The 455,988-nt window shown below is 66.4% G+C and carries 390 protein-coding genes, 2 tRNA genes, 3 rRNA genes, 3 pseudogenes and 1 riboswitch (1 of these 399 cut by a window edge); of the genes and pseudogenes, 234 read left to right on the top strand and 164 right to left on the bottom strand.

What is annotated here, in order from left to right; genetic code table 11:
• Window positions 1-1,766 precede the first annotated feature (1,766 nt).
• On the bottom strand, window positions 1,767-1,970 hold the full coding sequence (locus tag F7R26_RS35610) for a cold-shock protein (RefSeq protein ID WP_006159057.1): 204 nt from the start codon (window positions 1,968-1,970) through the stop codon (window positions 1,767-1,769).
• Between the two features lie 485 nt (window positions 1,971-2,455).
• Between F7R26_RS35610 and F7R26_RS40805 the strand changes: the two genes are divergently transcribed.
• The 3 genes from F7R26_RS40805 to F7R26_RS35600 all read left to right on the top strand — a co-directional run bounded on the left by F7R26_RS40805 (window position 2,456) and on the right by F7R26_RS35600 (window position 4,825).
• On the top strand, window positions 2,456-2,794 hold the full coding sequence (locus F7R26_RS40805) for a hypothetical protein (protein WP_206702546.1): 339 nt from the start codon (window positions 2,456-2,458) through the stop codon (window positions 2,792-2,794).
• A 64-nt stretch (window positions 2,795-2,858) separates the two neighbouring features.
• On the top strand, window positions 2,859-3,329 hold the full coding sequence (locus F7R26_RS35605) for a hypothetical protein (RefSeq protein ID WP_170301948.1): 471 nt from the start codon (window positions 2,859-2,861) through the stop codon (window positions 3,327-3,329).
• Window positions 3,330-3,454: 125 nt separating this feature from the next.
• On the top strand, window positions 3,455-4,825 hold the full coding sequence (locus F7R26_RS35600; RefSeq protein WP_150989196.1) for a sigma-54 dependent transcriptional regulator: 1,371 nt from the start codon (window positions 3,455-3,457) through the stop codon (window positions 4,823-4,825).
• 64 nt (window positions 4,826-4,889) lie between these two features.
• Here F7R26_RS35600 and F7R26_RS35595 read toward each other — a convergent pair whose 3' ends face one another.
• The 7 genes from F7R26_RS35595 to F7R26_RS35565 all read right to left on the bottom strand — a co-directional run bounded on the left by F7R26_RS35595 (window position 4,890) and on the right by F7R26_RS35565 (window position 10,477).
• Window positions 4,890-6,221, bottom strand: coding sequence for a transporter (locus F7R26_RS35595; protein ID WP_241754664.1), 1,332 nt, complete (start codon window positions 6,219-6,221; stop codon window positions 4,890-4,892).
• Window positions 6,222-6,281: 60 nt separating this feature from the next.
• The gene (locus tag F7R26_RS35590; protein WP_150989199.1) at window positions 6,282-7,073 is read right to left on the bottom strand and encodes a hypothetical protein; all 792 of its coding nucleotides are present in this window, start codon (window positions 7,071-7,073) and stop codon (window positions 6,282-6,284) included.
• A gap of 1 nt (window position 7,074) precedes the next feature.
• On the bottom strand, window positions 7,075-7,767 hold the full coding sequence (locus F7R26_RS35585) for a C39 family peptidase (protein ID WP_150989202.1): 693 nt from the start codon (window positions 7,765-7,767) through the stop codon (window positions 7,075-7,077).
• A gap of 81 nt (window positions 7,768-7,848) precedes the next feature.
• Window positions 7,849-8,655, bottom strand: coding sequence for a hypothetical protein (locus F7R26_RS35580; RefSeq protein ID WP_150989204.1), 807 nt, complete (start codon window positions 8,653-8,655; stop codon window positions 7,849-7,851).
• Between the two features lie 18 nt (window positions 8,656-8,673).
• Window positions 8,674-9,285 (bottom strand): hypothetical protein, encoded by a 612-nt coding sequence (locus tag F7R26_RS35575; RefSeq protein ID WP_150989206.1) that lies wholly within the window; start codon window positions 9,283-9,285, stop codon window positions 8,674-8,676.
• Window positions 9,282-9,821 (bottom strand): hypothetical protein, encoded by a 540-nt coding sequence (locus tag F7R26_RS35570; RefSeq protein WP_150989208.1) that lies wholly within the window; start codon window positions 9,819-9,821, stop codon window positions 9,282-9,284. Before F7R26_RS35570 ends, F7R26_RS35575 begins: the two co-directional genes overlap by 4 nt.
• Window positions 9,822-10,291: 470 nt before the next feature.
• A complete protein-coding gene (locus tag F7R26_RS35565) occupies window positions 10,292-10,477 on the bottom strand; it encodes a hypothetical protein (RefSeq protein ID WP_150989211.1) in 186 nt (61 codons plus the stop codon).
• Between the two features lie 266 nt (window positions 10,478-10,743).
• Between F7R26_RS35565 and F7R26_RS35560 the strand changes: the two genes are divergently transcribed.
• The 3 genes from F7R26_RS35560 (at window position 10,744) to F7R26_RS35550 (ending at window position 13,666) form a co-directional block, all read left to right on the top strand.
• Window positions 10,744-10,911, top strand: a complete 168-nt coding sequence (locus F7R26_RS35560) for a DUF1328 domain-containing protein (protein WP_150989214.1) — start codon at window positions 10,744-10,746, stop codon at window positions 10,909-10,911.
• A 79-nt stretch (window positions 10,912-10,990) separates the two neighbouring features.
• Window positions 10,991-11,956, top strand: a complete 966-nt coding sequence (locus F7R26_RS35555; RefSeq protein ID WP_150989288.1) for a YihY/virulence factor BrkB family protein — start codon at window positions 10,991-10,993, stop codon at window positions 11,954-11,956.
• 135 nt (window positions 11,957-12,091) lie between these two features.
• Entirely contained in the window at window positions 12,092-13,666 is a 1,575-nt protein-coding gene (locus F7R26_RS35550) for a peptide chain release factor 3 (protein ID WP_043357489.1), read from the top strand.
• 54 nt (window positions 13,667-13,720) lie between these two features.
• Here the strand turns inward: F7R26_RS35550 and F7R26_RS35545 are convergent, their stop codons facing one another.
• On the bottom strand, window positions 13,721-14,500 hold the full coding sequence (locus F7R26_RS35545) for a sulfite exporter TauE/SafE family protein (protein WP_150989217.1): 780 nt from the start codon (window positions 14,498-14,500) through the stop codon (window positions 13,721-13,723).
• A 186-nt stretch (window positions 14,501-14,686) separates the two neighbouring features.
• Here F7R26_RS35545 and F7R26_RS35540 point away from each other — a divergent pair, with 186 nt between their 5' ends.
• Together F7R26_RS35540 and F7R26_RS35535 are read left to right on the top strand one after the other, a co-directional pair.
• Complete coding sequence (locus tag F7R26_RS35540; RefSeq protein ID WP_150989221.1) at window positions 14,687-15,598, top strand: LysR family transcriptional regulator; 912 nt, start codon at window positions 14,687-14,689, stop codon at window positions 15,596-15,598.
• A gap of 242 nt (window positions 15,599-15,840) precedes the next feature.
• Window positions 15,841-17,094 (top strand): MFS transporter, encoded by a 1,254-nt coding sequence (locus tag F7R26_RS35535; RefSeq protein WP_150989224.1) that lies wholly within the window; start codon window positions 15,841-15,843, stop codon window positions 17,092-17,094.
• A 133-nt stretch (window positions 17,095-17,227) separates the two neighbouring features.
• Here F7R26_RS35535 and F7R26_RS35530 read toward each other — a convergent pair whose 3' ends face one another.
• Window positions 17,228-17,470: a hypothetical protein gene (locus F7R26_RS35530; RefSeq protein WP_170301945.1), complete on the bottom strand. Its 243-nt coding sequence runs from the start codon at window positions 17,468-17,470 to the stop codon at window positions 17,228-17,230.
• Window positions 17,471-17,666: 196 nt separating this feature from the next.
• Between F7R26_RS35530 and F7R26_RS35525 the strand changes: the two genes are divergently transcribed.
• The 3 genes from F7R26_RS35525 (at window position 17,667) to F7R26_RS35515 (ending at window position 20,082) form a co-directional block, all read left to right on the top strand.
• Window positions 17,667-17,822 carry a hypothetical protein gene (locus F7R26_RS35525; protein WP_170301949.1) on the top strand — a complete coding sequence of 52 codons (156 nt, stop codon included), beginning with the start codon at window positions 17,667-17,669 and terminating at the stop codon, window positions 17,820-17,822.
• Window positions 17,823-17,868: 46 nt separating this feature from the next.
• Window positions 17,869-18,753: a mechanosensitive ion channel family protein gene (locus F7R26_RS35520; RefSeq protein ID WP_150989291.1), complete on the top strand. Its 885-nt coding sequence runs from the start codon at window positions 17,869-17,871 to the stop codon at window positions 18,751-18,753.
• A gap of 189 nt (window positions 18,754-18,942) precedes the next feature.
• Window positions 18,943-20,082, top strand: a complete 1,140-nt coding sequence (locus F7R26_RS35515; protein WP_150989230.1) for a porin — start codon at window positions 18,943-18,945, stop codon at window positions 20,080-20,082.
• Between the two features lie 22 nt (window positions 20,083-20,104).
• Here F7R26_RS35515 and edd read toward each other — a convergent pair whose 3' ends face one another.
• Complete coding sequence (gene edd, locus F7R26_RS35510; protein WP_150989234.1) at window positions 20,105-21,931, bottom strand: phosphogluconate dehydratase; 1,827 nt, start codon at window positions 21,929-21,931, stop codon at window positions 20,105-20,107.
• A 657-nt stretch (window positions 21,932-22,588) separates the two neighbouring features.
• Between edd and fusA the strand changes: the two genes are divergently transcribed.
• Window positions 22,589-24,637, top strand: a complete 2,049-nt coding sequence (fusA, locus tag F7R26_RS35505; RefSeq protein ID WP_150989237.1) for an elongation factor G — start codon at window positions 22,589-22,591, stop codon at window positions 24,635-24,637.
• Between the two features lie 52 nt (window positions 24,638-24,689).
• Here fusA and F7R26_RS35500 read toward each other — a convergent pair whose 3' ends face one another.
• From F7R26_RS35500 to F7R26_RS35485, 4 genes are all read right to left on the bottom strand, one after another.
• Window positions 24,690-24,992, bottom strand: coding sequence for a cupin domain-containing protein (locus F7R26_RS35500; RefSeq protein ID WP_150989240.1), 303 nt, complete (start codon window positions 24,990-24,992; stop codon window positions 24,690-24,692).
• Between the two features lie 20 nt (window positions 24,993-25,012).
• The gene (locus F7R26_RS35495; protein WP_150989243.1) at window positions 25,013-25,717 is read right to left on the bottom strand and encodes a glutathione S-transferase N-terminal domain-containing protein; all 705 of its coding nucleotides are present in this window, start codon (window positions 25,715-25,717) and stop codon (window positions 25,013-25,015) included.
• A gap of 105 nt (window positions 25,718-25,822) precedes the next feature.
• Window positions 25,823-26,101, bottom strand: a complete 279-nt coding sequence (locus tag F7R26_RS35490) for a type II toxin-antitoxin system HicA family toxin (protein ID WP_150989246.1) — start codon at window positions 26,099-26,101, stop codon at window positions 25,823-25,825.
• A gap of 283 nt (window positions 26,102-26,384) precedes the next feature.
• Window positions 26,385-27,185: a crotonase/enoyl-CoA hydratase family protein gene (locus tag F7R26_RS35485; RefSeq protein WP_150989249.1), complete on the bottom strand. Its 801-nt coding sequence runs from the start codon at window positions 27,183-27,185 to the stop codon at window positions 26,385-26,387.
• A 192-nt stretch (window positions 27,186-27,377) separates the two neighbouring features.
• On the opposite strand from F7R26_RS35485, the gene F7R26_RS35480 reads away from it, so the two are divergent.
• From F7R26_RS35480 to F7R26_RS35455, 6 genes are all read left to right on the top strand, one after another.
• On the top strand, window positions 27,378-28,175 hold the full coding sequence (locus F7R26_RS35480; RefSeq protein ID WP_150989252.1) for a PaaX family transcriptional regulator: 798 nt from the start codon (window positions 27,378-27,380) through the stop codon (window positions 28,173-28,175).
• A 206-nt stretch (window positions 28,176-28,381) separates the two neighbouring features.
• Complete coding sequence (zwf, locus tag F7R26_RS35475; RefSeq protein ID WP_150989294.1) at window positions 28,382-29,830, top strand: glucose-6-phosphate dehydrogenase; 1,449 nt, start codon at window positions 28,382-28,384, stop codon at window positions 29,828-29,830.
• Window positions 29,831-29,882: 52 nt separating this feature from the next.
• The gene (gene pgl / locus F7R26_RS35470; protein ID WP_150989255.1) at window positions 29,883-30,563 is read left to right on the top strand and encodes a 6-phosphogluconolactonase; all 681 of its coding nucleotides are present in this window, start codon (window positions 29,883-29,885) and stop codon (window positions 30,561-30,563) included.
• Window positions 30,547-31,605, top strand: coding sequence for a glucokinase (locus tag F7R26_RS35465; RefSeq protein WP_241754663.1), 1,059 nt, complete (start codon window positions 30,547-30,549; stop codon window positions 31,603-31,605). The genes pgl and F7R26_RS35465 overlap by 17 nt, the downstream gene beginning before the upstream one ends.
• Window positions 31,606-31,618: 13 nt before the next feature.
• Window positions 31,619-32,317: a response regulator transcription factor gene (locus F7R26_RS35460; protein WP_150993448.1), complete on the top strand. Its 699-nt coding sequence runs from the start codon at window positions 31,619-31,621 to the stop codon at window positions 32,315-32,317.
• Window positions 32,317-33,693: an ATP-binding protein gene (locus tag F7R26_RS35455; RefSeq protein ID WP_150993450.1), complete on the top strand. Its 1,377-nt coding sequence runs from the start codon at window positions 32,317-32,319 to the stop codon at window positions 33,691-33,693. The genes F7R26_RS35460 and F7R26_RS35455 overlap by 1 nt, the downstream gene beginning before the upstream one ends.
• A 20-nt stretch (window positions 33,694-33,713) precedes the next feature.
• Here F7R26_RS35455 and F7R26_RS35450 read toward each other — a convergent pair whose 3' ends face one another.
• Window positions 33,714-34,649, bottom strand: a complete 936-nt coding sequence (locus F7R26_RS35450; RefSeq protein ID WP_150993452.1) for a 2-hydroxyacid dehydrogenase — start codon at window positions 34,647-34,649, stop codon at window positions 33,714-33,716.
• A 278-nt stretch (window positions 34,650-34,927) separates the two neighbouring features.
• On the opposite strand from F7R26_RS35450, the gene F7R26_RS35445 reads away from it, so the two are divergent.
• From F7R26_RS35445 to F7R26_RS35435, 3 genes are all read left to right on the top strand, one after another.
• On the top strand, window positions 34,928-35,650 hold the full coding sequence (locus F7R26_RS35445; protein WP_150993454.1) for an SDR family oxidoreductase: 723 nt from the start codon (window positions 34,928-34,930) through the stop codon (window positions 35,648-35,650).
• Window positions 35,651-35,802: 152 nt separating this feature from the next.
• A complete protein-coding gene (locus F7R26_RS35440) occupies window positions 35,803-36,192 on the top strand; it encodes a YfeK family protein (protein ID WP_170302036.1) in 390 nt (129 codons plus the stop codon).
• 310 nt (window positions 36,193-36,502) lie between these two features.
• Window positions 36,503-36,769: a hypothetical protein gene (locus tag F7R26_RS35435; RefSeq protein WP_150993458.1), complete on the top strand. Its 267-nt coding sequence runs from the start codon at window positions 36,503-36,505 to the stop codon at window positions 36,767-36,769.
• Between the two features lie 8 nt (window positions 36,770-36,777).
• On the opposite strand, the gene F7R26_RS35430 is transcribed toward F7R26_RS35435, so the two are convergent.
• A complete protein-coding gene (locus F7R26_RS35430; RefSeq protein WP_150993461.1) occupies window positions 36,778-38,184 on the bottom strand; it encodes a class II fumarate hydratase in 1,407 nt (468 codons plus the stop codon).
• Between the two features lie 151 nt (window positions 38,185-38,335).
• Here F7R26_RS35430 and F7R26_RS35425 point away from each other — a divergent pair, with 151 nt between their 5' ends.
• The 9 genes from F7R26_RS35425 to F7R26_RS35385 all read left to right on the top strand — a co-directional run bounded on the left by F7R26_RS35425 (window position 38,336) and on the right by F7R26_RS35385 (window position 52,312).
• The gene (locus F7R26_RS35425; RefSeq protein WP_150993463.1) at window positions 38,336-39,214 is read left to right on the top strand and encodes a LysR family transcriptional regulator; all 879 of its coding nucleotides are present in this window, start codon (window positions 38,336-38,338) and stop codon (window positions 39,212-39,214) included.
• Between the two features lie 311 nt (window positions 39,215-39,525).
• The gene (gene bcsD, locus F7R26_RS35420) at window positions 39,526-40,128 is read left to right on the top strand and encodes a cellulose biosynthesis protein BcsD (protein ID WP_241754662.1); all 603 of its coding nucleotides are present in this window, start codon (window positions 39,526-39,528) and stop codon (window positions 40,126-40,128) included.
• A gap of 63 nt (window positions 40,129-40,191) precedes the next feature.
• On the top strand, window positions 40,192-40,818 hold the full coding sequence (gene bcsP / locus F7R26_RS35415) for a cellulose biosynthesis protein BcsP (protein ID WP_193692218.1): 627 nt from the start codon (window positions 40,192-40,194) through the stop codon (window positions 40,816-40,818).
• Window positions 40,815-41,588: a cellulose biosynthesis protein BcsQ gene (gene bcsQ / locus F7R26_RS35410; protein ID WP_150993621.1), complete on the top strand. Its 774-nt coding sequence runs from the start codon at window positions 40,815-40,817 to the stop codon at window positions 41,586-41,588. The genes bcsP and bcsQ overlap by 4 nt, the downstream gene beginning before the upstream one ends.
• The gene (bcsA, locus tag F7R26_RS35405; RefSeq protein ID WP_193692217.1) at window positions 41,585-43,846 is read left to right on the top strand and encodes a UDP-forming cellulose synthase catalytic subunit; all 2,262 of its coding nucleotides are present in this window, start codon (window positions 41,585-41,587) and stop codon (window positions 43,844-43,846) included. The genes bcsQ and bcsA overlap by 4 nt, the downstream gene beginning before the upstream one ends.
• 200 nt (window positions 43,847-44,046) lie before the next feature.
• Window positions 44,047-46,314 (top strand): cellulose biosynthesis cyclic di-GMP-binding regulatory protein BcsB, encoded by a 2,268-nt coding sequence (gene bcsB / locus F7R26_RS35400; RefSeq protein WP_193692283.1) that lies wholly within the window; start codon window positions 44,047-44,049, stop codon window positions 46,312-46,314.
• Window positions 46,311-47,537, top strand: coding sequence for a cellulose synthase complex periplasmic endoglucanase BcsZ (gene bcsZ / locus F7R26_RS35395; protein WP_150985098.1), 1,227 nt, complete (start codon window positions 46,311-46,313; stop codon window positions 47,535-47,537). The genes bcsB and bcsZ overlap by 4 nt, the downstream gene beginning before the upstream one ends.
• Entirely contained in the window at window positions 47,510-51,913 is a 4,404-nt protein-coding gene (locus F7R26_RS35390) for a cellulose biosynthesis protein BcsC (RefSeq protein WP_150985099.1), read from the top strand. Before bcsZ ends, F7R26_RS35390 begins: the two co-directional genes overlap by 28 nt.
• A 66-nt stretch (window positions 51,914-51,979) precedes the next feature.
• Window positions 51,980-52,312, top strand: coding sequence for a hypothetical protein (locus F7R26_RS35385; RefSeq protein ID WP_043357448.1), 333 nt, complete (start codon window positions 51,980-51,982; stop codon window positions 52,310-52,312).
• Window positions 52,313-52,331: 19 nt separating this feature from the next.
• On the opposite strand, the gene F7R26_RS35380 is transcribed toward F7R26_RS35385, so the two are convergent.
• Entirely contained in the window at window positions 52,332-54,284 is a 1,953-nt protein-coding gene (locus F7R26_RS35380) for a sensor domain-containing diguanylate cyclase (RefSeq protein WP_150985100.1), read from the bottom strand.
• Window positions 54,285-54,571: 287 nt separating this feature from the next.
• Here F7R26_RS35380 and F7R26_RS35375 point away from each other — a divergent pair, with 287 nt between their 5' ends.
• The 4 genes from F7R26_RS35375 (at window position 54,572) to F7R26_RS35360 (ending at window position 61,861) form a co-directional block, all read left to right on the top strand.
• A complete protein-coding gene (locus tag F7R26_RS35375; RefSeq protein WP_241754660.1) occupies window positions 54,572-57,799 on the top strand; it encodes a bifunctional diguanylate cyclase/phosphodiesterase in 3,228 nt (1,075 codons plus the stop codon).
• A gap of 115 nt (window positions 57,800-57,914) precedes the next feature.
• Window positions 57,915-59,015: a putative 2-aminoethylphosphonate ABC transporter ATP-binding protein gene (locus tag F7R26_RS35370; protein WP_150985101.1), complete on the top strand. Its 1,101-nt coding sequence runs from the start codon at window positions 57,915-57,917 to the stop codon at window positions 59,013-59,015.
• A complete protein-coding gene (locus tag F7R26_RS35365) occupies window positions 59,012-60,757 on the top strand; it encodes a putative 2-aminoethylphosphonate ABC transporter permease subunit (protein ID WP_150985102.1) in 1,746 nt (581 codons plus the stop codon). The genes F7R26_RS35370 and F7R26_RS35365 overlap by 4 nt, the downstream gene beginning before the upstream one ends.
• 84 nt (window positions 60,758-60,841) lie before the next feature.
• Window positions 60,842-61,861, top strand: coding sequence for a putative 2-aminoethylphosphonate ABC transporter substrate-binding protein (locus tag F7R26_RS35360; protein WP_150985104.1), 1,020 nt, complete (start codon window positions 60,842-60,844; stop codon window positions 61,859-61,861).
• Window positions 61,862-62,180: 319 nt separating this feature from the next.
• Here the strand turns inward: F7R26_RS35360 and F7R26_RS35355 are convergent, their stop codons facing one another.
• Window positions 62,181-62,498 carry a PadR family transcriptional regulator gene (locus F7R26_RS35355; RefSeq protein WP_150985106.1) on the bottom strand — a complete coding sequence of 106 codons (318 nt, stop codon included), beginning with the start codon at window positions 62,496-62,498 and terminating at the stop codon, window positions 62,181-62,183.
• Window positions 62,499-62,852: 354 nt separating this feature from the next.
• Here F7R26_RS35355 and F7R26_RS35350 point away from each other — a divergent pair, with 354 nt between their 5' ends.
• Window positions 62,853-63,779 carry a DMT family transporter gene (locus F7R26_RS35350; RefSeq protein ID WP_150985108.1) on the top strand — a complete coding sequence of 309 codons (927 nt, stop codon included), beginning with the start codon at window positions 62,853-62,855 and terminating at the stop codon, window positions 63,777-63,779.
• A 62-nt stretch (window positions 63,780-63,841) separates the two neighbouring features.
• Here F7R26_RS35350 and F7R26_RS35345 read toward each other — a convergent pair whose 3' ends face one another.
• From F7R26_RS35345 to F7R26_RS35330, 4 genes are all read right to left on the bottom strand, one after another.
• Window positions 63,842-64,639, bottom strand: coding sequence for a MipA/OmpV family protein (locus tag F7R26_RS35345; protein WP_150985110.1), 798 nt, complete (start codon window positions 64,637-64,639; stop codon window positions 63,842-63,844).
• Between the two features lie 181 nt (window positions 64,640-64,820).
• Window positions 64,821-65,099 carry a hypothetical protein gene (locus tag F7R26_RS35340; protein WP_150985111.1) on the bottom strand — a complete coding sequence of 93 codons (279 nt, stop codon included), beginning with the start codon at window positions 65,097-65,099 and terminating at the stop codon, window positions 64,821-64,823.
• A gap of 91 nt (window positions 65,100-65,190) precedes the next feature.
• Complete coding sequence (gene fur / locus F7R26_RS35335; RefSeq protein ID WP_006159115.1) at window positions 65,191-65,637, bottom strand: ferric iron uptake transcriptional regulator; 447 nt, start codon at window positions 65,635-65,637, stop codon at window positions 65,191-65,193.
• Window positions 65,638-66,320: 683 nt separating this feature from the next.
• Complete coding sequence (locus tag F7R26_RS35330; protein ID WP_150985114.1) at window positions 66,321-67,877, bottom strand: methyl-accepting chemotaxis protein; 1,557 nt, start codon at window positions 67,875-67,877, stop codon at window positions 66,321-66,323.
• A gap of 393 nt (window positions 67,878-68,270) precedes the next feature.
• On the opposite strand from F7R26_RS35330, the gene F7R26_RS35325 reads away from it, so the two are divergent.
• The 5 genes from F7R26_RS35325 to F7R26_RS35305 all read left to right on the top strand — a co-directional run bounded on the left by F7R26_RS35325 (window position 68,271) and on the right by F7R26_RS35305 (window position 73,299).
• Window positions 68,271-68,906, top strand: coding sequence for a PepSY-associated TM helix domain-containing protein (locus F7R26_RS35325; protein ID WP_150985116.1), 636 nt, complete (start codon window positions 68,271-68,273; stop codon window positions 68,904-68,906).
• Between the two features lie 63 nt (window positions 68,907-68,969).
• Window positions 68,970-69,494 (top strand): DUF2271 domain-containing protein, encoded by a 525-nt coding sequence (locus tag F7R26_RS35320; RefSeq protein ID WP_150985118.1) that lies wholly within the window; start codon window positions 68,970-68,972, stop codon window positions 69,492-69,494.
• Window positions 69,495-69,567: 73 nt separating this feature from the next.
• On the top strand, window positions 69,568-70,392 hold the full coding sequence (locus tag F7R26_RS35315; RefSeq protein ID WP_150985303.1) for a DUF4198 domain-containing protein: 825 nt from the start codon (window positions 69,568-69,570) through the stop codon (window positions 70,390-70,392).
• Window positions 70,393-70,534: 142 nt separating this feature from the next.
• Window positions 70,535-71,542 carry an FAD:protein FMN transferase gene (locus F7R26_RS35310; RefSeq protein ID WP_150985120.1) on the top strand — a complete coding sequence of 336 codons (1,008 nt, stop codon included), beginning with the start codon at window positions 70,535-70,537 and terminating at the stop codon, window positions 71,540-71,542.
• Window positions 71,543-71,787: 245 nt separating this feature from the next.
• On the top strand, window positions 71,788-73,299 hold the full coding sequence (locus F7R26_RS35305) for a sulfite reductase subunit alpha (protein ID WP_150985304.1): 1,512 nt from the start codon (window positions 71,788-71,790) through the stop codon (window positions 73,297-73,299).
• A 16-nt stretch (window positions 73,300-73,315) separates the two neighbouring features.
• Here the strand turns inward: F7R26_RS35305 and F7R26_RS35300 are convergent, their stop codons facing one another.
• The 7 genes from F7R26_RS35300 to F7R26_RS35270 all read right to left on the bottom strand — a co-directional run bounded on the left by F7R26_RS35300 (window position 73,316) and on the right by F7R26_RS35270 (window position 81,392).
• Entirely contained in the window at window positions 73,316-75,436 is a 2,121-nt protein-coding gene (locus F7R26_RS35300) for an acetate--CoA ligase family protein (RefSeq protein WP_150985122.1), read from the bottom strand.
• A gap of 61 nt (window positions 75,437-75,497) precedes the next feature.
• A complete protein-coding gene (locus F7R26_RS35295) occupies window positions 75,498-76,496 on the bottom strand; it encodes a tripartite tricarboxylate transporter substrate binding protein (RefSeq protein WP_150985124.1) in 999 nt (332 codons plus the stop codon).
• Between the two features lie 69 nt (window positions 76,497-76,565).
• Window positions 76,566-76,925: a Zn-ribbon domain-containing OB-fold protein gene (locus F7R26_RS35290; RefSeq protein ID WP_150985126.1), complete on the bottom strand. Its 360-nt coding sequence runs from the start codon at window positions 76,923-76,925 to the stop codon at window positions 76,566-76,568.
• 48 nt (window positions 76,926-76,973) lie between these two features.
• Window positions 76,974-78,116, bottom strand: coding sequence for a thiolase family protein (locus F7R26_RS35285; protein WP_150985128.1), 1,143 nt, complete (start codon window positions 78,114-78,116; stop codon window positions 76,974-76,976).
• Between the two features lie 41 nt (window positions 78,117-78,157).
• Window positions 78,158-79,408, bottom strand: a complete 1,251-nt coding sequence (locus F7R26_RS35280; RefSeq protein WP_150985129.1) for an ABC transporter substrate-binding protein — start codon at window positions 79,406-79,408, stop codon at window positions 78,158-78,160.
• 49 nt (window positions 79,409-79,457) lie between these two features.
• A complete protein-coding gene (locus F7R26_RS35275) occupies window positions 79,458-80,513 on the bottom strand; it encodes a cyclase family protein (RefSeq protein WP_150985130.1) in 1,056 nt (351 codons plus the stop codon).
• A 15-nt stretch (window positions 80,514-80,528) separates the two neighbouring features.
• Window positions 80,529-81,392 (bottom strand): IclR family transcriptional regulator, encoded by an 864-nt coding sequence (locus F7R26_RS35270; protein ID WP_150985132.1) that lies wholly within the window; start codon window positions 81,390-81,392, stop codon window positions 80,529-80,531.
• Between the two features lie 310 nt (window positions 81,393-81,702).
• Between F7R26_RS35270 and F7R26_RS35265 the strand changes: the two genes are divergently transcribed.
• The gene (locus tag F7R26_RS35265; protein WP_150985134.1) at window positions 81,703-84,162 is read left to right on the top strand and encodes a penicillin acylase family protein; all 2,460 of its coding nucleotides are present in this window, start codon (window positions 81,703-81,705) and stop codon (window positions 84,160-84,162) included.
• Between the two features lie 99 nt (window positions 84,163-84,261).
• Window positions 84,262-84,741: a GNAT family N-acetyltransferase gene (locus F7R26_RS35260; RefSeq protein WP_150985135.1), complete on the top strand. Its 480-nt coding sequence runs from the start codon at window positions 84,262-84,264 to the stop codon at window positions 84,739-84,741.
• On the opposite strand, the gene trhA is transcribed toward F7R26_RS35260, so the two are convergent.
• Window positions 84,738-85,355: a PAQR family membrane homeostasis protein TrhA gene (gene trhA / locus F7R26_RS35255; RefSeq protein WP_150985137.1), complete on the bottom strand. Its 618-nt coding sequence runs from the start codon at window positions 85,353-85,355 to the stop codon at window positions 84,738-84,740. The genes F7R26_RS35260 and trhA overlap by 4 nt on opposite strands.
• A gap of 228 nt (window positions 85,356-85,583) precedes the next feature.
• On the opposite strand from trhA, the gene F7R26_RS35250 reads away from it, so the two are divergent.
• From F7R26_RS35250 to F7R26_RS35240, 3 genes are read left to right on the top strand one after another with little or no spacing between them, the layout of a single operon-like run.
• Window positions 85,584-86,414 (top strand): ABC transporter substrate-binding protein, encoded by an 831-nt coding sequence (locus F7R26_RS35250; RefSeq protein ID WP_150985138.1) that lies wholly within the window; start codon window positions 85,584-85,586, stop codon window positions 86,412-86,414.
• Between the two features lie 34 nt (window positions 86,415-86,448).
• Window positions 86,449-87,195: an amino acid ABC transporter permease gene (locus F7R26_RS35245; protein ID WP_150985140.1), complete on the top strand. Its 747-nt coding sequence runs from the start codon at window positions 86,449-86,451 to the stop codon at window positions 87,193-87,195.
• Window positions 87,188-88,006: an amino acid ABC transporter permease gene (locus F7R26_RS35240; RefSeq protein ID WP_150985142.1), complete on the top strand. Its 819-nt coding sequence runs from the start codon at window positions 87,188-87,190 to the stop codon at window positions 88,004-88,006. Before F7R26_RS35245 ends, F7R26_RS35240 begins: the two co-directional genes overlap by 8 nt.
• On the opposite strand, the gene F7R26_RS35235 is transcribed toward F7R26_RS35240, so the two are convergent.
• Both F7R26_RS35235 and F7R26_RS35230 read right to left on the bottom strand, forming a co-directional pair.
• A complete protein-coding gene (locus F7R26_RS35235; RefSeq protein WP_150985305.1) occupies window positions 87,915-89,552 on the bottom strand; it encodes an amidohydrolase in 1,638 nt (545 codons plus the stop codon). The two genes, F7R26_RS35240 and F7R26_RS35235, sit on opposite strands and share 92 nt — an antisense overlap.
• Window positions 89,553-89,697: 145 nt before the next feature.
• On the bottom strand, window positions 89,698-91,320 hold the full coding sequence (locus F7R26_RS35230; RefSeq protein WP_416351379.1) for an amino acid permease: 1,623 nt from the start codon (window positions 91,318-91,320) through the stop codon (window positions 89,698-89,700).
• A gap of 176 nt (window positions 91,321-91,496) precedes the next feature.
• Between F7R26_RS35230 and F7R26_RS35225 the strand changes: the two genes are divergently transcribed.
• Both F7R26_RS35225 and F7R26_RS35220 read left to right on the top strand, forming a co-directional pair.
• Entirely contained in the window at window positions 91,497-92,387 is an 891-nt protein-coding gene (locus F7R26_RS35225) for a mechanosensitive ion channel family protein (protein WP_150985146.1), read from the top strand.
• 146 nt (window positions 92,388-92,533) lie between these two features.
• Complete coding sequence (locus F7R26_RS35220) at window positions 92,534-93,622, top strand: Zn-dependent alcohol dehydrogenase (protein ID WP_150985147.1); 1,089 nt, start codon at window positions 92,534-92,536, stop codon at window positions 93,620-93,622.
• 174 nt (window positions 93,623-93,796) lie between these two features.
• On the opposite strand, the gene F7R26_RS35215 is transcribed toward F7R26_RS35220, so the two are convergent.
• From F7R26_RS35215 to F7R26_RS35205, 3 genes are all read right to left on the bottom strand, one after another.
• The gene (locus tag F7R26_RS35215; protein ID WP_241754658.1) at window positions 93,797-94,375 is read right to left on the bottom strand and encodes a hypothetical protein; all 579 of its coding nucleotides are present in this window, start codon (window positions 94,373-94,375) and stop codon (window positions 93,797-93,799) included.
• An 82-nt stretch (window positions 94,376-94,457) separates the two neighbouring features.
• On the bottom strand, window positions 94,458-95,852 hold the full coding sequence (locus F7R26_RS35210; protein WP_150985148.1) for a carotenoid oxygenase family protein: 1,395 nt from the start codon (window positions 95,850-95,852) through the stop codon (window positions 94,458-94,460).
• Window positions 95,849-96,562 (bottom strand): TetR/AcrR family transcriptional regulator, encoded by a 714-nt coding sequence (locus F7R26_RS35205; RefSeq protein ID WP_150985150.1) that lies wholly within the window; start codon window positions 96,560-96,562, stop codon window positions 95,849-95,851. Before F7R26_RS35205 ends, F7R26_RS35210 begins: the two co-directional genes overlap by 4 nt.
• Before the next feature lie 191 nt (window positions 96,563-96,753).
• Between F7R26_RS35205 and F7R26_RS35200 the strand changes: the two genes are divergently transcribed.
• Window positions 96,754-97,683: a LysR family transcriptional regulator gene (locus F7R26_RS35200; protein WP_150985152.1), complete on the top strand. Its 930-nt coding sequence runs from the start codon at window positions 96,754-96,756 to the stop codon at window positions 97,681-97,683.
• A 33-nt stretch (window positions 97,684-97,716) separates the two neighbouring features.
• On the opposite strand, the gene F7R26_RS35195 is transcribed toward F7R26_RS35200, so the two are convergent.
• Together F7R26_RS35195 and F7R26_RS35190 are read right to left on the bottom strand one after the other, a co-directional pair.
• Window positions 97,717-98,226 carry a DUF6630 family protein gene (locus F7R26_RS35195; protein ID WP_150985153.1) on the bottom strand — a complete coding sequence of 170 codons (510 nt, stop codon included), beginning with the start codon at window positions 98,224-98,226 and terminating at the stop codon, window positions 97,717-97,719.
• 79 nt (window positions 98,227-98,305) lie between these two features.
• Window positions 98,306-98,995, bottom strand: coding sequence for an ArsR/SmtB family transcription factor (locus F7R26_RS35190; protein ID WP_150985154.1), 690 nt, complete (start codon window positions 98,993-98,995; stop codon window positions 98,306-98,308).
• A 563-nt stretch (window positions 98,996-99,558) separates the two neighbouring features.
• Here F7R26_RS35190 and F7R26_RS35185 point away from each other — a divergent pair.
• Window positions 99,559-100,164, top strand: coding sequence for a hypothetical protein (locus F7R26_RS35185; RefSeq protein ID WP_150985155.1), 606 nt, complete (start codon window positions 99,559-99,561; stop codon window positions 100,162-100,164).
• A 1,518-nt stretch (window positions 100,165-101,682) separates the two neighbouring features.
• Here the strand turns inward: F7R26_RS35185 and F7R26_RS35180 are convergent.
• Entirely contained in the window at window positions 101,683-102,579 is an 897-nt protein-coding gene (locus tag F7R26_RS35180) for a LysR family transcriptional regulator (protein ID WP_241754657.1), read from the bottom strand.
• On the opposite strand from F7R26_RS35180, the gene F7R26_RS35175 reads away from it, so the two are divergent.
• Window positions 102,580-103,302: a TnsD family Tn7-like transposition protein gene (locus tag F7R26_RS35175; protein ID WP_150985158.1), complete on the top strand. Its 723-nt coding sequence runs from the start codon at window positions 102,580-102,582 to the stop codon at window positions 103,300-103,302.
• A 370-nt stretch (window positions 103,303-103,672) separates the two neighbouring features.
• On the opposite strand, the gene F7R26_RS35170 is transcribed toward F7R26_RS35175, so the two are convergent.
• Both F7R26_RS35170 and F7R26_RS35165 read right to left on the bottom strand, forming a co-directional pair.
• The gene (locus F7R26_RS35170; protein WP_150985159.1) at window positions 103,673-104,119 is read right to left on the bottom strand and encodes a hypothetical protein; all 447 of its coding nucleotides are present in this window, start codon (window positions 104,117-104,119) and stop codon (window positions 103,673-103,675) included.
• Between the two features lie 166 nt (window positions 104,120-104,285).
• A complete protein-coding gene (locus F7R26_RS35165) occupies window positions 104,286-104,729 on the bottom strand; it encodes a MarR family winged helix-turn-helix transcriptional regulator (protein ID WP_338404727.1) in 444 nt (147 codons plus the stop codon).
• Window positions 104,730-104,955: 226 nt separating this feature from the next.
• On the opposite strand from F7R26_RS35165, the gene F7R26_RS35160 reads away from it, so the two are divergent.
• From F7R26_RS35160 to F7R26_RS35145, 4 genes are all read left to right on the top strand, one after another.
• Entirely contained in the window at window positions 104,956-106,062 is a 1,107-nt protein-coding gene (locus F7R26_RS35160) for a cytochrome P450 family protein (protein WP_150985160.1), read from the top strand.
• Window positions 106,063-106,109: 47 nt separating this feature from the next.
• The gene (locus F7R26_RS35155) at window positions 106,110-106,484 is read left to right on the top strand and encodes an antibiotic biosynthesis monooxygenase family protein (protein ID WP_150985161.1); all 375 of its coding nucleotides are present in this window, start codon (window positions 106,110-106,112) and stop codon (window positions 106,482-106,484) included.
• Between the two features lie 7 nt (window positions 106,485-106,491).
• Complete coding sequence (locus F7R26_RS35150; protein WP_150985162.1) at window positions 106,492-107,247, top strand: sulfite exporter TauE/SafE family protein; 756 nt, start codon at window positions 106,492-106,494, stop codon at window positions 107,245-107,247.
• 229 nt (window positions 107,248-107,476) lie between these two features.
• Complete coding sequence (locus tag F7R26_RS35145) at window positions 107,477-108,586, top strand: extracellular catalytic domain type 1 short-chain-length polyhydroxyalkanoate depolymerase (protein ID WP_150985163.1); 1,110 nt, start codon at window positions 107,477-107,479, stop codon at window positions 108,584-108,586.
• 12 nt (window positions 108,587-108,598) lie between these two features.
• Here F7R26_RS35145 and F7R26_RS35140 read toward each other — a convergent pair whose 3' ends face one another.
• Together F7R26_RS35140 and F7R26_RS35135 are read right to left on the bottom strand one after the other, a co-directional pair.
• A complete protein-coding gene (locus tag F7R26_RS35140; RefSeq protein ID WP_150985164.1) occupies window positions 108,599-108,913 on the bottom strand; it encodes a 2Fe-2S iron-sulfur cluster-binding protein in 315 nt (104 codons plus the stop codon).
• A complete protein-coding gene (locus F7R26_RS35135; protein ID WP_150985165.1) occupies window positions 108,910-109,521 on the bottom strand; it encodes an IMPACT family protein in 612 nt (203 codons plus the stop codon). Before F7R26_RS35135 ends, F7R26_RS35140 begins: the two co-directional genes overlap by 4 nt.
• Window positions 109,522-109,814: 293 nt before the next feature.
• Between F7R26_RS35135 and F7R26_RS35130 the strand changes: the two genes are divergently transcribed.
• Entirely contained in the window at window positions 109,815-111,800 is a 1,986-nt protein-coding gene (locus tag F7R26_RS35130) for a PhoX family protein (protein ID WP_150985166.1), read from the top strand.
• Between the two features lie 88 nt (window positions 111,801-111,888).
• On the opposite strand, the gene F7R26_RS35125 is transcribed toward F7R26_RS35130, so the two are convergent.
• The gene (locus F7R26_RS35125; RefSeq protein ID WP_241754656.1) at window positions 111,889-113,055 is read right to left on the bottom strand and encodes a DJ-1/PfpI family protein; all 1,167 of its coding nucleotides are present in this window, start codon (window positions 113,053-113,055) and stop codon (window positions 111,889-111,891) included.
• 98 nt (window positions 113,056-113,153) lie between these two features.
• Between F7R26_RS35125 and F7R26_RS35120 the strand changes: the two genes are divergently transcribed.
• Window positions 113,154-114,170 (top strand): GlxA family transcriptional regulator, encoded by a 1,017-nt coding sequence (locus tag F7R26_RS35120; RefSeq protein WP_150985167.1) that lies wholly within the window; start codon window positions 113,154-113,156, stop codon window positions 114,168-114,170.
• A gap of 111 nt (window positions 114,171-114,281) precedes the next feature.
• Complete coding sequence (locus tag F7R26_RS35115) at window positions 114,282-114,899, top strand: DUF938 domain-containing protein (protein ID WP_150985168.1); 618 nt, start codon at window positions 114,282-114,284, stop codon at window positions 114,897-114,899.
• 431 nt (window positions 114,900-115,330) lie between these two features.
• Here F7R26_RS35115 and F7R26_RS35110 read toward each other — a convergent pair whose 3' ends face one another.
• The 4 genes from F7R26_RS35110 to F7R26_RS35095 form a co-directional block, all read right to left on the bottom strand.
• The gene (locus F7R26_RS35110; RefSeq protein ID WP_150985169.1) at window positions 115,331-115,846 is read right to left on the bottom strand and encodes a fumarate hydratase; all 516 of its coding nucleotides are present in this window, start codon (window positions 115,844-115,846) and stop codon (window positions 115,331-115,333) included.
• Between the two features lie 170 nt (window positions 115,847-116,016).
• Window positions 116,017-116,535 carry a DUF1439 domain-containing protein gene (locus tag F7R26_RS35105; protein WP_253929698.1) on the bottom strand — a complete coding sequence of 173 codons (519 nt, stop codon included), beginning with the start codon at window positions 116,533-116,535 and terminating at the stop codon, window positions 116,017-116,019.
• A 197-nt stretch (window positions 116,536-116,732) separates the two neighbouring features.
• Entirely contained in the window at window positions 116,733-116,936 is a 204-nt protein-coding gene (locus F7R26_RS35100) for a SlyX family protein (protein ID WP_150985171.1), read from the bottom strand.
• Between the two features lie 50 nt (window positions 116,937-116,986).
• On the bottom strand, window positions 116,987-118,459 hold the full coding sequence (locus F7R26_RS35095; protein ID WP_193692215.1) for an aminotransferase-like domain-containing protein: 1,473 nt from the start codon (window positions 118,457-118,459) through the stop codon (window positions 116,987-116,989).
• A 365-nt stretch (window positions 118,460-118,824) separates the two neighbouring features.
• Here F7R26_RS35095 and F7R26_RS35090 point away from each other — a divergent pair, with 365 nt between their 5' ends.
• The 6 genes and pseudogenes from F7R26_RS35090 to F7R26_RS35065 all read left to right on the top strand — a co-directional run.
• Window positions 118,825-120,471, top strand: a complete 1,647-nt coding sequence (locus F7R26_RS35090) for a cbb3-type cytochrome c oxidase subunit I (RefSeq protein WP_150985172.1) — start codon at window positions 118,825-118,827, stop codon at window positions 120,469-120,471.
• Between the two features lie 2 nt (window positions 120,472-120,473).
• Window positions 120,474-121,085: pseudogene (locus tag F7R26_RS35085) on the top strand (cbb3-type cytochrome c oxidase subunit II); the annotation flags it as partial.
• A gap of 127 nt (window positions 121,086-121,212) precedes the next feature.
• Window positions 121,213-121,818 carry a c-type cytochrome gene (locus F7R26_RS35080; RefSeq protein ID WP_150985174.1) on the top strand — a complete coding sequence of 202 codons (606 nt, stop codon included), beginning with the start codon at window positions 121,213-121,215 and terminating at the stop codon, window positions 121,816-121,818.
• Entirely contained in the window at window positions 121,815-122,465 is a 651-nt protein-coding gene (locus tag F7R26_RS35075) for an SCO family protein (protein ID WP_241754655.1), read from the top strand. Before F7R26_RS35080 ends, F7R26_RS35075 begins: the two co-directional genes overlap by 4 nt.
• Window positions 122,462-123,043 carry a hypothetical protein gene (locus F7R26_RS35070; protein WP_150985175.1) on the top strand — a complete coding sequence of 194 codons (582 nt, stop codon included), beginning with the start codon at window positions 122,462-122,464 and terminating at the stop codon, window positions 123,041-123,043. The genes F7R26_RS35075 and F7R26_RS35070 overlap by 4 nt, the downstream gene beginning before the upstream one ends.
• A 41-nt stretch (window positions 123,044-123,084) precedes the next feature.
• A pseudogene (locus F7R26_RS35065) lies at window positions 123,085-123,264 on the top strand (EamA family transporter); the annotation flags it as partial.
• 97 nt (window positions 123,265-123,361) lie between these two features.
• On the opposite strand, the gene F7R26_RS35060 reads toward F7R26_RS35065, so the two are convergent.
• The 4 genes from F7R26_RS35060 to F7R26_RS35045 all read right to left on the bottom strand — a co-directional run bounded on the left by F7R26_RS35060 (window position 123,362) and on the right by F7R26_RS35045 (window position 126,369).
• Entirely contained in the window at window positions 123,362-124,012 is a 651-nt protein-coding gene (locus F7R26_RS35060) for an HAD domain-containing protein (protein WP_170301818.1), read from the bottom strand.
• A 221-nt stretch (window positions 124,013-124,233) separates the two neighbouring features.
• On the bottom strand, window positions 124,234-124,854 hold the full coding sequence (locus F7R26_RS35055; RefSeq protein WP_150985176.1) for an N-acetyltransferase: 621 nt from the start codon (window positions 124,852-124,854) through the stop codon (window positions 124,234-124,236).
• A gap of 195 nt (window positions 124,855-125,049) precedes the next feature.
• On the bottom strand, window positions 125,050-125,922 hold the full coding sequence (locus F7R26_RS35050; protein WP_150985177.1) for a DUF342 domain-containing protein: 873 nt from the start codon (window positions 125,920-125,922) through the stop codon (window positions 125,050-125,052).
• A 258-nt stretch (window positions 125,923-126,180) separates the two neighbouring features.
• Window positions 126,181-126,369, bottom strand: a complete 189-nt coding sequence (locus F7R26_RS35045; protein WP_150985178.1) for a hypothetical protein — start codon at window positions 126,367-126,369, stop codon at window positions 126,181-126,183.
• 187 nt (window positions 126,370-126,556) lie between these two features.
• On the opposite strand from F7R26_RS35045, the gene F7R26_RS35040 reads away from it, so the two are divergent.
• The 3 genes from F7R26_RS35040 to F7R26_RS35030 are packed head-to-tail and all read left to right on the top strand — an operon-like array spanning window position 126,557 to window position 129,383.
• Window positions 126,557-127,507 carry an ABC transporter ATP-binding protein gene (locus tag F7R26_RS35040; RefSeq protein WP_150985179.1) on the top strand — a complete coding sequence of 317 codons (951 nt, stop codon included), beginning with the start codon at window positions 126,557-126,559 and terminating at the stop codon, window positions 127,505-127,507.
• Entirely contained in the window at window positions 127,504-128,838 is a 1,335-nt protein-coding gene (locus tag F7R26_RS35035; protein ID WP_150985180.1) for an ABC transporter permease, read from the top strand. The genes F7R26_RS35040 and F7R26_RS35035 overlap by 4 nt, the downstream gene beginning before the upstream one ends.
• Before the next feature lie 59 nt (window positions 128,839-128,897).
• Entirely contained in the window at window positions 128,898-129,383 is a 486-nt protein-coding gene (locus tag F7R26_RS35030) for a GFA family protein (protein WP_150985181.1), read from the top strand.
• Here F7R26_RS35030 and F7R26_RS35025 read toward each other — a convergent pair.
• Complete coding sequence (locus F7R26_RS35025) at window positions 129,380-130,156, bottom strand: sulfite exporter TauE/SafE family protein (protein WP_150985182.1); 777 nt, start codon at window positions 130,154-130,156, stop codon at window positions 129,380-129,382. The two genes, F7R26_RS35030 and F7R26_RS35025, sit on opposite strands and share 4 nt — an antisense overlap.
• Window positions 130,157-130,688: 532 nt before the next feature.
• Between F7R26_RS35025 and F7R26_RS35020 the strand changes: the two genes are divergently transcribed.
• Genes F7R26_RS35020 through F7R26_RS35010 form a run of 3 tightly spaced genes read left to right on the top strand, consistent with a single transcriptional unit; the run spans window position 130,689 to window position 136,348 of the window.
• Window positions 130,689-131,951 (top strand): TolC family protein, encoded by a 1,263-nt coding sequence (locus tag F7R26_RS35020; protein WP_150985312.1) that lies wholly within the window; start codon window positions 130,689-130,691, stop codon window positions 131,949-131,951.
• A 49-nt stretch (window positions 131,952-132,000) separates the two neighbouring features.
• On the top strand, window positions 132,001-133,212 hold the full coding sequence (locus F7R26_RS35015) for an efflux RND transporter periplasmic adaptor subunit (RefSeq protein ID WP_150985183.1): 1,212 nt from the start codon (window positions 132,001-132,003) through the stop codon (window positions 133,210-133,212).
• A gap of 13 nt (window positions 133,213-133,225) precedes the next feature.
• A complete protein-coding gene (locus tag F7R26_RS35010) occupies window positions 133,226-136,348 on the top strand; it encodes an efflux RND transporter permease subunit (RefSeq protein WP_150985184.1) in 3,123 nt (1,040 codons plus the stop codon).
• A gap of 54 nt (window positions 136,349-136,402) precedes the next feature.
• On the opposite strand, the gene F7R26_RS35005 is transcribed toward F7R26_RS35010, so the two are convergent.
• Genes F7R26_RS35005 through F7R26_RS34990 form a run of 4 tightly spaced genes read right to left on the bottom strand, consistent with a single transcriptional unit; the run spans window position 136,403 to window position 139,592 of the window.
• Window positions 136,403-137,191, bottom strand: coding sequence for a DNA alkylation repair protein (locus tag F7R26_RS35005; protein ID WP_150985185.1), 789 nt, complete (start codon window positions 137,189-137,191; stop codon window positions 136,403-136,405).
• Window positions 137,188-137,703, bottom strand: a complete 516-nt coding sequence (locus F7R26_RS35000; protein ID WP_150985186.1) for a MarR family winged helix-turn-helix transcriptional regulator — start codon at window positions 137,701-137,703, stop codon at window positions 137,188-137,190. The genes F7R26_RS35005 and F7R26_RS35000 overlap by 4 nt, the downstream gene beginning before the upstream one ends.
• 27 nt (window positions 137,704-137,730) lie before the next feature.
• Window positions 137,731-138,795 (bottom strand): FUSC family protein, encoded by a 1,065-nt coding sequence (locus F7R26_RS34995; RefSeq protein WP_150985187.1) that lies wholly within the window; start codon window positions 138,793-138,795, stop codon window positions 137,731-137,733.
• Window positions 138,792-139,592 carry an AraC family transcriptional regulator gene (locus F7R26_RS34990; protein WP_150985188.1) on the bottom strand — a complete coding sequence of 267 codons (801 nt, stop codon included), beginning with the start codon at window positions 139,590-139,592 and terminating at the stop codon, window positions 138,792-138,794. The genes F7R26_RS34995 and F7R26_RS34990 overlap by 4 nt, the downstream gene beginning before the upstream one ends.
• Window positions 139,593-139,727: 135 nt before the next feature.
• On the opposite strand from F7R26_RS34990, the gene F7R26_RS34985 reads away from it, so the two are divergent.
• From F7R26_RS34985 to F7R26_RS34965, 5 genes are all read left to right on the top strand, one after another.
• Window positions 139,728-141,209, top strand: coding sequence for an SLC13 family permease (locus tag F7R26_RS34985; RefSeq protein WP_150985189.1), 1,482 nt, complete (start codon window positions 139,728-139,730; stop codon window positions 141,207-141,209).
• Between the two features lie 103 nt (window positions 141,210-141,312).
• A complete protein-coding gene (locus tag F7R26_RS34980) occupies window positions 141,313-142,542 on the top strand; it encodes an MFS transporter (protein WP_150985190.1) in 1,230 nt (409 codons plus the stop codon).
• A 338-nt stretch (window positions 142,543-142,880) separates the two neighbouring features.
• Window positions 142,881-143,933, top strand: a complete 1,053-nt coding sequence (locus tag F7R26_RS34975) for a VirK/YbjX family protein (protein WP_241754654.1) — start codon at window positions 142,881-142,883, stop codon at window positions 143,931-143,933.
• Window positions 143,934-144,146: 213 nt separating this feature from the next.
• On the top strand, window positions 144,147-144,977 hold the full coding sequence (locus F7R26_RS34970; protein ID WP_150985191.1) for a GntR family transcriptional regulator: 831 nt from the start codon (window positions 144,147-144,149) through the stop codon (window positions 144,975-144,977).
• A 126-nt stretch (window positions 144,978-145,103) separates the two neighbouring features.
• Entirely contained in the window at window positions 145,104-146,642 is a 1,539-nt protein-coding gene (locus F7R26_RS34965; protein ID WP_150985314.1) for an acetolactate synthase large subunit, read from the top strand.
• Between the two features lie 430 nt (window positions 146,643-147,072).
• On the opposite strand, the gene F7R26_RS34960 is transcribed toward F7R26_RS34965, so the two are convergent.
• On the bottom strand, window positions 147,073-148,200 hold the full coding sequence (locus tag F7R26_RS34960; protein ID WP_150985192.1) for an acyl-CoA dehydrogenase family protein: 1,128 nt from the start codon (window positions 148,198-148,200) through the stop codon (window positions 147,073-147,075).
• A gap of 25 nt (window positions 148,201-148,225) precedes the next feature.
• On the bottom strand, window positions 148,226-149,434 hold the full coding sequence (locus F7R26_RS34955) for an acyl-CoA dehydrogenase family protein (protein WP_150985193.1): 1,209 nt from the start codon (window positions 149,432-149,434) through the stop codon (window positions 148,226-148,228).
• 278 nt (window positions 149,435-149,712) lie between these two features.
• On the opposite strand from F7R26_RS34955, the gene F7R26_RS34950 reads away from it, so the two are divergent.
• The 3 genes from F7R26_RS34950 (at window position 149,713) to F7R26_RS34940 (ending at window position 153,416) form a co-directional block, all read left to right on the top strand.
• Window positions 149,713-150,693: a tripartite tricarboxylate transporter substrate binding protein gene (locus F7R26_RS34950; protein WP_043357257.1), complete on the top strand. Its 981-nt coding sequence runs from the start codon at window positions 149,713-149,715 to the stop codon at window positions 150,691-150,693.
• Window positions 150,694-150,784: 91 nt separating this feature from the next.
• Window positions 150,785-152,329: a class I adenylate-forming enzyme family protein gene (locus F7R26_RS34945; RefSeq protein ID WP_150985194.1), complete on the top strand. Its 1,545-nt coding sequence runs from the start codon at window positions 150,785-150,787 to the stop codon at window positions 152,327-152,329.
• A 124-nt stretch (window positions 152,330-152,453) separates the two neighbouring features.
• Window positions 152,454-153,416, top strand: a complete 963-nt coding sequence (locus tag F7R26_RS34940) for a Bug family tripartite tricarboxylate transporter substrate binding protein (RefSeq protein ID WP_150985195.1) — start codon at window positions 152,454-152,456, stop codon at window positions 153,414-153,416.
• A 70-nt stretch (window positions 153,417-153,486) separates the two neighbouring features.
• Here F7R26_RS34940 and F7R26_RS34935 read toward each other — a convergent pair whose 3' ends face one another.
• From F7R26_RS34935 to F7R26_RS34905, 7 genes are all read right to left on the bottom strand, one after another.
• Window positions 153,487-154,002: a MaoC family dehydratase gene (locus F7R26_RS34935; protein ID WP_150985196.1), complete on the bottom strand. Its 516-nt coding sequence runs from the start codon at window positions 154,000-154,002 to the stop codon at window positions 153,487-153,489.
• Window positions 154,003-154,099: 97 nt separating this feature from the next.
• The gene (locus F7R26_RS34930; protein WP_150985197.1) at window positions 154,100-155,074 is read right to left on the bottom strand and encodes a tripartite tricarboxylate transporter substrate binding protein; all 975 of its coding nucleotides are present in this window, start codon (window positions 155,072-155,074) and stop codon (window positions 154,100-154,102) included.
• 73 nt (window positions 155,075-155,147) lie between these two features.
• Entirely contained in the window at window positions 155,148-156,002 is an 855-nt protein-coding gene (locus F7R26_RS34925) for an HTD2 family dehydratase (protein WP_150985198.1), read from the bottom strand.
• A gap of 28 nt (window positions 156,003-156,030) precedes the next feature.
• Complete coding sequence (locus F7R26_RS34920; RefSeq protein WP_150985199.1) at window positions 156,031-156,888, bottom strand: HpcH/HpaI aldolase/citrate lyase family protein; 858 nt, start codon at window positions 156,886-156,888, stop codon at window positions 156,031-156,033.
• Window positions 156,889-156,916: 28 nt separating this feature from the next.
• Window positions 156,917-158,299 carry an MmgE/PrpD family protein gene (locus F7R26_RS34915; RefSeq protein ID WP_150985200.1) on the bottom strand — a complete coding sequence of 461 codons (1,383 nt, stop codon included), beginning with the start codon at window positions 158,297-158,299 and terminating at the stop codon, window positions 156,917-156,919.
• A 44-nt stretch (window positions 158,300-158,343) separates the two neighbouring features.
• Window positions 158,344-159,543 (bottom strand): CaiB/BaiF CoA transferase family protein, encoded by a 1,200-nt coding sequence (locus tag F7R26_RS34910; RefSeq protein ID WP_150985201.1) that lies wholly within the window; start codon window positions 159,541-159,543, stop codon window positions 158,344-158,346.
• Between the two features lie 11 nt (window positions 159,544-159,554).
• On the bottom strand, window positions 159,555-160,724 hold the full coding sequence (locus F7R26_RS34905; RefSeq protein ID WP_150985202.1) for an acyl-CoA dehydrogenase family protein: 1,170 nt from the start codon (window positions 160,722-160,724) through the stop codon (window positions 159,555-159,557).
• A 453-nt stretch (window positions 160,725-161,177) separates the two neighbouring features.
• On the opposite strand from F7R26_RS34905, the gene F7R26_RS34900 reads away from it, so the two are divergent.
• The 3 genes from F7R26_RS34900 to F7R26_RS34890 all read left to right on the top strand — a co-directional run bounded on the left by F7R26_RS34900 (window position 161,178) and on the right by F7R26_RS34890 (window position 165,039).
• Window positions 161,178-162,149, top strand: a complete 972-nt coding sequence (locus F7R26_RS34900) for a tripartite tricarboxylate transporter substrate-binding protein (protein WP_150985315.1) — start codon at window positions 161,178-161,180, stop codon at window positions 162,147-162,149.
• 128 nt (window positions 162,150-162,277) lie between these two features.
• Window positions 162,278-163,711, top strand: a complete 1,434-nt coding sequence (locus F7R26_RS34895; RefSeq protein WP_150985203.1) for a TldD/PmbA family protein — start codon at window positions 162,278-162,280, stop codon at window positions 163,709-163,711.
• A complete protein-coding gene (locus tag F7R26_RS34890) occupies window positions 163,711-165,039 on the top strand; it encodes a TldD/PmbA family protein (RefSeq protein ID WP_150985204.1) in 1,329 nt (442 codons plus the stop codon). The genes F7R26_RS34895 and F7R26_RS34890 overlap by 1 nt, the downstream gene beginning before the upstream one ends.
• Before the next feature lie 72 nt (window positions 165,040-165,111).
• On the opposite strand, the gene F7R26_RS34885 is transcribed toward F7R26_RS34890, so the two are convergent.
• The 3 genes from F7R26_RS34885 to F7R26_RS34875 all read right to left on the bottom strand — a co-directional run bounded on the left by F7R26_RS34885 (window position 165,112) and on the right by F7R26_RS34875 (window position 166,712).
• Window positions 165,112-165,432, bottom strand: a complete 321-nt coding sequence (locus F7R26_RS34885; protein ID WP_150985205.1) for a type II toxin-antitoxin system RelE/ParE family toxin — start codon at window positions 165,430-165,432, stop codon at window positions 165,112-165,114.
• Window positions 165,429-165,707 carry a type II toxin-antitoxin system Phd/YefM family antitoxin gene (locus tag F7R26_RS34880; protein WP_150985206.1) on the bottom strand — a complete coding sequence of 93 codons (279 nt, stop codon included), beginning with the start codon at window positions 165,705-165,707 and terminating at the stop codon, window positions 165,429-165,431. The genes F7R26_RS34885 and F7R26_RS34880 overlap by 4 nt, the downstream gene beginning before the upstream one ends.
• 102 nt (window positions 165,708-165,809) lie before the next feature.
• On the bottom strand, window positions 165,810-166,712 hold the full coding sequence (locus F7R26_RS34875) for a LysR family transcriptional regulator (protein ID WP_150985207.1): 903 nt from the start codon (window positions 166,710-166,712) through the stop codon (window positions 165,810-165,812).
• Between the two features lie 193 nt (window positions 166,713-166,905).
• Here F7R26_RS34875 and F7R26_RS34870 point away from each other — a divergent pair, with 193 nt between their 5' ends.
• From F7R26_RS34870 to F7R26_RS34850, 5 genes are all read left to right on the top strand, one after another.
• Window positions 166,906-167,898, top strand: coding sequence for a Bug family tripartite tricarboxylate transporter substrate binding protein (locus F7R26_RS34870; RefSeq protein WP_150985208.1), 993 nt, complete (start codon window positions 166,906-166,908; stop codon window positions 167,896-167,898).
• 53 nt (window positions 167,899-167,951) lie between these two features.
• On the top strand, window positions 167,952-168,101 hold the full coding sequence (locus tag F7R26_RS34865; protein WP_170301819.1) for a hypothetical protein: 150 nt from the start codon (window positions 167,952-167,954) through the stop codon (window positions 168,099-168,101).
• Between the two features lie 86 nt (window positions 168,102-168,187).
• Complete coding sequence (locus F7R26_RS34860; RefSeq protein ID WP_150985209.1) at window positions 168,188-169,102, top strand: SDR family NAD(P)-dependent oxidoreductase; 915 nt, start codon at window positions 168,188-168,190, stop codon at window positions 169,100-169,102.
• A gap of 4 nt (window positions 169,103-169,106) precedes the next feature.
• Window positions 169,107-169,970 carry a MaoC/PaaZ C-terminal domain-containing protein gene (locus tag F7R26_RS34855; RefSeq protein WP_150985210.1) on the top strand — a complete coding sequence of 288 codons (864 nt, stop codon included), beginning with the start codon at window positions 169,107-169,109 and terminating at the stop codon, window positions 169,968-169,970.
• Window positions 169,967-171,211, top strand: a complete 1,245-nt coding sequence (locus F7R26_RS34850) for a CaiB/BaiF CoA transferase family protein (protein WP_241754653.1) — start codon at window positions 169,967-169,969, stop codon at window positions 171,209-171,211. Before F7R26_RS34855 ends, F7R26_RS34850 begins: the two co-directional genes overlap by 4 nt.
• Before the next feature lie 92 nt (window positions 171,212-171,303).
• On the opposite strand, the gene F7R26_RS34845 is transcribed toward F7R26_RS34850, so the two are convergent.
• Entirely contained in the window at window positions 171,304-171,513 is a 210-nt protein-coding gene (locus tag F7R26_RS34845) for a hypothetical protein (RefSeq protein WP_150985211.1), read from the bottom strand.
• A 100-nt stretch (window positions 171,514-171,613) separates the two neighbouring features.
• Window positions 171,614-172,066, bottom strand: coding sequence for a helix-turn-helix domain-containing protein (locus tag F7R26_RS34840; protein ID WP_150985212.1), 453 nt, complete (start codon window positions 172,064-172,066; stop codon window positions 171,614-171,616).
• A gap of 397 nt (window positions 172,067-172,463) precedes the next feature.
• On the opposite strand from F7R26_RS34840, the gene F7R26_RS34835 reads away from it, so the two are divergent.
• Together F7R26_RS34835 and F7R26_RS34830 are read left to right on the top strand one after the other, a co-directional pair.
• Window positions 172,464-172,682 carry a YdcH family protein gene (locus F7R26_RS34835; RefSeq protein WP_150985213.1) on the top strand — a complete coding sequence of 73 codons (219 nt, stop codon included), beginning with the start codon at window positions 172,464-172,466 and terminating at the stop codon, window positions 172,680-172,682.
• A gap of 44 nt (window positions 172,683-172,726) precedes the next feature.
• Window positions 172,727-173,161 (top strand): universal stress protein, encoded by a 435-nt coding sequence (locus F7R26_RS34830; protein ID WP_150985214.1) that lies wholly within the window; start codon window positions 172,727-172,729, stop codon window positions 173,159-173,161.
• A 127-nt stretch (window positions 173,162-173,288) separates the two neighbouring features.
• On the opposite strand, the gene F7R26_RS34825 is transcribed toward F7R26_RS34830, so the two are convergent.
• The gene (locus F7R26_RS34825; protein WP_193692214.1) at window positions 173,289-174,425 is read right to left on the bottom strand and encodes an AraC family transcriptional regulator; all 1,137 of its coding nucleotides are present in this window, start codon (window positions 174,423-174,425) and stop codon (window positions 173,289-173,291) included.
• 315 nt (window positions 174,426-174,740) lie between these two features.
• On the opposite strand from F7R26_RS34825, the gene F7R26_RS34820 reads away from it, so the two are divergent.
• The 9 genes from F7R26_RS34820 to F7R26_RS34780 all read left to right on the top strand — a co-directional run bounded on the left by F7R26_RS34820 (window position 174,741) and on the right by F7R26_RS34780 (window position 187,062).
• The gene (locus tag F7R26_RS34820) at window positions 174,741-175,745 is read left to right on the top strand and encodes a tripartite tricarboxylate transporter substrate binding protein (RefSeq protein WP_150985215.1); all 1,005 of its coding nucleotides are present in this window, start codon (window positions 174,741-174,743) and stop codon (window positions 175,743-175,745) included.
• Window positions 175,746-175,801: 56 nt separating this feature from the next.
• A complete protein-coding gene (locus F7R26_RS34815) occupies window positions 175,802-176,794 on the top strand; it encodes a Bug family tripartite tricarboxylate transporter substrate binding protein (protein ID WP_150985216.1) in 993 nt (330 codons plus the stop codon).
• A 75-nt stretch (window positions 176,795-176,869) separates the two neighbouring features.
• On the top strand, window positions 176,870-178,612 hold the full coding sequence (locus F7R26_RS34810; protein ID WP_150985217.1) for a long-chain fatty acid--CoA ligase: 1,743 nt from the start codon (window positions 176,870-176,872) through the stop codon (window positions 178,610-178,612).
• Between the two features lie 48 nt (window positions 178,613-178,660).
• Window positions 178,661-179,647: a Bug family tripartite tricarboxylate transporter substrate binding protein gene (locus F7R26_RS34805; RefSeq protein WP_150985218.1), complete on the top strand. Its 987-nt coding sequence runs from the start codon at window positions 178,661-178,663 to the stop codon at window positions 179,645-179,647.
• Window positions 179,648-179,707: 60 nt separating this feature from the next.
• On the top strand, window positions 179,708-180,487 hold the full coding sequence (locus F7R26_RS34800) for an enoyl-CoA hydratase/isomerase family protein (RefSeq protein WP_150985220.1): 780 nt from the start codon (window positions 179,708-179,710) through the stop codon (window positions 180,485-180,487).
• Window positions 180,488-180,588: 101 nt separating this feature from the next.
• On the top strand, window positions 180,589-181,776 hold the full coding sequence (locus F7R26_RS34795) for an acyl-CoA dehydrogenase family protein (protein ID WP_150985222.1): 1,188 nt from the start codon (window positions 180,589-180,591) through the stop codon (window positions 181,774-181,776).
• Between the two features lie 432 nt (window positions 181,777-182,208).
• Window positions 182,209-184,131, top strand: a complete 1,923-nt coding sequence (locus F7R26_RS34790) for a PrkA family serine protein kinase (protein ID WP_150985224.1) — start codon at window positions 182,209-182,211, stop codon at window positions 184,129-184,131.
• A 37-nt stretch (window positions 184,132-184,168) separates the two neighbouring features.
• Window positions 184,169-185,446, top strand: a complete 1,278-nt coding sequence (locus F7R26_RS34785; RefSeq protein ID WP_043357209.1) for a YeaH/YhbH family protein — start codon at window positions 184,169-184,171, stop codon at window positions 185,444-185,446.
• A gap of 89 nt (window positions 185,447-185,535) precedes the next feature.
• Window positions 185,536-187,062 carry a SpoVR family protein gene (locus tag F7R26_RS34780; protein ID WP_150985226.1) on the top strand — a complete coding sequence of 509 codons (1,527 nt, stop codon included), beginning with the start codon at window positions 185,536-185,538 and terminating at the stop codon, window positions 187,060-187,062.
• Window positions 187,063-187,077: 15 nt separating this feature from the next.
• On the opposite strand, the gene F7R26_RS34775 is transcribed toward F7R26_RS34780, so the two are convergent.
• The gene (locus F7R26_RS34775; protein WP_150985227.1) at window positions 187,078-188,535 is read right to left on the bottom strand and encodes a protoporphyrinogen/coproporphyrinogen oxidase; all 1,458 of its coding nucleotides are present in this window, start codon (window positions 188,533-188,535) and stop codon (window positions 187,078-187,080) included.
• A 99-nt stretch (window positions 188,536-188,634) separates the two neighbouring features.
• Between F7R26_RS34775 and F7R26_RS34770 the strand changes: the two genes are divergently transcribed.
• Entirely contained in the window at window positions 188,635-189,309 is a 675-nt protein-coding gene (locus F7R26_RS34770; RefSeq protein ID WP_170301820.1) for a TetR/AcrR family transcriptional regulator, read from the top strand.
• A 30-nt stretch (window positions 189,310-189,339) separates the two neighbouring features.
• On the opposite strand, the gene F7R26_RS34765 is transcribed toward F7R26_RS34770, so the two are convergent.
• From F7R26_RS34765 to F7R26_RS34750, 4 genes are all read right to left on the bottom strand, one after another.
• A complete protein-coding gene (locus F7R26_RS34765) occupies window positions 189,340-190,341 on the bottom strand; it encodes an acyl-CoA dehydrogenase family protein (protein WP_150985232.1) in 1,002 nt (333 codons plus the stop codon).
• Between the two features lie 13 nt (window positions 190,342-190,354).
• The gene (locus F7R26_RS34760) at window positions 190,355-191,515 is read right to left on the bottom strand and encodes an acyl-CoA dehydrogenase family protein (protein WP_150985234.1); all 1,161 of its coding nucleotides are present in this window, start codon (window positions 191,513-191,515) and stop codon (window positions 190,355-190,357) included.
• Between the two features lie 19 nt (window positions 191,516-191,534).
• Window positions 191,535-191,996 (bottom strand): MaoC family dehydratase, encoded by a 462-nt coding sequence (locus F7R26_RS34755; RefSeq protein WP_150985236.1) that lies wholly within the window; start codon window positions 191,994-191,996, stop codon window positions 191,535-191,537.
• 69 nt (window positions 191,997-192,065) lie between these two features.
• Window positions 192,066-193,274 carry a CaiB/BaiF CoA transferase family protein gene (locus F7R26_RS34750; protein ID WP_150985238.1) on the bottom strand — a complete coding sequence of 403 codons (1,209 nt, stop codon included), beginning with the start codon at window positions 193,272-193,274 and terminating at the stop codon, window positions 192,066-192,068.
• Between the two features lie 156 nt (window positions 193,275-193,430).
• On the opposite strand from F7R26_RS34750, the gene F7R26_RS34745 reads away from it, so the two are divergent.
• On the top strand, window positions 193,431-194,321 hold the full coding sequence (locus tag F7R26_RS34745; protein ID WP_150985240.1) for a LysR family transcriptional regulator: 891 nt from the start codon (window positions 193,431-193,433) through the stop codon (window positions 194,319-194,321).
• Between the two features lie 9 nt (window positions 194,322-194,330).
• Here F7R26_RS34745 and F7R26_RS34740 read toward each other — a convergent pair whose 3' ends face one another.
• The gene (locus F7R26_RS34740) at window positions 194,331-195,485 is read right to left on the bottom strand and encodes a helix-turn-helix transcriptional regulator (RefSeq protein WP_150985242.1); all 1,155 of its coding nucleotides are present in this window, start codon (window positions 195,483-195,485) and stop codon (window positions 194,331-194,333) included.
• A gap of 323 nt (window positions 195,486-195,808) precedes the next feature.
• Window positions 195,809-198,088 (bottom strand): mechanosensitive ion channel family protein, encoded by a 2,280-nt coding sequence (locus F7R26_RS34735; RefSeq protein WP_150985318.1) that lies wholly within the window; start codon window positions 198,086-198,088, stop codon window positions 195,809-195,811.
• Between the two features lie 391 nt (window positions 198,089-198,479).
• On the opposite strand from F7R26_RS34735, the gene F7R26_RS34730 reads away from it, so the two are divergent.
• From F7R26_RS34730 to F7R26_RS41865, 6 genes are all read left to right on the top strand, one after another.
• Complete coding sequence (locus tag F7R26_RS34730) at window positions 198,480-198,881, top strand: signal protein (RefSeq protein WP_241754652.1); 402 nt, start codon at window positions 198,480-198,482, stop codon at window positions 198,879-198,881.
• 31 nt (window positions 198,882-198,912) lie between these two features.
• A complete protein-coding gene (locus F7R26_RS34725; protein WP_150985244.1) occupies window positions 198,913-199,158 on the top strand; it encodes a GlsB/YeaQ/YmgE family stress response membrane protein in 246 nt (81 codons plus the stop codon).
• A 313-nt stretch (window positions 199,159-199,471) separates the two neighbouring features.
• Window positions 199,472-200,254, top strand: coding sequence for an SDR family NAD(P)-dependent oxidoreductase (locus F7R26_RS34720; RefSeq protein ID WP_150985246.1), 783 nt, complete (start codon window positions 199,472-199,474; stop codon window positions 200,252-200,254).
• 64 nt (window positions 200,255-200,318) lie between these two features.
• Window positions 200,319-201,896: a fatty acid--CoA ligase gene (locus F7R26_RS34715; protein WP_150985320.1), complete on the top strand. Its 1,578-nt coding sequence runs from the start codon at window positions 200,319-200,321 to the stop codon at window positions 201,894-201,896.
• Between the two features lie 564 nt (window positions 201,897-202,460).
• Window positions 202,461-203,171, top strand: coding sequence for a helix-turn-helix transcriptional regulator (locus tag F7R26_RS34710; RefSeq protein WP_150985248.1), 711 nt, complete (start codon window positions 202,461-202,463; stop codon window positions 203,169-203,171).
• Window positions 203,172-203,198: 27 nt separating this feature from the next.
• On the top strand, window positions 203,199-203,597 hold the full coding sequence (locus F7R26_RS41865; RefSeq protein WP_150985250.1) for a DUF7696 family protein: 399 nt from the start codon (window positions 203,199-203,201) through the stop codon (window positions 203,595-203,597).
• 11 nt (window positions 203,598-203,608) lie between these two features.
• Here F7R26_RS41865 and F7R26_RS34700 read toward each other — a convergent pair whose 3' ends face one another.
• Together F7R26_RS34700 and F7R26_RS34695 are read right to left on the bottom strand one after the other, a co-directional pair.
• A complete protein-coding gene (locus F7R26_RS34700) occupies window positions 203,609-204,844 on the bottom strand; it encodes an acyl-CoA dehydrogenase family protein (RefSeq protein WP_150985252.1) in 1,236 nt (411 codons plus the stop codon).
• A gap of 47 nt (window positions 204,845-204,891) precedes the next feature.
• Complete coding sequence (locus F7R26_RS34695; RefSeq protein WP_150985254.1) at window positions 204,892-206,037, bottom strand: acyl-CoA dehydrogenase family protein; 1,146 nt, start codon at window positions 206,035-206,037, stop codon at window positions 204,892-204,894.
• Window positions 206,038-206,345: 308 nt separating this feature from the next.
• Here F7R26_RS34695 and F7R26_RS34690 point away from each other — a divergent pair, with 308 nt between their 5' ends.
• Window positions 206,346-207,890: an AMP-binding protein gene (locus F7R26_RS34690; protein WP_150985256.1), complete on the top strand. Its 1,545-nt coding sequence runs from the start codon at window positions 206,346-206,348 to the stop codon at window positions 207,888-207,890.
• A gap of 194 nt (window positions 207,891-208,084) precedes the next feature.
• Window positions 208,085-210,856 (top strand): LuxR C-terminal-related transcriptional regulator, encoded by a 2,772-nt coding sequence (locus F7R26_RS34685; protein ID WP_150985258.1) that lies wholly within the window; start codon window positions 208,085-208,087, stop codon window positions 210,854-210,856.
• 173 nt (window positions 210,857-211,029) lie between these two features.
• On the opposite strand, the gene F7R26_RS34680 is transcribed toward F7R26_RS34685, so the two are convergent.
• Window positions 211,030-211,701: a nitroreductase gene (locus tag F7R26_RS34680; protein WP_150985260.1), complete on the bottom strand. Its 672-nt coding sequence runs from the start codon at window positions 211,699-211,701 to the stop codon at window positions 211,030-211,032.
• A 29-nt stretch (window positions 211,702-211,730) separates the two neighbouring features.
• A complete protein-coding gene (locus F7R26_RS34675) occupies window positions 211,731-212,618 on the bottom strand; it encodes a crotonase/enoyl-CoA hydratase family protein (protein WP_150985262.1) in 888 nt (295 codons plus the stop codon).
• Between the two features lie 185 nt (window positions 212,619-212,803).
• On the opposite strand from F7R26_RS34675, the gene F7R26_RS34670 reads away from it, so the two are divergent.
• The 3 genes from F7R26_RS34670 to F7R26_RS34660 all read left to right on the top strand — a co-directional run bounded on the left by F7R26_RS34670 (window position 212,804) and on the right by F7R26_RS34660 (window position 215,613).
• Window positions 212,804-213,778, top strand: coding sequence for an NAD(P)H-dependent flavin oxidoreductase (locus F7R26_RS34670; protein ID WP_150985264.1), 975 nt, complete (start codon window positions 212,804-212,806; stop codon window positions 213,776-213,778).
• Between the two features lie 12 nt (window positions 213,779-213,790).
• Complete coding sequence (locus F7R26_RS34665) at window positions 213,791-214,255, top strand: PaaI family thioesterase (RefSeq protein ID WP_150985266.1); 465 nt, start codon at window positions 213,791-213,793, stop codon at window positions 214,253-214,255.
• Window positions 214,256-214,434: 179 nt separating this feature from the next.
• Window positions 214,435-215,613 (top strand): acetyl-CoA C-acetyltransferase, encoded by a 1,179-nt coding sequence (locus F7R26_RS34660; protein WP_150985268.1) that lies wholly within the window; start codon window positions 214,435-214,437, stop codon window positions 215,611-215,613.
• 906 nt (window positions 215,614-216,519) lie between these two features.
• Here F7R26_RS34660 and F7R26_RS34655 read toward each other — a convergent pair.
• The 3 genes from F7R26_RS34655 to F7R26_RS34645 all read right to left on the bottom strand — a co-directional run bounded on the left by F7R26_RS34655 (window position 216,520) and on the right by F7R26_RS34645 (window position 219,250).
• Window positions 216,520-217,206: a histidine phosphatase family protein gene (locus F7R26_RS34655; protein ID WP_150985270.1), complete on the bottom strand. Its 687-nt coding sequence runs from the start codon at window positions 217,204-217,206 to the stop codon at window positions 216,520-216,522.
• Window positions 217,207-217,433: 227 nt separating this feature from the next.
• Complete coding sequence (locus F7R26_RS34650; protein ID WP_150985272.1) at window positions 217,434-218,432, bottom strand: Bug family tripartite tricarboxylate transporter substrate binding protein; 999 nt, start codon at window positions 218,430-218,432, stop codon at window positions 217,434-217,436.
• A 125-nt stretch (window positions 218,433-218,557) separates the two neighbouring features.
• Entirely contained in the window at window positions 218,558-219,250 is a 693-nt protein-coding gene (locus tag F7R26_RS34645; RefSeq protein WP_150985274.1) for a TetR/AcrR family transcriptional regulator, read from the bottom strand.
• A 156-nt stretch (window positions 219,251-219,406) separates the two neighbouring features.
• On the opposite strand from F7R26_RS34645, the gene F7R26_RS34640 reads away from it, so the two are divergent.
• The 7 genes from F7R26_RS34640 (at window position 219,407) to F7R26_RS34610 (ending at window position 230,009) form a co-directional block, all read left to right on the top strand.
• Window positions 219,407-220,213: an IclR family transcriptional regulator gene (locus F7R26_RS34640; RefSeq protein WP_150985276.1), complete on the top strand. Its 807-nt coding sequence runs from the start codon at window positions 219,407-219,409 to the stop codon at window positions 220,211-220,213.
• A gap of 112 nt (window positions 220,214-220,325) precedes the next feature.
• Window positions 220,326-222,482, top strand: coding sequence for an acetate--CoA ligase family protein (locus F7R26_RS34635; RefSeq protein ID WP_150985278.1), 2,157 nt, complete (start codon window positions 220,326-220,328; stop codon window positions 222,480-222,482).
• Window positions 222,483-222,580: 98 nt separating this feature from the next.
• Complete coding sequence (locus F7R26_RS34630; protein WP_241754651.1) at window positions 222,581-223,591, top strand: Bug family tripartite tricarboxylate transporter substrate binding protein; 1,011 nt, start codon at window positions 222,581-222,583, stop codon at window positions 223,589-223,591.
• 26 nt (window positions 223,592-223,617) lie between these two features.
• The gene (locus F7R26_RS34625; RefSeq protein WP_150985321.1) at window positions 223,618-224,913 is read left to right on the top strand and encodes a DUF1254 domain-containing protein; all 1,296 of its coding nucleotides are present in this window, start codon (window positions 223,618-223,620) and stop codon (window positions 224,911-224,913) included.
• Window positions 224,914-224,937: 24 nt separating this feature from the next.
• On the top strand, window positions 224,938-226,296 hold the full coding sequence (locus tag F7R26_RS34620) for a DUF1254 domain-containing protein (protein WP_170301821.1): 1,359 nt from the start codon (window positions 224,938-224,940) through the stop codon (window positions 226,294-226,296).
• Window positions 226,293-227,291 carry a Bug family tripartite tricarboxylate transporter substrate binding protein gene (locus tag F7R26_RS34615; RefSeq protein ID WP_150985282.1) on the top strand — a complete coding sequence of 333 codons (999 nt, stop codon included), beginning with the start codon at window positions 226,293-226,295 and terminating at the stop codon, window positions 227,289-227,291. The genes F7R26_RS34620 and F7R26_RS34615 overlap by 4 nt, the downstream gene beginning before the upstream one ends.
• Window positions 227,292-227,681: 390 nt before the next feature.
• Window positions 227,682-230,009, top strand: a complete 2,328-nt coding sequence (locus F7R26_RS34610; RefSeq protein ID WP_150985322.1) for a patatin-like phospholipase family protein — start codon at window positions 227,682-227,684, stop codon at window positions 230,007-230,009.
• On the opposite strand, the gene F7R26_RS34605 is transcribed toward F7R26_RS34610, so the two are convergent.
• Together F7R26_RS34605 and F7R26_RS34600 are read right to left on the bottom strand one after the other, a co-directional pair.
• A complete protein-coding gene (locus F7R26_RS34605; RefSeq protein WP_150985284.1) occupies window positions 230,006-231,241 on the bottom strand; it encodes an alpha/beta fold hydrolase in 1,236 nt (411 codons plus the stop codon). The two genes, F7R26_RS34610 and F7R26_RS34605, sit on opposite strands and share 4 nt — an antisense overlap.
• On the bottom strand, window positions 231,238-232,563 hold the full coding sequence (locus tag F7R26_RS34600) for an MASE1 domain-containing protein (RefSeq protein ID WP_150985286.1): 1,326 nt from the start codon (window positions 232,561-232,563) through the stop codon (window positions 231,238-231,240). Before F7R26_RS34600 ends, F7R26_RS34605 begins: the two co-directional genes overlap by 4 nt.
• Before the next feature lie 276 nt (window positions 232,564-232,839).
• On the opposite strand from F7R26_RS34600, the gene F7R26_RS34595 reads away from it, so the two are divergent.
• Entirely contained in the window at window positions 232,840-233,841 is a 1,002-nt protein-coding gene (locus F7R26_RS34595) for a Bug family tripartite tricarboxylate transporter substrate binding protein (protein WP_150985288.1), read from the top strand.
• A 52-nt stretch (window positions 233,842-233,893) separates the two neighbouring features.
• Here F7R26_RS34595 and F7R26_RS34590 read toward each other — a convergent pair whose 3' ends face one another.
• The 3 genes from F7R26_RS34590 to F7R26_RS34580 all read right to left on the bottom strand — a co-directional run bounded on the left by F7R26_RS34590 (window position 233,894) and on the right by F7R26_RS34580 (window position 236,072).
• Window positions 233,894-234,286 carry a type II toxin-antitoxin system VapC family toxin gene (locus F7R26_RS34590; RefSeq protein ID WP_193692213.1) on the bottom strand — a complete coding sequence of 131 codons (393 nt, stop codon included), beginning with the start codon at window positions 234,284-234,286 and terminating at the stop codon, window positions 233,894-233,896.
• A complete protein-coding gene (locus F7R26_RS34585) occupies window positions 234,283-234,555 on the bottom strand; it encodes a type II toxin-antitoxin system Phd/YefM family antitoxin (protein WP_150985290.1) in 273 nt (90 codons plus the stop codon). Before F7R26_RS34585 ends, F7R26_RS34590 begins: the two co-directional genes overlap by 4 nt.
• Before the next feature lie 104 nt (window positions 234,556-234,659).
• A complete protein-coding gene (locus tag F7R26_RS34580; RefSeq protein ID WP_150985292.1) occupies window positions 234,660-236,072 on the bottom strand; it encodes a CoA transferase in 1,413 nt (470 codons plus the stop codon).
• 108 nt (window positions 236,073-236,180) lie between these two features.
• Between F7R26_RS34580 and F7R26_RS34575 the strand changes: the two genes are divergently transcribed.
• Complete coding sequence (locus tag F7R26_RS34575; protein ID WP_150985294.1) at window positions 236,181-237,359, top strand: citrate synthase family protein; 1,179 nt, start codon at window positions 236,181-236,183, stop codon at window positions 237,357-237,359.
• 120 nt (window positions 237,360-237,479) lie between these two features.
• On the opposite strand, the gene F7R26_RS34570 is transcribed toward F7R26_RS34575, so the two are convergent.
• The 9 genes from F7R26_RS34570 to F7R26_RS34530 form a co-directional block, all read right to left on the bottom strand.
• Window positions 237,480-238,916 (bottom strand): amidohydrolase family protein, encoded by a 1,437-nt coding sequence (locus F7R26_RS34570; RefSeq protein ID WP_150985295.1) that lies wholly within the window; start codon window positions 238,914-238,916, stop codon window positions 237,480-237,482.
• Window positions 238,913-239,707 carry an ABC transporter permease gene (locus F7R26_RS34565; RefSeq protein ID WP_150985296.1) on the bottom strand — a complete coding sequence of 265 codons (795 nt, stop codon included), beginning with the start codon at window positions 239,705-239,707 and terminating at the stop codon, window positions 238,913-238,915. The genes F7R26_RS34570 and F7R26_RS34565 overlap by 4 nt, the downstream gene beginning before the upstream one ends.
• A 42-nt stretch (window positions 239,708-239,749) precedes the next feature.
• Window positions 239,750-240,664, bottom strand: a complete 915-nt coding sequence (locus tag F7R26_RS34560; protein ID WP_241754649.1) for an ABC transporter ATP-binding protein — start codon at window positions 240,662-240,664, stop codon at window positions 239,750-239,752.
• Window positions 240,665-240,710: 46 nt separating this feature from the next.
• Window positions 240,711-241,748: an aromatic ring-hydroxylating dioxygenase subunit alpha gene (locus F7R26_RS34555; RefSeq protein WP_150985297.1), complete on the bottom strand. Its 1,038-nt coding sequence runs from the start codon at window positions 241,746-241,748 to the stop codon at window positions 240,711-240,713.
• Window positions 241,749-241,797: 49 nt separating this feature from the next.
• A complete protein-coding gene (locus F7R26_RS34550; RefSeq protein ID WP_150985298.1) occupies window positions 241,798-242,793 on the bottom strand; it encodes an ABC transporter substrate-binding protein in 996 nt (331 codons plus the stop codon).
• A 466-nt stretch (window positions 242,794-243,259) separates the two neighbouring features.
• Window positions 243,260-243,691 (bottom strand): hypothetical protein, encoded by a 432-nt coding sequence (locus F7R26_RS34545; RefSeq protein WP_150985299.1) that lies wholly within the window; start codon window positions 243,689-243,691, stop codon window positions 243,260-243,262.
• An 82-nt stretch (window positions 243,692-243,773) separates the two neighbouring features.
• The gene (locus tag F7R26_RS34540; RefSeq protein WP_150985300.1) at window positions 243,774-245,114 is read right to left on the bottom strand and encodes an MFS transporter; all 1,341 of its coding nucleotides are present in this window, start codon (window positions 245,112-245,114) and stop codon (window positions 243,774-243,776) included.
• Between the two features lie 62 nt (window positions 245,115-245,176).
• Entirely contained in the window at window positions 245,177-246,700 is a 1,524-nt protein-coding gene (locus tag F7R26_RS34535) for an amidase (RefSeq protein WP_150985301.1), read from the bottom strand.
• Window positions 246,701-246,985: 285 nt separating this feature from the next.
• Entirely contained in the window at window positions 246,986-248,587 is a 1,602-nt protein-coding gene (locus tag F7R26_RS34530; protein ID WP_150985302.1) for a 3'-5' exonuclease family protein, read from the bottom strand.
• Window positions 248,588-249,140: 553 nt separating this feature from the next.
• Here F7R26_RS34530 and F7R26_RS34525 point away from each other — a divergent pair.
• From F7R26_RS34525 to F7R26_RS34490, 8 genes are all read left to right on the top strand, one after another.
• Window positions 249,141-250,672: ribosomal RNA gene (locus F7R26_RS34525) — 16S ribosomal RNA — on the top strand.
• A 61-nt stretch (window positions 250,673-250,733) separates the two neighbouring features.
• A tRNA-Ile gene (locus F7R26_RS34520) sits at window positions 250,734-250,810 on the top strand.
• A 47-nt stretch (window positions 250,811-250,857) separates the two neighbouring features.
• Window positions 250,858-250,933, top strand: a tRNA-Ala gene (locus F7R26_RS34515).
• 315 nt (window positions 250,934-251,248) lie between these two features.
• A 23S ribosomal RNA gene (locus F7R26_RS34510) occupies window positions 251,249-254,127 on the top strand.
• A gap of 136 nt (window positions 254,128-254,263) precedes the next feature.
• Window positions 254,264-254,376 (top strand): 5S ribosomal RNA (rrf, locus tag F7R26_RS34505).
• Together the 16S, 23S and 5S rRNA genes with 2 tRNA genes alongside form the textbook arrangement of a ribosomal RNA operon.
• 166 nt (window positions 254,377-254,542) lie before the next feature.
• On the top strand, window positions 254,543-254,845 hold the full coding sequence (locus tag F7R26_RS34500) for a GIY-YIG nuclease family protein (protein WP_150991623.1): 303 nt from the start codon (window positions 254,543-254,545) through the stop codon (window positions 254,843-254,845).
• A gap of 165 nt (window positions 254,846-255,010) precedes the next feature.
• A complete protein-coding gene (locus tag F7R26_RS34495; RefSeq protein ID WP_150991620.1) occupies window positions 255,011-256,474 on the top strand; it encodes a DegQ family serine endoprotease in 1,464 nt (487 codons plus the stop codon).
• A 272-nt stretch (window positions 256,475-256,746) separates the two neighbouring features.
• Complete coding sequence (locus F7R26_RS34490; RefSeq protein ID WP_006164639.1) at window positions 256,747-257,064, top strand: hypothetical protein; 318 nt, start codon at window positions 256,747-256,749, stop codon at window positions 257,062-257,064.
• A gap of 240 nt (window positions 257,065-257,304) precedes the next feature.
• Here F7R26_RS34490 and F7R26_RS34485 read toward each other — a convergent pair whose 3' ends face one another.
• The 5 genes from F7R26_RS34485 to F7R26_RS34465 form a co-directional block, all read right to left on the bottom strand.
• Window positions 257,305-258,879 carry an MFS transporter gene (locus tag F7R26_RS34485; protein ID WP_150991618.1) on the bottom strand — a complete coding sequence of 525 codons (1,575 nt, stop codon included), beginning with the start codon at window positions 258,877-258,879 and terminating at the stop codon, window positions 257,305-257,307.
• Window positions 258,876-259,364 (bottom strand): MarR family winged helix-turn-helix transcriptional regulator, encoded by a 489-nt coding sequence (locus tag F7R26_RS34480; protein WP_150991615.1) that lies wholly within the window; start codon window positions 259,362-259,364, stop codon window positions 258,876-258,878. Before F7R26_RS34480 ends, F7R26_RS34485 begins: the two co-directional genes overlap by 4 nt.
• A gap of 108 nt (window positions 259,365-259,472) precedes the next feature.
• The gene (locus tag F7R26_RS34475) at window positions 259,473-261,506 is read right to left on the bottom strand and encodes a transglutaminase TgpA family protein (protein ID WP_150991612.1); all 2,034 of its coding nucleotides are present in this window, start codon (window positions 261,504-261,506) and stop codon (window positions 259,473-259,475) included.
• Window positions 261,503-262,549 carry a DUF58 domain-containing protein gene (locus tag F7R26_RS34470; protein ID WP_150991609.1) on the bottom strand — a complete coding sequence of 349 codons (1,047 nt, stop codon included), beginning with the start codon at window positions 262,547-262,549 and terminating at the stop codon, window positions 261,503-261,505. The genes F7R26_RS34475 and F7R26_RS34470 overlap by 4 nt, the downstream gene beginning before the upstream one ends.
• A 6-nt stretch (window positions 262,550-262,555) precedes the next feature.
• Window positions 262,556-263,476, bottom strand: coding sequence for an AAA family ATPase (locus tag F7R26_RS34465; RefSeq protein ID WP_150991607.1), 921 nt, complete (start codon window positions 263,474-263,476; stop codon window positions 262,556-262,558).
• A 170-nt stretch (window positions 263,477-263,646) separates the two neighbouring features.
• On the opposite strand from F7R26_RS34465, the gene F7R26_RS34460 reads away from it, so the two are divergent.
• Window positions 263,647-264,528 (top strand): phytanoyl-CoA dioxygenase family protein, encoded by an 882-nt coding sequence (locus F7R26_RS34460; RefSeq protein WP_416351357.1) that lies wholly within the window; start codon window positions 263,647-263,649, stop codon window positions 264,526-264,528.
• Window positions 264,529-264,548: 20 nt separating this feature from the next.
• Here the strand turns inward: F7R26_RS34460 and F7R26_RS34455 are convergent, their stop codons facing one another.
• A complete protein-coding gene (locus tag F7R26_RS34455) occupies window positions 264,549-265,397 on the bottom strand; it encodes an IclR family transcriptional regulator (protein WP_150991601.1) in 849 nt (282 codons plus the stop codon).
• Window positions 265,398-265,538: 141 nt separating this feature from the next.
• On the opposite strand from F7R26_RS34455, the gene F7R26_RS34450 reads away from it, so the two are divergent.
• Window positions 265,539-266,468, top strand: coding sequence for a LysR family transcriptional regulator (locus F7R26_RS34450; protein WP_150991598.1), 930 nt, complete (start codon window positions 265,539-265,541; stop codon window positions 266,466-266,468).
• A gap of 187 nt (window positions 266,469-266,655) precedes the next feature.
• On the opposite strand, the gene F7R26_RS34445 is transcribed toward F7R26_RS34450, so the two are convergent.
• Window positions 266,656-266,934 (bottom strand): hypothetical protein, encoded by a 279-nt coding sequence (locus tag F7R26_RS34445; RefSeq protein WP_150991595.1) that lies wholly within the window; start codon window positions 266,932-266,934, stop codon window positions 266,656-266,658.
• Between the two features lie 209 nt (window positions 266,935-267,143).
• A complete protein-coding gene (locus tag F7R26_RS34440) occupies window positions 267,144-267,713 on the bottom strand; it encodes a YggT family protein (RefSeq protein ID WP_150991592.1) in 570 nt (189 codons plus the stop codon).
• 202 nt (window positions 267,714-267,915) lie between these two features.
• Here F7R26_RS34440 and F7R26_RS34435 point away from each other — a divergent pair, with 202 nt between their 5' ends.
• The 3 genes from F7R26_RS34435 (at window position 267,916) to F7R26_RS34425 (ending at window position 270,031) form a co-directional block, all read left to right on the top strand.
• Window positions 267,916-268,368 carry a MarR family winged helix-turn-helix transcriptional regulator gene (locus tag F7R26_RS34435; RefSeq protein WP_150991589.1) on the top strand — a complete coding sequence of 151 codons (453 nt, stop codon included), beginning with the start codon at window positions 267,916-267,918 and terminating at the stop codon, window positions 268,366-268,368.
• 167 nt (window positions 268,369-268,535) lie between these two features.
• On the top strand, window positions 268,536-269,213 hold the full coding sequence (locus tag F7R26_RS34430) for an outer membrane lipoprotein (protein ID WP_150991586.1): 678 nt from the start codon (window positions 268,536-268,538) through the stop codon (window positions 269,211-269,213).
• Window positions 269,214-269,350: 137 nt separating this feature from the next.
• Window positions 269,351-270,031 (top strand): type 1 glutamine amidotransferase domain-containing protein, encoded by a 681-nt coding sequence (locus F7R26_RS34425; RefSeq protein ID WP_150991583.1) that lies wholly within the window; start codon window positions 269,351-269,353, stop codon window positions 270,029-270,031.
• 10 nt (window positions 270,032-270,041) lie between these two features.
• Here the strand turns inward: F7R26_RS34425 and F7R26_RS34420 are convergent, their stop codons facing one another.
• The 3 genes from F7R26_RS34420 to F7R26_RS34410 form a co-directional block, all read right to left on the bottom strand.
• Window positions 270,042-271,583, bottom strand: a complete 1,542-nt coding sequence (locus tag F7R26_RS34420) for a fatty acyl-CoA synthetase (protein WP_150991580.1) — start codon at window positions 271,581-271,583, stop codon at window positions 270,042-270,044.
• A 235-nt stretch (window positions 271,584-271,818) separates the two neighbouring features.
• Window positions 271,819-272,538, bottom strand: a complete 720-nt coding sequence (locus F7R26_RS34415) for a dienelactone hydrolase family protein (protein WP_043357103.1) — start codon at window positions 272,536-272,538, stop codon at window positions 271,819-271,821.
• A gap of 147 nt (window positions 272,539-272,685) precedes the next feature.
• Window positions 272,686-273,420 carry a DNA/RNA non-specific endonuclease gene (locus F7R26_RS34410; protein ID WP_150991577.1) on the bottom strand — a complete coding sequence of 245 codons (735 nt, stop codon included), beginning with the start codon at window positions 273,418-273,420 and terminating at the stop codon, window positions 272,686-272,688.
• A gap of 304 nt (window positions 273,421-273,724) precedes the next feature.
• Between F7R26_RS34410 and F7R26_RS34405 the strand changes: the two genes are divergently transcribed.
• Together F7R26_RS34405 and F7R26_RS34400 are read left to right on the top strand one after the other, a co-directional pair.
• Window positions 273,725-274,636 carry a LysR family transcriptional regulator gene (locus F7R26_RS34405; RefSeq protein ID WP_150991576.1) on the top strand — a complete coding sequence of 304 codons (912 nt, stop codon included), beginning with the start codon at window positions 273,725-273,727 and terminating at the stop codon, window positions 274,634-274,636.
• Window positions 274,637-274,831: 195 nt separating this feature from the next.
• The gene (locus F7R26_RS34400; RefSeq protein ID WP_150991573.1) at window positions 274,832-275,575 is read left to right on the top strand and encodes an SDR family oxidoreductase; all 744 of its coding nucleotides are present in this window, start codon (window positions 274,832-274,834) and stop codon (window positions 275,573-275,575) included.
• Between the two features lie 33 nt (window positions 275,576-275,608).
• Here F7R26_RS34400 and F7R26_RS34395 read toward each other — a convergent pair whose 3' ends face one another.
• The 3 genes from F7R26_RS34395 to F7R26_RS34385 all read right to left on the bottom strand — a co-directional run bounded on the left by F7R26_RS34395 (window position 275,609) and on the right by F7R26_RS34385 (window position 278,683).
• Window positions 275,609-275,860 carry a hypothetical protein gene (locus tag F7R26_RS34395; protein ID WP_006163098.1) on the bottom strand — a complete coding sequence of 84 codons (252 nt, stop codon included), beginning with the start codon at window positions 275,858-275,860 and terminating at the stop codon, window positions 275,609-275,611.
• Between the two features lie 299 nt (window positions 275,861-276,159).
• Window positions 276,160-277,164 carry a Bug family tripartite tricarboxylate transporter substrate binding protein gene (locus F7R26_RS34390; protein WP_241754648.1) on the bottom strand — a complete coding sequence of 335 codons (1,005 nt, stop codon included), beginning with the start codon at window positions 277,162-277,164 and terminating at the stop codon, window positions 276,160-276,162.
• Between the two features lie 112 nt (window positions 277,165-277,276).
• Entirely contained in the window at window positions 277,277-278,683 is a 1,407-nt protein-coding gene (locus F7R26_RS34385) for an amidase (RefSeq protein ID WP_241754647.1), read from the bottom strand.
• Between the two features lie 416 nt (window positions 278,684-279,099).
• Between F7R26_RS34385 and F7R26_RS34380 the strand changes: the two genes are divergently transcribed.
• Window positions 279,100-280,062, top strand: coding sequence for a LysR family transcriptional regulator (locus F7R26_RS34380; RefSeq protein WP_150991564.1), 963 nt, complete (start codon window positions 279,100-279,102; stop codon window positions 280,060-280,062).
• 164 nt (window positions 280,063-280,226) lie between these two features.
• The gene (locus tag F7R26_RS34375) at window positions 280,227-280,433 is read left to right on the top strand and encodes a dodecin (protein WP_150991561.1); all 207 of its coding nucleotides are present in this window, start codon (window positions 280,227-280,229) and stop codon (window positions 280,431-280,433) included.
• Here F7R26_RS34375 and F7R26_RS34370 read toward each other — a convergent pair.
• The 5 genes from F7R26_RS34370 to F7R26_RS34350 all read right to left on the bottom strand — a co-directional run bounded on the left by F7R26_RS34370 (window position 280,402) and on the right by F7R26_RS34350 (window position 287,480).
• Window positions 280,402-281,217 (bottom strand): tetratricopeptide repeat protein, encoded by an 816-nt coding sequence (locus tag F7R26_RS34370; protein ID WP_241754646.1) that lies wholly within the window; start codon window positions 281,215-281,217, stop codon window positions 280,402-280,404. The two genes, F7R26_RS34375 and F7R26_RS34370, sit on opposite strands and share 32 nt — an antisense overlap.
• A gap of 116 nt (window positions 281,218-281,333) precedes the next feature.
• Entirely contained in the window at window positions 281,334-283,547 is a 2,214-nt protein-coding gene (locus F7R26_RS34365) for a TonB-dependent receptor (RefSeq protein ID WP_193692212.1), read from the bottom strand.
• A 257-nt stretch (window positions 283,548-283,804) separates the two neighbouring features.
• Window positions 283,805-283,984, bottom strand: a complete 180-nt coding sequence (locus F7R26_RS34360) for a TonB-dependent receptor (protein ID WP_150991555.1) — start codon at window positions 283,982-283,984, stop codon at window positions 283,805-283,807.
• A gap of 56 nt (window positions 283,985-284,040) precedes the next feature.
• Window positions 284,041-285,708, bottom strand: coding sequence for a ShlB/FhaC/HecB family hemolysin secretion/activation protein (locus F7R26_RS34355; RefSeq protein ID WP_150991552.1), 1,668 nt, complete (start codon window positions 285,706-285,708; stop codon window positions 284,041-284,043).
• Between the two features lie 197 nt (window positions 285,709-285,905).
• Complete coding sequence (locus tag F7R26_RS34350) at window positions 285,906-287,480, bottom strand: collagen-like triple helix repeat-containing protein (RefSeq protein WP_150991549.1); 1,575 nt, start codon at window positions 287,478-287,480, stop codon at window positions 285,906-285,908.
• Between F7R26_RS34350 and F7R26_RS34345 the strand changes: the two genes are divergently transcribed.
• The 15 genes from F7R26_RS34345 to F7R26_RS34275 all read left to right on the top strand — a co-directional run bounded on the left by F7R26_RS34345 (window position 287,479) and on the right by F7R26_RS34275 (window position 302,461).
• Window positions 287,479-287,661 (top strand): hypothetical protein, encoded by a 183-nt coding sequence (locus tag F7R26_RS34345; protein WP_150991546.1) that lies wholly within the window; start codon window positions 287,479-287,481, stop codon window positions 287,659-287,661. The two genes, F7R26_RS34350 and F7R26_RS34345, sit on opposite strands and share 2 nt — an antisense overlap.
• A gap of 514 nt (window positions 287,662-288,175) precedes the next feature.
• Complete coding sequence (locus F7R26_RS34340; RefSeq protein ID WP_150991544.1) at window positions 288,176-289,351, top strand: collagen-like triple helix repeat-containing protein; 1,176 nt, start codon at window positions 288,176-288,178, stop codon at window positions 289,349-289,351.
• A gap of 366 nt (window positions 289,352-289,717) precedes the next feature.
• Window positions 289,718-289,900 (top strand): Flp family type IVb pilin, encoded by a 183-nt coding sequence (locus F7R26_RS34335; protein ID WP_150991541.1) that lies wholly within the window; start codon window positions 289,718-289,720, stop codon window positions 289,898-289,900.
• Between the two features lie 7 nt (window positions 289,901-289,907).
• Window positions 289,908-290,408, top strand: a complete 501-nt coding sequence (locus F7R26_RS34330; protein WP_241754645.1) for an A24 family peptidase — start codon at window positions 289,908-289,910, stop codon at window positions 290,406-290,408.
• Window positions 290,409-290,487: 79 nt separating this feature from the next.
• A complete protein-coding gene (locus F7R26_RS34325; protein WP_150991535.1) occupies window positions 290,488-290,952 on the top strand; it encodes a TadE/TadG family type IV pilus assembly protein in 465 nt (154 codons plus the stop codon).
• A gap of 96 nt (window positions 290,953-291,048) precedes the next feature.
• Window positions 291,049-292,014, top strand: a complete 966-nt coding sequence (gene cpaB / locus F7R26_RS34320) for a Flp pilus assembly protein CpaB (RefSeq protein ID WP_150991532.1) — start codon at window positions 291,049-291,051, stop codon at window positions 292,012-292,014.
• A gap of 97 nt (window positions 292,015-292,111) precedes the next feature.
• Complete coding sequence (locus F7R26_RS34315) at window positions 292,112-293,473, top strand: type II and III secretion system protein family protein (RefSeq protein WP_241754644.1); 1,362 nt, start codon at window positions 292,112-292,114, stop codon at window positions 293,471-293,473.
• A 38-nt stretch (window positions 293,474-293,511) separates the two neighbouring features.
• Window positions 293,512-294,729, top strand: coding sequence for an AAA family ATPase (locus F7R26_RS34310; protein ID WP_150991630.1), 1,218 nt, complete (start codon window positions 293,512-293,514; stop codon window positions 294,727-294,729).
• A 1-nt stretch (window position 294,730) separates the two neighbouring features.
• Window positions 294,731-296,047, top strand: a complete 1,317-nt coding sequence (locus F7R26_RS34305; RefSeq protein WP_150991529.1) for a CpaF family protein — start codon at window positions 294,731-294,733, stop codon at window positions 296,045-296,047.
• A complete protein-coding gene (locus F7R26_RS34300) occupies window positions 296,040-296,966 on the top strand; it encodes a type II secretion system F family protein (protein ID WP_150991527.1) in 927 nt (308 codons plus the stop codon). Before F7R26_RS34305 ends, F7R26_RS34300 begins: the two co-directional genes overlap by 8 nt.
• A 12-nt stretch (window positions 296,967-296,978) precedes the next feature.
• Window positions 296,979-298,010, top strand: coding sequence for a type II secretion system F family protein (locus tag F7R26_RS34295; RefSeq protein WP_150991524.1), 1,032 nt, complete (start codon window positions 296,979-296,981; stop codon window positions 298,008-298,010).
• A gap of 131 nt (window positions 298,011-298,141) precedes the next feature.
• Window positions 298,142-298,897, top strand: a complete 756-nt coding sequence (locus F7R26_RS34290; protein WP_241754643.1) for a tetratricopeptide repeat protein — start codon at window positions 298,142-298,144, stop codon at window positions 298,895-298,897.
• Between the two features lie 77 nt (window positions 298,898-298,974).
• Window positions 298,975-299,334 carry a DUF3613 domain-containing protein gene (locus tag F7R26_RS34285; RefSeq protein WP_150991521.1) on the top strand — a complete coding sequence of 120 codons (360 nt, stop codon included), beginning with the start codon at window positions 298,975-298,977 and terminating at the stop codon, window positions 299,332-299,334.
• Window positions 299,331-301,052 (top strand): TadG family pilus assembly protein, encoded by a 1,722-nt coding sequence (locus F7R26_RS34280; protein WP_150991518.1) that lies wholly within the window; start codon window positions 299,331-299,333, stop codon window positions 301,050-301,052. Before F7R26_RS34285 ends, F7R26_RS34280 begins: the two co-directional genes overlap by 4 nt.
• Before the next feature lie 38 nt (window positions 301,053-301,090).
• Window positions 301,091-302,461, top strand: a complete 1,371-nt coding sequence (locus F7R26_RS34275) for a sigma 54-interacting transcriptional regulator (RefSeq protein ID WP_150991515.1) — start codon at window positions 301,091-301,093, stop codon at window positions 302,459-302,461.
• A 33-nt stretch (window positions 302,462-302,494) separates the two neighbouring features.
• On the opposite strand, the gene F7R26_RS34270 is transcribed toward F7R26_RS34275, so the two are convergent.
• Together F7R26_RS34270 and F7R26_RS34265 are read right to left on the bottom strand one after the other, a co-directional pair.
• Complete coding sequence (locus F7R26_RS34270; protein WP_150991512.1) at window positions 302,495-302,821, bottom strand: hypothetical protein; 327 nt, start codon at window positions 302,819-302,821, stop codon at window positions 302,495-302,497.
• 72 nt (window positions 302,822-302,893) lie between these two features.
• On the bottom strand, window positions 302,894-303,751 hold the full coding sequence (locus F7R26_RS34265; protein WP_241754642.1) for a helix-turn-helix domain-containing protein: 858 nt from the start codon (window positions 303,749-303,751) through the stop codon (window positions 302,894-302,896).
• A gap of 401 nt (window positions 303,752-304,152) precedes the next feature.
• On the opposite strand from F7R26_RS34265, the gene F7R26_RS34260 reads away from it, so the two are divergent.
• The gene (locus F7R26_RS34260; RefSeq protein ID WP_150991506.1) at window positions 304,153-305,142 is read left to right on the top strand and encodes a Bug family tripartite tricarboxylate transporter substrate binding protein; all 990 of its coding nucleotides are present in this window, start codon (window positions 304,153-304,155) and stop codon (window positions 305,140-305,142) included.
• A gap of 81 nt (window positions 305,143-305,223) precedes the next feature.
• On the opposite strand, the gene F7R26_RS34255 is transcribed toward F7R26_RS34260, so the two are convergent.
• The gene (locus F7R26_RS34255) at window positions 305,224-305,568 is read right to left on the bottom strand and encodes a NirD/YgiW/YdeI family stress tolerance protein (RefSeq protein WP_150991503.1); all 345 of its coding nucleotides are present in this window, start codon (window positions 305,566-305,568) and stop codon (window positions 305,224-305,226) included.
• 213 nt (window positions 305,569-305,781) lie between these two features.
• Here F7R26_RS34255 and F7R26_RS34250 point away from each other — a divergent pair, with 213 nt between their 5' ends.
• The 7 genes from F7R26_RS34250 (at window position 305,782) to F7R26_RS34220 (ending at window position 315,147) form a co-directional block, all read left to right on the top strand.
• On the top strand, window positions 305,782-306,927 hold the full coding sequence (locus F7R26_RS34250; RefSeq protein ID WP_150991500.1) for an exonuclease SbcCD subunit D: 1,146 nt from the start codon (window positions 305,782-305,784) through the stop codon (window positions 306,925-306,927).
• On the top strand, window positions 306,924-310,001 hold the full coding sequence (locus tag F7R26_RS34245) for an AAA family ATPase (protein WP_193692211.1): 3,078 nt from the start codon (window positions 306,924-306,926) through the stop codon (window positions 309,999-310,001). The genes F7R26_RS34250 and F7R26_RS34245 overlap by 4 nt, the downstream gene beginning before the upstream one ends.
• Before the next feature lie 395 nt (window positions 310,002-310,396).
• Window positions 310,397-311,080, top strand: coding sequence for a 3-oxoacid CoA-transferase subunit A (locus F7R26_RS34240; protein ID WP_043357062.1), 684 nt, complete (start codon window positions 310,397-310,399; stop codon window positions 311,078-311,080).
• A gap of 20 nt (window positions 311,081-311,100) precedes the next feature.
• On the top strand, window positions 311,101-311,748 hold the full coding sequence (locus F7R26_RS34235) for a 3-oxoacid CoA-transferase subunit B (RefSeq protein ID WP_043357060.1): 648 nt from the start codon (window positions 311,101-311,103) through the stop codon (window positions 311,746-311,748).
• 96 nt (window positions 311,749-311,844) lie between these two features.
• Window positions 311,845-313,047: a 3-oxoadipyl-CoA thiolase gene (gene pcaF / locus F7R26_RS34230; RefSeq protein WP_150993153.1), complete on the top strand. Its 1,203-nt coding sequence runs from the start codon at window positions 311,845-311,847 to the stop codon at window positions 313,045-313,047.
• 223 nt (window positions 313,048-313,270) lie between these two features.
• Entirely contained in the window at window positions 313,271-314,002 is a 732-nt protein-coding gene (locus F7R26_RS34225; protein ID WP_150993155.1) for an SDR family NAD(P)-dependent oxidoreductase, read from the top strand.
• Window positions 314,003-314,127: 125 nt separating this feature from the next.
• On the top strand, window positions 314,128-315,147 hold the full coding sequence (locus F7R26_RS34220; RefSeq protein ID WP_150993157.1) for a Bug family tripartite tricarboxylate transporter substrate binding protein: 1,020 nt from the start codon (window positions 314,128-314,130) through the stop codon (window positions 315,145-315,147).
• Between the two features lie 234 nt (window positions 315,148-315,381).
• Here the strand turns inward: F7R26_RS34220 and F7R26_RS34215 are convergent, their stop codons facing one another.
• Window positions 315,382-315,603 carry a hypothetical protein gene (locus F7R26_RS34215; protein WP_150993159.1) on the bottom strand — a complete coding sequence of 74 codons (222 nt, stop codon included), beginning with the start codon at window positions 315,601-315,603 and terminating at the stop codon, window positions 315,382-315,384.
• Between the two features lie 311 nt (window positions 315,604-315,914).
• Between F7R26_RS34215 and F7R26_RS34210 the strand changes: the two genes are divergently transcribed.
• Complete coding sequence (locus F7R26_RS34210) at window positions 315,915-316,460, top strand: PadR family transcriptional regulator (protein WP_150993161.1); 546 nt, start codon at window positions 315,915-315,917, stop codon at window positions 316,458-316,460.
• 114 nt (window positions 316,461-316,574) lie between these two features.
• Here the strand turns inward: F7R26_RS34210 and F7R26_RS34205 are convergent, their stop codons facing one another.
• Both F7R26_RS34205 and F7R26_RS34200 read right to left on the bottom strand, forming a co-directional pair.
• Window positions 316,575-317,576: an NAD(P)H-dependent flavin oxidoreductase gene (locus F7R26_RS34205; protein ID WP_150993163.1), complete on the bottom strand. Its 1,002-nt coding sequence runs from the start codon at window positions 317,574-317,576 to the stop codon at window positions 316,575-316,577.
• Between the two features lie 67 nt (window positions 317,577-317,643).
• A complete protein-coding gene (locus tag F7R26_RS34200; protein WP_416351378.1) occupies window positions 317,644-318,024 on the bottom strand; it encodes a nuclear transport factor 2 family protein in 381 nt (126 codons plus the stop codon).
• Window positions 318,025-318,411: 387 nt separating this feature from the next.
• Here F7R26_RS34200 and F7R26_RS34195 point away from each other — a divergent pair, with 387 nt between their 5' ends.
• Together F7R26_RS34195 and galE are read left to right on the top strand one after the other, a co-directional pair.
• Window positions 318,412-319,440, top strand: a complete 1,029-nt coding sequence (locus F7R26_RS34195) for a tyrosine-type recombinase/integrase (protein WP_150993171.1) — start codon at window positions 318,412-318,414, stop codon at window positions 319,438-319,440.
• A 195-nt stretch (window positions 319,441-319,635) separates the two neighbouring features.
• On the top strand, window positions 319,636-320,655 hold the full coding sequence (galE, locus tag F7R26_RS34190; RefSeq protein ID WP_150993167.1) for a UDP-glucose 4-epimerase GalE: 1,020 nt from the start codon (window positions 319,636-319,638) through the stop codon (window positions 320,653-320,655).
• 199 nt (window positions 320,656-320,854) lie between these two features.
• Here galE and F7R26_RS34185 read toward each other — a convergent pair whose 3' ends face one another.
• Window positions 320,855-321,160: an H-NS histone family protein gene (locus tag F7R26_RS34185; protein WP_043357044.1), complete on the bottom strand. Its 306-nt coding sequence runs from the start codon at window positions 321,158-321,160 to the stop codon at window positions 320,855-320,857.
• A gap of 347 nt (window positions 321,161-321,507) precedes the next feature.
• Here F7R26_RS34185 and F7R26_RS34180 point away from each other — a divergent pair.
• The 3 genes and pseudogenes from F7R26_RS34180 to F7R26_RS34170 all read left to right on the top strand — a co-directional run bounded on the left by F7R26_RS34180 (window position 321,508) and on the right by F7R26_RS34170 (window position 326,137).
• Window positions 321,508-322,113 (top strand): annotated as a pseudogene (locus tag F7R26_RS34180) (flavin reductase family protein).
• 184 nt (window positions 322,114-322,297) lie between these two features.
• Complete coding sequence (locus F7R26_RS34175) at window positions 322,298-324,049, top strand: methyl-accepting chemotaxis protein (RefSeq protein ID WP_193692210.1); 1,752 nt, start codon at window positions 322,298-322,300, stop codon at window positions 324,047-324,049.
• 132 nt (window positions 324,050-324,181) lie between these two features.
• Entirely contained in the window at window positions 324,182-326,137 is a 1,956-nt protein-coding gene (locus F7R26_RS34170; RefSeq protein ID WP_150993228.1) for a putative bifunctional diguanylate cyclase/phosphodiesterase, read from the top strand.
• 62 nt (window positions 326,138-326,199) lie between these two features.
• Here F7R26_RS34170 and F7R26_RS34165 read toward each other — a convergent pair whose 3' ends face one another.
• Window positions 326,200-326,952: a hypothetical protein gene (locus tag F7R26_RS34165; protein WP_150993226.1), complete on the bottom strand. Its 753-nt coding sequence runs from the start codon at window positions 326,950-326,952 to the stop codon at window positions 326,200-326,202.
• Window positions 326,953-327,296: 344 nt separating this feature from the next.
• On the opposite strand from F7R26_RS34165, the gene F7R26_RS34160 reads away from it, so the two are divergent.
• From F7R26_RS34160 to F7R26_RS34055, 22 genes are all read left to right on the top strand, one after another.
• Window positions 327,297-327,680, top strand: a complete 384-nt coding sequence (locus tag F7R26_RS34160; RefSeq protein ID WP_150993224.1) for a response regulator — start codon at window positions 327,297-327,299, stop codon at window positions 327,678-327,680.
• 167 nt (window positions 327,681-327,847) lie between these two features.
• A complete protein-coding gene (locus F7R26_RS34155) occupies window positions 327,848-328,324 on the top strand; it encodes a chemotaxis protein CheW (protein ID WP_150993222.1) in 477 nt (158 codons plus the stop codon).
• Window positions 328,325-328,370: 46 nt separating this feature from the next.
• On the top strand, window positions 328,371-330,011 hold the full coding sequence (locus F7R26_RS34150; RefSeq protein WP_150993220.1) for a methyl-accepting chemotaxis protein: 1,641 nt from the start codon (window positions 328,371-328,373) through the stop codon (window positions 330,009-330,011).
• 153 nt (window positions 330,012-330,164) lie between these two features.
• Complete coding sequence (locus F7R26_RS34145) at window positions 330,165-331,988, top strand: methyl-accepting chemotaxis protein (RefSeq protein WP_150993218.1); 1,824 nt, start codon at window positions 330,165-330,167, stop codon at window positions 331,986-331,988.
• 50 nt (window positions 331,989-332,038) lie between these two features.
• Entirely contained in the window at window positions 332,039-332,770 is a 732-nt protein-coding gene (locus tag F7R26_RS34140; RefSeq protein WP_150993216.1) for a DUF4088 family protein, read from the top strand.
• 412 nt (window positions 332,771-333,182) lie between these two features.
• A complete protein-coding gene (gene flhD, locus F7R26_RS34135) occupies window positions 333,183-333,500 on the top strand; it encodes a flagellar transcriptional regulator FlhD (RefSeq protein ID WP_006162633.1) in 318 nt (105 codons plus the stop codon).
• On the top strand, window positions 333,497-334,102 hold the full coding sequence (gene flhC, locus F7R26_RS34130; RefSeq protein ID WP_043357029.1) for a flagellar transcriptional regulator FlhC: 606 nt from the start codon (window positions 333,497-333,499) through the stop codon (window positions 334,100-334,102). The genes flhD and flhC overlap by 4 nt, the downstream gene beginning before the upstream one ends.
• Before the next feature lie 240 nt (window positions 334,103-334,342).
• A complete protein-coding gene (motA, locus tag F7R26_RS34125; protein WP_150993214.1) occupies window positions 334,343-335,206 on the top strand; it encodes a flagellar motor stator protein MotA in 864 nt (287 codons plus the stop codon).
• An 18-nt stretch (window positions 335,207-335,224) separates the two neighbouring features.
• Window positions 335,225-336,247: a flagellar motor protein MotB gene (motB, locus tag F7R26_RS34120; protein ID WP_150993212.1), complete on the top strand. Its 1,023-nt coding sequence runs from the start codon at window positions 335,225-335,227 to the stop codon at window positions 336,245-336,247.
• A 59-nt stretch (window positions 336,248-336,306) separates the two neighbouring features.
• Complete coding sequence (gene cheA / locus F7R26_RS34115; RefSeq protein WP_193692209.1) at window positions 336,307-338,328, top strand: chemotaxis protein CheA; 2,022 nt, start codon at window positions 336,307-336,309, stop codon at window positions 338,326-338,328.
• Window positions 338,329-338,349: 21 nt separating this feature from the next.
• Window positions 338,350-338,844, top strand: coding sequence for a chemotaxis protein CheW (cheW, locus tag F7R26_RS34110; RefSeq protein ID WP_006162638.1), 495 nt, complete (start codon window positions 338,350-338,352; stop codon window positions 338,842-338,844).
• Between the two features lie 71 nt (window positions 338,845-338,915).
• Complete coding sequence (locus F7R26_RS34105) at window positions 338,916-339,818, top strand: CheR family methyltransferase (protein WP_150992423.1); 903 nt, start codon at window positions 338,916-338,918, stop codon at window positions 339,816-339,818.
• Entirely contained in the window at window positions 339,818-340,474 is a 657-nt protein-coding gene (cheD, locus tag F7R26_RS34100) for a chemoreceptor glutamine deamidase CheD (protein ID WP_150992425.1), read from the top strand. Before F7R26_RS34105 ends, cheD begins: the two co-directional genes overlap by 1 nt.
• 23 nt (window positions 340,475-340,497) lie before the next feature.
• Complete coding sequence (locus F7R26_RS34095; protein WP_150992427.1) at window positions 340,498-341,574, top strand: protein-glutamate methylesterase/protein-glutamine glutaminase; 1,077 nt, start codon at window positions 340,498-340,500, stop codon at window positions 341,572-341,574.
• Window positions 341,575-341,662: 88 nt separating this feature from the next.
• The gene (gene cheY, locus F7R26_RS34090; RefSeq protein WP_043357014.1) at window positions 341,663-342,058 is read left to right on the top strand and encodes a chemotaxis response regulator CheY; all 396 of its coding nucleotides are present in this window, start codon (window positions 341,663-341,665) and stop codon (window positions 342,056-342,058) included.
• Window positions 342,059-342,068: 10 nt separating this feature from the next.
• Entirely contained in the window at window positions 342,069-342,704 is a 636-nt protein-coding gene (gene cheZ, locus F7R26_RS34085) for a protein phosphatase CheZ (RefSeq protein ID WP_150992429.1), read from the top strand.
• Window positions 342,705-342,971: 267 nt separating this feature from the next.
• Window positions 342,972-344,114 (top strand): flagellar biosynthesis protein FlhB, encoded by a 1,143-nt coding sequence (gene flhB / locus F7R26_RS34080; RefSeq protein WP_043357012.1) that lies wholly within the window; start codon window positions 342,972-342,974, stop codon window positions 344,112-344,114.
• A complete protein-coding gene (gene flhA / locus F7R26_RS34075) occupies window positions 344,111-346,198 on the top strand; it encodes a flagellar biosynthesis protein FlhA (RefSeq protein WP_150992431.1) in 2,088 nt (695 codons plus the stop codon). Before flhB ends, flhA begins: the two co-directional genes overlap by 4 nt.
• Before the next feature lie 13 nt (window positions 346,199-346,211).
• Complete coding sequence (flhF, locus tag F7R26_RS34070; RefSeq protein WP_150992433.1) at window positions 346,212-348,653, top strand: flagellar biosynthesis protein FlhF; 2,442 nt, start codon at window positions 346,212-346,214, stop codon at window positions 348,651-348,653.
• A 3-nt stretch (window positions 348,654-348,656) separates the two neighbouring features.
• The gene (locus F7R26_RS34065; protein WP_193692208.1) at window positions 348,657-349,475 is read left to right on the top strand and encodes a MinD/ParA family ATP-binding protein; all 819 of its coding nucleotides are present in this window, start codon (window positions 348,657-348,659) and stop codon (window positions 349,473-349,475) included.
• Between the two features lie 40 nt (window positions 349,476-349,515).
• Window positions 349,516-350,232 carry an RNA polymerase sigma factor FliA gene (locus tag F7R26_RS34060; protein ID WP_006162649.1) on the top strand — a complete coding sequence of 239 codons (717 nt, stop codon included), beginning with the start codon at window positions 349,516-349,518 and terminating at the stop codon, window positions 350,230-350,232.
• Window positions 350,229-350,660, top strand: a complete 432-nt coding sequence (locus F7R26_RS34055) for a flagellar protein FlhE (protein ID WP_150992435.1) — start codon at window positions 350,229-350,231, stop codon at window positions 350,658-350,660. Before F7R26_RS34060 ends, F7R26_RS34055 begins: the two co-directional genes overlap by 4 nt.
• Window positions 350,661-350,901: 241 nt before the next feature.
• Here the strand turns inward: F7R26_RS34055 and F7R26_RS34050 are convergent, their stop codons facing one another.
• From F7R26_RS34050 to flgA, 3 genes are all read right to left on the bottom strand, one after another.
• Window positions 350,902-351,360 carry a flagella synthesis protein FlgN gene (locus tag F7R26_RS34050; RefSeq protein WP_150992437.1) on the bottom strand — a complete coding sequence of 153 codons (459 nt, stop codon included), beginning with the start codon at window positions 351,358-351,360 and terminating at the stop codon, window positions 350,902-350,904.
• A gap of 88 nt (window positions 351,361-351,448) precedes the next feature.
• Window positions 351,449-351,751: a flagellar biosynthesis anti-sigma factor FlgM gene (gene flgM, locus F7R26_RS34045; protein ID WP_150992439.1), complete on the bottom strand. Its 303-nt coding sequence runs from the start codon at window positions 351,749-351,751 to the stop codon at window positions 351,449-351,451.
• Window positions 351,752-351,935: 184 nt separating this feature from the next.
• Window positions 351,936-352,655, bottom strand: a complete 720-nt coding sequence (flgA, locus tag F7R26_RS34040; protein ID WP_150992441.1) for a flagellar basal body P-ring formation chaperone FlgA — start codon at window positions 352,653-352,655, stop codon at window positions 351,936-351,938.
• Between the two features lie 221 nt (window positions 352,656-352,876).
• Here flgA and flgB point away from each other — a divergent pair, with 221 nt between their 5' ends.
• From flgB to flgL, 11 genes are all read left to right on the top strand, one after another.
• Complete coding sequence (gene flgB, locus F7R26_RS34035) at window positions 352,877-353,284, top strand: flagellar basal body rod protein FlgB (RefSeq protein ID WP_150992443.1); 408 nt, start codon at window positions 352,877-352,879, stop codon at window positions 353,282-353,284.
• A 7-nt stretch (window positions 353,285-353,291) separates the two neighbouring features.
• The gene (gene flgC, locus F7R26_RS34030) at window positions 353,292-353,699 is read left to right on the top strand and encodes a flagellar basal body rod protein FlgC (protein WP_150992445.1); all 408 of its coding nucleotides are present in this window, start codon (window positions 353,292-353,294) and stop codon (window positions 353,697-353,699) included.
• A 14-nt stretch (window positions 353,700-353,713) separates the two neighbouring features.
• On the top strand, window positions 353,714-354,385 hold the full coding sequence (locus tag F7R26_RS34025; RefSeq protein ID WP_150992447.1) for a flagellar hook assembly protein FlgD: 672 nt from the start codon (window positions 353,714-353,716) through the stop codon (window positions 354,383-354,385).
• Window positions 354,386-354,446: 61 nt separating this feature from the next.
• Complete coding sequence (gene flgE, locus F7R26_RS34020) at window positions 354,447-355,694, top strand: flagellar hook protein FlgE (protein WP_150992449.1); 1,248 nt, start codon at window positions 354,447-354,449, stop codon at window positions 355,692-355,694.
• A 41-nt stretch (window positions 355,695-355,735) separates the two neighbouring features.
• The gene (gene flgF, locus F7R26_RS34015; RefSeq protein WP_150992451.1) at window positions 355,736-356,479 is read left to right on the top strand and encodes a flagellar basal-body rod protein FlgF; all 744 of its coding nucleotides are present in this window, start codon (window positions 355,736-355,738) and stop codon (window positions 356,477-356,479) included.
• A gap of 50 nt (window positions 356,480-356,529) precedes the next feature.
• Window positions 356,530-357,318, top strand: coding sequence for a flagellar basal-body rod protein FlgG (flgG, locus tag F7R26_RS34010; RefSeq protein WP_150992453.1), 789 nt, complete (start codon window positions 356,530-356,532; stop codon window positions 357,316-357,318).
• Window positions 357,315-357,998: a flagellar basal body L-ring protein FlgH gene (gene flgH / locus F7R26_RS34005; RefSeq protein ID WP_150992455.1), complete on the top strand. Its 684-nt coding sequence runs from the start codon at window positions 357,315-357,317 to the stop codon at window positions 357,996-357,998. Before flgG ends, flgH begins: the two co-directional genes overlap by 4 nt.
• 7 nt (window positions 357,999-358,005) lie before the next feature.
• Window positions 358,006-359,139, top strand: a complete 1,134-nt coding sequence (locus F7R26_RS34000) for a flagellar basal body P-ring protein FlgI (RefSeq protein ID WP_150992458.1) — start codon at window positions 358,006-358,008, stop codon at window positions 359,137-359,139.
• 2 nt (window positions 359,140-359,141) lie between these two features.
• Window positions 359,142-360,179 carry a flagellar assembly peptidoglycan hydrolase FlgJ gene (flgJ, locus tag F7R26_RS33995; RefSeq protein WP_150992460.1) on the top strand — a complete coding sequence of 346 codons (1,038 nt, stop codon included), beginning with the start codon at window positions 359,142-359,144 and terminating at the stop codon, window positions 360,177-360,179.
• A 333-nt stretch (window positions 360,180-360,512) separates the two neighbouring features.
• A complete protein-coding gene (flgK, locus tag F7R26_RS33990; RefSeq protein ID WP_150992462.1) occupies window positions 360,513-362,429 on the top strand; it encodes a flagellar hook-associated protein FlgK in 1,917 nt (638 codons plus the stop codon).
• Window positions 362,430-362,472: 43 nt separating this feature from the next.
• On the top strand, window positions 362,473-363,702 hold the full coding sequence (flgL, locus tag F7R26_RS33985; RefSeq protein WP_150992464.1) for a flagellar hook-associated protein FlgL: 1,230 nt from the start codon (window positions 362,473-362,475) through the stop codon (window positions 363,700-363,702).
• 644 nt (window positions 363,703-364,346) lie between these two features.
• Here the strand turns inward: flgL and F7R26_RS33980 are convergent.
• From F7R26_RS33980 to F7R26_RS33970, 3 genes are all read right to left on the bottom strand, one after another.
• On the bottom strand, window positions 364,347-367,073 hold the full coding sequence (locus tag F7R26_RS33980) for a hybrid sensor histidine kinase/response regulator (protein WP_241754641.1): 2,727 nt from the start codon (window positions 367,071-367,073) through the stop codon (window positions 364,347-364,349).
• The gene (locus F7R26_RS33975; protein ID WP_416351356.1) at window positions 367,070-368,029 is read right to left on the bottom strand and encodes a response regulator transcription factor; all 960 of its coding nucleotides are present in this window, start codon (window positions 368,027-368,029) and stop codon (window positions 367,070-367,072) included. The genes F7R26_RS33980 and F7R26_RS33975 overlap by 4 nt, the downstream gene beginning before the upstream one ends.
• A gap of 84 nt (window positions 368,030-368,113) precedes the next feature.
• Window positions 368,114-368,908 carry a response regulator transcription factor gene (locus F7R26_RS33970; protein ID WP_150992466.1) on the bottom strand — a complete coding sequence of 265 codons (795 nt, stop codon included), beginning with the start codon at window positions 368,906-368,908 and terminating at the stop codon, window positions 368,114-368,116.
• A 432-nt stretch (window positions 368,909-369,340) separates the two neighbouring features.
• Here F7R26_RS33970 and F7R26_RS33965 point away from each other — a divergent pair, with 432 nt between their 5' ends.
• Complete coding sequence (locus F7R26_RS33965; RefSeq protein WP_241754640.1) at window positions 369,341-376,474, top strand: autotransporter-associated beta strand repeat-containing protein; 7,134 nt, start codon at window positions 369,341-369,343, stop codon at window positions 376,472-376,474.
• A 289-nt stretch (window positions 376,475-376,763) separates the two neighbouring features.
• Here the strand turns inward: F7R26_RS33965 and F7R26_RS33955 are convergent, their stop codons facing one another.
• Window positions 376,764-378,314, bottom strand: a complete 1,551-nt coding sequence (locus F7R26_RS33955) for an FAD-binding oxidoreductase (protein ID WP_241754639.1) — start codon at window positions 378,312-378,314, stop codon at window positions 376,764-376,766.
• A 126-nt stretch (window positions 378,315-378,440) separates the two neighbouring features.
• Here F7R26_RS33955 and F7R26_RS33950 point away from each other — a divergent pair, with 126 nt between their 5' ends.
• Window positions 378,441-379,349 carry a LysR substrate-binding domain-containing protein gene (locus F7R26_RS33950; protein ID WP_150993506.1) on the top strand — a complete coding sequence of 303 codons (909 nt, stop codon included), beginning with the start codon at window positions 378,441-378,443 and terminating at the stop codon, window positions 379,347-379,349.
• Between the two features lie 211 nt (window positions 379,350-379,560).
• Here F7R26_RS33950 and F7R26_RS33945 read toward each other — a convergent pair whose 3' ends face one another.
• From F7R26_RS33945 to F7R26_RS41205, 4 genes are all read right to left on the bottom strand, one after another.
• Complete coding sequence (locus F7R26_RS33945; protein WP_150993508.1) at window positions 379,561-379,764, bottom strand: hypothetical protein; 204 nt, start codon at window positions 379,762-379,764, stop codon at window positions 379,561-379,563.
• 5 nt (window positions 379,765-379,769) lie between these two features.
• The gene (locus F7R26_RS33940; RefSeq protein ID WP_150993510.1) at window positions 379,770-380,621 is read right to left on the bottom strand and encodes a hypothetical protein; all 852 of its coding nucleotides are present in this window, start codon (window positions 380,619-380,621) and stop codon (window positions 379,770-379,772) included.
• 77 nt (window positions 380,622-380,698) lie between these two features.
• A complete protein-coding gene (locus F7R26_RS33935) occupies window positions 380,699-382,681 on the bottom strand; it encodes a zinc-dependent metalloprotease family protein (RefSeq protein ID WP_193692206.1) in 1,983 nt (660 codons plus the stop codon).
• Window positions 382,682-382,968: 287 nt separating this feature from the next.
• Window positions 382,969-383,235, bottom strand: coding sequence for a hypothetical protein (locus F7R26_RS41205; RefSeq protein WP_241754813.1), 267 nt, complete (start codon window positions 383,233-383,235; stop codon window positions 382,969-382,971).
• A 265-nt stretch (window positions 383,236-383,500) separates the two neighbouring features.
• Between F7R26_RS41205 and F7R26_RS33925 the strand changes: the two genes are divergently transcribed.
• The 5 genes from F7R26_RS33925 (at window position 383,501) to F7R26_RS33905 (ending at window position 388,531) form a co-directional block, all read left to right on the top strand.
• Window positions 383,501-383,671 (top strand): hypothetical protein, encoded by a 171-nt coding sequence (locus tag F7R26_RS33925; protein ID WP_241754638.1) that lies wholly within the window; start codon window positions 383,501-383,503, stop codon window positions 383,669-383,671.
• A gap of 252 nt (window positions 383,672-383,923) precedes the next feature.
• A complete protein-coding gene (gene hpnI, locus F7R26_RS33920) occupies window positions 383,924-385,201 on the top strand; it encodes a bacteriohopanetetrol glucosamine biosynthesis glycosyltransferase HpnI (protein WP_150987281.1) in 1,278 nt (425 codons plus the stop codon).
• Window positions 385,198-386,619, top strand: a complete 1,422-nt coding sequence (gene hpnJ / locus F7R26_RS33915; protein WP_150987283.1) for a hopanoid biosynthesis associated radical SAM protein HpnJ — start codon at window positions 385,198-385,200, stop codon at window positions 386,617-386,619. Before hpnI ends, hpnJ begins: the two co-directional genes overlap by 4 nt.
• A gap of 17 nt (window positions 386,620-386,636) precedes the next feature.
• Entirely contained in the window at window positions 386,637-387,488 is an 852-nt protein-coding gene (gene hpnK, locus F7R26_RS33910; RefSeq protein ID WP_170301919.1) for a hopanoid biosynthesis-associated protein HpnK, read from the top strand.
• Window positions 387,485-388,531, top strand: coding sequence for a lysylphosphatidylglycerol synthase domain-containing protein (locus F7R26_RS33905; RefSeq protein ID WP_150987285.1), 1,047 nt, complete (start codon window positions 387,485-387,487; stop codon window positions 388,529-388,531). Before hpnK ends, F7R26_RS33905 begins: the two co-directional genes overlap by 4 nt.
• Here the strand turns inward: F7R26_RS33905 and F7R26_RS33900 are convergent.
• The 6 genes from F7R26_RS33900 to F7R26_RS33875 all read right to left on the bottom strand — a co-directional run bounded on the left by F7R26_RS33900 (window position 388,515) and on the right by F7R26_RS33875 (window position 396,673).
• Complete coding sequence (locus F7R26_RS33900) at window positions 388,515-390,596, bottom strand: 3-hydroxyacyl-CoA dehydrogenase NAD-binding domain-containing protein (protein WP_150987287.1); 2,082 nt, start codon at window positions 390,594-390,596, stop codon at window positions 388,515-388,517. The genes F7R26_RS33905 and F7R26_RS33900 overlap by 17 nt on opposite strands.
• An 89-nt stretch (window positions 390,597-390,685) precedes the next feature.
• Window positions 390,686-391,888 carry an acetyl-CoA C-acyltransferase gene (locus F7R26_RS33895; protein WP_150987289.1) on the bottom strand — a complete coding sequence of 401 codons (1,203 nt, stop codon included), beginning with the start codon at window positions 391,886-391,888 and terminating at the stop codon, window positions 390,686-390,688.
• Between the two features lie 32 nt (window positions 391,889-391,920).
• Window positions 391,921-393,678 (bottom strand): long-chain-fatty-acid--CoA ligase, encoded by a 1,758-nt coding sequence (locus F7R26_RS33890; protein ID WP_150987291.1) that lies wholly within the window; start codon window positions 393,676-393,678, stop codon window positions 391,921-391,923.
• Between the two features lie 54 nt (window positions 393,679-393,732).
• A complete protein-coding gene (locus F7R26_RS33885) occupies window positions 393,733-395,070 on the bottom strand; it encodes an MFS transporter (protein WP_150987293.1) in 1,338 nt (445 codons plus the stop codon).
• Window positions 395,067-395,741: an alpha/beta fold hydrolase gene (locus F7R26_RS33880; RefSeq protein WP_150987295.1), complete on the bottom strand. Its 675-nt coding sequence runs from the start codon at window positions 395,739-395,741 to the stop codon at window positions 395,067-395,069. Before F7R26_RS33880 ends, F7R26_RS33885 begins: the two co-directional genes overlap by 4 nt.
• The gene (locus F7R26_RS33875; RefSeq protein WP_150987297.1) at window positions 395,738-396,673 is read right to left on the bottom strand and encodes an alpha/beta fold hydrolase; all 936 of its coding nucleotides are present in this window, start codon (window positions 396,671-396,673) and stop codon (window positions 395,738-395,740) included. Before F7R26_RS33875 ends, F7R26_RS33880 begins: the two co-directional genes overlap by 4 nt.
• 240 nt (window positions 396,674-396,913) lie before the next feature.
• Between F7R26_RS33875 and F7R26_RS33870 the strand changes: the two genes are divergently transcribed.
• The 7 genes from F7R26_RS33870 to F7R26_RS33840 all read left to right on the top strand — a co-directional run bounded on the left by F7R26_RS33870 (window position 396,914) and on the right by F7R26_RS33840 (window position 405,396).
• Window positions 396,914-398,098, top strand: coding sequence for an acyl-CoA dehydrogenase family protein (locus tag F7R26_RS33870; protein WP_150987299.1), 1,185 nt, complete (start codon window positions 396,914-396,916; stop codon window positions 398,096-398,098).
• Between the two features lie 38 nt (window positions 398,099-398,136).
• Window positions 398,137-399,276 carry an acyl-CoA dehydrogenase family protein gene (locus F7R26_RS33865; RefSeq protein ID WP_150987301.1) on the top strand — a complete coding sequence of 380 codons (1,140 nt, stop codon included), beginning with the start codon at window positions 398,137-398,139 and terminating at the stop codon, window positions 399,274-399,276.
• 433 nt (window positions 399,277-399,709) lie between these two features.
• Window positions 399,710-400,666 carry an ABC transporter permease gene (locus F7R26_RS33860; protein WP_043356856.1) on the top strand — a complete coding sequence of 319 codons (957 nt, stop codon included), beginning with the start codon at window positions 399,710-399,712 and terminating at the stop codon, window positions 400,664-400,666.
• A complete protein-coding gene (locus F7R26_RS33855) occupies window positions 400,666-401,601 on the top strand; it encodes an ABC transporter permease (protein WP_338404724.1) in 936 nt (311 codons plus the stop codon). Before F7R26_RS33860 ends, F7R26_RS33855 begins: the two co-directional genes overlap by 1 nt.
• 13 nt (window positions 401,602-401,614) lie before the next feature.
• Window positions 401,615-403,324 carry an ABC transporter substrate-binding protein gene (locus F7R26_RS33850; protein WP_416351355.1) on the top strand — a complete coding sequence of 570 codons (1,710 nt, stop codon included), beginning with the start codon at window positions 401,615-401,617 and terminating at the stop codon, window positions 403,322-403,324.
• A gap of 61 nt (window positions 403,325-403,385) precedes the next feature.
• On the top strand, window positions 403,386-404,369 hold the full coding sequence (locus F7R26_RS33845; RefSeq protein ID WP_150987305.1) for an ABC transporter ATP-binding protein: 984 nt from the start codon (window positions 403,386-403,388) through the stop codon (window positions 404,367-404,369).
• On the top strand, window positions 404,356-405,396 hold the full coding sequence (locus tag F7R26_RS33840; protein WP_150987447.1) for an ABC transporter ATP-binding protein: 1,041 nt from the start codon (window positions 404,356-404,358) through the stop codon (window positions 405,394-405,396). The genes F7R26_RS33845 and F7R26_RS33840 overlap by 14 nt, the downstream gene beginning before the upstream one ends.
• Before the next feature lie 59 nt (window positions 405,397-405,455).
• Here F7R26_RS33840 and F7R26_RS33835 read toward each other — a convergent pair whose 3' ends face one another.
• A complete protein-coding gene (locus F7R26_RS33835; protein ID WP_150987307.1) occupies window positions 405,456-406,685 on the bottom strand; it encodes a TetR/AcrR family transcriptional regulator in 1,230 nt (409 codons plus the stop codon).
• Window positions 406,686-407,026: 341 nt separating this feature from the next.
• Here F7R26_RS33835 and F7R26_RS33830 point away from each other — a divergent pair, with 341 nt between their 5' ends.
• The 9 genes from F7R26_RS33830 (at window position 407,027) to F7R26_RS33790 (ending at window position 414,910) form a co-directional block, all read left to right on the top strand.
• Window positions 407,027-407,797, top strand: a complete 771-nt coding sequence (locus tag F7R26_RS33830; protein ID WP_150987309.1) for an ATP-binding cassette domain-containing protein — start codon at window positions 407,027-407,029, stop codon at window positions 407,795-407,797.
• On the top strand, window positions 407,794-409,098 hold the full coding sequence (locus F7R26_RS33825; RefSeq protein WP_150987311.1) for an ABC transporter permease: 1,305 nt from the start codon (window positions 407,794-407,796) through the stop codon (window positions 409,096-409,098). Before F7R26_RS33830 ends, F7R26_RS33825 begins: the two co-directional genes overlap by 4 nt.
• Complete coding sequence (locus F7R26_RS33820) at window positions 409,095-409,766, top strand: DUF3299 domain-containing protein (protein WP_150987313.1); 672 nt, start codon at window positions 409,095-409,097, stop codon at window positions 409,764-409,766. The genes F7R26_RS33825 and F7R26_RS33820 overlap by 4 nt, the downstream gene beginning before the upstream one ends.
• Before the next feature lie 210 nt (window positions 409,767-409,976).
• Entirely contained in the window at window positions 409,977-410,837 is an 861-nt protein-coding gene (locus F7R26_RS33815; RefSeq protein ID WP_150987315.1) for an NAD-dependent epimerase/dehydratase family protein, read from the top strand.
• Between the two features lie 84 nt (window positions 410,838-410,921).
• On the top strand, window positions 410,922-411,725 hold the full coding sequence (gene dkgB, locus F7R26_RS33810) for a 2,5-didehydrogluconate reductase DkgB (RefSeq protein WP_150987317.1): 804 nt from the start codon (window positions 410,922-410,924) through the stop codon (window positions 411,723-411,725).
• A 395-nt stretch (window positions 411,726-412,120) separates the two neighbouring features.
• The gene (locus F7R26_RS33805; protein WP_206702543.1) at window positions 412,121-412,351 is read left to right on the top strand and encodes a TRAP transporter large permease subunit; all 231 of its coding nucleotides are present in this window, start codon (window positions 412,121-412,123) and stop codon (window positions 412,349-412,351) included.
• 10 nt (window positions 412,352-412,361) lie between these two features.
• Window positions 412,362-413,438: a LacI family DNA-binding transcriptional regulator gene (locus F7R26_RS33800; protein WP_150987319.1), complete on the top strand. Its 1,077-nt coding sequence runs from the start codon at window positions 412,362-412,364 to the stop codon at window positions 413,436-413,438.
• A 123-nt stretch (window positions 413,439-413,561) separates the two neighbouring features.
• Complete coding sequence (locus F7R26_RS33795; RefSeq protein WP_150987321.1) at window positions 413,562-413,876, top strand: hypothetical protein; 315 nt, start codon at window positions 413,562-413,564, stop codon at window positions 413,874-413,876.
• Window positions 413,877-414,061: 185 nt separating this feature from the next.
• The gene (locus F7R26_RS33790; protein ID WP_241754635.1) at window positions 414,062-414,910 is read left to right on the top strand and encodes a transcriptional regulator; all 849 of its coding nucleotides are present in this window, start codon (window positions 414,062-414,064) and stop codon (window positions 414,908-414,910) included.
• Between the two features lie 28 nt (window positions 414,911-414,938).
• Here F7R26_RS33790 and F7R26_RS33785 read toward each other — a convergent pair whose 3' ends face one another.
• Entirely contained in the window at window positions 414,939-415,943 is a 1,005-nt protein-coding gene (locus F7R26_RS33785) for a tripartite tricarboxylate transporter substrate binding protein (RefSeq protein WP_150987323.1), read from the bottom strand.
• Between the two features lie 441 nt (window positions 415,944-416,384).
• Between F7R26_RS33785 and F7R26_RS33780 the strand changes: the two genes are divergently transcribed.
• Window positions 416,385-418,457, top strand: coding sequence for an NAD(+) synthase (locus tag F7R26_RS33780; RefSeq protein WP_150987325.1), 2,073 nt, complete (start codon window positions 416,385-416,387; stop codon window positions 418,455-418,457).
• 128 nt (window positions 418,458-418,585) lie between these two features.
• On the opposite strand, the gene F7R26_RS33775 is transcribed toward F7R26_RS33780, so the two are convergent.
• Complete coding sequence (locus tag F7R26_RS33775) at window positions 418,586-419,557, bottom strand: LysR family transcriptional regulator (protein ID WP_416351354.1); 972 nt, start codon at window positions 419,555-419,557, stop codon at window positions 418,586-418,588.
• Between the two features lie 125 nt (window positions 419,558-419,682).
• Between F7R26_RS33775 and F7R26_RS33770 the strand changes: the two genes are divergently transcribed.
• Window positions 419,683-420,930, top strand: a complete 1,248-nt coding sequence (locus tag F7R26_RS33770; RefSeq protein WP_150987327.1) for an MFS transporter — start codon at window positions 419,683-419,685, stop codon at window positions 420,928-420,930.
• A gap of 239 nt (window positions 420,931-421,169) precedes the next feature.
• Here the strand turns inward: F7R26_RS33770 and F7R26_RS33765 are convergent, their stop codons facing one another.
• The 7 genes from F7R26_RS33765 to F7R26_RS33735 all read right to left on the bottom strand — a co-directional run bounded on the left by F7R26_RS33765 (window position 421,170) and on the right by F7R26_RS33735 (window position 430,613).
• Window positions 421,170-422,651 (bottom strand): carboxylesterase family protein, encoded by a 1,482-nt coding sequence (locus F7R26_RS33765; protein ID WP_150987329.1) that lies wholly within the window; start codon window positions 422,649-422,651, stop codon window positions 421,170-421,172.
• Window positions 422,652-422,655: 4 nt separating this feature from the next.
• Window positions 422,656-423,993 carry an MFS transporter gene (locus F7R26_RS33760; protein ID WP_150987331.1) on the bottom strand — a complete coding sequence of 446 codons (1,338 nt, stop codon included), beginning with the start codon at window positions 423,991-423,993 and terminating at the stop codon, window positions 422,656-422,658.
• 18 nt (window positions 423,994-424,011) lie between these two features.
• Entirely contained in the window at window positions 424,012-425,157 is a 1,146-nt protein-coding gene (locus F7R26_RS33755) for a porin (RefSeq protein ID WP_150987334.1), read from the bottom strand.
• Window positions 425,158-425,483: 326 nt separating this feature from the next.
• Window positions 425,484-426,416 (bottom strand): LysR family transcriptional regulator, encoded by a 933-nt coding sequence (locus F7R26_RS33750; RefSeq protein WP_150987336.1) that lies wholly within the window; start codon window positions 426,414-426,416, stop codon window positions 425,484-425,486.
• Between the two features lie 522 nt (window positions 426,417-426,938).
• Entirely contained in the window at window positions 426,939-428,510 is a 1,572-nt protein-coding gene (locus F7R26_RS33745) for a benzoate-CoA ligase family protein (RefSeq protein ID WP_150987338.1), read from the bottom strand.
• Between the two features lie 83 nt (window positions 428,511-428,593).
• Window positions 428,594-430,138 (bottom strand): 3,4-dehydroadipyl-CoA semialdehyde dehydrogenase, encoded by a 1,545-nt coding sequence (locus tag F7R26_RS33740; protein WP_150987340.1) that lies wholly within the window; start codon window positions 430,136-430,138, stop codon window positions 428,594-428,596.
• A gap of 10 nt (window positions 430,139-430,148) precedes the next feature.
• A complete protein-coding gene (locus F7R26_RS33735) occupies window positions 430,149-430,613 on the bottom strand; it encodes a DUF4863 family protein (protein ID WP_150987342.1) in 465 nt (154 codons plus the stop codon).
• Between the two features lie 89 nt (window positions 430,614-430,702).
• Between F7R26_RS33735 and F7R26_RS33730 the strand changes: the two genes are divergently transcribed.
• The 4 genes from F7R26_RS33730 (at window position 430,703) to boxA (ending at window position 436,381) form a co-directional block, all read left to right on the top strand.
• Window positions 430,703-431,677 (top strand): helix-turn-helix transcriptional regulator, encoded by a 975-nt coding sequence (locus F7R26_RS33730; protein ID WP_150987344.1) that lies wholly within the window; start codon window positions 430,703-430,705, stop codon window positions 431,675-431,677.
• A gap of 117 nt (window positions 431,678-431,794) precedes the next feature.
• Window positions 431,795-433,453, top strand: coding sequence for a 2,3-epoxybenzoyl-CoA dihydrolase (gene boxC, locus F7R26_RS33725; RefSeq protein ID WP_150987345.1), 1,659 nt, complete (start codon window positions 431,795-431,797; stop codon window positions 433,451-433,453).
• A gap of 101 nt (window positions 433,454-433,554) precedes the next feature.
• A complete protein-coding gene (gene boxB, locus F7R26_RS33720; protein ID WP_150987451.1) occupies window positions 433,555-434,982 on the top strand; it encodes a benzoyl-CoA 2,3-epoxidase subunit BoxB in 1,428 nt (475 codons plus the stop codon).
• Window positions 434,983-435,100: 118 nt separating this feature from the next.
• Window positions 435,101-436,381 carry a benzoyl-CoA 2,3-epoxidase subunit BoxA gene (gene boxA, locus F7R26_RS33715; protein ID WP_150987347.1) on the top strand — a complete coding sequence of 427 codons (1,281 nt, stop codon included), beginning with the start codon at window positions 435,101-435,103 and terminating at the stop codon, window positions 436,379-436,381.
• Window positions 436,382-436,433: 52 nt separating this feature from the next.
• Here the strand turns inward: boxA and F7R26_RS33710 are convergent, their stop codons facing one another.
• Window positions 436,434-436,946, bottom strand: coding sequence for a 6,7-dimethyl-8-ribityllumazine synthase (locus tag F7R26_RS33710; RefSeq protein ID WP_253928463.1), 513 nt, complete (start codon window positions 436,944-436,946; stop codon window positions 436,434-436,436).
• A gap of 87 nt (window positions 436,947-437,033) precedes the next feature.
• A riboswitch (FMN riboswitch) is annotated at window positions 437,034-437,197 on the bottom strand.
• Between the two features lie 108 nt (window positions 437,198-437,305).
• The gene (locus F7R26_RS33705) at window positions 437,306-438,394 is read right to left on the bottom strand and encodes an MBL fold metallo-hydrolase (RefSeq protein ID WP_150987350.1); all 1,089 of its coding nucleotides are present in this window, start codon (window positions 438,392-438,394) and stop codon (window positions 437,306-437,308) included.
• A gap of 168 nt (window positions 438,395-438,562) precedes the next feature.
• Here F7R26_RS33705 and F7R26_RS33700 point away from each other — a divergent pair, with 168 nt between their 5' ends.
• On the top strand, window positions 438,563-439,180 hold the full coding sequence (locus tag F7R26_RS33700; protein WP_150987353.1) for a TetR/AcrR family transcriptional regulator: 618 nt from the start codon (window positions 438,563-438,565) through the stop codon (window positions 439,178-439,180).
• Window positions 439,181-439,304: 124 nt separating this feature from the next.
• Here the strand turns inward: F7R26_RS33700 and F7R26_RS33695 are convergent, their stop codons facing one another.
• Window positions 439,305-439,502, bottom strand: a complete 198-nt coding sequence (locus F7R26_RS33695) for a hypothetical protein (protein ID WP_170301918.1) — start codon at window positions 439,500-439,502, stop codon at window positions 439,305-439,307.
• 299 nt (window positions 439,503-439,801) lie between these two features.
• Between F7R26_RS33695 and F7R26_RS33690 the strand changes: the two genes are divergently transcribed.
• Complete coding sequence (locus F7R26_RS33690) at window positions 439,802-441,397, top strand: MFS transporter (protein ID WP_150987355.1); 1,596 nt, start codon at window positions 439,802-439,804, stop codon at window positions 441,395-441,397.
• Window positions 441,398-441,471: 74 nt separating this feature from the next.
• Window positions 441,472-441,936 (top strand): MarR family winged helix-turn-helix transcriptional regulator, encoded by a 465-nt coding sequence (locus F7R26_RS33685; protein WP_150987357.1) that lies wholly within the window; start codon window positions 441,472-441,474, stop codon window positions 441,934-441,936.
• A gap of 52 nt (window positions 441,937-441,988) precedes the next feature.
• On the opposite strand, the gene F7R26_RS33680 is transcribed toward F7R26_RS33685, so the two are convergent.
• The gene (locus tag F7R26_RS33680) at window positions 441,989-442,882 is read right to left on the bottom strand and encodes a DMT family transporter (protein ID WP_150987360.1); all 894 of its coding nucleotides are present in this window, start codon (window positions 442,880-442,882) and stop codon (window positions 441,989-441,991) included.
• A 123-nt stretch (window positions 442,883-443,005) separates the two neighbouring features.
• On the opposite strand from F7R26_RS33680, the gene F7R26_RS33675 reads away from it, so the two are divergent.
• Complete coding sequence (locus F7R26_RS33675) at window positions 443,006-443,800, top strand: AraC family transcriptional regulator (protein ID WP_150987453.1); 795 nt, start codon at window positions 443,006-443,008, stop codon at window positions 443,798-443,800.
• A 9-nt stretch (window positions 443,801-443,809) separates the two neighbouring features.
• Here F7R26_RS33675 and F7R26_RS33670 read toward each other — a convergent pair whose 3' ends face one another.
• From F7R26_RS33670 to F7R26_RS33660, 3 genes are all read right to left on the bottom strand, one after another.
• Entirely contained in the window at window positions 443,810-445,087 is a 1,278-nt protein-coding gene (locus F7R26_RS33670; protein WP_150987455.1) for a cobyrinate a,c-diamide synthase, read from the bottom strand.
• A gap of 145 nt (window positions 445,088-445,232) precedes the next feature.
• The gene (locus F7R26_RS33665) at window positions 445,233-445,934 is read right to left on the bottom strand and encodes a response regulator (RefSeq protein ID WP_150987362.1); all 702 of its coding nucleotides are present in this window, start codon (window positions 445,932-445,934) and stop codon (window positions 445,233-445,235) included.
• A 404-nt stretch (window positions 445,935-446,338) separates the two neighbouring features.
• Window positions 446,339-447,292 carry a LysR family transcriptional regulator gene (locus F7R26_RS33660; RefSeq protein ID WP_150987364.1) on the bottom strand — a complete coding sequence of 318 codons (954 nt, stop codon included), beginning with the start codon at window positions 447,290-447,292 and terminating at the stop codon, window positions 446,339-446,341.
• A gap of 853 nt (window positions 447,293-448,145) precedes the next feature.
• On the opposite strand from F7R26_RS33660, the gene F7R26_RS33655 reads away from it, so the two are divergent.
• Window positions 448,146-448,436 (top strand): transposase, encoded by a 291-nt coding sequence (locus tag F7R26_RS33655; protein ID WP_150987366.1) that lies wholly within the window; start codon window positions 448,146-448,148, stop codon window positions 448,434-448,436.
• Between the two features lie 140 nt (window positions 448,437-448,576).
• A complete protein-coding gene (locus F7R26_RS33650; RefSeq protein WP_241754633.1) occupies window positions 448,577-448,945 on the top strand; it encodes a hypothetical protein in 369 nt (122 codons plus the stop codon).
• 3 nt (window positions 448,946-448,948) lie between these two features.
• Here F7R26_RS33650 and F7R26_RS33645 read toward each other — a convergent pair whose 3' ends face one another.
• Window positions 448,949-449,485 carry a hypothetical protein gene (locus tag F7R26_RS33645; RefSeq protein ID WP_241754632.1) on the bottom strand — a complete coding sequence of 179 codons (537 nt, stop codon included), beginning with the start codon at window positions 449,483-449,485 and terminating at the stop codon, window positions 448,949-448,951.
• Between the two features lie 131 nt (window positions 449,486-449,616).
• Window positions 449,617-450,444, bottom strand: coding sequence for a Crp/Fnr family transcriptional regulator (locus tag F7R26_RS33640; protein ID WP_150987370.1), 828 nt, complete (start codon window positions 450,442-450,444; stop codon window positions 449,617-449,619).
• Between the two features lie 269 nt (window positions 450,445-450,713).
• Here F7R26_RS33640 and F7R26_RS33635 point away from each other — a divergent pair, with 269 nt between their 5' ends.
• Entirely contained in the window at window positions 450,714-451,886 is a 1,173-nt protein-coding gene (locus F7R26_RS33635) for an extracellular catalytic domain type 1 short-chain-length polyhydroxyalkanoate depolymerase (RefSeq protein ID WP_150987373.1), read from the top strand.
• Window positions 451,887-451,992: 106 nt separating this feature from the next.
• Here F7R26_RS33635 and F7R26_RS33630 read toward each other — a convergent pair whose 3' ends face one another.
• Window positions 451,993-453,303 (bottom strand): MFS transporter, encoded by a 1,311-nt coding sequence (locus tag F7R26_RS33630; protein WP_150987375.1) that lies wholly within the window; start codon window positions 453,301-453,303, stop codon window positions 451,993-451,995.
• A 409-nt stretch (window positions 453,304-453,712) separates the two neighbouring features.
• Between F7R26_RS33630 and F7R26_RS33625 the strand changes: the two genes are divergently transcribed.
• Window positions 453,713-455,988, top strand: partial view of a DUF748 domain-containing protein gene (locus F7R26_RS33625; RefSeq protein ID WP_150987376.1) — the 5' portion only. Its footprint extends 1,690 nt past the window's final position; 2,276 of the gene's 3,966 nt are visible here — the first part of the coding sequence; its start codon is at window positions 453,713-453,715; the stop codon falls past the right edge of the window.

Here is a 455,988-nt window from a genome sequence, read left to right as displayed (position 1 = left end):
ATCTGGGAGGGCTCACTGTCCATATCTGCTGGACCGCGAGACCCAAGGATGGTCTGGCTGCGTTTGATGGGCATATTTGCGTGCTTCGGAATACACGACTTTTTACGCGAAGCAATCCGCCTTGTCACGCAGAAACGGGTTCGGTAGACGAATTTCCTGCAATGCCGCGTGTTTTGGGTGTGGTGCGTCTCATGGCTGATTGCATGGTGGACTGCGGTGGGCAATCCCGAAGGGTTGTCCACGGAAGGCCAGCCATCAGCTACCGGTAAACGTTAAGAGTATGGGTTAACTACTTGTAAACCGTATACGGGAGACCCAGTACCTTGATTCTTATGAGGAAAAACACCCTCAGCGAACCCGATTCTGCGTGAAACCGTACTCGATTCTGCGAAGTGCTGTACCAGATTCTGCGGTATACCGAACCCGTTTCAGCGCAAAGCCCGAACCGGTTTCTGCGTGGATAACTCCCTGTTCCCACAGGCTTTTCCACAGCCGGAGGCACCAACAGCGTACCTGTTTCTGCGTAAGCCGAGCGTTTTTTGCCACGTATACCGCGTAAACCGGTTTTCCGGAGCAGTTATCCCCGCAGAATTTGGTACGCACCCAGGTTTACCAAGGCCGGCCCCGTCGCCTTGCGTACCCAATTCTGCGTAGCGAGTGCCCCCGCTGTTCCATTTGCGTACCCAATTCTGCGCTACGGCATTTGAAAACCCGCTTTTCAGGGTTCGCTATCCTGAAACGTACCCGTTTCTGCGGCGTACCCAATTCTGCGAACCCGCGTTCCGAATCACCTCGCGCCCAAAGCGTACCCGTTTCTGCGAACTCCCTGCGACCTCGTTTTCCAGCGCGCGTACCCGTTTCTGCGTCCTCGGAGCCGGTTCCGGCAAGTGCAGAATTTCCTGCTTTCCATTATACACAACATTCATATTGAAAGCGAGTGCTTGCACTCACGAATAGCGAATCAGCAAAAGGATTTTTGTGGGCGTACCTGTTTCTGCGCGTGTTCCCGGTGAGGCTTGTGCTGATGCGGTCGTACGCCGCGGGCACCCGTCAGTTGTGCGTACCCGTTTCTGCGGCCACGACCAGGCTGGAAAGGGGGCTACGCGTACCCATTTCTGCGAGAGAAGAGCCAAGTCGCCCTTGGACAAGGACTTTGGGAGGGGAGGAGGTTGTGGAATACGGTCGAGGGGCCGCATGAGGGCGCCTGCTGAGTGCCAGAAAACCCGATCCGGGGTCTTAGGCGTACCCGTTTCTGCGCAATTTCAGGCGTTTGAGCTGTCTGGGCAGCGGGAAGAAAAAAAACGGGGCGTACCCGTTTCTGCGTTGTGATATTGCGTCAGTCAACCCCTTGCGCGATGCCAGTGGAGATGCTCCCTGCGCTCGGATTCCAGCGCACGGTGGACTTTTACGCCTTGCGTACCCATTTCTGCGTGCCTTGATCGCCGCCTGGCTTTAGGAGAGGCGGTTGCGGACTAGGAAATGGCGACGCCGGAGATGCGGCGTACCCATTTCTGCGTGGGGATCCGGAGGCATTCCGGAATCGGACTGGCCGCTGAGATCGGTGCGTACCCGTTTCTGCGTGCTCTACGGGCGCCTTGACCGACGGCATTGCCAGGTGAGAACAGTGGCGCCGTTCCTGTGGCGATCCCGCCGCGCAGCGGGATCCGGGCGAGGCCGGGAGGGATTGCTGGACAAAAAAAAACCCCGCCTCGAGAGGCGGGGTTTTCCTGACTGGGCGCACCCCTAGTGGGGTGGCAGTCTACTGCTTACAGCGGCGTGATGTTCGCAGCTTGCAGGCCCTTCGGGCCGTTCTTGACTTCGAACGACACGCGTTGGTTTTCCTGCAGCGACTTGAAACCGTCGGAGCGGATTTCAGAGAAGTGCGCGAAGAGATCGTCACCGCCAGCGTCCGGCTTGATGAAACCGAAGCCCTTGGCGTCGTTGAACCATTTAACGATACCGGTTTGCATGGTATTGCTTTTCCTGGGAAAAATTTAAAAGAAACGGATAGCTCACGCATATCCGAGCAAAGCAACTCAAGGAAAGGACACCATGGACAACGGAAGTACCATGACGGTGGCTAACGAATGTGCTGTTGCCTCGTCGCTTGAATCTAGCGGGGTTTATACGGCGGATTAGCGCCAGCGTCAAGGTAGGGTCATTCTGGATGTCTGCCTGGATCCACTGCGAGCCACGGTCGGATCATCACGTTCTTCAGATGAATCCTATACGCCGCTGGTGTCGTCTCAACCGTGCCGGCCCTGCTTTACGTGTCCAGTCGCATGCCGTGCGCACTGGTGGAACTGGGCCGGGTGACGAGAAAAGCGTACCTGTTTCTGCGTGGCCGGGCGTGGGCCTCCCGCCTGCCCTTCGAATCGGCGGCGTACCCGTTTCTGCGTAGCCGGCGCGTACCCCCGGGACAAAATTCGCGTACCCATTTCTGCGCGGAATGTAAGTGACCAATTACCTCGCGTGGCAGATTGTGTGCGCCAAGGCGCTCATACTAAAGGATGATATTCGGCTGAGTACCCATACTGAGGGCTGGACAAACTGGCCCAAATGCACTGAACTAGAGGCGTGGCAGATTGCGGGGCGCTTCAAGGCGCCCCTTCTTGACTCCGGCATTCCGGGGCTGCGCCAGTTGACTCAGCGTCTTCAGGCCTGCAGTAGCGATACAACAAGTCCATCTCAAGCAAGAGGGCAAGGACTGAATGAGCAGACCATCGCCAAGATGGCTTCGCCACCACGAAAGGAGCGAGCGGAGACACGCCCGCCCGACAAAAGCAAACAATAAGACTAAACAAAAGTGGTAATCGCGAACGTGTAGTGCCGGGGGTGTTGTTCAACGGGGATCAATCATGACTGCAGGAGAAATCCGGCGACCCGCCATGGGGCCCATCAGCGAGTCTGCTAGTCTTTCCATTCACCGTGCCTGGGCGGCTTTGGGAGAAGCCGCAGCCGAGGCACCGCACCGAAGCCGCGCCAGCGAGCGCGGCGAACCTGCCGCCAGTATCGTCGAAGCGTTCCTGAGCCAGGAACAGACGTTGCCGGCCTACGCGCGTGCAGCGATTGAACAGCTACTGCAGCGACAACAATCGATGGATGGCGAGTTGTCCCGCCAGCGCGCGCTGCTGCAGGAATGGATTCTCAGCCAGCTGACCTACAAGGCACTCTATTACCGGTATTCCGGCCAATCGCCTGAAGCACCGCGCGCTGAGTTGATGCGCGAAAAAGACCAGGTGCGCCGACGTATTCGCGACCAGCTCCATGCCGGTAGCGACCACAGCGCCATTCTTGGCGAGCAGTCCCGCAGTTTGTCCAGGCCGTAATGCCGACGTTGCGCGTGGGGGATCTCCCCCAACCGACTCAGCTTGACCGCACACGGAGCCCGCACGAGAGCGGGACCGCGGTGCAAGCCGGAGTAGTCAAGATGCTCAACGTCAGGGAGAACGTTATGGACCGACTGTGCAAGGCGGCGACACGCACCGCACAGGTGTTGGTCGTATCTCGCCACGAACCCTATGGATTTGATCCGGCCCAGTTCGGCTCCGGCTGGGAGATTCGCCACATCCAGCAGATCCGGGACCTTAGCCGGGTGGTACGAGGCAGCGCGCCAATGGCTGGCGTGCTCGATCTCGAGACGGAATACAGCGATGCCGAGTTGATGCAGCTCGAGCAGAGCCTGCAATACCTGCACGTGATGTGGGTGGCGATCACGTCGTCGCGCATGCTGGAGGACGAACGCGTGAGGCGGCTGATACGCGACTACTGCGTGGACTACGTGCGCACGCCGTTTTCGTTCAGCGAACTGCTCTACACGCTGAAACATGCCCACGGCATGGCCTGCCTGCATGGCGCGCGCAGCCACGAACTGATCGGCCACGGCCCCATGATTGGCGAGTGCGCGGCGATGCGCAGCATGTTCCGCTCGCTCGCCAAGGTCGCCCACAACGAGGCGCCCGTCTTTATCTCCGGCGAGTCCGGCACCGGCAAGGAGTTGGCGGCGCAAGCCATCCATGAAGCCTCGAGCCGGCGCAAAGGTCCGTTCGTGGCGATCAACTGTGGCGCCATTCCCCCGCACCTGGTGCAATCCGAGTTGTTCGGCTATGAAAAGGGGGCGTTCACCGGGGCCAACCAGCGCAAGATCGGCTGGATCGAACAGGCGCAGGGCGGCACGCTGTTTCTCGATGAAATCGGCGACCTGCCGCTGGAAAGCCAGGTAGCCCTGTTGCGCTTCTTGCAGCAAGGCACCATCACCCGGCTTGGCGGGCACCAGTCGATCCCGCTGGATCTGCGCATCATCTCGGCGACGCACGTGGACCTGGTGGCGGCGCAGTCTGACGGACGCTTCCGTGCCGACCTGTTCCACCGGCTATGTGTTCTGACCTTGTCGATCCCGCCACTACGCGAGCGCGGGGAGGACATCCTGCTGCTGGCCAACTCGGTGCTTGCCGAGCATGGCCACGAGGCGCATCGGCGCATTCGCGGATTCTCGCCATGCGCCACCCAGGCCATGATGCAATACGAATGGCCGGGCAACGTGCGCGAACTGATCAACCGGGTACGGCGCGCGATCGTGATGACCGATAACCGCAAGATCACCGCGGAGGACCTGCAATTGCACGGCGGCAGCGATTCGCCACGCAAGACCCTGGACGCGATCCGCGAGGAGGCGGAACGCGAGGCGATCCGTACCGTGATGGCGAGCCACGGCTTCCACGTAGTACCCGCCGCGCGCGAGCTCAACGTCTCGCGTGTCACCTTGTACCGGCTGATGCACAAGCACAATATCCGGATCGAAGCGCATCCCGGCGCCGGCGAATAGCCGGCCGGCACCGCACAACACAGCGGGCTACGGCCCGCTTTTCTTGTGCGGCCCGGGGGGGCGCTCAGAACGTATAGGGAAAACGCAGCGTCACCGTGTAGTTCGGCGCATCCGGGGTGAGACCGATGCCGATTGCGGTGCTCACCGACAAGCCTTTGGTGATCACGTGATTGAAGCCGAATGTCATGGTGGCCACGTTGGCCCGGCTGCCGATCACGGTCTGCGTGACGCCCGCGCTGGTGACCTGCGTGCTCGATGAGATGGCGGCATTGAAGGCCATCGACATCGACGTGCGGTCGTTGAGCGCGAGCGCCAGGCCGCCGCCGAAGCCGATGGTGTCGCCCAGTTTCACGTCGGCCGGCGTGACTTGTCCCTGCACCGAGGAGATATCGCTCACCGAGCGCTTGATGTTGTAGGTGTAGCTGGCATTGACAAACAACACCACGGGGTCATAGGTCTTGAGCAGCGACAACCCGGCCGTCACGGCCCATACGCCGTTGCCCGTGGGCAACTGGTCGGCGATGTTCAGGTTGTTGTTATTGGGATCCGCCGAGACCAGCTTGATGCCGAACGGCGAGCGCCCGGTGGGCGCGCGCACGCGGATGCTGCCGACCACATCGGGCGCGGCGCCGCTCTCGCGCAGGAACTGGTAGTACAGGCCCATGCTGATATCGCCCAGCGCCGTCGTGCTCAGCGTGGCATCGGACAGGCTCGAGGCGGAGCCGCCCGCGCCGCCGGAGATGAAGTTGGTGTTGCGGTACATCACCGGCAGATCGAAGTCCATCGACAGGCGGTCGGACAGGCCGTAGCGTGCGATCGTGTCGTACGTGAGCGTGTGCGACTTGGTCTGGTTGAGGTTGATGGTGCCGAGGAAGATGGCGTCCAGCGCCAGGAAGCCGGACAGCGACAGCGCGCGCCGGTCGTAGTAGCTGTAGATGAAGCCGCTGTCGATGGTCAGGCGCCGCTCGAACAGTGGCGCATGCTCGCTCTGGTAGACCAGGTCCTTGCTTTGCACGCGCGCCTGTTGCTGTGTCTCGCGCGCATCCGAACCCACCACCGGCGTGTCGCCGGCGGGCGTTGCGGTGGCCGTGCCGCCCGCGGCAGGGCTTGCGCTTTGTGCCAAGGAGGGAACACCGGCGGCGGTCATCCCGCCACCGGCGTTCCCGTTGGCACTGCTCCCCGTTCCTGCTACTACCCCCCGCCCGCGCGCCCCGACCATTTCCAGATCGTTCAGGCGCTGTTCGAGAGCCTTGATGGTCTTGTCTTGCTGCTCGACCAGTTTTGTCAGCCGTTCGATCCGCTCGTCGGCGCTGGGCTGGGCGCTGACCTGCGCCCACGCGCCAGCCGAGATCAGCGTACCCGCCAGGGTACCCATCAGAGCGAGTTCGGTCTTCATCTTTCCCCCCGGAAATCTGAATGGGCGCGAAGCGGGTGCGCCAGCCCTGCGCATGCTGGATTATCGTCGCATCGTTGCGATCGCCGCTAGTGCGTCCCGCATGCTGGTTTGCGTCAGTTGCCGGATCGTCAGTTGCTGCACCTGCAGCGTAATGTTGGTGAGGTTGAGTACTTGCTGCGCGTCGCCCGTGATGCGTGCTGTCTGCATCAGGCTGCCGCCTTGCGCATTTTGCGTGGCGCTGCCCGCGGCCGACTGGATGGCCAGCGACACGCCGCCGCCTGGCGCGACCGTGGCGCTAGCGGTGATGCCGTTGCCGTGTGCCACTTGTGCTGCCGGGTTGTTGCCTGCCACATTCGTCGTGGGCGCCGCCGCGATGGGTGTGGTCTGGGTCGTGATGGTGCTGACGTTGCTGGCCGAATTGCCATCGCCGGCGATCTGCGCGACCTGGCCTACACCCGCCACCTGCACCGCGGAGCTGGCCGTGCCGCCATTGCCTTGCACATTGCCCGGGGCAAGGCTCTGGACGTGGGCCGACAAGCTCGCCGTGGCCTGCGCCACCGCGTTGCTGGTGGCGAGGTTGGCGGCGGCGACGCGGGCAGTTGCCGTGGCAATCGCCGTATCGTTCTGCCAGCGCGAAACCATTTCCACCACAAAGCCGCTGACCAGGCTCGCGCCCAGGTACTTGCCGCGCACGCCGGCCATCTCCGCATCGGAGACGAGTTCCGCCATTGCTGGCGATGCCATCACGTCGCTGGCATCGTCAGCCGCCGTGGATGCCAGCGCAAGCGTTGGCGTGACCAGCGCCATGCCGGCGGAGCAGCTCAGGCAGAGGAGGCGCTGTGCGGTGCCCATGTCAGAAGTAGTCCATCCGTATCAGGCCAAAGTCGAGCGCCGCGGGCACCATGCCCCCGGCCAGCGCGGCGTTGGTCCGGTCGCGCAAGGCGGGGGCGGCGAAATCGAGCAGCGGCGAGTTCGGATCGAACGGCCGACCGACGATGGCGAACACCAGCCCGTTCCAGTTCGCCGCGAAATCCTCCTCCTTGATGATGCGGTTGCCCAGTGCCGGATCGGCTACGAACACGCGTCCGTCGATGGCCTTGCGCACCACCACGAAATGCAGGTAGCCGTTGACGTCGAGCAAGGTGATGACCGGGATCTTGAGTTGCCGCAGGGCGCTGTAGTCGACGCGGAACCCCCGCCCGCGCAAGCCCAGCGTTTCGACGTAATTGCGCATGTCGAGCATGGAAAAGCCGTTCTTGACCACGGTGTCGGCGTCGGAGATGCGCAGCATGTCCTCGACGATCCTGGGCTCCGCCAGGTCAAAGCCGTAGCCGTAGCGCAACAGCGTGCCTACCGCGGCCGCGCCGCAACTGAAGTCAAGCTGCTGGCGCATCATGTTCTGGTAGCGCATCTCGAGCATGCTCTTGACGGGCTTCCTGAGCATCGGCTGTCCGTCGATGTCGATCGTCATCGTGCTCTGGCCATTGGCACCGAATGCCGCCGCTAGCAGCATGCATGCCCCGGCCACGCGGAATAGCGCGCGCATGACACTCCCCCTTGGGCGGGTTGAGCCGGTGACCCCCGGGGTCCCGGCTCTCCTGCCGCGTTCGTGCTGTTGCCGCAGTGCTCAGTGGGTCGCCGTGGAAATGGCGAGCCCGTTGCTCTGCGCGTTGCCGGCCCCGGCGGCGATATTCACGCCGATGTTGCCCACTGCGTTGGCCAGGGCGCCGCCGTTGAGCGTGGCGGCGTTGTTCGGCCTGCAGCCACACATCGACAGGTCATTGCCGTAGGTGGTCTGGTCATTGGACGCGGTGGCCTTGGCCAGCGCGCCGACGGGGTCTCCCCCGTTGCGGCCGGTGCCGCCGCTGCCCATATTGACCGAGGCCGCCAGCGCGTTGCTCTGCAGGTTGCCGGCGCCCGCGGCGATGTTCACGCCGACGTTGCCCTTGGCCCCGGCCAGCATGTTATCGCCCATGCTGGCGCTGTTTGCGGCGCCGACCGTATGCATGCCGTTATCCGCGGTCTTCTGACTCGAGAACACCTGCGCCGAGGCGAAGACATCCGACGCGTCGATGCTGGCCAGAGCGGCCTGGTTGGACTGGCCGTTGCCCGCGCCAGCGGATATGTTCACGCCGATGTTGCCTTGCGCATTGACTAGCGCGTTGCCGCCGCCGAATGCGCTGTTGGTGGACGGGCCGATACGCACGCTATTGTCGCGCGCGCTTTGCTGGCTGTTGACCACCGCGCCCGATTCGGACCTGAAGTGGATATCTCCCCAGGCAAAGCCGAAGCCACGGACATAGATGTCGTTGCTGATCGCTGTCTGGCTGTAGATATCGGCGTCGTCCGGCCGGTCGAAATAACTGAAGCCGCCCGCGAATGCGCTGGTTGATAGCGCAATGCCCGCTGCGATGGCGAGGATTTTCGTTCTCATGATTTTCTCCTTCCCTGCTTAGAAAAAAGTGCCCGCCGGGGGACGGAGCACAAAAACGTTGGACGAGACATTCCCCGATCCTGCCGTCTGGTTCAGCTGCACCAGGCCAGTAGCGTTGCGGTAGGCATCTGGCTGGATGACTGCCTCGCGCGGACCCGTTGCGTGGCCCGCTGAACCCGGGCGACTTCCTCCGGCCGATTCCGCGGCTAGCAAGCCGTCGGAGATGGCTTCGATCTTTACGCTGGCGGCCGGCGCCAGCACTGCCGCATTGATTTGCACGTTGCCGTTGCCGCTGGCCACGTTTGCCGAAAGCAGTCCGCTGCCATTGGCGAAGGCACCGCCACCGATCTGGCTGACGGCGCTTGTCGCGCTCGCGGTTGCACCGGCATGCTGCTGCGATTGCACGTCCGCGCTGCCATTCGCGATGGCGGCCTGGTTGCTTTGCGCGTTGCCGCTACCCGCGGCCAGGTTCACGGCAGCGCGACCGGCAACGCCGGTGAGCGCGCCGGCATCGATGCGGGTGTTGTCGGTGGCTGCGCCCTGGACCTGCGCGTGGAGCGGCAGGCAGGCAAGCATCAGGCCGGCAAGCCAGGCCGCGTGGTTGCCGTGCGCGGTGTGGGCGCCGGTCATGGCCGGCCTCCCACCGCAAGCGGCGCCAATCCGTGCATCAAGGCGCCAGTCATGTTGCCGGTAGCCTGCGCGACCTGGCCGGCGATGCCGCCCGAGACGCTCCCGGCACCGCTGCCATTAGCCAGTCCCTCGATCTGGCTGGGCGCCAGGGCCAGCCGCCCGGTGGCAGACTGGCTGGCGCCGGACACGGCTGCACTGCGGCCTACCGCGGCAGCGAGATCGCTGTCGGTCAGGTCGCTGGCGACGGCGGCGGTGGATTGCTGGAAGCGTGCGGACGGAAACGGCTCGACAGCGGCGGCTATCGGCATGTCCCCCTGCGGTATGCCGCGATAGGCAATACGCGGCTCGACGCTGCGCAGAATGACGATATCGCCTGGGTCTGCAATCGCGGAGAAGGAAGCAAGGGCGGCGACAAAAGCTGCAAGACCGATGGCGCAGGCCGCGCCAGTCGATACGAACGCCTCCGTGCCGTCATTCGCGCTGGCGGCTGACGCATGGCTGAACTCACTCCCGCGTTGTAGGACTCGTCGCGTCATTTTTTTATGTCTCCCTGTGGCGAACAGAGCGACAAGCGTGCCAATACCCTGCAATCGTGCGCTGTCAACGGTTTGCGGGTGGTGCGCATGAGCGCGCGGAAGTTCCCTGATAGAGGAAGAACATTTTGGTTGCAGCGCTGTAACACGGCATTGCCGATGGCGCCGGATGAAAGTGGTTGCCAATCGGGCGTGCGGCCATGCTGAGTCGGGCAAGACGACGCACTATGCGCGCCTGCTAGGGCAGGCCGGTGCTGGTTGCATTGCTGAAACAGGGCGGGGGCCGGCAAGTGTGGCACCCGCCGGCGGCAAGACGGGTGGCCCGGGTCGCTTGCGCCCCGTCTGCGCCGCTTTACGCGCGTTTGCCGGCGCGCGGCTCTGTACGCAGAAACGGGTACGCTCCGGCCTTGCAGGAGCGTGATGCCCGTGTCGGCGGCATTGGCCTGGGCGCGTCGTTGCGAAGCTGTTGGCGCTCAGGCCGACAGCACGGGCGAGGCTGGTGGCGCGAGGGGTGTCGGCGCGGTGCCGGCGGCTTGCTCGTCCAGTGCACCGGAGATCGGCTTGGGCCCCGGCTGGCTGCGTTCGCAGCCCGTAGCAGCGAGCAGGCCGAGCGCCAGGAAGACGGCCGTGCCAAGGCGGCGGAGGGTTTTCCGGTTCATGGTGCCTCCTTCTGGTTGTCGAAAGGGGATGTGCGGAAGGACGGTGTCGGGACGGCTAGTGCTTGCGGCCAGCCGCTCCGGTGGCGCCGATTAGCCGCTGCGAGACGGCGCACAGCCCGTCTTCCAGTCTAGCCGTTCACCGGCCGGACGGGCCGGAACCGGGGCGCGCGCCGCGTCCGGGCGGCTTGGGCAAAGCGCGGGATGGGCTGTATCATGAACCTTGGAACGGATAACAAAACGGGAGAAGGCTTCATTGGAGTCCCATCATGTTGCGCTACGCCGTGGTTTTCTTCGTCATCGCCATGATCGCGGCCGTGTTTGGCTTTGGCGGCATCTCCGCCGCGGCGGCCGAGTTCGCCAAGATCCTCTTCATCATCTTCCTCGTGCTGTGCGCGGTGTCGTTGATATGGGGCCTGAGCAAAGACCGGGGCTAGGGCAGGTCGCCGGACCCTTTAGCCCCCCGACCAACAGCGGGATCCACGCTTGAATCCAGCCGATTCCCCCGACCAGTCCATGGACCGCACGCCGCCCAGGCAACGCGCTCGCGACATCGGCCATTGGCTGCCCGATCGCCATACCGCCACGCGCACGGCCAGGGTGGTGCTGGCCGCGGTCAGTGCATGGCTGGCGCACCGAGCCGCCAGCAAAGGCGCGGCGCTGTCCTTCTATATGCTCTTCTCGCTGGCGCCCGTGCTGGTGCTGGTGATCTCGATTGCCGGCATCTTCTTTGGCGCGGAAGCGGCACGGGGCGAGATCTTCGCCCAGATCGACGGCCTCGTTGGTGCCCAGGGCGCGGCTGCCATCCAGGAAATCCTTGCCGCCACGCACCGCTCAGGAGGTGGCAGGCTGGCCGCGGCCATTGCCACCGGCATCTTGTTTGTCGGCGCCACCAGCGCCTTCGCGGAACTCAAAGGCAGCCTCGACGAGATCTGGGAGACACCGGCGCCACAGGGTGCAGGCTGGCAGCAATTGCTGCGCGCCCGCTTGCTCTCGTTCAGCCTGGTGCTGGTGCTGGCCTTCATGCTGCTGGTGTCGTTGATCGTCAATGCCGCGTTGGCGGTAGTCGACCGGTTTTGGGGTCAGATGTGGACGCAATCATGGTTTGCGCCGGTGGCGGACGTGCTTTCGACGGCATTTTCGTTTGGCGTGGTGACCCTGCTGTTCGCCGTGATCTTCAAGATGCTGCCCAATGCCCGCATCGCCTGGCGTGACGTGGTCATGGGCGCCATCATCACCGCACTGCTGTTCTCGGTGGGCAAGCGGCTGATCGGCCTTTACCTAGGCAATAGCGCCGTGGCTTCATCCTATGGGGCTGCAGGTTCCGTGGTCGCACTGATGTTGTGGGTGTACTATTCAGCACAGATTTTCTTCTTCGGTGCCGAGCTGACCCGCCAATACGCGCTGCAATTCGGCAGTTTGCGGGGGCAAAGCATCAGCCCGCCGCCCGATCCGCGCGCGGCCGGTCCCGCGAACCGGTAAAATACCGCCCGATTCCCTTCGTGCATGCCCGCAGTGCCCGGCCTCCGACCGCAAGCTGATGGTCGCGCCGGCCCCTGGCGCCGGTCCGCTGCGCCCCGGGCCCCTTTTCATCTTCTGTTTGCCGAATCCACTGCCGTGAGCTCGCTCGTATCCGAAATTGCGCGTCGTCGCACCTTTGCCATCATTTCGCACCCTGACGCGGGTAAGACGACCCTGACCGAAAAACTGCTGTGGTTCGGTGGCGCCATCCAGGTCGCGGGCGAAGTGCGCGCGCGCAAGGCCGATCGCCACGCCACCTCCGACTGGATGGAGCTGGAAAAGCAGCGTGGCATCTCGGTGACCTCGTCGGTGATGCAGTTCCCGTACCGCGAGAACATCGTCAACCTGCTCGACACCCCGGGCCACGAGGACTTCTCCGAAGACACCTACCGCACGCTGACCGCGGTGGATTCCGCGGTGATGGTGATCGACTCGGTCAACGGCGTGGAAGCGCAGACCATCAAGCTGCTCAACGTCTGCCGCCTGCGCGACACACCCATCATCACCTTCATCAACAAGCTCGACCGCGAAGGCCGCTCGCCCATCGAGCTGCTCGACGAAATCGAGGACGTGCTGAAGATGCAGTGCGCGCCGATGACCTGGCCGATCGGCATGGGCAAGGCCTTCCGCGGTGTGTACCACCTGATCGACGACCGCGTGCAGCTGTTCGACCCGCACGGCGAGAAGGGCACCTCGGCCATGGTCCAGGGCCTGGACAACCCGGAGCTGGACCGCGTGCTGGGCACCCAGGCGGAAGAGCTGCGCATCGAGATCGAACTCGTGCGCGGTGCCTCGCATGCCTTCGACAAGGACGCGTTCCTCAGCGGCAAGCAGACGCCGGTGTACTTCGGCTCTGCCGTCAACAACTTCGGCGTGCAATCGCTGCTCGACGCCTTGTGCGAGCTGGCGCCGCCGCCGCAGGGCCGCAATGCAGAGTCGCGTGCGGTAGAGCCGCAGGAGCCCAAGTTCTCCGGCTTCGTGTTCAAGATCCAGGCCAACATGGACCCGCGCCACCGCGACCGCATCGCGTTCGTGCGTGTCTGTTCGGGCCGCTTCGAGCGCGGCATGAAAGTGCTGCATGTGTCCACCGGCAAGACCATGGCCATCAATAACGCCATCACCTTCATGTCGCAGGACCGCAATACGACCGAAGAGGCTTACGCCGGCGACATCATTGGCGTGCCCAACCACGGCACCATCCGGCTGGGCGATGCGTTCAGCGAGGGCGAGGCGCTCAAGTTCACCGGCATCCCGTCGTTCGCGCCTGAGTTCTTCCGTCGCGCCCGGCTGAACAACCCGCTCAAGGTCAAGCAGCTGCAAAAGGGCCTGCAGCAGCTGGCGGAGGAAGGCGCGACGCAGATGTTCCGCCCGATCGCCTCCAACGACCTGGTGCTGGGCGCCGTCGGTATCCTCCAGTTCGATGTGGTGGCGCACCGCCTGGAGCACGAGTACGGTGTCGACGCGATCTTCGAGTCGCACGACTGCGCCACCGCGCGCTGGCTCAAGGGCGACCCCGCGGAGATCGAGAAGTTGATCGAGAAGGCGGGCCACAATGTGGCGCTCGACGGCGCCGGCGACCACGTCTACCTGGCGCCCAGCATGGTCAACCTGCGCCTGACGCAGGAGCGCTTCCCCAAGCTGCAGTTCATGGAGACACGCGAAATCGTTTGATTTTCGCGCCGCCAGGGCGATCTGGCGCAAGCGCCGCCCGTTCGGGCGGCGCGTTTAATCCAGGCGCAGCAGGTAGTGCAGGACCAGCGCGCCGCCGGAGCACAGCACCACCGCATTGACCATGCGCAGGAACTGCTCGCGCGACAAGCGCAGCGTGATCCTGCGCCCGGCCCACAGGCCCAGCGCCATCGCTGGCGCCAGCAGCAGGGCCAGCTTGATGATGGCCGCACCCGCATAGACTCCCGCCAGGGCAAATAGCACCAGCCGCGTCAGCGTACTCACGCCGATCAGCGTGGACTGCGTCATGCGCATGGCGTCCTTGCCTAGTCGGCCCGACAGGTAGATCGCATAGAGAAAGCCGCCGCTGCCGAACATGGCAGAGCACATGCCGCCGCCCAGGCCAAAGGGCAGCGCCGCGCGTGGCGTGAAGCCGTTGGGTCGCTTGCCGGCAAGCGACCAGATCGCATACCCCATGGCGAACACGCCAAGCAGCAGCGGCAGCAGGTCCGACTGCAGCTTGAGCAGCAGTGCGGCGCCCACCAGGCTGCCGGCCAGCATGCAGGGCAGCAGCCGCCCAAGCTCGGCGCGGTCGGCGGCGCGGCCATCGCGCAGCAGGGCAAAGGCTGCGGCTGTGCAGTCCATCAGCGCCAGCAGCGCAACGATCTGGCTCACTGGCATCAGGTAGGCCAGCAGCGGCCCGGCCACCAGCGCGGTGCCGAAGCCCGCCATGCCGAAGATCACATAGGCGCCGGCGATCGCCACGCACATGGCGAGGTAGGCGGACAGGGAAACATCGGGCAGAAGGGCGGTCAGTGCGGTCAGGTCCACGGGCATTGGCGTCAGGGTTGCGTGCCCCACAGCATAGGGACGCCCGCGTGCGCGGACCAATATCAAAGCGCCCCGCGATCCATCGCAAAGCGGCATGGCAGCGCGCTGGGCGCGGCGCGCGCGCCATGGCACACTTGCGCGCACAATCTCAGGCCGATGTCAGCCCGTGCGTCCCATGAGCCCGCCCATTCAATGAGTCCGTCCCTCAAGCAGTTGCGCTACTTCGTTGAAATCGTCGATGCCGGCAGCTTCAGCCTGGCCGCGGAGCGCCTCTTTATCGCGCAGTCGGCGCTGAGCCGGCAGATCAAGGAGATGGAGGGCATGCTGCAGGTGGTGCTGCTGGTGCGCAAGCCGCGCCATGTAGAGACCACGCCGGCCGGCCGCGCTTTCCTTGAGGCGGCACGCCGCATCCTGGCCGAGCTGACCGAGGCCTCGGCGCAGGCGCGTCAGGTCGAGCGCGGCGAGCAAGGCACGGTGCGCCTGCTGCATTCCAGCTCGGTGCCGCTGACGCCGGCCTGCACGGCGGTCTTGCGCGAGTACCAGGCCAAGCACCCCGGGATACGTTTCGAGATCTCGCAGGCATCCAGTGAGCAGCAGGCGATGGAGATCGAGGAGGGCCGCGCCGACCTGGGCCTGGCGCGCGAGCCGCTGCTGCGCCGGCTTCCCGGCGTCGAGGTGGACCCGCTCTATGAAGAGCGCCTTGTGCTGGCGGTAAGCAGCGCGCATCCGCTCGCGCGCGAGGAGACCGTGGCGCTGGATAGGTTGCGGGAAGAGCCCTTCGTGTCGCTGCCGCATCCGGACCGGGGCGGCCTGAGCCATCGCGTGGCGCAGTGCTGCCTGGAGCGCGGCTTCTATCCGCGCGCGGCGGCGGCGATCTCGCGCAAGCTGTCGCAGCTGGCGCTGGTGGAGGCAGGGTTTGGCGTGGCCTTGGTGCCGGCTTCGCTCAGTCGCCTGGCACCGCCGGGCGTGCGGTGCGTACCGCTGGCCGATGCCGGCGGTGATATGCGTTGTGATACGCGCGTGCTGCTGCTGTCGCGCCGCGACGCCGCGCCAGCCGCCGCGGCGCTGGCGCAGAGCTTGCGCGCGTCGCTGTCGCATCGGTAGTCGCCTTAGTCGCTTTTCGGGCCTCCAGCCAGATGCTGACCACCGTGACGGCGTTAAGGGTGCTTTCGGCGCTGAAAGCACCTTGGCCTGCCGGGGCAGCGGCCGGCTGCGGGTCGGCAACGTGTGCGATTGGAAATACATGGGTGAGGTGGGACGTGATGCATACGCCTGCATGCATCACGGGCCTCGGATAGAATGCGTCCCAGCTTTGCCCTCCCGCCGCCCCGTCATCACCGCCATCCATGTCGACCCCTGCTTCCGTTCCGGCCCCCGAGCCGGACTCAGTCTTTCGCGACCCTTCATTTCGGCTGTTCTGGTTTGCCCGCCTGTGCACCACCATCGGCTACCAGATCTTTACGGTAGCGGTAGGCTGGCAGATCTACGACCTCACCCGCGACCCGTTCATGCTTGGCATGGTGGGGCTGGTGCAGTTCCTGCCTTCGGTGATGCTGTTGCTGATGTCCGGCCACGTGGCCGATCGCTTTGACCGGCGCCTGATCGTGCGCACCTGCCAGACGCTGGAAGCGCTGATCGCGGTGTCGATGGCGGTGGCGAGCCTGTCGGGCTGGATCACGCGCGATCACATCTTCGTGTTCGTGGCCCTGATCGGTGCCACCCGCGCCTTTGAGACGCCGACGCTGCAGGCGCTGCTGCCCAGCGTGGTCACGCCACGCATGTTTCCGCGCGCGGTGGCGCTGTCCAGCTCCGCCACACAGACGGCCATCATCATCGGTCCCGCACTGGGTGGCTTCGCCTACGTGGCCGGCCCGGGCGTGGTCTACGCCATCAGTGCCACGCTGTTCGCCGTGGCCGCCTGCCTGGTCACCGCGCTCAAGCTGCGCCAGGCCGCGCAGCGGCTGACCACGCCGGTCAGCATCGCGACGCTGTTTGCGGGGTTTTCGTATATCCGCGGCCGGCCGGTGCTGCTTGGCGCGATTTCGCTGGATCTCTTTGCCGTGCTGCTGGGCGGCGCCACCGCGCTGCTGCCCATCTACGCGCGCGACATCCTGCATACCGGCCCCTGGGGCCTGGGCCTGCTGCGCTCGTCGCCCGCCATCGGCGCGCTGGCGACCGCGCTATGGCTCGCCCACCATCCGATGAACCGCCGCGTGGGTCGCGTGATGTTCGGCGCGGTGGCTGTCTTTGGTATGGCGACGATGGTGTTCGGCATCTCGCACTGGCTGCCGCTGTCGATGGCGGCGCTGGTCGTGCTTGGCGCCTCCGACATGATCAGCGTGGTGGTGCGCTCCACGCTGGTACAGCTCGATACGCCCGACGATATGCGCGGGCGCGTGGGCGCCGTCAACTCGGTCTTTATCGGCGCGTCCAACCAGCTTGGCGAGTTCGAGTCCGGCGTGACGGCCGCGCTGTTCGGGCCGGTTGGCGCGGTGCTGCTTGGCGGCATCGGCACGCTGGTGGTGGTGGTGGTGTGGATGCGTCTGTTTCCCTCGCTAGCCTCGCGCGACCGCTTGCACGATCACCCCGTCACGGCTTGAAATAAGGTCCGAACCGGCCGGTCCGAGCACCGGCCGGGTGCAGCGTCTGTTTTTCCTGCGCAATACCTCCTCCGCACCAAAGCGTACCCAATTCTGCGTGCTCCCGCGCAGGGGGCCGCACGAATCTCCCCACCTAAAAACTAAGTCCAAGCCCGCTCCGGCGAATTTTTTTCATTCGGGCCCAGCCCTTGCCCACACAGGGCTGGCGGCGATTCGCCCAGCTGTCGCCGCGCGTCGGGGTGAAACCAAATCCCCTGTCATTTGTCCTGAAAGTATTGCCAATTTCAATCAAATGCAGGCAATCGTCTGACATCAGGTCGGGGCATCGCCGCACTGTGGCGGAGGTGCCGACGAGCGTGCTGCGGTCGGGCTGCATGGAAGCCAGCCTGATCACCGGCTTGCTCGCAGAAACGGGTACGCCCGACCTGCGCACCTACGCCTTCGGCTTCGAAACTGACCTGCTGTTCCCGTTCACGGGTTGATGCCACGCTCGTGCGTACCAACCTCTTCACGCTCCATAGCAAACAAACCTCTTTCTGAAATCTCTGGAACCGAACCATGAACCCGCCCGCATGCAGACCCTGAAGATCGACCCGCTTTACCTCAAGACCACGCTTGGCTACGCGCGCACACGCTGGTCCGTGCCGGTGCACCTTGCGTGCACCGAAACGCCGCTGCCGCACGCCGGAGGACCAGCGTACCGCCGCCGCGATGACGATGCATCCTGAGCCGCGCATGTCCAGCTTTTCCACACTGATCGCCGGAGCCGAATCCATGAACCTGAACTTCATCGAGCCCCACAAGCTGGAAGCAGCGTGGGCTTACCTGCTGCAACTGGTGGTGCAGCAAGGCCTGAACTGCATCGCCGCCGTGCTGATCCTGATCCTGGGCTGGTGGCTCTCCGGGCGCGCCCGCGCTGCGGTGCTGCGCGCGTTTGACCGCCCGCGCGTGGACGCCACCTTGCGCCCGATGCTGGCCAGCGTCACGCAGTGGATCGTGCGCGTGATCACGGTGGTGCTGGTGCTGTCGCAATTTGGCGTGCAGACCGCCAGCATCATCGCCATGCTCGGCGCCGCCGGCCTGGCCATCGGACTGGCGTTGCAGGGCACGTTGCAGAACATTGCCGCGGGCATCATGCTGGTGCTGCTGCGGCCGTTTCGCGTAGGCCAGTACATCGATGCGCAGGGCGTGGCCGGCACGGTGCGCGAGACGGGTTTGTTCATGACGGAGCTGACCACCTTCGACGGGGTTTGCCTGCGCGTGCCCAACGGCAAGATCTGGGGCAGCGCCATCACCAACTACAGCGAGAATCCCACCCGCCGGCTCGACATCGAAGTCACCGTTACCTTTGGCGCCGACATCCAGGCCGCGCTCGATGCGCTGCGCGCCATGCTTGCGGCCGAGGAGCGCATCCTGGCGGACCCGGCCTCCGAGGCCATGGTGATCAACTACGCTGCGCAGGGCGTGACGCTCAACGTGCGCTGCTGGGTTGCCGCCGGGGATTACTGGAACGTGCGCTTCGCTTTCTACCACCGCATCAAGCAGGTGCTCGAAGCCGCCGGCTGCGCCATCGCCGTGCCGGTGCAGGAGTGGCGCGTGTCCGAGGACGCGCAAGCGGCCGCGCCCGTCGCGCCGGGTCCCATGCATCGCCTGAGCTGACGAACCCACCTCTTCGGATCCCGCCGCAGCGGTGCGCAAGCACCCCGGCGGCGATCCTGTCTGGTGGCGAGCGCTTGCGCCGCCATTGGCCACGCCATTTCTCTCGCCCCTTCGGGTTCTTCACCGGTATCCGCGTTTCGTTGCGCCACGCGGCGGAACACGGCTTGCCTTCAATCTCTGGAATTGGATTTGCAGTCTGCACACAAGCTCGAACTGAACCCCATCGCGCGCAAGCCACTCCGCTTGCGCAAAGTCTCTCCCGCCAATATGGGCGTCTTCCCTTGTGCGCCGCGCGCAAGGCTCGCGCGGTGTCTGCCTGCGCTGGCCTGCGCCGCCGTGCTCGCCCCCGCCGCACCGACTGCGCACGCGCAGGGCAGCCTCACGCTGTACGGGTTTGCCGACGTCGGCATCTTCCGTCCCGCGCCCGGCCAGCCCACTCAGCTCGGCACCATGCAGCGCAGCTTCATCGGCCTGCGCGGCAGCGAGACCCTGGCCCCCGGCTGGGCCGCCACCCTGAACCTGCAAACACGCTTCGACATGGGCGATGGCCGGCTCGAAGCCAGCGGCGCCACGCCGTATTTCCAGGGCGAATCCACTATCGGCATCCAGTCGCCCTACGGCGATCTGCGCGTTGGCCGTGCGCTGACGCCGATGTGGCAATACGACTGGCAGTACGACAGCTGGAGCAATTTCAACCGCGTGAGTTCGGTGGCGTGGTACGTGTACCACCCGTCCTATCGCACCGATCCGTACCACAATGGCCCCGCGGGCGAATACTCGCGCCTGAACAACGGCGTGTTCTACGACTCGCCGAAATGGGGTGGGATACACGTACACGCATCTGCCGGCGTGGAGAAGAACGAAACGCCGGACGCCGCTGGCAACCGCGACCGTACGCGGCCGCTGGCGGCCTCGCTCAACTACGATGCCGGGCCCTGGTCGGCCATGCTGACGGCGGAGCGCAATTCGGCGTATGACAACACATGGTTCGCGGGGCTGGCCTATGCGTTCACCAAGGTGCGGCTGATGGCCTCGTACAGCCAGACCCGTCTAAGCACCGCGAGCCATGCCTTCCTCGGCGACGCCAGCGCCAGGCGCAGCGCCGCCACGCTTGGCGTCAACTGGCGCGTGGGCGCCTATACGCTGAAGCTCTCTGGCGCGCGCGATTTCCAGGGCTATGGCACGGCGGGCGTGACCGACTACGTCACCAGCGGCGTGGACTATGCGCTATCGAAGCGCACCACGCTGTATGGCGCCGTGTCGTATCGCCACAGTCGCTACGCAGGTGGCGGCACCGGATGGGGTGCCGGCATCAGCCACAGCTTCTAAGCCGCGCACAAGCTATCTCGCGTCAGCCTTCCTCGGCAAACAGCGAGCAGGCCCCTGCCTCCGCTGTACTCACATGACGGCGGAAATTGGCAAACAGGTCGCGCCCCACGCCGTGCCGGTTGGCGGAGAGGTCGGGCGGCGTCACTGAGCGCGCGGCCCATTCCTCTTCGGGCACCAGCACCGTGAGCACGCCCGCATGCGCGTCCACGCGCATCGGGTCGCCATCGCGCACGCGGGCGATGCCACCACCACTCAATGCCTCAGGGCACACATGGATGGCGGCCGGCACCTTGCCCGATGCGCCGGACATGCGTCCGTCCGTCACCAGCGCCACGTGGAAGCCGCGGTCCTGCAGCACGGTCAGCGTGGGTGTGAGCTTGTGCAGCTCCGGCATGCCGCAGGCGGCCGGCCCTTGCCATGGCAGCACCGCGATAAAGTCACGCTCCAGCTCGCCGCGCTTGAACGCTTCGATCAGCGCGTCTTGTGTGTGGAACACCATCGCCGGGGCTTGCACGATGTGGTGCTCGGGCTTGACCGCCGAGATCTTCAGCACGGCGCGGCCGATATTGCCGTCAAGCAGCTTGATGCCGCCTTCTGGCGCGAAAGGCTGGCCGGCGGCGCGCACCATGGTGTCATCCAGCGGCGCTTCGGGCCCGTCGATCCAGGTGAGCTGGCCATCGCGCAGCACCGGCTCGCGCGTGTAGTCGGCCAGGCCCTTGCCGACCACGGTGGTTACGTCGTCGTGCAGCAGGCCAAGCTGCAGCAAGCCGCGAATCACCAGCCCGAGTCCGCCGGCGGCCTGGAACTGGTTCACATCCGCGCTGCCGTTCGGATACACGCGCGCCAGCAGCGGTACCACTTCCGATAGCTCGGCAAAATCGTCCCAGCCCAGCACGATGCCCGCGGTGCGCGCCATCGCCACCAGGTGCAACGTATGGTTGGTGGAGCCGCCGGTGGCCAGCAGGCCGACGATGCCATTGACGAAGGCGCGCTCGTCGAGCACGTCCGCCACCGGCGTATAGCGATCGCCGCCATGTACAAGGCGTAGCGCCTGCCGCGCGGATTCGCGCGTGAGGGCTTCGCGCAGCGGCGTGTTGGGATTGACGAATGCAGTGCCGGGCAGGTGCAGGCCCATGATCTCCATGAGCATCTGGTTGGAGTTGGCGGTGCCGTAGAAGGTGCAGGTGCCCGGGCCGTGATACGACTGGCTCTCCGCCTCCAGCAACTCCGCGCGGCTGAGCTTGCCCTCGGCATAGCGCTGGCGCACGCGGGCTTTTTCCTCGTTGCCGATGCCGGTGGTCATGGGGCCGCCTGGCACGAAGATGGCGGGCAGGTGGCCGAACGACAGCGCGCCCATCACCAGCCCCGGCACGATCTTGTCGCACACGCCGAGGTACAGCGCGCCGTCGAACATCTGATGCGAGAGCGCCACCGCGGTGGATAGCGCGATCACGTCGCGCGAGAACAGCGAGAGATCCATGCCGTCCTGGCCCTGCGTCACACCATCGCACATGGCGGGTGTGCCGCCGGCGAATTGCGCGGTGCCGCCCGCCTCCAGCGCGGCTTCCTTGAGCCATTGCGGATACGCCGCCAGGGGCTGGTGCGCCGACAGCATGTCGTTGTAGGACGAGACGATGGCGAGGTTGGGGCGCTCCTGCGCTTTCAGGCGGATCTTGGCCTGCTCCGGCATGGCCGCCACGGCGTGCGCCAGGTTGGTACACGAGAGCTGCGCACGCTCCACCTTCTGTCCCGCCATGGCGCGGGTGCGGTCCATGTAGGTCTGGCGGGTGGCGGCGCTGCGTGCCACGATGCGGGCGGTGACCCGTTCCAGGACTGGGTGACTTGGCATGGGGATCTCCTGCGTGGGTGCTTTTTCAGCCTAGTGCACATTGGGGGGCGGCGCACGGTTGGTGAGCAGTTGGTGCGCGGTAGGTGCACGCTTGGCGCCAGTATGAGCCGCTGCACGTTTTCTCCACAAGTGCTAGACTCCGCCGCATTCTCTGGAGTTCAAACGACATGAAGCAAGCAGCGCAACGCACCGCCATCGCAGTGTTTGCCGCGGCACCTTACGGTGAACGCGTGCTGCTGGCTATTCACGTCTAGTCTTCCGAGCGTCCCGCCCGGAAGGCTGCAAGGCCAGTTCCGGGAACGACGAAACCGATCATCGCCAACCCCGGACGGCCCGCAGGCCCGCCGGGGTTTTGTTTTTTTCTTTCGCCACTATCTGACACGCCATGCGTACCTACGACAAGTTGATTGCCACGATTCAAACCGGCCAAGGGAACGGGGGCTTGCGCTCGTCCCTTGGTGCGGTAACGGCGTCGTCTGGCGTAGTCACCGAGACCATTGCGTGCCGCATGCGGCATGCCGGCGCCGCCTCGCAAGCGATCCCATAGCCTCCTGGCTGCACATGCAGTCCGGGAGGCCTCGCAGATCGCCTCCCAGGGACCACAAACACCCTGGCAGGCACGCACCCGCCAGGGTGTTTGCATTCAGGCAGCCCATCATGGAAAGCAGAAACGAAAGCAGGAAGGAAAGCAGGAAACTCAGGAACATCGGCATCATTGCCCACGTGGACGCGGGCAAGACCACCACGTCGGAACGCATCCTGTTCTACACCGGTGCCAGCCACCGGCTGGGCGAGGTGCATGACGGCGCCGCCACCATGGATTTCGATCCACAGGAGCAGGCGCGCGGCATCACCATCAACAGCGCGGCCACCACCGTGTACTGGCGCGGGCACCAGATCAACCTGATCGATACCCCGGGTCACATCGATTTCAACATCGAGGTGAACCGCTCGCTGCGCGTGCTCGACGGCGCGGTGGTGGTGTTCGACGGCGTGGCCGGCGTGGAGCCGCAGACGGAGACCAACTGGCGCCTGGCGGACCACTACCACGTGCCGCGCCTCGCGTTCATCAACAAGCTGGATCGCACCGGCGCGGACTTCCTGCGCGTGGCCGGCATGATCGAAGAACGCCTCGGCGTGGTGCCGCTCGTGCTGCAGTTGCCGATCGGCCGCGAAGGCGATTTCCACGGCGTGGTCGATCTCGTCACCATGCAAGCCCTGCTATGGCAAGGCGGCGCGGGCGGCACTGGCTACGTGACCGATGCCGTGCCGCAGGCGCTGGCGGCGCAGGCCGCGGCATTGCGCCAGCGTTTGCTGGAAACGCTGGCCGAACAGGACGATGCCTTGCTGGAAGACTACCTGGCGGGCCGCGAGCCGACCGGTGACGCCCTGCGCGCAGCCATCCGGCGCGCGACCATCAGCGGCGCCGTGGTGCCCGTGCTGGCGGGTTCCGCCTTCAAGAACAAGGGCGTGGAGCCTCTGCTCGATGCGGTGACGGCGTACCTGCCAGAACCTGGCGAGGCGGGCCGTCATGCAGTGAGCGCGGACGCTGACCAGCCGCTGGTGGCGCTCGCCTTCAAGGTCGTGCACGACGCGCACGGCACGCTGACGTTCGTGCGCGTGTATCGCGGGCGGCTTGCTGCCGGCGACACCGTGCTCAACGCGGGCAGCGGCAAGCGCGAGCGGGTGGCAAGGCTGTACGAGATGCACGCGGACCGCAAGCAGGAGCTGGCGGTTGCCGTAGCCGGCGACATCGTGGCGATAGCGGGCCTCAAGGCCACCATCACCGGCGACACGCTGACGGATCCCGCGCACCCCATGGTGCTGGAGGCGATTGACACGCCCGAGCCGGTGATCGACGTGGCCATCGAGCCGAAGAGCCAGTCCGACCAGGCCGGCTTGTCGCGCGGGCTGCAAGTGTTGGTGCAGGAAGATCCGAGCCTGCGCCTGCGCCAGGATCCGGAGAGCGGGCAGACGTTGCTGTCCGGCATGGGCGAGCTGCAGCTGGAGGTCACGCTGGAGAAGCTGCGCACGCGCTTTCATGTGGAGGTCACGGTAGGCCGCCCGCAGGTGGCGTATCGCGAAACGCTGACCCGTGCCGCCGATGCGCGCTACCTGCATCGCAAGCAAAGCGGTGGCCCGGGCCAGTACGCGGAAGTGGTGCTGCGCTTCGAGCCGCTGGCGCGCGGCGAGGGTGTCCGGTTCGAGAGCCGCATCAGCGGTGGCGCGGTGCCGCGCGAGTTCGTGCCGGCGGTGGAGGCCGGCATCCGGCGCGCGGCCGCGCAGGGCGTGCTCGCGGGCTATCCGGTGGTGGATTTCCAGGCCATCTTGCTGGACGGCAGTTATCACGAGCGCGACTCCTCGGCCCAGGCCTTTGAGACCGCGGCCGCGTCCGCCTTCCGCGAAGCCGCGCGGCAGGCTGCGCCCGTGGTGCTGGAACCGGTGATGAGTGTGGAAGTGGTGACGCCCGCCGACCATGTGGGCGACGTCATCGGCGATATCCACCGGCGCCGTGGCATGGTGCGCGGGCAATCGCAACGCGGTGGCGGCAATACCACGGTGGTGCAGGCGCATGTGCCGCTGGCCAGCCTGTTCGGCTATATCGGCAGCCTGCGCGCGCTGAGTTCGGGCCGAGCCAGCTTTGCCATGCAGTTCGATCACTATGCCGCGGCACCAGCCGCGGCGGTAGTGGAGATGGCTGGCTGAGCCTGACGGCAGCTGCAATCGGGCGGGCGCCGCGTGGGCGTCCGCCCCTTGCTCAGACGTCGACGATCACCAGCGTGCCGTGGCTGCCGGGCAGCACGGCATGTGGGATGCCGGCAAGGGCGAGGTACATCTGCCCGGGCTCGACGACAACCGTGCCGGCTTCGCCTTGCACTTGCAACATAAGCTGTCCGCTCACCACGAGCAGGCCTTCGTTGTAGTCATGCGTCTCGGCTTCATACGCTTGTTCATCCATGCGCAGCACCTTGATGCGGGCGGGGCCGACCTGGCCCAAGACCGTGGACTTCCATGCGCTGGGCAGCGCGGCGGCAAGGTCGTCAAGCTGAATCAGCGGCACTGGTGTGGCTCCGGGTTGGTCTAGACGCGCTTCGGGATATCCAGGCCCTTTGCCACCGCGGGACGCGCCAGGAAGGCCTCGAGCGCGCGCGTGACGTGGGGGAAGTCCTGGATGCCGACCAGCTCGCCAGCCTCGTAGAACCCGATCAGGTTGCGCACCCAGGGGAAGGTCGCAATGTCGGCAATGGTGTAAGTGTCACCCATGATCCAGGCACGGTCCGCGAGGCGTCCGTTGAGCACGGCCAGCAGCCGCTTGGCTTCCGCGACGTAGCGGTCGCGCGGGCGCTTGTCCTCGTATTCCTTGCCGGCGAACTTGTTGAAGAATCCCAGTTGCCCGAACATCGGCCCAATCCCCCCCATCTGGAACATCAGCCACTGGATGGTCTCGTAGCGGCCGGCGGGATCTTGCGGGATGAACTTGCCGCTCTTGTCGGCAAGGTAGAGCAGGATCGCGCCGGACTCGAACAGGGCCAGCGGCTGGTCGCCAGGGCCGTTCGGGTCGAGGATGGCGGGAATCTTGTTGTTGGGGCTGATCGACAGGAATTCCGGTGTGTACTGGTCATTGGTGTCGAAGCGCACCAGGTGCGGCTCGTAGGGCAGGCCGGTTTCCTCGAGCATGATCGAGACCTTGACGCCATTGGGCGTGGGCAGCGAGTAGAGCTGGATCCGCTCCGGGCGCAAGGCGGGCCATTTATTGGTAACGAGGAAGGCGGAAAGATTGGTCATGGAAATCCGTAGGAATGGATGGGCTGGGGCAATGGTTGGCCTTGGCGGCCGGTGAGGATGGCCGTGCCGGGGTTCGCCGCGGCGCCTGGCCGGGCAAGCGCCGTGTCACTTCGGCTTGTCGTCGCCGTCGGGAGGGGTGACGCCGGCGGCGACCAGGCAATCGCGCAGGTGCTTGATCTCCTGCTTGGCGCAGACATTGCCGTGATGTGGGTGATGAAGGTAGAACTCGTACTCGTTGAGCACCACCCTGAAGCGGGCGCCCTGGATCGGCTCCACCTTCGCGCCGAGTTGCTGCAGCAGCGACTCCACCTCGCGCCAGTGGATGTTGTTGCTGAGCGGGTGACTGAAGATCGACTGCAGGAGGCTGCGGGATTTGTGGCTCATGGCGCGGTCAGGCTTGTTCGGCGGCAATAGCCGTAGCATACAAGAGCGGGTGGGTTGGCGCTTGCTGCACCCGCGAGAGGCCTCCCGTGCGTGTCCTATCCCAGTCCTTGGCCAGTGCAGCGCCAGGCAGGCACGCGGCGCGGGCTTGATACCCTGAGCGTCTTGCGGATTGCGTTCTACGATTCCACTGCCATTGCATCCCGCCCTGGCTACGCAGAAACGGGTACGCTTTGCCGAGCCGGGGCGTGTTTGCCCCGTCGCCGCCCCTGTTCCCGATGCCCGCCTAGCCGGAGAAATTGCCGTGCCGGCCGGCACCCCCGACAAAGCGGGCGGCCCCCTGGATGCCCTCCTCGAACACGATCGGCGTGCCGTTGGTCCCTTCGGCCCGCAGTGCGTCGGCCAGCGGCAGGTCCCATTGCCCGTAGGCGGAGGCCCGGTCCGCCAGCATGCAGCGTTGCGGGAAGGCGGCCAGCTCGTGCGCCAGCGCCTCGGCCGCGGCGCGGGCCTGGCCGGGCTCGACCACGCGGTTGGCCAGCCCCATGGCGAGCGCTTCCTCCCCGGGCACCGGGCGGCCGCTCAGGATCATGTCGAGCGCGCGGCCCATGCCAACGATGCGCGGCAAGCGCACCGTGCCGCCGTCGATCAGCGGTACGCCCCAGCGCCGGCAGAACACGCCAAAGACGGCATCGCGCTCCGCCACGCGCAGGTCCGCCAACAGCGCCAGCTCCAGCCCGCCGGCTACCGCATAGCCGCTGACCGCGGCTACCAGCGGCTTGGAAAGCGCCATCCGGCTCGGGCCCATCGGGCCCGCGCCACCGCCTTGCGGATCCAGCTCGTGACGGCGCGCCGGGTCGCTTACCGCCGACAGGTCGGCGCCGCCGCAGAAATGCCCGCCCGCGCCCCATAGCACGGCCACGCGCAGCGCCGGGTCGGATTCGAACCCGGCAAATGCCTCGCGCAGCGCCAGCGCCATCGGGCCATCCACGGCGTTGCGCTTGTCGGCGCGGTCCAGAATGATGGTGAGGACCGGGCCGGACGTTTCGGTCCTGACATAATGGTTGGGCTGACTAGGCTTACTATCCATGCTCGTATCCTCGGTGCCTGCGCCTGGCAGGGGTGAATTGCACGAATCGGGTACTTGATCGGGTACTTTCTAGGTGTTTTTCCACATGCATAAATATTTCATCGAATGATATATTTATGTCAATGGAAGAAATATTTCAGGTTTACCCTTCGCAGCATCCTTTGCCGCCCACGTTGCTCCCGCTTTCGACCCATGCATGAAATAGAGATCCGCGAGCCCTCGGCGACCGACCTGGTCCTGGACCTGCTCTACGGTCATCCGGAGCGTACCCTGCCGGTGCAGGCGCTGGCGCGCGGCGCCGAGGTGATGGGCATCGGCACGCCCAGCGTGCGGGTGGCGCTGACGCGCCTGCAGCGCCAGGGGCGCATCGTCAAGACGGAGCGTGGCTGCTACGCGGTGCTGCCGGAAGGCAACCCGGTCTACGACGAGGTCGAGCACTGGTTCGAAAAAGAGAGCCGGCTGGGGCACTGGGCCGGCGACTGGCTGGTGGTGCATGACGCCGCCGTGGCGCGCAGCGAGAAGACCGCCTGGCGCCACCACGCACGCGCGCTGTCGTTGTCCGGCTTTCGGGTGCTGGCCGCTGGCATCAACGTGCGCCCGGACAATCTCGCGGGCGGCGCCCCGGCCATGCGTGCCGCGCTGTCCCGGCTCGGGATGGCCAGCGCCAGCCTGCTCTTTGTGGGCCGCGAGTTCGATGCCGATGCCGCCGCGCGCATGGTCCAGTTGTGGGATGTGCCGGCGCTGCAATCCGCGTACCGCCGCGCACTGGCGCAACTTGAGCGCAGCCAGGCCAACCTGGCGCGCATGGCGCCGGATGCCGGCGCGCGCGAGGCCATGCTGGTGGGCCGCGCCATCATCCGCGCCATCGTGCGCGATCCGCTGCTGCCCGAGGCCATCATGGACCCGGCGCCCCGCCGCGCCCTGATCGACGCCACGCGCGCCTACCAGCTCCAGGCTCGCGGCCTGTGGGTGGAGCTGCTGCTCGGCTAGCGCGCGCAGGCGGCAAACCTCCGGTGCCGCGCCGAGCGTTGCACGCCTCGCCAAGCGGCAGCGACTCAACTAAACTGGCCGGAACTTATGCGGCGCACCGCGGCACTCAGTAAAGTGACGCGCACTGGTGTTCCTGGAACCCCGCAGGCCCCGCCGGGCTCTTGCGCCGCACTCACGTTGGCCAAGACAAGGAGTACAGGGTGAGCATGCCCGATTTCGACATGGTGCTGTTCGGCGGCACCGGGGACCTGGCGCGGCGCAAGCTGCTGCCGGCGCTGTTCGATGCACACCGCGCGGGTTTGCTTCATCCCAACGCCCGCATTCTTGCCACCGGCAGCCATCCCCTTTCCACCGAAGACTATATCGGTTCGCTGGAGCAGAGCGTGCGGCCGGGTCTTGAGCACGCACCGCCCGAAGCCTGGGCCACCTTCCTTGCGCGCATCAGCTACGTGCAGGCCGACGCCCGCGTGCCCGAGCACTTCGACGCGCTGGCGGCCAAGGTGCTGCAGCGCTCGCCAGAGGTGGTGGTGTGCTATCTCGCCACCGGGCCGCATATCTTTGTCCCCATCTGCGAGCAGCTTGCGCGCACCGGGCTCAATCATCCCAATGTCCGCATCGTCCTGGAGAAGCCGCTCGGGCACGACCTGCATTCCTCCGACGCGATCAACTCGGCCGTGGCGCAGTACTTCGCCGAAGACCAGATCTACCGGATCGACCATTACCTGGGCAAGGAGTCGGTGCAGAACCTGATGGCGATCCGCTTCGGCAACGCGCTGTTCGAGCCGCTGTGGCGCCGCGAATGGGTGCAGGACGTGCAGATCACGATCGCCGAGGAGCTTGGCGTGGAAACGCGCGGCGAGTTCTACGACAACACCGGCGCGCTGCGCGACATGGTGCAGAACCACCTGCTGCAACTGCTGTGCATGGTGGCGATGGAGCCGCCCACCAGCCTGTCCGAGGATGCGATCCGCGACGAAAAGATCAAGATCCTCAAGGCGCTCAAGCCCATCACGCCGCAGGACGTGGCCGAGAAAACCGTGCGCGGGCAGTACCGTGCCGGCGCCGTGGGCGGCAAGCCGGTGGTGGGCTACCTCGACGAGAAGGGCATCGCGCCCGACAGCCATACCGAGACCTTTGTCGCCATCAAGGCCGAGATCGCCAACTGGCGCTGGTCCGGCGTGCCGTTCTACCTGCGCACCGGCAAGCGCATGCAGTCGCGCGTGGCGGAGATCGTCATCCACTTCCGCGATGTGCCGCACGCCATCTTCCCGCGCCCGCTGACCTTGTCGCCGCAGAACCGGCTGGTGATCCGGCTGCAACCGGAGGAAAGCATCCGCCTGTATTTCCTGGTCAAGCAGCCCGGCGATACGGTGGCGCTCACGGGCACCTCGCTCGACCTGGACTTCGCCAACTCCTTCAAGGTGCGCCGCGCAGGCGCCTACGAGCGCTTGCTGCTCGATGTCATTCGCGGCCGCCTCGGGCTGTTCGTGCGGCGCGACGAGCAGGCGCAGGCGTGGCGCTGGGTCGAGCCCATCATCGATACGTGGGCCGGCAGCACCATGCCGCCCAAGGCGTATACCGCCGGCACATGGGGTCCGGCCTCGTCGTCCGCGCTGATGTCGCGCGACGGCTCGCTCTGGCACGAAGAGGTGTGAGCCGCGCCCGCTGATCATTGATAGACCCTCATTCGAACAGGAGACACTGCCCATGCGACGCTACGAACACACCTCCGAGGCGGACCTCGCCGAAGCGATGGCGATCTCGGTAGCCCACGCGCTGGAGATCGCCATCGGCGTGAACGGCTGGGCGGTGCTGGCGGTGTCCGGCGGCCGCTCGCCAGTGGCGATGTTCGAGCGCCTGCGCCATCGCACCATCCGCTGGGACGCGGTCACCATCACGCTCGTCGACGAGCGCGTGGTGCCGCCCGACCATGACGACAGCAACGGCGCGCTGGTGCGCCGCCACCTGCTGCGCGAGGCGGCTGGCAAGGCGGCCTTCGTGCCGCTGGTGGCCGACGCCGCCGAAGTGGCCGACCCCGCCAGCGCGGTGGCACGGCTGAACGCGGCCTGGCGCCAGCCCGACGTGATCGTGCTGGGCATGGGCGAGGATGGCCACACCGCTTCGCTGTTTCCCGAGGCGCCCGAGTTGGAGCAGGCCCTTGCCGAGCCGCAGCCGGGCTATATGGTCACGCATCCGCGCGAGGCGCCGCACGCGCGCATCACGCTGAACCTGGCGGCGCTGCTGGCTGCCGAGCGCGTCTTCCTGTCGTTCGCGGGGCCCGTCAAGACGGCCGTGTTCGCGCGCGCCAGCAAGGGACCTACCCCGGCGTTGCCCATCAGCCTGGTGCTGAGCCGGCACCGGCATGGCACCGATGTCTTCTCGGCCTGACGCCATGCAGAGCTTTCCACGCCTGCTGGGCGATGTCGGCGGTACCAATGTGCGCTTTGCGCTGGAGACCGCGCCGCAGCGCATCGGCCCGGTGACCGCGCTTAAAGTGGCCGATTTCCCCTCGCTCGAGGCTGCCATGCAGCACTACCTCGGCGGCTTGCCGGCTGGCATTGCCAGGCCGCGCCACGCGGCCGTTGGCCTCGCCAACCCGGTGACCGGCGATCGCGTCAAGCTGACCAATCACGCCTGGGCGTTTTCCATCTCGCAGATGCAGCGCTCGCTGGGCCTGGACCTGCTGCTGGCCATCAACGATTTCACCGCGTTGGCGCTGGGCTTGCCACACCTTGGCGCGCAGGACCTGACGCCGCTGCGCCAGGGCGTGGCCGTGGCCGGCGCGCCGCTCGCGCTGGTGGGGCCGGGCACCGGGCTGGGCGTGTCCGGGCTGGTGCCCGCGCGCGCCGGGCCGGCTGTGGCGCTGGCCGGCGAGGGCGGCCATATCGAGCTGATGCCGGAGACCGAAGACGAATGGACCGCGTGGCGCGCGGCCCGCCAGGCCTTTGGCCGTGTCTCCGCCGAGCGTCTTTTGTCGGGCATGGGGCTGTCGCTGACGCATGCCGCGTTGCACGCAGAAACGGGTACGCCCCTGGCGCGCCAGCTCGAGCCGGCAGAGGTAACCGAAGGCGCGATTCACCGGCACGACCCGCTCTGCGAGCGCGCGCTTGCCGTGTTTTGCGGTTTGCTGGGTTCCGTGGCAGCTGATATTGCGCTGGTACTGGGTGCGCGTGGCGGCGTTTACCTGGGTGGCGGCATCGTGCCGCGCTTCGTGCCCGCGCTGCGCAACTCCGCGTTCAACGCGCGCTTTACCGCCAAGGGGCGGATGAGCGCGTACCTGGAAAGCCTGCCGGTTTACGTGATCAACGCGCAGTACCCGGCGCTGCCCGGACTAGCGCAGGCGCTGGACGAAGCGATCACGCACGGCGCCGATGGCGATGGCGATGGCGCCAGCCGAGCCAACCCGGCCAACCAACCTAACCCTGCCTGATCCGGACCTGACCATGCGAGTGTTGCTGGTGGAAGACGACGCCATGATCGGCGATAGCGTGAAGCTGGCATTGCGCCAGGAAGGCTTCGCGGTGGACTGGGTGCAGGACGGCGAGGCCGGCCTGGCCGCGGCCACCCAGTCGGGTGGCCCCGATGGCGAGGCCTGCTATGCGCTGATCCTGCTCGACCTGGGCCTGCCGCGCCGCTCCGGGCTGGAGGTGCTCGCCGCGCTGCGCGCGCGCGGCGTGAATACGCCGGTGCTGATCCTGACCGCGCGCGACGCCGTGGCCGATCGCGTGGCGGGACTGAACGCCGGCGCTGACGACTACCTCGTCAAGCCCTTCGACCTGCAGGAACTGGCCGCGCGCATGCACGCGCTGGTGCGCCGCGCCGAAGGCCGGGCGGAGCCGCTGCTGCGCTATGGCGGCATCGTAATCAATCCCGTGACCCGCGAGGCCACTCTTGACGGCGAGGCGGTGCGCCTGTCCGCGCGCGAGTTCGGCCTGCTCTCGGCGCTGCTGGCGCGGCCCGGCAAGGTGTGGTCGGTGGCACAGCTGGAGGAGCGCTTGTACGGCTGGGGCGATGAAGTCGGCAGCAACACGGTGGAGGTCTACATCCACGCGCTGCGCAAGAAATTCGGCGCGGGGCTGATCCGCAATATCCGCGGCGTGGGCTATGTGGTGCCCAAGCTCGAAGCCGGGAGCGCGGGCTGATGCGTTCCATCCAGAGAACCCTGCTGTGGTGGCTTGCCCTGGGCCTGCTGGCCGGCATCGCCATTGCCACCGCGCTGATCTACGGGCAGGCCCGGCAGGAAGCCAACGCACTGTTCGACTACCAGATGAAGCAGGTGGCCGCCGCGCTGCCCAGCCAGTTCGCCGATCCGGTGATGCCGCCGTTCGTTGCGCAGCAGTCGCCCGGCGCGCCGGGCTCGCCTAGCGACAGCCTGTTCCATGCCGATGAAGACGTCGTGATCCATATCTGGGATGGCTCCGGCCGCAGCCTGTATCTGTCGCACGCGCATCCGGCGTTGCCGCCGCGTGCCGAGCTGGGATTTTCCAACGTCAAGACCGCGCAGGGCGAATGGCGGATCTACAGCGTGCAGCTCGGGCTCGGCGTGGTGCAGATTGCCCAGCCGATGTCGGCGCGCAGCGAGGTTGCCGCGCGTATGGCGCTGCGCACGGTGGCGCCCCTGCTGTTGCTGCTGCCGCTGATCGGCTGGCTGGTGTGGGTGGCCGTGGGACGCGGCCTGCGGCCCTTGCGCGAGATCGCCGCCGGGGTGCGCCAGCGTGACGCCAACGCCCTGGCCCCGCTGGCGGTCAGCAGTATGCCGGACGAGATCGCGCCGTTGACCGAGGCGCTCAACCAGCTGCTGGCGCGGCTGTCCCACGCCATCGATACCCAGCGCGCCTTCGTGGCTGACGCCGCGCACGCGCTGCGCACGCCGCTGGCCGCGCTGCAGTTGCAGGCCCAGCTGGTGGAGCGTGCCGATACGGCCGAGGAGCGGCAGGAGGCCGTGGCCAAGCTGCGCCAGGGGCTGGAGCGGCTCACGCACATGGTGGCCCAGCTGCTCACGCTGGCGCGCCAGGAGCCCGGCGCGGCGGCAGCGCCTCCGCATGAGCCGGTGGACCTGCGCGCGCTGGCGCAAAGCGTGGTGGCGGAGATGACCCAGGCCGCGCTCGACCGCCACATCGACCTGGGGCTCGACGCTGCCGCCGGCCCGGTCATGGTGCGCGGCGACCTCGATGCGCTGCGCATCCTGTTGACCAACCTGGTTGACAATGCGCTGCGCTATGTGCCGGCCGGCGGCAGGGTCGATGTGCTGGTTGGCCGGGGGCGGGCCATGCCGGGCGGAGGAGAATCGGGTACGCAGAGCGCGGAACTGATCGTGCAGGATGACGGCCCGGGAATTCCCGCCGCCGAGCGCGCGCGTGTGTTTGACCGCTTCTACCGGGTGCCGGAAGCGCCCACCGGGGGCAGCGGGCTGGGGCTGGCCATCGTGGCGGAGATCGCGCAATCGCACGGCGCGCAGGTCTCGCTGGAAGACGCCGCGCCCGGGCTGCGCGTGCGGGTGGTGTTTCCCGCCGCGTGAGCGCGCGGCGGGGCCTTTTGTCAGCCTACCGGTGTGAGTACAGGCTCGCCGGCAAAATGCAGCCGGCTGTTTTCCTGGAACTGCCGCACCGAAGCATCGATGGCTTCTGGCGACCTGCCTGCCACGTGCGGGGTCAGCACCACATTGGGACAGTCGAACAGCTCGGCGGGCGGCTCGGGCTCGGTCTCGTATACGTCAAGCCCCGCGCCACCGAGCTTGCCGGCGCGCAGGGCGTCCGCCAGCGCCGCGGTGTCGAGCACGCTGCCGCGCGCGATATTGACCACGAAGCCGCCCGGGCCCAACTGGGCCAGCACCTTGGCGTCGACCAGGTGGCGGGTGTCGGCGCCGCCGGGCGTGGCGATGATCAGGTAGTCGGCCCATTCGGCCAGCGCGCCGAGGCTGTCGAAATAGCGATACGGCGCGTCGTCGCGCCGGGTCCGGTTGTGATAGCCCACCTCCAGGTCGAAGCCCAGGCCGCGCTGGGCAATGCGCCGGCCGATGGTGCCGAGGCCGAGAATTCCCATGCGCTTGCCCGACACATTGGGCTGCATCGGCAGCGCGGTGCGCCATTTGCCGGCGCGCGTGGCCTGGTCCAGCACCGGGATGGCGCGCACGGTGGCTAGCAGCAAAGCCATGGCGTGGTCCGCCACGCAGCTGTCGTTGGTGCCGGCACCGTTGGCCACGACGATGCCGCGCGCGCGGGCATGGGCCACGGCAATGTTCTCGTACCCCGCGCCCAGCGCGCACACCAGCTCCAGGGCGGGCATAGCGTCGATCTCCGCAGCGGTGAGGCCGACCGTGCCGATCGTCAGCACCGCGCGCACGCGGGCGCCGGCCTCTTGGACCTGCGCGGCACGGGCCGCGCTGTCGGGCGCGTAGCGCACCTCGTATTGTTCGGCAATCCAGGACAGATGCTGTGCGCTGACGTGGCTGAGGACGAGCAGGAGCGGCTTCATGATGGGCAGGAGATTGTTTCGGGGCCGTTGGCGACGGCTGGGAGGAAGGTGAGCAGTCCCGGGACGGGGCCTAAGCTGCACCGCAGCATTGTAGCGGCGGCGCGCCGGGCTTGCTGGCGTGCTCCGGCGCGCCCTCGATTATCAAATGCCTGCCAAGAGTGCTTCCAATCCTGGGTGGATGATCTGCCGGCGCGCCGTGACCATAATGGCTGGCAAGCATGCGGCCTTCCTTCCTGCCGCATGGATTGGCCATTGAAGGAAATTCAAGGAGTCTTGCCATGTTTCCCGATTTCAAGAACGCCAGGGTGCTGGTGGTTGGCGGCAGTTCCGGCATCGGCCTGGCCACCGCGGCTGCCTTTGCCGAGCGCGGCGCTAGCGTCACGATTGCCTCGCGCTCGCAGGAAAAAGTCGATGCCGCTGTGCGCACGCTGGCCAGCGCCGGCACGGTCAGCGGCGCCACGATCGATATCACCGACGATGCCAGCGTGGCGCAGTTCATGGACGGCGCCACCCCGTGGGACCACGTTGTGATCTCCGCCGCGCAGACGCCCACCGGCCCGGTGCGCCAGTTGCCGTTGGCCGATGCTTACGCCGCGATGAACAGCAAGTTCTGGGGCGCCTATCGCGTGGCGCGCCTGGTGCCAATCAGCGCGCATGGCTCGCTGACACTGGTTTCGGGCTTCCTGGGCGTGCGGCCGAGCAAGGCATCCGTGCTGCAGGGCGCCATCAATGCCGCGCTGGACGCGCTCGGCCGCGGCCTGGCGCTGGAACTGTCGCCGGTGCGCGTCAATACCGTGTCCCCGGGCCTGATCGCCACGCCACTGTGGGACAAGCTCGACGGCGCCGCGCGTGCGGCCATGTTCGAAAACGTGGCCGCGCGGCTCCCCGCGCAGCGCATTGGCCAGCCCGAAGACGTGGCGCAAGCCATCCTTTACCTGGCCGGGACGGGCTTTGCCACGGGTTCGACGGTGTTGCTCGATGGCGGTGGCGCGATCGGCTGACGCACCGGATTGCTACGCAGAAACGGGTACGCTTTGCCGCGCGGACGGTTGGTTCCGCCCGCGCGGCGGGCGCTCTGGCCGCTCCTCAGGCCTTGAACTGGAGCGGGAATGCCGCTCTAATGCAGCGGATGCGACTTATCGACTCCGTGAAAATGAAGCCTGCCTTCCTGTCCGCCCTGCTGCTAGCCACTGCGCTGGCGGTCCCCATGGCCCCCGCCGCCGCAGCGCCACCGCCCGCTGCCACGCAGGCCGAGGTCACCCATCTCTTTGCCTACCTGGCAGGCTCGAATTGCCAGTTCAACCGCAATGGCAGCTGGTATCCGGCGCCAGATGCGGCTGCCCACCTCAAGAAGAAGTACGACTACCTGGCCGACAAGGGGGCCATCAGCACCAGCGAGAGCTTTATCGAACTGGGCGCGAGCAAGAGCAGCGTCAGCGGCAAGCCTTACCTGGTCAGGTGCGGCCAGGCCCAGCCGGTGGAGAGCGCACCGTGGCTAGGCGCCGAACTGGCGCGCTATCGGCAGAAGGCTGCGGGCAAGTAGGCGCGAGTCCTTTTCTTGCCGTTGCAGGTGGGTCTTAATGTACGCAGAAACGGGTACGCTTTTGCTTTTTGGCAACAAAGGCCGGCCCATGCGCCCTGTCAGACGGCCACCGATAGCCAACCGGCGTTCGCCGAACCATACTTCAGTCCGGGCGGCATTCGGGCGGCACGCAAGCTGATCGTCGAATGCGGCCCAATGCGTCCTCATAGCCCCGTGCGCGCCTCGCCGCGCGGGGCTCTTCTCAGGCGCATACGATGCGGGCCCAGGCATTTTCTGCCAAGGCCGCAAGGCTTGGCTAAGGAGAATCCGGATGCAGACTGTCATATCCGATAACGAAAGCGCTGCCGCTCCTGCAGCCTCCTGGCGCCGGCTGACGCACCGTGCCTGTGCAACCCTGGCAGTCTGCAGTGCCATCGCGGCGCTGGGATGGATCGCCTGGATCTGCTGGCGGCTGGTCAGCGCGATCGCACCGGGCAGCATGAGCTTTGTCGACGCCTTGATGGTGCTGGTCATGCTGGTCTTCACCTGTGGTGCGGCCGTGACCGTCTGCGCCGTGTGCGAGATGGGCCAGCGCTAAGCGGCGCCTCAAATTTCCCTGGTCATTCCCTTCAGGTCGATCCATGCATCGAACTGGGCCGCCGTGACATGTCCCGAGGCGAGCGCCGCCTCGCGCAGCGGCAGCCCTCGCGCGACCGCCAGCTTGGCTATTTCGGCGGCGCGGTCGTAGCCGATGTGCGGGTTGAGCGCGGTCACGGATATCAGCGAGCGCCCGAGCAATTCGGCGATGCGCTCGCGATCCGCCTGTACCCCTTCCACCATGCGTTCGGCAAAGCTCGCGGCGGCATCGGCAAGCAACGTGACCGATTGCAGCAGGCTATAGATAATCACGGGTTTGTACGCGTTGAGCTCAAGCGTGCCGAGGCTATTGGCCAGCGTGACGGTGGTGTGGTTGCCGATCACCCGGCAGCACACCATGGCCAGCGCCTCGGCCTGGGTGGGATTGACCTTGCCCGGCATGATCGAAGAGCCGGGCTCGTTGGCCGGCAGGATCAGTTCGGCAAGGCCCGCGCGCGGGCCGGAGCCGAGCAGCATGAAATCGCGCGCTATTTTCAGGAAGGACGATGCCGTGGTATTGAGCGCGCCCGACAGGTCGGCCAGCGCATCATGCGAGGCTTGCAGCGCATAGCGGTTCGGCGCGGGCTCGAACGGCAGGCCCGTGTAGTCCGACAGCGCGCGCGCGAAGGCCGCGGCAAAACCATGCGGCGCATTCAGCCCGGTGCCCACCGCGGTGCCGCCCTGCGGCACCGGCATGGCGCGCAGCATCGCCTGGCGCAGGCGCGACTGGGCATCGCCGACCTGGGCTTCGTAACCAGAGAACTCCTGGCCGAGCGTCAGCGGCACGGCGTCCTGCAAGTGCGTGCGGCCCACCTTGACGATATCGCTGAACGCGTCCACCTTACGCCCGAGCGCCTGCTGCAAGGTCTCCAGCGCGGGCAGCAGTTGCAGCTGGATCGCCCGGGTGGCGGCGATGTGCATCGCCGTGGGAAAACTGTCGTTTGAAGACTGGCTGGCGTTGACGTGATCGTTGGGATGCACCGGCTGCTTCGCGCCCGGCTCGCCGCCCAGCAACTGGATCGCGCGGTTGGCAATCACCTCGTTCAGGTTCATATTGGTCTGCGTGCCCGAGCCGGTCTGCCAGACCGAGAGCGGAAACTCCCCGGGCCACTTGCCGGCGATGATCTCCTGCGCTGCCGCCTCGATCGCGTGGGCCAGTTCCGGCTTGAGCACGTGCAGTTCCCGGTTGGCACGCGCTGCGCAGAGCTTGAGGATGGCGAACGCTTCGATCAGTGCGGGCGGCATCGTCTCACAGCCGATGCGGAAGTTCTGGCGCGAACGCTCGGTCTGCGCGCCCCACAGGTGCCGGGCTGGCACCGGTATGTCGCCCAGGCTGTCGGTCTCGATCCGGGTGGCGTCCTGCTTGCGCTCGGGCATGGCGTTCTCCTGTTCGGTCGAAAGCGGCGTGGCAACAGATCCCCGGGCCTTAGAATACGCTCCCGGCTGCAACGGCGTCATCCCTGGCGCCGGGCGCGTCCACCGAGGGCAAACACCCGATTCACCTGCGCTATCACCACGCGTCTCCAGCATGCTCATTGCCCAGCTCAAGTCCTTCTTCATGGTCGCCCGTATCGGCAGCGTGACCCAGGCCGCCAAGCGGCTCGGCCTGTCGCAGCCGACCATCACCGCCCAGATCCGCGCGCTGGAGGAAGCCTACGGCGTCGAGCTGTTCCATCGGGGCGGGCGCCGGCTGGCCCTGTCGGATGCCGGGCTGGCGTTGCTGCCCAAGGTCGAAGCGCTGGTCCAGCAGGAAACGGAAATCGACTTTTTCCTGCGTCACTCGGGAGACCTGCGCACGGGCAGCCTGCGCATTGGCGCCACCGCGCCGTATTACGTGCTCGACATCATCGGCCGCTTCAGCGCGCGCTACCCGGCTATTGATGTGGCGGTCGAGACCGGCAACTCGCAGGAAGTGCTCGATGCCCTACTGGAATATCGCGTGGACGTGGCCTCGTCCTCCCAGAAGGTGGACGACCCCCGCCTCGAGCGCATGCTGCTGGGCGAGGACCCGCTCGTGCTGGTGGTGCATCGCAGCCATGCGCTGGCGGCGCAGGCTCGGGTGCCGGTCGCCGCGCTGGCCAGTTGCCGGCTGCTGATGCGCGAGGCGGGGTCGACCACGCGCATCGTCACCGAGCAGATGCTGGCGCGGGCGGGCGTGGTCCCTGCCACGCCGATGGAAATCGGCAGCCGGGAATCGATCCGGGAGGCGGTTATTCGCGGGCTCGGCGTATCCGTCATTGCCCGTCACGAGGTGCCGAGCCATCCACACCTGAAAATGCTGGATTTTGAGGATAGTAGCGAGGAAATGAGCGAGTATCTCTATTTTTTGCGCGAACGGCGCGGGGCGCGCCTGATTGATGCATTCGTCGCTGCGGCCCGCCCTGGCGCGCAGGGCATGCCGGACTGATCCCCAGCCACGCGCTTTAGCGCAGCGGGGCCTGTCCTATCGTTTCCCGCCCTAAGCCGCGCTCTATTCCCGTCGGGACAAAAATGCATGCGCTGGTCTGCAATTTATCGCGCAAGAATGGCACTGTGAGCGGTCTTCGCTAACCGGCAACGGCAGGTTACGGGGTAATGTAGAGACATTTGGATGGCAATGTAAAGTGTTCCCCGCTTCAGAAGGGGGTGGGTTCCCGTGTGACGTGGAAACTGTCAGGCTTGGGCTGCCCGCGAAAGGCCGTGGCGCCTACCCGCGCGGGAAATTGTGCGAATCGGAGCATGGTGGCGTCGTTGTGGATGTTGCGAGGATGGAACATAGCCATTGTTGCGCGCAAAGCATTTGCTCAGATCGCCGGGTTGGTAAGAAAATGGCGCTCCAACAATAAGAAGAATATTGACTGTAAGCCATTAAAACAGGATCTCGGGGTGAATCAAGCAATTCTGCAATATCTCACTGAGCGGCATTGCTCGTCGCAATGGCGTGATGTACTGTCGGCGCTCGCCGAAGAACTATCCGAATCCATGGACGTGGCCGGCCTGCGCGCTGTGATGTGGCGCGTTGGCACGCGTTTTGCCAAGCGTTTCGATCCTGGTGCCTGCGCGACGCTTGCCGAGCTGGAGCGCGCCGTCGCGCAGATCTGGCTCGATGTGGACTGGGGCTGGACCAGCATCGAGGATGTGGGCGGCGCACTGGTGGTCCGGCATTACTGCGCGCCGCTGAATGCGGCGCTTGGAGACGGAGCCGACACCTGGTCGCCGGCATTCCTGGAGGGGGCGTACCAGCACTGGTTCCGCATGCTCGGCTCGTCCGAGACCCTGCGGGTCAGCCAAAGTACACCGATCGATGCCACCGGATGCGTGGAGTTCCGGTTCGGGCGTTGAAGTGCCGTCCGCCGTTTGCGGCAGTTTTCGCGCCGGCGTACTGCCTTGCGTGAGTGAGATCCCATGAGTCAATCCGACGATTTGTCCAAGCTGTTCCAGCGTTTCGGCGGCAAGGTGGAGTCATACAAAGAGATCGTGCGCGAAGACGCGGCGACGCAGGCGCGCGAGCGCTGGCCGCTGCTGACTTCCGTGCGGGTCGACCGCGCTGCCGTAGTGCCACCCGTGCAGCCCGCCGCGCCGCATGCGCATGACGTAGCCGGCACGGCAGAGGTGCCGTCCGCGCCGCCCGCGCCATTGTGGCGCGCGGCCCTGCCGGCGGGCGAGCTTCCGCCTGCCGCCCAGGCTGCCCCCCCGGGCGCACCGGGCGCGGCCGCCTCGGCGATGATGCCGCGTTTCCGCACGCCGGAAGGCATGGCGCCGGTGGCGTCGGCCTCGATGCCGCGATCCACGCCGGAAGTTGCCGCAGCGCCGCCCCAACCGGCAGCCGTAGCGAACCCGGTCGTCGCTCCCGAGCCTGAGCCGGCCCGCATCTGGTCCCCGGCGGCGCCTGCGGCGGCTGAGCCAGCCCGCGCCGCCGGCACCGAATTATCCAAGGTGTTCGCCCGCCTCGAAGGCCGCCAGGAACCGGCCACCACCAGCGAGCGCGCACCCGCGCGCCGCTCCTTTCTAGATCGGCTGAATCGCTCGTGAAGATCATTGCTGTTGTCTCGGCCAAAGGCGGCGTGGGCAAGACCACGCTGTCGGCCAACCTGGCTGAAGCGCTGGCGGTTGCCGGCGAGAACGTACTCGCCGTGGACCTGGATCCGCAGAATGCGCTGCGCCTGCATTTCGGCATGCCGCCGCAGGAAGTCGCCGGGCACGCGCGCGCCACGCTGGCCGGGGAAGCGTGGCAGCAGAGCATGTACAAGGGCCGCTCCCGCGTGCTGGTCATGCCGTTCGGCTCGCTCAACGAGACGGACCGCTCAGCGTTTGAAGCGCACCTCTCCACCCATCCCGGATGGCTGCGCACCCAGCTTGCCGAACTTGGCCTGGGCCGCGACGATGTCGTTGTGATTGATACGCCGCCGGGCCCGTCGCCCTACATGCGCCAGGCACTGTCATGTGCGCAGCTGTGCCTGATGGTGTCGCTGCCGGACGCCGCGTCCTACGCCACCATGCCCCTGATGGAAGACCTGATCCGCACCTATTGCGAGGGCCGGCCCGATTACCTGGGCCATATGCTGGTGATCAACCAGGTCGACGTGAGCCGTCAGCTTGGCAAGGATGTGGTGCAGGTGCTGCGCGCCCAGCTGGGCGAGCGTGTGCTGGGCGTGATCCACCAGGACCAGGCGGTGGCAGAGGCGCTGGCCTACGACCGCAGCGTGCTCGAATACAACCCTCACAGCCAGGCCACGCACGACCTGCAGCGTTGCGCTGCATGGGTGCGCCAGGCCCTGGCCGCTCACGGAGAAGCCGCGTGAAGCCAGCCAAGGCAAAAGCCGCCGCGGCGCCCAAGGGCGCACGGGCCAAAGGCAAGGACAAAGTCAAAAGCACAGGCAACGACAAGCCCAACGCGCTGTCGGCCGCGTTGCAGGGTTTCGGCAGTCACTTCGTCGCGCTTGCCTTTTGGGATAGCGCGGTGGCGCGGGTGCTGGCGTTGCTGGCCGGGTTGTTCATGTTTGCGCTGGTCATCACGGTGCCGCTGGATTTCTGGCAGCAGGTCGGGTTTGCCGCGGTGTGCTTCGGGCTGGCGGTCTGGCTGAACCGGGTCAAGGGCCACCTCGCCACACTGATGATGGTGATCCTGTCGATCGCGGCCTCCAGCCGCTATATGTACTGGCGCCTGACGGAAACGGTGGGGCTGGGCGGCTGGTTCGACTCCGCTTTTGGCATCGGCCTGGTGCTGGCAGAGATCTACGCGTTCGTGGTGCTGATGCTGGGCTACTTCCAGACCGCGTGGCCGCTCAAGCGCCGTCCGGTGGCCATGCCCGCGGACATGGCCAGCTGGCCGACCGTGGATATCTTCATCCCGACCTACAACGAGCCGCTGTCGGTGGTCAAGCCGACGGTATTCGCGGCGATGTCGCTGGACTGGCCGCGCGACAAGATCAATGTCTACGTGCTGGATGACGGCCGGCGCGAGGAATTCCGCGAGTTCTGCGAGAAGGTCGGCGTTACCCATGTGACGCGTAACCATAATCGCCACGCCAAGGCGGGCAACATCAACGAAGCGCTCAAGGGCACCCACGGCGAGTACGTGGCGATTTTCGATTGCGACCACATTCCCACGCGCTCCTTCCTGCAGATCAGCATGGGCTGGTTCCTCAAGGACCCCAAGCTGGCCATGCTGCAGACGCCGCACTATTTCTTCTCGCCCGATCCGTTCGAGAAGAACCTGCGCACCTTCCAGGAAGTCCCCAACGAGGGCGAGTTGTTCTACGGCCTGGTGCAGGACGGCAACGACCTGTGGGACGCTACCTTCTTCTGCGGCTCGTGCGCCGTGATCCGCCGCGCGCCGCTGCTGGAAGTGGGCGGCATCGCGGTGGAAACCGTGACCGAGGATGCGCACACCGCGCTCAAGCTGCACCGCAAGGGCTACGGCACTGCCTACCTGGCGATCCCCCAGGCGGCGGGGCTGGCCACGGAAAGCCTCTCCGGCCACGTCGGGCAGCGCATTCGCTGGGCTCGGGGCATGGCGCAGATCTGCCGGGTGGACAACCCGCTGTTCGGGCCGGGCCTGTCGATCCCGCAGCGCCTGTGCTACCTGAACGCCATGCTGCACTTTTTCTACGGCTTGCCGCGGCTGGTGTTCCTGACGGCGCCGCTGGCCTACCTGCTGTTCGGTGCCCACGTGATCCAGGCCTCGGCGCTGACCATCGCCACCTTCGCGCTGCCGCACCTGTTGCACGCGAACATGACCAACTCGCGCATCCAGGGCAAGTTTCGCCATTCGTTCTGGAACGAGGTCTACGAATCCGTGCTGGCGTGGTACATCATGCGGCCCGTGCTGGTGGCGTTCGTCAACCCCGCGGCCGGCAAGTTCAACGTGACGCCCAAGGGCGGCGTGATCGAGGAAGCCTACTTCGACTGGGTGATTTCGCGTCCGTACCTCGTGCTGCTGCTGTTCAACGTGCTGGGCGTGGTGGTGGGCTTCCTGCGGCTGTTCCTGTGGAACCAGTTCGAGGCCACCACGGTGGTGCTCAACCTGATCTGGACGTTCTACAACCTGATCATCCTCGGCGCCTCGATTGCGGTCGCCAGCGAGACGCGCCAGATCCGCGTGGCGCACCGCGTGGCGATGAAGCTGCCCGCCACGCTGCACTTTCCCGATGGCCGCACGCTGGTGTGCGAGACCATCGACTTCGCCGAGGGCGGCATCGGCATGCGGCTGCCGCCGGGCATGAAGGCTGCCGTGGGCGAGCAGGTGCAGATCTCGCTCTACCTGCAGAACGACGAGCACATGTTCCCCGCCAAGGTGGTGTTCCAGGGCGACACGCACACCGGCCTGGAGCTGGCGGAAATGAGCCCGCGCGAGGAGATGGCTTTCGTGCAGTGCACCTTTGCGCGAGCCGACGCGTGGATCGATTCGTGGGGCCGCAAGCGGCCGGATGCCCCGGGGCTGGCCGCCGGCCAGATCCTGCGCATCGGCCTGCTTGGCTTCCATAACGTGATGTTCCACCTTGGGCGCGAGATGCGCCACTTGTTGCGCCGTCCAGAACCTGGCGCTTCCACCCGTTGATCGGCCCCGTTGGCCCAGCGCCGCGTCCCGGAACGGTTCGGGTCGCGGCTTGAACACGCACCGGACCACTGGCAAAAAGACAGAGAATGCGTTTGACCAAGACACCACGCCTGACCGATCGCTCGCCCGCGCACTCAACCGCGCACCGCACCGCGCGCCTGCCCGCCGCTACCCGCCTTAGCGCATTGCTCGCGCTCGCCATGCTGACGGTGACCCCGGCCGGCGCCCAGCGCGCCGGCGTGCCAGACACCACCCGCGAGGCGGTCGCGGCGCAGTCACCCGCCGGGGTGGCGGCGCAGGCCGCCGCCGCAGCGCCCCGCAGCGGCGCGCGCACCGTGCAGCTCACGCTCAAGCAACTGGGCGCCACCGCACCATTCCAGTTGCGCGGCGTGGAAGCCATCAACGGCGTGCCGTTCTCGATCCGCGCCGACGAGGTCGTGACCGGCGCGCGTCTGAAATTGCGCTACACGTATTCGCCCGCGCTGATACCGGCGCTGTCGCATATCAACGTGATGGTCAACGGCGAGGTTGCCGGCACCGTGCCGGTGCCCAAGGACACCGCGGGCACCAGCCTGGAGCGCGATGTGCCGATCGAGCCGCGGCTGATCACCGAGTTCAACCGCCTCAACCTGCAGCTGATCGGCCACTACACCACCGATTGCGAAGATCCCTTCCACTCCAGCCTGTGGGCCACCGTTGGCAACAGCAGCGTGCTGGAGCTCACGCTCACGCCGGTGGCGCTGGCCAACGACCTGGCGCTGCTGCCGCTGCCGTTCTTCGATCGCCGTGACGTTAGCCGCCTCAGGCTGCCCTTCGTGTTCGCCGGTGCGCCGTCGACGGCTACGCTGGAGGCCGCCGGCGCGGTCTCGTCGTGGTTCGGCGCGCTGGCCGGCTATCGTGGCGCGTCGTTTGCCGCCACGCTCAACCAGGTACCGGCCACCGGCAATGCGGTGGTGTTCGTCACCAATGAGGAAAAGCCTGCCGGCGTGCAGGTGCCCGCCATCGGCGGGCCGTCGATCGCGGTGGTGCCAAATCCGGGCGATGCGAACGGCAAGCTGCTGCTGGTGATGGGCCGCGACAGCGCCGAGCTCAAGACCGCGGCGCAGGCGCTCACGCTCGGCGCGCGCGCGCTGTCCGGGCAGAGCGCCACCATCAACAAGCTCGACGACGTGGCACCGCGCGTGCCCTACGACGCACCCAACTGGATCCGCAGCGACCGCCCGGTGCGCTTCGGCGAGCTTGCCGAAGTGCGCGACCTTAATGTCTCGGGCTACAACCCGGACCTGGTGCGGGTGAATTTCCGGCTGCCGCCCGACCTGTTCGGCTGGCGCAGCAAGGGCATCCCGATCGACCTGAAGTACCGCTATACGCCGCGCCCGGTGGTGGACAAGTCCACCCTCAACATCAGTGTGAGCAACCAGTTCCTGCGCGCCTACGCGCTGCGCTCGGTCAAGAACCAGGATGGCCGTGCCAGCCAGTTGCTGGCCAAGGTGCTGCCGGATGGCTCGGTGCCGGTCGACGAGCGCATCGAGGTGCCGCTGTTCATGCTGCCCGCGCAGTCGCAGCTGCAGTTCCATTTCTACTACGACTACCTCAAGCAGGGCGCGTGCAAGGACGTGATGCTGGACAACGTCAAGGGCGCGATCGACCCGGACTCGACCATCAACATCACCGGCCTGCCGCACTTTATCGCGCTGCCTGACCTGGCGGTGTTCGGCAACAGCGGCTTCCCCTTCACGCGCATGGCCGACCTCTCCGAGACCGCGGTCATCCTGCCGGACAAGCCCGCTGCCGAGGACTACTCGACCTACCTTACGCTGATGGGGCGCATGGGCGAATCCACCGGCTATCCCGCCACCGGAGTGGCCGTGAGCGGCGCCGCGCAGGTCGACAAGCAGGCCGCGCGCGACCTGCTGGTGATCGGCACCACGCAGAGCCAGCCGCTCTTCACGCAATGGGCCGAGCGCATGCCGGTCACGCTGGCCGGCAATGAAAAGCGCTTTGCGCTGACCGATCTGGTGTCCGCCGTGACGGGCTGGTGGAACGGCGCGGATGGCACGCGCAACCGCCCGGTCGAGACGCGCATGTCGATCAGCAGCGCCAGCACCGATGCCGCGCTAAGCGCCTTCGAGTCGCCACTGGCGTCCGGGCGCAGTGTGGTGGCCGTCGCCAGCAACGCGCCGCAAGGCCTGCAGACCGTGACCGAGGTGCTGCTCGATCCCGACCGGGTCACAAAGGTGCAAGGCAGCCTGGCACTGGTGCGCGGCAAGGAGATCGACAGCCTGGCGGCACAGCAGAACTACCACGTGGGCAAGCTGCCGCCCTGGACCTATGTGCAGTGGTGGCTATCGCAGCGCCCCCTTGTCATGGTGCTGATGATCGGCGGCGCTGCGCTGCTGCTGGCGGTGTTGATGTATCTGTCGCTGCGGGCGCGCGCCGCGCGCCGCAAGCTGGGGGAACACAAGTGAGCTTGAACCGCACACGCCGCCGATGGCTCGCGGGCTTGCCCGGCCTGGGCGCGCTCGGGGCGCTGGGTGGCTGGCCCGCGCTGGCCCGCGCTGCGGCGCCGAAGGCATCGCAGCAGGTTGCCTGTGCGTGGCCGCTATACCAGCAGTTCCTGTCCCGCTTCGTGCAGGCCGATGGCCGTGTGCTCGACCCGTCCACCAAGGAGCAGCAAAGCACCTCCGAAGGCCAGTCCTACGGCATGGTGTTCGCCCTGATGGCCAACGACCGCGCTACCTTCGACCGCCTGTGGCAATGGAGCGTTGCCAACCTCGGTGCGGGCAACCTGCAGGACAAGCTGCCCGCCTGGCAGTGGGGCCGCCGGGCCGACGGCTCGTGGGGCGTGATCGATGCGAACCCCGCATCGGATGCCGACCTGTGGTTCGCCTTCGCGCTGCTCGAAGCCGCGCGGTTGTGGAAGCAGCCGCGTTATGGCGAGCAGGCGCGCGCGCTGCTCAAGCTGGTGGCCAAGCAAGAGGTGGTGTCGCTGCCCGGCTTTGGCACCATGCTGTTGCCGGCGCCGCAGGGCTTTGTCCAGGGCAATGCTGACGGCCCGCGCCAGTGGCGCCTCAATGCCAGCTACCTGCCGGTGCCGTTGCTGCGCCGCCTGGCCGCAGCCGAGCCCTCCGGCCCGTGGGGCACGCTCGCCACGCAGGCCGGCAAGCTGGTCGACGCAGTGGCCAAACAGGGCATCGTGCCCGACTGGTCGGCCTACCGCAGCGACGCGGCCGGCACCGGTTTTCTCACCGACCCGGACAAGGGCGATGTCAGCAGCTATGACGCCATCCGTGTCTACCTGTGGGCCGGCGTGACGCCGCGCGGCGACGCCGCTGGCCGCATGCTGATGAAGGCCCTGGCGCCGCAGGCGCAGCGCATGGCGGGACGCGCCGCGCCGCCCGAACGCATGCACGCCGACAGCGGCGCCGTGGACGGAGACGGCCCGGCGGGCTTCTCCGCCGCACTGGTGCCGTTCCTGCAGGCAGCCGGATCGCCGGCAGCCGCGGTGCAGCGCACCCGGGCGGAGACGATGATCGACTCGGCCACGGGCAAATCCGCCGCCACGTACTACGACACCGTATTGGGATTATTCGGCCTCGGCTTTGCCGAAGGCCGCTACCGGTTCGCGCCTTCGGGGCAACTGGAGCTGGAGTGGGAGAAGACATGTCGAACCGCAAGCGCCCGGCCATGAACGGACGCGCGAACACCCCCCGCTCGGCGAGCGGGAAGCATACTGTTGCGGACACCGCGCGCGGCAAGGGCCTGCGTGCCAAGACGCTGGTGCTGAGCCTGCTGACGGCGTTCGCCGCGGCCGCCACGGCGCAGGAAGACCCGGTCAAGCTGCTGGTGGACCAGGGCAAGTACTGGCAGGAACGCGGCCGCAGCGACCGCGCTGCCGAAGCGTGGCAGAAGATCCTGCGCCTGAATCCGGCCCAGCCGGAAGCGCTGTATGGCATGGGCGTGGCCGAAGCCGAGGCGGGCCGCCCCGATGGCGCGCGCACCTACCTGGAGCGCCTGAAGAAGGCCCAGCCCAACTCCCCGCTGGTGGCGCGCCTCACGCAGGTGATCAGCAGCGGCGGCGCGACCCAGCAGGTCGAGCAGGCGCGCCAGCTGGCGCGCAGCGGCCAGAGCGAGGAAGCGGTCAAGCGCTATCAGCAAGCCGCGGGCGGCGCGGTGCCGCAAGGCAACCTGGCGCTGGAGTACTACCAGACGCTGGGCGGCACGGCGCAGGGCTGGGACGAAGCGCGCAAGGGCCTGGAGCAGCTGGCCCGCGCCAATCCATCGGACAACCGCGCGCAGCTCGCGCTGGCGCAGCACCTGACCTATCGCGAGTCCACGCGCCGCGATGGCATTCGCCAGCTGGAGGCGCTATCCAAAAGCAGTGACGTAGGCGCTCAGGCCAGCGAGAGCTGGCGGCGGGCGCTGACCTGGCTGGGCGGCCGCCCGGCGGATGCACCGCTGTACCAGGCCTGGCTGGCAAGCCATCCCGACGACGCCACCATCCGCGCCAAGCTCGATGCGGTCAAGGCCCAGCAGCAACAGCAGCAAGCCACGCAAGCGGCAGGCGCCGCTGGCAACCCCGTGCGCCAGATCGTGCAGCAAGGCTTCGATGCCATGGATGCCGGCGACCTCGAACGCGCCGGCGACCGGTTCCAGACCGCGCTGCAGGAGCGCCCCGGTGACGCCGACGCGCTCGGCGGCATGGGTGTGCTGCGCCTCAAGCAGGAGAAGTTTGCCGAGGCCCTGGATTTCCTCGACCAGGCCGCCAAGCGTGGTGCCGGCGGCCGCTACCGCAGCGCGCAGAACAGCGCCACGTACTGGCTGCTGTCCGAGCAGGCCAGCGCCGCGCGCGGCGCGGGCAACCGCGCCGAGGCGCGCAGCCTGCTGGAGCGTGCGGTCAAGCTCGACCCGCGCGAGCCTTCCGCCCAGGTGGCGCTGGCCGACGTGATGGCCGAGGAAGGCCAGTACGCCCCGGCCGAAGCCGCGTATCGCCGCGTGCTCAAGCAGCAGCCCGACAACCCCGACGCCACGCGCGGCCTGGTCGGCGTGCTGGCGGCGCAGAACAAGAGCGCGGAGGCGCTCGCCATCGTGCAGAACCTGACGCCCGCCCAGCAGGACAAGGTGGGCTCGCTGGGCAAGCTGCGCGCCGAGGAGGCCCGTGGCCAGGCTCGCGCCGCCTTGCAGCGCGGCGATACCGCCGGCGCGCGCCGCGCGCTGGAAGACGCGATGGCGGCCGACCCGACCAATCCGTGGGTGCGCCTGGATGTGGCGCGCGCCTATGCGTCGATGGGCTTGAAGGAGCAGGCGCGCAGCGTCATGGACGGCCTGCTGCTGTCCAACCCCAATATGCCGGACGCGCTGTACGCCAGCGCGCTGCTGTCCGCCGAAACCGGCGACTGGCAAAGCGGGCTTGAAGCGCTGGAGCGCATTCCCCCGCAGAACCGCACCCGCGACATGGGCACCCTGCAGCGCCGCCTGTGGGTGCACGCCGAAGCCGAGCGAGCCAGTGGGCTCGCCGCCGCCGGCCAGCAGGCCGCCGCGCTGGGCGTGCTGCAGCAAGCGGAGCGCTACGCCCAGCAGGACCCCGACCAGCTCGGCGCGCTGGCGCTGGCTTACGCCGATGCGGGCGACGAGGCGCGTGCGCTCTCGCTGATGCGCAACGTCATGGGCCGCACGGTGCGCCCGGACGTCGGCATGCAACTGCAGTACGCTGCCATTCTGCTCAAGACCAAGCAGGATGTGGAGCTGGCCGGTGTGCTGCGCCAGCTTGCCAACGCCAACCTGAGTACTTCGCAGCGCCGCGACTATGACGACCTGCGGGTCGCCTACATCGTGCGCCAGGCCGATGCGCTGACCGAGAGCGGCGACCTCGTGGCTGCCTACGACATGCTGGCCCCGGCGCTCTCCGAGCGCCCCGGCAACAGTGCCGTGCGCGCCAGCCTGGCGCGCATGTACGCGCAGGCGGGCGAGAACAAGAAGGCCCTGATGCTATACGAGAGCGTGCTGGAGAAGGATCCGCGCAACCTCGACCTGATGCTGGCGGCGATCGGCACCGCCACCGCCGCCAAGGAATACAGCTGGGCCGAAGGCACGTTGCAGATGGCGCTGGCGCAGGCACCCGGATCGCCCAAGGTGCTGACCGCCGCCGGGCGGCTCTACCGCGCCCAAGGCAAGACCTCGCGTGCCGCCGAGTACTTCCGCGCAGCGGTGGCGGCAGAGAACGCCGCGGGCATATCCTCGGCCGGCGCGCGCCCGGATGGCGCGGGCTTCGACCGCGTGCCGTCCAACCCGTTTGTCGGCCTGCCCGGCCAGCGCGGCAGTTCGCAGTTGCCGCCGCCCGGGTCGCAGGCGCCGTACCTGATCGTGCCCGGTCCCACGCGCGCCGCAGCCGCACCCCAGCCGGCAATGGCGCCCGCGCCGGTGATGATGAACGCCAGCGCGCAGGCCTCGCAACCCTACATCCCGGCGCCGGTGTCCGCCGCCGGGCAGGGCATGGCACCGGAGATCCAGCAGCCGCAGGCCTACTATCCGCAGCAGGTGCAAGCGCCCATGCCGATGCAGGCGCCCGCCAGCACGCGCGGCAAGAACACGCGCGCGGCCAAGGCGCCGGCGCAGGCGTATCCGGCCAATCAGGCTTACCCCGCCTATCCAGCCAACGCGCAGGCCGCCCAGCAACCGGGCGTGCCCTATCCCGTGCCGCAGCAGGCCGTGGCACCGCAGTATCCCGCTGCGCAGTACGCTGCGCCGGCGGTCGGCGGCTACGCGGCGGCGCCCGTGCTGGCCGCGACCGCGCGCCAGCCGATTGGCGCGCAGTCGCGCGCGCCTTGGCTGGCCGAAGCCGATTCGCAGGCTAACCCCACCGGTCCCAAGACCGCGCAGCAGGAACTCAACGAGATCGAGTCGCAGCGCACCAGCACGCTTGCCGGTGGCCCCGTGCTACGCGGGCGCAATGGCGACTCCGGCATGAGCCAGCTCACCGAGATGCAAGTGGTGGCCGAAGCCAAGATGGCCGTTGGCAACGGCAAGCTGGTGGCACGCGTGACACCGGTTGCGCTGGATGCTGGCTCCGTCGGCAGCGACTTCAACACCGCCTCGCGCTTCGGCGGCGGCCCGCTGGCGGTCCCGGTGGGCGGCGCGCCCGTCAACTCGGCCGGCACGCCGCTGCAATCCACGTCCGCCGGGCAGCAGAACGCCTTTGGTGTGGCGCTGGGCGTGGCCTATGAATCGGACCGCATCAAGGCTGACATTGGCAGCACGCCGCTGGGCTTCCGTTACACCGACGTCAATACCGGTGTGCGCTTCAACCTGCCGCTGACACAACGCACCACGCTGTCGCTTGGCGCATCGCGCCGCCCCGTCACCGACAGCTTGCTGTCGTATGCGGGCGCACGCGATGACCGCACCGGCCTGCAGTGGGGCGGCGTGATGAATAGCAGCGGGCGTGTCGACCTGGGTTGGGACGATGGCTTCTTCGGCATCTACGGCTACGGCGGCTACGGCTTGCTGACCGGGCACGATGTGAAGCGCAACACGCGTTGGGAAGGCGGTGGCGGGTTCTACCTGCGCCTGATCGACAGCACCGAGCAGCGCCTGATGAGCGGCGTAAACTTCACCTCGATGGGGTACGCGGATAACCTGCGCTACTTCACCTTCGGGCAGGGCGGTTACTTCAGCCCGCAAACCTACTTCGCCGTGACCGTGCCGCTCTCGCTGGCAGGGCGCAGCGGCCGGCTGGCCTACAATGTGCGCGGCGCGCTAGGCATGCAGGCGTTCCGCGAGGATGCGACGGACTATTTCCCGACCGATCGGGCGGCCCAGTCGGCGGCCGGCAATCTCGTCTATCCAGGCCAGTCCAAGACCGGCCTGGCCTACAATCTGGTTGGCTCGATGGAGTACCAGGCGGCCCAGCAGCTGTTTGTCGGCGGCATGCTTGGCATCGACAACGCGCGCGACTATCGCCAGTGGTATGCCGGCGTCTATGTGCGCTATGCGTTGCAACGCCAGACCGGGCTGATCGCGTTCCCGCCGGTGGCGCCACAGTCGGCTGTGGGCCCCGCGCCGTTCTGAGGGGCGCGCAACGGATGAATCAATCAAGTGAAGCGCAGCCAGGCGGCTGCGCAAAGGAAGTCCATCATGGGTGAAGCAAAACAACGGGGCAGCCAGGCAGAGCGTGCCGACCAGGCCCGCGCGCGGCTCGAAGGCATGCGGCCCGCGCAACTGGTGTGCGGCGCGTGCAAGACGGCGTTCAGTACCTTCGATGCCATCGACGCTCCCAACCTGCGCGGCATCGATGCCGTGTTTGGCGGGCAGTGCCCGAGCTGCGGCAACGACGTGCTGGTGTTCAAGGGCGAGCCCCAGGCCGTGGCGGATGCCATGGTGGCATGGGAGCGGATGATGGGCGCGGACACCAAGCTGGGTTATCAGTCGCGCGATGGCAAGCACGTGCCGTTCGAAGAAGGCAAGTAAGTCAGCCAGGCGAGCTTAGTCAGCTATCCAGCAGTTCCGGCGGCCCCATCTCGAAGCGGCCCCGGCCCGCCGCCTTGGCGCGGTAGAGCAGGGCATCGGCCTGGCGCATCAGCTCCTGGTCCGGCATGGGCGTGCCCTTGTAGAGCGCCACGCCGATGCTCACATCCACATCGGCAAACACCCCGTCGATGAAAAAGCGCCGGCTCACCGAGTGCACGATGGCCTGCGCGATGCGCTGCGCATTGGCCGCGCTGCCGATATCCTCCAGCACTACCGCGAACTCGTCGCCGCCCAGGCGGGCCACCGTGTCGCGCTCGCGCACGCAGCGTTGCAGGCGACGCCCGAAGGCCTGCAGCAGCAGATCGCCGGTGATGTGGCCGTGGAAGTCGTTGACCGCCTTGAAGCGATCCATGTCCAGGTAGAGCAGCGCCATGAGCCGGCCGTCTTCGCGGCTGCGCGCCATGGCGGCCTGCAGCAGCGCCTCGAAGGCGTTGCGGTTGAGCAACTGGGTCAGATGGTCGAGCCGGGAGATGCGCGATAGCCGCAGGGTCTCCAGCTTGCGCTGGGTCACATCCTGCACATGCACATGCACCCCCACCACGTGGCTGCCATCCGCGCTCCATTCGGGGCGCAGGCTGGTCTCCATGCAGTGGTAATCCGGATCGCTCTCTTCGGTCTCGAACGTCGCCGCGCTGCCCGCCAGCGCTTTTTGCAGGAACGGCCGGGCGCGCGCATAGCGCGTTTCGCCGATCACCTCGCGCACGGTCATGCCGCGCAGCGCCTGCACCGTGATGCCGAAAGTCCGCTCGTAGGCGAGATTGTTGAAGATATAGCGCTCATCGGGACCGATAAAGGCCAGCAGCGCGGGCAGCGTATCGGTGACCGCGCGCAACTGGCGCTCGCTCAGGTCGAGCTGCTCGCGCCGCTCGCGCACGTCACGCATCAACTGCCCGAAGGCGCGCGCCAGATCGCCGATCTCGTCACGCTGCTGCGCCGGCAGTTTCTCGTAGGCCGCGAGGTCATGCGCGCTGTCGCTTACCACCTGGTGCAGGCGCGTGAGCGGCGTCAGCAGATGCCGTACCGTCAGCCAGATCAGCAGGGCCACCACCGCCAGCGACAACAGCGCCAGCGCGAGAAAGCGCACCTGCATGGCGTGCAGCGGCGCAAACGCCTCCTGCGCGGGCAGCACCGCTACCAGTTCCCATCCCGTGCTCTCCATCAGGTAGCGCGAGATCAGCGGCCTGGCGGGCGTGAGAAATTCGGCGCGCCCACTGTGGTCGTCGACGCCACACGTGTCTCCCAGCGCGCGGGCCGGCTGCGCGGCCTTGGCCGGATCGGGGTGCCGCACATAGACCGGCATCCGCCCTCCCGAGACCAGGCAATAGAAGCCAGTGGTGCCGAGCCGGTTGTGGGTGATCTCCACCAGGAAGTTGGCGCTCGACAGGTCGAGCCAGCCCCCCAGCAGACCAAGGAATTCGCCTTGCTTCGAGACGATGGGCACTGCCACCAGCACGCCGATCGCGCCATTGATACGGGCGCGGATAGGCGGAGTGATCACGGGCTCGAGGGTGCGCGCGGCTTCGCGGAAGTAGTCGCGGTCGGCAATGCTGACCTGCACGCCATCCCTGGCCAGCACGCGGCCCTGGGCATCGGCCAGCATGAACGCATTGAAGGAGCCGGGCACGGGAATCCGCTGCTCCAGCATCAGGCGCAGTTCCGCGCCCGGGCGGCCGAGCTCGCCGGCCAGCTGCGGCGCCACGTGGGACAGCAGGGTGATGCGGTCGTCCATGGCGGTGTCGAGCTGGTCCGCGGCGAGCTTGACGATGGAATCCTGCTGGTCTTGCAGCGCGGCGCGCAGGTCGTCGTGGGCGTAATAGAGCGATGCCAGCACGATGCCGGTACCAAGCACGGCGGCAAGCGCCGTGGTAATCAGCGCGAGACGCGCCTTCAGGGAAAGCGAAACTTGGGGCATGCGAGCCGGCGGTGTCGGGGGACGGCGCGCGCCTTCTGGACGGCCGGCCCGCATGGTTGCCGGGAGTCGGGCTTCGGCAGGCTTGCAGGCCCGCCAACCCTACCACAAGCGCTAGCCCCGCGCGAGTCTGGCATGGGCGTGCGCGGGCCGCGCACGCCAGCGTGTGGCGCCGCACGTTACAGTGGCGCGCCGGGGGTGGGCGAGCCATTGCCGCCACGGTATAGTGGACCGTCGCCCTGCGGCGGCAGGGCGAGGCCACCGAGGGCTCCCATGCGCACCCCCAATTCATGAAACTGCCCTCAATTTCGCCAGTCCTGCTGTCCCTGCTGGTCGCTGCGGCCGGCGCCCTGGCGACTGGCGGCGCCTGGCGTGGCATGCATACGCTCGAGCGCGAGGTGGCGCGGGACGATTTCGAGGCGGTGTTCTCGCCGGTCTTCTCGGCCTTGCAACGGCGCTTGCAGGACAACGAGCAGCTGCTGCGCGGCACCACCGGGCTATTCGCCGCCGATCCCGCCCTCACCCGCGAGCAGTGGCGCACCTACCTGTACACCACCCAGCTGGATGACCTGCCGCCCGGCACGCATTCGATCGGCTATGCGCGCCTGACGCCGCCACGGGAGCTCGACTGGCTGGTTGAGACGATACGCCGCGAGGGCCAGCCTGGCTTCGAGGTCTACCCGCTGGGCCCGCGCGATGTGTACGCGCCGGTGGTGTATGTCGAGCCCTTCGCCGGGCGCATCACGCGCGCGCTTGGCTTTGACATCATGTCCGATCCCGTGCGCCGCGCTGCCGCCGAGGCTGCCCGCGATAGCGGCGAGGCGCGCCTGAGCGCCGGCGTGGAACTCACGCGGGAGAGCGAAACACAGGCGCCGCAGCGCGGCGCGGTGCTGTACCTGCCGGTGTACGGCAGTGGCCTGCCGCTGAACACCCCCACCCAGCGGCAGCTGGCCGTGACCGGCTACGTCTACACCTCGCTGCGCCTGGAAGACCTGTTGCGCGGGGTCAGCCTGCCCGCGGCCGGCACCTTGTCGCTGCTGCTTTATGAAGGCCGCGACACCAAGCCCGGGGCGCTCCTGGCCGGTGACGCCGAGCCCTTGCCGGCTGGCGCGCCGGTCCCGGCGCCGTTGCTGCAGGCCGACCGCGAGCTGACCTATGGCGGCAGGGTCTGGACCTTGCGCGCCACCACCACGCCAGCCTTCGAATCGGCGCATCGCCCGCGGCGCTCCATGCTGGTACTGGCGGGCGGCACGGCAGGCACGCTGCTGCTCGCCTGGATTGTGTTTGGCCTGGCACGCCAGCGGCGCAGGGCGTGGCAGCTTGCGGCGCGGGCGCGCCAGGGCCGGCAGGCGGATGGCGCCCTGCAGCGCGCGGGCCTGGCCAGCGCCAGCGATGCCTTCCTGGTATGCGATGCCGGCGGCCGTGTCCAGATCGCCAGCGCGGCGGCCACAGGGCTGTTCGGCAAGGCGCCGGACCAGTTCCCCGGCACCCTCATCGCTACCTTGCTGCCCGATGCCGCCACGCTGGCCGCGACGGCGCTGGAGGGGCGGCTGGAGAGCCACGCCCGCAGGTCCGACGGCACCATCATTCCCGTGCGCGTGGCGGTGGCGCCGGTGCCCGCGGCCGGGCCCGGGCGGGTGCTGTGGGTAGTGACCGACCTGAGCGCCATCCGCCGTGCCGAACTGGCGGCTGCCGATGCGGCAGAACGCAGCGCGCGCGTGCTGGATCACACCGCGCTGTGCGTCATCACCTTCGACCGCAACGGCACGGTGACCGGCATCAACCGCGCCGGCCAGCGCATGCTGTGGTACCAGGCCAGCGAGGTGGCCGCAGGCATGCGCTATCTGGACTTCCTCGATCCCAAGGAGGTAGCGGCGCGCGCTGCCGTGCTCACCAGCGAGCTGGGCGAGCCGGTGGCGCCGGGCCTGGCTGCCGTGGTCGGCAAGGCCCGGCTCGGGCTGACCGACGAACAGGAGTGGACCTATGTCCGCAAGGGTGGATCGCGCCTGCCGGTGCAACTGACGCTGACCGCGCTGCCCGAGGCGCACGTGCCCGGCGGCATGGGAGATGCGCTGGCCCCGGCCATTGCTGGCGAGGCCGGCATCGGTGGCCTGGATACCGGCGGCTATCTCGCCATCGCGCATGACCTGACGGAGCGCAAGCGTGCCGACGAATACATCCGGCACCTGGCGCATCACGACGCGCTTACGGGCCTGCCCAACCGCGCCCAGTTGCATGCGCGCACGGAACTGTTGCTGCAGCGCGCGCTGCGCAAGGGCGAGCGCATCGCGCTGCTGCTGCTCGATCTCGACCAGTTCAAGCGCATCAACGAATCGCTTGGCCACCACATCGGCGATGAGGTGCTGCGTATCGTGGCCGATCGCCTCAAGGCCGCGGTGCGCCACGCCGACCTGGTCGCCCGCATGGGCGGCGACGAGTTCGTGGTGGTGCTCGACCCGTTGAGCCAGGACAGCGAGGCCGAGCTGGTCGCCGCCAAGATCCTGGCCCGCCTGTCGGAAGACCTGCAGCTAGGCAACCAGCGCCTGCGCGTGACGCCCTCGATCGGCATGGTGCTGTGCCCCGACGACGGCGACAACCTGGCCGACCTGCTCAGGAACGCCGATGCCGCCATGTACGCGGCCAAGCGCCGCGGCGGTGCGCAGCTCAGCCGCTTCTCCAGCGAGATGGCCGAGGCATCCATGGCGCGTTTCACCATCGAGGGGCTGCTGCGGCGCGCGTTGGCCACCCAGGCGTTCAAGCTGCGCTACCAGCCCATCGTCGACACGGCCACGCTGCGCATTGCCGGCGTGGAAGCGCTCATTCAATGGGAAACGCCCGAGCGCGGCGTGATCCCGCCAACGGAGTTCATCCCGATTGCCGAGCAGAGCGGGCTGATCATGCCGCTGGGCGAGTGGATCCTGTCCACGGCCTGCCGCGAGATCCAGCACCTGCGCAGCGAGCTTGGCGTGGAGCTGGATGTGGCGGTGAATATCTCGCCGCTGCAACTGCGCCAGGAGGGGTTTCCCGCCATGGTCAAGCAATGCCTGGCGGCGGCCGGGCTGCCGGCTTCGAGCCTTACCATCGAGGTGACGGAGGGCATCCTGATCGAGGGCGGCAGCAAGACCATCGACACTTTCGAGCGTGTGCGCGCGCTCGGCGTGGGATTGTCGATCGACGATTTCGGCACGGGCTATTCGGGCTTGAGCTACCTGACGCGGCTACCGATCGACAAGCTGAAGATCGACAAATCCTTCGTCGACGATGTGGCGCACGATGAGCATCACCAGGCCGTGGCGGCCGCCATCATCACCCTTGGCCACCAGCTCCACCTGCAGGTGGTGGCCGAAGGCGTGGAGTCGCCCGCGCAGTTCGCCTTCCTGCGCGAACACGGCTGCGATGCCGTGCAAGGCTACCTGTTCTGGCAGGCGGTGCCGCTGGCCGGCCTGATGGAGATCTGCGCGACAGGCGGTGAAGCAACCCTGCAGGCCTGGGCGCAACGGGTGCCGGCCGCCGATTGAGGCGCACCCCCAAAATCCGCCGATACCTGCATCGGGATTCTTTGCCCAACTGCCACACGGCTGGCATGCGCCGCTCCTATGCTGCCCGCTGTTATCAAAGCGCAGAGGGTTGTCCATGCAAGCAGGTGAGTCCGCGCCGGGCCGCGCGTTCCTGGCGGTCGAGCAGGTAGGCAAGCGTTTCGGCGGGGCCGGAGGGTTCCAGGCGCTGGACGGCGTTTCGCTGTCGGTGGCGCAGGGGGAACTGCTGTGCCTGCTGGGTCCCTCGGGTTGCGGCAAGACCACCTTGCTGCGCATCATCGCGGGGCTGGAACGCGAGGACACGGGCCGTATCCACGCCGGCGGGCGCGAGCTGACAGGCTTGCCGCCGCAGGCGCGCGACTACGGCATCCTGTTCCAGTCCTATGCGCTGTTTCCCAATCTGTCGGTGGCCCAGAATGTGGCCTACGGCTTGCAGGGCCGGGGCATGGGACGTGCGCATCGCGAGGCCCGCGTCGCCGAAATGCTCTCGCTGGTAGGCCTGGCGGGCAGCGAGCGCAAGTTCCCCGGGCAGCTCTCGGGCGGCCAGCAGCAGCGCGTGGCATTGGCGCGCGCGCTGGCGCCGGCACCGTCGCTGCTACTGCTCGATGAGCCGATGTCGGCACTCGATGCACGGGTGCGCGAGCATCTGAGGCTGGAGTTGCGCCAGTTGCAGCGGCGCCTGAACGTCACCACCGTCATGGTCACGCACGACCAGGACGAAGCCATGGCGATGGCGGACCGCATCGCCGTGATGGAAGGCGGGCGCATTGCCCAGGTCGGCACGCCCGGCGAAATCTACGAGCGTCCGGCCTCGGCCTTCGTGGCCGAATTCATCGGCCAGGCCAACTGGCTGGATGGCCGGCTCAGCGGGCGCGATACCTTCAGCGTGGGCGAGCTCGACCTGGCCGTGTCCCCGGCCCGTGCCAGCGAAGTGGCCGATGGCGCCGCCCGGCTGTGCTGCCGCCCGGAGGCCATCCGGCTGCACCCCGTGGAAGGCGAGCCCAACCGCCTGCTGGCGCGCATTGTCGACCAGACCTATCTGGGCAGCCGCTACCGCCTGATGCTGGAGGCCGACCGCCTGCCGGGCCACACGCTGTTTGCCGACGTGCTGCGCGAGGAGCGCCACCTGCTGCCTGCGCCGGGCAGCCACAAGTTCTGGGTGTCGCTGCCCAGCCAGGCGCTGCAGGTGTTCGCATGACGCGCGCATTGCCCGTGGCCGGGGCGAAGGCCGATAGCGATGCCACTGTCGGTCGCGCGCGTGGCGCCGGCGGCGCGGCGGACCGCATCGCGCATGCCGCGCCCGCTGTGATGAAGTGGCTCTGGCTTGCCGGGCTGGCTGTGGCGCTGGTGCTGCCGCTGCTGGCGCTGTTTGGCCAGGCGTGGTTCGATGACGCCGGGCGCTGGGCCTTGCCCGCGCGCGTGGCCGAGCTGGTCGCGAACCCGAATTTCCTGCCGCTGCTGGGCCGCAGCGTGGCCGTCTCGCTGACCGTGGCCGCGCTGGTGGTGCCGCTGGCCTTTGGCTTTGCCTACGCGCTGCAACGCTCCCGTATCGCGTTCAAGCCGCTCTGGCGCGGCATTGCGCTGCTGCCGCTGTTTGCCCCTTCGTTGCTGCCGGGCATCGCGCTGGTTTACCTGTTCGGCAACCAGGGCGCCTTCAAGGGGGCATTCGGCGCGGGTGGCATCTATGGTTTCTGGGGCATCGTGCTGGGCGAGGCCTTCTATACGTTTCCCCATGCGCTGATGGTGCTGATGGCCGCGCTCTCGCTGGCCGACGCGCGCCTGTACGAAGCCGCGCGCGCCATGGGGGCCTCCGCCTGGCGCACCTTCCTCACGGTGACGCTGCCGGGCGCGCGGCACGGCCTGTTTGGTGCGGCGTGCCTGGTGTTTACGCTGGTGGTGACGGATTTCGGCGTGCCCAAGGTGGTGGGCGGCGGCTATCCGGTGCTGGCGCTGGAAGCCTACAAGGCCGTGGTGGGGCAACAGCAGTTCGCGCGCGGCGCGCTGATCGGCATGCTGCTGCTGCTGCCGGCGCTGCTGACGTTCGGCGTGGACATCGCCATGCAGCGCCGGCAACGCGCGCAGATGTCGAGCCGTGCCCAGGTCTATGTGCCGGGCCGCGACGGGCTGCGCGACACATGCTGCACGCTGGTGGTAATGGTGATCGGCGCCGCCTTGCTGACCATGCTGGCGGCGGCGGTGGGCGCGTCGCTGGTCAAGCTGTGGCCGTACAACCTGCAGCTCACGCTGGCGCATTACGACTTCGACAATATGGATGGCGGCGGCTGGCTGGCTTACCGCAACAGCTTGCGCCTGGCCGCGCTGAGCGCACTGGCCGGCACGCTGGCGATCTTCTTCGGCGCGTGGCTGACCGAGCGCACGCGCGGGCCGGCGTGGTTGCATGGCGTGCTGCGCGCCGGCTTTGTGTTGCCGATGGCAGTGCCGGGCCTGGTGCTCGGGCTGGGCTATGTGTTTTTCTTCAACGCGCCGTCCAATCCGCTGCACGCGCTCTACGGCACCATGACGCTGCTGGTGATCTGTAACGTGGCCCACTTCTACACCACCGGCCACCTTACCGCCGCCGCCGCGCTGCGCCAGCTCGATGCCGAGTTCGAGGCCGCCGCGCTGTCGCTGGGCGTGGCGCCGCTGATCACCTGCTGGCGGGTGACGGTGCCGATCTGCCTGCCCGCGCTGATCGATATCTTCCGCTACCTGTTCGTCTCGGCCATGACCACGGTATCCGCGGTGATCTTCCTCTACAGCCCCGATACCGTGCTGGCGGCGATCTCGGTGTTGAACATGGATGACGCCGGCGACACCGCGCCGGCCGCGGCCATGTCCACGCTGATCCTGCTGACCTCGGCGCTGGCCTGCCTGCTGCTGATGGGCGCCGCGCGCGGCTGGCTGCGCCGCACGCAAGCCTGGCGCGCGCCGGCGCCTTGATTCGCCGTTGCTGACCAGCGCCGGCGACACGACACGCCTTTCACCTCCCGAATTTCACGACACGCCTTCCACCAAGGAGAAACCATGACTCACCTGTTCCGCACCGCCACCGCCGTGGCTGCTTTCGCGCTGCTGGCCGGCGCAGCCCATGCCAATACCGTGCTGACGGTTTACACCGCGCTGGAGGCCGACCAGATCGCCGCCTACAAGGCCGCGTTCGAGAAGGCCAACCCGGACATCGAGATCAAGTGGGTGCGCGATTCCACCGGCATCGTGACCGCCAAGCTGCTGGCCGAGAAGGCCGCGCCGCGCGCCGACGCGGTGTGGGGCCTGGCCGGCTCCAGCCTCGCCATTCTCGACAAGGAAGGCATGCTGCAGCCGTACGCGCCGAAGAACCTGGCGGCCGTGGACGCGCAATACCGCAGCGCCGCCAATCCGCCGGCGTGGGTTGGCATGGATGTGTGGGGCGCGGCAATCTGCTTCAACACCATCGAAGCGCAAAAGCAGGGCTTGCCCAAGCCCACGTCGTGGGCTGACCTGACCAAGCCGGTATACGCCGGCAAGATTGTCATGCCGCATCCGGCGTCGTCGGGCACCGGCTACCTGGACGTGAGCGCCTGGCTGCAGATGATGGGCGAGCAAAAGGGCTGGTCCTACATGGACGCCCTGCACAAGAATATCGGCCTGTATACGCACTCCGGCTCCAAGCCTTGCAAGATGGCGGCGCAAGGCGAGTTCCCGATCGGCATCGCGTTTGAATACCGTGCGATGAAGTCCAAGAAGGAAGGCGCGCCCATCGACATCGTGCTGCCGTCCGAAGGGCTGGGCTGGGACATCGAGGCCACCGCGATCATCAAGGGCACCAAGAACCTGGAGGCAGCGCGCAAGCTGGCCGACTTCTCCGCCTCGTCCGACGCCATGGCGCTGTACGAGAAGAACTTCGCGGTGCTGGCCATCCCTGGCATCGCCAAGCCGGATCCGCTGCTGCCGGCTGACTACGAGAAGCGCCTGATCAAGAACGACTTCACCTGGGCCAGCGCCAACCGCGACCGCATTCTTGCCGAGTGGAGCAAGCGCTACGAAGGCAAGGCCGAGAAGAAGTAAATCGGTCAGAAATCAAAGCAGTAAAACCTGGCGGTCAACGTCGGCCGGCAAGCCCGGGCAAGCGGTGCGCAATCCAGCGCGTACGGCTTGCCCGGGCGCTTTCATTGATGCAAAGCATGGTGGTCCACGCAGAAACGGGTACGTTATTCGTCGCATGACGAGTTGCGGCAAAACGACCCCGTTTGGGCGTTTTTGGTGGACAGGGTGCGGGGGAATGCGAGGAGAGGCGAGGGCGTGAGTGTGGACTCACGCTGCGCCGATGCGAGCGCCGCCGGGGGCGCTGCGTAAAAGCGGCCAGGCCTGGCCGCCGTGCAGGCAATCAGCCGTGGGATGCTTCCGAGGGATCGTTGCGCGAGTGCAGCCGGCGATACAGGTCGTCCACATGGCTGCGGCTGCTGCGCAGTTCTTCCCGGCCACGTTCCGTGATCAGGTAGACGCGCCCGATGCCGTCACGCAGGACGCTTTCCATGTAGCCTTCCATCTGCAAGGCGCGCAGCAAGGGACGGACGGTGCCAATGTCCACCTGGAAGCCGTACTCCATCAGCATCTCGGCGAGCATGGCCACGGTGGCCGGCACCTCGACGGCAAATTGGAGGACGTAAATGCGGGCTAGCAAGCCAAGGAACTGTCGTTTCATGACGCTGCAAACGCGTCATCTCCCATTGCGGTTGACGTTGATTTATAGTTGTGAACCGTGCGCCGCAAAAAAAGAAGCCGCCACGTGAGTGGCGGCTTGTCGGGAATGCGTCGGAGGGGTCAATTAACTCTGGCGCAGATCAGATTTTAAAATAATTAACTACGGTTTGTCACGAAACACGTGTAGCTGTCCCCTCTTCAGTAGGGTGTCTCCGTGGCGATTCTGCTCAAAAGTGAGTAATAGTCAACTTACTTTGCGGTGATATCAAGCAGGGAGATGTCCGAAACCAGCTTGCGGCCACACTGGCACCGGGGTTTAATCCGGGCACGCCATCCTTGTCTCTCTCCCCCCGCCATGAAACCCACCGACCTGATTCGCCTGCTCAGCCTTGCCGCCATCTGGGGCGCCAGTTTCCTGTTCCTGCGGATCGGCGCGCCGGTGCTTGGTCCCCTGACCGCCGCCTTTCTGCGGGTACTGATCGGGGCGCTGACGCTCCTGGCCTGCCTGGCGATGATGCGCGTGCGCTGGGATATGCGCGGCAAGTGGCGTCAGGTCATGGTGCTGGGCGTGATCAACTCGGGTATCCCTTTCGCCATGTACTCCTTCGCGGCGCTGTGGCTGCCGGCAGGCTACTCCGCGGTGTTCAACGCCATGACGCCGCTGATGGGCGTGCTGATCGGCGCGTTGTGCTTTAGCGAGCGCCTGACGCTGGCCAAGGCCGGCGGCGTCGTCCTCGGCGTTGCCGGCGTAGCGGTGCTGACCCGCACCGGACCGGTGGCGTTCTCGCCCCAGGTGCTGCTCGGCGCCGCCGCCTGCCTGGTGGCGACCGCATGCTACGGTCTGGCGGGTTTCCTCGCGCGGCGCTGGATCACCGCGCAGGGCGGTCTGGACGCTCGCCTGGTGGCAACGGGCAGCATGATTGGCGCCACCCTGTTCCTGCTGCCGTTCAGTGCGGCTGCACTGATGCGCGAAAACACGCTGCCGGCAGCCGGCCCGGGCGTATGGATGGCGATGCTGGGGGTGGGGATGCTCTGCACGGCGATTGCGTACATCCTGTACTACCGGCTGATTGCCGACCTGGGCCCGGTTCGCTCGCTGACCGTGACCTTCCTGATCCCGCCGTTCGGCATCGTCTGGGGCGCCATTTTCCTTGGCGAGCAGTTGTCGTGGGCACACGCCGCTGGCGGGGCGCTGATCGGGATGGCCGTCTGGCTGGTGCTGCGGCCCGCCGCCCCGGCCGCGAGCGCGAATGCGGTAGCGCCAGGGCCGGGCCGGCGCTGACGGCGGAAGGCACGGCCATCCTGCGCATCTGGCCCATCTCGCGCTATCCGTGCTACCCGCGCTTAGCGGAAACGATAGGTCACGGCGCCCATGGTGGTCCATTGCTGGCGCCGCTCTGTGATCGGGCTGCTGGCCGCATCGCCCTGCAGCTGGGCAAAGGTCACGGAGGCCAGAGCGGACCAGTTGCGCGAAATCTCGTAGGTGACGATGCCATTCGCATGCCACTCGCGCAGGCCGGCACCCACGGCATGCGTCTGCAGGCCGGACCGCGCGCTCTGCTCGGCCGTGACGCCAAAGAACGTCTGCATGTACTTGCTGTTGGTCCAGGTCACCCCTGGCCCCAATGTGAATAGCCACTTACCGGCCGGCAGGCTGAACAGCACATCACCATTCGCAATCAGGCCCTGGCCCTGGCCAGCGATATCCTGCGCGACATCCGCCGAGAACGTTACGAACGACACCTGCGCCTGCGCGAATGCGCGCGCCCGCATGGTCATATTGACGTCGCCCAGGCCCCTGAGCCGGCTGTCATTCTTGCTTTTGCGCCAGGTCGGGTCGAACTGGAAGTCGGCGCCGATCTGCCAGATATCGTTGTTGAGCGCGTAGACCCCGAGCAGGTCGAAGCCGCGCGAGAAGAAGCGGCCGCCGTAGTCGATGTCCTGATAGATGATCGGATAAACAAGCGTGCTGCGGGAGCCGGGGAAATCCGGCGCGGCGTACACGCCGGGGCCGGCCGAGATCTTCCAGTTACTGGCGGGCGCGGTGGTGGCCGGCACGTCAGGCGCTGCCCAGGCGGCCGTGGCGCCCAGGGTAAGGGCTAGAGCCAGAAGTGCGCGGCGGGGCGCGAAGGGGTTGGGCATTTGGACGCTGAGCGGGTTTGAGTGGAGCCGCGCTGCGCGCGCGGGCTAGCGGGGGATTTTAACTGGAGGGGGGGGGGTGGGGGATTTGGCAGGGTGGAAAATGCGCACCCAAGTACCTGCACGCAAGTGCCAACTGCCTGCGTGAACCGTGCCGGGGGCTCAAGCCGGGATCAAGCCGGGATCAAGCCAGGATCAAGTCCGGTTCGCCCATGTTCATCCGCTCAACATTGAAGCGCTCCCTGACCATCACGACGACCCGGCGTGCCAGCGGCAAGCTCCGTATCGCGTCTTCCTCGCTCGTCCCGGGGAAATCCACCTCCGCGCTCCAGTTGCATCCGGTGTGGTCGGGCCGGTGCACGCATACGGCGTGCAACTGGCAGCCCTGGCAGCCGGGTTGCGCATGCAGGCAATCGTTCAGCAGGCGCTTGAGTTCGGTCAGGGGCTTGGTCTGGCGATCCATGATGGACTCCGGTTGCGCACCGGCGCCCGCGGCGGGCGGGGACGGGCGAGGCCGTGGTTCCGACAATGGGGGCGGTGGAACGAGGGCCGTATCAGTTGATGGATTTGTCGGCCCGGCATTCAGGGCAAAGGCCGTATAGCACCAGCATGTGCTCGCGCAGCACGAAGGCATTGGCGCTTGCCACTTCGCGCTGGCGGATTTCGATGGCTTCGTCGCGGAATTCTTCCACGCGGCCGCAGGCCACGCAGATCAAGTGGTCGTGGTGGCCGCCTTCGTTGAGCTCGAACACCGCGTGATCGGCTTCGAAGCTGTGGCGCAGCAGGATGTTGGCCTGCACCAGCTGGTTGAGCACGCGGTAGATCGTGGACAAGCCGGCGTCGACTTCCTGCGCCAGCAGGATGCGGTAGACGTCTTCAGCGCTGAGGTGGCGCCGCGGGCTGGCACGGAAGACTTCCAGCACGCGAACGCGCGGTGACGTTGCCTTGAGTCCGGCACGCTTGAGGTCAATGGGTTCGGTACTGTCGGGAGGCATCAGCATGCTGCGGCTTGGCACCCGCATAGGGGCGCATCAATCGGAAATGAAGGTGTCTGGGCCGGCTGCGCCGTCACGCGCATTGGGCGGACGTTCGCGATACCAACCGTAGGCGTGCGGCGGGCGGCGTCCCGCAAGGAAGGCCGCCCGCTGCTGCGAGCCGTGGCGCTCGGCTCGCGGAATAAAAAAATGGCTTGGCTTGTCGGCCGAAGAAGCGATCGGGAAAGCGGGGTCTGGTTGCTTTCCCGATCCTCCGGTGACTGGCTACTGCCAAACGCTCCGCGGTACGGAGCGGTCCCCACAAAAGACGATGATGGATGCCGCGTTGCGACCTCTCAAAATTCTGGTTGCCGCGGGCTTGCCGCTGGCCTTGCTGTGTTCTGGTGCCTGATGCCGGGCTCGTCTTGCTTTCTTGCTTGCCTGCGTCAGTCAGTGAAGCCATGGTAAATGGGAATTAATCTCATTACAAGGAAAATTTTCAACTTATTTCGAAAAGGTTCCGCGGGTGGCGGGGCCGCCAGTTGCAAGCAAGCGCGGGAGGAAACACAGGGGGGACGCGGAAGAAGAAAACGTGCGCCGGGCAAGCGGGGAAAGTCCCCGGCGCACGCGAAGCGCGCAGTCAAGCGCGCGATCGCGGCGCCCCAACATGCCAAGCCCGGGGCGCCACTGCTTACTGCCCTACGTGGAGCTCAGGCGCCCGCCAGCCGGAACGTGCCAACGGCGCGGTGCAGCGCATCGGCCTGGTCTTCGAGGGAGGCGGCCGCGGCGGCTGCCTGCTCCACCAGCGCGGCGTTCTGCTGCGCCATCTGGTCCATCTGCGTCACGGCCTGGTTGACCTGCTCGATGCCGCCGGTCTGCTCTTCGGTGGCGGCGCGCATCTCGCCCATCAGGTCGGTCACGCGCTTGACCGCTTCCACGATCTCGTCCATCGCTTGCCCGGCGGTTTCCACCAGCGCCGAGCCATCATCCACCCGCTGCGCGGAGTTGCCGATCAAGGCCTTGATCTCCTTGGCGGCGGTGGCGCTGCGCTGCGCCAGGCTGCGTACCTCGCCGGCTACCACCGCGAAGCCGCGGCCCTGGTCGCCCGCGCGGGCGGCTTCCACCGCGGCGTTGAGCGCCAGGATATTGGTCTGGAAGGCGATGCCTTCGATCACGCCGATAATGTCGACCACCTTGCCGGAGGCAGCCTTGATCTCGCCCATGGTGTTGACCACCTTGCCCACGATGACGCCGCCGCGCACCGCGATCTCCGATGCGCCCTCGGCCAGGCGGCTGGCCTGGCGCGCGTTGTCGGCGCTCTGGCGCACGGTGCCGGTGAGCTGCTCCATGCTGGCCGCGGTTTGCTCCAGCGACGCCGCTTGCTCTTCGCTGCGGCGCGACAGGTCGGCGTTGCCGGTGGCGATCTCCCTGGCCGCTCCGGCGATCGAATCCGCCGAGCCGCGGATGCTGCCGATGGCGCCGGTCAGGCGGGTTTGCATCTGCTGCATGGCGAACAGCACACTGTGGTTGTCGCCGGGTGCGGTGTGTACTTCGCTGGCCAGGTCGCCTTCCGCGATGCGCGCGGCAATGCGCGAAGTCAGCGCCGGCTCTCCGCCCAGCTGTTTTTGCAGGCCGTTGGCGATGCGCACCACCACGACAGTCATCACCGTGCCGATGCCCAGCAGCAAGGCCAGCGACTTGAGCAGTGCCTGGCGGAACGCCGCGTCGATATCGTCCAGGTAGACCCCGGCGATGAAGTTCCAGTCCCACGGCTTGAAGTTCGCCACGTAGCTCAGCTTGGGCTGCGGCGCCTCGGCGCCCGGCTTGGCCCAAAGGTATTGCACGTAGCCCTGTCCCGCGCCCTTGCCGATCGCGGCAATATCGCGGAACAGATAAGTGCCCTTCGGGTCCTTGGTGTCTTCCATGTTCTTGCCATTCATCTCCGGCTTGAACGGGTGCATCACCACGACCGCGTTGGAGTGCATCAGGGTGAAGTAGCCGTCCTCGCCAAAGCGGATGGCGCGCACGCGCTCCAGGGCCTGCTGCTTGGCCTCTTCCATCGGCATCTTGCCGGTGCGTCCCAGTGCCTCGTACGACTGCACCATGGACAGCGCGGTTTCGGTGACGTGTGCCAGGTCGAGCTTTCTCTCCGCCAGGCGCAGCTCGCGCATCTGCCAGGCGTCCCATAGCGTCAGCCCGAGCAGGCAGACCCAGCTCAGCAGCAATGGCAACAGCAGTTTTTTCCTCAGGCTCAGGCGCTCCAGCATTCTCTCTCCCCCTTTTTTCTAGCTATGGATTTACGGCACTCCAGACGCGATAACGGCGGTCCGGAGGACAAACTTGACGACCGCTCGCTAGGGGATTTCCTCAGGTGCAGCAAGGCTTGCAGGGGAATTTGGCAGTGGCGTGCGTGTAACCGCACAAATGATCTTCGGGCAGCGGATCACGCCGCACTTGGCGGCGCGCGCCGAGTCTGTATTGGAACGTAATGCCTGCTCACCAGCGCAAGCATTGCGATTTAAAATGAGAACCATTATCCTTTCGCCTTATTTGCCTGGACCGTCACCTGGCATGGGGCGCGGCACCTTCGCGCGGACGCGGCAAGCTGACCAGTGAGGCACCGGAGATGCAGGTTGCCGGGCGCAGGAAGATCAACAAACATGACTGAAACATCGCTAGGGGCCGGCCAGCAGCGCCGGGCCTTCTGGCTCAAACACCTGCATCAGTGGCACTGGATCAGTTCGGCAATGTGCCTGATCGGCATGCTGCTGTTTGCCATGACCGGCTTCACGCTCAACCACGCTGGCCAGATCGAGGCTCGTGCGCAAGTGGTCACACGCACGGCGAGCGCGCCGTCCAGCCTCACGGCGGCCTTGCGCCAGGCCTCGCACGCAGACAAGGGCCCGGTGCCGGCGGCGCTGGCCGACTGGCTGTCGCAGGAACTTGATATCGACGCCCATGGCCGTGAAGCCGAGTGGCAGGCCGATGAGATCTATGTCGCATTGCCGCGCCCGGGTGGCGACGCCTGGGTCAGCGTGGCACTGGACAGCGGTGAGGTGCAGTACGAGAAGACCACGCGCGGCTGGATCTCCTACCTGAACGACCTGCACAAGGGCCGCAACACCGGCCGCGCCTGGAGCCTGTTCCTGGATGTGTTCGCCGCGGCCTGCCTGATCTTCAGCGTGACCGGGCTGTTCCTGCTCAAGCTGCACGCCGGTGGCCGCATGGCGACCTGGCCGCTGGTCGGGCTGGGCCTGGTGGTGCCGCTGCTGCTGGCGCTGCTGTTCATCCACTGACGGTCATTAACGATGACTAGCGATCACCCGATCCCATTTACCGCTCAAAGACGAGGTCCCGTTATGCGCCGATTGCTTACCGTCACCCTTACCGGCCTGGCCGCGGCGCCGTTTGCCAGCCCGGCCGTGGCGGCCGAAATGAACGTCAAGGTAGAGATCCCGCGCCTGAACGTCGCGGAATACCACCGGCCCTATGTCTCGATGTGGATCGAGCGTGCCGACCAGAGCCCGGCCGCCACGCTGGCCGTCTGGTATGACGTCAAGCACAAGGACGGCGAAGGCACCAAGTGGCTCAAGGACATGCGCCAGTGGTGGCGCAAGGCCGGACGCGACATGCAGATGCCCGCCGATGGCATCTCCGGCGCCACGCGCGCGGCTGGAGAGCACACGCTCACTTTCACGGATGCCAAGGCGCCGCTGGGCAAGCTGCCCGCCGGCGAGTACCAGCTCGTGGTGGAAGCCGCCCGCGAGGTCGGTGGCCGCGAACTGCTGCGGGTGCCCTTTGCCTGGCCGCCGAAGGCAGCCGCCTCGGCCAAGGCCAAGGGCGAGCATGAGCTTGGCGGTGTCTCGGTCGACCTCAAGCCCTGAAGCCTTGAAGCCCTGAGCCCCGAACCGATCAACCAGCCCTGCATTCAATAGCAAGAGGAATAGGAACATGACGATGAAGACCTTCGCCACCAAACTGTCCGTCCAGGCCGCCGCGCTGGCCTTGGCCGCGCTGATGCCGCTGGCCGCCCACGCACACCGCCAGTGGCTGCTGCCGTCGGCGACCGTGCTGTCGGGCAGCGACCCGTGGGTGACCGTCGACGCCGCCGTGTCGAACGACCTGTTCTACTTCGAGCACGTGCCGCTGCGCCTCGACAACCTCGCCGTGACCGCGCCGGACGGCGCCGCGGCCAAGGTCGAGAACGCCAGCACCGGCCGCTATCGCAGCACCTTCGACGTGCACCTGACCCAGCCCGGCACCTACAAGGTGGCCATGGTCAGCCACGGCCTGTTTGCCAGCTACAAGGTGGACGGCCAGGCCAAGCGCTGGCGCGGTTCGCCCGAAGCCTTCGCCAAGGAGGTGCCGGCCGGTGCGCAGGACCTGCAGGTGACGCAGGCTGACAGCCGCCTGGAAGCCTTCGTGACGGCGGGCAAGCCCACCGCCAAGGTGCTGCAGACCACTGGCCGAGGCCTGGAGCTGGCGCCCGTTACCCACCCGAACGACCTGGTCGCCGGAGACGCCGCCAGCTTCCGCCTGCTGCTGGACGGCAAGCCCGCCGCCAACGTCAAGGTAGCCGTGGTGCCGGGTGGCATCCGCTACCGCGACCAGTTGCAGGAAATGGCGTTCACCACCGACGCCGACGGCAAGTTCAGCGTCAAGTGGCCGGCCCCGGGCATGTACTGGATGGAAGCCGAGGTGCGCGACGACAAGGTTGCCGTCAAGGAAGCCAAGACGCGCCGCGCCAGCTATGCGGCCACGGTGGAAGTGCTGCCGCAGTAAGCGCAATGCCACACCGGCAGGCGGCGGCGCGTGAGCGCCGTTGCCTGCGCAAGCCCTAAGCCCCCAGCGGGCTTTTTGTGTTTTCGTCGTTTCCGTCTCCTGTCCGTCACTATCCGTCACTATCCGTCACTGGCCGTCTCCTATGCAGCGTGTCCTGGTTCCCCTTTCGCTTGGTGCCGTGCCGCCCGTGCCTGGCGCGACGTCACGCCTGTGCCGGCGGCAAGGCGAGACCATGGGCACCACATGGTCGGTGGCGTGGGCCGCATCGCCCGTGGCAGTCGATCAAGACACGCTCGACGCTGGCATCCGCGCCGTGCTGGCCGAGGTCGTCGCGCAGATGAGCAACTGGGACGAAGCCTCGGACGTGAGCCGCTTCAACCGCGCCGCGGCCGGCAGCTGGCAGGTGCTGCCAGCCGACTGCTTCACCGTGCTGAAGGCCGCGCTGCAAGTGGCGCGTGACAGCGGCGGCGCCTTTGACCCCAGCGCGGGGCCGCTGGTCGACCTGTGGGGCTTCGGTCCGGCGCCGCGCCGCGCCCAAGCGCCCGAGCTGGCGGCGCTGGAGCAGGCGCGCGCGCAATGCGCATGGCAGCGCATCGCCATCGACGAGGCCGGCAGCCGCGTGCAGCAGCCCGGCGGCATCCGGCTGGATTTCTGCGCCATCGCCAAGGGCTTTGGCGTGGACGCGGTGTCGCGCTACCTGAGCGGGCAGGGCATCGACAGCCACCTGGTGGAAATCGGCGGCGAGCTGCGCGGTCACGGCGTCAAGCCCGACGGCATGCCGTGGTGGGTCGCGCTGGAAACGCCGCCGGGCGGTGGCGCGGCGGGGCATGAGACGCTGGTCGCGCTGCATGGCTTGTCGGTTGCCACCTCGGGCGACTACCGGCGTTACTTCGATAGCGGCGGTCGCCGCTATGCGCACACGCTGGACCCGCGCACGGGCTATCCGGCCAGCCACGCGCTGGCCTCGGTCACGGTGCTGCATCCGCAATGCATGATGGCCGATGCGCTGTCCACCGCGCTGACCGTGCTGGGCCCTGAGGCGGGCATGGTGTTCGCCCGCCGCCATGCGCTGGCCGCGCGCTTCCTGATCCGCCGCAGCGATGGCTTCGACGAACGCTTGTCGCCGGCCTTCGCGGCCATGCTGTCATGACCACGCCCGATACCGCTCCCTCCCTGCCGATGGACCCGCCGGCCGCGGCCAGCCCGCGCCGGCAGGGTCACGAAGGCCATGCCGGCAATACCGACAATACCGACAATACCGACAATACCGACAATACCGACAATACCGGCAATTCCCGCAAGCGCATCCGCGTCATCGACGCCGTGATCCTGCTGGGCGCGCTGGCTGGCTTGGCCGGCACCGCTCTGGGCTTTCTCGCACCCAGCCGCGCCGGCATGGCCGCCGGCGTGGTGATGGCCTATGCCGGGTTCTGTGCCGCCGTGATCGGCCGGCATCGCCAGCGGCATGCGCGCGCCGGGCAGCTGGCCGAGGCCAAGGACGGCGCCACGGTCGTGGCCTACGCGAGCCAGAGCGGGTTTGCCGAGCAGCTCGCATTGCAGACCGCGCAAGCGCTGCAGGATGCCGGCGTGCCCGTGCAGCTGCTATCGTTCGACCAGCTGGAGGCTGGCCGTCTTGCCCATTGCCGCCAGGTGCTGTTTGTGGTCAGCACCACGGGCGAGGGCGATGCGCCAGACAGCGCCTCGGGCTTTGCGCGCCGCCTGACGGCCGCCGCCGGTGCGGGTGGCATGCGCGCGCTGCGCTACGGCATCCTCGCGCTTGGCGACCGCAGTTACGCGAACTACTGCGCCTTCGGCCACGCGCTGTCGGCATGGATGCAGCGCCAGCATGCGCAGGCGCTTTTCGACATGGTGGAAGTGGACAACGGCGATGCCGGCGCCCTGCGCCACTGGCAGAACCATCTCAGCGCGCTCGCCGGCGGCGCCGAAATCGCCGACTGGGAAAAGCCGCGCTACGGCGTCTGGCGCCTGCATGAGCGCAGGCTGCTCAATCCCGGCAGCCCGGGCGCACCAGCCTTCCATCTTGCGCTGGTGCCGGCAACCGCGGGCGAGGGCGCGCTGTCGTGGCAGGCCGGCGACATTGCCGAGATCGGCCCGTGTCTTGCGCCGTCCGAGGTGGCGCGCGTGCTGGCAAAGCTCTCGCTGGACGGTGACACCGCTGTGCGCTGCGATGGCACATCCACCACGCTGGCGCAGGCGCTCGCCACGCGCATCGTCCTGCCAGATCCGCATCTGGCCGCGCTGGCCGGCGTCACGCCGCAACGGCTGGTGGATACGCTGCCGCCGCTGCCGCACCGCGAGTATTCGATTGCTTCGCTGCCGGGTGACGGGCAACTGGATTTGCTGGTGCGCCAGACGCGCCACGACGATGGCCGGCTCGGCCTGGCATCCGGCTGGCTCACCGCGCATGCGGCGCCGGGCGCGGGCATCGCCCTGCGCATCCGCACCAATCGCGGCTTTCATCCGCCTGCGGACGATCGCCCGCTGATCCTGATCGGCAACGGCACCGGCCTGGCGGGCCTGCGCGCGCATCTTAAGGCCCGCGCCGCGGCCGGGCATCATCGCAACTGGCTGCTGTTTGGCGAGCGCACCGCGGAGCACGACGCGTTTCACCACGACGAGCTCGCTGCATGGCAGGCCAATGGCGTGCTGCAGCGGCTGGACCTGGTCTACTCGCGCGATGGCGGCGCGCTGCATTACGTGCAGGACGCCGTGCGCGCATCGGCCGATGCACTGCGCGAATGGATTGAAGCCGGCGCGGCCATCTACGTTTGCGGCAGCCTCAAGGGCATGGCCGCTGGTGTCAACGCTGCGCTATCGGACGTGCTGGGCGAAGAGGCCCTGCTGCGCCTTGGCGAGCAGGGCCGGTATCGGCGCGACGTCTACTGAGACGGCCTGGGAATGATCAGGCTGGCGCTGCGTCCGTTGCCACCTCCATCAGCGCATCCACCACCACCGCCCCGCCCGCGCTCACCATCACCGGGTTGAGGTCAATCGAGCGGATCGCACCGCCAGCCTCAAGCATCAGCTGGCCCACGCGCACGGCGATCCGGCACAGCGCCGCCACATCGACAGCCGGCTCGCCGCGCACGCCCGCCAGCAGCGGCGCAATGCGCAGGCCGGCCACGGCGCGCGCCACCGCGGCCTCGCTGCACGGCGCCAGCAGCACGGCCGTGTCGCGCAGCACCTCCACATACTTGCCGCCGTCTCCCACCAGCACCACCGGCCCGAACACCGGGTCCCAGTGCGCGCCCACCATGCATTCGCGCTGGCCGCGTTCCATGCGCGCCACCACCACGCCCTCGGAGGCCGCGCCGAGCTTGTCCAGGATGTCGGTCTGCGTGAGGAAGGCCTGCGCCACGGCATGTTCATCGTTGCAGTTCAATGCGACAAGGCCGTGCTCGCTCTTGTGCGGCACTTGCGGCGAGCTGGCCTTGACTGCGACAGGCCCTTTCAACTCGCGCCAGGCCGCGACCGCTTCGTCCACGCTCCGGCACAGCTTGTGCGCCACCACCGGGATGCCGGCCAACGCCAGGCGCGCAAGGCTCGCCGCCTCGCTCAGCGTGTGGCCGGTAGCACTCGACGCAGCCCCCGCTGCATCGCTTGCCGCGGGCCGATGCGCGGCGACGGCCGCGTCTTGCGCGGCCACATCGCGCAGTAGCTGCTGGTGCGTGACCAGTTGCGCGAACGCAGCCAGCGCCTCGGCGCCGCTGGCATAGGTGGGCACGTTGGCCGCGCGGAACGCAGCTGCCACCGGCGCCTGCCAGGCCGCCACGGCAATCGGCTTGCCGGCGTTGTCGGCAAAGCTGGCGGCATCGCGCGCAAAGCGTGGCAGGTCGTAGCCCATGCCCGCCACCGGGATATCGAGCAGCAGCAGGTCGGCGGCGGGGTCGGCGGCCACCACCGGCAGCACGTCGCCAAACAGCCCGCTGTTGGTCAGCAGCGCGGCGGTGACATCGACCGGGTTTGCGGTTGAGGCGAATCCGGGCAGGCGCTGCGCCAGCGCCGCTTGCGTGGCCTGCGACAGCGGCGCCAGCGCAAGCCCGAGCGGCTCCGCCGCGTCGGCCGCCATCACACAGCTCGCGCCGGAATTGCTCACCACCACCAGCTGCCGCCCGCCGGCCTGCCAGCCGCGCAGGTAAAGCGGCGCACAGCGCGCCAGCGCGTGCGCATCATCCACGCGGCAGATGCCGTGCCGCGCCAGGAAGGCACCCACCGCGCGGTCTTCATTGGCAATGGCGCCGGTGTGCGACGCCGCCGCGCGCTGGCCGGCGCTGGAGCGGCCCGCCTTGACGGCAACGATCGGCACACCACGGCGGCGCGCCACCGCGGCGGCTTGCGCCAGCACGGCCGGATCGGTCAGGCTCTCCAGGTACAGCAGGATCAGTTGCACATCGGGGTCATGCGCCACGGCCAGCGCCAGCTCGCTCACCGTGATGTCGGCTTCGTTGCCGGTGGCGTGCATATGCCGCACGCCGATGCCCTGGCCGCGCAGCAGGCCGTAGACCATGGCGCTGACGCCGCCGCTCTGGCTCACGACGGCCACCGGGCCATCCTGCGGCGGCACTTCGATAAACATGGTGGAGAAGCTGGCAATGGTGCCGGTGCCGAAGTTGGCCAGGCCCTGGCTGTTGGGGCCAACCAGGCGCAGCCCCGCGCCGGTGGCAACCCGCACCATCTCGTCCTGCTGGCGGCGGCCTTCCTCGCCCGCTTCGCCGAAGCCCGAGGCGATCACGATCGCGGCCGCCACGCCCAGCCGCGCGCAATCGCGCACCGCCGACACCGCTGCGTCGCTGCCTACCACGATGATGGCCAGCTCCGGCACCTCGGGCAGTGCGTCGAGCGAGGCAAAGGCAGGCAGGCCCTGGATGGTGTCGCGCTGCGGATTCACCGGGAAGAGCTTGCCGGCGTAGCCATGCTCGCGCATGTAGTAGATGGGCCGGCCACCGATCTTGTGGATATGGTCGGAGGCGCCGATCACCGCGATCGAGCGCGGCGCCAGCAAGGCTTGCAAGGTCTGGTTCATGATGAATGCGATCCGGAATCAAAGGCCGGCATGTCCGGCTCCAGGGAACAGCGAGAGTGGCTCAATCGATGGTGGCGCCGGAGGCCTTGACCACCTTGCCCCATTTGTCGATCTCCCGGGTCAGGAACTGCGCCGTGGCGCCAGGCGTCGTCCATTCCGCGGCGAAGCCCTGCGTAGCGAACTTGGCCCGTACCTCCTCCTGTTCGAGCACGGCCTTCAGCGCGTTGCTCAAGGTGGCGATCACGGCCGGTGGTGTCGCCGCCGGCGCGAGCAGGGCGTTCCACGCGGTGGCCTCGTAGCCGGGCAGGCCAGCCTGCGCCATGGTGGGCACATCGGGCGCGGCGGGCGAGCGCGTTGCGCCGGTGATCGCCAGCGCGCGCAGCCGGCCCTCGCGCACGAAGGGCATGGCGGAGAGCATGGTGTCGAACATGACCGTGGCTTGCCCGCCCATCACATCGGTGAGCGCGGGCGCGCTGCCTTTGTACGGCACGTGGGTCATGTGCGTGCCCGCCATGCTGTTGAACAGCTCTGCGGCGAGGTGCGTGGACTGGCCGTTGCCGGAGCTGGCAAAGCTGACTTGTCCCGGCTTGGCCTTGGCCAGCGCGATCAGCTCCGCAACATTGGCCGCCGGCGTGGCGGGCGCCGTGACCAGCACCAGCGGGCCGCGCGTCAGCAGCGAGACCGGGGCGAAGTCCTTCTGCGTGTTGTAGCCTGGCTTGGTGAACAGCGTCATGTTGATGGCGTGCGCCGTGGTCGCCACCAGCAGCGTGTAGCCATCCGGCGCGGCCTTCGCGGTGGCCTCGGCGCCGATATTTCCGCCCGCGCCAGGCCGGTTCTCGATCACCACGGGCTGCTTGAGCTGCTCCGACAATTTCTGCCCGACCACGCGCGCCACGATATCGGTGGGGCCGCCGGGCGGGTAAGGCACAACCAGCCGCACCGGACGCGTTGGCCAGTCCTGCGCGCGTGCGCCGGGCGCGGCCAGCAGCACGGCGGCCATTGCCATCGCGCCCATCAGCAGGGCGCGCGCGGGCCGCCGAAGCGGCAAGGGTCGGACCATGTCGATCTCCAGAGTGTCGATGTGTGTGTTGCTGCGTCGTGCTACATAGTGCTGCGCCGTGCCATGCTGCTACTCGCGCTGGAAACGCAGCAGCGTGCGCTCGCCATGGCGCATGAACCCCGCGCGCACGCGCTCGCCGATCGTCACGCCGGGCTCGGCATGCGCCATCACGCGCGGGCCTTCGTCAAGCGTGGCCAGCACCAGCGTGTAAGGCGCCAGCGCGCGGAAATCCTTGGTGGGCGCGCGCGCGACTTCGGTGACGCTGTGCACGGTGGCGCAGCCCGTGGCGTCGCGCCACGCCAGCCGCGTGCTGCCGCAAGCGCGGCATGCATGGCGCTGCAGCGGTTGCCACGCGGCGCAGTCCTCGCACGCCTGATAGCGCACCACGCCCGCGTCGAGGCCGGCCTGATAGGGATGGTCAGTGTTCATGGCGAGGTCCTTGGCGCAGGTGCGCAGCGGCGGGTATGTGAAGCGTTCTCATGCCGCCTCCAGCACCAGGCTGACATGCGAAGACAGCACCCCGCCATCCGCGTGGAACAGCGCGCGCTTGCGCGGCGGCAACTGGCGCGCGCCAGCCTTGCCCGCAAGCTGCCGCGTGGCTTCCGCCAGATGCATCAGCCCGCCGGCCACGCCCGAGTGCCCGAAGGCAAGCAGGCCGCCGTGCGTGTTGAGCGGCAGCGCGCCGTCGCGCGCAAAGTCGCCTGCCGCAAGCCGCTGCGGCGAGCCGCCGCGCGCGGCTATGCCAAGCTCTTCGAGCAGCATGGCCAGCGTGATCGTGAACGAGTCGTAGATCGCCAGGTAGTCGATCTGCCCGATGGTGTTGCCCGCTTGCGCGAGCGCGCGCCGCGCGGCGTCGGCGGCGCCGGTAGCCAGCACGCTGTCGAGCGCGCACAAATGCTGGTGGCGATGTGCCTGCCCCGCGCCCGTGATGCGCACGGGTGTGCTACCGCCCGGCTCGGCGGACACCACCAGCGCCACCGCGCCATCGGAGATCGGGCAGCAGTCCGACAGCCGCAGCGGCGTGGCGATGGGCTTGGCGGCGCGTGCCGCCTCCAGCGTGAGCGGCTCGCGCAGGTGCGCATCGGGGTGCCCCGCCGCGTGCTCGCGCATCAGCACCGCGAAGCCGCTGAGCGCGTCGGCGTGCATGCCGGTCTCGGCCAGATAGCGCGAGGCCAGCAGCGCGTAGTAAGCCGGCACCGAAGCGCCGTTGGGCACTTCCATGTCCGGCTCGCCAACCTGCGCCAGCGTCTGGATGGACTGGTCGCGGCTCTGGCCGGAGAGACGGTTCTCGCCGGCCACCACCAGCACGTTGCGGCAGCGCCCCGCGCCCACCAGCTCGCGCGCCAGCATGGCCATCACGCCGCCGGTGGCGCCGCCGGAGGCCACGCCGTGCGCGTAGGCCGGATCGAGCGAGGCGTACTCGCAAAAGCGCGTGGCCAGCATCAGGTGCGGCAGCGTGGTGGCGTAGCCGCACAGCACGCCGTCGATGTCGGCGCGGGCCAGGCCCGCGTCGGCCAGCGCGGCGTCGGTGGCCTGCGCCATCAGCGTCAGCGGCGTGCTGCCGTCCACGCGGCCAAAGCGCGTATTGCCCGCGCCGCGCAGGTAAGCTGCGTGTTGCATGTCGTCTCGCTTCACCGTCATCGCTTCACCACTTCACCACTTCACCGCTTCAGCAGCGGGCACTGCGACTTGGCCACCGGCATGAAGGCCTGGTCGCCTGGCACCGTGGCCAGCAGCTTGTAGTAGTCCCATGGGTACTTCGATTCCGCCGGCGTCTTGACCTCGAACAGGTACATGTCGTGGATCATGCGGCCGTCCTCGCGGATGCGGCCGTTCTTGGCGAAGAAGTCGTTGATCGGCAGCGCCTTCATCTGCTTCATGACGGCTGCGGTTTCGTCGGTGCCCGCGGCCTGGATCGCCTTGAGGTAATGCATCACCGACGAATAGGTGCCGGCCTGGCTCATGTTCGGCATCTTCTTGAGCTTCTCGAAGTACCGGCGCGACCACGCGCGCGTGGCGTCGTTCATGTCCCAGTAGAAGCCCTCGGTCAGCAGCAGCCCGGATGCGGTCTTCAGGCCGATGGCGTGGATGTCGTTGATGTACAGCAGCAGCCCCGCCATGCGCTGGTTACCACCTTTGGTCAAGCCGAATTCGCTGGCCGCCTTGATGGCGTTGACGGCATCGCCGCCGGCATTGGCCAGGCCCACCACCTGTGCCTTGCTGGCCTGGGCCTGCAGCAGGTAGGAAGCAAAATCGCTGGCGCCGATGGGATGGCGCGCCGCGCCGAGCACCTTGCCGCCGGTCTCGTTGATCACGGCGGTGGCGGATTCCTGCAGCGTATGGCCGAAGGCGTAGTCGGCGGTCAGGAAGAACCACGTCTTGCCGCCGCGCTGCACCACCGCGCGCGCTGTGGAATTGGCCAGCGCGTAGGTGTCATAGGCGTAATGCACCGAGACCGGCGTGCACAGGTCGTTGGTGATGCGCTCGGTGCCGGGGCCGGAGAACACCACGATCTTGTTCTTCTGCTTGGCGACCTCCAGCACGGCCAGGGCCGGTGCCGAGGCGGCCACGTCCAGGATGGCGTCGACGTGGCCCGTATCGAACCACTCGCGCGCCTTGCTGGCGGCGATGTCGGCCTTGTTCTGGTGATCGGCCACCACCAGCTCGATCTTCTTGCCCAGCACCTTGCCGCCAAAATCGTCGATGGCCATCTGCGCGGCGGTGGCGCTGCCGCGCCCGGTCACGTCGGCGTACAGGCCGCTCATGTCGAGGATCAGGCCGATCTTGACCTCGTCATCGGAAATGCCGGCCTTGGCCGGCTGCGCATTGGCCTGTCCTGCGCCGCACAGCAACGCGGCGGCGATGGCGAGCGCGCCCAGCGGGCGGCGCAGCAGCGAGTGGTTTCGGTTCATGGTGGTCTCCTCCAGCTTTGGTCTTGTTGACTTGCTTTCTTGTGGGTGCCTAGACGGTAGCGATCGGCGTGGTGGGCGAGCCCACCGCGCCCGGCAGCCGCAGCGGTGGCGCGGTCAGCATGAAGCGCGAGCGCTGGTTGGCACGCAGCCACTGCGCGAGCTCCTTCAGGTACCAGAGTTCGCCCAGCGGCAGGCCGAGCTTGAACAGGCAGTGATGGTGCAGCGGCAGCAGCGGATGATTTGGCTGGTCGGCCGGCGCGGGCCGCGCGGGATAGCGCTCCACCGCGTAGTTGTCGGCGATCAGCGCGGCGATGCCCGCATCGGTGATCCAGTTCAGCAGGCGGTCGTCGCGGCCGTCGAGCGCGCAACAGCTGTGATGCAGCACGGCTTCATCCGGCTCGCGCTGCATCGACAGCACCACTTCGGCAAAGCCCGTGCGCAGCAACAGCATGTCGCCGGGTTCCACCTCCACCCGGTCGGCCTCCAACACGTGCATCAGGTCGTCGTAGCCCACGTTGCGGAAATCCTGGCCGAACGCATTGGCCAGGTCCACCAGCACGCCGCGCCCCTGCATGCCCTTGACGGCGAAGTTCTCGATGCCGAGCGCGCGCGCCTCGCTGTGGTCGTGGCCGCAGGCGTGCGCGGCAAAATGATCGTCCTCCGCGTAGTCCACCGGGCCCACGATGTGCTCGTTGGCGCGATAGCCGTTGTAGTAGACCCGCTCCGGGCGGCCATCGCCATCCGCATCGAACAGCGCGCCCACGTGGGCGAGCGAGTCCCACTGCGTGGAGTACTGCAGCGACAGCAGCACCTGGTCGTCGCTGATCACGTCGGTGGCGCTTGGGTCGACCTTGGCCAGCGGGAAGTTCACATAGGGTATGTCGTCGCGGAAGGTGGGGCGCAGCACCGGCGGATGGCGGCGCGGGTTGAGCTTGTTGCCGCCGGGATAATCCAGCGGCAACGACAGGCAGAACGACAGCCCGGCCTGTACCTCGCGCGCGCCCTTGCGCACCTGCTCGGCGCCGATCAGGTTGACGCGGCCAAGCTGGTCGTCGGGGCCGAAGTCGCCCCAGTTGGAACCTTGCGGTCGTTGCTTCCAGCGCATGCTCTCTGTCTCCGGTTACAGGTCGGTCGTGGTGGTTCGCCGCGTCTTGCGCGCGGTCGGGGTCTTGGTCGTTGGCGTGGCGCTGGCCAGGGTGGCGTTGCGCCGGCGTGCCGCCGCCGTGTTGGGCGCCGGCGGTGTCCAGGCGGCGCAAACGGCTTCGGCTTCGCGGCGCAGGGCGCGCGCAAGCGCCGGTTCGCGCTCAGTGATGCGCTCGTTGAGCGCGGCGATGCTGATGGCGCCAAGCGGGTAGCCATCCGGGTCGGGCAGCGCGATGGCGATGCCGCCCATGCGTTCCACCACCACATCCAGCAGCACCGCGTAGCCGCGCGCGCGCGTGGACTCCACCTCGCGCAGCAGCATCGCCGCACTGATGCGCGGATAGCGCTTGAGCGCGGGGGCAATGGCGTGCAAGGTGGCTTCCACCTCGGCATCGGGCAGTGCCGCCAGCAGCGCCAGGCTGCCCGCGCCGACCCCAAGCGGGCGCCGGCTGCCCACGTCGAGGTAGTTGGCGCGGATCGGAAAGGTGCCGGGGCGCAGTTCCAGGCAGACGGATTCCCAGCCGCTTGGCACGGACAGGATGGTGGTGTCCTCGAAGGCTTGGGCAAGCCGGATCAGCGCCGGCCGCACGCTGGCGCGCGGGTCGATGCGGCGCACGCTGGCCGCGCGCAGCGCCAGCCATTCGGGGCCGAGCGTGAACGCCTTGGTGTCGGGGTCGCGCTCGATAAAGCCTTCGGCCGCCAGCGTGTCCAGCAGACGCAGTGCCGAGGCCTTGTCGACACCAGCCGCCATGGCCAGGTCGGTCAGGCGCGTATTGCGCGCGTCCGACAGCACCCGCAGCAGCCTGCAGGCCTTCTGGAGGGAGGTAGTCGGTACCGTCACGCGCGCGCACTCCGGAGTCGGCCGGTTTCGGAGAGTGAAACCGGTTTTGGGGTTATAGGCTTCCACGTGTGCCCCGTCATTCTGCACTGCATCAAAGTTTTGCCTGATGAAATTCGTGCAAAGCCGCGCCAGTTGGGTGTTCGCTGCGGTTTCCAGGACGTGAGCCGGGTTGCCATCCTGCAAAAACGGGTAGCCCGATTAGGCTCGCCCGCGCGACTTCCGCTATCCTTGGCGGCGATTCGCCGCGCCAGCACGGCTCGCGACACCCGATTTCTACCCGATGCGATCCCCACGTCCCCAAGGAAACACCATGGTTTGCCGAGCCCGCCGCCTTGCCGCGCTGCTCATCCTGAGCACTGCCGCAGCCGCCGCCCAGGCCGTGCCACCGGCCGGCGCAACCGCCGCAACCGCGGCGGCCCCCGCCAACGAACGCTTCCAGGTGGCGGGCCTGGAGAAGCCCGCCAGCATCCTGATCGACCGCTGGGGCGTGCCGCATATCTACGCCAACACCCTGTACGACGCCTTCTATGTACAAGGCTTCATGGCCGCGCGTGACCGCCTGTGGCAGATCGACTTGTGGCGCAAGCGTGGCCTGGGCGAGATGGCCAAGGACTTTGGGCCGGCCTATGTGGAAGGGGACCGCATGGCGCGCGCCGTGCTGTTCCGTGGCGACATGTATCGCGAGTGGCTGGCCTACGGCTCGGACGCCAAGCGCGTGGCGGAGGCGTTCGTGGCTGGCGTGAACGCCTATGTGGCGCAGACGGAGAGCAGGCCGGATTTGCTGCCGCCGGAGTTTCGTGTGCTGAACTACAAGCCCGCGCGCTGGCGTGCGGAAGACATCGTGCGCATCCGCCATCACGGGCTCACGCTCAATTTCATGGGCGAGGTCAATCGCGCGCAGGTCTACTGCCAGGTCAAGCCCGATGCCGCCCGCACTGACTGGGTGCAGCGCGAGCTGGATCCGCCGATCCAGCCCAAGCTGCCGGACGGCCTCGACCCCTGCGCGCTGCCAACCGTGGAGCTGCGCCGCGCCTATGAGCTTGCCACCGCCGCGCCGCGTTTTCCGAAGGAGTGGTGGGCATCGGCCAAGGCGGAGGGCATCCCGCACGAAGCCTTGTATGCGGTGCTTGACACCAACAGCGACACCGCGCGCAGCCTCGGCTCCAACAACTGGGTGATCTCGGGCTCGCGCACCAGCACCGGCCGGCCCATTCTTGCCAATGATCCGCACCGCGCGCATGGCGCGCCCAGCCTGCGCTACATCAGCCACCTGAACGCGCCGGGGATGTCGGTGATCGGAGCCGGCGAGCCGTTCCTGCCGGGGATCTCGATCGGGCACAACGACAACATCGGTTTTGGCCTGACCCGCTTCTATATGGACCAGGAGGATCTCTACGTCTACGAAACCAACCCGGCGCAGCCGCACGAATACAAGTACCGCGGCCGTTGGGAACCGATGGAAACCGTGACTGAGGAGATCGCCGTCAAGGGCGAGGCCACGCCGCGCAAGATCAGCCTGGACTTCACCCGCCACGGCCCGGTGCTGGTCACCGATGCCAAGGGCAACCGCGCCTACGCGCTGCGCGCGGCCTGGCTGGACCTGGGCATGGCGCCGTACTTCGGCTCCATGGACTACATGCGCTCCCAGAACTGGGACCAGTTTCGTGCGGCGATGAACCGCTGGGGCGCCCCGGGCGAGAACCAGGTCTACGCCGACCGCGAAGGCAACATCGGCTGGATCCCCGGCGGCCTGACAGTCATCCGCCCCAACTGGGATGGCCTCACGCCAGTACCGGGCGATGGCCGCTACGAGTGGGCGGGCTACCGCAACATGGATGAGCTGCCGTGGGCCTACAACCCGGCTGCCGGCTATGTGGTGACCGCCAACGAGAACAACATCCCGCCCAATCACCCCGCAGCCAAGATGGGCGTGGGCTACGAATGGAGCGACACGGCGCGCGCGCGGCGGCTCAAGAGCCTTGTGGCGGCGAACCCGCATTCCTCGGTGGCGGACAGCATGGCGTGGCAGAACGACACCACCTCGCTGCCGGCGCTGCGCGCGGTGGCGTTGCTGGCCAATGTACGCACCGAGGACGCCCAGGCGCGGCGGGGACTCGACCTGCTGCGCGGCTGGGACGGCAACGAGCGCGCCGACAGCGCGCCGGCGGCGTTGTTCGAGGTCTGGTTCAGCAAGTACCTGCGCCCGGCGGTGGTGCGCGCGGCGCTGTCGCCGGAAGGCGCCAGGCTTGCGGGCTACGGCGATGCCAGCCGCGTGCTGGCCGTGCTGGAAAAGCCCGAGCCGTGGATGCCGGTGGAGCGCCGCAACGAAGTCATCGTGGCTTCGCTCAAGAGTGCCATGGCGGAGGTGGAGCGCAAGCTTGGCCCGGACCCCAAAGCCTGGCAATGGGGCAAGCTGCACACCGCGGTGTTCAATCATCCGCTCGACCCGCTGCTGGACAACGCGGCGCGCCAGCGCTACAACGTCAACGCCGGGCCGATCGGTGGGTCTTCCTTCACGCCGATGAACACGAGCTACCGCAACAGCGACTACCAGCTCACCGCGGGCGCGTCGTTCCGCATGGTGCTGGACGTGGGCAACTGGGATGCCTCGCGCGTGGTCAACGCACCCGGGCAATCCGGCAATCCCGCCAGCCCGCACTATCGCGACCTGGCGCAGATGTGGGCGAGGGGCGATTACTTCCCGCTGCTCTACACGCGCAAGGCGGTGGAGAAGGAGACGCGGGAGAAGGTGGAGCTGGTGCCGCAGTAAACCTGCGGCGGGCTCGTTCAGCCCGGGCCTGGCAACAGGCATGTAGCGCGCCGGCCCGCGCTATGACAAACTGGACGGCCATCATCCGCCCGAGCCACCATGGAAACGTTGGTCATTCGCCGAGCCGGCACCGAAGACGCAGCCGCCATCAGCGCGCTTGCCATGAGCGTCGCGCACTATTTCACGATCGAGGCTTCCGGGGCCGGCGCGGAGGATTTTCTCGCCAGCCTCTCGCCGGATGCGATAGCCGGCTATGTCACCAGCCCGCGCTTCCACTATCTGGTTGCCTACCGCGGCGAGCAGCTCGCCGGCATCCTTGCGATGCGGGACGTCAGCCACCTCTTCCACCTGTTCGTCGCCGCGCAGATGCATCGGAGCGGCGTTGCCGGAGCCCTCTGGCAAACCGCCAGCCAGGCCGCGATCGCCACCGGCGAGGTGCGTGCATTCACCGTCAATTCGAGCCCGTTCGCAACCGTGGTGTACGAGCGCTTCGGCTTCCAGGTCATCGGCCCTCGCGCGCAGACAAAGGGCATCGCCTATGTGCCGATGCGCCTGGCGCTCGAGGATGCCAGGGGCTAGCCCACGTACCAGAGAATGCTGACAAACTGGCAGGCGCTGCCGGCCAGCACGAACAGGTGCCAGATGCCGTGGAAGTGCCGCACCTTCTCGTCGAACAGGAAGAACCCGATGCCGGCCGTATAGAGCGCGCCGCCCGCCACCAGCCAGTACAGGCCGGCGGCTGGCAGCGCCGCCACCAGCGGGCCAAAGGCAAACAGCACCAGCCAGCCCATCAGTACATAGATCAGCAGCGAGAACACGCGCGTGCGGTGGCCAATCAATAGTTCCTGCGCGATGCCGATCACCGCCAGCCCCCAGTTCACCCCGAACAGCGTCCAGCCCCACGGCCCGCGCAGCGTGACCAGCGCGAAAGGCGTATAGCTGCCGGCGATCAGCAGGTAGATGGCGCAGTAATCGAGCCGCCGCAGGATGTCCTTGGGGCGGCCGCGCAGGCTGTGATAGAGCGTGGAGATGGTGTAGAGGAAGACCAGCGTGGTGCCGTAGACGATGGAGCTGACGACTTTCCAGGCGTCGTGGTAGAGGGCGGAGCTGGTGATCAGGACTGCCGTGCCGGCCGCGGCCAGGACGGCGCCCGCCAGATGGCTGTAGCCGTTGAAACGTTCTCCACGGTACATGTTGTTCATTCTCCTGTAGTGGTCGCTGGTTGGGGCGATTGCAGGGGCGCTTTGTTGCGGTGCATTATCGGGCTATTTTTGCATGGATTTCGAGGGGGCGTGGAAAGTGGGCCGCCGGGGCCTGCCGATGGGGCTCCCGGGATGGCATAACCATCTGCAAAACCATTCGTTCCCGGCCTGGGTTCCCACCGCTATCGTCTCGCCATCCAACCCTTAGCGAGACTCCCCATGCGTATCCCTTCGCCGCTGTTCAAGGCTGCCCTGACGCTGCTCACCGGCCTCACCGTACTCGCTTCGAGCCCCGCCATGGCGGACCGCCTGGATGACATCAAGAAGGCTGGCGTGCTGCGCGTGGGCGTGTTCGACGCGAACCCGCCGTTCGGCTTTGTCGAGGCCGGCAGTACCACCCCTGTTGGCCTCGACGTGGACTACGCGGCCGAGATCGCCAAGCGGCTGGGCGTCAAGCCTGAGTTCCGCGCGACCAACCCGGCTAACCGCATTGCCCTGCTGGCATCGCAGAAGGTGGACATAGTCGCCGCCAATTTCACCATCACCGATGAGCGCCGCCAGCAGATCGGCTTTTCCACGCCGTACTTCGCCAGCGGCTTGCAGTTCATCGCCAGGAAGGGCGCGCTCAAGCAGCCGGACGACCTGAAGGCCTGGCGCCTCGGCGTGGACAAGGGCACCACGCAGGAGACCACGCTGCGCCAGAAGTATCCGGACGCGCGCGTGATTGCGTATGACGATTCCCCGCTGGCGCTGACCGCGCTGCGCAGCGGCGCGATCCAGGCGTTTGCGCAGGATGGCGCCAAGTTGGGTGCGTTGCTGGCAACGTTGCCCAACAAGGATCAGTTCGAGATTTCGTCGTTCACGCTGACGCGTGAGTACATGGGCGTGGGCGTTCCCAAGGGCGAGGACCGGCTGACCGCGGAGATCGATCGCATCCTGGTGGAGCTGGAGAAGAATGGCACGGCGGCGCGCATCTACGACAAGTGGTTCGGGCCGAAGAGCACGGCGCCGCTGGCGCGGGATTTCACGATTGGCAGCGCGCTGAAGTGAGGATGGCTTCCTTGTTTTCCGGCAGGGGCTAGCCATGCAGGGACAAGCGGTCCTGCTGCAGTCGCTGCCGGCAAAGTACGTCGGCTGGATCGCGGCCGGCTTTGGCCTGACCGTGGCGCTGTCGGTGGCGGTGTTCGTGCTTGGCTGCGCGATTGCCGCCGGCTGGCTGGTGCTCGCGCGTAGCCCGATCATGCCGCTGCGCCTGGCGGCGCGCGGCGCGGTTGGCTTCCTGCGCCGCACGCCGTTGCTGGTGCAGTTGTTCTTCTGGTATTTCGGCGCGGCGCAGTTGCTGGGCGAGGGCGCCATCGGCGCGCTGTATGACTGGCAGGGATGGCGCATCGGCGGCTTGCACGTGCCCGCGCCTTCGCTGGAGGCGCTTGCGAGCCTGGCCGGGATCGGCCTTTACGCCAGTGCTTTTTATGCGCGCGAGCTCGAGGCGGGACTGGCGAATGTGCCGGCGAGCCAGGGCGCGGCGGCGCTGGCGCTGGGCTTTACGCCCGCGGCCGCATTCTGGCGCGTGGTGCTGCCGCAGGCGCTGCGCATCGCTGCGCGGCCAATGGTGGGGCAGTTTTGCCAGACCATCAAGAACACATCGCTGGCGATGGCGATCGGCTTTGCGGAGATGTCATACACCGCCCGGCAGGTGGAAACCGACAGCCTGATGAGCTTCCAGGCTTTCGGCCTGGCCACGCTGCTCTACGTCGCGCTGATCCTGCTGCTGCAGGCGGCGGCGCCGGTGCTGCTGCGCTGCCTGGGCTGGACGGAGGCCGCGCGTGCCTGATGCCGATCTCTCCGGCTGGGCTGTCGTGCTCAAGCAGTTGCCGTACCTGTTGGCCGGCACGTTCCCCAACGGTCCCCTGGCGGGCGCCGCGCTGACGTTGTGGATGGCGCTGCTGGCCTGCACGGGTGCCACCGTGCTGGGCATTGGCGTTGCCGTGCTGCTTGACCTGGCGCCGGCCCCGCTGGCACGTGCCGTGCGCGCGTTGCTGGCCTGCCTGCGCGCGATTCCCGTGCTGATGCTGGTCTTCTGGGCTTACTTCCTGCTGCCGATGCTGGCGGGCGTTCACGTGGGCGAGGTGCAGACCGTGGTGCTGGCGCTCGCGCTGATTGGCGCGGCCTACATCGCGCAGGTCATGGCGGCAGGCTTCGACGCGATCGGGCGCGGCCAGCGCAATGCGGCGCTGGCGCTTGGCATGACGCCGTTGCAGGCACTCTGGCAGGTGGTGCTGCCGCAGACGCTGCGCGCCATGCTGCCGTCGCTGGGCAATGTGTGGGTGTCGCTGGCCAAGGACACGTCGCTGGCCTACATCGTGGGGGTAGTGGAGTTGTCGACCGTGGCAACGCAGGTCAACGGGCGCAGCGTGGGCTATGCAGCGCAGGTGTTTGCCGCCGTGGCGCTGCTGTACTTTTTCATCTGCGTGGGGATAGAAAGCGTGGCGGCGCTGCTGCTTGCCGCCACGCGTAAGCAGCAGCGCCGGTCCCTATGGCATGGCGCCGCGCTTACTGCTTGTCGGCTTGCGCGTACACGCGCTCACCCGCCACCCACGTCTGGGTCACGCGGGTCTTCCAGATCTCGGCCGGCGCCACCTTGAACAGGTCCTGGTCGACCAGGATGAAGTCGGCCCATTTGCCCGGCTCCAGCGATCCCAGCGTCTTCTCCTGGTGCTCCGCGTAAGCGGCGTCCAGCGTGAAGGCGCGGAAGGCCTGGGTCAGGGTCATGGCTTCCTCCGGATGCCAGCCCTTGATCGGGCGGCCTTCGTGGTCGGTACGCGTGACCGCCGCATGCAGGCCGTAGAAGGGGTTGGCGGATTCCACCGGGAAGTCCGAGCCGCCCGCAATCACGGTGCCTTGCTTGAGCATGGTCTGCCAGGCGTAGGCGCCCTTGATGCGTTCCTTGCCGATGCGGTCCTCGGCCATGTTCATGTCGCTGGTCGCATGGGTGGGCTGCATCGAAGCGATCAGGTCCAGCTGCTTGAAGCGCGGGATGTCCGGCAGCGCAACCACCTGGGCGTGCTCGATGCGGTTGCGCAGTTCGCGGCCGCCGACTTCCTTGTAGGCCACTTCGATCGCGTCCAGCACCTGGTGGTTGGTGGCGTCGCCGATGGCATGCACGTTGACCTGGTAGCCGGCCTTGATCGCCATCTTGACGCTCGCCTGCATGGCCGCGTCGCTCATGAACAGCAGGCCGCTGTGCACGTGGTCATCCGAGTACGGCGCCATCAGCGCCGCGCCACGGCTGCCGAGTGCGCCGTCGCCGTACAGCTTGACCGCGCGCAGGTAGTAGCGGTCGTTGCCGTAGCCGGAGAGCGGGCCCTTGGCGGAGAGCGCCTTGAAGTCGTCGCCGGTGTCGCGGATCATGCCGTAGATGCGCGTGGTCAGCTTGCCCTGGTCGGCGAACTCGCGGTAGATGCGGTCTTCCTGCGCGGTCACGCCGGCGTCGCCCGCGGCGGTCAGGCCGAGCGCGTTCATGTGCGCCAGCGCGGCGGCCAGCGCGGCCCGGCGGTCGTCGTCCGAGTACGGCGGGATCACGTTGTTGACCAGTGCCATGGCCTTGTCGACCAGCACGCCGGTGGGGTTGCCGTTGGCGTCGCGCTCGATGCGCCCGCCCGCCGGGTCCTTGGTGTCGCGCGTGATGCCGGCGGCTTGCATGGCCTTGGTGTTCAGCCAGGCGGCGTGGCCGTCCACGCGCACCAGGCGCACGGGGCGGTCCGATACGGCGGCGTCCAGCTCGGCCGCGGTGGGGAAGCGGCCCAGCTTCCAGTTGACCTGGTTCCAGCCGTAGCCCAGCAGCCATTTGCGCTGCGGGTTCTTGTCGCCGTAGGCGCGGATCATACCTTGCGCTTCGGCCAGGTCCTTGGTGCCCGACAGCGAGATCTCGGTGGTCTTGAAGCCCAGGCGGAACACGTGGCCGTGCGCGTCGATCAGGCCCGGCAGCAGGGTCTTGCCCTGGCCGTCGATGCGCCTGGCATCGGGGTACTGCGCGCGCAGCGCGGTGGCGTCGCCGGTGGCCAGCACCTTGCCCTGGTCGAACACCAGGCCGGTGAAGCTAGCGACCTGGTCGTTCTTCAAGGTGTAGCCCTGCACGGATTCGATCAGCGTAGGCGCGGCGTGGGCCGACATCGTGATGCCGACGGCCATTGCCAGCAGGCTCTTGTGGATCGCGTGTTTCAAGTCAACTCTCCTTGTTGTTGTCGTACTGCGGCTGTAGGACAGCGCTTTGGTTTTCTTATGTGCTCTCAGGATGCTTACTGCTTATTGCTTGCTGCTTGTTGCGAACTGCTCTTTATTCGCCGGTCGCCGTGGCGGGAAACACGGAACCGGTTGCCTGCGTGCCGCGGGCCGGCGGCAGCGGCGGAAAATGCATGTCGGCATAGCGCACGAAGCGCGTCTTGCGCACGAGCCGGTAGCCCAGCCAGATGGCGAGGAAGATCGGGATGCCGATATAGGTGGCGGTCACTGCCACCCAGTCGATCTTGCCGTCCATGAAGGCCTGGTAGTTCTGGCCCAGCGTGACGATCAGGCACAGCGCAAAGGCAAAGATCGGGCCGTAGGGGAAGAAGGGCGAGCGATACGGCAGGCGGGAAAGGTCCAGCCCTTGCGCGACAAAGCCGCGGCGAAAGCGGTAGTGGCTGATGGCGATGCCGAGCCAGGCGATAAAGCCGGTCATGCCCGACAGGTTCAGCAGCCACAGGTAGACCGACTTGCTCTCGAACATGGAGGTCAGGAAGCACAGCGCACCCACCGCGGTGGTGGCCAGCAGCGCCGCCAGCGGCACGCCGTTGCGCGTGAGGCGTGCGAAGATGCGCGGCGCGCGCCCTTCGGTCGCCAGGTTGTAGAGCATGCGGGTGGAAGCGTACATGCCCGAGTTGCCGGCAGACAGCACGGCGGTCAGGATCACCGCGTTCATTACCCCGGCGGCAAATGCCAGTCCCGCATGGCGGAACACCAGCGTGAACGGGCTCACGCCCACCGTTTCCACATCGCTCTTGAGCAGGCTGGAATCGGTGTACGGAATCAGGATGCCGATGATCAGGATCGCCAGCACGTAGAACAGCAGGATGCGCCAGAACACCTGGCGCACGGCGCGCGGGATGTTCTTGGCGGGATCGGCCGATTCGCCGGCGGCCACGCCGATCAGCTCCGTGCCCTGGAAGGAAAAGCCGGCGATCATGGCCACGCCGATCATCGCCGGCAGGCCGCCGACGAAGGGCGCGTCGCCCGCCGTCAGGTTCACCAGCCCGGCCGGCACGCCGCCCGTATCACCGCGCAGGATGCCGAAGATCATCAGCACGCCGATGACGATAAACGCGATCACCGTCACTACCTTGACCAGCGCGAACCAGTATTCGGCCTCGCCAAAGCCGCGCACGGAGATGGCGTTGAGCAGGAACATCAGCGTGAGGAACAACGCGCTCCACAGCAGCCCGGGCGTATCCGGGAACCAGTACTGCATTACCAGCTGCGCCGCCGCCAGTTCCACGGCGATGGTCACCGCCCAGTTGTACCAGTAGTTCCAGCCCAGCGCGAAGCCGAAGCCTTCCTCCACATAGAGCGCGCCGTAGGTGGCAAACGATCCCGACACCGGCATGTACGCCGCCAGCTCGCCCAGGCTCGTCATCAGGAAGTACACCATGGCGCCGATCAGGATGTAGGCCGCCAGCGCGCCGCCCGGGCCGGCCTGCGCGATGGTGGCGCCGGAAGCCACGAACAGGCCGGTGCCGATCGAGCCGCCGATGGCGATCATGGTGAGATGGCGCGCGCGCAAGGTGCGGCGCAGGGTGGGGGAGGAGGGCGGGAGGCGGGTTGCTGGCTGGTCATGGATAGGAGGAATTGGAGCGCGGAAGCCGGATGTGCCGGTGTGGCCCGCATTGGCTGGCACCGCCGGCATCCGGCCGGGCCCGGCCAGCACAAGGCGGGATGCACGGCAGTACATTTACCGGCTGGTACATTGGGCGGCATCATAAGAGAAAACGCCGCCTGGGGAAAGGCGCGGGGCGGGGCTGCGGCGGGTTTTGCGCTGGTTGCGGTGCGGCATGGCTAGAATCTGGGGTTTGCATCCTCGCGGTATCCGGACCGATCCTCATGAACCTGCCCTTCAACGACAGCTATCTTCTACACATCGCGCTTAGCGTCGGCATCGTGCTGGCCGGCATGCTGGCCGTGAAGTTCATCAACCGCTTTTTCCAGGCCCGCCAGCAAGGGGACAAGGACAACCGCGGCAGCTATCGCACCTGGACCGTGGCTTCGCGCAATGCGGTTGCCGCGGTGGTGTTCCTGCTGCTGCTGGGCATCTGGGTGTCCGAACTCAAGAGCGTGGCGATCTCGCTGACCGCCTTCGCGGTGGCCCTGGTGATCGGCGGCAAGGAACTGGTGATGTGTTTCCTGGGCGCCTTCCTGCGCATGATGGCGCGCCCCTTCCAGCTTGGCGATATCGTCGAGATCGGCCCGCATTCCGGCGAGGTGGTGGACATGGACGCGCTCACTACCACGCTGGTGGAGATTGCCGGGGCGCGCCAGTTCACGGGGTCCACGGTGCAGATTCCCAACAGCATGTTGCTGACTGTCGCCGTGCGCAACCACTCCCAGGCGGGCAAGTACACCCTGGACACGCTGCGCATCCCGTTGCCGGAGAAGAGCGACCCGGACCGCGTCGAGGCCGACCTGATCGCGATCACGGAAGAGGTGTGCGCCGGCTTCCTGGCCGAGGCCCGGCACAGCCTGGAGGAATACGGCGGCTCGCGCTTTCTCGATCTCTCGCAGTTCGAGCCGCGCGTGATGTTCGAAGCCATGGCGGCGGACCGGCTCGATGCGCTGGTGCGGTTCCCGGTGCCGGTGGCCTCGCGGCTGTCGATCGCGCAGCAGATCCTGCGCAAGTACCACCAGCGGCGCAACGCGGAACCGGCCGCTGATGTTGCTGCTGCGGAGCCGGCGCCCGCACCCGCACAACAGGACAAGGCGGCGTCGCATTCCTGATCCTCAGGCGCGTGGCCGGACGGCAGGCGCTGTTTTATGGCTTCACTGAACGGCGTTTCGGTTGTATGGTAGCCGTGCCCCCGCCGTTGCCGGGGACGGGAATCGTAGCGAATTGTGCCAAACGAGATCGAACAACGAGGAGACCCATGAAAGCCGCTGTCCTGCATCAACCCAAGACCCCGCTGGTGATCGAAGACGTCGCCATTGGCAAGCCGGGCCCGCACGAGGTGCTGCTGCGCACGGCGGCGGTGGGTGTTTGCCACTCGGACCTGCATTTTCTAGACGGCGCCTATCCCTTCCCGATGCCGGTTGTGCTCGGGCACGAGGCGGCCGGCGTGGTCGAGCAGGTGGGTTCCGAAGTGCGCACGGTCAAGCCCGGCGATCACGTGATCACTTGCCTGTCGGCCTATTGCGGACACTGCGAGCACTGCCTGACCGGCCACCTGTCGCTGTGCGTGGAGCCCGACACCAAGCGCCGCGAGGGTGAGGAGCCGCGCCTGCTGGCGGCCAAGGGCGGGCCGATGAACCAGTTCCTGAACCTGTCGGCCTTTGCCGAGCAGATGCTGATCCACGAGCACGCGCTGGTGGCCATCCGCCGCGATATGCCGCTGGACCGCGCCGCGCTGATTGGCTGCGCGGTGACCACCGGCATGGGCGCGGTCATCCACACCGCGCGCGTGAGCCCGGGCGAGACCGTGGCGGTGATCGGCTGCGGCGGCATCGGCCTGGCCACCATCAACAGCGCGGCCATTGCCGGCGCGGGCCGCATTATCGCGATCGACCGGGTGCCCGGCAAGCTGGAACTTGCCAGGCAATTCGGCGCGACCGATGTGATCAACGCGGCTGACGTGGATGCGGTGGAAGCCGTGCGCGAGCTGACCCGTGGCGGCGTGCACCATGCGTTCGAAGCCATCGGCCTGAAGCAGACCGCAGAGCAAGCCTTCTCCATGCTGCGCCGCGGCGGCACCGCCACGGTGATCGGCATGATCGCGCCGGGCGTGAAGATCGAGATCAAGGGCACGGACTTCCTGGCCGAGAAGCGCATCCAGGGCTCGATGATGGGCTCCAACCGCTTCCCGGTGGATATGCCGCGGCTGGTCGATTTCTACCTGTCGGGCAAGCTCAAGCTGGACGAGCTGATTTCGCGCCGCATGCCGCTGGAGAACATCAACGAGGCCTTTGACGAACTGCGCCGCGGCGAACTGGCGCGCTCCGTGATCATGTTCGAGCACTGAAGCCCGGCGGCGGCCTAGGCCGCCGTTTTCCCCGCCACGCCAGCGCGCCGCCCGCAACAGGCCGGCATTGGTGCTTGGCTTCATGGCAAAAGCGCCTCCCGCTCTCCGTGCGGGAAATTCGCCACAGATCGGGGAGAAACGCACCAGAAGCCTGTGGGGCCGGGTGGCTTCCGGCTATGCCAGCGGCCGGCCCGGCGTGGCCGCCGCCGCCTCGGCTGCCCGCCGCACAGCTGCCGGGTAGCGCACCGTGAAGATCACGGCGCCGGCGAACGCAGCCACCGTCGCCGCCACGTCGACCCACAACGGGATGGCGCTGACGTATTCCGCCGCCGCGTCGGCGGCTACCATCACGGCCAGCGCGGCGGCCCACGCCAGCGTGATATGCCGGTTTACCGCCAGGAAGCGCGGCGACGCCCAGTATTCCTGGGGCACCTGCTCGCGGGCATATTGCAGCGTGAACGGGCGCCCGATCGCCAGCGAGACCACCACGATCGCCAGCAGGCCCGCATCCACCGCGAGCCGCACCGTGGCCACCGTCCATTGCGGCGCGGCGCTGATGGTATATAGCAGCAGCAACGCAAACAAGGCCAGGCTGCCAAGCTCCAGCACCTTGAGCGATTCGCCGCGCCGCCACATGCGCAGGCACAGCAACAGCGAGACCACGAAGGCCGCGGCCAGGCCGGCCAGCGGCGAGATGCTCCGCATGGCGATAAAAAAAGCGACGAACGGGGCAAATCCAATCAGCATTCCCATGCTGCTCTCCTTGGGGTGGTTTGCGGCCCGAAGCAAGCCCGGCCGCCAGGCAGTGAATGTCGATGCGTGTCTTGTTGCCGGATCAGTCCGCGCCGCACCAGTTGCCATGAAAGCCGAACGGCACGCGGTGCGAAAGCTGTACCGTGGCAACCGGCCCATCGGCAACCGCGCTGGCATCCAGCACGACCAGGTCGCTGCGCGCCTGCGCGCCCCGGTAGACGGTAGCCAGCAGCCAGCCATCGCCTTCGGCACTGTCGGCCGCGCGCGGCACAAACACCGGCTCGGAGAAGGCATCGCCCTCGGGCAACTGGTAGGTGGCGCGCTTGCCGCTGCGCAGGTCCAGGTGGGCCAGGCTGTCGTAGCTGCCGCGCACGCTGCTCTCGTACTGGCGGAACGCGTAGTAGCCATGGTGATAAGGCAGCGTGGAGAAGCGCTCGTCGAAGCGCGGGAACTCGCCCGCCGTGTCGTCCAGGTATTCGCGCGTGAACGTGTCCGACTTGCCGGCCATGTCGAAGGTCCAGCGGCACAGCCGCGCGCCGGTGCCGTTGCCGTCGGGATTGAAGATGGGGGAGGATTCATACTGCATCACGTCGGCGATGACCTTGTTGCCGGCGTCCCAGGCATTCATCACGTGAAATACGTAGCAGGCCTCGCCGCGGAACCAGCGCATCTGCGCGGTGCCGCCATTGCGCGGCATGATGCCGATGTGCGAGCCCTTTTGCGGCTCCCACACGTAAGCCGGCTCGCCGCGCATGGCGCGCTCCATGCTGCCGGCCAGCGGCAGGATGGGAAACAGCACATGCTTCTGCGTGACCAGGAAATCGTGGACCATGCTGGGAAACGGCGCTTCGAAGTGTTCAAGGCGCTGCAGCTGCCCGTTGCGATCCACCACGCCGTAGCGCATGCCGGGAGTGAAGGGGCCATCGGTCGAGTAAGCGAAGAACACCATCTCGCCGGTCACCGGGTCCACCTTGGGGTGCGCGGTCATCGCGCCAGTGAGCTTGCCGCCGTAGTCGACATCGCCGCGCGTGGCCAGGGTCTGGGCGTCCAGCTCCACCGGCAGGTCGGCTTCTTCCAGCGCCAGCAGGCGGCCGGCGTGGCTGAGGATATTGGTGTTGGCCACGCCGCCGTTTTGCCCGAGCACTGACGGATCGGTGGTGGCCGGGTTGCCCCAGCTGCCGAACAGCGCCTGCCCCGCGGCCTGCTCGCGCTGGAACTTGTTGGTGCGTACCCAGCGGTTGCGGTAGCGCACGCGGCCGTCTTCCATGTGGAAGGCGTGCACCATGCCATCGCCGATGAACCAGTGGTAATGCGCATCGCGCGGGGCGTACTGCGGGTTTGGCCCGTTGCGGTAGAGCGTGCCGCGCAGCGCGCGCGGCAGCTCGCCAAGTACCGGCAGGTCGGGCGCATCGCATTCCATCAGGATGGGGGCGAAGTTGCCGCTGAGATAGGGCGTGGACGGGAACGGCTGGCTCATTGGGAGCTCCTTTTGCGCTGCTGCCGGATTGGCGTTGGCGTAGCTGGGGGGACGGGTTCGCTAACGGCTTTGCGATCTGCTTCATGACCTGCTTCCAAGCTGGCGTCGGGCATGGGCGCGCGCATGCCGGCAGCCAGCAGCCGCAACATCTCCGCGTGGATGACGCGGAAGTCGGGGTCGCCGGGCAGCTTGCCGGCCAGGCGCAGCATCACCAGCCCGTGGATCGAGGCCCAGATCACATAGCTCAGCACCTGCGGGTCGCCATGGATCAGGCCGCGCTGCGCCATGGTCTCCAGATGCGCGCTCATGGTGCGGCGCGCACGCGAGCCGGCGCGCTCCAGGTCGGGGTAGCGGTCGTCGTCCGGCTGGGTCATGTCGAACATCAGCCGGTAGGCATTGGGCTCGGCAAAGGCAAAGGCGAGATAGGCCTCGCCCACCGCGCGCGCGCGTTCGCGCGGCTCGGCAACGCTGGCGCCTGCGGCTTCAAGGGCGGCGGCGAAACGGTCGAACGCGGCGGTGCGCACCGTCGCCAGGATGTCGTCCTTGTCCTTGAAGTAACGGTAGGGCGTCATCGGGCTGCAGCCCAGTTCCTCGGCGAGCTGGCGCATGCTCACGCTGGCGACGCCGCCTTCGACGAAGCGCCGCTCCGCTACCGCGCACAGGCGGGCCTTGAACGCGTCGATCTCTTCCTGGGTGAGGTTTCTTGCCATGTCTGGTGCGGTAAGGCGTTGCTTCGGAAACGATAATTTACAGTGTAGATTTACGATGTAAATAGTCAAGGAAAGAATGGAAGGCAACTCTGCCCGCTAGTTGCCCGCACGTCATTGTTCGCCGCATGGGACAATCCCCCACATTGACGCGCACGACTCACGAGGCGCGCCACGTGGCACGGGGATGGCGAATGAAGACGATCGAATGGAAGGACTGGGAAATTTTCTGCCGGGTGGTGGAGGGCGCCAGTTTCACCAAGGGGGCGGATCTGGCCGACGTGCCGAAGTCATCCGCCAGCGCGGCGGTGTCGCGGCTGGAGGTGCAGCTGGGCGTGCGCCTGTTCGAGCGCACCACGCGCCGCGTGCGGGTGACCGAGCGGGGCCAGCAACTCTACGACCGGGTTGCGCCCCTGTTTAACGAGCTGCGCGAAATCAGCGCCGAGGCAGTGTCGGTCAGCGAGCAAGTCAGCGGAACGCTGCGCATTTCCACACCCTACGAGGTTGGCTCCCTGCATATCTCGCCCATCCTCACACAACTGCTGCGGCTGCATCCAGAGCTGCGCGTGCAGGTCGATGTGAGCTGGGAGCAGCCCGACCTGGTCGGGCAAGGCTACGACCTGGCCTTTGTGACGACGACCACCGGCCTGCACGACAGCTCCTTTGCCAGCAAGCGGGTAGTGCGCATCGAGCGCGGCTTTTTTGCCGCGCCAGCGCTGATCCGCGCGCGGGGCCTGCCGCGCACGCCACAGGAGCTGGCCGGCTGGCCCCTGCTGGGCGACGCCGAGGACCGGCGCTGGGAGTTCCTGCGCGACGATGTGGAGGTGGCCAGCATGGCGGTGGAGCCGCGCATGCGCACGCAGAGTGCGGAGATCCGCCTGAAAGCCGCCACCGATGGCCTTGGCGTGGCCCGCCTGTCGCCGCGCTACGCGCAGGATGAACTGGAGCAGGGGCGCCTTGTGCGGGTGCTGCCGGCGTATTCGTCGTCGCCGCTGAAGGTGTTTGTGCTGATGCCCGCGCGCAAGCTGATGCCGGCCAGCGTCAGGGCATTTCTCGATGTGCTGGAGCGCACCCTGGGCGCCACGAATCAGCAAGGCGCGGTTGGCGTGGGGATCACCGGCTGAGGCCGCGCTGCGACCGGGGCCGGCTCCGCAGCCTCAATACGCCTGGTCGCCTGTCCTGATCTCCAGCCCCAGTGTTTCGGCCAGGGTGGTCATTTCCTCATCATCCTCGGCGCGGGCGATCCAGCCTGCATAGGCATCGCCATCGGTGTTCCAGTTCCAGAGCGTGATGCCGGCCAGCCGCAACTGCTCATGAGCCAGTTCCATCAGCTCGGGCACGCTGGCTTTCTCCAGGAACTCCTCGTCCTCCGGATCCTCCACGCCCCAGTCCAGCTCGATATCGACCCTGGCGCACAGCTCATCCATGCAACTGATGAAAGATGAGGTGTCTTTCCAGTCCACGTAGAAGCCCGCTTCCCAGTCGATCACGTCCTTCAGGATCCAGAGCAGTTCCTGGCCCTCGACCACATCCGCGTCGTCCGAGTTGGCGAGGGCTTCGTCGAACAGCATCTGGTGCTTCTCCACCATGGCTGCGTCGTCGAAGTCGATCAGCTCAATCAGGCGCCAGAGCGCCTCGCGCGCCTCGTTACTCAGTTCGTCGCTCATTGCATCAGCCCTCCATCGGTGCGGCGCCGGCTCGGCGCATTGAAATCGGAAAAGGTGTTGTCCAAGGATGAGCTTGCGCTCAGCCGGCAATGCGCAGGATCTCGCGTTGCCCGCGCGGCGTCACGCGCAGCGCGCGCGATGTGGTCGTGGGCTCGATCCAGCTGTTGGCCATCATGTTATCGAGCAGCGCCGCGCCAAGCGCGCCGCCAAGGTGCGGCTTGCGCTCGCTCCAGTCGGGGCAGGTGCAGGCAAACTGCCGCCGCTTGCGGCGCGCGAGATCCAGGTCCACGCCAAGCTGCACCATGCCCGCACTGCCGCTGTCGGTGAGGTCCACTGCCGTGCCGTCCACCACGATCCAGTTGGCATGCGACATGCGCTCGAACAGGGAAACCGCCAACTCGCCCGCCAGGTGGTCGTAGCAGGTGCGCGCCTGGCGCAAGGCCGCCGGCGCGGTACGCGACGCGGGCACCGCGCGCACGCGCGGCGGCTGGCTGGCCAGCGACGCACTGGCGAGCGCCTCGATGGCGACACCGATCTCCGGCGTGGCGAGCCGGTAGTAGCGATTGCGCCCGCGCGTCTGCACGGCGAGCAGGCCACCCTCACTGAGCCGCGCCAGGTGACCGCTGGTGGACGATGCCGACAAGCCGGCGATGGCCGCAAGCTCGCCGGCCGGGCGGGCGCTGCCGTCCATCAGCGCCCACAACATGGCGGCGCGTCCCGGGTCGGCAAGCAGGCCGGCCATCTGGCTGATGCTGGGAGCGTATTCCATAGTTCATTCCGCAGTGAAGCAACGAATGCAGTATAGACGCTCGGGGGACGATAGCTGACCTCGGACATTAAAGTCCTTGCTAGACATCAAAGTCCTTGCAGGGCATTAGAGTGCTTACGAAATGTATTAGCGGCGTCCCGGTTACCGCCGTCCTTGCCATACGGGAAGCGCCCTTCCAGCTTTTCCCCGCTCTTCAGAGCGCACTCCTCGCGTCGGTCCACCTTCAGTCCACTCGCCGTCTTCCTTCCTATCCTGCTCCCATCTTCGCGCTCTTCACCCTCACATCCCTGCACGTCCCCCGTTCCACACACGCCCTGCTCGGGAAAGCACAGCGCTGCGCTGGGCTGGGTTTGTGCGAATACCGCACAAATACTCGCGCCAGCCTTCCTCCAAAAGCAGCCTCCATTCGTGGGGAATTCTCCTCGCCTTGCCCACGTTGAACGCCTGAAGTGCTCATCCGCGCAAATCATGGGGTGCTCGCGAACCTATATTTCTATGCAGGCACACAGTCCTGTGCGAGCGGCTAGTCGGCCGTCCTCGCAACCTCCATGCTAGGAGTAAGCGTGTCCCATGATGTAAAACGACTGAATGATTTTGGCGGCGGTGTGCATGCCGTCGGTACCCTGGATTTCCTCATGCGATTCTGGCGAAAGTCAGACCTGCCGGCAGGGCCACCTCCCCACGCCGGCGCATTGACATGCCCGGTGGCGGACTCCTGCTGGGAGCGCCTACCGCAAGATTTCGCTCCAGCGACCATCCGCTTCGACCGCGAGCAGGTTGGTACGCACCCCATCATCTCGACAAAACTCTCACTCGGCGAGCTGGAGATTGTCTGGCTCGCTGACGCTCAAGACCCAGATGTCTGGATGGCCATCGACTTCTGGAAGCGGATGAAGGTCGTGCCGATTGTGCTCGGCGTCGGCGAGCACGGCGAAGAGTGCTACCGATTCTTCCTGCCGACAATGCCAGCTGATGTTCATGTGACGGACGAGCCGGAGGCTGCGACGGACGGATGCGGCGATGCAGAGCCATGGACAAGCATGATTGCGTTCTGCGAAGCCCACGGCGCAGCATTCCCGCTTGTCTCGACTCGGGTACCGCTTCTCCCGCGGCCAGCAGGTTTCAAGGCCATCAAATACCTGCTCTGTCATCGGGATAGCGCCAATTGAACTTGACGAGGGCTGCTAGGCGGCCCTCGTCTTTACGCTACGTGTCCAAAGAGGCGTTGCGGTCGCCCACGGCAGCATGTCTGCCCAAGCTGCCCAATCGCTAGACTCGCATACATCAAAATGTCGCGCCTCCGCTCAATCGGAGTCAGGGTCGCCTTACCGCTGTGGCTACGACGGGGCGTTTCCGACACGGTCGATACGAATAAATGAAGTTGCGTTGCTCGTCCCCGAGTTCAGGTCGAAGAGGCACTACATAAGATTGCCGCGTCCGTTCGACGAGCGCAGAGCGGCAGCCAGGGTGTGATTTCGTCAGCGACTCCCAACTGGGCCTTGTTCGCGGACTTTCAGATGTTGTGTTCGTCGCAGAGTTCGCCGAGTTGTAGGGCTGCGGCCGTCTTGTGTCCCTGTACATGAGGCGCGAGAAGTACGGGCCTCATACCTCTGTTTCGCCTAGTGGACTACTTGGCCAGTTATTTCGAGTGGGGCTCCTCTCTGTCGGAGTTCATATGGAGAGGAAAACTCATACTGAGTCGGTGTGCTCAGGAGGGAATCTTGGCTCGATGCGTGGCTGACATTCGAGAACCGGACCCTTGACCGAGACCCGCCTCTGAAACCTGAGCAGCGCAACCGAGCGAGTGCATGCCAAGACCTGTCCGTCCTGGCTGCCAGTCCGCGAAGCGGTCAACATACGCGCGAGAGTCCATTATGAAGATCGCAGATAGGAAGGATGGTTATTCCGGTGAAATCTATTTCCGAGAGATTCAAAGGGAATAACCTAGTTCATATCCTCACGTAAGCATATGCAATATCTTGGGAGGATATCTCTCTTGAGAGTTGCAATCTTTTGTGAGGATATGCTCTTTGAGATATGAAAGGGATAGCCGAAGGCCCCCTGTGCGTAAGCTTGGGTGTCGCCTTCCTCCAGCCAGATTTGCCAGGATCCGACAGTCATTCGAGTCACGCGCTATCTTCGCCCGCGTGCCGGTCGTCTCAACTCTTTCCCACAGAGACCGATATCCCCCCGTCGCTGCCGTATCTAGCCGACCAACGAGGCGGTCACCACCGAAGCCTTTCATACGGAAAGGGCGGCCCTAATGTCGGGCGGCTCGTGCTCGGCCGACGTGTGACATGAGTGTATACGTGTGTGGAGGTCGCATGATTTAGATTGAATTGTTTTGCGCGTTGGAGCGCGAAGTGTGTAGAAAATCGAAGGCTTTCCGGTAATTGGAACTACTGTCGATTCAATACGTTGCGGACCCGGGCCGCCGGGTAAAACGAGCGAACAGGCGCTGTTGATCCGTGGCAGCCACGCTGGGGCGTCAACGAATTTTGCCAGCCGATCCGCTTCGATGCTCAATGAGCCTTTGGTGAGGGCAATATTGAATGCTGTGATTGAGGGCGCCGGGCCTTCCTGCTTCCTAGTATTCAGTGCGAAGTTCGCCCTTTCCGCAGCAGCTGCCAGTCGTTCCAGGAGTTCGTAACCTTTGTGGCGCAGCTTCGTGAGCCATAGCTGCCTTTTCAGTACTCGGAGTGGCTGCTCATCAGGCTGATGAGATCCTCCCGAATTTGCATCACGCTTGGCGAAGCCGCCATGTCTTTCCGCATGATAAACACAGTGCGCCCCGCCGGGAACGAGATTCCGTGGCGCACCGAACACACCATGCCTAGCTGCGCGTAGTGCCGTACCGCACTTTCCGGGGCCACGGTAAGCAGCCTGCTATTCGTCACCACGCACAAGTTGGTGTGGAAGGAGAACGATTCGACCTTGGCACGTGGTGGCAAGATGCCGGCCGACAGGAAGGGCTCCTCAAACACCTGGCGCGTGTGCGCGCCACGTGGCGCTACCACCCAGTCCAGTTCGCGTAGTTCAGCCAACCCGACCATACGCTTGCGGCCCACCGGGTGGTCTAGTGCGCAAGCAATAGCAAGGCGCTCGTCCCATAGTGGCGTCACCAACAATTCGCTCGTCGCAGGCTCTTCCAGATCGGGCCCAACCCGGCCGACCATGCAGTCGAGGTCGCCACTGCTGAGCATCGCGAGCAGCCCAGCCACGGTGGACTCATGCACGACAAGCCTTGGGCTGTCGGGCCGTTCGGTAATAGCCGCCAGCAGCTTCGGCAGCGCAACCACGCCGACGAGCGGCAGCACGCCCAGCCGCACTACTGGTATCGGCGGCGCTTCTTCCATCGACTGCGCCGCTGCCGCAAGCGCACTGAGCGCGATGCGCAAGCGGTCCAGCGCCACTAGCCCTGCGGGGGCCAGCGCCGCGCCGCGCGTGTTGCGTGCGACCAGTTCTGCACCGAAAGCGGCCTCCAGGTCTTGCAGCATCTTGGTGGCTGCCGGCTGGCTAAGCGCCAGTTGCTCGGCTGCCGTCGACAGAGATCCGTGCTCCGCCACCAGTTCGAGGAAGCGCAAATGTCGGATACTATCGCGGCGAAGACCATGCCACGCGTGTCTGATCCTGGAAAGATCTTCATCTCATGCAAATGCGGATTTTCCGGACACGTGAGGGCTGAGTTTGCTGGTAAGCCCATCTCGATGGGCGATGTAGCCAGGGTGTCTAGATATGGTGAACCTTGGATGCGCGAGTACGCCAGGCTTCGCCGTCAGGGTAATCTGGCCTCCGAGATTGCGGTAATGATGGGCGTCACGCAATCCAACTTGGTCTACTGGGATAGGCTGCTGAAGTCTGAAGCGAACGCTCTAAGTCCGGAGGAACGAGCGGCCCTGCGGAGCGCGTGGCTTGCCGTTCTGGAGGAGATCGCGCCTCAGCATCCCAAAGAAGCCTTGCAAAATAGCCGCTCGCTGTATGACCGTATATTTGCTGGGGATCGTTCATGGTTGCAGGAAACCATGGCTGCGTACCGTAAAAAGCACAATCATCCGCTAAGAATGATGGCCGATTGGAAAGCTCGGGACGAAGAGTATCCCGAGGAACTGGTGGCTGCCGCTTCACGTTTGCTCAGGATGGGAAGGGTGCGAGCGTTGACAACGACCGGGTTGCTAAAGGAAGCAGGTATCAGTCAGAGCGTCCTGCGGTGCTATGCCAGACTGTTGCCGAACACTATTGCCACCCTGTCACGTCTGACGGAAGGCAACGTGTGGAAGCCGCTGCGACAGGTCGCCGCTGTTCACTAACCTGTGGAGTCAGTGGTTCGTCCAGCCGCCCCTTGGGGCGGCTTTTTCTTGGGCGTCCTCCTCGAGGTTGTGCTTGAAATTGCCCTAAAGAGCGTATTTTCGAGTAAAACATTCCGAAAGCACTCTAATGTCGGGGGCGTAAACGCTCTGAAAGTACTATTTGGAAGGGGCGTTGGGAGGGTGCCTATATATGTCAGGGACTTAGCGGCGTTGTCGCAAGATCTTTAATGTCCGAGGTCAATAGCGGTGGCCGCCGCACACGTGCGCGCGGAAAGAAAAGTGATCTCCGGCATTCCTCGCGAAGCGGCGGCGTCAGGACTCAGCCTGCCTTCTGGCAGGGATCCGAGGTAACGGAGCACCTAGCGCAGGTTCATCGTGCTTTTGGCTTCAGCTTGCCAGCCAGCCGCATGCCGTCTCGAAAGCTCATGCCCAGCAGGGTCAGTTGCAAGGCACCCATTGCCAGTTCGATGGCCTGGACGACGTAGAACGAGGTATCGAACGCACCGGCCTGCGCCTTGGCGCTCAGGAAGAGCGCGCAGGGCAACAGGACCAGCAGGCCGTTCGCGGCGATCAAGGGCATGCGCTTCTTCTTGCCGTCCACGATGCGGCCCTGCCTGTGCCGGGAGAGGGCAAAGCCGGTCGCCCCGGTGGCGGCCATGGCCGTAATCAGCAGCACCAGCCCGTACACCACACATTGCTTGACCAGCGCCACGGCAGCGTGGTCGAGGAACGCCTCGGAGATGAGTGTCGACGTCCAGAAGGTGGCAACGGTCAGCATTGCCACGCTGCCGGCGATGCCATGCACGATCGGCTTCATGGATCTTCTCCTTCCGCTTTCAAAGATTGACAACCAGTTTCCATCAATGGAAACTGGTTGTCAATGTGGGTTCGGTAGGAGATTGTAAGGAAGCGCAAGGGCGCCAGCATGCCGGGCGCCTCTTGCCGTCGCCCCTCTTGACCGTGCTTTCCCGGGCGCGTGTGCGCTATGCGCCGGCGTCCACTTCGGCGTCGACCTCGGCATGCATCGCAGCAAGTCCCTCGATCACTCTGGCGGCGGCCTCCAGGTCGGCCGCGCTGAATGCGGCAGCAAGCTTTGCCGCGTGCTCCCGCCACTGCCGGTCCACTGTGCGGTAGGTGCGTTGGCCGCGTTCGGTGAGCACGTATAGCGGCGAGCGCTTGTGCATGGGGTTGGGACGCGCTTCGATGAAGCCCTCGTCGGCAAGCAGATTGAGTTGCTTCAGTGCGCCTTGCCGGGTTACGCCCATATTGGCCGCGATCTGCGGTGCGGTCAGTGATTTGCCGGCAAGCGCAAGCGCGCCGAGCATTTGCCAGCGCGCGCTCGTCAATCCCTGCGGGGCCACGAAGCTGTCGCCCCAGGCCAGGAGCCGGCCGTTGAGCTGAAACACCGACAGGACGATGCTGGTCAATTGTTCGCTCTTCTGAATTCGCATGAATGTCCTTGTAATTGACAACCAGTTTACGATGCTGGGGTGAATTGTCAAAGGCCCGTACGCTTGACGGGCATGGCATCCCCCGGCTTGGCTGCCCGGGTCCGCATTCCACATTTCACATCGTCATGAAACGTCGAGCGGCGCGCGACGGCATACTGCTTGTGTGCTCTCGATCCGCCACCCCATGCCTTTGCCGACCGCTATGCCGATGCCGTCCGACCCGCTTTGCGCCGTGACACACCCCGATCCAGCGCCGTACTACCGTACCCTTGCCGCGCAGCGTCCGTTCTATCGCGACGAAGCGCTCGGGCTATGGGTTGCCGCCGGCGCGGCCGAGGTGCAGGCCGTGCTGACCCATCCCGCTTGCCGTGTGCGGCCGCCCGCGCAAGCCGTGCCGCCAGCGCTCGCGGGCAGCCCGGCCGGCGCGCTGTTTGGCGGCCTGATCCGCATGAACGATGGGGACTGGCATGCGCCGCTAAAGGGCGTGCTGCGCAAACACATGGCGTGCCTGGCGCTTGCCGGCATGGGGGCGAGGGTGTCGGCGCTGGCGCAGGATCTGCCGTTTGACGCCGTCCGGCCCGGTGCCGCCGTGAACCACTGGATGTTCACCTTGCCGGTGCTGGCGGTAGCCGATGCACTTGGATTGCCGGTGACCGGTAAGCCATGCGTAGCGGACCATGTGGCAGCCTTCGCGCGGGCCATGTCGCCGCTGGCGAGTGCGCAGGAGATTGCCGCGGGGAGCGAGGCCGCCACATGGCTCCAGGCCTGGATGCGCACGAGCCTGTCATCCGCGCCGCCGCTGGACGCACTGGTGCAGGAAGCGCTGGCGGCCGGCGTGGCGCGGGAGATCATCGCAACCAATGCGATCGGCCTGCTGATCCAGGCATGCGAGGCCACCGCCGGCCTGGTCGGCAACATGCTGCTGTGCCTGGGCCGGGATACGTCCCATGGGCGAGAGCTGCCCGCGTTGGACTGCGTGGCCGCACGCGTGCTGCGGGAGCATCCGCCGGTGCAAAACACCCGGCGCTTCCTGGCGGCCGATGTTCGCCTGTGTGGAGCGCAACTGAAAACGGGCGATGCGGTGCTGGTCGTGCTGGCGGCAGCCTCGCTCGAACAGAGCGAGGCTGCGACGCCCGCGCCCTGGACCTTCGGGCGCGGCCGCCATGCATGTCCCGGCGACGCGCTGGCGTCTACGGTGGCGCAGGCCGTGGTGGCCGCGCTGCTGGCGCGTGGCGCGGATCCGGCGCCACTGGCGCGCGCGTTCCGCTATCGGCCATCGGTCAACGCGCGCATTCCGCATTTTCTGTGAAGCAAGTCGAGTCAAGTCAAGTCGAGTCAAGTCAATAGGACCCCACCATGATTGCAGTCATCTTCGAAGTCGAGCCGGCCGAGGGCCGCAAGGACACGTACATGCAGATCGCCGCGCAACTGCGGCCCACGCTGGAGGCCATCGACGGCTTTATCTCGGTGGAGCGCTTCCAGAGCCTGACCAATCCGGGCAAGCTGCTGTCGCTCTCGTTCTTCCGCGACGAGGCCGCGGTCATGGCGTGGCGCAATACCGAGGCGCACCGGCTGGCGCAGTCGGCCGGGCGGGGCGGCGTGTTCGCGGGCTATCGGCTGCGCGTGGCGCAGGTGCTGCGCGACTACGGCCTGCATGAACGCGACGAGGCGCCGGCGGACAGCCGCGCCGTGCACGCACCTATCGCGGCGTCCGCGTCGCCGGCACAGTGAGGGCGGCATGGAATCGATTTTCCTGAATGGGCAGACCACGCTGATCGGCTTTACCTTCTTGCTTGCCGGGCTGGTCAAGGGCGTGGTGGGGCTTGGGCTGCCTACCGTGGCGGTAGGGCTGTTGGGGCTGGCGATGCCGCCGGCGCAGGCCGCGGCGCTGCTGGTCGCGCCTTCCATGGTCACCAACGTCGTGCAGCTCTACACCGGGCCGCGGCTTGGCGAGCTGGCACGGCGGATGTGGCCCTTGCTGGCCGCGATCTGCGTGGGCACGTGGCTGGCCGCCGCGCTGCTGCCGCCTAGCCTGATGGTGCATGCCACCGCATGGCTGGGCGCGGCGCTGGTGCTGTACGCGGTGCTGGGGCTGGTCGCTTTCCACCCCAAGGTGCCGCCGGCGGCCGAGGGCTGGCTGGCGCCGCTGATCGGTGTGGTCACCGGCGCGATCACGGCGGTCACGGGCGTGTTCGTGATTCCGGCCGTGCCGTATATCCAGGGGCTGGGCCTGGACCGCGAGACGCTGGTGCAGGCGCTTGGCTTGTCGTTCACGGTGTCCACCATCGCGCTCGCGGTGAGCCTGGCGATGCATGGCGCGCTGTTGCACACGCCGGTGCTGGGGGCGTCGCTGCTGGCGCTGGTGCCGGCGCTGGCCGGCATGTTCATCGGCCAGTGGCTGCGCCATCGCATCAGCGCGGCGCGTTTTCGCAAGCTGTTTTTTTGCGGGCTGCTGCTGCTCGGGACCGAGCTGGCGCTGCGCGGGTTGTTCTGATCGGGATGGCGGCGAAGGCGCATTCTTTCGGGGTTGCGCGGCGCGTCGTGCGGTAGGAATGCGCCCAGGTGGCGCGGTTTGCACGCAATTGGGCTGACAGCGCGTCCTTGCGCGCGGCATACTGCCTGTTGCGCTGCGGCGAAACACTGCGCATCCAAGCCGGATGCGCACCGCAGGCCGCGCATTCCCGCAACCCCGCGCTGGAGATGCCGCCAATGGCATATCGCCGATGACACGACGCAATCGCAGCGGCACCAAGCTCTGGAATACCCTGAGCAAGATCGCCACCCGCAACGTCCGGCGTGCGCAGCGCACGGTCACGAAGTCCGCGATCCGCTCGGCGGTCAAGCAGGGCGAGGCGATGAGCAAGGCGGCGCAGCGCGTGCTGACCGGCGTTGCCTCGCCGGTGCCAACGCCGGTCAGCCGTGGCGGTGGACGCTGGGAGGAGGGCAGCTGGGGCCTGGGTCCGCTCGTGCAGCGCCGTTACCGGCTGTTTATCCCACCGGGCGTGAGCGCGTCGCGCCCCGCGCCCTTGCTGGTGTTGCTGCACGGCTGTGGCCAGGATACCGCCAGCTTTGCGGCTTGCACCCGCGCGGCTACGCTGGCGCGCAGCGCGGGCTGCGTGGTGCTGATGCCGGAGCAATCGTCGCAAGCCAACGCCCAGCGCTGCTGGAACTGGTTCCGCTCCGCGGCGCGCGTGGTAGCCGAGGCCAGCCTGTTGATGTCGATTGTCGAGCATGTCTGCCAGCAGCAACCGGTTCGCCGCGAACGCGTCTTCGCGCTTGGCTTGTCGGCGGGCGGGGCCATGGCGGTGATTCTGGGGCTGCGCTACCCGGACCGCTTTGTCGCGGTCGGCTCGCATTCCGGCGCGGTGCCGCTCAGCGCGTCCAACGCCGCGCAGGCGGCGCGCGTGATGCACGGCAAGGGCGAGCCGGACGTGGATGCGGCGCGGTTTCAACTAGCCGGGCGCCGCCCGCCGCCGTTGTTGCTGCTGCACGGCGATGCCGATCATGTGGTGCACTTCGATAACGCGCTGGCCAGCGCCGCGCTCTGGCAGCAACTGCTGCCGCAGCCGCCCGTGCTGGCAAAGCCGCGCCGGGTCCAGCGCGGGCAGCGCCGTCCCTACAGCATCTTTCCCTGGTCGAGCGAGGGCGAGCCCTACATCCGGCTGGTGCGCATCGAAGGGCTGGGGCACGCGTGGAGCGGCGGCCCGTCCAGCCAGGCCTTTGCCGATCCGAGCGGCCCGGATGCATTGCGGATCGCGTGGCAGTTCTTCATGCAGTGCCTGGCGGCGCGCCAGCGTGCCGCGCCGAGGCGGGTGCGCAAGGTGGCCGCCTGACGACTTGCCTGGCTAGCGCGATTGCGGCGCTTCGATTACCACATCGCTCTCGGGATACGCCACGCAGGGCAGGATGAACCCCTCGTCGCGCTCGTCGTAGCTCACGCCCGGCCACTCGATGCGGTAGCCGATGCGCCCGGCGGCCAGCCGGCACAGGCAGGTGCGGCAGGTGCCGTTGCGGCAGGAGCTTGGGAATTTCAGGCCGGCCTGCAACGCGGCTTCGAGCAGCGTCTGCGTGGGCAGGGCGGGAAAGGTGCTGCCCTGCGGCTCCAGGCGGGCGACAAACGCTGCCGGGGCCACCGGGGCTGTGGTGATGTCGTGGCTCATGACGGTGCTTGCCCCTCGTCGGCTGCGGGAAAGCGCGCTCGGCCATGGGTGGCGTCGCGCAGCGCGGCCCGGGCCGGTGCCAGCAGGCTGGCCGGCAGCCGGATGGTCAGCCGGGCGGCCGCGCCGTGTTCGGCATGCGCCAGCACGTGGCTCTCCTGCTCGATCCAGCGGCGCACGCGGGCTTCGTCGGCGTAGTCCACCTCCGCCACCAGCTCCGCATAGGCGATGCGCTCGATGCGCTGTGCATCCTTGAGCGCCACGGCAATCGCGTCCGTATAGGCGCGTACCAGCCCGCCCGCCCCCAGCTTGACGCCGCCGTAATAACGCACCACCGCCGCCAGCACGCCTTCCAGCTCATGGTGGCGCAGCACTTCCAGCATGGGCCGGCCTGCGGTCCCGGATGGCTCGCCGTCGTCAGACATGCCCGACTGGCCCCCCGCAAGCAGCGCCCAGCAGACATGGGTGGCGGTGGCGTGGTCGGCGCGCAGGCGCGCCACTTCGGCCATGGCCGCGGCGCGGTCTGGCACGGGTAATGCAAAGCCGATGAAGCGGCTCTTGCGGATTTCCAGGTCTGACTGGACGGGAGAAGCGAGGGTGTAGGTCGGCACGGGTTGGGCCGCGTCACGGTGCGCGATGCGCGGCGCCGGCGGGCGGAAAGCTAAAAGGAATCGGGGCACCGGATCGGGGCCTGCGCCAGTGTACCGCAGCCGCCCCGGCCGCCCGGATTGTGCGGGAGGCATCCTGGATGTCTGCAAGTTCAGTCAGTTTAAACAAGCTGTAACAAATCATTCATAGGATACGCATCGGCCTGAACGCTGCGCGGTTGTCCCCACGTGCGCGTCGCACGGCAGCGCGCACGGCGCGCCGCCCAATCCTTCACATAACGAAACGGGAAAGAAGAATGCTCGACAAACCGGACGCATCCCGCCGCAAGGCGCTTAAATTCCTGGCTGGCGCCCCCATGCTGCCGCTGGGCCTCGGCGCTACCGCCTTCCTGGTCGGTTGCGGTGGCGATGGCGACGCCGTAGCCGCAACGGCGCCGACGCCCGTCACGCCTGCCGGCGCCACGTTTACGACCGCCGAATTCACCGGCATGGCCGCGCCCTCGTTGGCCAACCCGGCCGCGATGGCTACCACCACGGTGGGTTCCAGCCTGAAGGTATCGTTCAGCGACGGCAGCAGCCAGACCTACAAGCTGGCCTACCAGCCGTTCTTCATCACCGGCGACATGGTCCCGGACGGCAAGGGCGGCAGCATCCTCGCCGGCGGCTACTTCGACATCAACAACCAGCCGATCATCGACAAATCGGTGGCCGGCAAGGAACGCCAGTTCTACTCCGACTCGCCCGACGGCACCTCGCTGCTCAAGATCGACGGCGCCAAGGTGGCCGGCGTGAAGGGCAACACGGTCTTCGCCGTGGTCCAGTTCGAGTACACCACGCGTGACCAGGCTGGCGCCAGCGCCTACGGCCGCCTGCCGTCCCCGATCGGCGTGCTGACGCTGGACCAGGACCCCGCCACCGGCAAGCTGACGCTGGTCAAGTACCACAACGTCGATACTTCGTCGGTCAATGGCCTGTGGATTACCTGCGGCGCCAGCTTGTCGCCGTGGAACACCCACCTGTCGAGCGAAGAGTACGAGCCGGACGCCTTCACGGCCAGCACCAACGCGCAGTTCCTGGCGTTCAGCAAGAACCTGCTCGGCACCGCCAGCGTCGTGGCCAACCCGTACTTCTATGGCCACATGCCTGAAGTCACGGTCAATGCCGACGGTACCGCCAGCATCAAGAAGCACTTCTGCATGGGCCGCATCTCGCACGAGCTAGTGCATGTGATGCCGGACAACCGCACGGTGCTGATGGGCGACGACGCCACCAACAGCGGCCTGTTCATGTTCGTGGCCGACAAGGAAAAGGACCTGTCCGCCGGCACGCTGTACGTGGCCAAGGTGGGCGCGGGCTTCTCCATCGACCCGGCCGCCCCCGGCGCCGACCTGACGTGGGTCAACCTGGGACACGCCACCAGCGCCGAAGTCGAAGCCATGGCCAAGTCCAACCTGCCCACCGACATCATGGACGTGCGCACGACCGACCCCGCGGACCCCACCTTCACCAAGATCTTCGTTGGCGGCACCGCCAACTGGATCAAGGTCAACCCGGGCAAGGAGAAGGCCGCGGCCTTCCTGGAAACCCATCGCTACGCCTACCTCAAGGGCGGCAGCATGGGCTTTACCAAGATGGAAGGCACCACCGTCAATATCAAGGACAAGGTGGCCTACTCCGCGCTGCAGAACATGATCGACTCGATGGTCGTCAACAACGCCAAGGGCTGGAACGCACAGAGCAACATCACGATCCCCACGGCGCTCAACGCCGGTGGCGTGATGCAGCACAACCTTGCCGGCGGCCAGAAGGATCTGGGCGGCGCCGCCATCAACAGCGAATGGGTGCCGGTGCATACCAAGGCCCTGATCGTGGGTAAGGACATCAGTGCGGACGCGCTCGGCAACACCGCCGATCCGGACCAGATCGCCAACCCGGACAACCTCAAGTTCTCGGAAAAGCTGCGCACCTTGTTTATCGGCGAGGACAGCGGCCAGCACGTCAACAACTTCCTGTGGGCCTACAACGTAGACACCAAGAAGCTGTCGCGCGTGCTCTCGACCCCGGCTGGCGCGGAATCCACCGGCCTGCATGCGGTGGACGAGATCAATGGCTGGACCTACATCATGAACAACTTCCAGCACGCGGGCGACTGGAGCAGCCTGCACGCCAAGGTCCAGGCCACGCTGGATCCGCTGGTGCGCGCCAACTACAAGGACCGCTTCGGCGCCGCCGTCGGCTACCTGACGGCCGATACCACGAGCGTCAAGACCACTAAGGCGTAAGCGCGGGACAGCTATTACCCCGGCGCTTTGTTGGGCCCCCGATGACTTTGTCATCGGGGGCCTTTTTTTTCATTCGCGCGGGAGCTGGCTAGCGCGGGCGGGGATACTCCAGTTGCAGGGCGACGAAATTCGCGGTGGCGTGGCCGTAGCGGTCCTGGATTGCGGCCAAGGCAGCATCCAGCGCCGCTGCCGGCAGACCAGCGTATGGCGGCAAGTCATGGCGGTTGGCTGCTGGCTTGTCGTCCGCGCGCGTGGTGATGGTGTCAGCCTCAAGCCAGAGTCCGTGGCGTGAGCGCAGCGTTGCAGCCGTGCCAAGTGTCAGCGCCTCGGAGCGATAGGTCCTTGACCAGGCATCCGCCTGCAGCGCCAGCGCGATCTCGTCAAATCCTGCCGCCACGGTGATACCGATGGCCTCGTGCCGCCACCAGGCGAGGCGGTTCGATAGCGCGATGCCGATGCTCGCGGCGCCTAGCTTGAAGGGGGCTGAATCGTGGCGTGGGCTCCACTCCGTCACGCCGAGGCGCGCTGCGGTTGCCGCCGCCACCTGTTGGCCGGCAATCGCTTCGACCAATGCTAGCGACAGCGGCAGCGAGGCAGTTATGCCGCTCGAGGTGACAACGTTGCCATCGGCCAGATAGCGCCTGTTGCCCACCCAGTGGGTGGCTGGAAATTCTGTGCCGACACGGCTCATCGCATACCAATGTGTCGTGGCCGAGCGGCCATCGAGCAGTCCGGCGCTCGCGACCACGCGCGCGCCTTCGCAGACCGCCACGATGATCGCACCCCGTCCTGCCTGCGCGCGCAGCCACGCTAGCGTGGCCGGCGTGTCCTCATGATGCATCGCCGGCACGATCACGATATCGGCGCCTTCGGGAAAGGCGGCGTCGAAGGCCGCCACTGTCAGCTCGGCCCGCACGCGCAGGGCCGGCATCAAGGTGACGGTGCCGGGGCCGGTCGATACTGCATGCACGTCAGCCACGCTTGCCTCGCGCAGCACGCCAAACGGAATCACGAAATCGGTGACCTCGGTGCCGGCGTTGTCGGCCAGTATGGCTACCAGCGGTCGCGCGTGGCCGTCCTTCGGCGCGGGCAGCGTGAGCGTCGCCGGCAAGCCGGAAGACGCCGCGGATGCGGCGTGGCGTGCTTGCGCGGGTTCGGTCGAAGCGGGGTTTTGCGCGGCGGGCTTGAGGCAGCCGCACAGCGAGCAGGCGCACAGCGCGAGCGCGGCAAGGCGGGTCATGATGGCGTACTGCATGGTGTCCTCGGTTGGTGCGTTTCGTACCAGATGCACATGGATCGAATTTACCCTCCGCCGGGGCTGGCAAAAAGGACAGAATTGCCGCATTCTTTGCCATGGCTTATCTACAGCGAACAACACGAAAGGTGGTAGTGCTCGGCTTCGAGGGCGTGCAGTCGCTCGACGTCGTGGGGCCGATGGAGGTCTTCGCGGTGGCGAACTTGCATAGCCCCGCAGGCCGCCGCAAGCCCTATGAGGTCAGGCTCGCCACGCAAGCCGGTGGCGAGCTTGGGACACATGCCGGCCTGCGGCTGGCCGGCGCGGTTGCGCTTGCCGACTTGCCGGAGCGCATCGACACGCTGGTGGTCGGTGGTGGCAGCGAGCAGAGCCTGCGCCGCGCCGCCACCGACCCGGACCTGCTAGCCTGGTTGCAGGCGCGCGCCCGGCGTACGCGCCGCATCGCCAGCGTTTGCACGGGGGCCTTTGTCCTAGCCGCGGCCGGCTTGCTCGATGGACGCCGTGCCACCACGCACTGGAACGCCTGTGGCTTGCTGAAGACATTGCGCCCCGCGATTCAGGTGGAGCCGGACGCGATCTTCGTCGCCGATCCCCCCTTCTATACATCGGCCGGCGTTTCCACCGGGATCGACCTGTGCCTCTCGCTGGTCGAGGCCGATTGCGGCCCCGAGGTGGCGCTGGCGGTCGCGCGCGAGCTGGTGCTGTTCCTGCGGCGCCCCGGCGGGCAGTCGCAGTTCAGTACCGGCCTGCGCCTGCAGTGCAATGCCACGCCCAGGTTGCGCGCATTGCTGGCCGCCATTATCGACGACCCAAGGGGCGACCTGAGAGGACCGGTGCTGGCCGCCCGCGCAGGCATGAGCGAGCGTACCTTCGCGCGTGCATTCGCCAGGGAGACCGGAGAGCCGCCTGCCCGCTTTGTCGAGGGCGCGCGCGTGGAGCGTGCCAAAACCCTGCTGGAGGGCTCGGAGTGGCGGCTCGAGCGTATCGCCGAGCGCGCGGGCTTTGGTAGCGTGGACGCTTTGCATCGTGCCTTTCTCAAGCGCATCGGCGTCACCCCAGGCGAATACCGGGAACGTTTCGGGCCACCGGCGCGTGGACCCGCTGAAGCCACATAGACGCGGGACCGGTCATGCCTGCTACGCTTGCGGTAAAGAGCGGCTGCCGTGCCAACGCGCCCCCGCCGCCCATACCCATACCCATACCCACAGCCCAACAGGAGCAACAAGATGCCGAACCAAGACGGCCAACACGACGCGCGCCGCATGGCGCCGGCCACCGACCGCAACCGCGACGCCATCCTGGCCGTGCTGCGGCGGGTCTTGCCGCAGAGCGGCCTGGTGCTGGAAATCGCCAGCGGCACCGGCCAGCACGCCGCCTATTTCTCCGCCGCGCTGGCGGGGCTGACCTGGCAGCCGAGCGACCCGGACGCCGCGGCGCGCGAGTCGATCGCGGGCTGGGCCGAGCATGCCGGGCTGGCCAATGTGCTTGCGCCGCTGGCGCTGGACGTGCGCCAGCAGCCCTGGGGCATCGAGGCGGCGCAGGCGGTGGTGTGCATCAACATGATCCACATCGCGCCATGGTCTGCGGCCGAGGCGCTGTTTGCCGGGGCCGGGCGCTTGCTGCCAGCCGGCGGCGTGCTTTACCTGTATGGCCCGTATCGGCGCAATGGCGAACATACCGCGCCGAGCAATGCCGCCTTTGACGCGCAGTTGCGCAGCGCGAACGCCGAATGGGGCGTGCGCAATATGGAAGATGTGGCGGCGCTGGGCGAGGCCGAGGGCTTTCGCATGGACGAGCCAATCCCGATGCCGGCCAATAATTTCAGCCTGGTATTCCGAAAATAGGAACTTCATCGCCGCATGCAGGGGGATTGGGCCGCGCGCAATGCGTGGCCGAAATTCGGCAAAGCGCGATTGAGGACTGGCGCGCAGTGGGGCTAAGTCTTCGCTGAATTGTCTCTGAATTGTCTTTGCGCATGTCACCTTAAGCGTTGGCTTAAGACGCGGCGAACGTCCTGGCGGGCAATGCGTGCGATGTGGGCAATGCGGAAAATGCGGAAAATGCGGGAAATGACAGGCGAAGCCAGGCGGCGCTAATCGGGAAATGCGATCGTCCAGGGCGTCTTGAATAACCGGGGATATTGTCTGGAGATGTCTGGCTGGCCCTGCAGAGCGCCAGCCAGTTCGCACAAAAGTGGTGCGCGGCGGGGACCGGAGCACGGCGCGGATTACCGCGCGCATGTCCGGGCCACCTGCCGCGCTGGCCCTTGCGCGATCTACTTCGCGGCGACAGGCGCTTCTGCCTCGACCTTGACGGCCACGGCCTTCTTCGGCGCTGCCGGCTTGCGGGCTGCCTTCACGACGGCCTTCTTCGGTGCTGCTGCCTTCGGAGCAGCTGCCTTCGGGGCGGCGGCCTTCGGTGCTGCTGCCTTGGGAGCTGCTGCCTTCTTGGCGGCGGCCGGCTTTGCAGCCTTCTTTGCCACGGCAGCCTTCACCACCGGCTTCTTCGCAGCCGGCTTGGCCTTGGCCTTTTGTGCAGCCAGCTTTTCCTTGGCGGCTTGCTTCTCAGCCAGCACAGCCTTCTTGGCGGCTTCAGCTGCGACCTTGATTTCGCGCTTAGCAGTTTCGATCGCCTTCTTTGCATCAGCGCGCAGCTTCAGCAGGCCCTTCTTTGCAGCGGCCAGTTCGCGAGCCAGCACGCTGGCCTTCTTCGCGGGAACTGCTGCCTTCTTGGCGGCTGCCGGCTTGGTCTTTGCTGCTGCGCTGGTTGCGACTTTCTTTGCTACGGCCATTTGTATTTACCCGTTAGTTGTGGAGCGCGGAGTATAACCGGTCGCGCGACATTGCTCGCGCGGCGTGAATTAACTGCGCGAATTTCTGGTATGAATGCGTGCGCGGATACAACATGTCTTGCACGGCGACGGCATCGGCATTGGATGCGAATAGGGGGTACGTATTGCGTTTAACGCGTATTGACCTGGACTTTGATGCCGTCGGCCAGCACGGTAATGGCGCCCGGCTCGACGTCTTTGCCGGCAACGTGCAATTCTTCCGGCTTGAACGTGTAAAGCGGGTAATCGCGCAGCAGTTGCTGCGCCACGACGGCGCCGATGGCGTTCAGTTGCTCGCCGTATTGCGCCGGCATGCCGGCAACCTGGACGCGTTCGACGGAAGGATTGTCGAGCAGCACGGCGCGTTTGGCCGGGTCGTACCTGAGCCCGCTGCTCAGTGAAAGCGTGCCGTTGATCGGTGGCGCGGGCAGCAAGGTGTTGCTGACCTGTGCATCCATCTGGGTGGTCACGCGGTTGTTGGCTTCGTCGAGCAGCAGGCGCGGATGCGTCAGCTGGACGTCGAGCACCTGGGCGTAGCGCAGCCTTGCCGGGAAACGTTTGTCGACGGCGTCCTGCAATTCCTGGCGAGAGAATGTGTAGTCGCCGGTCCAGACGTTATAGCCGGCCCAGGCGCTGGCGGCGAGCAGCATGGCAAGCGCGCCGGCGGCGGCAGCGGGCGCGGCTTTGAGCGTTGTCAGGGATTTGCGGGGCCGGGTGCGGCGTTGCGTCGTCGGCATGCTGCGGTGCCTCCAGGTTGGCGTCGTGCGCGTTATCCCTTCTGACCGCGCCTGCGCCGGCTTTGTTCAATCGTCCAATTGTTCAGTCTGGCCGCGGGCCATGCGCACGATCAATAGTGCGGCGGGAGTTCGTGCTGGGGGCCGTTGTCGGCGCCGCCCGTGCCGCTGGAGCGCATCTGCTGGTAAAGCGCCTGGAGCTGTTCCTGCAGCAGGTCGATCTGCCGCTGCTGGCGCGCCACGGCGAGATTGAGCGTGTCGAGCAGGTCGTCCTGGAAGGCGACCTTGATTTCTAGTTCGGTCAGGCGGGATTCCATTTTGTGTTCTCCGTTGGGCCGCGCATTGTAAGGCAGGTGCGGCGCAGCCTTTACTGCATGGTCAGCCTGGCCAGCCGGCCCAGCGTGGCGAGCGCGGCGTCGGTCCGGTCGTCGAAGTCGTGGCCGCAGTTGATGCGCAAGCAATGCCGGAAGCCGCCATGCGCGGAAAAAATCGGGCCGGGCGCGATGCTGATGCCATGCGAGAGCGCGTAGCGGTGCAGCGCAAGGCTGTCGGTGCCGGCCGGCATCTCGATCCACAGGAAGTAACCGCCAGCCGGCCGCGTGGCCCGCGTGCCCGGCGGGAAGTGCCGCGCGATGGCCTGCGCGAAGGCGTCCTGCCGCTGCATCAGCGCCTGGCGCAACTGCCGCAGGTGCCGGTCGTAGCCGCCCTTCTCCAAGTAGTGAAGGATAGCGGCTTGGGTTGGCGCCGCCACTGTCAGCGTGCTGGTGAGCTTGGCGCGCGCCACTTCGCGCGCGAAGCGTCCGGGCGCGGCCCAGCCGATCCGGTAGCCCGGCGCCAGGCATTTGGAGAAGGATCCGCAGTGCATCACCAGCCCCTGCGTGTCGAACGCCTTGGCCGGGGTGGGGCGCTTGTTGCCGAAGTACAGTTCGCCATAGACGTCGTCCTCGATCAGCGGCACTTCGAAGCGCGCCAGCAGCCGCACCAGTTCGCGCTTCTTGTCGTCGGGCATCAGGCTGCCCAGCGGGTTCTGGAAATTGGTCATCAGCCAGCACGCGCTCGGGCGGTGGCGTTCCAGCGCACGGGCGAGGGCGTCGAGCTCGATGCCTTCGCGCGGATGCGTGGGCACCTCGATGGCGCGCAGGCCGTGGCGCTCCAGCGCCTGCAGCGCGCCGTAGAAGGTGGGCGACTCGATGATGACCGCGTCGCCCGGGCGCGTGACGGCCGCCAGGCATAGGTTCAGCGCCTCCAGCGCACCGTTGGTGATGACGATCTCGTCCGTGTGCACGGTAAGCCCGTCGATCAGGTAGCGCAGGGCAATCTGGCGGCGCAGGCCGGCGTTGCCCGGCGTCATGTCGTCCACCGAACTCCAAGGGTCCAGCTGCTGGACGACGGCCGCCATGGACTTGGCGAGGCGCGGCAGCGGAAACAGCAGCGGACTGGGAAACGCGGAGCCGAGCGGCACCAGCTCCCGCTGCTTGGCCGACGCCAGCACGTCGAAGACCAGTTCGCTGACATTCAGCGTGGTGGATTCGTCCGCCGGTTGCGACGCGGCCTCGGGCTCGGGCGGCAGCACGCGGCTGGTGCTGGCCACGAAGTACCCGGAGCGCTGGCGCGCGATGATCAGCCCGCGCGCCTCCAGCAGGTAGTAAGCCTGGAACACCGTGGAGGGGCTGAGCCCGCGGCTGGCGCTGGCCTGGCGCACGGAGGGCAGGCGGTCCCCGGGCCGCAGCGTGCCGGCCTGGATCGAGTGCGCGATATCGTCGGCCAGCGTTTCGTAGAGCGTGCCGGGCGTGGCTTCCCCGTCTTTTAGCTGGGGGGTGTCTGGCTTGCTGGGCGGCATTGGCGATCCACTGTTTGGCGTATGTCTGATTTCCGGTAACTGTATCGTATCGATGCGTTGCACGACACAGCGCATGGGGATATTCCAATGCGGCAGATTTGCTGCGGCAACATGTCACGCCGGAATCCCACTGATCCGGTTGTATCGATCCGATCTGATCCTGTTCGGGCCAGCCTTGTCTCCTTAGCATTCAGCGCTGTCCGTAAGAGGCCGTTTCAAAATGAAGCGAAGCGGTTCTGGCTAGGCGCGCGGCCGCAGACAGTACAAGTGGTACGGCAAGGCCGCGCAACGACGCCAGAATCCTTTTGAAATGGCCTCTAAGCTATGGCCACCACGGCGCCGTCATGGGAAGTGCAAGGAAATCCATGGATCCCACGAGTCTGTTGTTAGCTACCTTCCTGCTGTCGGTCGGTGGCCTGTTTGCTTTCATCTGGTCGTTGCGCAAGGGCTTGTTCGATCTCGAAGCCGCCGGTGCGCGCACCATCTTTGCGCCCGGCGAGGTCGGCCAGCCCGAGGAGCCGTCGAGCGACGCGGCGCAGCGCCAGGCGCTCTGGGTGGGCGCGGCGTCCAGCCGGGAGGCGCCTGCCGCCACCGCCGCCGCGCGCGCCGATCTCGAGGCGGAGCTGGCGGCGCGGCATGAGGCCGATCGCTCCAGCGCCCTGCCGGCCCTGCTGATGCTGAGTTGTGCCGTGGTCTGGCTGGTGGTGGCGTCCGCCGCCGGCCTGCTGAGTTCGCTCAAGCTGCATATGCCCGACCTGCTGACCGGGCAGGCGTGGCTTTCCTTTGGACGCTTGCGCACGCTGCACCTGAACGCGGTCGCCTACGGCTGGGCGCCGATGGGGCTGCTCGGGCTGACGCTGTGGATGCTGCCCCGGCTGCTGCGCACGCCGCTGCTGGGCGGGCGCTTTGCCATGATCGGCGCGCTGGTCTGGAATGCGGGGCTGGTGGCGGGGCTCGGCAGCATTGCCGTGGGCATCAACGCCGGCCTGGAGTGGCTGGAGATTCCCTGGCAGGTGGGCCTGCTGTTCGCGCTGGGCGGGATGATGATCGGCCTGCCGCTGGCGTTCATGCTGCAAAAGCGCCGTGTGCATCATCTCTACGTGTCGGTCTGGTACATCGGCGCGGCCCTGTTCTGGTTCCCGGTGCTGTACGTGGTGGCCAAGATCCCGGGCGTGCATTTCGGCGTGGAGCAGGCCACCATGAACTGGTGGTTCGGGCACAACGTGCTGGGCCTGTTCTATACGCCGCTGTCGCTCGCCTCGGTCTACTACTTCTTGCCCAAGGTGATCGGGCGGCCGGTGCGCTCCTACAACCTGTCGCTGCTGGGCTTCTGGACGCTGGCGTTCTTCTACGGCCAGGTCGGCGCGCACCACCTGATCGGCGGCCCGATCCCGCCGTGGCTGATCACGCTGTCGATCGTGCAGAGCGTGATGATGATCATCCCGGTGACCGCGTTCTCGGTGAACCAGCACCTGACGCTCAAGGGCAATTTTGGCGCGCTGCGCCACTCGGCCACGCTGCGCTTCATCGTGTTCGGCGCCATCATGTACACGCTGGCGTCGGTGCAGGGCTCGTTCGAGGCGCTGCGCTCGCTCAACGCGGTGACGCACTTCACGCACTTCACGGTGGCGCACGCGCACCTGGGCATGTACGGCTTCGTGTCGATGGTGATCTTCGGCGGCATCTACTTCGCGCTGCCGCGCATCGTCGACGCGCCGTGGCCCCGGCCTGCGCTGATCTCGCTGCATTTCTGGCTGGTGGTGGCGGGCTTCTCCACCTACCTCATCACGCTGAGCATCGGCGGCGTGCTGCAGGGCCTGGCGCTGCTGGACCCGGCGCGTCCCTTCATGGAATCGGTGACGGTTACGCTGCCGTGGCTGCAGGGGCGCTCGCTGGGCGGCGCGTTGATGACGCTCGGCCATCTGGTCTTTGCCTTTCACTTTGCCTTGATGGTCTTGCGTCCTTCGGCGCTGGCGCAGACCGATCGCATGGTTTCCCAAGCGGCCGCCTGAACATGGAAAACGAACTCAAACTTGTGGGCGGGGCCATGGTCACGCTCTCGCTCGCCACCTCGGCCATGATCGTGGTGCCTTTCCTGCAGCTCAAGGATGTGCCCGCGCCGGCGGCGCTGGCACCCTATACCAGCGAGCAGCTGCGCGGGCGCGAGGTGTATCTCGCCAACGGCTGCATCGCCTGCCATACGCAGCAGCCCAGCTCCACCGGCGCGGGCCGTGCCGACGGCGCGCGCGGCTGGGGCCGCCCGTCCGTGGCGGCGGACTACCACTACGACAGCCCGCCGTTGCTTGGCACCATGCGCACCGGGCCCGACCTGTTCAATATCGGCGTGCGCCAGCCGAGTGCCGACTGGCACCTGGGCCATCTCTACCAGCCGCGCGCCTACGTGGCGGACAGCATCATGCCGGGCTATCCGTTCCTGTTTGAGCTCAAGCCGGAAGGCGCCGTCGGCAAGAGCGACAAGGTGGTCGCGCTGCCCGGCGGCACGGTGCCGCCGGGCAAGGTGGTGGTGGCCACGCCACAGGCGCTGGACCTGGTCGCCTACCTGATTGGCCTGCGCCACACCTACCCGGTGGTGGAGCAGGCCTCAGCGGCGGGCGCGACCGGCCAGGCGCCGCTGCGCGTCACGCTGGCATCCGTTTCGACCGCGCCGTCCAACCCGTTCGGTGCGGTCACTTCTTCTCAATCCACCTCCAGCCCGCCGGCGCCACGCGCGCCCGGTGCGCAAGCCAGCCACGATGACCCGCTCGCAAGCCCATAAGACAGAGAACGCCGATCCCGTCGAGCAGCACAACCCGGTGCCCAAGATCGTGCTGGCGCTGGTGTGCGGCCTGCTGGTCTGGGCCATCAGCTACATCCTGATCGAGCGCGCCGACGGCAGCGCCGCGCTGGGCGACCGGCGCGACCTGGCCGCGCTGGCAGCGCCGGCCGGGCAGGGCCGCCTAGCCGACGGCAAGCTATTGTTCGCCGCCAACTGCCAGGCTTGCCACCAGGCCAGCGGGCAAGGCATTCCCGGCGTATTCCCGCCGCTGGCAGGCTCCCCCTGGGTCAACGATGATCCGGAACGCCTCGCGCAGATCTTGCTGCACGGCATGACCGGCCCGCTGGATGTGCTCGGCACTACCTACAACGGCGCCATGCCGGCCTTTGGCGAGCAGTTCTCCGACCAGGAGATCGCGGCGCTGGCTACGCATATCCGCAGCCAGTGGGGCAATGGCGCCGCGCCGGTCGAGGCCGCGCAGGTGGCGGCGGCGCGCGCGGCTTCCGTCGCGCAAAAAGCACCCTGGCACGGCGGCGAAGCGCTGCAGGCATTCATGACCATGGGAGGTGTCCCCAAGCCATGACGCGTGCGTGGAACAAGACGCTGGCGATGGTTGCGCTCGTACTGGTGTTGGCCGGTGCGGCGGTGTTCGCCACAACACGCGGCTTGCGCACGGTCAGCGCCGACGGCGCCCGGCGCCTGGACCTGGCGCGCGCCCCGCGCGAGCTGCCGGCGCTGGCCTTGTTCGACCAGGCTGGCCGGCAGCTCGATTTTGGCGGCCCCACGCTGCAGGGCGAAAGTACTGGCAAGCACGACAGCCCCGTCACGCTGGTGACCTTCGTCTACACCCGATGCCTGGCAATCTGCCGTACCAGCGCGTCGGGGCAGGCCTGGCTGCAGCAGCAATTGCGCGAGCGCGGCCTGCAGGACCGCGTGCGCCTGCTGACGCTCTCCTTCGACCCGGCGCGCGATACGCCCGCCGCACTGTGGGCCTATGCGCGCACGCTGCGCGCCGATCCCGCCATCTGGACCTTCGCCACGGTGGCCGAGCCCGCGCGCTTGCGCGGCCTGCTCGACGCCTTCGGCATCGTCGTGCTGCCCGATGGGCTGGGCGGCTACTCGCACAATGCCGCGCTGTTCCTGGTCGACGCGCAAGGCCGGCTGGCTGCTGCCTATGACGTGGAGCGGCCGGACCTGGCGCTGGCCGACGTGCTGCGCAGCCGGCTGTGAAGGTGCGGCTTGCACCCGGCTGGCACGCCTGCCTGCCAGGCTTGATGCTGGCCGTGGCCGCGCTGTTGCGCCCATGGCTGGAGGCGACCATGGCCAGGCATATGGGCCTGGAATTGCCGCTGCTGGTACTTGCCGGCTGGTGGGCGGCGCGCTGTGCCGGGCCGCGGCTGGCGGCCTGGCTGGCGCCATGGAACGCGGCGGGGCTGCCGGGCCTGCTGGCAGCGTGGTGCATCGTCAGCTACTGGATGCTGCCGGTGGCGCTGGACGCAGCCACGCTGGCGGGCACCATGGGCATGGCCAAGGTGGCGAGCATGGTGCTGGCGGGGCTGCTGGCGCGCGCCTCATGGCAAGCGGCCGGCCCCGTGGTGCAGGGCTTCTTTGTCATCAACGGCGCCTGGATGATGCTGAGCGCCGGGTTGCTGTACCAGGAGGCGGAGTCGCAACTGTGCAGCACCTACCTGGTCGATGAGCAACTGGCGGCGGGCCGGGTGCTGGTGCTGTGGGGCCTGGCCGTGCTGGCCATGTGGCTGTTTGCCGTTGCCAGCCGGCTAGCGGTGGATCGCGAGCCGCTCACCTAGGCTTGCAAGACCACCGCGGACCGGACGGCATTGCCACGCGAATTGACGTGGTGCCGTTGCAATACGGCGCGGGCCTGGCGCTGTGCCTGTTGTTCGTGCCGTTCCAGCCGATCGCGGTGGTGCCCTCGGCGGGCTTCGCGCTGTCGCTCGGTTGGCTCGCGCTGGTGATTTCGGTGGGCGCCACGTTGCTGCTCTACCGGCTGATCCAGGCGGGCAACCTGGGGTAGCCCGGTCGCCTGAAAGCCAAACCGGCCCCGGCCGCTACGCGCCGATGCGGCGCGCCGCGGCCGGGGCCGGTTTGCAGCGTCGTGCCGCGTATCAGGCGTGTGCGAGCAGTTTTTCGGTGCGCCGCGCCGGCAGCGCGAGCGTTGGCACGGCTTGCAGCAGGGGCGCGGCAACGGTGCCCACCTCGAAACGCGCGGGCGCCTCCTTGGCCAGGCGGCGCAGCCGCTCCAGCCGGGCCTCCACGCGCGCGTCGGGCTGCGTGTCGAGGCACAGGGTAGACGGGCACGCCACGCCGAGCATATCCAGCGCCTCTTTGAAGTTGCCCGGCGTCAGGCCCTCGGCTGGATTCACGCTGACCACGTGCGGCAGCAGGTGCGCGTATTGCGGGTCTTGCATCGACGCCGTGTCGCAGGTCAGGATGGCAAAGGCCTGCGGTGCCGGGCGGTGCGCAAAATAGGCCGCGATGCGGGCGGCGTGGCCGCCGGGCACGTCGGGGGTCATGCCTTCCACCTGCAGGTCGAGCTGCTGCAGGATGGCGGCGGGAACGCCGCGGCGCCATGCCTCGGATACCACCACGCGCGCACCGGCCAGGCCGAACAGGCGCCGCACGAATCCGAGCGCGACGGGATCGAAGAAGCGGACGTCCCGCAAGGTGCCGGTGTCGGGGATTCCGCCCAGCCGAGCCTCGGAGCGGCTCGAGTAGAGGACACCGGGGACGTCAAGCATGATGAGGCGTTCGGACATGATTTCCTATTGGGTTGCAGCGCCGGTTGGCACGTTTGAAGATTACGACGCGTCCGGGAAAATATGGAGAGGCGGGAAGTGCCTAAGTTGCAACATATTTGTAACTTGAGATGCGACTTCGTAAAAATCAGCGATTCGCCCGGGCTAGTTGTTTCGGCGCGAAACAATTAGCCCGGGCGATTCCGGTGTTCATGAACCCGGCAAGCGGCGCCAGCGCGGCTTTACAGCATGCCGGTAACGGCTGCCAGCCGCTCGATGCTCCAGCCTTTGCCCAGCAGGATCATGCGCGTGTGCAGGTCGTCATGCACTTCGCGGCTGACTTCCTGCCCGAGATAGGTCAGCGTCTTGTAGCGCAGGTCCACATAACCGAGCACATGGTCCTTCGATAGCGAGTGCCACAAGGCATTGGCGCCGGCGGACTGCCGCGCGCCCGTCATCAGGCACAGGCCGGCGTCCAGGCCCCAGCGGTAGATCGCGGTGGCCAGCCCGCGGCGCTGGTAGGCCGTCTCGTACTTGGAGTGCGGCGCGCGCAGGTAGTGGTCGGCGCGCCGCCCCACCTCGATCAGGCGGTTGAAGACCGTGTAGCCCGCCAGGCGCTTGCGCGCCACGTCTTCCACATAGACGTAGTACTCGCCATCCGCCTCGCGGTAGCGGATCACCAGTTCCGGCGAGTCGGTAGCGATTGCCGGGATGCCGTGGAGGCGGTCGCCCGGCCGGTGCAGGCGGCCGTAGATGGAACCGAACTCCTGGTCGAGTTCGGCGGGGCGGTGGCTGACATCGATGCGCAGCTCTAGCCTGCGCGCAAGCCACGGAAGCGCCAATGCCGGCGCCATGATGGACATGTCGTTCTTTCTCCTGAAGGCGCAGCGGTTAGACCGGCATGTGCTGGAAGCCCCGCGCCAGGGCAAACACCACGACCATGAAGAAGGCCAGGACCAGCAAGACTTTGTAGAACATTGCTAATCTCCCAAATGAAAGGTGAGAACGTGAGACCGTGAAAACGGTGAAGGAACAAGGGCAAGGCGTGCGGTGGCGTCTCAGCACATGGCAGGTTCCTCCCACCACCCGCTCACCAGGCCTTCGGGCTTGCGCGCCGCCAGCACCTTCGCGCTCGCCGGCCATGCGTCGACCCTGACATCCAGGCCGGCGTACACGCCATAGCCAACGCCCGCGCGGATCTCGTCGCCCGCCTGCAAGCCTTCGCCCGCCTTGATGGCGCATTCGGCGACGATGGCCTCGAGCGCCTTGATGCCCCAGCCGGCCTCCAGATGCATGCCGCAGCGAATGGACGCGCCGCACTCGATGCCGTGGCCGGCGCGCACGGTGTGGCGGGCATCGATGACACCGCCGGCGCGGATGCTCTTGCCGCAGTGAATGGCCGCTTGCCCGATCAGGTCCTGCCCGGCTATCGCGCTGCCGGCGAGCGTGATCCTGCCGCCGCACAGCACATCCCAGCCGGCCTTGAGGTTGCCGCCGCCGTTGATCGCGTCCTGCACGTCGATGCCCCATGCGGCCTTGATATCGCCGCCCGCCTCGAGCACACCACCACTATGGATGCCGCCGGCCGCCGCGAGGCTGTCACCGGCCACGATGGCCCGGCCCGCGCGTATGCCGCCGCCGGCCTGGATGCTGCCCCCGGCGCGCAGCGTGGTCCCGACGTCGATGCAGCCGCGCACCACCAGCGAGCCGGCAAAGACCACGGCATCGGCATCGATGCTGTCCACGGCCAGCACCGCGTCGGTGGGGCCGAATTGTGTGAGCAGCCAGCAGGCGTCGTCAACGCGGCCGTCATCGACGAGGGCGTCGAGCAGGTGCTGGTAGTCGCTGCCGTCCTGGCGATTGCGGACGAACCAGCGGTAGCCATCGGCGCAGGGGCGCTTGGCTTTGACAAAATTCTTGGTGAGCTCCATGGCGATGAAGGCGTGCGAAATGAATGCCGCGAACGCGCTGCGGCAGGAAAAAGGGGCGCAGGGCCATGACCGGGCGACGGCTAAGCCGTGGCCCCGCGCTCAATCAGAGATTGATGAGAAAGTAGACGACGGCGACGGTGCCGATCGCACAGAGGGTCTTGTGATAGATCGAAGACGAAGACACGGCTTTTCTCCCAGGTTGCACATTGGACAAGGGGCGCGATGCGCGCCCTCAGGCAAAGTGCCGTGCGGGGAAAGTCAGGACCTGGCTGGTGTGTCCTGGTTTCCCCGCACGGCCTGGAAAAGCACGGCGGCGAAACCATAGGTGTTGACCGCGGCCGGTGTGGCGCGGAGCGAGCGCACGCCGCCCTTGGCCGCGCACGCACGCGTTGCCACCGCATGCATGGCATGGCGGCGGACTGCGTTGTGGTGCGAGGCGAGGAGCATGCGGTCTCGAATGAAGGGTGGAAAATCCTGGCAAGCGTGCTGCCGTTTTTTTTAAGGCAGCACGGACGCTTATGCCATATTGGGTAGGGATTGTCCAGCCAGCCCTCTCGCGGGCCGACGCGAAAGGGGGGCAATCTGGGCGCGCACCTCGGCTAGAATCGTGCGTCTTCACGAGAGGGGGCGCCACATGCTCGAAGCCATCGGCCTGGGCAAATCGTATGGCACGCGGGCGGTGGTGAAGGACGTTGCCTTCACCGTCGCTGGCGGCGAGATCACGGGCCTGCTGGGGCCCAACGGGGCCGGCAAGAGCACCACGGTAGCGATGCTGTGCGGCCTGGTCGCCCCCGATGCCGGGCGCGTCCTCATCGGCGGCAGCGCGCTGCAGGATGCCGGCGCGCGTGCGGTGAGGCTGCTCAAGCGCCGCATCGGGCTGGTGCCCCAGGAGCTGTCGCTCTACGAGAAACTGCCGGCGCGCGCCAACCTGGAATTGTTCGGCGCGCTCTATGGCTTGTCGGGTGCCTTGCTGCGCGAGCGCACCGCCCAGGCACTTGCGCTGGTGGGTTTGTCCGAGCGCGCGCGGGACAAGCCTGTGCATTTCAGCGGCGGCATGAAGCGCCGCCTGAACATTGCCTGCGCGCTGGTCCACGATCCCGACATCCTGATCTTCGACGAGCCCACCACCGGGGTCGACCCGCAAAGCCGCAACGCCATCTTCGACAGCCTCGAAGCGCTGCGCCAGCGCGGCAAGGCGCTGCTCTACACCACGCACTACATGGAAGAGGCCGAGCGCTTGTGCGACCGCATCGTGATCATGGACCACGGGCAGGTGGTGGCCAGCGATACGCTGGCCGGGCTCTATGGCCGGTTGCCGGTAGCCGAGACGCTGCAGGTCGCGGTCGACGGCGCGGTCGATGCCGCGCAACTGGCGCATGACTGCGCCGCGCACCACGTTCGTCACGCGCAGCAAAGCGCAGACGTGCTGACCATTGGCGTAGACGATCTCGCGCGCGCCGTGCCCGCGGTGATGGCCTGGCTCGCTGCCCGCGGCCACGCGGTGCGGCACTTGGCGTCGGGCCGGGCCACGCTGGAGGATGTGTTCCTGGCCCTGACCGGGCGGCAACTGAGGGACGGAGCATGAGCGCGTTGAATGCACTGCATGCCCTGTTCGCGCTGGTCCGCGCGGACTTGCGGCTGTATTTCTCGGATCGCAGGGCGCTCGTCATGGGCGTGGCCGCACCGATTGCCATCGCGGCATTCTTCGGCTACCTGTTCAACCCCGCCACGCAGAAGCCATCGCGCATCCCGGTGGCGCTCAGCGACCTCGATGACAGTCCCTTGTCGCAGAAGGTCGTCGCGGCGCTGCGGCAGGATCCCGCATTGCAGTTGCGCGAGCTGCCGGCCCAGGCCGCCGACGATGCGGTGCGCCAAGGCAAGGTGCAGGTGGCCGTGACCTTGCCGGGCGGCTTCGGCGAGGCGGCGCCGCGCGCGCTGTTCGGCGCGCGGCCCAAGCCGGTGCTGACGTTGCGCTACGACCCCTCGCAGGCGCTCGCGCTGGCAGTGGTGCGAGGTGTGCTGACCCAGCACGTGATGGAAAGCGTATCGCAGGCGGCCATGGGCAGCGGGCCGGATGCGGCCCGGCCGCTCGGCGCGCTGCGTGGCGCAATGGCAGCGAATCCGGACCTCCCGGCCGCGTACCGCCAGGATGTGCTGGCGATGGCCGACAGCATCGAGCGCGTGCAGCGGGCGCAGGCGGCGCGCGACGCGAGCGGGCCGGATGCGGCAGGCATGCCCAGCATGCGGATGGGGCTGCCGTTCGAGGCGCGCGAGCAGCCGGCCAGCGCGCAGGGCAGCCGTCCCTACAACAGCTACGCGCATGCCTTTGCCGGCATGGGCGTGCAGTTCATCCTCTTCATGGGCATCGAGTTTGGCGTGGGACTGCTGCTGATGCGCCGCCTTGGCCTGTGGCAGCGCCTGCGTGCCGCACCGGTGTCGCGCGCTGCGCTGCTGGGCAGCCGCATCGTCAGCGGCGCGCTGACGGCCATGATCCTGATGACGCTGATCTTCGGCGCCGCCATTGCGTTCTTTGGTGTGCGCATCGACGGCAGCGTGGCCGGCTTTGCCGGGCTGGTGGTGGCCTTTGCCCTGACCACCGCCAGCTTCGGCTTGCTGGTGGCAGCGCTCGGGCGCACGCCGGCGGCCACGCGCGGGCTGGCGATCTTCGCCACCTTGCTGATGGTGATGCTGGGCGGCGCGTGGGTGCCGGCCTTCCTGTTCCCGTCCTGGCTGCAATCGGTGTCGCTGGCCTTGCCCACGCGCTGGGCCGTGGACGGGCTGGACGCGATGACCTGGCGCGGGCTGCCGCTGCAGGCCGCGCTGGCGCCGATTGGTGTGTTGCTGGCATTTGCCGCGCTGTTTGCGCTGCTGGCGATCTGGCGTTTTGACTGGGAGGAGCCAGCGGCTAGCGCGTAAGTGTCCGGCTGCGCGCCACCTCCTAGAATGAAGGCGTCCTGTCCCCCACGGGAGATCCCATGCATCTCGAAGGTTCCTGCCATTGCGGCGCGGTCAGCTTCAGCCTGGAGTCCGGCTCGCCTTATCCGTTCATGCATTGCTACTGCTCGATCTGCCGCAAGACGGCGGGCGGCGGTGGCTATGCCATCAACCTCGGCGGTGACGCCGCCACGCTGAAGGTTCGCGGCAAGAAGCACATCGGCATCTATCACGCGGTGATGCGCGAGCCGGGCAAGCGCGCGCGCCGCTCGCCGGCGCAGCGGCATTTCTGCCTGAAATGCGGCAGCGCATTATGGCTCTGGGATCCGCGCTGGCCGGAACTGGTGCATCCGCAGGCGAGCGCCATCGATACGCCGCTGCCCAAGCCGCCGGAGGTGGTGGAGGCCGCGCTGGATTTTGCCGCGCCCTGGGTCGATGTGCCCAAGGGGCGGGGCCATGTGCACTGCGGCACCTGGCCCTCCGAGTCGCTTGCCGAGTGGCACAGGCGCCACGGCCTGCAAGGCTAGCCGCGCGCCAGCATGATCCCCGCGGTGGCGATCAGGCACAGGGCAAACGCCGCGCGCAGCCGCCGCTCCGGCATGCGGTGGGCGAGCGCCACGCCCCACGAGATGGTCAGCATGCCGCCGAGCGACAGCGGGATGCCGCTGGCCCAGTCGACATGGCCGGCATGGGCATAGGTGGCCAGCGCCACCACCGCGCCAGGCGTCACCAGCGCCAGCGCCAGGCCTTGCGCCGCCGCCTGCCGGAACCCGAACAGCCCGACCAGGGCCGGCGCCGCCACCACGCCGCCGCCGACGCTGAAAAAGCCCGAGAACGCGCCGCCGACCACGCCCAGCGCCGGAATCCAGCGCGGTGACAGGCGCGCCTGCTGCGCCGTGGCGGCGCGCTCTGGCAGCAGCCGCCAGAGGAAATAGAGCGCCAGGCCGATCATGAAGCAGGCAAAGATGCGGCGCAGCAACACGGCGTCGATGGCGGTGGCGAGGCGCGCGGAGGCATACGTCGCCAGTACCGCCGACAACCCGAGCACGACCGCCGTGCGCAGCGCGATGTCGGCGCGCCGGCGGTATTGCCAGAAGCCGATCAGCACATTGGGCGCAATCATCACCAGCGCGGTGCCCTGCGCCAGTTGCTGATCCATGCCATAGAGCAGGCCCAGCGCGGGAATGGCAATCAGCCCGCCGCCGATGCCGAACAGCCCGCCCACGGCGCCCAGCGCGCTGCCCAGGCCAAAGATCAACAGGGCCGACAGCAAGGACGGCAGCAGGGAATGGTCAAGCATGGAATACGGGAGGCGGCTCTAACGGCAACAGCGTGGCGACTGCATGGCAATTGCGTGCACTGCGGGGTGAGTGATAACGCCCCGTGCCGGCGTTGCGGAGGGGGGCAAAAGGCGCGAAGCGCGTAATGATACGCGGCTTTGGCGATCCGCCTGCTGGCGACTTCGTTTTGTCATCAAAGCAGCGTATTTGTCAGGGTTTTCCCTCGAAATGAGGGTGTTCGAGGGGTTTTCCCCAAATTTGTTGGCCGTGTGAAAGGCATTTGTAATGCAGTTCGGTTTGAATGCGCTCGGGAGATCGTTCACCGCAGCCGGATACCGGCAAGAACACGTCGGGTTCCACGGAGATGCGTGAATATTCGCTAACTCGGTGCACCGAACGGCGGGCACGGTCGTTTACCGCACACTTAAGTCGAACCGAGCCAGATTGATCGTGTCTTTTTCCATTCCTCGTTTCCTGCTGCTAAGCCTTCTCGGCGTCGTTGCGGGCGCTGCCGCGGCCGGCTCGAATGTGCCGCAAAGCGCACTCTTGCCGATGGACGGCCCCTGCGTGGCGCCGCCGTCCAAGGCCACCCTGACCCTCGCCCAGGTGCGGGTCGATGCCGTGCGCTGCAACCGCGACATCATCGCGGCGCGGCGCAATGTGGAGGCCAGCCAGGCCGATATCCAGATTGCGTCGCAGCGGCCCAACCCCGTGCTGAGCCTGGGCGTGGCCAATATCAATCCGCATGCCGGCTTCAACTCGGGCGGCCCGCGCAGCAAGACGGTGGACTCCACGTTGCGTGTGGACCAGGTGATCGAGACCGCCAACAAGGCAGGCTTGCGGGTGGATACCGCGCAAGCCTCCAGCCGCGCCGCCGGCGAAGTGCTGCAGGCGGTGATCACCCAGCAGGCGAGCCTGGTGGACCAGGCGTTCTATGAGGCATTGGTGAGCCAGGAGCGGGTTGCCGTGCTCAACGAGACGCTGGCGCTCTATGGCCGCACCCAGCAGGCCAACGAGGCTCGCCTGAAGGCTGGCGATGTGTCGCGCGCCGATGTGGCCAAGCTGCAGCTCGATGTGCTGCGCGCGCAAGCCGACCTGCGCAGCGCCATGGCCGACCATGCCAGCGACAAGGCGGCGCTGGCGCAAGCCATCGGCGTGCCCGGCACGCTGGCCGACAATCGCCTGACGCCCGACTGGCCCGCCCTGGACGTGCCGGTGCCCCAGCCCGACGCCGATACCGTGCAGCGCCGCGCGGACGTGGCGGCGGCGGAAGCCCGCCTGGCCGCAGCCGCCAGCGCGCGCGACCTGGCCCGCGCGGGGCGCGTGCCTGATGTCACCGTGGGCGCGCAGGCGGAGCACTACCCCGTCTCGGCCGCCAACCAGACCGGCAGCGGCAACAGCTTCGGCGTGTTCGTGTCGATCCCGCTCTACGTGCGCCACAGCTTTGGCGGCGAAGCCCGCCGTGCCGAGGTGGATTACTACGCCGCGCTGGATGATCGCAACCGCGTGCTGCTCGAGGCGCAGAACGAGCTGGAGCGCTCGCGCAACCAGCTTGAAGCCGCGCGCCTGTCGCTCAAGCAGATGGTCGAAGGCGTGGTGCCGACCGCCGAGAGTGTCGCCGGCAGCGCCGAGTTCGCCTATGCCAAGGGCGCCAGCAGCGTGCTGGACCTGCTCGATGCGCGCCGCGCCTTGCGCCAGACGCGCCTGGACGCTGTCAACGCGCAAGGCGATTTCGCCAAATCCCTGTCGGCTTACCGCGCCGCCCTGCAGTCCTCACCCAATTCACAGGCTCGCCCCGATGTACCGCGTCCTTAATACCGTGTCTGCTCCGATGTCCGTCCCGATGACTGCTAAGCCTGCTTCGATGTCCCCCGTACGTGCCGCGGCCCGCCATGGCGTCGCCGCCCGGCTGGTCGCGTTTTCGCTGGTCGCGCTGGCGCTCGCCGCCTGCGGCAAGAAGGAAGCCCCGCCCCCCAGCGACGAACCCAAGGTCAGCGGCAACACCGTTGAATTCCCGGCCACGGTCAAGACGCTGCCCGGCATCGTGGGCGAGGCCGTCAAGAGCGGCGGCGAGCGCATGCTCAGCCTGCCGGGCCGCCTGGTCTGGAATGAAGACCGCACCGTGCGCGTGTCGACGCCGTTTGCCGGGCGCGTGACCGAGGTGCTGGTGCAGCCGGGGACCAATGTCAAGGCGGGGCAGGCGCTGGCCATGCTGACCTCAACCGATTTCGGCGTGGCCCAGGCCGACGCCCGCAAGGCCGCGGCCGACGCCGCCTATGCCAGCAAGGCGCTGGCCCGCCAGCGCGAGCTGTACGGTGCAGGCATCGTGGCGCAAAAGGACCTGGAGCAGACCCAGGCCGATGCCGCCCGGGCCAATGCCGACCTGCAGCGCACCCAGGCTGCCTTGCGCCAGTACGGCGCCGGCGCGCAGGGCGAGGGCGCGAGCAACCGCTTTGCCTTGCGCACGCCGATCGATGGCCTGGTGGTGGAGCGCAATATCAATAACGGCATGGAGCTGCGCCCCGACCAGCCGCCCGCTGCGCCGCTGTTCCTGGTGACCGATCCCGGCGAACTGTGGGCGCAGGTCGACGCGGCCGAGGCCGACATCGCCCTGTTCAAGCCCGGCGTGACCGTCCAACTGGTGTCGGCCGCCTATCCCGGCGAGACCTTCCCCGGCAAGGTGGTCAAGGTCGCCGACTACGTGGATCCTGCGGCGCGCAGCATCAAGGTGCGCTTGTCCGTGCCCAACCCGGACCGTCGCCTGAAGGCCGAGATGTTCGTCACCGCCAAGCTGCAGGCCGCTTCCTTCACGGGGATCGCGGTGCCGTCCAAGGCCGTGTTCCTGGCCGAGAACCACCACTTTGTGTTCGTGCGCACGGCGCAGAACCGCTTTGAGCGCAAGCAGATCAAGCTGGGCGTGTCGCTGCCTGGTGTGGCCGAGGCGGTGGAAGGGCTCAAGGATGGCGACGTGGTGGTGACCGACGGCAACCTGTACCTGCAGGACATCCTGCGAGATGCCACCGCGGTCAACGCGGCGCGCGCCAGCGAAGCCAGCAGCGCCAGCGCGAAGCAGTGAGGAAGACCGCCACATGATTTCGCGCATCGTCCATTTTGCCCTGCACCAGAAGCTGTTCGTCTGGCTAGGCCTTGCCATCTTCATCGGGGGTGGCCTTGCGGCCTTCAAGAACCTGCCGATCGAAGCCTTCCCGGATGTCTCCGACATCCAGGTCAACGTCATTACCCTGTACCCGGGCCGTGCCGCCGAGGAAGTCGAGCGCCAGGTCACGATCCCGATCGAGACCGCGCTGGCCGGCACGCCGAACTCCGTGCGGGTGTTCTCGCACACCCAGTTCGGCCTGTCCTTCCTGATGGTCACCTTCAATGACAAGGCCACCGACGTGGTGGCCCGCCAGCAGGTGATCGAGCGCCTGCGCGGGGTGGACCTGCCCGACGGCGTGCAGCCGGAGCTGGCGCCGCTGTCCACCGCCATCGGCGAGATCTTCCGCTTTCGCCTGACCGGCAAGGGCTACAGCGCGCAGGAACTGCGCACGCTGCAGGACTGGGTGGTGGAGAAAAACCTGCGCCAGGTTCCGGGCGTGGCCGACCTCGTCACCATTGGCGGCACCATCAAGCAGTACGAGGTGAACCCCAACCTGGCGAAGATGCGCGACGCCAAGATCTCGCTCGCGCAACTCTTTACCGCCCTGCAGCGCGCCAACTCCAACGCCGGCGGCGGCGCCGTGGCCAACGGGCGCCAGCAATTCCTGCTGCGCTCGCTGGGCAGCTTCCGTACCTCGGCCGACATCGCCGATGTGGTGGTGTCGGAAGTCAATGGCACGCCGATCCTGGTCAAGGACATTGCCGAGATCCGGACCGGTTCCGCGCCGCCCCAGGGCCTGATGGGCCAGGACGACGAGGACGACATCGTCTCGGGCATCGTGGTCATGCGCAAGGGCGAGAATCCCTCGCTGGTGCTCGAAGCGCTCAAGAAGAAGATTGACCTGCTGGACAATTCGATCCTGCCCAAGGGCGTGAAGATCGTCCCTTACTACGACCGCTCCACGCTGATCGACAAGACCTTGCACACGGTGTTCGGCAATCTGGTCGAGGGCGCGCTGCTGGTGATGGCCGTGCTGTACCTGTTCCTGGCCAATGTGCGCGCCGCGGCCATCGTGGCGATCGTGATTCCGCTGGCGCTGCTGTCCACGTTCATCGGGCTGACCTGGGTGGGCATTCCCGCCAACCTGCTGTCGCTGGGCGCGATGGACTTCGGCATCATCGTGGACGGCGCGGTGATCGTGGTGGAGAACATCTTCAAGCGGCTGGGTGAGCTGAAGGAAGCCCAGATCAAGGACAGCCGCGCGCGCATGCACGCCATCCTGCAGGCCACCACCGAAGTGGGCCGCCCGACTGTGTTCTCGATGATCATCATCATCGCCGCGCACATCCCGATCTTTACGCTGCAGCGCCACGAGGGCAAGATCTTCGCGCCCATGGCCTACACCGTGACGGGTGCGCTGGTCGGCTCGCTGATCATCTCGCTGACGCTGGTGCCGCTGCTGTGCCACCTGCTGCTGACCAAGAACATCGCGCATGAAGACAACTTCATGGTGCGCCATAGCAAGCGCCTCTACGAGCCGATGCTGGCCTGGGCGCTGGACCACAAGCGCACCGTGGTGGGCATCGCCGTTGGCCTGCTGGTGGCAACGGTTGGCGTGGGCAAGTTCCTCGGCAGCGAGTTCCTGCCGGAGCTGGACGAAGGCTCGATGTGGGTCAGCTTCGACCTGCCGGCGTCGGTGTCCATCGACGAAGCGCGCGACCAGGCCCGCCGCCTGCGTGGCGTGATTCGCAAGACGCCCGAGGTCAATACCACCATCTCCAAGGTGGGCCGCCCGGACGACGGCACCGATCCCAAGCTGATCAACACCGTCGAAATCCTGGTCGACCTGAAGAACGACAAGCAATGGCGCGCGGGCTACGACAAGCGCAAGATCATCAACGAGATCAACGCCAACCTGCGCCAGCTGCCCGGCATCGAGCCTAATTTCTCGCAGCCGGTGCGCGACAACATTCTTGAGAGCATCTCCCAGATCAAGGGCCAGATCGTGATCAAGGTGCAGAGCGACAGCTTGCAGCAGAACAAGCGCGTGGCCGACCAGATCCTCGCCAACGTGCAATCGGTCCAGGGCGTGATGCGCGCCTTTATCGACCGCGACGGCGAGCTGCCGCAGTACGTGCTGGACTTCGACCGCGCCCAGGCCGCCCGCTACGGCATCAACGTGGGGGACGTGCAGGACCTGATGGAGACCGCGCTGGCCGGCAAGGCAGCCACCGAGCTGTGGGAGGGCGAGAAGCACTTCAGCGTGGCGGTGCGCCTCAAGCCTAACGAGCGCCAGCTGCCAAACCTGCCGAATATCTTCCTGCAGACGGCGGACGGCGCGCAGGTGCCGCTGTCGCAACTGGTGCACTTCCGCGCGGCTTCGGGCGCGATGAACATCAGCCGCGAGAACGGCCAGCGCACCACGTCCATCGGCATCTTCATCCATGACCGCGATATGGGCAGCGTGGTGAAGGACATGCAGGAACTGGTCGCCAAGAACGTCAAGGCCGACGACGTCAAGATCAGCTGGTCGGGCGAGTTCGAGAACCAGGAACGCGCCATGGCCCGGCTGTCGATCGTGGTGCCGCTGTCGGTGCTGGTGATCTTCCTGCTGCTGTTCAATGCCTTCAAGTCGTTCAAGAGCGCGACCCTGATCATCTCGAACATTCCGTTCGCGCTGATCGGCGGCGTGTTCGCGCTGTTCATCACCGGCATTCCGCTGTCGGTGTCGGCTGCGATCGGCTTTATCGCGCTGTTCGGCCAGGCCGTGCTCAATGGCGTGGTGATGGTGACCTACTTCAACCAGCTGCGCGACGAAGGCATGCCCGTGCGCCAGGCCGTGCTGACCGGCTCGATGGACCGCCTGCGCACGGTGCTCATGACCGCGCTGCTGGCCATGCTGGGCCTGTTCCCGATGGCCATCTCGCGCGCCATCGGCTCGGAGACGCAGCGCCCGCTGGCCATCGTCATCATCGGCGGCCTGATCACCGCCACCATGCTCACGCTGATCGTGCTGCCCACGCTGTATGAGTGGATGGTCGGCCGCAACTGGCCGGACGAAGAGAACGGCAACGGCAAGGAGAACCGCTTGTCGGACTCGCTGCCGGCCTGATCTTCCGGTTGTTGCCTGCCTCGAAAGCCCGTCACCTTGGTGGCGGGCTTTTTTTCATCGGAGGTTGCGCAGCGCGCGGCTGCAAATGCGGCGGGTGGCGTCGGCCGGTTCATGCTGTTGCCAGCGCTGGCACAGGGCACGCACCCAGTCGGGACTGTCCTTGGCCGCATCGTTGAGCCAGTTGGCCACCGAGTCCTGTACATAGGGCGAGGGGTCGGCCTTCAGTGCGTCCAGCAGCGGCAGGGCTTGCGCGGGATGCTTCTTCAGCGCGGTGATATGCGCGCACCATACCCCACGCGGGCGCAGTGCCTCGGTGGCAAAGCGGCGCAGCCGCTCGGATGGCGACGTTGTCCAGGCGGCAAGCAGCGCGATGCTGGTGTCCAGATCCGCCGCGAGATGCGGCCGCACGGCCATCCAGGCCCATTCGCGCACGCCGAAATGCGGGTCGTCGGCCAGCGCCCGGATGGCCGCGAGGCGCTGGCTCAGGTCCAGGCCCGGCCGCATGCCGGCCATGAAGCAGGCCCAGCCGCGCACGGTATCCGATGGATGCGCCTGGCAACGTGCGATGCCCGCGGCGCCAAGCTGCTCCATAAGGATGGCGCCGATGCTGGCCATGCGCTTGAGGATGCCGAGCTGGCTGGCGGCTTGGGCTTGCTGCATGGCGGCTGGCGGGAGCTTGGGAAACACGGCGCGCAGCAGCGTGACCTGGTTCAGCGCCAGGCATTCGGTGAGTGTGGCGCTTTGCAGTTCGCCACGCTCCAGCGCGGCCAGGATGTCGGCGGGAATGTCCGCCGCCCGGCTCGCGCCTTTGCGTGTTGCCGGCTGGGCTGCTGACTGGGTCATGCCGGTTCTCCCGGCACGCCGTTGCGCTTGGCCATGCCGGCGGAAACCTTGCTTAGCAGGCCGTCGAGCAAAACGCGCTCCTGTGCGGATAGGTCGCAGAACAAGCTGGCGATCCAGCGGCCATGCTCATCGAACACCTTTTTGGCGACCTGCTTGCCCTTGCGGGTGAGCCGGATGGTCAGGGCGCGCCGGTCTGTGGTGTCGGCATGGCGCTCGATCAGCGCCTCGCGCTCCAGCCCGTCCAGCAGGCCGGTGATGGTGGCGCGCGTGACGCCGGCCTGCTCGGCGAGCGTATTGGGCGCCAGCCCGTCCTTGGCCGCGTTCAGCAGGAACAACAGCACGAAACGGCCTTCGGACAGGCCATGCGGCGCCAGCAGCGCGGCGCAGTCGCGGTCGATCGCGGACGCCAGCGACAGTGCCCGGAAGCACAGCTGGATGCTGTCCAGGTCGGGCAACTGCCGTCGTTCGGCTTCGTTGAGCAGGGCGAGGTATTTCTGTTCGAGTGCTTGCATGATGGCGCCATATTATATGGCGCCTAACTAGTTGGCAAGCGCGCCACTCGCTGCCTTCATGGCGATCCGGTCGACCAGCAACACGATGACGGCACCGATCGCCGTCGCTGCCACGCGGTCCATCAGCATGCCGCCGTTGGCCGGCCCGCTGGCGCCCATGATCATCACCATCAGCGGGGTCATGACCGCCGAGTAGGCCAGGTAGTTGCGCAGGCGCAGCAGTGGCCGGATGCCGGCCAGCCATCCCGCGTTGAATGCTACCAGCCAGTACGGGAGCTGATGGCCCAGCAGCAAGCTCGCGCCAAGCACGCCGAGGAGGGTGCCGGCCACGCGCTGCGTGGCCTTGACGGCAAAGCCTTCTGGCTGGCGCTGCAGCAGGATCGCCACGGTCAGCGTGATCCATTCGAAGTGATGGCCCGGGAACAGCCAGCGCAGGATGCCGGCGCAGCCCAGGCCGAGCACTAGCCGCAGCGAGTACTGCCACCCGGCCCACTGCGACAGCGTGCGCCGCCATCGCCGCAGGCGCTGCGCGGCGGTGGGCAACGGCAACGCTGTAGCCGCTTGCGGCGGCGCTTTGGCCCTCGGCGCGAGGAGCAGGCACAGCAGACAGGTCCAGAGCGCGCCGGCCAGCGTGAGCAGGAGAAATCCTGCCCGATGCGGCGCAGCGCTTGCCGCGCCTGTGGCAATGATCAGGAACAGGATGAAGCGCGTGGCTGCGATCGCGAGCGGGCGGCTGTAGCCGCCAATGCAGGCCGCCGCACCGGCTAGCAAGAGGACGATGACATCGGTCAGGACGCCGTGGCCCGCCAGGGCTGCCGCGATGGCCGCGGCAGCCGCAACCGGTGCAAGCAGGGCCGCCAGTGGCCCGATGCGGGATTCGTCGCGCACGTCGATGCCCGAGCCGGCAACCGCCCCGGCGCCGATCGCCAGGCTGCCGAGCGCGGCGGCCTGGCCAAGCGCGATCTGCCCCGTGGCGCCGGCAAGCAGCAGCGGCACGCCCATGCCCAGGGCCGCCGCGAGCATCTCGCGAGGATGCACCTGCGCGCCGGCTGGCCATTGGATGGCTTTTGCAAGATGGGTCTTTGCGCTCAATGTCCCCTCCCGTGATTGCGGGATTCCGCCGCCAGAAAATCGCGTGGCGCCTGTCCCAGCGCGCGCCGGAACATGGTGGAGAAGGCGCCGGCATTGGCATAGCCGGTCTCGGCCGCCACATGCGCGAGCGGCTTGCCGCGGCTCATCAGGTCCACGGCGTGCGCCAGCCGCAATTGCTGGCGCCAGGCGGCAAAGCTGGTGCGCAGCTCGGTGCGGAACAGCCGCGCCAGGGTGCGCTCGCTGGCGCCCGTCAGTTCGGCCCATTGCGCCAGGCTCAGCGCCGATCCTGGCTGCTCCATCAAGGCATCGCACAAGGCTTTGAGGCGGCGGTCGGTGGGCAAGGCCAGCCCCGGCCAAAGCGTGGGCGCGGTGCGCAACTCCTCGAGCAGCAGGGCCGCGCTTAGCTGGCGCCGTGGCGCGGACAAGCTGGCCGCGTCGGTCAGCGCCACCATCAGGTTGCGCATCAGCGCCGACACTTCCACGACCACGCAGGCGGTGAGCGACAGCGGCGCCGCCTGCGGCAGCACATAGCAGGCATGCAGCGCTGCATCGCCCAGCGTGACCACCTCGTGTTCCACATCCGGCGGAATCCACACCGCGCGCATGGTCGGCACCACCCAGGTGGTGCCTGCCGCGGTCACCCGCATGCTGCCGCGCAGGGGGCACGAGATCTGTCCCCACGCATGCCGGTGGCGGCGAATGATGGCGTTGGGCGGCGGCTGGCGCAGATGCACGATGACTGGCTGCTCGGCGGTGGGCTGGGTCAGCGTGACGGGCTGGTAGGTGGTGCGTGGCATCTGGCTCGGCGCGGCTTTGGCGCAGGGTTTCGGATGTGGCTTGGATTCGTAAGAAATTGCCCGAGAAGTGTAACCCGGCCAGATTGGCGCGTCCTACGATGGCGCTCATCGCATGGCACCACGGAGTTCCCTCGCATGAGCAATACCAGTCAGCCCGGCTTGCCGCCCCAGGCCAGCCTTTCCGGCAATCCCGCCGCTTCCAAGGCGCCACCCGCCGCAGGCCCCGCGCCCGCGGGCAAGCTGTCGGACAGCGCGCGCGCCGCTATCGTCATCGCCCTGTGCGTCGCGGCGGTATGGCTGGTGGGCCGCGCCACCGGCGCGCCCGGTGGCCTGGTGCTGGCGGCGGCGCTGGTGGCGTCCACCGTGTGCTGCTGGGCGCTGGGCGTGCTGCCCGAGCCGGCTACGACGTTGCTGTTCTTCCTGTGCGCCGTCGTGCTGCACGTGGCGCCGGCCCCCGTGGTCTTCTCGGGCTTTGCTTCCACCGCGTGGTGGCTCATGTTCGGCGGCGCGGTAACCGGTGTGGCCTTGCGCCAGACCGGGCTGGCGCAGCGGCTGGCGGCCATCATCTTCCGGGGCCGGGTGGGCAGCTATCGCCAGGTGATCGGCACGGTGGCGGTGAGCGCCGTGGGGCTGGCATTCCTGATGCCATCGACCACCGGGCGCGTGCTGCTGCTGATGCCGATCGTGCTGGCGCTGGCCGACCGGCTTGGCTTTGCACCGGGGTCCAACGGTCGCATCGGCATGGTGCTGACCGTGGCGGCCGCCAGCTATATGCCGCCCACCACCATCCTGCCGGCCAACATCCCCAACAGCGTGTTGCTCGGCGCGGCCAGCTCCCTGTACGGCGTCAACCTGAGCTATGGCAGCTATCTCCTGCTGCATTTCCCCATCCTCGGCTTGCTCAAGACCGTGATGCTGGTCTGGCTGGTCTGCCGGCTGTTCCCCGAGCGTGGGCCGATCGCGGCACTCCCGCGCGAGCAAGCGAGCGCGCCAAGCCGGCAGGAAAAGCTGCTGGCGGTGATCCTGGTGCTGGCCGTGGCCGGGTTTGCCACCGACACGCTGCATGGCGTCTCGCCGGCCTGGATCTCGCTGGCGGCATGCATCGTCTGCCTGTTGCCGGGCGTGGGCCTGGTTTCCTCGCGCATGCTGGCCGAGCAGGTGCACCTCACGCCCCTGATCTATGTAGCCGGCTTTCTCGGCCTGGGCGCCGTGGTGGAATCCACGGGGCTGGGGACCGCTATCAGCGCGGCACTGCTGCGCTGGCTGCCCCTATCGCCGGGGCATACCGCCGCCAATGTGGCCGCGCTTGGCGCGGTCGGGGCGAGCCTGGGGCTCATGACGACGCTGCCCGGATTGCCGGCCGTGCTGACACCGCTGGCCAGACAACTGGCGCAGGCCACGGGTTTGTCGCTCGAAGCCGTGCTGATGCTGCAGGTTCCCGTGTTCTCCACGGTGTTCTTCCCCTACCAGTCGCCACCCATTGTGATCGCCATGCAGCTCGGTGGCGTGGGGCTGCGCGACGGCACCCGCATGTGCCTGGCGCTGGCCGCGCTGACCCTGCTGGTGCTGCTGCCGCTGGATTACTTCTGGTGGCGTTTGCTGGGCTACCTGCCTTGAGCGCGCCGCCAGCAAGCTTGCGCTAACTGAGGCATGATCTCGGCCTTCGACCTCTGGTTAACCCCAGCCCCGGGTAGGCCGAGCTCCACTGTAGAAGGCAATCATGACGACAAGAGCGCACTGCGCGCCGCAAGCGCAAGCCAGCCCTGTGGGCGGCGCAAGCTGGATGACCCTGCTGCTGGCCACCGCCTGCGGCCTGATCGTGGCCAACCTGTATTACGCGCAGCCGTTGATCGGCCCGATCGGCCACGCGCTGGGGCTGTCGCCGCAGGCGGCGGGCCTGATCGTGACCCTGATCCAGGCCGGTTATGGCGCGGGCCTGCTGCTGATCGTGCCGCTGGGCGACATCATCGAGAACCGCCGGCTGATCTGCAGCCTGCTGGCCGCGAGCGCCCTCGCACTGGCTGGCGCGGCGTTGGCCGGCCATGCCGGTGTGTTTCTGCTGGCGGCTGTCTGCATCGGGCTGAGCTCCGTGGCCGCGCAGGTCCTGGTGCCGTTTGCCGCGCACCTGGCGCCTGAGCATGCGCGCGGCCGTGTTGTCGGCAATGTCATGAGCGGCCTGATGCTGGGCATCATGCTGGCCCGCCCGGCCGCCAGCCTGGTCACCGACCTGTGGGGCTGGCATGCCATCTTCGCGGGCTCGGCCGTGGGCATGGCCTTGCTCGCCTTGGTGCTCATGCGGCTGCTCCCGGATCGCCGCCCGGCGCCCGCGGTGCGCTATGGCGCGCTGCTGGTGTCCATGTGGCAGTTGCTGTGCTCGCAGCCCGTACTGCGCCGGCGTGCGGCCTACCAGGCATGCATGTTTGGGGCGTTCAGCCTGTTCTGGACCACCGTGCCCCTGTGGCTCGCCGGCCCCGAGTTCGGCCTGAGCCAGAAGGGCATCGCCCTGTTCGCGCTGGCTGGTGTGGCGGGAGCGGTGGCGGCGCCCATCGCAGGGCGCCAGGCCGATCGCGGCCGTGGCCGGGGCATGACCATGCTCGCCATGTTGCTCGCGGCCGGCGCCTTTGTGCTGGGCCAGGCCGGCACGCCCGGCTCGCCCGTAGCCCTGGCGGCGCTGACGACTGCCGCCATCGTGCTGGATTTTGGCGTGGCGGCCAACCTGGTCGTGGGCCAGCGCGCCATCTTTGCGCTGGGCGCCGCCTATCGCAGCCGCCTGAACGGACTGTTCATGGCGATCTTCTTCACCGGCGGCGCCGTGGCCTCGGCCGTCGGCGCGTGGGCCTTTGCCCACGGCGGCTGGACGCTCACCAGCTGGATCGGCTTTGGCCTGCCGGCCATGGCGGGCCTGTACTTCGCGACGGAGCCACGGCCCGCAGGCGCGCTGCCGCGCTGATTCCGGATTGCCAGGGCGCGCGCGCTGCGCTCCTTATCCAGGCCGCAATCTGATCTATCGATGCTCCCGGGCTCCCGCCCACATATTTTTTGCGTTCCAGGGGAAATGACTGCATTTCCTGTCAACCGGACGTATTACTATTCGTTACGAAATATTACGGGGCGGAAACACTTGGCCCGGTGGCCCCCCACGCTGCCAGCCGTGCCCCGTGATCCAGGCTACGCCTGGCCGTCTACCCCGCCACTGCCATGGCGGGCGCGGCGGTTTTGAATCGTTAGCGCAGCAATACAAGACCGGGTACCGGCTTTGCTGAATTGGGAACAGGGGAGCGTCAAGTGGTGCAAGGACCAATCTCGAGCCTTCAATGGCTGTCGGGGCTGAATGCCAGGGGTTTTTTTCACGATCTCGGGCCTTTTTTCTATTTTCGCTATCTGGCGGTGCTTACTGCGCTGTCGGCGTTTTGCCACCCGCCGGGCGGCAAGAAGTGGGTTTTCAAGCGTTTCAAGCTGATCTGCCGGTCCGCATTCCGCTTTGCCGCGGTGCGCAGCTGGTTGCAGGCGGTCGACTCCTGCGCGCTGATGCGGCGCGTGGCCATGGCCAAGCCTTCTCTGCTCGAGCGCCCATATCGCCCGCTTGGCGCATTTGGGCTGAGCTTTCGCGAGCGCATGCGCACGGTGCTGGATCACTACCGCGCGATGAGCACGCTGGTGCCGCTGGCGCTAAGCGAACGCGTCTATGTGGGCGGCGGGCTCGAATGGGCGATGGGCGACGGCCGCTACAGGCTGCGCCTGGCGGATTCGGGGCCGAATCCCAAGGAAGGCGAACTGGCCTTTTATTGGCTGGACACGGCCAGCGGCGTATGCCTGAGCCAGCTCAGCTTCTACCTGGCGCAGCGCAAGGGCGGCACGGAGATCTTCGTCGGGGGCCTGCAAGGCCCCATGGGTGAGAACAGCCGCGACCTGATCCGCGAGTCCACCAAGGCATGCGAAGGCCTGCGGCCCAAGGACGCGGTCATGGAAGCGCTGCTCGGCTTTGCCGCCACGCTCGGGGTGCAGCGCATCGTGGGCGTCAGCAAGAAGAATCACGTGGGCCGCCAACGCCATACCCCGCGCGAGATCCGCTGCGACTACGAGGGCTTCTGGATGGAGTCCGCGGGCCAGCCAATGCCTTGCGGCAATGTCGAGGTGCCGGTCAACCAGCCGCGCCGCGATGTGATGGCGCTGCCGTCCAAGAAGCGCTCCGCGTACCGGCGCAAGCTGGCCCAGGTAGAGTCCATCCACGCGGCCGTGCAGGGATGGTTCGCGGCGCCCGCCGTGCCGCAGGCAACCACCCCGGCGCCCACCTTGACGCAGGTCATTGCGCCGGGCAGCGCGGAGCCGCTTGCCGCGTAAGGCGGCGCGGCGACAAGCCGCGATGGATACGCACAGAAAAGCGCGGGCTTCGGCCTGCGTTTTTTTTTGCGTTCGTGACGGGGCTGCAGTAAACCCTAGTAGTCTAGGTTTGTAGACCTTATTAAAGTAAGCCACTTCAGTAAGCCACTTCCAGCCGGCGATAACACGCTGGCGCTCCCGGCTTTCGCAGTCGCTGCGTTGCTCCCGCTTTTGATGCCGAATCCAGCTTTCACCGCCTTGCCTGCCTCCAGCGACCTCTTGTCCCGCAGCCGCCAGCCGGTCTATCTCCAGCTCGCCACGATCTTCCGCCGCCATATCGAGAGTGGCGAGTGGCGCCAGGGCGAGCGCATTCCGTCGCTCGAGCAGCTTTGCCGCGAGTTCGGCGTGGCGCGCATGACCATGCATCACGCGCTCTCCCTGCTTGACGAAGAGGGCCTGCTGACCCGCGAGCGCGGGCGCGGCACGTTCGTCAAGGCAAGCTGCCGCGAGCGCCGCGCCATGAGGCTGCCGGTGAGCTGGGACCAGGTGGTGGCCGTCGGCGAGCAGCTCGACACCGAGGCGCTGTCCGAGTCCGATGGCACCGTCACCTTGCCGGACGAACTGGGCATGCCTTGCGCCGCAGCGCGCGCGCCGGGCTATCACTTCCTGCGCCGCCTGCACCGGATCGAGCAGCGCCCGTTCGCGCTGGGCGAGGTCTTTATCGAGGCCAGCGTGTTTGCCCGGGAGCCGGAAGCGTTCCGCCACGGGGCTTCGGTGCCGGTGCTCGACCGTTTTCCCCAGCTGAAGGTCACCGCCGCCAGGCAGCGCCTGTCGATCATTGCGGCGGGCGCGGAATCGGCTGCCAGGCTGGCGTTGCCCGTTGGCGCGCCGGTGGCCGAGTTGCGGCGCTATGCGTGCGTAGACGGCGTGATCGTCTATTACGCACGCATCGAATTCCCGAGCGAGTTCGTCTGCCTGGATTTTGACCTGCTCGCGACTGGCGCGGGCGCCGCCCCCGTTTATGTCCCAGCGCGCCCGGCTGCCACGCCAGGGGCGCAGTCCTGACGCTTGTCCACCAATCCATTCCCCATTCCCCATTCCCCAATCCGCCAACTGGAAATGAACGAGATGCCGAATACCGACCGCAACCAAGGTAGCCATGCAACCCAGGGCAACAACGGGCAGAGCGAGATGAACGGTGCCGAGAGCCTGGTCAAGACGCTGCTGGCTTGCGGCGTGGACACCTGCTTTGCCAACCCCGGCACCAGCGAAATGCACTTCGTGGCCGCGCTCGACCGCATTCCCGGCATGCGTTGCGTGCTCGGCCTGTTTGAGGGCGTGGTGACCGGCGCGGCCGACGGCTACGCGCGCATGGCCGACAAGCCGGCAGCCACGCTGCTGCACTGCGGCCCGGGCCTGGCCAATGGCCTGGCCAACCTGCATAACGCGCGCCGCGCGCAGACGCCGGTGATCAACATCGTGGGCGACCAGGCCACCTACCATCGTCCGTTCGACGCACCGCTGACGGCCGATACCGAAGGCTGGGCGCGCCCCGTCTCGGTCTGGACCCGCACCGCCACGGATGCCGCATCGGTGGGCGCCGACGCCGCCACGGCCGTGCAGGCCGCGTGCGCCGCCCCCGGCGGGGTCGCCAGCCTGATCCTGCCCTCGGATGTCTGCTGGGATGCCGGCGGCAAGGTAGGCGTGCCGCTGGCGCCGCTGCCGGTGCCCAAGGTCTCGCCCGACGCCGTCCAGCAAGCTGCGCGCCTGCTGCGCTCGGGCCGGCCCACGCTGATCGTGCTGGCCGGCACCGCGCTGCGCGAGGCGCCGCTGGCCGATGCGCACCGCATCGCCGCCGCCACCGGTGCGCGCCTGATCACGCCGATGTCCAACGCCCGCGTGTCGCGCGGCCGAGGCCGTTTCAACGTGGATCGGGTGCCCTATTCCGGCGACGTGGCGCGTGACAAGCTGGCGGGCATCCGCAACGTCATCCTGGTCGGCGCGCCGCCGCCGGTGACGTTCTTCGCTTACCCGGGCAAGTCGCCGCGCCCCTATCCGGAAGACGCTGAGATCCATGTGCTGGCACGTCCGGAACAAGATCTGGCCGAAGCCCTGGCGCATCTTGCCGACGAGCTTGGCGCCCCTCCGGTGCCGGTGCCGGCTTCGGTCGCGCCGCGTGGGATCGCCAAGGGCGCGGTGACCTCCGAGGCGGTCGCGCAAACGCTGACGGCGCTGCTGCCGGAGCAGGCCATCGTGGTGGAAGAGAGCGTGAGCTTTGGGCGTGCGTTTTACCCGGGGACCGTGCATGCCGCGCCGCATGACTGGCTGCAACTGACTGGTGGTGCTATTGGCGATGGGCTGCCGCTGGCGACCGGCGCCGCGGTCGCCGCGCCGGGGCGCCGGGTGGTTGCGTTGCAGGCCGATGGCTCGGGGATGTACACGCTGCAATCGCTGTGGACGATGGCGCGCGAGAAGCTTGACGTTACCGTGGTGATTCTGGCCAATCGCAAGTACGCGATCTTGCTGGGTGAGCTGGCCGGGGTTGGGGCCAATCCGGGCAAGACTGCGCTGGATATGCTGGATATCGGCAATCCGGATCTCAACTGGGTGCAGTTGGCTAATGGGATGGGGGTGGAGGCTGCGCGGGCTGAGGATATGGAGCGGTTTGCTGAGTTGTTTGGTATGGCTAATGGTCGGCGGGGGCCGTTTGTTATTGAGTTGGTGATTTGAGGTTTGGGGTGGGGGGTGATGGTCCCAACTGCAACTGCTTGACTTCAAGGTCAAAGGCAACTGCAGTTTCACCGCCCCTGCGGGGCGGCGACCTACTTTCTTGTCTTGCCAAGAAAGTAGGCAAAGAAGGCGCGCCGGATGGGGCGACTACCCCCTCGGGCTTCGACGAAAAGAGCGGCCGGGACCCAAACTCGCATCGCCTTAAGGCGATACTCAGACATGGGTCCCTCTTTTCCGCTCTTTTCGCCGAATCCCGAGGCGCCCCATACGGCCTTGGCACACCTTCACGGCTCGCTTCGCATCGCCTTGGGTGTTTCCCGCCCCTTCGGGCGGGAAACACGGCTAGACCGAATCGATGTTCTGACTCTCCCGCTGGGGAGAGGGCGGGCGCTCGCGGTGTCGCGCTGCGCTAGTATGCCCGGCCCGGGCTTTACGCTGCCATCACCTCGCCATACCGCTGCACATGGAAATCGCTGTCGCCCAGCAACGGGTCGATCATCGTCAGCCGCTTGAAGTAATCCCCAACCTCCAGTTCGTCTGTCATGCCCATGCCGCCGTGTAGTTGCACGGCTTGCTGGCCGACGAGGCGGCCGGCCTTGGCGACCGTGACCTTGGCGGCGCTGAGCATGCGGCGGCGTTGGGCGGGATCGGTTTCGTCCAGCGCCTGGGCTGCCACGTAGGCCATCGACAACGCTAGTTCCTTTTGTACGAGCATGTCGGCCATGCGGTGCTGCAGCGCCTGGAACACGGCTAGCGGCTTGCCGAACTGCTGCCGCGTGCGCAGGTACTCGGCGGTGATCTCGATCAGTTTTTCCATGGCGCCGGCGGCTTCGGCGCATAGCGCGGCAATGCCGTGGTCGATCCCGTGGAGCAGGGCGGGCAGGCCGTCGGCTGCGTTACCGATCATGGCGCTGGCGTCCACGGTGACGTTCTGCAGTGCGAGGTCGGCGGCGCGCAGGCTGTCCATGGTGGGATAGCCGCGCACGGTGAGGCCGGCGGCGTTGCCGGGTACCAGGAACAGCGCCAACTCGTTGCTGCCGCAGACGCGTGCGGTGAGCAGGAAGGCGTCGGCGGCTTCGCCGTGCCAGGCCAGGCTCTTGTTGCCGTTAAGGACGTAGCCGTCGCCCTTGCGCTCGGCGCTGGCGCGCGCCGTCTCGGGGCGGTAGCGGGTGGTGGGTTCCAGGTAGGCGAGGGTGACCACGCGTTCGCCCGCGGCGATGGCGGGCAGCCAATCGTCTTTCTGGGCGGCGCTGCCGTAGGCGCTGAGCACGGCGGTGGCCATCACCGCGGTCGGCGTGACCGGCTCCAGCACCAGGCCACGGCCCAGTTCGCGCTGCACCACCAGCTGGCTGGCGGCGCTTTCGCCGAAGCCGCCGTATTCGCCGGGCACGGTCAGGCCGAGCACGCCCATTTCGGCTAGCTGTGCCCAGGTGGCGCGGTTGAGGCTGCCGCCGCCGCGGGCGCTCTTGCGGCGTTTATCAAAGGTGTATTCGGTATCGATGAAGCGGCGCAGGCTGTCCGCCAGCATTTGCTGTTCTTCGCTGTAGTTGAAGTCCATGACTGTGCTTGTTCCGTCTGTGCTCTCAGAAACCGAGGATCATCTTGGAGATGATGTTCTTCTGTACTTCGGTTGTGCCGCCGTAGATCGATGTCTTGCGCATGTCGAAGTACGTGGACGCGGCCGGCGCGGCCCAGGCCGGGGCGTGCAGCGGTGCGTCGGCGGGGGGCGCTTCGCCGGCTTCGAGCCAGCGCGGGGAGTAGGGCCAGGCATTGGGGCCGGCCACTTCCATCTGCAGCATGGCGAGGTCCTGCTGGATCTCGGAGCCACGGATCTTGACGATGGAGGCTTCCGGGCCGGGGCCGCGGCCTGCGTCTTGCGTGGCGACGCGCAGCAGCAGCATTTCCAGCGCCATGATGTCCATCTCGATGCGCGCGATCTTGTCGCGCATGCGCACGTCGTCGATCAGCGGGCGGCCTGCGCCGTCGGTGGCTTGCGCGGCGTAGTGCTTGAGCTGGCGCAGCTCGCGGTTGCAGTGGCCGATGCCGGCAATGCCGGTGCGCTCGTGGCCGAGCAGGTACTTGGCATAGGTCCAGCCGCGGTTTTCTTCCCCCAGCAGGTTGCCCGCCGGCACTTCCACATCTTCGAACCACACTTCGTTGACGTCATGGCCGCCGTCCAGCGTGACGATGGGGCGCACGGTCACGCCCGGCGTCTTCATGTCGATCAGCAGCATCGAGATGCCTTCCTGCGGCTTGGACTCGCTGTCGGTGCGCACCAGGCAGAAGATCCAGTCGGCGAAGTGCGCCATCGTCGTCCAGGTCTTCTGGCCGTTGACGATATAGCGGTCGCCCTGGCGCACGGCGCGGGTCTTGAGCGAGGCCAGGTCGGAGCCGGAGCCGGGCTCGGAGTAGCCCTGGCACCAGAAATCCTCCACGGTGGGGATGCGCGGCAGGAAGCGTTCCTTGTGCTCCTGGCTGGCGTACTTCATCAGCACCGGGCCGATCATGGTCAGGCCAAAGGGCAGCAGGCGCGGCGCGCCCGCACGGAATGCCTCGATCTCGAAAATCAGGCGCTGCAGCGCGTTCCAGCCCGTGCCGCTCCATTCCTTGGGCCAGGTCGGCGCGCCCCAGCCCCGCGCATGCAGGATACGGTGCCAGCGCACATAGTCATCCTTCTCCACGCGCTGGTGAGCCAGCACCTTGTCGCGGATATCCGCGGGCAGGCTGGCCTGCACGAAACTCCGAACTTCCTCGCGGAACGCTTGTTCCGCCGCGCTGAAACGCAGGTCCATCTGTTTGTCCCCTCGGTTGGGAAGGCGGGCCGCCACCGGCCGCCGTCTTGAGTCGTTGCCGGATTTTATGGGTGGCAGGGCATTCGGTTCTTCCGCAATGGCAAAGCCGTCCTTCCGCGCTTGCGAACCGATGGACAGCACCAGCCAGCCGCCTGCAAGCGCACACGCCAAGCAGAACACGGCCTTAGCCAAATCCAAATGGCACGCGGCCAACGCCTGCCGCACACTGGCGCAGTGCCGTCGCAGCACAAAAACAATTCACGCCGAGGAGACAGGCGATGCACCGCTGGACCATACGTTGCACCCGATGGCTTGCCCTATGCGGCTGGCTGGCGGCCACGGCGAGCGCATTCGCCGCATATCCCGACAAGCCCGTGCGGCTGGTGGTGCCCTTCCCGCCGGGCGGCGCCACCGACCTGCTCGCGCGTGAAGTCAGCCATGCACTTTCCGTGCGGCTCGGCCAGTCGGTAGTGATCGAGAACCGGCCCGGCGCGGGCGGCAACATCGCCGCCGTGGCGGTGGCGCGCGCACCGGCCGATGGCTATACCTTGCTGTTCGGCACCTTCGGCTCGCTGGCCGTCAACAAGAGCCTGTACGACAAGCCGGGCTACGACCCGCTCAAGGATTTCGCGCCGGTGGCCTCCGTGGCCTACCTGCCCAACGTGCTGGTGGTCCATCCCTCCGTCCCGGCCCGTAACGTGGCCGAGCTGCTGGCGCTTGCACGGCGCGAGCCCGGCAAGCTGACCTACGGCTCCTTTGGCAACGGCTCGTCGTCGCACCTGGCTGGCGAGCTCTTCACCCACATGGCGGGCGTGCGCATCGACCACGTGCCGTACAAGGGCAGCGCCCCGGCCATGACGGACCTGATCGGCGGGCGCCTGACCATGATGTTCGACAGCATTTCCACCGCCTTGCCGTACGTGCGGGATGGCCGCGTGCGCGCGCTGGCGGTGACCACTGCCAAGCCGTCCGAGCAGCTGCCCGGGGTGCCGACGCTGGCTGCTGCCGGTGTGCCTGGCTATGAACTCACCGCGTGGTTCGGCGTAGTGGCGCCGGCCAATACCCCGGCCGCCATTGTCGATCGCCTCAACGCCGAGATCGTGGCGTCGCTCGCGCAGCCCGAGCTGGCGGCGCGGCTGGCCAGCCAGGGCACGGTGCCCTTTCCTTCGACGCCGGCGCAGTTCGGCACCTATATGCGCACCCAGTACCAGAAGTGGGACGGCCTGATCAAGTCAGCGAACATCCATCTGGATCAGTGAGTTCGCCACTCCCAGCCTATCCCGGCCATACTCAGCCATTCCCAGCCGTTGCAACAGCCAGCCCGGTTTCAATCTAATCATCGCTTGCATCATGTCCTCTTTCCGCCCCGAGTTCATCCACGACATCCCCCGGCACTGGGCCGAGCAATCGCCCCAGGCGCCTTGCCTGCATGAGGCCAGCGGGGTGCTTAGCTACGGCACGCTGTGGCAGCGCATCACCGCCACCCGCGACTGGCTTGCCGCGCAGGGCGTGGGGCAGGGCGACCGCGTGATGGTGGTGGGCGAGAACTGCGCCGAGATGGTGGTGATGCTGTTCGCCTGCAGTGCGCTGCACGCGTGGCCGATCCAGGTCAATGCGCGGCTCTCGCCGCGCGAGATCGATGGCATCCGCGCGCATGCGGAGCCGCTTTTGACGTTCTTCACCAGCCATGTCTCCGACGTAGCCGCGGCGCATGCCAGGCGGCTCGGCGCACAGCCCACCGATTGCTTGGCGCTCGATCCCGGCCTCGCCAGCCTGCGTGCCCCGGAGGTGCCGCCGCGCGTGAGCGCTGCCCAGGCGCGTGACGTGGCCACGCTGATCTATACCTCCGGCACCACCGGCGCGCCCAAGGGCGTGATGGTGCCGCACGCTGGCCTGACCATCTTCGCGCGGATCTCGGCCACCTCGCGCCATCTCGGTCCCGACGACATTGCCTACGGCGCGCTGCCGCTGTCGCATATCTTCGGCATTGCCACCGTGCTGATGGCCACGCTGTACGCGGGCGCCAGCCTGGTGATGCGCCCGCGCTTCGATGCGGCGGACGTGTTCGCCGCGCTGGAGTCCCCCGGCGTCACCATGCTGCAAGGCGTGCCCACCATGTTCACGCGCATCATGGCGGTGGCGCGGGCGTCGTCGCTGGAGAGCGGCGCCGCCGCGTTTCCCCGCCTGCGTTATCTCTATACCGGCGGCGCGCCGCTGGACCCGACCCTCAAGCGCGACACCGAGGCATGGTTCGGCCAGCCGCTGCATCACGGCTACGGCATCACCGAATACGCTGGTTCACTGTTCATCACCCGCATGGACGCGCCACGCGCCGATTGCTCCGCCGGCTATATCGTCGAAGGCGTGGAGATCAGCATCACCAGCGAACAGGGCGAGCCGATGCCCGCGGGCGAACGCGGCCAGATCCGCGTGCGCGGTCCCGGCGTGATGCGCGGCTATTTCCGCAACGCGGAGCAGACCGCCGAGGCGCTGCTGCCGGGCGGCTGGCTCAACACGGGCGATCTCGGCTTTCTCGGTGAAGACGGCGCACTGTTTATCGTGGGCCGCTCCAAGGACCTGATCATCCGCTCGGGTTTCAACGTCTACCCGATCGAGGTGGAATCCGTCATCAACGCCTTCCCCGGCGTGCGCCAGTCCGCCGTGGTCGGGCGCGCAGCCGCCGATGGCAACGAAGAAGTCGTGGCCTTTATCGAAACGCAGCCGGGCGTGCAGCTGGACACTGCCGCCCTGGAGGCCTACCTGCGGGACAGCCTGGCGCCGTACAAGCGGCCCGCGCAGATCCGCGTGATCGAGACCATTCCCACCACCGCCAGCGGCAAGCTCCTGAAGCAGCCGCTGCGCGCCATGCTGGACGGCACCGCCGTAGCGGCATGACCCCCGGCGGCGGCTGGTTCGATGAACTCGCCGCCGCCAGCGCTTCGCCGCGGGCCGAAGCGTTCTCGCAGCCAGCGCCCCGCACGCCCGGGCACTGGCAAGACGCACAATAAGGAGGAGACTGATGAAACGATGGATGATGGCTGGCATGCTGCTGGCCTTGGTGCAAGGCACCGCAATGGCGGACAACTATCCGGCGCGCCCGGTGAAGCTGATTGTGGGCTACGCCCCGGGTGGCCCGGTCGATACCGCCGCGCGCATCTACGCCGATTTCCTGGGCCGCGCGCTCAAGCAGCCGGTGGTGGTGGACAACCGCGCCGGCGCCAGCGGCGCCATTGCCGCGGACCTGACGGCAAAGGCAACGCCGGACGGCTACACGCTGTACTTCGTGGCCAGCCCCACCATGACCATGACGCCGCTGATCCAGAAGTCGGTGAACTTCAATCCCACCAAGGATTTCACCTACATCGGCCTGATCAACGATTACACCAACGTGCTGCTGATCAACAAGGATTTCCCCGCCAAGGATGTCACCGAGCTGGTCGAGTACGCGCGCAAGCATCCGGAAGGCGTCAGCTTTGGCTCGGCCGGCGTGGGAGCGTCCAACCACTTGTCCGCCGAGCTGCTCGCGCAGATGGGCGGGGTGAAGATGCTGCACGTGCCGTACAAGGGCAACTCGCCGGCGATGGCCGATGTGATCGGTGGCAAGGTGACCTTCATGTTCGACATCACCGGCACCGCCATCGGTCATATCCAGGGGGGCAAGGTGCGTGCGCTGGCCGTGACGTCGAAGACGCGCAACGCGGCGCTGCCGACCGTGCCGACCATGATCGAGTCCGGCATGAAGAACTATGACCTGACCGGCTGGTACGCGCTGATCGGCCCGCAGAAACTGCCCGCCGATGTGGTGGACAAGCTGGTCAAGGCGCAGAAGTCGATCGGCGACGATCCGGCCTTCAAGCAGCGCATGACGCAGGGCGGCTACGACCTCGATATCACCGGGCCGAAGCCGCTGGCCGACCGCATTCAGCGTGAACTGAAGCTGTGGGCCGGGGTAGTGAAGACGGCGAATATCCAGGTGGATTGAGGCCGGATGGCTCCCCTCACCAGCTTGCGGGAGAGGGGGGCGCGGCCTTTGCTTTTTCCCGCGGCTTCGCTCAGGCGCCCGGTGCGCGCTTGCGCAGCAGGTAACGCTGCAAGCCGTCGAGCACCAGCACGCCGTGCTGGTTATGCACCGTCGAGCGCAAGGTCAGCACGCCGGTGGTGCGGTTCGGCGCTAGCTCGCTGACTTCCAGCGCGCTGTACAGCGTATCGCCCACATAGACCGGATGCAGGAAACGGCTGCTCTGGTCGAGAAACCCCTTCAGCGACTCCTCCACCATATGCGGGAACAGGCCGGCGCCCGCCGCCGTCTGGATCAGCACCTGGTAGCCGTGCGCCAGCATGTGCGGCATGCCGTGGGCGCGGCAATACTCTGCATCGTAATGCACCGGGTGGTTGTCGCCGCTCGCCAGCTGGAAGGCGGCGAACAGTGCCTCGGTCATGGTGCGCGAGGGCAGCACAAAGCGTTCACCGGGCACAAAATCCTCGAAATAACGTTGTTCGCACATGCGGTGGGCGCGCGGGTCGAAGCGGCTCGCTTCGGGATTCGCTGTGGATGGCTTGATGGTCATCGGTCGGTGTCGAGGTTGGTGGCGCGAAGCAGCGCGCCAGCAGAAGAAGCCGCGCTGCGCCATGGCCTGGCGCAGCGCGGGTGCAGGGTCAGTCCGGTCAATCCGGCTTGATGCCCAGCCGCTCCACCAGCGCCTTCTCCTGCGCGATCTGCTGCAGGGCAAAGCGGGTGTAGCCGGCACTGTCCAGGTACATCAGGTCTTGGTCCTGCTGCTTGAGCGCGGCCAGATGCTGGGGATCTTCCGCGGCGCGCCGCAGCGCGTCCTGCAGGATGTTGACCACCTTGGGGTCCATGCCCTTTGGCCCGGCCACGCCGTAGGGCGAGTTCGAGACGATGTCATAGCCGAGCTCGCGCAGCGTGGGCGCGTCGGGCCAGCGCGGGGAGCGCTGCGCCGTCCATAGATTCAGCCAGCGCAACTTGCCCGCATCGACCAGCGTGCCGGCCGCGCTGCCGGCGGCGCAGAGCTGCACATGGTTGCCCATCAGCGAGTTCAGGCAGTCGGCATCGCCCTTGAAGGGCACGTGGTTGATGCTGAGGTTTTCCTTGGTCACCAGCTCGATCATGGTGATGTGCGGCGAGCTGTACTGGCCCGGCGAGCCGTAGCTCACGGTGCCCGGCCTGGCGCGCGCATCGCGCAGGAAATCGCCCCAGTTCTTCCACGGGGAATTGGCCGGCACCACAACGCCAAAGGTATAGCCGGTGATGCGTGACAGGTAGGTGAAATCGCGTGCCGGGTCAAAGGCGGTCTTCTGGATGAAGGGCTGACGGAATACGGTGACCGGCATCATCGACAGCGTGTAGCCATCGGGTTTTGCTTGCCGCAGGGCAAGCGCGCCCATGGTGCCGGCCACGCCCGGCTTGTTGTCCACTACCACGGTCTGGCCGAGGGACTTCTGCAAGGCCACGGCAAACTGACGGACCACCACGTCGGTGGTGCCGCCCGGCGCATAGGGCACGATCAGCGTGACCGGGCGGGTGGGATAGGCGGGAGCGGACTGCGCCTGGACCAGCGTGGCGCAGCCCAGAACGATAGCGGCGCCAGCTACGCGCCATGGATTGCGGACTGCATGCATCGAAAGTCTCCTCTTGTTGTTGTTCCCTTCGATCCCGATGTTGTTGTTATCGTTGTTGCTGTCCTTGCGCGGGTCAGTGCTCCACCACGGCCCATGCGTCCATTGCCTGGCCCCCGGCATCGTCACCGGTCCACAAGGTGACCTTGCCTGGCGTGCCGGCATCGGCTGCGCCGCCCACCGTCACCGTGTCGTGATCGAATATCGGCGCCAGCCCGCGGAAGCCGAAACGGCGCACTGTGGCGCCGGGCATCTCGCGCGCCAGCAGGTCCAGCGTGAGCATCGCCTGCAGCGGGCCGTGCACGACCAGGCCGGGGTAGCCTTCCACGTCGCGCACGTAGTCGTGGTCGTAGTGGATGCGGTGGCCATTGAAGGTGAGCGCGGAGAAACGGAACAGCATCACCGGATTGGCGCGCAACTGGCGCTGCCATTGCGCCTGGTGCGCCAGGCGCGGCCGCGCGGGCAGTGGCTGCCCCGGCTCCGGCATGGCGCGATAGACCAGGTCCTGGCGCTCGGTCAGCGCGACCTGGCCCTTGACCGTGAGCACATGCTCCACCGTGACAAACCATAGCTCTCCGCTGCGTCCGCTCTTGTGCTCGACATTGCGGATGGTGGCGGTGCGCGTCACCGTATCGCCCACGCGCAGCGGCTTGCGGAAATCCAGTTCGCCGCCGGCCCACATGCGGCGCGGCAGCGGCACCGGCGGCATGAAGCCACCCAGCGCCGGGTGGCCGTCCTGGCCGAGCTCGCGCTGCGGGGCGCGCGGCAGGAAGTAGAGCCAGTGCCACAGCGGCGGCAGCGGGCCGCGCACCAGCGCGTCGCCGTCGAGGTCGAGCGTGGCCGCGAGGCCGATCACGGGTTCCGGGGAGAGGGTCTCGGTGCGGCTTTCACTGCGGCCGATCCAGGTGCGCAGGGTTTCGAGCTGGGTCATGGCGGGGGGATTGCGGGTTCGGTGCCGGTTAGCCTGCCAGCGCGAGCATGCGCCGGGCCTGTTCGATGACGGGGCGGTCTACCATCTTGCCGTCGACCTGCACGGCGTGGCTGCCGCTGGCGGTGGCGTCCAGTACGCGCCGCGCCCAGTCCAGTTGCTCGGCCGTGGGCAGGAAGCCCGTGCGCACCGCGGCAAGCTGGGCAGGATGAATGCACAGCTTGGCGGCAAAGCCGAGGGCGCGCGCGTGGGCTACATCGTCGGCCAGCACGGTTTCGTCCTTGAGCGCGGTGGTGACGCCATCCACGGGCGGCGGCAGTCCGGCCACGCGCGAAGCCAGCACAATGCGCGAGCGCGCCATCAGCAACGCTTCGCGGGTATGGGCGCAACCCAGGTCCACGGCGAAGTCCAGCGAACCAAAGGCCAGCCGCGACACGCCTTGCGCGCTGGCGACCGCATCGATGCCGTGCAGGCCGCACGCGCTCTCGATGATCGCGACCAGGCGGCCCTGCGGGTTGACCTGCACCAGCGCATGGGCGATCTCGCCAAGCGCGGCCGGATCTTCTGCCTTGGGCACCAGCAAGCCGGCCAGCGGTGCGCCGGGCGGCAGGGCGCGCAGCCACGCCATATCGGCGGCGAAGGCCGGCGAGCTGGCGTCGTTGATGCGCACATAGGCCTGCGCCTGCGCGCCGCACTCCAGCAGCCACGCGGCAATGGCCGCGCGCGCGGCCGGCTTGGCGTCCGGATGCACGGCGTCCTCCAGATCGAGGATCAGCGCATCGGGCGCGGCGGCCGCGGCTTTGTCGAAGCGTTCGGGCCGGTCGCCCGGCACGAACAGATAGGTCATGGCGGTAGCGGCGGCGGTAGTGGCGGTAGTGACGGCGGACATGGAGCGAGTCTCGGCAGGATTGGCCACGTTATTTCGCGGCGGGCAGCCAGTCGTTGACACTCGCCTGCTTCTCCAGCGCCCACACGCGGGCGATGATGGTGCGCATCTCGGCCTCGCTCGCGCCGTGGCGGAACGCGCCCAGTTGCAGCGCCTTGGCTTCGAGTTCAGGCCGCGACAGCGTATTGCCCGGATCGCCCTTGGGTACGTCCACGCGGCCCGGCAGCGTGCGGCCGTCGGTGGTCCTGACCGTGACGCGGCCAATCCACTGGCGCGGATACGCGGCATTGATCTCGTCGTCGAGTTCCATTTCCACCTTGTCGCGGAAGGCCGCCACCTTGGCATCCTGCAGCGCATGGTCCTCGAACTCGCCCAGGCCGGCGTGCGCGTGCACGGCGACCAGGCCCAGCACCGTGCCCATGGAGAACTTGGCCTGGTGGATGGTCTTGGGATCGGTCACGGGGCCGAGCACGTCGATGGCGCCCTGGTGCACGTGGGCGGTCACGCTGGCGATCTGGTCCGCGCTGATCTTCTCGCGCAGCATCAGGTCCTTGAGCGCATCGGCCGCCGGGTGTGTGTGGCGGCACGAGGCGAAGAACTTGAACGAGGTCTCGGCGGTGGCCCAGCGCTCGCCCAGGCCGTCGGTCAGGGCGGCGGGGTTGGCGTCGCTGGACATGCCGGCGGCCATGCCCTGCGGGCCTTCCAGGATGCGTTTCGCGCCGGTAAAGCCAGCGCGTGCGATCCAGGCGGACATCAGGCCATCGGCAGCTGCCTTGGCAGTGTGCAGTTGCTTGGAGTCCGCGGCGTCGCGCAGGAATTCCCACAGGCCGGCGGCCTGCGTGCCGGCCGAGCCGAGCGCCTGGTTGATGCCCTCAGCGTCCATGCCATACAGCTTGGCGACAGCGGCGGCTGCCGCCAGCGTGCCGACGGTGCCTGTGGTGTGGAACACGCGATAGTGCGAGCGGCCCATGAATTCGCCGATGCGGATGCCCGCCTCGTAGCCGGCGATGGACGCCAGCAGCACTTCGGCACCGCTCTTGCCTTCGGCCTGCGCGGCAGCGATCACGGCGGGGAACACCACGGCGGCGGGATGCAGCACCGAGCCGTTATGCACGTCGTCCTGCTCCACCACGTGGGAGGAAGCGCCATTGATCAGCGCGGCAAAGTACGGCGAGGTGCGGCGGCGATCCACCAGCACCTCGGCCGGGCCCTGCTGCGGGCCCATGGCGGCGACGAACTCCTGCAGCTTGCGCACCGCCGGTGCATCCTTGCCGGCGATGGCGGAGGCAATCCAGTCGAGGAACAGGTCCTTGGTGCGTTCCACCACGTCGGCGGGCACGTCGGCCAGCGTGAAGCGGGCCAGGAATTCGCACAGCTGGCGGGTAGGGTAGGTGTGGTCAGTGGCTTGGCTCATGCCGGCTCCGGGCGGTGTTCTGGGGTGGTTTGTCGTGCTGTGGTTCAAATCGTCTTGCTGTCCGTCATCCTGGCAATCTCGCCCGCGCCGTAACCCAGCTCCGCCAGGATGGCCGCGCTATGCGCGCCCAGCGCCGGGACATCGCCCATCACCGGCTCCACGCCCGACAGGTTGGCCGGCGGCAGCAACGCCCCGATAGGGCCGCCGGGGCTGGCCACTTCGCGCCAGCGACCACGAGCAGCCAGCTGCGGGTGGTTCCACACGGCCTCGATATCGTTCATGGGTGCGTTGGCGATCTGCGCGTCGTCCAGCAGCGCTTCGACCTGCGTCACTGTCATGGGCGCGAAACGCGCTTCGATCAACGCGGTCAGCTCGGCGCGGTTCTTGACGCGCCCCGAGTTGGAGGCGAAGCGCTCGTCCTTGAGCAGCGCCGGCTGCGCCAGCACCTTGTTGCAGAAGGCTTGCCATTCACGCTCGTTCTGCAGGCCGAAGATCACGCTGCCGCCGTCGCCGGTACGGTGCACGCCATACGGCGCGATGGCCGGGTGCGATGCGCCAAATCGCGCCGGCGCGTTGCCGCCGTAGTGGCCGAAGTACAGCGCGTAGTTCATCCACTCGGTCAGCGCCTCCAGCATGGTCACTTCCACGCGCAGGCCCTGGCCGGTGCGCCCGCGCTGCAGCAGCGCGGAGAGGATGCCGCTATAGGCGTACATGCCGGCCGCGATGTCGGCGATGGAAATCCCCGCGCGCGATGGCGCATCCGCGCTGCCGGTGATGCCGATCAGGCCGGCGGCCGCCTGGATCAGCAGGTCGTACGCCTTCTTGTCGCGATAGGGGCCGGCGTCTCCGTAGCCCGAAATATCGCAGACGATCAGCTTGCCGTAGCGCGGGTGCAGCGTGTCGAAATCCAGCCCCATGCGTGCCGCCGCGCCGGGTGCCAGGTTCTGCACCAGCACGTCCGCGTCGGCCAGCAGGCGGTGCAGCACGGCCTGCGCCTCGTCCTGCTTGAGATCGAGCGTCAGGCTCTCCTTGCCGCGGTTGAGCCAGACGAAGTGCGAGGCCTGGCCATGGACGGTCTCATCGTAGCCACGCGCGAAATCGCCCACGCCGGGGCGTTCCACCTTGACCACGCGGGCGCCGAGGTCGGCCAGCTGGCGGGTGGCGAACGGCGCGGCCACGGCGTGTTCGAGGGAGACGACACGGATGCCATCGAGCGGGCGGATGCCCTGGTGCGTAGCAAGCATGGGAGCGGCCCTCAGAACGAACGCGGCAGCTCGAGCACGTGCTCGGCCACATACGACAGGATCAGGTTGGTGGAGATCGGCGCGACCTGGTACAGGCGCGTCTCGCGGAACTTGCGCTCGATGTCGTATTCGGCGGCAAAGCCAAAGCCGCCGTGCGTCTGCAGGCAGACGTTGGCTGCTTCCCACGACGCATCGGCCGCGAGCAGCTTGGAGATGTTGGCTTCCTTGCCGCAGGGCTTGCCGGCATCGAACAGCGCGGCGGCCTTGTAGCGCATCAGGCTGGCCGCTTCCACGTTCACATAGGCACGCGCGATGGGGAACTGGATGCCCTGGTTCTGGCCGATCGGGCGATCGAACACGATGCGCTCGCGTGCATAGTTGCTGGCGCGCTCGATAAACCAGTAGCCGTCGCCGACGCATTCGGAAGCGATCAGGATGCGCTCGGCGTTCAGGCCGTCCAGGATGTACTTGAGGCCCTTGCCTTCCTCGCCGATCAGGTTCTCGGCTGGGATCTCCAGGTTGTCGAAGAACAGTTCGTTGGTCTCGTGGTTGACCATATTGCGGATCGGCCGCACCGTCAGGCCCTTGCCGATGGCCTCGCGCAGGTCCACCACGAACACCGACAGCCCCTCCGACTTGCGCTTGACCTGGTCCAGCGGCGTGGTGCGTGCCAGCAGCAGCATCAGGTCCGAGTGCTGCACGCGCGAAATCCACACCTTCTGGCCGTTGATGACGTAGCGGTCGCCCTTCTTCACGGCGGTGGTCTTGAGCTTGGTGGTATCGGTGCCGGTGGTGGGCTCGGTCACCGCCATCGACTGCATGCGCAGCTCGCCCGAGGCGATGCCCGGCAGCCAGCGCTGCTTTTGCTCGGCCGAGCCGTGACGCAGCAGGCAGCCCATCACATACATCTGGCCGTGGCAGGCGCCGGAGTTGCCGCCGGTGCGGTTGATCTCCTCCATGATGACGGACGCGGCGGTCAGCGGCAGGCCCGAGCCGCCGTACTCCTCCGGGATCAGGGCGGACAGCCAGCCGGCCTTGGTCAGCGCCTGCACGAACTCTTCGGGGAAAGCGTTCTGTTCTTCCACGCGTTGCCAGTAGGCGGAATCGAAGCCGGTGCACAGGGCACGCACGGCTTCGCGGATGTCGGGATACGGCTGGTCGTGCGATGGTTCTGCGAACATGAAGAGGGGCCCCGGTATGGACGTTATACGGACGTTATATGGACGTGATGGGATTCAGCTTGCGGCCATTATTCCCGAGGGCCTGCCGTGCGGTAATTCGGATTTGCGAAAGAGCGGCTTAGCGCCCCCGGAAGCAGGCCGGGCGCGCACGGCATGGGTGTGGGCGGCGCCGCACGCACTTGCCAGTGCCCCGGGGGTTTTGCCGGGCGTTGCCCACCCTTAGGGAAATCCGTATTGCATATACGTCGCTTTATCGCCACGCTTGCCACAAACAATAACGCGATAACGCCGCGCGGCCGCACAGGCCGACGCAGGCAGCCCCTGGCCGGCATAAGCGGCCAATCCACCACGATGGAGACAAAAGACATGGCAGGCAGCAAACAGCAGCGGCACAGGCAGGGCGGCATCGAACACGCTGCGCAGGCAAAGCGGGCCCAGGTGCCATGGCGCTGGATGGCGCTCGCCGCGCTGGGCGCGGCAGCCGCACTCACCGCACCTGCCCCGGCGCGTGCCGCCGATGCCTACCCCACCAAGCCGATCACCATGGTGGTCCCCTTTGCCGCGGGCGGCCCCACCGACGTGGTGGCGCGCACCATGGCCGCGGCCATGTCCAAGACCCTGGGCCAGAGCGTGGTGGTGGAAAACCGGCTCGGCGCCGGCGGCACCGTCTCCGCCGCCTACGTGGCCAAAGCCGCGCCGGACGGCTATACCATCCTGATCCACCACAACGGCATGGCCACCGCGCCGGCGCTATACAGCAAGCTCCCCTACAAGCCGCTGACGGATTTCAGCTTTGTCGGCCAGGTGGCCGACGTGCCCATGACCCTGCTCGGCCGTCATGACCTGCCAGCCAGGACATTGCCCGAACTGATTGCCTACATCCGCCAGAACCAGGGCAAGGTCAACCTGGCCAATGCGGGGCTGGGCGCGGTCTCGCAGCTGTGCGGCATGCTGTTCCAGAAAGCCATCGGCGTGGAGCTTACTGCCATTCCCTACCAGGGCACCGCGCCCGCGATGACCGCCCTCTTGGGCAGCCAGGTCGATATCCTGTGCGACCAGACCACCCAGACCCTGCCGCATATCAAGGCCGACAAGGTCAAGCTCTACGGCGTCACCACCAGCACGCGCATCAAGGCCTTGCCTGACACCGCCACGCTAGCCGAGAGCGGGCTCAAGGGCTTCGAGGTCAAGGTCTGGCATGGCATCTATGCCCCGCATGGCACGCCGCCCGCGGTCATCGACCGGCTCAACGGCGCCTTGCGCACCGCGTTGAAGGACCCGGCGGTAGCGGCGCGGCTGGCGGACCTGGGCGCCGAGATCGTGCCGGAGGACAAGCAGACGCCGGAAGGGCTGCGCACCTGGCTGAAGTCGGAGATCGAGAAATGGTCGCCGATCATCAAGGCGGCGGGGGTAAAGGCGGATTGAGCGCAGGGCGCGGGATCGCCGCTGCGCAAAGATAGTAAGATTTCCGGATCCATGCGCCAGTGCTGGCCCATTGGCTGAAGCTGATCGCGCCAGCACTGGCTCTTCCACCAAGGATCCGGGAGCCCCCCTTGTTCGATCGCGCCAGACAGCACTTCGCCGCGCTAACCACCCGCGCCGGGTTTCACTCGCTGCGCCTCGTGCGCCAGACCGGCGAGCGCTGCGTGATGCGGCGCGGCGTCGCTGAGCCGCCGTCCTTCATGCACGACATGGGCGCCATGCTCAGCGTGCGCCTGGATGGCGTGGAGGCCTACGCCGCTACCAGCGATCTCAGCGTGGCCGGATTGCAGCGCGCGCTCGACAGCGCCGAAGCGCTCGCCCAGCGGATCGCCGGACGTGGCCTGGTCGACCTGAATGGGCTGGAGCCGCCGCAAGGCCAGGCCCGCTACGAATCCCCTGGTTTGCACGGCGCGTTCCCCGGGCTGGCCGAACGCTTCGCCCTGCTGGCGGCGGTGTCCGCCAGCGTGCCCGCCGATCCGCGGCTGGTGAACTGGCTGGTTTATCTCGATCACCAGCGCCATGAGCAGCTCTACCTGAATAGCGCGGGCGCCGAACAATGGCAGGCGCTGCGCTTCGTCTATCCCGGCATCAGCGTGACCGCCTTCGACGGCAGCGACAGCCAGACCCGCAGCTTTGGCGGCTTCGGCAGCGGCCAGCAGGGCGGGGCGGAGGTCATCGCGCGGCTCGGTTTCGCCGGCGCCGCATCGCGGGTGGCGGACGAAGCCTTGCAACTGCTGCTGGCGCCCAACGCGCCGAGCGGCCCTACCGACTTGCTGCTGATGCCGGACCAGATGATGCTGCAGATCCACGAATCCATTGGCCATCCGCTGGAACTCGATCGCATCCTCGGCGACGAACGCAATTACGCGGGCACCAGCTTTATCGGGCTGGAGGACTTCGGCCGCTACCAGTACGGCTCGGACCTGCTCAATATCAGCTTCGACCCGGGCATTCCCGAGGAACTGGCCAGCTACGGCCACGATGACGAAGGCCAGCCCGCGCAGAAGGCCTTCCTGATCCGGGATGGCCTGCTGCTGCGCCCGCTGGGCGGCGCGCTGTCGCAATGGCGCAGCGGGCTGCCGGGCGTGGCGAACAGCCGGGCCTGCAACTGGAACCGCCCGCCCATCGATCGCATGGCCAACCTCAACCTGGAGCCGGGCGACCGCACCATGGCGCAACTTATCGGCGGCATCGAACGCGGCATCCTGATGTCGTCCAACCGTTCGTGGTCCATCGACGATGCGCGCAACAAGTTCCAGTTCGGCTGCGAATGGGGGCGCCTGATCGAGGACGGCGAGCTCAAGGGCGTGGTCAAGAATCCGAACTATCGCGGCGTTTCCGCGAATTTCTGGCGCAGCCTGGCTGCCGTTGGCGATGCCAGTACCTTCGAGGTGCACGGCACGCCGTACTGCGGCAAGGGCGAGCCCAACCAGGTGGTGCGCGTCGGCCATGCTTCGCCGGCCTGTGTGTTCAAGCAAGTGGAAGTCTTTGGAGGTGCCGCGTGATGGCGGATGCGCAGTCGTTGTTTGCGGCGCTGGCCGAGGATGTGCGCAAGGCGCTGGGAGAGGGCGAAGCCTTCACGCTGTGGTACAGCGCGGAGGCGTCCGAGTTCATCCGCTTCAACCGCGCGAAGGTGCGCCAGGCCGGACAGGTGCGGCAGGCCACGGCCCGGCTCCAGCTGATCCGCGACGAGCGCCACGCCAATATCGCCGTCGCGCTGTCGGGCGATCCCGCGACCGATCGGCAGCGCCTCGCCGACGGCTTGCTGCAGTTGCGCGAGGCCATCGGCCAGTTGCAGCCGGACCCCTACCTGATGCTGGAGCGAGAGCCCTGGCAGCGCACGCTGGCCGATGCAGCCGCGCCGCCGGACACCGCAGAAGTGCTCGCGCAGATCGAAGCGGCCGCCCATGGGCTCGACCTGGTCGGCATCTATGCCGCCGGCCCGCTCTACCGTGGCTTTGCCAGCAGCTTCGGCGCTTTCGGGTGGCATGCCGCGCAGGGCTTCCACTTCGACTGGAGCCTGTTCCACGAAAACGGCCAGGCCGTGAAGGCCGACTACGCGGGCTCGCGCTGGGACGCCGCCGAGTTCGCCGGCCGCTTTGCACAAGCGCGCCGGCAGCTGGAGCACCTGGGCAAGCCGCAGCACGTGCTGCCGCCCGGCGACTACCGGGCCTACCTGGCCCCCGCCGCCCTCGACGAAGTGCTCGGCATGTGTGCCTGGGGCGGCTTCTCGGCCCGCGCGCTGGCGCAGAAGGAAAGCCCGCTGCAGCGGCTGTACGATGGCGGCGCCCGGCTTAGCCACTTGCTTGACCTGGACGAACGCGCGAGCGGCACGCTGGCTCCGGCCTTCGGCCCGGAAGGCATTCCACGCAGCGACGTGACGCTCGTGCAAGCGGGGCTGCCTGCTGGCCGCCTGGTCTACCCACGCAGCGCGCGCGAGTACGGTCTCGCCGCCAATTCCGCCAGTGCCGGTGAGGCGCCACAGTCCCTTGCCATGGCGGCTGGCAAGCTTGCGCAGGACGACGTGCTCGCGGCGCTCGGCACGGGCCTCTATATAGGTAACCTCTGGTATCTCAACTGGTCCGATGCGCCGGCGGCCCGCATGACCGGCATGACGCGCTTCGCCACGTTCTGGGTGGAAGATGGCCGCATCCAGGCGCCGCTTGGCACGATGCGCTTTGACGACAGCATCTACAGCTTCCTGGGCGAGCACCTTGAGGCGCTGACCAGCGAGCGGCAGTTGCGCGTGTCGAGCAATACCTATGGCGAGCGGCAGACCGATTCGGCGCTGTTGCCAGGTGCGCTGACCGGAAAACTCACGTTGACGCTCTGAGCGAATGCGGAGCTGGCGCACTGGCTCTTCGGGTTTGCCTGAACGGCATCCTCGAACGCAAAAAGGGCTGAGTCACCATGGCCTCGTAAGTCGCCGGCTCAGGAATTCCTCGAAGTCCTGGACCTGCCCGCAAATGATGTGGATGTAGACGGTGTCGGGAGTGACCCTGTAAATGATTCGCTGCTGATTTGTCAGATGTTGCCTGAAGCCATCCGCGAAGCCTGCCAGTTCGTCGGGGCGAGTACCGGATGCGGGAAACTCGGCAATGTACGCCACCTTCTCCTGAATCTGCTTCTTGACGGCCAGCCAGGTTCCCTCGGGTTTGAATCTGACCAGATAGCGCCTAAGGTCGATCAAGTCTTGCTTGGCGGATTCGAGAAAGACTACCTTCATGCGCCGTCTTTTTCGTCCAGCCGATCCAGTTCAGCAAAAACGTCTGCCGCCGTTGTCACCTTGCCCTGCGCGATCTCTTTCTCGCCGAGCGCCAAGATCTTCAATAGCGCGATGGTTTGCCGCTGCGCTTCATAGCTGGCAATGTCTTGCACGACGAGTTTAGCCTCACCGTTCTGGGTAATGATCAAAGGCTCGCGCGTCTCGCTGAGCTCCGTGACGATACGGGCCGCATCGCTTTTCAGAAAGCTGATCGGCTTGATGTTTGATAGTTTCACGGGGCGGCCATTCGGGAGTTACCGGATGACCGAATATAGACCGAATTCGATCCGGCGTCCATTTCGCGTATGGACCACCGGCAGGCCGGCGCGCAGTCCCGCTCAAACCGGCTCCCGCGCCGCATCTGTCAGATACTGAATCAACGTCTCCGCAAACTGCGGCAACTCCCGCCCCGGCCGGCGCACCAGACGCAGATCGCGCTTGGCCCATTCATCTTCAAGCGGAATAAACCGCAGCACCTTGCGGCTGGCATAACGCCGTGCGCAGCTATTGGGCACGATGGCGATGCCTGCGCCTGCCTCCACCATCCGGCACACGGCGTCGAAGCTGCCCAGCTGGATGCGCAGGCTGATGCGCTTGCCCATGCCACTGGCGATGCGGTCCAGGAAGGACTGGATGGCGCTGAACTGGTTCAGGCCCACGAAGCGGCAGGTATCCAGCAGGTCGGCAAAGTGCAGGCTGGTGAATTGCGGCAGCGGGTGGTTGACCGGCGCGATCACGATCAGTTCGTCGCTGCAGAGCTGCATGACCTCCAGGTCATTGGTGGCGACCTCGCCGGCGACGATGCCGAGGTCCGCCGCACCGGCGCTGATGGACGAGACGATGGCCTGGGAAAGCTGCTCTTCCAGCTCGATATCCACGTCCGGGTTCTCGGCCAGGAAGCGCGACAGCGCGGTGGCGAGGAAGGAGTTGGTGGCGGTGGTGTTGGCCAGCAGGCGCACGCGGCCCTTGACGCCCTTGGCGTAGGGGCGCAGGTCCGAGTGCAGGCACTCCAGTTCGCGGAACACCTCGCGCGCGTGGCGCAAGAGGGCGTCGCCGGCGGGTGTCAGGCGCACGCCCTTGACCTGGCGGATCAGCAACTGGGTCTGGAAGGCCTCTTCCAGTTGCTTGATGCGGGTGCTTGCGGCGGGCAGGGAGAGGAAGCTGCGCTCGGCGGCGCGGGTCAGGTTTTCGGTCTCGCCGACGTTGAGGAACAGGCGCAGGTCGGTCAGGTCGTAATGCATGTGTTTCGCTGGGCCAAAGGCCTCTTTTGTCAATCGTGAATAGCAATGTCCCCGCCGTCAATTTATCGTATTCGGCGTGGCAAGAGAACCATAAAGGCCGGCTCGTCCGTATTGCGCGGGCGGTTACCGGCGTGCCTTGCGCAAAGGCGGCGCGAAACCCGAGCCGCCGCGCAGCCACCCAGGAGGACGACACATGACAGTTCGGCGCTACAGCGCAAGCAGGCTGGCGGGCGTGGCCACCATGCTGGGCGTGGCTACCTTGGCCACCACGGGCGGCGCTGCCGCAGCCGACTATCCGGACAAGCCGGTGCGCCTGATCGTGCCCGCAGCGGCGGGAGGCACCACCGATATCGCCTCGCGGCTGGTCGGCAAGCGCCTCTCCGAGCTGCTGGGCCAGCCCGTGGTGGTGGAAAACCGTGCCGGCGCGGCCGGCATCGTCGGCGTGCAGGCACTGCGCCAGGCCGCGCCGGACGGCTATACGCTGATGATGGGCAATATCGGCCCCAATGCCATCAACTACGGCCTGTACAAGCAACTTCCCTACCGTGCCGAGGACTTCGCGCCGATCACCATGGTCGTCTCGGTGCCCAATGTGCTGGTGGTCAACGCCAAGGTGCCTGCCCGCAACGTGGCGGAACTGGTCGCGCTGGCCAGGTCCCAGCCGGGCAAGCTCTCGTTTGCCTCGTCGGGGACCGGGCAATCGGTGCACCTGTCCGGTGAGCTGTTCAAGAAGCGCACCGGCATCGACATCATCCATGTGCCATACAAGGGTGCCGCGCCGGCCGTGGCCGACCTGGTGGCGGGGCAGGTGACGATGATGGTGGACAACCTGCCCAGCTCGCTGCCGCATATCCAGTCCGGCAAGCTGCGCGCGCTGGCGGTGACCAGCGCCACGCGCGTGGCCGAGCTGCCCGACGTGCCCACCATGAAGGAAGCCGGGCTCGACGACTTCCAGGTGACCGCATGGTTCGGCCTGGTGGCGCCGGCGGGCACGCCGGCCGCGGTGATCTCGCGCCTGCAAAAGACGGTGGCCGGCATCCTGGCCGAGCCCGAAGTGAAAACGCGCCTGGCCGATCTCGGTGGGGTGCCGGGCGGCGACACGCCCGAGCATTTCGCCAGGTTCATCGACGCGGAGCGCGTGCGCTGGGCCAAGGTGGTGAAGGACACCGGCATTCCACAGCAATGAGGGCGAGCCCGAAGCACGGCACGCGACACCACAGCACAACGAGGGGACAAGGCATGGGAGCATCGAGAGTGCGCCACCGCAGGTCATGGCTACCGGCTGCGCTGATCGCCCCGCTCGCGGTGGGGCTGATGGGCGCGCATATCGATGCGGAGATCACGCGCTGGAGCAAGGTCGTGAAGGACTCGGGCGCACGCCTGGAATAAGAGATCAACCAAAAGAGATCAATCAATATCCGGCCTGGCGCATGCCAGGCCGCCGAGCAAGCAAACGTGTAGACAGGAGTATGAATATGAGTGGAGTGATGGCAGGCAAGGTAGCGCTGGTGACCGGCGCGGGTGGTGGCATCGGGCGCGGCGTAGCGTTGGAACTGGCCAAGGCCGGCGCCAAGGTGGTGGTCAACGACATCGGCGTATCGCTCACCGGTGAAGGTGGTGATGCCGGCCCCGCGCAGCGCGTAGTCGACGAGATCGTCGCCGCCGGCGGCATTGCGGTAGCCAACACCGACAGCGTATCGAGCTGGCAGGGCGCCAATGCCATCGTGCAATGCGCGATCGACAACTTCGGCCGCATCGATGCCGTGGTCAACAACGCCGGCAACCTGCGCGACCGCATGTTCTTCAAGATGAACGAGGAAGAATGGCGCTCGGTGATCGACGTCCACCTCAACGGCACGTTCTTTGTCAGCCGCGCCGCCGCCAACCACTTCAAGGACCAGGAGAGCGGCGCCTACGTGCACATGACTTCCACCTCTGGCCTGATCGGCAACCTGGGCCAGGCCAACTACTCGGCTGCCAAGCTTGGCATTGCCGCGCTGTCGAAGTCGATCGCACTGGACATGGCCCGCTTCAATGTGCGCTCGAACTGCATCGCGCCGTTCGCCTGGAGCCGCATGACCAGCTCGATCCCCTCGGAGACCCCGGAAGAAAAGGCGCGTGTTGCCAAGCTGCAAAAGATGGAAGCCAACAAGGTCGCGCCGATGGCCGCCTTCCTCGCCAGCGATGCCGCGCATGAAGTCAACGCGCAGATCTTCGCCGTGCGCGCCAACGAGATCATGCTGATGAGCCAGCCGCGTCCGGTGCGCTCGGTCCACATGAGCGAAGGCTGGACCCCGGAATCCATTGCCCAGATCGCCATCCCTGCCATGCGCAACAGCTTCTTCAAGCTCGAGCGCTCGCCCGACGTGATCAGCTGGGACCCGATCTGACGCCATGCCGCTCGACTACAACCGCATCAAGAACTGGGACTTCCCGGAGGTCACGCAAACCTACGGCGAGAAGGATTCCATCCTCTACGCGCTGGGTCTTGGCCTGGGCGAGCAGCCCACCGATCCGCGCCAGCTGCAATACGTTTATGAAGCGCAGCTCAAGGCCTTTCCAACGCAGGCCGTGGTGCTGGCCTATCCCGGCTTCTGGATGCAGGACCCGAAGAGCGGCATTGACTGGGTGCGCATCGTCCACGGCGAGCAGCGCCTGCGCCTGCACCGTCCGCTGCCGGCGTCCGGCACCGTGCGTGCGCGTGCACGGGTGACCCATGTCATCGACAAGGGGGCCGACAAGGGCGCGCTCGTGATCGTGGAGCGCACGCTGGTGGATGCGGCCACCGGTGCCGAACTGGCCACCGTGAACCACACCACCTTCTGCCGCGCCGACGGCGGCTTTGGCCAGGGCGATACCGCGCCCGAGGCACTGCCGGCAGTGCCGGCCCGCGCGCCGGATGCGGCTCGCAACCTGGCGATCATGCCGCAGGCCGCGTTGCTGTACCGCCTCAATGCCGATCCCAACCCGTTGCATGCCGATCCGGAAGTGGCGCGGGCGGCTGGCTTCGACGCGCCCATCCTGCACGGCCTGTGCACCTATGGCGTGGCGGCGCGCGCGCTGGTCGACACCTTCGCCAACGGCGATGGCGATCAGCTGCTCGAACTCAATGTGCGTTTTTCCCGCCCGGTATTTCCCGGCGAAACCCTCGAAGTGCGCATGTGGCGCGAAGGCGGCGGCCGCGTGCTGTTCGACGCCCGCGTGCCCGCGCGCGACGTCACCGTGCTCAGCAACGGCGTAGCGGAGTTCCGTGCATGACAACAACGGCAACAACCATGAAGAGCGCGCTCGACGGCGTACGTGTGCTGGACCTCTCGCGCATCCTGGCCGGTCCCTGGTGCGCCCAGAACCTGGCCGACCTCGGCGCCGAGGTGATCAAGGTCGAGCGCCCCGGCGTGGGCGACGACACCCGCTCCTGGGGCCCGCCCTGGCTGCCCGACGGCGACGGCAAGCCCTCGCGCGATGCGAGCTACTACGCCGGCGCCAACCGCGGCAAGCGCTCGGTCACGCTCGATATCGCCAGCCCCGAAGGGCAGAGCATCGTGCGCGAGCTGGCGGCGAAATCGCAGATCGTGCTGGAGAACTACAAGGTCGGCGACCTGAAGCGCTATGGCCTGGACTATGACAGCCTCAAGGCCATCAACCCGGCACTGGTCTATTGCTCCATCACCGGCTACGGCCAGGAGGGCCCGAGCGCGCACAAGCCCGGCTATGACTTCATCTTCCAGGGCATCGGCGGGTTGATGAGCATCACCGGCGAGCGTGACGACCTGCCTGGTGGCGGCCCGCAGAAGGTCGGCGTGGCCGTGGTCGACATGCTCACCGGCATGTATGCCACCGTGGCCGTGCTGGCGGCGCTGCGCCATGCCGAGCGTACCGGCGAGGGGCAGCGCATCGACATGGCGCTGCTCGATGCCGTGGTGGCGGTCGGGGCGACGCCGATCCTGGCGCAGAAGATCACCGGAAAGACGCCGCAGCGTTTCGGGAACGCGCACGCGAACATGGTGCCGTACCACGTGTTTGCCACGGCGGACGGCCACATGATCGTGGCCGCGGGCAACGACGGGCAATGGCAAGGGTACTGCCGGGGCGTGGCGCGCCCGGACCTTGCCACGGACGAACGTTTCGCCACCGGCACTGGCCGCATCGTCAATCGCGACGTGCTGGTGCCGCTGCTCGAGACCCATATGCGCACGGGCACGACCGCGCATTGGGTGCAAGCGCTGGAGCGCGAAGGTATTCCTTGCGGGCCGATCAACGACTATGCGCAGGTGCTGGAGGACCCGCAGGTCAGGTATCGTGAACTGCAGGTGGATATGGTGCGCAGCGATGGCGGGGTTTGTCCCACGGTGAAGAGCCCGTTGCGGCTTTCGGCCACGCCGGTCAGGTATGACGCGGCGCCCCCGCGGCTGGGCGAACATACCGAGGCGGTGCTTTCGGGCGTGCTGGGCATGTCGGCAGCGCGGATCGCGGCCCTGCGCGAACAAGGCTTGATCTGAGGCCGGTTCCGGCGGTACGCGTTACCCAGGTGCAGCAGCCGGGGCGCGTACCATCGGCTTGCGCACGGCGGTGCATAAGATGCCGCCAGCCGTCAGGAACCGAACAGCATCAGGTCAATCTTGACGGCCGAGACCACGATAGCGAGCAGCGGCCCGCAAATCGGCTGCTGGCTGTCTCGTGGCTCCCACGACAGTGCGGCGGCTACAAACGCCTTGCGCTTGTATCGCGCCTTGTCGGAGACAACCCCCAGGTCGTTCGGTATGCCCTTGGCGATCATTGCGCCCTTGAGGCGCCGGGTCATGCGCGCGGCCGGACGCCGATCAGCATGACGCTGAGCAAGGTCATGCCTTCGATGACGATCTCCGTCCAGTGCCCGAAGAAATGCGACATTGCGTGCGCAATCAAAAGACACCCCACAGCCGTACCCTGCTCATATCCGACACGGCCTTCGCTTCATCGGCCGACTCATCGGCGGGCTCGATCAGTTCAAGAGGCAGTTTGGCTTCACGCGGCTTCAGCATCAATACGACCTCCATGTCGAGCGCGTGAGCGTAATTCACGATCGTTTCCATCGAGGGCCCGAGCGAACCGCCGCCGTTCTCGATCCGGCTGATCTCGGATTGCAGCATGCCGCTGTCGGCGGATTGCTGCGCCTGTGTTTTGCCGCTCTTCTGGCGCGCAGCGCGCAGGATGCTTCCGACCCGGCCAGCCATTGCAAACCGCGTATCGGGATCTTCGTCGAGCATCTGCGTTTCCGCCAGATAGGCGCGGCGTGTCTCAGGCTTGTCGAGAGCCCGTTTGCGAAACGTCTCGAACGAGTCGGGATTCAAAACGTTCTTGCCATCTTTGGCCATGATGCGCTCCTTTGCTTTCAGGTACGTTCCTTCGCATGGCGCTCTCCCCGGGCGGCGTTCGTGTCGATAAGACAAGGCACCTCCCTATTATTGGTTATTCCCGATAATTTGCAAGTCCCGTGGAGTCGCGTGCATCTTTCTGCTCATGGATCGAGGCTGGACTCTCTGTTTTTAGATCGAACTATCAGGCGGTATGCCCGTGACGTCCACAAAACTTTTGTTGCTATGGTCGGCCGGTCAATTGCGAGCAGGCATGGCGACGCCCGGGATAAGGCCATCCGGCAAGAGCTGTGCCCCAGCCCACCGGACATGATCCATATCAAGCCTCGCGTGCCCGGTTCCCGGCACAATGCTCCTGAACGCTCCAGCCTTCCAACTCCCACCCAAGGTGAGGCCCATGTTTCCTGAATTCCGCGATCAGATATCCATCCTCAAGACCCAGGACGCCCACTTTGCGCGGCTGTTTACCCGCCACAACGAACTGGACCATGAGATCAAGAACATGGAGGCGGGCACGGTTCCCGCAGATAGCACCGCCATCGAGATCCTCAAGAAGGAAAAGCTGCTGCTGAAGGACCAGCTCTACGTCATCCTGCGCAAGGTCTCGGCTTCCTGAAGCCAATATCAAATCCGCCAATCTGCCAATTGAAAGGCCATCCCATGTTCAAACATATCCTGCTCCCCATCGACGGATCGGAACTCTCGCAAAAGGCCTTCCCGGCGGCCGTCGAGTTCGCGCGCACGACCGGCGCCAAGCTGACCCCGTATATGTGCCTCGAGGAGTATCCGTTCCTGATGTCCAGCGACGCTGGCCATGAGAAGAAGTCGGTCTTCGAGCATCGCATCGAGGCCGCGGCGCGCGAGGAGCTGGCCAAGGTGGAATCGGCCGCGGCACTGGCTGGCGTGCCGTGTTCGGGTGCCACATCCACTGCCTCCGCGCCCTATCGGGGCATCATCGGCATGGCCAAGGAGCTAGGCTGCGACGTGATCTTCATGGCGTCGCACGGGCGGCGCGGCATCAGCGGCCTGCTGCTGGGCAGCGAGACCCAGAAGGTGCTGACGCATAGCGATATTCCGGTGCTGGTGTTCCGCTGAGCGTGCCAGGGGATTTGTGATTTTTGATTTTTGATTTGTTGCGCCGCGCAGATCCCGCCGGCCCGAGCCGCTCACCGGCAATTCGACGGGATCTTCAACTTCCTCTTCGTCCGCTGCGTCCAGGCACTCAGGCCGCGGACTCCATCATCTGCCGCTGCCGGTACTCCCCGGGCGCCACTCCCGTCCATTTCTTGAACGCGCGATGAAACGTGCTGGGTTCTGAAAACCCCACGCGCAGCGCCACCTGCTGCAGTGCAAGGTCCGTGTGTTCCAGCAAGGCGATGGCCGCGTCGCGTCGCAGGCTGTCCTTGATGCTCTGGTAGCCGCGCCCTTCCTCGCGCAGGCGGCGGCGCAGGGTTTGCGGCGTCAGGCGCAGGGCCTCGGCCATTTGTTCCAGCGAGGGCAGTTCGTCATCGAGGTGGCAGCGCAGGTGGCGCCGGATGCGCTCGGCGAGGCAGGAGTCGTCGCGGTAGCGGGTGAGCAGGTTGCGCGGCGTGTCGTTCAGGAAGGCTCGCAGGCTGCTGGCGTCCTGGACCACGGGCAGGCGCAGCCAGCTGGCGTCGAAGTGCAAGGCGGTGTGCGGCTGGCCATAGCGGACCTGGGTGTTGAAGACCCGTTCGGTATCAGTGAGCCGGGATGGCCCGCGCGCAGGTTCCGGGCCGCGCGCGGCCAGGTCGACGCCGGTGAGGGGAATGCGCTGCGCCACCAGCCAGTTGGCCACCCCGTAAGCCTGGAAGGCGAAAGTGGATTGCGCGTACTGGCGGCACGCCGTGGCGGGCGCGCGAGGTAGCAGGAGCAGGGTGGCGCGGCCGTCGCGCTGTTGCAGCCGGGGCACGAAATCGACCAGGTGCAGGCGATACAGGTTCAGCCCGGCGCGCATGGCGTCCTCCAGCGTGGCGCAGTGGATCAACGCCTGGCAGGCCTGGGCGAACACCCCCGGCGCCACCGGCCGGCTGAGCAAGCCCCAGAACTCATCGCGTGTGACGCGCCGCATCGAGCGCATCAGCGCGGCAAACTGGCGCTCGCTCACGCGCGCGCTGGGCGACTGCAGCAACGCGGGCGAAATGGCGGCGCGGCGCAGCAGGGCGTCGATGTCGCAGCCAAGGCGGCGTGCGCCTTGCACGATCTGGTGCAGCTGCAGCACGGAAATAGTGTGGCGCGTGGGCGGCTGGGCGGCGTCGGCGCCCGGTGTGCCTGGCGGGAGGGAACTGAGCGGCACCGCCATCGATGACGGTGCGGATGCCCTGAGTGCGGCGCTTTGCATTGTCTCCTCGTTCTCAACGGACTCCCTGGTCCCGGTCCGGATCTACCCTGGGCTGCATCTCGCTGCACCGCAGCGCAACGCACAGACTTGCCGGACCACAGCCGGTTCTGTGCCGGCTATGTGCGCCAGTTAACCCGATGCTGCGCCCCAGCACAATCCGGATTTACCAAAGGCAGGCTTTTCCCTGAACGATTCGGCCAATCATTTTGGGCCGAAAGGTCATTGTCCACGCAGTGCACCATCGCGCAATCTCATCCCTTGCCGGCCTGCGCACCCGCAGGGCGCGGCGTGGCGGTTCACGTGGGGAGAAGCAGGATGCAGATAGGACGTCGCAGGACCCTGTTACGGCTTGGCGCGGCCTCGTTCGCCGCTGGCGGCGGCATCTCCGGGATCGCCAGCGCGCTCGCGCAAGGCGCCGTGCCCGCCGGATACCCCGCCAAGCCGGTGCGGCTGGTGGTGCCTTATCCGGCGGGGGGCGCCACCGACGTGCTCGCCCGCGCCATTGCCGCGCCGCTTGGCCAGCAGTGGCAGCGCACTGTGGTGGTGGAAAACCGCCCGGGCGCCAGCGGCATGATCGGTGCCGATACGGTGGCCAAGGCGCCTGCGGATGGCTACACCTTGCTGCTCACGCTGACCAGCGTGGTGCAGTTGCCCAGCCAGTATGCAAAGCCGCCTTTCGACCCGATGCGCGACCTGGTCGCGCTGTCGGAGCTGGCGACTTCGCACCTGGTGGTGGCCGCCAATTCGTCCATGCCCGGCAGCCTCGCCGAGGTGGTGCAGATGGCGAAGGGCAAGCCGAAAGGGTATTCGTACGGCACCTACGGCACCGGCAGCGGCGCGCACCTCTATATGGAAGTGTTTACCGGCGCCGCCGGGGTCGACATGATCCATGTCCCCTACAAAGGCGAGGCGCCGTTGCTCAACGACCTGCTGGGCGGCCAGGTGTCGGTGGGCACCATCTCCGTGATGGGGATCAAGCCGCATGTGCGCACCGGCCGCCTGCGCGCGCTGGCGGTGGTGGGCAACACCCGGGCGCCCATGCTGCCCGAGGTGCCGACCTTCCAGGAGCTGGGCTACAGCGGCCTGGACGGGCCCGGCTGGTTCGGCCTGTTTGCCCCGGCCGGCACGCCCCGGCCGATCGTGGACAAGGTTTCTGCGGACGTGAACGCCATCCTGGCCACACCCGATATCCGGCAGCGCATGACCGACCTTGGAGTGATCGTGAAAGGCACCCGGCCGATGGAGTTTGCCGAGGTGGCGCGCGCCGACCAGGCTTACTGGAACGGCGTGATCCGCAAGCTCAATATCCGGCTCGACTGAGCCCGCAGCATTTCCCAACTCTCTCGTGCCCGTTCGGGGCGGATTCAGGAGCAGCGATGCAGCACACGCGCCGCAAGGCATTGCAGCAGATCGGAGCCGGCGCCCTCGCCGCCGGCGGCCTGGGCCTGGGGCTGAGCCCGGCGCGTGCCGACGCTTTCCCGGCCAAGCCCGTGCGGCTGGTGGTGCCCTACCCCGCGGGCGGCGCCACCGATGTGCTGGCACGCGCGATTGCCGAGCCGCTCGGCAAGATGTGGCAGCGCCCCATCGTGGTGGAAAACCGCCCGGGCGCCAGCGGCATGATCGGCGCCGACGCCGTGGCCAAGGCCGATGCCGACGGCCATACCGCGCTGCTTACCATCACCACGCTGGTCCAGGCCCCCAGCCTCTACGCCAAGGCGCCGTTCGATCCGGTGCGCGATTTTGCCCCGGTGTCCAATCTTGGCACCACCAGCCTGGTGTTCGCGGTGCACAACTCGGTGCCCGCCACGACGCTGGCCGAATTCATCGCGCTGGTGAAGTCCAGGCCAAGGCAGTTCAACTATGGCTCCTACGGCACCGGCTCCAGCGGCCATCTCTACTGCGAAGTGTTCAACGAGGCGGCGGGGCTGGACATGACCCACGTGTCGTACAAGGGCGAGGCACCGGAACTGAACGACCTGCTCGGCGGGCAGATCCCCGCGGCGATCATCTCGGTGATGGGCGCGCGCCCGCACGTGGCAACCGGCCGCCTGCGCGCGCTGGCGGTGACCGGCCCCGCGCGCGCGCCGCAATTGCCAGACGTGCCGACCTTTCGCGAGTCTGGCATCGCGGGCATGGATTCGATGGGCTGGTTCGGGCTGTTGCTGCCGGCCGCCGCGCCGCGCCCGGTGATCGAAAAGTTCTCCTCTGACGTCAACCGCGTGCTGGCCATGCCAGCCGTGCGCGCGCGCATGAACGATATGGGCGTGGTGCTTGCCGGCAGCACGCCCGATGCCTTCGCCGAGACCATGCGCAGCGATTACGCGCGCTGGGGCAAGGTCATCCGCACCCGCAACATCCGCCTTGACTAACGCTGTCCCGATGCACGCCGCCTTGATGCGCGCCGGGCCAGTGGTGGCCTGCAATTTTCCCACTTTGCGTTTCTCATGAATCAAGCTGCTTTTGCTACCCACGCTCCGGCCTACCGTTCTCCCCACTGGCCTCCAGGCATGCCTGCCGAGGCGTGCGTGCCGCGCACCAGCCTGGCCTACAACGTCGAGGTGGCCGCCCGGCGCTATCCGGACAAGACCGCGATCCAGTATTTCCATACGGCCATCTCCTACGCCAGCCTGCATGCGCAGATCGAGCGCATGGCCGGCTACCTGCAGCAAGCTTGCGGCGTGGCGCCGGGCGACCGCGTGATGCTGTTCAGCCAGAACTGCCCGCAGTTCATCGTGGCCTACTACGCCATCCTGCGTGCCGAGGCGGTGGTCGTACCAGCCAACCCGATGTGGCTGACCGGGGAGCTCGAACACGTGGCCGCGGACAGCGGCGCGGTAGCGGCCTTCGTCGCGGCGGAGCTTTATCCGCAGATCGCGCCACTGCATGGCGCCAAGCTGGCGCATATCATCGTGCATCAGTACGGGGACATGCTCGAGGCCGCCGGCGGCACCGGCAGCGTGCCCGCCTGGCTTTGCGAGCGCACCCCGCTGCCCGCCTGCGCACCCGCAGGCGCCACGCTGGCGACCTGGGCGCAGGCCGACGCCGCGGGCCATGTCCCGCGCGCCCATCAGGCTGGCTTTGACACGCTGTGCATGCTGGCCTACACCTCGGGCACCACTGGTCATCCCAAGGGCTGCATGCATACGCACGGCACGCTGATGAGCGCCGCGGTGGGTTCGCAGCTGTGGCGCAGCGCCAGCCCGCAGAGCGTGTGCTTGTCGGTCGCACCGATGTTCCATCTGCTGGGCATGCAGAACGGCATCCACGCGCCGCTTTACCTGGGCGCCACCATCGTGCTGCTGCCGCGCTGGGATCGCGCGGCAGCAGCAGACCTGATCGAGCGCTACCAAGTTTCCACCTGGGGCGCGCCGCCCGCCATGCTGGTGGATTTCTTCGCGCAGCCGGGCATCGGCGAGCGCAACCTCTCCAGCCTTGCCTACCTGGGCGGCGGTGGGGCCGCCATGCCGGACGCCGTGGCCACCATGCTGCAGGAGCGCTTTGGCCTGCATTACGTGGAGGCGTACGGCCTGACCGAGACCGCCGCCTTCCTGCTGTCCAATCCGCGCCACCGGCCCAAGCGCGAATGCCTGGGCATTGCCACGTTCGGTGTGGACGCGCGCGTGATCGACCCGCACACCCTGGCCGAACTGCCGCAGGGCGAGCTGGGCGAGATCGTGGCCCATGGCGCGCAGGTGATGCGCGGCTACTGGCGCAACCCGCAGGCCGACGCGGAATCGTTCATCGAGATCGATGGCAAGCGCTTCCTGCGCACCGGCGACCTCGGCTTTATGGATGAGGAAGGCTATTTCTTCATGCGCGACCGGCTCAAACGCATGATCAACGCATCCGGCTTCAAGGTCTGGCCGGCGGAGGTGGAGAACCTGCTCTACGGGCATCCCGCCATCCACGAAGCCTGCGTGATCGCCGCGCGCGACGCGCGCCGCGGCGAGACCGTCAAGGCCGTGGTGGCGCTCAAGCCGGCCGCGCGCGGCACGCCCGAGGCCAGCGCCGAGCAGATCATGGCGTGGTGCCGCGAGCGGCTGGCGGCCTACAAGGTGCCGCGCATTGTGAGCTTTGTCGATGCGTTGCCCAAGTCGGCCACCGGCAAGATCCAGTGGCGGGCACTGCAGGAGCTGGAGCAGGACCAGGGCGGAGATCAACCGGCCGCCGCCGGCAGCGTGGCCTGAACCAGAACAGCGAGAGCAACGAGAACAACGAGAACGATGGGAGACATCATGAAGACATCGAGACGCAACTGGCTGGGCCAGGCGGCAGTGCTGGGGGGCGGTGCGTTGCTGGGCGGATGGCAGTGGCCCGCGCAGGCGCAGGGCGCCTATCCGGCGCGGCCCATCCGCATGGTGGTGCCGTATCCCGCCGGCGGCGGCACCGATACCATCGCGCGCATGATCGGCCAGCGCCTGACCGAGGCCTGGGGCCAGCCGGTGGTGGTTGACAACAAGCCCGGCGCCAGCGGCATGCTCGGCAACGACATCGTGGCCAAGGCCCCGCCCGACGGCTACACGATGCTGCTCGGCATCACCGCCATGATCCAGTCGCCCAGCCTGTACAAGCGCATCCCGTACGACGTGGCCCGCGATTTCGCGCCGGTTTCACTGCTGGCCAGGTCCTCCGACCTGTTCGTGGTGCCCAACCGGGTGCCGGCCACCACGCTCGCCGAGTTCGTGGCCCTGGCCAAGGCCGGCAAGCTCAGCTACGGCTCCTACGGCAACGGCACCTCCTCGCATCTGCATGGCGAGCTGCTCAAGATGCAGGCGCATGTGGACCTTGCACACATTCCATACAAAGGCGCCGCGCCGCTGATGAGCGACGTGCTGGGCGGACAGGTGGATTCGGCGTTTGTCGATGTGACCTCGGCCAATAGCTACCTGAATAGCGGCAAGTTCAAGATCCTCGCCATCACGGGCACCCAGCGCTACAAATCGATTCCCTCGGTGCCGACTTTCGCCCAGGCCGGCTTCTCCGGGTTTGAGCCGAACGGCTGGTTCTCGATGTTCCTGCCCGCCAATACGCCGCGCGACGTGGTTACCCGGCTCTCCACCGAGATCGCCCGCATTGTGCGGCTCCCGGACATCTCGCAAAAGCTGGTGGCGATGGGGTTGCAGCCGGTGGGCTCGTCCCCGGAAGAACTGGCCGCGGTGATCACGACGGACACGCCCAAGTGGGCGCGCATCGTCCGCGACGCCAACATCCAGCTCGACTGAAGCGCCGATTTTATGACTGATGCTGCATCTATTCACCGAGACTACCCAGAGGAGTTCACCATGGAGACCATTCGCTACGCCGTTGCCGACGGGGTTGCCACCCTCACGCTCGACTTCCCGAAGCGCAAGAACGCGCTGAACGGCACCATGCGCCGCGAGATCGGCGAGGTCGTGCACCAGTTGCGCCAGGACACCAGCGTGCGCGCGCTGATCCTCACCGGCGCGGGCACCGATTTCTGTTCCGGCGGCGACATTAGCTCGATGCAGGGCGAAATCAGCGCTGAGCAGGGCCGCCAGCGCCTGGCTGCGATCCATCCGTGGCTGGAAGACCTGATTCACCTCGACCGTCCCGTGATCGCGGCGGTGGACGGCGCGGCCTATGGCGCCGGCTTCAGCCTGGCATTGGTGGCCGACATCATCCTGGCCACGCCGCGCGCGCGCTTTGGCCTGCCTTTCCTGCGCCTGGGCCTGATCCCGGATTGCGGCGTGTTCTACACGCTGCCGCGCATGATCGGCCTGCAGCGCGCCAAGGCGCTGATGTTCTCGATGCGTGAACTGAGCGCCACGGCGGCGCTGGAGCAAGGCATCGTGATGGAAATCGTGGCGCCGGAGGCGCTGCAGGCGCGCGCGCTGGCGCTTGCCTCGGCCTTCACCGAAGCCTCGCCGGTGGCGGTTGCGCTGACCAAAAAGGCGCTCAATGCCTCGCTGAACCAGGACCTGCACAGCATGCTGGAGATGGAGGCGGACGGCCAGGGTATCGCTTTCGCCACCGCGTACCGCCAGCAGGCCGCCACGCGTTTCCTGGAAAAGCAGCCGCCGCGCTATCGCTGGCCCGACTGAATAACCCCACAACCACAAAACCACACAACGACAAGCGCGTGGTACTGCAACGCAACACCGGCATCACCCGCAACACCGGCAACCATCAAGGAGAGAACAACATGGGAAATTCCGACAAGAACATGGCGATGGCCGCCCGCAAGGTGCCCTGGATGAGCGAAGACCTGGTCATGTTCCAGGACACCGTACGCCGCTTCGTGGAGCGCGAGCTGGTGCCGAACGAGGCGCGCTGGGCCGAGCGCGGCTACATCGACCGCGAAGTCTGGAACCGCGCCGGCGAGGTTGGCCTGCTGTGCGCCAGCATTCCCGAGGAGTACGGCGGCGGCGGCGGGAACTTTGCCCACGAGGCTGTAATCTGTAACGAAATGGCACGCGCCATCGCCACCAGCCTGGGCAATGGCGTGCACAGCGGCATCGTGGCCCATTACTTGCTCAACTACGGTACCGAGGCGCAGAAGCGCAAATGGCTTCCGCAGATGGCTTCAGGCGCCATGGTGGCCGCCATTGCCATGTCGGAGCCCGGCGCGGGCTCGGATCTCAAGTCGGTACGCACCCGAGCGGTGCGTGAGAAGACCCAGAACGGAGACATCTATCGCATCAACGGTGCAAAAACCTTCATCACCAATGGCTACCATGCCGATCTCGTTTGCGTGGTGGCCAAGACCGATCCCGATGCCGGCGCGAAAGGGGTCTCGCTCATCATGGTCGAGACCCGGGACCAGCCTGGCTTCAGGCGCGGCCGCATTCTGGAAAAAATCGGGCAGAAAGGCCAGGACACCGCCGAGTTGTTCTTCGACGACGTGTGCGTGCCGGTGGAGAACCTGCTGGGCGACGAGGAGGGCAAGGGTTTCTATCAACTGATGCAGCAACTGCCGCAGGAGCGCATGATCATCGCGCTTGGTGCGGTGGCGAGCATGCAGCGCGCGATCGAGCTCACCACCGACTACGTGCGCGAGCGGCAGGTGTTTGGAAAACCGCTGATCGATATGCAGAACACGCGCTTCAAGCTGGCGGAGTGCAAGACCGAGGCGACCATCGCCGCCACGTTCGTCGATGATTGCATGGTGCGCTTGCTGAGGGGCGAGCTCGATGCGCCTACCGCGGCCATGGCCAAGTGGTGGTGCTCGCAGAAGAACTGCGAAATCATCGACGAATGCCTGCAACTGCATGGCGGGTACGGCTATATGCTCGAATACCCGATCGCGCGCATGTACGCGAACGCGCGGGTCAGCAAGATTTATGGCGGCTCCAACGAAATCATGAAGGAGCTGGTGGCGCGCACGCTGTGATGGCGTGCGCGGGGCTGCGCGATTGGCCGCTCATGCCAACGTCGTAGTGCGTTGGAAGTAGGCCGGCCGCAAAGCCCCGCGCAGCGCGGGTTGCGAGGGGAAGCGCGCGTATTCCGTTACAAAAGCAGCTGTGCACGGAATAACGGAAAGGTGTAATGTGTGTCACAAGACATGGTTCAAATGCCCGTCGCGAGTGGGGCCTGGAGTGGTGGTACGGTGAGCCGATCTGATCCGTTGCGCCGTTGCAAACGCAGTCGAAAAGTTCGTCAACCGACTCTCAGCCTTCGCCGTTATTTGACTATGATGAAGTAAAGATTTCGCAACATGGCAGCACCGCCAAGCCGGGGTGGCGGAGCCGCAAAAGCTGCCGCGAGATCTTAGGTTGTAGTAGATCTACCTTCGCCTCGGACGGGACTCTGACGGGAGTGAGGTATGGACATTTTCGGCCACTACGCCACACGCTTCGAAGCTCGCAAGGAAGAGGAATACAGCATCCAGGAGTATCTGGATATCTGCAAGAAGGATCCTTCCGCGTATGCGACCGCGGCCGAGCGCATGCTCGCCGCCATTGGTCAGCCTGAACTGGTGGATACCCACCACGACCCTCGGCTGTCCCGCCTGTTCTTCAACAAGGTCATCAGGATCTATCCGGCCTTCCGCGAGTTCTACGGCATGGAAGACACGATCGAGCAGATCGTCGCCTTCTTCAAGCACGCCGCGCAGGGACTCGAGGAGCGCAAGCAGATCCTCTACCTGCTCGGGCCTCCCGGAGGCGGCAAGTCCTCGCTGGCGGAAAAACTCAAGGCGCTGATGGAGCAGGTTCCCATCTACGCATTGAAGGGTTCGCCCATCCATGAATCGCCGCTCGGGCTGTTCTCCCCCGAGGAAGACGGCAAGATCCTGGAAGAGGACTACGGCATTCCGGTGCGCTATCTCAACACCATCGCCTCGCCCTGGGCGGTCAAGCGCCTGCACGAGTTCAACGGCGACATCACGCGCTTCCGCGTGGTCAAGCTGCGCCCCTCGGTGCTGTCGCAGATCGCGATCTCCAAGACGGAGCCGGGCGACGAGAACAACCAGGACATTTCGTCGCTGGTGGGCAAGGTCGATATCCGCAAGCTGGAGGATTTCCCGCAGGACGATCCGGACGCGTACTCGTATTCCGGCGGGCTGTGCCTGGCCAACCGCGGGCTGCTCGAGTTCGTGGAAATGTTCAAGGCCCCGATCAAGGTGCTGCACCCGCTGCTGACCGCCACCCAGGAGGGCAACTACAAGGGCACCGAAGGCTTCGGCGCGATCCCCTTCGACGGCGTCATCCTGGCGCACTCGAACGAAGCCGAGTGGACAACCTTCAAGGCCGACAAGAACAACGAGGCTTTCCTCGACCGGATCTACATCGTCAAGGTGCCGTACTGCCTGCGCGTGTCCGAGGAGGTGAAGATTTACGACAAGCTGTTGCGCAGCAGTTCGCTGTCGGCCGCGCCGTGCGCGCCCAACACCTTGAAGATGATGGGACAGTTCGCCGTGCTCACCCGCATCAAGGAGCCGGAGAACTCAAACATCTTCTCCAAGATGCGCGTCTATGACGGCGAGAGCCTGAAGGATGTCGACCCCAAGGCCAAGTCGTACCAGGAGTATCGCGACTACGCCGGCATCGACGAAGGCATGAACGGCTTGTCCACGCGTTTCGCCTTCAAGGTGTTGTCCAAGGTCTTCAACTTCGACAATACCGAGGTGGCCGCCAATCCGGTGCACCTGCTCTATGTGCTCGAGCAACAGATCGAGCGCGAGCAGTTCCCGCCGGAGCAGGAAGCCAAGCTGCGGTCGTACATCAAGGAGTATCTGACCGCACCGTTCGTGGAGTTCATCGGCAAGGAGATCCAGACCGCTTACCTGGAGTCGTACTCCGAGTATGGCCAGAACATCTTCGATCGCTATGTGGTGTTTGCCGACCTGTGGATCCAGGACCAGGAATATCGCGACCCGAATACCGGCGAGATTCTCGATCGCAATGCGTTGAACGACGAGCTTGAGAAAGTCGAGAAGCCCGCGGGGATATCCAACCCCAAGGACTTCCGCAACGAGATCGTCAACTTCGTGCTGCGCGCGCGGGCCAACAACGCGGGCAAGAACCCCGCGTGGACCAGCTACGAGAAGCTGCGCATGGTGATCGAGAAGCGCATGTTCTCCACCACCGAAGACCTGTTGCCCGTGATCTCGTTCAACGCCAAATCCTCTCGCGAGGATCAGGACAAGCACGCGAACTTCGTCAACCGCATGGTTGAGAAGGGATACACCGCGAAGCAGGTCCGCTTACTTGTGGAGTGGTATTTGCGCGTAAGAAAATCATCGTAACGGCGCCTGAACGAGGCCTCTAAACGAGGGCAAGCATATGGCCACGGTCATCGATCGGCGCGAGAACGGCGGCAACAAGAGTGCCGTCAACCAGCAACGCTTCATCAAACGCTACCGCGAACAGATACGCCAGGCGGTAGCGAAGGCGGTGTCCGGCCGGAAGATCATGGACATCGAGCAAAGCGGGCAGGTGTCCATTCCGGTCAAGGACATCTCCGAGCCCGCCTTTCACCACGGCCAGGGCGGCCGGCGGGAGTGGATCCATCCGGGCAACAAGAAATTCGTCCGGGGGGACAGCTTCGACCGCCAGCAGCAAGGCGGGGGTGGGGGCGGCTCCAAGGCGAGCGATTCGGGTGAAGGCGAGGATGATTTCGTCTTCAGCCTGTCGCGCGAGGATTTCCTCAATTTCTTCTTCGAGGACATGGCGCTGCCGGACATGGCCAAGCGCCACCTTGCCAAGATCGCCGAGGTCCGCAAGGTCCGGGCTGGCTTCTCGATCGACGGCACGCCGTCCAACCTGTCCATCCTGCGCACGATGCGAAGCTCGCTCGGGCGGCGCATTGCCTTGTCCAGTCCTTATCAGAAAAAGCTCGCGGTGCTGGAGCAGGAGTATGGCGAGGTGCTGGAGCAGGACGGGCCTTACTCGGCACGGGCGCTGGAGCTGATGAAGGAAATGCGTCACCTGCGCGCCTGCGTGGAGCGCGTGCCCTTTATCGAAAAGCTCGACCTGCGCTACAACAACCGCGTGCTGAAAAAGCGCCCGCAGGCACAGGCGGTGATGTTCTGCCTGATGGATGTGTCCGGGTCCATGGATGAGAGCCGCAAGGATCTCGCCAAGCGCTTTTTCATGCTCTTGTACCTCTTCCTCAAGCGCAACTACGATCGCATCGACGTGGTGTTCATTCGTCATCACACGGTGGCCAAGGAAGTGAACGAGGAAGATTTCTTCCATTCGCGCGAATCCGGTGGTACGGTCGTATCGAGCGCGCTCAAACTGATGGTCGAGGTAATTCACGACCGCTATCCCGCCAGCCAGTGGAATATCTACTGCGCCCAGGCCTCGGACGGCGACAACTGGGCGGGTGACTCGGAATTGTGCGGGCGCTTGCTGCGCGAGTCCATCCTGCCGCTGGTGCAGTACTACGCCTATGTGGAAGTGGCTTCGGAGGAGCCGCAGAACCTGTGGGAAGAGTATCTGGCGGTCAAGGACCGGCATGAGAACTTCGCCATGCAGCGCATCATCGGGGCGGACGAGATCTACCCCGTGCTGCATGACCTGTTCCAGAAGAAGGCGGCATGGCCATCCAGCCGCTGAAGCCGCCCTGGTTTTTTGCAGGTGTTTTCCCCTCTCCCGCTGTGTGGGAGAGGGCGCAACCCTAGCTTCACCCGCAACGGGGGTCGTAAATGGCATATCTCTCTACCGGCTCGGAGTGGACCTTTGAGCTGATCCAGCGCTATGACCGCGAAATCGCACGCATTGCCGGGGATTTCGGTCTGGACACCTATCCCAACCAGGTTGAGATCATTACCGCGGAGCAGATGCTCGACGCCTATGCGTCGTCCGGCCTGCCGGTGGGCTACAGCCATTGGTCGTACGGCAAGCATTTCCTCGCGTCCGAGCGCAGCTACCAGCGCGGGCACATGGGCCTGGCCTACGAGATCGTCATCAACTCGAATCCCTGCATCGCGTACCTGATGGAGGAGAACACCATGCCCATGCAGGCGCTGACCATCGCGCACGCCTGCTACGGCCACAACTCCTTCTTCAAGGGCAACTACCTGTTCCGCACCTGGACCAACGCCGACGCCATCATCGACTACCTGCTGTTCGCCAAGAACTATGTAGCCGAATGCGAGCAGCGTTACGGCGAGCAGGAAGTGGAATTGCTGCTCGATTCCTGCCACGCGCTGCAGAACTACGGCGTGGACCGCTACAAGCGCCCCAAGAAGCTCTCCATTGCCGAGGAGCAGGCGCGCCAGACCGAGCGCGAGAACTATCTGCAGATGCAGGTCAACGACCTGTGGCGCACCCTGCCCAAGCACCGCGCGCACGCGCTGGAAGACGATGAAGGGTTCGAGCGCGACGCCGCCTTCCCGCCGGAGCCGCAGGAAAACCTGCTCTACTTCATCGAGAAGAACGCACCCAAGCTGGCGCCGTGGCAGCGCGAGATCGTGCGCATCGTGCGCAAGATCGCGCAGTACTTCTACCCACAGCGCCAGACCAAGGTCATGAACGAAGGCTGGGCTACGTTCTGGCATTACACCATCCTGCACCAGTTGTACGAAGAAGGCCTGGTCAACGACGCCTTCATGATGGAGTTGCTGCAGGCGCACACCAATGTGATTTACCAGCCGCCATACAACAGCCCCTACTACAGCGGCCTCAACCCGTACACCGTGGGCTTCCTGATATTCCAGGACCTGCGCCGCATGTGCGAGCACCCGACCGAGGAAGACTACCGCTGGGCGCCGGAGTTTGCCGGCAGCGACTGGCGCAAGACGCTCGACTTCGCCATGCGCAACTTCAAGGACGAGAGCTTCCTGCTGCAGTTCCTGTCGCCGCGCGTGATCCGCGAGCTCAAGCTGTTCTCCGTGCTCGACGACGACCGCGAAGGCAAGCTGCGCGTGACCGCCATCCATGACGACGAAGGCTACCGGAACATCCGCCAGTTGCTGGCCAACCAGTACGACCTGTCGAACATGGAGCCCAACATCCAGATCACCAATGTGGATGTGGGCGGAGACCGCTCCCTGACCTTGCGCCACCTGCAGAACGACCGCCGCCCGCTGGCGCAGAACTTTGACGAGGTGATCCGCCACGTCACGCGGCTGTGGGGCTTTACGGTGCGCCTGGAAGTGGCCTATGAAGATGGCCGGCGCGAATCCAAGTACGAATGCAAGCCGGAACGCCGGCATCGCAAGGCGGCTTGAGCGGGCATGGCAGCGTCAGCCCGCGCGGGCGGTGGATGACACCGCCCGCATGATGGCCTGCGCGGCCCACAAGCCGGTGGCCGCGGCAGCGTCCGTGAAGGGCGCATTCACATAGTCCCCCGCCAGGAAGACCCGTTGCCGCGATGCCGGCGCGCGGCTGCGGTACGCCAGCACGTCGGCCGCGCGGCCGACCGGCACCGTGGGCATCGCCTGCGCCCAGCGCGTGACCAGGCAATCCTGCAATTGCCGCGAGATGCCCGGCAGGTAATGCTCGACCTCGGGCAGCACGTCGGCGAGGATTTGCGCATCGCTTGCGCCCAGCCGATCCGCGGCGGCGCGGTCTTCCAGCATGACCTGGATGACTTGCCCATGTCCGCCGGCGGGACGCGCCAGCTGGCGCTTGCCGGCGTCCAGCGCCAGCGCGGCCACGTAACGGCGCTCGGCACGCGGCACCAATACGCCGTAGACGCCTGCCAATGCCGGCGGCGCATGAAATCCCGGCCGTGTGAGCAAGGACAGGTTGATGGTGCGGCTGTAGGGCGTTGCCAGCAGGCGGCGCTCCAGCGCGTCCCCACCCGTCCAGGCTTGCCGGGCAACGGGTGCCGGCAGGGCGCACACCACGTAGTCGGCCGTGGCTTCGAATCCCGCGCCGCTCACCACCACGCCCGTGTCCTGCTGGCGGATCGAGGCGACCCGCCGCCCGGTCTCCACCTTTAACGTGCGCGCCAGCGCGCGCGGCAGGCTTTGCATGCCGCCGGCCAGCGAAGTGTTGGCACAGCGGCGCCAGCCGAAGCCGCTGGCCATCAGCATCAGCGCGGCGGAGGACGATTCGGGCGTGAGGAAATAGAACCCCTGCAACAGCGGCTCCGTGACATAGGCGAGCGCTTCGCGGCAGCCACGCTGGCCAAGCCATTCGCTGGCGGAACCCGCATCGTAGCGCGCCCATTGGCCAAGATCGTCGAGCGGCAGCGTGCGCAGCGCGCGGCCTTCGCGGCCCAGCGCCAGCCCCAGGCCCAGCCAGGCCGGCAAGCCGAGCAGGCCGCTGCGCAGCGGGTCCAGCAGGCTCTGCGCGCGCACGCGGCGCGGCCGGCCTTGGCGCACCACCGCGTTGAGGTCGCTGGCGGCTTGCAGTCCGCCGCCCTGGCCACCGTCCAGGCCGAGCCGCCGCGCCAGTGCCGGCAGCACGGTGTAGCCGCTCGACAGGAATTGTGCGCCGCACTCGATGCCATGCGGCCCGAGGGTTTCGCTGCGCATGCGCCCGCCGACATCCCCGGCGGCCTCGAACACGCGCACCCGCGCGCCGGCGCGGGCGAGCGCATCGGCCGCGCACAGCCCGGCAATGCCGGCGCCGGCCACGATCACATCGGGGGCGCGGTGCGGGCCGGGTGAATGCGCCGGCAGCGCCGATGCGGGCGGAACAGGCGGAACAGGTGAAACAGGCGAAACGGGTGAAGGCAAGGAAGTGACATGCATGGTCTGGGACTTGTCCGGTTAGCCCGTGCTTGGGGCACCGTGCGACAATCTATCGGCTTGCCGCGTCCCAGCCAATTCGCTTTCTCCTCAGATTCCATCATGCCCGCCGCCACCGAACCGCCGAAGCGCCGCCAGCCCTCGCAGCAGCGCGCGCAACATACCGTCCAAGCCATCTTGCAAGCCGCCGCGCAGCTGTTCGCCGAACACGAGATGCGCGCCCAGCCCGAGCCCACCACCGAGCAGATCGCCGCGCTGGCAGGGGTTTCGGTTGGCTCGCTCTACCAGTACTTTGCCGACCGCGCGGCAATTGGCCGCACCTTGATCGAGCAACAGCGCGAGGCGGCGTTGGTGGCCCTGGAAACGATGCTGGCCGAACGCCTGGCCGCCATGCCGGCAGCGGAGGGACTGGCGGAGCCGCAAGCCGCGCGCGTCGCGCTGCGCGCTTATGTGCAGGCCTATGTGCTCAGCTTTGGTGGCTATGACGCGCATAGCCGCGCGCTGGCCCGCCTGGCCTGGCGCCATGACCGGGACGAGGATGCCGTGGCGGCGCTGCGCCTGGCCAGCGAACGGATCGGCGCGCAGTTGCAGGCGCTGGGCATGAGCGCGCTGCGCTTGCCCGCCCCGGCCCAGATGTTCGCGCTCACACGGGCGTTGTTCGGGGTAGTGCGCTCGGCCGCGCTGGAGCGCTCGCCCTTGCTCGGCAGCCCGGCCCTGGAGGACGAACTGGTTCGCCTGTGCTGGAGCCTGCTGCAGCGCGAACCCGACGCCGGCTGATCCTGGCCGGTCCTCCCTCCCGTCCGCGGCTCAGGCCGCGTCGGTGCTCCAGCTCCGGGCCAGATCGACCACGCCCGTGCCCGGCTGGCCGCACACCGCCTCGCCCACCACCCTTGCCCAATACGCCTGCGACCCGTCCGCCAGCTGCCAGGCATGCAGGCGGCGGGTGTAGATCTGCAGGTCGTACTCCTCGGTGATGCCGATGGCGCCGTGCACGGCATGCGCGATGGCGGCCACTGGCGTGACCGCTTCGCTGGCGTTGAGCTTGCCGATGGCCGCGCGCAGCGGGTCCGGCTGCCAGCCGCCGCCGGCGCAGGCGATCTGCGCGGCCATGCGCGCGGCGGTGACATGTTCCGCCATCACGCTGATCTGGTGCTGGATGGCCTGGAACTTGCCGATGGCGCGGCCGAACTGCTGGCGGTCGTTGGCATATTGCAGTGTCATGTCGAACACATGCGACATGGCGCCGGCCAGCTGCACAGCGTGCAGGCAGGCCCCGATCCGGCGCAGCGCGCCCGCGGGCAAAGTGAACCGTGGCAATCCGTCCGATGCGGGGCGCGGCAGGACCACGGCCAGATCCGCATGGGCGCCGGTCGCACGCACTTGCGCGCGGTCGCGTGGCAGCAGCATGCATTGCGTGCCTTCCTGCACCAGGAACCAGGCCGCCTGCGCGCCGCCCGCGACGAGGACCGCATCCGTGGCGCTCTCATCCATATCGAAGGTCGCCAGCGCGATGGGCTCGGCCGGCACCGCCAGCCCGGCGGCGTGCAGCAGCGCACGCGCGAACAAGGTCTGGCCCAGCGGCACAGGCAGTGCGCGACGGCCCAGCGCGAACAGCACCGGTGCCAGTTCGTCCAGCGGCAAGCCCGCCCCGCCGGCCGCCTCGGGCAGCAGGCAATCGGCAAAGCCGCTGTCTTGCAGTGACTGCCACAGGGGCAGGTGGTCTTCGCCGCGTTCGATGGCGCGGATGATGGCGGGCGTGCAGCAGTCGCGCAGCACGCTGTCGAGCGCGTCCGAGTAAGCGTTATGCATAGGGAACTCCGGTTCAGCGCAGGCCAAGGCCCCGGGCGATCATGCCGCGCAGGATCTCGCGCGTGCCGCCGCGCAGCGAATAGGACGGGGCGACCTGGCTGACGTAGGCCAGGGTGCGGTACAGGTCGGGGTCGGCGGCGAGGTGTGGATCGTCGCCCAGCGCGGCCTGTGCCAGTGCCGGAATGGACTGCTCGAACGCCGTGCCCAGGTCCTTGACCAGCGCGGCTTCCACCACCGGGCTTTCGCCTGCGGCAAGCCGGGCGGTCACCGCCAGCGACATGGCCCGCAGCACCGCCAGCCGGCCGGCCAGCCGGCCGATGGTGACGGTGTCGCGCCGCGCAGCCGGCGCGCGCCGCAGCGCCGCGATCCAGGTATCGAGCAGCACCACGCTGGAGTACAGCCGCTCCGGCCCGCTGCGCTCGAAGGCCAGCTCCGCGTTGACCTGCTCCCAGCCGCTGCCTTCGCGGCCCACCAGCGCCGCTTCCGGCAGCATGACGTTCTCGAAGCTGACTTCGGAGAAATGCGCGTCACCGGCCAGGTCGCGGATCGGGCGCACGGTCACGCCCGGCGCGGACAGGTCGATGATGACCTGCGACAAGCCGCGCTGGCGGTCCTCGCCCGTGCCGGAGGTGCGCACCAGCGCCAGCATGTAGTGGCAGCGATCGGCGTTGGTCGTCCAGATCTTGCGGCCGTTCAAGCGCCAGCCGCCGTCCGGCTGCGGCGTGGCGCGGGTCGTGACGCTGGCCAGGTCGGAGCCGGAGTTGGGCTCGCTCATGCCGATGCAAAAGAACGCCTCGCCCTTGCAGATGCGCGGGAGATAGAAAGCCTTCTGCGCGTCGCTGCCGTAGCGCAGGATCAGCGGCCCGCTCTGGCGGTCGGCGATCCAGTGGGCCGAGACCGGCGCGCCGCAGGCCAGCAGTTCCTCCACCAGCACGAAGCGCGAGAACGGATCGAGCCCGGCGCCGCCATATTGCGCGGGCAAGGTGATGCCCACCCAGCCGCGCCGCGCCAGCGCGCGGCTGAAGTCGGCGTTGAAGCCCATCCATGAGCGGGCGCGGACCTCGGGCGCAAGGGCCGGCAGGTGTTCGGCCAGGAATGCCTTGACCTCGCGCCGGAAGGCGGCAGCGGCCGGCGGCAAGGCAGTCAGCTGGAACGTGCTGGGCAGTGAAGTCAAGACAGGGGTCTCCGTGTGGCTAGCGGCCGGCCAGCAAGCGCCGGGCGGAATACGTCATGACACGCTCATGGCGCTGGTTGAAGACTTCGATGTCCGAGTCCACCACGGCGCGGCCATTGCGCGACGTGGGGCGGATGCCGGTCACCGTGACCGTGGCCCAGATGGTGTCGCCCACCATCACCGGGGCGTGGATCTTCTGCGTCAGCTCCAGCATGGCCAGCCCCGTGCCCTGGATCATGGTCTGCAGGATGAAGCCTTCGATCATGGCGTAGGTCAGCGCGGCGGGCACAGGCCGGCCATGGATGGCACCGCCTTCATAGCCCGCCTCGATAAAGATCGCTTCCAGCATGCCGGTGACCGAAATGAAGTTGATCAGGTCGGTCTCGGTCACGGTGCGGCGGAAGGTCTGGAAGGCCTGGCCTTCCTTGATGTCTTGCCAATAAAAGCCCTGGCCGAGGCGGGGGAGTTGGGTATGGGGCACGGCGTCTCCTGTTGAGGGCCGCCATCGGCGGCCGGCTTCCTTTATGTTAGGAGCGGGAATGCGGCAGGGTTAGGCATTAGTGGCAGGCGACGCACAATAGGCCGCGCCGGTGCGGCCCAGCTCTTCGATCTGCTCGCCGCTCAGGCCCGCCTCTTCAAGCAGGCTGCGGGTGTGCTGACCCAGGCGTGGCGGCAGCGCGCTCGCCGCGCGCTGGCCGTCAAAGCGCACCGGCGCGCCGGCAAAGCGCAGGGTGCCCATGTCCGGGTCGTCCAGCGTGTCGAAGAAGCCGGTGGCGCGCAGGTGCGGGTCATCCACCAGCTCCGCGAGCTGGTTGACCCGCGCCACCGGGATCTGCAGCGTTTCGCATAGCGCCAGCCAGGCGCCGCTGGTGCGCGTGCGCACGATCTCGCCGGTCAGCTCGTAGAGGGTTTCGATATGCTGCGTGCGCGCGGCGATGCCGGCAAAGCGCGGATCGGCGGCCAGGTCGGGCCGGCCTGCGGCGGTGAAGAAGTCGCGCCAGTGGGCATCGGTGTACGGCATCATGCAGACGTGGCCGTCGGCGCTCTGGTAGGGCCGGCGCAGCGGCGCCAGCACGCGCGGATAGCCGGTGGGCCCGCGCGGCGGCTCGAAGTGCTGGCCATAGAGATGCTCGACCAGGTTGAAGGCCACCATCGATTCGAACATCGGCACTTCCACCAGGGCTCCCTTGCCCCCCTGGCGCTCGCGCCCGACAATGGCCGCCGAGATCGACAGCGCCGCCACCAGAGCGCTGGTCTTGTCGGCCGCGATGGTGGGGAAGTAGCGCATGGTGCCGGTCTGCGCGGCCATCAATGCGGCATTGCCTGACAGGCCCTGGATGATGTCGTCGTAGGCCGGGCGCCCGCCGTAGGGGCCATCCTCGGCAAAGCCCAGCAAGCTCACGTAGACCAGGCGCGGGTGGCGCGCCATCACGTCGGCGGGGTCCAGCCCGAGGCCGGCCAGTTTCTGCGGGCGCATGCTGTGCATGAACACATCGGCGCTGGCCAGCAGGCGCTCCAGCGCGGCCTGCGCCGCGGGCAGCTTGAGGTTGAGCACCACGCTTTTCTTGCTGCGGTTCACGCCCAGGAAGATGGCCGACATGCCATCCTCGGCGGCCGGGCCGGTGCGCCGCGTGGAGTCGCCCTCGGGGGGCTCCACCTTGATGACTTCGGCGCCGAGATCGGCCAGCCACTGGCTGGCGTAAGGGCCCATCACGACCGTGGATAGGTCGATCACGCGGATGCCTGAGAGGGGCAACATGCCTGGGTGTCTCCTGTCTGTTCTTGTGCCTGGCTTGCGCCGGGCGGGGTGCCCGGGGGCGCGCCGGATGCCACAGGGTAGATCAGGCGGGTCGCTTGCGTCTAATATTAGATTTTTAGGATTCGATATCCTCCAGATATCAATGCGGACATCAGCGTGGACCTTCGTCAACTTCAGCAGTTCGTCGCCCTGGCCGAAACCGGCAACTTCCACCGCGCGGCCGAGCGCCTGCACATGGCGCAGCCGCCGCTGTCCATCTCGATCCGTAAGCTCGAAGACGCGCTCGGCACGCCGCTGTTCGTGCGTACCTCGCGCGGGGTGCGGCTGACCCAGGCTGGCGAAGCCGCGCTGCATGACGCGCGGCGCGCGCTGTTCCATGCCGGCCAGGCTCGCGCGGCGGCGCTGGCGGCGGCGCATGGCGAGCGCGGCGCACTGCGCGTGGGCTTTGTGGGCTCGGCAACCTACGCCTTGCTGCCCAAGCTGATCCCGGCGTTTCGGGCCGCGCACCCGGGGATCGAGCTGATCCTGCACGAATCCACCTCGGCGTCGATCCTGGACCGGATCGAGCGCCATCAGCTCGATGCCGGGCTGGTGCGTTTTCCTATCTTGCACAGCGGAGGCTACACACTGATGCCGCTGGAGAACGACGAGTTCGTGGCGGCGGTGCCGGCCGATAGCCGCTTTGCCGAGCGTGACGCGATTGCGCTCAAGGCGCTCGCCGGGGAACCCTTCATCATGCATCCCAGCGCCGAGGTGCCTAACCTGCAGGCCATCGCCATGCTGCTGTGCCAGCAAGCCGGGTTCGTGCCGCGTGTGACGCAAGAGGCGGTGCAGGTGCAGACCATCGTCAGCCTGGTGGAAAGCGGCCTGGGGGTGGCGCTGGTGCCCAGCGTGGCGGCGCGCTATATCAACCGGCGCGTGCGTTTCCTGCGGCTGGCCAGCCCGCGGCCGGCGGCGCGCATCGGCATCGCGCTGGCCACGTCCACGGATAGCGATGACCGGCAGGTGCAGCGCCTGCTGGAGGTCGCCAGCACCGTGGTCGCCTAGGCCAGCGGATCAGGCGCGCGCGCCACGCGCCGCGCCGGCGCGCTCCAGTGCCACGCCCGGCAGCAGGTGCAGCAGGCGCACCAGCTCGCTCTGGCGATGGGTGCCGGTCTTGCGCAGGATGTCGCGAATATGCACGCGCACCGTGTGCGGCGAGACGAATTCGTGGTCCGCGATCTCGGCCAGGGTTTCGCCGGCGGCAAGGCGGATGGCAATCAGGCTTTCCTTGCGCGACAGGCCAAACAGCGACGTCAGCACCGAACTGTCGAGCACCGAGCGCGATTCCGAATTGCCCATCAGCACCATCGCGAACGGCAGTTGCCACGGGCCTTCCACCGGCTGGCGGGCCACCAGCGGCAGCACGATGATGGGTACCGGCTGGCCACCCGACGTGATGTGCATCCACGAGCCGGCCGCCGCCTCGCCGCCGCGGGATTGCATGGCGCGGTCGAGCAGCTTGTGCAGGGTGGCGTGCAGGGTCTGGTCGTGAGCCTTGAGCATGCCGTTTTCCAGCGCTAGCTGGCTGTCGGCCCGCACCAGCGCCTCGGCCCAGATATTGGCGTAGCGCACGCGCATATCGGCCTGCAGCACCATCACGCCGAAGTCGAGCGTATCCAGCCCGGCCAGGCCAAGGGCCGCCAGGCCGCTCAACTCGAAGTTGCGCTGTTGCATGCGCGCGGCGCGGGCCCAGTGCGGCAGCACGCGCGCGAGCCGCTTGCCGCGGTGGCTCGAGCCCTGCGCCCCGTCGAAACCGGTATCCAGCCGGCCGCCCCGGTCCGTGCCGCCCATCAGCACGCAGACCTCGGCGGTATCGAGCAGGCGCACGCCATGCGCCAGGTCGGCGCCATGCGCCGGCGCGCGCCAGGGTGCGCCGTCCTGCGGGTCGCCAGGGTGATCGCCCGCGAGCGCGCGCCTGGGCAGGCTCGCCAGCGCATGCAGGCCTTCCGGCACGTAGGTGCCCTGCGCCGGGAAGCAGCCATGCGGGGTGACGCCAAGGCGCGCTTGCCCGGACAGTTTGTCCCAGACCAGGTAATGCGGGCTTTCGATGTCGGTATAGCGGGAGAAGAGATCCAGCGCGGCTGGCATGGCGGTGACGTCAAGCGCCGACTCGTAGATCGAATCGATCAGACGATGGAAGTCTTCATCCGCCGACGGATGTTCGCCCATAGTGTTTTCCCCGGTGGCTCTCGCCCGATCCTGCTTTGCTCTTTTTTTATTGGCCCGCTGGTAGCGGTACGGCTGGCTCGCTGTGGCCGGCTCCGAAGTGGCGGTTGCCACCGGACGGCGCCAGGCCCCCGGCATGCCGGGCATGTCAGCGCTGCGCGTTACCGTGTGGCGGCATTATGCGCATGCGAGCATAACTTCGCAAACAGGGAATGTCGCCTGGGTAATTATTAAAAATTATTTCAGCGCTGAAATGCCTGCGAAACGGGCGATGGCAGCGCGAAGCGTACCCGTTTCTGCGTGCGCTTTGCGAGCCGCGTAGCGACTCAGCCTGGCCCGGGCGCACCCTTTGAAAGCGCAGCGGCGCCCCCGGCGCCGGCTGCCAGCTCCGAGGCCTGCGCGTCCTGCGCCGGGGGAAGCCCCAGTCCGCCCTCGACCTGCACCGTCACCCGCTGCGTGGCCATGCTGATGCCGTGCTGGTCGAACTTGCGCTTGAGCCGCACGTTGAACGCGCGCGTGATTTCCGCCTGGGTCAGCGGGCGGGTCCTGAACTGGGCCAGCACCACCGAGCCGTTGGGGTCGAAGCGATCGAGGCCCAGGATGTCGAGCCCGGAAAGCAGGTTGCGCGCGTAGCGGAAATCGCGCGCCACCTCGGCGCCGGTCTCCCGGATCAGCTCGATGGCCTGGTCGAGGTCGCTGCCGTACGCCACGCCGATGTTGAACACGGCAAAGGCATAGCCGCGCGACATGTTCTTGATGGCCTTGATCTGGCTGTAGGGCAGTATATGCAGCGCGCCCTTGCCGTCGCGCAGCTTGACGGTGCGGATGGTCATGGCCTCCACCGTGCCGATATGGTCGGGCACCTCCACCGAGTCGCCGATGGCGATCGAATCCTCCACCACGATGAACAGCCCGGTGATCAGGTCCTGCACCAGGCTTTGCGCGCCAAAGCCGATGGCCAGGCCGACCACGCCGGCGCCGGCGAGCAGTGGCGTCACGTTGACACCGAGGTTGGCCAGCACCACGATCAGCGTGATGACCAGCAGCGCGACGAACAACGCATTGCGCACCAGCGGCAGGATGGTCCTGGCGCGCAGGCTGGGCGCCTGCCCGCGGCCGTGCGCGGGCGTTAGCGTCTGGGTGATGGCCGTATCGATCAGCAGCCACAGCAGCCACGACAGCAGCACGGTGCTGGTCACGCTGAACACGGCCTCGCCGATGCGCTTGCCGAGCGCGGTGGATTCAATCACCGAGAGCAGCGACATACCCCAGATCCGGCTGGCCAGCTCGAAGTAGGCGAACCAGATCACCACCCGCACCAGCGCTGTCGCGAAGCGCGCGAAGCGCGCCAGGTAGGCCGAGCGCTGGCGGTCGCGAAAGCGTGGCGCGCGGTGCGTGGCCTTGGGCGAGCGGCCGGAGATCAGCGTTAGCAGCAGCGCGGCCACGAACAGCGCTACCGAGGCCACGGTGCGCCGCAGGAAGATGTCTGCGTAGCCTGTGGCCAGCAGCGTGCCGGCCACCGAGGCTACCACTACCGCCAGCACCGGCAGGTGCCAGCTCGCGCCTACCAGGCGCAACAGGTCCATGATTGCGGGATGCTCCTGGCGGAAAGCCAGCGGCCGGTTGCTGATGATCTGGCCGATCTGCCGGCGAAAGCGCAGCGTGAAGGCGCCGATCAGCAACGCCGCGGCGATGTTGGCCACGGTGGAGATCAGCGCCGACAGGTTGGCGCCAAGCGAGGCGATCACGCGCGCCTCGGTCGTGACGTCGCCCAGCGCCGCCAGCGCGCCGGTAGTGAACAGCAGGCTGCGGGAGTGCAGCAGCAGGTCGCGCACCGCGTGGGCGCGGTGCGCCGAGGTAAACAGCGCAAAGATGACCTGGCACACCGCGCCCATCACGGCGCCGGCCACCACCGAATAGGCAATCACCATGCCGGCCATGCTGGCGGGCGAGCGACCGAACATACCGCTCGAGAGCAGCATCGCCAGGGCGAAGGCCACCACCCACGGCGCCACCCTGCGCAGCATGTAAAGCCCGACGTCCATCCAGGACGGCACTGCGGGCAGTTCATGGCGTACCGCTGGCTGCAGGCGCCGGTTGCGCACGCGCCTCACCGCCTCGCGCAACAGCCATCCGGCGAAGAACCAGGCCGCAAGCACGGTGGAGAACTCCCGTGCCGATTGCCAGGGCGAGCGCGTCCCGTTCATGGTCAGTGCGGCCAGCCACTCCTCGCCCGCGAAATTGATGCGCCAGCGCCAGTAGTGCCACGGCCCCTTGTCCTTGCCGAGCGACGTATCGAGATGGTCGACCGCCTCGGCCAGCGCCCCGAGCAGGCCGGGTTGTGGCGCCGACGCCGCACTGGCCCCGCCTATGCCCTTGCGCAGCGTCTGCAACTGGTCGACCAGGGCCTTGCGGTCCTTGTCGCTCTGCAACGTGGTGATGAGCTGGTCGAGCGATTGCGCGAGCGGCTCGCTGGCCGCGGGCTGCGAGGCCGGCGCGGACTCGGCCTTGACGACCGCCGCCAGCGAGGCCAGTCCGGCCGGCGCCGCCAGTGCTGGCTGCGCTGCAAGCGCGGCCAGCGCCAGCCAGATCATCGGCATCAGCATCGACAGCAGTGCGCGTGGCCGGCATGCGGCCGGTAATGTGAATTGGGACCTGATCACGAGCGTCATCTCATGCGGGTAGAGAGAGCCGGGCAACCCCGGGGGATGCTTGACACTGTAGCGCATTGCGGATACCGCACACGCCGTGGATTCGTGCGGCGCCGCAATCGGCGTTGCCGCTCGCGCAGGGCACCCGGCAAGGCGTGTTGCATGGCAGCAGCAGCGGGTGGCGTGCAGCAGGCGTACCATGGCAGCGAGCCCGTGCCGGCCGCTTGCGGTCAACGGAGTGACGGTGCGGGCCGTTGAGTGAGGTATTGCGTGTCGGTCGGGTTGCGGCTGTATGCAGCCCTGTCGTTTCGTTGTCCCAATGGCATTGTTACCGCAGGAGCCTGTCATGAATGCTATGAAAGCCTTGAACGCTGTTACCGCCGTTACCGCCTCGCCCGCCGCGTTTGGCCGGCGCATCGGCTTGCCCATGCTGCTGGCCGCAGCGCTCATCGCCTCGGTCCCGCACCTGGCGCGCGCTCAAACCACGCCCGCGGCTCCCGCCGCTGCCGCGCCGATGGCCAAGCCCGCCGCACCCGCAGCCTCCATGCCGATGGCCAAGCCGGCCGCGCCCGCCGCCGCCGCGGTACCGGGTGGCGGCCCTGGGCAGGTATGGGCCAACAAGTCTTCCAAGGTCTATCACTGCCCGGGCACGAAGTACTACGGCAAGACCAAGAACGGCGCCTATATGAGTGAAGCCGACGCCACCGCGCAAGGTTTCCACGCGGATCACGGCAAGGCATGCAAGTGAGCCGCGCGAAGCGCCGCCAGGAGGGCATGACATGCACCTGATCTGGATGATTCTCATCGGCTTTCTCGCCGGCCTGGTGGCGCGGCTGCTCGCGCCCGGGCGCGGGCCAAGCGGTTTTTTCCTGACCGCCGGCCTGGGCATCGTCGGCTCGCTCGCAGCGACCTTCCTCGGGCAGGCGTTGGGCTGGTACCGCCCTGGCCAGTCCGCCGGCTTTGTCGGCGCCGTGCTGGGTGCCGTGATCCTGCTGGCGCTGTATCACCTGGCAACGCGGCGCTAGACAGGCCGCGTATTCTTCAAGTGGCCAATGCTGCTGCCCGCGGGCGGCAGCATTCGCGCCGCGCGCAGGCGTGCTCACGCTCCCATGTGCTTGATGTGCTGTCATGCATTCGTCGCTTCGGACGATGCGTTGCGCGCCGTCATCCCTGAATCTCCATACCACGCTGGCAAGCCCGTTTTATTCGGCTCGCCGGGCTCCGGCATCCCGCCCAGGCGCAGCGCTGCGCGCCGATGGGGAACGGGGAATGCGGGCAATGGTTCAGCACAGATTCAACACACATCATCAACACACATCAAGACAACGCGGAGACAAGATGGAACTCAATGCATCGGTAACGGCAGTGATCACGGGCGGCGCGTCGGGCCTGGGCGAAGCCACTGCACGGGCGCTGGCGTCGCATGGCGTGCGCGTCGCGCTGTTCGACATGAACGCGGAAAAGGGCGAGGCCGTGGCGCGCGAGCTCGGTGGCGTGTTCTGCCAGGTCAACGTGACGTCGGAAGCCGAGGTCGAGGCCGGCTTTGCCAAGGCGCGCGCTGCGCTCGGGCAGGAACGCATCCTGGTGAATTGCGCCGGCACCGGCAACGCCATCAAGACCGCATCGCGCGCCAAGGAAGCGCCGGACCAGATCCGCTTCTTCGCCTCGGACGCGTTCGAGCGCATCATCCAGATCAACCTGATCGGCTCCTTCCGCTGCCTGGCGCGCTCGGCCGCCGGCATGCTCACGCTGGATGCGCGCGACGGCGATCGCGGCGTCATCATCAATACCGCCTCGGTGGCGGCACAGGACGGGCAGATGGGCCAGGCGGCGTACTCCGCCTCCAAGGCCGGCGTGGTCGGCATGACCCTGCCAATTGCGCGCGACCTGTCTGGCGAAGGCATTCGCGTCAACACCATCATGCCCGGCATCTTCAACACGCCGCTCCTGCAAGGCGCGCAGGAACACGTCAAGGCGGCGCTGGCCGCCTCGGTGCCGTTCCCCAAACGGCTCGGCGCGCCGGAGGAGTTTGCCTCGCTCGCGCTGGAGATGTGCCGCAACAGCTATTTCAACGGCGAAGCGGTGCGGCTCGATGGTGCCATCCGCATGGCCCCGCGCTGATCCGGCAGTTCACAACAATAAAAAGGACGCGCGCATGCAGCAGGACCGAGAGAAGGAGACGCTGATGGATTTCAGTTACCTGACCACACTGCCGCATGCGCTGCGCCACTTCGCGCAGCGCAGGCCCGATGCGGTGGCCTATGCTTTCGAAGGCAGGCTGACCACGTATCTGGCGCTGGACCGCCAGAGCGACTGTGTCGCCCAGGCGCTGGCTGCAGCGGGGGTCGGGCCCGGCGACCGCATCGGCTATATCGGCAAGAACTGCGATCACTATTTCGAGCTGCTGCTGGGGGCAGCCAAGATGGGCGCCGTGATGGCGCCCGCGAGCTGGCGCCTGGCGCCGCCGGAGGTGGGCTATATCGTCGGCCACTCCGATGCCGCGCTGCTGTTCGTGGGGCCGGAATCGGTAGACCTGGTGCGCAAGCTGCTGCCCACGCTGCCGCTGGTGCGCGAGGTGATCGCCATGGAAGGCGGCCAGCCGGACTGGCCCGCCTATGTGACGTGGCGCGACGCGCAGGCGCCCACGCCACCGGCGCACCAGCCCGCTGCGCACGACGTGGTGCTGCAGCTTTATACGTCGGGCACCACCGGCCGCCCCAAGGGCGCCATGCTGACCCACCGCAACCTGACCGCCGGCACCGAGGCCAGCGAGCGCGAAGATATCCCTTGGTCGCGCTGGACGGACGACGATGTCTCGCTGGTGGCCATGCCGGTGGCGCACATCGGTGGCTCGGGCTGGGGCTTGCGCAGCTTGCTCGCGGGGGCAAAGGGCGTGGTGGCGCGCGATTTCGATCCCGGCGCGGTGCTGGACTTCTTTGAGCGCGAGCGCGTCAGCAAGCTGTTCCTGGTGCCCGCGGCGATGCAGTTCGTGCTGCGCGATCCGCGCGCGCGCAGCATCGATTACTCCCGCCTGAAGACCTTGCTCTATGGCGCGGCGCCGATTCCGGCCGCCTTGCTGCGCGAAGGCATCGAAGTCTTCGGCTGCGGGTTTGCGCAGCAGTACGGCATGACCGAGACCACCGGCACGGTGGTGGCGCTGCCGCCGGAAGACCACACTACCGACGACGTGCCGCGCATGCGGGCCGCCGGCAAGCCGCTGCCCGGCGTGGAAGTGGTGGTGGTGGACTGGGAAGGCCGGCGCCTGCCGCCGGGCGAAGTCGGCGAGCTGATGATCCGCTCGCCGCAGAACATGGCCGGCTACTGGAAGCAGCCCGACGAGACCGCACGCACCATCGACGCCGACGGCTGGCTGCGCACCGGCGACGCGGGCTTTCTCGATGCCGAGGGTTATGTCTACATCCACGACCGGGTCAAGGACATGATCATCAGCGGCGGCGAGAACGTGTATCCCGCCGAGGTCGAGAGCGCGATCTATGGCCACCCGCAGGTGGCGGATGTGGCCGTGATCGGCGTGCCCGACGAAAAATGGGGCGAGGCGGTCAAGGCCATTGTCGTGCCCCGTCCCGGGCAGGCGCCGGATCGCGACAGCATCGTGGCGTGGGCGCGCGAGCGGCTGGCCGGCTACAAGATCCCCAAGAGCATCGAGTTTGCCGATGCGCTGCCGCGCAACCCCTCCGGCAAGCTGCTGCGCAGGAAGCTGCGCGAGCCATATTGGGAAGGGTACAACCGGCGGGTCAACTGAGGTTGGCGCACAGCAATGCAAGACGCTCGGTACGCCGACAGGCCAGGAGCACTAGCCGAAGCCGCCGAACGGGCCAAAGCCGCGCGCCATGACGACGGCTGTTACTCCCTCTCCCCTCATGGGGAGAGGGCCGGGGAGAGGGGTGGCTTAGCCAGAAGCCACTCAAAGCGAAGCCCGTGGTGTTTTCCAGCACGACAACGCAGAGCCGGCTTTGTCAGCAAGCTGACATTCTCCCTGAATGCCCCCACCTGCCCCACGGAACGCGTTACGTAACGCGTAACATGCAGCCGGCCCGCCGCTGGCTGGCAAGGGGCGCCGCCAGGTCCCCCCTGCCCGGCACGCCCTCCCGCCAGCCGTTATGGCGCCTGCCTTTGCGGCCGGCGCCACCCCTGCCGCAATCCCCCTCGCATCCGCTGCGCTCAACGCCTTGCCGCTGGCACGCGGCTTGCGGTATTGCCTGTGACAACGTTGCCGCGAATACCAGCCAAGCTGGATGGGCATGTCGTTGCCAAAGGGGGAGCAGATGGAACCGGAACGCAGCAGCTCGCAGGGAGGCACGCCGTCATGAACGCACTCCTGCTTGAAGACAACTCGCTCTTGCGGCTCGGCCTGCTGCGCATGCTGGGCGGCGTCGAGGGCCTGGGCCACGTGATCTGCGTGGATCCGGCCGATCTCGCCATGCTGCAGGGGCAGATGAATGACATCGGGCTGGTGATCCTCGGTTTGCCGCCAGCGCAGGATCGCGCGCTCGCGTTGCTGGAGACCGCACGCACCGTGCTATCGGCGCAGTACCTGTTGTTGCTGGTCGATGGCACGTTACCGCCCGTGTTGCCGCCGGACCTGGCTTGGGGCATCTGCACGTGGCTGCCCAAGGCGTCATCGCTGGCGGCGATCGGGGCGGCGATCCGGCTGGTGCTGGCCGATGGGGCGCAGTGGCGCCAGCCGGCCCCACACCCCTCGGCGCCGTTGCAGGCACTGGCGACGGAAGGCGCCCGCATCGACCTGCTGCGCGACGAGGCGCGCATGTTGAAGCTCACGCCGCGCCAGTACGAGGTGCTGGTCCTGCTGTCGCACGGCTATGCGCTCAAGACCGTGAGCCGCCTGCTCAATATCTCGGTGGCGACCGTGAAGAGCCATGTCGCGCTGCTGTACCAGCGCCTGCAGGTCAGCAACAAGAGCGAAGCCATCCATGCCGCCCGCCAGCGCGGCGCCAGGTTCCAGACGGGCAGCAGCCACGGCAGTCATGATCGTGGCGCGGCCCGCGCCTGGCCCTAACCCCAGTTTCCCGTTCAGGAGAGCACCATGCGCAATCACACCGTGAGGGACGCGGAAATCGCCGCCGCCATCGACGCCACCCTGCTGCGCCGCCGGCAACAGTTCGACGGCCAGCCAGCCGCATGGCATGTGCTGTGCGAAGCGGCGCACGTCGCCACGCTGGGCGAACCGGCGCGCCGGACCTTCATCGCGCGCGTGGCGGCCAGCCGTGGCGCCGACATCGCCCTGCGCCTGCTGCTCAAGGCGGAATCGATCCGGGCCACGGTGACCGCGGCGCTGGAAGCCGGCGAGGAGGTGGACGCCGGCCAGCCGGCCGTGCCCTTTGCCGAGTGCGTGGGCTGCGAGGATTGCGGGGATGTCGATGGGCCGGCAGCCGGCGAGGCCGCCGGGCAGGAACGCAGCCCGGCGGGCGGGCTGCTGCACTGACCTGGCTTGGCTTACAGCCCTAGCACCAGCTTGGCGATGATGTTGCGCTGGATCTCGTTGGAGCCGGCGTAGATCGATGCCTTGCGGTAGTTGAAGTAGCGCGGCGCCAGCGGCGCGGCGTAGTCGGGGCCCACCTGTGGCCCCGTGGCGCGTCCTTGCAATTCGCCCCAGCCGTCCTGCACGAAGGGCAGCGCGTACGGGCCGGCGGCTTCCACCGCCAGCTCGCTGATGGCCTGGATGGTCTCGGTGCCCACCAGCTTGAGCATGCTGGAGGCGGCGCCGATCGAGGTGCCCGACGTCACGTTGGAGAACAGCCGCAGCTCGCTCGCCTCCAGCGCGGCCGCGCGCACGTGCAGCTCGGCCAGCTTGCGGCGAAAACCCGGATCGTCGAGCAAGCGCCCGCCATCCTCGCCGGGCTCTTTCTCCGCGATGTGCGCCACCTTGGCCAGTTGCTGGCGCAGCATCGGGCCGTAGCTGCCGCCGCGCTCGAACTCAAGCAGGTATTTGGCGTAGGTCCAGCCCAGGCCCTCCTCGCCGATACGGTTTTCCACTGGCACGCGCACATCTTCAAAGAAGACCTGGTTGACTTCCTGCTGGCCCTCGACCGGGCCATCCAGCGTGGGCAGCGGCGCCACCGTGATGCCGGGCGTGCGCATGTCCACCAGCACGAAGGAGATGCCGTCCTGGCGGCGCGCGTCGCGGCTGGTGCGCACCAGGCAGAACATCCAGTCGGCCCACTGCGCGTGCGTGGTCCAGATCTTGGAGCCGTTGAGGATGTAGTGCTCGCCGTGCGCATCGCTCCCGCGCTCGGCGCGCATCTGCAGCGAGGCCAGGTCGGAGCCGGAGTTGGGTTCCGAGTAGCCCTGGCACCACCAGATGTCGGAGCGCAGGATCGGCGGCAGAAAGCGCGCCTTTTGCGCAGGGGTGCCGTATTTCATGATCACCGGCGCCACCATCTTCAGCCCCATCGGCGACACGGTCGGGCAGCCGGCGGCAGCCGTCTCCGCCTGGAACAGGTAGCGCTGCGCCGGGGACCAGCCCGGGCCGCCGTACTCCTCGGGCCAGTTGGGCGCGGCCCAGCCACGCTCGAACAGCTTCTTCTGCCAGCGCACCTGGCCTTCCTTGTCGAGGTAGCCATTCTTGGTACGCGCCATCAGGGCCTTGAGGCCGGGGTCGAAGGCTTCCTTGATCCAGGCACGGACCTCGTCGCGGAACTGCAGCTCTTGCGGGGAGAAATCGAGATTCATCGATGGGCCTCGGGATGTTCGTCAGTGCGGGGCAGGAATGCGTGGGCTCACGCGGCAGCCGGATACAGCAGGTCGGCGTAACGGCGCAGGTGGTGTTCGGCGGAGCCAAACTGCAGGTCGATCGCGGTGACGCGCTTGAAGTAATGGCCAACCGCCAGCTCCTCCGTCACGCCCATGCCGCCATGGATCTGCACCGCGGCCTGGCCGACGAACCTGCCGGCCTGCCCGGCCTGCGCCTTGGCGGCGCTGGCCGCCAGCGCACGCTGCGTGGGCTGCGCGCCTGCCTGCATGGCGGCGACTTGTGTCAGCGCCACCGTTTGCTCCAGTTGCACGTACATGTCGGCCATGCGGTGCTGCAGCACCTGGAAAGTGGCAATCGGCACGCCAAACTGCTTGCGCTGGCGCGCGTAGTCGACCGTGTCGCCGAGCATGCGGCTCATGGCGCCGCCGGCTTCGGCGCACAGCGCTACCGCCGCCTCGTCGCTCAGGCGCTCGATCAGCGCCAGCGCCTCGCCCTCGGCGCCCAGCAAGCCGCCATCCGGCACGAAGACGTTGTCCAGGCGTATGTCGGCGGCCCGGGAGCCATCCACGGTAGGGTATTCCTGCAGCGTCACGCCGGGCGCGTTGCGCGCGATCCAGAACAGGCTGATGCCGTCCCGGTCGCGCCGGCCGCCGCTGGTGCGCGCGCTTACCACAAGGTGCGTGGCCCACGGCGCGGCCACCACCACGGCCTTGTGGCCGTCAAGGCGCCAGCCGCCTTGGGCGCGGGCGGCGCTGGCCTGCACATCATGCAGGCAGTAACGGCTGCGCGGCTCGGCGTGCGCCCAGGCCACGGTGGCCTCGCCGCCGATGATGGCAGGCAGCCAGTTGGCGGCCAGCGTCTCGCTGCCATGCAGCAAGGCGCCGCCGCCGAGCACAACGGTAGACAGGTAGGGCTCGACCACCAGGTGGCGGCCGAACTGCTCCATCACGATCGTGTGGTCAACGGCATTGCCGCCGAGCCCGCCAAAGCGTTCCGGGAACGCGGCGCCCAGCAGCCCTAGTTCCTGCGCCAGGGCTTGCCAGCAGGACGCCCGCCAGCCAGCGGGCGAGCGGATTGCCGCCTGGCGGGCTTCGAAGCTGTAGTGGTCGGCCAGGTAGCGCGCGAGCGTGTCGCGCAGCATCGATTGTTCTTCGCTGAATTGGAAATCCACGGTGGTTCCTTGGCGCGGTTGCTGGGGCACTTGCCATTATGTGAAGAGGCCGCCAGTTCGCATCGTCGGATGCGACGAATCGCCTTGGCGCGCGGCGCGCCGCACGGGCGGCCCCATCGGCGTTTGCGGCATTGCACCAAGGCGCGTTCGTCGCATCCGACGATGCCCGCCCGGGGTACCTGTCCCGACAATGTGCCGCACGCAATGCCATCCCTGCCGGTTCCGCGATACCGAAGTTTCCAACGCACCCAGTCACGCAGTCACCCAGTCACCCAGTTCGGCCACACCCACTTCCAGGAGGGTCAGTCATGCACCCGCATGTTCATGCGCAGCGCACCCCGGACAAGCCGGCCATCATCATGGCCGGCGGCACCGTCGTTACTTACCGTGAGCTTGACGAGCGCTCCAACCAGGCGGCGCGGTTGTTCCGCGACCACGGGCTGCAGCCAGGCGACCGCGTGGCCTTCCTGCTGGAGAACCACCCGCGCCTGTTCGAGCTGTGCTGGGGCGCACAACGCTCGGGGTTGATCTACGTGTGCATCAGCACGCGCCTGAACGTGGACGATGCGGCGCATATCGTGGCCGACAGCGGCGCCAGGATGCTGGTCACCTCGCATGCGCAGGCTGCCGTGGCGCAGGGCGTGGCGGCCAAGGTGCCAGGCCTGGTCGCGCGCCTGATGATGGATGGCGCGGTGCCGGGCTTTGCCGCCTACGAGACGGCGCTGGCCCAGTACCCCGGGTGGCGCATCGAGGACGAATGCGCGGGCACCGACATGCTGTACTCCTCCGGCACCACCGGCCGCCCCAAGGGCGTCTTCACGCCCCCAGCCAACCAGCAGATCGACGTGCCTGGCTCGCTGGTGCTGATGTGCCAGTCTCTCTACCAGTTCGGCACGGACACGCGCTACCTCTCGCCGGCACCGCTCTACCATGCCGCGCCGCTGCGCTACAACATGGCGGTGCAGCAGCTCGGCGGCACCTCGGTGGTGATGGAGCATTTCGACGCGGAAGCATTCCTGCGCTTGCTGGCACAGCACCGCATCACGCATACCCAGGTCGTGCCGACCATGTTCTCGCGCATGCTCAAGCTGCCCGAGGATGTGCGCCTGCGCCATGACGTGTCCTCGCTGCGCTTTGCCGTGCATGCCGCCGCGCCCTGCCCGGTGGCCGTCAAGGAGCAGATGATCGACTGGTGGGGGCCGATCATCTGGGAGTACTACGCCGGCACGGAGGGCAATGGCTCCACCGCCGTGGGTTCGGCCGACTGGCTCACCCATAAAGGCACGGTAGGCCGGGCCTCCGTTGGCCAGCTGCGCATCTGCGACGACAGTGGCGCGCTGCTGCCGCCGGGCGAGCCCGGCACCATCTACTTCGCCGAGGGGCGCAGCTTCGTCTACCACAACGATCCCGACAAGACCGCGCAGTCGCGCCACCCGGTGCACGCCGGCTGGACCACGCTGGGCGACGTTGGCTACGTGGACGAGGAGGGCTTTCTCTACCTGACCGACCGCAAGGCCAACATGATCATCTCGGGCGGGGTCAACATCTATCCGCAGGAGGCCGAGAACCTGCTGATGACCCATCCCGAGGTCATGGACGTGGCGGTGATCGGCGTGCCCAACGAGGACTTTGGCGAGGAGGTCAAGGCGGTGGTGCAGCCACTCGACATGGCGCGCGCCAGCCCGGCCCTGGCCGACGAGCTGCTGGCCTTCTGCCGCACCCACCTGTCCGCCATCAAGTGCCCGCGCTCGGTGGACTTTGCCGCCGAGCTGCCGCGCCTGCCCACCGGCAAGCTGCTCAAGCGGCTGCTGCGCGAGCGCTACTGGGCGGGGCGGGAGAACAAGCTGGTATAGCTTGCTTGTGTGGTCAGCATCGAGGCCACCCGCCCGGCATCGCGGCGGCGGCGCATGCAGGGCGGGCGTTTACGCCATAATCAGCCGTTCGATCCCTGGCGCATGTGGCGCCAGCAGCCGGCAACCATAAGCCGGTGCCGATCGCGTGGCATCCACCGCTCGTGGACGCCGCCGCCAACAGGAAGACACGGCGAATGGCAACAATCGAGGAGACCAGCGCGGGCCAACGGGGCGCCGCCCGCGCCGCCACGCTGGTGGCGAAGCTGCGCCCGCCCATGCTGACCCCGTTCCAGGTGGAGCGCCGCGCCATTTGCGACGCCGTGTGCGCGGCCGGCTTCGTCAAGCTGGTGCTGGTGCGCGCGCCGGCCGGGTTCGGCAAGACCACCGCCATGCTGCAATGCCGGGCGCGGCTGGACGCCGAAGGCGTGGCCACCGCCTGGCTCACGCTGGACCGCGCGGACAATGACGCCACGCGTTTTCTCGGCTCGCTCGAAGCCGCCTTCGAGCTGGTGCTGCGCAAGGGCGGCGCGCCGCTCGCCGCGGCCCAGCCCGCGCCGCAGTCGGCAGGCGAACACGCGCTTGCGCTGATCGACCGCATGGCGGCCCACGACCGCCCCTTCACGCTGTTCCTGGACGACTTCGAGGCCTTGCAGAACCCCGCCGTGGCCGGCCTGGTCTGGCAAGTGGTGGAGCAATTGCCACCCGGCGCCCGCCTGGTGGTGGGCACGCGCTGGGTGCCGGAGTCCGGGCTGGCGCGGCTGCGCGCGCGTGGCGAGCTGCTGGAGATCGAGCCGGCCCAGCTGCGCTTCACCGCCGACGAGACCGATTCCTTCCTGCGCCGCGCGCGCGGCCTGGCGCTGCAGCCCGCGGCCATCTCCACCCTGCACCGGCGCACCGAAGGCTGGGCCACGGCGCTGTGGCTGGCGTCGGTGGCGCTGGAGCGGCGCGGCCAGCCGGACGCCTTCATCGCTGGCTTTTCCGGCTCGAACGCCGCGATTGCCGATTACCTGGTGGAAGACGTCTACCTGCACCTGCCCGACGCGGTGCGTGCATTCCTGTTGCGCACCTCCATCCTCGACCAGCTGAGCGGGCCGTTGTGCGATGCCGTGAGCGGCACCGCCGACAGCGAGGAGATCCTCGCCTGGCTGGAGCGGGCCAACCTGTTCCTGATGCCGCTGGATGGCGAGCGCCACGGCGGCGCGGAGCCGTCTGCTCAGGCCCATCAGCCCAATGTGCGCTGGTACCGCTATCACAGCCTGTTCTCCAGCTTCCTGCGCGCGCAGCTGCAGCAGGCCATGCCGCACGAAGTGCCCGCCTTGCAGATGGCCGCCTCGCGCTGGTACGAGCAGCAGGGCCGGCCGGTGCCGGCCATCGAGCATGCGCTGGCGGCCGGCGCGGTGGACCACGCGCTGCCGCTGCTGGCGGGCAAGGTGGACGAGTTGCTGGCGCAGGGCCGCATGCGCCTGCTGACGCGCTGGCTGGACGCGGTGCCGGCCGACGCGCTGGCCGCGTGGCCCAAGCTGCAGATCGCCCATGTGTGGGCGCTGTCGTTTACGCGCGGCCCGGCCGATGCCATCGCGCTGCTGCAGACCATCCCGCTAGCCGGCGCCGAGGGCGACCTGCTGGCGCATGTGCGCGCGCTGCGCCATATGCTGCTGAACATGATGGACCGCTTCGACGAGGCGCGCGCCTGCAGCCGCGACGATCCGCTGCCGCTGCCCATGGGCTATCCGTTCCCGGACTCCATCCTTGCCACCTCGATGGCGCGCATGGCCGCCGTCACCGGCGACTACCGCGAGGCGCGGCGCCTGCTGGGCGTGGCCCGCCAGGTGGTGCGCGGCTCCGACAGCAACTTCAACAAGATCTTCTCGGAATCGGTGGAGGGGCTGATCGACCTGCGCCAGGGCCGCCTGCAGCAGGCCCTGGCGCGGTTTCGCATTGCCGCCAGCACCATGCTGCCGAACCGCTACGGCCCCACCAACGGCAACGCCATGGCCGGCATCCTGCTGGCCGATGCGCTCTACGAGATCAACGAGCGCGAGCGCGCGGAGCGCCTGCTCACCGTGTACGTACCGCTCGCGCGCGACCTCGGCCTGCCCGACCAGATCATCACTGGCCACACCGTACTGGCCCGCATTGCCTGCGACCGCGGCGACGTGGACGGCGCGCACGAATGGCTGGCCGCCCTCGAGCACCTTGGCCATCATCGCGGCCTGCCACGGCTGGTGCTGGGCGCCATGCTGGAGCGCGCCCGCCTGGCGCTGCTGCAAGGCAATCAGCATGCCGCCGAGCAAGCGCTGCAGCATGCAGCCGACCCGGCGCTGTGGCGCGCGCGTCCCGGCCTGAGCGCGGTCAGCTCTTTCGCCAACGACCTGGAAGACGTGGTCATGGGGCGCCTGCGGCTGGCGCTGTTTGCCGAGCCCTGTGTGCGCACGCGCGAGGCCATCGAGACGGAGCTCGCCACCACCGAGCGCGCGCAACTGATGCGCAGGGCGCTCAAGCTGCGCATCCTGCTGGCGCTGGCCTGCCAGCGCAGCGGCGAAGCCCCCCAGGCGTTGCAGGCGATGGGCGAAGCCCTGCGCTTTGGCGCGGCGGAAGGCTTCATCCGCATCTTCGCTGACGAAAGCGCGGACGTGCGCCGGCTGGTGGCCGAGGCCTGCCTGCGTCAGGGCGGCGCGTTGCCCGCGGGGTATGTGGAGCGCTTGCTGCAAGCCTGCGGCGGCGCGCCGGAGCCTGTGGACCCGGCCGCCATGCAGGCGCGCCATGGGCTGCTGGAACCGCTCACGCCCAAGGAGCAGAAAGTGCTGAAACTGCTGGCCGAGGGCTTCTCCAATGTGGCGATGGCGGATCGGCTCTTTGTCTCGGAGACCACCGTGCGCACCCATCTGCGCAATATCAGCGCCAAGCTGCGGGCCAGCAACCGCACGCAGGCGGTTGCCATCGCGCGGCAACTGGGTTTGCTGTAAGGAAGCGCGGGCGATTAGGCGAGCCCAGGCAGCGTCCGGGGGAATGGAAACCCCTGCAGAGGGGCTTTCGGACGTGCCGCTGGCTTGTGGCCTTTCGCGCAAGCCGATTACGAAATCGGCATGGTCATGGTGCTTGGCTGTTCAGCCATTCACCCGTTCACCGGCTCACCCGTTCAGATGCCAATGAACTCCGCATACTCCGCCAGCGGCGCGCGCGTGGCACGCAACTGGTTGACCGCCGCTGCCGGATCCTCGTAGCCGATCGCCATGCCGGTAAACAGCATGCGTTCGGCGGGGAGGGAGAGAAAGCCCGCAATGGTTTCCGGATACATCGCCCAGCATTCTTGCGCGCAGCTGTCCAGCCCATGTTCGCGCAGCAGCAGCATCACCGTTTGCAGGTACATGCCCAGGTCCGACCATTGCGGCGGGCCCATGCGGCGGTCAACGGTGCAGAACAGCGCCAGCGGCGCGCCGAAGAACGTGAAGTTGTTGGCAAACTGGGCAAGGCGCGCCGGCTTGTTCTCGCGCGGGATGCCCAGGCAGCGATAGAGGCCCTCACCGACCTGGAAGCGCCGTTCGCGATAAGGCGAGACCAGCTCGCGCGGGTAGACGTCGTACTCGGTCCCTTCGCCGCTGGGCGCGCTGGCGACGCGCTCGCGCATGGTGGCCTTGAGCCGCGCCAGCGGCTCGCCGCCCACCACATGCAGGTGCCACGGCTGCAGGTTGCCGCCCGATGGCGCGCGCGCGGCCTGCTCCAGCACGTCGCGGATGATCTCCGGCGGCACCGGCGTGGGAAGAAAGCCGCGTACCGATTTGCGGCTCTGGACTGCCATGCTGACTTTCACGCTGCTCTCCTTGGGGCTTGGCTGGGGGATCAGATAAAGGGCGGCTCGTTGCCCCAGTCGAAGAAGTCCGGCATGTCCTGCGATACGCGCTCGGGGAAGCTGGCCGGGCGCTTTTCCAGGAAGGCGCTGACGCCTTCCTTGACGTCGGCCGACTGGCCGCGCGACTGGATCGCGCGGCTGTCCAGGCGATGCGCCTCCATCGGGTGGCTGGCCCCGGCCATGCGCCAGATCAGCTGGCGCGAGATGGCGACGGATACCGGCGCGGCATTGTCGGCGATCTCGCGGGCCAGCGCCTGCGCGGCCGGCAACAGGTCCTCGGGCGCATGCAGCGAGCGCACCAGCCCGCGCTCCAGCGCCTCCTGCGCCGAGAACACGCGGCCGGTGTAGCACCATTCCAGCGCGGTGGAAATGCCCACCACGCGCGACAGGAACCACGACGATGCCGCCTCGGGCGTAATGCCGCGGCGCGCGAACACAAAGCCGAACTTGGCGTCGGTTGCGGCCAGGCGGATGTCCATCGGCAACTGCATGGTCACGCCGATGCCCACCGCCGGGCCGTTGACCGCGGCGATGACCGGCTTGAGGCTGCGGAAGATGCGCAGCGCCACGCGTCCGCCGCCATCGCGGTGGGCGGCTTCCTTGCTGGCGCCGTAGCGCTTCTCGTAATCGAAGGTGGAGCCGCCGGAGGACAGGTCGGCGCCGGCGCAGAAGGCGCGCCCGGAGCCGGTGACGATCACCGCGCGGACGTCGTCGTCGGCGTCGGTGGCGTCAAAGGCGTCGATCAGGTCCTGCATCATGCGCGGGGTAAAGGCGTTGAGCTTTTCCGGGCGGTGCAAGGTGATGGTGGCGACGCCCTTGTCGACGGCGTATTGCAGGGTCTCGAAGCTGGGGGGGGCGGCTGGGTTCGGGGTGCTCATGGCTGGCCTTGGCTCTCTCGAAATGGGTGTGGGTAAGGTAGTGCAGAATCGGGCGCCTGCAATCGTCGAATCCGACGAGGTAGGGACGGCAGCGCCGCCGTAGACTGGCGCCAGGACGCCTGGCGGCCTGAGCCAGGCAGAAGACCGAGCATAGAACACAAAGACCAGAAGCCAGAAGGAACATCATGAAGACGCGCATCACCGAATTGCTGGGCACCCGCTACCCCATCATCCAGGGCGGCATGCAGTGGGTTGGCTACGCCGAGATGGCCGCCGCGGTTTCCAATGCCGGCGGGCTTGGCGTGCTTACCGCGCTGACCCAGCCCACCCCGGAAGCGCTGGCCGCGGAGATCCGCCGCACCCGCGAGCTGACCGACCAGCCCTTTGGCGTCAACCTGACGCTGCTGCCCTCCATCAACCCGCCGCCGTACGCCCGCTACCTCGACGTGATCATCGAAAGCGGCATCAAGGTGCTGGAGACGGCGGGCAACAATCCCAAGGAGCACATCGCGCGCGCCAAGGCGGCCGGCATCAAGGTGATTCACAAGTGCGTGGCGATCCGCCATGCGCTGTCGGCCGAGCGCCTGGGCGTGGACGCGGTGTCCATCGACGGTTTCGAGTGCGCGGGCCATCCCGGCGAGGACGACGTCCCGGGCATGGTGCTGATCCCGCTGGCCGCGCGCCGGCTGGGCATTCCGGTGATCGCCTCGGGCGGCATTGCCGACGGGCGCGGCATGGCCGCAGCACTGGTGCTGGGCGCGGAGGGCATCAACATGGGCACGCGCTTTTGCGCCACGCGCGAGGCGCCGATCCACCACAACGTCAAGCAGGCCCTGGTGGACGCCAGCGAGCGCGACACCAACCTGATCTTCCGCACGCTGCACAATACCGCGCGCGTGCTCAAGAACGCCATCTCCGATGAGGTCGTCACCATCGAGCGCCAGCCGGGCGGCGCCCAGTTCGAGGACGTCAAGCACCTGGTGGCTGGCGTACGCGGCAAGGCTGCGCTCGCCGCCGGCGAGACCGATGGCGGCATCATCAGCGCCGGCCAGTGCGTGGGCCTGATCGACGACATCCCGACCTGCGCCGAGCTGATCGAGCGCATGGTGGCCGAATGCCGCGAGCAGCTCGGGGTGGCCTCGCGCTACTTCGCAGCATAAGGCGGCGCAGCCATGGCTGAAGCCAGTCAACCTTCCGACGCCGGCCCCGGCGCAGGGCAATCCGATGTGCCCGAGGCGCCGCCGCCGGGCTTTGTCGCCTTGCGCGGCGCCAAGGGCTTCCTCGAGAACTTCGGGCAGATCTACGTGGACCGGGAGCGGCGCGTCGTGGCCATCCGCATCGGGCCGCATCACCTCAACCCGCTTGGCATCCCGCACGGCGGCATGCTGGCCACGCTGGCCGACACCGCCATCGGCATGATGATGGCGCTGGAGACCGACCGCAAGCAGCCGGCGGTGACGGTCAACCTCAGCATGGACTACTTCGATGCCGCGCGGGTGGGCGACTGGGTGGAGGCGCACGTCGAGTTCGACAAGCTGGGATCGCGGCTGCGCTTCGGCGCTTGCCGCCTGATGGCCGGGGAGCGCTGCCTGCTGCGCGCCACCGCCATCTTCTCGGTGCTCACGCCGCGCGCGTGATGTGCCGCCGCCGCTTGGGGCGGCGGCTGCACCGCGCAATCGTCGCTTCCGACGACGCCGGGCGCCCCGCTGCTGGGCCAGAATCCGCAACAGGCTAGCGAGGCTTGGCCGTGTCCTTCCCGGGACACGGCCATTACCATTACGGGCGGGTTCGCCCCGGAACGACAAGAGGAGACGACATGGCAGAGGCATACATCGTAGCGGCCGCGCGCACCGCGGGCGGGCGCAAGGGCGGCAAGCTGGCAGGGTGGCATCCGGCGGATCTCGCCGCGCAGGTGCTGAACGCGCTGGTTGAGCGCAGCGGCGCCGATCCGGCACTGATCGATGACGTGATCATGGGCTGCGTCGGCCAGGCCGGCGAGCAGGCCGGCAACGTGGCGCGCAACGCCGTGCTGGCCTCGAAGCTGCCGGAAAGCGTGCCCGGCACCTCGGTCGACCGCCAGTGTGGCTCGTCGCAACAAGCCCTGCACTTCGCCGCGCAGGCGGTGATGTCCGGCACCATGGACATCGTGATCGCCGCCGGCGTGGAAAGCATGACCCGCGTGCCGATGGGACTGCCCTCCACGCTGCCCTTCAAGAACGGCTTCGGCAGCTCGATGAGCCCGGCCATGCAGGAACGCTATCCCGGCGTGAAGTTCAGCCAGTTCACCGGCGCCGAGATGATGTCGCGCAAGTACGGCCTCACGCGGGACGACCTGGACCGCTACGCGCTGGAAAGCCACCGCCGCGCCATCGCCGCCACGCAGGCAGGCCGCTTCAAGGACGAAATCGTGCCCGTCGCCGTGCGCGCCGCGGACGGCAGCGCCAACGGCGAGCTGCATACGGTGGACGAAGGCATCCGCTTTGAAGCCAGCCTGGAATCCATCTCCAGCGTCAAGCTGATCGAGGAAGGCGGCACCGTCACCGCCGCCAGCGCCAGCCAGATCTGCGATGGCGCGGCGGGACTGATGGTGGTCAACGAAGCCGGCCTGAAGAAGCTGGGCGTCAAGCCGCTGGCACGCATTCACCATATGTCGGTGCTGGGCCATGATCCGGTGATCATGCTGGAAGCACCGTTGCCGGCAACGCTGCGGGCGCTGCAGAAGGCCGGCATGAAGATCGGCGATATCGACCTGTTCGAGATCAATGAAGCGTTTGCGCCGGTGCCGCTGGCTTGGTTGCAGACCACGGGCGCCGATCCGGCGCGCATGAATGTGAATGGCGGGGCGATTGCGCTGGGGCATCCGCTTGGTGGATCGGGGGCTAAGCTGATGACTACGCTGGTGCATGCGCTGCATGCGCAGGGGAAGCGGTATGGGTTGCAGACGATGTGTGAGGGTGGGGGGATGGCGAATGTGACTATTGTTGAGAGGCTATAGGGTTGTGGTTTTGGGGTTGCCTTCGCTGCATCTGTTGCGGCGTTGGTTTTTGCACCCAAGGGCCATACGACATCCCCCTGCGGGGGCTGCCGGTCACTTTTCTTTGACCGGCAAAGAAAACTAACGAAAAGAAAGCCGCCCTGCCGGGAGCAGAGCAATAAGGCTTATGTGGGGCGGTGGTTGCGTCGTACGGCCCGGAGTGTTGGCTGGCCTTTGCCTTACCGGCTCACAGGTCATCGCAACTTCATGACCCAATGGTCACGTGGTGGTGCCCCTGATCGCTTTGCGCGGTGCGCGTTCGGGCATCTGCCGTTCGCAGTGCGCAGCGCCGCGATCCTGCCTGCCTCGGTGGTTTCGTGGTTTTGTCTCTGGCGGCGGGCGCCCGGGTATTTGATGTCCTGCCGTACCGGCGCAGCCGACGCCTTGCTATCAACTCCCCTGGTTTCGTGGTGGGCACCGTGGCCCGTGCGCGAGCACCGCGCTCGCACCCACGGCGCTCGTCCTCCGAGACAAAACCACGAAACCAGCCACGCCCGAAACGGCGCAGCACTTCGCCCCGCGAACGGCAGATGTGTGAATGGTCACCGCAAGCGAGGTCAGGGGCTACACGACGTAACCAATGGGTCATGCAGAAACGATGTCCTTGAGGCCGGTAGGATCCGCTAGCCAACACTCCGGGCCGTACGACGAAACCACCGCCCCGCATAAGCCCGATTGCTCTGCTCCCGGCAGGGTCGGCTTTCTTCTCGTTAGTCTTCTTTGCCGACGCAAAGAAGAGTGACCGGCAGCCCCCGCAGGGGGATGTCGTATGGCCTTTGGGTGCAAAAACCAACGCCGTACAAAGAATGCCCACCCAAGGCAACTAGAGCCAACGGTTCTGCCCTTGCCCCAAACAACCGAAACCGCTTACGCAAACGTAATCGCATCCCGCCGATCAACCCGATCCAAATGCGGCAAACTATTAAAACTAAGCAACCTCTGCATCCCACGCCCAGAAATAATCTCGCAAAACGCCGTATTCCGAAACTGCAAATTCAACTCGATCGCGGTCTGCGCCGGCGCACCCAGCAAATCCGCGGTAGCCCGCCCGATTGCCCCGCCGGAACTGACAACCAACACCGTATCCTCCCGCGAAGCCCCTTGCGTGGCATGCAACAAGCTATCGCGGATCCGCCCGCCAAACTCCGCCCATGATTCCGGCATGCCCACCAGCTGATCCAGCGTCCAGGCCTGATACGCCGCGCGGAATGTGCGCCAGTAGTCGTTGTAGTCAGCGTTCTGGTGCGCGCGATGATCCGCCCCACCGGTATGGCTGCGGTACAGCGCTTCGCCATCGTATTCGTTAAGGCCGAGGTGGGTTTCGATGTTCGTCTGGACCGGCACATCGTCGGCGCCCATGCCGGCCAGGATCTCCAGCGCGGTGTCCTGCTGGCGCACCAGCGAGCCTGCAACTACCCGCTTGAACGTGACGCCGCGCTCGCGGAAGTACTCGCCCAGCCAGCGGGCCTGTTGCCGGCCGGTGTCGGAGAGGCAGTCGTAGTTGGCGGCGCCGAACGAGGCTTGACCGTGCCGTACCAGGAAGAGCGTTGCCATGCGTGATGTCGGCGCCGGTGGGCACCCGGGAAGCGGTAAAACGGGAATCGGCACGCGAACGCGGGGGCGCCGCGCGAGGTGCAGCCATTGTATGAGTGCCGGCCGCGGCGGCCAAGCTAAGCCGCGCCGGATTCATAGCGGTCATTGCCGCGCTGCATTATCCCGCTGCATTATCACGTTGCACGGCGGCGGGGTCAGTCCAGCCTTAGTCCAGCCTTGGCCCGGCTTCAGTCCAGCGTGACGCCGGTGTCCGTGGTCAGCTTGAGCACGCCCGGCAGGTAGGCCTTGTAGGCCGCCACGGCTTCTGCCGGCAGGTTGCCGATCGGCTCCGCGCCCATGTCCTCGATGCGCTGGCTGATCTGCGGCGTCTTCACCAGTGCGCTCACCTCGCGGCCCAGCCGCTCGACGATGTCGCTGGGCGTGCGTGCCGGGACCAGCAGCGTGATGGGGCCGGTCAGCTTGTACGGCTCGTCGGGATAGCCGGCTTCGGCAAAGGTCGGCACGTCAGGCAGGGCTTTGGCGCGCCGGGTGCCGGTGACGGCCAGCGCTCGCAGCTTGCCGCTGGCGAAGTGCTGCTTGAGCGAGGTCACCGAGCCAACCGTCATGTTGACCTGGCCGGCGAGCAGGTCGCTCACCATCGGGCCTTCGCCGCGATACGGCACGTGCAGGATATCGACGCCGTAGGTTTTGTCCAGGTAGGCCTGGATGGTGTGCGGCTGCGTGCCCGGGCCCCAGGAGCCCATGCGCAGCTTGCCAGGTTCCTTCTTGGCATAAGCGATCAGTTCCGCCACGGTCTTCACGGGCAGTGTGCCGTTGACGGCTAGCACCGTGCGCGCCGTGGCGATGTCGGACACTTGGCGCAGGTCGGTGCGCGGGTCGTAGGGCAGCTTCTTGTAGAGGGCGAGATTGGCGGTGATGGGACCGGGGATGGTCAGCAGCAGGGTGTAGCCATCGGGCGCCGACTTGGCCACATAGTCGGTGCCGATGATGCCGCCGGCGCCGCCTTTGTTCTCCACCACCACGGTTTGTCCCAGCCGTTTGCCCAGGCCCTCGGCCAGCGTGCGCGAGAGCGTGTCGGTGAGGCCGCCGGCCGGGTAGGGCACGATCAGGTGCAAGGGCTTGGCGGGATAGCTGGCTTGCGCCTGGGCTGCCAGCGGCAGCAGTGCCGCGCAGGCGCAGGCCAGCAGGACGGCCGCCTTCCCGCAGAACGGGCTGCGTATTGTCATGTCTTGTCTCCTAGGGGTTTTTATCGGATCCGGCGCGCGCTCCGAGCAAAATGCGCGCGCCGATATCGGGTCAGGCTTTGAGACGGGAAAGAGCGCGCGGGACCGCGCGTTGCGGCGCTACGGCGTCAGGCCGGCAGCGCCAGGTAGCTGGCTACCAGCCGGGTCATCTCGCCGGGCAGCCGTTCGTCGTCGAGCGGCAGCGGGCCGGCGTCGTTGAGGATGGCATTGACCACGATGCTGAACACGGCTTGCATGGCAAAGCGCACGCGCATCTCCGCCTGCTCCGGCGGCACCGGCATGCGCGGCACCAGCAGCGCCACCATGCGTTCCACCACGTCTTGCCCGCTTTCTCGATGCGGCAGCCACTCTTCCGGGCGCACGGAGGCGTGCTTGAGCGATGCCTTGATCACGCCGCGGTTGGCGTGGCAGCCGAGCACCACGTAGCGCATGATTTTTTCCAGCATCACATCGGTGGGCACGTCTTCCCAGCGTTCCACGCGCAGGTAGCGCGCCACGGAATCGCCGGTTTCCTGCATCACCAGCGCCCGCAGGGATTCGAAGAATGCCTGCTTGTCGCGGAAGCGGCCGTAGAAAGCCCCGACCGACACTTCGCAGGCTGAGGCGATCTGGGCAACCGACACCGCCGAGAAATCCCGCTGCGCGAGCAGCTCGCGGCCGGCGTCCAGCAGGGCCTGCTCGGTCTCGCGCGCACGGCGCTGGCGGGGTGGCTGCAGGATCGACGGGGTCGCTACGGTAGGGAATGCGGAAGTCCCCTTGGACGGCTTGGCGGGGGACGCGGCAGAGGACGAGAGGGCCATGTTAATTCCGTATGCGAATTCTGATTCGGTTTTGTGAACCATATGGTTACCACGGCGTTTCGTCAAGAAACGGTCTACATTTCCAATATGTGGAAATACATTCCGTTCTTTGACACAGAAAATGACGCCGCCCACACTGCGGTGCAAGGAGACAAGATGAACACGTCGGTCGAACAGTTCATAGCCGAGCGCAGGAAAGAGGACCCGTCCTTCGGCGGCTTGCTGGCCAAGGGCTTTGCCTTGCTGCGCTGCTTCATCGACGAGCCGCGTCCGCTTGGCAACGGCGAGCTTGCCGAGCGCCTGCAGATGCCACGCGCCACGGTGTCGCGCATTTGCCGCACGCTGTTCGAGCTGGGCTACCTGGATTGGGACCCCAAGCTCGACAAGTATTTCGTCGGCGCCCAGGTGCTGGCCCTGGGTTATCCTTACCTGGCCGGGCTGCCGGTGCGTCACGTGGCGCGCCCGCTGATGCAGGCGCTGGCGGATCGTATCGAAGGCGCCGTATCGATGGGCGTGGCACATCGGCTGGACGTGACCTACCTGCAGAGCTGCACGCATCACGAGGGCACGGCGGCGCGCCCAGGCGTGGGCGCGGTGCGCTCGGTGCTGAGCACGGCGATGGGCCGTGCCTTCCTGTGCACGCTTTCCAAGAGCGAGTTCGAGCAATTGATGCAGGCCGCGCGCCACGAGCGCGCCGAGGAGTACGCCGCCTGCTACGACACCATTTGCCACAACGTGGCGCATTACCCCAAGCGCGGCTTTGCCATCAATGAAGGCGACGCCGGCAGCGGCGTGCATGGCGTGGGCGTGTACTCGCGCATCGTCTACCTGAACCGCCCGCTGCTGTTCAACTGCGCGATCGCCGGCTCGCAAATGCGGCGCGGCATGCTGGAAAAGAAGATCGCGCCGCTGCTCATGGAGATGACCCGCACCATCGAATCCATGACGGGCCTGCGGCAATAGCCCGCCGGCAGAGCAAGGCACACGAAGCGACACGAACGCATACGAAGCCACACACAGCGCCGCCGCAGGCGCAAACAAGACAAGCCATTCAAGGCCATCCGGAGACAACGCCATGCCCAACCTAGATTTCCTGCTGAAACCGCGTTCGGTCGCGGTCATCGGCGCGTCCACGCAGCCCGAGAAGGTGGGCGGCATGCCGATTCGCCTGCTGCGCGAGCTCGGCTACGCCGGGCGAATATTTCCCGTGCACCCCACCGCCGGCGAGATCCAGGGCTTGCCCGCTTACGCGACGCTGGCCGCGATTGGCCAGGGCGTCGACCTGGCCATCGTGGCGGTGCCGGCGGTGGCAACGGAATCCGTGATGGCGCAACTGGCGCGAAACGGCACGCGCGCCGCGATCTTCTTCACGTCGGGCTTTGCCGAAGTGGGTGATGAGGGCCTGGCCATGCAAGTGGCGCTGGCCGAGAGCGCGCGCCGCCACGGTGTGGCCCTGCTCGGCCCCAATTGCCTGGGCGTGATGAATCTGCGCGAGCGCATGTTTGCCACCTTCTCGCCAATCCCGCTGACTGGCGTGCCGCCTGCGGGCGACGTTGGGCTGGTCAGCCAGAGCGGCGCGTTCGGCGCCTACGCCTTTGCGCTGGCGCGCGAGGCCGGGCTGGGCCTGAGCCATTGGGTGACCACGGGCAACGAGGCCGGCCTGCAGGTGGCCGATGTGATCGAGTGGATGGCGCAGGACAAAGATACCCGCGTGATCCTGGCGTATATGGAAGGCTGCCGCGATGGCGCGCGCTTGCGCCAGGCGCTGGCCGCCGCGCGTGCCGCCGGCAAGCCGGTGGTGATCACCAAGGTGGGCACCACCGAGGCAGGCGCGCGTTCGGCGCAGTCGCACACGGCTAGCCTGGCAGGAGAAGACGCGGTGTATCAGGCGGTGTTCGACGAGTACGGCGTGCATCGTGCCCATACGCTCGAGGACTTCTTCCGCCTCGGCTACACGCTGTCGCGCGGGCGCCGGCCGGCGCGCTGGGACAGCCCGAGCGGGTTGATGGCCGACGCGGTGGCGCCGGTGGCCATCGTCACCGTGTCCGGCGGCGTCGGCATCATGATGGCTGATCGCGCCGAAGAGCTTGGCATGCCCATGCCGCCCATGCCCGCGGCGGCCGCCAAGGCGCTGCGCATGAGCATCCCCTTTGCCAGCACCGCCAACCCGATCGATGTGACGGGGCAGGTGGTGGCCCAGCCCGCCGTGTTGCTCGACGCGATGGCCGGCGTGGCCACCTGCGGCGAGTACGGCAGCGTGGTGGCCTTCCTCGCCGGTGGCGCCAACGCGCCGCGCTTGTGGGAAGAACTGCAGCGCACCATCGGCGCGCTGCATGAGGACCAGCGCGCCGCGCCGCTGCTGCTCTCCGGCGTGGTCGACGACGACAAGCGGGCGTGGCTGGAAGCGCATGGCTGCTTGGTGTTCCGCGAACCGGCACACGCCATCGAGGCCGTGGCCGCGCTGGCCCGCGCGGCAGCATGGGAAGCCGCCGCGAGCACGCCAGTTGCCGAGGCCGCGGCGCCGGTCGCCGCGCTCCTGCGCGATGTGCCGGACGATGCCAGGGCGCTGTCCGAGTTCGACGCCATGCGGCTGCTGGCGGACGCCGGCGTGCCAGTGGCCGCGCACGGACTCGCGCGTGACGCTGATGCAGCCGTGGCGCTGGCGCAGCGCATCGGCTACCCGGTGGCGGTAAAGCTGTGCTCGGCACAGGTGCTGCACAAGAGCGACGTAGGCGGCGTGGCGCTCAACCTGACGGACGACGCCGCGGTGCGCAAGGCCTTTGCCGCGATGCAGGCGGCGCTGGCACGTGCCGACGCCAGCCTGCCCTTCGAGGGCGTGCTGGTGGCCCGCATGGTGCGCGGCTGGGGCGAGTTGATGGTGGGCGTGCGCCGCGATCCGGTGTTCGGGCTGGTGGTGCTGGCCGGCATCGGCGGCACCGCCGTGGAGATCTTCCGGCAGATGGCCTTCGGCCTGGCGCCGCTGTCGCCCGAGCGCGCCCGCGCCATGCTCGAGCGCAGCCGCGCGGCGGTGCTGTTCGCCGGCCATCGCGGCAACCCGGTGCTGCCGCTGGCGCAGGCAGCCGACTTGCTGGTGCGCGTGTCGAAGGTGGCCGCGGCGCTGGGGCCACGGCTCGACACACTGGAGATCAACCCGTTCATCATCGGCGCCGATGGCGCAGTGGCGGCGGACGCCGTGATCACCTTGCTGCCGGCGGGCGGACCGGGGGCATGACCGCGATGGCGTAGCAAGGAAGCTTGATCCCACCGCGCCACCCGATGCCGGCACAGACCGGACGCGCGGATGGGCAACCACAACTGGAGACAACCATCATGCATTTACAAGCCGCAAGGACCGCGCGCGCGCCGGTGGCGGGCGCTCTCGCTGTCGTGATGCTGACGGCGCTGGCCGCCACACCGGCCCACGCCGCACCACCGCAAGCCACGACATACCCTGACAAACCGATCCGCCTGGTCGTGCCCTTTCCGCCGGGCGGCGGCACCGACGTCATCGGGCGGCTGGTGGCCGCCAGGCTGTCGACCGCGCTGGGCGGCACCGTGCTGGTGGAAAACGTGGCGGGCGCCACCGGCACCATCGGCTCGGCCCAGGTGGCGCGCGCCGCGCCGGATGGATACACATTGTTGCTCGGCATCTCTGCCACGCATGCCATCGCGCCGGCGATCTTTCCCCGTCTGCCCTACGATCCCGTGCGCGATTTCGTGCCGGTGGGCCGGCTGGCCTACGGCGGCAATGTGCTGGTGGCTGGCCCGGCGTTCACGGGCAAGGACCTGCCGGCGCTGATTGCAGCCTCCAAGCGTCCAGGCGCTGACCTCACCTATGGTTCCTGGGGCCCCGGCTCGGGCGGCCACCTGGCCGGCGAGAGCCTCAATGTCAGCAGCGGCATCCATCTGCGCCACATTCCCTACAAAGGCGTGAGCCCGATGCTGACCGATGTGATGGGCGGCACGCTGCCGGTGGCCATGTCCGACCTGGCCGGCACCTTGCCGTTGATCCGCAGCGGCAAGGTCCGGGCGCTGGCGGTGACCGGCTCGGAGCGCTCGGTGGCGCTGCCCGATGTGCCCACCTTCGCCGAGTCAGGCGTGCCGTTGCGCATCGACAGCTGGTATGCGTTGTTCGCGCCGGCCCGCACGCCGGCCCCGATCCTAGACCGCCTTGAGCGCGCGGTCGACGCCATCATGGCCGAGCCCGCCATGCAGGCGCAGGCCGCCACGCTGGGCATGCGCTTCACCCCGCAGCCGCGCGCCGCCTTTGCCGCCCAGATGCAGGACGACATCCGCGCCTGGGCCGCCCTTGTCAAGTCGAGCGGCGCCGCCCTCGAATAACCCGCCAGGAGCCAACGCACATGAACATGAACCCTCCCGCCGCCACGCACGCCAGCCCTCAGCAGGCGCTGGTCGCCGGCGCAGCACTGCCGCTGGTGATCTATGGCTATGCGCTCATCGAGACGCTGCGCACCTGCCGCCTGCAGACCTCGGTTTGCGCCGCCACCGGCTATGGGCGCGCGCCGATGAACACGTTGTCCGCCAGCGAGCGCCAGTGGACGCATGAGGACCGCGACATCGTCACCCCGGCCAACGACCTGCTGTACTTCTGCGGCTGGGTCAACCTGGCCGATGGTCCGGTGACGCTGCGCATTCCGCCGCTGCCCGACGCGGGCCGCTACTACGTGACCGAGCTGCTCGACGTGCACACTAACAACTTCGAGAACCTGGGACCACGCAATGTCGCTGCCGAAGGCGGCGAGATCGAGCTGGTCGGCCCGGGCCAGAAGGCCAGCGGCGCGCATGCGGTGTCATGCCCGAGCTCGCTGGTCTGGCTGCTCGGCCGCGTGCTGGTGCAGGGGCCGGATGACCTGGCGGTGGCGCGTGCCTTTGAGCAGGGCTTCGCGCTGACCAGCACGCCGGGCGCGGCGCGTCCGCGCTGCGTGGACCAGTGGCACGACAGCGGCCGGCCGGCGCTGGACTTCTTTCACAACCTCTTCAACGCGCTGCGCGAGTTCCCGCCAGCGCCCGAGGAACTGGGCATCCTGACGCTGTTGCGCAAGGCCGGCATCCGGCTGGAAGACGAGACCGATATCGCGGCGCTGCGCCCGGCCATCGTGGCCGGGCTGGAAAGCGCCTACGCGCAAGGCATGGCGGTGATCGAGGCCCATACCCGCAGCCAGGGCCGCAAGAGCTGGGGCTACAGCCTGAAGCTGGGCATGTACGGCGACGACTGGCTGCAGCGCGCCTGCACCGCGATGAAGGGCCTGGGCGCCCTGCGCGCGGACGAGGCGATCTACGCCATGGCCGATTTCGATGCCGACGGCGCGCCGCTCGATGGCCGTCGCCGCTACGAGCTGCGCTTCGCGCCCGGCATGCTGCCGCCCGCGCAAGCGTTCTGGTCGGTGTCGCTGTACGGCGAGGATCGTTATTTCAGCGCCAACGAGATCGGCCGCTACGCCGTGGGCGACCGCACGCCGGGCTTGCGCATGGAAGCCGATGGCAGCCTGGTGATTCCGATCTCGCACGCGCGAGCGCAGCAGCAGGAGAACTGGCTGCCCGCGCCTGCCGGCTCGTTCTACCTGATCCTGCGGCTCTACCATCCCGCGCCGGCTTTCCTGCAAGGCCAGTACACCATCCCGGCCGTGCGCCGCATCGATTGAGCCAACCAGGTTATGGAAGCCACCATGTCCACCATGCACCAGACCTTATCCGGCGTGCCCGCCGCGCCCGCCCTCGACGCCATCCGCTACACGCTGCCCCTTTACGAAATGGCGCGCATGCGTGCTGCCACCTGCCCGCGCCGCAACAGCGCCGGTGAGTTTGCCGCGCAGCAGCCCGATGCCCCGGTGCGCTGGATCAATCATTTCATTCACACGCGCCAGTTGCTTGGCCCGCAGCATCGCCAGGTGGTCACGCCCAATAACGACACGCTCTACAGCAACGCGTGGCTGGACCTGTCGCAAGGGCCGCTGCTGCTGGACGTGCCCGACAGCCTGGGCCGCTACTATGTGCTCGGCCTGCTCGATTTCTATACCAATCCCTTTGGCTATATCGGCACCCGCACCACGGGCAACGGGCGTGGCCGCTTCCTGCTGCACGGCCCGCGCTGGCAGGGCGACGTGCCGGCGGGCGTCACCGCCATCGCCTGCCCCACGGATGCGGTGTGGCTGCTCGGCCGCGTGCTGGTGGACGGCGAAGCCGACCTGCCGGCCGTGCACGCGCTGCAGGACCAGTTCCGCCTGAGCACGCTGGCCGGGACGAGCGCCGCGCGGGCCTTCGATGTGCGCATGCAGCCTGGCGAGCATCTGGGCGATCCGCGCCGCTATGCCGAGGTGGTCAACCAGGCGCTGCGCGAGAACCCGCCGCCGCAGGCTGAGGCAGCGCTGGTAGCAGGCTTTGCGCCTTTGGGCATTGGCGCGGATTGCGATGCGGCCGCGCTTGGCGACGATGCGCTTGCCCGCCTGGGCGACGCCATTCAGGCCGTGCTTGCCGAACTGGCGACGCCGCTGCCGTCCGACCTCGGCGGTGGCTGGACCCTGCCGGTGGAAATCCGCGAATCGTTCGGCACGCGTTTCGCCGAGCGCGCGCTGGTGGCGCGCAACTATATCGGCGCGCTCGGCGTGCAAGAGGCAATGTATGTGATGGCCGACCGCGACAGCGAAGGCGCACCGCTCGATGGCCGCGTCGGCTACGAACTGGTCTTCCCGGCCGATGCGCTGCCGCAGGTGGGCGCGTTCTGGTCGCTCACCATGTATGACAAGGCCGACTGCATGCTGGTCGATAACGTGCTGGGGCGCTACTCGCTGGGCGACCGCTCGCCTAGCCTGCGCTACGCGCCGGACGGCAGCCTGCGGCTGCGGCTGTCGGCCACGCCGCCGGCAGACCCGTCGGACGAAGGCAACTGGCTGCCCGCGCCCGCCGGCCCGTTCTACGTGACGCTGAGGCTCTACGTGCCCCAGCCCGCGCATCTCGACAAGACCTTTGTCTATCCGCCGATCCGCCCGCTGGCGGGTGCTGCCGTTGCGGTCAAGGAGCCGTCATGACATTGAATTCGCACAAGCGCAGGCTGATGCTGCGCGTGGCCGGCAACGCCGCGCTGCTGGCCGCGGGCTGCGGTGCGCTGGCGCCGGCGCAGGCCGAGGAATTTCCGTCGCATCCGGTGCGGCTGGTATCGCCCTACGGCCCGGGCGGCTCCAACGACATCTCGGCGCGCCTGCTCAGCGAGGGGCTCAGCCGCAAGTACAAGCAGCAGTTCGTGGTGGAGAACAAGCCCGGCGCCGGCACGCGCGTGGCCAACGAGCAGATCGCGCGCGCCACGCCGGACGGCTACACCCTGTTATGGGCGGCGGCGCCGTTTGCCATCAACGCGGCGGCAGGGCTATCCCAGCATTACGACATCCACAAGGACTTCGTGGCAGTAGGACCACGCGTGCTCGGGCCGATATTCCTGATCGTCAACGCCGATTCGCCGGTGCGCACGGTGGCGGATTTCGTGCGCATGGCGCGTGATAAGAAGGACGGCGTGACTTTCGCCTCGCCGGGCATCGGCTCGGGGCCGCACCTGACCGCCGAGCTCTTCGCCGCCCAGGCGAAATTCAAGGGCCTCAACGTGCATTACCGCGGCGACTCCACGGCCTACACCGAGTTGCTTGCGGGGCGGGTCGACGCGACGTTGACCGCCATCACCACGGCGCTGCCCTTTATCAAGGCCGGCAAGCTGCGCGTGATCGCGGTGTCCGCCGAGCAGCGCACGCCGGTGTATCCGGACGCGCCCACGTTCGGCGAGCAAGGCTATCCCGGCGTGGTGGGTTACGGCTGGTTCGGGCTGATGGCGCCGGCGGGCACGCCGCCGGCGATCGTGCAGCAGCTCAACCGGGACGCCAACGCGGTGCTGGCCGATGCGCAGACGCGCAGCAAGCTGATCGGCCTCGGGCTGCAGCCGGAGGCGGGTGACAGTGCATCGTTCGCGCGCTTCGTCGATGCCGAGGTGGCCAAGTGGGGGCCGTTGATCAAGTCGGCGGGGATCAAGCTGGAATAGGAAGCGCACGGGGGCACACGGGGGCACGGATGGGACCACTGCAGCCATGTCCCCTATGTTGTATCCAGCATACGTTTACGGCCCTCGGCAATATGTGCTTCAAACTGCTCTGCGCCGAGGGTTTGCACGGCCAACCCGCGCGGCAGCTTGGCGCATGGGGCAGCGACCGCCCCGCAGGTTAGGCAACCGGCACTCCGCTGGCGCATGCGCCGCTGTTCAAGCACGGGCAATTGCCCTATCGTGACGACCTTCCCCGCCAACTCTGTGCGCGGCGATTTCACCGTCTTGTCCCGTCTTGCCGCGGATTGCCCAGGTTTGTCCATGTCCCGCTCTCTATCACGCATCGCGCGCCGCTTGCGCACGCTGGTGTCCGGTTGTCAGGTGCTGCCGATGCTGCTTGCATTGGCGGCGCTAGCCTTGGCGCCGCAGCCTGGCAGGGCCGCGGATCACCCGGCGCAGCCGTCCAGGCAATCCACCGCCGACATTGCCACGGACGTTGCCACCGACGTTGCCGAGGAAGCCGTCCCCCCAGCCGCGCCGGGCAAGCGAGCGCGGGTGTGCCTGGTGCTGTCCGGGGGCGGTGCGCGCGGCTACGCGCATATCGGCGTGATCCGGGCGCTGGAGAAAATGCACGTGCCGATCGACTGCATCGCGGCCACCAGCATGGGCGCCGTGGTGGGCGGCTTGTACGCCAGCGGCTTGTCGGCGGGCGAGCTGGAGGCCAAGCTGTCGCACATCAACCTGAGCGATATCGCCTTCGACCGCAACGAACGCGCCGAACTGCCGCAGGCGCAGCGCGAGGACGACCTCCAGTATCCGATTGGCATCTCGGCCGGCTACGGTGACGGCAAGATCAAGTTCCCCACCGGCCTGGTCCAAGGCAACCGCCTGCTGGCGCTGCTGCAGAACCTGACCCCGCATCTGCCGGCCGACGACGCCTTCGACAAGCTGCCGACGCCGTTTCGCACCATCGCCACCGACCTGGGCACCGGCGCCCCTGTCGTGCTGGACCACGGCTCGCTGCCGCGCGCCATTCGCGCCAGCGTGGCCGTGCCGGGATTGTTTGCGCCGATCAAGGTGAACGGCCGCGTGCTGGTCGATGGCGGCCTGGTCAGCAACCTGCCGGTGCAGCTCGCGCGCGACATGGGCGCCGACGTGATCATCGCGGTCAATATCGCCTCGCCGCTGGATGACCCCGAGAGCCTGGACTCGCCGGCGGCGGTGACGCAGCAGATGGTCACCATCCTGACCAACCAGAACGTGGCCGCGCAAAAGGCACTGCTCAAGCCGGGCGACGTGCTGATCGAGCCCCAGCTGGGTGACTTATCCTTCACCGACTTCTCGCGCGCCAACGACGGCATCCAGGGCGGCTGGAACGCGGTGCTGGCGGCCGAGCCCAAGCTCGCGTCGCTGACGCTGCCGGAGGACGCCTGGCAGAGCTACCTGGCGGCGCGCAAGAGCAGCCAGGCGGTGGCGGGCCCGGTGCGCATCGATGCCATCCAGATCCAGTCGCACGGCCGCATTCCAGCCAGCTTCGTGCGCAAGTACCTGGGCGTAAACGAAGGCGACACCTACGACGCGGTCACGCTTAACCGCGAGATGGCGCAGCTCTCCACGTCGGGGGATTTCGAGAGCGTGGCGCAGGAACTGGTCACCGAAGACGGCCGCAATGTGCTGAAGGTCGAGGCGCAGCAGAAATCCTGGGGCCCGCAGTTCCTGCTGTTCGGCTTCGGCGTGTCCAACACCTTCAACGGCCAGGGCGGGTTCAACCTGCAACTGGGCCATCGCTATCCGTGGATCACGCCCGGCGGGCTGGAGTGGCGCAATGACATCGTGCTGGGCAGCACCCAGGCCAAGTGGCACACCGAGCTGCGCCAGCCGGTGTTCGACAGGCTGGGCTTCTATGTCGCCCCGTACGCGGAATACGGGCGCAAGCGCGTCGATCTGTACGGCGACACCGCGCCCAACCGCAATACCGATCCGCTGACCGCCTACCAGATCGAGACCGCCGTCGCCGGCCTGGACCTGGGTGTGCCGCTGGGCCGCCTTGGCGAGTTCCGCGCGGGCGTGAACTACCAGCAGGTCAACTACTCGGCCGTCTATAACCTGCCGATCAGCACTGGCCGGCTGTTCCCGCACGCCCGCGTACGCCAGCCGACCATGCGCGCCCAGCTCACCATCGACCAGCTTGATGACCCGCTATTCCCGCGCACCGGCTACTACCTGCTGGCGACCAATGAGCTGGCCTTTGGCGGCACCGACAACCGCTTCAACGATGCCCATGCCAAAGCGCTCTGGGCCACCAGCTACGGCCGGCACACCCTGAACCTGGCGGCGGAGGCCGCGGCCACCTATGGCGATCACCGCAGCGACAACAGCGTCAGTGGTGGCCTGGGCTTCACGCTGGGTGGGTTCCAGCATCTTTCGGCCTACGCGCAGGACCAGTTCTCCGGCAACTACCTGCTGTATGGCCGCCTGACCTACCTGAACGACCTGCACGAGTTCATCCTGCCCGGGCTGCGCACCACCGTGGTGGGCGCCAGCCTGGAGGCGGGGGACGTCTGGCTGCGGCGCAAGAATTTCGGCAATGGCCCGTTCAAGACCAGCGCCAGCCTGTTTATCGGCGGCAATAGCGCGATCGGCCCGCTGTACTTCGGCTTTGCCGCGGCGCCGCAGGGGGTGTGGAACCTGTACCTGCAGCTAGGCCGCGTGTTCTAGCCCGCGGGCGCCGGCAGGGGCTCGGTGGCGCTCACCGCGTTGTCGGCGCTGTCGGCCGGCCGGAAGGTCACCGCGCTGATGCGCCCGTTGCGCATGCGCAGGGTTTGCGTGCCCTGGCTGTGCCGGGCCTCGCCGTTCATGACGGAGGAGGCCGAGACGTCGATCTGCGCGGTGGCGCCCTCGATGCGCGGCGGTGCGGTGATGGCGATGCGTACCGTCTTGCCGGCGATTGCCTCCAGCTTGGCAAACATGCCGATGACGGCGTCGCGGTCGTCATAGCTGCCCGCCAGCGGATGCTCGCCCTGGTGGCGCCAGCGCACGCCGGGCTCCAGCAGCGGGAACAATGCTTCGAACTGTCCGCTGGTGAGGGCCTGCAGGTATTCGTTCACCACGGCGGCGACGGCTTCCTCGGTCATCGGCACTTCCACCCTGGCCCGCGCCGGGCGGCGCGCCTGCGCCGGGTCGAAGCCAAGGAACTCGAGCACGTTGCTGACCACCTGCTCGCGGTCGTTATCCACACAGATCATGTGATAGCTGTTTTCCACCACCACCTTGCGCACGTCGGGGACCGTGGCTTCCAGGAAGTCGGCCGAGCGCAGGCTGGTCAGTTCGTCCTCGCGCGCGTTCACCACCAGCGTGGGGCAGGCGATGCGGTGGGCGCCGTTGAGCACCCAGCCGCGCAGCCGGTCCACCTGCCGGATGCAGGCCAGCGGCACCCAGCGGTAGTGGAAATTGTCGCCGCGCTCGAACTTGGCTTTGACGATGGCGCGCACGAGGTCGTTCTTGATGCCGAATGGCTCGTCTTCCTCCACCCGCATGCGCGCTGGCAGCGTGGGGATGTGATAGACCAGGTGCCGCAGCGCGCGGTACCAGGGCGTGGACCAGCCGTCGATATAGACCGGGGCCGCCAGCGCGATCAACCGGCCCTTGGTGTGCTGGCGGCGCTCGGCCAGCGCCAGGGCCAGAAGCCCGCCCAGGCACATGCCCATGATGTGAAAGGTTTCGTACTGCCCGGCCAGCTCATCGTATGCCTGCGTGACGGTGTCGAGCCATTGCTCGGCCCGCACGGGCACCAGGTCCTCGGGTGTGCCTGCGTGTCCTGGCAGCGTCACCGCGTGGGTTTCCACCCCGGCGCGCCGCAGGGCCTTGTGCATCGGGCCTAGGTCGAACTGCGTGCCGCCCAAGCCGTGGATGAGCAGGGCACCCGTGCCGCTGCTCTTGAGAGCCGTCATGCTGCGTCCCGCTCCTCGATCAAGGCCGCGCCTTGCAGGCGCCATGCGCCGGCAATGACCGCGACGGTCTCGTCGCCGTCCAGCAGCGGGCTGCTCATATCCAGCACCATGGTGCAGTCGCCCGCGGGCAGCATCAGGCGAAAGAGCAGGTCGGTGCGGGTTGCGCTACCCCCGTCGCCCCCCCCGTCGCTGTCGCCGTCGCCGTCGCTTTCGCGCAGCCAGCGGTCGCGCACCCGGGACCGGTCGTCGGGATGCACGTGAGCCAGTACATTGTCGAGATTGCCGAAGGTATCTTCTCGTACCCCCAGCGAGCGCTCCACGTCGCCGCTCCAGCGCAGCGTGCCACTGCGCGGGTCCAGGCAATACACCAGCTGGCCGCTGGCCGCGAGCGCCAGCTTGACATCGTTCTGGCGCTGCGCCGACTGCAGGTGCAGTTGCTCGCGGCTGGTGCGCAGCGTGCTGATCAGCAGCGTCAGCAGGGCGGCTACGGCCAGGTATAGCTGGGCCTCCATCAGCGAGCGGCCATGGTGCGCCGCGCTTTCGGCGAACGGGCCATCGCCCTGGCCGGTATTGACCAGCACGAACAGCGCCAGGATCGCCACCGCGACGGAGCCGCCCCGGCCGCCCCACAGCAGCGTCACTACTGCCGCGAAGAACAGGGGGATATAGGTCAGCGCAAACACCACGCCGGCAGGCAGCGGGCCCAGGCTCTTGTTGTCGAAGATAAAGAAGGTGGTCAGCACGAGCGCGGCGAACGCGCCCAGGCCGAACAGGAAATCGCCGCCGCTCATGCCACCTGAGCGCATGGCGCGAAAGCGCGACCAGCCCGCCAGCACCGGCGTGACGATCAGCACGCCCACCAGGTCGGCCGCGGCCCAGACGCGCGCGGTGCGCCAGAACGGCACGTCCTGCATGATCGTGAACCAGCCCGCGCCTACCGCCGCGCTGGCTGCGCTGCTGACCACGCCGGCGATCAGCAAGCCGCGCACGAAGGCCAGCCCTTCGAGCGAGAAGTGCGTGCGCCTGACCAGCGCCACGCCCACCGCCGCAAAACCGATCTCGTCGAGCGAGAACAGCATCAGGCGCAGCGTGTCGCGCCCCTCCACCCAGCCCAGCAGCATCTGCGCGGCGAAGAACGCCAGCCCTACCGGCAGCCAGCGCGGCATCGGCGTCAGCATGAACGCGGCCACGGTCACGCCGGCCGGCAGCCAGATATAGCCAGTGGCGGAGAACGGGCCGTTGAGCTTGTGCGAGATGTAGCCGGAGCAGAAGTACAGTGCCGCCCACAAAAACAGGACGACGGCTCGGTTGGTTGGTTTCACGTTGGCTTTCCTTGGCTGATGCCCGGGCACGGATGCGAGGCCGGCGCGCAGCGGCCAGCCGTTATCTGAACGCGCCAGGCCGGTAAGCGGCTGACGCCATGGCGCGGCCGGGCAGGGGCATCATAAGCCTGCACAGGGATTTCTAGCATGGCGCCATGTAATAAATTCGTCACAATTAAGGGTGTTCGTGGGTGTCCGGCCACGAGCCCGGCCAGGACTTGCCCCGGTGCACGCCGGCAATGCAAGGCCGCAATATAAACGAGGAGAAAAGACCTGATGGCGAAGTACACATTAAATAACCGATTCCTGCCCGGCTTGCCGATGCTGCTGGCCTGCGCCGCACTGCCCCTGGCACTGGGCGCGGCCCCCGCTGCCGCCGCCTGGCCGGAAAAGCCGATCCGCCTGGTGGTGGGCTTCCCGCCGGGTGGCCCGGTCGACACCCACGCCCGCCTCCTCGCCGAGAAGCTGCAGCCGATCCTGGGGCAGTCCGTGGTGCTGGACTATAAGGCCGGCGCGGCCGGCAACATCGGCTCGGATTCCGTCGCCAAGGCTGCACCGGACGGCTACACGCTGCTGCTGGCCAATACCGGCCAGATGGCCATCAATGGCGCGCTCTATCCCAAGCTGCCGTACGTGATGCCGCGGGATTTTGCGCCGGTGGCCCGCACCGCGCTGATTCCGTTGGTCATGGTGGTCAATAACAACGTGCCGGCCCGCAACCTCAAGGAATTCATCGGCTATGCGCGCGCCAATCCCGGCAAGCTGAATTTCGCCTCGGGCGGCAACGGCGGCATCTCTCACCTGATGCCTGAGATGTTCAAGCAGGCCAGCGGCACGTTTATCGTCCACATTCCCTACAAGGGCAGCGCCCCGGCGCTGACCGACGTGATGGGCGGCCAGGCGCAGATGATGGCCGACTCGATCCCGCTGTTCACGCAATACATCAAGGCCGGCAAGGTGCGCGCGCTGGCGGTGACGTCCAAGCATCGCTCGCCCGCCTTGCCTGACGTGCCGACCATGGAAGAGGCCGGGCTGAAGAACTTCGAGGTGGTCGGCTTCTACGGCATGCTGGCACCCGCTGGCACGCCCAAGGAGGTGGTGGCCAAGCTGTCCGGCGCGCTGCAGACCGTGCTGGGCGAAGCCGATACCCGCGCCAAGCTGGAGCAGCAAGGCGCCGAGGCAGCCTGGCAGGGCCCGGAGGCCTTCGGCCAGACCATTGCCGCCGAGCAAAAGCGCTGGGGGCAGGTGATCAAGGCTTCGGGCGCGAAGATCGACTAAGCGGGCCCTGACGCATCGGCCGGTGTGGCAAAAGGCCGATGCGCGGCTGGGCTCAGGCGGCGACGATCAGGATCGGGTGGTATTGCGGCAGCCTGGCATCGTCCGTGAGCAGCACCATGGCCTCCTGCAGCGCTTGTGCAACCAGCATGCGATCGAATGGGTCCTTGTGGTTGGCAAAGGCCGGCAGATTGTCCACCGCACACGCGTGGGCAGCAGTGACGTCGAGGAGTTTGTAGCCGCACAAGCGGAAAACAGCAGCGGCCTGGCCACCGTTGAACAAGTCCAGCTTTCCCAACCCAGCCTTGATGGAAATCTCCCACACGCTGGCAGCGCTCACATAAATCTCATTGGAAGGCTCTGCGATCATCGACCGGGCTTTGGCCGACAGACGTGGATCGTTCAGGCTCGCCCAGATAGCGATATGCGTATCGAGCAGCACCTTCACGAGTGGTCACTCTCTGTCCCGTTCTCGAAAAGCGATGCCACGTCCGCATCGAGTGCATTCCATTCCTCCAGGCTGACAGATGGAAACTGGCCGAGCAGCGCAAGCCCGCCGCCGATTCTCCTGGAAACGTCCGGCTCGCCGATGGGCACCAGCTTGGCGGCGGCCTTGCCATTGCGCGCAATGACGATGACATCCTGCGCCCCGCTTTCCAGCGACTCCACCAGCCGTGACAATTGGCTTTTGGCATCGTGCATGTTGATCGTGAGCATGTGGCTATCCCAAGTTAGCTAATCTGATGGGCTAAGTATAGGCTCGCTGACGAGGCAAGGCAACGCGCATATCAAGGTCAGCCACAGGCCGGCAGCTAGTTTAGTTACCACTGCGCAAGCGACGCGCCCAGCCTGTCCGCTGGACGGTCCCACACCATTGGCGCACCCTGCACAGTTGCTGGGGACCTGAGCCGTCGCGCAGGTCCCCAGGCGGTGGCTTCAATCGCTTCTGCCAGGTCTGCCGGGGCTTCAGGCGGGAACAGCGTTGCTTCGTCTTGCGCGCCCGCCACCAGAAGATGCGCCGTGCGTGCCAGCGAGGCCCGCACCTCGCAGCCGGCGCCGGTCGTCAGGCGCTGCGCCAGCCCGCGGATGGCCGCTGTTGCCATCAGGTAGCCGGTGGCGTGGTCGATGGCCTGCACCGGCAGCGGCTTGGGATGGTCCAGGCCTGCGGCGCGCATGCCCGCGTCGGCAATGCCGGTGCTCATCTGGATCAGGCTGTCGAAGCCGCGCCGCCCCTTCCAGGGCCCGCTCCAGCCGTAGGCATCGAGCGACACATCCACCAGCGCGGGATTGATCTCGCGGCGCCGCTGCGCGTCCAGTCCAAGCCGCGCCAGGGCTTCGGGACGGTAGCCGTGCACCATCACGTCGGCCTGGCTCAGCAACTGCTCCAGCACCTGCCGGTCCGCCGCGCTTTTCAGGTCGAGCCGGGCGCAGCGCTTGCCGAGCACCACTTCCGGCACGGTGCCTGGCTCTTCCCAGCCAGGCGGGTCGATGCGGAGCACATCGGCGCCAAAGCCGGCCAGGAAGCGGGTGGCCACCGGGCCCGCCAGGATCCGCGTCAGGTCGAGCACGCGGATGCCGCGCAACGGGCGATCCGGGGCGATGGCCCAGGCCGGCCGAGGCCCCGCAGCGCACGTCGTCCAGTGCATCAGCGGTTCGCTGTTGACGGCGATCCCCTGCGGATGGACTGCCCATTCGGCCTCGGTGCGCATGGCCGCCGAGCAGCCGCCGTTCTCGACGATGGCAGCTTCCAGCGCGCTGGCTTCCCATCCGGATACGGCCCGGGCAACGGCGGCCTTGTCCGCTTGCGCCGCCACGCCAAGCACGGCGAGGGCAGCGTCGCGGTGATGCGGGGCGTTGGTATGAAGACGGATCCAGCCGTCCTTGGCCCGGTAGTCGCCGGCAACCGGGTCCCATTGCGGCGGCAATTCCCAGCCCTGCGGCCGCAGCGATGTGCCGAACCATAGCGAGGCGAGACGTTGATCTGCCTGGACATGCGGCGCTAGCCCGCAGGCCTGGCGGATCAACTCGGCAATGGCCAGGGCGGCTGCGCCGACGGCGGCGGTGGCCAGGGCGGTGACGGGGAAGACGGCGGGCAAGTGACCGGCACCGGCCACGGCAAACTGCTCCAGCGACGCGGCGTCCCCGTGCACGCTGCGCCAGATCTCACCAAGGAAACGGGTGGCGGCTGTCGTGGGACTCGCGGCTGAAAGCATGGATTCTCCGGGGGCAGGCATGGCGCTCTCTCTTTTTGGGGCAGGAATAAGTGCTTTGCAGCATAGGCTCCTTGTTTTAATAGTCAATATTGATTAACTTAATCAACTTATTGATCGATTTCGTCGCCCGTGCCCCGCTACCTGACTTCCTCCGAAGCCGCCGCCCAGCTTGGCGTGTCCCGCCAGACGCTCTATGCCTATGTCAGCCGTGGCTTGCTGCACGCGCACGATGGCGAAACCCACCGCGAAAGCCGCTATCTCGCCGACGACGTTGCGCGCCTGGCCGGCCAGCGCACGCGCGGCCGCAAGCCTCGCGAGGTGGCCAAGGCCACGCTGAGCTGGGGTTTGCCGGTGCTGGAATCGGGGATCACCTTGATTGAGGACGGGCGGCTTTACTACCGGGGCATGGATGCCGTTGCACTGGCCGCGTCGGACACCGTGGAAGCGGTAGCCGCATTGCTGTGGCAGTGCCCCCAGGACGCGGCGTTTGGCGCAGCGCCGCTTGCGCCGGCGCACCTCGCGGCAATGCAGGCGGCCTTCTCCGGGCGCCGCAGCGAGCAGTCGCTGCTGCCGCTGTTTACCATCGCCAGCGAGGACGACCCCACGGCGCAGTGGCAAAGGTCACCGCAACGCCTTGCCGAGGGCTGCGGCGTGCTGGTGCGTCTGCTGGCGGCCTGCCTGCTGCACACGGCGCCCGCCAGCGCGCCGGTCCATCGGCAATGCGCCAGCGCCTGGCAAGTGGACGAGGAAGGCGCGGACCTGATCCGCATGGCGCTGGTGCTCTGCGCGGACCATGAGCTGAACGCGTCGAGCTTCACGGCCCGCTGCGTGGCGTCCACCGGCGCCAGCCTGCGCGCGTCCGTGGTCGCTGGGCTGGCCGCGCTGACCGGCGGGCTGCATGGCGGGACCACCGCCCGCGTGGAGGCTCTCTGGGACGAACTTGGCGAGGCCCCGCCCGCATCGAAGCTGCGCGAGCGGCTTGCCCGCGGCGAGAACCTGCCGGGGTTTGGCCATCATCTCTACCCCGCCGGCGACGTCCGCGCCGCCGGCCTGCTGGCGCGGATACTCCCGCATCACCCGCAATGGCAAGCGATCATCGACGACGCTTTCGCGCTGGTGGGGCAGCGGCCATCGATCGATTTTGCGCTGGTGGCGCTGCGCCGGCATCTGCGGCTGCCGCCCGGCGCGGCCTTCGGCATGTTCGCGCTTGGCCGCTCCATCGGCTGGATCGCGCACGCGCTGGAGCAGCGTGCGGATGCCGAGCTGATCCGCCCGCGCGCCGCGTACGTTGGCCCGCGCCCCGGCTAGCCTGGGCGCGGGCCGCAGTTTCGGCGAACCGCATGCCGATCCGCCCCGCGAGCGCCAGGCTCAGGAAAAAAGCCCGCGGCCGGTTCGCGCCCTCCTGCATCAACGACGTGGCGCCGCGGGTTATGCGGCGCGCTGCTGCAAGCGCAGTACCGCGTCGCGCGCGGCAGCGCCAAGCTCGGCAAGGTCCAGCCCCGGAATCGCGTCATGTTCCACCACCACGCGGCCAGCCACCAGCAGCGCGCGCAGGGCTGGCCGCCCGCCGCTGGCCACGGGCGCGATGGCCGGATCGTGCAGGCCAAAGCAGCGCGGGTCGTCGAGCCGGTAGACGGCGAGGTCGGCCGCCTTGCCCGGCTGCAGCGTGCCTACCGCATCCAGGCCAAGCACCGCCGCGCCGCCCGCCGTGCCCCAGCGCACGACGTCTTCCACGCGCGCGGCGTCGGCGCCGCCTTCATGGTCGCCACCCTCGGCGCGCGGGCGGGCGCCATGGCCGCGCCGCGCGCGCTGCAGCAGCCATGCCGCATGCGCCTCGGAGATCATGTCGGCCGCTTCGTTGGAGGCGGCGCCGTCCACCCCGATCGACACCGGCACGCCAGCGGCTTCCAGCGCCGGGATGTTCGCGATGCCGCTGCCCAGCCTGCCGTTGCTCTGCGGGCAGTGCGCGATACCAGTGCCGGTTGCGCCGAGCTGGCGGATTTCGTCCGCGCCCAGTTTCACCAGATGGGCGAACCAAACGTCGCTGCCCAGCCACTCGTGCTCGCCGCAGAAGGCCACCGGTGTCGTCTGGTACTTGTCGCGCGCGGCGTTCTGGTATTCCACCGTCTCCGACAAATGGCTGTGCAGCCGGATGCCAAGCCGGCGCGCGGTGCGCGCGCTGGTGCGCAATTCTTCGGGCGACATGGAGTAGAGCGGCGTGGTGGGCGCCATCACCACGCGCCGCATCGCATCCGGCGCGGGCTGGTGGTAGCGCGCAGTGAGCCGTTCGCAATCGCCCAGGAACTGGTCGAGCGTTTCGGGTCGCAACGCTTGCGGCAGTTCGCTCTCCAGTTGGCGCGTGCGGGTGGCGCCGCCACGGCACAGCACAAAGCGCAGCCCCAGCGCCTCGGCTTCCTCGAACAGGATGGCCGAGCTGTCGTAGGGCATGCCGGGATAGTAGAGATAGTTGTGGTCCGCCACCGTGCCGCAGCCGCTGCGCACCAGTTCGATCAGGCCGATGCGGGCGGCAAGCCGGAAGGTGGTTTCGTCAAAGGCGGCGCGGAAGCGGTAAGGCGTCGCTCCAAGCCACGGCGTGAGCGTCAGGTTCAGCCCCGGCGGATCGCCCTTGAGCAGCGACTGGAACAGATGATGATGCGTGTTGACCCAGGCCGGGTAGACCACGCAGTCGGTGGCATCGATCACTTGTTCGCCGGGGCGCGGCGCCAGCTTGCCGATGGCCTCGATGGTGCCCCCGGCCACGCGCAGGTCCGGGCCGGCATGGCGCTCGCCTTCACCCTTGCCGTTGCCATGAAGGCCGGTCAGGATGGCGGTGGCGTTGCGGATCAGGATGGTGTTGGTCGTCATGCCAGCTCGCTCTCGTGCCAATGGGACAGCGCCATGCGCGACACCACCACCATGGCGCCGAACAACGCGACGCCGGTCAGCGTGATCAGGAACAGCGCGGCAAACAGGCGCGGGATATTGAGGGCGAAGCCAGCCTGCAGGATCTGGTAAGCCAGCCCCGCGCCGGTGCCGCCGGTGCCCGCCACGAACTCCGCCACCACCGCGCCGATCAGCGCGAGGCCGCAAGAGATCCGCAGGCCGCCGAAGAAATACGGCAGCGCGCTAGGAATGCGCAGGCGGCGCAAGGTATCCCAGCGGCTCGCGCGGTTGATGCGGAACAAGTTGAGCAGGCCGGGGTTGACGCTGCGCAGGCCCAGCACCGTGTTGGAGATGATCGGGAACACGGCCACCATGGTGGCGCAGATCACTAGCGCCAGTGTCGGCTCCTTGACCCAGATGATGATCAGCGGCGCGATCGCCACCACCGGCGTGACCTGCAGCAGGATCGCGTAGGGAAACAGGCTGGCTTCGATCAGGCGGCTCTGCACGAAGATGAACGCCGCGGCGGTGCCGACTACCACGGCCAGCGCAAAGGCCAGCATGGTGATGCGCAGCGTCACCCATAGCGAGCCGCACAGCAGGCTCCAGTCTTCCACCAGCGCATGGCCGATGGCGGTGGGCGTGGGCACCAGGTATGCGGGGACGGCGAGCGCCGTGCAGGTCGCCTGCCAGGCGAGCAACAGCAGCACGCCGACGGCAAGCGGGGCGGCCACGCGCTGTACGGCGGGGCGCGATAGTAGCGGGGGATTCATGGGGGCTCCTAGTTGTTGGTGGGACCGATGCGGCAGCCGGGCTCAGTGCTCGTTGGGGTCGACGCCGGTGTTGGCCTGCGCCAGCAGCGCCGACAACTGCGCGCAGTACTGCATGAAGGCGGGCGAAACACGGAAGGCCTCATCGCGGACTTCGGGGCCCTCGATGGCCACGTCGGCGATCACGCGGCCCGGCCGTGCCGCCATCACCACCACGCGGCTCGACAGGTAGACCGCCTCATAGATGCTGTGGGTGACGAAGACCACGGTGAGGCCGCGCTCGGCCCACAGCGCGCGCAGGTCGGCGTCGAGCTTGTTGCGGGTGAACTCGTCGAGCGCGCCGAAGGGCTCGTCCATCAGCAGCAGGTCCGGGTTGGTCGCCAGCGCCCGCGCGATCGACACGCGCATCTGCATGCCGCCAGACAGCTCACGCGGATAGACCGCGGCGAAGCGGCCCAGCCCCACCAGCGCCAGCGCGCGCTGCACACGCTCGTCCGCGTCGGCGCGCGGCATGCGGGCCAGGTCCAGCGGCAGCCGCACGTTGTCGGCCACGCGCGCCCACGGCATCAGCGTGGCTTCCTGGAACACCATCGCCAGCGTGCGGCCGGCGCTGGCGGTGGCGACGTTCGTTCCGCTTGGAAGGGATGGGTTGCCCCACCAGCGCATATGGCCCGCCGACGGCATTTCCAATCCGGCAAACAGCTTGAGCAAGGTGCTCTTGCCGCAGCCGGAGGGCCCCAGCAGCGAGACGAACTCGCCGGGCTTGATCGCCAGCTTGACGCGCTCCAGCGCGACGGTGCCGTTGGGGTAGGTTTTCTCGACCTGGTTGGCGAACAGCAGCGGCGCGTTTGCATCGCGCCGGCCGGTGCCGGCGGGCTCGCCGCCGGCGTCGGGCGCAAGGCCGCTGGCGCTCGGCGTTGCAGCGGGGGCTTGCATGGCACCGCGAAATAGTACGCTCATGGCTGTCTCCGTATGGAATGGTTCCGAGGGCTATCCGAAGTCCGGCTCAACCGCGAACCACGGGAATGCGGAAGGTCTCTTTCTCGCCATGCCGGGTGAACAGTTCCATCAGCATCTTGCGCATCAGCAAGCCGGGCTTGTCGGATTCCATATGGAATTCAACGCGGCGGCGCGTGTCCACGCAGGCGTCGTAGTCGGTGGCCTCCAGGATGTCGCGGTCCTCGGCGACGATCGGCGCGTCCCAGTCGATCAGCTCCTGGGTCGAGCAGTCTTCCTCGCTGTCATTGCGGTACAGCCATTGCGACAGCATCACGCTCTTGTCGTCGATCGGCGTGGCGCAGTTGTAGATGATGTGGTGGCGCCCGCTGGCCGGATAGGTACAGCCGAAGCGGCGCGTGAACGGCAGGTCCCAGCGGTTGAACATATGGCGATGCGTGATCGGCTCAGTGGTGCCGGTAACACGATGGCCCGCCTCGATATTGCGGATCGGCACCAGCGTCTCGGCCTCGAAGCCCCACTCGCGCTGCTGCAGCTCGTACTTCTCCGGCTTGGGCTGCTCGGACAAGCCAAAGTTGGCGCGGTGCACGAAGCTGAAGTGCGAGTTGTCGAAAGAGTTCTCCATCACGCGCAGCGAGCTGGTGTTCCACTTCTCGTAGAACTGGAAGATACGGCGGTAGGTGGGGTCGCCATCCTCGGGGAAATCGGGGATGGGCTGCAGCGGATCGTCCAGCGCCACCCACACATAGCCGTATTTCTCCTGCACGTGATAGGCCTGCACTTTCGCGCCAGAAGGAATGGCGTTGTCCGGCGCCTGCGGAATCCGCACGCAGCTGCCCGAGCAGTTGTATTCCCAGCCGTGGTAGCCGCAGACGATGTCCCCCCGCTCGTTGACCCAGCCCTTGGACAGGCGTGCGGTGCGGTGGCAGCAGCGGTCCTGCAGCGCCGCCGGCTTGCCGTCAGCGCCCCTCCACAGCACCAGGTTCTCGCCCAGCAAGGTAAAGGGCTTGGGGCCGTCGTCGAGCATCGAGATCGGCATCAGGGCGTACCAGAAACGGCGCAATACGGGTTGTTGGGTGACCAGCATGTCAAATGTCCTTGTATGGGGTTGAGCTTTAACGGCGAAGCTGCGCGCTTCAGGGCATGACCTTCAGGTCTTTCACGAACTGCGTGGTGTAGGCTTGTTTCCAGTCGGTATCGGCCTTGAGCAGCCCGGCCCCCACCATGAAGTCGCGCGTCTTCTGCCAGCGCGCGTCGGTCATCACGCCGATGCCGTAGCGGGCCGCGTCGCCACCGCCAACCATGTGGTATTCCTTGAGTTTCTCCACGCCCCAGGCGAGCTGGTCGTCCTTCATGTTGGGGTTTTCCTGCTTGATCAGCGCATTGGCCGGGGCAGGGTCCGCCAGGTAGCTCTTCCAGCCTTCCATGCTCGCCTTGACGAAGCGCGCGACCACGTCCGGCTTCTCCTTGACCATCTTTTGCATGGCGACGATGGTGGTGCCGTAGGGCGGATAGCCATCGTCGGCAAACAGGAAGAAGCGCGTCTTGGCACCGGCCTTGCTCGCCGAGAACACTTCGGAAGAGGCATACGCCTGCTGGGCCGCCTGCGGGTCGGCAAAGAAGGGCTGCAGGTTGAAGGTGTAGACGCGCGACTGCGATTCCTCCAGCTTGTACTTGCCCTTGAGCCAAGGCCACCAGGTGGTGCGTCCCGAGGTGGAAACCAGCACCGTGCGGCTCTTCAGGTCGGCCAGGCTCTTGACGTCCTCGTGGGTCATCATGCCTTGCAGGTCGGTCTGGAAGGAGGTTGCCACGGTGGTCACCGGCACGCCTTGCTCCACGCTCTTGAGCACCTGCAGGTCATAGCCCATCAGGAAATCGGCCTGGCCGCTGGTGAGGATCTGCATGCCGTTGACCTGCGGGCCGCCCATGCGAACCGTGACGTCGAGGTCGTATTTCTTGTAGATGCCTTTCGCCACCGCCTGATAAAAGCCGCCATGTTCCGCCTGGGCATACCAGGAGGTGAGGAACGTCACCTTATCGGCGGCTAGCGCGGTGGCGGGGACGGCGGCGAGCGTCAGTGCGGCGCAGGCGCCGGTAATCAACAGGCGGCGCAATGGGGAAGGTGTCTTCATGGGGGCTCCTGTGCGGATGTTTGCGGGGGAAACCAGGGCGGGCACGGCAACAGGCGGGCGACGACGCGGGACGCAAGCGGCGCCATGGCAGGCAGATGCGTCCGCGAAATGGAATAAGGGCGTGAAGATGGGGGACATCGTGAGCGCTCTCTTTTCTCTCGTGCCCGGCCTGGTGGCCGGATCCAAACGCCCGGATGCCTCGCGATGCGAGTCAACCAGGCGTGCGACCGGATGGTCGCGAGAGCAATGTCCCGCGCCGGCATGCGCCTGCCCGCTGGGGGAGGCGTATCGGCGCTAACCGCTTCTACTCGATAGCTTGTTCAGCAAGAGGTGTGCCAACGGCAGTGGTGAACGCCGCGCCCCAAATGCGCCGGATCGCGGCATGCCGCTGGGCGGCCCTGGTGCACGATCGCCTGCCTCGACGCGTTGTGCACCAATTCGGTGAGCAGCGCGCTGGCCGGTGCGATCAGGAGCTGGAACTCGCCCTGACCAGCCCGCCGCAGCGGCCTAGCGCGGTGGTGACACAGCACGCGTTGCCGGACCAGTCGCCACCGATCACCAGGCCAGTGGGGCCAGCGATCAGGCGGCGATGGCACAGGCCGGGCACCAGCAGGGGCTCGGGCGACGTGGGCGCGCGCGCATCGCGCGGGCCGCCGCCTGGCGCACGCGCCGGTGGCACCTCCTCGGTCCACAAGTAGGCGGTGCCGCCCGGAACGGCCTGCACGGATTGCGGCGGACCCCACTGCGCCTTGGCTTGCTCGATCGGGGCGGCTTGCCACGAATCCAGGATGCGTTGCATGGCGGATTGCTCGACGCTTGCGCAGCCGCCCAGGGCGATGGCGGCGAGTGGGGTCAACCAAAGGCGAGGGGAGATGGAGAGACGGCGAACGACAGGCATGGCGGCTCCAGGGGGAGCAGGCATGCCCCCTGCGTGCAGCCTAGCCTAGCCGCCCACCTCGCCGCAAGCGGCCACGGGCGCTTTATGCGGGCTTGCCCACAGTTGGCGCCAGCACGGTCTTGTCGGCGTCCCGGGGCGGCTCGTGCGCGCTGTCGTCGCCGCCGGCCTGGCCCAGGTCCATGCCCTTGGTTTCCGGCAGCAGCAAGGCGGCGCCCATCACCATCATGTAGCCCACCCCAGCCACGATAGCGATGGCCAGTGGCAGCGAGGTGCGGCCGGTGCTGAGCCAGCCCACCGTCAGCGGGAACAGCGAGCCGATCACGCGCCCGATGTTGTACGAGACGCCATAGCCGGTGGCGCGGATATCGTTGGGATAAGACTCCGAGATAGTGGCGCCGATGCCGGCGAACACGCCCTGCATCAGCACGCCCAGCGGGAAGCCCAGAAACAGCATCGACGTGTTGGAGACCGGGATGACCATATAGACCAGCGCCATGATAAAGGCGCCGGCGGCAAAGGCGATATAGGTCAGGCGGCGGCCCCAGCGGTCGGTGGCATAGGCACCGGCCACGTAGCCCACCAGCGAGCCGACGATCGTCATCGCGAGGTAGGAACTGGTGCCGAACACCGACAGCCCGCGCTCGGTCTTGAGGAACGTCGGCAGCCAGGTGGCAATCGCATAGTAGGCGCCCAGCATGCCGCCCGACAGCAGGCTGCACAGCACGGTCTTGCCCAGCAGCGGCCTGCGGCCGAGCCGCGCCAGCTGCTGCCATGCGGTGGGCCCGCTGCCGGCGCCAGCGCTGGCACGTTCGGCCTGGCTCTTGGTGAAGACTTCCGGCTCCTCCAGGTTGCGGCGCAGGTAGATCACCACCAGCGCCGGCAGGATGCCCATGAAAAAGCAGACGCGCCACGCGGTTTCGGCCGGGAAGATGCTGAAGGTGATGGCGTAGGCAATGGCCGCCGCGCCCCAGCCGAAGGAGTAGCTGCTGGCGGTGAAGCCGGAGTATTTGCCGCGGTGCGCCGGGTTGCGGATCATTTCCGTCACCAGCACCATGCACAGCGAGGATTCGCCGCCGAAGCCCAGGCCCTGGAGCATGCGGAAGGCCAGCAGTTGCTCGGGAGTGTTGGCCAGCCCGCACAGGAAGCAGGCAACGGCGAACACCACGATCGTCCAGCGCAACACGCGCACCCGGCCATAGCGGTCAGCCAGGACGCCCGCGCCGATGGCGCCCACCAGTGACGACACCAGGGTCCAGGTGACAATGGCGCCGGCCGCCGATTTGCTCATGCCCCACTGGGTGAGCAACGTCGAAATCAGGAAGGAATAGATCATGAAGTCGAACACGTCGACCGCATGACCGAGGAACGCGCCGTAAAACCCCTTGCGCTCCATTGTCGATAAATCCTTGAACCACGTGAACATGCTCTCTCCTTCGTGTCGTTGCTTCGGGGGCGGTGCGCTGGTTTTTTTGGCGCCGGGGCGCGTTACACCGTGTGGGACTGGCATTGGGACTGGGACTGAGCCGAGGCCGGCGGCGGCCGGAAGGCAAATCCGGCTGCTTCCAGCAACTGGGCAAAACGCAATGCGGTCAGGTCCTCGAACCTTCCAGCGACGATCTGCACGCCTACCGGCAGGCCACTGCGGCCCGGGCCGATCGGCGCTACCGTCGAGGGCAGGCCGCACAGGCCGGAGTGCCCGGCCCAGAACAGCTGGCTGGTGAGCGGCTGCGCCCGGCCATTGACCTGTAGCACCCGCTGCCACGGCTCGCCGGCTTCATCCAGCGCAAAGGCGGTGGTGGCCGCTGCCGGGCACAGCAACACGTCAACCTCGCCAAAAAAGCGTTGCCAGGCCTGCGCGAAGGTGGCCCGGGCTTGCTGCAACTGCAGCCATTGCCGGTGCCGGATGGCGGCGCCGGTGAATTGCAGCGTGGCGTAGCTGTGGTCGTCGGGCGCGGCGCCTGCGGCGCGGGCCAGCGCGGCATCGAAGCCAGCGTCATCCATATGGATCGACGTGGTAGCCCGCAGCATCAGCACGTAGGTGTGCCAGAGAGCCGAGGCATCGAAGTCCGGGCGCGCGTTCCAGCGAACCTGGGCGCCTTGTCCCTCCAGCCAGTGGCCGAGCTTTTCGATTTCGTCGCTGACTTCCCCGTCCGCCTCGCACAGCGGATGGCTCGGCAGCACGCCGATGCGGAAGTCGGCAAGCGCGCGCTTGTCGCAGGGCGGCAACGTCAGGCGATAGGCCTGCGCTTCAATGCAGTCCGGGCCAGCCAGCGCCCGCAACAGCAGTTCCAGGTCGTGCGCGCTGCGTGCCAGCGGCCCCGCCACGTTGATCTCCTGCTCGCCGTAGCCGTGGCCGATGCCATGGCCGCGCAGCGGCACCAGTCCGTGGCTGCTCTTGTGCGAGAACACGCCACAGTAATGCGCCGGGTTGCGCAGCGACGAGCCGATATCCGAGCCCACGTCAAAGAAGCTCATGCCCGCGCAAACCGCCGCGGCGCTGCCGCCGGACGAACCGCCCGGAGTGCGGCTGGGGTCGCGCGGGTTGCGGGTGGTGCCGTAGATGGCGTTGTAGCTCTGCCAGTCGCGCAACCCGAGCGGCACGTTGGTCTTGCCCAACAGGACCGCGCCGGCCGCGCGCAGGCGCTCGACCACGGCCGAGTCGCTGGTGGCGATGTTGTGGCGCTGCGCCGGACTGCCGCACGTGGTGGGCCAGCCTGCTACGTCGAAGGATTCCTTGATGGAGAAGGGAATGCCGTCCAGCAAGCCAAGGGACTCCCCGCGCCGCCGCCGTCGGTCGCTGGCCTCGGCTGCGGCACGTGCGGCGGTGAAATCTGCCAGGATGAGGGCGTTGATCTCCCGATGCGAGGCGGCATAGGCTGCCTCGCACCAGTTCACCAGGTCCTGCGCGCTGGCGTCGCCTTTGGCCAATAACGCTGCGGCTTCCCAAACCGGCAGGAAGCGCGCCCCTGGCGGCCGGGTGTCGGTGCTTGCTATGTCTTGCCGCGTCACGCATTCGCTCCGTATTGGGGAGGGCGCTGCTATGGCGCCCGGGTTGGCGGCAATCGGGTTTGCCTCCAGAATCGGTATACTATATTCATTAAATTGCCGAGGGCAAGGCAAATGTTCGAACGCCAACAATTCGCCGCGTTCTGGTGCAATGCAGCAGACTTCGGCACAAATACGGGGTTCGCGGGATGGAGGAGCTAGGCGCCGCGCACCTTGGCGGTGCGTGATTGATGAATATTCGGTATACCGTTTGTGGGCTATGGGCTGGCTGCCCGGCAGTCGTCCGGCCTAGCGCTCGAAGAAAGACAAGGTCTGTTGGTCTGGGCTTGGCGGCTTGCGCCGGTGGGGCGCCGCGGTGGGCGATGTAGTCTGCGGCTGTGTTTCCGGCCGGGGCGCGGCCGGTGGTTGCAGCTCGAATCGCCGCACCGCTTCCAGCGCAACGGCACCGGCGAGCAAGGCCGGCAGCCTCGGCGCCAGGATCTGATAGGTGTCCAGGTCAAAGCGCGCGGGCGAGGACAACAAGCCTGGCGCCTCCGCCAGCGTGGGCACCGAGCCCAGGTAGCACCAGTCTTCCAGGACATGCCACCACGCCTTGGGGCCGTGCTGCTCGCGCCATGCCACTGCGCCCGCGAACGGCCAGGGCTGGATCGCCAGGTTGGCCAGTGCGGTGACCGCCCGCTCGCGGTGCGCTGCGAGGGACTCGTCGCCAGTGCATGCGCCCAGGCAGCGGTGCAGTTGACGCGCGAAGCAGGGCAGGCCGCGCCGCGCGGTTTTTTCCTGGGCGAGGGCGACCTGGCAGAGCTGATGGGTTTGGGCCAGTTCGGCTAGCCGGGCCTGGGCGCTGGCCCGGCTGGGAAAGGCGCCATATAGATTAGGGTGCCGGCTGAAATCGGTGTTGCGATCCGAGCGCAGTATCGGCGCGCTCAGCCCGGGGGGCAGTTCCCACGCGTAGAGCGCGGCATTCTGGCGCAACATCTGGTTGTGCAGCGGCTGCATCGTCTTGATCAGGTGCGCTTCCAGCAGCAGCGCGCCGGTCTCACCGCCGGTCTCGCGCCATTCGACGCGGCGCACCGTGCGCGCTAGCCGCATTTCCAGGGTCGCACGATGATCGCCGGAGAAATGCGCGCCAATGCGCTGGCGCAGGTGGATGCTCTTCCCTATATAGAGAGGCATGTCCTGGTCGCCATAAAAGAGATAGACGCCCGGGGTGTCGGGAACGTCATCCAGCGCGGTTTCTTCGAGCCCGGCAGGCAGGCTTGCCCGCTTGATCAGCGACTGCACTGCGGATTCGACCAGGTCTATCGTGTAGAGCTCGTGGACCTTCTGCCAGAATTGCCACAACAGCTCGGCGTCGGCGAGAGCCCGGTGCCGGCCTTTGGGCTGCAACTCGAACCGGGCGATCAGCGCGTCCAGCCCGTGACGCGCTGCCGAGGGAAACAGCGAGCGCGAGAGCCGTAACGTGCACAGGACATCGGCGCGAAAGGTGACGCCGACGCGGCGGAACTCATTCTTGAGAAAGCCATAGTCGAAACGTGCGTTGTGCGCCACGAAGAGCTTGCCTTGCAGCCGCTCCCCGAGCGTTTCCGCCAGCGACTCGAAGCTTGGCCGCCCTCGCACCATGTCGTCGGTAATGCCGGTCAGTTGCTGGATAAAGGGTGGGATGCCAATGCCAGGGTCTATCAGGGTGTCCCATTCGACGATGCCGTCCGGTCCCACTTCCACGACGCCAATCTCGGTAATACGATCCCGGGTGCCGTCAGCGCCTGTCGTTTCCAGGTCGACAAAGACAATCGGACGTGAAAGTGCTGCCGCCAGCGCCTGCGCATCCAGATGCCGGGGCGCATTCGCCGGCTGGTGCGATGGCTGCTGGTAGATAGGAAGGTCAGGCATTCGTGGATTCTAATAGATGGAGATGGCAGTCGCGCGACCCTGCGCCGGGGCACGGAAGCCTGCTTCATCACCGTGTCACAGATTGTTCTGAAGAAATTCAAGAAAACGATTGCCAAGGTCCGGGGAGACGCCTATGATTCGCCCCCTCGCAACACGAAACACCGCTGCAAAGCAGACGGGACAAGGGTTGCGGGGTCGGCAGGGGAGGTTGGCGGCGCGAACGGCGCGGCGAGCTGAAGAAAAAACCTGTTGACGAAACGATGATCACGCTTCATAATCTCGTTTCTCTGCTGCAGCAAACGCAGCGACGCGGTAAGCAAAGCGAGCCGCGGTCAGTTCTTTAACAAACAAACAACCGATAAGTGTGGGCGCTTGATAGCGGATGCGGAAGACTTCGGTCTTTTAGCTTACAAGTTATAAAGTGCTCGCACAGTAAAACATGTTGGTTATGTCCGGGGTGCAAATCGCGGACGTAGCCAGTCAGTTTTCTGAGAGTGAGCGACCGCTCGAAAGAGCGAGATCCATAGGGAAACCGAAGGATCACACAGGTATTAAACTGAAGAGTTTGATCCTGGCTCAGATTGAACGCTGGCGGCATGCCTTACACATGCAAGTCGAACGGCAGCACGGGAGCAATCCTGGTGGCGAGTGGCGAACGGGTGAGTAATACATCGGAACGTGCCCTGTCGTGGGGGATAACTAGTCGAAAGATTAGCTAATACCGCATACGACCTGAGGGTGAAAGCGGGGGACCGTAAGGCCTCGCGCGATAGGAGCGGCCGATGTCTGATTAGCTAGTTGGTGGGGTAAAGGCCCACCAAGGCGACGATCAGTAGCTGGTCTGAGAGGACGATCAGCCACACTGGGACTGAGACACGGCCCAGACTCCTACGGGAGGCAGCAGTGGGGAATTTTGGACAATGGGGGCAACCCTGATCCAGCAATGCCGCGTGTGTGAAGAAGGCCTTCGGGTTGTAAAGCACTTTTGTCCGGAAAGAAATCCCTTGCCCTAATACGGCGGGGGGATGACGGTACCGGAAGAATAAGCACCGGCTAACTACGTGCCAGCAGCCGCGGTAATACGTAGGGTGCGAGCGTTAATCGGAATTACTGGGCGTAAAGCGTGCGCAGGCGGTTTTGTAAGACAGGCGTGAAATCCCCGAGCTCAACTTGGGAATGGCGCTTGTGACTGCAAGGCTAGAGTATGTCAGAGGGGGGTAGAATTCCACGTGTAGCAGTGAAATGCGTAGAGATGTGGAGGAATACCGATGGCGAAGGCAGCCCCCTGGGACGTCACTGACGCTCATGCACGAAAGCGTGGGGAGCAAACAGGATTAGATACCCTGGTAGTCCACGCCCTAAACGATGTCAACTAGTTGTTGGGGATTCATTTCTTCAGTAACGTAGCTAACGCGTGAAGTTGACCGCCTGGGGAGTACGGTCGCAAGATTAAAACTCAAAGGAATTGACGGGGACCCGCACAAGCGGTGGATGATGTGGATTAATTCGATGCAACGCGAAAAACCTTACCTACCCTTGACATGCCACTAACGAAGCAGAGATGCATCAGGTGCCCGAAAGGGAAAGTGGACACAGGTGCTGCATGGCTGTCGTCAGCTCGTGTCGTGAGATGTTGGGTTAAGTCCCGCAACGAGCGCAACCCTTGTCTTTAGTTGCTACGCAAGAGCACTCTAGAGAGACTGCCGGTGACAAACCGGAGGAAGGTGGGGATGACGTCAAGTCCTCATGGCCCTTATGGGTAGGGCTTCACACGTCATACAATGGTGCGTACAGAGGGTTGCCAACCCGCGAGGGGGAGCTAATCCCAGAAAACGCATCGTAGTCCGGATCGTAGTCTGCAACTCGACTACGTGAAGCTGGAATCGCTAGTAATCGCGGATCAGCATGCCGCGGTGAATACGTTCCCGGGTCTTGTACACACCGCCCGTCACACCATGGGAGTGGGTTTTGCCAGAAGTAGTTAGCCTAACCGCAAGGAGGGCGATTACCACGGCAGGGTTCATGACTGGGGTGAAGTCGTAACAAGGTAGCCGTATCGGAAGGTGCGGCTGGATCACCTCCTTTCAAGAGCGTGCATCTTAAGTCGAGCGTTCACACTTATCGGTTTGTTTGCTGTTACAGCCAAGGGTCTGTAGCTCAGGTGGTTAGAGCACCGTCTTGATAAGGCGGGGGTCGTAGGTTCAAGTCCTACCAGACCCACCAAGTTACGGATGGTGGTTCGAAGCCGAACCTCCGGACAGAAGTAAATTGGGGGATTAGCTCAGCTGGGAGAGCACCTGCTTTGCAAGCAGGGGGTCGTCGGTTCGATCCCGTCATCCTCCACCAATTACCTCGCACTTCGGTGTGCACCTTGGATTGGTCGTCAAAGGCAAGCGCTTAGGATTGAGCGTTTGCCTTTGGCCTTGGCCAAGACGTTGCGAGACGCAGTTTCGCACGGCTGTTCTTTAACAATATGGGATGTAGTAAAGGTGTCGTGAGCGTTGATGAGACGCTGCAGTAAAAACACGATACCGGGTTGTGATTGTATCAACCAAAATGTATTTAAGTGATCGAAAGATGACTTGGAATACGGCACAAATGCGAGAACTCATCCTGTAGCGAGCACGGCTTGAACGCAAGTTTGAGACACACTCGTTATAGGGTCAAGCGAACAAGTGCATGTGGTGGATGCCTTGGCGATCACAGGCGATGAAGGACGCGGTAGCCTGCGAAAAGCTTCGGGGAGCTGGCAAACAAGCTTTGATCCGGAGATGTCCGAATGGGGAAACCCGGCCCGAATGGGTCATCCCTGACTGAATACATAGGTCAGGGAAGCGAACGCGGCGAACTGAAACATCTAAGTAGCTGCAGGAACAGAAATCAACCGAGATTCCCAGAGTAGTGGCGAACGAAATGGGAAGAGCCTTGTACTCTTTAGCAGCATTGTTAGCAGAACGGGATGGAAAGCCCGGCCATAGCAGGTGATAGCCCTGTATGCGAAAACAGCGTTGTGGAACTAGGTGTACGACAAGTAGGGCGGGACACGTGAAATCCTGTCTGAAGATGGGGGGACCATCCTCCAAGGCTAAATACTCGTGATCGACCGATAGTGAACCAGTACCGTGAGGGAAAGGCGAAAAGAACCCCGGGAGGGGAGTGAAATAGATCCTGAAACCGCATGCATACAAACAGTCGGAGCCTGGAAACGGGTGACGGCGTACCTTTTGTATAATGGGTCAGCGACTTACATTCAGTGGCAAGCTTAACCGATTAGGGAAGGCGTAGCGAAAGCGAGTCCGAATAGGGCGTTCAGTCGCTGGGTGTAGACCCGAAACCAGACGATCTATCCATGGCCAGGTTGAAGGTGCGGTAACACGTACTGGAGGACCGAACCCACTAACGTTGAAAAGTTAGGGGATGAGCTGTGGATAGGGGTGAAAGGCTAAACAAGTCTGGAAATAGCTGGTTCTCTCCGAAAACTATTTAGGTAGTGCCTCGTGTCTCACCTTCGGGGGTAGAGCACTGTCATGGTTGGGGGGTCTATTGCTGATTACCCCGCCATAGCAAACTCCGAATACCGAAGAGTGCAATCACGGGAGACAGACATCGGGTGCTAACGTCCGGTGTCAAGAGGGAAACAACCCAGACCGCCAGCTAAGGTCCCTAAGATTGGCTAAGTGGGAAACGAAGTGGGAAGGCTAAAACAGTCAGGAGGTTGGCTTAGAAGCAGCCATCCTTTAAAGAAAGCGTAATAGCTCACTGATCGAGTCGTCCTGCGCGGAAGATGTAACGGGGCTAAGCCAGTCACCGAAGCTGCGGATGCACGTAAGTGCATGGTAGGAGAGCGTTCTGTAAGCCTGTGAAGGTGTCTTGTAAAGGATGCTGGAGGTATCAGAAGTGCGAATGCTGACATGAGTAGCGATAAAGGGGGTGAAAAGCCCCCTCGCCGTAAGCCCAAGGTTTCCTACGCAACGTTCATCGGCGTAGGGTGAGTCGGCCCCTAAGGCGAGGCAGAGATGCGTAGCTGATGGGAAGCAGGTTAATATTCCTGCACCGTCGTATGATGCGATGGGGGGACGGATCGCGGAAGGTTGTCCGGGTGTTGGAAGTCCCGGTCCCTGCATTGGAGAAGGCGCTTAGGCAAATCCGGGCGCGGAATTCAAGGATGTGGGGCGAGCGGCCTAGTGCTGCGAAGCAATTGGAAGTGGTTCCAAGAAAAGCCTCTAAGCTTCAGTCATACGAGACCGTACCGCAAACCGACACAGGTGGGCGAGATGAGTATTCTAAGGCGCTTGAGAGAACTCGGGAGAAGGAACTCGGCAAATTGGTACCGTAACTTCGGGATAAGGTACGCCCTTGTAGCTTGACTGGCCTGCGCCAGGAGGGTGAAGGGGTTGCAATAAAATGGTGGCTGCGACTGTTTAATAAAAACACAGCACTCTGCAAACACGAAAGTGGACGTATAGGGTGTGACGCCTGCCCGGTGCCGGAAGATTAAATGATGGGGTGCAAGCTCTTGATTGAAGTCCCGGTAAACGGCGGCCGTAACTATAACGGTCCTAAGGTAGCGAAATTCCTTGTCGGGTAAGTTCCGACCTGCACGAATGGCGTAACGATGGCCACACTGTCTCCTCCCGAGACTCAGCGAAGTTGAAGTGTTTGTGATGATGCAATCTCCCCGCGGCTAGACGGAAAGACCCCATGAACCTTTACTGTAGCTTTGCATTGGACTTTGAACCGATCTGTGTAGGATAGGTGGGAGGCTTTGAAGCGTGGACGCTAGTCTGCGTGGAGCCGTCCTTGAAATACCACCCTGGTTTGTTTGAGGTTCTAACCTTGGCCCGTGAATCCGGGTCGGGGACAGTGCATGGTAGGCAGTTTGACTGGGGCGGTCTCCTCCCAAAGTGTAACGGAGGAGTTCGAAGGTACGCTTGGTACGGTCGGACATCGTACCTAAAGTGCAATGGCAAAAGCGTGCTTAACTGCGAGACCGACAAGTCGAGCAGGTGCGAAAGCAGGACATAGTGATCCGGTGGTTCTGAATGGAAGGGCCATCGCTCAACGGATAAAAGGTACTCTGGGGATAACAGGCTGATACCGCCCAAGAGTTCATATCGACGGCGGTGTTTGGCACCTCGATGTCGGCTCATCTCATCCTGGGGCTGTAGCCGGTCCCAAGGGTATGGCTGTTCGCCATTTAAAGAGGTACGTGAGCTGGGTTTAAAACGTCGTGAGACAGTTTGGTCCCTATCTGCCGTGGGCGTTGGAATCTTGACGGGGGCTGCTCCTAGTACGAGAGGACCGGAGTGGACGTACCGCTGGTGTACCTGTTGTCTCGCCAGAGGCATCGCAGGGTAGCTATGTACGGAAGAGATAACCGCTGAAAGCATCTAAGCGGGAAACTCGCCTGAAGATGAGGATTCCCTGGAGCCTTGAGCTCCTTGAAGGGTCGTTCGAGACCAGGACGTTGATAGGCTGGGTGTGGAAGCGCAGTAATGCGTTAAGCTAACCAGTACTAATTGCCCGTAAGGCTTGATCCTATAACCAGTGTGTTTCTACCTGGTGTGAGTGTCGCGTGCCGCTGCCGCAGTAACAAGCAGCTTGGCCGATACGCACAACCCCTACTACATCCCTATTCGCTGCGTTGAGCACACCTCAACGCGGCCACCGTTTATGCCTGGTGACCATAGCGAGTTGGAACCACCCCTTCCCATCCCGAACAGGACCGTGAAACGACTCCACGCCGATGATAGTGCGGATACCCGTGTGAAAGTAGGTAATCGCCAGGCTCTCCCTTGAAACCCCCCAGTACGAAAGTACTGGGGGGTTTTGCTTTTACGGCTGCGGATTTGTGGCTGTGATTTGCCGCAACGATTTTGCGGCTGCGAAACATGACGCTCGCAAGCATAATTGCCGCTCCGGCCACCTTGCCACCCTCTCTTTAGCTCATTTCGAATGCCAGCCGACGGCGAAGCCCCGTGGTTTCTTTACCTGCTCGAATGCGAGGGCAACACGATCTACACCGGTATCACCACGGATGTGGAGCGGCGCTTCGCCCAACATCTGGCAGGAACGGGCGCTAAATATACGCGATCGCGCAAGCCCATCAGGATTCTGGGCTGGCAGCGTTTCGACAATCGCTCGGAAGCCTCAAAGGCAGAAGCGGCGGCGAAGCGGCTGACTTCCGCGCAGAAGCGGAGTTTTTGCGCACAATTGGCGACAGAGATGCGCGATGCGCCAGCCGCCGATCTTGCTTGAGCATTACCCTCGCACCTTGAATGCCCCCGCATCGGGGGCATCCTTCTTGATCCCGGCAGTGCCTTCCACGCGTCCTTAAGTCTGGTTTAAGGATCGGCCTTTAGGATGGTCCTGTCGCGTCCAGATAGCCCGGACGCCTGAGGTAACCAAGAAAGGAAAAACGCCATGATTCGCCAGACGCTTGCACGCTCCGCCATTGGCATTGCTGCCCTGGCCGCTCTCGCCGGGGGATACACCTATCTGCAGAAGGAAGTCATCACGCCGGGATATGCCGCGCAGGCACCCGTAACGGCCTCGGCCCAGCCCCTGGCCGTTGCCGCGCCCACCGACTTCTCGAGCATTGTCGACCAGTACGGTCCGGCAGTAGTCAATATCAGTGTTACCGCGCGCGCCCAGCGTGCTTCGGCACAGGTACCGCAGGGCATGGACCCGGATGATCCCCTGTTCCAGTTCTTCAAGCGATTCGGCCCGCAGTTCCAAGGGCCGCAGAATGGCCAGCAGCAACTTGTGCGTGGCCTCGGCTCGGGCTTTATCGTCAGCCCCGATGGCCTGATCCTGACCAATGCGCACGTGGTGGATGGCGCGCAGGAAGTGACGGTCAAGCTGACCGACCGCCGTGAATTCAAGGCCAAGGTGCTGGGTGCCGATGCGCAAACGGATGTCGCGGTGATCAAGATCGACGCCAAGGATCTGCCGACCGTGCGCCTGGGCGACCCCTCGCGCGTACGCGTGGGTGAGCCGGTGCTGGCCATCGGCTCGCCTTATGGTTTCGAGAATACGGTCACCGGCGGCATCGTCAGCGCGAAATCGCGCTCCTTGCCCGATGACACCTATGTGCCATTCATCCAGACCGATGTGGCCGTGAATCCCGGCAACTCTGGCGGCCCTCTGTTCAACCAGCGGGGCGAAGTGATCGGTATCAATTCGCAGATCTACAGCCAGACTGGCGGCTACCAGGGGTTGTCGTTCTCGATTCCGATCGACGTGGCCACCAAGGTGCAGGCGCAGTTGGTGGCGCATGGCAAGGTCACCCGCGGCCGTCTCGGCATCGGCGTGCAGGAGGTCAACCAGGCCCTGGCGCAATCGTTCGGGCTGCCGAAGCCTAGCGGTGCGCTGGTCAACTCGGTGGAGCCGGACAGCCCCGCCGCCAAAGCTGGCCTCAAGCCGGGCGACGTGATCGTGCAGCTTGGCAACGACGTGATCGACCATTCCGGAGACTTGCCTGAGCATGTGGCCGACCTCGCGCCGGGCACGCAGGCTTCGCTGAAGGTGATCCGCAAGGGCGAGCCGCTGACCTTGACGGTGAAGGTCGGCACGGCCAAGGATGCGGCAGTTGCCGGCAAGACTCCCGCCAATGACGCCGGCGGCAAGCTTGGCCTGGCGGTCCGCTCGCTGAGCCCGACCGAGAGGCGGGACAGCGGGATAGACGGCGGGCTGGTGGTCGAAGATGTCGCTGGCCCTGCGGCCAAGGTGGGCATCCAGCCGGGTGACGTCATCCTGTCCATCAATGGCACGCCGATCAGCTCGGCGGAGCAGTTGCGGGCCCTGGTAGCGAAGTCCGGCAAGCAGGTTGCACTGCTGGTGCAACGTGACGATGCCCGTATCTTTATCCCTCTGGACCTGGGTTAACTGCAAAGGCGGCCACGGAGTTAGTCACGGAGTTAACCGCGAAGTTAACCCCCGAGTTAACCTCGGCATAAATGGCGGACGGGCCGGCGCGAAGGTATACGTGTCGGCCCGCCAAGCCTTAGTGGACGCCGAATTCCGGTGCAATAGGGCTGCCAGAACGCGCGGTAACAGGTATCATCTCGACTGCGAAGCAGGACACGCAGCAACGGCCTTGACCATCCCGGGCCATTAATGCGAAATTGTCCTGCAGACTCGATGACACAAGGAAGTCTATGCAGTTGGATTTCACCCGCGCGTCCGCGACCACGGGTACCGAGAGAGCGCGGCGCCTGCCGCAAGCCTCGCCCACCCCGCGCCGACGCAAGAAAGCTGAAGCCCCGCACTGGGAGCGTGGCTACCGTTCGCATTTCTACCGCAATGAGCGCGGCGAGAAACTGGGCGAAGTTCGCCTGTCCGATCGTGGCGACATGCCGGTGGTCTATCACTGGGCCGCAGGCAATTACTCCGGTGCGGAGGGCTCGCTCGCTCACGCCCGCATGCGCGTGGAAGAGACCATCGGCTTTGGCATGCGCCAGCTCGCTCTGTTCTGACTAGAGCCACTAGAACCGATTAACTAGCCGACCCGACGCTTTCTCGGAAAGCGACAGCCGCGCGCGCCCCGCGCCGCGACTCCCCGGAGCGATCCGCTCCGGCATGCCAGCCAGATTCAGCCAGATTTACCAGATCCAACACGCTGCTCCAGCCCCTCGGGCCGACACTGCGTAGCCTGTGCGGCAGACAGATCTGCACGCGCCCCGGCATCCAACTCCCAGTCTTGCACCAAGCGCGCTTCAATCGAGACGGCGTTGCGCCAGCATGAAGACTGCAGCCGTCAGGGCAAGTGCCGCGATCAGCCGATACAGATCCTCGCAGGCAATCAGCCTGGCCTGCGTATCGACCAGGCCGGCAAGTTGCGCCAGCGCGGCTTGATAGGCATGGCCCGGATCCAGCCCACGCGCGCTCATGGTTGCCTGGGCGGCCGCCATCCACTGCTGCGTCTCGGCCGTGTGCTGGCCAAGAGCGCCGGTCAAGCTCGTGTGTACCGCGAACTGCCGGTTCTGCAAAAGCACGGCGCCGAGCGCAGACGCGAAGGACGCGGCGATCTGGCGCAGCAGGTTCTTGCTGCGGTAGCCGTGGGCGAAATCGTCGCCGGCCAGCGAGCGGAAGGTGAGGCCGGCAATCGGGATGATGACCATCACGCCAAACAGGCCCTTGCCCACCAGTCCCCACGCCAGCGCCGACGGGCCGGCGTTGGGCGGCATCGACGAAAACCACCACGTGGCTCCGGCCATCAGAAGCAGGCCGCTTGCCATCAGCGGCTTCTTGTGCGGCAGTTTTGGGGCCAGGCGCAGGTAGACGAAGATCCCGGCCAGGCTGACCGTGGCGGCAAAGGTGTTGAGCCAGCCGGTGGTCGCCAGCGGCAGCCCGAGCGCCTGCTCGGCGTAGATCGGGAACACGTAGCTGCTCAGGTTGCTGATCAGGTAGTAAACAAAATACATGGCCAGCCCGGTCAGGTAGACCGGATTGCGCAGCGCGCGCAGATGGAGCACCGGCGTGCTGTGATGCCATTGCTGCCAGAGAAACCCCGTCAGCAGTCCGACACCCGCCGCGCAGATCAGCGCCAGCCGCAGCGGGTGCGAGAAGATATCGAAGCGCGCCTCCGTCATGGCGGCTTGCAGGGTCACCACCGCTGCGCCGAACAGTAGCAGCGGGCCCAGCGCGGGGCCGGGATCGTCCTCGCGCGGCTCGGCGTCCGGCAGCAGCAGCCACGCCCCCAGCGTTGCCAGCGCGGCGAAGGGCAGCACGCCGTAGAACACGTCCTGCCACACGCCGCGCTCGATCAGCTCAGCTGCCATGGCGGGCGCCAGCGCGGAGGCGGCAAAGATCCCCAGCATGAAGATGCGCGAAGCGCGCGGCCGGTCGGCCGGCGCGAACATCACATTGACCAGGATGCGGCAGCTGGTAAACAGCGCCCCGCCGCCCACGCCCTGTACAAAGCGCGCGCCCACCAGCTGCGGTAGCGAATGGCTGGTGGCCGCCGCCAGCGTGCCCGCCATGAAGATCAACAGCGCGCCGGTGAGGTAGTAGCGATAGCCAAAGCGCTGCGCCAGCCACTGCTGCTTGAGGATCATCAACATGCTGCCCACGGCGTACGCGGCCTGGACCAGGGCGAAGCTGCGCGGATCGGCATCGACGCCGCCAACGATATGGCTCGATGCGAACACGAACATGATGTTCTCAAGGAACTCCACCGAGGTGGCCAGCGCAAGCAGCAACATCACCAGGGTCTGGCGCTGCCGGTGGCTGAGCAGGCGCAGCCATCGCAGGCCGAGCCGCAGCGGCCGTAACGCAGACACGGTTTTCATGGTTCCCGCGTCAGCAGGTTCTGGTGCATCCGGTTGAGCGCACGTGTGGCAGCGGCCAGGCCGCTTTCGCCTACCGGCCCCCAGGCCTCGGCGTAGGCCGCGTGCACGGCAGGGGCGGCACGCTCCAGCATGCGGTGGCCGGCGGCTGTCAGTACCAGCTCGGTGCTGCGGCGGTCCTGCGCCGAGGCGTGCCGGCGCACCAGGCCGCGCGCTTCGAGGCCGTCCATCAGCCGGGTCATCTGCGTGCGTGTGGCGTCGAGGGTGATGCCGAGCTCGGACGGCAGGCTGGGCTGGTTGTCGTCGGTGGCGAGCAGGCTGATGGCGAGGTATTGCTGCAGGTCCAGCTCGAAGGGCGCTAGCGCGCGATCGATGTGGCTGCGCAACAGACGTGCGGTGCGCATAAGCAGCCGGGAAGCCAGGATCAGGTCGCGCGGCGCTTCCGGATGGCCCGCGCAGAAGCGGTCAATGCGGTCTTCGAAGGACATGGCGGGGAGTCAGGTGATGCCGGAGCAACGGAGCCGTTCCGGCAATATAATTACAAACGTAATTATATCATCTGAAACAAGTCGGGTGCCGATGCCTCCCGGCGCTCGCTATCTTCGGCGAGCGAGGTGACGGCAAAGCCGCCGCAGCGCCAGACGCAGCCCGGCAAGCTCGGCCGAGCGCTGCTCCGGTGCCAGGCGGCCGTAGCGCAGCCTGGTGTAGCGATCGCTGAAGTCCTGCACTGCCAGCGCCGCAGTCGGGAGGGCGTGGGCGGCCCGCGCTGCAAAATCCTGGGGCCCTTCGGACGGTGAGCGCACGCAACCGTGGCGTGACAGCTGGCGGCAGAAGCGCGCGTAGGCGGCTTGCACCGGATCGATCCGGCGGCGCCTGAGCACGAGTGGCACGAGCGCCAGCAGGCTCAGCGCCGCCAGTCCGCCCAGCAGGACCTGCGGCACGCTGTCGCCGATGCCGAGCTGCTGCATCAGCCGTGCCTGCTGGCCGCGATCGTATTGCAATACCCAGCGCTGCCAGGTGTAGACCATGCCGTCCATGCCCCAGCGCAGGTTCCGCAGCCAGCCCGGGTCTCGCATCGCGTGCAGCGCTTCGATCTCGCTGGCCTCCAGCGCGGCGTCGATGCCGCGCTCGACCCGGCTTGGCGCCACCGCGCTGGTGGGATCGACGCGCACCCAGCCGCGTCCCTCGAGCCAGATTTCCGCCCATGCGTGGGCGTCGGCCTGCCGCACGATGTAATTGCCGCCGATGGGGTTGTACTCGCCGCCGAGATAGCCGGTGACCACGCGCGCCGGCACGCCGGCTGCGCGCATCAGGAACACGAAGCTGCTGGCGTAATGCTCGCAAAAGCCACGTCGCGTGTCGAACAGGAAACTGTCGACCTGCTCGTGGCCAAGCGGCGAGGGCGAGAGCGTGTAGCTGAACGGCTCGGCGGCAAACAGCCGCAGCGCGGCCCGCGCCCGCTGGGCGGGATCCGGATATTGCTCCGCCCACGCGGCGGCGAGCTCCCGCGTGCGCGGGTTGCCCGGCGGCAATGCCAGTGCCAGCTCTCGCGTCGCCAGATCGAGCGGCTGCGCTGCGGCCGGAGCCGAACGCGCGCGGTAGCGCAGGCGCCGGTCGACCGGGTCGCGCGTAAAAAACTCCCCGTCGGCATTGATCACCGCGCCGGCACCGGGGGCGATCGCCTGGCCACGGTCGAGCAGGAACAGCCACGCGTGCTGGTTGGGCTCCAGCGTGATGCTGTAGTTGACGATCCCGTTGGCCGGGGCGTTGCCAACCGTCTCGCCGCGCCCGGCATCCGCAGCCGTGTCATCGGCCGCCGGCAAGGCCGGCGCCGGCTGCGCGCGCCGCTGCCGCAGGGGCGATGGCCGCCAGGTCTGTCCATCGAATTGCCACAGCACCAGCGCGCGCCAGTACAGGGCACTGGCCGGCAACGGGCCGCCTTGCACGTCGGCGCGCAGTGCGACTTCGGTCGACTGGGTGAGCCGGCTCACGCTGCCCGGGCTCATGGTGTCGCTGATGCCGGTAGTGGCCACGGCCTCGGCTTGCGGCAGCCGCCACAGTGGGCGATCCAGGCGCGGAAACAAGACAAAGAGCAGCAGCGCCCAGGGCAGCCCGATCAGCGTCAGGCGGCCGAGCAACGGCCACACGGCAAGATAGCCCCGTGCCTCGGGATGCCCCAGGAAGAGCCAGTTGCGCAGCAGCCAGGCGGCAATGGCAAGGCTGTACAAGGCCAGCCAGAATGGCTGGTCGAACAGGTACAGGCTCAGCAGCAGGTAAAAGCACAGCTGGGTAACCAGCGTGGCATCGGCCAGCACCCGGCACTCCAGCAATTTGAGCACGACGAAGGCGCCCAGCAACGCCACCGACAGGTCGCGTCCCATGTTGCCGCCGGCCTGCCAGACCAGTGCGGCGGCCACCAGCATCACCAGCCCCGCGATGATCCCGAGCATGAGGCGCGAGGGCAGCGGCGCGCGCTGGTGCCACAACAGCCAGCGCCACGCCAGCAGCAAGACCAGCAAGACACTGATGGTCACCGGCAGGCTGCGCGCTTGCGGCGCTAGCACCAATGCCAGCTGGCCCAGCAGCAGGCCATGCTCTTCGTGCGCAAGGGGGCGCGGCGGCAGCTTCACGGTGCGCCCTCCGGCGGGGCTTGACCGGCGCGTCCCGGCCACAGGGCCAGGGCTTCGAGGCAGGCGCGGCGATGCGCGCCGCCGCGCCCGGGCGGGATCTCGACCCCGGGCAGCCGCAGGCCGATCTCCATGGTGTCGCCCGCGGCCACCACCCAGGCGCACAGGCGCGATAGCCTTGCCTCAATGCCGAGTTGTTGCGGCAGGGCCTGCCAGTCCAGCCAGCAGGTCGGCAGGCTGCCGGCCTCGCCGGTGCGGCTCAGCCAGCGGCCGGTGCGCGCGCTATGTTTCCAGGCGATGCGATGCAGCGGATCGCCGCTGCGGTAGCGCCGCAACTGATCCGTGCCATCGTCCGAGGGCAAGGACGCCGCGCCATCGTCGTCGGGCTGTGCGGCAAAAGGCAGAGGCGGTGCGCCAGGTTCCGGCTTTGGGTAGACCAGCGCGGCTAGCGGCAGGTCGGCATAGCTCCACACCCGGAACAAGCCCAGCGGAAAACGGCTCGACAGCGTGACGCGCGGCAGCGCCAGCCAGCCGCGCTGGCTGGTGGGCATGTGCAAGGTCAGCTGGCCGGAGGCATCCCGTGCCAGGCTCAGGCGGGCAGGCAGCGCGCCAGCCTGGGCCGGCAGGCTGGCCTCCACGCCGATGCGCACCGGTGCGTCGCTGCCTGAAATGCGCAGGCTGAATGCGGCCGGCTCGCCGGCAAAGGCTGGCGCCGCGCTGGCTCCGGCCACCGTCATGTCGAGCAGGTTGCGGTAGGCCTGCCACATGCAGGCCATGCCGATGCCGCCGAGCAGGAAGGTAAGGGCGAAGCCCAGGCTGATGTTGTAGTTCAGCGAGGTCAGCAGCATGGCCATCAGCAGGACCGAGAAACCCAGGCCGGCCCGGGTGGGCAGGATGTACAGGTGACGGCGGTCGAGCGTTACCACGCCTTGCCGGGGTGCGCGACGGCGCTGCAGCCAGGGTGGCGACGCCCATGCCTGCCGCTTGGGGCCAGGCGCGGCCGGGGATGCCGTGCCCGGCGAGGAAAACGGCCGGCCGCGTGCCATCGGGCGTCAGGGAATGGCTATGTCGGCCAGCAGGCGGGTAAGCGCCTCCTGGCCACCGCCGGCTGCGCCGGACGGCAGCAGCCGGTGGCCCGCTACCGGCATGAAGACCGCCTGCACGTCTTCGGGCAGCACGCTGTCGCGCTGGTGCAGCAGCGCCCAGGCGCGCGCGCAGGCCAGCAGCGCCAGGCCTGCCCGCGGCGACAGCCCGGCGGCAAAGGCAGAGTGCGCGCGCGTGGCCTGCACCAGCGCCAGGGCGTAGTCCACCAGTGCCGGGCCGGCATAGACCTGGGCCGCGGCCTGCTGCAGCGCGGCCACCTGCTCGGCATCCATCACTGGCGTGCCGGCCGCGGGCGCTGCCCCGCCGAGGTAGAGCACGCGCTCGAAAGCCGGATCGGGATAACCCAGCGACAGGCGCATGGTGAAGCGGTCGAGCTGGGATTCGGGCAAGGCGTGCGTGCCGATCTGGTCCAGCGGATTTTGCGTGGCGATGACGAAGAACGGGGACGGCAAGGCATGGGTGACGCCGTCGTGGGTGACCTGTCCCTCGGCCATCGCCTCCAGCAGGGCGCTCTGCGTCTTGGGGGTGGCGCGGTTGATCTCGTCGGCAAGCACCACCTGCGCGAACACGGGGCCGCGATGGAAGCGGAATTCCGCGCTGTCGCGCACGAAGACGGAGACGCCGATCAGGTCGGCGGGCAACAGGTCGCTGGTGAACTGCACGCGCTGGAACTGCAACCCCAACGTGCGCGCCAGCGCGTGGGCGAGCGTGGTCTTGCCCACGCCCGGCAGGTCCTCCAGCAGCAGATGGCCACGTGCCAGCATGCAGGCCAGCGCCAGCCGGATCTGCCGGGGCTTGCCCAGGACGATGCGGCCAAGCTGGGCTTCCGCCTCGGAGAGCGATGCGACGATGCGTGGGCGAGCTGTCACGTGAAGCCTGCGGGTCGGGGGGAGAACCCGGCCATTGTAGCGGCGCGCGCAGGCGCGGGAACAGTCTGTTTGCGCACGCAACGCGCACCCGACATACGCGGGGCGCGCCGATTCGCCCGGCTTCTGGCATTATCGAAGCTGTCGGCCCAGCCAACCCCTCATCTGCTGCAATGAACTCCCCGCTTGCTGTCCCGCCGGGTGCCGCTTCCAAAGTGGCTTCCACGGCTTCCAAGGTTTCCGCCGCTTCCATCGCTTCGGCCATCGCCCCGACCGCTGCAGACTTGAACGAACTCAACCGTGCCTTTCATGCAGACGGCTATATCGTGCTGCGCGGCTTTGCCCCGCCCGCGGTCTGCGACCAGCTCGAGCAGGTCGCACGCGCGCAACTGGCCGCGGCGGCGGCGCCGGTCGAATATGAAGCCGAGCTAGGCTATCCCGGCGCGCCCGCCAGTCGCGACGCCGTTGGAGGGGCCACGGTGCGGCGCTTGCGCCAGGCCTATGGGCGCGACGATGCGTTCCGTGCCTGGGCCGCCGATCCCGCGGTGGCGCAGGTGGTGGCGAGCTTGCTGGGCGAGCCGGTGTGCCTGACTCTCGCGCACCACAACTGCGTGATGACCAAGCATCCGCACTATGGCAGCCAGACCGGCTGGCACCGTGATACCCGCTACTGGTCATTTGCCCGCCCTGAGCTGGTGACGGTGTGGCTGGCGCTGGGCAGGGAGGATGAGAGCAACGGCGTGCTGCGCGTGATTCCCGGCTCGCACACCGTCGCGCTCGAACCCGGCCAGCTCGATGCGGCCGAATTCCTGATCGAGTCGCATCCGGCCAGCCAGGCCATGCTGCAAGGCGTGCGGCCCCTGGCCCTGGAACGCGGCGACGTGCTGCTGTTCGATAGCCGGCTGTTTCATAGCGCGGGCCAGAACGTTTCCGAAGCGGTCAAGCTGTCGGTCGCCTTCGCCTACCACGGTGCCGGCAACCATCCGCTGCCGGGCACCCGCTCGGCCGAGTTCGGCAGCGTCGAGCTGCCCGCGCCGGCAACGCCCACGCGCTAAGCGCGCTGGCCCATCACGCATCAGCCCCGCAGGCTGATCAGGTTCGAGATTTTCTCGGAGGCGGCCAGCAGCGGCGGCAGGAAGCTGCTGGCCATGTCGTCGGCGCTGGTGCGGTTGGCCTGGCCGCTGATATTGATGGCGGCGATGACCTGGCCGGCACGGTTGCGGATCGGCGCGGCCAGCGAGACCAGCCCTTCTTCCAGCTCCTGGTCGTTCTGGGCCCAGCCGCGCGTGCGGATGCCGGCGATGATGGCCTTGAGCTCGGCAGGATCGGTGACGGTGCGGCTGGTACGGGCGCGCAGTTCGCTGGCGCCCAGCACCCGGTCGAGCTCCTCAAGCGGCAGGCCGGCCAGCAGCACGCGGCCCATCGACGAGCAATAGGCCGGAAGCCGGCTGCCGATGGACAGGTTGATCGTCATGATCTTGCGCGCCGGCACCCGCAGCACATAGACAATCTCGGTGCCGTCCAGCACGGAGATCGAGCAGCTTTCACGCACCTCCTGCGACAACGCCTCCATGATCGGCTCGGCCAGATTCCAGAACGGCATCGAGGTCAGGTAGGCGAAGCCCAGGTCGAGGATCTTGGGGGTCAGGCGGAACAGGCGGCCATCGGCGCGCACGTAGCCCAGGCCGACCAGGGTCAGCAGAATGCGCCGCGCGCCGGCGCGCGTCAGGCCGCTTGCCTGAGCGATCTCGCTCAGCGTCTGGGCGGGGTGCTGCGCGTCAAAGGCACGGATGACCGAGAGCCCGCGTGCAAAGGACTGCACATAGGTATCGCTCGGCTTCTCCGGGCCCGGCGCGGCGGCGGGCGCCACGGAAGCATCCGTGGCCGGGTGGTCGGAATTGTCGGGAGCGGCAGGGCTGGCCATCGGTTGGTTCGGCTGATTGCCGAATACACACGGAAAGGCCGAAAGGGTAGAGGAAATGCGGGGTGCGCGCCAGTGGCGCGCCCGCTGCGCGCATAATGTCGCGCGTTTGGGAAACATAGCTTGTAAAGGAAACATCGCCTGGTGAACGAGACAATCCAGTGGAACGATTGGGAAGCCTTCTGCTGCGTGGTGGAGCAAGGCACTTTCACGGCTGCGGCCGAGCAGCTCGACTGCCCCAAGTCCCGGGTCTCGGCGGCAGTTGCGCGGCTTGAGTCGGCCATCGGCTCCAAGCTGCTCCAGCGCACAACCCGGCGCATGCGCCTGACCGACGCCGGCAGCGCGGTGTACCGCGACGTGGCGCCCTTGTTCGCGCGGCTGCGTGAGATCCGCCAGGAAACCCTGGCGCGCGAGGAGCGGGTGCAAGGCGTGCTGCGCATCGCCGCGCCATACGAGTTTGGCGCCCAGCAACTGGGTGGCGTGATCTGCCGCACGCTGGCGGCCCACCCCGCACTGGACGTGAAGGTGGAGATCTCGCAAGGCATGGTCGATCCCATTCGTGACGGATTCGACGTCGCCTTTGTCGCGGTCGATGCCGACCTGCCCGATTCCGGGACCGTGGCGCGGCGCATCTATCATGTGGAGCGCGGCCTGTTCGCGGCGCCGGCGCTGGCCGCCGGCCTGCCGCTGCAACTGCAGCCCGAAGACCTTGCCAACCTGCCAACCCTGACCACGCCCGGTGATGGCATGTGGGAATTTACCCGCGATGGCGAGCGTGTGGCGGTACCGATCCGGCCGCGCATGCAGACCGCCAACGCCGAGCTGCGGCTGCAGGGCGCCCTGGCCGGCCTTGGCATTGCCCGGCTGTCGCTGATCTATTGCGAAGCAGAAGTCGCCCAGGGACGGCTGGTGAAGGTGCTGCCGGACTACCCGCCGCCGCCGCTGCGGGTCTTTGCCTTGCTGCCCGATCGCCGGCTGCAGCCGCGCAAGGTGCGCGTCTTCATGGAGGCGGTGGAAGCCATGATGGCCTCCGAACTGCAGGACCGGAACGACGCAGCCGCGCCCGGCCCGTAAGGGCTGGCGCGGCTGTGGGGGTCATTGCGGTTGGGGGTGGGCGGCTGGCAGGCCTGCCCATTTCCGCGCTGACAATGTTGCTCACATCGTGAGCACTTGCTGACGTTCTCTAACTATCTCTAGCTATCTCTGACTATTTCTACCTATCTAGCTGTCTCTTCCATACCTGGCGAATGCCAGGTTGCGCTCAGGCGCCGTCGCTGAAGCTGCTGCGAGGCTCGTTCACGCCGCGGGCGCCGTCGGTGTAGGGGTCGCGCGGGCCGCTGCGGGCGCCGTCGGTGAACGGGTCGCGCGGGCCGTTGCGGGCGCCGTCGGTGAACGCGTCGACCGTGCGGCCGATGCTGCCATCGAGGCGGGCCAGGTCGGAAACCGGCGTGCTGGCGTGCGCGGAGGCAGCGGCCATCGACAGGCCGATGGCGCAGAGGAGGGAAACGGCGAGGGTGCGGGGTTGTGCGAGGGTCTTCATGATGCTTTTCTTCCTTCGGGCATATCGTGGTGTGTTCCACGTTGGCCGTAATGTATGCCTACAGCTGCCCAGGAAAAAGCGTCAATCACCAAAACACTGTTCGTCACTATGAACAATGCCCCGGGTGTGGGCCCGGGGCATTCATCGGCATCCCTTGCCGGAGGGGCCTTCAAAGACCTTCAGGGGTCTTTGTAGGCCTTCAGAGGCCTTCAGAGGCCAAATCGCGCGCCGAACAATCCCGCGCCAAGGCGGGCAATGATCATCAGCAGGATCTGCGCGATCACGAAAAGCGCCAGCGGCGAGATATCGAAGCCGCCCAGGCGCGGAATCACGCGGCGGATCGGGCGCAGCAGCGGCTCGGTCAGGTGGTTGATGGCGGGCGTGACGGGTGAGTGCGGGTTGACCCACGACAGAATCGCCATCAGCAGCGTGACCCACATCACCATGCTGATACCCCACTTCAGCACATTGAGCACGGCGATCAGCAGGATCAGCGGCAGGTAGGCCAGCGGGTCGGCGCCGGAGACCAGCAGCACCAGCAGCAGGAACGCCAGGGCGGTCAGCCAGGCACCGATCACGGTGGCCCAGTCGATGCCGCCAAGGCCGGGGATGAACCGGCGCAAGGGCCGCACCAGCCAGTCGGTGACCTGGAATACGCCTTGTGAGACGGGGTTGCGCGTGGGCAGCCGTGTCCATTGCATCCACAGGCGCAGCAGCAGCGCCATGCCGAACAAGCTGAAGACGGTATCGAGCAGGAAAAGGGCGATTTCCGAGAACATCGGTTTCGGTTCCGGTGGAAGTGTGATGTCTGCAGTCAGGAGTGTCTGCGAATGCACAGATTCTGCCATACCCGCACCAGCGCTGGTCGAAACCCTGGCCTGGCCCCGGAACCTGACACTGCCGCACGCCTGCGGGACCGCCGGGGGCAGCCCCTATAATAGGCGTCGAGCCAAGTTCCCCAGCGCCCAGACGCTGCCCCTTATGACCCGCCAGCCTGCCGCATCCAAATCCCCGCTTGCCAAGCAGGATTTCGAGGCACTTTCCGATTTTCGCTACCAACTGCGGCGTTTCCTGCGGTTTTCAGAAGATGCTGCCCAGAGCGAAGGGCTGACCGTGCAGCAATACCTGCTGATGCTGCATATCCGCGGCTGTGCCGGCAAGGACTGGGCATCGATCGGCGAGCTTGCCGAGCGCTTGCAGGCCAAGCAGCACGGCGTGGTCGCGCTGGTCAATCGCTGCGAGGCGGCTGGGCTGGTCAAGCGCAAGGCCAACCCGGATGACCGCCGCATTGTCGAGGTCCACCTGATGGCCAAGGGCGAGCGCTTCCTTAACCGGCTGGCCATGCTGCACCGGAGCGAGCTGGAGTCGCTGCGCGGCACCTTCCGCGTAGCACGCCTCACTGCCTTCAACGACGACGGCGCGGAGCGCGCCTGAGCGCCAGTGAAGCGCTGCTGAAGCGGGCAACGGCGTTTTTTTAACCCGTCAGGCATTCCCCGTTACAGGCGGTTACCAATCACAAGCCTCGGTGACACCCGAGGCGCCCCTGCGGCCCTAGACTCGCGCGCATTCCCACTCGCGTTGCTACCGCAGGAGTTTTCCCGATGCCTTTCCCTTCTTTCCCCCTTCGTACCGCCGCGCTTGCCTTGCTTGCAGCGGGCGCCCTGGCCGGCTGCGTGAGCGCGCCATATGGCGGCGGGTACGGTGGCTACGGGGCCTATGGCAATTCGGGCGCGTATGGCAGCAGCACGCAGGCGGGTGGCGCTTACCCCGTGGCTTATCCGCAGCAGGGCTACCAGCAGCCCGCTTACCCGCAGGCCGACTACCCGCAATCGGGCTACCCGCAGGCGCCGGTACAGGAGAGCTATCCGCAACAGGGTTACCCGCAAGCCGGCTATCCCCAGGCGAGCCAGCCGCAAGCTGCCTACGGCAACGATGCCTACGGCGTGCGCTATGGCCAGGTTGAATCCATCGAGATGTTGCCGGGGCAGCCGGCTAGCGGCGGCGTCGCCGGCACTTTGATCGGCGGCATGGTGGGCGGCCTGCTCGGCCACCAGGTGGGCGGCGGCCGCGGCAATACGGTGGCGACCATCGGCGGCGCGGTGGTCGGCGCGGTAGCCGGCAACGAGGTGGAGAAGCGCGCCAACACGGCGCCGCCCGCGTACCGCATCCGCGTGCGCACCACCGACAACGGCTACCTCACGCTGACCCAGTCGACGCCGTACAACCTGCGCAACGGCGACCGGGTGAAGGTGCAGAACGGCGTGGCAATGCCTTACTGACGATGGGGTTGCCCGGATCTTCTGTTGTCCAGGGTCTATGGTCTAAGGGTGTCAGGGTTTCCGGGCGGAGAGGCGGCCGCGCATAGCGCACCCGCTTTCCCGCCTGGCGCCGTTCATCCCACAACAAGGAGCACAGCATGAAGATCCTGATGGTTCTGACCTCGCATGACCAGTTGGGCAATACCGGCAAGAAAACCGGCTTCTGGCTCGAAGAGTTTGCCTCGCCCTACTATGTGTTCCGCGATGCCGGGGCCGACATCACGCTGGCCTCGCCCCAGGGCGGCCAGCCGCCGCTGGACCCGAAGAGCGACGCGCCCGATGCGCAGACCGAAGCCACCGAACGCTTCCGCAAGGACACCGCGGCCCAGGCCGCCCTGGCCAGCACGCTAAAGCTCGCGCAGGTCAAGGGTGGCGACTACGACGCTGTGTTCTATCCAGGCGGCCACGGCCCGTTATGGGACCTCGCCGAGGATCGCGCCTCCATTGCGCTGATCGAGACCATGTATGCCGCCGGCAAGCCGGTTGGTGCCGTGTGCCACGCGCCCGGCGTGCTGCGCCACGTGCGTGGCCCGGACGGTGAGCCGCTGGTGCGGGGCAAGGCAGTGACTGGCTTTTCCAATGCCGAGGAGGCCGCCGTCCAGCTGACCGAGGTGGTGCCCTTCCTGGTCGAGGATGAACTCAAGCGGCTGGGCGGCCACTATAGCAAGGCGGCCGACTGGCAGAGCTACGCGCTGGTGGCGCAGCGGCTCGTGACCGGACAGAATCCTGCTTCGTCGGCCGCAGCGGCCGAGGCCTTGCTGACGTTGCTGAAGTCTTGATGGCCTTCGCCTACACGCCCGCCCCGAACAAGTCCGCGTAATCTTCGCGCAATTGCCGCTTGAGCAGTTTGCCGGCGGTGTTGCGCGGCAGGTCGGGCACGAACACGATGCGCTTGGGCACCTTGTACGGGGCCAGCGCGGCGCGGGCATGGGCAAGCAGCGCCTCCTCCTCGGCGCGCGCCTCGCGCTTGAGCACCACGCAAGCCGCCACGGCCTCCACCCACTTGGGATGCGGTAGCGCGAAGACGGCGACTTCCGCCACAGCCTCATGCTGGTACAGGCACTCCTCGACTTCACGGCTGGATACCAGCACGCCCCCGGAATTGATCACGTCCTTGATGCGGTCCACCACATACAGGTAGCCGCCCTCGTCCATATAGCCCAGGTCGCCCGAGTGGAACCAGCCGCCGCTGAAGGCCTCGGCGGTCTGCTCCGGCTTGTCCCAGTACTCGGTGAGCAACTGTGGCGAGCGGTGCACGATCTCGCCCAGCTCGCCGGGTCTGGCGTCCTGCATCTTTTCGTCGACGATGCGGGTTTCCACATTCAGCACGGGCCGCCCGGCCGAAGCGGGCCGCTCGCGGTGCTCCTCGGGGCCGAGTACCGTGGCCAGCGGGCCGATCTCGCTCTGTCCGTAGCAGTTGAAAAAGCCCAGCGCGGGCAGGCGCTCGCGCAGCTCCAGCAGCACCGGCAGCGGCATGATCGAGGCACCGTAATAGGCCTTGGTCAGCGAGACCAGTTGGCGCGGATCGAAGTCCGCGTGGCGTAGCAGCGCAATCCACACGGTGGGTGGCGCAAAGAAGCTGGTGATGCCAGCCTCGCGCACCGTGCGCAGGCAGAAGCCCGGCTCGGGGCTTTGCGCCAGCAGGATGCTGCCGCCCATCAGCAGCAGCGGCATCAGGAAGACATGCATCTGCGCGGAGTGGTAGAGCGGCAGCGCAGCCAGCGCGTCATCCTCCGGCTTGATGTCGCACGTGGCGATGGCGCTCATGTATTCGGCCAGCAAGGCGCGATGCGTCAGCACTGCCCCCTTGGGCGCTGACGTGGTGCCTGAGGTGTAGAGGATCTGCGCCGGCATGGCGTCGTCGAGGGTGGCGAGGATCTCCCCGGCGGGGCCCTTGGCTGCCGTCAGCACGTCGCGCTGGCCGCCGCCATGGAGGCTCCCAAGCAGCGGGCAAGGCAGTCCTTCGACGTGCGCGGCCAGCGCCGGGTCGGCGAACAGCGCGCTGGCGCCGGACTGAGCGACGATGTATTCGACCTCGCCGCGCGTCATCGAGAAATTCACCGGCACATGGATCAGCCCGGCACGCAGGCAGCCCAGCCACAGCAGCACGTAGGCATCCGAATTCTTGCCGAACGCCGCCACGCGGTCGCCGGGGCGCAGGCCCCACCGCTGCAGCGCGGCGCCCACGCTGGCCGCCGCGGCCTCGAGTTCGCGATAGGTCCAGCTGCGTTCGCCAAAGCGCAGCGCCACCTTGTCGGGGCTGCGCCGCACCGCGCGGGCGAGGGCATCGGGGATGGTATTGCGCAGGACGCGCTGCTGCTCTGACTGCATGGTGGTCTCCGTTATGGTTCTATGGTTTTTGGGTCCAGCAAGTCTTGAGAGCCGATGCCGCAGGGTTTGATCGCGTCATTGCATTCCCGGCGCAAGCACGATGCCATGGCTGTGGCGTTGGCCTTCGAGGGGCCAGCATAGGGGCGGGACGGCACAGGCGCAAGCCGCCCTGGCGAGGGGGAAGGCGGGAGACGCCGGGCAGGACGCCCGGCGCAAGGGGAAGATAAAGCGAGGCTCAGGCGGACAGCGCGCCGGCCAGGAAGGTCAAGGCTCGGCCGTGGGCCAGCGCGGCGGACGGCTGATGATACGAGCCGCGGGCCCAGCAGTTGAAGCCGTGATCGGCCTGCGCATAGACGTGGATTTCCGCCTGGCGATTGCCGGCCACGGCCGCGCGCACTTTCTCGACGGCGTCAGCCGGGATATGCGCATCGAGCGCGCCGTAGTGGAACTGGACCGGCACCTTGATACTGGCGGCTTCCTGCAGATTGTTCTGGATGCCGCCGCCATAGTAAGGAACCGCCGCATCGACCAGGCCGCGCGCGGCGCTCAGGTAGGCCATCAGGCCACCGAAGCAGTAGCCCACTGCCGCAATCTTTGCACCCGCGCCGAGCTGGCCGCGCAGCGCCTTGGCGGTGGCGGCGATGTCTTTCACCGCCAGTTCCACATCCACCTTCTGGCGCAACTCCATCGCGCGCGCCATGTCCGCGCCCGCATAGCCGAGCTCCACGCGCGGCGCCAGGCGCCAGAACACGTCCGGCGCCAGCACCACGTAGCCGTCGAGGGCATACTGGTCCGCTACCGCGCGGATATGTTCATTGACGCCGAAGATTTCCTGCACCAGCACGATGCCCGGTGCATTGGCCGCCTTGCCCGTGGGCGGCAGGGCCAGGTAGGCATCGAAGGCGCCACCTTCGGTTTCAACGCGGATCCATTGGCTGTTGCTGTGGTTAGGCATGCTTGCTTGCTCCATTGACACTCAGTGACGTTGATCGGCAGGACAGATATCCGGCAAACCGCAAGTGTGCCACTGTCCGGGCAGACGTGCCGGGCGTGCCGCAGCCCGTCACACCGCCCGTCATGCAGCATGCGGGCGCCCGGTTCGTCAGCTTGCCGGCTGAACGCCAGGCAGGAACTCGATGCCGGTGCGCTTGACCAGCTCGCCATAGGAGATCGGCTTGCCCGGCCGGGCAGCGTCGGAGTTTTCGATCCAGTGCGCCCAGGCACGGTTGGTCGACGGATCGTAGACGAGCTTGTAGAGATACGTGGGGACCCAGACCTTGCCGTTGCCGATGGTGCGAACGTTGCCATCGAAGACCGGACCCGTGATGACATAGACATCGCCGGCCGCGCGCATGGCGTACTTGCGTGTGGCCTTTTCGATGGAGGCCCATGCCTTGCGGTTGTTCTGGCTGTATTGCGGCACCACGTTGGCGAGCGTGAACGATTGCGACATGGCTTGCGCGGTCGGCTGGTCGGCGGCAGGCGACATATGGCCGCGGTCGATGCCTTCGTTGCCCTTGTAATCGTCCAGTTCCGCTCGCTCGGCGCGGGGCAGGCGCGCATCGGAAAAGAAGCGATTCGTTCGCGTCTCATCCCTGGCATCGATCAGTTGCGCGCGCGACAGGCGCTCGGCCACGTACAGCGGGGTCTTGCTGCGACCCGAGTGCATGACTGCAAAGGCGTCATAGCAAAGCGGGCGCAGCTTGAGCTCGGCCGAGCTCGGTGCCTTGGGGGCCGCGTTTTGCGCGAAGAATTGAGGACATTGGGCAAAGCCACCGGCAGCGCTCGCCACGCCAGATGCCAGGCACAGCGCCACCGAGAAAAAAAACGTCTTCATGCGGGAAAGGAATCCTTACAGCTTGCAGATTGATGAGACGGCAAAAGCCGGCAAAGGCCCGAAAGAGCCCGAAAAAGCCAGCGAGAACCGTCAGAGGACATTGCCCCGTCGCGCAGGATGGCGGAGGCTGCGCGCGGGAGCCGGGCATTCTGCCAGACAGAAGCGCGATGCGGAACGAGCGAGGTGCAACCCACATGGACCAGGGCGGCAATGAGGCGGTTCTCATTCAATGCCGCGGCGGCTCCTATAATCGCGCTTTTGCATCATCACCCACGCACCTGCGTTTTTCACGGCGCACACCACCATGCTCAACCGGCTGGAAATGCTGAGGATCTTCTGCGCGGCAGCGGAATCGGCTTCGTTCAAGGCAGCCGCGACGCGGCTGGGCACGTCGCCGCAAACCGTCACCCGCGCGGTCAAGGACCTTGAGGAAGCCGTGGGCGAGCCGCTGTTCCACCGCAACACCCGCCAGATCCGCATCACCGCCGCCGGCGAGCGCCTGGCCGAGCGCGCTCGCGCGGCGCTGGTGGATGTCGACAGCCTGTTCGCACATCCGGCCAGCCGCTCGGACACGGAGCTCAAGGGCGTCGTGCGCATTACCGCGCCGAGCACGCTTGGGCGGCAGCATCTGCTGGTGGCGCTGCGGGAGGTAGCGCTGGCGCATCCGGGCATCACGCTCGACATCCGGCTCTCGGACCAGGTCGCCGACGTGGTCGACGACGAGATCGATATCGGCCTGCGCCTCGGCATGTTCCGCGACCAGCGGCTGGTGGCACGCATGACGACGCGGGTGGGCTTCCATGTCGTGGGCACGCCGGAACTGGTGGCGCGCGTGGGCAAGCCGGCCGACCTGGCCCAACTTGCCGCGCTGCCCACCACAGGCCTGATCGACCGCAGCAGCGGTCGTGCCTGGCCGTGGTATTTCGCCCAGGGCGAGCAGTTCAATCCGCGCGCGCCAGCGTTTCTCACCGACGACCCGGAGACCGAAATGGAGGCGATTCTTTCCGGGCTCGCCTACGGTCAGTTGCCTGACTATCTCGCGCAGCCCCATCTGCGCTCGGGCCGCCTCGTCAGCGTGCTGGAGCGCTTCGCGCCCGCCCCGTGGGGTTTGTACATCTACCGCTCGCGCCGTAGCCCGGTGCCGATGCGCATCCGGCTGGTGTTCGACGCGCTGGTGGCTTACTTCGGCGACAAGGATGCCGTGCCGGCGCGCTGAGCGCGCTTCCCGCCGGCTTGAACGAGTGGACGGTGGGATGCCTGCCGCCGGGCGGGGTTAGCCGTTAGTTGTTCGCCGATAAATTCCAAAAAATGGAATACTGAAATCAAAACGTTTCCATTTTGCTGGATCGTCGCCGCCCAGATAATCACTCCCATCCGCAGGCAGCGCGCCTGCGGTTTTCCGGAGTGAACAATGAGCACGAACATCGCAAGCAAGGTTATCGTCATCACCGGCGCCAGCAGCGGGCTGGGCGAAGCCACCGCGCGTCACCTGGGCGCGGCGGGCGCCTCGCTGGTGCTGGCCGCGCGTCGCGGCGACCGCCTGGCAACCCTGGCGGCCGAGATCCGCGCCAAGGGCGGCAAGGTGGAAGTGGTGGTAGCCGACGTAAGCCGGCGCGCCGATGTCGAGGCCCTGGTGCAAAAGGCCTTGGCCAGCTTTGGCCGCATCGACGTCATGATCAACAACGCGGGCCTCATGGCCATCGCCCCCCTGAGCGAGGCCAAGGTCGAGGAATGGGAGCGCATGATCGACATCAACATCAAGGGCGTGCTGTATGGCATCGCCGCCGCGTTGCCGGTGTTCCAGAAGCAGGGCACGGGGCACTTCATCAATATTGCCTCGGTCGCGGGCGTCAAGGTGTTCAGCCCGGGCGGCACGGTGTACAGCGGCACCAAGTTCGCGGTGCGCGCCATTTCCGAAGGCTTGCGGCATGAAACCGGCGGCGCGATCCGCACCACGGTGATTTCTCCGGGGGCGGTCGATTCGGAACTTAAGCTGGGCAGCTCCCACGCGGAGAGCGCCAAGGTGGTGGGCGAGTTCTATCAGCAAGCCATCCCGGCCGATTCGGTGGCGCGCGCCATCGCCTACGCCATCGAGCAGCCGGCCGACGTGGACATCAACGAGATTGTGCTGCGCCCGACCGTGCAGGAATTCTGAGCATTGCGGGCAACAAGGCTGCGTCCCTGTGGATCAGGCCGCGCGTGGCGTCTTTCGGCTACGCATGGCCGAGGGGCGCACCTGCTGCAGGGTGCGCAGGCTCTGGATGGCATCTTCGATTGCCTCGATGCCTTGGGTGAGGCGGTCGCGCGCCTGGCCCAGCGCGGTCTGGGTCTCGGCGTCGAAGATCGCCAGGTGATCAAGCGAATCGACCTCGGCCTGCAACTGGCCGACTAGCCGTCGCAACTGCGCGGTGCTGTGTGAGGCGGTGGAACGGATTGCCATTGCGGTCTCCGGAAAGGCAGGGCGCACACTCGTAAGGTAGAACTTATGCACCGGAAAGGACAAACACTTTCTCGGCGCATACGATCGTTTTACGCGTCAAGGCAGCAGTCCGCCAGCAGGCCACCAAGTCGCCGCCAACACGCACCCAGGACAGCGCAAACAACGGCAAGGCGCGGACACTGAGCACGCCGGTGCGATGGCATGATCCTTGCCAGTTCGCGTGGCGTTTTTCCGGGCGTTCTTTAGCTAGCGGGTAGCCTAGCATGGCGCCATGCGCGCCCGATGCCGCCGGATAGCGATCAATCGGCGTGGATGTTTGCCGCTTGCGCGATCTTGCGCAGGCGTGCGATCTCGCTGGTGACGCGCGCGCGGTATTCGCTGGCGCTGCCGTACTCAGGCTCGAAGCCGTTGGCGGTCATGCTCTGCTGCAGCGCGGGATCCTTCATCATGCTGGCAATGGCGGCGTCCAGCGTCTGGCGCACCGGCGCGGGAATGCCCTTGGGCGCGACGATGGCAAACCAGGTGCTGAGCGACACGCCCGGATAGCCGCTTTCGATCGCCGTGGGCACCTGGGGCAACAGCATCGAGCGCGTGGCGCTGGTGACGGCGATGGCCTTGACCTTGCCGCCCTTGATTTGCGGCGCGGCTGCCACTACGGTATCGACCGACAGCGGGATCTGGTTGCCGATCAGGTCGGCCATGGCGGGCGCGCTGCCTTTGTACGGTACGTGCAGCAAGCCCATGCCTGTCGCCGCGTTGATCATCTCGCCCGCGAAGTGCGCGGTGGTGCCCGCGCCATAGGAGCCGTAGGACATGCCGCCCGGCGTGGCCTTGGCCTCGGCCACCAGTTGCTTGAGCGTGTCCGCCTTGACCGCCGGGTTGGCCAGCAGCACCAGCGCGGTAGAGCCGACCATGCCGAGCGGCTCGAAGCTCTTGAGCGAGTCGTAGGGCAGGCGCGAGTACGTGACCGGATTCACGGTGAACGTGGTGGCGGCACTGAGCAGCAGGGTATAGCCGTCAGGCGTGGCTTTCGCCACATAGTCGGCGCCGACGATCGTGCCCGCACCGGCCTTGTTCTCCACCACCACGGATTGCCGCAGCACTTCGCCCAGCTTGCGCGCCACCAGGCGGGCCAGCACATCGGTGGAGCCGCCCGGGGGAAACGGTACTACCAGCTTGACCGGCTTGTCCGGGTACGTCTGGGCCAGCGCAGGCCCGGCAGCCGCCAGTGCCGCGCAGGCGGCGGCACCGCCAATGATGCATCGGACCATGCCGCTGGTCTTGTCCAGCGTCCATCTTGTCATGTGCGTTGCAAGCATCTGTGTTTCCCCTTGGGTTGCGATCAATGTGGTCGATGTTGTCGAAATGGTTAATGTGGCCCGGTGCGCGGACCCTGGCCGGCGCCGCCGTGGCGGCTTACAACGCCGGGCGGATGCGCCCGGCGGCGTTGGCCTGCTCGAACAGTTGCGCGAAGGCCAGCAGCGCGCGCTCGCCGCGATACTTGCCGACGATCTGCAAGCCCACCGGCAAGCCATCGTCGGTAAAGCCGCAGGGCACCGAGATGGCAGGATGGCCGGTGATGGTGATGCGGTAGCACGAGCGCATCCAGCCGATATAGCTAGGCATCGGCACGCCTTCGATGTGCTGCGGATATTCGGTTTCAACGGCGAACGGCGTTACCTGCGACACCGGCGCGATCAGGAAATCGTAACGTGTCAGCAGGGCCTGCATGCGCGCAAACATGCGGCTGTGGGCCCGGGCGGCTTCCGCCATCGCGGCGCCGTCCTGGGCCAGGCCCAGGTCGATGTTCCAGCGCACGGTTTCCTTCATCTGTTCGCCATGCTCGGCGCGCGCCGCGCCGTAGTTGGTGGCGAATGCCAGCGCGCGCAGCACCTCGAATGCGTGGTCGGCTCCGCTGAAATCCGGCTCCGCCTCGTCCACCGTGCAGCCCAGCGCCTGGCACTGGCGAATCCCCTCCTGCAGCATGCGGCTCACCGCCGGCTCGAACGGCAGCCCGCCGAGCGTCGGGCTGACCGCTACGCGCAGGCCCTTGCCATCGATCCGGGGCAGGGTGGCGAAATCGCTGGCGTCGGCAGCGATTGCCAGCGGGTCGGCCGGATCGTCGCCGGCCAGCACGCTGAACATCAGCGCCACATCCGCCACTGAGCGGCCCATCGGCCCGCCCACCGTGAGCGTGTTGAAGGCATGGTTGGCCGGCGTCATCGGCACGCGGCCGATCGACGCTCGCAAGCCCACCACGTTGCAGAAGCTGGCCGGGTTGCGCAGCGAACCGCCCATGTCCGAGCCATCGGCCAGCGCAACCATGCCCGCGGCCAGCGCCGCCGCGCTGCCACCACTGCTGCCACCCGCCGAGACATCCTGGCGGTAAGGGTTGCGCGTAGCGCCGAACACCGCGTTGAAGGTGTGCGAGCCCGCGCCGAACTCCGGCAGGTTGGTCTTGCCCAGCATGATGGCACCCGCCGCCCGCTGGCGCGCCACCACCGCACTGTCCTGCGCCGGCACGAAATCCCGGTACACGGCGGAGCCAAAGGTCGTGCGCACGCCTGCGCTCAGGAAGGAATCCTTGTGCGCCACCGGCAGGCCAAACAGCGGCCCGGGCACGGCGCCGCGCGCCAGCGCCGTGTCGGCCGCATCGGCCGCTGCCCGTGCCTCGTCGAAGGTGGTGGTGACGATGGCGTTGATGGCCGGGTTGACGCGCTGGATGCGCGCGATATGCGCGTCAACCACTTCGCGCACGCCGAGTTCGCGGGTGCGGATGGCGCGGGCCATTTCCACGGCGCCCAGGTAGCAGATGTCTTCCATGAGGTTACGGTCTCCTTGCTTCGCTTTGCATTCTGTTGGCATCCCGCTGCCGCTCGCTCGCTTGCCTGCGCGGCCGGGGCATGGCGTAACGATAACGGCAGCCGGGCCGGGTCCGGCAAAATGCGTGTCGCAATGCCAACAGCATTTCCGGGTTCAGCCTGTCAGTCCACGCCCGCCAGTGGCGTGGCCCAGCGCACTAGCCGCACCGCGGCGGTGCCGTTTGCGCGAGAAGCTGCCGCTCAGGCAGCGCCGCATGGCATTTCGGCACCATTGGTGCTCCGGCCGGTCAGAAAGCTGCTTTCTAAAATCAGCAAGGCAAGCGTAGGCCAGGCTTATCATTGCGCAAAGGCCGGTGCGCAATGGCAGCGCGCTGCCTGTCCCTCTCATGCAAAGACACGCTTGCCAGAAGCACAACCATGAAGCTCACATCGATCCACGCGGTACCGCTGGCCTATTTCCTTGAAGTGGCAGAGCGCGGATCGCTCAGCGCGGCCTCTGTCTCGTTGCATGTCGCGGTATCGGCTATCAGCCGGCAGGTGGCCCGGCTCGAAGCGGAACTCGGTACGGCGCTCTTTGAGCGCGAGCCGCGCGGCATGCGCCTGACCGAAGCCGGACTGGTGGTGCAGCAGTACGGACGCCGCGCCTTCCTCGACGCGCAGACCCTGCAGGCCGATCTCCAGGGCTTGCTTAGCGTGGCGCACAGCAAAGTCAGGCTGGCCTGCACTGACGGCTTTGCGCGGGACTACATGCCTTACGCGATGGCGCTGTTCCAGCGCCGTTTTCCCGGCGTGAGCTTTTCGCTTGAAGTCTGCGCGCCCGCGGTCGCCACGCGTATGGTCCGCGAGGGCACGGTGGACCTGGCGCTGACCTTCGCCATTGCGGCCCAGGAAGGCATCGAAGTCGCCTATTCGGAAGCCGCGCCGGTCTATGCCTATGTAGCGCGCAAGCATCCGCTGGCCGCGCTCAAGCGCGCCAGCCTGAAGGAGGTGGTGGCGTATCCGCTGGCGCTGCCCAGCGAGACCAACACTATCCGGCAACTGTTCGACCTGGCCTGCGGCGTGGAAGGGCTACGCCCGCGCATATTGCTTAGCAGCAATTCGCTGAGCGCGTTGGTGGGCTACCAGGCATACACGGACGCGGTGTACCTGACGGGTTCCCTGGCGGTGCGCAACAACCTGCGCGCGGAGCGGCGCGTGCTGGTGCCGATTGCCAGCCGCGCCATGCAGCAGCGCGCGCTGCAGGTACAGACCATGGCGGGGCGCCACCTGCCGCCGGCGGTGCGCGCGTTCGTCGAATGGCTAGCCGAGGACATCGCCGGGCGGCGCCGCGCCGTGCCGGACCAGCCGGCACGCCGGCGCGCGGGCCAGCCTCAGGCATGAAACGCCGGCACGGTTTCAGTGCTTAACCCGTCAGCAATCTTGTCGGCGAGTAACCGTACTTTGGATTTGCCGTGCCCGCTGCCTATGATGGAGAGATGTATCCGTAGCACCAAGCTGGCGGGTGCGGATCATAGCCAGCGGCCATCGCGCCAAGGAGGGCGGACATGTCAAACCACACCTACAAACTGGTCGAGATCGTAGGCTCGTCGCCGGACGGCTGCGACGCGGCGATCCGTAGCGCCATCGAGAAGGCGAGCGAGACCATCAAGCATATCGACTGGTTCGAAGTGGTTGAGACACGCGGGCACATCGCGGACGGCAAGGTCGCGCACTTCCAGGTCACGCTGAAGATTGGGTTTCGCGTGAGCTGAGCTGCGCGGCATCGTCCGCGTGGCGATACAACTGGTTCAGCGCCACGTCGGGCGCGTCGCGCAGGAAGGCGAGCATCTTGTCGATGAACGGCGCATTGGCGGAGCGCGGCACTTGCCGTACCCAGCGGATGGCCTCCTGTTCCTGGCCGCATAGCGCCAGCGCGCGGGCGTAGTTGAACTGGCCGCGAAAATCGCCGCCTTCGGCGGCGCGGCGGTAGTAGTCCATTGCCACGGCCGCGTTGCGTTCTACTTCCCAGCCGTCCTCGTAGAAGCCGCCCACGATATTGAGCGACTTGGCGTGCCCCATGTCGGCGGCCAGCAGATACCAGTCGAGCGCTTGCGAGCGGCTGGCGGCAATGCCGCGGCCAAGCACCAGCGCGGTTGCCAGGTTGTACATGCCCCAGTCGGAGCCGCGCTGCGCCGCGAGCGTGTACCACTGCGCTGCCGCGTGATCGTCCTGCGGCGTGCCCCAGGCGTTTTCGTAGCAGCGGCCAGTCATGTTCGAGGCCCCGGCATGACCGGCGTGCGCGGCGTGCTTGAACCATGCGAAGGCGCGGGCTTCGTCGCGCTCGACGCCGTGGCCTGCGAGAAACCACTGGCCGAGAATCATCTGCGCATCGAGGTTGCCTTGCACGGCGGCGCCGCCCAGCCAGGGCAGCGCCAGGTGTGGCGGCTCGCGCAGCTTGTCGGCCAGGCCGTTGGGGCCAAGCTGGTCAAGCTCTCCGGGAGAGGCGATGCGGAATGGGAGTGTGGCCAGTGCGTCCAGTGTTTCCGGTGTTTCCATACGGGGCGATAAAGTGAAAACGGCACACCGTGCCGTGAAGGGGGTGTGCCGTGTGCGGGCTGGGCGGTCAGCAAGACCGCCCGGCTGCGCAGGGTTTGCCGAGCGCTTGCCGCCGCTTAATAGCGCACGTTGAGGCTCAGGACACCGGAGCGTCCGGGAGCGATCGATGCGTAGTGGCTGGCGTAGGCCTGGTTGTAATAGACCTTGTCGGCCAGGTTGAACACATTGAGCTGCACCGCCACGTTCTTGTTGATGCGATACGAGGCCATCGCATCAAAGCGCCAGTACGAGGGCACCCACTTGTTGGTGGCTTCGCTGCCCCACACCTTGGAGACGTAGTACGCACCGCCGCCTACCGTGAGGTTGGGGATGATCTGATACGTGCTCCACACGCTGAAGCTGTCCGCCGGCGTGTTGGGGAAGGACTGGCCATCGGTCGCGCCGAAAGCAACGCCGGTACCGCCGTTCTTGCGCAGCTCGCTCTTCAGGTGGGTATAGCCGCCGAACACGGCCCATTTGTCGGTCACGTTGCCGGAGAAGCCGAGTTCCACGCCATCCACCCGCTTGTCGCCGCCCATCACCGCGGTGCCGTCCTGCTGCGTGATGCGCGCATTGGTGGTTTCCACGCGGAAGATCGCCGCCGTCAGTGCCAGGCGCTTGCGCAGCACGTCCCACTTGGTGCCGATTTCGAAGGAGCGGTTCTTCTCGGGGGCGAGCTGGTCGCCACGGTTGCCGGCACGGTCCGGCGCCAATGCGTTACCGTCGCTGCCCTGCGCCAGGAAGGAGCCGGCCGGGGTCGACGAGGTGCCGTAGGAGACGTAGAAGCTGGCGTTGTCCACCGGCTTGTACACCACGCCCAACTGGTAGTTGAACAGGTTGTCGTCACGCGAGTACTCGGCGCGGGTGCCATTGGCGGCGCGGGCGGCCTGGAACTCGGTGCTGTAGCGGTCAAAGCGCACGCCGGCATTGAGCAGCCACTGCTTGTTCAGCTCGATCGAGTCGAAGGCGTAGACCGAGCTGGTGTTGGTCTTCGAGTTGGTCGGGTTGTTCACGCGGCTGATGGCGCCCGCCCATGGGTCGTTGGGGTTCGGGTTGTAGAGCGTGGTGCAGTTGTAGCCGCCGGCAGCGCCCGGGCCGCTCGGGCAGCGGTTGCTGCCGGTCGCGACGTTGTAGCTGTCGTTCTCGCTCTTTTCCTGCGCGAACTCCACGCCGAAGGCGTACTTGTGCTTGATCGCGCCGGTGGCGAACTCGCCCGACAGGTCGGTCTGGTTGGCAATGGTATTGGCGGTGGCCACACGCGTATTGGTGCGGCGCCAGATCATGCCGTAGTACAGATTGCCCTGGCTGTCGTCCGGCTGGGTCCAGATGTAGTCCTGGCTGGTCTTGGCAATACGGGTCTGGTTGCGGAACTTGAGCGCGGGGCTGAAATCGTGCTCGAAGCGGATGGTACCCATGTCGGCCTTGTCCTTGCGGAAGTCGCGATCGGACAAGCCGTAGTAGGTGTTGCGCGGCACGTTCACCGGCGAGCCGTCGCCGGCAACGCTCAGGCGCGGGCGGCCGTCGGTGCGGGGATTGAAGGTGGGGTTGTTGTACGGGATGCCGGTGTCGGGGATATCGTCCGACTGCATGTGGTAGTAGGACAGCGTCAGGCGCGTGTCGGTACCCAGGCCGAAGGCCACGGAGGGAGCAAAGCCCCAGCGATTCTGGTGCGTGGTATCGCGCCCGGCGACGCCGGCATCGTGATACATGGCATTCAGGCGGAAGGCCGCGTGGTCGGCGAACTTCCAGTTGCCGTCGACCGTGGCGCGCTTGTAGTCCGCATTGCCGACGCCGATGTTGCCTTCGGCGAAGCTGGTCAGCTTGGGCGCCTTGCTGACGATATTGATGCTGCCGCCGGCCGAGCCGCGGCCGTCGTAGGCGCCGGCCGGGCCCTTGGTAACCTCGACGGATTCGACGTTGAACAGCTCGCGGCTTTGCGAGCCGATGTCGCGGAAGCCATCCAGGAAGGTGCTGGCCTGCGCATCGTAGCCACGGATAAAGGGCCGGTCGCCAACCGGGTTGCCGCCTTCGCCGGCGCCGAAGGAGATGCCGGGTACCGTACGCAGCACATCGCTAAGGCTGGTCGAGCCGGTGCTCTGGATCACTTCCTGCGGAATGATGGTGATCGACTTGGGTGTATCGAGCAGGGCGGCGGGCGTCTTGATCGACGATGCGGTGTCGGCCTTGAAGCCGCTTTCGTTGGCGCCACTGACGGTTACCGCGGGCAATTCCGCGGCGGCAACGGTGGTGCCGGCCGATTGGGCAGCCACCGGTGCGGCTGCTACCGCCATGCCAAGGGCACCGGAAAGGCGCGGGATGACGTTATGTTTCTTGTTCTTCCGGACGACAAAAGCGGTCTGCACGAATTTCCCCGATTTCTTGAATGATGTTGCGAATGAGAGGAATTATCATTTGTGTTCCATATGTCAGTCAAGACATACATCCATAGCGTCTGTAGCGAAAACGTTACATCTCGGGATTCGGGGCATGGGAATACATGCCGTGGCACGCGCGGCTCCCGCGTGCCACGGCGGTGGCCAACTTCGGCTCAGTAGCGCAGGTTGACGTTGAAAACGGCGGCGCGCCCGGGCGCAATCGATGCGTAGTGCGCCGGGTAGGCCTGGTTGTAATAGACCTTGTCGGCGAGGTTCATCACGTTGAGCTGCTGCGTCACGTTCTTGTTCAACTGGTAGGCCGCCATGGCGTCGAAGAAAGGGCCGGCCGCCAACCGGGTTGCCGCCTTCGCCCGCGCCAAATGCAATGCCGGGCACGGTGCGCCGTCACCTATTCAAACTGGTAGGAGTAAGTTGCGTTCAGGCGCGGTGACCGGCGCGCGGCATTGGTCGGCTTGTCGCCAACCGGCTGCGCCACCGAGACATCCAGCGTGTAGTAGCGCCGGTCCGAGAAGCGCAGGCCGATGGCCACCGACTGCAGCGTGCGGTGCACCAGCGACAAACTGTTCGAGTACACGCGCGCCATGTCTGTCAGCACGTAAGGCTGCACGGTCTTCAGGTAGGTCAGGCCAGGCGTAAAGAGGCGGTTGATCTCAGCCGACGCGCCCCAGCCCTTGTCGCCCGCCACCTCGCCAGCCGGATAGCCGAGCCCGAAGAAGCGGCCGCCAAAGCTGATCTGCTCGCTCGACGCCAGGCGCTGCCCGCTGTACTGGCCCGCCGCGGATACCGCCACGCCGAAGCCCCAGGGCAAGTCGGTGGCCTGCGACACCACCAGCCGGCTGCGCACGAAGTCCAGGTCGTTGACGTTGTTCTCACGGCTCGCGCCAAGCGCGTTCATGCCTTTGTAGACGCCTAGCGTGGCGCTGCGGGTCTGGCCTTCCTGCCGCTGCACGTAGGCGAGTTCCGCGCTCAGCACGCGCACATGGGTGGTCAGCGCGATCTGGCTGCCCGTGCCCGACTGCGTATAGCGCTCGAACTGGTCGTTGGCATAGAGGCCGCCGGTAGCCGTGAGCGAGTGCGCGTTGTTGAGGATCACCGGATAGCTGAGCGTGCCGCCGAGGCGCTTGGTATCGTTCACGTAGCGCGTATCGAAGCCGATCTGCGCCAGCGTGCCGTTCTGCGGCACGCCACGGTAATGCGAGGCGCTCAGGCGGGCCATCATGCCCTCGGTGCCGATCGGCTGGCCGTAGCTGGCGACGTAGTACTCCTCGTGGTCCGGGCCCCGGGGCGCCAGTGCGGAGACCGATATCTGTTCGCCCAGCGGCGTCAGGCTGTTGGTGGTGGCGGTGAAGATGCCGCGCACGCTCGGATCCTTGTAATCCAGGCCCATGCCAAACGTAAAAGGCTTGCGCTTGACCTCGAGCACCATCTCGCAGGCGCCGTCCGTGGTCTGTGGCGGCTGCACGGTTGCGGCCACCTGCACGCCGGGCTGCAGCGCCAGCACGTTGACGTAATGCTCGAAGGTCTCGCGGCGCAGCGGCTGGTCCTGCATCAATTGCTCTGCAATGGCGCGCAGGCGGCCTTCGGCCGGGCCCGCTTCGCCGCGGATCGTGATGGTGGAAACATGGCCCTCCACCACCGTGACCAGCACATTGCCATTTTCGAAGCTCTGCGTCGGGACAAAGGCGAAGGACAGCGGAAAGCCGCGTTGCTGGTACATCTGGGTGACTTCATTCGCCACCGCCAGCAGCTGGCCCACCGTGATTTCCTTGCCGGCCAGCGGTGCGAACTTGGCTGCGATCTCCGCGAATGGGATCGCCTTCACGCCTTCGATCTGGAATCGCTGCGGCGTGAGCTTGCTGGTGAGCAGGTTTTGCAGCGCGGAGTCCGGGCGTTCGACCTGCACGGTGACATTGCTCTCGGGCGGGCGCGCGGGCGCGATGCTAGGCAAGGTTTGCGTGGGATCGCCCAGGATCGGGCTGCGTGGCTCCGCAAGGACACTGTTGCAGGCGCCGATGCCGAGCAGCAGCGTGGCAACACGCAGGTGTGTGTGCGTCATGGTAATACCCCTGGATCCGTAAAAATCAGCATGCGGCTTTAACGCGCTGTGCCAATGACGCCAGGGGTGCCGCTACCCTTGGCGCTGCTGCGTGGCCGATCGCGTTCTCTTTTAAAAGGGGCGCGTCGAACGCGCCCCTTTTTTAATTCTTACATGCAGGCGCATGAAGCGCGAAGCATGTATTGCCTGCTTGACACTTAGCGTTTGCCGCCGAGGCCGCCCAGCAAGCCACTCACGAGGCCGGTAACCGGCGCCAGGGCGTTGTTGCCCGAGCCGCTGCCGCTGCTCGCGCCATTGCCGCCATTGCCGCCGGTGACGCCCGCGACGATGCCGGTAACCGGTGCCAGCACATTGCCTGCGCCGCCACCCGAGGCACCGCCGGCTGCGCCGGCAACCGTGCTCACCACGCCGCTGACCAGGTTGGTGACAGGCGCGAGCGGGCTGCTTGCGCTACCGCCACCCAGGCCGCCGGTGAGCCCACCGGTCAGGCCGCTGACCAGATTGGTGACAGGTGCGAGCGGGCTGCTTGCGCTACCACCGCCCAGGCCGCCGGTGAGTCCGCCCGTCAGGCCGCTGACCAGATTGGTGACAGGTGCGAGCGGGCTGCTTGCGCTACCACCACCCAGGCCGCCGGTGAGCCCACCGGTCAGGCCGCTGACCAGACTGGTGACGGGCGCCAGCGGGCCGCTTGCGCTACCACCAGTCAGTCCACCCGTGAGGCCGCCCAGCAGGCCCGTGACCGGCGCCAGCGGGTTGCCGGTACCCGTGCCGCTCGGGTTGTAGACCACGCCGCCAAGCGCGGCCACCGTGCTGCCCGCACCGGCGACGATGCCGCCCACGCCCGATACCACCGGCGTGTTGGTCTGCTTGATCGTGTTGCCCGCCGTGGCCAGGCCGCCGCCAAGCGTCGCCAGCAGGTTGTTGACCGGAGCACCCAGGCCGGTGGCAGCGCCGAGCGTCTGCGTGGTGCTGGTGAGTTGCGAGGTGAGCGGCACGATGAGCTTGCTGACGCCGCCGGTGAGTTGCTCCACGGGGCCGGTCGAGAGGGCCGTGCCGAGCTGGGCGCCCGCGCCATTGACCGCGGTGCCGAGTTGCGAAACCAGTGAGCCCACCGGCGTGGTGACGGCTGCCAGGGGCGACAGCGGACCGCTGCCCAGGCCACTGACGAGCGCGCCGGCATTGGTCACGGCATTGCCCACCTGGCTGACCGCGCCGCCGGTGCTAGCCACCGTGGTGCCCAGCGGGTTGGTGGCGTTAGGGATGTTGCCCAGGCCGTTTTGCACGCCGTTGCCAAGCGTGCTGACCGCGGCGCCGAGTGAGCCGACCACGCCGCCCAGGCCATCCTTGGATTGGGTCGAGAGAATCGGCAGGTTGGTGTTCTTGATCTGCGTGCCGAGATCGCTCACCACGTTGCCGGCCGAGGTCACGATGCCACCCGCCTGATTGACGATCTTGCTGGTCGGCGTCAGCGCGGCCGTGTTGCCACCGTTATTGCCGCCATTGTTACCGCCGTTATTGCCACCGTTATTGCCACCGTTGTTCCCGCCATTGTTGCCACCGTTGTTGCCGCCGTTGCTGCCACCACCCGTGCCGGCGTTGGTGCCCCCACCGGTACCGGTGCCGCCGGTGGTGCCTGCGCTGGTACCGCCGCCATTGCTGGTGCCCGCACCACTGCCGGTATCCATGGACGTTGTGCCGCCACCGCTGGCGCAACCGCCGAGTGCCAACAGCGAGCCGAGCAATGCCGTGATGAGAATCTGTTGAGTCCGCATGACCTTTTCCTTTTTTTCTTCCCGTCGTGAAATCACGGAGCGCGTGGCGCATGCCGTGTTGTCACTGCATTGCGCAAAGGGTGTGCCAGTGCGTGCCCGCATGCCGCCGGCGCGCGGGCGGACGCCGGATAAAAACGCGCCAAGCCTTGCCACGCTTGGGTTTGAAGAGGATGAGACATAGCCGGGAAAGGACCAGACATGCGCGCGCTGTGCGGTGTTTCGGTGTTACGCGTTACGTAACGCCGTGGCGCCCATACGGAACAACGCGGCCCTGTTCCCTGTGCCGCGGCCGCATGCCAAGCGTGTCGGCAACGTTTGGGCAGACAGTGCGTGCGCGGCTGCGCGTCGGGAACATCTAGGGGGGAACACGTTACGTAGCACGTAACACGCCGCGCGGCACGGGGCGGCCTTGTTGTGCAACGTGACGCGTGACTAGCTCATGCTCGCCATCCCGCGTCAAACAACGGTTTGCGCCGCGGTGCCAGGGTGGATGGACTGCCGTGCCGACAGCGTGCCATGCGGGTGGCACGCAGCTTGCGGTATTGACTCCCGACAAGCGCGGCGCACAGCGCGGCGCGGAGCAAACGCCCTAGTCGTATTGCGATCCGCGCTCAAGGCTTCGCATGCATCGTCCAAGAGCCAATTCGATTGCAGTTCCAAAGGAGAACCTTCCGCGAGGAAGACCAGGAGATCCCATGAAAGCGCATTTCGCCCCGATGTCATCCGTGACCCTCGCCTGCGCGGCCGCACTGTTGCTGCTGGCAGGTTGCTCCTCAGGCGGCTCCGGCAGCGGCGCCAGCCCCAGCGCAGTCACGCCGACCACGCCCCCTCCGAACACGCCGGCTGCGACGCCCGACACCACGCCTACCGCCAAGGTCACGGAAGGCGTGGGCAATACGGTGGTGGCAGCGGGCAATGCGGTGAGCGATATCGGCAAGCAGATCCAGGCTGCGCAAGTGCCGCTCCTGCCGGACGCCACGCGCAACGCGCTCGGCGGCGTAGTCGTAAACGCGGGTAACACGGTCGGTGCGCTAGGCGTGGGTGTGCGCGACGGCCTTGGCAAGATGGGCGCAGTTACCGATCCGCTTGGCATCACCGTGTCCAGCACGGGCAACGTGGTGCAGAAAGCCGGCGTCACGGTATCGAGCGCGGGCGATCTCGTGAGCAGCCTCGGCACCGGGCAACTGGCGCCGCTAGGCGCGGTGACCACGCCCGTGGGTGGCCTGGTCAATCAGGTTGGCGGCGCGGTGACGATGGCCGGCGGCAAGCTCGGCGAGGCGCTCTCGACCGGCCCCGTGGCGCAGGTCACGGGCAGCGTGAGCAAGGTGATCGTGCCGCTGACCACGCAGGTCACCACCGTTGCCCAAACGGTTGGCGGCGCCACCGGCCTTGGCGCGCCGCTGGACAAGCTGCTGGCAACCCTTGGCAACTCCGTGGCCAGCGGCGGCAGCTTGCTGACCAATGCCCAGGCCCCGTTGGTCTCCAGCCTCGGCGGTGTCGTGACCGAAGCCGGCAAGACCGTCGCGGGGACCGGCGTGCTGGTGCACGGCAACGGCACCGGCGGCAATCCGCTTGGCGGGCTGCTCAACAACCTGCCCCTGGGCGGCATTGCGGGCGGTTCCAGCTCGGGCACGGGCGCAGGCACTGCAGGCGTGCTGGCACCCGTGACCGGCTTGCTTGCCGGCGTGACGGGCGGCGCTTCCGCGGGCACGGGCACTGCCGGCGCACTGGGGCCCCTGGCCGGTTTGCTGGCACCGGTGACGGGTGTGCTGAGCGGCGCGCGCAACGCCGCAGCGGGCGCGGCTTCGACGACATCGAGCACGCCGAACACGCCGGCGCTGACCAATCTGCTCGGCGGCCTGGCTCGTTGATTGTTGATCTGAATACGTCGAGTACGTCGAATAAGTCGAATAAGTCTTTACGGTGCGCAGTCGTCCTTACCCCGCGGCTGCGCATCCTTTTACATCACACCGCGCCACATGGCTCACCCGAACGGGTGTGGTACTTGACGCGATTAGAACGTTTGCTCTTTAAAAAGACACTGTTTTCAAACGGACGTCAGCCACTATGCTGAGACAACTATAACTCCAAGGGGGGGTATGGTTGATACATGGCTTTGATCTATAAATTCTTCACCAGCGTTACTGCTCGGTACTAGCCTGGCCACAAGAGCGAGGCGGTGTCGGAGGGGTAAGCGGACGCTGTGTGATGAAATAAATCAAAAACGGAGTGACATCATGAAAAACGCTTTGGCACGCTTTCTTCGGGACGAACAAGGAGCAACTGCAATCGAGTACGGGTTAATTGCAGGCTTGATTGCGATGGGCATGATTGTTGGTGCCACCGCACTTGGTAACAACCTTTCGACGAGCTTTTCCAACCTCGGAGCAAGGATCCTCGCGCTCCTTCCTGCCGCCTGACAGAGTGGTGGCAATTGCCGCACTCTTCTGCGCGGTAACCATCTGGACCGACCTAGCTTATCGGAAAGTACCCAATGCCGTGCTGGCAGCCACCCTGGTGGCTGTCTGCCTGATGCTGCTGTTCGGGCATATTCCTGAGCCGGGACTGGCTTCGCGCGTATTTGGGTTTGCGATTGGCTTGCTGGTCATGTTGCCGGTCTATGCGCTGGGGCGCATGGGTGCGGGTGACGTCAAGTTCTTCGCGATAGCGGGTTTGTTCACCGGCCCAATGGGGTTGGTGACGGTATGGGTCGTCGGCAGCCTGCTGGCGCTTGCGCATGCATTGCTGGTGCGCATGCAAGCCGGCACGGTCTGGGCTGTATGGCGAGACCATTTCGCAAGCTTGCTGCACCGAGGAGTCGGCATGAGCGTCCCCAGTGCGGCTCGCCATACAGCGGAGGAGCGCGGTATTCCGTACGCCGCGTACCTTGCGATCGGCTTGCTGGTCTGGATGATTTTGGGAAGGTAGCGGGCGACGGGCTGTTAGCCAACCGCCTGTCGCCCGCGCCACCGGTCGGCGCAAAAAGTAAAAGATAACCGGGTGAAGTATGCCATTGCGGGGAAACCACGCCGTGCGGACGCGCTCGTCCGGAACGGCTGCGCTTGAATTTGCCATCGTGCTGCCGGTGTTTCTGGCCGTCGTGATCGGCATTGTCTATTTCGGCATCGTGCTGGCCTTGCAGCAGACGCTGACGCTTGCCGCGGAAGAAGGCGCGCGTGCAGCCCTGCGTTATCCCAGCGGGGCATCAGCCAATAACGCGGCTGCCACGCAGGCCCTGCGGGTGAGTGCGGCTTCGACGACAGCTCTGGCTGTGCTGCCTGCCTCCATCAGCAGCGTCATTTCCACCGCTAATATTGCGCAAACTGTTTCCTGCGCCAACCCGAGCGGCTCGGTCTGCGTCAGGGTGACGCTGAACCTTCCCTCAAGCGCGATCTTGCCGGTCATTCCTGGGGTACCCATTCCCACAACGCTGACTGGCAGCGCAACGGTGCAGCTGGCGCCTGACACATGAGAATCTGCCCACGCCACGAGCGGGCGCCGTTTGTCGACATGTGCCTAAGCCAGATTTCAGCTATTCGAACCAGAGTATCCAAACCAGAGATTTAGCATGACCAGCAAACAGATCCGCGTGCTTGCCATCGCGCTGCTCGTCCTTGCCGCGTTGCTGGCGTTGCTCGCGTGGCGCGTGGCACGTACGCCGGCGAAACCAGCAGAGCCCGTGGCGGGAAGCACGCAGTCTTATCCGGTGGTGGTCACGGTGAAGCCGATTGAAGCCGGCAAGCCAGTCCCCGTCGATGCGCTCAAGGTAGAGCAATTGCCCATCAATCCGGCGGGTGCCTACACCGAGGTGGCCCGCGTGGCTGGCCAGGTGCCGCTGGTTGGCATCGGCGCGAATGTGCCGGTACTGGAAAGCCAACTGCTGGCGGGCCTTGCCACACAGGTCAAAGAGGGCGAGCGCGCGGTGGCGGTTGCGGTTGATGAGGTGATTGGCGTTGGCAACCAGGTGCAGCCGGGCGACTTTGTCGATGTGTTCGCGGTGTTCCGCCGCGATGGCCAGGAGATCGCAGGCAGCCAGGCGCGCATGCTGCTCGCGCGCCTGCGCGTGCTGGCCTATGGCGCCGGGACGGTCAATGAAGCCGTCAAGCCGGCGCCCGAGCAAATGATGGCGCGCCGCGAAGGCGCGAAGACCGCCGTGCTGGCGGTACCGGTGGCCAACGTCGGCAAGCTGGCTATCGCACAGCAAACCGGGCGCCTGTTGCTGGCCCTGCGCAATCCCGATGATCCGGATGTTCCCACCGAAGGCTTGTTTGAGGATCCTGCCCCGGTCATGCAGGCAAAGGCGCAGGCAAAAGGGGGGGCGCCAGCCGCAGTGCTGGCGCCATCCGATCGCGCAATGGCAGGCGTTGCACTATCAGGGATCGCAGGCGGGGCACGGGGTGACGCGCTTCCCGCCAAGGCAGCGCCATCGCCGGTCCCGGCACCCTCAGCCATCGCGCAGCGCGCCCATGGCGCGAGCAGCGTCGCGCAAAACAGTGTTGAGATGATCCGCGGCGGCAAGCGCGAGATCGAATGAAACCAGCAACGCCGTCGTGGTTGAAGCATGCCTCGTGCACGCCCGCCGGATTGCATTTGGATTGGTGTTTTCAGTGTTACTTCTGGATAGTCGATTGATGAAATCCATTCTTGCCGGGGCCGCCACCATCCTGGCCGTCTGCTGCACCGTCCCTGCGGCGTGGGCGCAGCAGGCCGACGGCGGCGTGCGTGATCTGAAGCTGGTGGTGGGTAGCCAGCGTGAGCTACGTCTGAACAAGCCACTCGAACGCGTGGCGATCGGCAATCCTGCCGTGGCGGATGCGTTGCTGCTAAAGAGCGGCTCGGGTGCCAACGGCGTGCTGGTGGTGGCCAAGAAGCCGGGCGCTACCGAGCTGATGGTTTGGCCAAGTGGCGAAGCCGCGCAAACCTACCGCGTGCAGGTGGATGCGACGCGAGGCGAGTCCGGCGATCCCGCCGTGGCGGTATCGGGCGGGGGCGCATTGATCAGCGGCGAGGCGCGTGATGCGCAGGCATCGCTGCGCGCGCAGCTGGTGGCGCGCTCGGCCACCGCTACGGCCGAAGGCAAGGGCGGTGTGGTGATCGATCGCTCCACGATCCCGGTCAGCAGCACGGTGCAGGTCGACGTGAAGGTGGTCGAGGTCAGCAAGACCGTGCTCAAGGAGGTGGGGTTCAATTTCTACCGGAACAACGGCGGCTTCGCCTTCGGCACGTTCTCCCCGTCGTCGCTGAACAAGTTTACCTTCACACCGCGAACCGACTCCGCGCCGGGTTCGTTCAGTGCCGACATCAGCTCGCCGATGAGCAGTGCCTTCAATCTTGTCGCGGCGTCACTGTCGCACGGGATCTTTGCCAACCTGAGCCTGCTGGAGAGCAATGGCATGGCGCGGGTGCTGGCCGAGCCGAGCCTGGTGGCGCTGTCCGGGCAGAGCGCGAGCTTTCTTGCCGGCGGGGAGATCCCGATCCCGGTGCCGCAGGCACTCGGCACGACCACCATCCAGTTCAAGCCCTTCGGCATTGGCCTGACCGTGACGCCCACCGTGCTAGCCAAGGATCGCATTGCCTTGAAGGTGGCGCCTGAAGCCAGCGATCTCGATCCGTCGCGCGGCATATCGATCAACGGTGCCATGGTGCCTGCCATCGTGACCCGCCGCGCTGACACCACGGTGGAACTCGGCGATGGCGAGAGCTTTGTGATTGGCGGGCTGGTCAGCCGTACCACGGTCAGCAACGTCAACAAGGTGCCTTTGCTCGGCGACCTGCCGATCATCGGCACCTTCTTTCGCAACCTGAACTTCAACCAGGAAGACCGCGAGCTGATGATCGTGGTCACGCCGCGCCTGGTGCGCCCGCTCGCCAAGGGCGCGGCGGCCGTGGCCGCGGTCAGCGAGGATGGGCGCACCAGTGGCAACCCCGATGTGTGGGGCCGGTTCGTGCTTGGCGAATATGTCGATCCGACGCTGCCAGGGTTTTCCAAATGACATTGGGCAAGCAGGATGACGGCGCAAGGCAGGGTCAGATGGACTTCTTCCTGTTCAATACCGCACAGCCGGAGCCGCGCCAATGGCTGGCCAACGCGCTTGGCAACCTGGGCCGGCTGGTTGTCGAGGCTGGCCCGCAGGATGCCTTCGTGGAGCAGATCGCCACCGTCAACCCCGGCATGGTTTTCCTGCATTTTTCGCGGGAGCAGGCGCTGGCATCAAGCCGGCTGGCTGAGCACGTGACGAAGCTGTACCCGGGGCTGGCGCTGGTGGCGGTGGGCAACGCGGGCGAGCCGGACATCATGCTGGCGGCGCTGCGGGCTGGCGCCAAAGATTTCATCGACATGACCGCGCCGCCGGCTGGCGCGATCGAGATCGTGCGCAGGCTGCTTGCGGTGCGCGGCCACGCCGAGCCGGCGCGCCGGGGCAAGGTCGTGGCGGTGCTTGGCGCGCGCGTGGGCGTGGGTGCCACAACGCTGGCTACCAACCTCGCGGCGGCGGTGCGCAAGCGCAGCCATGGCGAAGTGCTGTTGATGGACCTGGGGCTGCCGTCGCGCGACGGCTCGTTGTACATGAACATCAGCCCGGGTTTTCACTTTGTCGAAGGCGTACGCAACCTGCGGCGCTTCGACCAGGTCTTCGTGCAGACCGCGCTGGCGCGCCACGGCAATGGCGTGGCCGTGTTGCCGCTGCCGGCCACCCTGGCGGAGATGCGGGATATCTCGTTCATGGAGGCGCTTGGGCTGCTGAATCGCCTGCGCGCCTTTTTTGACCTGCAGGTGGTGGACCTGGGCGGCTTTAGCAATGTCGACTTCATGGCGCATCTGGTCAAGGCCGCCGACATGGTGGTGTTGGTGGTGGACCAGAGCGTCGGCGCCATCGTCTCGGCCGCGGAGTTGCTCCAGGAGTTGAAGAAGCGCGAGGTGGAGCGCGAGGACCTGCACTTGCTGGTTTCGCGTTTCGAGGCGCGCCTGGGCGTGGATGCCCAGCAGATCGCGCAGCGCCTGGAGGCGCCATCGGTGGGCACCTTGCCCGACCGGCGCGAGCCGCTGGTGCTGGCGCTCAACCGTGGCGTGGTGCTGGCCGATGACAGCCCCGCCGATCCCTATGTCCGTGCCATTGGCCAGTTGGTGGATCGGCTGGGATACCGTGCCGGCACTGCAAGCGAAGCTGGCTTGCTGGGCCGGGTAAAAGAAAAACTGCCCGAAGCGCTACGCGCCATGCGCGTGATACGCGCTGAGCGGGCTGGGAACTGACATGTCGCAAGCCATCGAATTCTCCGATAACTCCGCCGCGCCTTTTCCTGCTTCGCAGGAATTCCAGAACATCAAGGAAGCGGCCCATGAGCATCTGCTCACCCGCATCGAGGAGCTGGGCGCGGAGTTCGGCCGCTGGTCGCGCACCGCGATCAACCGCTTTGTCGACCTGGAGCTGGAGAGCTTCACGCGGCTGCGCCGCATCCCCATCAACGAGGCCGAGCTGCATCAGATCGCCGAGGCGCTGACCAAGGAGCTGGCGGGCTTCGGCCCGATCGAGGACCTGCTCAACGACCCGGCGGTGGAAGACATCCTGGTCAACGGGCACCTGGACGTCTACGTCTCCCGGCATGGCGTGCTGGAGCGTATTCCCGTGCGCTTTGCCGATAGCGGGCATCTGCTGCGCATCGTGCGGCGCATCCTGGCCCCGATCGGGCGGCGGCTGGATGAATCCAACCCCATGGTCGACGCACGCCTGCCGGATGGCGGGCGCATCAACGTGGTGATTCCCCCGCTGGCGCTGGCCGGCCCGGTGGTGTCGATCCGCAAGTTCCGCAAGGACCCGCTGACGCCCGCGGACCTGCAAGGCCTGGGCACCATGAGCCCCGAGGTCAACGAACTGCTCGAAGCTGCCGTCAAGGCCCGCTGCAATATCCTTGTCAGCGGCGGCACCAGCTCGGGCAAGACGTCGCTGCTCAATGCGCTGGCCACCTATGTGCCCGACGGCGAGCGCGTGATCACCATCGAGGACACGGCGGAACTGGCGCTCAACCATCCGCACGTGGTGCGGCTGGAGAGCCGCCCTGGCGGCTTCGAAGGCACGGGCGTGGTGTCGATCCGCGACCTGCTGCGCAACAGCCTGCGGATGCGGCCCGACCGCATCATCGTGGGCGAGGTGCGCGGTGGCGAGGTGCTGGAAATGCTGCAGGCCATGAGCACGGGGCACGATGGCTCCATGGGCACCATCCACTCGAGCAGCCCGCGCGAATGCCTGTACCGCCTGGAGATGCTGGCCGGCTTTGCCGGCTTCCAGGGCAGCGAGGCCAGCCTGCGCCGTCAGATTGCCAATGCCATCGACTTTATCGTGCAGATCGGCCGGCTCTCCAACGGCAAGCGCCGCATCCTCTCGATCACGGAAGTCACTGGCCTGGGCGACAACATCATCTCGACCCAGGAGCTGTTCCGCCACGAGCCGTTCGTCGGCCCCGACGGCAATGAGGTAGACCGCTGGCTCTCGCTTGGCATCTTGCCGCATTCGCCCAAGCTGGCGCGCATGCGCCCGACCAACTTTGGCCTGGACGACCGCTTCGATGTCTAGCGCGGCGCTGGTCGTTGCGGCGGCCGCTCTCGTTTTGCTGGGACTGGGCCTGCTGCTGCTGTCCAGCGCCAAGGCGCGCGCGCACGAAGAGAGCGCGCGTGCGTTCCTGCAAGCGCAGACCGAGCAGGTCAAGGCACGCTATGCGGCTACGCCGGAGCCGCAAGCCGGCAGGAAGCAGCATGACCTGCGGCGCAAGTGGGCGGATTTCCTGCGCCGTGCGGACCTGGCACCGACACGGCGTACTTATGCGCTGTGGGGTGGTTCCATCATCGGCTTAGGGATCGTGGGCGTTGCCATGGGCGGCTGGCTGGCTGCATTGGCCGCGCTGTCGACCGGGGTGGCCATCCTCTATTTCATGCTCTGGAACCGAGCCCGTCGTACCGGGCAGAGACTTCGCCAGCAGTTGCCGTCGTTCCTCGATGCGGTAGTCCGGATGATGAGCATCGGCAGCAGCGTGCCTTCGGCCTTTCAGGCTGCCATTGGGAATACCGAGGCGCCATTGCGCCAGTGTCTGGTACAGGCCATCCACTTGCAGCGCGCAGGCAAGGAACTGGATCAGGCGGTCTTGCAGGTCGCGCGGATCTACCAGGTTGACGAACTGATGCTGCTGTCTTCCGTGCTACGTCTCGCGGTGCGCTATGGCGGGCGTGCGGATATTGTCATGGAGCGTACCGCCGCCTTCATGCGAGACCGCCAGCAAGCGCAACAGGAGCTGCATGCGCTGTCGTCCGAGACGCGATTGTCGGCCTGGGTGCTTGGCTTGCTGCCGATGGTGGTGGCCGGGATGATGTTCGTGATGAATGCTGCCTACATCATGATGATGTGGCGCGACCCGGCCGGCAAGACGCTATTGCTGGTTGCCGTGACTCTGGAAGTGATGGGGGCGGCCATGCTCTATCGCCTGGCCAAGTCGGTATAGGAACAAGGGACCATGGATAGCACTACCTTGATCTCGCTGAGCCTATGCGCGGCGGCCATCGGGCTGGCCGCGCTGGCCTTGCCGCTGGTGGCGCAATGGCGGCAACGTCACCGCGCCGAGCGCACCATCGACGCTGCGCTCTCGCGACAGGCGGCCGCCGCTGCTGTTGTACCGGATGCTCCCGCCACGGCTCCGCCCAGCGCCGCCAGTGCTGCCAATGCTGCCAATGCTGCCGCGGTCCAAGGTGCCGGCGCTCGCATTGGCGCGCGGCTGGGCAGCCAGCTTAGCAAGCGCTTTGACCAGCGTTGGCTTGAGTCGCCTTTGGGCAAGGCCGTGGTGACGGGCGAAGAACAGCGATTGCTTGAGCAGTGTGGCTTTTACGGCGACAAGGCACGGGCCATATTTGGGGGGCTGCGCCTGTCATTACCGGCGGCGTTGGCGGTGGGGGTCTTTGCATGGCGTTTGCCCACATCGATGATGGGCGCAATGACGTGGGCCTTCGTCACGTTCGCGGTGTTTTTCCTGGCGCCGAAATGGGCGCTGCAGCGCCGGGCCAGCAGCCGCATGTTGCGCCTGGAGGATGAGTTGCCCGTGCTGGTCGACATGCTGCGCCTGCTGCAGGGTGTGGGGTTGTCGATCGATCAGAGCCTGCAGGTGATCGTGGCGGAGTTCGGCAGCATGCTGCGCGTGCTTGGCCCAGAGCTGATGCGTGCCAACCAGCAGTTTGCCTCGGGCCGGTCGCGCGACCAGACGCTCCAGCGCATCGGGAAGTTGTTCGACAGCGAGGACCTGAAAAGCCTGATCACCATGCTGAGCCAGGTGGATCGATTCGGCGGGGCCGTCCAGGAGCCGCTGCGGCAATTCGGCCTGCGCCTGCAGGAATCGCGCAAGGCGCGCATGAAAGAACAGGTGGGGAAGCTGACCGTGAAGATGACTGCTGTCATGGTGGTGACCATGCTGCCGGTATTGCTGATCATCACGGCCGGACCAGGCTTTTTGGGCGTGATAAGAATGCTGGCGCATATGTCGGGGGGATCGAAATGAACAAGCAAGACAAGCGCGCAGGAAGCAAGACGAGATATCGATCGCGTTGGCTCGCGCACTCTTCAACTGCGCTGGGGTCTGTGCTGGCCCTGACCGTGCTATCCGGCTGTGGTACCAGCCTGGCCACACGCATGAGCGATCAGGCCGATGCCCAGGTGGAGCTGTCCAAGCTGCGCGACAAGCAGGACCGGGCCATCTATGACGATAAATCGGTCTACCTCGGCCTGATCGGCAAGATGCAGGAAGAAGGCCTGTACTTCGCGTCGCTCGCGCATATCGACGTCTACGAGAGGCGCTTCGGCGCGTCGCCGGCGATGACGCTCATGCGCGCGGACGCGTTGCGCGAGACCAATCAGGATGCCGCTGCCGAGCAGGCTTATCGCAGCCTGGCCGGCACTGCGGTGCAGGCGCGGGCTTACCACGGCCTGGGCCTGATCGCCGGGCGCAGGAACGACTTTGCTGCTGCCGCGACAGCGTTTCAATTGGCAGCCGGCGCAGATCCCACCAACGCGCAGGTGGCCAATGACCTTGGCTACGCGTTGATGCGCACGGGTGCGTTGCCCGAGGCGCGCGTGCCGGTGATGCAGGCCCTGCAGCTCGATGGCAAAAACCCGCGCGTGGTGAGCAACGCGGCGGTCTGGCTCGCAGCCGACGGCAAGCGTGACCAGGCGGCGTCGCTGATGCAGCGGGCCGGCCTGCCCGAGGCAACGCGCAAGGCGGTGTTGCAGGAAGCAGAGCGGGTCCGGCGCGCGAGCACGCAACGCGAACGCGTTGCCGCGCAGCAGGCCGTGGCGCAGACCGCGCCACAATCGGCCCGGCTTGCCGCCGCCGGGACACCCGGCCCGAACCATCAGCGCCTGACCGACATCATCCAGGCCACGCCATGAGAGATCGCCGGATGGCACAACCTCGCAATACCCGATACCCGGTGTCCGCGCCGACGGCACCAACCCAGGAGATTTCCATGAACCAGACCGGAACAAGAAGCCTGCGTGGCCATGCCCGCCGCGGCGGACTGGCGCTTGCGATCGCCATGCTCGGGTTGGGCGCCTTCCCCGCCGAGGCCCAGACCGATGCACCGGCCACGCCGTCGGTGCGACCGGCCCGGCAAGAGGTTGGCCCGCATACCCGTGGCATCCTCGAGATCCAGCGCAGTGGCGCCCAGGCTGGCGAGCTGCAGGTCTTGCATGGGGAGCAGGCAGCCCTGTCCTACCAGCGCTATATGGCGACTTTCACCTATCCGATCCCCGAGTTCTACACGGGCCAGGCGGGATCGAAAAATGGCTCCGGCGGCGGCGCAAGCCAGGGAGTGGCTGGTCGATGATTGGCTGCCGCTCGCCTCTCGTCGCCGGGCGCCGACGCGGGCAGCGCGGTGCCATCGGCGTGCTTGGCGCCCTGCTGCTGGCGACGGTTGCGATCGGTTCGCTGGTGTCGATCGATGTCGGCCATGTGTTCTACCGGCAGCGCCAGTTGCAAAAGATCGCCGACATGGCCGCACTGGCCGGCGCGCAGCAGCTCAAGCAAGCCGCGGCCGCCGCCACGGTGTCGGCCAATGTGCTGAGCGCCACGCAATCGGCTGGCGCGCAGAATGACTACGCCGGCACGGCGACCGCCAATTGCAGTGCTGCGGGCAGCAGCGATGCCGATGGCATGCGTGTCTGCCTGGGCGTTTGGGATCCGGCTTACAGCACCGGGAGCGACACCGCACGGCATTTCAACGCTGGCTACGACACCACCAAGCTGTCGGCAAACGCGGTGCAGGTGGTCGTGACCCAGTCCGTGCCGATCCTGTTCATGATTCCCGGCAGCGCGTCGCGCCAGTTGCGCGCGGAGGCGATTGCCAATGCGAGCCCGCCGGTGGCGTCGTTTTCGGTCGGTAGCGGGTTGCTGGATGTCAACACCGGTAGCAGTGTGCTCAGCAGTTTGCTGGGGACCTCGGTGCAGCTGTCCGTTTTGGACTGGCAAGGCTTGCTCAACGCCAATGTCACGCTCGACCAGCTGCGCTTGAAGCTGGGTGTCGGCACCATTGACGACTTGCTGAAGACATCGCTGTCGATCCAGCAGTTCTATGCGCTCGTGCTGGGCGCGGCCGGCAAGGATTCGCTGCTGTCCGCGGCGCTGGGCAGTCCGCCCACGCAACTTGGGTTGAGCGGGGTCAAGGCCAACGTGGGACTGGGCCAGTTGCTGAACCTGGGTGTGCTGGCGCCGGCGGCGTCGTCAGCGGCTGACGTGGCGCTGAACGTGGCGCAGTTGCTGATGCTCGGGGCGCAGGTCGCCAATGGCAATTCGGCGATTCAGGTGAAGTTGCCTCAGATTAATGTGGCGGGCCTGACCAATATCGGTGCGCAGCTATATGTCGTGCAGCCGCCCGTGATGGCCGTAGGGCCGGCGCGCCAGCTTAGCCCCGGAGTCTGGCAAACCACCGCGCACACGGCGCAGGTGGGGTTGCGACTCGATCTCGGGGTCAATATCAACGTGCTCAGCCTGGTGGGCGTCGGCATAAACCTGCCACTCTACGTCGAAGTCGCGGCGGCCACGGCCTCATTGCAAGGCATTCAGTGTGCGGCCGCAAAGGCGGATTGCCGTGCCACATTGGGGGTGAACACAGGCTTGGTCAAGGCATGCCTTGCCGCGGCCTCAGGCAGTGGCTGCGCGTCCGGACCTGTCACATTAATCGATACCTTGGCTTTCGGCACGGGGGTGAGGATCATCGCCAGCGGCAGTCCGCAAACTGGTACGGTTGGTGTCAACAGTACGACAGTCAACATGGCGCCAGGTACGTCGATCCGGGTCGGGACCCCGCAGCCACTAAGTGGGGTGGTCAGAGATGTCCTGCGTAACCTGAACCTGGATATCGTCGTCAGGTTGCTCGGGATTGATATCGTGACGGTTCCATTGCCGCTAGCGGATCTCCTCGCCTCATTGCTCTCAGGGCTTGACCCCGTGCTGGTCCCATTACTAGCCGCATTAGGCATCCAGCTAGGCTACGCCGACATCTGGATGCAAGGAATCGACTGCAACAACGCCGAGCTGGTGTTCTGAGCCATGCAGCAGGCTAATCGCTATACGGCGGAAGACAGATGAAGACAGATCGCTGGGCTTACGAGAGCCTTGAAGTATATGTATGGGAAGGCAAGTCTGACATTGCCGATCGTGTGTCGCGCTTCCTGTCGCCGCTCGGCGTGGACGTGATTCGCGCCGGCGCGCTGGAGGCCTTGCCCGCGGAGCCGCGGCTCAAGCCGTGCGTGGCGGTCATCAGTGTCTCGGTGATCGGCGCGGCGAAGTTCACCGCGCTGGACTGGGAAGCCGCCCACGGCATGCCCGTGGTGTGGGTGGCGGCGCCGGGGCGCGAGACGGATCCGGGGCGCTTTCCCGCCGAGTATGCGCATATCTTGGCCGACGATTTCACGGGGCCTGACCTGCGCAACCAGATCGGCAAGCTGCTGCCGCAGTTGCTGGCGACAGCCGAGCCGGCAAACGCGGTGGCGGATCTGGTGGCGGAGTCGCCCGCCATGCAGCAGTTCCTGTCGCAGGTGGAGACCTTCGCGGATTTCAACAGCAACGTGATGCTGTATGGCGAGACCGGCGCGGGCAAGGAGCGGATCGCGCGGCGCTTTCACGAGCGCAACAACATCTATGGCAAGGGGCCGTTCGTTGCCGTGAATTGCGGAGCGATTCCCGATGGCTTGTTCGAGTCGCAGTTCTTCGGCCATGCCAAGGGCGCGTTTACCGGCGCCATGTTTGCGCACCGCGGCTTCTTCGAGCAGGCCAACGGCGGCACGCTGTTCCTGGATGAAATCGGTGACCTGCCGCTGTTCCAGCAGGTCAAGCTGCTGCGCGTGCTGGAGGAGAGCGCGCTGACCCGGCTGGGCTCGACCATGCCGGTCAAGCTGGATTTCCGCCTGGTCGCGGCCACCAACAAGGATCTGCGCGAGGCCGTGTCGCAGGGCCGCTTCCGTGCGGACCTGTACTTCCGGCTGGCGGTGATCGAGCTGCGGCTGCCCAGCCTGGAGGAGCGGGGCGCCGTCGATAAGGTGGCGTTGCTGGTGTCGTTCCTCAAGCAGATGCTCGGGGCCTCAGGCCTGGACGCATTGCCGCCCGTGCCTGACTGGCTCAAAGGTGCGGTGGGCACGGCGTTCTTCACGGGGAATGTGCGCGAGCTGCGCAACCTGGCTGAGCGCATCGGCATTACCGTGCAGCAGACCGGGCATTGGGACGAGGCGCGGATCCGGCCTTTGTTCCGCAGCCTGCGCCCGGGTGCGTTCGATAGCAGCGAGCGCACGGCCGACTGGCGCGGCGAGACCGAGGAGCGCCGCCGCATTGTGGCCGCGCTGGATGCCAATAGCTGGCGGCGCCAGGACACGGCGGCCAGCCTGGGCATCAGCCGCAAGGTGCTGTGGGAGAAGATGCGCAAGTTCCAGATCGCCGACAACGAGGCCGAGCCGGCGTGAATTGTCCCCGTCATGGCACGGGGGCGCTGCGCCTCAGAACGTCTTCTTGCCGCCCTGGTAAGCGCTGACGATGCGGTTCATTTCCGCCAGCAGCGCGGCGCTCTCGCCGTGCAGCGTGCGCGCAATGCCTTGCATGTAGCCGAGCAGTTCCTGCTTGGCGGCTTCGGCAAAGTCCATGGTCACTGCCTGGTCCTCGTACAGCAGCACGTACGAGCGCGCGAAGCCGTACAGCAGGAAGTAGGCCGCGGCGTGTGCGGGGTCGGTGTCGATCAGCTCGCGCGTGGCTTTCTTCACCGTCACGAAAGCGTCGGTGCCGGGGAGCGAATCCTGGAATTGCTGGAGGGTGGTTTCAAGCGTCATGGCGCAATATCGGTTAGTGAAAACGGGTTCGGTAGATCAAATGAAAATGGCTGCATGGCGGATCGCGCCCGCTCATACGCTGTTCAACATGCGCCGCAGCAGCGCGGCGCCATCGCGCCCCTTGTAGGCGCGTTGCCATAGGTCATTGACCATGGTGGTGTAAAGCCGTACCGCCTCGGGCGCTGCGGTCACGGTGGCGATGCCGGTGGACACGTTGGGAAATTCGCCGAAACGAAATGGGCTGGTGGCCACATATGCCTTGCCGGGCCGCTCGAAGACCTGGAAGGTCACGTTGGGCATGCTGCCGTCGACGATGCCGATCTGCAGGCCGATGGGCTGCGCGTCCAGCAGGTCGATCACGCGCTCGATCTCGCGCCGGGCTGCCAGCGAGCGCTCCATGCGCACCGCGGGCGGGAGGTCCAGCCGTCCCACCAGGCCAAAATGCACGAAGCGCTCCAGCGAGCGCAGGTCGATCAGGCTGGTGATGGGCGGCACGCTGCGCGCGAACGATTGCTTGCGCTCTTCCAGCAGGTCCAGCAAGGCGTCGATGGTTGCGGCTGGCGCCGGCTGCGGGCTCTCCGCCAGCATCTGGCGCAGGTGGCCGGCGTAATCGGGCGAGGTCAGCAGGTAGGAGATCGGTTCGAAATGGGCCAGGATGCGCGTTGCGCCATGCTCGAGCTGGCGCATGCGCTCGATATACGCCACGGCCGAGGAGTAGTACTCGGACTCGACCCCCAGCATGGAAGCCAGCGAGGTGCCGAGCAACTGGGCGAGTCGGCCAAGGGTCTCGATCTTGACGATGTCACCCTTTTCCATGCGATAGATCGCGGCCCGCGATACGCCGAGCTGTTCGGCGATGGCTTCCGCGCGCATCCCCGCGCCCAGACGGTACGCGCGCAGGCGATTGCCGATTTCAACGAAATCAACCATTGGGCCGGCAGCGAGCGGAGCGTCCATCCTCGGGGAATCTCAAAAAGAAGACAAGGCCCATCCTAGCATGGGCCGTGGCCGGATGGCGAGAGAAGCATCGTGTCGGAACGCCATGCCGCCGCGCTTCCCCGCGTTCAAGGCATCCGTGCCTCCGGACGATATACCCATCACAGCCGCATGATCCGGATCCACCGCATTTTGTGCATCAATATGCCTTTGATGCCCGATTGTGGTGCATGACGACGGCGTTAATGCGCGTACAGTCTCGTAAACGAGACTTGGCTAGTTTTTTGGATGGCATGTATATTGCGATCCGCATCATGAGGCCGGCAATCCGCTGGTTTCCCGCATCACGCTTGCCACACCAAAGGAGCGCCTCAGGCGCCAGAAAAAGGAATCCGATGAAGAAGTCCCTCGCCACGGCGCTGTCCGCCGCCGTCACGATCGTTACGACCGCCACGCTGACCCTGGCCGTAGCGCCTGCCCAGGCCGCCGGCTATCCGGACCGGCCCATTACCATCGTCGTGCCCTATGCCGCCGGCGGCAGCAACGACCTGGTGGCGCGCGTGCTAAGCCAGCGCCTTGGCCAGGACCTGGGTGTATCGGTGGTGGTGGACAATGCGCCGGGCGCCAGCGGCACCATCGGCGCGCTCAAGACCATCAATGCGCCAGCCGACGGCTATACGTTGCTGCTGGGTTCCAACAGCGAAATCTCGATCGCCAAGCTGACCAACCCGAAGATCAAGTACGACGGCCAGCGGGATCTCGTGCCCTTGCGCATGGTGGGCTCGCAGCCCATGGTGCTGGTGTCCGGCGCGCATTCCGGCATCCAGGGCGTGGCGGGTTTCCTGGCGCTGGCCAAGAGCAAGAAGCCGGTGAACTACGGCACCTCGGGCATCGGCACGCCGCTGCATCTGTCGGGAGAGCTGATCCGCGGCGCCAGCAAGGTTGATATGACCCACGTGCCGTACAAGGGCGGCGCGCCGGCCATCGCCGACCTGATGGCAAACCAGATCGAGCTGGGCGTGCTGGTGCTGTCGACGGCGCTGCCGCAGATCAAGTCGGGCAAGCTGCAAGCGATTGGCGTGACCTCGGCCACGCGCTCGCATGCCGCGCCCAATATCCCGGCACTGGCAGAGAACAAGACCCTGGCCAATGTGGACATGCGCCTGTGGTTTGGCTTGTTCGCGCCGGCCAACACGCCCAAGGCGGTGACCGACAAGCTGACGGACGCACTGGCTCGCGCCATCAACGCGCCGGAAGTGAAGAGCAAGCTGTCCGAATCGGGTGTCGATATCGATGCCAAGGACGCCGCCGCGTTTCGCAGCTTCATTGCCAAGGAAACCGAGTCGTACCGCAAGATCGTGAGCGAAGCCAATATCCAGGAATAATCCGGAATCCAGGCTTCCAGACGTCAGTACGGCGATGCCCGGGTGCTTACGGCCCGGGCATCGCCGTTTTAGCGCCGTGCATCAAAGAATGCGGATCTGCTTGACCTTGAACTTGGAGTCGCCGAAGAGCTGCTTGTCGTATTCGCCCAGCAGTTCCACTTTGGTGGTTGCGTCCACCGGCTTTCCGGCAGGCCACAGCTTTTTGTCGATCTTGATCCGGATCTGGCCGGTGCCGTCGTCGAACTGGTAAAGCTCGTGGCCTACGCCGCTGATGATCTGTCCGCGAAGCACGGCGTGCTGGTCATCCTTGCCTTGCTCCGTCAACGCCTTGACGGTGGTCGTTGGAACCGTGGTTGGGCCCACGTACTGTGCTTGTGCCAATGCGGCCGTAGCCGTCAGTGCTGCCGCGATCAGGATGCGTTTCATGGTTTCTCTCTCAGGTCTGGTTGAAACATAGCGGCTGGGGGGGGCGGCAACCTGGCCAGCCCGTAGTGCCGGAGGCGGTGCTTTTGCACTGGCTCGGCGCCTATTGTGGAGAGTGCCGGCTGAACCGAAGCTGAATGACGGCTGGGCAACGTTATGATGGCGCTTGCCGCCGCGGTCCGCTGCGGGCCGTCCACACACTGCTAGGGATTCACATTGCGTTTTCTTCACACTGCCGACTGGCATCTCGGGCGCGTATTCCATGCGCGCAGCCTGCTTGAAGACCAGGCCTGGGTGCTTGACCAATTCGTTGCGCTGGTGCGCGAGCGCCGGCCGGATGCGGTGCTGATCGCCGGCGACGTGTATGACCGCGCGGTGCCGCCGCCCGAGGCCGTGGCGCTGCTGGACGACGTGCTGGCCCGCATCGTGGTGGAGGCCGGCATTCCGGTGGTGATGATCGCGGGCAATCACGACAGCGCCCAGCGGCTAGGTTTCGGCGCGCGGCTGTTGACGGCGCAGGGTTTGCACGTGGCCGGCATCACCGAGCGCGATGCCACCTGCGTGACCTTGTCCGATGCCCATGGCGAAGTACGGATCTACGCCTTGCCCTATGCCGAGCCCGCAACCGTGCGCGACGCCTTCGACATGGAACTGCCCGGGCACGAGGCCGCGTTGGCGGCGCGCCTGGACGCGATCCGCGCCAGCCATCCGGCGCAGGCGCGCTCAGTGGTGGTGGCCCACGCTTTCGTGATCGGTGGCGAGGCCAGCGAATCCGAGCGGCCCCTGTCGGTTGGCGGCAGCGGCGCCGTTGCCGCCAGCGTGTTCGACGGCTTCGACCTGGTCGCGCTTGGTCACCTGCATCGCCCGCAGACCTTCAGCCAGCGCATCCACTACGCCGGCTCCTTGCTGAAGTACTCGCTGTCCGAAGTCACGCATGCCAAGTCGGTCTCGATGATCGAGCTGGCGGCCGATGGCGCGGTCAGCATCGAGCCGATTGCGCTGTCGCCCCGGCGCGACCTGCGCATCGTCGAAGGGCAACTGGCCGACCTGCTGGCGCAAGGCGCGGCAGACCCGCGGCGCGATGACTACATCCACGCGGTGTTGACCGACAATGGCGCCTTGCTCGATCCGATGGCGCGCCTGCGCCAGGCTTATCCCAATGCGCTCGCCATCGAGCGCGCCGTGCTGGCGCGCACGGGCGAGGCCGGGGCGGCGGGCCAGCGCCTGCGTCAGCTCGATACCGGCGAGCTGTTCGCCAACTTCTTCAAGGAGGTGGCGGACGAAGAGCTGGACGAAGACAAGCGCCGCGTGCTCGACCAGGTGCTTGAGGGCATTGCCCGCGCAGACCGGGAGTCCGCATGAGACCGCTGCGCCTGAAACTGCAAGCCTTCGGCCCGTTCGCCGCCAGCGAGGAAATCGACTTCACCCGGCTCGGGGAGCGGGCTTTCTTCCTGATCCACGGCCCCACCGGCGCGGGCAAGACCACCCTGCTCGACGCGATCTGCTTTGCGCTCTACGGCGACACCTCCGGCGGCGAGCGCAGTGCGCAGGACATGCGCAGCGCCAACGCCGATCCTGCCCTGCGCACGGAGGTGACGTTCGAGTTCAGCCTGGGTGGCCAGCGCTACCTGGCCACGCGTTCGCCCGCGCAGGAGCGGCCGAAGCTGCGTGGCGAGGGCACCGTCAAGGAAACGCCCAAGGCCCAGCTTGATGTCATGGGCGACGCGGGCTGGACCAGCAAGGCGAGCCAGCCCAACAAGGTCGATGACTTTGTGCGCAACCTGCTGGGCTTTGACAGCAGCCAGTTCCGCCAGGTGATCGTGCTGCCGCAGGGGCGCTTTCGCGAATTGCTCACGGCGGATTCCAAGAGCCGCCAGGCCATCCTCGAGCGACTGTTCCGCACCGAGCTGTACCGGCGCGTGGAGGAACTGCTCAAGGGGCAGGCGGCCGGCATCCGCCAGGAAGCCGAGCGCCTGCGCATCGAGCAGACGGCGTTGCTGCAGCAGTATCAACTGGAGTCCGTGGACGCGCTGCGGGCGCAGGCTGCGGGGTTGCAGGCCCAGTTGGCCGAACTGCAGCAGCGCGATGTGGCCGCGCGTACCGTGCTGGAGGCGGCCACACTGGCAACCCGGCAGGGCGAGCAGACGGATACCCGCCTGCGGGAGCAGCGCGATACCGAGGCGGCCCATGCCGCGCTGATGGCGCAGCGCCCCGAGATGGAGGCGCAGCGCCAGCGGTTGCAGGCCGCACGCCGTGCCATGCAGGTGCAGCCGTTCGAGCAGCATCTGGGGCAGGCCGTGCAGGAACACCAGCAGGCACAGCAAGCGCTGGCCGCGGCAAGCGCGCGGTCTGCCGAGTGCGCCGCCGTCTCGGCCACCGCCGCGGCGGGGCTTGAGGCCGAAGCGGCCCGTGCCGGCGAGCGCCAGGCGGCGCAAAAACAAGTGACGGAGCTGGAGGCCATGTTGCCGCAGGCACAGCGGCTCGGCCTGCTGCAGCAGGAGTTGGAGGCTGCAGCACACCAGCAGGCGCAAGCGGGCGCGGCCCATGCCGGGGCGCTGCAGGCGCAACAGCAAGTCACCGCCACGTTGCGCCAGGCCGAGGCCGGCCTGGCGCAGGCGCAGGAAGGCGCGCGCGGGCTGGAGACAATCCAGCTCAAGCAGGCCGGCCTGGCGCAGCAGGCAACCACGCTCGACAAATACGCCGCCACGCTGGCGCTGTGCGAGCAAGCGCGCCGCCAGGCCGACGCCGACCAGCTCGCCGCGCAGCAAGCCGCCAAGCAGCAGGCGGCAAGCCTGCTGCGCCTGCGCGAGACGGAGCAGGCCTGGCGGGCCGGGCAAGCCGCGCGGCTGGCTGCCGGCTTGCAGCATGGACAGGCATGCGCTGTCTGCGGGAGCACCGCGCACCCGCAACTGGCGCGGCACGTCGATGCGCCGGTCTCCGACGAGGCACTGGACCTGGCCCGCGAGGCCGCACGGCTTGCCGACCAGGCGGCGCAGGCCGCGGCCAGCCGCGCGCAGGGTGCGTTGCTGGCCGCCACGCACCGGCAGGAACAACTGGATGAAATGCGCGAAGCGGCGGGAGCGGTGGGCATGCCCGACGGCGCCGCGCAAGACCCGGCGGCGGCCAGGCAGCAGCTCGCCGGCGCCATCCAGGCGCTGCGCCAGCAGCAACAGGCGGCAGAGGCGGCCGCCGGCCGTTGCCAGCCGCTGGCCGCGGAAGTTGAGCGGCAGCAAGCCGCCCTCACGGCAGCGGAGGCGGCCATTCGCGCCGCCGAGGCCGCTGTGCAGGTTGCGGGTCAGCGTCACGCCAAGCTCCAGGGCGAATGGCAGGCCGCCAGCACGCAGGTGCCGCCGGACCGGCGCGAGCCGGAGCGGCTCACCGCTGCGCTGGCACAGGCACGCCAGGACCTTGCCGCGCGCGAAGCCGCACTGGCCGCCGCGCAGGCGGCCGACAAGCAGGCCGGCGTGGGGCTGGCAGCGGCCCTGGCCGCGCAAGCCGCCGCCCAAGCGAGCCTCGCTACCCACGCAAAGCGGGAGACGCAGGCGGGCGCCGCATTCGCGAGCGCGCTGGGGCAAGCCGGCTTTGTCTCCCGCCAGGCCTATGCCGAGGCGCGCATGCCGGGCGTGCAGATGGAGCAGGCCGAAGCCCAGGTCAATCGCTTCGACCTCGACCTGGCCGCGGCCGGCGATCGCCGCGAGCGCGCCGCGATCGCTGCGCGCGACCTTGCCCCGCCGGATCTTGGCGCGCTGCGCCAGGCGCAGGCGGATGCCGCCGGCGCGCTCGAGGCGCTGGTCCGGCAGCAGGCCGACCTGCACCGCAGCCGCGAGAACCTGCTGCAGTGCCAGCAGCGGCTGGATGCGCTGGCCAGCAAGGGCGCGGACATCGAGCGCAGCTACGCGGTGCTCGGCCGCCTGGCCGAAGTGGCCAACGGCAACAATCCGCGCCGCATGACATTCCAGCGCTTCGTGCTGGCCACCTTGCTCGACGAGGTGCTGGAAGCGGCCTCGCTGCGGCTGATGCGCATGAGCCGCAACCGGTACGAGCTGCAGCGCGTGCGCCAGCAGGGCGACCAGCGCACCGCTGGCGGCCTGGACCTGGAGGTGTTCGACCACGACACCGGCATGGCGCGCCCGGCCAACACCTTGTCCGGAGGCGAGGGCTTCCTGGCCTCGCTCTCGCTCGCGCTGGGGCTGGCCGATGTGGTGCAGTCGCGCGCGGGCGGGATCCAGCTCGATACCTTGTTTGTCGACGAGGGCTTCGGCACGCTCGATCCCGAGAGCCTGGACTTTGCCATCCGAACACTCATCGACCTGCAGCATGCCGGGCGGCTGGTGGGCATCATTTCCCACGTGGCCGAGCTGCGCGAGCGCATCGATGTGCGCCTGGAGATCCGTGCCGGGGCCGGCGGCAGCCGGGCGGAGCTGCAATTGCCGTAGCGGCCCGGGGCCACCTCAGCAGGGCCTGAAGAGCGTAAGCTGCTCGATGTTCCTGGCCGCCGTGGCCCCGTTGGCAAGCTAGCTTTCAACTGCCCTACGGTTGTGGCCGGCTAACGCACAAGCGATTTGCCGGCGCCTTGACCACCCGCGGACAGGGGGTGTAACCTGTTCATTCTGCGAATTGAAGTTCGCAATTAGAACAAACCACAATAATAAGAAACACCAAAGTCTGTTGGATTCGTTTCCGGCGGTGCGCCTTTTGCAAGCGGAGGGCGCCCAAGCCGGATGGCTCTTCCGGCAGGACTGTCCGGAGACAGCGTTTGCGCGCCGCCTGATTTCCCTCCTTGGCGGCCGGTTCCGGATAGTTCGTCCGGACTCTCGGAACTGGAACGCAAGTGATCAACAAGCTATTCGACTCGGTGGAATCGGCCATGGCCGATATCCAGGACGGCGCCACCATCCTGATCGGCGGCTTCGGCATGGCAGGCATGCCGGCGGAGCTCATCGATGCCCTCATCGCCCAGGGCGCCCGCGACCTCACCATCGTCAACAACAACGCCGGCAACGGCGACACCGGGCTGGCCGCGCTGCTCAAGACCGAGCGCGTGCGCAAGATCATCTGCTCCTTCCCGCGCCAGGCCGATTCCTACGTCTTCGATTCGCTGTACCACGCCGGCAAGATCGAGCTGGAACTGGTGCCGCAGGGCAACCTGGCCGAGCGCATCCGCGCCGCCGGCGCCGGCATCGGCGGCTTTTTCACCCGCACCGCCTATGGCACGCCGCTGGCCGAGGGCAAGGAAACCCGCATCATCGACGGCCAGGGCTACGTCTACGAGACGCCCATCCATGCCGACTTCGCCCTGATCAAGGCGCTGCGCGCCGACCGCTGGGGCAACCTGACCTACCGCAAGACCGCGCGCAACTTCGGCCCCATCATGGCGATGGCCGCCAAATGCCCCATCGTGCAGGTCAGCGAGATCGTCGAACTCGGCGAGCTGGACCCGGAACACATCGTGACCCCGGGGTTGTTCGTCAAGCGCGTCGTCAAGGTCGACGGCGCCAGCCAGGCCGCCGCCTGAGCGCCAAGGAGATCCAGAATATGCAACGCCTGACCCGCGATCAGATGGCCGCCCGCGTGGCCAAAGACATTCCCGACGGTGCCGTGGTCAATCTCGGCATCGGCCTGCCCACCCTGGTTGGCAATCACCTGCCGGCCGACCGTGAAATCCTGCTGCACAGCGAGAACGGCCTGCTCGGCATGGGCAAGGCACCCCCCGCCGGCGAAGAAGACGGCGACCTGATCAACGCCGGCAAGCAGCCGGTCACGATCAAGCCGGGCGGCTCGTATTTCCACCATGCCGATTCCTTCGCCATGATGCGCGGCGGCCACCTCGACTTTTGCGTGCTGGGGGCTTTCCAGGTCTCGGTGAAGGGCGACCTGGCCAACTGGCATACCGGCGCGCCGGGCGCGATTCCTGCCGTGGGCGGCGCGATGGACCTGGCGATTGGCGCCAAGGAGGTGTTCGTGATGATGGAACACCAGACCAAGCAGGGCGAGAGCAAGATCGTGGCGGAATGCACGTATCCGCTGACCGGCATGACCTGCGTCACGCGCATCTACACCGATCTGGCCACCATCGACGTCACGCCTGACGGGCTGGTGGCGCGCGACCTGGTCGAAGGCCTGTCCTTCGACGAACTGCAACGCCTGACCGGCGTGCCGCTCAAGCAGGGCGCTTCTGCCTGAGTGCCTGAGTGTTGGCCTGACCGCCGGGGCCAGCCCCGGCGAGCACGCTTGCAAGCCTCCCGATTTCACGATCACGAACAAGCAAGAGAGACAACCATGACCGAAGCCTTCATCTGCGACGCCATCCGTACCCCCATCGGCCGCTACGGCGGCAGCCTGTCCGGCGTTCGCCCGGACGACCTGGGCGCGGTGCCGCTCAAGGCCCTGATGGCACGCAACCCGAACCTGGACTGGTCCGCCATTGACGACGTGATCTACGGCAATGCCAACCAGGCCGGCGAAGACAACCGCAACGTAGCGCGCATGTCGCTGCTGCTGGCCGGCCTGCCGCAAAGCGTGCCGGGCGCCACCATCAACCGCCTGTGCGGCTCTGGCATGGACGCTACCGGCACCGCCGCGCGCGCGATCAAGTCCGGCGAAGCCGGCCTGATGCTCGCCGGTGGCGTGGAAAGCATGAGCCGCGCCCCGTTCGTGATGGGCAAGGCCACCAGCGCCTTCTCGCGCGATGCGCAGATTTTCGACACCACCATCGGCTGGCGCTTCATCAACCCGGCGATGCGCGCGGCTTACGGCGTGGACTCGATGCCCGAGACCGCCGAGAACGTCGCCACGGACTACAAGATCAGCCGCGAAGACCAGGACCTGATGGCCTTGCGCAGCCAGGAAAAGGCATCGCGGGCGCAAGCCGACGGCACGCTGGCGCAGGAAATCACCGCCGTGACGATCGCCCAGAAGAAGGGTGACCCGCTGGTGGTGGAGCGCGACGAACACCCGCGTGCCACCAGCATGGAAGCGCTGGGCAAGCTGCGCGGCGTGGTTCGCGCCGACGGCACCGTGACCGCCGGCAATGCCTCGGGCGTGAACGATGGCGCCTGCGCCATCCTGCTCGCCAGCGAAGCTGCGGCCCGCCAGCACGGCCTGACGCCCAAGGCTCGCATCGTCGGCATGGCAACCGCCGGCGTGGCGCCGCGCGTGATGGGCATCGGCCCGGCACCGGCTTCGCAAAAGCTGCTCAAGCAACTCGGCATGACCATTGACCAGATGGACGTGATCGAGCTGAACGAAGCGTTCGCCGCGCAAGGCCTGGCCGTGCTGCGCGAACTCGGCGTGGCCGACGACGACGCACGCGTCAACCCGAATGGCGGCGCGATCGCGCTGGGCCACCCGCTCGGCATGAGCGGTGCCCGCCTGGTCACCACCGCCATGTACCAGCTGCACCGCACCGGCGGCCGCTACGCGCTGTGCACGATGTGCATCGGCGTGGGCCAGGGCATCGCCATGGTGATCGAGCGCGTCTGATCGTCAGCTGCCTGACCGTTTGACGCCTGGGCGCCCGCGGGTTTCGGCTCGCGGGCGCCGTGCGCTAAAGAATGCCGCGCGGCTGCCGTTAGTACATGGTGGAAGTGCAGGCTGATGAAGTTTCCCAACGCAAAGAAGCAGCGCGACAGGGCCGACTGGCTCGCCGGCTCTCGTCGCATCCTCTTCAGCATGACCCGGTGCCCCTTGCCGGTCGGAGTATGTGATGTCCCTTCCCGTTGCCACGCTCGTTACCGGCGCCAGTTCCGGTATCGGCCGCGCCATCAGCGAAATGCTGCTGGCCGATGGCGTGACCCAGGTGGTCAATGTCGACTATGTCGCCCCCGCCTGGTCCCATCCCAACATGACATTTGTCCAGGCCGACCTGACCAATGCCGACGCGACCCGCGCCGCGGCCGAGCAGGTGAGCTCGCGCTTTGCCGTGACCCGGCTGGTCAATAATGCCGGCGCCACCCGCCCCGGCACGGCCGACACGGCAAGCGTAGAAGACCTGGACTACGTGGTTGGCCTGCACCTGCAAGCCACCCTGCTGCTGACCCAGGCCTGCCTGCCCGCAATGCGCGCGGCACGCTTTGGCCGCATCGTGAACATGGCTTCGCGCGCGGCGCTGGGCAAGCCGGAACGCGTGGTGTATTCCGCCACCAAGGCCGGCCTGATCGGCATGACCCGCACGCTCGCGATGGAACTCGGCGGCGACGGCATCACGGTCAATGCCGTGGCGCCCGGCCCGATTGCTACCGACCTGTTCCGCAAGAGCAACCCCGAAGGCAGCGAGCAGACCAAGCGGATCCTCGCCAGCATCGCGGTCAAGCGCATGGGCACGCCGGAAGACGTGGCTCGCGCCTCGATGTTCTTCCTGTCGCCGGAGAACGGTTTCGTGACCGGCCAGGTGCTTTATGTGTGCGGCGGCACCACCCTCGGCGTCGCACCCGTGTAGTCCCACGGCGTGACCGGCGCAAAACGCGCACCCGTCATCACGCCGCAGTATTTAGTCCGTAGAAAACTAAAAAAGATGACCCGCGCCACAAGCGCGGGCTTACCGCGATTTATCCTGGAGCAAACATGAAATCCCATTCCCAAGCTCGCACCCCGCACAACAGCGCGCGTCGTCGCCTGCTGGCTGCCGGTGTGGCATTGGCCGCCACCTTCGGCGGCATGACCAGCGCGGCCTACGCGCAAGGCAACTACCCGACCAAGCCGATCACCATGATCGTGCCGTTCTCGGCCGGCGGCACCACCGACATCCTGGCGCGCATCGTCGGCCTGCAACTGGGCAAGGCGCTCGGCCAGCCGGTGGTGATCGACAACCGTCCGGGCGCGGGCGGCAATATCGGCGCATCGATCGCGGCCAAGGCTCCGGGCGATGGCTACACCCTGTTCATGGGCACCATCGGTACCCACGCCATCAACCAGTCGCTTTATTCCAAGCTGCCGTTCGATCCGGTCAAGGATTTCGCGCCGATCTCGCGCGTGGCGATGGTGCCGAACATCGTGGTGGTGAACCCCAAGGTGCCGGTCAACAACGTCAAGGAACTGATCGCCTACGTCAAGGCCAACCCGGACAAGCTGTCGTACGGTTCGTCGGGCAGCGGCTCGTCGATGCACCTGTCGGGCGAGTTGTTCAACTCGATGACGGGCTTGCATATCCAGCACATCCCGTACAAGGGCAGCGCCCCGGCGGTCAACGACCTGCTGGGTAACCAGATCGGCCTGATGTTCGACAACATGCCGTCGTCGTACCCGCACGTGAAGGCCGGCAAGCTGCGCGCCATCGCCGTGACCTCGGCCAAGCGCTCGCCGGCACTGCCGAACGTGCCGACCGTGGCTGAATCCGGCGTGCCGGGCTATGAAGCGACTTCCTGGTTCGCGCTGTATGCCACCGGCGGCACGCCGCAGCCGATCGTCGATCGCCTGAATGCGGAAGTGGTGAAGATCCTGGCCATGCCGGAAGTGAAGAAGCAGATGGCCGACCAGGGCGCGGAGCCGCATCCCGAGAAGCCGGCCGAACTGGCCGCTTTCATGAAGACCGAGACCGCCAAGTGGGCCAAGGTGGTGAAGGCTTCGGGCGCCACGGTGGACTGATCGATTCCCGCACGGTTGCCCCGGCCCGGACTTCTGGCCCGGGCCGATGGCAGCAAAAAAAGGCCGGCCCTTCGGGGCCGGCCTTTTTACGTGCGCTTGACGTGTGGACGCGCTCAGGACAGAAAAAAGCCCGCGGTAGGTTGCGGGCCCAATCCTGGCCCACACACAGGGCAGGAGGAGACAGGAGGAAACATTGGCAGGAGACGATGCGCGGCGCACGCCGCGCATCGGCCGTCAGGCCAGGCTGTACTTGACAACCTGTTCTTCCACGCCCACGAAACGCACCAGCTGGCGCAAGCCGCTGGCGTACTCCTTGATATGGTGCCCGTCCGGCGTATCCGGCAGGCGGTAGTACACGGGCATCGTTGTAGCCGACGCGGGCTGGTTGGTAGCTTGGGGCCCATCGGCCTCCCACGGGACATCCCGGTCTTCGGCGAAATCTGTTCGTCCTGGCATGGACCACTCCTGGTGAATGACTGGCATGGCTGTGCCGTGGCCGAGAACCGGCAACAGGCATGCAGAATGACTATGTCTGCAAATGTATTGCACCCTGCCGAAAAATGCTATTTAGCATTTTTTAGATCTGCATCAGCGTTGTCGTCGCCTTGTCATTTTTCGTGTACCCGACTGCCGGAAATTGGCGGTATCCGTCGGCGGCAGCCCTGGCGGGGCCTGGCTTTGCGCTACCATAGGCCCTCGCCACCCAAAGCCAAGGCGGCAGCCATATGCCGCCACCGGGCGACCGGCCTCCACGTCACGCTTCCCGCATGTCCGTTCAGCACGCACTCCTGACCTCCCTTCTGGAAAAGCCGTCTTCCGGCTACGAGCTGGCTCGCCGCTTCGACCGCTCCATCGGCTATTTCTGGCATGCAACGCATCAGCAGATCTATCGGGAGCTGGGCCGCATGGCCGAGCACGGCTGGATTGCCGCGGATGAGGGGGAGGGTGACGCCAGGAACCGAAAGAAGGTCTACTTCGTGCTGCCGCCAGGGCGCGACGAACTGGCGCGCTGGGTGCTGGCGCCTACCGCCGGCCTTGACGTGCGCGATGAAATCCTGGTGAAGCTGCGCGCCGATGCTGTGGTGGGCCCGCTCGGGTTGAGGCCGGAGATGGCGCGGCTGATCGGCCTGCACCGCGAGCGGCTGGAGACCTATCGCCAGATCGAGCGGCGCGATTTCTCCGCCGCGCAGCCCACGCGCGCGCAACAAGTGCAGCACGCCCTGCTCAAGCGCGGCATCCGGTATGAAGAGGATTGGGTGTCGTGGGCCGAGGAATTGTTGCCGCTGCTGGATAAGCAGGACGACGCGGCCTGAAGTCGCGCCGGGCGATCGCGCCCGGCGGATGGAAATGCGTGGAAACGGGCGGCAACAGGGGGATCGGACAGGTGGCCAGGCGCCGCGGCGCGCTGGCCCCCGTCAACAACGCGCTCAGGCCACGTCGGCCGCCGTCGCGCCGTTGGCGTAAGCCGCTGCCGGGGCCAGCCCGAGGCGGCGGCGCGCCAGCGCGTATTCCTCAGCAAAGCGGCGCACCAGCTCGGCGGCCGGCACCACGCGCTTGATGGCGCCTACGCCCTGGCCAGCGCCCCAGATGTCTTTCCACGCCTTGGCGCTGCCCGAACCGAAGTTCATCTTGGACGGATCCGATTGCGGCAGCGCTTCCGGATCGAGCCCGGCATTGACGATGCTCTGGCGCAGGTAGTTGCCGTGCACGCCGGTAAAGAGGTTCGAGTAGACGATGTCGGACGCGGTGCTGTCGACGATCATCTGCTTGTAGCCGGCCTGCGCGTTGGCCTCTTCGGTGGCGATGAAGGCCGAGCCCACATAGGCCAGGTCGGCGCCCGCGGCCAGCGCCGCGAGGATGCCGTCGCCGCTGGCGATGGCGCCCGACAGCAGCAGCGGGCCGTCGAACCACTCCCGGATTTCATGCAGCAGCGCAAACGGCGACAGCACGCCGGCATGGCCCCCTGCGCCCGAGGCGACTGCGATCAGGCCGTCGGCGCCTTTCTCGATGGCCTTGCGTGCGAAGGTGTTGTTGATGATGTCGTGCAGCACGATGCCGCCATAGGCGTGCACGGCATCGTTGACTTCCTTGCGCGCGCCCAGCGACGTGATGACGATGGGCACCTTGTAGCGCACGCACAGTTCCAGGTCGTGATCGAGCCGGTCATTGGACTTGTGCACGATCTGGTTGACCGCGAACGGTGCCGACGGCCGGTCCGGATGCTTGGCGTCGTGCTCGGCCAGCTCGGTGGTGATGCGGTCCAGCCAGTCGTTGAGCACCGGGCCAGGGCGCGCATTGAGCGCCGGGAAGGAGCCGACCACGCCGGCCTTGCATTGGGCGATCACCAGGTCGGGGTTGGAGATGATGAACAGCGGCGAGCAAACCACCGGCAGCGAAAGACGGTTCTGGAGAATGGCGGGAAGTGACATGGCGTTTCTGCGAGAGTGAATACAGTGGAACGAATAGGAATACGGGATGCGGGAAACGGCGATGCGCTCAGGCGCCGGCGCCCTGCAGCACGGATTTCTGGCTGGCGAGGCGGGCGCCCATGGCGGCGGCGAGCGCGTCCAGGCCGCTCTTCGGGCGGACCATGACTTCGAAGTCGTCGATCTTGCCGGCGTCGTTGAAACGGATCATGTCGATGGCCTTGACGGATTTGCCATCGACCGTCGCGCTGAACTCCAGTACCACGCTGCGCCCGTCGTCGCTGACAAACGTGCGGTGGTAGCGGAAGTCCTGGAACACCTGGTTGACGGATTCCAGCACCATGCGCAGGGCAACGCGGCCCGGGTACGGTGTGTGGGCGACGGGCGAGTGAAAAACCACTTCGTCCGCCACGATGCTGTCCAGCTCGGACATGGAATGGGTGGCGATCATGCGGTGCCAGATGGCTAGCGAGGCCTGCGCCGCCGCTGACAAGGTTGCTTGGGTCACGGTGTCTCCTCCGGTTGGGCCGAGGGCGTGGGAGTCGCCCGTTGCGGCACGCTGCGCAGCGCTTGCCCGCTTGGCCCCTCAGGGGCTGCGGCAGCGGCGGCTTACACATCGCTATGCAACTGGTTGCATAGCGATGTGTGAAAGGTAGCAGCAGACGACGCCAAATGCAATGGCCTGACGTTGCGAGGGCAGGACCCGCCGCGTTCCGGATCGCCGGATGCGGCGCGCCCTTGCTTGGGCAGCGGTCAAACGAACGCTGCCTTTTGTGGCGACTTGTCTACAATAGCGGCATCGCCGAACACCAATGCAGGAGCGCGAGTGAGTACTGACATGAGCGCCAACGGGCCATCCCCCGACCTGTTCGATGCCGACCTGGAGGCCTGGCGCAAGCAGCCCGAGCGAGCCTTCAATGGCTGGCTGGCCAGCCACGGTTTTCGCCATGGCACGGCGGTGGTGTACCGCGCGATGTGGGGCAAGCTCTTGCGCTGGTCGGGCGAGCGCGGCCTGGCGCCGCTGTCCTGGTCGGCGGAGCAGATCGGGGCCTTCCTCGATGAGCAGGATCTGCACAAGCATCACCGTTACCGCTACACGCGGCTGATCGAGCGTGTCTTCCACCATCTGTCGCTATTGCAGGACGGCTTGCACAACCCGGCCAGCCAGGCGGTGCGCGCCCATCTCGCCGAAGGCGAGAACGATCCGACCGCCTTCCTGCTGCCCGCCGAGCGCGATGCCCTGATTGCCCGCGTGCTGGCACCGGCGCCCCTGGCGGCCGGGCAGGACGGCGCCGCGCTGTCGGCCACCCAATGGAAGCGTGCCCGCGATACCGCACTGGTGGCCGTGTTGCTGGGCGCCGGCCTGAAAGTGGGCGAAGCGCGCGGCCTGGGTATCGACAGCATCGCCGAGGACGCCGCCAGGCTGCGTTTGGTCCGCGCCGACAACGGCCGCGCGTACGAGGCGCCGGTCTTCGCTTTCGCCCGGGCGGCACTGCTGGCCTGGCTGGAAATCCGCTTCCGTTCCGGCACGCTGGGCAACCTGGTGTTCCCGGCCATGCCGAGCGGGCGGCACTTGCACGCGGCCTCGTTATACCGCCGTGTGGAGATCCTGCTCGACGAGGCTGGCGTGCTGGCGGGGCGCAGCGAGCGTGCGTCGCCGCAGACGCTGCGCAATACCTGCGGCGCACTGCATTTCGAGGCCGGAGCCGGCCCGGCCCAGGTGGCGCAATGTCTCGGCATGCGCGACCTGGAGTCTGGCTGGCGCTTGCGTGCGGCGTTTGAGGCCTGGCAGGCACGTGCTGGCCTGAAACCGGCGCTCGGCGGTGCCGGTGACACAGGCACGACAGATGCGGCCTGCTATGCTTAGCCGACCTCTTTCAACCTCTTTCAACCTGTTTCAACGTGTTTCGATCCGATGCGGGCCACCCTGGCCGGGCTTGGCTGCGGCCCGCCAGGACAGCGCCGCGGTATTGCAGCCTGAAGCATGGAGTCCGCTTGTTGCATCGTGCGCCCTGTCCTGGCGCCCGTTAAGTCTCTTTTCACAACTATCTGATGAATCGCTATGTCTGAAACCTTGCTGCTCACGGGAGCTACCGGTTATATCGCCTCGCACACCTGGGTCGCCTTGCTCGAGGCCGGCTATCACGTGATCGGCCTGGATAATCTGTGCAACAGCAATCGCGTCGTGGTCGAGCGCCTTGCGCAGATTACCGGCCAGCGCCCGCATTTTGTCGAAGGCGACGTGCGGGACCGCGCTTTGCTGGACCGTTTGTTCGCCGAGCACCGGATCTCGGGTGCGATTCATTTCGCGGCACTCAAGGCGGTGGGGGAATCGGTCAGCAAGCCGCTGGATTATTACGACAATAATCTCAATGGCCTGCTCACCCTCTGCTCGGCCATGAACAAGGCCGGCGTGAAGCAGCTGGTGTTCAGCTCTTCCGCCACCGTTTATGGCAATCCGCATACGGTGCCGATCCTGGAGGACTTTCCGCTGTCGGCGACCAATCCGTATGGCCAGACCAAGCTGATGAGCGAGCAGATCCTGCGTGACCTGGAACTGTCGGACCCCGCCTGGCGAATCGCCTACCTGCGCTATTTCAATCCGGTTGGCGCGCACGAAAGCGGGCTGATCGGTGAAGACCCGGGTGGCGTGCCGAACAACCTGATGCCTTATGTGGCGCAAGTCGCCGGCGGGCGCCGCGAGAAGCTGCAGGTGCACGGTGGCGACTATCCCACGGTCGATGGCACCGGTGTACGCGATTACATCCACGTCTGCGACCTGGCAGCCGGCCATCTTGCGGCCCTGGTCTACCTGCGTGACCAGCAGCAGTGCCTGACGGTCAATCTCGGCACGGGCCGGGGCTACAGCGTGCTGGAAGTGGTCGCGGCCTACCAGCGCGCCAGCGGGCGCCCGGTGCCCTACGTGATCGGGGACCGCCGCCCTGGCGATATCGCTTCGTGCTACGCCGATCCCGCGTTGGCGCAAAAGCTGATCGGCTGGCGCGCGCAGCACGACATTGATCGCATGTGCGAGGATTCCTGGCGCTGGCAGTCGATGAACCCGCTGGGGTTTGCCGGCTGAGTTGCCTGCCCGGATGCGCGGGCACGCAGGCAAGCGGGGCGCGTATCCGTTTTTGCGTGCCCGGTTTCTCCGGCGTGCCGAGGCGCGGACAGGGCAGCGCAGCAGGAAATAAACACGGCCGGGCAAATGCCCGGCCGTGTTCAGGAGTCCTGCGGGCTCGCGGCGCAGTCGGCCGCCCTGCCCGGCGTTGCGTCCGACTTTAGCGAATCAGGAAGTCTTCGATGGTCTTGCCCGCGGCCAGGGCCTGGGTCAGCCAGCCCGGACGCTTGCCGCGGCCAGTCCAGGTATTGCCTGCGCTGTCGCGATAGCGAACCGGCACCTTGCGGGTTGCCTTCTTGCCGGCGGCGGGCTTGGTGCCAAAGCCCAGGTCGTCCGCGGTCAGTCCATATTGGTCGATTTTCTGGCGAATATCGGCGATGACGGAAGCCTGCTCGCGGGCCTTGATTTCCTCGGCCTGCTTTTGAAGTTCGCTGATTTTCTGAACAATTTCCTGATAAGTCGCCATTACGAGCCTCGATTTACTGGGTGAGCATGATGAATCGGATGAATTATAACGGCCGCAAGCGATCCTGCAAACGCTTTTAACCCCGATGAGGAGAATTCTGATAAATCATCTGCCTCATCTAATTAATGAACTTCCGCGCGGGCCGCCGGTCATCGATGGGGTCGGATTTTCCGGCATGGTGCCCGCTTTGGCATCTCGCCGAAATCCATGCGTGGCGCGGTTTCGGTTTTTTTACATTCGCGCTGCGCAATAACCCTTCCCCTCGTAATGGCGAGGGTCATAAAGTGCTTTTGCTGCAACAATGCCGATCCGATTTCAGTTTGAGCGAACCTTCATCCGTATCCGACATGCCTGACGACTCGATTAACGTCGGCGCCGCCTCCCGGCGCGTTCCCGTAGAACTCGCAAAAGCCTATCGCCTGCTGAATCACGGCCCGGTGACGCTGGTCACCAGCGCCCATGCTGGCCGGCGCAACGTGATGGCGGCATCCTGGGCCATGCCGCTGGATTTCCAGCCACCGAAAGTCGCGGTAGTGATCGACGCCAGCACGCTCACGCGCTAACTGGTGGATGCCGGTGGTGAGTTCGCGCTGAACATACCCACGCGTGGGCAGGCCGCCGCCACGCTGGCTGTGGGCTCGCGTTCCGGCCGCGAGCTGGACAAGTTCGCCGCCGCGGGGCTGGCCACGTTCGCGGCGACTGAAATTGCCGCGCCGTTGGTGGCCGGTTGTCTGGCCTGGCTGGAGTGCCGCGTCATTCCCGAGCCGGCCGTGGCTGGCCGCTACGACTTGTTCATCGCGGAAGTGGTGGCCGCGTGGGCTGACTCCGCCGCATTTTCAGAGGGCAGATGGCATTTTCCGGACGCCGGGTGCCGCTCAATCCACTATCTGGCCGGCGGTGCTTTTTTTGCCACGGGTGAGGGTTTTCAGGTCGTGCCGGGAGAGCGCGAATGAGTTGGGCGAGGGCGCTGCGCCGCGGCCGTCCCGCCATGCGCGGTCTGGCGTGGCGGACACGGCACCCGGCTCAAGGAATCGCAGGGCACCGCCGTTATCTGCCCTGAGCGGGTCGCTGGGGTGTCGATCCGCCGGGCCGGGGCCGGTGGAGGCCTTGCGCATTCCTTACCGTATCGGGTGCTTCATGTCTTTCCATAACAATATCCAGATCAAAACTCTGCTGCGCGGCGCAATGGCAATGTTGTCGCTTCTTCTGATGCTGGTTGGCGGCGTTGGCCTGTATGGCATGTCGCACAGCAATGACGCGCTTCAGGAAACCTATGGTAACCAGCTTGCCTCGTCGCAAGCGCTGGGCGAGTCCATGCTAGGCATGACGCGCATGCGCCTGGCCCTCGATCGCGGCGTCATGCCGGGAGAGGGCGATGATGGCAAGGCGGTGGTGGACCGCTCAATGATATTCGTCGACAGTTCCGAGGCGGCCTGGAAGCGCTACTCGGCGCTGCCGCAGGATGCCGAAGAAAAGGCGCTGGCCACGGAGTTTGGCCGCAAGCGCCAGGAATTCATGGAAAAGGGCATCCTGCCCCTGCAAAAAGCCATCAGGGAGAACAACGCGGACGCGGCGCTCAAGGTTGCCAAGAAGGACTTGCCGGAACTGCAGCGCAGCATGGCTACCGCCTACGAAGCGCTGCAGGCTTTCCAGTACCGTACCGGCGAGTCCAATTTCAATGCCGCCCAGGCCCGCTTCCAGCAAGTGCGCGCGCTTTGCTTTCTGCTGATCGCCTTTGGCCTGGTGGTGGCCGCCCTGTGCACGACCACCCTGCAGCGGGCCATCGTCCGGCCGGTGGAGGAGGCCCTGGCGGTCTTCGAGCGTATCGCCGCGGGTGACCTGACCTCGCGTATCACCAATGTGTCGCGCAATGAGGTGGGCCGTATGATGCAGGCGCTGGTCGCCATGCAGGACAGCCTGTCGAACATCGTCTCGCAGGTGCGCGGCGGCACCGACTCGATCGCCTCGGCCACACAGCAGATCGCTACCGGCAATCTGGATTTGTCGCAACGTACCGAAGAGCAGGCCTCGTCGCTGGAGGAGACCGCTGCCAGCATGGAAGAGCTGACTTCGGCCGTGCGCCAGAATTCGGACAACGCGCGCCAGGCCGGCGTGCTGGCCAGCGATGCCTCGCAGATCGCGCTCAAGGGCGGTGATGTGGTGGGCCGCGTGGTCGATACCATGAACGAGATCAATGGTTCGTCGCGCAAGGTGGTCGAGATCATTGCCGTGATCGAAGGTATTGCCTTCCAGACCAACATCCTGGCGCTGAATGCCGCGGTGGAAGCCGCGCGCGCTGGCGAGCAAGGCCGCGGCTTCGCGGTGGTGGCAGGCGAGGTGCGCACCCTGGCGCAGCGCTCGGCCGCCGCCGCCAAGGAGATCGAGGCGCTGATCAGCGAATCCGGCCAGCGCGTGGAAAGCGGCACCAAGCTGGTTGCCGAAGCCGGCCAGACCATGGGCGAGATCGTCAATGCGGTCAAGCGCGTCACCGACATCATGAACGAGATCAGCGCGGCCACGCAGGAGCAGACCAGCGGCATCGAGCAGGTCAACCAGGCGGTGACGCAGATGGATCAGGTCACCCAGCAGAATGCTGCGCTGGTGGAAGAGGCGGCGGCGGCAGCCGGCGCCCTGGAAGAGCAGGCGCAGAAGCTCAATGGCGTGGTGTCGGTGTTCCGTCTTTCCGGCAGCCATGCGATGGCAGCACAGCCGCCGGCAACGCGCGCGCCCGTGGCCGTCAAGGCCGCAGCGAGCAGTTCACCCGCGCGCCCGCCGGCCGTGCCGGCGCGCCCGCGCACGCCGGTTCAGCGCCAGGCACGCGCGGCCCGTCCGGCCGTCCCGGCAATGGCGACGGCCAACGCTGGCGGTGATGACTGGAGCGCGTTCTGAGCCATGGTTGAACGTTTGCCGCCGTTTTCATCACCGGGGAAGCGCGTGTGATGCGATGATGCGGGTCTTGCGCCCGCATCGCCTGGATCGTCGCGCTATCGCCCCCAATTTTTGCGCAGCTTCCTTATTGACATGAGTGCTAGCCTTCTGCTGCTCGCTGCCCTATCCGGCCTCGCGGTCGGGTTGGGGATACGTGCAGCCAAGCCGGACCGGGAGCAGCCCAGCGGGCCGGCCCGGTCGCTGCAATGGGCGGTCTTGCTGCTCTCCCCTGCTTCCGTAGGCCTGCCGCTATGGGTCGCGCTGGGTTCCGGCAGCCTGCGGTTCACGCACGACGTGTTGCAGACCGCGGCGGCCCTCGTCGCGACGGCCGCACTCACGCTTGCCATTCCCTGGCTGCGCCGCAACGTGCCACTGCGTGGCGCCGCGCTGGTGATGACACTGGCCGGCGCCGGCGTGGTGGTGGCTGCCGGCATGCGCTTGAGCACCCTGTGCGGCGAGGCCGCGCACCCGTCCGCCCTTTGCCTGGATCCCGGCAGGTTCATGCCACCGGCCTGGGTGGCGGCGGGTGCGCTGCTCTTGCTGCCGCTGATATTCTTCGCCCTGCGCCGCGCCAACCTGCCCGGATGGCGGCTGGCCAGCAGCGGCAATTTCGCAAGTCCACAGAGTCATGCGCTGGACGAGATGTTCGAGGATCATCCGCCCGGCACTGGCGGCATCGCCGGCAGCGGCGGCCCGACCATGCGGCGCCGTGGCCGTATCCCGGGCCGCCTGACCGTGCGCGCGACCGCGCGCGGGCATGGCACGGTCGGGGAGTACAGCGTCAGCACGGACCTTCCGGACCGCACCGGCTTTGCTCGCTGGCTCGACCAGTCGATCGCCCAGGCGCGCCTGGCCGAGACCAGCTGCGCCGTGCTGCTGGTGCATATCGCCGATTTTCGCGAGGTCGACGAGGTTTTCGAGGTGCGCGCCGACGATATCCTGGCGCAGGATGCCGGGGCGTTGGCCCAGGCAGCGCTGGAGCCGCATGACTTCCTGGCGCGCCTGGCGCGGGACGAATTCGCGGTCGGCGTGCCGGAGATGGTGCACCAGAACCGCGCCAATGAGCTGGGCGCGCGCCTGCTGGGCTCGCTCGCGGAGTTCGTGGCCGCGCGTGGCCTGCAGATGCAGATCGGCGTGAACATCGGCATCGCCATCTACCCGCGCGATGCGCAAACCTCCGAGGCCCTGATGCAGGCGGCACGCGTGAGCCTGAGCGAGGCGCGCGAGAGCGGCTCGAACCAGGTGCGCGTATTCAACTCGGCAGCCGGCGAACGCGCCCGGCGCATGCGGGTGATCCGACGCGACCTGTGGCTGGCCATCCAGGACGATGGCCTCGCCTTGCAGTACCAACCGAAGTTCGACGTGCGCCAGCGCACCGTGATCGGCGCCGAGGCCCTGTGCCGCTGGCGCCATCCGACCCTGGGACAGGTCAATCCCGCCGAGTTCATCACGGTGGCGGAGCAGTCCGGCCAGATCGACAAGCTCGACGACTGGGTGATCGCCACGGTCTGCCGGCAGATCCGCCAGTGGCAGGACGACGGCATCCCCGTGGTGCCGGTGGCCATCAACGTGTCCGGCTTGCGCTTTGCCAGCCGCGACTTCCCCCAGTACCTGCTCGAGCAGATCCACCAGCATGACATCCCGCCATCGGCCGTCACGCTCGAGATTACCGAGACCGCGGCGATGAAGGACATCGCCCAATCGCTGGAAACGCTGCTGGAGCTGCAGGCGCTGGGCATCCACGTGGCGCTGGACGACTTTGGCAGTGGCTATTCAAGCCTGGGTTATCTCAAGCGCTTGCGGGTCGGGACGCTGAAGATCGACCGGACCTTGATTGGCGGGCTGGATGTCGATGCGCAGGGCAGGGCCATTGTCGGGTCGATGGTGGCGCTGGCGCACGAGCTGAAGATGCGGGTGGTGGCGGAAGGCGTGGAGTCGCTTTCGCAGCTGGATATCCTGGCGGGGATGGGGTGTGACGAGGCGCAGGGGTATCTGCTGTCGCATCCATTGGACCCGGTCACGTTTGCCAATTTGTTATCGGGAGCGTGAGGAGGGGCGGGCGGATCGGACGACTCGGACGACTCGGACGAAATACGCCTCGCCGTCAAACCTCACTTCCTCGGCGTGAAAGGCTCCGGTAACGCGCCCCCAGGCGGAAACAGCGCCAAAAGCCGGGTAAACCGCCCGCTCTCCGGCACCAGCAAGGCAAACCGGGTCTCGCAATGGTGCCCGGTAACGGCCCCAAGCCGGCGCAATTGCTGGCTGCAGCTAACCAGCGACGGCAGCCCGCGCGGCAGGTAGATGCTCGCCAGCAGCGCCTCCGGCTCGATCCGCGTGCGGCCATGAAAGCGCGCTAGCTGCATCAGCAGCTCATCCGACATGCCCGCCTCGCTGCTGGTGTCCAGGTCCAAGGGCAGGCCGATGGCGTCGCGATTCGCCACCGTCTGCACATCCCGCCAGTTCAGCGGCATGGGTCCGTCGCCGAGCACCGGTGCGAACAGCACTGAAGCCAGCAGCTGCAGGGTACGCGGCAGTGCCTCGGCGGTGGTCGGCACGATGGGCCCGCAGCCAGTGGCGGCATATGGCAGGCCGTCGACCAGCAGTGTGAGGACAAGACGATCGGGATGGCGCAAGGAGCGCAGGCGTTGGGCGGTGGTAGCGTTGATCTGCCGCTCCACGATCACGAACTGCGCATCGGCCGGCTGTCGAGGGCGCCGCGATACCCAGTGCAGGCATCCACCAAAATCCGGCAGCGGCGCCAGCAATGCGTCTGGCGCACCCTGGACGAAGACGGTGAGCTTGTCGGGTTGGCGCGGGTCAGGGGTATCCCGTTTGCTCCACTGCGGGCCTGGCAAGTTCGACATGATCACGTTCCGATGGTATTGCAGTGCCTCAGTCGCGGGTAGCGCAGGCGCGCCATGGCCCGCCGGTGCGCGGGCCATTTTACGGCGAGGCCGTAGTATGCCCACCCGCTGCCGCCAGATGCACCCCATGATCGTGGGGTAACAAAATCCGCAGATCGACACAACCGTACTACGGATTCGGCCGCTGCTGCCGATATGCCCCCAAGGGGCGTTGTTTGCACCGGCCACGCCGGCCACGCCAGTCGCGCTTCGCCGCACACCGCAGCCCCGTCCGCAGGAACATCGGTCCACCGTGCCAGAACCCCGGCTTGTGGACACACCATCGCGCTGTCAACGGAGCCGCTATGTCTTTGCCTCATATTCTAGTTGTCGATGATTCTCCCTCTTTGCGCCGCATGATCGGCGCCTGCTTACGCGCGGGGGGCTACGGCGTGTCCGAAGCCGCCGACGGCGACGAAGCGCTGGCGCTGGCCCTCGACGCTACCTTCGGCATGCTGGTGACCGACCAGGTGATGCCGGGAACGGACGGCCTGACCCTGATCCGCACGCTGCGTGGGAGTGCTGCCTATGCCGCCGTCCCGATGCTGATGCTGAGCACCGAGGCCGACAGCCAGGTGCGCGAGCAGGCTCGTGTGGCCGGCGCGTCTGGCTTCCTGGCCAAGCCGTTCGATCCGGATCAGTTGATGGAAGCCGTGAATGCACTGCTGAACCCCTCCAAGGTGGGGTAAATGCCTTGGTATTGTTGCCCTTCAGTCACGTCCAGGGCTGCCGTTAAGAGGTAAACGATATTCGTGCCTCGTCGCAGGCAGAGTCTCGGCCTGGCTGCCCCCCGCGGGCCGGCCGGCTGTGGCTTTGGCAGCGCCGCATGGCCGGTCATGGCAGCGGGAGCCAGCAAATGAAAACCGGGAACAAGACAGAGGGCGTGGGGGAAGAGTTCCTCGCGTTCAGGTTGGGCGGCGAGGAGTACGGCGTCGACATCCTCAAGGTGCAGGAGATCCGTGGCTATGAGAACGTCACGCAGATTGCCAATGCGCCAGCCTATCTCAAGGGCGTGGTCAACCTGCGCGGGATCATCGTCCCGATCATCGACCTGCGCATCAAGTTTCGCCAGGACAAGATCAACTACGACCAGTACACGGTCGTGATCATCGTCGACCTGCACGATCGCACCACCGGCATCGTGGTCGACGGCGTGTCCGACGTGCTGACGCTGGCCCCGGGCGAGATCCGGCAAGCACCCCAGCTCTCCGGCGAGACGGACTACATCCGCGGCATCGGCTCGGTCGAAAGCCGCATGCTCATCCTCGTCGATATCGAGAAACTGCTAGACACCGAAGAACTCGCGGCCATTGAGGCAGCCGCGGCCGCCTGAGGCGGTGCGCACGTAGCGAGAGTCCGATCCACGCAGTCTTCCATCCATGCGAAATAATCAACCCGTTACCACCCGAGAGTACAAGCTCTCCGCAGACGATTACCTGATCTCCAGGACCGACCTGAAGGGTCGCATCACGTTCGCCAATCGCGCCTTTATCGAGGCCAGCGGATTCGAGGCCGAGGAATTGCTCGGCGCCGCGCACAACCTGGTCCGCCACCCGGACATGCCGCCGGAGGCATTCGTCGACCTGTGGAAGACCATCCAGGCCGGACGTTCGTGGGTCGGCATCGTCAAAAACCGCCGCAAGGACGGTGATTTCTACTGGGTCAGTGCCACGGTGACACCCACGGTCGTCGACGGCCAACTGGTGGGCTATACCTCGGTGCGTTCGATGCCGCAGCGCGGGCAGGTCGAGGCAGCAGACGCCGCCTATGCACGCCTGCGAGAGGCCGGCGGCTCTGGCCTGACCGTGCGCGACGGTGCCGTGGTACGCAGGGGCCTGGCGGGACTGCCGGCACGCCTGGGCAAGATCACCCTCAAGCGGCGCATCCTGCTATCGCAGGCGGCGGGCCTGGTGTGGTTTCTCGCGGCGCTGCTGGCCTTCGAGGCGCTGGCAGGGGCGGAAGCCACGAGCCGGTTGCGGGCCTGGCTGTGGGGCGGCTTCGGGCTGGCGGTCGCGTCATCCTTTATCGGCGGTACGCTGCTGCTGGCACGCGTGAACCGGCCGGTGCAGGACATGCTCGACTTTGCTTTGCGCATGGGCGCGGGCGATCTCACCACGCGCCTGGACTACCGCGCAAGCGACGAGGTGGGGGCGCTGGCGCGTGCCATGCGCACGATGCAGCGCAGCTTGCTGTCGGTGGTGGGCGAGATCCAGGAAGGCATGACGAGCATTTCCACGGCCACGCGCCAGGTGGCCGCGGGCAACAGTGACCTGTCGCAGCGTACCGAGCAGCAGGCAGCCTCGCTGGAAGAAACCGCATCGAGCATGGAAGAGCTGACCAGCACGGTGCGTCAGAACGCGGACAACGCACGCCAGGCCAGTGGCCTGGCAGCCAACGCCTCCGAGATTGCCGTCAAGGGCGGCGAAGTGGTGGGCCGCGTGGTGCAGACCATGGACGACATCAATGGTGCATCGAAGAAGATCGTCGACATTATCGGCGTGATCGAAGGCATTGCCTTCCAGACCAACATCCTGGCGCTGAACGCGGCGGTGGAAGCCGCGCGGGCCGGCGAACAGGGCCGCGGCTTCGCGGTGGTGGCCGGCGAGGTGCGCGGGCTGGCACAGCGTAGCGCGAACGCGGCCAAGGAAATCAAGGGCCTGATCGGCGACACGGTGGCGCGGGTGGACAACGGCTCGGCGCTGGTGGGCCAGGCCGGGCTGACCATGGGCGAGATCGTGCAGGCGGTCAAGAGCGTGACGGACATCATGGGCGAGATCAGCGCGGCGTCCGCCGAGCAGAGCTCGGGCATCGAGCAGGTGAACAAGGCCGTGGCCCAGATGGACGAGGTGACACAGCAAAACGCGGCACTGGTGGAGCAGGCCGCGGCCGCGGCCGGCGCGCTGGAAGACCAGGCCGGGCGCTTGCGCGATGCGGTAGCCACCTTCCGCGTCAGCTTGCGCCCTGAGGCACGGCCGGTGCGCGCCCGTCAGGTCGACGCGCTGCATCTGGCGCAAGCCTGAAAAGACAAAGAGATCAAGCAGTGCCGAGGCAATCGGCCTGAAAGCGTGTTCTAGAAAAAGAAGTAGCGCCCGTCGTGCGTACTGCCGGCAACCCGCCGGCAGCGGACAGATGAGGCCCCCGGTCAAGTCATTCAGAAAAAAGAGGTAGTCTGCATGCAATGGTTCAATCAGCTCCGCGTCACGACCAAACTGGTCGTTGGCTTTCTGGTCGTGTCGCTTATCGGCGTGGTGATGGGTCTGCTGGGCGTCATCAATATGGGACGCATGACGGACTGGACCAGCAGGATTTATCACGGCGACCTGCAGGCGCTCAAGGCGGTGCAGAGCGGCAACATCGACCTGCTCTATTCCAGCCGCGCGCAGATTGCGCTGCTGTCGGCTTCGACCATGGGCGAGCGCGCCGCCGAGAAGGAACAGATCGAAAAGTCGCTGGTCCTGCTGGACGAGAGCATGAAGCGTGCGCGCCCGGCGTTCGGCCAGCCGGAGGGGTTAGCCCTCGTCAAGCAATTCGATACCCTGCTGCCGGCCTACCGTGAGCGTCTGGCCAAGTATGTGGCGCTCGTCAGCAAGCAACCGCTCGATACCTCGCAGTTTGAAAGCCAGGTCTTTAGCGAAAGCGCCGACCTGATCAAGGATAGCCGCGCGCTCGAAGACGTGATGGCAAAGATGGTCAAGCGCCGCGACGATCGCGCGCTGGCCAACATGGAGGAAGCACGTGGCGTCTACGAAAGCTCCCGCCTGTGGATGCTGGGCCTGGTTCTGGGCGGCCTGGCTGTCTCCGTGCTGCTGGGCGCCTTCCTGGCCCGTACGCTGTCGCGCCAGCTGGGCGGCGAGCCGGCCTACGCGGTGGACATTGCCTCGCGCATCGCCGAGGGCGACTTCTCGGCCGACGTGAAGCTGCGTGCGGGCGACAAGGACAGCCTGCTGCACGCCATGAAGCAGATGCAGCAGCAACTCTCGGCCATGGTGCGCGACTTCAAGGATTCCGCGGAATCGATCGCGTCCGCCTCGCGTGAGATTGCCGCAGGCAACAGCGACCTGTCGCAGCGCACTGAGCAGCAGGCGGCCTCGCTGGAAGAAACCGCATCGAGCATGGAAGAGCTGACCAGCACGGTGCGCCAGAACGCGGACAACGCGCGCCAGGCCAGCGGCCTGGCAGCCAACGCCTCGGAGACCGCGGTCAAGGGTGGCGAAGTGGTGGGCCGCGTGGTGAAGACCATGGATGAGATCAACGATGCATCCAAGAAGATCGTCGACATTATCGGCGTGATTGAAGGCATTGCCTTCCAGACCAATATCCTGGCGCTGAACGCGGCAGTGGAAGCCGCGCGCGCCGGTGAGCAGGGCCGGGGCTTTGCGGTGGTGGCCGGCGAGGTGCGCAGCCTGGCACAGCGCAGCGCGAACGCGGCCAAGGAAATCAAGGGCCTGATCGGCGACACGGTGGCGCGGGTGGACAACGGCTCGACGCTCGTGGGCCAGGCCGGGCACACCATGGGAGAGATCGTGCAGGCGGTCAAGCGCGTGACGGACATCATGGGCGAGATCAGCGCGGCGTCCGCCGAGCAGAGCTCGGGCATCGAGCAGGTGAACAAGGCCGTGGCGCAAATGGACGAGGTGACGCAGCAGAACGCCGCGCTGGTCGAGGAGGCCGCGGCTGCCGCAGGTTCGCTGGAAGACCAGGCTACGCGCCTGCAATCCTCGGTAGCCAGCTTCCGCCTGGGCGAAACGGATGCCTTTGCCGGCTCCCGCGTGCAGGCGCAGCAGCCCAAGGTGATCACCGCGCCCAAGGCCAAGCCCAGGCGCATGGAGCCCTCGGCACCGGCCGCCCGCCACGAAGAGTCCCGTCACGCCGAACCTGCGCCGGTAGACAAGGCTGAGCGCGAGAGCGGACGTGAAGCGCCTGCGCCGGTTACGGCACGCGCCGCACGTCCCGCAGCCCTGGCCACTTCGGACAGCGGCGACTGGAGCGCTTTCTGACGGCGAACAAGATGCTCCGGCCGTCGGCGACATAGCCAGATCTGCACATCATGACTACTGAAATCACCCTGGCGCTGCCCGAAGAAGCCGTAGCCAAGCTGCGTGCCGAGTTCGAGCACTTCGTCAAGCTCTCGACCGGCCTGGACAACGAGTTCACGCCGCCTGAATTCGATGATTTCCTGCGGGCACGCCTGCTGCACCATGATGGCCCGCTGACCGAGCGTGCCGTCACGCGGCTGCTCTCGGGTGGGGAATACGCCTGGGCCAAGCGCGTGTTCAACAAGCAGCTGCCCAATGCCATGGCGACGCTCATGCGCGACGCGCAGCGCTTTGGCTACGGCCTGGCGGTGCGCTACGAGTGGACGCCCCAGGAGCGCCTTGCGCATGCCCGCGACTGGTCCCGGCAGATTCTGGAGGACGCAGGGGCAGACCTGGCTTTTACCGATTCCCTGGCATCCCAGCTGGCTACCTCGGCGGTGGATATCCGCACGCTCGAGGAGCAGATGCAGACGCCGGCATGGCGCGTCGCGGAAAGCCTGCGCCGCCGGGTCTACGACCTCATGTACATGGTGCAGACTGAGCGCACCACCGGCACGGCACGCTCGCGGCTGGGCGAATTGCGCGCTTTGCTGGGGCTATCGATGGACTACGGCACCGTGAGTGCCGAAGAAGCCGCACGCGTGATGGAGCAGGTCGAGCAAACCTGCCCGCATCTGTTTCGCGAAGAGCCAGACGACCTGTTCGCACGAGTGGCTGCATGGCTGCGCAGGGTCCTAGTGTAGTGAGGCTGTCTCGTCAATAGAGGAATGCGACTAGTTCGCCCTCGGGCGGGATGGCCTAACGGGCCGTTCTAGAGCTTTTCCTCTGTTACATCCGCGTAACAGTTTTGATGCAAATCAGATGACAAGGAGATGACTGTTACAAAGTTTGAGTTCCATGTATGTTTCATGCGACATTGCCGTACCCCAACGTAAGAGGGGATTGGCAGTCTGCTCAAATTGCCGATATAACTCTGTCAGTCGTACTTACACTCTGTAACATTTGTAAAGTTTCAGAGAAGTCTGACCAAGCGCAGTTCCGTAGTTGTACGCAGTACCCATCGCACACGCACTCAAACGATCTGGTCGCCTTCAGCCTTCGGCTGCGGGTAAGCGCCGGACAAGCGGTCGAAGGGCTTTTGGTAGCGGGGAAAAATTGGAAAGCAGTGAAGTTCTCCAGGAGATCAGGGAGGTCAATCTCGCCTATCTGCTGCTCGCGCAACGCCTGGTGCGCGAAAATCATCTGGAAGCCATGTTCAGGCTTGGCGTCAGCAAGGAAATTGCCGACATTCTCGCCAAGTTGACACCGGCCCAGCTTGTCAAACTGGCAGCATCAAACATGGTCCTGTGCCGTTTTCGGTTCGACGACCATGCCTTGCTGTCGACACTCACCCATACGGCCAAGAGCCATGATATGCAGCAGATCCATGCTGCGATCCTGCTCGCACGGCAGCCCGTGGAGTCGCTCAATTGACCGCGCTCCTGCAGGCGCCGTCAGCCCGGAGTACCACGGCCACTCCCGTTCCCAATCGCAAGAGCGTCTTGCAGGATGCCAACCAGACCCAGCTCGCCATTGAGCTGATCGGCCTGGGTGCGCGCCTGCAAGTCCTCGAAGCCGAGACCACGCTCTCGCGCGATCGCCTGATCCGCCTCTACAAGGAGCTGCGCGGCGCCTCGCCGCCCAAGGGCATGCTCCCCTTCTCGACCGACTGGTTCACCACCTGGTTGCCAAACATCCATTCCTCGCTGTTCTTCTCGGCCTATCAGTTCATGGTCCAGCAGGGCGAGACGGTTGGCATCCGCGGCGTGGTGGCGGCCTATCGGCTCTATCTTGAGCACGTATCGCTGCTCGAAAGCGAAATTGTCTTAAGTTTCACCCGTGCTTGGACGTTAGTACGGTTTTTCGAGAGCAACATGCTGCAGCTTTCCAGCTGCACCTGCTGCGGCGGGCGTTTCGTCGCGCACGCGTACGAGCCGCATGCGAATTTCGTATGCAGCCTGTGCCGTCCGCCCTCGCGTGCTGGCAAAGCCAAGAAGCTCTCGAAGGACATCGCACCAGCGCAAGCTGTCGCCTGACTGAAATCCTTGGGTCGATAGGGCACTAAGTCTTCAAGTCTTGCCGTCTTCAGTCGTTAAGTCTTAGGACGGACCAGACTTCAGGACCCAAGGCTTCAAGGCCCGATAGTCCCAAGGTCTCAGATCCGATGGCAGCCTGCGTGACAGGTGAGCCCTGCCAGGACAGGCGGTATATCCGCCTGGCTGGAGGGGTGACGCTTGTGCGTGCCTGACGCGTGTTTTTCTGACGGGGAATCAATCGTGCTAGTTGTAATTGGCTTTGTTGTCGTGATAGCGGCGGTGCTTGGTGGATACGCCATGACCGGTGGCCATATGGGCGCGCTTTATCAACCGGCAGAGCTTGTCATCATTGGGGGCGCCGCGATCGGCGCGTTCATCAGCTCCAATAATGGCAAGGCTATCAAGGCCACCATGCGCGTGCTGCCGACACTGTTTCGCAGCAGCAAGTACAGCAAGGCGCTGTACATGGAAGTCATGGCGCTGCTCTATGTCCTGCTGTCCAAGGCCCGCCGCGAAGGCATCCTGTTCCTCGAGAAGGAAATCGCGGACCCGGCGGCCAGCAGCGTGTTCAGCCAGTATCCGCGCATCCTTGCCGACCCGGGAATGATGGAGTTCCTGACGGACTACCTGCGCATGATGGTCAACGGCAATATGAACGCCTTCGAGATCGAGACCCTGATGGATCACGAGATCGAGACTTTCCGCCACGAGGCCGAGGTGCCGGCGCACGCGCTGACCCGGATCGGCGACGGCCTGCCCGCCTTCGGCATTGTCGCCGCGGTGATGGGCGTGGTGCACGCGCTGGCCTCGGCAGACCTGCCGCCGGCCGAGCTGGGCGCGCTGATTGCCCACGCCATGGTCGGCACCTTCCTCGGCATCTTGCTCGCCTACGGCTTTGTCTCGCCGCTGGCGGCGCGGGTCGAGCACCAGGTGGACGAAACCGTGAAGATGTACGAGTGCATCAAGGTCACGCTGCTGGCTTCGCTCAACGGATATGCACCTCTGGTGGCGGTGGAGTTTGGCCGCAAGGTGTTGTACTCGACCGAGCGGCCATCCTTCCTCGAACTGGACGACCACGTCCGCGAAGTCAAGAGCATCACCTGACGAAGAGGAGCGACAGCGATGAGCAGTGAGCACGGTGCGCACCCCATTGTCGTCAAACGCATCAAGAAGAGCAGCGCCGGGCATCATGGCGGATCGTGGAAGATCGCTTACGCCGACTTCATGACGGCAATGATGGCGCTGTTCCTTGTGCTTTGGCTGCTGAAGGCTGCCCAGCCCAAGGACCTGGTGCAATTGGCCGAGTATTTCCGCACGCCGCTTAAAGTGGCCATTGCGGGCGGCAACAAGAGCAGCATGTCTTCCAGCGTGATCCCTGGCGGCGGCACGGACGTGACCCGCCAGGACGCGGAGGTCAGGAAGACGCCCGAAGATGCCACGGAAAAGGCCAAGGAACGCCAGGAAGCCGAGCGCCTGCGCTCGCTCAAGAAGCGTCTTGAGCAGATCATCGAGAACAACCCCGTGCTGCGCCAGTTCCGCCCGCAGTTGTTGCTCGATATCACCAGCGAAGGTTTGCGCATCCAGATCCTGGATACGCAGAACCGGCCGATGTTCCGTACCGGCAGCGCCGCGGTCGAGCCGTATATGCGCACCATCCTGCGCGAGATCGGCCCGGTGCTCAACGAGATGCCGAACAAGGTCAGCCTGTCCGGCCATACCGACTCCGCCAACTATTCCAATGGCGAGCGCACGTATAGCAACTGGGAGCTGTCTTCAGATCGCTCCAATGCCTCCCGGCGCGAGCTGATCGCCGGCGGCATGAACGAGGGCAAGGTGTTGCGCGTGATCGGCCTGGCCGCCACCATGCCGCTCGACAAGAAGGACGATCTCGCGCCGGTGAATCGCCGCATCAGCATCGTGGTGCTGAACCAGCGCGCGCAGTCTCGGATCGAGGCTGAGAATGCCAGCGCCGCCGAGGTTTCGATCGCAGCAAAGGCCGGTGAAGCCGGCCAGGAAGTGCAGGCAGGCCTGGCGGCCGCCTCCGCCCCCGCAACCGCAGTCGCGCCGGCCGCTTCGGCCGCCCCGGCTGCGGCTGCGCCGGGCAACGCCGCCGCGGCCCCGGCCAAGCCGGGCAGTGTTCAATGAAGACCGCCTGCCATGCCGGCAGCGGGCTTCGCAGCAAAATTCAGTGAGCCAGGACGGTTATGTCTGTCGATATCGATATCACGCAGTTCTACCAGACCTTTTTCGAGGAGGCGGAAGAGCTCCTCGTGGAAATGGAGCAACTGCTGCTTGGGCTGGATCTCGAATCCCCCGATGCAGAAGAGCTCAACGCGATTTTTCGCGCGGCGCACTCTATCAAGGGCGGCGCGGCAACGTTCGGCTTTGCCGCCCTGACCGAAACCACGCACCTGCTGGAAAACCTGCTTGACCGCACGCGGCGGCGGGAACTGGCGTTGTCCCGGACCATCATCGACACTTTTCTGGAAACCAAGGACGTGTTGCAAGATCAGCTCAACGCCTACCGTAACGGTACGGAACCCGATCCGGAAACTCTGGCGCGTATCTGCGCCGTTCTTCAACAACTGGCGCTGGAGGCCGCGGGCGGCACGCCGGCGGCGGCGCCCGCCCCGGCTGCGCCTGTTGCCGCAGCGCCAGCCGCGGCACCGGCGGCACCCGCACCCGCCGGCGGCGGCCTGAAGGTGACGTTGGTGAAGGTGTCTCCTTCGGACCAGGCACTGTTGCGCGAGGAACTCGCCAACCTGGGCGAGATCACCGGCCAGAAGGAAGAGGGCGGCGATCTCACCGTGTGGCTGTCGAGCCAGTGCAGCGCCGATGACATCATCGCGGTGTGCTGCTTCGTCGTCGACGGCGACCAGATCGTCGTGGAAGCCGCGGATGCGCCGGCGCCGGCAGCGGCCGAGCCGGTAGCTGCGGTGGCGGCCGCGCCGGCCGCCGCCGCACCGGCGCAGGCTCCGGCCGCGCCCGCTCCCGCCAAGGAAAAAGCCAAGGCACAGCCCGCCGCGGCTGCGCACGCGCAGGAGAACGGCTCCATCCGCGTGCCCACCGAAAAGGTGGACCAGATCATCAACTTGGTGGGCGAGCTGGTCATCACGCAATCGATGCTGGCGCAGACCGCATCGGCGCTCGATCCGGTGCTGTTCGACCGTTTGTTCTCCGGCATGGGCCAGCTCGAGCGCAATGCGCGCGACCTGCAGGAAGCGGTGATGTCGATCCGCATGATGCCGATGGACTACGTCTTCTCGCGCTTCCCGCGCCTGGTGCGCGACCTCGCCGCCAAGCTGGGCAAGCAGATCGACCTGGTTACCTTCGGCAAGGCCACCGAGCTCGACAAGAGCCTGATCGAACGCATCATCGATCCGCTGACCCACCTGGTGCGCAACAGCCTGGACCACGGCATCGAGACACCGGACTTGCGCGTTGCCGCGGGCAAGGAACCCACCGGGCAGCTGATCCTGTCGGCCCAGCACCACGGTGGCAACATCGTCATTGAAGTGAGCGACGACGGTGGCGGCCTGCGCCGCGACAAGATCCTCGCCAAGGCGCTGCAGAATGGCCTGCCGGTGTCCGAGAACATCAGCGACGATGAAGTCTGGCAACTGATCTTCGCGCCGGGATTCTCCACCGCCGAAGCGGTGACCGACCTGTCCGGCCGAGGTGTGGGCATGGACGTGGTCAAGCGGAACATCCAGGAAATGGGCGGCCACGTCGAGGTCACCTCGCGTCCCGGCCAGGGCACCACCACCCGCATCGTGCTGCCGCTGACGCTGGCGATCCTGGATGGCATGTCCGTCAAGGTGGGCGCCGAGACCTTCATCCTGCCGCTGAACTGCGTGATGGAGTCGCTGCAGCCCAAGCCGGAAGACGTGCACACGGCGGCCAACAACGACCGCGTGATGCATGTGCGTGGCGAGTACCTGCCGCTGCTGGAGCTGCACCGCGTGTTCAACGTGGCCGAAGCCGTGCACGAGCCCACCCAGGGCATCGCCGTGATCCTGCAGGCCGAAGGCAAGCGCTTCGCACTGCTGGTGGACCAGCTGATCGGCCAGCACCAGGTCGTGCTGAAGAATCTCGAAACCAACTACCGCAAGGTGCCTTGCATTTCCGCCGCCACCATCCTTGGCGACGGCAGCGTGGCACTGATCGTGGACGTCGGCGCGCTGCAGCGCACCGGGGTGCGCCGCCAAGACCCGGCGCTTGCTTAACGCTCAGGAGAACAAGACATCATGGCCGGCATCGGACACATCGATACCCCCGGGAGCGAAGCTTCCGGGCAGGAGTTCCTGGTTTTCACGCTGGGAAGCGAAGAGTATGGCATCGACATTCTCAAGGTGCAGGAGATCCGCGGCTACGACGCGGTGACCCGCCTGGCGAATGCGCCTGACTTCATCAAGGGCGTAACCAATCTGCGCGGCGTGATCGTGCCGATCGTGGACCTGCGCCTGAAGTTCCGCCTGGGCAACGTGCGCTACGACCACCAGACCGTGGTCATCATCCTCAATATCGCCGGCCGTGTGGTTGGCATCGTGGTGGATGGCGTATCGGACGTGCTGACGCTGACCGGCGAAGCCATCAAGCCGGCCCCGGAGTTCGGCGTCTCGGTCTCCAACGATCACCTGACCGGCCTTGGCACTGTCGACGGCCGCATGCTGATCCTGATCGACATCGAGAAGCTGATGACCAGTGCCGAAATGGAACTGGTCGAAGCCGAACTCGCCTGATCCCGCGCGGATCCGCCTGAGTTCACCAGAGCAAGCCCCAGTAAGACCACGGCCCAAAGCCCTCGCAACACATGACGCAGCCTCGCCCAACCGCCTTTGCCGCCGGCCCGCAATCAGCGCAGCCCGCTTCCCTGCGGCGCGACGAGCCGCGTGACTTCCTGCTGACCGAGCGGGACTTCGAGAAGATCCGCGCGATGATTCATCGCCGCGCGGGCATCTCGCTTGGCAGCCACAAGCGAGAGATGGTGTACAGCCGGCTGGCGCGACGGCTGCGCACGCTGCAGCTGGTCGATTTCGGCACTTACCTGGCGATGCTGGATGCCGACGACGGCTCGGACGAGTGGGAGTTTTTTACCAACGCGCTCACCACCAACCTGACGTCATTCTTCCGCGAAGCCCATCACTTCCCCTTGCTGGCGGAGCACGCCAAGAAGACCGGCCGGCCCTACTCGGTATGGTGTTCGGCCGCGTCCACCGGCGAGGAACCCTACTCGATCGCCATCACGCTGGCCGAGGCGCTCGGCGAGCGCGCCGCCACGGTGCTGGCAACCGATATCGACACCCAGGTGCTGGCCAAGGCCCGCTCCGGTGTCTACACGGCCGAGCAGGTGAACAAGCTCTCGCCGGAGCGGCTCAAGCGCTTCTTCCTCAAGGGCACCGGCCAGCGCGCCGGCGCGGTCAAGGTCAAGCCAGAACTGGCGGGCACCATCAGTTTCGAGCCGCTCAACCTGCTGGCGCCGGACTGGGGTATTCGCGAGAAGTTCGACGCGATCTTCTGCCGCAACGTGATGATCTATTTCGACAAGCCTACCCAGGGCAAGATCCTGGAGCGTTTCGTGCCGCTGCTCAAGCCGCACGGGCTGTTGTTCGCGGGCCACTCCGAGAATTTCTCCTACGTGACGCGCGCCTTCCAGTTGCGCGGGCAGACTGTCTACGAACTGGCGCCGCAGTCGGCCCGGCTGGGAGGATCGTGATGCGCACGCCCCAATTGCCCGAGGCAATCGCCACCCGCAGCTACTTTGACCGCGAATTCGGCAAGCAAGCCATCAAGTTGCTGCCCAACGAGTATTACGTGACCCGCGAGGACGTGGTGCTGACCACGGTGCTCGGCTCGTGTGTAGCGGCATGCATCCGCGACGAGACGGCCGGGGTAGGGGGCATGAATCACTTCATGCTGCCGGACGACGATGGCGCGGGTGCGGACCGGCTGCTCAGCGCATCGATGCGCTACGGCTCCTACGCGCTGGAAGTGCTGATCAACGAATTGCTGAAGATGGGCGCGCGCCGTGAGCGGCTCGAAGCCAAGGTGTTCGGCGGCGGTGCGGTGCTGGCCAACATGACCACGCTCAATATCGGCGATCGCAACGCCGAGTTCGTGCTCCGGTACCTGAAGGCCGAGGAGATCCGCGTGGCCGCCCAGGACCTGCGCGGCCCGCACGCGCGCCGCGTCAGCTATTTCCCGCTTACCGGGCTGGCGCTGGTGCGCCGGCTTACCCGGCAGGACGACCAGGTGGTGGTCGAGCGCAACGAACGCGCGCTGGCACGCGCCATTGCCAGCTCCGCGACGACGCCGGCAAAAGGCGGCGCGGAGCTGTTTTCGCGGCGCGTGCCATCGGCTGCCGTTTCCTGATACGACAAGGATTTTTTCGAGACATGACTGCGGCCAAGATCAAGGTATTGTGCGTGGATGACTCCGCGCTGATACGCAGCCTGATGACGGAGATCATCAACAGCCAGAGCGATATGGAGGTGGTTGGTACCGCCCCTGATCCGCTGGTGGCGCGTGACCTGATCAAGCGCCTGAATCCGGATGTGCTTACGCTGGACGTGGAAATGCCGCGCATGGACGGGCTGGATTTCCTGGAGCGGCTGATGCGCCTGCGCCCGATGCCGGTGCTGATGGTGTCGTCGCTGACCGAGCGCGGCTCGGAAATCACGATGCGCGCGCTGGAGCTCGGCGCGGTGGATTTCGTCACCAAGCCCAAGCTCGGCATCCGCGACGGCCTGATGGATTACACCGACACCATCGCCGACAAGATCCGCGCCGCGTCGCGCGCGCGCATCCGCAGCAAGGCACCCGCCAGCGGCGAAGCGGCAGCGCCGGCTACCCCGATGCTGCGCAGCCCGTTGCTGTCCACGGAAAAGCTGATCATCGTCGGGGCGTCCACCGGCGGCACCGAGGCCATCAAGGACTTCCTGATGCCGATGCCGCCGGATTGCCCCGCCGTGCTGATCGTCCAGCATATGCCGGCCGGCTTCACGCGTTCGTTCGCGCAGCGCCTGGACGGCCTGTGCCGGATCACGGTCAAGGAAGCGGAGCACGGCGAGCGCGTGCTGCCCGGCTACGCCTACATTGCCCCGGGCGACTCGCACCTGCTGCTTGCGCGCAGTGGGGCCAACTATGTGGCCCACCTGTCGCAGGAGCCGGCGGTCAACCGCCACCGGCCGTCGGTCGAGGTGCTGTTCGACTCCGCGGCCAAGCATGCGGGCAAGAACGCCATCGGCGTGATGCTGACGGGTATGGGCAAGGACGGGGCGCAAGGCATGCTGCGCATGCGCGAGGCCGGCGCCTATAACCTGGCGCAGGACGAAAGCAGCTGCATCGTATTCGGCATGCCCAAGGAGGCGATTGCCGCCGGCGGGGTGCATGAGGTAGTACCGCTGCACGCGATGAGCCAGCGCGTGATGGCACGCCTGGCCACCTTCGGGGCACGCGCGCAGCGAGTTTGACAGGGCACAAGCGCCGGCCCGGCAGTATGCCGGCCGGGATGGCGCAAGTATCACAGCAACTTTCCACAACTGTATTGGAGCCGTTAGAGTGGACAAGAACATGAAGATCCTGGTGGTCGATGACTTCCCCACCATGCGTCGCATCATCCGCAACCTGCTTAAGGAACTGGGCTTTGCCAACGTCGAGGAAGCCGAAGACGGCGCCGCGGGCCTGGAGAAAGTCAAGGACGGCAGCTTCCAGTTCGTCATTTCCGACTGGAACATGCCGAACATGGACGGCCTGAGCATGCTGCAGGCGATTCGCGCCGAAGGCCCGCTGGCCAAGCTGCCGGTGCTGATGGTGACGGCAGAGGCCAAGAAGGAGAACATCATCGCCGCGGCACAGGCCGGCGCGAACGGCTATGTGGTCAAGCCGTTCACGGCAGCGACGCTCGACGAGAAAATTACCAAGATCTTCGAGAAACTGGCGAAGGAAGGGGCATAAGGTGGGCGACATGTCGACGACTCCGACTCTCAGCAACGAATCTGCCGAGCAGCTGTTCCAGCGCATTGGTGCCTTGACGCGGATGCTGCGCGACAATATGCGCGAATTGGGGCTCGACAAGGAAATCGAGCGTGCCGCACAGGCCATCCCCGATGCGCGCGACCGGCTCAGCTATATCGCCTCCATGACCGAGCAGGCTGCCGAGCGCACGCTGAACGCGGTGGAACTGGCGCAGCCGATCCAGTCCGGCATGGAGAAGCAGGCCGAGGCGCTCGACAAGCGCTGGGAAGCCTGGTTCGAAACGCCGGTGGAGCTGGGTGACGCGCGCGAGCTCGTGCTCGACACCCGCGCCTTCCTGACCGACGTGCCGCAGCAGGCCCGCGCCACCGGCAGCCACCTGCTCGACATCATGATGGCGCAGGACTTCCAGGACCTGACCGGCCAGGTCATCAAGAAGATGATGGACATGATCCACTCCCTGGAGCAGGAACTGCTGCAGGTGCTGATCGACAATGTCCCGGCCGATCGCCGCGTGGAAGCGCCGGCTACGTTGATGAATGGGCCGCAGGTCAACCCCGAAGGCAAGGCCGACGTGGTCTCCGACCAGTCGCAGGTCGACGACCTGCTCGCCAGCCTGGGCTTCTGATCGCCAGGCATGGCCCGTGGCGCCGCTAGCGGCGCCGCGCCATCCCGCGTGCACTCATTCCGCGGAGTGCACTGCCGGAGCGCCCTCGCCGCCAAGGCGAGGGCTGCGCATCGCGCATGCCGGCCCTCCCCCGCGCGCCGCGCGCAAGCGGCGCCATCGCGCAAACAGCGCCAGAATCCCAGTCCTATTCCGGCTAATGCCCGCCGGTCTGCGCTCCGATAATCGATCCTGACGAACGGCCGCATGCCGCTTCGTAACGGAGCGGCCATGTCCGAAGAAAGCGATCTCGAGAAAACCGAACCCGCCTCAGCGCGGCGCCTGGAAAAGGCGCGCGAAGAGGGGCAGGTCGTGCGTTCGCGCGAGCTCGCCACGCTGATCATGCTGATGAGCGGCGTAGTGGGCCTGTGGACGCTGGGCGGCACGCTTGCCAGCAAGCTCGATGCCGTGTTGCACGCCAGCCTGGCCTTCGAGCCGGCGATTGCCTTCGACACCACGCGCATGATGTCGCGCTTTGGCATCGCGGTCTGGGAGGGCCTGCTGGCCTTCCTGCCGCTGTTGCTGTTCTTTGGCGCGGCAGCGCTGGCCGGCCCCATGCTGCTGGGCGGCTGGATGTTCTCCGCGAAGTCTTTCGCCCCGGATTTCTCCCGCCTCTCGCCGCTCAAGGGGCTGGGCAGGTTGTTCTCCTCACAGTCGCTGGTGGAGCTGGCCAAGGCCATTGCCAAGGCGCTGCTGGTTGGCAGCGTGGCTGGCTGGGTGCTGTGGCGGCGGCTGCCAGAGGCCATCGCGCTGATGAGCGCGCCGATCCACGAAGCGCTGCTGCACATGCTGGAGATGGTGCTGAGCTGCTCGGCGATGGTGGCGGGTTCGCTGGTGCTGGTAGCGGCGCTCGACGTGCCCTGGCAGTACTGGACCTTCTACAAGAAGCTGCGCATGACCAAGGAAGAGGTCAAGCAGGAGCACAAGGACAGCGAAGGCGACCCGCACATCAAGGGGCGCATCCGCCAGCAGCAGCGTGCCATGGCCAAGCGCCGCATGATGTCGGAAGTGCCGAAGGCGGATGTGGTGGTCACCAACCCCACCCACTTCGCCGTGGCGCTGCGCTACGAAGAAGGCCGCATGAGCGCGCCGCGCGTGGTCGCCAAGGGCAGTGACGCGATTGCCGCGCGCATTCGCGAGATTGCCGTCGAGAACGGCGTGCCGTTGCTGTCCGCGCCGCCGCTGGCGCGCGCGCTGCATCGTCACGTAGAGCTGGGCAGGGAAATCCCTGCCGGCCTGTACACCTCCGTGGCCGAAGTCCTGGCCTGGGTCTATCAACTGAAGCACTGGCACCACAGCAGCGGCCCGCATCCGGCGGCACCCTCCGATCTGCTGGTGCCGGACGAGTTAGCCGTACCGGAAAGCCAAGCATGAACGCATTGACCTCGCTGTTCAAACTGCCGGGGGGCCAGACAGGCGGGCAGATGAAGGCCCTGGCCGGCCCGCTGCTGATCATCATGATCCTCGGCATGATGATCCTGCCGCTGCCGCCCTTTATCCTGGATCTGCTGTTCACGTTCAACATCGCCCTGTCCATCATGGTGCTGCTGGTGGGCATGTACACGCAGAAGGCGCTGGACTTCGCTGCCTTCCCGGCGGTGCTGCTGTTCACCACGCTGCTGCGCCTGTCGCTTAATGTGGCCTCGACCCGGGTCGTGCTGATGGAAGGGCACACCGGGCCGGATGCCGCGGGCAAGGTGATCGAGGCCTTCGGCCACTTCCTGGTCGGCGGCAACTTTGCGGTGGGCATCGTGGTGTTCGCGATCCTGGTGGTGATCAACTTCATGGTCATCACCAAGGGCGCGGGGCGTATCGCCGAAGTTGGCGCGCGCTTCATGCTCGACGCCATGCCCGGCAAGCAGATGGCGATCGACGCCGACCTCAACGCTGGCCTGATCAATGAAGAAGGCGCCAAGAAGCGCCGCGCCGAGGTCTCGCAGGAATCGGACTTCTACGGCGCGATGGACGGTGCCAGCAAGTTCGTGCGCGGCGATGCCGTGGCGGGTCTGATGATCATGTTCATCAACGTCGGCGCCGGCATGGTGGTGGGCATGGTGCAGCATGACCTGGACTTCGCCACCGCGGTGCGCAACTACACGCTGCTGACCATCGGCGATGGCCTGGTCGCGCAGATCCCGGCGCTGGTGATTTCCACCGCCGCGGGTGTGATCGTTTCGCGGGTCTCCAACGAGCAGGACGTGGGCCAGCAGCTGACCGGCCAGCTGTTCTCCAATCCGCGCGTGCTCTACCTGACCGGCGCCATCATTGGCATGATGGGCATCATCCCGGGCATGCCGCACGTCGCCTTCCTGGCCTTTGCTGGTGCGCTGGTGTGGTTCGGCCGCTATGTGGCACGCCGCGACGTGGCGCAGGCGCAGGAAAAGAAGCGCGAGGAACGTGCTCCCGCGGTGGCGCCGGAATCGACCGAAGCCAGCTGGGACGATGTCACGCTGGTCGATCCGCTCGGCATGGAAGTGGGCTATCGCCTGATCCCGCTGGTGGACCGCGCGCAGAACGGCGAGCTCCTCGGGCGCATCAAGAGCATCCGCAAGAAGGTGGCGCAGGAGATCGGCTTCCTGGTGCCGGTGGTGCATATCCGCGACAACCTGGAGCTCAAGCCCAACGCCTACCGCATCACGCTCAAGGGCGTGGAGATCGGCCGCGGCGAAGCTGCGCCCGGGCAGTGGATGGCGATCAACCCCGGCCAGGTGTCCGGCGCGCTGCCGGGCACGCCCAGCCAGGACCCGGCCTTCGGCCTGCCCGCGGTGTGGATCGAAAGCGGCCTCAAGGAGCAGGCGCAGACCTACGGCTACACCGTGGTGGACGCAAGCACGGTAGTGGCCACTCACCTCAACCACCTGATACACATGCACGCGGCTGAACTGCTTGGCCGCCAGGAAGTGCAGGCTCTGCTCGACCGCATCGCCAAGGAATCGCCCAAGCTCACCGAAGACCTGGTTCCCAAGGTCATCACGCTCACCGCGCTGCAGAAGATCCTGCAGAACCTGCTGGACGAAAGCGTACCGATCCGCGACATGCGCACCGTGCTGGACGTGGTGGCCGAGCACGCGCCGAAGGTCAGCGATCCCAACGAGCTCACCGCGCTGGTGCGCGTGGCGCTTGGCCGTGCCATTACCCAGCAGTGGTTCCCCAACGGCGCCGACCTCCAGGTCATCGGCCTGGACGCTGGCTTGGAGCGCGTGCTGTCGCAAGCGCTCACTAACGGCGGCGGCATCGAGCCGGGCCTGGCCGATGCGCTGCTGCAGCAGACGCAAGCCGCGGTGACCAGGCAAGAACATCTGGGGCTGGATCCGGTGCTGCTGGTGCCGCATCCGCTGCGCCCGTTGCTGGCGCGCTTCCTGCGCCGGACCATGCCGCAACTCAAGGTGCTCTCGCATGCCGAGGTGCCGGACAACCGAAATATCAGGATCACCGCCATGATCGGTGGCACAGCGTGAGGGGTTTCGCAAAATGAGCGTAGCTAAATTCGTGGCGGCCAATGGCCGCGAGGCTTTGCGCCAGGTGCGCGAGGCGATGGGACCGGACGCGGTGGTGCTGTCCAACCGCATCGTTGAAGGTGGCGTGGAGATTGTCGCGATGCGCGATACCGATCTCGGCGCCATCTCCAGCAACGCGCCGGTGTTCACGCCGCCGCCGGCTGCCGCGGTCGCTGTCGACGGCGCCCTTGGCGACCTGCGCGGCGAACTGCAGACCATGCGCGCCATGATGGAGCGCCAGTTCTCCGGCGTGGGCACGCACAGCCTGCCGTCGATAGGCGGAGACCCGTTGCGCGATTCGCTGTTTACCTGGTTAGTGACCGCTGGCTTTTCCGGGCAGCTCGCCCGTTCGCTGCTGGGTCACTTGCCGCTGGGCCATGACCGGCCTGCCGCCATGACCTGGATCCGCCAGGAGCTCGCCCGCAAGGTGCCGGTGCTGAACGACGAAGATGCGCTCTTCGCTCAGGGTGGCGTGCTGGCGCTGGTCGGTCCCACCGGCGTTGGCAAGACCACCACCACCGCCAAGCTGGCCGCGCGCTTCGTGCTCAAGCACGGCCCGGAACGCCTGGCGCTCCTGACCACCGACACGTTCCGGATTGGCGCGCACGAGCAATTGCGCATCTACGGCGACATCCTTGGCGTGCCCGTGCATGCGGTCAAGGACGCGGCCGACCTGCGCTTTGCGCTGGCGGCGCTGACCGAGAAGCACCTGGTGATCATCGACACCGTGGGCATGAGCCAGCGCGACCGCAACCTGTCCGAGCAGATTGCCATGCTGGCCGGCGTGCAGGCGCCGGTGCAGCGCATCCTGCTGCTCAACGGCGCCAGCCACGGCGACACGCTCAACGAAGTCGTCCACGCCTACCGCCACGATGCCACGCCCGACGGCGGCATCGACGGCTGCATCGTCAGCAAGCTGGACGAGGCCACGCACCTGGGCTCCGTGCTCGACGTGGTGATCCGCCACCGCCTGCCAGTGTACTACGCCTCCACGGGCCAGCGCGTGCCCGAGCACCTTGAGCTCGCCAACGGCGCGGCCCTGGTCGAGCGTGCCTTCCAGACGCCGCGCCGCGGCTCGGTGTTTGCCGACGCGGAAGCCGCGCGCCGCGCCATGCCCGCGCAGGACGATAGCGAAGCCACGCGCGCGGCCAGCCCCGGCGGTGCCGACGGCATGCTGCGCACGCTGACCGACAGCGCCAACGCGGTGGGTGACTGCGTGGAGCAACTGAATGCTGGCAGCTATAGCTTCGAGCTGGTCCGCTCGCAGTGGCAGCAACGCAATGAGAGCGCACCCTCGCCGCGCCTGATGGCGCAGCAAGTGCGCGAGGCCGCCTGCCGCGACCTCACCCGCCATTGCGACCGCTTCGTGCTGTCGCTGAGCGCCACGGTGGCCACACCCGTGGCGGGACGGCGCGCGCCGCGCCCCTGGCAACACACGCTGTTCCTGGCGGACCGCGACGGCCTGCCGCTGGCGGCCGCCGCCGCGCCCGCCGGCCGTACCGGCCCGGCGCTGCAAGGCGGCCAGGGCGGATGGGAGGCCGATGCCGCCACGCTGTGCGCCGCCATCGCTGCCGCCCGTACCGTGGTCAACGTACTCGACGCCATGCCTGCCGCCCCCATGCTGGCACGCTGGCAGCAAGCAGGTGAGCGCTGGCTGGCCACCGCGCGCAAGACTACCCGGGTGGCCAGTGGCGGTAACGCCGTCAAGCTCGATGCACTGGCCGAGACGCTGACCTTCCACGCCGTGCAAGACATGGACTACCGCGGCCGCGATGCTGTGCAGTGGATCGCGCAAAGCCCGGTACGCGTGCTCGAGGGCCAGGCGCGCGGCGCCCGCGCTGGGGCCGAGGGCGGCATCGAGGCAGGCTTGCTGGTGTCGCGCGTGGTAGACCGCGAGAACGGCCAGACGCTCGCCGTGCATTACCTGCTGTGCGACCCGGCGCTGTCGGCCGAGGGCGCGCAACTGGCCCGCTGGGCCCGTTGGGCCGAAGCCGGCGAAGCGCAACTGCGCACGCTACGCCATGCACTGGAGCACCTGGGCCAAGGTGACGGTGGCAATGAACCCGCACAGGCTGAAGCGCAGGCCTGCGCCCGCTTGCTCGCGCTGCAGATGGGCGTGGCCGCGCTGCGCCTCGAGCAGGCCAGCGACGATTCAGTCGGCGCATTCCTGGCGCGACTGACCGGCCGCGCGCCGGCTCGCCAGGCTTGCGGCGCCGCCGTGCTGGTCGAAGGCATCGGCCGCCTGCTGGCCTTGCTCGACGTGCTGGAAAACTATCCGGCCCGTGGCGGCCGCGCCGCGCAGCCCGTTGTTCAGGAAGCCCCGCCGGAGACGTTCCAGCTGGGCGGCGCCGGCGGCTTGCTCGAGGCGCGCATGAGCGCAAGCCGCGTGTTCGAGACGCTGGCACAGGGAGAATAAGCCGTGAATTCACTCGCATCCGACCAGGCGGAAAGCCTGCGGCGCATGCTGGCGCCCCGCGCCACGCGCCGCATTGCCGTGGTCGCAAGCGATGCCGGTGCCGGCGCCACCACGGTGGCACTGGGGCTGGCCAACGCCCTTGCCCTGCAAGGTGAACGTGTACTGCTCGTCGATGAGGACCGCTTCGGCGCCCGCGCCACGCGGCTTGCCGGCGCCATGCCGGAAGGCACCCTGGCCGCGGTGCTGGGCGGCGCAGTGACGCTCGATGCCGCGCTCGGCAAGCGTCCCGCCGGCACCATCGCCGTGCTGCCGGGCAGCCCCCAGGCCAATGGCGACCTGCAGTTGCTCAAGTCGTTTCGCACCGTGCTCAGCGACGCCCGCAGCGATGCGGATGGCGGCTTGTCGCAAATGGCTGGCGCGGCGCACAACCTCGTTGTGGTGCTGCGCGCCGAGCCGGCCTCGATCAAGGCCGCATACGCCTGCATCAAGCAGCTCAATCACCTTTACGCCTGCCGGCGTTTCCACCTGGTGATCAATGCCGCTGCCGGGGACGCCGCAGCCAGTGCGGTGCTGGGCAACCTGGCCCGTACCGCCAGCCAGTACCTTGGCGTTGAGGCCAGCCCCGCGGGCAGCCTGCCGCACGATCCGCTGGTCGAGCGTAGTACCACATTGGGCCGTTGCGTGGTCGAGGCCTTCCCGGCCGCGCCCGCCACTGCCGCATTACGCCGAATTGCCACGGGCATTGCCAGCTGGCCAATGTCCACCGATCCCCGTTCAACCCTGTCGGCGCCGATGGCGCCGACGGCCACGGCCCTGGCTTAAGCGCCGGGACCTGCAAGCTAGGACTCACGAGAATTCCACCATGTATACGATTCAGGGAAAGCTCGAACAGACTGATACCGTGACGGCGCATGCGTCGCTGGTGCGTCGCATCGCTTTGCAACTGGCGGCCAAGCTGCCGGCCAGCGTGCAGCTCGATGACTTGATCCAGGCCGGCATGATTGGCCTGCTCGACGCCGCCAAGCGCTATGAAGACACTCACGGTGCGCGTTTCGAGACCTACGCCAGCCAGCGCATTCGCGGCGCCATGCTCGACGAGGTGCGCGCCAACGACTGGCAGTCGCGCAGCCTGCGCCAGTTCACGCGGCGGATCGAGCGCACCGTGCGCGGCCTGGAACAAACGCTGGGCCGTGCGCCGCTCGATTCCGAAGTGGCGCAGGAGCTGGAGCTGCCGCTGGACGAATACCAGACGCTGCTCAACGAGGTCTATGGCTGCCAGTTGCTGCACTATGAAGACTTCGAGCGCTCCGGCGAGGAAGACTTCCTGGACCGGCACCTGAGCGTGAGCGATGACGGCAACCCCCTCACTGTGCTGATGGAGAGCGGGATGCGCGAAGCGCTGATCCGCGCCATCGAGCGTCTGCCTGAGCGGGAGAAGCTGGTGCTGTCGCTGTGCTATGACCAGGAGCTGAACCTGCGGGAAATCGGCGCGGTGCTGGAAGTCACCGAGTCGCGCGTGTGCCAGATCCGTAGCCAGGCGATTACACGGCTGCGTTCGCAGTTGCGCGGATTGCTATGAGCGGCTGGTGCCAGCGAGTTTCCGCTGCCGTGATCGCCGCGGCTTGCTGTGCGGCCTGGGCCGCGCCCGGCGGTACGACCTTGCATTCCTGGACGGCGTCGGTGAGCGGACCGGCGCTGCATGGCAAAGGACTGCGCATCGTCTCCGCGCCCATGACGCCTTCGGGCTATTTGCCGCAGGCGGAGGGCACGATTACTACCGTGCGGTGGCGCTACAGCTTTGCGAGTACGCCGCCGAACGGGTTGCAGGCCTATCTGTGCAATGCGCAGAGATGCATGCTGTTGCCGGGGGCCGAAGGGCTGACCGAGGCGTTTGGCGGCGACGATGCGGCCAAGGGCTTTGTATTTGCGTTTCAGGTGCCTGGGCGGGGCGCGTTGACGCCGGTGTTGTTCGGACAGTCGAACCAGGTGACGGTCAGTTTCAGGTGATGCGTTCGCCAGGCCCCTGACTACCGCACGGGCAGGGATTGGGGGATCCCCAGGACTGTTGCTGCGCCTGTCGAAGCCTGCCTCGCGAGGCACGCTGTCCGCCAGATAAGTGGGGTTGTGGCTGACATCGAGCCAGCCCGGAATCCATGGCGGCGGGAGTAAAGCCGGTGTGATTCATCCGCCAAGTCTGGCCGGATTTCATGTGGCCGCCGCGGGCAGCCACATTTGCAAAGCATCGATTTCAACCGTTGGCCAGGCTGACGCCCTGCGGGCCGGTCTGAGTACGTCCATCGCGCCCATACACCGTGGCTGTGTCGCCGCGCTGGCGCAGGACCTGGATGGCTTCGTCGGTATAACCGCGCAGTGCATCCACCACCGCTGCGTTGAGTTCATTGCCGTCGCGCGCCGTGCGCGCCGCGAGCAACAGGGACCGCCATGCCGTCTCAGTGCCAGGGTCAATGTGCCGGCCGACCAGTTGCCCGCCTGCGGCAACGCGGATCCCGAGTGCACCCATCTGCGCTTCACGCGCGGTAGTGAGCGCGCCGAGCAAGCCAGCCAGTTCGACTTTGCGATCGAGCGCCGCGGCAAGGGCGTGGTAGTCGCCCGTCTTGAGCAGCTTTCTTTCCTCGCCGAGCACGGCGGAGAATTCCCGCACCAACTCGGTTTCCCGGCTCAGGTTCTGAATCAGGGACTGGCTCATGGTTGTTGCCTATCGTCTGTGGTCTGTGGCTGGCCTTGCGGCCCGGTTATCGCTGGCGGCGGCCGGAAGGCAGTCCGTCACCAGCCGGCTACGCCCCGCCGTTCAGTTCGCGAAGCGACGCGAGCAGCCCGTCGGCGATCTTGCTGGGGTCAATCTTGATGCGGCCTTCGGTGATTGCCTGGCGGATCTCGTCGACCTTGGCGGTATCGATGTCATCGTCCTGGTCCTGGACCAGGCGCGAGCCGATGTCGCGCACTTGGGCAGCCAGGGGGCTCATGCGCACGTCGGTCGTGACCGGTGCTGCGGCCGCTTGGGGAGCACCGGCGGCTGTACGGACAGCGCCGTCGGTGGCATCGGTCGGCCTCGACGAGGTGGTCTGATTGATCTTCACGGTGATTCCTTGCTGGGTTCCTTCGGCTTATCGGATGATTCCTGCAAAACTTTAGGAAGAATAAGTCTGGCGTTCGGCCTGGCATTGTCTCACGAGCCGCATGGCCGCCCCGGTCCGGGGCGCGCCGTGCAGCGGCCTCGCCACATGCGGATCTCGCCTGCCGTCCCCATCCTGCCCATCCTGCCTACTGTTGCAGCACCACCGTATCACCGCTGCGCACCAGCGCACTGACCACCTGTCCGCTCTTGAGCCTTACCTGCACGTTGCTGCCCACCGAGGCATCGGCCATTACCTTGCCTTCGCTGCTGAGCTGGAAGGAATCGCCTTCTACCATCACCGTCACATTCTGCCCTTGCCGCACCGCGATCGCCTTCTTCAACAGGTCCGTTCGGATTGGCGAACCCGCCGCGATGCGGTTGGCCGCGACCGCGCCGTTGATCTGGGCCGGATCCGTCACCACAGCGCGCGGCAGGGTGGACAGGTCGCCCTGGCGTACCTCAAGTGCGGAAGCATCGATCGATTCGCCGGGCATGAGTGCGCGCGCGGCCACATAGTAGTCGGCTACCACGGACACGCGGGCTTGCACATAGCGGGTCCACGGGCGTTCACCTGCGCAACGCACACCCACCGACACGCGGCCCCAAGGTGAACCTCCCGGGGGCAGGAAGGGTTCGGGGGAGGGGCAATCCGGCGCCCGGCCGCCTGAGGGCGGCACGACCTGGATACTTGCCTTGCCGGGCAGCCCGGCCGTCTGTTGTGCAAGGAACTGCTCGACCGCTACCCGCACCGGGTCTTCGGGAAAGGGCGTGGGCTGCGCCGCCCGGGCGCCGCCGGCCAGCATGCCGCCGGCAGCAAGCGCGCAAAGCAGGGCGCGTGCGGCAGCGGCCCGGAAACGAGAATTCATGTGGGCATCCAGCAAGGAAGCTACGCGGCACGCGCCGTGAACGCGCGAGCCAAGTGTGTGAGAACGGACCCCATTGTAGGCAAGCACGCGTTCCCGTTCGGGGCGAAATGCGCGGGTTTCCATGTTCTATTCATGCGATTGGCATGATGGCAACGACCCTAAGATGGCACACCTGAAGAAGGTTGACCTCCGTTGTTCTCCCCTTCCAGCGAGACACAGACATGATTGACAGACTCGACGCGGCATTGCGCTTCCAGCAGGAAGCACTGAGCTTGCGGACCCAGCGGCAATCGGTGATTGCCTCCAATATCGCGCACGCCGACACCCCGGGCTACAAGGCACGTGACTTCGATTTTTCCAGCACGTTGGCGCAGACCGTGGAACGCGGCAAGCAGGCCGAGGGGGTGACGCTGTCGACCACGTCAGTGCGCCACCTGCCGGGCCAGGCGCCTTCCGCCGATAGCCAGGATCTCGCCTATCGCATTCCGATGCAGTCGAGCATGGATGGCAATACCGTGGAAATGGACACCGAGCGCATCGCTTTTGCCGACAACGCGGTCCACTTCGAATCCGGTCTCACCATCATGAGTGCAAAGATCAAGACCATGCTGTCGGCCATCCAGCAATGAGCACACCATGTCAGCACTGAATATCTTTGAAGTTGCCGGCTCGGCCATGGCTGCGCAGTCACAGCGCATGAACGTGACGGCCTCCAACCTGGCCAACGCCGACAGCGCGGTGACGCCGAACGGCCAGCCCTACCGTGCAAAACAAGTCATATTCGGACTTGCGCCCACGCCGGGCCAGAGCGATGTCGGCGGTGTGCAGGTGGAGGGCGTGGTGGAAGACTCATCGCCGCCGCGCATGGTCTACAACCCCACTCATCCGCTTGCTAACGCAAACGGCTATGTAACGATGCCCAACGTCAACCCGGTGGAGGAGATGGTCAACATGATCTCGGCCTCGCGCTCCTACCAGGCCAACGTGGAAGTGCTGAACACCGCCAAGAACATGATGCTCAAGACGCTGACCATCGGTCAGTAACCCGGGATACGAAAATGACTACGACTTCTTCTGTCAATAACAACACCACCACAGCAGGGATCACCAATGCCCTGCAGGGTGGCAGTGCCAGCGCGTCCGACCTGCAGAACAGCTTCCTGACGATGCTGGTGACGCAGATGAACAACCAGGATCCGCTCAACCCCATGGATAACTCGCAACTGACCTCGCAGCTCGCGCAGATCAGCCAGGTGAGCTCCATGCAGACCATGAACACCACGCTGAACTCGCTGCTGAGCCAGGTCAGCGCAGGGCGCGCGATGGATTCGGCGGCGCTGATCGGCCGCACGGTGATGGTGCCGGGCAGCAGCGTGAGCGTTGCGAGCGGCGTCCCCTCGAAGATCGGCATCGATCTGCCTTCGGCCGCGGATTCCGTGTCCGTGAGCGTGCTCGACCAGTCTGGCAACACCGTACGCACGATCAACCTGCAAGGCCAGGCTGCCGGCGTGCAGGACGTCACCTGGGACGGCAAGAACGATGCCGGTGCCACGGTGGCGGATGGCACTTACACCTTCAAGGTGGCGGCTACCGCCAATGGCACGGACGTCAAGCCCGTGGCCCTGGTCTACGGCGCGGTGCAGAGCGTTAGCGGCGATTCGACCGGGGTGCTGGTGGGGCTGGCTAGCGGCACCACGGCGAACGTCAATGACGTTCGCCGCATCCTTTAATCAGCCGGGCTGACGCAAGGCCCGCCGGCTTTTCACGAACTAAAGGTAACAAGGGGAAATCATGGGTTTCGGTCAAGGGGTAAGCGGCATTAACGCCGCAGCCGCCAATCTGGATGTGATTGGCAACAATATCGCCAACGCCAACACCGTTGGCTACAAGCAGTCGACCGCGCAGTTCGCCGATGTCTACGCCGGGACCAAGATTGGCCTGGGTACCAGCGTGAACTCGGTGGTGCAGTCGTTCAGCCAGGGGAACATCGAGTCGAGCGGCAGTTCGCTCGACGTGGCGATTACCAATGGCATGGGCTTCTACCGCATGGTCAGCTCCGACGGCTCTGTTTTCTACTCGCGCAATGGCCAGTTCCAGAAGCAGGCTGACGGCAAGCTGACCAACGCGCAGGGCTTGCAGCTGACAGGCTACCCGGCAGGCGTGGCCGGCGGTGGCGGCGTGAAGCCGCAGCCGCTGGTGATCTCGAATGCCCAGATGCAGCCCAAGGCGACCTCCACGACCAGCGCGCAGTTCAACCTGAACTCGGGCAGCACCGTGCCGGCCACCGCCTTCGTGAGCACCCCAGCTGCTCTGCCAACGCAGAGCATGTTCAACTACAGCACCGGCATCACGGTCTACGACTCGCTGGGCAATGCGCAGCAGCTGACCGCCTACTTCAGCAAGCAGGCTGCCGGCCCCGGCACCGCCGCCGGCGGCTCCGACTGGCAGATGAATATTACCGACGCGGCCGGCAACCTGGTTAGCGGCCCTGCCGGCGCGCCTGCCCCTATCGCCCTGCAATTCAGCTCGAGCGGCCTGCTGACTTCGCCGACCCCCGCCGCGCTGGCCAGCTTCACCCTGCCAGCGGCCAATGGCGCGGCGGCATTGACCTCCACGATCGACCTGTCTGGCACCACGCAGTTTGGCGCCGACAACGATACCAAGTCCCTGACCCAGAACGGCTACACGTCGGGCAGCCTGCTGGGCTTCGCGATGCAACCGGACGGCACCATCCTCGGCAGCTACTCGAACCAGCAGACGCAGAGCCTGGGCCAGGTCGTGCTGGCTGGCTTCGGCAACGTGCAGGGCCTGCAGCCCCAGGGCAACAACGTATGGTCCGCGACCGGGTCGTCGGGCCAGGAGCTGATTGCCACACCCGGTGGCAGCCTCGGCCAGCTCAAGTCGAACGCGGTGGAAGACTCCAACGTGGACCTGTCGGGCCAGCTGGTCAACCTGATCGTGGCGCAGCGCAACTACCAGGCCAACGCGCAGACCATCAAGGCGCAGGATACGGTCATGCAGACCCTGGTCAACCTGTGACCGGCGCCGCCGGCACGATGAGCTGCAACTGAGAGCCCGCCATGGACCGCATGATCTACACCGCCCTGTCGGGCGCCAAGCAGACACTCGACCAGCAGGCCGCGGTGTCAAACAATCTGGCCAACGCTTCCACGCCGGCCTTCCGCGCGCAGATCAATCTGTTTCGCGCGGTGCCGGTGGTGGGGCAGGAGTCGCCTACGCGTGCGTTCGCGCTGGCGTCCACGCCAGGTGCGGACTTCAAGGCGGGCCCGCTGACCTATACCGAGCGCCCGCTCGATGTGGCGATGCAGGGCAACGGCTGGCTTGCGGTGCAGGCGCGCGATGGCTCCGAGGCCTATACGCGCGCAGGCTCGCTCCAGCTCTCGGCCGACGGCCAGTTGCAGACCTCGACCGGCCTGCCAGTGATGGGTGACGGCGGGCCGATCAGCGTGCCGCCGGGCTCCAGCGTGACCATCGGCAGCGATGGCACCATCACTGCGCGCGGGCCGGGCGAGGCTGCGGCCGGCATGGCGCAGGTCGGCAAGCTCAAGCTGGTGAACCCGACGCCCGAGTCCATTGCCCGCGGCGACGACGGACTCTTCCACCCGCGCGAGGGGGTGCAGCCCCTACAGGCAGACACCACCATGCGGGTTGTCTCCGGCGCGCTCGAAGGCAGCAACGTGAACCCGGTGGAGTCCATGGTGGACATGATCGCCAATGCCCGCCGCTTCGAGATGCAGATGAAGATGATCCAGGGCGCCGATACCAATGACCAGCGCGCCAATTCGCTGCTGTCGACCAACTGAACCTGATTTGATGTGCCGCCGCGTTTAGCGGTGGCCTTGCAAGGACAACCATGATCCGCTCACTCTGGATTGCCAAGACCGGCCTCGATGCGCAGCAGACGCAGATGGACGTGATCTCGAACAACCTGGCCAACGTTTCCACCAATGGCTTCAAGCGCAGCCGCGCCGTGTTCGAGGAACTGATGTACCAGACCGTGCGCCAGCCGGGCGCGCTGTCGTCCGACCAGACCACCCTGCCATCGGGCATGCAGCTAGGCACGGGCGTGCGCCCGGTGGCGACCGAGCGTCTGCATATCCAGGGCAATCTGCAGCAGACCGGCAACGCCAAGGATGTGGCCATCAACGGGCAGGGCTTCTTCCAGGTGACGATGCCGGACGGCACCACCGCCTACACCCGTGACGGTTCCTTCCAGACGGACCAGAACGGCCAGCTGGTGACGTCCAGTGGCTTCGTGATCCAGCCCGCGATCACGATCCCGGCCAACTCCACTTCGCTGACGGTTGGGCGTGATGGCACGGTCTCCGTGACCCAGCCCGGCTCCAGCACCAATGTGCAGGTTGGCCAGTTGCAACTGGCGACGTTCATGAATCCGACCGGGCTGGAGAGCATGGGTGAGAACCTGTACGCGCAGACGGATGCGTCGGGCGCGCCTAACACCACCGTGCCGGGACTGAACGGCTCCGGCACGCTGCAGCAGAACTACGTTGAAACGTCGAACGTCAATGTGGTGGAAGAGCTGGTCAGCATGATCCAGACGCAACGTGCCTACGAAATCAACAGCAAGGCGGTGCAGACCTCCGACCAGATGCTGCAGCGCCTGACCCAGCTCGGCGGATGATCATGGTTGCCTCGCTGACTCGCCTGGGCGCGTTCGCCCTGTGCTGCCTCGTGACCGGCTGTGCCTTGGCGCCGCGCGAGCCGCTGGTCCAGCTCCCGACCACCGCGCGTGCCGAACCGCGCGCGCTAGGGCGGGCCAGCGGTTCCATCTACCAGTCCTCGTACGCAGGCAACCCGCTGTTCGAAGACCGCCGGCCACGCAATGTGGGCGACATCCTCACTATCGTGATCAGCGAGAATGTCAACGCCAGCAAGAACTCCGGCACCAATGCCTCCCGCACCTCGAACAGCGCGCTCGCATTCGATGCCGTGCCGAAGGCACTGGGCGGCCTGTTCAGCAGCAGCCAGAACGCCACCATGAGCGGCGCCAATGGCCTCAAGGCCAGCGGCGGCGCAACTGCCGCCAATACCTTCAACGGCACCATCACCGTGACCGTCCTGGAAGTGCTGGCCAACGGCAACCTGGTGGTGTCGGGCGAGAAGCAGCTGGCGATCAACCAGGGAGCCGAATTCATCCGCTTCTCCGGCGTTGTCAACCCGCGCACGATCACCGGGGACAACGGCGTGTCCTCCACGCAGGTGGCCGACGCCCGCATCGAATACACCGCCAAGGGCTATATCGACGAGACGCAGAACATGGGTTGGCTACAGCGTTTCTTCCTCAATGTCTCACCGTACTGATCGCAATATGTTCCAGTCCTCGCTTCCCGTCTTGCGCTGCCGCTTTGTCCGCGCCTTTATCCTTGCGCTGACGCTGGGCGTGCTGGCGGGCGCGGCCCATGCGGAACGGCTGAAGAACCTGGCCAGCTTCCAGGGCGTGCGGGACAACCCCCTGGTGGGCTACGGCCTCGTGGTCGGGCTGGACAATACCGGCGACCAGACCATGCAGACGCCGTTCACCACGCAGAGCCTGACCAATATGCTGTCGCAGCTGGGGGTCACGCTGCCCGCCGGCAAGAACATGCAGCTCAAGAACGTTGCCGCGGTGATGGTCACCGCCACCTTGCCGCCGTTCGCCCAGCCCGGCAGCCCGCTCGACGTGGTGGTGTCGTCGATGGGCAATGCAAAGAGCCTGCGCGGCGGCACCTTGCTGATGACGCCGCTCAAGGGTGCGGACGGCCAGGTCTATGCGCTGGCGCAGGGCAATATGCTGGTGGGGGGCGCGGGGGCGTCGGCCAACGGCAGCAAGGTGCAGGTGAACCAGCTGGCGGTGGGGCGCATTGCCAACGGCGCCATCGTCGAGCGCGCGGTTCCGTCGTTCCAGCCCGAAGGTGGCGTGCTGAATATCGAACTGCGCGATACCGACTATGGCACCGCGGAGCGGGTGGTCGAGGCCATCAACCGCAATATGGGTGGTGGTGTGGCCAGCGCGCTCGATGGCCGCGTGGTGCAGGTGCGCGCCCCGGCTGCGCCGAGCGCGCGGGTGGGCTTCATGGCGCGCCTGGAGAATATCGATGTCACACGCGCCAAGGCGGCCGCCAAGGTCATCCTCAATGCGCGTACCGGCTCCATCGTGATGAACCAGGCCGTCACCGTCGATGACTGTGCCATTGCGCACGGCAATCTTTCGGTGGTCATCAACACCCAGCCGGTGATCAGCCAGCCAGCTCCCTTCAGTGGCGGCCAGACCGTGGTGGCGCCCGTGTCGCAGATCAACATGAAGCAGGAAGGCGGCGCATTGCAGATGGTCAAGGCCGGCGCGTCGCTGGCGGCGGTGGTCAAGGGCCTGAATGCCCTCGGCGCCACCCCGGCCGACCTGCAGACCATCCTGGAAGCCATGCGCGCGGCCGGGGCGCTGCGGGCTGAACTGGAGATCATCTGATCATGTCCTCCAGTCAAATGGCGGCTCAGGCCGATCTGTCGCAACGCTTCGCGCTCGACACCCAGGGCTTCGAGGCGCTCAAGCAGAACGCGCGCACGGGCGCCAGCGATAGCACGTTGCGCACCGCCGCGCGCCAGTTCGAAGCGGTGTTCACGCAGATGATGCTCAAGAGCATGCGCGACGCGACGCCGCAGGACGGCATGTTCGACAACGAGCAGACCAAGCTGTACATGTCCATGATGGACCAGCAGTTGTCACAGCAGCTGTCGTCGCGTGGCATAGGGCTGGCCGACGTCATGATGCGCCAGCTCGCGCGCGCCAACGGCAGCGGGCTTCCGCCCGAACTGGCCGGCGGCGCGGGTTCGGCCGCGGGCAAGGCCGCCGCCGGACTGCAGGCCGGCATGGACGAAGCCGCGCCCGGACTGGCACGCGTGCTCGATATGCGCAACGGCGACGCGGATACGCCGCGCGTCGGTAGCGTGGTGGCCGGCGCGAACTGGAACCCGACCGCGGGCCTGCGCCAGTACCAGGCGCAAGATGCCGGTGCCTGGCAGGGCGGCAACGGCGCTTTGCCGGAGGATACGCCGGCCCATATCAGCGCTTTCATCTCGCGCATGGCGGGGCCGGCGCAGTCCGCGGCTCGCGCCACCGGCGTTCCCGCGCGGCTGATCCTGGGCCAGGCGGCGCTCGAATCCGGCTGGGGCCGGCGCGAGATTACCAATCCGGACGGCAGCACCACATTCAACGTTTTCGGCATCAAGGCCGGGCCAGGCTGGAAAGGCCAGGTCGCCGAAGTCACCACCACCGAATACGTCGACGGCCAGCCACAGAAGGTGCGCGCGCGCTTTCGTGCCTATGGCTCCTATGACGAAGCCTTCGCCGACTACGGCCGGCTGCTGAGCAACAACCCGCGCTATGCCCCGGTCCTGGCGGCAGCGACGCCGGACGAAGCGGCGCGCGGCCTTCAGCGCGCGGGCTATGCCACGGATCCCGCCTACGGCGAGAAGCTGGTGCGCATCATGCGCAAGGTACCCGTCTGAGCCCATTGCGGTAACGCGCCCGGAGCGGCGCGGGATGGCGCGGGATGGCGCAGGATGGTGCGAGAAGGGGGGGCGAACGGGCGAAAAGAGCCGAACGCCGGGCCGTGTCTGCGCGGCTCCTTGGCAATACCGGCGTGGCCAGCCGGGAAGACGTTGGCCAGTACGAAAAACGCTCGGCAGCGCACTAAAGTCTTGTTGCAAATCTGCCGTTATCTACCTCATTCACCGCCGTCGAGTCCGGCAGCGGCGAACCGGCATCGGCAGGCTTCGTACAGCCAGATGCGCGGTTCGCCAGGCCTGGTCCGCGGCAGCTAACAGTTGCGGGGTTCGAGCATGTCTCTCTTCTCTATCGGTCTTTCTGGTCTGAACACGGCGCAGAACGCGCTGACGACCGTTGGTCACAATATCAGCAACGCCGCCACAGCGGGTTATTCGCGGCAGAACACGCTGATTGCGTCGGCGGGCGGCCAGCTTGGCGCCGGTGGCTACTATGGCCAGGGCTCGAACGCCACCTCGGTGGTGCGTGTCTATAGCGACTTTCTGAACACGCAGCTGCGCAATGCCCAGGGCGCCAGCGCGCAACTGTCGAGCTACTCCGACCAGATCAGCCAGATCGACAATCTGCTGGCCGACCAGAAGGGTGGCCTCGCGCCGGTGATGCAGAGCTTCTTCTCCGCGGTGCAAGGTGTGTCCAATACCCCGGCAGATCCGTCCGCACGGCAGGCACTGCTGAACGCGGGTCAGACACTGACCGGTCAGATGCGCTCGGTCAACAACTACTTCCAGCAACTGCAACAGGGCGTCAACAGCCAGCTGCAGACCTCGGTGACCCAGGTCAACACCTACGCGCAGCAACTCGCCCAGCTCAACAGCCAGATCACCCAGGCTACAGCCGCGTCGGGTGGCTTGCCGCCCAATGACCTGCTCGACCAGCGCGACCAGGTGGCATCCCAGCTGACCCAGTTGATTGGCGCGAAGGTCGTGGTGCAGGACGGCGGCATCTACAACGTGACGATCGGCAACGGCCAGGCGCTGGTGATGGGCAGCAATGCCTTCGCCCTGAAGGCGGTGCCGTCGGCGGCAGACCCCTCCAGCACGTCAATCGCCTACACCCTGGCCAACGGCAATACTGTCGAGATGCCCGACAGCACGATCACGGGCGGCTCTGTCGGCGGCCTTCTGCAATATCGATCGCAGACGCTCGACAGCGCGCAGAACGCGATCGGCCGCCTGTCGCTGGCAATCGGCCAGGCGTACAACACGCAGCAAGGCCTTGGGGTTGACCTGACCGGCCAGATTGGCGGCAATATGTTCAAGCTTGGCGCTCCGGTTGCGATCGCCAACACCAACAATACCGGCGCTGCGCAGGTGACGGCGTCCATCAGCAATACCGCGACCCTGACCACCAGCGACTACACGCTGAGCTACGACGGTACCAACTACAATCTCGTGCGCGCGTCGGACAACAAGACGGTAGCGACCGCGCCGGGCGCCGCTGCCACCTACCCGATGACACTGTCCGCGGATGGCCTGAACATCCAGGTCAGTGCGCCGATGGCGGCCAACGACTCCTTCCAGATCCAGCCGACCCGCAATGTGGCGGCCTCGATGGATATGGCGGTCACCGATCCGGCCAAGATCGCCGCTGCCGGCCCGATGCTCACCACCGCGACGGCGGCCAATGCCGGGACCGGCACGGCCAAGGTCACCAACGTGGCAAGCGGCTTCAGCATGCCGGCTTCGGCGATTACCGCGACGTACAACGGCGCCGGTTACACGTTCATCGATACCAGCGGCAACCCGGTGGTGCCGACCGCCTCCGCCCCGAATCCCAGCGGTAGCGGTACCGACTACACCTTCAATGGCATCACTGTCACCCTGGCCGGCGCCCCGAAGGCCGGCGACTCCTTCACACTGACGCCGAATCTGGCGGGCGTGTCGGACAACAGCAACGCGCTGGCCATGGCGAAGCTGCAGACCACCAAGACCATCGGCGGCATCTCCAACTTCAACGACGCCTATTCGCAACTGGTCAATGACGTAGGCAGCAAGGCCCAGTCGATTAGCATCGCGTCGACGTCCCAGGACGCCATCACCACCCAGGCCACGAGCGCGCAGCAAGCCGTTTCCGGGGTGAATATGGACGAGGAGACCGTTTCGATGCTGCGTTTTCAGCAACTCTACCAGGCCAATGCCCGGGTCCTTCAGACCGCATCGACGCTGTTTGACGCCATCATCGGCCTCAACTGAACGAACTGACTGAACTGACGAAACGGATTCCAAAGGAACAGACATGCGCGTTTCAAGCTCGATGCTCTATCAGCAAGGACTGGCCTCGATGAACAACCAGCAAAGCTCGCTGCTGCATGTGCAGCAGCAGCTCGGCTCCGGTCGTCGCGTCCTGACCCCGTCCGACGACCCCGTTGCCGCCACCCGCGCGCTGCAGGTGACCCAGGCCAGCGCGGTCAATGACCAGTACGCCACGTCGCGCAAGCAGGCCAATATCAATCTGTCGATGGAGTCCAGCACGCTCACGAGCGTGGTCACCACCATCCAGAATATCCAGACGCTGGTGGTGCAGGCAGGCGGCGGCTCGATGAGCGACGCCGACCGGGCCTCTATCGCGACGTCGCTGCAAGACAGCTACAACCAGTTGCTGGGCCTTGCCAACACCAACGACGGCAATGGCGTCTACCTGTTCGCAGGATACCAGTCCGCTACGCCGCCGTTCGCCACGAACGCCGGCGGCGCGGTCCAGTACAACGGCGATACCAGCCAGCAACTGCTGCAGGTCGACGTTGCACGGCAGATGCCTGCCGGTGACGATGGCCGCTCGGTGTTCCAGAGCGTGCAGAGCACGGCCACCTACGTGGCCTCGGCGCCGGCCGGGAATACTGGCGCGGCGACATATAGCGCGGTCACGGTCACGGACCCAACCAATCCGCTGTATGGCCACAATCTCTCGATCAATTTCAGCAACGCCTCAGGCACGATGCAGTATCAGGTGATGGATCAGAGCGCCGTCCCGCCTGCGGCTGTCGGAGCGCCGGTGAACTATGTGGACGGCACCGGGATCCAGGTTGGCGGGCTCTCGATCACCGTCAGCGGTACGCCGCAGAACGGCGACAGCATCAACCTTCAACCTGCCCAGCAGGCGGGCACGGATATCTTTGCCAACCTGCAGAACCTGATCACTGTGCTGAAGAAGCCCGTGGTGACTGACGCCGACCGTGCCTCGCTGGCCAACGCCCTGTCCACGGCGAACCGCAAGATGAGCAACTCGCTGGACAACGTCAGCACGGTGCAATCCTCGGTTGGCTCGCGCATGCAGGAGCTGGACGCGCTCGATACCATTGGTACGAACCGCGGCCTGAACTATACGCAGACGCTTTCCGGCTTGCAGGATCTGGACTACGCATCGGCCATCACCCAGTACTACCAGCAGCAGACCGCGTTGCAGGCGGCACAACAGTCATTCATGCAGATCCAGGGGATGAACCTGTTCAAGTATCTGCAGGGGTAGTAGATCCGGCCGGAACAAGCGCTTGGCCGCACAAGCCGGCTGCTATCTCACGACGATAGGATATTTCGCCAAGGCATGTGTTTGGCTTCTGAAGGATATCTATTGTCAGTCGAATAGTCATACAGCCGGTGCAGCGCCAGCGCAGTCGCGCATGACCTCGAATACCCGCTTTCACAGTGCACAACGATAGTCAAGACGTTCGCTGGTAGCTCCCGCACGCGTTCCGGCCTGTTCCGGCCTGTCCCGGCCGAAATGCATCTGCGAGCTTATCCCTCGCCCTGGCCGACAGGTCCGCGCTCATATGGGCCACATTGGCAACGCTGAGCCAAAGCACGCGCTCGAATCCATCCAGGCCAGCCGGCGGCCGTCCAGGTGCAGTCACTGAGATGATCGCAACCGACGCCAGCCGTGACAACTTCTCGGCCACATCCCGCGACACCGCCAGCACCTGGCGTGTTCCGTCCCTCTGAGGGCGGTACGGCTTGTCGGCGGCGTCTTTCAGTGGAAGTGGCACGCGTTCCTCCTGGTCATCCCGCCCACGCTTGCAGCAGCACGCCGAGCCGCCGGATGCGCCAATTCAGCTCGTCCTCGGAACACCAGTCATTCTGAGGCACGGAGATGCGCAGCCGCCTCGGCCAGGCAAGTCAGGCAAGACCAGCGCTGGAGAGAGGTGCCGGGGCCGGGACGTTCGCGCCGAGTATCGACTGAAGCTCGTCAAGTTCGCCGCGCTTCGCCAACTGCTTGACCTTCGCGACGAACGATGCGCACGTGGGGTCCAGGGACGCAATCTTCTCCGTCCAGTCCAGCAAGTCGGAGACAGCGCCGAGTTCAACCAGCATGCGCGCCTCGTCCAGCAGGCTTTTGGCGGGTCGCTTGAGCATGGCCACGTCGATTGCCGCGGAGGTCGCGAGCTGCTCGGTACGGGGCAGGTTCAACAGCGTGGCGATCGTGTTGCGCAGGTCGGCGAGACTCACCGGCTTTTGGATATACGCGTCAAAGTGCTCGCCTGCCGTCGACTTGGGCACCGGCACTGCTGACATCATGATCACCGGAACGTGCGGATGCCGGTCACGTGCCGCATGCAATACCGCCCGTCCGGAAGCGCCCGGCATCAGCAGATCTGTCACGATGAGCGAGAACGGCGCCTCATCCGGGGACGACAGGCGATGCACAGCCGACATGCCGTCGCCGTACGCCTCAACGTCAAAGTCAAGACTCAGCAGATCGGCACGCAGAAGTTCGCGGATCTCGGCAGTATCTTCGGCCACAAGCACGCGATGTCCACGCCCATCGATCTGCGGCAGGGTGGCCGCCGGTTCGTGCATACGCAGATTGCTGATCGCGGCTTCGTCCATCTCGTTGACGAGCATATCCATGACGACGGTGGTTCCGGCGCCCGGCACGCTGTCGAGGTGCAGCGTCGCGCCCATCCGGGTGGCCCAGAGCTTGACAATCGAGAGGCCGAGGCCGATGCCCGGCCGATGGTCGTCCTGCTGTGCGCGTACGAACGGCTCGAAGACGCGTGTCTGGTCGACGGTGGCGATGCCGCAGCCGCTATCGGCAATGGAGAAACACAGATTCCAGCGACGCAGCGCCGCATCGACCTCGCGACCCGTGACCGTCAGGTGGATGGTGCCGTGCTCCGTGAACTTCGCGGCGTTGTCGAGCAGATTGCCGAGCACCTGCTGCATGCGCCGATCGTCGAGTTCGATCACGGGCGGCAAGTCGCCGACGATATCGACGGAGAATGTATTGCCGCCGCGTGCCGCGAGCGCGGCGCCATGTTGCGAGACGGTGTCCAGCAAGGCATAGGTATAGGCCGGCTGCGGCGACAGCGCATCGGCATCGCGTCCGTTTGCGTAGTCGATCAGATCGTTGACCATGCCAAGCATATGCGTGGCACTACGGCGGATGATGCGTCCCCGTTCGGCATCCTCTCGGCCATCCGCCTGGATGAGGTCGGCGAAACCGATGATCGACGTGAGCGGCGTACGAAGATCATGGCTGATCCGTGCGAGAAAGTCGGTCTTGACGCGGACGGCGTCGTCGGCGCGGACGAGCGCTTCGCGCAGTTCGCGGGTGCGCGTCGTTACCGCCTGATCGAGTTTTTCCCGGGTCGCCTCGCGTTCCGCCAGCAGCGCCCGCTGCGTACGGTGTTGCTTGAGGACCAGTTGCCGCGAGCGGCCACCGATCACGAGCGAGAGCAGGACCAGCGCACCGATGCTGTCCCAGATATGGGAGGTGCCCGCGTTCCACTCGGGGGAGGCGATCCCGGCGAGGGTCGCCAGTCGCACAAACAGCGTTGCGCAATCCGGCAGGAACGCCAGCAGGATCAGGCGCGCATTCGGTATCCCGCGCCGGACACCGTCCACAATGGCGGCGATCCATAGCAGATTGCAGAGGAAGACGCTTTGCACCGCGAGCGCCGCGCTGGTCCGGTAATCACCGAAGGCGGTCCAGGCGGCGGCGCCGACCTGCGCGGCGATCATCGCAAGATAGATCCAGCGCCAGGCGCGCAAGCGCTCGAATCCCAGGAACCACAGGATCAGCAGCGTGAACAAGGCGACGCTGATGCTGCCGGTGACGCTCGGCAACCGTAGCACCCAGTCCCCCCCCTGACGCAGGAACAGCGCGTACAGGAAGCCTTCGAACGCCAGCTCGTAGACGACTTCGGCGATGATGGCCGCAGTCAGCAGTATGAAGATCCGGTCGCGCCAGACGACTGCCAGCACCGCGGAGATGACGGCTATCGCCAGCATCGCGCCTGCCAGCAGCATGTGGACGATCGTCTCTTCATATTGCGCATCCTGGAATGCGCTCGGGTGCCAGATCTGCAGCGACAGGAGCAGGGCCGACCGGCTCTGCACGCGCACCAGATACCGCATCTGTTCGCCGGGTGCGAGCGTGACCGGAAAGCCGATCTGTGCGGAGTCGATGGGCCGCGCCGCCAGCGGCGCGCCCACCCCGGAGCGGTAGCGTTCCTCGGCCGCGGTGCCAGCATCATCGACCACGTAGAAGGCGACGTCTTCGAGCCGGACAGGATCGACCGCCAGCCAGCGCGTCACCGGCTGCCTGCCACGATTGACGAAGGTGCCGGCTATCCACACCGCCGAGCGGGTGAAGCCGCGCGAGAGCGTGCGCGGCGTGGCTGCCTGCCAGTTCGACTGCCGCAGGACCGCGCCGGCATCCAGGCTGTGCGAGGGATCGTCGAACAGCATTAGCTCCGCCGCCAGCGGGAATTCGTCCTCGACCGAGGCGAGATCGACTGCCTGCGGCCAGGGCGCGTCGGCTGCCACGGCCTGGGGCGCCAGGATCATGACGAAGCAGGCGAACAGGAGCCGGCCCAATGTGCGGAAAGCCGGCAGCGTCACGGATTTCCCCGCGCTGCGCTCTGGCGGTCCCGCACGTTGCGCATGTCGGTCGGCGAGATGCCGAAGCGCGCCTTGAATGCGGTCGCGAAGTTCGCGCCGCTGGTATAGCCGACCCGCATGGCGATGGTGGCGATATCGCTATCGCTTTCGAGCAGCAAGCGCTTCGATTCCCGCAGGCGCTCCTCGCGCACGTAGTCGAACACCGTCAGGCCCGTGCAGCGTTTCAGTGCCTGCGACAGCCGCCGCGCCGAGGTGCCGGTCTGGCGCGCCAACGCTTCCACATCGGGGACATCGACGAAGTTCCCCAAGACGATGGCCCGTACCTGCCGGAAGAGGGCGACATCGAGGCCGCTGGCCTCGTCGCCCGGCGTGGCGATGTCGGTCGTTGGCGAGGGCGTGCTCGCGTCGAACTCGAGCGTCAGGTGGATGGAGACGCGCAGGCGGACTTCATCGAAATGAAATGGCTTGGTGATGTAGTCGATCGCGCCGGCCTCGAGCCCTGCAACACGTTCCTGCGGATGGCTGGACGCCGTCAGGAAAATGACGGGGATATCGCGCGTGGCTGGATCGTCCTTCAGTTGCCGGCAGGCGGCCATCCCGTCGCAGCGCGGCATCGCGATGTCCATCAGGATGAGATCGGGCCGGCTTGCGCGCGCCTTGTTCACGCCGTCCAGGCCGTCGCTTGCCATGTAGACGCGAAAGCCCTGTTGCCCGAGGAAATCCGCGAGCAGACTGCGATCACTGGGGTGATCATCGACGACGAGGATACGAGTCATGGCGCAGAAGGGCAATGGGCATTGGAGAAAAGGCGGAAGCGAGGGCGGGACTCGTCCGGCAGCCCGTTCCCGGAACGGCGGATGGCGGCGCGTGCCTGCGGCGACCGGTGCCAAGGCATGCGCGCCGGCCCTTCCATCCGTAGAGAGTTCATGCACGCAATACGATACCAGATTGCCCATCTGGCCTGCGGCCGCGCCGCCAAATACAAGAGAAAAGTCGATACGTAAAACAATATTGACTGGTGAGCAAAGGGCTGCGCACAGTCAAGCATCGGGTCGCGCTTCGAAATACTGCAGGCGGGATTCGTTCGGCGATATGCCGAAGCGCCTGCGATAGGCCGTCGAGAAATTCTGCCGGGTCGTGTACCCGGTGGCACTGGCAATGGCTTGAATGTCGATGGTTGTCCTGGTCAACAGGCTCGCAGCGTATTGCATGCGTGCCTCGAACAGGAAATCCAGGACGGTGGCGCCGGTGCACCGTTTGAACGCCAGGTTCAAACGCACCGGGTTCGTGCTGAGCGCACCCGCGAGAGACAGTAGCGCCGGCGTTTCGTGGAGCCGCGACAGCAGATGGCGGCGCGCATCCCGGAACAGGTGGGTATCGAGTACGGTGCTTCCCGCCGTCCTGGGACTCGTGTCCCGGTTGTGGCGGCCCGCACGCGCATGGATGCCCAGGCGAAGCGACACTTCCTTCAGCTCGAATGGCTTGACGACGTAATCGATCGCACCCGATTGAAGTCCTTGGACACGCTCGGCCGGCCGAGCCGCCGCGGTCAGGAAGATGATCGGAATCGCACGCGTGTCGGGCGCCGATTTCAGCAGTCGCGACGCAGTCAGCCCATCGCAGGTCGGCATGCCCACATCCATCAGGATCAGGTCGGGAAGAATAGCCAGTGCCTTGCGGAAGCCGTCGTGCCCGTCATTCGCGAGATAGACGCGGCTGCCCTTGGCGCCGAGATATTCCGCCAATAGAAGGCGATCGTCGCGATTGTCATCGACGATCAGAATGCTTAGCCCCGCAAGCGCGTCGCTGTGCGCTTGTGCGGCAGCGTTTGACATGGTTACTCCCGTGTTCGGTCTTCGGCCAGAAGTGCAATGGGTGCCTGCCGGGCAGGCTGCGCACCTCCCGCCGGTTTCTGCCGGTGAGTTGTGACAACCTGGGTTATCGGACAAAACGGGACCACCTTGAGCGCGGCGCTTCGTCATGGCGCACGCACGGCATGGCGCGCGGGCATTCCTTTGGCAGGATCGCCTTGCGCTGCACGGTTCAGTACTGAATATCGGCGTCCGTCAAGAGGCTCATCTGCGGTTTTAAAAATTAATGCCTCGATCAAACTCCTGATGCAGTTGCGCAAAGATGTGCGCTTTCCCGCGGGATTCCTGCTTCATACCATTGGCCCCTCATTCTGACTCTACCTATATCCGTCAATGAAACGGCCATCTTTGAATCACGTATTTCGATTGGTTTGGAACGCTGCAACGAGCAGCTGGGTGGCCGTTGCCGAAACGGCCCGGGGGCGCGGCAAGCCGGGGCGTTCGCGCTCGGCACGCATCGGGACGGTCGCTGCGATCGCGCTGACCTCGGCCGGTGGGGTACACGCCGTCACGCAGAGCATCGTGGACGGTAATGGCGCAGGGGGCTGGATGGTCGGCGTGGCGAGCCAGGCGGCCCCGACGATCACGAGCAACGCCACCTTCACCAATTTCGTGACCCAGGGTGGCGCGGGCAGCGGCGGCGGCGCGGGGCTGGGTGGCGTCTTCTTCGTCAACAGCGGCGCCAACCTGACCCTCAATAACGTGAGCTTCGTGCAGAACGTTGCCAGGGGCGGCGATGGCGGCAGCACGCCGGATGTCAGCGTCAGTGCCCAGACAATCGCGCTGTCGGACAAGAATGCGACGGTGTCGTCGGTGACCGCGTTCCAGCTGACACCGACGCTGGTGAACAACAACGGCACGATCATGGTGACGGGCGCGACCATGAGTTCGGCCAACCCGCTGGTCCAGGCCGGGGAACTGGTCAGTGTCGGCGGCACCGGCTCCGCCACGACCACCATCTCGAGCGTCAACGGCAATGCGGTCACGTTCGGCCAGCCCGTCGCGGTTGACAGCCAGTCGGTCAAGTCGCTCACGAGTGCGCAACTGGCTGCGGGCACCAACGTGATCAGTGCGGCCAACTTCGGCGCGCTGGCCATCTCGGATATCGCGATCGGCATGTCGGTCCTGGGCACCGGCATCCCCCCGGGTACGACGATCAGCAACGTGACCCGCGACCAGAACAATGCCGTCACCGGCATCACGCTGAGCAACGCCGTCACCGCCAGCGGCAGCCAGTCGCTCAGCCTGGTCAACGTCACGCAGTTCTCCGCCTCGCAGTTCGCTGTTTCCGGCGGCGGGCAGGTCCTGACCCTGCCGGCGACCGGCCTGGGCCTGTCGGTCGGCATGACGCTGAGCGGCGACGGCATTCCGGCCGGGACCAAGATCCTGGCCATCAACGGCAACCAGGTCACGCTGTCGCAGGCGATTTCGTCGTCTGCCCTGCAGTTCTCGGCGAGCCTGCCGGCGACCACGGTCGGCCAGTCGACCATCCAGCTGACGGCGGTGGACAGCCATCTGAAGGTCGGCACGGTGGTGACGGGAACGGGCATTCCGCCCAATACCACCATCGTCGCCATCGACCCGGCATCGGGCGTGGTGACTCTGAGCAACGCGCTCACCGGCAAACCGACCGCACTGACCATCCAGAGCATCTCCGCACAAGGCGCGCGCAGCCTGACGCTGACCACGACTTCCGGCCTTCAGGTCGGGATGCAGGTGACCGGCTCAGGCATTCCCGATGGGACGACGATCACAAGCATCAGCGGCAATGTGGTCACCCTCAGTAACGACCTGGCCCCGGGCGTGGCTGTCAGCGCCTTTGTCGCCAGCTCGCCCTACAGCGTCGGCGGATCGCTCAACAATATCGCTGCCACCGGTACCGCGGGAGCGAACGGCGGCAACGGCGTTTCCGGCCCGCAGGCCATTGTCTACGTGACCGATGGCGAAGGGCGCAGCGGCACCAACGGCGGTTCCGGCAAGAACGGCACGGGCGCGGCGGGCGGCAAAGGCGGCAATGCGGGTTCCGGCAGCAACGGGATTCCATTCAACTACGAGATGACCGAGGCCGTCATCAGCGCGACAGTCGATGCTGTGAACAATACGTCGGAGGCTGCGGCGGCCCTCGCCACCTTCCCGCCCGCGGCGGCCTTGTCCGCGGCGCACGTTGCGGCGGCGGCCAAATCCTATGTCGACCTCGGCATCGCGATCGCCAACCTGGCGCAATGGGGCGTTGACCTCTCCAATGGCACCGCCGGGCGTGGCGGCGACGGCGGTACCGGCGGCGGCGGGGGCAACGGCGCTACCTTCTACGGTGGCGGGGCGGGCGGCAACGGTGGCAATGGCGGCACCGGCGCGCTGAGCATCACCGACGGCGGCAACGGTGGTGATGGTGGCGCCGGCGGTGCCGGTGGCTTTGGTGCCGGCGGTGGCTCGGGCGGTTCCGCCGGGCTGGGCGGCGGCACCGGGAACGCGGCCGATGGCAGCGCCGGCGCTGGCGGCAAGGCCGGCTTCGGCGGCGGTGCGGGCAGCGACGGCGACGGACTCGGGGGCACTGGCGGTTCGGGCTATGGCGGGGCCATCTTCGTGCGCTCGGGCGGCAGCCTGACGCTGACGGGCAACGTGCTGTTCCGGGACAACACCGTCCTTGCCGGCTCCAGCAACAATGGTGGGCAGGCGGGCCAGGCTTCCGGCTCGGACATTTTCATGATGAAGGGATCCAATGTGCTGCTGGCGCCCGGCGTCGGCAATACCATCCGGATCGAGGGGCAGATCGCCGACGATAGCGCCGCGAGCATCGCCAGCGGAGGCTATGCACCCGGCGCTGGCGCCGACCTGCAAATCGGTGGCGGCGGCCTGGTGCAGCTGGCCGGCACCAACACCTATTCCGGCAAGACCATCCTGACAGGCGGCACGCTCCAGGCAGACCTGGGGGTGGGGATCAACTCGGCCAGCAGCGTCGTGTTCAACGGCGCCGGCAGCCTGCCGTCCGGCCTGACCACGAGCAACGCGGGCACCTTGCTGTTGAATTCGGACGTGACCCAGCGCGCCGGTACGGCCGTGCCCGGCCAGTTCATCTGGAATGGTGCCGGTGGCTTCGCCGCAGGCACCGCCGCGGGCATCACGGTGGCCCTCGGGCAGACACCGTCCGGCGCGACCCAGAACCTGCAATGGGGCAGCTCCTATCTGTCGGCGAACTCGACGCTGGTGTTCGGCTCGGAGTACAGCCAGGGTGCGGTGCGCTTCCAGAACAACATCGACCTGGCGAGCAACCAGGGCAATATCGCGGTCTATGGCCAATATCTCGGCAGCCAGGGCAATATCGCTCCCGACGCGCGGTACACGGCATACATGGCCGGCAACATCACCAACGGCGGCCTGAACGTCGGCGCCGCTGGCTACAACGGTACGCTGTACCTGACCGGGCAGAACCAGCTCAGTTCCTTCGTCCTGAACGGGGGCCTGGTGTCGACCATCGATGACCACGCCAACCTCGGCCACCTGATGCAGTCCACGGGCGGCAGCGTCACCATCAAGGGCGGCACCTTGGTCCTCGGCGGTGCGGAAAAGATGACCACCGTGGATGTGCAGGCCGGCGGCCAGATCGTGGCCGGCGCCGCGCTGACGACGGGCAATGTCAGCAATAACGGCGTGATCTCGCTGGTCGATGGCGGCACCATGCAGAGCGTCACCAACAATGCCGGAGCGACCTTCGCGACGGCCGGCTCGCTGGCGGTGGCAGGGGCATTGGCCAACAACGCCACCGCCACGGTCGTGCAATCGGGCGACGTGGTCGCGGCCAGCGTGGTGAACAACGGCAACTGGTCGGTCGGCGGCGCGCAGGCCATCCATACCCCGACCCTGACCGGCAACGGCGTCTTCGCCATGGCCGGCGCGGCCGACACGGTCACGATCGACCAGAGCGGCAACTCCACCTTCGCCGGGACCTTCACCGGCAATGGCGGCTTTGCCAAGGACGGCGCCGGCACGCTCACGCTGACGGGGGCCAGTACCAACCTGGGCGGCACCCTGGTGAACGCCGGGACGCTGGACACCACCGGCGGCGGCACCCTGGCGGATACCGGCGCGGTGAAGATCGCCAGCGGCGCCACCTTCACGGCGGGCACGGCCGATCTCATCGGCGCGGTGACCAACAACGGCACCTTCAACGTCAATGCGGTACAAGCCGTGGCGTCGGTGACGAACAACGGCACCGCCAACCTCAATGCCAACCTGGCGAGCGCGGGCACGGTGACCAACAACGGCATCGTCAACCTGTCCGGCGACCGCTCCGTGGCGACGGCCGGGCTGGCCGGCGGCGCATCGGGCGTCATCAACCTGGCGCAGGCCACCGATGTGCTGCACCTGACCCAGAGCGGGGCCAGCACCTATGCGGGCGCCATCGCCGGCAACGGCGCGCTGGAGAAACTCGGCACCGGGACGCTGACGCTGACCGGCGCCAATACCTACAACGGCGGCACCCTGGTGACCGCAGGGACGCTGGACACGACCGGGGGCGGCACCCTGGCGGACACCGGCACGGTAGCGATCGCCAGCGGCGCCACCTTCACGGCGGGCACGGTTGATACCATCGGCGCGGTGACCAATAGCGGCACCTTCAACGTCAACGCGGCACAAACCGTGGCGGCCGTGACGAACAACGGCGGTGCCACGGTCGCACAATCGAGCGACCTGGCCGCGGGTAGTGTCGTCAACAACGGCAACTGGTCGGTCAGCGGCGCGCGGGCCATCCATACCCCGACCCTGACCGGCAACGGCGTCTTCGCCATGGCCGGCGCGGCCGACACGGTCACGATCGACCAGAGCGGCAACGCCACCTTCGCCGGGACCTTCACCGGCAATGGCGGCTTTGCCAAGGACGGCGCCGGCACGCTCACGCTGACGGGGGCCAGTACCAACCTGGGCGGCACCCTGGTGAACGCCGGGACGCTGGACACCACCGGCGGCGGCACCCTGGCGGATACCGGCGCGGTGAAGATCGCCAGCGGCGCCACCTTCACGGCGGGCACGGCCGATGTCATTGGCGCGGTGACCAACAACGGCACCTTCAACGTCAATACGGTACAAGCCGTGGCGTCGGTGACGAACAACGGCACCGCCAACCTCAATGCCAACCTGGCGAGCGTGGGCAAGGTGACCAACAACGGCACCGTCAACGTGTCCGGCGACCGCTCCGTGGCGACGGCCGGGCTGGCCGGCGGCGCATCGGGTGTCGTCAATGTGCAGCCGGGCAGCGTGCTGCGGCTAGCGCAGTCGGGCGACTCCACCTATGCGGGCGCCATCGTCGGCGCCGGCTCGATGGTGAAGGAAGGCAGCGGCACGCTCACGCTTTCCCGTGCGGCGGGCAGCCCCGCCGGGGCCGTGAATATCGGCGGCACCCTGGTCATCAACCAGGGCGTGGTCGCGCTCGACGGCGACGCCATTCTCAGCCAGTCGATGAATGTCGCCGTCAACAGCAGCCAGGGCGCGGTCGGCACGCTGAAACTGATCAGCGGGAACGAGAGCATCCATGCGCTGAGCGGCGCCGGCAACATCGATCTGGGGGCGAATCGCCTGACCGTCCAGCAAGGCGGCGAGTTCTCCGGCACGGTAACCGGCTCCGGCGTCTTCGACGTCCGCGGCGGCAGCTTCAACGTCAACAATACGCTGGCGTCGACCGATGCAAACAGCGCGTTCTCGCTGGGCGGCACCACGGGAACGGTGTCCGCGACGGTCACCTCGGGCAGCACGCTGTCCTTCCCCCTGATCCAGCTGAACCAGGGCGCTACGTTGTCGGTGGCATCCGGCGGCGCGGCCAGGGCGACCACCATCGACCTCAACTCGAACGCGCTGCTGTCGGTGGGCGCGCAGGCCAATGTCACCTCCAGCACGGTCAACGTCTTCGACAGTGCCAGGCTGGATGTGCAAGGCTCGCTAGCCGCCGGCACCATCTCCGTGGTCTCGAACAACCCGGGCGCGGTACCGTCGCTGCATCTCGGCAATGCCGCCGACCCCTCGGTGCTGGGTACGGTGACCGCCTCCAATACGGAGATCATCGGTGGCGTCCTGTCCGGTAACGGCTCGCTATCGGGCAACCTGGTGATGGGAGCGAACTCGCTGCTGTCCCCGGGCAACTCTCCCGGCAGGCTGCAGGTGGAGAACCTGACCCTGGGCAGTGGATCCACGAGCAAGATGGAGATCGCCAATGCCGCATTCAACCGCGTTGCCGGCAAGGACTTCGACCAGGTCAAGGTGACCGGATCGCTCAAGATCCAGGATGGCGCGACGCTCAACATTGCCAACTACAACGGCGGTGCGGATGTCGCGTTCGGCGAGGTCATCCCGCTGTTCGCCTACACACCGGGGCAACTGAGCGGCGCATTCTCTACCGTGCAGAAGGGCTATGGACAAGAAGCCTTGTTCAGCCTGGGCACCGGCAGCGTGATCGGCCTGGGCAGCGCCGGCTACAGCGGCTTCTATCAAGCGGTCGCGAAAAATGCCAATGACAGCGCCATCCTGAGCGGACTCGCAGTCAATTCGGCCGGCAACGTCAAGCAATTCCACGGCGCAAGCCTGCTCGACCGGCTGGTGACGACGCTTGCTGCTGGCGGCAGTACCGAGACCGTATTCGCCAAGTTCTCGCCAGAGGCGTACACCAGCCTGACCGAGCAAGGCAAGCAGGCCCTGTTCTTCTCGCCGGGCTCGGACATCGCTGGCGATATCGGCAGGACGCAGCAGGGCGTAGATGCCAGCGTGTTCGGCGGCCGCCGCAGTGCCGACAACGCAGGCTATGCCTCTTACGCGCTGAAGACGGATGGCCTGCAAGGCAGCTACACCGGGGTGCTGAAGAACACGGTATGGAAGGCGAACCTGGTGGTCGACGATGTCTCGACCAGCAGCAGCTATCTGAATGGCAGGTCGAACGGCGTGACCGGCTCGCTTTCGGCGGCCACGGAACTGCCCGGAGGACTGGGACTGCATGCCCTGGCCCGTGCCGCCTTCAGCTACTACCGGAGCGATCTGACCCGCCAGACCGGCAATGGATCCGCCAAGGCTGATGGCGTGTCGTCCGATGCCTGGCTGGGTTCGATTGGTCTGGCCCACGTGTTCAACGGTGCAAGCCTGCGCCTGCAGACAACGCTGGAGGTCGCCCCGTACTCGGTCCGGACCAACGGGTTCTCCGAAGTGAATGCGGCGTCGCCGTCCGACGCACTGTCCGTGCAGCAGTTGAAGCAGAGCGGCGCCGCGTTCATGCTGGGCATGAGCCTCAGCGGCAATGTCACCGACCGCTTCGGCTTCGACACCGGCTTCAAGATCATCCGGGACAGCCGGCGCGACCATTCGGTGGTAGCCAGCGTTGCAACGGAAAGCGCGAACTTCACGGTGCGCAATCCGGGGTTCGGTCAGACCCAGTTCAGTGTGAAGGGTGCGTTGAATTACCGGTTGGCGCGCGACATGCAGGTGGGACTCGGGGTCTACTACTTTGGCGGGAGCGATGTGCAGGGGAAGCTGTCGTTTGACAAGCGCTTCTGATTGCATCCGTATCCAATTGCCATCGTCGTCCCGGAAGGACGGAGAACGGCCAGTGCGTGCGGTTTGCGCTGGCCGTTCATCGTCCGCCGGTTGCGGGCCTGGATCCACCTTGCCCGCAACCGTATATGGACCATGTCTTTCTGCCACAGCCCTGAGTTGGCGCGAGATTCCGGGCGTAGTGGAAATCGGCGGCACCTGGTGGGATGGACTTCGCGGCATTAGCGCCACCAAGGCTGCCGCGCTGGAGGCGTTCCTGAGAGGGCGTGCCGGAACGCTCGGTACGCTGCCATCAATATATAAGAACGACGAAGACGCTGAGCAGGCCGAGACGGAGAGTCAGAAGGAGAGCCCGGTGTCGCCGTGGATGCCTGGCCACGCGAGCGCAAGGCAGGACGGCAGCAATGGCCCGGCGCCTGTACGCCTGATTCACCGCAATACCAATACCGTGCACTAGGCCGAGGGCCTGATGTTTTGGTTCAGGCGAAAGAAGTTGGCCGCCGTATATGGCTTTGAGCGCGGCGAGACGCGCATGGTTTTCACCATAGGCGGCGCGCACGCGGTCCTCGCCCTCGTCGCCGAGGTTGTTCGCATAGACGCCTCCAGTCGAGAAGGGCTTGACGGCGCTCCAGACGTCGCGTGCCCAGCGGATGGCCGCATCCTCCTCGTCCGGCGCATCCCAGATCGAGATGGGGAAGCAGTCGTAGCGCGCGTCACGATTCGCATAGGGCGTTGCCGACGCAGGAACGCGGGCAATGGCACCGCCGACGTGCTGGAACACCAGTAGTGAGGAAACCGAGGGCGCACGCGCGTAGGTATCAAGAACTGTGTCGATGGCGGCGTCGGTGAGCGTGTGCAGATACTGCGCCTTCCAGTAGTAGCGGCGTCCGCGCGGAAAGAGGCCGTCGCCGCCGGACTGGATCTGAAGGTAGGGTACCGGGGCCAGCTTGCTCTCGACCGGGGTGCCGTGCTCCAGCAGTGGGCGGATGATGCGCTCGCCGGGCTCGTTCGCGCCGCAGTAGCAGGCCGATATGTTGAAGAAGCGCTCGCCCGACGGGGCCGTCACGAGAGCAGCGTCCACACTGAGTTCGTCCGGGGCCCGGGCGCAGAAATCATCGTAGAACCGCATCGCATCTCGCGCGCGGTCGTAGGGGTGGAGTACCGAGCCCACCAGCAGTAACGGCCCGACCGGGTGGAGCTGATATTCGAAGGCGGTAACAATGCCGAAGTTGCCGCCGCCTCCGCGCAATCCCCAGAACAGTTCCTCGTTTTCGACGGCGCTGGCTGTCACAAGCCTGCCATCGGCCAGCACGACATCGGCGGCCAGGAGGTTGTCGCAGGCCAGGCCGTGCTTGCGCCCGAGCTTGCCAAATCCGCCGCCCAAGGTCAGTCCGGCAATGCCCGTGTCGCTATTGACGCCCATCGTGGTGGCCAGTCCATGGGCCTGTGTGGCGGTGTCAAACTCGACCAGGCTCAGGCCGGCTTCGGCACGGGCCACACGCCGCGCTGGGTCGACGGCAATGTGCTTCATGCGCGACAGGTCGATCACGATCCCATTGTCGCAGACCGACAAGCCCGCCACATTGTGTCCGCCGCTGCGGATCGCTACGAGGTGGTTGCCCGATCGGGCGAACATCACCGCTTCGATGACATCGCGTGTGCTGGCGCAGTACACGACCATGGCCGGCCGCTTGTCCACAGCGCCGTTCCAGACCTTGCGAGCCTCCTCATAGCCGGGATCGTCCGGGAGGACAACATCTCCGTCCAGTTTGCGCCGCAAGGTGTCGATCATCGACGCCGGCCGATTGGTCCCGAGGCGATTGACCCGTTGTCCAGTGTCCATGCTTACCCCCAATCTCTCGGTTTCGTCGGGGCCAGTCCCATCCGACTGGGAGCATACTGTCACGCGCTCTTTCGCATGGCAAAATCAAAGAACTCAGCTCCAGGTGAGGAAAATTCATCTACGTCCATGAGAAAGCTGCCCCCTCTGCGATCGTTGCAGGCCTTTGAGGCTGCCGCCAGGCTTGGCAGTTTCAAGGCTGCGGCGGCCGAACTCCATGTGACGCCTACTGCCATCAGCCATCAGATCCGGCTGCTGGAAGAGACGTGTGGGCACCGCCTGTTCCAGCGCCACCCGCGGCCTCCGGTGCTCACGGGCGCTGGTGCGAGGCTGTATCCGGCGTTGCGTGATGGTTTCGATGCCCTCGTCGGCGCGGTGGAAGGGATGGCCGAGTCCGGTGCGCCGATTCCGCTACGCGTCACGAGCCCCAATGCGTTCGCGAGCCGATGGCTGGTCCCGCGTCTGCCGCAGTGGCGGGAGCGATACCCCGACATCGCGCTTGAGATCATCGGAACGGACGCGATCCTGGACCTTCGATCGGGTGAGGCCGATGTGGCGATCCGCTATGCCAGGACCATGCCAACAGGATTCGTCGTGCGGGAGATCTGTCGGGACACGTTTTTCCCGATCTGCAGCCCGGCGCTGCTGGTTAAGGATGGACACACCATCGAGCGCGCTTCGGATTTGCTGCGCTTCCCCCTGATCCACTTCGACTGGATGACACGGGATCCGCAAGCCCCCACATGGCGGCAATGGCTGGCAACAGCGGGCCTGATCGATCCGAGCTTGAAGGCGGCCGACAAAACGTGGGCGCTGAGTTTCCGCGAGGAAATGCACGCGATCGACGCCGTGGTTGCGGGGCAGGGGGTCGCGATCTGCAGCGACGTCGTGGTGAGCCATGAACTGCGATCCGGGACACTGGTCAAGGCGCATCCCCTGTCGCTGCCAGGCTATGGCTTTTACCTGGTCGCCATGGCCCGGAACGTGCGGCAAGCGGACGTTGAGGCTTTTGCAACTTGGATTGGGGCGATGGACTGAGCGGAGCCTGCATTCCTCCTGCCATTTTTGTTTATAAGCACGCTACTTTCGGCGAGCCGCGATAGTTCCGGGCCGCACCGGCAATCCCGGCGTCAAGGGACTTAGGCCGCCTCCGCAGCCTCGTGAATGTTGACCATATCGGTTTCGTCCTGGATTGCTTTCAGCGCCGAAGGCCGGGCATTGATGCGCGCGATGTAAGTCATCGGATTCTTCAGGTGGCCAATTTGCGCGCCCAAACATAACTGCCCCAGTCAGTATTGAATTGCGGCCAGCGTTGTCGGACGGTGGTGACCATGCGCTGCTCAACAGTTCGCGGCGGCGGAATCCAGCGAGGCGTCGGCTGCGAACCGTTACCGGCAGCTGGTTTGTTGTCCGGCTCGGGCGAGGGGATGCCTTGCGGGTCCATGTCGGCCATCTTGCTTACACGCCGCTCGTGACCGGATGGGGCTCGTCGCTCACCGTGTAGCCCAAGTCGCGCAGCCTCTGCTTGACCAACTCGCGCTGCTCCTTGGAATAAGTCACGTCGTCCTCGATCTTGAACGGCACGTCGATGTTCAGCGTCTTGACGAGGATGTTCAGCGCGTAGTCGCGGGCGCGTAGATAGCGCAGTTCTTCGGGCGTCATGGCAGATTCGCTGCCATCCGCGTTATAGCGGCGCAGTCCGATATCCTTGATCGGCATGGGGTCGTTCAGCACGGGAATCAGCACCGGCACAAATTTCGGCATGCGCCATGCGCGGAACTGATAGAAGATCATGAGTGGGTCCCTTTTCCCGTCACGGTCACCCGCACCCAGCGCACGCGTCATCAGTTCCATACTGCCGGGGTCCTCCAGCAGCGCGAGGCCGAAGACCGCGCCGACGCGCACCCCGTAGTTTCTTGCCGCTAGATAGGGCTTCAGATCGGCGATGCGCTGCTCCGGTGGCACGGACATCTGCGCCATTGTGAGCAGGAGGTTCTTGTTTTCCTCCTCCTTTGGAGGTTGGAGCTTCGCTTTGAGAATCGGGTAGACCTCAGCACGGGGGTTCTCGATCAAGCCAAATACGCTGTTGTCTCTACCGCCCTCTCCCAGCCCGTGCGCCAACAAAAGTGCTGATTCCAGCGTAGGCACCTTTCGCAGAAAGCTATAGGCAATGTACCTCGTGGTGCTGCTTGTGTTTGGGTCATCCGCGATAGCGCGGATTTCCGGCACGATGGCATTCTGTTGCCGGCGAACATAGGCGTAAGCGTCATCCCACTGCTCGTGGTCGATCATTTGTGCCAGGCTAGGCATATTCGGTTGCTCCTGTATGACTTGATCTTGCGCAGCACACACCAGTGGTACTGCTACGCTGCAGGTGAGCAGCAGACTCAGGCAAAGACGCCTTGCCCAGCGTTGTCGGACGGTGGTGACCATGCCGTTTTCTTCTCCGTTGACGATTCAGACTGGTTGAGTAGTGCGATCCCGCGCGCCGTGACAATTTCAGAAAATCTCGAAGAGGAAACGACCTTCGGCACCGTCTTGCAGCACAGCATCTTGCCGCCCACATGCCAGCCATTGCCAACATCCTGTTGCCGTCCTCGTTGCCGGGTATTGGCGTCCAGTGGACCGATGCCGTTCAAGCCGGTATAGACATACATCAGCATCCGGCGAGACCAGAAATCCTCCAGGTTGTGGCGTTCATCCCTGCCTTGAATTTGCACTTGAACATCGTCCCCCTCGGGGTTATGCGTTGCGGGGTGCCACAGTCCGAGAAAATGCCCGATCTCGTGGGCGAACGTCTGGATGAGCTGATCCTGGCTGGAAGGCTGGCCGCCATGCATCTGCTCGGCGGCCACCAGGGCGGTATTGCAAAGCCCCCAGCCAATGCCACTACCGATTGTGGATTCCACCACATACATGTTCAGATGCCTCGCCTTGCGATTCAGACTGGTCACCGCGGGGAACTCGTTCACCGCGGGTTGCCCGTCTTTGGCAGGCTTGACGGTCATCGCCCCTGCCTGCGTCAAGTCGATGGAGTCATTCAGCCATTGCTTGACCTCAAAGCGAATCCCCGCTGCCCGCCAGATGTCATTGATCTTGTTGAAGATGGGTTCAAGCTTTGGACGCTGAAGGGACGGAGGAATCCGTGGAATCTCCGGCCTGCCGGCCTGCCCAATGGACACAAAATGCACCGCCACAGCGACGTTGATGGGGTCGTAGACCTGCACAGCCAGGGTGTGTAGCAGTGGCCCAGTGGAACTGCCGAAGCGCACTTCAATACTGGCCGTGCGTGGAGATGCTTCTTCTCCGCCACGTACCCCTGTCAGTTCGATCAGATCGCCCGTCACATGACTGATCTTGACCGTGCTCTCATCCGTACTGACGAAGCTCAGCGGCACGCTCGCCCCGACATGCAGGCGCAGCAGCAACAGGTCAATTCTCTGTCCAGCCATCAGGCTAACGATGGGCCCGTCATGCTCCCGGTAGCCGCGCTCGTCCAGTTCGGGCCTGCTCGGATGAAAGGTGGTCGATTCGTTGTAGCGCACGAAACGGACCGGTACAAACCGGTGTCCATCGTAGATTTCACGTGCCAGCGGTTTTGGCGACGGCCCCGGCGTGGCAGATCCGACTGTGCCTTTGTCTTTCGGTCGTGGCGGGGGCGGGACGGTACATGGCTCCATGGTGCCCGGAGGGGCGCTGCCGCCGCCCGCTGCCAGCTTGGCGACGAAGTCGGGGTGAAACTGCTTGACGCTCGAGCCAGTGAGGTCGCGGTGAAAGCCAAACGCCTGCGATGGATCGATCTTGCTGCCAGCGAGTTCGTGCCGCTCAATTTCGCCATTGGGCTCGATGCCGCTGTCCACCTGAAAACGCAGGATCGCGTCCTCGATTTCGATGTGGTCCAGCTTGTCATCGGGAATCTGCGACACAGCCACTTGCCCGGGCCGTACGGACCGATAAGGCTTGTCGTAGTAACCCAGCACCATCAGGCGACGCTTGGCACCCTGGATGCCCATCGTCGTTGTGCTGTCGGTCTTCTCGTCATCGCTGTAGTCACGCGCGGTCAACTGGATCAGCGTGCCAAGAATCTCCAGTTCGCCTGTGATGCCAGGTTGCAGGCCCGGCAAGAGAATCTTGCCGTTGGCCTCCGTCGTGCCTTCGCTATCCGTTTGTCCAGGGATGCGCAGTTTGTAGCTGAGGCCGGCCAGCCCGCGCTCGGCTTCAGTCCGGGAGATACCCGGGAACAGCTGGAAATAGATGCGCAATGGGCGTAGCGGTATCGCCACCTTGCACACCGCACCGCCCGGCTTGAGGGTCAATTCCGGATACGATGCAGGCGGCATTTGCGAAGGATGTGTGGAATGGGTTGCCATAAGCGGTCTTATAGAATTTCAATCTTTACGGTTTCGCCGAACTCGGCTAGCTTGAGCGCAGTCTCGCCGTGCGCATTGGTCACGCCTTCGATGAGGCTGCCACCGGCGCGCGTAATGCGGTACCCGTGCAGGTAAGCTCCTTGATGTCCGGCGCCCTCGCGGCACTCCTGACACAATGCGAAAAAAACCAGGTTAACTTGCGTGACTTGGGCTTCCGAAAAAAATCCGCTACTCCAATGAATCTAGCTTCACAACCCTATCGACTTGGAAACGGGACGTCTATGAGACTATTCCGGAATTGAACCCAGACAATTCGCAGCAATGCGAAAATTACGGAGATTTTGGATGGCACTGCGAACAAGCATGATGCCAATTCGGCCAGCCTTGCGGCTGCCCCATCCTTCATCAATGACATCCAGCGCCGCACTGAAGGCATCGTCCCGGTACATGGCGGAATAGACCAGCGGCAGTGGCATGGGGTCGCTCTTCACCACGCGCAAGAGCCCCTGCTCGATATCCGTGGCGAAGTAGTCCAGGGCAAGCATGGCATCCATGCTCCCGGCGCCAGGCGCCGTAGAAAGTGTTCTTGGCGGACCCGATGGATTGCTCCAGCACGGGATACTGGGCAAATTCTTCGGGGCGCAGCGGCCTGTCGGGTAACGCTAGGGTGGGGCTTGCCATCCACAGGTCTTCCACGCGGCCGACCTCCACCGTCTTGCAGGCTTCGCCCCAAAACGTGCCCGGCAGGATCGCCAGGTCGATCCTTTTTGCCGCCAGGCCTTCGAACAGGTTCATGCCCGCATCGACCACCGGTTCCAGTTGCAGCTCCGGATTGCCGACGGCGTGGTGGTGATCGGGCGGGCGGCCGAGAATGTGGCGGTGGAGCGAAAGCGGATCGACGGCATCCGGTCTGGCCAGGCGTTGCGCCCGGCCCGGCTCGACGCGTCCTTGCGGGCGGCGGGCGTGCCCAAGGAGGGCGAGGCGCTCTGAGCGTAGCTGGTGCTCAGGGCCTGTCTGCGGCCCTGTCCCTTCCGATATAAACAAAATTAACAAGAATTGTTATCAATATCTTTCTTGTCTGATTGGCCTGATTGACGTACCCCACGGTGTCCCCACGCCATCAGCGATCTTTCTAGTGGACGAAATAACTTCTGTGCGTCATATTTCCCCTTAATACTTCCCTAAGTATTCACGCTATACCGTACAACTTTAGTCAAAACCTTAATTTGAGGGCTGGCCGAAATGACGTTGGGGGGGCTCGCTGGTCCGGCAGTGGCATGGCTTGCGGCAGGATATGCGGTGATGGCGGCGTGGCTCAGCCGGCGCGCCTCGCCCGGCCCGGCGCCCGCCTGCGTAGCCCCGGATAGCACGAGCGTTCACCCTGTGAGCGTGCTCAAGCCACTCTGTGGCGCCGAGCCGCGTCTCTACGAAAACCTGGCCACTTTGTGCCGACAGCGGCACCCGGCCTACCAGATCGTGTTTGGCGTATGCGCTGCCGACGATCCCGCCATTGGCGTCGTGGAGCGCTTGCGCGCCGATTTCCCCGCCTGTGAGATCGACCTGGTCATCGATCCCCGGGTGCATGGCAGCAATCTCAAGGCCAGCAACCTGATCAACCTCTACGCCAGGGCGCGCCACGCATGGCTGGTGGTCGCCGATAGCGACATTGCCGTGGCGCCGGATTATCTGGCACGCGTTACCGCCCCCCTGGCCGACGCCCCGGTCGGTGTGGTGACCTGCCTGTATCGCGGCCATCCGGTCGGCGGCTTCTGGTCGCGCCTGGGGGCGGGATTTATCGACCACTGGTTCGCGCCTTCGGTGCGGATCGCCCACGCGGGCGGCTCCCGCAGTTTTTCCTTCGGTGCCACCATTGCCCTGCGGCGTGACGCGCTGGCCGCAATTGGCGGGTTCGAAGCGCTCTCCAACCGCCTTGCCGACGATTTCTGGCTGGGCGAGCTGGTTCGGCGCCAGGGGCTGGAGACGGTGCTGTCGGATGAGATGGTTACCACCGATGTGACGGAATCCAGTCTTGGCGATCTCTGGGCGCATGAATTGCGGTGGATGCGCACCATCCGCTCGCTCAATCCGACGGGCTTCGCCTTCACCTTCATCACGTTCACCTGGCCGATGCTGGCACTGGCCGCCTGGATTTCGCCGCAGCCGCTGGTGCTGGTCGCGGCGGTGCTGGGCGGGCTGGCACGCAGTTTCCTGGCTGGCGGCCCCGGCGCCGCGCTGATGGCGCCACTGCGTGATATCTTGCTTCTCGTGGAGTGGGCGGTTGCCCTGGCCGGATCGCAGGTACGTTGGCGCGATCGCATATTGCCGGTGCGAGACCCCCCCACAGCCGAGGCGCCGCTGCAGCCGCGCGCGCCGGCGGCGCGTGCGGGCATGGAACCCTACCAGGGGGCTGGCGTAACGCTTCGCCCCCTTCCCTTGATGACGGAGGGGACGGACAATGGCGTGCCGGAACGCCAGTCGTCCCGCTCGACAAACGGATTGAATCCCCCGAGGCTGCTATGAAAACCCTCTTCCTCCAGGTGCCTTCCTTTGACGGCTTTGACGGCGGCGCCGGCTCGCGCTATCAAGCCAAGCGCGAGATCAAATCGTTCTGGTACCCGACATGGCTGGCGCAGCCCGCCGCCCTGGTGCCGGATAGCCGCGTGCTCGATGCGCCCGCCGACGGCCTGGGTGTGCAGGAGACGCTGGATATCGCCGCCGGTTATGAACTGGTCATCATCCACACCAGCACGCCGTCCTTTCCCACCGATGCCAAGTTCGCGGAAGAGCTCAAGGCACGCCACCCAGGGGTGATGATCGGCATGGTAGGCGCCAAGCCCGCCGTCGACCCCGGCGGCACGCTCGGCGCCAGCCCCGCCATCGATTTCGTGTGCCGCGAGGAATTCGACTACACCTGCCAGGAGGTGGCCGCCGGCAAGCCGCTCAAGGACGTGCTCGGGCTGAGCTATAAGCTGCCCGATGGCTCGCAGGAGCATAACGGCCCACGCCCGATGATCGAGAACATGGATGAGCTGCCCTTCGTGGCACCCATCTACCAGCGCGACCTGAAGATCGACAACTACTTCATCGGCTACCTGAAGCACCCCTACGTCTCGATCTACACCGGGCGCGGCTGCCGCTCCAAGTGCACCTTCTGCCTGTGGCCACAGACCGTGGGCGGGCACCGTTATCGCACGCGCTCCCCGGAGAACGTGATCGCCGAGGTCAAATGGATCAAGGAGAACATGCCCGAGGTCAAGGAGATCATGTTCGACGACGACACCTTCACCGATTTCAAGCCGCGCGTGGAGGAGATCGCGCGCGGGCTGGGCAAGCTGGGCGTGACGTGGTCCTGCAATGCCAAGGCCAACGTGCCCTACAGCACGCTCAAGATCATGAAGGAAAACGGCCTGCGCCTGCTGCTGGTGGGCTACGAGTCCGGCGACGACCAGATCCTGCTCAATATCAAGAAGGGCCTGCGCACCGATATCGCGCGGCGCTTCACCGAGGACTGCCGCAAGCTCGGCATCATCATCCACGGCACCTTCATCCTCGGCCTGCCCGGCGAGACGCGCGAGACGATCGAGAAGACCATCGCCTACGCCAAGGACATCAACCCGCACACGATCCAGGTCTCGCTGGCAGCGCCCTATCCGGGCACCACGCTATACCGGCAGGCGGTGGAAAACGGCTGGCTGGAAGACAACAAGGTCATCAACCTGGTCAACGACAAGGGCGTGCAGCTGGCCGCGATCAGCTATCCGCACCTGAGCAAGGAAGAGATCTACCACGGCGTGGAAACGTTCTATAAGCGCTTCTACTTCCGCCCGAGCAAGATCTGGGAGATCGTGCGCGAGATGCTGGGCAGCTGGGAAATGATGAAGCGACGCCTGCGCGAAGGGGTGGAGTTCTTCCGCTTCCTGCGCTCGCACGAGGCCTGACCCTGGCTGGCGATCCTGTGACGTCTGATCCTGCGCGGCGTGCCCTGATCATCACCGCCGACGATTTCGGCCTGCACGGCGGTGTCAACGAAGCGGTGGAGCTGGCGCACCGCGATGGCGTGCTGAACGCCGCCAGCCTGATGGTGGGCGCGAGTGCGGCCGCCGACGCGGTGGCGCGCGCCAGGCGCCTGCCGCGCTTGCGCGTGGGCCTGCATGTGGTGCTGGCCGACGGCCCGGCCGTGCTGGCCCCGGCTGCCATTCCGGCGCTGGTGGATGCGCATGGCCGCTTCGGCTCGGCCATGGCACGCGACGGCTTCCGCTTTTTCTTCCTGCCGCATGTGCGGCGCCAGCTGGCCGCGGAGATCCGCGCCCAGTTCGAGGCGTTCGCCGCCACCGGGCTGACGCTGGACCACGTGAACACCCACAAGCATTTCCACTTGCATCCCACCGTGTTGTCCCTGATCTTGCAGATTGGCCGCGAGTTCGGCCTGCACGCCATGCGCCTGCCCAGCGAGCCCGCGGCGCCGCTGCTGCTGCGGCCCTGGCTGGCTTTGTTGCGCAGGCGGCTGGACCTGGCCGGCATTGCCCACAATGACTACGTGCTCGGCATCGCCAATACCGGCGGCATGGACGAAGCCGCCTTGCTGGCCGCGCTGGCGAAGCTGCCGGCGGGCGTGGGCGAGATCTACCTGCATCCCGGCGTGGTCTCCGGCGCCGAGGTCGCGCCCAGCATGCGTGGCTATCGCCATGCCGACGAGCTGGCCGCGCTGCTGTCGCCCCGCGTGCGCGAGGCGCTGGAGCGCGCCGGGGTGCGTCGCGGCGGCTTTACCGATATCTTTGGCGCGCCCGGTGCCCTGGCCCCGGCATGAAGCGCCTGATCTACCTGACCGGGCTGCTGGGCGTGCTGGCCTTGACGGCACTGGTGCTGCACCAAGGCGCGTCCGACATTGGCCACATCGTTGGCCAGGCCGGCTGGCCGCTGCTGCTGCTGGTGCCCTTCCATGCCCTGCCGCTGCTGCTGGACGCGCAAGGCTGGCGGGTGTTGCTGACTTCGGCCGATCCGGATGAGTCCGCCGGCCTCGCCTTCCTGTGGTGGGTGGCCACCGTGCGCGAGGCGGTCAACCGGCTGTTGCCTACCGTGGGTGTGGGTGGCGAGCTGGTTGGCATCCGGCTGACCCGGCTGCGCCTCGCGGATACCACGGCGGTGACCGCCAGCATCGTGGTGGAAGTCATGGTGACGCTGTTCGCGCAGTACCTGTTCTCCGCGCTCGGCGTGGTGCTGCTGCTGCTGGCGCTTGGTGGTGGCGATGGCCATGCCTGGGTGATCCTGGCGGGCTTGCTGCTGTCCTTGCCGGTGCCAGTGCTGTTTGCGCTCTCGCTGCGCCATAGCGCGCTGTTCGAGCGGCTGGAGGGCGCCGCGCGGCGCTTGTTCGGCACGGACCACCGGGTGGTCGCGCTGATCGACGGCGCCCGGCTCGACGCGCAGATCCGTGCGCTGAATGCGCGCCGCGGCGAATTGCTGGCCGCGCTGTGCTGGCAGTTCGCCGGCCTTGCCTTGGGCGCGGTGGAGATCTGGTTCGCGCTGTGGCTGCTGGGCCATCCCGTCCCGCTCTGGCAGGCGCTGGCGATCGAGTCGCTGACCCAGGCCGTGCGCCATGTGGCCTTCTTCGTGCCGGCCGGCCTTGGCGTGCAGGAGGCGGTGGTGATGTTGCTGGGCCACCTGCTTGGCGTCGACCCGCAGGTGGCCTTGTCGCTGGCACTGGTCAAGCGCGCGCGCGAGGTGCTCTTTGGCATCCCGGCGCTGCTGTCGTGGCAGTGGGTGGAGCTGCGGCGCTACCTGGCCCCCAAGGCCGGGCCGGCCAAGGGGGCGCATCAGCACGCAGCGCCGGAACTGCCTACTTCAGGTCGCTGAACTTCTTGCCCTGCGCAACCAGGTCCTCGAGCAGCTTGGCCGGCTTGAAGTCCGCGCCCAGCGTTGCCTCGAAGTTCTTCATGGTCGCCAGCACCTTGTCCAGCCCGATCGTGTCCGCATAGCACATCGGGCCGCCCCGGTACACCGGCCAGCCGTAGCCGTTGACCCACACCACATCGATGTCGGAGGCGCGGATGGCCTTGCCTTCCTCCAGGATCTTCGCGCCTTCATTGATCATCGGGTAGATGCAGCGCTCCAGGATCTCCTGCTCGGAGACCACGCGGCTGGTCTTGCCCTGCCTGGCGGCAAAGTCGCGGATGATCCCCTCGACCACGGGCGAGGGCATGGCATTGCGCTTCTCGTCGTAGTCGTAGTAGCCCGCGCCGGTCTTCTGGCCGCGGCGGTCCATCTCGCACAAGATCTCGCGCAGCGTGGAGCTGCTGGATTTCTCGCGGATCCAGCCCAGGTCCAGGCCGGCCAGGTCGCTCATGGCGAATGGACCCATCGGGAAGCCGAAGTTGTACAGCACGCGGTCGATGTCCCACGGCAGCGCGCCTTCGAGCACGAGCTTCTGCGCTTCGCGCTGGCGCTGGGCGAGCATGCGGTTGCCGACAAAGCCCGGGCACACGCCCACCAGCGCGGCGATCTTGCCGATCTTGCGGGCCAGCTCCATCGACGTGCGGATGACGGGTTTGGAGGTCTTGTCGCCGCGTACCACTTCCAGCAGCTTCATGACGTTGGCCGGCGAGAAAAAGTGCAGGCCGATCACGGATTCCGGGCGCGACGTGGCGCGGGCAATCTCGTTGACGTCGAGCGCGGAGGTGTTGGTGGCCAGGATGGCACCGGGCTTCACGATCTTGTCGAGCTTGCCGAAGATGTCCTTCTTCACGTCCATGTTTTCATAGACGGCTTCGATGACCAGGTCGGCGTCGGCCAGCTGGCCGAGTTCCAGCGTCGGGGTCAGCAGTGCCATGCGCTTGTCGACATCGGCGGCGGTGATGCGGCCCTTTTTTGCCGTGTTGTCGTAATTGGCGCGGATGGTGCGCACGCCGCGGTCCAGCGCTTCCTGCGCGGTTTCCACGATCACGACGGGAATGCCGGCGTTGAGCATGTTCATGGCGATGCCGCCGCCCATGGTGCCCGCGCCGATGATGCCGACCTTCTTCACGTCGATGACCGGTGTGTCGGTTGGCACGTCGGGCAGGTTCCAGACCTGCCGCGAGGCGAAGAAGTAGTAGCGCTGCGCGGCGGATTGCGTGCCGTTCATCAGTTCCAGGAAGAGCTTGCGTTCCACCTTCATGCCTTCGTCGAAGGGCAGGTTGACCGCGGCCTCGATGCAGCGGATGTTGTACTCGGGCGCGTCGAAGCCACGGAACTTGCGGGCGTTGGCACGGCGGAAGTCGGCGAACAGCTCCGGCTTGCCGCGCGCGGCTTCCACTTTTTCGTTGAGGTCGCGCACCTTGCGCAGCGGGCGCTGCTCGGCGTTGACCTGCCTGGCGAAGGCGATGGCGCCAGCGCGCAGCGCGGCGTCTTCGGTCACCAGGTCGAACAGGCCCATCTGCGCGGCGGCGGCCGCGCCGATGTGGGCGCCCGAGGTCACCATGTCGAGCGCCTTGGCGGGGCCGACGATGCGGGGCAGGCGTTGCGTGCCGCCAGCGCCGGGCAGCAGGCCGAGGTTGACTTCCGGCAGGCCGCATTTGGCGGACCTGGCTGCCACGCGGTAGTGGCAGACCAGCGCGACTTCCAGCCCGCCCCCCAGCGCGGTGCCGTGGATGGCGGCGATCACCGGCTTGGGTGAGCCCTCGATTGCGGCTTGCACGTCGGCCAGCGACGGGCCTACCGGCGGCTTGCCGAATTCGGTGATGTCGGCACCGGCGATAAAGGTCTTGCCCGCGCAGGTCAGGACGATGCCCTTGACGTTGCTGTCGGCGATGGCGCGCTCGACGCCAGCGAGGATGCCGGCGCGCACTGCGGCGGACAGTGCGTTGACCGGCGGTGAGTTGAGCGTCAGGATGGCGATATCGCCTTCCACGGCGAGATCGGCGACTGCGTTGATCGTGCTCATGCGTGTGGACTCCAGTGTGTCGGTGTGTCGGTGTGTCGGTGTGTCGGTGCGTCAGTTAAGGCGGCTTGATGCCAAGGCTGGCGCCCGGCTCAGAAAATCTCGAACAGCCCGGCGGCGCCCATGCCGCCGCCGATGCACATCGTCACCACGCCAAACCTGGCGCCGCGGCGCTTGCCTTCCAGCAGCAGGTGGCCGCTCATGCGCGCGCCGGACATGCCGTACGGATGGCCAATGGAGATCGCCCCACCGGAGACGTTCAGGCGCTCGTCCGGAATGCCGAGCGTATCGCGGATATGCAGGACCTGGCTGGCGAACGCCTCGTTCAGTTCCCAGATGCCGATGTCGCTCATCGACAAGCCATGCTGCTTGAGCAGCTTGGGAATGGCGAACACCGGGCCAATGCCCATCTCGTCCGGATCGCAGCCGGCAACGGCCATGCCGCGGTACGCGCCCAGCGGCTGCAGGCCGCGGCGTTCGGCTTCCCTGGCCTCCATCAGCACCATGGCGGATGCGCCGTCGGACAGTTGCGAGGCATTGCCGGCAGTGATGAAGCGGCCCTCGGCCACGCGCTGCCCGTTCTTGAAGACCGGCTTGAGGGCCTGCAGGTCGGCCAGCGTGGTGCCGGGGCGGTTGCCCTCATCCTTGTCCAGCGTGACCTGCTTCTCGCTCACGGCGCCGCTGGCCTTGTCGGTGACCAGCATGGTGGTGGTGATTGGCACGATTTCCGCGTCGAAGCGGCCGGCTTGCTGCGCGGCGGCCGTGCGCTGCTGCGATTGCAGCGAGTACGCATCCTGGGCTTCGCGGCTCACGCCATAGCGCTGCGCCACGATCTCGGCGGTCTCCAGCATGGTCATGTAGATCTGCGGCAGCGTTTGCACCAGTTGCGGGACCTGCGCGCGGTAGCGGTTGATCTTGTCGTTCTGGACCAGCGAGATCGACTCCAGCCCGCCGCCCACGGCAACCTGCATGCCGTCGACGATGATCTGCTTGGCGGCCGTGGCGATCGCCATCAGGCCGGAGGCGCACTGGCGGTCCATCGACATGCCCGGCACCGTGACGGGCAGCCCGGCGCGCAGCAGCGCCTGGCGCGCGACGTTGCCGCCCGTGGAGCCTTGCTGCACCGCGCAGCCCAGGATCACGTCGGCGATTTCCGCCGGGTCGATGCCGGCGCGCTGCACGGCGTGCGAGATGGCGTGGGCGCCGAGCTCCTGCGCCTGCGTGTTGTTGAAGGCGCCGCGATGGGCCTTGCCGATCGGCGTACGTGCGGTGGATACGATGACTGCTTCACGCATGGGAAGTCTCCTGCTGTGTTTTGAGTAAATGCCTAACCGTGGCGATGCGAAACATCCTTGGCGATGGCCAGGAATGTCTCCAGGTCATCGCGGATCTGCTTTTTGTTGTACTTGCCTACGCTGGTCTTGGGGATGTCCCGCGTGATGGCGACGAGCTTGGGCAGCATCCACCTGGTGATCTTGCCGGTCTCGACGCCGTGGACCTTCAGGAAATCGATGACGCTGTCCTCGTCGGCCTCAAAGCCGTTGCGCACGCTGACCAGCGCCAGGGGCTTCTCGCCCCAGACCGGATCCGGCACGCCGACCACTGTCGCCTCGTGCACGAAATCGGCCATCGCGATCAGGTTCTCCAGCAGTACCGTGGGTACCATTTCCGCGCCGCTGCGGATCACGTCCTTCATGCGGTCGGCGATGGTGATATAGCCCTCGGCATCTACCTTGGCGATGTCGCCGGTGTGCAGCCAGCCGTCCTGCCACAGCTCCGCGCTTTTCTCGGGGTTGCGGTAGTACTGCCCGGTTGCCCAGGGCGCGCGCACCACGATCTCGCCGACCGTGTGGTCGTCCTGAGGCACCGGCTTGCCTTTGTCGTCGATGACCTCCACCTCCACGCCAAGAATCGGCAGGCCGGATTTGACCAGCACCGCATCGGTCTCGTCCCGCTCCAGGTGGACCATGGTCTTCTTGATGAACGAGCCAACGATGGTGGGCGCGGTCTCGGTCATGCCGTAGCCCGAACTCATGCGGAAGGTGGGGATCAGGGCTTCCAGCTTGCGCTTGAGCCCGAGTGGCAGCGCGCCGCCGCCCACGCTGACGCGCACCAGGCTGCTGAGGTCGTACTTCTTCAGGTCCGGGTATTCGAGCAGCATGGCCGCGATGGTTGCCACGATGCCCACCGACGTCACCTTCTCGCGCTCCACCAGCTCGCAGAAACCCTGCACGGTAAAGGTCCCGTGCAGCACGATCTTCTGCGCGCTATAGACCGCGACGAAAGGCTGCCCCCAGCCGTGGATGTGGAACATCGGCGTATTCAGCAGCGGCACCGCGCCTTCGCCCAGCCGCGTGCCCAGGCCATCGGCAATATCGTGGTCCGGTGTGTTGCCGATGGCGAGCTGCGCCATCATGTGGATCGTCAGCAGGTAGAGCTGGCGATGCGTGAAGGTGGCGCCCTTCGGCTGGCCCGTGGTGCCGGTGGTGTAGCACAGCGTGGCGTTCACGTCCTCGTGCAGGGCGGGCCACTCGATGGTCTCGGCCTGGCGGGCGAGCAGCGTTTCGTACTCGATGATGTTGGGGATGCGGGTGTGCGGCAGCCCCGGCTTGTCCGACATATAGACCACCAGCTCGACCACATCCTTGATCTTGTCGTAGATGCCTTCCAGCAAGGGAATCAGGGTGTCGTCGACAAACAGGATCTTGTCCTGCGCGTGCCGGATGGTGTAGACGATGTGCTGCGGGGACAGGCGGACATTGATGGGGTGCAAGGTGGCGCCAATGCCCGTCACGCCGTAGTACAGCTCCAGGTGGCGGTGGGTGTTGAGCGCCATCGTGGCGATGCGCTCGCCAGGTTCGCCGGGCGTGCCGGCTTGCACCTTGAGCTCGCCGCGCAGGCCGTTGGCCAGCCGGGCCACGCGCCGGTACCACTGCATCCAGGTAAAGCGGAAATACTCGCCGGTGGCCGGGTTGCGGTAGACGACGCCGATCTCGTTGGGATACATCCGCACCGGGCGCTTCATGATCGTGGTGAGCACAAGCGGGTAGTGCGTGCTGAATTCCGGATAGGTCCTGAATGTCATCCTGTCTCCTGTTGATCCGTGATCCTGTTGATCCCGATGATCCCGATGCTGGCGCTACGCGTTGCCCTCGCGCTGCGGCCGCGGGCGGCGGCGCGGCTCCTCGACCCGCAGGGCGAGCACAAAGGCGATGCTCATGACCACCATGGCCGCGACGAACACCAGCGAGAAGCGCACCCCCTGCGCCAGCATGCCGCCGAGGATCGGCCCGCACGCCATCATCGTGTAGGTAGCAGTGTCGGACACCGCCAGCAGCATCGGGCGATCGCGCCGGTTGCCGAACTCCAGCGCAAAGTTGTCAGCGGACAGGAAGTAGCCGCCAAAGCTGGCGCCCAGCCCGCAGAACACCAGCAGGAACGCGCCCAGCCCATCGCAGAGCAGCAGCGCGGCGGTGGACAGCACCCACAGCCCGATGCTGCACAGGAACACCAGCCGATAGCCGTGGCGGTCGGCCAGGCGGCCCCAGACCAGGTTGCTGGTGGTCTGCGCCAGCAGGTAGGCAATGCTCAGGTAGCCCAGCGTGGCGCCCGAGAGCGGCAGATGGCTGCCAACATAGATGGCATAGAACGGCACGGCCATCATGCTGAACGCCACCAGCGCGCGGGCCACGAAGAAGCGCACGTAGTGCTTGTCCGCGCGCAGCAGCGCCGGCACTTCGCGCAGGCGCTGGCGAAAGCCCGATTGCACGCGCACATCGTGCAGCACCGGCTCGCGCATGCGGGTCAGCGCGGAGATGCCCAGGCTGGTCAGGACGAAGGCGGCGAGGAAGGTGGTGGCGTAGCCATTGCCGAACACATTGCCGCCAACCAGGAAGCGGCCCCCCAGATAGGCCACCGCCGCCGCGATCAGCCCGCCGAGGAAATTGCGGAACGCACTCAACGCGCCCCGCCGCTCCAGCGGAATGATCTTGGACGTGAGGTAGTTGAAGGTGACGTTCTGCACGCCGTTGAACAGGCCGAACAGCAGCAGGAACCCGGCGGCGGCGGCCAGCGCGCCGTCGCCCGAGAGCAGGAAGGCGGACAAGCCCAGGCCGAGGATCTGCAGGCGCACCAGCCAGCCCACCAGGTAGATCAGCGGCATCACGCGCTGGCGATGCTCGATCTGCGTGGCGCCCCAGATCGAGGACATCGCCATGCCCGCGTACTGCGCGCCAAGCACGCACCCCACCACCAGCTTGGAGCCGGACAGCAGGTAGATATAGGCCGGCACGAAGGTGGGGGCGGTCACCAGCCGGAAGCCGGTCATGCCCAGCATGCCGTGGACCAGGTAGGCGCGCGCGTTGCGCGGCAGGTGCTGCTGGACGTGGGCGCGGAAGCTGTCCTCCGCCAGTGCGTGCGCATCGCCATGTCCGGCATTCGTGCCACGGGCGGCTTGCGCGGCGAGTTCCGCTTTCATGCCCGAGTGCCTCCACGCATCGCCGCTTGCGCCGCGTAGTGTTGCAGCGCCTGGTCCAGTTCGACCTTCTCCAGCGAGAGCAGCTCCGTCACCGCCTTCAGCCAGTCCGGGCGCTCGCGCGTGCACACGGAGATCGGCTGCGGCGTGTCGGCGTGCTGCGCGGCCAGCATCGCGTAGTTGGCCGCGTAGCTCGGCGGGCGCACGTCGGTTGCCAGGTCGGCAATGGCGTACGGGTCGGGCGGGCCTGTGCGCGTGGTATCCACCACCGGGATATACGGATTGCGTGCGGCGGTGCCGCCACCGGCCAGGCCGGGGCCGTCGCGCAGGATGGCGCCGCGCACCTGCTGCGGGCGCGCGCCGGCCAGCAGCAAGGCGATATAGCCGCCCAGCCCGCGCCCCGCCACGGTTGACGGGCCCAGGTGCGCCAGTGCGATATCCGCGTCCGCCATCAGGAACTCGCAGCTGTAGCCACCGCCGCGCGGGATGTCCGAGAGCCCGTGCCCGGTGAAATCCAGCGCGTGCACCGTGCCGGGCCAGCCGGCGTACTCGGCCGGCAATGTGTCCGGCGAGCGCTCGCCCAGCCCGTGCAGCAACAGCAGCGCGGGCCCGCTGCCGGCCTTGAGCGGATGCAGGGCAAGGCGCAGGCGGTTGTGGCGCAGGTAGAGGGTCATGGACGGAGGAAGGGCAGGATGCGTTCCGCGGTCTCTTGCGGTCGCTCGATATGGATGAAGTGCCCGGTGTCGGCCATCACCTGTACCTGGGTCGAGGGCGGGAAGTACGGCGCCAGGTCGGCCGCGGTGGCATCCCACCCCATCGGCTCGCGCTCCGTGCCGAAGATGGCCAGCATGGGAATGGGAAAGCCCGGCAGGCGGTCGGTCATCCAGCGCGCGCGCATGGGGCCGAAGCCGGAGGAGCCGATCACCGGGTCGAGCTTCCAGCGCCAGCCGTCCGCATCCTGCCGCGCGCCGAGCGCTGCCAGGTAGCGCAGCCACGCATGGGCCAGCCGCGGGTTCATGCGGGCGCGCCGCCGGGCGAGTTCTTCAAGGGTGCCGGGCTTGCGTGCGAGGCCCGGGCTTTGCCGGCGCGTATCGAGCCACTGCGTGATGATGGGCGCGGTCATCGACTTCTTGTCGCGCACGGCGCTGTCCGCGTGCGGATTGCGAAAGGGCAGGCCATCGATGGCGACAAAGCGGGTGAACCGGTGCGGCAGCGCCTGGATCGCATGCACCAGCAACGAGCCGCCCTTGCTATGGCCGATGGCGATCAGCGGCTCGCGCGTGACCGAGTCGGCCACCGCCAGCAGGTCCCGCTCGTCCGCGACCCAGCTGTACAGGTCGGCATGCTCGGAGTCGCCGTGGCCACGCTGGTCGTAAGACACCACGCGGTAGCCGGCATCGGCCAGCAGCGGCGCGAAGACATCGAAGGTCCGCGCGAAATCCATGGCGCCATGCACCAGCAGGACCGGCGTGGCGTCGATCGGGCCCCACTCATGGACGGCGATGCGGATGCCGTCGGCGCTGACGGTGCGCGAGCGATCCGGCGCCCGGGCACCCGGAAAGGCAGGGATGGCACAGCGCGGCGCGCTGCTGGCTTTGGCCTCCACATTGTCTCCTGGTTGCGCCACACGGGCGCAGACCGGCTTGGTGTTCTTGCCGGTTTAGTGGTTACGGTATGTTTCCGGGAATGCTATCACATTGGCAGAAAATGCATTATTTGCTGCGATGGTTGGATGTCTTGTCATGCCATGGATCAATTTTAGGAAATGGAGTATTGACGTTGCTGGGTCGGGCTTATATAACGAATCCAAACCAAAAAAGACAAGCCATAAAAACAGGAGACAAGCGTGGATGACCTGGAAACCTTCCGGCAGGAGGTACGTGCCTGGCTGCAAGCGCAATGCCCGCCCGAAATGCGGCAGCCCGTGCGCAACGAAGACGACATCTGCTGGGGCGGGCGCAAGTTCCGCTTCCAGTCCGAGGCGCAGCGCCTCTGGCTCGCGCGCATGGCGGACAAGGGCTGGACGGTGCCGGAGTGGCCGCGCGAGTATGGCGGCGGCGGCCTCTCCCGCGAGCAGGCCAAGGCGCTGCGCCAGGAAATGCAAGCGCTTGGCTGCCGCGTGCCGTTGCAAAGCTTCGGCATCTGGATGCTTGGCCCGGCCTTGCTCCGGTTTGGCTCGGAGGCGCAGAAGCGCGAGCATCTGCCGAGGATCGCCCGCGGCGAGATCCGCTGGTGCCAGGGGTATTCGGAGCCCAATGCCGGGTCGGACCTGGCCTCGCTGCAAACGCGCGCGGACGAGCGCGGCGATCACTTCGTCGTCAACGGCCAGAAAGTATGGACTTCCTACGCCGACAAGGCGGACTGGATCTTCTGCCTGGTGCGTACCGACTTTTCGGCACAGAAGCACACCGGCATCAGCTTCTTGCTGTTCGACATGGAAACGCCGGGCGTGACGGCGCGGCCCATCGTGCTGATCTCCGGCAAGTCGCCGTTCTGCGAAACCTTCTTTGACGATGTGGTAGTACCGCGCGCCAACCTGGTGGGCGAGCAAAACGGCGGCTGGGCCATCGCCAAGTACCTGCTGACCCATGAGCGCGAGATGATCAGCGGCATTGGCGGGCGCGGCCAGCGCCCGCCAATGGGCAAGCTCGCGCGCGACACGCTCGGCCAGAACGAGCGCGGCGAAGTCGACGCGCCCATGCTGCGCGCGCAGATCGCCACCTTCGAGATCGATGAAGCGGCATTCGCCCTGGCGGGGGAGCGCGCGCTGGACCTGGCCCGGCAGGGCGAGGGCATTGCCGCGTTCTCGTCGGTGTTGAAGTACTACGGGTCGGAGCTGAACAAGCGGCGCTATGAGCTGCTGATGTCCATTGGGGGCAGCGAGGCCCTGGAGTGGGAGAGCGAGCGCAGCAACGACGGCGCCACCGCGCGCGGCTGGCTGCGCAGCAAGGCCAACTCGATCGAGGGCGGCACGAGCGAAGTGCAGCTCAACATTATTGCCAAGCGCTTGCTCGGCCTGCCCGGCGCCTGACCGCCCCAACTCCACGCTCGAATGCTTAGAGACCGACTATGGCCATCGTATTGAATCAGACCCAGGAGATGCTGCGGGACAGCGCCCTGGCATTCCTGCGCGAAAGCGCACCCATCCCGATGCTGCGCAAGCTGCGCGACACGCGGGACGACACCGGCTTCTCGCCGGCCCTCTGGCGGGAGTTTGCCGAGCTGGGCTTTGCCGGCGTGCTGATCCCCGAACAGTATGGTGGCAGCGAGCTCGGCGTGGTGGAGGCGGGCGTACTGATGGAGGCGCTTGGCCGCACGCTGGCCCCCACGCCGTTTTTCTCCACCGCCTTGCTGGGCGCTTCGTTGATTTCCCGGGGCGGCAGCGCAGCGCAGAAGGCGCATTTCCTGCCCGCCATCGCGGCTGGCAGGCACCTGACCGCGCTGGCGATCGACGAGGGCGCGGCGCACCGCCCGGAGCGCCAGGCGCTCGCCGCCGTGCGGCAGGACGGCGGGTTCGTGCTCAATGGCGCCAAGGTCTTCGTCATCGACGGACATATCGCCGATACGCTGATCGTGGTGGGCCGCACCAGCGGCAACGTCGACGACCGTGACGGCGTCACGCTCTTCCTGGTGCCGCGCGGTGCCGATGGCATTGCCGTGGAGCGCACCGTGATGGCGGATGCCCGCAATGCCGCGCGCGTGCAGTTCCGGGATGTGCGCGTGGCGGCGGACGCGGTGCTGGGCGAGGCCGGTTGCGGCGCGGCCATGCTTGAGCACGCGCTCGATATCGCCCGCGTGGCGCTGGCGTCCGAGCTGGTCGGCATTGCCGACGAAGCCTTCGCGCGCACGCTGCAATACCTGAAAGAGCGCAAGCAGTTCGGCAAGATCATCGGCGAGTTCCAGGCGCTGCAGCATCGCGCTGCCCATCTGTTCAGCGAGATCGAGATCACGCGCGCGGCGGTGCTGCGCAGCCAGCAACTGCTCGACGACGGCCCGGCGCAGCCAGTCGCGCTGGTCTCCGCGGCCAAGGCCCGCGCCGGGTCCACGGCGATGCTCGCGGTGCAGGAGGCCGTGCAGATGCACGGCGGCATTGGCATGACCGACGAGTTCGAGATCGGCTTCTACATGAAGCGTGCCTGCGCCGCGCAGATCCTGCTCGGCGATACCAACTTCCACGCCCAGCGCTGGGCGACCTTGCGCGGCTACTGAGCGCCGCAGCGCACCATCCTCAATCGTGTTTGCAGGCCGTCCACGCGCAGGCGTGGCGCCTGCGCTCGCCTTCGCGTTTCCCGCCGCGCGTTTGCGCCGCACAAGCGGCCCGCCACGGCGGCGGCGACCTAGGTAAATCCACTAGACATTCAAGGGTCAGTTCGGTTGTCATGAATTAGAACTCTGGGTATGCTGAATGGGCTATCTGCACAAACAGCAGCTCGGTGGAAGACCCCCAGGGATACATTCCTGGCTCGCACCAGACATCGCATGATTTACGTGTTAATCGATGCTTGTCTGGTGTGTTTGGCGACCACGCGAAGCACCGAACAGGAGACGGCATGGTCGGGGCGGCACTCTTTCTCGTATCCACGGTATCTTTTTTCAGGGCACGCGGCGTGGCCTGGGCGGGCGTCACGGAAGCGGGCGCGCCATGAGTGCCTACATCCTGCGCCGCCTGCTGGCGCTGCTGCCCACGCTGCTGTTCGCCAGCCTGATCGTCTTCGTGATCGTGCGCATGGTGCCGGGCGATGTGGTCGACCTGATGCTGAGCCAGAACGACATCAGCGCCGATACCAAGAGCCGCGAGGACCTGATCCGCGCGCTGGGCCTGGACCAGCCGATGTGGTTCCAGTACGTCCACTGGATTGGCAACATCGTGTTGCACGGGGATCTCGGCCAGTCGCTGTGGCAGGGTGAGCCGGTGCTGAAGATGGTGCTGGCGCGCATGCCCGCCACCTTCTCGCTGGGCGCGCTTGCCCTGTTCGTGGCGCTGTCGGTTGCGTTGCCCGTGGGCGTGCTCTCGGCGATCCGGCAGGACACCGCGGCCGACTACGTGGCGCGCTCGTTCTCCATCCTGATGCTGGCGGTGCCCAGCTTCTGGATGGGCACGATGATCATGGTGTTTCCTTCCGTGTGGTGGGGCTGGTCGCCCGAGGTGCGCTACGTTCCCTTCCTGGAAGACCCCCTCCAGCACATCAGCAACATGCTGGTGCCCGCCATCATCCTTGGCATGGCGCTGTCGGCCATCACCATGCGCATGACGCGCACCATGATGCTGGAGGTGCTGCGCCAGGACTACATCCGCACGGCCTGGGCCAAGGGCTTGAACGAGCGCCTGGTGATCCTGCGCCATGCGCTGCGCAACGCGCTGATCCCGGTGGTGACGCTGATCGGCCTGCAGGCGCCGCTGCTGATCGGCGGGGCCGTGGTGATCGAGCAGATCTTCGCGCTGCCGGGCATGGGGCTGCTCCTGCTGGACGCCGTGAACCAGCGCGACTATCCCGTGATCACCGGCGTGTTCCTGGTGGTCGGGGTGGCCGTCATGCTCATCAACCTGCTCGTGGACCTGAGCTACGGGCTGTTCGACCCGAAAGTGAGGCATCGCTGATGGCACGCCCAATCGCAAACGCCCCGGCGCTCAAGACGGCGCAAGCCGCCCCAGCCGCGCCGCCCACTTCCGGCCCGGGCCGGCTCGGATCGGCTTTCGCACTCGCGGGCCGCCTGTTCCGCGACAAGCCGCTGGGCGCCGCCGGCGCGGTGATCTGCATGATCTTCCTGTTCTGCGGCGTCTTTGCCGACTGGCTGGCGCCGTATGGCGTCAACGAGATCAGCATGATGAAGCGGCTGCAGCCGCCGTCGTGGGCGCACCCCTTCGGCACCGACAACCTCGGGCGCGACATGCTCTCGCGTTGCCTGTACGGCGCGCAGCTCTCGGTCGTCATCGGGCTGTCGGCCGCCACGCTGGCTACCGCCATCTCGGTGCTGATCGGCATCCTGACCGGCTACCTGGGCGGCAAGTTCGACCTGATCGTGCAGCGCATGGTGGATGCGTGGATGAGCTTTCCCGACCTGGTGATCCTGATCGTGGTGGTGTCCGTGCTCGGCCCGGGCAGCTGGCAGATCATCGGCACGCTGGGCCTGCTGCTGGGCGTGGGCGGCTCGCGCATCATCCGCAGCGCGGTGGTCTCGGTGCGCGAGAACATGTATGTGCACGCCGCGCAGTCCATGGGCGCGTCCACCGGCCGCATCCTCTGGCGCCATATCCTGCCCAATGTGCTGCCGCCCATCATCGTGCTGTTCACCACGCGCGTGGGCACCGCGATCCTGGCCGAATCCGGCTTGTCTTTCCTCGGGCTGGGCGTGCCGCCGCCCGCGCCGACCTGGGGCGGCATGCTCTCGGGCAACGGCCGCACCTTCATGTTCCAGGGGCCCTGGCTGGCCTTGGCCCCCGGCATCTGCCTCACCGTTGTCGTCTATGCCATCAACGTCTACGGCGACGCGCTACGTGACCTGCTTGACCCGCGCATGCGCGGATCGCGATAACCAACAACGGAGGATGACGATGGAGGGACGCGGCTTGAACCGGACAATATCTTCAGTGGTGGCGGGCGTGGCGCTGGCGCTCGCCGCCGGCGCCGCCTGGGCGCAGGCCGAAGCGCCGAAGTACGGCGGCAATCTCGAGATCGGCTCCATGTATCCCACCATCTCCGCCCTGTCGTGGGACCTGGCAGACTGGAACTGGAAGCAGAATTACGACACCGGACAGGTCTACGAACAGCTCTTCGTCGCCGATCTTTCCAAGGCCAGGCGCAATGGCGGCAAGTATCCGTTCCAGGCCGATGCGTGGCTGCCGGAGGATGCGATTCGCGGCGAGCTGGCCGAGAGCTGGAAGTGGGTCGACCCGCTGACGCTCGAAGTCAAGCTGCGCAAAGGCGTGAAATTCCCCGCCAAGGCGGGCGTCATGGAAGAGCGCGAACTGGTGGCCGACGACGTGGTCTTCAGCTACAACCGCCAGAACACTAGCGCCAAGAAAATCCCCACGTACTACGACCACCTCAACAAGGTGGAGGCAACGGACAAGTACACCGTGGTCTTTCGCTTCAAGGAGTTCAACGCCGAATGGGATTACCGCTTCGGCTGGGGCTACTACTCCGGCATCATGCCCAAGGAAGTGGCGGCCGCCGGGGCCGGCAACTGGAAAAATGTGAACGGCAGCGGGCCGTTCCTGCTGAGCAACTTTGTCCAGGGCACCGCCAGCACTTACACGAAGAACGAGCAATACTGGGATAGCGACAAGATTGCCGGTAAGGACTACAAGCTGCCCTTCGTCGACAAGGTCGTGCTGCGCACGGTCAAGGATGAGTCCACCCGCAACACCATGCTGCGCACTGGCAAGCTGGATGTGCTCGAGTCTGTCCGCTGGACCGCGGTCGATGAGCTCAAGAAGAACGCGCCGGCCCTCAAGTGGTCGCGCTGGCTGTCGACCAATGGCCAGTACGTGGCGCTGCGCGTCGATACCAAGCCGTTCAACGACCTGCGCGTGCGGCGCGCGCTGAACATGGCGGTCAACAAGCAGGAGATCGTCAAGCAGTTCTATGGTGGCAATGCCGAACTGTTCGCCTACCCGCAGCATCCGGATTACACCGGCTACTTCGAGCCGCTGAGCGCCATGCCGGACTCGGTGAAGGAGCTGTTCGCCTACAACCCGGACAAGGCGCGCAAGTTGCTGGCCGAGGCGGGCTACGCGGAGGGCTTCACCTTCAAGGTGCAGGTATGCGCCTGCCAGCCGGAGCACCTGGAGCTGCTGCCGCTGATCGGCGCCTACCTGGAGCAGGTTGGCGTGCGCATCGAGATCCAGCCGATGGAGTACGGCGCATTCCTGTCGGCCATGACCACCAAGACCAATGCGCCCGGCTACCTGATGAGCAACGGCCATACCAACCCGACCACCACGATCCGCAAGAGCTTCGTGAAAGGCCAGGTCTGGAACGCCGCGCAGTGGGGTGACGCCAAGTACGAGCAGCGCGTGAACGAAGCCTTCCAGATGCGCGACCTCGGCCGCCGGCAAGAGGCCTTGCGCTCGCTGACGCGCGATGTGCTCGCGGATGCGCCGTATATCTGGTTGCCGACCCCTTACGTGTACACCGCATGGTGGCCCTGGGTGAAGAACTACAACGCCGAGCTGCGCGCGGGCGCGGTCCGTCCCGGCCCGATCTACGCGCGGATGTGGATCGACCAGGACATGAAGAAGAAGATGGGGTTCTGATTTCCTTGCTCCAACCTTGCTCCAACCTTGCTCGACGCCCGTCCCTTTCAAGGAGGCCCGCATGACGCAGCCCATCCTGCAGGTGAACCAGCTGACCACGCGCTTTCGCACCGACCGGGGCGTGGTTACGGCGGTGGACCAGGTCTCGTTCGATGTCGCCCCCGGCGAGACACTGGCCATCGTCGGCGAGTCCGGCTCGGGAAAAAGCGTGACCGCGCTGTCCATCCTGGGCTTGATTCCCAGCCCGGCGGGCCGCATCGAATCGGGCGAGATCCTCTTTGACGGGCAGGACCTGCTCAAGCTCAGCCCGGCAAAAATGCGTGCGATCCGCGGCAACCGGATCGCGATGATCTTCCAGGAGCCGATGTCGTCGATGAACCCGGCGCTCACCGTGGGCAAGCAGATCGCCGAGCCGATCAACCTGCACCAGGGCATGCCGTGGAAGACCGCCCTGGGCATTGCCGGCGAGCTGCTTGGCAAGGTGCAGATCCCCGAGCCGCAGAGCCGGCTGGGCGCCTATCCGCACCAGTTCTCGGGCGGCATGCGCCAGCGCGCCATGATCGCCATGGCGCTGGCCTGCAAGCCGCAGCTGATCATCGCGGACGAACCCACCACCGCGCTCGACGTCACGGTGCAAGCGCAGATCCTTGATTTGCTCAAGGACCTGGCCAGCCAGTCCGGCACGGCGCTGGTGCTCATCACGCACGACCTGGGCGTGGTGGCCCGCTATGCCGATCGCGTGGCCGTGATGTACGGCGGCCGCATGGTCGAGACCGCCACGGCGCGCGAGCTCTACGGCCATCCCGCGCACCCGTACACGCGCGGGCTGATGGCCTCGGTGCCGCGCATCGACGGCGATACCCGACAGCCGCTGGTGCCGATCGACGGCCAGCCGCCCGACCTTACCGCGCTGCCGCCGGGGTGCGCTTTCATGCCGCGGTGCAAGCTCGCCACCGATCAATGTAGCCTGTCGCGCCCCGCGCTGCGTGCCGTTCGCCCGAATCACTTCAAGGCATGTTTCCTCCATGACCATGACCACCACTGAAGCACGGGCAGTGCCCGCTGCGCGCCAGCACGGCAAGATCGGCGACGAGATCCTGCGCGTCGAGAACCTCAAGGTGCATTTCCCCGTCACCCGGGGCGTCTTTATCAAGCGGCAGGTGGGCTCGGTCAAGGCGGTGGACGGCGTATCGTTCACCCTCAGGCGTGGCGAGACATTGGGCCTGGTCGGCGAAAGCGGCTGCGGCAAGTCCACGACCGGCCTCGCCATCATCAAGATGCTGGCCGCCAGCGGCGGACGGATCGCCTTCGATGGCGACGACTTCGCCACCTTCAGCAAGGCGCAGGAGAAGAACTTCCGCCGCAGCGTGCAGATGGTCTACCAGGATCCGTTCGGCTCGCTGAACCCGCGCATGAAGGTCTGCGACATCATCGGCGAGCCGCTCGAAGTGCACGGCATGGCCAACGACCGCGAGCACTATCGCGCCCGCGTCGCCGAGCTGCTGCAGATGGTCGGCCTGCTGCCCTATATGGCGGACCGCTACCCGCACGAGTTCTCCGGCGGCCAGCGCCAGCGCATCGGCATTGCCCGCGCGCTGGCGGTGGAGCCGAGCCTGATCGTTTGCGATGAACCCGTCTCCGCGCTGGACGTATCGATCCAGGCCCAGGTGGTCAATGTGTTCATGGAACTGCAGCGGCGGCTCGGGCTGACCTATCTCTTCATTGCGCACGACCTGGCCGTGGTGCGCCACATCAGCGACCGCATCGCCGTGATGTACCTCGGCCGCATCGTGGAGATCGCCAGCCGGGACGCGCTATATGCGAATCCCCGGCATCCCTACACCAAGGCGCTGCTGTCCGCCGTGCCGGTGGCGAGCGTCGAAGCCGAGGAACGGCGCCAGCGCATCGTGCTCAAGGGCGAAGTGCCAAGTCCGCTGAATCCGCCATCCGGCTGCCGCTTTCACCCGCGCTGCGCGCAGGCAACGCAGCGCTGCAGGGTGGAGGATCCGGTGCTGAGGGCGCGGGGGGATGGGCAGATGGTGGCTTGCCATCTCGAGGGTCTGGCGGGGTGATGCGGGAAGCGGGGAGCGGGCCTTGGCGCATCGAAGCGCATCAAGGCGTATCCTCGCGCTCACTGCCCTGAAAATATCCCCAGGAACAAAGGCCGGATAAACAGATCCGCCGCATTCTCCCCGGATGCATCCGGCACCCACCGCCGCAACTCCACCGCGGCATTGATCATGCCGTTTACCTGCAACGAAGCAATCGACTGATCCAGCGCCCGGATCGACCCGTCCTGCATCCCTTGCACCAGGAATCGCGCAAACCGCGCCGACAGCCGGTTCATCGTCAGCATCTTCTCCTTGCGCATTTCCTCGGGCAGCGCGCCGTAGATAGTCAGGCGCAGCAGCGGCCCCTGGCTGGAAAACTGGTAGCTGACCAGCGCGCGCGCGATTGCGCACAGCTTGTCCCAGCCGGTGCCCGGGCCGTCCTCCACTTTCGACTGCGCATCGCGGATCACCGCGAACATGCGGTCGAAGCAGGCGGAGATCAGGTCGTCCTTGTTTTCGTTGTGGTGATAGAAGGCCCCCTTGGTGAGATTCAGCCGCGCGGAGATGCGATCGGCGGAAGCGCCCCGATAGCCCAGTTCATTGAGCAGTTCCGTGGCGGCGCGCAGGAAGGCTTCCTGGGTGGTTTCGGCTTTGGAGATCGGCGGCGTCCCGGCCGGGCTGCTGTCCCATCGCGATGACGGTGACGCAAAGCCGTTGAGCAGGATATCCACGACGGTATCTGCCACCTTCGGATAGTCTTCCGGCTCATAGCGCTCCACCCATGTCATCGCGCCGCTGGTCAGCGACAGCAGCAAGTGCGCCGCCGCGCTCAGGGCGCTGCGTTGCGCCGGGTCCTTGGGTGTGTCGCTGCGCAGCACCTTGCGGATGCGCCGGAACATGTCCGTGTAGGCCGCGAAGGCGACGTCCGCGTGGGTGTCGGGCAGCGAGCGGATCTCGCGAAAGCTCATCAGCTCGGGGCGCTCACCCGTTGCCGTCCTGGCCAGCCGCTGGAAGAAAAGCGCGATGAAGCGGCGCACCCTGGCCTGCGGCAGCGGCTCGCCGGCCGTGGCGTCGGCGATGCCCGCGATTTCATCGATGGTGCGCATCAGGCACGCCACCACAAGGTCTTCCTTCTTGCGGTAGTAGTAGGTGATGCTGTTGGTGCTCAGGCCCACTTCCTGCGCCACGTCCGAGAGCGTGGCGCCGCGCAAGCCCTTGCGGTTGAACAGCCGGGCAGCGGCATCGAGGATCGCCTCGCGTTTCTCCACGTACCGGCGTGTCGGGCGGGCGTCCGCTGTTTCCTTGAGCATGAGGCGAGATTTCTGCGATGGTTGGCCGGGAGCGCGGATTATAGAGGTGGCCCGCGCGGGTTGAGGCTTTGCCGAGTCTACCATCGCGCCGGCCTGCCTTTTCACCGGTTTCTCGGGCGTCTATAAGCAGTACTTCTGGAACCGGCAAGCAGCCCAACGTGCCGGTGCGCACGCGCGCCGAAGCGTTGCGGCTGGTGTCGCCGGGAGGGCTGGTCGAGGTCACCGTCACCGCGAGCCGCGTGCCGACGCGCCCCGCAAGGTAGACGCCGGGGCCGCTTGCCATCTATTGCCGGGTCGCAGCATAATGCAACAATGTTGCATTATGCGTGGCGAGGTTCTGGATGGCGATTGGTAACGGCGAACATAGCGAACATGGCGAACATGGCAAGGCGGGCGGTGATGCCGTCATCGACCTGAGGGACATCGCATTCACCTGGCCCGCGCAGGCCGCGCCTGGCCTGCGGCTTGACCGGCTTCGGCTGGGCGCGGGCGAGCAGGTGTTCGTGTGCGGCCCCAGCGGCAGCGGCAAGAGCACCTTGCTGTCGCTGCTGGCCGGCGTGCTGCTGCCACAGCAAGGCACCGTGCGCGTGCTGGGCACCATGCTTGGCGCGTTGTCGGCCTCGCAGCGCGACAGCTTCCGCGCCGATCATGTTGGCCTTGTCTTCCAGCAGTTCAACCTGCTGCCCTACCTGTCGGTCGTGGACAACGTGCTGCTGCCTTGCCGCTTCTCGCCCGTCCGGCGCAAGCGGGCGGCAGCGCAGGGCGAGACGCCGGAGGCCGCCGCGCACGCACTGCTCAGGCAGCTCGACCTGTCGCCGGCCCTGTGGCGGCGCCCAGTCACCCAGCTCTCGGTTGGCCAGCAGCAACGCGTGGCCGCAGCGCGCGCGCTGATCGGCTGCCCGCAGGTGGTGCTGGCCGACGAACCCACCTCGGCGCTGGACGCGCCGCGCCAGCAGGCCTTCATGGCGTTGCTGCAGCGCGAATGCGGCAACGCCGGCGCCAGCCTGGTGTTTGTCAGCCATGACGAGCGCTTGTCGGCGGGCTTCGCGCAGAGGTTGTCGTTGCCGGCGATCGATACGATGGATGTGATCCGCGCGTTGGAGCCGGCATGATGCTGATGCTATCGATGGCGGCGCGCAGCGCCTGGAACCGCCGCTTCAACCTGCTGCTGATGCTGCTGGCGATTGCTATGTCCGTTGCCATGCTGCTGGGCGTGGAGCGTATCCGGCATGCGGTGCGGGCGAGCTTTGCGCAGTCGGTGTCCGGCACCGACCTGGTGGTCGGCGCGCGCACCAGCCCGATCCAGCTGATGCTCTACACCGTGTTCCACCTTGGCGGGGCCACCAACAATATGCGCTGGGACAGCGTAGAGCGGCTGGCGCGACATCCGGCAGTGGCGTGGACCATCCCACTCTCGCTGGGCGACTCGCACCGCGGCTTCCCGGTGCTGGCGACCACGGCCAGCTATTTCACCCATTACCGCTACGGGGATCGCCGTGCGCTGGAACTGGCGCAGGGCAGGATCTTCCCGTCGCTGTTCGATGCGGTGCTTGGCGCCGAGGTGGCTAGCCGGCTGGGCTACCGCGTGGGCGACCGCATCGTGCTTAGCCACGGCGACAGCGGTGACAGCGGTGACAGCGGTGACGATGGGCCACATGCCGATCCTGCCGGCGATCATGACCATGCCGACAAGCCCTTCGTGGTCAGCGGCATCCTGGCGCGCACCGGCACGCCGGTGGACCGCACCGTGCATATCGGCCTGGATGCCATGCAAGCCATCCACCTGGGCTGGGAGGGCGGCGCGCCGCTGCCGGGCCTGGCGATCCTGCCGGAGCAGGTGCGCAAGTTCGACCTGACACCCCATAGCGTGACGGGCGTGCTGGTCGGGCTGAAGCTGCGCTCGCAAGTGTTTGCCGTGCAGCGCGAGATTGCCGAAGACCCGCACGAGCCGCTGACGGCGGCGTTGCCAGGCGTGGCGCTGGACGACCTGTGGCGCGTCATTGGCGTGGCCGAGCGCGCCATGCTGCTGGTGTCGGCGCTGGTGGTGGTGGTCGGGCTGGCGGGGCTGGCGTCCTCCATCCTTGCCGCGCTGGGCGAGCGGCGGCGCGAGCTGGCCATCCTGCGTGCCGTCGGCGCCCGCCCGCGCGACCTGCTGGCCATGCTGGCGCTGGAGGGGCTGGTGGTGATGGCCGCCGGTGCCCTGCTCGGGCTCCTGTTGTTGAGCACGCTGGCAGCGGGGCTTGGGCCCTATCTGGAAGCCACGTACGGCGTGGCCTTGCAAGCGGCCTGGCCCACGCCGGGCGAGTGGCCGCTGCTTGTTGCCGCGGTGGCCGCCGGCTTTTGCGTGAGCCTGCTGCCCGGGTGGCGCGCTTACCGCCTGAGCCTGGCGGATGGGCTGATGCCGACCACATGATGATGAAGATGATGAAGAAGCCCGGCGTGACCTCACGCGTGCGCCGTGCCTTGTTTGTGCTCGCCAGCATCGGAGTGGCCATCGCGGGCGCCGCATATTTCTTCCGGCCATCCCCGCAAGCGCAGGCGGATGCAGCTACTGCCAAGCCGCCCGGCTATGCGATAGGCGAGGCGCTGCAACCCGCGCCCGCCGCACCCGACCCCGCCTTGCGCGAGATCGGCTGGCAGGCCCTGCTGCCCAAAGGCTGGGATCCGCTGGCGCCGTTCAAGGGCCTGCGGCTCGATGAACTGGAGGACGCCGACCCGCGCGCCCAGATCGCCCTGTACAAGGCCCGGCAGTACTGGAAGAACGCACCGGTGGAGCCCTCGCTCGATGGCGCGGCGGTGCGCATAGCCGGCTTTGTCGTCTCGCTCGATGGCGAGGGCGAGGCGATCCGCGAGTTCCTGCTGGTGCCGTACTTTGGCGCATGCATCCATGTGCCGCCGCCGCTCGCCAACCAGGTCATCCATGTGCGCACGGACAAGCCGCTGGCGGGGCTGCGCAGCATGGACACCGTGTGGATCAGCGGCGCGATGCGGGTGGAGCGGGCGGACACCATGATGGGCTATGCCGGCTATGCCATGCCGGCGGCAAGCGTGCAGCCTTATCTGGCATCGCCGCGCCGTTGATCGGTGGCGATGATCCGCGCGCACCACATTTTGCATTCGCGCTGCGTATTCTTGCGCCGGAATCAAATATGTTCTGCTCGCCGCACGGTTTTTCTCTGCATGGGTAGCGCGGAACTCGGGTCCTGTTCATCCGGCCAGGCCACGGCCTAACGGTTTCACGGCCCCGCCCCAATCCGGCTCGCCTCGCAAGCCCGCTTCCAGGAGCATCCCATGCAAATCTTCATCACCGGCGCGGCCGGCTTTATCGGCGGCTCTGTCGCGGCGCACCTGATCGCCGCCGCGCAGCTGGCCGTGCGCGGCGTCGTGCCCGTGCAGGGCACGCTTGACGACGCCGCCCTGCTGACGCGCGAAGCCGCGCAGGCCGATGGCGTGATCAACGCTGCCAGCAGCGATCACCGCGCCGCGGTAGCGGCGCTGCTGGCCGGATTGCGCGGCTCGGGCAAGCCATTGCTGCATACCAGCGGCTCCAGCGTGATCGGCGATGACGCCGGCGGCAATGCCTTGTCGCCTCGCATCTTTGACGAACAGACGCCGTTCGTGGTGGAGCCGGGCAAGCAGGCGCGCCACGCCATCGACCAGATGGTGCTGGCGGCCGCCGAGCAAGGCGTGCGTAGCGCCGTGCTGTGCAACAGCATGATCTACGGCGTCGGCGCCGGGCTGCATGCCGACAGCGTGCAGATTCCGCCGCTGGTGGCGCAGGCCAGGCAAAGCGGCGTGGTGCGCATCGTCGGCGCAGGCGTGAACCGCTGGTCCAACGTGCATATCGCCGATGTGGTGGACCTCTATGCGCGCGTGCTCGACAGCGCGCCCGCGGGCGCCTTTTATTTCGTCGAGAACGGCGAGGCTTCGTACGCGGAGATCGGCGCCGCCATTGCCCGGCGGCTCGGCCTCGGGGCCGTGCAGTCCTGGTCGGTCGAAGAGGCCACGCCCATCTGGGGCGAGGGCCAGTCGCGCTATTCCTTCGGCTCCAACAGCCGCGTGCGTGCCCGGCGCGCGCGCTCGGAACTTGGCTGGCAGCCCCGGCACGCGTCGGTGACGGCGTGGATCGAGAACGAGATGCCGCTCGCCTGACGCCCGCCTGAAGCGCGGCTTCATTCAGGCCATGGCCGCCGCCGGCCGTGGCCGCCAACGCATGACCTGATATAGGAAAACACAATGTCCATTCCCGCCATTGGTCTCGGTACCTTCCGCCTGCAAGGCCAGACCGTCATCGACTCCGTGCGCAACGGCCTTGACGTTGGCTACCGTGCCATCGATACCGCGCAGATCTACGGCAACGAGGCCGAGGTCGGCCAGGCCATCGCCGAGAGCGGCGTGGCGCGCTCGGCGCTGTTCCTGACGACCAAGATCTGGACCGAGAACCTGTCGCGCGACAAGCTGGTGCCCAGCCTCAAGGACAGCCTTGCCAAGCTGCGTACGGACCATGTCGACCTGACGCTGATCCACTGGCCGTCGCCAGGTGACGGGGTGCCGGTTGCCGAGTTCATGGGTGCGCTGGCCGATGCTCGCGAGCAGGGGCTGACGCGTCAGATCGGGGTGTCCAATTTCACGATCGGGCTGATGCGGCAGGCGATCGACGTGGTGGGGGCGGGTGCCATCGCGACCAACCAGATCGAGTTGCATCCGTTCCTGCAGAATCGCAAGGTGGCTGACTTTGCCCGCAGCCAGGGGATTCCGATCACTTCGTATATGACGCTGGGCTACGGCAAGGTGTTGCGGGATCCGGTGGTTCAGGAGATTGCGCAGCGCAACGGGGCTACGCCCGCGCAGGTGGTGCTGGCTTGGGCCATGCAGCTTGGGTATGCGGTGATTCCTTCCTCTACCAAGCGCGCGAACCTGGAGAGCAACCTGGGTGCGCTTGCGGTGCGGCTGTCCGAGCAGGACATGGCTGCCATCGGCGCACTGGACCGGGGCGCACGCCTGACCAGCCCGCAGGGGTTGGCGCCTGCCTGGGATTGAGGGCGGGTTGCTGTCGTTCCTGTAGTCGCTGTAGTTGCCCACGTAGATCCGCGCGCCCGGATAGATGGCAGATTGCGCGCATCACTTGCCTGAGCGCGGCCGGCATCGCCGGGCGCATCTTCCCAGTCCCCTTGGCGCCATGAAAGTTGCCCGCGCCAAGGCGGTCAAAGCCTGAATCACTTCCTTCAGAATGCGCAGCCGGATACCGCCGCGATGGCGGCGGTATCCGGCAAGGCGTCGCCCTTGCATTTGCCTCACGACCATCTATGCTGGGTAAATCGATTTAGTAAATCGTTTTACGGAAACGCTTAATACCTGGCCTTTGCCGCCGGCGCTGATCCTGTTCGGCCTGCTGCTCGTGCCGGCTGCTCATCTCCATTGGCCAGCAGGCCGGCGTGCATCCGCTACACTTCGGCACGGTGATGGTGATCGCCATGGGCTTTGGCCTGTGCATGCCGCCCTTGGGCCTGGGGCCGGTCGCCCCTTGTGCGATGGCCGGCACGCGCACGGAGCAGGTGGCGGGGCCGTTGCTGAAATACCTCGCCTTGCTGCTGCTGGTCTTGCTGTTGACGATCCTGTTGCCATCGCTGACGCCATGGCTATCCCGCCTGATGACGCTGGCATGAGATCCCGATAATGGCAACCATACAAGATGTCGCCAGACTGGCGAACGTATCCGTGAGCTCCGTTTCCAACGTGCTCAACGGACGCACCGAACGGCTCAATCCCGCCACGTTCGAGCGGGTGCGGGAGGCCATCCGCACGCTCGGCTTCCGGCCCAGCCAGGTCGCGCGCCAGCTCAAGACCGGCCAGACGCCGATGCTGGGGTTGCTGGTGCCATCCACCGCCAACCCCATGTACGGCCAGCTCGCGCTGAAGATCGAGGCCGAGGCACAGCGCCAGACCGGCTACCGCGTGCTGCTGGGCAATACCAACCGGGACCGGGAGCAGGAGTCGCGCATGCTCGATGACTTGCTCTCGTTCGGCGTGCACGGCGTGATCATCGTGTCGTCACTCACCGGCGAGCGGCATTTCGAGGTGGCGACCCGGCAGGGGCTGGCCATGGTCAGCTACGACGGTGGCGTCGACCCGAACATGCCGGCGTGCATCGATCATGTGGCGCCCGACAACTTCCAGGCGGGCCACCTGGCCGCGTCGCACCTGCTCGAGCTGGGCCACCGGCGCATCGCCTTTGTCATGCCCGCCGGGCGCACGGTAAGCCGCGCGAGCAAGATCGCCGGTTTCCAGGCGGCGGTGAAAGAGGCCGGGCTGGGCGACGCGGTGGTGATAGAGTGCCCGCCCGCCGCGCATTACGGCGATGCCGAACTGGCGGAACTGGGCCAGGTCCTGGCGGGGCAGCTGGCGCAGGTCAGCACGCGCCCCACCGGGCTGGTCGCCGTCAACGACATGATGGCGATCGGGCTGATGTCCGGCCTGCACCAGGCTGGCTTGTCGGTGCCGGCCGATGTCTCGGTGATCGGCATGGACGACATCAGCATGTGCTCGTACACCAATCCCGCGCTGACCTCCGTGGCCATGCCTTTTGGCGAGATGGCGCAAGCCATGGTGCGGCGGGTCATGCTGAGGCTGGCGCAACCGGAAGAAGCGCCGGTCCGCCTGTGCTTTCCCAGCGGGCTGGTGGTGCGCCATTCCACCGCGAAACCGCCAGCCGCCAACCGGCTGGCGGGCGCGCTCGCGCCAAGGCGCGGCTGACGCTGACGCACGCGTTGCATGCCCATGGCCGCGGGGGGAGCCCGCTGCCATGGGCCGATGGGGCCACGCACGCCGTGCGTGGCCGTGGTTGTCTCAAATCGACCTGAATCGTGGAGGAACGAGATGGTGCTCGACAAACCGGAACGCCGGCTGGCAGGCCCGGCCAGGACGTATATCGAGGCCGGATATGCCATCGAGGTGGATATCCTGCGGGTGGAGGATGGCAGCTGGGGAGCGCTGGTCCGCCTGTCAAAGCTGGCCGACGGCCAGGTGCCTGCCGCGCACTTCATGCTCAACCGCACGTTCGAGGACCGCGCCATGGCGTTCTCGTACACGCTGGCGCTGACGCGTTCCTGCGTAGCGCAATTCGCACCGGCCTCCGCGATCGAGATTGCCGAGATGCTCAAGGCCGGAAAGGCTGACCAGCAGGCAAGCTGATAGCCAAGGCCAGCCAGCACGCACCACGCACGGCGCACCACCAATGCCCGGAACGATTCAGCGCCAGCCCTGGCCGGCGCGGGATATCCGGCGAACGATCGCAACGGCACGCGCGGCCCCCACGGGCGGCGGCACGCTGCGGCAAGAGCTGAAGAGGGGACCCACCAGGCAATCAGGGGGGCAGCATGGAAAACACCACGGTGTTCACACGAGAGGAACTGGACACTTACTTTGCTTCATATGTGGGGATGGAGGGGGGCAATCCGCGGGCCTCGGTCTGGTTTTGCGACAGGAGCCCGCACCCCTGGTCCGAGCACCTGCGCGCGCCACTCAAGCCGCGCCTGGCGCCGCTGGCCTGGGACGCAGCGTTTCGCGCCGCGCACCGCGCCAGCATGGGCAAATGGCTTAGCCACCAGCGCATTGCCCGCATCATGGCCGCCGCCCGCGCCGAGGTGCTGGACTTGAGCGATACCGATGCCGACTGGAAGCCGTACTACGAGCACCACCTGTATGCCGCCTGCGGGGCCGAGTTCAAGCTCAATCTGTTTCCCCTGCCCATGCAGCTCGATGGCCAGACCCCCTGGTCCACTGTGTTCCGCGGCCAGCCGGCGCTGGTGCCCAAGGAGCGCTACCTGGATCTGTGCCGGCACGGCGGACGCTTCCGCTTCCTGGCGGAGATGTGCGCGCATTGGCGGCCCAAGGTGGTGGTGTGCCTGGGCCACAGGCATACGGAAGATTTCGTCAACGCGTTCGCGCTGGACTACGCGGCGGTGCGGGACGAGAAGCTGCAGCCCGCTGACCTGGTGAAATCACTGCGGGTGTTTACGCGCGACGACACCACCTGGATCATCTGCCCGGCGCTGGCCGGCCCCTCCGGGCTGACCTCCGATGTCTTGCTGAACGCCTTCGGCAAGCTGCTTGCCGCCAGCCTGGACGCGAGCGACTTCGGCGCTGTGCAGGCAGGCCGCAAGGCCGTGGGCTTCAGGCCATGGCCGCAGGCCCCGGCTTACCCGCAGGCCGAGCCCTTGTGCTGACGTTGTCCTGTGCTTGCATCGATTTGCATCAGTCAGCCTTGAGGCCGATCCGCAGGGCCAGCTTGGTCCATCGCGCGATATCGGCGTTCACCACCCGCTGGAATTGCGCTGGCGTGCTGTGGGTGGTGGCGAATCCCAGGTTCGCCAGGTTGGCCCTGACCTCGGGCCTGGCAATGACCCTGGCGATTTCCAGGTTGAGCTTTTGCACAACCTCGGGCGACGTGCCCGCTGGCGCCAGGATGCCGAACCACTGGTCGACGTCGTAGCCCGGCAGGCCAAGCTCGCTGACCGCCGGCACCTCGGGCAGGAATGGCGAGCGGCCACGGGACGTGACCGCCAGCGCGCGCAGCTTGCCGGTCTTGAGGTAGGGCAGGGTGTTGGTGAGCGTGTTGATGCTGACGTCCGCCTGGCCGCCCAGCACGTCGGTCATGGCGGGAGCGCATCCCTTGTAGGGAATGTGCAGCAGATCGGTCCTTGCCGAGATCTTCAGCAACTCGCCTGCCAGGTGCTGCGGCGTGCCGTTGCCGCACGACGCATAGCTGGGCGGCTTGCCCGAGCGGCCCGCAGCGATCAGGTCCTTGAAACCATGGATCGGGGAGTGTTCCGGCACGGCGATCACGGACGGCACCGAGGCAAATGCGATGACCGCGCTGAAGTCCTTGCCAGGCTCGAAGGGCAGCTTGCGGAACACGCCGGGATTGATGGCGAAGCTGCTGTTGACCACCAGCAGGGTATAGCCATCCGCCGGGCTCCTTGCCACCAGCTCCGCGCCGATATTGCCGCTGGCGCCGGGCCGGTTGTCCACCACCACGGCCTGGCCGAGGCTGCGCCCAAGTTCCGTGCCGATCACGCGCGCCAGGGTATCGGTGCCGCCGCCCGGCGGAAAGGTCACCACCAGGCGGATTGGCCGCTGCGGGAAGTCGCCGCCGGGGGCGGCGCCGGTATTGGCGTTGGCCCGGGCCGGCATGCCTGCCAGCGCCACCCCAAGCAACGAGATCGCCGCGAGGCAGCGTACGACGGATGAGAGTTTCATGTGAAGCCATCTTCGGATGACCGACATGATAGTGCAGCGTGCGCGCACACACGGCGGCAGGGTTATTACCGCAGCCGTGCGGCGCCGTGCGGCTTCGGTTCCCTTCGTCCTGGCCTGCGCGCATCCCACAATCACATCACAATCACATGGCGTGACGCCGTCGCGCCCAGGGTCCGGCATTTCGTGTCCACGCCTTGGCGCGCCACGGCAGGCGCCGAGGCATGAAGGACATCATGCCTTCCAGGCGCAGTTTGCCGGTCCTTGGGGTTTGCGTCGGGCTGGTCTCCAGCAACTACGCGCACCACTGTGGCGCGCCAACGCCTCGTTGCTTCGGGACGTCCTCCCGCGCGCGTCGTAGAATTGCGCCATATACCGCACAACCCACTTTCCCGCCCGGCTTGCGCCGCAAGCGCTGCACCGCGCAGTGCAAGGATGATTGACATGACTGACACGACTGACACGAAGAACCCGTTCCTCAATATCTACGCCCATGGCTTTGTCCGCGTGGCCGTGGGCGTGCCGGTGTGCCGCGTGGCCGATCCGGCCTTCAATGCTGCCGAAACGATCGCGCTGGCCAGGGATGCCGCCAGCCAGGGCGCGGCGCTGGTGGCCTTTCCGGAGCTGGGCTTGTCCGCCTATACCTGCGATGACCTGTTCCATCAGCGCGCCTTGCTTGACGCCTGCGAGGCGGCCCTTGGCGCCATCGTCGATGCGTCCAGGTCGATTGCCGCGACGCTGGTGGTGGGGCTGCCGCTGCGGGTCGAGCATCAACTGTTCAACTGCGCGGCGGTGGTAGCCGGCGGGCGCATCCTTGGCGTGGTCCCCAAGACTTACCTGCCGAACTACTGGGAGTTCTACGAGGCGCGCCAGTTCAGTTCGGCCGATAGCGCGGTAGCTACCGAGGTGGCGCTTTGCGGCAGCAAGGTGCCCTTTGGCGCCGGCCTGCTGTTCGAGGCGCAAGACGTGCCGTTCTTGCGCTTCCACGTGGAGATCTGCGAGGACGTGTGGGTGCCGATCCCGCCGTCGTCGTTCGCGGCGCTGGCGGGCGCGACCGTGCTGGTGAACCTGTCGGCCTCCAACATCGTGGTCGGCAAGTCCGGCTACCGGCATCAGCTGGTCAGCCAGCAGTCGGCGCGCTGCCTGGCGGCGTACCTGTACAGCTCGGCGGGCAAGGGCGAGTCGTCCACCGACCTGGCGTGGGACGGGCAGGCGCTGATCTACGAGAACGGCGAGCTGCTGGCGGAGTCCGAGCGCTTTGCGGACGGCTCGCACCTGACCTTTGCGGATGTCGACCTCGAGCGCCTGTCGCGCGAGCGCATGCACCAGACCACGTTCGGCCACTCGGTGCGGCGCCATGGCGCGGAGGTGGCGAAGTTCAAGGTGATCTCCTTCGCCATGAACCCGGCGCTGGACAAGCCATTGCCGCTGCGCAGGACGGTGGAGCGCTTCCCCTACGTGCCGTCCGATGCGCGGCGGCGCGACGAGCGCTGCAGCGAGGTCTACAACATCCAGGTGCAGGCGCTGGTCCAGCGGCTGTCGTCCAGCGGCATCTCCAAGGTGGTGATCGGCGTCTCCGGCGGGCTGGATTCCACGCACGCGCTGCTGGTGTGCGCCAAGGCCATGGATCGGCTGAAGCTGCCGCGCACCAACATCATCGGCATCACCATGCCGGGCTTTGCCACCAGCGAGCGCACGCTGCTCCAGGCGCGCAAGCTGATGGAGGTGGTGGGCTGCGTGGCCAAGGAGATCGACATCCGGCCAAGCTGCGTCGAGATGCTCAAGGACCTCGAGCACCCCTATGCGTGCGGCAAGCCCGTGTACGACGTCACGTTCGAGAACGTACAGGCGGGCGAGCGCACCAACCATCTGTTCCGCTTCGCCAATCACAGCCACGCCATCGTGATCGGCACCGGCGACCTGAGCGAGCTGGCCCTGGGCTGGTGCACGTATGGCGTGGGCGACCACATGTCGCACTACAACGTGAACGCCAGCGTGCCCAAGACGCTGATCTCGCACCTGGTCCGCTGGGTGGCGGAGACCGGGCAGATCGGCAATGCCGGCTCGGACGTGCTGCTCGACGTGCTTGGCACGGAGATCAGCCCGGAACTGGTGCCGGGCGACTCAGCCGACGCGCCCCAGCAAAAGACCGAGCACTTCATCGGTCCGTATGAGCTGCAGGATTTCAACCTGTACTACACGCTGCGCTTCGGCTTCACGCCGACCAAGATCGCCTTCCTTGCCCTGAGCGCATGGGGCGAGCGCGACAAGGGCAACTGGCCTGACGGGCTGGACGTGGTGCGCAATGTGTACAAGGTGGCCGACATCAAGCGCAATCTGCGCATCTTCCTCGACCGTTTTTTCCGGACCAGCCAGTTCAAGCGCTCGTGCGTGCCCAACGGGCCCAAGGTGGGGTCGGGGGGCTCGCTGTCGCCGCGCGGAGACTGGCGGGCACCGAGCGATTCGGAGTCCGTGGTGTGGATGAAAGACCTGGAGCGGGTGCCGGACGAGATCTGATGGGGCCGGGGTGGCTCTGGTTTCTGGGCTCTGGGCTCTGGCTATCGCTCGAAGCGGCCCGGCAGGTCGATGCCGAGCCCCTCGATACTGAGCCTGCCGCCCGGCGGCAGCTTGCGCTGCGCCAGGATTCAGCCTGCCATGGTCGCCGGCACGCATTGCCGCATCGTCTCCACAAAGCGGCGCAGCTTGGCGGGATAAAAGCTCGCATAGGGATAGATCAGGTACATCGGCAGCGAGGATGCCTGCCACTCGGGCACCAGGTGCAGCAGCCGGCCCTGTGCAATATCCTCGGCCATCAGCCAGGCCGACGCCACGGCCACGCCCAGTCCCAGCGCCGCCGCGCTGCGCAGCGCATACAGGCTGTCGGTGCCCAGGCGCGGGCGGAACGTCAGCCGCTGGCTCTCGCCTGTCACCGCATGGGTCAGCGTCACCTCGTTGCGATAGAAGGTGCGCAGGGAAAGCCAGGGCAGCATGGCCAGCTCGTTCGGGTGCGAGGGCGTCGCCAAGCCTTCCAGCACGGCAGGCGCGGCAACGACGATGCGGGGCACCTCGGCAAGCCGGATCGCCACCACCGACGGGTCGCTCACCTCGCCCACGTGGATGGCGCAGTCGATGCCGTCGGCAATGAACTCCGGTGTCCGGTCATACAACAGCCACTCCACCGTCACCCGCGAGTGACGGCGCAGGAACTCCGCCAGCGGCCCCACCAGCTGCTGCTGCCCGAAGGCATGCGGCACCACGACCCGCAGCGTGCCCTCGGGCTCGTCACCGGCGCCGCGCAGGTCCGCTTCGAAAGCCTCCCATCCCGCTACCAGCTCCTTGGCGCGCCCAAAGCAGCGCTCGCCATCCTCGGTGAGCTTCATTGCATGGGTCGAGCGCTGCAGCAGGCGCAGGCCAAGCGAGCGCTCCAGGCTTTGCAGGCGGCGGCTGATGGTGGGCTGGGTGGTGCCTAGCTGCGCGGCGGCCGCCGACAGGCTGCCGGCCTCGACGATCCGCACGAAGGTCTGCATCAGCTCGACGCGGTCGGCGGAAGGCGTGGCGGAGGTGGCCGGAGCGACTGGGGCGACTGGTGCGACTGGTGCGGAGGGCAGGGTTTTCATGGTTTCCGGCATGGCGGCTGTTGGTCATGCGTCTGGCGTATAGCCATTGTGCGAAGTGTAGTACTACCACGTGCCGTGGGCCACCGGCAAACTCCAGCCATGTTTTCCAACCGAGGGCTAACGCAATGTCTTCCATTCAAGCCACACATACCACCGCTGCCGCGCGCACAGCGCACACGGCGGACTCCCCCGCCACCGGCCTGCCCGCACGGCTGGTCCTGCTGCTTGCCGCGGGCGCTGGCCTTGCCGTGGCGTCGCTGTACTACAGCCAGCCGATGCTCGGCGTGCTGGGCCCGGACATCGGCGCGTCCGATGCGGCGGTCGGCCTGGTGCCCACGCTCACGCAACTCGGCTATGCGCTGGGCATCCTGCTGCTGGCGCCGCTAGGCGACCGCTACGACCGCCGGCGCATCATCCTGGCCAAGGCTGCCGTGCTCAGCGTCGCGCTGCTGGCCAGCGGCGCCGCCTCCGGCATCGGGCTGCTGCTGGCCACCAGCCTGGCGATCGGGCTGGCCGCGACGATGGCGCAAGACATCGTGCCGGCCGCCGCCACGCTGGCGCCCGAGTCGCACCGGGGCAAGGTCGTCGGCACCGTGATGACGGGGCTGCTGCTCGGCATCCTGCTCTCGCGCGTGCTCAGCGGGTTTGTGGCCGAGCACTTCGGCTGGCGCATCATGTTCGTGATCGCAGCAGCCAGCATTGCGCTGATCGGCGTGGTGGCCGCGCGCGGCCTGCCGCGCTTCAAGCCCACCACCCATCTTGCGTACAGCGCGCTGCTGGGCTCGCTCGGCAAGCTGTGGCAGAAGCACGGCGCGCTGCGCCGGGCGACGCTGTCGCAGGGGCTGCTGTCGGTTGGCTTCAGCGCATTCTGGTCGACCCTGGCCGTGATGCTCCACGGCGCGCCGTTCCACCTGGGCAGCGCGGCTGCCGGCGCATTCGGCCTGGCCGGTGCCGCCGGCGCGCTCGCCGCACCGCTGGCCGGCCGGCTGGCAGACCGCAAGGGCCCGGAGCTTGTCACCCGCCTGGGCATCGCGCTGACCGCGATCTCGTTCGCCGGCATGCTGCTCTCGCCGCTGCTCGCACCGCACGCACGGCTGTGGCTGATTGGCGCCAGCGCGCTGGGCTTCGACCTTGGTGTGCAAGTGACGCTGGTCGCGCACCAGACCATCGTCTATGGCATCGAGCCTGGCGCCCGCAGCCGCCTCAATGCGGTGCTGTTTGTCGGCATGTTCGTGGGCATGGCGGCCGGCGCCGCGCTGGGCAGCGTGCTGCTGGCGCGCTGGGGCTGGATGGCGGTGACACTGTTGTCGACCGCGACGGCCGTCGGGGCCCTGGTGGTGCGGATGTGGCCGGGGGCACGGCTGGCCCGGTGATGGCATCGGTGGCTTGACGGCTTTCCTGCCGGAGATGAAAGGAGCCCCGCCAGCCAGGGAAAGGGCATGGCGGGGCGAAGGTACGGTGCCAGGGGCCAGTCACGTACAGGGATGAGTCTGGGACCAGGAGATGGCTGCGAATGTCTGCCGCCACACAGAGCGGGGGGAGTGTTGTCGGCCCGAGACGAATGCCCCAAGGTTCAGGTCCTCGCAATGCCCGAGCCGGCTCATGGCTGGCACTACGTGGCAAGCAAGGGATGCCACGGCTGCCAGGAGATGCCGGCATCCGCGATGTCCGCGATGCCCGGCTCGGCGACATCAAAGGGCCGCCAGGCAGCACCGGACAGCGTGGCTGGCTTGCCCGTCGCGACAAAGCTGGATATGGCCAGGCGGAAGGCGGCGCCCACGTTCTCGAATGTCTCTTCAGGGATATCTGCAATCATGGGCGCATCAAGCCAGTTGCCGCGGTTGCCGAACAGGAAGGGCAGTTCCAGGCAATGCGGGCTCATGAGGTTTGGCACGCGGCTCTGTACGCTGAACCGGTATGGATAGACAGGCTTGGCCGCGCTGGCGAGAGCGCTGGCGATCTCGCGTGCCGCCGCGCCGAACAGCTTGTACCCGCTCGCATCGACGATCTGGGTGTACGGCGTGTGAGCAGGGCGCGCGGCGGCAAAGGCGGCATAGTACTTCATCGCATCCGTCCCGAATTCGGCTTCGAACCAGGCTTTGACCCGGGGCTCGGTGGCTTGCACCACCTCGGGCGCCGCCGCCATGAAGGCGCTACTCTCGTCAGCCGTAAAGCCGAGCAGGGACGCTGACACGTGCGCTTGCCTGGCCGCACGCGGCAGGTCGAAGAGCCAGTCGGGGACAAGGCCTTCTTCTGCCACCGGCCGCAAGCCGACCGAGACTGCACCGAAACTGGCGCGCGAGCGCATCAACTGGCCCTGCGCGGCAAGGATGTCATTGACCGACAACGCGCCGATGTCTTGCGCGCCTGCGGCGTCGAGCAATGCGAGGCTCGTGCGATACGCGTCGTCCGGCGACAGTGGCGGCAGGGCCGGCAGGCTGAACATGGCGTTGCGATGGAGCAGCCCCTTCGACGCGGGGCTGACGCCAAGCAACCAGGCGTAGTAGGCCCCGGCCGACTGGCCGCCCACCGTGACGCACGCCGGATCGCCGCCAAACCGGCCGATATGCTCCTGCACCCACTCCAGGGCGCGAATCAGGTCGCGAACGGCGCGATTGGCGCCGCGCGCATCGCTGGCATCGGTGAAATGGCCCAGCGCGCCAAGCCGGTAGTTGACCGTGACCACCACCATCCCGCTTTCCCTGGCTATGCGCTCGCCGTCATACCAGGCAGCGGTGCCACCGCCGGTGAGAAAGCCGCCGCCATGAATGAAAAAAAACACTGGCCGGCGCTCCGCGTCCCGCGGCGCCCACACATTGAGGAGGAATGCGTCTTCGGATTGCGGGTTGCGGTCGATGCCGTTGCCCATGACCGTAGCCAGACGCGAAGGGGCTTGCGGAAAGACCGCGCCGAGCGCGGTGGCATCGCGTTCGCCAGTCCATGCGGACGGCGGCATCACTTCGGATAGCCGGCTCCCAGCATGGGCTCGCTCGCCATAAGGCACCCCGCGAAATGCAAAGACGCCATCGGTCGCCTCGCCACGGAGGGCGCCGATGGACAAGGACACCACAACGGATTTCTCTTTGACAGGCATTGGATCAGACTCCAGGTTCACGTAATTTGCGGATTAGGAACGGTACGATCACGGCGCACACCAGCACCGTGGCGCTGACAGCGGCGATGATCTCGGGCAGGCCCACGCCGGACTTGATCAACAGCCCGACGCAGCCTGCGCCCGCCAACGATCCCACGCGGCCGAGCGCGCTGGCCCAGCCCGCGCCCACGGAACGTATCTGCGTGGGGTAGGCCGCAACCGCGACGGCGTTGAGCACGACGATGGGCCCGCTGATCAGGAAGCCCGAGCAGAACACGGCGGCGGCGTACCCTGCCGTGGCATCGGGCGCGGCGATCAGAAGCGGGCTGGCGGCACCGATCAGCAAGGCGATCCCGACGAAACGCAACGGCGCGACGCGCCGGATGGCGAAGGCGCCGACCACTGCGCCGGCCAGGCCGCCAAACTGGAACAGGGAGGCTGTCCTGGAGGCCATGGCAACGCTTTCCCCGGTACTCTTGATCAAGGTCGGGAGCCAGCTCGCGATGACATAGAAGCTGCCCAGTATCAGGAACATCAGCAGCCAGAGCAGCACCGTGGTTGAGCGGTACTGCGTGCTGAAGAGCTGCGCCACGCTGCCCTTGGTGATCTCGGCCGCCTGCGCGGGGGCCTTGAACACCGCTGCGCCAGGCTGGGGCGCGCCTAGCTTGGCCAGCGCGGCGCATACCCGGCCCGAACCGGCCCCGGTTTGCACCAGGAAGGCTGGCGACTCGGGCAAGAGCGCAAGGATGGCGGGAACGAGCAGCAGCGGCCCGATGCCGCCGAGGAGAAGCAGCCCCTGCCAGCCGATGCCATCGATCAGGTGCCCCGTCAGGAAGCCCGCCGCGGCAGAACCGAACAGGAATCCGCAGAACACGCCGGAGAGCGCGGAGGCGCGCCGGCGGGCGGGCAGCAGTTCCGCCAGCAGCGCGGCAACGGCGGGCATCGCCACGCCGACGCCCACACCGGTCAGGCATCGCCATGCCACCAGCTGGAATAGCGACGCGCTGAACGCAGAGGCGAGGGTGGCTAGCGCAAACGCGAGCGTGCCGGCCACAAGCACAGGCTTTCGTCCCCGCGTATCGGCCACGCTTCCCGCAGTGATGTAGCCGAGCAGCAGCCCGAACATGCCCGCTGCGATGGCAGCGGAGATCTCGGCAGGCTTCGCGCCGAAGTGCGTGGCGACCTGCGGCGCAATGAATCCGATGATGGCCGCATCGAAGCCCTCGAGCGCAACCACGGCAAAGCAGATGGCGATGATGCGGCGGCGTTGTCGATTGGGCGGGATGTTGTCGATCACCTCGGAGATGTCCAGGGGATCGGCACGCAATGGGGGATTCTTCATGGTAGGCGCTCGTTCCGATCAGAATGCGTGCTCGACAAAGAGCCCGGACAGTACTTGCTTGTTGCTGTCCGACGGGCCGGCAGCGCCGTTGATAAAGGCCTTCGCATCCGCGGTGCCCCCCGCCTTCTGGAACGCGGCTTGCAGGTAGACATGGGTTCTCAGCGACAGTGCCTTGTCCAGTTTCAGCAGGACCTGATGCGCGTAGCGATCCTGCAGCGCCGCGTTGCCCTTCATGTACTGGTAGTGGAGGTTGATCGTGTAGCTCTCGCCCACAGGCACTGTCGCACCAGTGCCGAACGTGTCGATCGCGCCATTGGTGAGCGCGTTTCTCACGCGGGTGTAGGACCCGGCAATCGTCGATTCTCCAATGTTCCACTTCGCCCCCAGGCCCATCGTCTGAAAGTGCCCACGGCTGGTCGGCGTGCTGCTATCCCTGAAATCCGTATAGGCGACGGCGGCGCCATAGCGCGGGGTTTCGTAGAGTGCGCCGAGGCTATAGGTGCTTCCGTCGTTGATCGAGGTGGTGCGCTCGCCAAGGGCGTACATCGCGCCGAGCTTGAGCGGCCCGAACTGCTTGGTGTACTTGGCCGCGTTGGCCAGCGCTTCGCCGTTGGTCCGGTCGGCGTCGAACGAACCCACGCGAGCCGGGCTATAGACGCCGCCAAAATTCAGGAACGGCCCCTGCGGGCTGCCCCAGATGCCGCCGAACCACGAGCCGCTGAAGCCCGGGATCGTCAGGAAATCGAACATGAAGTCCCGCGTGTATCCCAGGGCGAGGTCGCCCAGCGAACCGCGCAGGCCAACGATCGCGTTGGTGTTGAAGAGCTGCCCGACGGTCTGGCCGTTATCCGCAAAGAACCGGCCGGCCAGCCTGAAGTACGCCGCCATGTCCGGCGAGAGCGTCTCGGAACCGTTCATGGCGATGTAGTTGGGCCGGTACGGGCCGGAGTCGACGCCATAGCGGGAAGCCCCTCCGACATTCGACGTCACCGTGGGGCCTGCCGTTACCAGGCCGCTGAGTGAGACGCCGTCGGGCTGCGCCGCCGATGCATTGGCCGCCATGCCCAGCGCGGTTGTCGCCAGGCTCGCCAGGCAAAGCCGGCGCAGATGAATTCGTGGAAATGCACTTCCCGTGATGGCAGACCTGCAGCCTTTCTTCCTCATTGTTTCCTCCTTTTTTGGTTTCGGTTGGAGCGCTCACGTTCAGCAGTACAAGGTGGCGATCTCTCTGATATCCGGCGAAGACTTGCCGCGTGGGCGATGTCTCTAGCCTGTGACCGATACCGATGGTAGAGCGAAGGTGGCGCGGCAAGGCATGACGAATTTGAGAAGCGCCATGCGTAGGTCGCATGGCCTGTGCCGGTGCTTCGAGGCAGGTGAGAAAGCATGGCGGACGCGGGCCACGCCACGGGAAAACGCAGTGGCGCAAGCGCGGTGCGGACGGCTTTGAAGGGGTGTTTGATTGCCCGCGAATGGGGCAAGCCGCAGGCTCAGTGGCTGCCTGCGTCCCAGGAGGATTCGACGACGCGCCGCAGGCTGAGGATAAAGCTGCGCGTCTGCCGCGTGCTGGTCCGCTCGCGCCGCCAGATGGCCGATAGCGGACCAAGACTAAGGTTGAACGACAGCGGAAGGATGCAAACCTCGCCGCGCGCGGCCATGAAGCGCGCAACGCTTTCGGGGAGCTGCCACAGAAAGTGGCCGTGCGACATCAGTTCGCGCCCTAGTTCCAGCGAGAGCGCGCCCACGATTTCCGGCGCCGGGAGACCGGTTTCCCGGATTTCATGCACCAGCATTTCCCGCAGGATGCTTCCCGGTGGCGCGGAGATCCAGGGGTACTGGACGCACGTCGCGATATCGACATCCTGCCTGGCCAGCGGATGATCCGGTGCGCACGCAAGCACGATGCTGTCATGCACCAGCGCGGCGGTCCGGTAGGTTTCCGCGCTTTGGCTTCTCGGGGCGCGGCTGATGAGCAGGTCGATCGCGCCCGCATCCAGTTTCTCGATCAAGGCCTCGTGCGATCCGACTTCCACCGTGATCTCCACGCGCGGATTCGCCTGGCGGAACAGGAGAATGGCCTCCGCCAGCGGCCACCGGCTGAACATCGAGAAGCAGCCCAGGATCATGTTGCCGAGATCGCCCCTGGCGATGGCACCCAGATCCGCCTCGGCCTTGTGGAAGTCGCTCAGGAGCAAGGCCGCATGGCGGCACATGGCGGCCCCGAGCGCGGTGGCCACCATGCCCTTCGCGGATCGCTCGAACAGCTTCCCGGCAACGATCTCCTCGACCTCGGCAACCGCCCGCGAGAGCCCGGACTGCGTCATGTGCAATTGCTCGGCGGCCTTGGACAGGTTCCCAAGTTCCGCGACGGAGAGAATGATCTCCAGATGGCGCGTCCGAAGCTTTCCGCGAAATGGGGTCATCGTTTGTGGATTTGAATGAACGTTCGGGATGCGCCCGTCGAGCGGGCAGGTCGGAGCTAACCGCGATCTTACCCGCAAGTGCATGCGTGGCGGCGCCCGCGCCGCACGCCCCCTTACGATGCTGTGTGTGACCCCGCCAGCGCGTCGATCTGGTTCGATTTGAGCAGGAAGGGCGTGGGGGGGCTCCTTTTGGGTTTTGTTTTTGTTTGGTGGGGTTGCTAAACGTCAAAGTCAAAGGCTTAAAGTCAAAGGCGGTTTCACCACCCCTGCGGGGTGGCGACCTACTTTCTTGTCTTGCCAAGAAAGTAGGCAAAGAAGGCGCGCCATACGGCCTTGGCACACCTTCACGGCTCGCTTCGCATCGCGTTGGAGTGATTCCCGCCCTTCGGGCGGGAATCACGGCTACACCAGTTGGTTGATCTTGCCGCTGGTTGGCTCCCCTCTCCCACTTGTGGGAGGGGCCGGGGGAGAGGGCGGGCGCTTGTTATGCCGTTGGGCGCTGGCGTGCTCCTGCTTTGCTTGTCATGCCGGCGCGCCTTCCATCTCCCGCAGCCTGAAGCGCTGGATTTTCCCCGTGGCCGTCTTCGGCAGCGCGTCCATGAATTCGATGATGCGCGGGTATTTGTATGGCGCCAGCCGTTCCTTGACGAAGGCTTTCAGCTCTGTCTCGCTGACCTGCGCGCCGGGTTTGAGCACCACGAAGGCCTTGGTCTTGGTGAGGCCAGCCTGGTCGGGCACGCCGATCACGGCGGCCTCGAGTATCGCGGGGTGCTGGGCCAGTGTGGCTTCCACCTCGAACGGGGAGACATAGATGCCGCTGACCTTGAGCATGTCGTCGCTGCGCCCGGCGTAGCTGTAGCTGCCGTCGGCGTTGCGCACGTATTTGTCGCCGCTCTTGGTCCAGCCGCCGCGAAAGGTCTCGCGCGATTTTTCGCGGTTGCCCCAGTACATCAGCGCTGCGCTCGGGCCCTGGATATAGAGGTCGCCCACATCGCCGTCGGGCACGGCGTGGCCGTCTTCGTCGCGCAGTTCCACCGCATAGCCCGGCACCGGCCAGCCCGTGGTGCCGTAGCGAACCTGCCCGGGGCGGTTGGACAGGAAGATATGCAGCATCTCGGTCGAGCCGATGCCGTCGATGATCTCGCAGCCGAAATGCGCGGTGAATCGTTCGCCCAGGTCGGCGGGCAAGGCCTCGCCGGCGGAGGAGCACAGGCGCAGCGAGACCTGCTCGCGCGTGGGCAGCCCGGGCGCGGCGAGCATGCCCGCGTAGCCGGTCGGCGCACCGAAGAACACGGTCGGCTGATAGTCCAGCCAGCGCCTGAACGTGGCCTCGGGGGTTGGCCGCTCGGCCATCAGCACCACGGTGGCGCCCACGCTCAGCGGGAAGGTCAGGGCATTGCCGAGCCCATAGGCAAAGTAGAGCTTGGCGGCCGAGAAGCAGATGTCGGCCTCGCCCAGTGACAGCACGGGCTTGGCATAGAGCTCCGCGGTCCAGTACGGGTTGCCCTGGCTGTGCAGCACGCCCTTGGGGCGCCCGGTGGAGCCTGATGAATAGAGCCAGAAGCCGGGATCGTCGGGGCCGGTGCTGGCCGGCGCGGCTAGCGGCGCGTTGCGCTCGATCCACGCTTCGAGGGCGATCATGCCATCGGGCAGCGGACCGGCGGGCCGCGAGACGATTACCGTGGCGGCTTCATGGCCGCCCTGGGCCATGGCCTGCCGCAGCACGGGCAGCAGCGCGCCCGATACCAGCACGGCCTGCGCGCGGCTGTGCTGCAGCATATAGGCGTAGTCGTCGGCGGTGAGCAGCGTGTTGACCGCCACCGGCACGATGCCGGCATACATCGCGCCCAGGAAGCACACCGGCCAGTCGTTGCCATCGTGCATCAGCAGCAGCACGCGTTCTTCGCGGTGGATGCCGCTGGCCTGCAGCGCGCCGGCAACACGGCGGATGCGCTCGGCCAGTTCGCCGTAGCGCATCGTGCCGTGGTCGTCGATGTAGGCGGTCTTGCCGGGGCGCTGCGCGTTGCACGCGATCAGGTGCTGGGCGAAGTTGAACGGCGTGCCGGGTGGCTGGACTTGTGGTTCGGCTGTCATGCTTGTCTCCCCCTATCGACGGATCGATGGATCGATGTTCTTGGTGGGTCTGCCGTGGCGGTGCTGGTGGTGCCGGTGGTGCTTTAAAGCTGTGCCAGCACGCTGGTGCTTGCCTGCACGGCACTGCGCCGGTGATAGAAATTCAGCGCGCGCAAGCCGCCCAGTTCTTCGCCACCGCCTGCGCGGCCCGGGCCGCCGTGCAGCGATTGCGGCATGACGTTGCCGTGGCCGGTATGCAGCTGGGCAACTTCGGGTGAGATCACGTGGACACGGCCATGGCTATCGGCCAGTTCCACGGCGGCTTGGGCCAGCGCCTCGGCATCGCTGCCGTAGAGCGATGCCACCAGCGAGCCCTGGCCCCGGCGCACGAGCGCCAGTGCATGAGCGCCATCGCGGTAGGGCACCAGCGTGGCCACGGGGCCGAACACCTCGGTGTCATGCACGCGATCGGCAGCGTCCGCATCGCGCGTACCTAGCAGCGTGGGCCCGACGCAGCAGGCCGCGGCCGGATCGGCATCGACCAGCGCGTGCGTCGCGCCGTCGTGCAGCACCTCGGCCTGTGCTTGCAAGTAACCCAGCCCTTCGCGCACCGAGGCGAGTTGCGCCCGGCTGACCAGCGCGCCCATGCGCACCGTTTCATGGCGGGGATTGCCCACGGTGACCCTGGCCAGCCGCGCGCCGATGGCGTCGGCGGCAGCGTCATACAGCGCCTCGGGCACGAAGATGCGGCGGATGGCCGTGCATTTCTGCCCAGACTTGACCGTCATCTCCCGCGCGGCTTCCCTGGCCAGCAGGTCGAACGCTTCGCTGCCGGCGGCTTCGCCGGGCAGCAGCAGGGCCGAGTTGACGCTGTCGGCCTCGATATTGACGCGCACCGAGCGCTGCGTCACCGCCGCATGCGAGCGGATCAGCGCGGCGGTCTGGGCCGAGCCGGTGAAGGAGACCACATCGAACGGCTGCAGCTGGTCCAGCAATCCGGCCGCGCTGCCGCATACCACCGACAGCGCGCCGGGCGGCAACACGCCAGCGTCCACCACGTCCCTGACCATGCGCTGGGTCAGCCAGGCGGTGGCCGTCGCGGGCTTCACGATCACGGGCACGCCCGCCAGCAGTGCTGGCGCGGCCTTTTCCCACAAGCCCCAGCTCGGGAAGTTGAAGGCGTTGATCAATAGCGCCACGCCGCGCGTGGGCACCTGCACGTGCTGCGACTGGAACAGCGGGTCCTTGCCGAGCCGCGCGGCGTCGCCGTCGATCAGGTAGCGCCGCTCCCCTAGCGTATCGCCGAGCTTGGCATAGGTGCCAAGCGTGAAGATTCCGCCATCGATATCCACGGCGGAATCGTTGTGCACGGTGCCGCTGTTGGCGGTGGCGATCTCATAATAGGCATCACGGTTGGCCTGCAGGATCTTGACGATGGCGGCCAGCATGGCGGCGCGTTCGCGGTAGGTCATGGCGCGCAAGGCGGCGCCGCCTTGCGCGCGCGCAAAGGCAAAGCCGGCGGCAAGGTCGAGCCCGGTGGCATCCACGCGCACCAGCGCATCGCCCAGCACCGGGTCGGACAGCGTTGCGCCGGCACCGGAGCCGGCTTGCCAGCGGCCGCCAAGATAGTTGGAAAGCAGTTCGGTCATGAAGGAAATCTCAGCGGGTGAAGTCGATGCGGCCGTCGGGCAGCAGGTAAAGCACGAGCGCGCGGCCGTGGCTGACGGTGGGGCGGTGTGCGCTGCCCGGCGGGCAGACCAGCCAGCCGGCGGGGCGGCCGTCGAATTCGGCGGCGGCGTCGATCGGCACGATCAGGTCGATCTCGCCATTGGGGTGCGTGTGATGCGGCCCGACGATGTCTTGCATGTCGACCACGTCGACGGAGAACCCGTGCAGGTCCTCGGCCGGCTTGAAGATGCGGCCGTAGCGGATGCCGCCGCCCTCGCGGTCGCACAGCCAGCCCTCGGCCACGCCGGCCTGGCAGGCCGCCTTGAGTTCGCTGTAAGTGGTGCTGCCTGCGCCATGCTCGGCATTCAGCCAGGTATCCAGGGCGGCATCGAGTGGGCGGCCGGCAATGCGGGCCGTGAGCCGCGCGATCTGCTCGCGCAATTCGGTGGGGGACATGGAAGGGGCTCCGTTAGACTCAGCCGGGTTGCATACCCGCGCTTCATGCATTATTGTGCATGTGTGAAACATAGAGCCACCAACAAATCATGTCAAGCACTATATTGCATGTTCCCGGGTTAACGCGGGAGGCTGCCGGCGAGCAGGACGCCGATGCCGCGCCAGGCAACGGTATGGCCGCGGAAGCCGGCGGGGTGGAGAAAAACGCCTTTCTCGCCGCATTGGGCGAGCGCGTGCGTGAGCTCCGCTCGCGCCGGGGGCTGACCCGCAAGGCCACGGCGCTGGCTGCCGGGGTTTCGGAGCGGCACCTGGCCAACCTGGAATACGGCAGCGGCAACGCTTCCATCCTGGTGCTGCTGCAGATCGCCTCGGCGCTGCATTGCTCGCTGGCCGAATTGCTTGGCGATGTGTCCACCTCGTCACCGGAATGGCTGCTGATCCGGGAGTTGCTGGAACACCGCGACGAAGGCACGCTGCGCCGCGTGCGCATTGCGGTCGGCGAGATGCTTGGCACCGGCGGCGGCAACGCCGCGCGCAGTCCGCGCGTGGCGCTGATCGGGCTGCGCGGCGCCGGCAAGTCCACGCTGGGGGCCATGCTGGCCGAAGACCTGGGCTTTCCCTTTGTGGAACTCAGCCGCGAGATCGAGAAGTTCGCCGGCTGCAGCATCTCCGAAATCCAGGGCCTCTACGGCATGAACGCCTACCGCCGCTACGAGCGGCGCGCGCTGGAGGAGGCCATCCAGATCTATCCCGAAGCAGTGATCGCCACGCCCGGCGGCCTTGTGTCCGACCCCGCCACCTTCAACCTGCTGCTGGCCCATTGCACCACGGTGTGGCTGCAGGCAAGCCCGGAAGATCACATGAACCGCGTGCGCGCCCAGGGCGACTTCCGCCCGATGGCCGCCAGCAAGGAGGCCATGGAAGACCTGCGCCATATCCTGGCTGGCCGCGCGGCCTTCTATTCCAAGGCGGAGTTCAGCGTCGACACCAGCGCCGAGCCGCTGGAACCGACCTTCCTGGCGCTGCGGGAGCGCGTGCGCTACGCATTGCAACTGCCGCTCTGACGCCTTGGCGATTAGATGCACAATATTGCTTGACTGAGTTTTTGTGAATGAACTATAGTTCTTTCACTAACACCCGATCCATGCACTATTGTGCTTCATTGCTGAGGAGACACAGCCATGATTACCGCCCCCCGCGTCGAATACCAGACTGATCCGTCCCAGTACAAGCACCTCAAGCTGAGCTTCGACGGCCCCATAGCGACGCTGGCGGTAGACATCGATGAGAACGCCGGCCTGCGTCCCGGCTACAAGCTCAAGCTCAACAGCTATGACCTAGGCGTGGACATCGAGTTGAACGATGCGGTCAACCGCATCCGCTTCGAGCATCCCGAGGTGCGTACCGTGGTGGTCACCAGCGGCAAGGACAAGGTGTTCTGCTCCGGCGCCAATATCTTCATGCTGGGCGTCTCCAGCCATGCCTGGAAAGTGAACTTCTGCAAGTTCACCAACGAGACGCGCAACGGGCTGGAGGATTCGTCGAAGCACAGCGGCTTGAAGTTCCTCGCCGCGGTCAATGGCGCCTGCGCCGGCGGCGGCTACGAGCTGGCGCTGGCCTGCGACGAAATCATCCTGGTCGACGACCGTTCCTCCGCCGTGAGCCTGCCCGAAGTGCCGCTGCTGGGCGTGCTGCCCGGCACCGGCGGCCTGACCCGCGTGACCGACAAGCGCCACGTGCGCCACGACCTTGCGGATATCTTCTGCACCACCACCGAAGGTGTGCGCGGCCAGCGCGCCAAGGACTGGCGCCTGGTGGACGATATCGCCAAGCCCGCCGTCTTTGCGCAAAAAGTGCAGGAGCGCGCCCAGGCCCTGGCCGCGCAGAGTGACCGCCCGGCCAACGCCAGCGGCGTGGCGCTGACCCCGCTTGCGCGCACGCTGGAGGCCGACGCACTGCGCTACACCTACGTCACCGTGGAGATCGACCGCGCGGGCCGCAAGGCGACCTTCACCGTGAAGGGCCCATCCGCCACGCAGCCGACGAGCGTCGCCGCCATCGCCGAGTCCGGCGCCGCCTGGTATCCGCTGCAACTGGCGCGCGAACTCGAAGACGCCATCCTGTCGATGCGCACCAACGAACTGGATATCGGCACCTGGCTGATCAAGACCGAAGGCGACGCCGCCAACGTGCTGGCGATGGACGCCACGTTGCTCGCCAACCGGGATCACTGGCTGGTGCGCGAAACCATCGGCCTGCTGCGCCGCACGTTCTCCCGCCTGGATGTGTCCTCGCGCAGCCTGTTCGCGCTGATCGAGCCGGGCTCGTGCTTTGCCGGCACCTTCCTGGAGCTGGCGCTGGCGTGCGACCGCAGCTACCACCTGGCGCTGCCGGACGACGAGGCGCGCGCGCCCAGGATCACCGTGGCTGAGACCAATTTCGGGCTGTACCCGATGGTGACCGGGCAGAGCCGCCTGGGACGGCGCTTCTACGACGAGCAACCGGCGCTGGACGCGGTGCGCGCCAAGGCCGGACAGCCGCTGGACGCCGACGCCGCATTCGCGGTGGGCCTGGTGACCGCCAACCCCGACGACATCGACTGGACCGATGAAGTGCGCATCGCGCTGGAAGAGCGCGCGGCCATGTCGCCGGATGCGCTCACCGGCATGGAAGCCAACCTGCGCTTCAACGGCCAGGAAAACATGTTCACCCGCATCTTCGGGCGGCTCACCGCCTGGCAGAACTGGATCTTCCAGCGCCCCAACGCGGTGGGCGAGAAGGGCGCGCTCAAGGTCTACGGCAAGGGCGACAAGGCCGCGTTCGACTGGAACCGCGTCTGACCTGACATCCCCGATATCGCCGATCCGGGTGATATCGCACCCGTAGCCGCACCCGAACCCGAACACGCCGCATCCAACGCATAGCCAGCCCGGAGACCATGATGTCCAGCATCAACTACAGCGACAAGATCCCCAACAACGTCAACCTCAGCGAAGACCGCACGCTGCAGCGCGCGCTCGAGCAATGGCAGCCCAACTACCTGAGCTGGTGGAACGACATGGGCCCGGATGGCTCTCAAGATTTCGACATTTACCTGCGCACCGCCATCAGCGTCGACCCGCAAGGCTGGGCGCACTTTGGCCACGTGAAGATGCCGGACTATCGCTGGGGCATTTTCCTGAACCCCGCCGAGGCCAACCGCAAGATCCACTTTGGCGACCACAAGGGTGAAGACGCCTGGCAGGACGTGCCCGGCGAATACCGCGCCAACCTGCGCCGCATCATCGTCACGCAGGGCGATACCGAGCCCGCATCGGTGGAACAGCAGCGCCACCTCGGCCTGACCGCGCCGAGCATGTACGACCTGCGCAACCTGTTCCAGGTCAACGTGGAAGAAGGCCGCCACCTGTGGGCCATGGTCTACCTGCTGCACAAGTACTTCGGCCGCGACGGCCGCGAAGAAGGCGAAGCGCTGCTGGAGCGCCGCAGCGGCCAGCAAGACAACCCACGCATCCTGCAGGCGTTCAACGAGCAGACGCCGGACTGGCTGTCGTTTTTCATGTTCACCTATTTCACCGACCGCGACGGCAAGTTCCAGTTGTGCGCGCTGGCCGAGAGCGCGTTCGATCCGCTCGCCCGCACCACCAGGTTCATGCTGACGGAGGAAGCGCATCACATGTTCGTCGGCGAGAGCGGCGTTTCGCGTGTGATCCAGCGCACCTGCCAGGTGATGAACGAGCTCAAGACCGACGACCCGGCCCGCTTGCGCGCCGCCGGCGTGATCGACCTGCCGACCATCCAGCGCTACCTGAACTTCCACTACAGCGTGACCATCGACCTGTTCGGCGCGGATGAGTCGAGCAACGCCGCGACCTTCTACAGCACCGGCCTGAAGGGCCGCTACGAAGAAGGCAAGCGCGCCGACGACCACGTGCTCAAGGGTCAGACCTACAAGGTCCTGCAGGCCAGCGGCGGCCAACTGGTCGAAAAGGAAGTGCCGATGCTCAACGCGCTCAACGAAGTGCTGCGAGACGACTACATCAAGGACAGCGTGGCCGGCGTGGAGCGCTGGAACCGTGTGATCGAAAAGGCTGGCATCCCGTTGCGCCTGAAGGTCCCGCACAAAGCCTTCCACCGCAATATCGGCGCGCTCTCGGGCGTGAAGATCTCGCCGGATGGCCGGGTGATCTCGGACGCGGAATGGAAAGCCAATGTCGACCAGTGGCTGCCTAGCGAGACCGACCGCGCCTATGTGGCCAGCCTGATGGGCCGCGTGGTGGAGCCCGGCAAGTTTGCCGGCTGGATCGCGCCGCCGGTAATGGGCATCAACCGCCAGCCGGTGGATTTCGAGTACGTGCGCTTCAACTGAGCGCCGCGAGTCGAAAGCCGAAAATCGAACGTCAAGAATCGCAAGAAGGCGGGGGCCCGGCGGGCTCCCGCGGCAAAAGGCCCCGGCCACAGGGGTCGCATCACCCCCGGAGTTCGCCATGGACATGTCCGACATCCAGGTCATCAGGCAGCACCTGATCGACCCCGAGATCTGCATCCGCTGCAATACCTGCGAGGCCACCTGCCCGGTCGCGGCCATCACCCACGATGCGCGCAACTATGTGGTCGACGCGGACAAGTGCAACGGCTGCATGGCCTGCATCTCGCCATGCCCGACCGGCTCGATCGACAACTGGCGCACCATGCCGCGCGCCAAGGCCTACGGCATCGTGGAGCAGTTTGGCTGGGACACGTTGCCTGACGAACTCTCCTCCGAGCAGCTTGCCGCGCAAGGCGTGGCGGCGGATGCCGAGCCGGTTCCCGAAGCCGCCCCGGCGTCATCGCTGGCGGCCGTCACCGGCGAAGACGGTTTCAACAGCGCCCAGTACGGCGCCACCGTGCCGCCGTGGTCGGCCGCCCACGCCTATACCAACCTCTATGGCGCCAAGGCCACCGCCCGCTCCGTTACGGCCACCGTGGTGGGCAATGCGCGCGTCACCGAGGTCGGGCGCGACTACGACACGCACCATATCGTGCTGGACTTCGGCACCGCGCCGTTTCCGGTGCTGGAAGGCCAATCGATCGGTATCGTGCCGCCGGGCGTGGATGCCAGCGGCCGCCCGCACCATGCGCGCCAGTATTCGCTGGCCAGCCCGCGCAATGGCGAGCGGCCGGGCTACAACAATATCTCGCTCACCATCAAGCGCGTGCTGGAAGACCACCAAGGCAACCCGGTGCGCGGCGTGGCATCGAACTATATGTGTGATCTGCAGGTGGGCGACAAGGTGGAAGTGATCGGGCCATTTGGCGCGAGCTTCCTGATGCCCAACCATCCGCGCTCCCATATCGTGATGATCTGCACGGGCACCGGCAGCGCACCGATGCGCGCGATGACGGAATGGCGCCGGCGGCTGCGCAAGTCCGGCAAGTTCGAGGGCGGCAAGCTGATGCTGTTCTTCGGCGCGCGCACGCAGGAGGAGCTGCCTTACTTCGGCCCGCTGCAAAGCCTGCCCAAGGACTTTATCGATATCAACTTCGCGTTCTCGCGCACCCCGGGGCAGCCCAAGCGCTATGTGCAGGACGTGATGCGCGAGCGCGCGGCCGACCTTGGGCAACTACTGGCGGACCCGAACACCTGCTTCTACGTCTGCGGGCTCAAGAGCATGGAGGAGGGCGTGGTGCTGGCCTTGCGGGACGTGGCGCAGCAGGCGGGTTTGTCGTGGGACACGGTGGGCGCCGCGCTCAAGAAGGACGGGCGGCTGCACCTGGAGACGTACTGATTCCCTGAGGATGCGCGCCGCGTCCCCGAGCCCTGGTGCGGGCCCGGTCCGGTTACGCCACCAGCTTGCTCAGGCTTTCCACCGTCTTGATGCAGGCCTGCGCCGCCTCGCGGCCCTTCACGACGAAGTGCTCGCTGAAGAATTTGCGGTGGTCTTCGTGATCGTGGAAGCTTTTCGGCGTCAGCACGGCGGAAAGCACGGGCACCTGCGTATCGAGCTGCACGCGCATCAGGCCGCTGATGACGGCGTCCGCGACAAACTCGTGGCGGTAGATGCCGCCATCGACGACAAAGCCCGACGCCACGATCGCCGCATAGCGCCCGGTGTCCGCCAGCTTGCGTGCATGCAGCGGGATCTCGAACGCGCCAGGCACTTCAATCACGTCCACCGCCTCGCGCGCTACGCCGCGCGCGGCCATTTCAGCGAGGAAGGCGTCGCGGGCCTGATGAACGATATCCGCGTGCCATTGCGCGTGGATAAACGCAAAGCGCCAGGCCGGATTGACGGGAGCGGTGTCCTGGAGGTCGCGGTGGTCGCGCTGGACAGGAGAAACTAGCTGATTCATGGTCTTCATCGGAAGAGTGGGTTACCAGAATCAGGGCGCACGAGTTTACTCCCCCGGCGCCGGGAGACGGAGCGGGGAACAGAAACATCGCGCTCTCTTTCATCCGGACTATGACCGTCGGCTTCGGAGTTGCACCGAATCTGCTGACCCCGGCTCTCGGAGACTTCGAGGAGAGCCGGGCGCTCGCGGGCTTATGCGAAAAAATCGCCATCACCGCCGGTGGGGACTTTCACCCCGCCCTGAGAACGCTGATGCAGGCGCGAAGCCTGCAACGCAGCGATGATACACCGTGATGCGATTGTGAGTTTGGCGTGGCTCAGGCCTGCCGTTTGGCCGTCATGCGCCCGGCATTGTTTTTCTCAGGGCTGTTCGTTGACGATGCGCGGGCTTGCGGCCGGCATCGGTTTGCGGTTGCGGCGCGTCTTCACGTCCAGCCACCAGCGATCCGCGGCGTGCGCTTGCAGGATGCTGACGGCCTCGCCCATGCGCGGGGTGCTGACTGGAACGCCGCGCGCGGCGGCCAGCGCGATGATGCGGTCGAAGGGCTCGTGCCAGGCGTGCATGGCCAGGTCGAAGGTGCCGTTGTGAATCGGCAGCAGGCAATTGCCATTCAGGTCGATATGCGCCTGCAGGGACTGCTCAGGCTGCATGTGCACGGCGGGCCAGTTCACGTCGTAGGCGCCGGTTTCCATGAGCGTGAGATCAAATGGGCCGTAGCGCTCGCCGATGCGCTTGAAGCCGTCGAAGTAGCCCGTGTCGCCACTGAAGAACACGCGCAGATCGGTATGCAGAATCACCCACGACGCCCACAGCGTACGGTTGCCGTCAAACGGCGTTCGCCCGGAAAAATGCTGCGCCGGTGTCGCGACAAAACGCACGCCTTCCACCTCGGTGGTCTGCCACCAGTCGAGCTGCCTCACCTTGCCCGCGTGGATTCCCCAGTCGATCAGGCGATCCCCCACGCCGAGCGGCGTCAGGAAGTGCTCGGCCTTGTCCGCCAGTGCCATGATGGCCGCGCGGTCCAGGTGATCGTAGTGATCGTGCGAGAGGATCACCGCCTTGATGGGCGGCAAGTCGTCGATGCTGATCGGCGGTTGATGGAACCGCTGCGGGCCAGCCCACTGCACCGGCGAAGCGCGCTCGCTAAAGACCGGATCCGTGATCCAGAAAGCGTTGCCTAATTTCAGCAGCACGGTCGAATGCCCAAGCCGAAACACCGTGTTGTCCGGCGCGGCGAGCAGGTCAGCCTGCGTCAGCGTTTGCACCGGAACCGGGCCGGCTGGCTGGGTGTCCGCGGGTTTGTCGAAGAGAAAGCGCCAGGCGATGCCCAGTGTCTTGAGCAAGCCGCCTTTCGGCGGCCTGGCCAGGGCGCGAGCCTGGCTCGCGCGCGATTCCGGCGACTGGGTGTAGCGCTGACGGCTGACGGGGCGGGGCGAATGATTGGTCATGATGGCAATCAGGATCCAAGGTGGGGGAGCAGGGCAAGCGGCGGGGGCGTTCCATCCAGCTTCGATTTGCAAAAACTGTACTGCACAGTGTAGTTTCCATTTTCTGGAAAGTAAACTTGTCGGTGTAAAATTACCCATTTCCCCAACGCCAAGGCCCCCAGGAACGCCATGCCCCCAGCCCAACGCCTGACGGATCGCAAACGCGAAGCCATCGTTCAGGCCGCCATCGCCGAGTTCCGCGACAACGGCTTCGAAGCCACCAGCATGGACAAGGTCGCCGCCCGGGCAGCGGTTTCCAAACGCACGGTGTACAACCACTTCGCCAGCAAGGACGAGCTGTTTGCCGAGATACTTTCCCAGCTATGGGAGAGCAGCCAGGGCGAACTTGACATGGCTTACGCGAGCGACCAGCCGGTGGATGCGCAGTTGCGCGAGCTGGTGCGCCTGAAGATGAACATGCTCAACAACGCTAGCTTCATGGACCTGGCACGCGTTGCCATCGCCGAGACCATCCACTCGCCGGAGCGGGCGAGGGAAATGGTCGCCAGGCTGGGCGAGCGGGAAGAGGGCATCCATGTCTGGATACGCGCGGCGCAGGCCGACGGCAAGCTGAAAGCGGCGGATGCCGCCTTTGCGGCCTGTCAGCTGCAGGCGCTGATCAAGGCGTTTGCCTTCTGGCCGCAAATCACCATGGGACAGCCGCCGCTGGATGCGGCGATGCAGCGGCAGGTGGTGGATTCGGCGGTTGCGATGTTTCTCGCGCGGTATGGGGTGGCTCGGGCTTGAAGGGTTTTGCCATTCCACGCCGCTGATTGGCGCTACATATCCCTGCGCGCTGCAAGCACGCCTGCAAGCTCTCCCAGGCGCCGGACGCCATTCCCGATGCGATCGTTCCACTCGGATCCAGCGCTCAAGCGAAGGCAATTACGGAATCCTTGGCTCGCAGAAAAAACATCGCCAGGCGCAAAGCAGATGCCTTGCTCCAGCGCCTCGTCGAACAGCACGCAGGCTTGCCACCGAGCTCGTCTCGGGCAAGCGTTTCGCCGCGCTTGGCCACAGCGGTAAGGGCGAGCGTTACCGCCTCCGTGCAGCCGATGGTGATAAGCATGTCGTCGGGTGACAACGCATGTCCGAAGCGCATTGTGCCCGCTTCGCCATTTCCTGACGCAGTCGTGTGCCCCCCTGCGGGGCGCAAGGCGGCTACGTGGCTGCGCAGGGGCACCGCGTCGGGCGAGATGGACGGGTCAGGATCAGCGTCGACGAGAACGGAAAGGTACGTGTCGGCGGCTCTTGTGTCACGTGCGTGGAAGGCTCGCTCATGCTTTAGAAATTGAGCAATTGGATGAGTTCACAGTCAACGCCTTGTCCTATAATAGTTGACTACACAATCATTGATGGAACAATAAAATGATTTCGCAGCCTCACGAGGCGCATAGCAGCGGGCAGGTGCTGCCATTCCGCGAGTCCCTGCTGGCCATGCTGGGTATCGCGTTCGTGGTCATGTTGGTCGCACTTGACCAGACCGTGGTCGGCACCGCGCTGCCGACCGTGGTGGCGGAGTTGCAGGGGTTTGAGTACTACGCCTGGGTGGCGACGGCCTATCTGCTGATGTCGGTGATCACGGTGCCGATCTTCGGGCGGCTGGGCGATTACTACGGGCGAAAGCCCTTCGTGATGGCGTCCATTGTCGTGTTCACGCTGGCTTCCGCGCTGTGCGGCATGGCGACGAGCATGCCGTTCCTGGTGCTTGCGCGCGGCCTGCAGGGCATTGGCGGCGGCATGTTGGTGGGCACTGCCTTTGCTTGTATCCCTGACCTGTTCCCCGACTCGCATGTGCGCTTGCGCTGGCAGGTAATGATGAGCGCGGCGTTTGGCATTGCCAATGCGGTGGGGCCGTCGCTTGGCGGCGTGCTGACCGAGGCCTACGGCTGGCGCTCGGTGTTCTATGTGAACTTGCCGGTGGGCTTGCTGGGGTTGTGGTTTGCCTGGCGCTACCTGCCGCACTTGCGCCAGCAGGCCAATACCGGCGCGATCAAGGTGGATTGGCTCGGCGCAGCGTTGATCGGCGTGGGGCTGGGCGGCTTGCAGTTGTGCGTGGAGTTGATGCCCGAGCGTGGGTTCGGGCTGGTCACCGGCGGCTTGCTGGTGATGTCGGTGTGCGCCTTGGTTGGGTTATGGCAATGGGAGCGCCGCACGCCGAACCCGATCCTGCCGCTGGAGATGTTCCGCAATCCCGGGCTGGCGCCGTTGTTCCTGCTGGCCGTGTTCGTCGGCTTCGCGATGTTCTCGTTACTACTCTACGCGCCGCTGCTGTTCCAGGGGGGCTTTGGCTATTCGCCGAAGGAGGCGGGCGTGCTGGTGACCCCGCTGGTGGTGTGCATCACCGTGGGCAGTATCATCAATGGGCGCATCATCACCCGCATCCGCCAGCCTAACAATATGCTGTATGCGGGATTCGGCATGCTGGCGCTGGCTTGCCTTGGGCTGTCCCAGGCGACGCGCGGGATGTCGCACCATTTGTTGCTGGGCATGATGCTGCTATGTGGCTTCGGGCTCGGTTTCATCATGCCCAACCTGACGGTGTTCGCGCAGCAGACCGCGGGCCGCGAGCATCTGGGCATTGCCACGGCGATGCTGCAGTCGCTGCGCATGGTCGGCGGCATGATTGGTACCGCCGTGGTGGGCACATTGGTCACTCGCAGTTACCTCAGTGGCGTGCACGATGCGCTGCAGAGCGCTGGTGCCGGGCAGTGGCAGGCGCGCATGGCGGATCCGCAGATCCTGATCGACCGTGCTGCGCAGGCAAGCCTGCTGTCGCAGCTGGAGGCGGCCGGGCACAATGGCGCCCTGTTGCTGGAGCAGGCCCGGCTGTCGCTGGTTGGGGCTATCCATATGGGGCTGGCGCTGGCTGCGGTGATTGCGGTGCTGGGCCTGTGGCGTTCGCGGCGGGTGCCGCCGATCAAGCTGGAGCGTGCCGTCAAGCCGGTCATGGCAACGGAGTAGGGCGGGGCGCGGGGCTAGCCGATAATGTGGGGAGGTTGCCCGTCGCGTGACGGTGCCCCAAGCAGGAGATTGGAGTGGAATTGGAGCGTCAAAGCCTGGCTGTGCTACAGCAGTTCGGGCGAACTTACCGGGCCTATGCCGCAGCTTTCGAGCAGCGCATCGGCCATCCCTTGCCACGCTGGCGCATTCTGTCCGCGTTGTACGCCCATGCCGGGCCCATCGCGCAGAAGCCCCTTGCCGACCGCGTCGGCATGGACCCGGGCGCGCTCACGCGCCAGCTCAAGGCGCTGCAGGAGCTCGGCTGGGTCGAGCGCAACACCAGCGAGCGCGACAACCGCGTGACCAACGTCACCCTGTCGGCGCTCGGCCATGGCGTTGTGGAGCAGGCATTGCCGCTGCGCTCGGCATTTCTGCAGGATGTGCTGGAAAACGTCTCCGAGACCACCATGCGCAATCTGTCCAAGGGCCTGGAAGAGCTTGAGGGTGGCATTGCCGAAGCGGTGCTGCGCACACAGCAGGACAAGGCGGACGCCGTGTGAGCGCGGCATCCGCGACGACCTTGGCCCAACCGTACTGACTACCCAGCCCTTGCTACGGCCGAGCCGGTTGCAGCCTCAACGGCACCGTCCATATCTCGGCCAGCAGCACGCCCAACACCGTGAGCATCCCTCCGACCGCGTGATAGGGCGCGAGCGATTCGCCCAGCAAGCCCGCCGCAATCAGCGCGGTGAGCAAGGGGATCAGGTTGAAGAACATGCTCGCACGGCTTGGCCCGATGCGGGCGACGGCGTGCATCCACACCAGCGGTGCAACCATCGACGCCATCAGCCCGGCGAACCCCACCAGGGGGAGATTGGCGGCCGAGAGCCCCATCTTTGGCGTGAGCAGGTATAGCGGCAGCAACGCGATGACGGCGGCGACGATCTGCAGGTAAAGCATTTGCAGTGCCGGCACGTCTTTCATCTTCCAGCGCTTGAGCAAGATCACATAGACCGCGTAGGCCAGCATGGCCAGCAGCATCAGTGCGTCCCCGAGGTTGGCGCCGCTGGTCAGCAGGCTGCCTAGGTCGCCGGACGATACGACCACCAGCACGCCGGCGATCGACAGCACGGACCCCGCCACGGCGCCGGCGGTCAGGCCCTGCCCCAGCAGCAAGATCGACAATGCCAGCACCATCATCGGCGTGAGCGAGCCGATGATGCCCATGTGCGTGGCGGTGGTCAGGTAGGCGGCATAGTAGGCCAGGCACTGATAGGCCACCATGCCGAGCAGGCCCAGCACGGCGATCCGCCACAGTCCGGGCCGGATCGCGGCCCAGTTGCGCAGCACGGGGCGCAGTGCCAGCGGCGTGAAGAGCACGGCGGCCAGGAGCCAGCGGTAGAAGCTGATCTCGGCCGGCGCGATGGTGCCGGCGGCCATTTTGCTGACGACGGTGTTGCCCGACCAGATCACGACGGCCAGGAGCGGAAAGGCGTATTGCCACATGAGCGCTTTCTCTGATGTGTATGGCTCGCTATCATGAGCGCGTCCGTGTTGATCTATATAGCTCAATCAGGACATCTCGACCGGAATTCCGGACTCTGTCTTGCGGACCCAAAGAACATGGCTATGGCCGACAAGTGGCGTTTCCTGCCGATCCTGGATGTCGAAGGGATGGAGGGCCCCTTCTACCTGCGCTACGACGAGTTCGGCGCCGATACCCTGGCGCAGGCGCACAGCCATAGCTGGGGTCACCTGAACTACGCCGCGCACGGCTCGATGCAGATGGAAACCGTAGGCATGCGGCTGCTTTCCCCGCCGCAGTACGCGATATGGATTCCGCCAAAGGTGGTGCACAGCTGCACGTTGCGCCACGCGATCGTTTACCGCTCGATCTACATCGAGCCCGGCCTATGCGCGCAACTGCCGGCCGAGCCCTGCACGGTGCGCATCAGCCCGATCATCAAGAGCGTGCTGGCGGACTTTGCCGCGCGCGACGTGCATGTGCCGCGCACGCCGGCCGATCTTCGGCTGGCGCATGTGGTGGTCGACCAGCTTGCCGTGGCGCCGGTGCAGCGCTGCTACCTCCCGGCGGCAACCACGCCCGCCCTGGCCGCCGTGCTGGAGGCGCTGCAGGCCGATCCCGGCGACCATCGCACGCTGGCCGAATGGGCCGCCAGCGTACACATGACCGAACGCACCCTTGCGCGCCGTTGCCAGCACGAGCTGGCCATGTCCTTCGGCGACTGGCGCCAGCGCCTGCGTTTCCTGCGTGCTATCGATGCCCTGGAGGCGGGCCGCAGCGTGCAGGAGATCGCGTTTGAACTCGGCTACAGCACGGCATCCGCGTTTATCGCGATGTTCCAGCGCGAGGCTGGCGCCACGCCGGAGCAGTACCGGCGCGAGTTTTGTGGCATTGCGTGATGTTTGCGCTTACCGCGTGCCGCTGAACAGCGCCGCGATGGCCAACGGGTTGGACGGGAAATACAGATGCGTGTAGGACGCCGTCAGCGCGCCCTGCCGGAACACCGCCTCGCCCCGCGACCCGTCGCGCGGCACGGTGGCGTGGCAGTAGGGCGCCAGCGGGGTTTGCGCGCTGGAGTAATGGAAGGTGTGGCCGCGCAGGGTGCCTTCGGGCAGTGCCAGTTGTTGATGGCCGAGCGCGGCAAGGCGCCGTTGCATTGTCACTGTGCCAGGCAGCAGGCCCGCCACGGCGTGGCTATCCCCGGCCTTGTCGACCAGCGTCTCGAACAACGCCATCATGCCGCCGCATTCGGCGAGGATCGGCAGGCCGTTGGCATGGGCGTGGCGCAGGGCGGCCAGCATGCCTGTGTTGGCCGACAGGCGCGCGGCGTGCAGCTCGGGGTAGCCGCCGGGCAGCCAGAGCGCATCGCAGGCGGGCAAGGCAGCGTCGTCGAGCGGGGAGAAGAACGCCAGCCGGGCGCCAAGCGCCTGGAGCGTATCCAGGTTGGCAGGGTAGAGAAAGCGGAACGCGGCGTCGCGGGCGATGGCGATGGTCTTGCCGGCCAGCAGCGGCGGCAGCACGGGCAGCGGCGGTGCCGCGGCGATCTCCACGGCCGCAGGCAGGGTGCCGATGGGTTGCCCGGCAAGTGCATCCGCGAGGCGGTCCAGCCGCGCGTTGAGGTCGGGCAGTTCATCGGCCGCTAGCAGGCCCAGGTGCCGCTCGGGCAGCGATGCCGCGTTGTCGCGCGCCAGCGCGCCGGCCCAGGCGATATGCGCTGGCAGGCTCTCTTGCAGCATGCTGGCATGCCGCGGGGAGGCCACCCCGTTGGCAAGCACTTGCATGGAGGCCAGCGGCTGGCCGTAGCCAGCGAGGCCGAAGGCCAGCGCGCCGAACGTCTGCGCCATTGCGCAGGCCTGGATCACGCTAAGCACCGGCAGGCCGAAATGGCGTGCCAGGTCGGCGCTGCTGGGGGTGCCGTCGTGCAGGCCCATGACGCCCTCCACCAGGATCAGGTCGGCTTCGGCCGCTGCCTGGGCAAGGCGCGCCGCGGCGTCTTCGGCGCCGGTCATCCACAAGTCGAGTGAGTGGACCGGCGCGCCGCTGGCAGCCGCGAGAATGGAGGGATCGAGGTAATCGGGGCCGCTCTTGAAGACGCGAACGGTGCGGCCGGCCCGGCGGTGCAGCCATGCCAGCGCGGCCGTCACGGTGGTTTTGCCCTGGCCCGAGGCCGGCGCCGCCACCAGCATGGCGGGCACGCGCAGGGGCCTTGCTGCATCGGATCGGGTGCCTGGAACGGCGCGTGCAGTGGTTGCGGCAAAGTTGGACATGGAGAGGACGTTGGCTGGCTAAGTGGCGGGGCTGGCAGAAACGGCTGCCTGCGCGGCGCTGCGATTATAGCCAGTCGGACTGGCTGGCCGGCGGGCTCTCCTGAGGACGATCCGGGTTCGGCAGCACCAGCCCCTGTTGCGCCGCGAAGTCGAACAGCTCGCGCTCATTGCTGGCCCCAAGCTTGCGCATGGCGCTGTTTTTCTGGCGGCTGATGGTCTTGACGCTGCGGCTCAGCTGCCCGGCAATCCCGGTGATCGAGTTGCCGCTGAGGTAGAGCCGCATGACTTCGGACTCGCGTACCGACAGGCACAGGGCGCCGGCGCGGCCGGGTGCGTAGTGGGCGCCGGACTGATCCAGCACGCGCGCGGCGGAGTCACCGATAAAGCGCAGCCCGCGCTCGACGCGGATGATGGCGGTGACCAGTTCGTCCAGCTGCGAGTCCTTGAGCAGGAGGCCATGGGCGCCCGCGTTCAGGATGGCACGCAGGACCAGCGGGTTGGTGATCATGGTGAGCACCACCACGCCTAGCGCCGGAAAGTGCCGCCGCAGGCTGGCTAGCAGGCGGATGCCATCGCTCGCGTTGCTGCAGGGCATGTGGTAATCGGTGACGACGATATCGGGCCGGAATGCGCGCACGGCCTGCAGCAGCTCGGCGGAGCTGTGGACGTCGGCGCAGACCTCCCAGCCGGTTTGGTTCCGCAACTGGCTCCTGACTGCTAGCGTAATGGCGGGATGGTCATCGGCGATCAAGATTTTCAAAGGCATGGCAATGCTCCTGCGCAAGCGCAGGCACGCGCGGTGTCCGGGCCGCACATGCCTGGCGCGAGCTGGAAGGACTTGCGGCACGGATGCCGCGAACATGAAAAGGGAGTGCTTCGATTCGCGCTGGGCGGCGCTTGCCGCAAGTGGATCGCGCCCTTGAAAAAAAGCGCCGCGCGGCTTTTCGCCGGCGGCGCGAACAGCACAGGAACAAAGCACCTCCAGGCGCATGCTTTGCTCGGACGAACAGGAAGCGGGAGGTGCCCACGAAGCATAAGCGTTGGCTTCGGCGTCAGGACTGAGACTATTCTCAATTTTGAGAGGAGGGCGCGGAAGCTCTCAGGGGCCAGCGGGCGTGGCGAGCCGCAAGCCGACACGCCGTGGCGCGGCGTGCTTCAGGGGCAGCAGGGTCAGGCTGCGTAAGCAGCGGTGCGCGTCTCGTGCGACAGGTGACGACGGTCGATGGCGGCGACGGGATCATGCAGCACGGCGCTGCCGATCTCCATGATGCCGCGCAGTGCATTGCCGGCGCGGACCGGCGCCCAGAAATGCAGGGCCGCCCATTCCGGGAAGCTGCTGGGTGGCGCCAACAGGCGTGTTTTGTGTTTGCGTGTCACTAGTGGCACGTTGAAGTCCAGCAGCGGACAGATGCCGCCCGCGGCAAGCAGCAGCGCAACTTGCGTGTGCCACGACGGCACCACGGTTTCCCGGTAGGCGGGATCGTGCGCGAGCCGGTTCAGGAAACCCTGCAGCGGGCTGCCGGGCTCGGTGTCTTCCTGCAGCAGTATCCACTCATGCCGGCCTTGCGCATCCTCGACGCCGCCTGGCCGCACCACGCTGACCAGGCGGCGCGGCGTGGCCATGATGTTGTGCAGCGCGACGTCCTCTGGCACGAAGTGGCTATCGACCACGAAGGCACAGTCCAGCTCGCCGCTGCCAAGCTGGGCGGCCAGCGCGGCGTCGGCAAAGACCGGCCGCGTCATGAAGCGGTCATCCGGGAACTGCTCGCACAAGGCCGTGAGGATCTCGGTGATGACCGGATCGCCGATCGACGGCGAAAACCCGATGGAGATGCGGCGGTGCGGGCTTGTTTCCTCGGCGACGGGGCCGGGCGGGCGTACCAGGTGCGCCCATTTTGACAAGATCTGGCGGGCGGTCTGCTCCAGCCGCAAGGCATGCGCGGTAGGTTCCAGCGTGCCATTGCGCTTGATGAAAAGGGGGTCGCCGGTGATTTCGCGCAGCCGCGCGAGGCTGTAGGCAATGGTCGGAACCCGGCCTTGCGTGCAGGCGGCGACGGCGCTGAGGTCACGATATTCCATCAACAAAACAAAAACGTGCAAGAGCTTGGTGCTGACATGCCGCATGGTGACTTCTCCCGATTCGAAACTTGTTTTTTGTTTTCTTCTCTGCCTCTCCGCCTGAGCCTCTCGCAGCACCATTGCATTCGTAAGGCGTGGCGATCTTCAAAATCTACCGGCTAACTGGGGGAAACTACGACGCAGTGCGGCTTGCATGTGGCCCGGTATGTAGAAGCAACGCTGAAAAATGACCAGCCGACCGGCTACGCGTTGCGCTTATCGTCACCAGTCCGCGCCGGGGCGCGAGGCCCGGTTGCTGGAGATCGAAATTTAGTTAATGCTGGACAAGATTAATACATAACTTTGAAACTTGCCAGTATTCCTTCGGAAGTAATCTCATAAATTCAAGTCAAAAAGTACTTTTTGTCATGACATAAAGACATTAAAAATATTTGTGTCATTCGCTTCATAACTTTGTGCAATAAGGTGCGTTGTGCGACGCAAAATCAGCTTTTTTTCGCTTATCACGATTTCTTTGCGGTTGCGTGACAGTAAAAAATCGAAGCAGAGAATCGGGAAATGGACTATCAAATTTTGGCAATTCGATCTAGTTTTTTTATGCCTTTTTCCAGCTTGGCACGTGATGGCGTTGGATTTCAAAAAATGTTTTTATCGATAAATTTAAATGTTGAATTGCTTTTTCTGTCATGGGTGATATGCTCAAAGGTTGGCTTGCATCGCCGTAGGTTGCGGGTCAGGCGGGGGCTGCCTCGTGGCGGGTTGTCTCTCCAATTTGCTTAACTCGCGGCTTGAACACACTGAATTGCCTTTTGCGGTGCGGATGGTAACTTTGCGGCAGGGGTAGAAGTGGTCTCGCTCGGGCATTGGCACGAGCGGCCTTTGCTAGCGGAGGCAGTCAGTGAACAGACGTTTCTCGGAGGAGCAGATCCGCGGCTACCTGGCGGAAGCCGCCACCGGCGTGCCGGTGCGCGAGCTATGCGCGCGCTATGGTTTTAGCGACGCTTCCTTCTACGGCTGGCGCATCAAGTACGGCCAGGGTGCCGGCAGCGAAGCGCGCGACAGCCGTAAGTTGCGAGACCTGCAGGAGGAAAACACCCGCCTCAAGAGTATGCTTGCAGATGCGCTGCTCAAGCTTGAGCTGCTGCGCAATCGCACGGGTCGGGCTGGCAACGGCAAGGAACGAAGCTAAGTCTGGTTCGTCCCGCATTGTCGGCGGCTGCCGCCACCCGAGGAGGGACATCGGAAACATGTGGTTTTTCGAGCCGGCAGGGCGACCCCTGGAACATCGTCATGGAAGGCGCAATGCGTCCCCGCTGTGGAGAACTGAACATGAAACGGGCTTCGATCATCATGGCTGCCGCACTGGGCCTGGGGCTGCCTGCGGGCCAGGCTGCCACCGCGGCCGAGTTGGAGGTGCCTGCACCGATGGTCGCGCCGCCGCCGCCGCGGCTCTTGCTGGATACCGCCACCGACAATGTCGGGCCGGCGGCTGACGGCACCCTCACGCCATCCCAGCGCACCCGTTGCCAGGGCTTGCTCGACAAGATCAACGCACTGCCCGCGGGGGCGCAATGGACCACCGGCAAAGCCACGGTGACCAGCGCGGATGGCAGCACCCATCCCAATATCGAGCGGCAAGCGGAACGCAAGAAGCTCGATGAGGCGTATCGCCAGGAATGCGCGCAGGAAAGAAAGTAATCTCTATTTTGCGCGGCAGCGGTCTGGCGTAATCGTGACTTCTCCCAGCGCACGGTTGCCGATTCCCGCATAGCGATAGTTCAGCGTGACACCCAGCTGGCCCAGTACCGGCACATCCGGGTTGCGGCAGATGCCGCGCTCGAGCACGGGGCGGGCGCTCGCCATGAACGCCACGGTGCCCTCGCGGGTCGCATCCACGCCAACCAGGCTGAGGCGGAACTGCACGCGCTTGCCTGGCGAGACGCTGCATCCCTCCAGCCGCGTCGCGGCGTCCAGCGTGAATGGCCCGGCGCGAGTCAGTTCCTGGCATGCCGTGTTGAGTTCCGCATCTGAGCTGGCCACGCTGCCGGTGAGGCGTGTCACGCCACTCATGCCGGTGCTTCTGCCATCGACGGTGCCTAGCAGCAGTCTCGCCAGCGTTGACAGCGAGGCCGGTGCGTTGGCCTGCGCGGCGGCCGCAGGCGTCAGTCCGGTCACCATCAGGAAGCCAAGCGGCGCCAGGCCCGCGCGCACGGCAGAAGAAAAGTCCCGCATAGACATACAGGTACCGGAAGCGATGTCGAGCGCCAGCGGCATGGCCGCAGGGTGATGTCCTCCTGAAGGCTAGCCCGCATACGGCGGCATAGTCTGAACATAGCCGCGTTTGCACGGGCTTGCTGTCGGCGTCTGTCCTACGCAACCGAGGCGCCCGCGGTGCGCACGCTTCTGGCGGTGTCCAGCCGGGACTGGCCCGGAGCGGAGGCGGACGGGCTATCCGTCGCCGGTTCGGGCGGGCGTAGCGGCACCCGCTCGGGGTCTTCATAGACGGAGCCCAGCCCAGCCGGATCGACGATGCGCAATTGCCGCTGCCGCACGGTGATCAGCCCGACCGTGGCAAAACGCGCCAGCAGACGGGATACGGTTTCCAGCGTCAGTCCCAGGTAGCTGGCGATATCGTTGCGCGACATCGCCAGGGTCAGCGCCGCTCCGGCATTGCCCCGGCGGCGTTGTTCGCCGGCAAGGTCGAGCAGCAGCATAGCCAGCCGCTGGGCGGCTTTCATCGATCCGATCGCGACCAGCAGCGTGCGCTCGCGCTCGGCATTGCGGCGCAACGTGCTGAGCATTGGCTCGCGGTACTCGGCGCTGAGCAGGTGCGCGCGTGCCGTCTCCACCGGCACCACGCAGCAGCGCGTGTCCTGCATGGCCACTGCGCTGGTGCAATGGGCCTGGCCATCGAGATCTTCCAGCCCGAGCACTTCGCCCGGGTGCGCGAAGGCGGTGACCTGGCGCCAGCCAAGCGGGGACTCGAACACGGATTTGGCGCTGCCGTCGCGCACGGGAAACACGGCCAGCACAGGCCGGCCCTGGCGATGCACCGTTTCTCCGGCGCGCCAGAGCATGCTGGCCGGGGCCAGGCTGCGCTGCCGCCGATCGTTTGCAACTGACGCTTCCGAGTTGCGGCAGATTGGCTGGAACAAGCACAGCGAGCAGCTTGGAAACGCTGCGTCGGGCGTGGTCATGACATTCTCCGTTTGCCTGCGATACACGCAAACGCAGTATAACCGCACGCCTTTTGCCGCTATCTCTTAGTGATCTGCATTCTTTCGTCGGCTGAATTCAGTGTTTTGGTAATTGTGGGCGCGAACGGAAGTGCATCTGCGGGCGCATGCCGGATTAGATGAAAGAATCTAATGTCTTGTCTTCATAACATGTGATGGAAAAGCGACAGCAAGCGCCGGGTTGTCGTGTGCTATGCTGCATCGCAACAATATCGATAGCAGGAGTCTTCATGACCAAAAGCCTTTCGGCGGACTGGCATGCGCAGCTCCGGCAGATCAGCCGGGCGCAACCCCAGTCCGCGCACCATCTCAAAACGTGGTTCAACCGTATCGCTACCCTTAATCCCGCAGCGCCCCGTCTTCGGGCGCGTTCGCCGGCGCCGCTGCCTTTGCCGCCGCGCCACCCCTTGCCCGGAGAATGGGCTCCCCACCACCACCGCCTCGCGCCGCTGCCGGGTGAGCTGGTGCCTCGCTTGCCCTACTGGCTATACGTGCCTTCCGGCGCGCCCAAGCGGCCTATGCCGCTGGTGGTGATGCTGCATGGTTGCCGGCAGACGCCGGAAGATCTCGCGGCGGGCACGCGCATGAACGCGCTTGCCGAGCGCGAAGGCTTCATGGTGGCCTATCCCCAGCAGCCCCTGCGGCGCCAGATGCAGCGCTGCTGGCAGTGGTTCGACCTGGGTGCCACCGAAGGCGGCCGTGAGGCGCAGGCGCTGGCGGTATTGATCGATGCGTTGGCGGCCAGGCGGGACGTCCGTGCCGACCAGGTGTATCTGGCGGGCTTGTCCGCGGGCGCCAGCATGGCGGCGGTCGTGGCCTTGCGCTATCCCGAGAAGATTGCCGCCGTGGGCCTGCATTCCGGGGTCGTGATCGGTGCGGGCCACACGGCCAGCGACGGCTTGCGTGCCATGCAGCACGGCACGCAAGCCGACCCGGCGATGTTGCTGGATGCCGCCGGCGTGACGCCGGGCGGACCGAAGATGCCGGCCATCGTGCTGCACGGCATGGACGACGGTGCGGTGCATCCCATCAACGCCCGCTTGCTTGCGCGCCAGTTCCTGGCCTACAACGGCATGAACGACCGGGTCGAGGAGCGGATGAATGGCGCTGCGGTGCGGCACCTCACCGGCGCGGAGCAGGAAGCCGCTGTGGCGGCGGATGCTGATGCCGGTGTGGCGCAGGCTGACAGCGCCAACGGCCAGCCAGCCAGTCTCCTGCTGCCGGCCGGGGACTACCTGGAAGCCAGCTTCGGCACCTGGAACCGTGAACTGGTCGAGCTGTGCGAGGTTGCGGGCCTCGATCATGCCTGGAGCGGCGGCGATGGCGACTACCCCTACCATGCGCCGATCGGCCCCGACGCCAGCGCGTTGATGTGGGCGTTTTTCAAGCAGCATCGCCGCTAGCGCTGGCCAGCGCATGGGCGTAAAAAGGGAGGGCGCGGATGCGGCCCTCCTTTTTCTTTCACGGCCGGCGTGTGGCTTAACGCCGGCGCAGCCGTTGCCATCAGGTTCAGGCGAGCGATCGGTCCTTGACGAACAGCGCCGTCGCCATGCCCAGCAGGCACAACGCCACCACGTAGTAGGCCGGGGCCAGCGGATCGTTCTTGAGCATCAGCGTCACGATCATCGGGGTCAGCCCGCCGAAGATCGCGTACGACAGGTTGTACGAGAACGACAGCCCGGAGAACCGCACCTGGGCCGGGAACGCCTTGACCAGCACATACGGCACCGCGCCGATGGTGCCCACGAAGAAGCCGGCTACTGCGTACAGCGGGATCAGCAGGTCCGGGCGTGTGTGCAGGGTGCTATAGAACACGTACGAGCTGATCGCCAGCAGCAGGCCGCCAACGAACAGGGTGACCCGCGGGCCCACCTTGTCGGCCATCAGGCCGGCCACCACGCAGCCGACCGTCAGGCACAGCGTGGCCACGCTATTGGCTACCAGCGCGGTGCGCGCATCGAAGCCATAGATCTTCTGCAGGAAGGTGGGCGTCATCAGGATCACCACCACGATGCCCGCGGACAGCATCCACGTCAGCAGCATCGATACCGCCACCGCGCCGCGGTGATCGCGCACCACCGTCTTGAGCGGCATTTCCGCGGCCAGCGCCTTGCGCTTCTGCAGCTCGGCGAACACCGGGGTTTCGTGCAGCCAGCGGCGTAAGTACATGGAGCCGATGCCGAACACACCGCCCAGCAGGAAAGGCATGCGCCAGCCCCAGTCGACAAGCTCGGCCGGGGTGAAGATGGTATTGACGCCGGTGGCCACCAGGGAGCCCAGCAAGATGCCGGCCGTCAGGCCTGCGGTCAGCGTGCCGCAGGCATAGCCGGTGCGGCGCGCCGGTACGTGCTCGGAGACGAACACCCAGGCGCCGGGCACTTCGCCGCCAACCGCCGCGCCCTGCATCACGCGCAGCAGCAGCAGTGCCAGGGGCGCCAGCAGGCCGATCGCATGGTAAGTCGGCAGCAGGCCCATCAGCAGTGTCGGCACCGACATCAGCAGGATGGAAAGCGTGAACATCTTCTTGCGGCCAAGCAGGTCGCCGAAGTGGGCCATGATGATGCCGCCCAGCGGGCGCGCCAGGTAGCCGGCGGCAAAGATGCCGAAGGTCTGCAACTGGCGCAGCCAGTCCGGCACCGACGGCGGGAAGAACAACTGCCCGATGACGGTGGCGAAGAAGACAAAGATGATGAAGTCGTAGAACTCGAGCGCCCCCCCGAGGGCGGCAAGGGCAAGCGTCTTGTAATCCTGTCCGGTCAGCGGGCGCGCTTGCTGGCTGTGCGCGCTATCTGCTCCGGCAGTACTGCTGATGGTAGGCATGAGGAGACTCGCATGGAAATGGTTCGCATGCGAAGCGCGCAACACGGTTGACGTGGAGGGTTCTGGCCGGAGGATACAGCGCGGGAGAAGCAGGCACTAAGTGGCGGATAAGCCGCTGGCATGCGACGAGACGCTTCGCAAAGGCGTGACGATACCAGATCGGCGTTGAACCGGCGCCAGAAGGCGCGCTTGCATTCCTTTCTGGACCGTTCTGAAATCCTTTTTAATTCCCTTTGAATGCCTTTGCTTTGCCCCCAAGCGTTGCGATAATGTCGTTAAAAAGTGAAATCCGGGCCACAAAGTGGCCGATCCGGCTGGTGGCACCGTGTGGAATGCTTGCTCCATCGTGCTCTCCAGCGGGTTCGCATAGCGGACGCGGGTAGTTGGGGGTCGAATCTTCTGGGATCACATGGCAATCAAGTTCTCCATGCAGGCAGCAACTGCAACGCCACGTCGCCGGGCCGGCCTGCGGGTGGCCGGCGGCATTGTGGCCGCGCTGGCGGTGTTTGGCCTGGCCGGGTATTTTGGCGGGCCACCGTTGATCAAATCGTTTGCAGCCAAGCAAGCCAGCGAAGCGCTGGGGCGCAAGGTCACGATTGGGGGTGCCGAGGTGCATCCGTTCTCGCTGGCCGTCGACGTTTCCGACATTACCATCTACGAGCCCGACGGCACCACGCCCATGCTGAGCGTGGGCGAAGCCAAGATCGATGGCGCCATCGCGTCACTGTGGCACTTCGCCCCGGTGGTGGATGCCGTGCATATCGACCGGCCCGCGCTGCATCTTGCGCGCGACGCCAACGGCCGCATGAACTACGCCGACATCGAGGAGCGCTTCGCGGCCAAGCCACCTGCGCCAAAATCCGAGCCGGCACGCTTCTCGGTCAACAATATCGCGCTGACCGGCGGCAGCCTGGTGTTCGACGACAAGCTGCTCAACCAGACGCAGCGCGTGGACAACCTGACCATCACGCTGCCGTTCCTGTCCAACCTGCCGCATGACGTGGAGATCGTCACCCGGCCCACGCTGAGCGCGAACATCAACGGCTCCGCGCTGGAGCTGGACGGCACCATGCTGCCATTCGCGGCATCACGCGAGACCCACCTCAATATCAATCTCGACGCCCTGGAGCTGGCGCGCTACATGCCGTTCGCGCCGAAGCTCAAGGATGCGGATATCAAGGGCGGGCTGCTGGATTCACGGCTGACGCTGGGCTTTATCCAGGACAAGGACAAGCAGGACGTCTTCCTGGCAGGCACCGCGGCGCTGCGCGAAGCCGATATCCGCAAGCATGATGGATCGCCCCTGGTGAAGGCCGGGCGGGTAGCCGTGGACATCGCGCGCATTGAACCGCTGGGGCGGATGGCCCACCTGCGCAGCCTCTCCGTGGAGGGCCTGGCCGTGCAGGCAGTGCGGCGCGCCGATGGCTCGCTCGACCTGGCCGACGCGTTCCTGCCGGAAGCCGCCAAGGCAGAAAAGCCTGCCCACGCGCCGGCTGCAGCCGCATCGGCAGCCGCGGCGGCCCCCGCATCCGCATCCGCGCCGGCCGTGGCCAAGGCCGGCCCTGCATCGGCACCCGCTGCCGCCGGCATTGCGCCGGTGCCTGAAAAGCCCTGGCGCTACGCGATCGACCAGATTACCGTCAAAGAGGCCCGCCTGGGCCTGCGCGACGACTCGGCGCCTTCCGGGCCCGGCACGCTCGCGCTCGGGCCGCTTGACGCCGACGTGGCGGGTCTTTCCGGCGACAGCGACAAGCCGGCCAAGGTGCAGGCCAAGCTGGCGATCGGCGAGGGCCAGACGCTCAGCCACGAAGGCGAGCTGTCCCTGCGTGGCGGCACCATGGACGGCACGCTGCAAGCCAGCGGCGTGAAGCCCCAAGGGTTTGCCGCATGGTGGCCGGCGGAGCTCCAGACCCGGCTTGGCGACACGGCCATCAATGCCGAGCTGCATTACAAGATGGCGTGGGGTGGCCCCGCCTTTGCCTTCTCGCTGGAAAAATCCCGCGTCGAACTGGCGCCGCTCTACCTGACCACCCGGGAGCCGGTGACGGTGGCGCAAGTGGCAGCCGCCACGACTGGCGCAAGCCAACCTGCCGCTGCCGATAGCGACCGCCGGCGCGACGCGCGCCGCGCGCGCGCCCGCGACGACAGCGACACCGCCAACCTGCCGGTGATGCTTGCCGAGCGCGTGGCGCTGGAGGACATCGCGTTCGATCTTGGCGCGCATTCCTTCCAGGCCGGCCAGTTGGTGGTCGCCAAGCCGCAGATCGCCATCACGCGTGACTTCCGCGGCGAATTGCTCGAAAGCGCGCGCCTGTGGGCTGTGCAATCCAGGCAGAAGTCCGCCCAACGCAGCACCGCCGTCCAGGCCAAGGCTGTCCAGCCCGAGAGCGCGGCTGCCGCCAAGCCATTGCCCTGGAAGGCGCAGCTCGGCAAGTTCACGCTCGATGGCGGCAGCCTGCGCGTGACCGACTATGCGCCCGCGGCCGCCAACCGCGACCGCCCCGTGGTCCATCAATTCCGCAATATCAGCCTCGGCACGGGCGCGCTCAACTGGCCGATGGCGGCCGGGGCCATCCCGGTGAAGTTCAAGGCCGATGTGGGCCGGCGCGGCGCGATGGCGCTCGACGGCACCGTGCTGCCTACCGGGCCCGCGGCGCAACTGCAGGTCGACTTCCGAGAACTGGA

It is taken from the genome of Cupriavidus basilensis, assembly GCF_008801925.2.
GTDB classification, from domain to species: domain Bacteria; phylum Pseudomonadota; class Gammaproteobacteria; order Burkholderiales; family Burkholderiaceae; genus Cupriavidus; species Cupriavidus basilensis.
Note: the sequence above shows the minus strand (reverse complement) of the source record. Positions and strands in the feature narration are given on the sequence as shown.

What these genes read in the sequence shown, in the direction of transcription:
- F7R26_RS35610 (WP_006159057.1), bottom strand. Translation starts at nt 1,970, where the DNA reads ATGCAAACCGGTATCGTTAAATGGTTCAACGACGCCAAGGGCTTCGGT.
- F7R26_RS35605 (WP_170301948.1), top strand. Translation starts at nt 2,859, where the DNA reads ATGACTGCAGGAGAAATCCGGCGACCCGCCATGGGGCCCATCAGCGAG.
- F7R26_RS35600 (WP_150989196.1), top strand. Translation starts at nt 3,455, where the DNA reads ATGGACCGACTGTGCAAGGCGGCGACACGCACCGCACAGGTGTTGGTC.
- F7R26_RS35595 (WP_241754664.1), bottom strand. Translation starts at nt 6,221, where the DNA reads ATGAAGACCGAACTCGCTCTGATGGGTACCCTGGCGGGTACGCTGATC.
- F7R26_RS35590 (WP_150989199.1), bottom strand. Translation starts at nt 7,073, where the DNA reads ATGGGCACCGCACAGCGCCTCCTCTGCCTGAGCTGCTCCGCCGGCATG.
- F7R26_RS35585 (WP_150989202.1), bottom strand. Translation starts at nt 7,767, where the DNA reads ATGCGCGCGCTATTCCGCGTGGCCGGGGCATGCATGCTGCTAGCGGCG.
- F7R26_RS35580 (WP_150989204.1), bottom strand. Translation starts at nt 8,655, where the DNA reads ATGAGAACGAAAATCCTCGCCATCGCAGCGGGCATTGCGCTATCAACC.
- F7R26_RS35575 (WP_150989206.1), bottom strand. Translation starts at nt 9,285, where the DNA reads ATGACCGGCGCCCACACCGCGCACGGCAACCACGCGGCCTGGCTTGCC.
- F7R26_RS35570 (WP_150989208.1), bottom strand. Translation starts at nt 9,821, where the DNA reads ATGACGCGACGAGTCCTACAACGCGGGAGTGAGTTCAGCCATGCGTCA.
- F7R26_RS35565 (WP_150989211.1), bottom strand. Translation starts at nt 10,477, where the DNA reads ATGAACCGGAAAACCCTCCGCCGCCTTGGCACGGCCGTCTTCCTGGCG.
- F7R26_RS35560 (WP_150989214.1), top strand. Translation starts at nt 10,744, where the DNA reads ATGTTGCGCTACGCCGTGGTTTTCTTCGTCATCGCCATGATCGCGGCC.
- F7R26_RS35555 (WP_150989288.1), top strand. Translation starts at nt 10,991, where the DNA reads ATGGACCGCACGCCGCCCAGGCAACGCGCTCGCGACATCGGCCATTGG.
- F7R26_RS35545 (WP_150989217.1), bottom strand. Translation starts at nt 14,500, where the DNA reads ATGCCCGTGGACCTGACCGCACTGACCGCCCTTCTGCCCGATGTTTCC.
- F7R26_RS35540 (WP_150989221.1), top strand. Translation starts at nt 14,687, where the DNA reads ATGAGTCCGTCCCTCAAGCAGTTGCGCTACTTCGTTGAAATCGTCGAT.
- F7R26_RS35535 (WP_150989224.1), top strand. Translation starts at nt 15,841, where the DNA reads ATGTCGACCCCTGCTTCCGTTCCGGCCCCCGAGCCGGACTCAGTCTTT.
- F7R26_RS35530 (WP_170301945.1), bottom strand. Translation starts at nt 17,470, where the DNA reads ATGCAGCCCGACCGCAGCACGCTCGTCGGCACCTCCGCCACAGTGCGG.
- F7R26_RS35525 (WP_170301949.1), top strand. Translation starts at nt 17,667, where the DNA reads ATGCAGACCCTGAAGATCGACCCGCTTTACCTCAAGACCACGCTTGGC.
- F7R26_RS35520 (WP_150989291.1), top strand. Translation starts at nt 17,869, where the DNA reads ATGAACCTGAACTTCATCGAGCCCCACAAGCTGGAAGCAGCGTGGGCT.
- edd (WP_150989234.1), bottom strand. Translation starts at nt 21,931, where the DNA reads ATGCCAAGTCACCCAGTCCTGGAACGGGTCACCGCCCGCATCGTGGCA.
- fusA (WP_150989237.1), top strand. Translation starts at nt 22,589, where the DNA reads ATGGAAAGCAGAAACGAAAGCAGGAAGGAAAGCAGGAAACTCAGGAAC.
- F7R26_RS35495 (WP_150989243.1), bottom strand. Translation starts at nt 25,717, where the DNA reads ATGACCAATCTTTCCGCCTTCCTCGTTACCAATAAATGGCCCGCCTTG.
- F7R26_RS35490 (WP_150989246.1), bottom strand. Translation starts at nt 26,101, where the DNA reads ATGAGCCACAAATCCCGCAGCCTCCTGCAGTCGATCTTCAGTCACCCG.
- F7R26_RS35485 (WP_150989249.1), bottom strand. Translation starts at nt 27,185, where the DNA reads ATGGATAGTAAGCCTAGTCAGCCCAACCATTATGTCAGGACCGAAACG.
- F7R26_RS35480 (WP_150989252.1), top strand. Translation starts at nt 27,378, where the DNA reads ATGCATGAAATAGAGATCCGCGAGCCCTCGGCGACCGACCTGGTCCTG.
- zwf (WP_150989294.1), top strand. Translation starts at nt 28,382, where the DNA reads ATGCCCGATTTCGACATGGTGCTGTTCGGCGGCACCGGGGACCTGGCG.
- pgl (WP_150989255.1), top strand. Translation starts at nt 29,883, where the DNA reads ATGCGACGCTACGAACACACCTCCGAGGCGGACCTCGCCGAAGCGATG.
- F7R26_RS35465 (WP_241754663.1), top strand. Translation starts at nt 30,547, where the DNA reads ATGTCTTCTCGGCCTGACGCCATGCAGAGCTTTCCACGCCTGCTGGGC.
- F7R26_RS35460 (WP_150993448.1), top strand. Translation starts at nt 31,619, where the DNA reads ATGCGAGTGTTGCTGGTGGAAGACGACGCCATGATCGGCGATAGCGTG.
- F7R26_RS35455 (WP_150993450.1), top strand. Translation starts at nt 32,317, where the DNA reads ATGCGTTCCATCCAGAGAACCCTGCTGTGGTGGCTTGCCCTGGGCCTG.
- F7R26_RS35450 (WP_150993452.1), bottom strand. Translation starts at nt 34,649, where the DNA reads ATGAAGCCGCTCCTGCTCGTCCTCAGCCACGTCAGCGCACAGCATCTG.
- F7R26_RS35445 (WP_150993454.1), top strand. Translation starts at nt 34,928, where the DNA reads ATGTTTCCCGATTTCAAGAACGCCAGGGTGCTGGTGGTTGGCGGCAGT.
- F7R26_RS35440 (WP_170302036.1), top strand. Translation starts at nt 35,803, where the DNA reads ATGAAGCCTGCCTTCCTGTCCGCCCTGCTGCTAGCCACTGCGCTGGCG.
- F7R26_RS35435 (WP_150993458.1), top strand. Translation starts at nt 36,503, where the DNA reads ATGCAGACTGTCATATCCGATAACGAAAGCGCTGCCGCTCCTGCAGCC.
- F7R26_RS35430 (WP_150993461.1), bottom strand. Translation starts at nt 38,184, where the DNA reads ATGCCCGAGCGCAAGCAGGACGCCACCCGGATCGAGACCGACAGCCTG.
- F7R26_RS35425 (WP_150993463.1), top strand. Translation starts at nt 38,336, where the DNA reads ATGCTCATTGCCCAGCTCAAGTCCTTCTTCATGGTCGCCCGTATCGGC.
- bcsD (WP_241754662.1), top strand. Translation starts at nt 39,526, where the DNA reads ATGGTGGCGTCGTTGTGGATGTTGCGAGGATGGAACATAGCCATTGTT.
- bcsP (WP_193692218.1), top strand. Translation starts at nt 40,192, where the DNA reads ATGAGTCAATCCGACGATTTGTCCAAGCTGTTCCAGCGTTTCGGCGGC.
- bcsB (WP_193692283.1), top strand. Translation starts at nt 44,047, where the DNA reads ATGCTGACGGTGACCCCGGCCGGCGCCCAGCGCGCCGGCGTGCCAGAC.
- F7R26_RS35390 (WP_150985099.1), top strand. Translation starts at nt 47,510, where the DNA reads ATGTCGAACCGCAAGCGCCCGGCCATGAACGGACGCGCGAACACCCCC.
- F7R26_RS35385 (WP_043357448.1), top strand. Translation starts at nt 51,980, where the DNA reads ATGGGTGAAGCAAAACAACGGGGCAGCCAGGCAGAGCGTGCCGACCAG.
- F7R26_RS35380 (WP_150985100.1), bottom strand. Translation starts at nt 54,284, where the DNA reads ATGCCCCAAGTTTCGCTTTCCCTGAAGGCGCGTCTCGCGCTGATTACC.
- F7R26_RS35375 (WP_241754660.1), top strand. Translation starts at nt 54,572, where the DNA reads ATGAAACTGCCCTCAATTTCGCCAGTCCTGCTGTCCCTGCTGGTCGCT.
- F7R26_RS35370 (WP_150985101.1), top strand. Translation starts at nt 57,915, where the DNA reads ATGCAAGCAGGTGAGTCCGCGCCGGGCCGCGCGTTCCTGGCGGTCGAG.
- F7R26_RS35365 (WP_150985102.1), top strand. Translation starts at nt 59,012, where the DNA reads ATGACGCGCGCATTGCCCGTGGCCGGGGCGAAGGCCGATAGCGATGCC.
- F7R26_RS35360 (WP_150985104.1), top strand. Translation starts at nt 60,842, where the DNA reads ATGACTCACCTGTTCCGCACCGCCACCGCCGTGGCTGCTTTCGCGCTG.
- F7R26_RS35355 (WP_150985106.1), bottom strand. Translation starts at nt 62,498, where the DNA reads ATGAAACGACAGTTCCTTGGCTTGCTAGCCCGCATTTACGTCCTCCAA.
- F7R26_RS35350 (WP_150985108.1), top strand. Translation starts at nt 62,853, where the DNA reads ATGAAACCCACCGACCTGATTCGCCTGCTCAGCCTTGCCGCCATCTGG.
- F7R26_RS35345 (WP_150985110.1), bottom strand. Translation starts at nt 64,639, where the DNA reads ATGCCCAACCCCTTCGCGCCCCGCCGCGCACTTCTGGCTCTAGCCCTT.
- F7R26_RS35340 (WP_150985111.1), bottom strand. Translation starts at nt 65,099, where the DNA reads ATGGATCGCCAGACCAAGCCCCTGACCGAACTCAAGCGCCTGCTGAAC.
- fur (WP_006159115.1), bottom strand. Translation starts at nt 65,637, where the DNA reads ATGCTGATGCCTCCCGACAGTACCGAACCCATTGACCTCAAGCGTGCC.
- F7R26_RS35330 (WP_150985114.1), bottom strand. Translation starts at nt 67,877, where the DNA reads ATGCTGGAGCGCCTGAGCCTGAGGAAAAAACTGCTGTTGCCATTGCTG.
- F7R26_RS35325 (WP_150985116.1), top strand. Translation starts at nt 68,271, where the DNA reads ATGACTGAAACATCGCTAGGGGCCGGCCAGCAGCGCCGGGCCTTCTGG.
- F7R26_RS35320 (WP_150985118.1), top strand. Translation starts at nt 68,970, where the DNA reads ATGCGCCGATTGCTTACCGTCACCCTTACCGGCCTGGCCGCGGCGCCG.
- F7R26_RS35315 (WP_150985303.1), top strand. Translation starts at nt 69,568, where the DNA reads ATGAAGACCTTCGCCACCAAACTGTCCGTCCAGGCCGCCGCGCTGGCC.
- F7R26_RS35310 (WP_150985120.1), top strand. Translation starts at nt 70,535, where the DNA reads ATGCAGCGTGTCCTGGTTCCCCTTTCGCTTGGTGCCGTGCCGCCCGTG.
- F7R26_RS35305 (WP_150985304.1), top strand. Translation starts at nt 71,788, where the DNA reads ATGGCCGCCGGCGTGGTGATGGCCTATGCCGGGTTCTGTGCCGCCGTG.
- F7R26_RS35300 (WP_150985122.1), bottom strand. Translation starts at nt 75,436, where the DNA reads ATGAACCAGACCTTGCAAGCCTTGCTGGCGCCGCGCTCGATCGCGGTG.
- F7R26_RS35295 (WP_150985124.1), bottom strand. Translation starts at nt 76,496, where the DNA reads ATGGTCCGACCCTTGCCGCTTCGGCGGCCCGCGCGCGCCCTGCTGATG.
- F7R26_RS35290 (WP_150985126.1), bottom strand. Translation starts at nt 76,925, where the DNA reads ATGAACACTGACCATCCCTATCAGGCCGGCCTCGACGCGGGCGTGGTG.
- F7R26_RS35285 (WP_150985128.1), bottom strand. Translation starts at nt 78,116, where the DNA reads ATGCAACACGCAGCTTACCTGCGCGGCGCGGGCAATACGCGCTTTGGC.
- F7R26_RS35280 (WP_150985129.1), bottom strand. Translation starts at nt 79,408, where the DNA reads ATGAACCGAAACCACTCGCTGCTGCGCCGCCCGCTGGGCGCGCTCGCC.
- F7R26_RS35275 (WP_150985130.1), bottom strand. Translation starts at nt 80,513, where the DNA reads ATGCGCTGGAAGCAACGACCGCAAGGTTCCAACTGGGGCGACTTCGGC.
- F7R26_RS35265 (WP_150985134.1), top strand. Translation starts at nt 81,703, where the DNA reads ATGGTTTGCCGAGCCCGCCGCCTTGCCGCGCTGCTCATCCTGAGCACT.
- F7R26_RS35260 (WP_150985135.1), top strand. Translation starts at nt 84,262, where the DNA reads ATGGAAACGTTGGTCATTCGCCGAGCCGGCACCGAAGACGCAGCCGCC.
- trhA (WP_150985137.1), bottom strand. Translation starts at nt 85,355, where the DNA reads ATGTACCGTGGAGAACGTTTCAACGGCTACAGCCATCTGGCGGGCGCC.
- F7R26_RS35250 (WP_150985138.1), top strand. Translation starts at nt 85,584, where the DNA reads ATGCGTATCCCTTCGCCGCTGTTCAAGGCTGCCCTGACGCTGCTCACC.
- F7R26_RS35245 (WP_150985140.1), top strand. Translation starts at nt 86,449, where the DNA reads ATGCAGGGACAAGCGGTCCTGCTGCAGTCGCTGCCGGCAAAGTACGTC.
- F7R26_RS35235 (WP_150985305.1), bottom strand. Translation starts at nt 89,552, where the DNA reads ATGGCCGTCGGCATCACGATGTCGGCCCACGCCGCGCCTACGCTGATC.
- F7R26_RS35225 (WP_150985146.1), top strand. Translation starts at nt 91,497, where the DNA reads ATGAACCTGCCCTTCAACGACAGCTATCTTCTACACATCGCGCTTAGC.
- F7R26_RS35220 (WP_150985147.1), top strand. Translation starts at nt 92,534, where the DNA reads ATGAAAGCCGCTGTCCTGCATCAACCCAAGACCCCGCTGGTGATCGAA.
- F7R26_RS35215 (WP_241754658.1), bottom strand. Translation starts at nt 94,375, where the DNA reads ATGGGAATGCTGATTGGATTTGCCCCGTTCGTCGCTTTTTTTATCGCC.
- F7R26_RS35210 (WP_150985148.1), bottom strand. Translation starts at nt 95,852, where the DNA reads ATGAGCCAGCCGTTCCCGTCCACGCCCTATCTCAGCGGCAACTTCGCC.
- F7R26_RS35205 (WP_150985150.1), bottom strand. Translation starts at nt 96,562, where the DNA reads ATGGCAAGAAACCTCACCCAGGAAGAGATCGACGCGTTCAAGGCCCGC.
- F7R26_RS35200 (WP_150985152.1), top strand. Translation starts at nt 96,754, where the DNA reads ATGAAGACGATCGAATGGAAGGACTGGGAAATTTTCTGCCGGGTGGTG.
- F7R26_RS35195 (WP_150985153.1), bottom strand. Translation starts at nt 98,226, where the DNA reads ATGAGCGACGAACTGAGTAACGAGGCGCGCGAGGCGCTCTGGCGCCTG.
- F7R26_RS35190 (WP_150985154.1), bottom strand. Translation starts at nt 98,995, where the DNA reads ATGGAATACGCTCCCAGCATCAGCCAGATGGCCGGCCTGCTTGCCGAC.
- F7R26_RS35175 (WP_150985158.1), top strand. Translation starts at nt 102,580, where the DNA reads ATGTCGGATACTATCGCGGCGAAGACCATGCCACGCGTGTCTGATCCT.
- F7R26_RS35170 (WP_150985159.1), bottom strand. Translation starts at nt 104,119, where the DNA reads ATGAAGCCGATCGTGCATGGCATCGCCGGCAGCGTGGCAATGCTGACC.
- F7R26_RS35160 (WP_150985160.1), top strand. Translation starts at nt 104,956, where the DNA reads ATGCCGATGCCGTCCGACCCGCTTTGCGCCGTGACACACCCCGATCCA.
- F7R26_RS35155 (WP_150985161.1), top strand. Translation starts at nt 106,110, where the DNA reads ATGATTGCAGTCATCTTCGAAGTCGAGCCGGCCGAGGGCCGCAAGGAC.
- F7R26_RS35150 (WP_150985162.1), top strand. Translation starts at nt 106,492, where the DNA reads ATGGAATCGATTTTCCTGAATGGGCAGACCACGCTGATCGGCTTTACC.
- F7R26_RS35145 (WP_150985163.1), top strand. Translation starts at nt 107,477, where the DNA reads ATGACACGACGCAATCGCAGCGGCACCAAGCTCTGGAATACCCTGAGC.
- F7R26_RS35140 (WP_150985164.1), bottom strand. Translation starts at nt 108,913, where the DNA reads ATGAGCCACGACATCACCACAGCCCCGGTGGCCCCGGCAGCGTTTGTC.
- F7R26_RS35130 (WP_150985166.1), top strand. Translation starts at nt 109,815, where the DNA reads ATGCTCGACAAACCGGACGCATCCCGCCGCAAGGCGCTTAAATTCCTG.
- F7R26_RS35125 (WP_241754656.1), bottom strand. Translation starts at nt 113,055, where the DNA reads ATGCAGTACGCCATCATGACCCGCCTTGCCGCGCTCGCGCTGTGCGCC.
- F7R26_RS35120 (WP_150985167.1), top strand. Translation starts at nt 113,154, where the DNA reads ATGGCTTATCTACAGCGAACAACACGAAAGGTGGTAGTGCTCGGCTTC.
- F7R26_RS35115 (WP_150985168.1), top strand. Translation starts at nt 114,282, where the DNA reads ATGCCGAACCAAGACGGCCAACACGACGCGCGCCGCATGGCGCCGGCC.
- F7R26_RS35110 (WP_150985169.1), bottom strand. Translation starts at nt 115,846, where the DNA reads ATGGCCGTAGCAAAGAAAGTCGCAACCAGCGCAGCAGCAAAGACCAAG.
- F7R26_RS35105 (WP_253929698.1), bottom strand. Translation starts at nt 116,535, where the DNA reads ATGCTGCTCGCCGCCAGCGCCTGGGCCGGCTATAACGTCTGGACCGGC.
- F7R26_RS35100 (WP_150985171.1), bottom strand. Translation starts at nt 116,936, where the DNA reads ATGGAATCCCGCCTGACCGAACTAGAAATCAAGGTCGCCTTCCAGGAC.
- F7R26_RS35095 (WP_193692215.1), bottom strand. Translation starts at nt 118,459, where the DNA reads ATGCCGCCCAGCAAGCCAGACACCCCCCAGCTAAAAGACGGGGAAGCC.
- F7R26_RS35090 (WP_150985172.1), top strand. Translation starts at nt 118,825, where the DNA reads ATGGATCCCACGAGTCTGTTGTTAGCTACCTTCCTGCTGTCGGTCGGT.
- F7R26_RS35080 (WP_150985174.1), top strand. Translation starts at nt 121,213, where the DNA reads ATGACCCGCTCGCAAGCCCATAAGACAGAGAACGCCGATCCCGTCGAG.
- F7R26_RS35075 (WP_241754655.1), top strand. Translation starts at nt 121,815, where the DNA reads ATGACGCGTGCGTGGAACAAGACGCTGGCGATGGTTGCGCTCGTACTG.
- F7R26_RS35060 (WP_170301818.1), bottom strand. Translation starts at nt 124,012, where the DNA reads ATGTCCGAACGCCTCATCATGCTTGACGTCCCCGGTGTCCTCTACTCG.
- F7R26_RS35055 (WP_150985176.1), bottom strand. Translation starts at nt 124,854, where the DNA reads ATGTCCATCATGGCGCCGGCATTGGCGCTTCCGTGGCTTGCGCGCAGG.
- F7R26_RS35050 (WP_150985177.1), bottom strand. Translation starts at nt 125,922, where the DNA reads ATGGAGCTCACCAAGAATTTTGTCAAAGCCAAGCGCCCCTGCGCCGAT.
- F7R26_RS35045 (WP_150985178.1), bottom strand. Translation starts at nt 126,369, where the DNA reads ATGCTCCTCGCCTCGCACCACAACGCAGTCCGCCGCCATGCCATGCAT.
- F7R26_RS35040 (WP_150985179.1), top strand. Translation starts at nt 126,557, where the DNA reads ATGCTCGAAGCCATCGGCCTGGGCAAATCGTATGGCACGCGGGCGGTG.
- F7R26_RS35035 (WP_150985180.1), top strand. Translation starts at nt 127,504, where the DNA reads ATGAGCGCGTTGAATGCACTGCATGCCCTGTTCGCGCTGGTCCGCGCG.
- F7R26_RS35030 (WP_150985181.1), top strand. Translation starts at nt 128,898, where the DNA reads ATGCATCTCGAAGGTTCCTGCCATTGCGGCGCGGTCAGCTTCAGCCTG.
- F7R26_RS35025 (WP_150985182.1), bottom strand. Translation starts at nt 130,156, where the DNA reads ATGCTTGACCATTCCCTGCTGCCGTCCTTGCTGTCGGCCCTGTTGATC.
- F7R26_RS35020 (WP_150985312.1), top strand. Translation starts at nt 130,689, where the DNA reads ATGGACGGCCCCTGCGTGGCGCCGCCGTCCAAGGCCACCCTGACCCTC.
- F7R26_RS35015 (WP_150985183.1), top strand. Translation starts at nt 132,001, where the DNA reads ATGTCCCCCGTACGTGCCGCGGCCCGCCATGGCGTCGCCGCCCGGCTG.
- F7R26_RS35010 (WP_150985184.1), top strand. Translation starts at nt 133,226, where the DNA reads ATGATTTCGCGCATCGTCCATTTTGCCCTGCACCAGAAGCTGTTCGTC.
- F7R26_RS35005 (WP_150985185.1), bottom strand. Translation starts at nt 137,191, where the DNA reads ATGACCCAGTCAGCAGCCCAGCCGGCAACACGCAAAGGCGCGAGCCGG.
- F7R26_RS35000 (WP_150985186.1), bottom strand. Translation starts at nt 137,703, where the DNA reads ATGCAAGCACTCGAACAGAAATACCTCGCCCTGCTCAACGAAGCCGAA.
- F7R26_RS34990 (WP_150985188.1), bottom strand. Translation starts at nt 139,592, where the DNA reads ATGCCACGCACCACCTACCAGCCCGTCACGCTGACCCAGCCCACCGCC.
- F7R26_RS34985 (WP_150985189.1), top strand. Translation starts at nt 139,728, where the DNA reads ATGAGCAATACCAGTCAGCCCGGCTTGCCGCCCCAGGCCAGCCTTTCC.
- F7R26_RS34980 (WP_150985190.1), top strand. Translation starts at nt 141,313, where the DNA reads ATGACGACAAGAGCGCACTGCGCGCCGCAAGCGCAAGCCAGCCCTGTG.
- F7R26_RS34970 (WP_150985191.1), top strand. Translation starts at nt 144,147, where the DNA reads ATGCCGAATCCAGCTTTCACCGCCTTGCCTGCCTCCAGCGACCTCTTG.
- F7R26_RS34965 (WP_150985314.1), top strand. Translation starts at nt 145,104, where the DNA reads ATGAACGGTGCCGAGAGCCTGGTCAAGACGCTGCTGGCTTGCGGCGTG.
- F7R26_RS34960 (WP_150985192.1), bottom strand. Translation starts at nt 148,200, where the DNA reads ATGGACTTCAACTACAGCGAAGAACAGCAAATGCTGGCGGACAGCCTG.
- F7R26_RS34955 (WP_150985193.1), bottom strand. Translation starts at nt 149,434, where the DNA reads ATGGACCTGCGTTTCAGCGCGGCGGAACAAGCGTTCCGCGAGGAAGTT.
- F7R26_RS34950 (WP_043357257.1), top strand. Translation starts at nt 149,713, where the DNA reads ATGCACCGCTGGACCATACGTTGCACCCGATGGCTTGCCCTATGCGGC.
- F7R26_RS34945 (WP_150985194.1), top strand. Translation starts at nt 150,785, where the DNA reads ATGTCCTCTTTCCGCCCCGAGTTCATCCACGACATCCCCCGGCACTGG.
- F7R26_RS34940 (WP_150985195.1), top strand. Translation starts at nt 152,454, where the DNA reads ATGAAACGATGGATGATGGCTGGCATGCTGCTGGCCTTGGTGCAAGGC.
- F7R26_RS34935 (WP_150985196.1), bottom strand. Translation starts at nt 154,002, where the DNA reads ATGACCATCAAGCCATCCACAGCGAATCCCGAAGCGAGCCGCTTCGAC.
- F7R26_RS34930 (WP_150985197.1), bottom strand. Translation starts at nt 155,074, where the DNA reads ATGCATGCAGTCCGCAATCCATGGCGCGTAGCTGGCGCCGCTATCGTT.
- F7R26_RS34925 (WP_150985198.1), bottom strand. Translation starts at nt 156,002, where the DNA reads ATGACCCAGCTCGAAACCCTGCGCACCTGGATCGGCCGCAGTGAAAGC.
- F7R26_RS34920 (WP_150985199.1), bottom strand. Translation starts at nt 156,888, where the DNA reads ATGTCCGCCGTCACTACCGCCACTACCGCCGCCGCTACCGCCATGACC.
- F7R26_RS34915 (WP_150985200.1), bottom strand. Translation starts at nt 158,299, where the DNA reads ATGAGCCAAGCCACTGACCACACCTACCCTACCCGCCAGCTGTGCGAA.
- F7R26_RS34910 (WP_150985201.1), bottom strand. Translation starts at nt 159,543, where the DNA reads ATGCTTGCTACGCACCAGGGCATCCGCCCGCTCGATGGCATCCGTGTC.
- F7R26_RS34905 (WP_150985202.1), bottom strand. Translation starts at nt 160,724, where the DNA reads ATGTTCGCAGAACCATCGCACGACCAGCCGTATCCCGACATCCGCGAA.
- F7R26_RS34900 (WP_150985315.1), top strand. Translation starts at nt 161,178, where the DNA reads ATGGCGCTCGCCGCGCTGGGCGCGGCAGCCGCACTCACCGCACCTGCC.
- F7R26_RS34890 (WP_150985204.1), top strand. Translation starts at nt 163,711, where the DNA reads ATGGCGGATGCGCAGTCGTTGTTTGCGGCGCTGGCCGAGGATGTGCGC.
- F7R26_RS34885 (WP_150985205.1), bottom strand. Translation starts at nt 165,432, where the DNA reads ATGAAGGTAGTCTTTCTCGAATCCGCCAAGCAAGACTTGATCGACCTT.
- F7R26_RS34875 (WP_150985207.1), bottom strand. Translation starts at nt 166,712, where the DNA reads ATGCATTACGACCTGACCGACCTGCGCCTGTTCCTCAACGTCGGCGAG.
- F7R26_RS34870 (WP_150985208.1), top strand. Translation starts at nt 166,906, where the DNA reads ATGACAGTTCGGCGCTACAGCGCAAGCAGGCTGGCGGGCGTGGCCACC.
- F7R26_RS34865 (WP_170301819.1), top strand. Translation starts at nt 167,952, where the DNA reads ATGGGAGCATCGAGAGTGCGCCACCGCAGGTCATGGCTACCGGCTGCG.
- F7R26_RS34860 (WP_150985209.1), top strand. Translation starts at nt 168,188, where the DNA reads ATGAGTGGAGTGATGGCAGGCAAGGTAGCGCTGGTGACCGGCGCGGGT.
- F7R26_RS34855 (WP_150985210.1), top strand. Translation starts at nt 169,107, where the DNA reads ATGCCGCTCGACTACAACCGCATCAAGAACTGGGACTTCCCGGAGGTC.
- F7R26_RS34850 (WP_241754653.1), top strand. Translation starts at nt 169,967, where the DNA reads ATGACAACAACGGCAACAACCATGAAGAGCGCGCTCGACGGCGTACGT.
- F7R26_RS34845 (WP_150985211.1), bottom strand. Translation starts at nt 171,513, where the DNA reads ATGACCCGGCGCCTCAAGGGCGCAATGATCGCCAAGGGCATACCGAAC.
- F7R26_RS34840 (WP_150985212.1), bottom strand. Translation starts at nt 172,066, where the DNA reads ATGGCCAAAGATGGCAAGAACGTTTTGAATCCCGACTCGTTCGAGACG.
- F7R26_RS34835 (WP_150985213.1), top strand. Translation starts at nt 172,464, where the DNA reads ATGTTTCCTGAATTCCGCGATCAGATATCCATCCTCAAGACCCAGGAC.
- F7R26_RS34830 (WP_150985214.1), top strand. Translation starts at nt 172,727, where the DNA reads ATGTTCAAACATATCCTGCTCCCCATCGACGGATCGGAACTCTCGCAA.
- F7R26_RS34825 (WP_193692214.1), bottom strand. Translation starts at nt 174,425, where the DNA reads ATGCAAAGCGCCGCACTCAGGGCATCCGCACCGTCATCGATGGCGGTG.
- F7R26_RS34820 (WP_150985215.1), top strand. Translation starts at nt 174,741, where the DNA reads ATGCAGATAGGACGTCGCAGGACCCTGTTACGGCTTGGCGCGGCCTCG.
- F7R26_RS34815 (WP_150985216.1), top strand. Translation starts at nt 175,802, where the DNA reads ATGCAGCACACGCGCCGCAAGGCATTGCAGCAGATCGGAGCCGGCGCC.
- F7R26_RS34810 (WP_150985217.1), top strand. Translation starts at nt 176,870, where the DNA reads ATGAATCAAGCTGCTTTTGCTACCCACGCTCCGGCCTACCGTTCTCCC.
- F7R26_RS34805 (WP_150985218.1), top strand. Translation starts at nt 178,661, where the DNA reads ATGAAGACATCGAGACGCAACTGGCTGGGCCAGGCGGCAGTGCTGGGG.
- F7R26_RS34800 (WP_150985220.1), top strand. Translation starts at nt 179,708, where the DNA reads ATGGAGACCATTCGCTACGCCGTTGCCGACGGGGTTGCCACCCTCACG.
- F7R26_RS34795 (WP_150985222.1), top strand. Translation starts at nt 180,589, where the DNA reads ATGGGAAATTCCGACAAGAACATGGCGATGGCCGCCCGCAAGGTGCCC.
- F7R26_RS34790 (WP_150985224.1), top strand. Translation starts at nt 182,209, where the DNA reads ATGGACATTTTCGGCCACTACGCCACACGCTTCGAAGCTCGCAAGGAA.
- F7R26_RS34785 (WP_043357209.1), top strand. Translation starts at nt 184,169, where the DNA reads ATGGCCACGGTCATCGATCGGCGCGAGAACGGCGGCAACAAGAGTGCC.
- F7R26_RS34780 (WP_150985226.1), top strand. Translation starts at nt 185,536, where the DNA reads ATGGCATATCTCTCTACCGGCTCGGAGTGGACCTTTGAGCTGATCCAG.
- F7R26_RS34775 (WP_150985227.1), bottom strand. Translation starts at nt 188,535, where the DNA reads ATGCATGTCACTTCCTTGCCTTCACCCGTTTCGCCTGTTTCACCTGTT.
- F7R26_RS34770 (WP_170301820.1), top strand. Translation starts at nt 188,635, where the DNA reads ATGCCCGCCGCCACCGAACCGCCGAAGCGCCGCCAGCCCTCGCAGCAG.
- F7R26_RS34765 (WP_150985232.1), bottom strand. Translation starts at nt 190,341, where the DNA reads ATGCATAACGCTTACTCGGACGCGCTCGACAGCGTGCTGCGCGACTGC.
- F7R26_RS34750 (WP_150985238.1), bottom strand. Translation starts at nt 193,274, where the DNA reads ATGTTGCCCCTCTCAGGCATCCGCGTGATCGACCTATCCACGGTCGTG.
- F7R26_RS34740 (WP_150985242.1), bottom strand. Translation starts at nt 195,485, where the DNA reads ATGGGCGAACATCCGTCGGCGGATGAAGACTTCCATCGTCTGATCGAT.
- F7R26_RS34735 (WP_150985318.1), bottom strand. Translation starts at nt 198,088, where the DNA reads ATGCTGATGCCGATGATCTGGCTGGCGCTGGCCGCGCTTGCAGCGCAG.
- F7R26_RS34730 (WP_241754652.1), top strand. Translation starts at nt 198,480, where the DNA reads ATGAATGCTATGAAAGCCTTGAACGCTGTTACCGCCGTTACCGCCTCG.
- F7R26_RS34725 (WP_150985244.1), top strand. Translation starts at nt 198,913, where the DNA reads ATGCACCTGATCTGGATGATTCTCATCGGCTTTCTCGCCGGCCTGGTG.
- F7R26_RS34720 (WP_150985246.1), top strand. Translation starts at nt 199,472, where the DNA reads ATGGAACTCAATGCATCGGTAACGGCAGTGATCACGGGCGGCGCGTCG.
- F7R26_RS34715 (WP_150985320.1), top strand. Translation starts at nt 200,319, where the DNA reads ATGGATTTCAGTTACCTGACCACACTGCCGCATGCGCTGCGCCACTTC.
- F7R26_RS34710 (WP_150985248.1), top strand. Translation starts at nt 202,461, where the DNA reads ATGAACGCACTCCTGCTTGAAGACAACTCGCTCTTGCGGCTCGGCCTG.
- F7R26_RS41865 (WP_150985250.1), top strand. Translation starts at nt 203,199, where the DNA reads ATGCGCAATCACACCGTGAGGGACGCGGAAATCGCCGCCGCCATCGAC.
- F7R26_RS34700 (WP_150985252.1), bottom strand. Translation starts at nt 204,844, where the DNA reads ATGAATCTCGATTTCTCCCCGCAAGAGCTGCAGTTCCGCGACGAGGTC.
- F7R26_RS34690 (WP_150985256.1), top strand. Translation starts at nt 206,346, where the DNA reads ATGCACCCGCATGTTCATGCGCAGCGCACCCCGGACAAGCCGGCCATC.
- F7R26_RS34685 (WP_150985258.1), top strand. Translation starts at nt 208,085, where the DNA reads ATGGCAACAATCGAGGAGACCAGCGCGGGCCAACGGGGCGCCGCCCGC.
- F7R26_RS34675 (WP_150985262.1), bottom strand. Translation starts at nt 212,618, where the DNA reads ATGAGCACCCCGAACCCAGCCGCCCCCCCCAGCTTCGAGACCCTGCAA.
- F7R26_RS34670 (WP_150985264.1), top strand. Translation starts at nt 212,804, where the DNA reads ATGAAGACGCGCATCACCGAATTGCTGGGCACCCGCTACCCCATCATC.
- F7R26_RS34665 (WP_150985266.1), top strand. Translation starts at nt 213,791, where the DNA reads ATGGCTGAAGCCAGTCAACCTTCCGACGCCGGCCCCGGCGCAGGGCAA.
- F7R26_RS34660 (WP_150985268.1), top strand. Translation starts at nt 214,435, where the DNA reads ATGGCAGAGGCATACATCGTAGCGGCCGCGCGCACCGCGGGCGGGCGC.
- F7R26_RS34655 (WP_150985270.1), bottom strand. Translation starts at nt 217,206, where the DNA reads ATGGCAACGCTCTTCCTGGTACGGCACGGTCAAGCCTCGTTCGGCGCC.
- F7R26_RS34650 (WP_150985272.1), bottom strand. Translation starts at nt 218,432, where the DNA reads ATGACAATACGCAGCCCGTTCTGCGGGAAGGCGGCCGTCCTGCTGGCC.
- F7R26_RS34645 (WP_150985274.1), bottom strand. Translation starts at nt 219,250, where the DNA reads ATGGCCCTCTCGTCCTCTGCCGCGTCCCCCGCCAAGCCGTCCAAGGGG.
- F7R26_RS34640 (WP_150985276.1), top strand. Translation starts at nt 219,407, where the DNA reads ATGAACACGTCGGTCGAACAGTTCATAGCCGAGCGCAGGAAAGAGGAC.
- F7R26_RS34635 (WP_150985278.1), top strand. Translation starts at nt 220,326, where the DNA reads ATGCCCAACCTAGATTTCCTGCTGAAACCGCGTTCGGTCGCGGTCATC.
- F7R26_RS34630 (WP_241754651.1), top strand. Translation starts at nt 222,581, where the DNA reads ATGCATTTACAAGCCGCAAGGACCGCGCGCGCGCCGGTGGCGGGCGCT.
- F7R26_RS34625 (WP_150985321.1), top strand. Translation starts at nt 223,618, where the DNA reads ATGAACCCTCCCGCCGCCACGCACGCCAGCCCTCAGCAGGCGCTGGTC.
- F7R26_RS34620 (WP_170301821.1), top strand. Translation starts at nt 224,938, where the DNA reads ATGTCCACCATGCACCAGACCTTATCCGGCGTGCCCGCCGCGCCCGCC.
- F7R26_RS34615 (WP_150985282.1), top strand. Translation starts at nt 226,293, where the DNA reads ATGACATTGAATTCGCACAAGCGCAGGCTGATGCTGCGCGTGGCCGGC.
- F7R26_RS34610 (WP_150985322.1), top strand. Translation starts at nt 227,682, where the DNA reads ATGCTGCTTGCATTGGCGGCGCTAGCCTTGGCGCCGCAGCCTGGCAGG.
- F7R26_RS34605 (WP_150985284.1), bottom strand. Translation starts at nt 231,241, where the DNA reads ATGACGGCTCTCAAGAGCAGCGGCACGGGTGCCCTGCTCATCCACGGC.
- F7R26_RS34595 (WP_150985288.1), top strand. Translation starts at nt 232,840, where the DNA reads ATGGCGAAGTACACATTAAATAACCGATTCCTGCCCGGCTTGCCGATG.
- F7R26_RS34585 (WP_150985290.1), bottom strand. Translation starts at nt 234,555, where the DNA reads ATGCTCACGATCAACATGCACGATGCCAAAAGCCAATTGTCACGGCTG.
- F7R26_RS34580 (WP_150985292.1), bottom strand. Translation starts at nt 236,072, where the DNA reads ATGCCTGCCCCCGGAGAATCCATGCTTTCAGCCGCGAGTCCCACGACA.
- F7R26_RS34570 (WP_150985295.1), bottom strand. Translation starts at nt 238,916, where the DNA reads ATGACGACCAACACCATCCTGATCCGCAACGCCACCGCCATCCTGACC.
- F7R26_RS34565 (WP_150985296.1), bottom strand. Translation starts at nt 239,707, where the DNA reads ATGAATCCCCCGCTACTATCGCGCCCCGCCGTACAGCGCGTGGCCGCC.
- F7R26_RS34560 (WP_241754649.1), bottom strand. Translation starts at nt 240,664, where the DNA reads ATGAGCGTACTATTTCGCGGTGCCATGCAAGCCCCCGCTGCAACGCCG.
- F7R26_RS34555 (WP_150985297.1), bottom strand. Translation starts at nt 241,748, where the DNA reads ATGCTGGTCACCCAACAACCCGTATTGCGCCGTTTCTGGTACGCCCTG.
- F7R26_RS34550 (WP_150985298.1), bottom strand. Translation starts at nt 242,793, where the DNA reads ATGAAGACACCTTCCCCATTGCGCCGCCTGTTGATTACCGGCGCCTGC.
- F7R26_RS34545 (WP_150985299.1), bottom strand. Translation starts at nt 243,691, where the DNA reads ATGCCTGTCGTTCGCCGTCTCTCCATCTCCCCTCGCCTTTGGTTGACC.
- F7R26_RS34540 (WP_150985300.1), bottom strand. Translation starts at nt 245,114, where the DNA reads ATGTTCACGTGGTTCAAGGATTTATCGACAATGGAGCGCAAGGGGTTT.
- F7R26_RS34530 (WP_150985302.1), bottom strand. Translation starts at nt 248,587, where the DNA reads ATGCCTGACCTTCCTATCTACCAGCAGCCATCGCACCAGCCGGCGAAT.
- F7R26_RS34500 (WP_150991623.1), top strand. Translation starts at nt 254,543, where the DNA reads ATGCCAGCCGACGGCGAAGCCCCGTGGTTTCTTTACCTGCTCGAATGC.
- F7R26_RS34495 (WP_150991620.1), top strand. Translation starts at nt 255,011, where the DNA reads ATGATTCGCCAGACGCTTGCACGCTCCGCCATTGGCATTGCTGCCCTG.
- F7R26_RS34490 (WP_006164639.1), top strand. Translation starts at nt 256,747, where the DNA reads ATGCAGTTGGATTTCACCCGCGCGTCCGCGACCACGGGTACCGAGAGA.
- F7R26_RS34485 (WP_150991618.1), bottom strand. Translation starts at nt 258,879, where the DNA reads ATGAAAACCGTGTCTGCGTTACGGCCGCTGCGGCTCGGCCTGCGATGG.
- F7R26_RS34480 (WP_150991615.1), bottom strand. Translation starts at nt 259,364, where the DNA reads ATGTCCTTCGAAGACCGCATTGACCGCTTCTGCGCGGGCCATCCGGAA.
- F7R26_RS34470 (WP_150991609.1), bottom strand. Translation starts at nt 262,549, where the DNA reads ATGGCACGCGGCCGGCCGTTTTCCTCGCCGGGCACGGCATCCCCGGCC.
- F7R26_RS34460 (WP_416351357.1), top strand. Translation starts at nt 263,647, where the DNA reads ATGAACTCCCCGCTTGCTGTCCCGCCGGGTGCCGCTTCCAAAGTGGCT.
- F7R26_RS34455 (WP_150991601.1), bottom strand. Translation starts at nt 265,397, where the DNA reads ATGGCCAGCCCTGCCGCTCCCGACAATTCCGACCACCCGGCCACGGAT.
- F7R26_RS34445 (WP_150991595.1), bottom strand. Translation starts at nt 266,934, where the DNA reads ATGAAGACCCTCGCACAACCCCGCACCCTCGCCGTTTCCCTCCTCTGC.
- F7R26_RS34440 (WP_150991592.1), bottom strand. Translation starts at nt 267,713, where the DNA reads ATGTTCTCGGAAATCGCCCTTTTCCTGCTCGATACCGTCTTCAGCTTG.
- F7R26_RS34435 (WP_150991589.1), top strand. Translation starts at nt 267,916, where the DNA reads ATGACCCGCCAGCCTGCCGCATCCAAATCCCCGCTTGCCAAGCAGGAT.
- F7R26_RS34430 (WP_150991586.1), top strand. Translation starts at nt 268,536, where the DNA reads ATGCCTTTCCCTTCTTTCCCCCTTCGTACCGCCGCGCTTGCCTTGCTT.
- F7R26_RS34425 (WP_150991583.1), top strand. Translation starts at nt 269,351, where the DNA reads ATGAAGATCCTGATGGTTCTGACCTCGCATGACCAGTTGGGCAATACC.
- F7R26_RS34420 (WP_150991580.1), bottom strand. Translation starts at nt 271,583, where the DNA reads ATGCAGTCAGAGCAGCAGCGCGTCCTGCGCAATACCATCCCCGATGCC.
- F7R26_RS34415 (WP_043357103.1), bottom strand. Translation starts at nt 272,538, where the DNA reads ATGCCTAACCACAGCAACAGCCAATGGATCCGCGTTGAAACCGAAGGT.
- F7R26_RS34410 (WP_150991577.1), bottom strand. Translation starts at nt 273,420, where the DNA reads ATGAAGACGTTTTTTTTCTCGGTGGCGCTGTGCCTGGCATCTGGCGTG.
- F7R26_RS34405 (WP_150991576.1), top strand. Translation starts at nt 273,725, where the DNA reads ATGCTCAACCGGCTGGAAATGCTGAGGATCTTCTGCGCGGCAGCGGAA.
- F7R26_RS34400 (WP_150991573.1), top strand. Translation starts at nt 274,832, where the DNA reads ATGAGCACGAACATCGCAAGCAAGGTTATCGTCATCACCGGCGCCAGC.
- F7R26_RS34395 (WP_006163098.1), bottom strand. Translation starts at nt 275,860, where the DNA reads ATGGCAATCCGTTCCACCGCCTCACACAGCACCGCGCAGTTGCGACGG.
- F7R26_RS34390 (WP_241754648.1), bottom strand. Translation starts at nt 277,164, where the DNA reads ATGACAAGATGGACGCTGGACAAGACCAGCGGCATGGTCCGATGCATC.
- F7R26_RS34385 (WP_241754647.1), bottom strand. Translation starts at nt 278,683, where the DNA reads ATGGAAGACATCTGCTACCTGGGCGCCGTGGAAATGGCCCGCGCCATC.
- F7R26_RS34380 (WP_150991564.1), top strand. Translation starts at nt 279,100, where the DNA reads ATGAAGCTCACATCGATCCACGCGGTACCGCTGGCCTATTTCCTTGAA.
- F7R26_RS34375 (WP_150991561.1), top strand. Translation starts at nt 280,227, where the DNA reads ATGTCAAACCACACCTACAAACTGGTCGAGATCGTAGGCTCGTCGCCG.
- F7R26_RS34370 (WP_241754646.1), bottom strand. Translation starts at nt 281,217, where the DNA reads ATGGAAACACCGGAAACACTGGACGCACTGGCCACACTCCCATTCCGC.
- F7R26_RS34365 (WP_193692212.1), bottom strand. Translation starts at nt 283,547, where the DNA reads ATGGCGGTAGCAGCCGCACCGGTGGCTGCCCAATCGGCCGGCACCACC.
- F7R26_RS34355 (WP_150991552.1), bottom strand. Translation starts at nt 285,708, where the DNA reads ATGACGCACACACACCTGCGTGTTGCCACGCTGCTGCTCGGCATCGGC.
- F7R26_RS34345 (WP_150991546.1), top strand. Translation starts at nt 287,479, where the DNA reads ATGACCTTTTCCTTTTTTTCTTCCCGTCGTGAAATCACGGAGCGCGTG.
- F7R26_RS34350 (WP_150991549.1), bottom strand. Translation starts at nt 287,480, where the DNA reads ATGCGGACTCAACAGATTCTCATCACGGCATTGCTCGGCTCGCTGTTG.
- F7R26_RS34340 (WP_150991544.1), top strand. Translation starts at nt 288,176, where the DNA reads ATGAAAGCGCATTTCGCCCCGATGTCATCCGTGACCCTCGCCTGCGCG.
- F7R26_RS34335 (WP_150991541.1), top strand. Translation starts at nt 289,718, where the DNA reads ATGAAAAACGCTTTGGCACGCTTTCTTCGGGACGAACAAGGAGCAACT.
- F7R26_RS34325 (WP_150991535.1), top strand. Translation starts at nt 290,488, where the DNA reads ATGCCATTGCGGGGAAACCACGCCGTGCGGACGCGCTCGTCCGGAACG.
- cpaB (WP_150991532.1), top strand. Translation starts at nt 291,049, where the DNA reads ATGACCAGCAAACAGATCCGCGTGCTTGCCATCGCGCTGCTCGTCCTT.
- F7R26_RS34315 (WP_241754644.1), top strand. Translation starts at nt 292,112, where the DNA reads ATGAAATCCATTCTTGCCGGGGCCGCCACCATCCTGGCCGTCTGCTGC.
- F7R26_RS34310 (WP_150991630.1), top strand. Translation starts at nt 293,512, where the DNA reads ATGGACTTCTTCCTGTTCAATACCGCACAGCCGGAGCCGCGCCAATGG.
- F7R26_RS34305 (WP_150991529.1), top strand. Translation starts at nt 294,731, where the DNA reads ATGTCGCAAGCCATCGAATTCTCCGATAACTCCGCCGCGCCTTTTCCT.
- F7R26_RS34300 (WP_150991527.1), top strand. Translation starts at nt 296,040, where the DNA reads ATGTCTAGCGCGGCGCTGGTCGTTGCGGCGGCCGCTCTCGTTTTGCTG.
- F7R26_RS34295 (WP_150991524.1), top strand. Translation starts at nt 296,979, where the DNA reads ATGGATAGCACTACCTTGATCTCGCTGAGCCTATGCGCGGCGGCCATC.
- F7R26_RS34290 (WP_241754643.1), top strand. Translation starts at nt 298,142, where the DNA reads ATGAGCGATCAGGCCGATGCCCAGGTGGAGCTGTCCAAGCTGCGCGAC.
- F7R26_RS34285 (WP_150991521.1), top strand. Translation starts at nt 298,975, where the DNA reads ATGAACCAGACCGGAACAAGAAGCCTGCGTGGCCATGCCCGCCGCGGC.
- F7R26_RS34280 (WP_150991518.1), top strand. Translation starts at nt 299,331, where the DNA reads ATGATTGGCTGCCGCTCGCCTCTCGTCGCCGGGCGCCGACGCGGGCAG.
- F7R26_RS34275 (WP_150991515.1), top strand. Translation starts at nt 301,091, where the DNA reads ATGAAGACAGATCGCTGGGCTTACGAGAGCCTTGAAGTATATGTATGG.
- F7R26_RS34270 (WP_150991512.1), bottom strand. Translation starts at nt 302,821, where the DNA reads ATGACGCTTGAAACCACCCTCCAGCAATTCCAGGATTCGCTCCCCGGC.
- F7R26_RS34265 (WP_241754642.1), bottom strand. Translation starts at nt 303,751, where the DNA reads ATGGTTGATTTCGTTGAAATCGGCAATCGCCTGCGCGCGTACCGTCTG.
- F7R26_RS34260 (WP_150991506.1), top strand. Translation starts at nt 304,153, where the DNA reads ATGAAGAAGTCCCTCGCCACGGCGCTGTCCGCCGCCGTCACGATCGTT.
- F7R26_RS34255 (WP_150991503.1), bottom strand. Translation starts at nt 305,568, where the DNA reads ATGAAACGCATCCTGATCGCGGCAGCACTGACGGCTACGGCCGCATTG.
- F7R26_RS34245 (WP_193692211.1), top strand. Translation starts at nt 306,924, where the DNA reads ATGAGACCGCTGCGCCTGAAACTGCAAGCCTTCGGCCCGTTCGCCGCC.
- F7R26_RS34235 (WP_043357060.1), top strand. Translation starts at nt 311,101, where the DNA reads ATGCAACGCCTGACCCGCGATCAGATGGCCGCCCGCGTGGCCAAAGAC.
- pcaF (WP_150993153.1), top strand. Translation starts at nt 311,845, where the DNA reads ATGACCGAAGCCTTCATCTGCGACGCCATCCGTACCCCCATCGGCCGC.
- F7R26_RS34225 (WP_150993155.1), top strand. Translation starts at nt 313,271, where the DNA reads ATGTCCCTTCCCGTTGCCACGCTCGTTACCGGCGCCAGTTCCGGTATC.
- F7R26_RS34220 (WP_150993157.1), top strand. Translation starts at nt 314,128, where the DNA reads ATGAAATCCCATTCCCAAGCTCGCACCCCGCACAACAGCGCGCGTCGT.
- F7R26_RS34215 (WP_150993159.1), bottom strand. Translation starts at nt 315,603, where the DNA reads ATGCCAGGACGAACAGATTTCGCCGAAGACCGGGATGTCCCGTGGGAG.
- F7R26_RS34210 (WP_150993161.1), top strand. Translation starts at nt 315,915, where the DNA reads ATGTCCGTTCAGCACGCACTCCTGACCTCCCTTCTGGAAAAGCCGTCT.
- F7R26_RS34205 (WP_150993163.1), bottom strand. Translation starts at nt 317,576, where the DNA reads ATGTCACTTCCCGCCATTCTCCAGAACCGTCTTTCGCTGCCGGTGGTT.
- F7R26_RS34200 (WP_416351378.1), bottom strand. Translation starts at nt 318,024, where the DNA reads ATGATCGCCACCCATTCCATGTCCGAGCTGGACAGCATCGTGGCGGAC.
- F7R26_RS34195 (WP_150993171.1), top strand. Translation starts at nt 318,412, where the DNA reads ATGAGCGCCAACGGGCCATCCCCCGACCTGTTCGATGCCGACCTGGAG.
- galE (WP_150993167.1), top strand. Translation starts at nt 319,636, where the DNA reads ATGTCTGAAACCTTGCTGCTCACGGGAGCTACCGGTTATATCGCCTCG.
- F7R26_RS34185 (WP_043357044.1), bottom strand. Translation starts at nt 321,160, where the DNA reads ATGGCGACTTATCAGGAAATTGTTCAGAAAATCAGCGAACTTCAAAAG.
- F7R26_RS34175 (WP_193692210.1), top strand. Translation starts at nt 322,298, where the DNA reads ATGTCTTTCCATAACAATATCCAGATCAAAACTCTGCTGCGCGGCGCA.
- F7R26_RS34170 (WP_150993228.1), top strand. Translation starts at nt 324,182, where the DNA reads ATGAGTGCTAGCCTTCTGCTGCTCGCTGCCCTATCCGGCCTCGCGGTC.
- F7R26_RS34165 (WP_150993226.1), bottom strand. Translation starts at nt 326,952, where the DNA reads ATGTCGAACTTGCCAGGCCCGCAGTGGAGCAAACGGGATACCCCTGAC.
- F7R26_RS34160 (WP_150993224.1), top strand. Translation starts at nt 327,297, where the DNA reads ATGTCTTTGCCTCATATTCTAGTTGTCGATGATTCTCCCTCTTTGCGC.
- F7R26_RS34155 (WP_150993222.1), top strand. Translation starts at nt 327,848, where the DNA reads ATGAAAACCGGGAACAAGACAGAGGGCGTGGGGGAAGAGTTCCTCGCG.
- F7R26_RS34150 (WP_150993220.1), top strand. Translation starts at nt 328,371, where the DNA reads ATGCGAAATAATCAACCCGTTACCACCCGAGAGTACAAGCTCTCCGCA.
- F7R26_RS34145 (WP_150993218.1), top strand. Translation starts at nt 330,165, where the DNA reads ATGCAATGGTTCAATCAGCTCCGCGTCACGACCAAACTGGTCGTTGGC.
- F7R26_RS34140 (WP_150993216.1), top strand. Translation starts at nt 332,039, where the DNA reads ATGACTACTGAAATCACCCTGGCGCTGCCCGAAGAAGCCGTAGCCAAG.
- motB (WP_150993212.1), top strand. Translation starts at nt 335,225, where the DNA reads ATGAGCAGTGAGCACGGTGCGCACCCCATTGTCGTCAAACGCATCAAG.
- cheA (WP_193692209.1), top strand. Translation starts at nt 336,307, where the DNA reads ATGTCTGTCGATATCGATATCACGCAGTTCTACCAGACCTTTTTCGAG.
- cheW (WP_006162638.1), top strand. Translation starts at nt 338,350, where the DNA reads ATGGCCGGCATCGGACACATCGATACCCCCGGGAGCGAAGCTTCCGGG.
- F7R26_RS34105 (WP_150992423.1), top strand. Translation starts at nt 338,916, where the DNA reads ATGACGCAGCCTCGCCCAACCGCCTTTGCCGCCGGCCCGCAATCAGCG.
- cheD (WP_150992425.1), top strand. Translation starts at nt 339,818, where the DNA reads ATGCGCACGCCCCAATTGCCCGAGGCAATCGCCACCCGCAGCTACTTT.
- F7R26_RS34095 (WP_150992427.1), top strand. Translation starts at nt 340,498, where the DNA reads ATGACTGCGGCCAAGATCAAGGTATTGTGCGTGGATGACTCCGCGCTG.
- cheZ (WP_150992429.1), top strand. Translation starts at nt 342,069, where the DNA reads ATGTCGACGACTCCGACTCTCAGCAACGAATCTGCCGAGCAGCTGTTC.
- flhB (WP_043357012.1), top strand. Translation starts at nt 342,972, where the DNA reads ATGTCCGAAGAAAGCGATCTCGAGAAAACCGAACCCGCCTCAGCGCGG.
- flhA (WP_150992431.1), top strand. Translation starts at nt 344,111, where the DNA reads ATGAACGCATTGACCTCGCTGTTCAAACTGCCGGGGGGCCAGACAGGC.
- flhF (WP_150992433.1), top strand. Translation starts at nt 346,212, where the DNA reads ATGAGCGTAGCTAAATTCGTGGCGGCCAATGGCCGCGAGGCTTTGCGC.
- F7R26_RS34060 (WP_006162649.1), top strand. Translation starts at nt 349,516, where the DNA reads ATGTATACGATTCAGGGAAAGCTCGAACAGACTGATACCGTGACGGCG.
- F7R26_RS34055 (WP_150992435.1), top strand. Translation starts at nt 350,229, where the DNA reads ATGAGCGGCTGGTGCCAGCGAGTTTCCGCTGCCGTGATCGCCGCGGCT.
- F7R26_RS34050 (WP_150992437.1), bottom strand. Translation starts at nt 351,360, where the DNA reads ATGAGCCAGTCCCTGATTCAGAACCTGAGCCGGGAAACCGAGTTGGTG.
- flgA (WP_150992441.1), bottom strand. Translation starts at nt 352,655, where the DNA reads ATGAATTCTCGTTTCCGGGCCGCTGCCGCACGCGCCCTGCTTTGCGCG.
- flgB (WP_150992443.1), top strand. Translation starts at nt 352,877, where the DNA reads ATGATTGACAGACTCGACGCGGCATTGCGCTTCCAGCAGGAAGCACTG.
- flgC (WP_150992445.1), top strand. Translation starts at nt 353,292, where the DNA reads ATGTCAGCACTGAATATCTTTGAAGTTGCCGGCTCGGCCATGGCTGCG.
- F7R26_RS34025 (WP_150992447.1), top strand. Translation starts at nt 353,714, where the DNA reads ATGACTACGACTTCTTCTGTCAATAACAACACCACCACAGCAGGGATC.
- flgE (WP_150992449.1), top strand. Translation starts at nt 354,447, where the DNA reads ATGGGTTTCGGTCAAGGGGTAAGCGGCATTAACGCCGCAGCCGCCAAT.
- flgF (WP_150992451.1), top strand. Translation starts at nt 355,736, where the DNA reads ATGGACCGCATGATCTACACCGCCCTGTCGGGCGCCAAGCAGACACTC.
- flgG (WP_150992453.1), top strand. Translation starts at nt 356,530, where the DNA reads ATGATCCGCTCACTCTGGATTGCCAAGACCGGCCTCGATGCGCAGCAG.
- flgH (WP_150992455.1), top strand. Translation starts at nt 357,315, where the DNA reads ATGATCATGGTTGCCTCGCTGACTCGCCTGGGCGCGTTCGCCCTGTGC.
- F7R26_RS34000 (WP_150992458.1), top strand. Translation starts at nt 358,006, where the DNA reads ATGTTCCAGTCCTCGCTTCCCGTCTTGCGCTGCCGCTTTGTCCGCGCC.
- flgJ (WP_150992460.1), top strand. Translation starts at nt 359,142, where the DNA reads ATGTCCTCCAGTCAAATGGCGGCTCAGGCCGATCTGTCGCAACGCTTC.
- flgK (WP_150992462.1), top strand. Translation starts at nt 360,513, where the DNA reads ATGTCTCTCTTCTCTATCGGTCTTTCTGGTCTGAACACGGCGCAGAAC.
- flgL (WP_150992464.1), top strand. Translation starts at nt 362,473, where the DNA reads ATGCGCGTTTCAAGCTCGATGCTCTATCAGCAAGGACTGGCCTCGATG.
- F7R26_RS33975 (WP_416351356.1), bottom strand. Translation starts at nt 368,029, where the DNA reads ATGGGCAATCTGGTATCGTATTGCGTGCATGAACTCTCTACGGATGGA.
- F7R26_RS33970 (WP_150992466.1), bottom strand. Translation starts at nt 368,908, where the DNA reads ATGTCAAACGCTGCCGCACAAGCGCACAGCGACGCGCTTGCGGGGCTA.
- F7R26_RS33955 (WP_241754639.1), bottom strand. Translation starts at nt 378,314, where the DNA reads ATGGACACTGGACAACGGGTCAATCGCCTCGGGACCAATCGGCCGGCG.
- F7R26_RS33950 (WP_150993506.1), top strand. Translation starts at nt 378,441, where the DNA reads ATGAGAAAGCTGCCCCCTCTGCGATCGTTGCAGGCCTTTGAGGCTGCC.
- F7R26_RS33945 (WP_150993508.1), bottom strand. Translation starts at nt 379,764, where the DNA reads ATGGCCGACATGGACCCGCAAGGCATCCCCTCGCCCGAGCCGGACAAC.
- F7R26_RS33940 (WP_150993510.1), bottom strand. Translation starts at nt 380,621, where the DNA reads ATGCCTAGCCTGGCACAAATGATCGACCACGAGCAGTGGGATGACGCT.
- F7R26_RS33935 (WP_193692206.1), bottom strand. Translation starts at nt 382,681, where the DNA reads ATGGCAACCCATTCCACACATCCTTCGCAAATGCCGCCTGCATCGTAT.
- F7R26_RS41205 (WP_241754813.1), bottom strand. Translation starts at nt 383,235, where the DNA reads ATGGATGCCATGCTTGCCCTGGACTACTTCGCCACGGATATCGAGCAG.
- hpnI (WP_150987281.1), top strand. Translation starts at nt 383,924, where the DNA reads ATGACGTTGGGGGGGCTCGCTGGTCCGGCAGTGGCATGGCTTGCGGCA.
- hpnJ (WP_150987283.1), top strand. Translation starts at nt 385,198, where the DNA reads ATGAAAACCCTCTTCCTCCAGGTGCCTTCCTTTGACGGCTTTGACGGC.
- F7R26_RS33905 (WP_150987285.1), top strand. Translation starts at nt 387,485, where the DNA reads ATGAAGCGCCTGATCTACCTGACCGGGCTGCTGGGCGTGCTGGCCTTG.
- F7R26_RS33900 (WP_150987287.1), bottom strand. Translation starts at nt 390,596, where the DNA reads ATGAGCACGATCAACGCAGTCGCCGATCTCGCCGTGGAAGGCGATATC.
- F7R26_RS33895 (WP_150987289.1), bottom strand. Translation starts at nt 391,888, where the DNA reads ATGCGTGAAGCAGTCATCGTATCCACCGCACGTACGCCGATCGGCAAG.
- F7R26_RS33890 (WP_150987291.1), bottom strand. Translation starts at nt 393,678, where the DNA reads ATGACATTCAGGACCTATCCGGAATTCAGCACGCACTACCCGCTTGTG.
- F7R26_RS33885 (WP_150987293.1), bottom strand. Translation starts at nt 395,070, where the DNA reads ATGAAAGCGGAACTCGCCGCGCAAGCCGCCCGTGGCACGAATGCCGGA.
- F7R26_RS33880 (WP_150987295.1), bottom strand. Translation starts at nt 395,741, where the DNA reads ATGACCCTCTACCTGCGCCACAACCGCCTGCGCCTTGCCCTGCATCCG.
- F7R26_RS33865 (WP_150987301.1), top strand. Translation starts at nt 398,137, where the DNA reads ATGGCCATCGTATTGAATCAGACCCAGGAGATGCTGCGGGACAGCGCC.
- F7R26_RS33860 (WP_043356856.1), top strand. Translation starts at nt 399,710, where the DNA reads ATGAGTGCCTACATCCTGCGCCGCCTGCTGGCGCTGCTGCCCACGCTG.
- F7R26_RS33855 (WP_338404724.1), top strand. Translation starts at nt 400,666, where the DNA reads ATGGCACGCCCAATCGCAAACGCCCCGGCGCTCAAGACGGCGCAAGCC.
- F7R26_RS33850 (WP_416351355.1), top strand. Translation starts at nt 401,615, where the DNA reads ATGACGATGGAGGGACGCGGCTTGAACCGGACAATATCTTCAGTGGTG.
- F7R26_RS33845 (WP_150987305.1), top strand. Translation starts at nt 403,386, where the DNA reads ATGACGCAGCCCATCCTGCAGGTGAACCAGCTGACCACGCGCTTTCGC.
- F7R26_RS33840 (WP_150987447.1), top strand. Translation starts at nt 404,356, where the DNA reads ATGACCACCACTGAAGCACGGGCAGTGCCCGCTGCGCGCCAGCACGGC.
- F7R26_RS33835 (WP_150987307.1), bottom strand. Translation starts at nt 406,685, where the DNA reads ATGCTCAAGGAAACAGCGGACGCCCGCCCGACACGCCGGTACGTGGAG.
- F7R26_RS33830 (WP_150987309.1), top strand. Translation starts at nt 407,027, where the DNA reads ATGGCGATTGGTAACGGCGAACATAGCGAACATGGCGAACATGGCAAG.
- F7R26_RS33825 (WP_150987311.1), top strand. Translation starts at nt 407,794, where the DNA reads ATGATGCTGATGCTATCGATGGCGGCGCGCAGCGCCTGGAACCGCCGC.
- F7R26_RS33820 (WP_150987313.1), top strand. Translation starts at nt 409,095, where the DNA reads ATGATGATGAAGATGATGAAGAAGCCCGGCGTGACCTCACGCGTGCGC.
- F7R26_RS33815 (WP_150987315.1), top strand. Translation starts at nt 409,977, where the DNA reads ATGCAAATCTTCATCACCGGCGCGGCCGGCTTTATCGGCGGCTCTGTC.
- dkgB (WP_150987317.1), top strand. Translation starts at nt 410,922, where the DNA reads ATGTCCATTCCCGCCATTGGTCTCGGTACCTTCCGCCTGCAAGGCCAG.
- F7R26_RS33800 (WP_150987319.1), top strand. Translation starts at nt 412,362, where the DNA reads ATGGCAACCATACAAGATGTCGCCAGACTGGCGAACGTATCCGTGAGC.
- F7R26_RS33795 (WP_150987321.1), top strand. Translation starts at nt 413,562, where the DNA reads ATGGTGCTCGACAAACCGGAACGCCGGCTGGCAGGCCCGGCCAGGACG.
- F7R26_RS33790 (WP_241754635.1), top strand. Translation starts at nt 414,062, where the DNA reads ATGGAAAACACCACGGTGTTCACACGAGAGGAACTGGACACTTACTTT.
- F7R26_RS33785 (WP_150987323.1), bottom strand. Translation starts at nt 415,943, where the DNA reads ATGAAACTCTCATCCGTCGTACGCTGCCTCGCGGCGATCTCGTTGCTT.
- F7R26_RS33780 (WP_150987325.1), top strand. Translation starts at nt 416,385, where the DNA reads ATGACTGACACGACTGACACGAAGAACCCGTTCCTCAATATCTACGCC.
- F7R26_RS33775 (WP_416351354.1), bottom strand. Translation starts at nt 419,557, where the DNA reads ATGAAAACCCTGCCCTCCGCACCAGTCGCACCAGTCGCCCCAGTCGCT.
- F7R26_RS33770 (WP_150987327.1), top strand. Translation starts at nt 419,683, where the DNA reads ATGTCTTCCATTCAAGCCACACATACCACCGCTGCCGCGCGCACAGCG.
- F7R26_RS33765 (WP_150987329.1), bottom strand. Translation starts at nt 422,651, where the DNA reads ATGCCTGTCAAAGAGAAATCCGTTGTGGTGTCCTTGTCCATCGGCGCC.
- F7R26_RS33760 (WP_150987331.1), bottom strand. Translation starts at nt 423,993, where the DNA reads ATGAAGAATCCCCCATTGCGTGCCGATCCCCTGGACATCTCCGAGGTG.
- F7R26_RS33755 (WP_150987334.1), bottom strand. Translation starts at nt 425,157, where the DNA reads ATGAGGAAGAAAGGCTGCAGGTCTGCCATCACGGGAAGTGCATTTCCA.
- F7R26_RS33750 (WP_150987336.1), bottom strand. Translation starts at nt 426,416, where the DNA reads ATGACCCCATTTCGCGGAAAGCTTCGGACGCGCCATCTGGAGATCATT.
- F7R26_RS33745 (WP_150987338.1), bottom strand. Translation starts at nt 428,510, where the DNA reads ATGACAGCCGAACCACAAGTCCAGCCACCCGGCACGCCGTTCAACTTC.
- F7R26_RS33740 (WP_150987340.1), bottom strand. Translation starts at nt 430,138, where the DNA reads ATGACCGAACTGCTTTCCAACTATCTTGGCGGCCGCTGGCAAGCCGGC.
- F7R26_RS33735 (WP_150987342.1), bottom strand. Translation starts at nt 430,613, where the DNA reads ATGTCCCCCACCGAATTGCGCGAGCAGATCGCGCGGCTCACGGCCCGC.
- F7R26_RS33730 (WP_150987344.1), top strand. Translation starts at nt 430,703, where the DNA reads ATGTCAAGCACTATATTGCATGTTCCCGGGTTAACGCGGGAGGCTGCC.
- boxC (WP_150987345.1), top strand. Translation starts at nt 431,795, where the DNA reads ATGATTACCGCCCCCCGCGTCGAATACCAGACTGATCCGTCCCAGTAC.
- boxB (WP_150987451.1), top strand. Translation starts at nt 433,555, where the DNA reads ATGTCCAGCATCAACTACAGCGACAAGATCCCCAACAACGTCAACCTC.
- boxA (WP_150987347.1), top strand. Translation starts at nt 435,101, where the DNA reads ATGGACATGTCCGACATCCAGGTCATCAGGCAGCACCTGATCGACCCC.
- F7R26_RS33710 (WP_253928463.1), bottom strand. Translation starts at nt 436,946, where the DNA reads ATGAATCAGCTAGTTTCTCCTGTCCAGCGCGACCACCGCGACCTCCAG.
- F7R26_RS33705 (WP_150987350.1), bottom strand. Translation starts at nt 438,394, where the DNA reads ATGACCAATCATTCGCCCCGCCCCGTCAGCCGTCAGCGCTACACCCAG.
- F7R26_RS33700 (WP_150987353.1), top strand. Translation starts at nt 438,563, where the DNA reads ATGCCCCCAGCCCAACGCCTGACGGATCGCAAACGCGAAGCCATCGTT.
- F7R26_RS33695 (WP_170301918.1), bottom strand. Translation starts at nt 439,502, where the DNA reads ATGCTTATCACCATCGGCTGCACGGAGGCGGTAACGCTCGCCCTTACC.
- F7R26_RS33690 (WP_150987355.1), top strand. Translation starts at nt 439,802, where the DNA reads ATGATTTCGCAGCCTCACGAGGCGCATAGCAGCGGGCAGGTGCTGCCA.
- F7R26_RS33680 (WP_150987360.1), bottom strand. Translation starts at nt 442,882, where the DNA reads ATGTGGCAATACGCCTTTCCGCTCCTGGCCGTCGTGATCTGGTCGGGC.
- F7R26_RS33675 (WP_150987453.1), top strand. Translation starts at nt 443,006, where the DNA reads ATGGCCGACAAGTGGCGTTTCCTGCCGATCCTGGATGTCGAAGGGATG.
- F7R26_RS33670 (WP_150987455.1), bottom strand. Translation starts at nt 445,087, where the DNA reads ATGCTGGTGGCGGCGCCGGCCTCGGGCCAGGGCAAAACCACCGTGACG.
- F7R26_RS33665 (WP_150987362.1), bottom strand. Translation starts at nt 445,934, where the DNA reads ATGCCTTTGAAAATCTTGATCGCCGATGACCATCCCGCCATTACGCTA.
- F7R26_RS33660 (WP_150987364.1), bottom strand. Translation starts at nt 447,292, where the DNA reads ATGCGGCATGTCAGCACCAAGCTCTTGCACGTTTTTGTTTTGTTGATG.
- F7R26_RS33650 (WP_241754633.1), top strand. Translation starts at nt 448,577, where the DNA reads ATGAAACGGGCTTCGATCATCATGGCTGCCGCACTGGGCCTGGGGCTG.
- F7R26_RS33645 (WP_241754632.1), bottom strand. Translation starts at nt 449,485, where the DNA reads ATGTCTATGCGGGACTTTTCTTCTGCCGTGCGCGCGGGCCTGGCGCCG.
- F7R26_RS33640 (WP_150987370.1), bottom strand. Translation starts at nt 450,444, where the DNA reads ATGACCACGCCCGACGCAGCGTTTCCAAGCTGCTCGCTGTGCTTGTTC.
- F7R26_RS33635 (WP_150987373.1), top strand. Translation starts at nt 450,714, where the DNA reads ATGACCAAAAGCCTTTCGGCGGACTGGCATGCGCAGCTCCGGCAGATC.
- F7R26_RS33630 (WP_150987375.1), bottom strand. Translation starts at nt 453,303, where the DNA reads ATGCCTACCATCAGCAGTACTGCCGGAGCAGATAGCGCGCACAGCCAG.